A 461,373-nucleotide genomic window follows, 5' to 3' on the forward strand; every position below is an offset into this window, starting at 1 on the left:
TCCGGTATATTTACGAATTTCATTGAAATTCGGGAATACACACCATTGACCTGTTTCGTGTGATACATACGGTTGTTTCACCGTGTCGATCCTTGTACGATAATCCGATTCACTTTCCGGTTGTGCACCTGCCCAACTAAGTCCGCGTGCGCCGGCTTTCACATGATACTCATTGTGAGGTTGCCATTGCCAGCTGTTTCCAACGGAAGCTCCTGTGTATACACGACGCGGATCGGTTGCTTTCCAATAATCCACGAATTTGCTGACCCATGCCACCCAACGACCGGAAGGCTCATTGCCGCAAGCCAGCATGCAGTAAGAAGCGTAATTCCCATATTCTTTGGTCAGTGCAATGGTTTCGTCCATCAGGTATTTGTCAATCGGTTGTCCGTTACCTAGTCTTGGACCGTGGTTCGGCCAGCTCGGTCCTTCCGGTTGCAGATAGAAACCGACCAGATCGGCAGCGATGAAAGCTGCTTCCGGCGGACAGAAGGAGTGGAAGCGCATGTGATTCAGACCATAGTTACGACAAATGCGGAACACCCGTTCCCAAGAAGCTACATCCATCGGCGCATAGCCTGTCAATGGGAAATCACAGTTTTCCACCGTACCGCGAAGCATCGTTTTGCGACCATTTACATAGAACCATTTCCCTTCTATCTTGAAATCACGCATACCAAACTGTACTTGTTGCGTGTCAGTTTGCTTGCCGTTGGTCAATTTTGCCGTCAGTTTATAAAGTGCCGGACTGAATTCATCCCACGTCAGAAACTCTTTTCCCATCGGAAGTTCCATTTCCACCGGATTATCTCCCGGACGGATGTTGAAACTTTGATGTACGGGAGCCACTTTGTGCTGAATGTCCGTGTTAAAGCTCTCAGCGGAAAGGGTGATCTCTCCCTTGATGGAAGAAGCAGACTGTATATTCATGCGAACCAGCGCTTTCTGATTGCTCAAATCGGGATATACCTGAATGTCTTCTAAATGGACTTTAGGAGTAGCTTGTAATTCGATTTGTCCGACGATACCGTTCCAGTTACCTTGTGTCTGGTCGGTGATGCTGTGAGAATCGGGACCTACGTTGATTTCTTTGATTCTATTATCGATACGGATGGTAATCAGGTACGTTTTTCCGGGGGTGGTTGCAGCAGTCAGGTCATAGACATGGGGAACACAAAGACTGTTTTGCATACCAAGCTCCTGCTGATTTACCCATACAGTAGTTTCGATGTGCGGACGTTCCAGAAAAAGAGTGATTCTTTCTCCTTTCCAGTCAGCCGGAATTGTCACTTTCTTTTGATACCAGGCCACACCTACATAATGTTTGTCGGGAGTCAGAAAGAAGGGTAGCTTTACTTGTCCCTCTATCTTGTATTTTTCCATATATGGGTTGAAGTAGTAAGAACTGTCGTAGAGGCTTCCGGTCCATTGGGTACGGACGGTCACTTCATCTCCTTTCAGTTTTTCGGGCATGGAGCCGGGCAGGTTGATAGAATCGTCGAGGGATTTTTTGAACCATTGTTCCTTGACGCCGGTATCTTCCCGGTCTATCTGGAAATTCCATTTGCCGGATAAACTGAAAGAGTGATTTTGTCCCGCTACGGTCAGTATGGAGATAAATACGATAGCAATACTTACTAAAAGTCGTTTCATGATATATAGAGTTGATATGTTTTTCATTCTTTTTAAAATCTGCCGCTAAAGTAGAGCTTTTTAAGGGTTTAGTAAATAGAAAGATGTACAGATACATAGAATATTGTATCAAAATGGACATCTAAAAGCGTTCGTGTACAAAACTACATGGATTTGAAATATTGTCCATGCTCTTTATCTTTGAGGAGGGGCGGAGATGCCTTATCTTTGCAAGGTAAACTTTTTAATCTTAATAAGGAACCATGAAAAAAGTAGTAATCTGGATAGCTCTAAGTCTTTGGTCGGTGATGACAGTCTTTGCCGGTGAGACAGCTTACCTCTTTTCTTATTTTATCAATGACAGTAAAGACGGACTGCATTTAGCATATAGTTATGATGGATTGAACTGGCTGCCTTTACATGGCGGACGTTCTTGTCTTACCCCTGCGGTTGGTAAAGATAAATTAATGCGTGACCCCAGCATTTGCCAGTCGCCGGACGGAACTTTTCACATGGTCTGGACTTCCAGTTGGACGGACCGGATTATCGGATATGCCTCTTCCCGCGATTTGGTTCATTGGAGTGAGCAACAAGCAATCCCTGTGATGATGCACGAGCCGGATGCACATAACTGTTGGGCTCCCGAACTGTTTTATGATGAACCTTCACAAACCTATTATATCTTTTGGGCAACTACGATTCCCGGCCGTCACAAAGAAGTGGCTACCAGTGAAAGTGAGAAGGGACTGAATCATCGTATTTATTATGTAACAACGAAGGACTTTCGTACTTTCTCGAAGACGAAGATGTTCTTCAATCCAGATTTCAGTGTGATTGATGCCGCTATTGTGAAAGACCCGAAGCGGAAAGACCTGATAATGGTAGTCAAGAATGAAAATTCCAATCCGCCGGAAAAGAATTTGCGCGTTACGCGTACGAAGAAGATAGAAAAAGGATTCCCGACTAAAGTATCGGCGCCTATTACAGGAAAATATTGGGCGGAAGGTCCGGCTCCTCTTTTTGTAGGTGATACGCTTTATGTCTATTTTGATAAATACCGTGACCATCGTTATGGAGCTGTTCGTTCTTTGGACTATGGTGAAACATGGGAAGATGTGTCCGATCAGGTCTTTTTTCCGAGGGGGATTCGTCATGGAACGGCGTTTGCGGTGGATGCCTCCATTGTGGAGTCACTGATTGCCGACCGGAACTATAATCCGCTTATTCCCGATAATCTGGCGGATCCGTCTGTCTCCAAATTTGGTGATACCTATTATCTTTATGGCACTACCGATCTGGATTACGGACTTGGACGTGCCGGAACTCCTGTCGTATGGAAATCGAAAGATTTTGTGAACTGGAGTTTCGAAGGTTCCCATATCAGTGGATTCGACTGGTCGAAAGGATATGACTACACGAATGATAAAGGTGAAAAGAAAAAGGGCTATTTCCGGTATTGGGCGCCTGGAAAAGTGATTGAGCAGGACGGCAAGTTTTATTTATACGTTACGTTTGTGAAACCGGATGACAAGATGGGAACTTATGTACTTGTAGCTGATCGCCCGGATGGTCCTTTCCATTTTACTGCGGGACAGGGGCTTTTGCCTCCCGGAGAAGAAGGAACAGATAGCCCGGCTGTCGTTGATGATATTGACGGAGAACCTTTTATTAATGACGATGGTTCAGGATATATCTTCTGGCGTCGCCGGAATGCGGGACGGCTTTCTGCGGACAGGCTTCATCTGGATGGTGAGCCGGTAACTCTGGCAACAGCCCGCCAGGAATATTCCGAAGGTCCGGTGATGTTTAAGCGTAAAGGTATCTATTACTATATTTATACGTTGAGTGGTCATCAGAATTATGTCAATGCTTATATGATGAGTCGCGAGTCTCCTTTGACGGGTTTTGTAAAGCCGGAGGGGAACGACATTTTTTTATTCTCTTCTCCTGAAAATCAAGTGTGGGGACCGGGACATGGCAACGTGTTTTATGACGAGGGAACGGATGAATATATTTTTCTCTATCTGGAATACGGAGATGGCGGAACTACCCGTCAAGTGTATGCTAACCGGATGGAATTTAATGACGATGGAACGATAAAGACATTAATCCCCGATATGCGTGGTGTAGGTTATCTGGCTGCTTCCCAAGAGACCCGGCCGAATCTGGCATTACAGTCGCATTTTTATGCTTCCAGTGAGAAATCTCCCCGTACTTCCGTGGTCAATATCGAAACGCAACCCAATCAACCGTTGCCGGAAAAAGGTTCGGTGAAGAGCTATACCCGCACGCATACTTATCAGGCTACCCATGTAGCTGACGAATCGAATGGAACCCGTTGGATGGCGGCTGATACGGATAGCAGTCCGTTTATTACAGTCGATTTAAAGGAAATCCGTAAGGTCGGGGAGTGCCAGCTCTATTTTACCCGTCCCACTGAAGGACATACCTGGCGACTGGAGAAGTCTATCGACGGAAAACATTGGCAGATGTGTGCTGAACAAGGGAAAGTACAAGTATGCTCTCCACATATTGCTAAGGAGATAGGAGAGACACGTTATCTCCGTCTTCATATTCGTAGGGGAGATGCCGGTTTGTGGGAATGGAAAATATATGAATAACGTTTTATAACGCTAATAATCAATCGAATTTATGAAGTATATGGTAAAAAGTAAAATTCTGGCTACTTTCTGTGCCGGTCTATTAACCGTTTCTACCGGAATACAGGCAGCAGAGAGACTGGCAACCGGAACTCAACAGAAGCAAGCTCAAAAGACTGTAATTGAAACTTCTCCCTGGTTTGATGATAAAGACCTGACTTTGACGGGTGTCTATTATTATCCCGAACACTGGGATGAGAGCCAGTGGGAACGTGACTTCAAGAAAATGCATGAATTGGGATTTGAATTTACCCATTTTGCCGAGTTTGCCTGGGCGCAACTGGAACCGGAAGAGGGACGCTATGATTTTGCATGGCTGGACAGGGCTGTAGCTTTGGCAGCCAAGTATGATTTGAAAGTTATCATGTGTACTTCTACTGCTACTCCTCCTGTATGGATGAGCCGAAAATATCCCGAAATTCTATTGAAGAATGAGGATGGAACGATACTTGACCACGGTGCTCGCCAGCATGCTTCATTTGCTTCGCCTCTTTACAGGGAATTATCATGCAAGATGATTGAGAAACTGGCGCAGCACTATGGCAATGACTCCCGTATTATCGGATGGCAACTCGACAACGAACCTGCTGTACAGTTTGATTATAATCCGAAAGCGGAGCTTGCTTTCCGTGATTTTCTTCGTGCCAAATACAATAATGACATTCAACTTTTAAATAATGCATGGGGAACTGCTTTCTGGAGTGAGGCTTATTCGTCTTTTGATGAAATAACGCTTCCTAAGCGCGTACAGATGTTTATGAATCATCATCAAATTTTGGATTATCGTCGTTTTGCTGCATCACAAACCAATGATTTCCTGAACGAACAATGTCTGTTGATTAAGAAATATGCAAAGAACCAATGGGTGACTACGAATTATATACCGAATTATGATGAAGGTCACATCGGTGGTAGCCCCTCTCTTGATTTTCAAAGTTATACCCGTTATATGGTATATGGTGATAATGAGGGGATTGGTCGTCGGGGCTACCGGGTAGGTAATCCGTTGCGGATAGCCTGGGCAAATGACTTTTTCCGTCCGATACAGGGAACTTATGGGGTGATGGAATTACAGCCGGGACAGGTGAACTGGGGCAGTATCAATCCCCAACCTCTTCCGGGCGCAGTTCGTCTGTGGATGTGGAGTGTGTTTGCCGGTGGAAGTGATTTTATCTGCACTTATCGTTATCGCCAGCCTCTTTACGGCACGGAACAATATCATTACGGAATTGTCGGCACGGACGGAGTGACTGTTACTCCCGGCGGAAGAGAATATGAGACATTTATAAAGGAGATTCGTGAACTTCGTAAACATAGCTCTTCCCGTGAAACCAAACCTGCCGATTACCTTGCCCGTCGTACTGCAATTCTTTTCAATCATGAAAATTCCTGGAGTATCGAGCGGCAGAAGCAGAATCGTACATGGGACACTTTTGCACACATCGAAAAGTACTATCGTACCCTAAAATCATTCGGAGCTCCTGTCGATTTTATATCAGAGACAAAGATTTTATTCGATTATCCGGTGGTCGTAATACCGGCTTATCAATTGGCTGATAAAGAACTGGTGGATAAATGGATTGCATACGTGAAGAATGGCGGAAATCTAATCTTAACCTGCCGTACGGCACAGAAGGACCGTTATGGCCGTCTTCCTGAAGCTCCTTTCGGTTCCATGATCGCTCCTTTGACAGGAAACGAAATGAACTTTTACGATTTGCTTCTTCCTGAAGATCCCGGTACTGTAGTGATGAATGGAAAGGAGTATGCGTGGAATACATGGGGAGAAATACTGAATCCTCCCACTGATGCACAGGTCTGGGCTACTTATAAAAACGAATTCTATGAAGGAAGTCCGGCTGTCACTTTCCGTAAATTAGGAAAGGGAACAATCACTTATGTTGGAGTGGACAGTCATGATGGAGCATTGGAAAAAGATATATTGAAGAAACTATATGCACAACTGAATATTCCGGTGATGGATCTGCCTTATGGTGTGACAATGGAATACCGTAATGGATTGGGAATTGTTTTGAATTATTCGGATTGTCCTTATACATTCAACTTGCCGAAAGGGGGCAAGGTACTGATAGGAACTGCGGAAATTCCTACGGCAGGGGTATTGGTCTTTTCAATGTAACAATAAAAGGATATTTTTATCTTTGCAGGACTTGAATGAATTAAAAATAGAATCATACGATGAAGACGAACTTATTGAAATATATGGCAGGTATCTGCTTTGGTCTGTTGACAGTTTCTTTGGCTTTTGCCGGTGATAATTATAAGACGGTAAAGGTGAAAGCGCCTTTTCCCATGCAGCCTATTAAAATCTTTATTTATCCCGATAAAGACTTTCCGATAACGGATTACGGTGCACAACCGGGAGGTGAGGCGGATAATACAAAAGCTATTGCTGCCGCTATTGAGGCATGTAATCAAGCGGGAGGTGGACGTGTGGTTGTTCCGGCTGGTACATGGCTGACCGGGCCTATTCATTTCAAGAGTAATGTAAACCTCTGTTTGGAAGAGAATGCGGTTTTGAATTTCACGGATAATCCTTCTGATTATCTTCCGACAGTGATGACTTCCTGGGAAGGCTTGGAATGTTATAATTATTCGCCATTACTCTATGCTTTTGAATGTGAGAACGTGGCGATTACAGGTAAAGGGACTCTTCAGCCGAAGATGGATACCTGGAAAGTATGGTTCAAACGTCCTCAGCCTCATTTGGAAGCATTGAAGGAGTTGTATACAAAAGCTTCGACTAATATCCCTGTGATCGAACGTCAGATGGCAATAGGGGAGAACCATCTTCGTCCGCATTTGATTCATTTCAATCGTTGCAAGAATGTTTTATTGGATGGGTTTAAGATTCGTGAAAGTCCGTTTTGGACCATTCATCTCTATATGTGTGACGGGGGATTAGTGCGTAATCTCGATGTAAAAGCACACGGACATAATAATGACGGTATTGATTTTGAAATGAGCCGTAACTTTTTAGTGGAAGATTGTTCTTTCGATCAGGGGGATGATGCAGTAGTGATTAAAGCCGGACGTAATCAGGATGCTTGGCGGTTGAATACTCCTTGTGAAAACATCGTTATCCGTAATTGTCAGATTCTAAAAGGACATACTTTACTTGGTATCGGAAGTGAAATATCGGGAGGAATACGGAATATTTATATGCATGACTGCACTGCTCCGAATTCTGTGATGCGCCTTTTCTTTGTGAAGACCAATCATCGCAGAGGTGGATTTATAGAGAATGTTTATATGAAGAATGTAAAGGCAGGAACGGCTCAACGTGTACTTGAAATAGATACCGAAGTGTTATACCAATGGAAAGATCTGGTACCTACTTATGAAGAACGAATTACTCGTATTGATGGTATTTATATGGATAAAGTGACTTGTGAGTCGGCAGATGCTATTTACGAACTGAAAGGTAACTCCAAACTTCCGGTTAAGAATGTAATGATTAGGGATGTAAAAGTAGGAGAGGTAAAGGAGTTCGTGAAGAAAGTGAATAATGTCGAGAATGTAGTGGAAAAGAATGTGACTTATGATAGGAAAGGGAAATGACCCTTTCCTGAAAGTAGTAGAAAGTTTCATGCTATAATTTTAGTATAATGTAGTATCTTAGCAGCAAAATTGAAAACTTTATGCTAAGATGAAGAAATCCTTTTATTTATTACTGCTAATCACTCTATATAGCAGTATCAGCTTTGCTCAAAGCCTGAAATCTATATCTATTTTAGGCGATTCGTATTCAACATTTGAAGGATACCTGCAACCCGATACCAATAGCATTTGGTATTATGTTTCTCCGCGACAGCAAACGGATGTAACTTCCGTAAAGCAGACCTGGTGGCATAAATTCATTAAAGAGAATAACTACCGCCTTTGTGTCAACAACTCCTTTTCCGGTGCAACGATTTGTAATACCGGTTATAATCAGGCTGATTATTCGGATCGTTCTTTTATTACCCGTATGGATAAACTGGGATGTCCGGATATCATCTTTATTTTCGGTGCAACGAATGATTGTTGGGCCGGCTCACCGCTTGGGGATTACAAGTATGAAGGGTGGACCAAGGAAGATTTATATACATTCCGTCCGGCCATGGCATATCTGCTCGACCACATGATTGATCGTTATCCTAATGTTGAAATCTATTTTCTGCTGAATTCAGGTTTAAAGGAAGAGTTTAACGAGTCGGTCAGAGCTATCTGTCATCACTATAATATTGATTGTATTGAACTGCATGATATTGACAAAAAGAGTGGTCATCCTTCGATAAAGGGGATGGAGCAGATTAGCGATCAGATTAAGATGTTTATGAAGAAGACGAAGTGAAAAAACAACGGAAATATAAGAAATGATATTGCCACTTGCTACTCTTTGATTAGGAATACTATTTCAAAGAGTGCCAAGTGGCAATAAGTTTAGTTGTTTATCTTAATATCCCGGATTCTGCATTGCTTTCTTTTCTTCATTGCTTAGTGCAGAACCATTAGAATTGGTGATACCGTCCAAGAAGGCTTGGGGGATCGGACGATAGTAATGTTTCTCCGATTTGAATTCGCCAAGACCTCTGCTGGCGCCATCGTTGAATTTATGCCAACGGGTGTCTAACGTCTTGGTACGTGCCAGATCTTCCCAGCGTTGCAATTCGCCACAAAGTTCACGAGTACGTTCATTTAATAGGAAGCACATCATTTTGTCAGCATTGGATGTACACCCCAGTTCGTTGTAGATAGGAGTGTCGACTGTAGAGTTATAAACATCTGCCACACTATTTAATTTCATTGTAGTTTTGGTAGAAGCAGTAGTCTCCTGTTCGATATTGTTTGACTCATAATAGGTGTTTTCTTCCCAGTAAATAGCACCTTCGGAGGAGTGACCGCCTCCTTTCCCGGAACAATAAGGATTATTCTTATAAGCTTGTCCACCATCTACGTTCTTACTACGGTCTTCACCAGTTTTATAACCGGCACGTTCACGTAGTTTGTTCATCCATTCGACAGCTTTGTCATAATTGGCTTCACCTTTACGAATATATGCTTCGGCAACCATTAGTACATCATCTGCCGAACGGGCGATGATAGCATCGCGAGTACCGAATTGAGATGCGATGGAAACACGATAACCATCACGGAATTTAGATAAAGCTACTGAACGCTTGTGAGGTATGATATCGTAATAATTACCTGTTTTCTCATTTATATTCCAGCTGTGTTCCTGTCCTTTGAAATAGCGTACATATGTATACGTGTTACACATTTTTCCATCTTTCAAAACAGTATATGCCGGAGCGTTGGGATATTTCTCATAGCGATTGTCTCTCGGGTCATTCACGATGTATTTCATACCGAGTTCACCTCCACTGAAACGTTTGTCACCTTCTTTTACACCTGCCGGAGCGTATGGCATATCTTCTGCTGTCCAGGTGGGAGCACTTTTGGTTTCGTTGGCTCCATAACAGGTGATGAATGATTTCCAGAAACGAGAGTCATTGACACGGTCAAATACCTGCATGGTATACTCTGTAGCACTTACGTATGAGAATTCACGTCCTCCGGAGATGTCACGTTTACATCCACCTATATCATTACCTTGGTATACGGCCGGATAATAAAGATGCATCTGGTTTCCATAACGTCCCCATGTTGATTCATCATTAGAGAATTGAGCTGCCAGAATCACTTCACTTACTTTTTCATTGGCTCCGTTCGGCTGTTCATAGTCCCAAAGTTCTACATAATCATTACACAACGGATGTGCGTCTACAACTTCCGAACTATATTGAATAACAGCATCGAGGTCGGATGCTATATAATTACTATTCCAATCGCTGTACAATTCGGAGGCACGGAATAAATGTGCTTTTGCAAGGAAATGGGCAGCAGCATATTTGTTAATTCGTCCGATTGATTCACCTTTATCCGGAAGTAGTCTGTAGGCTTCTCCAAAATCAGATATAACCTGTGTGTATATTTCTTCAGCAGAATTCCGTGTAAAATATGTTTCCGCGCTTGTAGACGGAACTAATTTCAACGGCACACCACCAAATTGCTTCACTAATTCGAAATAAGCATAGGCTCTTAGAAAGTGTGCTTCTCCCAAGCGTGTGTTGTATGTAGGTGAACTTTGGTTATAATATTGAGGTATGTTTTGGATCAATATGTTTGCGGGTTCAACCAGTCCGTAGTAATTGTCCCAGATAGGTTGGTTAGCGGCATTTTCAGATGAATTTAAATCTTGACTATAGTGATTCCATGCTGGAATAACATTATTAGCATCAGTAAATTCATCTACTCCCATGTTGTAGCACTGAATCCCCCATATATAGTTGAATTTGAATTTCAGTTTCTGATAGGCTCCAGTCACTAATTCATCAAGACCTTCTTGTGTCTTAAAGCGGTCGGTACTATATTGAGTTGTTAAATTCTCATCAAGGAAAGATTCACTGCACGAAGTGATCGAGCTTCCTGTTATGCTGGCTATTAAAGCAGCAAATAATATTCTATTTAATTTCATAATGTCTTTACTTTAATTTGTTTATTAGAATCCGATGTTGACACCTATTACAAAACTCTTCAAAGTGGTAGGTGAACCAAATGTTTTGGTATTATTGTCATAATTTACCAAGTCTGTATCCAAAAAGTCACATGCTTTATAGATATTGAATGGGTTCATGGCTTGAACATATAGCTTCAAATTATTGATACCCAAGTTCTTTAATTGTTGTGGGGTAAAGTTATAACCCAATGAGATATTACGAACTTTGATGTATGAGCCATCCTGATAGTTCATTGCGCTGTTAAAGGCATCGGCTCCTTCACCGTTGGAACCGGGTGAATAGTATTTTGCATTCTCATTTGTACCGGCTACCCAATAGTCTATTTTACGCTGCATATAGCGACCGTCAAGAGTAACAGCTCCCTGTGGAACAGTAAATCCCCAACGTGATAAAATAAAGAAGGATAGCTCAAAATTCTTATAGCTGAAAGTGTTACTCCATCCACCTGTCCAGCGTGGACGTGTGTGTCCTACAATTTTTTTATCGTCATTGGCATCTATTGTATCATCATTATTTAAATCTTTCACTTTGATTTGTCCCGGTTTACGTCCGTATTTGGCAGCTTCTTCGGCTTCTTCTGTTTTCCAGATGCCATCATATACCCAGTCGTAATAAACACCGATTTCCTCACCGACAAACCATTTATTGTTCACATCTTCTGTTCTACCATTAGACAATTCGTCGATTCTGTTTCTATCCATTGACCATGTTAAAGTAGTGCTCCACGAAAAATCTTTTGTTTGTATAGGTATTGCATTTACTTGTAGGTCAATACCATATCCGGATGTTTTACCTACATTGGCATAAGTAGAAACATAGCCCGTTAGTGAAGGAATTGACATTTCCAGTAACAAATCATCAGTTTTCGTTTTGTATGCATCGATACTACCAGTAAGTCGGTTATTAAAGAAACCGTAGTCAACACCGACATTGTATTGTGTAGTTCTTTCCCAGCCTAGAGTTGGATTAGCCATTTTGGCGGGTTCCTTCTGTGAAGGATCTGAAGGTACATAGCCCAAGGATGACTCATTCTGTCCCCAGTTATAGTATAAGCCTGTGATAGCGCCTTTAGTTGCATATGCTTTGATTGCTGCATTACCTGTAACACCCATACCTATACGAAGTTTCAACTGATTCAGCCAACTGATGTCTTTCAGGAAATCTTCCTGATCCATTCTCCATGCGATAGCAGCAGAAGGGAAACTTGCCCATTTGTGCCCTTCGGCTAATTGAGAGGCGCCGTCCCAACGCATAGATGCTGTCAATAAGTACTTATCTTTATAACCATAGTTTAGACGAATCATATAAGATGCCATTTGAGTCTCGGTCAGACCTGTGCCAAAAGAGTTTAGTGTACCGGCAGATCCTATATTATACCAGAGCTCATCTGATGAGGCTACATTAGTAGCTCTCATATCTCCCATCTCGTAATGGTAGGCAGAAGCGGATTGCATCAATGTCATGCCTAAATTATGTTGACCCAGGGCTTTGTTATAATAGATCAGGTTATCCAATGTCCATGCACGTTTTTGTTCGTTCTTGTATTGTGCGCCATTGTTACCATCTCCATTAATACCATCTGCTGCATTAGCGACTCCTAAAGTGTAGAATTGGAATTCAGGACCAAACTGAAGACGATAAGATAAGCCTTCCAGTGGTTTCCAGATTTTACCGAAATCAATTTGCGAATACAAACTGGCAGAAGCACGGAAAGTGCGGCGTTGGTTGGTGTTGTAGTCTAATTCACGAATAGGGTTGATGATATTTACATCCCCACTCGGATAACGGACATATTCACCGTTTTCGTCATAAGGTACTGTCCACGGAATCATACTTCTTAATGCGCTATAGAAATCACCCGAACCAGTTACAGACTTGGAGAAACTATATCCATAGTCTTGAGTGGAATAAGATGCATTAATTGAAGATCCCATTTTGAACCAATTGACAGGAGTCACATCAAATGAGGTTTTTAACGTATAACGTTCATATGCTTGCCCTGGTTGTGTACCTTTCTGATCCAAATAACCGAATGAGGCATAGCCTTGGAATTTGTCAGATCCTCCGGATGCACTTAAGGTATGTTCGTGAGTGATCCCCGTCTGTTTACCGTGCGAAGCCCAGTCATATGATCCTACTAAAGATGGATCGTAGACTCCATTTACCCATGCTTTTTCGATGTTTTTCCATGAAGCGGTTACGCTACCAAATGCAGCTTTATCCGCTTCATAAGTTGGAGTGGCAGAAGCATAAGAACCTGCATTGTATTTGGCTAAGCGGGCATAATCCAACCATTCGGCGGCAGACATCATTTCTGTAACATCGTGTAGCGTTTCAAAAGTGACAGTACCGGAATAGTTTAGGGTCACTTTACCTTCTTTTCCTTTTTTGGTAGTTACAAGAATCACACCGTTGGCACCACGTGAACCATAAATAGCTGTGGCTGAAGCATCTTTTAAAATGTCAATAGCTTCAATGTCGGAAGGATTGATATTTTCAATGCCTCCATTTTGAATTACCATACCGTCTACCACATACAGTGGACCCTGTTCCGCATTAATAGAGCGTTGTCCACGAATATTAATGTTGCCCACCTCTCCGGGACGCTGACTGGATGTAATATCTACACCGGCTGTTTTACCTTGCATCCCTTCTAGCGCATTTCTTACAGGCATTGCTTTCAGTTCTTTTTCACCTACGCGAGCCATAGCACCGGTTACGTCACTTTTTTTCTGTACTCCATAGCCTACAACTACTACTTCGTCTAAGGTCTCGGTATCTTCTTGAAGAGTAATTTTAAAGTTGGTATTTCCTGCTACGGATACTTCTTGTTTTTTATATCCTATATAAGTGATAGTGATTGTACCTTTTATTGGCACATTGGAAAGAGAAAACTTGCCATTTAAATCAGTAATTGTACCATTAGTAGTACCATTAACCAATACACTGGCACCAATAACCGGTTCTCCGGTGAAATCTGTAACTGTGCCCGAAATTGTCTTATTCTGGGCATAAGATTCTACTATTAAAAAAGAAAACAAAGTGAGGAGAAATAGCCGTCGGATAGTATCCTTATAGGCGTACAGGTGATTACCTTTTTTGTTGCTTTTCATACTTTAATTATTAAATTATAAATATTGGTTTATAGATCCTTTATTGTTGATTTATTTTTTTATCTTCTAATGAAGATTCCTTGTTTTTTCTTTATATTTTATATGGATATTCCTGTAATGTAGTACTTTATAGAGGTTTAGTGGTATAATATATCATATGATATTAATATATTTACATAGCTTATTTATTATAGAGTTAAACAAAAGTTAGATTTATATTTTAGAAATAAGATGTTAATAATTAAATAGTTATCAGTATACAAGAGTAATCTTTAGACAATAACAAGGTTACCATTAAACGATATTTAATGGTAAAGAGAAATACGATAATCGAAAAGATGGTTCAGAGAAAACTAAAATTCGTTTTATAGTAGCTGATCTAATATTTCTCTAAATACTTTATCAGCATGTTCCTGCATAATTTTAATATAGTTGAATATAGGACGATTATTTTTCATGCTGTGCCCTATACAATACTCGATCTTTTCAATCTGGATTCCTAAATTATATCCATGTTGTGCAAATGTCTTTCGAGCAGAATAGTAAGTAACCTTTTTGTTTATCTCTGAAAGTTGTGTCATTTTATCTATATGTCGGAAAACCAAACTGTATATTTGTCTATAAGACGAATACTTTCCAAATTTCAAATAACCTTCTCTAGTCTGATATTTATCTATGATAGCTTTTGCTTCGGGTTGTAGAGTAAATGTTATTCCATTCTCTCCCTTTTTACTATTACGTGTTTTATGACGCACGTATTTCATATAATCCTTATCCTTAAAATTATATGCCAATAAGTCTCTCAGATTAATGCCACCTAAATAATAGGTAAGCATAAAAATATCTCTTACTATCGACAAAGAAGATTTTAGAAGATGCACATCTCGTATTCTCTTTAATTCATCTATTGATAAATCGAGCTCCCGCACACTGCTTGCAGGCATTTTAAAAAGAGTGAAAGGATGGATGGAGTAGGTTACATAATTCATTTTAGTAGCATAATTCAATATTACTTTTATCAGAGTCAGGTATATCCTGATGGTAGTATCTGCTAAATTCTCTTCGTGAAGAACATTTGCAAATTCTTGTATATGGAGAGGAGTCAACTGAATTAAGGGAAAATCTCCTTTCATATACTTAATGAATCTTTCTGAAGCTATCTTATAAAGTTTGTAAGATTTCTCTCGTTCTTCTCCTTTCATGAAATCCATATATTCCTTTGCAACAGTTTGAAAAGTAATTCCTTTTTTTTTCTGTTCATAAGCTATAATATGGATTAGCTCGGTGCATGAGATCGCTGGCAAATAACTAATCGATGTAACAATTTCCTCATACTCATTTATTAGTTTTCGAAGACATGCATTCATGTTTGCAGCATTCTCATGTCTTATTACTCGACCATTTTTTAACTGACTAGCAGAATCCAAAGTAAACTGAGTAGATATATATCTGGTTTTCGAATGATGTGCTACTGCTATCCTTATTCGATGCCTACCATTTGATAGTTTTTTAGTTGGAACAATCACAATTGAAAAATTCGCCATATCGTTTTTAGGTTTATAAATTACTATTTTCCATACAATAAAATAGAAACAAAAAGGTTCATAGCTATTGGTCTCTAATTGAAAAACGAGCCCACAGCATGGAATATCGTGCAAAAGACGGTATTTTCCATACATTTGTACGATTCTGCATTGCTATATTTTGATTTAGTCGTTATGTTTGCAACACTTTTTCACAGGTAGAGTGTGAAAAGCTTCTTTTAAAAAAGAGAATCTAACTTTTGTTTAACTTAATATTTAGAAGTATGATAAACTATGGAAAACGCTACCTCTTATTTAGAGCTGTCGGAAAAGATGAATTCCAAGGCTATTCCTTCTAACTTATGGAGAATTTATTAATGAAAATATATTTGTTTAACTTTAAAAAACATGGTATGAAAATAAACTATGTAACTGCTGCTTTTGCTTTGCTACTTTTAGCGGGGTGCAGTAATGACGTGAAAGAATCCGATATCAAGTTTGCTGGAGAGTCGGGCGCGAAGGTTTCCTTTAGTGCGGTGATTAATAATCAAGAGGCAAGCGAACTTGTAACCAGAGCTACGGAAACGAGCTGGGAGATGGGGGACTTGGTGGGAATTACATGCGGAACCAGACAAGTAAATATTGAATATGAATATACAGGTGGTGAAACAAGCCTGTTTTCAGCAAAGAGTGGCTACACAGAAGATATCTGGGTATTGGGTAGTCAAGAATATGATGTAACAGCTTATTATCCGTTCACAGGAACGTCAGGTGAAGAACCTTTAGCTATAGAGGTGTCTACTGATAGCGAGAATCAAGCTACGGCAGAAAAACGTGAGCAGATTGACTTTCTTTATGCAGCGGGAAAAGCAACAGCTTCAACTCCCAATGTTCGCCTGGCATTTAATCACGTGATGAGCCGTATAAAGCTTACATTTACAGCAGGAGAGAATGTGACTTTGTCGGATATTACATGTTATCTTATCAATCTGAAAACAAAAGGAACATTTAATCCCAATACAGGAGTCACAACAGTTACAGAGGAACCTGCAACCGCAGATGATGACATCGTATGGACAAAAGTCGGTTCAGCTGATAATTATACGATACAGGCAATTTTACTTCCACAAATGGTAGGCAATGAAGCCTACATTCAAGCTGGTATGAATGGCTATTATTATGAAGTTCATTTCCCTAATTTAAAAGAACTGAAACCGGGAGTTTCCTATAATTATACGATTCAGGCAAACGAGTATAAAGATAATCCGTTTGTGTTAACCATTACTGAAGAAACGCAGATTGTCGGATGGCAGAATGAGGATGGAGGAACTATTGAATCCGATCCGAGTGTAGCCGGAACGGATGCGGAGACTACTAATCCTTCATGGAATATCACAGAAGAAACGGTTACTCCAACACCTATAAAGTAATTTTTCTTATACCTTATAATAGAGATACAAAAATACTAATGAACAAATAAAATTCGCTTTATGAAAGTATATAATTATATATCGATGCTTCTCCTTGCCGGTACAGCCATTTTTGCGTCATGTTCGCAGGACGAAGAGATGAGTGGAGGAAATATGGACTCCATGCAAGGTTTCCAGATTAACGTACTCGATGAAGGTTATCAGAGTATAGATGGAAATAAAACACGTGCAACCGAAAATGACTACTCCACTAAATTTGCCGAAGGGGATGCGATAGGTATATTCGCAGTGAAAAGTGGAAATATAGTAGATGAAATTAAAAACCGCAAATTCACTATGCAAGACGGTCTTTGGACACTGGATGATGGTGGCGATCCTATTGAATACAAAGGTTCGGAATACCAGAGAATGAGTTTCTATGCTTACTATCCATACGATGAAAATGTAATTTTTGAACCAGCTAAAACTGATCCGTTTGAAACATACGTAAGTAATTGGAAGATTGGAGAAAACCAAAGTGAAGGAGAATATACGAAGTATGACTTGATGACGAGTACGGGAACTGTAGAAGGAGATCGTCTGAAAGGAAAGATTTCTTTCACAATGAAACATCAGATGGCACTTGCTGTAATACAGATGCCGGAGCTGGTTTATAGTTTTACGAATGGAAATATAGATGATTATAAATTACCTGTCAGTGTAGGTTCGTTTACTTTAAATGAGGTTGAAGCGACTCCTTATTATCAGGAAAGTACTGATACTTATCGTTTCTTGGTTAATCCTAAAAAAACATTCTCTATTAAAGGTACATATAATGGGGTGAAGGAAATGGAATACACTGCTGGTGGTACTCTTGACGGAGGTACTGCGAAGATGTATACGATCAATGACGAGAGTAAAATCAACCATACTTTGCAAGTAGGAGATTATTACTGTGCTGATGGAAAGATTATTTCAGTGGAGTCGGAAACAGTACCGGAGAATGTGATTGGTCTTGTATGTTATGTGGGCAATATACAGCCTTCGGTAACACATGATGAATATACGGAAACACAGGACGCTTTACGCCGTGATTATCCGAATTGTACTCACGGACTGGTTGTTGCAGTAAATTATGCTAAGTATAATGATGCGAATACCTCTGTATTCTCTCCCAATTCGAGAGACTATTTTCATGGTAACTGGTTTAGCAATGACGAAAATTGGGCTGGTAAGTTTATTAATACTGACACAAAAACAACTGATAGTGATGGTGTGGCGGCTATGCCATTTTTGGGCTATAATCATACAGTATTGATGATAAACTCTCCAACATTGGTAAATGCGTGTGAAGCAGGTGTAAATTTTGTGCAGGCATATCGCACGGACGTTACTGCTCCGGCAGTTACTTCTGATTGGTTCCTCACTTCTTTGAAAGAATTGGATTTGTTGTTCAGATTGAAATCGACAATTAATGCAAGATTAAAAATTGTAGGAGGAGAAGAGCTGCTTGAAGGTTCTCGCCATTGGAGTAATGCAGAACGTACAGGAAATACACAAATTGTATATCAACACAACTTCTCTACAGGTGTGATAAATGACAAACGACGCAATGAAGGAGCCGGATATTTCCGTATGGTGCTTGCATTCTAATATTAAATCAAGGCGGTATAAGTCCGCCGATTATACTTATATCATGAAAATGTAAATATATGAATAAGAAAAACTTTATAAAAGGGACTGCTTTGCCTGTTGCTTTGTTTTTCTCCATGGTTACTTTAGCTCCTGCACTAGGATTTCAGCCGGCTTCGGCAGCCATTGATGTCGTGCAACAAAAGGGTGTTATAAAAGGAACGGTGGTAGATACTCAAGGCGAGCCGGTTATCGGTGCAAATGTGGTTGCTCAGGGTACTTCTGTAGGTACCATTACCGATATTGACGGTGTATTCAGACTGAACGTGAGTCCCGGTACAAAATTGAGAATATCTTTTATCGGTTACTCGGATCAGACTGTAACGGCAAAAAATGATATGCGTGTTGTACTAGCGGAGGATGCAACAGCTTTGCAGGAAGTAGAGATTGTCGCTTATGGTGTACAGAAGAAAATAACGATGACCGGTGCGATTGCGAGCGTAAAAAGTGAAGCTTTGACTCGTACTTCTGTTGGTTCGGTATCCAATGTATTGGGAGGTCAGATGACAGGTCTAACTACCGTCCAGTATTCAGGAGAGCCCGGTTCGGATGCGGCGAATATCTTTATTCGTGGTAAAGCGACGTTCACTAAAGATGGCGCGTCACCGTTGATACAGGTGGATGGTGTGGAACGTAATATGAACGAAGTTGACCCTAATGAAATAGAATCTATAACAATATTGAAAGATGCTTCGGCTACAGCTGTATTCGGTGTACGTGGTGCTAATGGTGTTGTGTTGATTACTACCAAGCGTGGTAAGGAAGGTAAGGCAAAAATATCCTTTACCACTTCCGCTTCTATTCTGGCACCGACAAAAATGATTGAACAGGCTAATTCATATCAATATGCTACGTTTTATAATGCTATGAATAAGAATGACGGAGTGGAGCAAGTGTTTAGTGATGCAGTCATTCAGAAATTCAGGGACGGTTCCGATCCCATTCGTTTTCCAAGTATTCAGTGGACGGATTATATTATGGGAGATGCCACTTTACAGAGTCAGCATAATATGAATATTTCGGGAGGAACAGATAAAGTGCGTTACTTTATTTCAGCAGGTGCTTATACACAAGGTGGTTTGTTCAATGAGTTCAGCTTACCGTATAATATCAGCTATCAGTACCGCCGGTTTAATTACCGTAGTAATTTGGATATAGATGTTACTAAAACAACCATGTTGTCATTTAATATCAGCGGTAATGTAAATTCTTCAGATAAGCCGCGCACGAGCCAGGGCTCATCGGGGATGGTGAAGAACATCTATTATTCTACTCCGTTCAAAAGTGCAGGGTTTGTGGATGATAAGTTAGTTTATACTACTGCTGAAACATATGATGATGGTTTGCAGTTGCCTTTCGTGGGAGATACCGATCCGTTTTCTTATTACGGTGGCGGTAGTACTCAAACCAGCAATAACTCATTGAATGCCGACTTGATCTTGGATCAGAAACTGGATTTCCTGACCAAGGGATTGACATTTAAACTGAAAGGTTCTTATAACAGTTCATTTACAGTCTATAAATATGCATCGGGAGGAACGGAAATGACTTACAATCCAGCATATTTGAGTGACGGGACTGTCGGACTCAAACCGATTGACGGCAGTAAGTATACGGATGTAAGCTATAGCAGTGGTACTGGAAAAGCTCGTGACTGGTATATGGAAGCGGGATTCAACTACAACCGTACTTTTGGCAATCATAGCGTAGGTGCCTTATTGCTTTATAACCAGTCGAAGTCTTATTATGTTGCAGGAACCTATAGTGATATTCCCAGAGGATATGTAGGTTTGGTAGGGCGTGTCACTTATGACTGGAAGAACCGCTATATGGCAGAATTCAATATCGGTTATAACGGTTCTGAGAACTTTGCGCCTGACAAGCGTTTCGCTCCTTTTCCGGCAGGTTCCGTAGGATGGATTATGAGTGAGGAAAAATGGTTTAAATCATTGAAACCTTATGTCAGCTTTCTGAAATTACGTGCCAGTCTAGGTTTGGTAGGTAATGACAAGATTGGAGGGGAACGTTTTATGTATACAGCCGACCCTTATAATGTAAATCTGAATAATCTTGCCAATCGTATTCCGAACAGCAGTGACAATGCGAATGCCTGGGGATATGTTTATGGTGTCGATCTTGGCACTGTCAGCATGGGAGCGCGTGAATTGGCGAAGAACAATCCGGATGTCTCGTGGGAAAAAGCTTTCAAGCGCAACTATGGTATTGATATAAACTTTTTTGATGACCGTTTGTCGACTACCTTCGAGTATTATCGCGAACATCGTTGGGATATTTTGGTACGAGACGGCACTGCTCCGGGAATGCTTGGTTTCACCACACCTTATTCCAATCTTGGAGAGGTGAATAACTGGGGATGGGAACTTTCATTGAAATGGAATGACAAGATAGGCAAGAATTTCCGTTATTGGGCAGGGATAAACCTCTCTTATAATCAGAATGAAATATTAGAAATGAAGGAGTCGCCCAAAGACTATGGTTATCAATATCAACAAGGTCATCGTATCGGTGCCCGCAGTCAGTATGTATTTTGGCGTTATTATGACGAGCAAACTCCCGAGTTGTACCAGAAAACGTTTAATCGTCCGTTCCCGACACATTCGGTAACCCTTCAGAATGGAGATGCCGTTTATGTAGACTTGAACGGTGACCGTACTATCGACGGGAATGACATGAGTTATGATTATGGATTTACGGACGACCCGGAATATATGGTTGGTCTTAATTTTGGTTTTGCGTGGAAAAACTGGGAGCTTAGTACACAATGGACAGGAGCATGGAATGTAAGCCGTATGATTTCGGATGTGTTCCGTCAGCCGTTCGTTTCTTCTTCGGGTAATACGGCAGGAGGGTTGCTGGCTTATCATTTAGCTAATACTTGGACACCGGAAAATCCGTCACAGAGTGCAGAATATCCGCGTGCCACACAGGTGAATGCCACAAATAATTACGCAACTTCCACTTTGTTTGAGAAGGATTCCAAATATTTGCGATTGAAGACTCTTCAGGTGGCATACAATTTCCAGTTCCCATTGATGAAGAAACTGGGACTGACTACCTGCCAACTGGCATTCAGCGGATATAATCTGCTGACATTTACCCCTTATCTGTGGGGCGATCCGGAAGCGACGGCAAGTAATGCGCCTTCTTATCCGTTGACTAAAACTTATACATTAAGCTTGAAATTAGGATTCTAATCATTTTGAAAGGAAAAATAGAATGAAACAAAAATATAAATGGCTTACCGGTGCAGTGATGGGAGTGGCTGTCAGTCTTGCTTCAACTTCCTGCGTGGATGAAATAAAATTCGGAAATGCCTTTCTGGATAAAGCTCCGGGTGGTTCTGCCACTATTGATACGGTTTTCAACAGTGCCGCATATACACGGCAGTTTTTGAATACTTGCTATAGTCGTCAGTATTACGGGCTGCCATATGTCAATGATTCGTCCGGGGATCTGCCGGATTCGTCGAACCCTTATCTGGGTAAATTTGAAGCATTGACAGACTGCTGGCAGCTTCATTATACTTCTACTACCATTTACGGTAGCTATTATAGCGGTTCGCATACTTCTAATTATGACCTTCGTGGTGACGTGTTTGGTTATACCCGGGAGATGGTATGGCAAGTAGTGCGTTGGTGCTGGTTGCTTATAGAAAATATAGATCGGGTGCCGGGGATGGATGATACGGAAAAAAGGAAATTAGTGGCGGAAGCCAAGTGTTTGATAGCTTCCCGTTATTTCGATATGTTCCGTCACTACGGTGGACTGCCATTGGTTTATGCCTCGTTTACAGGAACAGAATCTAGCTATAGTATGCCGCGTGCCACAGTAGAAGGAACGGTGAATTATATGATTAGCTTATTGGATGATGCCATTAATTCCGGCGGACTGGAATGGGCATATACCGGAGCAGATGCTACTACCGAAACCGGACACTGGACAAAGGCTGGAGCAATGGCTTTAAAATGTAAGATATGGCAGTTTGCTGCTTCGCCATTATTCAATGCCAATCAAGGCTTTGCCGGTGGTGGATCTGAAGCTGAACGGCAGAATTTGGTGTGGTATGGAAGTTATCGTTCTGACTTGTGGGACAACTGCTTGAAAGCTTGTGAGGAATTCTTTAAGGCAGTGGATGCCAATGGAACTTACCGGCTGAATACTGCTTCCGGCACTAATCCTACACCGGCCGAATATCGTTATGCATATCGTATGGGATATATCAAACTGGATAGCCCTGAAGTGTTACATTCTGTTCGTGTCACTACTACTGATGCGTTTAACTCAAGTACCTATTGTTGGCATTCATGGAGTGATAACGGACGTAATTCGTACACCCCTACACAAGAATATGTAGAAATGTTCCCATGGAGTGACGGTACTCCTTTCGACTGGGAAAAGACGAAATCTGAAGGTAAGTTGGATGAAATGTTCCTGACTGGAACTTTTAAACCGGGCGAACAGATGCTTTCTGATATAGTGCTGACTCGTGACCCTCGTTTGTATGAATCAGTGATTGTAAATGGACTGCCCGGAAATTTAGGTTGGAGTTCGGTTAGCATGGGCGGAGATCCTTATGAACTTTGGGTAGGTGGAACTCATGCCGGAACAAATTCACAGAATGAAACGATGAGGTATGCTACCGGATATGACAATATGAAATATTATTTAGGAGATAATGATTACTTGCGTCAATATACGCAGTGGGTAGCTCTTCGCCTTTCTGATATTTATCTGACTTATGCGGAAGCTTTGCTTCAGGCAAATAATGATGCACGGGGGGCAATAGAACAAGTTAACATTGTACGTAGCCGTGTTGGATTACTTGGTTTGGTAGAGTGCAATCCTGATAAGAACTTATTGACAGATAAAGATGCTTTGTTGGAGGAAATTCTTCGTGAGCGTGCTTGTGAGTTGGGCATGGAAGATTCCCGCTTCTTTGATTTGGTACGCTACAAACGTGCGGATCGTTTCGAGAAAAGATTGCATGGTCTGTTGATTTATCGTTTGGGAGAAGATGGCAGCCGTATTCTTACAGCATGGAGAGACGGTACAGGTAGTAATAGTAAGCTCGGTGGTGCTTTGCAGCCTGTTAATTTTGAATATGTACCGTTTGAGTTGAAGAATCCTGTACGTCATTGGTGGACTCATGGGTTTGATTCGAAGTGGTATCTTTCTCCGTTCCCGTTGGCTGAAATCAACAAGGGATATGGGTTAGTTCAGAATCCGGGCTGGTGATGCGACAAGGAAACATAGTTAAACGATATTAGAATAATAATATGAGAAAAAATAAAATTCTGATACTGGCTTTACTGGCTTGTCTTTGCATTCCGGTCGGAGCACAGAATACGGACAATGGCAACATAACAGGTGTTGTTGTTGATAAATGGGGAAATCCTGTATATGGAGCATCTGTCTATGTGGTAGATGCACCGGACAACAGGGTGGAAACCGATAAGGATGGTAAGTTTGAGATAGCCGCTGAAGCGGGAAAGAATTTACAGGTTGTGACGGTTGACAAAGGCTCGGCTATTGTTGAGGCGGCAGCCGGAAAGACGATGACGATTCGGATGGATTATGCAGGGCAAGCGATTGACGTGGGTGCCAACCGGACGTTCAGTCGTCACGAATCGACCGCTGCTGTTTCTACGGTTTATAACGAGGACTTCAATAAACGGGCTTCTAAGAATGTATCTAACTCGTTGTTCGGACAAGGGGCGGGGTTGACAACCTTACAGAATGCTGGTAATTATGCATCAGTAGAACCGACCTTTTATGTGCGTGGTTTGCAAAGCTTGTCAAGCAGTTCGCCTTTAGTTTTAGTGGACGGATTGGAACGCGACATGAGTCTGGTAACTCCTGAAGAAGTGGAGTCCGTTTCTATATTAAAAGATGCGGCTGCTGTTGCGTTGTATGGATATAAAGGTATAAACGGTGCCATATTGATTACAACCAAGCGTGGAAAATACAATGCCAAGGAGATTACATTCACTTACGATCATGTGACGAATTTCCAGTCGCGTCGTCCTAAATTTGTAGATGCCGCTACCTATGCCGAAGCAGTGAATGAAGCACGCGGTTATGAAGGGTTAAGCGCTCGTTACACTCCCGAAGAGGTAGATGCTTTCCGTTATGGTGCGGGTAATGGTGGTGCTTCTCATCTATATCCTTATATCTATCCTAATGTCAACTGGATGGACGAGACTTTTAAAGATACAGGTATTTCTAATAAATATACGATTGAATTTCGTGGTGGCGGTTCCAAGTTCCGTTATTATACAATGGTCGGTTTGTTGACTGACAAGGGATTTGTGAAAAGTCCGAATGAGAATGACGGCTATTCTACACAGAATAAATACTCGAGAGCCAATTTGCGTACGAATCTGGATATTGACCTCACAAGTACAACCAAATTGAAATTGAACATTCTTGGTACATTGTCGGAATCCAGCCGTCCCGGTAACTCTGTTGATTTGTGGGATATGATTTACTCATTGCCGTCTGCAGCTTTTCCTGTGAAACTGGAAGACGGGACATGGGGAGGAAGTACTACATGGGCAGGGACATCGAATCCTGTAGCACAGTCACAGGGAGCCGCCTATAGTAAAGGGCATACCCGTAATTTATATGCCGACCTGACTTTGTCACAAGACTTATCCGGTTTCCTGAAAGGTTTAGGGGCAAACTTCCGTTTATCGTATGACAACTATTCTTCTATTTGGGAGAATCACAGTAAGACGTATGCTTACGGTGGATATACCACGAGCTGGTCGGATAACGGTCCATTCTATACTTACATTTCCGGAGGTGCTCCTGGTGAAATGTTGAAAGACGCCAATACGAACGATTGGGCACGTCAGTTCAATTTTGCCGGAAGCCTGGATTATGGACGTTCCTTTGGAAAATATGATGTATATTCCCAGTTGAAATGGGATTATGAATATCGCGACACTTACGGCTTGAATACCACTATCTATCGTCAGAATGTTTCCTGGTACACTCATTTGGGGTACGATAAGCGCTATTATCTTGACCTTGCATTGGTTGGTTCGCAATCCAGCTTGTTGGCTCCGGGACATAAATGGGCTTTTTCACCAACTGTTTCCGCTGCATGGGTGCTTTCGGAAGAAGATTTCTTGAAAGATGTTTCGTGGATTGATTTCCTGAAATTGCGTGCATCGTTTGGTGTTATCAATGCTGATTATTTACCTAAAGACGGAAGTACTACGATAAATAATTACTGGGATCAGATTTACACGACTACCGGTACGATGTACCGTTTTGACGAGGGATATGGTTCTGCATTCGGAAGTACATATATCAGTCGTCTGGCAACAGCTAATTCTACTCATGAAAAAGCGTTCAAGTATAATGTAGGTATTGATGCTACTTTGTTTAAAGGATTGAATCTGACGGTAGACGGTTATTATCAGAGACGAAAAGATATTTGGGTAGCTTCCTCCGGACAGTATTCAGAAGTATTGGGTATGGATGCTCCATTCGAAAATGCCGGTATCGTAGATAGTTGGGGTACTGAAATTGGATTGGACTATACAAAACGGATGGGTGATGTTGTATTCAATGTCGGCGGAAATTTAGCGTGGAACCGGAATGAAATCAAAGAACAACTGGAAGAGCCCCGTATATACAATAACCTGGTGCAGACAGGTAATCGCCTGAATCAGGTATATGGCTTGATAGCCGAAGGTTTCTTTAAAGATGAAAAGGATATTGCGGACAGTCCTACACAAAATTTCAGTACGGTAGTACCGGGTGACATCAAATATAGGGATGTAAATGGTGACGGTATCATTGATTCTAATGACCAGACTGCTATCGGTTACAGTACCGCCGCACCGGAAATATATTACTCATTCCATTTGGGAGCTGAATGGAAAGGACTAGGCTTTGATGCCATGTTTCAGGGGACTGCCAATTATTCCGCAGTGCTGAATACGAAGAGTATGTTTTGGCCGTTGATTAACAATACGACTCTCTCTAATCATTATTATGAGAATCGTTGGACACCGGAAAATCAGAATGCCAAATATCCCCGTTTGAGTTCACAGAGTAATGCCAACAACTACCAGACCAATACAATCTGGCTTGCCGACCGTTCATTCTTGAAACTGCGTAACTTGGAGGTATATTACAAATTCCCGAAAGCTCTGTTGCAGAAGACAAAAATACTGGGTAGTGCCAAATTGTATGTTCGCGGAGTAGATTTACTTTGTTTCGACAAGATTGACGTGGCGGATCCTGAATCTTATGGTGCGACAAATCCGCTGAATAAAAGCGTGATAGTCGGTTTGACAATTGGTTTTTAATCATGAAAAACAAAGCGAAAGAATGAAACTGAATAAATTAATATATGGTGTCTTGAGTTGCTTTTTCCTCTTTTCCTGCGCGGATCAGATGGAGTATAAAGAATATAGTAATTATGATGCGGATTATGTAAAACGTACCTTCGGAGATGTGGGCGGACTGGTCGCCAATATCTACTTGGGACTGGACACCGATTTCGGCAACTATAGCGGAGCGATTTTAGGATCGGCAACCGATGAATCGGAATATGCTTATTCGGGCAACCAAATCGAAGATTTTTATAATGGTTCGTGGAGTCCGACCAATGCTAAAAGTAGTATGTGGACTACTTGCTATACACAAATAGCAAACTGCAACCTTTATTTGGATGAATTTACGGGATTGACTTTTTCCGATTATGAATTAATCTCGGATTATAAGCAGGAAATGTTCCGTTATAACAATTACCAATATGAAGTCCGCTTCCTGCGTGCATACTATTATTTCTATCTGGCACGACAGTATGGAGCTGTCCCTTTTACCGATCATGTATTGACGACTGGCGAGGTTAATTCTTTGGAACGTCGTCCGGCAGAAGAAATTTTTGATTATGTAATCTCTGAATGTGATGCGATTAAGGATTTGATTGTCGAGGATTATGGTAAACTGGGGGATATGGCTCCTTCCGGTGAATCACTTGAAACAGGACGTGCCAATAAAAGAGCGGTTCTGGCTTTGAAGGCACGCGCAGCTTTGTATGCTGCAAGTCCTTTGTTTAATACTAATAATGATGTAGAATTGTGGCATCGTGCCGCCACGGCTAATAAGGAGCTGATTGACAATTGTGAAGCAGCGAAGATGAAGCTGATAGATGATTATTCTGCATTATGGAGTGCGAGCAGTTACTCCGATGCTCTTGATGAACTGATTTTCGGTCGTCGCGCTACACGAACCACTAACTCTTTTGAAGGATATAACTTTCCTATTGGGTTGGAGAATTGTAAGGGTGGTAACTGTCCTACTCAAACATTGGTAGATGCCTATGAAATGCAGGCTACGGGACTACGGCCGGATGAAACGGCTGATTATGATTCCAGCCAGCCGTATTATGAAGGACGGGATCCCCGTTTCTATCTTACTATTGCCAAGAATGGAGATGAAAAATGGCCGAACTGGAATACTACTCCTTTGCAGACTTATCAGGGAGGAGTGAACGCAGAACCTTTGAGTGGCGGTACACCAACAAGTTATTATTTGAAGAAATATTGTCAGACGGCTGTCGATTTACGTTCTAGTACCGCATCTACAACATACCACACATGGATTACGTTCCGTTTGGGTGAGTTCTATTTAAACTATGCGGAAGCGCTGTTCAAATATTTGGAATTGAGTGGTCATGAAAAAGCTGCTGATATTACTACGGATGAGTTTACAATGTCTGCTGCCGCTGCTGTCAAGAAAGTCCGTGACCGTGCAAAGATGCCAGGATTCCCTACCGGTATGGCTAATGATGCTTTCTGGAAGAAATATCAGAATGAGCGTATGGTAGAATTGGCTTTCGAGGGACACCGCTTTTGGGATGTGCGCCGTTGGAAAGAAGGGGACAAACACTTCAAAAGCATAACGGAGATGAAAATTTCAAAGAATGCAGATACATATACATATATCCGCAAGACAGTCAATCGTCAGTGGGATGACAAAATGTATCTCTTTCCGATCCCTCAAAGTGAAAGGTCGAAGAATCCTAATCTAATGCAGAATCCGGGATGGTAACCCATCTCCGGATTTCGAAAAGAGAATAGGATACTTATATGAAACAGATATTTATAGAATAAAAAACGGAGAAATGAAGAAATATTATATACTATGGGGATTATTCGGTTTGTTGGCTGTAACTGCCTGTTCGGACAATGATCCCGTTGTTGAAGTAAATAATGGAAACCAGACGGAAGAGGAGTTGCCGCCTCTGCCTACTGAAGTTATAACAGGTAGCCGTGCAATGTGGGTTAGTTACGACCCGACACCAAATGCTGACACCAATAACTCTTCCGGCATATCATCCGCATTGATTAGTTGGAGATTGTTGAAGACTGATCCGTCTAATGTTGCGTTCGATATTTATAAGTCGGTAGATGGCGGGGCGGAAGAAAAATTGAATGAAAATCCGATAGCGAGTACTACCTCCTGGTTTGACGCTGATATTGATGTAACGAAAACGAATATATATCGTGTCACTCTCACCAATCAGACAGAAACTCTTTGTGATTTTACTTTTGCTCCCGAGATGGCTACGAAGTTTTATCGTGAAATCTCGTTGAACATGAACGTACCCGACGCATCGGTAACATACTCACCCGACGATATACAGGTCGGTGATCTGGATGGTGACGGTGAACTGGAAATCGTGGTGAAGAGAGAGCCTTATGATGGTGCGAATCAAGGAGTGTGGTTTAATGGTACCACCTTGTTGGAAGCATATAAGATGGATGGTACTTTTTTATGGCAGATAGATATGGGTATTAATATCCGTTCGGGTTCGCACTATACTTCTTACATCTTGTATGACTTTGATGGTGACGGCTTGTGTGAGATTGCGTTCCGCTCTTCTGAAGGGACGAAATTTGCTGATGGAAAGATTATTACCGATGCTTATGGTAAAGTGAATGATTATCGTATTCGTCAGTCGGATGCCAAGGGCTGGTATTCCGGGGCGGCTATCCAGCGTGATCCGAATGATGCCTCTACGGCTACCACTTGTGGCTTGATATTGGAAGGTCCTGAATATATTTCTATTTGCAGGGGATATGATGGACGTGAAATAACCCGTATAGATAATATTCCGCGTGGCGGAGAAGGTTCAAAAACTTCACGTGCCAAATATTGGAGTGAATATTGGGGAGATGATTTCGGAAACCGTATGGACCGTTTCTTTATTGGGGTCGCATATTTGGATGGTATTCCGGATGAAACAACTGGAATGAGGACTAGTAATCCTAGTTTAATTATCAGTAGAGGTATCTATCATAACTGGCAGGTATGGGCACTTGACCTAAGGGGAAGTGAACTTGTTCCACGTTGGAAGTTTGATACGAAAGACCATTCATCTAAATGGTTGGGAATGTGCTCACATTGTTTTCGTGTAGCCGATTTGGATGGTGATGGTAAAGATGAAATATTGTATGGCTCGGCTGCTATTGATGATGATGGAAGTGAATTGTGGTGTACAGGGAACGGCCACGGAGACTGTTTGTATGTAGGTAAATTTATAAAGGATCGTTCGGGATTGCAGATTGTTGCTTCATTTGAAGAACCAAGTAATTATAATGGGCAGGGACATGGTTATGCATGTCAGGTGATTGACGCAAGAGACGGTAGCTTGATTACGGGGCACGGAGCGGGTTCGACTACTGATGTCGGTCGTTGTATTGTGGCAGATATTGACCCGGATAGTCCGAACTTTGAGTACTGGTCTTCTTTGAATTCGGGAGTATATAGTTGCGGTGACGGTAGATTGGTTTCCAGTACGTATCCCACCGGCATTGGTAGTGGAATTATGTATAATGTAGCTATCTATTGGAGCGGACAACCTACCCGGGAAATGTTAGATCGTGCTTGTATCGTGAGCTATAAGGAAAATCCGGATGTAAACAAGACGAATAAAACTCGTTTGGTCTATTTCGGTGCTTATGGTAGTAATGATGGTAATCATAGTACTAAGTATAATCCTTGTTATTATGGCGACTTCTTGGGTGATTATCGTGAAGAGGTGATTTTAGGTTCAAGTGATGGTAAATCCCTTTACATATTCTCTACCAACCATCCTACTGAATTCCGTCTTCCTCACCTGATGACCGATCATAATTACGATATGTCTCAAGCTATGCAGAATATGGGATATAATCAGGGAACTAATTTAGGTTACTATGTAGGTGCTGAAACTTTGAAAAAGGCAGAATGAAAAGGCCTTTGAATGAGGAACCGCTCATTTGAAATAAGTTTGTTGAAAAAGAGCAATCCGGTCTACTGCCGGGTTGTTCTTTTTTCATATTTGAACGAATCGACATATATATGTATAATATTCTATTTCTTAATTGATTGGCTCTCCCTATTTTTGCAGAGTGACATAGCTTATTGACGTATGAAGAACATATTTCCTCTTTTGTTCCTTTTCATCACTTTGGGAATGAACATGAATGCACAAGACAATCAAGTTTCCGGTCTTAACGCCCGCCAGTTTCATAAGTATTGGAAGATCGAGTCGGAATCTCCCGATTATAAAGTGACATTTGTCGGTGATACCGCCGAAATCGTTTCTCCCAAAGGGCTTACTCTCTGGCGAAAAGAAAAGATGAGCGGGCGGGTAACGATTGAATATGACGCATGCGTCGTTGTAGAAAGAGAAGGAGATCGCTTGAGCGATTTGAATTGCTTTTGGATGGCTTCGGACCCTGAATATCCCGATAATATCTGGAAACGTGAGAAGTGGCGTAACGGAATTTTTCAGAATTGTTACTCTCTGCAACTCTACTATATGGGATATGGTGGAAATTATAATTCCACCACACGCTTTCGCCGCTATGACGGTAATGAAGCGGCAATAATGGAAGCCGGACTTCGCCCGTCCATACTAAAAGAATATACGGATGCCGAACATTTGCTCAAGGCGAACCACTGGTACCACATTAAGATAACAAATGAAAATAATAGGGTTAGTTATTACATAGACGGCAAGCGACTGGTGGACTTCCGCGATGCCGAACTTCTGACAGAAGGATGGTTCGGCTTTCGCACCACCCTATCACGTACCCGTATTACAAATTTCCACTATGAATATTCGCCTCACCAAACGTCTACTGTCCCTTTACATTGGATCGGCGATACTCCTGAACAGGACAAAGCTGTAAGCTTCGGAATTCCTTTTGATGAAGGCGACGTATTTCCTGCAACTCCGTTACGGCTGACAACAAGTAGAAATCAAGAAATACCGGTGGACACTTGGCCATTAGCTTACTGGCCGGATGGTTCCGTGAAATGGAGTGGAGTTGCCGGAGTCATTCCTGCCGGAACAGGAAGACTGACACTGGAAAAAGCCCCCCAGAAAGTAAAAACTATCAATAAACAGCCTAATGCTTCTATTGCTATAACTGAAACGCCTGAAAATATTCAAATTGAAACAGGCGTACTTTCTGTATTTATTCCCCGGCGCGGAGATTTCCTGATGGATAGCCTGCTCTATAAAGGAACTAAAGTAGGAGAGAAAGCGCGTCTTATTTGTAGTACTCAAAGCGAGCCGATTCAGGAAAATACATCTCAAATATCTTTTACTCGTTACATAGGAGAAATAAAATCAGTAACCATTGAACGTTTCGGCTCTGTACGGGCGCTTGTCAAGTTGGAAGGTGTGCATCGGAACAGGAATAGGGAGATTGAAACGAGTCACGCTGAAAATAACCAAGTGAGTCACTCTAAAGGGAACCAAGTGAATCACTCTGATGAAAACAGTCTGAATAACCGTGAATGGCTTCCTTTTGTGGTACGTCTCTACTTTTATGGTGGTAGTGAACAGGTCAAAATGGTACATAGCTTCGTCTATGACGGAGATCAGAAGAAAGATTTCATTCGTAGTTTAGGTATTCGTTTCGATGTTCCTATGCGTGAAGCTTTGTATAATCGTCATATTGCTTTCTCGTGTGCGGATGGAGGAGTATGGAGCGAGCCGGTGCAACCATTGATAGGACGTCGCATGCTGACTTTAAATAAGGCAGATAATAAGAAAAACAGTCATGAAAAGAATGATACAAAACTGATACCGACTGATGAACCTTCTCTGCAACAGCAGCAAATGGAAGGCAAACGTATTCCGCCTTATGAATTTTTCGATGAAAAGAACCGTTCTCTGCTCGGTAACTGGGCTTCATGGAATGACTACCGTCTGTCTCAACTCACTGCTGATGCTTTCTCCATTCGTAAACGCGCCAATAACGATAATCCCTGGATAGGAACCTTTTCCGGCACACGTAGCGATGGATATATTTTTGTCGGAGATATTACCGGAGGATTAGGACTTTGTATGCATGACTTTTGGCAGTCTTATCCCTCTTCTATCGAGATTTCAGACGCACGAACCCCGGTAGCTACCCTTACCGCCTGGTTGTGGAGTCCGGAGTCCGAGCCTATGGATTTACGGCATTATGATCGTATAGCTCATGACCTGAATGCCAGCTATGAAGATGTCCAGGAAGGTATGAGCACGCCATACGGCATTGCCCGTACAACTACATTTACACTTATCCCACAAGGTGGTTATACCGGGAAAAAGGCTTTTGCTGACTATGCCAAACAGTTTTCTAACCCTAGTCTATTAATGCCAACCCCGAATTATCTTCATGCCCGCCAGGCTTTCGGAATATGGAGCCTTCCTGACCGTAGCACTCCATTCCGTACTTGTGTAGAAGACCGCTTGGATGCTTATATTGACTTCTATCAGAAAGCAATCGAACAAAACAAGTGGTACGGTTTCTGGAATTACGGTGATGTGATGCATGCTTATGACCCCGTTCGTCATACTTGGCGTTATGATGTCGGAGGATTTGCCTGGGACAATACCGAACTGGCTTCTAATATGTGGCTGTGGTATAATTTCCTGCGTACCGGGCGTATTGATATTTGGCGTATGGCTGAAGCCATGACCCGGCATACGGGTGAAGTCGACGTTTACCACGTCGGTCCGAATGCCGGATTGGGCAGTCGCCATAACGTAAGCCATTGGGGCTGTGGTGCAAAAGAAGCACGAATCAGTCAGGCCGCCTGGAATCGTTTCTACTATTACCTTACTACGGACGAACGTTGCGGTGATTTAATGACTGAAGTAAAGGATTCTGACCACAAACTCTATGAATTGGATCCTATGCGCCTGGCTCAACCCCGCAGTGAATATCCTTGTACTGCTCCCGCCCGTTTGCGTATCGGTCCTGATTGGCTAGCCTATGCCGGTAATTGGATGACGGAATGGGAACGCACCGGCAACACAATGTATCGTGATAAAATCATAGCAGGAATGAAAAGCATTGCCGCCTTACCTAACCGTCTCTTTACCGGGCCAAAAGCTTTAGGCTTTGATCCGGCAACAGGGATTGTCACAACCGAATGTGATCCTAAACTGGAAACAACCAACCATTTAATGACCATCATGGGCGGATTTGAGATTGCAAATGAAATGATGCGTATGATTGATATACCCGAATGGAAAGATGCTTGGCTTGACCATGCCGCATGTTACAAGAAGAAAGCATGGGAACTTAGTCACAGCCGTTTCCGTATATCCCGCCTGATGGCTTACGCGGCTTATCATCTGCGTGATAGACAAATGGCAGAAGAAGCCTGGAAAGACTTATTCACCCGTTTGGAACATACACCTGCACCCTCTTTCCGTATCACGACCATACTTCCGCCGGAAGTACCGGCTCCATTAGATGAATGTACAAGCATCAGCACGAATGATGCTGCCCTTTGGAGTCTCGACGCTATTTATATGCAGGAAGTTATTCCAATGGATAACTGAAATAGTGTAAAGTAGCATTAGTTACTTCCTAATCTATTAACAGCAAAGTTCTTCCGCATTAAGGATAAACTTCCTTTCCTTTAATACCAAACTTACAATCAATTTATTATAAACTATAAACGCAAGTTCTGTTTTTATAAATGAAGCCTTTGATTATAAAAACAAAGCTTGCATTTTTAAAAACAGAACTTGCATTTATAGTTTACTCTTAAGCAAATGAACCTTTGGTACTAATCCAAAAGATGTTTGCAAAGGGATAAGAGTTACTTTTCTATTAATAGATTATAGGACAAGTAGTATACTCTATCCTTTACGTTCTTACTTTAAATAATTCTTTAGCGGGCAATCATTCTTTTTCAACCCTTCCGCAATACTTTTGGCGTTCATGTGCGCTCCTTTCAAAGAAGTATGTGTATGGTCGTGATTGTAGTAAGCTGCAGCTTTCTTCACACCTTTCTTTTCAAGTTTATCGGCACTGATCTTATTCAGATCGATAAAGTAAGCTCCGGTGGCTTCGGCAGCTTCACGTGTCCATTTGCCGAAAGATTCTGTATTACGTTCTATCTTTCCATCTTTCCATTTGTTGCGTGGCGTATGACTTAGAACGATGGGAATGGCGCCTTTCTCCTGAACGTCTATGATGAACTTCCGAAGATACCAGCCAAACGTATAAATAACCTGATACTTACCGGTCTTTTCCATTAAAAATACTTTGCTCTCGTCACCGGAACCACGTAATTCGGCACGGGCCTTTCCTACATTAATATCTCCTGCATCATTATGTCCGAACTGAATCAGAACGAAGTCTCCCGGTTGCAAAGCATTATATACCTTATCCCAACGACCTTCGTCCAGGAAAGTGCGGGCACTGCGTCCTGCCATGGCACGGTTTTCTACAGATATTTTATTCAGATTGAACTCGTCGGCGATTACGCTTCCCCAACCCCACATTCCATTTTTGTCTTTATCCTCATTTCGGACCGTACTGTCTCCGATGGTAAACAATACCGGACGTCCATCTTTACGGCTGGAACCTGTTACAGTATCTTTCTCAATGGGCTTTAGATAATTGGCTAATTCCAGGCCCTCATAAGCACGTATTCCGTCCGCAGCGGATTCCGCATTAACTTTAGCACCGAAAGCACTTGTGTGTATACGGTCGATGTAGAACATATATTTCACCTTATTCTTGCCGAACTTCTCGAATTTGCGGGCACTGATATCATTCAAATCAATGAAAGGAACATGCTGTTCTTCGGCTACTTGCTTTGCCCACAATCCGAAAGTCTTGTTGACACGTGTGATGATGGTGCTGTCTTTATCTTCCCAAGCATTGCGGGGAGTAAGCGAGAATAGGATCGGATGAGCACCTTTTGCTTTTACATCGTGGATAAAACGACGCATATATTCCCCGTATGTATATACGGTTTCTTTTACTCCGGTTTCTTTGATGGTTACATTCAGTGTATCTTTGCCAGTTCCCGGAATAGAGGCGCGGGCACGTCCACTGTCATAAGGACCGTTGTCATTGTGTCCCAATTCGATGATAACCCAATCTCCGGGGCGTACACCTTTGATTACATCCGGCCAAAGACGATTATAGAAAGTACGGCTGCTGGTACCTCCCAACGCATGATTCTCAACAGTAATCCGGTTGGAGTCGAAATAGTCACCTGCATAATAGCCCCATCCCCATTGTCCGTTGTTGCCATTTCCTAAAGTTCCGGTACGCATGGTGGAGTTACCTACTAGAAACAGAACCGGATTGTTACCTTTCCGGCTGGAACCGGCTTCCGGTCGAGAGGTGCGTGCTTTATTCAAGCTGTCCAGCGTGTTGTCAATCACTTGGTTGACATCTTCCATGGGGACAGAAACTTTATTTTGCGCTTGCAGTTGCAAACTAAATGTAATGGCTATCAGCCAACATATATACAGGAATAATTTGCTTTTCATAAATCAACTTTTCTTTGAACCCCCTCACTGACTTGTGTCTAAATAGTCAGTGAGGGAGCTAACTACTAACTAACCTTTAACTAAACCTAATGAACGATTATCTTTAAACCTAATGAAAAACCAGTGTATGTTATTTTAATTTATAAACTTCTGTTCCGGCAAGTAGGAAACAACCGACTCCGTAGTCTTCAAAATCGGGTACACTCTTATAGGTAACCGGCTGCCCGTCTTTGGGCTCCTTGCCTGTTCCCTGCACATATCCCAGGAATCCGTTCGGATGTACGGCATCTTTCACCATAGCGTTCCATGCTTTTAAAAGGACGGGAAAATACTCTTTGCGGTCGAGTAATCCGTTGCGGACTCCCCACGCCATACCGTATACAAACAATGCCGTGCCGGAAGTCTCTTTACCCCCGAAGTTCGTCGGATCATGAAGGCTGACATTCCAGAAACCATCTTCACGCTGACATTTCTTGAGTGCCTTGCTCATAGCGAGAAAATCGTTTATATAATCCTGGCGATGTGTTTCATTGGCAGGGATTTCATCCAATACCCGCACAAGTGCTGCATATACCCAGCCATTTCCACGACTCCAGTAGCAATCTTCTCCATTTGGCTCTTTGTAAGGAGGATCAAAATCCTGATCGCGCCACCATAAGCAATCTTTAGGATTATACATTCCGGCTTCTCCGTGCACATTACGGGTGTAAGAATACATATCCCACATCTTATCGTAGTATTTCTGTTCACCGGTCATTTTTCCAAACTTTGCGTAGATCGGCATTGCCATCTGGATAGCATCAATCCACCACCAATCGTTCACCTGCGGAGTATTAACTACCATATCGATACTTGCTTTTATATTCCGGATCATATTCGGATTGGACGGACACATGTTATAAAGGTCGATATAAACTTGTCCGCAGCAATGGTCATCTGCATTACGGGTTGTGTTACCGTTGCGCATTCCCCATTTGTGGAAATCAGCCCAGTCATAGGCGTACTTATAATAATCCTCACGCGGGTAAATGCCATAAAGAGCCATTAATCCTTCATAATATACACCTCTCGTCCATATATTGCTTGGACGGACTCTGCCATAGAAAGAAGGCAATGTGTAATCGGCATACTTTTTCATAAAGTAGTCGTTTACTTTTACGATGGTCTCTAAAGTCTCTTTTTGTGCAGGTAATTCTTGTGCTACGACCGGCTTTCCTGTCATAAGACAAAGAAGAGTTACTGTAAAGAATGAGAGTAGTGATTTCTTCATGGTGAAATAATTCTGTTTTATTAATTGAGTGTTCATACTAATTTTCATTGGCAAAGATAAGGGACGCACTTCTTTTCTTCAATGGATTTTCGTGCAGATGTATTCATTTTCGTTCACCGGATGGTTATAATACGGTTTAAAAGTAGCTTTTATGATGATTTCTACATAGATCTGTACAATATTCTATTTTATAAATAGGCTGTGCCGCTTACTTTTGTGTTGTAAATTGATTAACGATAAAACTATGAAATGCATAAGTGCCTTTTTTAGTCTGTGTCTGGTAGCTGCTTTTGTAGTGGCGCAGCCGAACTATGACTTTTCGAAACTGAAACGCGAACATTTGGGACGCGGTGTAATTGCCATCAGAGAGAATCCATCTACCGTTGCCGTGTCTTGGCGTTATCTATCTTCCGATCCGATGGACGAATCTTTTGATGTTTATAGAGACGGTGAAAAGATAAACAAGCATCCGGTAAGAAATGCGACTTTCTTTCAGGATATATATAAAGGTACGAACTCCGTACTTTATACCGTCAAAGCTATCAAATCAAAAACGGAAAGCAGTTATCAACTGCCGTCCGATGCTCCGGCAGGTTATCTGAACATCCCGCTGAATCGTCCCGAAAACGGAACGACTCCGGCTGGACAGAGTTATTATTATGCTCCTAATGATGCCAGTATCGGTGATGTGGATGGCGACGGGGAATATGAGATTATTCTGAAATGGGATCCGTCGAACGCACACGATAATTCGCATGACGGCTACACCGGAGAGGTATATTTCGATTGTTATAAGTTGAGCGGAAAACTTTTATGGCGCATTAATCTGGGACGCAATATACGTGCCGGTGCACACTACACCCAGTTTATGGTGTTTGACCTTGATACCGACGGAAAAGCGGAAGTAGTAATGAAAACTGCCGACGGAACAGTGGACGGAAAAGGAAAAGTGATTGGAGATGCGCAAGCTGACTATCGGAACGAACAGGGACGTATCTTGACCGGACCGGAATATCTGACCGTCTTCAACGGATTGACAGGAGAAGCGATGCAAACGATTGATTATGTACCCGGAAGAGGAAATCTGATGGATTGGGGAGACAATCGTGGCAATCGTAGCGACCGCTTTTTGGCTTGCGTTGCCTATCTCGACGGCATTCATCCAAGTGTTGTGATGTGTCGTGGATATTATACCCGTACAGTACTGGCGGCTTATGATTGGAATGGAAAGGAACTGAAGGAACGTTGGATGTTCGACAGTAACCATCCCGGTTGTGAAGATTACGCCGGACAAGGAAACCACAATCTGCGCGTAGGCGATGTGGACGGTGACGGATGCGACGAAATCATTTATGGTTCGTGTGCCATCGATCATAACGGCAAAGGGCTATACACAACGAAGATGGGACATGGAGACGCGATTCATCTGACTCATTTCGATCCTTCCCGCAAAGGGCTGCAAGTATGGGACTGCCACGAAAACAAGCGTGACGGAAGTACGTACAGAGATGCGGCAACCGGAGAAATACTTTTCCAGATAAAAGATAGTACGGATGTCGGACGTTGCATGGCGGCTGATATTGACCCGACCCAACCGGGCGTTGAAATGTGGTCTCTTGCTTCCGGAGGAATAAGAAATGTAAAAGGAGAAGTGGTAAAAGCCCGGGTAAGGGGATTATCATGTAATATGGCTGTCTGGTGGGATGGTGATTTGCTGCGCGAACTATTGGATAGAAATATAGTCAGCAAATATAATTGGGAAAAAGGAATCTGTGAACGTATAGCCATTTTTGAAGGAGCTCTTTCCAACAATGGAACGAAAGCAACACCTTGCCTGCAAGGAGATATCGTAGGCGACTGGCGGGAAGAAGTGCTGTTGCGTACAGCCGATAATACCGCTTTGCGGCTTTATGTCTCTACCATTCCCACTGATTACCGCTTCCACACCTTTTTGGAAGATCCTGTTTATCGCATCAGTATTGCTACCCAAAACGTAGCCTACAACCAGCCGACACAACCGGGATTCTACTTTGGACCGGATTTGCAGGGAACCATATTCAGAGGATGTAAAATACCTCTGCCTGTCAGCGCACAGAAAAAGAAAACTGTAGTGAATGACTCAAACACCCCTTTGCATTTATTGCAACCTGCTTATCAGGGCACGTATGGTGATTTGACACCGGAACAGGTTAAGAAAGATGTAGACCGTGTATTTGCTTATATAGATAAGGAGACTCCCGCCCGTGTGGTAGACAAGAATACGGGTAAAGTGATTACCAACTATGCAACGATGGGAGAGGAGGCGCAACTGGAGCGTGGAGCTTTTCGTTTGGCAAGTTATGAATGGGGAGTGACCTATTCTGCCTTGATAGCGGCATCCGAAGCTACGGGCGACACACGCTATATGGATTATGTACAGAATCGTTTTCGTTTTCTGGCCGAAGTAGCACCGCATTTCAAACGTGTTTATAAAGAAAAGGGTACGACAGACCCGCAGTTGCTTCAAATCCTCACCCCACACGCGTTGGATGATGCGGGAGCCGTATGCGCAGCGATGATGAAAGTCCGTTTGAAAGACCCCTCGCTTCCTGTAGATGAACTGATACGTAATTATTTTGATTTCATCATCCATAAAGAGTATCGCCTGGCAGATGGAACTTTTGCACGCAACCGTCCGCAGCGTAATACTCTTTGGCTGGACGATATGTTTATGGGTATTCCGGCAGTAGCACAAATGAGCTGTTATGACAAAGAGCAAAAAGACAAATATCTGGCAGAAGCGGTAAGACAATTCCTGCAATTTGCCGATCGTATGTTTATTCCCGAAAAAGGATTGTATCGCCACGGTTGGGTGGAAAGCAGTACCGACCACCCTGCTTTCTGTTGGGCACGTGCCAACGGTTGGGCTATGCTGACGGCTTGTGAACTGCTCGACGTTCTACCGGAAGACTACCCTCAACGGGCGAAAGTGATGGATTATTTCCGGGCTCATGTACGTGGAGTGACAGCCTTACAAAGCGGAGAAGGATTTTGGCACCAACTGCTCGACCGGAATGATTCTTACCTGGAAACTTCCGCTACTGCGATATATGTATACTGTCTGGCACACGCCATCAATAAAGGATGGATTGACGCCATTGCTTACGGACCGGTTGCTCATCTGGGATGGCATGCCGTAGCCGGCAAGATAAATGCGGAGGGGCAGGTGGAAGGAACCTGCGTCGGTACGGGAATGGCTTTCGATCCTGCTTTTTACTACTATCGTCCGGTCAATGTATATGCGGCACATGGGTACGGACCAGTTCTTTGGGCAGGTGCGGAAATGATTCGCTTGCTAAAAAAACAATACCCCCAGATGAATGACAGTGCCGTTCAATACTACCAGGTGAAACAAAAGACGACGGCACCTATTTTTGCCATCGACACAGAAGAAAAGAAAGATTAACTTTAATAGATTGAAACCATGAAACGAGAAGCATTTAAAATGTATTTGAAACCCGGATGTGAAGCCGAATATGAAAAAAGACATGCTGCCATCTGGCCAGAACTGAAAGCGTTGCTTTCACAGAATGGAGTGTCGGACTATTCGATTTACTGGGATAAAGAAACAAATATCCTGTTCGCTTTCCAAAAAACGGAAGGGGGAGCAGGTTCACAGGATTTAGGCAATACGGAAATCGTACAGAAATGGTGGGATTATATGGCGGATATCATGGAAGTGAATCCGGACAACTCGCCGATATCCATTCCTTTGCCGGAAGTATTCCATATGGATTGATTTTCTAGTAATTAGGTTGAATTGTTTGTGCAGGGGGATACTTGGTAGAGAAAACTGGTGTCCTCCTCGTGCTATTTTGTGAGTGTTTCTTTTATTATCTCAACTATCTTGATTATTTTTGTCCAACATTTATTATTAATCTTGGAATCTATATGACGCAAAGACACCTTTTAGTCTTCACTTTCCTTGTTAGCTTTGTACTGAATGCTTATAGTGCAATAGAGCTTCGTTCTACACAAATGAGAACCAGTGACGGCCTTCCCAACAACTCTATCCGATACATCTATCAGGATAGCAAAGGCTTTTTGTGGCTGGCTACCTTGAACGGATTAAGCCGTTATGATGGCAACTCTTTCCTGACCTTTCGTCCGGAAGCCGGAGATAAAGTGTCTTTGGCGGACAACCGGATTTACGATCTCACAGAAGATAAAGATGGTTTCTTATGGATCTCTACTACACCTGAACTATATAGCTGCTACGACTTGCAACGTGCTCGTTTTGTTGATTACACGGGTTGTGGCGAGTTAAGGCAGAATTACTCTACTGTATTCGTTGCAGCCAACGGAGATGTGTGGCTATCACATCAGGGCAATGGTTGCCGACGCATGGTGCATCAGAAAAACGGTGAAATGACGTCTACCGTATTCAGGACAGAATGTGGCAACCTGCCGGATAACCGGGTGAAATTCGTGAATGAAGATACCAGTGGACGCATCTGGATTGGCACTCAATGCGGATTAGTTTCTGTTTCCAATGGACAATATCGGATAGAAGACCGGTTGATTCATTTTACTTCTTCTCTGGCTTATAAGGATGACATGTATTTCCTTACGGCAGATGGAGATATTTATTATTACCATTCGGCTACGCAGAAGATGCAAAAGCTGGCTGCCCTTTCAACCGTTGCTGGGCAGACGTCGCCTACCGGAAATTTCTTGTTGAAGGATAAATGGATGATTCTGACTACGACCGGAGTATATACTTATGATTTTACGACCGGAGAAGTAGCCGCTGACCCCCGTCTAAATATTAAAAAGGGCGAACTGATTCGTGACAATCACGGAGACTATTGGATATACAATCATACGGGACACCTTACTTATGTGGTTGCTGCAACCGGTGAAAGTAAAGATTTTCAGTTAATTCCTCAAGATAAAATCGGCTATATCGACTTTGAACGTTATCATATCGTACATGATTCCCGGGGAATAATCTGGATTTCTACTTATGGTAATGGTCTTTTTGCTTATAATATAGCCGAAGATAAGCTGGAACATTTCGTTGCCAACATCAACGATCAAAGTCATATCAGCTCGGATTTTCTGCAATATGTCATGGAGGATCGTGCCGGTGGTATCTGGGTGGCTTCGGAATATTCGGGTTTATCCCGCATTTCTGTATTGAATGAAGGTACTTCCCGCATCTATCCCGAATCCCGTGAGCTGTTCGACCGTTCGAATACCATTCGTATGTTGACCAAAATGTCTAATGGTGATATTTGCGTAGGTACGCGTAAAGGCGGACTTTATACCTTTGATGCGAATCTTCAGTCGAAAATGACAAATCAATATTTCCATTCCAATATTTATGCAATCGCTGAAGATCGGCAGGGGCGAATGTGGACAGGAACCCGTGGTAATGGATTGAAGGTGGGAGATACCTGGTATTATAATACCCCGTCCGACCCGACTTCATTGTCTGATAATAACGTTTTTGCTATTTATCGTGATCGCAAAGAGCGTATGTGGGTGGGTACATTTGGAGGAGGGCTCGAATTGGCTGAACCTACTTCTGACGGAAAATATAAATTCCGGCATTTCTTTCAGCAAACATTCGGAATGAGGATGGTGCGTGTGATAGAAGAAGATGAAAACGGAATGGTTTGGGTAGGAACCAGTGAGGGTATCTGTATCTTTCATCCGGATTCACTGATTGCTGATGGTGATAATTATCATCTCTTCAGTTATACAAACGGAAAATTCTGTAGTAATGAGATCAAATGTATCTATCGTGATACGAAAGGACGTATGTGGATTGGTACTTCCGGTTCGGGACTGAACCTTTGTACACCGCAGGATGACTATCATTCATTGAAATATGAGCATTACGGAACTTCCGAAGGGTTGGTCAACGATGTGATCCAGTCTGTTTTGGGAGATAAAAAAGGGAATCTTTGGGTAGCGACCGAATATGGAATATCCAAGTTTAACCCGTCCACTCATTCTTTTGAGAACTATTTCTTTTCTTCCTATACTTTAGGAAACGTGTATAGCGAGAATAGTGCCTGTATGCGTGAAGACGGAAAACTGCTTTTTGGAACGAACTATGGATTAATAGTGATCGACCCTGAAAAGATACAAGATAGTGAGACGTTTTCTCCGGTTGTTTTCACTGATTTGTACGTCAATGGAACCCAGATGAATCCGCAGATGGAGGATTCTCCATTAAAACAGTCTCTTGCTTATTCGGATGAAATTACGCTGAAATATTTTCAAAACTCGTTCCTGATAGATTTCTCTACTTTCGACTATTCGGATAGCGGACATACGAAATATATGTATTGGCTGGAAAACTATGACCAGGGATGGAGTACTCCTTCTCCACTGAATTTCGCTTCCTTTAAGTATCTGAATCCTGGAACCTACATACTTCATGTCAAATCCAGCAATGGCTCGGGTATATGGAACGACAGTGAGACTACATTGAAGATTGTAATCGTTCCACCGTTTTGGAAAACTACTTGGGCAATGCTGTGTTATGTTCTGTTATTGATTGTTGCCTTGTATTTTGCTTTCCGTATCGTTCGCAACTTTAATGGTTTGCGCAACCGTATTAACGTAGAGAAGCAACTGACTGAATATAAGCTGGTCTTCTTTACTAATATTTCTCATGAATTCCGTACTCCGCTTACCTTAATCCAGGGAGCTTTGGAGAAAATCCAGCGTGTCACGGATATTCCGCGTGAATTGATATATCCTCTGAAAACAATGGATAAGAGCACGCAACGTATGTTGAGGCTCATCAACCAGTTGCTGGAATTTAGAAAGATGCAGAATAATAAACTGGCACTTTCTTTAGAGGAAACGGATGTCATCGCTTTCCTTTATGAAATATTCTTGAGTTTCGGGGACGTGGCGGAACAGAAGAATATGAACTTCCGTTTCTTGCCTTCAGTGCCATCTTATAAGATGTTTATTGATAAAGGAAATTTGGATAAGGTGACTTATAACCTGCTTTCCAACGCCTTTAAATATACTCCTTCCAACGGAACAATTATTCTCTCGGTGAATGTGGACGAAGGGAAGCAAACCTTGCAGATTCAGGTTTCGGATACAGGAGTCGGTATTCCTAAAGAAAAGCAGAACGAATTGTTCAAGCGATTTATGCAGAGCAATTTCTCCGGTGACAGTATTGGTGTCGGTCTGCATTTGAGCCACGAACTGGTGCAGGTACATAAAGGTACGATTGAGTATAAAGATAATGAAGGTGGTGGCTCTGTATTTACCGTATGTATTCCGACAGATAAGACGGTGTATTCGGAGAAAGATTTCCTTGTTCCGGGCAATGTGCTGCTGAAAGAGGCAGACGGTCACGCGCATCATTTATTGCAACTTTCGGAAGAACTTCCTGACCCGGAAAAGATGGCTACTCCTTTGAATAAACGGAAAGTGCTGATTATTGAAGATGATAATGATATCCGTGAGTTTCTGCGGGAAGAAATCGGTGCGTACTTTGAAGTGGAAGTGGCTGCCGACGGTACATCCGGATTTGAAAAGGCCCGTACGTATGATGCCGATTTGATAATCTGTGACGTTCTGATGCCGGGTATGACCGGATTTGAAGTGACCAAGAAACTAAAAACGGATTTTGATACGAGCCATATTCCCATTATTCTTCTGACCGCATTAAACTCACCGGAAAAGCATCTGGAAGGAATTGAAGCAGGTGCGGATGCGTATATCGCAAAACCGTTTAGTGTAAAACTGCTGTTAGCACGTGTATTCCGTTTGATTGAGCAGCGTGATAAATTGCGTGAGAAGTTCTCCAGCGAACCTGGTATTGTGCGTCCGGCTATGTGTACTACCGATCGGGATAAAGAATTTGCAGACCGTTTGGCTGCCATCCTCGAACAGAATCTTGCCCGTCCTGAATTCTCTATTGACGAGTTTGCACAACTCATGAAGTTGGGACGAACCGTATTTTATCGGAAACTGCGTGGCGTAACAGGATATTCGCCTAATGAATATTTACGTGTGGTACGAATGAAGAAAGCGGCGGAGTTGTTGCTGTCAGAAGATAATCTGACGGTTGCGGAAGTCTCTTACAAGGTAGGCATCAGTGATCCTTTCTATTTCAGTAAATGCTTTAAAGCACAGTTTGGAGTGGCACCATCGGTTTATCAACGTGGTGTGAATAGTGAGGGAGATTCCATGTAGGATGGATTTTATCCATTTCGCTTCCGGACCTTTATATTGAATAATAGTCCTTGTATTTGTGTACAATAGTCCATTGTACAACAGGAAAGGTACACCTATCTTTGCAGGGTAAAATAGTGTGTAACTATGGATTTCGTATCCATATATTTAATCATTTAATAGAATCATGAAAACACTTTCTTTATTTATTCTGACTTCTTTCTTCTATGCTTTTGGCATAAATACTTTATCGGCTGCAGATTGGAAAGTTTATGTTGCCAAATATAAGCAGGACAAAACCTGTGCCATCACCTATACTTTTGATGATGGTTTGGCAGAACATTCCACAGTGGCTGCACCGGAATTGGAAAAGCGTGGCTTTAGAGGAACTTTTTGGGTTTGCGGTTATTACACGGAACAAGGGGTATCATCCAAGTTACCTCGAATGACTTGGAATGAACTAAAGAAAATGGCAAAGAACGGACATGAAATTTCCAATCATAGCTGGTCGCATCAGAATGCGAAACGTTTGACTTTGGAACAAGTGAAATCTGAAATAGAGAAGAATGATAGTGCGATTTTTGCCAATATAGGCGTTATGCCTGTCACTTATTGTTATCCATATAACTATAAGACAGATGAGATCGTGGCACTGGCTTCTAAAAACAGAGTGGGAACACGTATCAAACAGATTTCGATTGGTGGAAAATCTACCCCTCAACGTTTTGCCAAATGGCTGGATGACTTAATGAAGAAAGAGGAGTGGGGAGTAGGTATGACGCATGGAATCAACTACGGATATGATGCTTTTAAAGACCCTTCCTTGTTTTGGGCACATCTCGATAAAGTGAAAAGCTTGGAAGATAAAATCTGGGTAGGAACGTTTCGCGAAGTGTCCGCTTATATAAAAGAGAGAGACGATATTCAATTAAACGTTTCCATACATAAGAGAGGAATGACGATTACTCCTGAAATGACATTGGATAAGAAAATGTATACAGAACCATTAACCATGGTACTTGTGGGGGAGGCTGTAGAAAAGGTGTCTGTGAAACAAGGTAAAAAGCAACTTTCCGCACATATTGCCGGAGATAAAGTCCTTTTTGATTTCAATCCGTATGCAGGGAAAATTAAAGTAAGTTTCAACTATAAACAATCTAAGAATGTACATGAGAAATAAATTAGTATTATTATTCTTTTTCATATTGACAGTTGCTGTCAGTGTAAATGCTCAAACCTTGCCCGACCAAAAGGAAACATTGGAGGTCATGAAGAAAGTGAACGGTTACTTTATGAAAAAGTATGCCGATTATACTATCCCCAGTTTTTATGGTCGTGTACGTCCCAGTAATATCTGGACACGTGGCGTGTATTATGAAGGACTGATGGCGCTTTATTCTATTTACCCACGTGAGGATTATTATAAATATGCCTACGACTGGGCTGATTTCCACAAATGGGGAATGCGAAATGGTAATACAACCCGTAATGCTGATGACCACTGTTGCGGACAGGCGTATATTGATTTATATAAGATTTGTCCGTCAGATCCGAACATGATTCGGAATATCAAAGCGAGCATCGATATGGTGGTGAATACACCGCAGGTGAATGACTGGTGGTGGATTGATGCTGTGCAGATGGCGATGCCGATCTTTGCTAAATTCGGAAAGATGACCGGAGAACAGAAGTACTACGACAAGATGTGGGATATGTACTATTATACACGCAGTCAGCACGATGAAACCGGTATGTTCAATCAGAAAGACGGTCTGTGGTGGCGCGATCAGGATTTCAATCCTCCCTATAAGGAGCCTAATGGAGAAGATTGCTACTGGAGTCGTGGAAATGGCTGGGTATATGCTGCTTTGGTGCGTGTATTGGATGAAATTCCCTCTGACGAAAAACACCGTCAGGATTATATCAATGATTTCCTGACCATGAGCAAGGCACTCAAGAAATGCCAGCGTGAAGATGGTTTCTGGAATGTCAGTCTTCATGACCCGACGAACTTCGGGGGCAAAGAGACTTCCGGCACGGCACTGTTTGTTTACGGTATGGCTTGGGGAGTTCGTAACGTATTACTCGACCGTAAAGAATATCTTCCCATCCTTTTAAAAGCGTGGAACGCTATGGTAAAAGATGCCGTACATCCGAATGGATTTCTGGGATATGTGCAGGGAACAGGCAAAGAGCCTAAAGACGGACAGCCGGTCACATTTAAAAGCATACCCGATTTTGAAGATTATGGGGTCGGTTGTTTTTTGCTTGCCGGGACGGAAGTGTACAAGTTGAAATAATAGAATAATATACACTTCTCCATAGGTAATTATACTCTGGAAGCCTTTGTTCCCCTTAATGAATGATTGCCAAGGTATTTGCGTACAATCGTCCATTGTGTACTTCAATCAGTACGTCTACATTTGCAGAAGTAAAAAATAGAAAAAACAATAACTTAAAATGAAGACATCAATGAAAAACATGTATTTAGCTGCCGCTATGGTAGTGTCATTAGCTTTTTCTGCTTGTAGTGACGAAGAGTCGGGAAAAGCGGACCGCGCCTATAAACCCATTGAAATTTTTGGGAATATCAACGAAGTAGTGAGTAATGTCCAGGAAACTCGTGCTGTCGGTGCGGCATGGGGGTCGGACGATCGTATTGGAGTAACTGTTGAAGCGGACGAGGATAACGCGACGGCTAATGCAGTGGATACCTATATTAATATTCAATATCGCAATGAAACCGGAGGTTCGTTTCGTGTGGTCAATGAAGGTTCAACAGACAATAATATCCGTTTGAAGGGAGAAGGTGAGTTTACTTTAAGTGCTTATTATCCGTATCAGGGAGCGAATGGCACATTGCCGGGTACGGAAGGAGTGATTGTAAAAACAATCAGCGGAGCAGATCAGGCAACCGACAAGCAGCCGCAAATAGACTTCCTGTTTGCCAAAGCTACCGGAGTCCATGCAGAGTCTCCTGTTACATTTGACTTCTCTCATAAAATGACTAAAATCATTTTGAAGTTTAAAGCAACCAATGGGGCTACATTAAATAATATGAAAGTTTATCTGAAAAGCCTGCAATTGGAAGGCTCTTTTAATGTAACTACTGGTGAGGCTGTTGCTAAAAGTGGTGCTACTCCGAATTCGGAATTAAGTATGGATATTGCCAAACCGGCAGAAGGTGAAATGACCGCATCTATTATCCTGTTCCCGCAAGATATGCCGGAGAAAGTCTTGCTGGAAGTAAAAATGAATGATGAGACCTACACACAATATATGCCTGTTCAGAATCTGGAAAGTGGGCATGCATATCCTTATAATGTGACCTTCGAAAATCCTGCAATGACAATTACCAAAGCGGAAATTGAAGACTGGATCGTAGAAGATGATAAAGATGTGACTGCTTCGGTTACTGAATAAACGACTGACAAGGATTCAAAAAAAGGATGATATGAAAAGAAATGAATTATGGTTTGGCGGTTTATTGGCAGTAGCAGGTTTCTTTGGAGCTTGTACCAATGTAGCGGAAGACGAGTTTCAAAATAATCAATATCCGATGGAGCTAATGGCGGAAAAGTCAGCTATGACTTTTACGCACAGCATCGGGGAGAAGACTGAATGGGAGGGGGGAGAATCAGTTTCCCTATACGATGGTTTCTCACAAAAGTTGTATGAGGTTTCTCAAACAGGAGAAATGAGTGCTAAAAATAACGATCCTCTTTATTGGTATACGACGACGGAAGAAGAGACTTTGTTTGCCTGGTATCCCTCTTCGGAAACTTTGCTGACAGAGTGGACTGTAGCTTCCGATCAGACTATTGAAGAGGCATATAAAAACTCGGATTTCCTTTATGCTTATGAGAAAATGAAATTCCGTAGCGAACGGAAACTTAAATTCCATCACGGAACAGTGAAGTTGGTTATTAATGTGAAAGGTGACGGAGATACCGTATCGGAAGAAGATTTGAAAGATATTGTATTTACTGTGAGTGCTGTAACAAAGGGTACTATGGCAGAAGGCAAATTACAGTCTGCCGCAGGAGTTGAAGCGACAGTGATGAAACCTTATCTGTTGGAAAATGCTAGAGAGGGATATGCTTATTCTTTTCAGTTGCTGATGATTCCGCAGGATATGTCCGGCAAATTATTCTTTAAAGTTACGTTGAAAGACGGCAGAAATTTCGGTCATATGCCGGGCAATGGTGAAGGCATATTAGAAGGCGGACACCAATATACATACAATGTAGGAGTTGGTAAACCTGGATTGAAAGTGACGATAGAGAAAGATTCTGTTTCGTGGGAAGGTGATGATGAAGAGGTTGAAGGAACTGATAGAGAATAATATTCAAAATTTGAAGCGAAGATGAAACAATATAAATTTATGCAAGCAGCCTTACTGACAATCCTGTTGTGCGGTTGGACTGGTTGTTCTCAAAATGAGGAAGAAGTTCCGGGAAATGTACGGGACGGGATTGTACTGAACGTGACTGATACAGGGTTAATTAACAATGAACCGTCTACACGTACGGAAGATACAGGCTTTGTTACCACTTTTACGCAGGGAGACCAGATTGGATTGTTCGCCGTGAAAGATGGTGCGATATTGGATGAAATCAATAATATGCCTTTTACGTTCAATGGTTCGAGTTGGTCGGGCAAACCGATATTATATGATGACCGGTTGGCCGGAGTGACTTTCTACGCTTACTATCCTTATCAACCGGAAATGACAGAAAAAATAGATCTGGCAAGTGATGACTTTTTTGCTCCTTTGGTAGCCGGTTGGGAATTGACAACAGAACAGAGTGACCAGAAAGCGTATGCAAAGCAAGATTTAATGACTTCAAATGCAACGGCATTGATTGGCGATAACGGAAACTATACATTGAGTTTTCAGTTGACACACCGTATGAGTCTGCTTGTGGTGAAGTTGCCTTCTACACGGTATATTTTCACAGATGCAGAGGGGGTGGCAATGCCGGAAGCAACTCCTTATGTTGCTATGCCTGTCAATGTAGCTTTCTATCTTGATAATGTAGAGGAAGGAACAAAGATCTCTCCTTATTATGACGCGAAGAAAGATGAATATCGTTTACTAAGAAAGCCGTCTTCGGAAAATCAGATAATTGGTCATTACAATGATAAACAATGTACGTTTGATACGGCTGAAAAGATGAAAGAAGGGAGGTACAAACGTTTTGTTGTCGATGGCGGTTATAAAGAGGTGACCCACCATCTACAGGTAGGCGATTATTATTATGCAGATGGCAGTGTGGTAAGTGGCAATGAAGCAGAACCTGCAAAGGAAAATTGCATTGGAATCGTATGCTGGGTCGGAAATCCGATGCCTTCTGTATTGTATAAAGATGTAGCGGGAACTCCCTACACTGCCAATAATGACGCATTGCTCCGTTCACATCCCAATTGTGTTCATGGATTAGTAATGAGTCTTTATACAGAAACCGGTAAATTCTCTCCTGCTCTTACTCAAAGTATACACGACTGGTTTATGACCACTTCATTTACTTCTTCCTATGTCTCTGTCACTGGATATTATGATGTAAATGAAAATAATAAAAACAAACCTCTTCGCTTTTTGGGATATAATAATTCGGAAGTATTGGATTTGTATTATGATACTTTCAAAACTGATTTTGAATGTTTCCGATATCAGGATGATTGTGAAAGCAGTTTTCCGGCTCCGTCTATTACTACCGGTTGGTATGTGCCCTCCAGTGGGGAACTTGTAGCTTTGCAGGATAAAGATAATTCTTTAGAGAGTAAGGTGAACTCTAAGTTGATAAAAGTATCAGATAAAACAATGGATATGTCTGCTACCTATTGGAGCAGTACGGAACGAAATAATAAGAATATGTACATTGTTACTTATTCTAAAACTGCTGGTTCGGCAGGAACTGGCGGTGTCAAGACCAATACTTACACTTATCGTTTCTTCCTGGGATTCTAATTTAAAGATATTCGTATGATGATGAAGAGAATACTGTTTCTTATTAGTCTTTTGTCGGTAACCAGTTGCCTTTTAGTACGCGCTCAGGTCTATAAATTCGACTTTACTCCCGATAAAAAGGTAGAAGAGGGATATATTAAAGTGACACCCGAAACTTTGTTCAATAACGAACAGGGTTTCGGATATGATTTGCAACCGGCGTGGGATGGAAAAAGCAATCAGCCTTTCTTTTTCTCTGTCAATGTTCCTGATGGCAATTATAAAGTAACCGTTACTCTTGGCAGTAAGGATTCAGCCGGAAATACTACGGTACGTGCCGAGTCCCGCCGACTGTTTATTGAAAATCTTCCGACTAAAAAAGGAGAAATGATTACCGAATCTTTTACCGTCAACAAACGGAACATGAAAATCAGCGAAAGAGAGAAAGTTAAAATCAAGGCACGTGAAAAAAACAAACTGAACTGGGATGAAAAACTGACTCTTGAATTTAATGGTGATGCTCCTCGTATGACTTCTCTGGTCATTGAGCGTGTAGATAAAGTGACCACTATCTTTCTTTGCGGTAACTCCACCGTAGTGGATTATGACAACGAACCTTGGGCTGCCTGGGGACAAATGTTTCCGCGTTGGTTCACCGATCAGGTGGCTATTGCCAATTATGCTGAATCCGGAGAATCTGCCAATACCTTTATCGGTGCCGGACGTTTGAAGAAAGCATTGACACAGATGAAGAAAGGGGATTATCTTTTTATGGAGTTCGGTCATAACGATCAGAAGCAGAAGGGTCCAGGTAAAGGAGCTTTCTATTCTTTCATGTATAATTTGAAGATTTATATTGATGAAGCACGTTCCAGAGGTGCGCAGCCTGTATTGATAACTCCTACCCAGCGTCGTCGTTTTGATAAGAATGGTAAAATTGTAAATACTCACCTTGATTATCCTGATGCGATTCGTTGGTTGGCAGCCAGAGAAAATGTACCTTTGATTGACTTGAACGAAATAAGCCGTACGCTTTATGAGGCAATGGGTGTAGACGGTTCTGAACATGCGTTCGTGCATTACCCTGCTAATACATACCCGGGACAAACTAAGGAGCTGAAAGATAATTCCCACTCCAACACTTTCGGTGCTTATGAGTTGGCGAAATGTATTATTGAAGGAATGAAGAAAGCCGATTTGCAGGTAGTGAAGTTTTTGAGGAAAGATTATAATGGATTCAATCCGAAGCATCCTGATAATTTTGAAGATTTTAAATGGAGTCTTTGTCCGTTTACAGAAATAGAAAAACCGGATGGTAATTGATAAAAGGAGTCTGACTTTTGAATCTGACAAATAACGTAGATTAAAAACATAAAATAGAGGAGAGATTATGAAAAAAGTAATGGTATCAATGGCGTTGGTAGTACTAGCATTAGGAAGCCAGGCACAAGTTTTAAAGAATGACCTGTTGAAAGGTTATAAGGAAGGTGATCGTTTGGAGAAAGCAGTTTATGATGACAAACGGGCTCCTATTAACGTAGATACCTGGTGTGGCGCATTTACTGCGACGTCGGTTGAAGGAGTTGTAAGCCCTACTGTTGGAAAGGCTTTGACTTATGCCGGATATAATGAGACGGGACCATCTATCAATTTTGGTTTTCCGCAAGGTGTGAAAGGTTCCCGTGTTAGCGTATATTCTTTGGTAGAATCAGGAAAAGTTTACTCAAAAGGAACTTATTATTTGGCTTGTCTGGTGAACTTTGCTAAAGTCGGCTCAAGTAATTTGGCAGATATTCTGGCTGCGAGTGCCAGTTATGTTGGCGGAGGAAATCGTGGTCAAGTATATGTCAGACGTGAAGGAAATGATAAAATCAAATTTGCTGTTGGTTTGATGAAAGAACGTAATGAGGCTCCTATGGTATATGATTATAATACAACGCATCTGTTGGTATTGAAAGTCGATTATGACAAAAATGAAGTATCTTTGTTCGTTGACCCTGAATTAAGTCAGAATGAGCCGAAAGCTGATGCTGTAGTAGCTGGCGAAGAAGGTGCTTTGAAAGCTGGTCTGAAAGCAATTTCGTTTAGAAATCGCAGTGGCTTTAAAGGAAATATCGGAAATTTCCGCTTTGCTAAAGATTGGGCAGGTAGTATAGGTAAATAATAGAATCTATTAATCTGTTAACTTAAAGAGGGGGGAGGTGCATTGTAGGCAACTCCCCCCCTCTTTAAGTTGTGGCAGTCTTTATTTTTCCATATAATATATTCTAAAATTACTGCTTGTCTTGTAATTCATCTATGTTCTCTACATGTGTCCGTAATGCAGGGCGGATATTATTGCCCAATTCCTGCCGGACAAGTGCTGTAACTTCGTTATATATAGACAAATAAGGTTCTACAACCTCAGTCTCAACCATGTCTCTGTCTGTCCATAGTTGTTGGTTCATTCTAATCCAGCCCTTTTTCATGCAGCCACTTGGAGATATGCGCAGCCACTTCCATGTTGTTCAAATCAGACATAATGAAATGTGTATTGCCATGCAAACCAATTTCGGGCAAGTGGATAACTGTCACATCACCACCCATCTCATTGACTATTTTCGCCCACATGCGCATCAAGTACAGACGACGGGTCCATTCGTAGAGTTCGGGATACTCATCCGTTTCGGGTAGGTTGTCGCCATAATATATGATAATAGGGATGCGCGTAAACTCTTTGAAGATGTCCGCAGGTACTTCCACACCTTCCGTATTCTGCTTAGAATGCGTCTCTATCTTCCCCTCTTCTGGTAACATTCCTTCAGGAAAAGGAACATTCCCTCCAGGCTCTAAAGCAATAATGGCCTTGATATTCCGTGTTTTCGGCACAGTCTGCCATGCCACGGCGCCACCTTGTGAATGTACCATGAATATAGCTTTGCCTATTTTGTCGAATAGTGCGGCATATGCATCGGCATATACGTCAAGGTTTTTGCTGCCAATGTTCGGGGTCATCTGACGAAAGAACTGGTTTAGTGTTTCTTCATCTTGCTTGAACTGTACGCCTTTGAAATAATCCGGCCAAATACCTATACGGAAGCGATTGAACCATTCTTCCTCATCGAACCGGGGCGCAATGGTGGCAGTGTCAGTGCTCCGCCCGGCATTGCCACGACGAGGTTGGTCCGCAAGATAGGTCGAGAAACCCTTCCGAAGAAATATGTTCTGAAAGCCCTCTCGTCCGTCGGGAGTTGTTTCCCATGTCTTCGAAAACTGGCCTACTCCATGAGCGAATACCAGCGGATAACGCCTTGCATCAACTGGCTTCTGATAGAACACGTAGGCATGGTCTCCGTGGTACTGTCGCCCTGCGGAATCCGTGAGCACCGTTCCGCCCACGGAAAAGCTTCCCTGTCCGGCTATTTGCAGTGTATTACCGCCATTGTGGCAAGATACCAAAGCAACCAACATACTTATAACAATAGCTGTTTTCATATTCTTTTACTTCTGTATTTTCGATTCTTGCAATGCATCGTAACGGCTGCCGACCACCGGGATAGCCGCCACGGCCGCTTCCAACTCTTGCATCTCTTCAGGCGTGAAGCGAATATCCGCTGCCCGCAGGTTCTCTTCGAGGTGCGACAGTTTGGTGGTGCCGGGAATGGGGACGATGAACGGCCGCTTGTTTATCAGCCAGGCCAATGCCACTTGTGCGGGCGTGATGCCGCGCGTCCGTCCGAAAGCGTTGAGTACCTCCACGATGCGATAGTTGGCACGGATGGTGTCGGGCTGGAAGCGGGGCAGCGTCTGGCGGTTGTCATTCTTCGGGTCGAACTGTGTGTACTCGTTTATCATGCCGCCGAGGAAACCGCGGTTGAGCGGACTGTATGGCACGAAGCCTATGCCCAGTTCTTCGCAGAGGGCGAGCACTCCGTTTTCTTCCACCGAATGGTGCATGAAGTGGTATTCACTCTGGATGACTGTGACGGGGCAAACCTTGTGGGCGCTGCGGATGGTATTTACGTTTACCTCACACATCCCCCAGTGCAGGATTTTCCCTTCCTTTATCAGTTCGCCACATGTTTCGGCAACGACTTCGATGGGCGTGTTCGGGTCGATACGATGTTGGTAGAAGATGCCTAGCGTTTCCACGCCCAGATTGCGAAGCGAGTTCTCGCATACCTGCCGGATGTTCTGCGGTGTACTGTTTTCCTCAGTCCTCACCTGCACACCATTTACGAACTTATGTCCGAATTTGGAAGATACGAATACCCGGTCGGTATATCCCTTCAGTGCTTCGCCCACTAACTTTTCATTGACATGATAGCCATAGCTTTCGGCCGTGTCGAAGAGGGTGACGCCGCGTTCTACTGCTTCGTGTATCAGAGCGATTTCCTGCTTGCGGTCGGGATGCCAGCTACGGTTATGGTTCAATCCCATGCATCCAAAGCCCATTACCGATACTTGGAATGCAGCTTTGCCACTGCCTAATGTACGGGTATCATGAAGGGCGGCCAAACTTGGCATACCTGTATTTAGACTTTTCTGTCTATCTGAAATAACCTTTTCTGCTGCGTTTACCTTTTCAAGTGCGGGTACAATACACAATGCTGCTCCTGCCAATGCTGTCCGCTTCAGAAAACCACGACGATCCATGCCGTTCTCCTGAATTTGTTCCTTTTTCATATTTTTAATTATTTGATTGTATTTATAGTACGAAAATACAGGCGGAACCTCTACTCCACTGTATTTCACAGATTAAATGGCCTTTTGTTTTTCGGATTATTATTTCAAATGCTCTTCGAAAAACTCAGTCAGCTTGTCAAATGGTATCTTATCCATTTGATCATACAAGTCCACGTGATTAGCACCAGGCACAATGTACAGTTCTTTCGGTTCATTCGCCTGCTTGTAGGCATACTCACTAAAATAGCGCGAATGTGCATTTTCGCCGGTAATGAACAGTACGGGGCGTGGCGAAATCTCCTTGATTTGTGCAAAAGGATAAAAGTTGGTCAGTGCAGCCAGGCTTGTATAGCGCGTGCCTTGGTAACGGGGATGTTGTCCGCGCTGCGGATTGCGGTAGTAGTCAAAAAACTCCTTCTGCACGGCACTTGCGTTCTCGGGTAATTGTTCAGGCGTGCCAAAACGAATACGCGGCTCTGCTCCTTCCGCCTCTTTCCAACGTTGCTGCGCCACTTCGGCAAACATCGACTTGCGCTGCTCGTCGGTCAGGGCATTGCCCAATCCGTTGCGAGTGGCACGCCCCATGTCGTACATACTCACCGTGGCCAATGCATGGATGCGCGGGTCGAGCGAAGCGGCGCAGACTGCAAAACCACCACTGCCGCAAATGCCAATGACACCGATGCGGTTACGGTCAACATACGCTTGCAGACCGAGCCAGTCCACCGACGCACTGAAATCCTCTACCAATGCATCGGGCGACACCGTGTGGCGAGGCTCGCCGCCGCTCTCTCCCTGATAGGAGGCATCGAAGGCCAGAGTCACAAAGCCACGCTTTGCCATTTCCTGCGCGTACAATCCGCTGCATTGCTCCTTTACTGCTCCAAATGGATGGCCCACGATGAGGGCGGCATATTTCCGCGTCTCATCCATATCGGCAGGCAGATAGACTTCCGCACAAAGGGTGATGTCGTACCTGTTCTTATAAAAAAACTTGCGGACGGTTATCGCCGGATCTGCCTTGAAAGTCTTGGGCGGTTCCTGCTCTTCGATCAGCACCATGTCGTTGCGGCAGCGGGCCGCCATCGTTAACACTTCATTTATCTGAGCATCTGTCACCCCGTTATACTTGGCATGGGCGATGTGGATGCGCAGTTCGTTATCCAATTTGTCCATGACAGAGACAGCGGCGACAGTCACCAGTTCGCGCGTCTTCCAATCAAGGTTATCGCGGCCGAAGATGTCGCCGAAGAGATGGCTTTTTAGCATCTCGTCCAAGGCCGGCACGTAGCTGAGTACTTCTCCCTGCGCCGGGCGACCGAACAGTTTCAGTCGGTTCTCTCCCCCGAACGTCGCGCGGTCGGTCGCTGTGATGGGCGTAGGTTCCAGTCCGAGGTTGTCCTTGATTCCTTTGGCGGTGCGTTCCTTCATCAAGTTCGTCAGCGTCGCCAGCGCATTCATGCTCCGAGGGAAGCCGCAATAGGCATAAAGTTGCAGCATCACCTCTTTCTCCTCGTTCACCGTCAGCCCGGCATTCAGTCCTTCGTCAAGAGCTGTTTTCAGACAGCCGGTATTCCCTTGTGCGGTGTACATGCTGATAGCCACGATGTAACGTTCTTTCAAACTCAACATTCCTTTCTCGTTTTGTGCCCACACGGTACTCGTGGAGAGCGTCAGGCAGGCGATGGTTAAAAATAACTGTTTCATATTCGTTTCATTATTACAAAATTTTCTTGTTGCAAAGGTACAGGGTATCAATATGTTTACTTGTATCTATTCCACTGATTAAATGACCATTTTCATCGGTGTCGATAAGGAGGATTTTCTGTCAGTGATATTGGTAATAAAATCTGTGGTTCGGGTCATGCTCTTTTCCTGAAAATCGGCTATTTTTGCATCAGTTTCAAATGAATATTCGTATTTTTGCAAGAAAAGGAAAGAAGATGGGAATAACAAGAATAGACACGGTGCAGCAATATTGCGACCTGTTCGGTATCGAAGCGCTACACCCGTTGATAAGTGTGGTAAACTGTTACGAGATGCAGCCGATAAGGCACTCGAAAAGATTGTATAACGTATATGCCGTCTTATTGAAGGATACCGATTGCGGCACGATGAACTACGGTCGCAGTTTGTACGACTACGAGAAAGGGACGGTGCTTTTCGCCTCTCCCGGTCAGGTGATGGGAGCGGACGACGACGGACAGTTGCACCAACCTGCCGGATGGGCGTTAGTATTTCATCCCGAACTGTTGCGTGGCACATCTGTCGCACGGATGATGAAGGACTACACCTATTTCTCGTACAATGCCAGCGAAGCCCTGCACCTGTCGGAACACGAGCGGAAGACCTTCATCGACTGTATCGAACGGCTTCAGGAGGAATTGAAGTATCCGGTAGACAAGCACAGCCGTTCGCTCATCATTGACAACGTGAAGCTGCTGCTCGACCAGTGCATCCGCTTCTACGACCGCCAGTTCATCACCCGCGAGCCCATGAACAGCGACTTGCTGGCACGGTTCGAAGCCTTGCTCGACGCTTATTACAATTCTAAAGAACCGGCAATGAGCGGTATTCCTACCGTACAGTATTGTGCCGACAAGCTCTGTCTCTCTACGAATTATTTCAGTGATTTAGTCAAGAAAGAGACAGGAATATCTGCTATCAAGCATATCCGGCAAAAGATCATGGATATTGCCAAAGAGCGCATATTCAATACGGACAAAAGCATCAGCCAAATTTCTGATGAAATGGGGTTCCAGTATCCGCAACACTTCACCCGTTGGTTCAAGAAGATAGAGGGATGCACCCCCAATGAATATCGCAATAGTATTAAGACACAAGCTATAAATTAAGTTATGGTAAAAAGCTGATGACTTGTCATGCGTTCCGTGAGCGATTGACAAGCAATACTCCGGATATGGCCACTAAACTCTTTTTGGCTCATTTTCAATTACATGTTAAGTGCAAAAATAATAGAAAAGAACAAAGATAAAACTTGAAAATCTGCAAAATATCGTATGAGAGTAGAAGCAAGATATTAAACTTTAAGGTAATGTGCAAATACGATTACACATTAGCGTTAAAATTCAGGTTATGAGCAAAGATACTTGATGACAGGCAAATAAACAACATTGCCGGAACCTTTTTTGTATATACAAGTGAAAGTCCTCCAGGCTGCCGCCGGAGGACTTTCACTACTAACCTTCAAACAAACTTATAAATAGTATAATGTCGCTTAATTATATCCTTTGTTCTGTTCGTACAATCCTTCTTTTACTTTCATTTGTGAATCCGGTATCGGGTAGATGTATGAGTCTTTGGTGACCAGTTTGTATAATTCATACGTTTCCGGCTTGGTGATTACTCCGTTAGCATCGGAACCATTGCGCTTGAACATATCCTGCAATACACTTACATATCGGTTCTGACGTACCAAATCATGCCAGCGTATTCCTTCAGATGCCAGTTCACGGCGGCGTTCAATATCTACAGAGTCAGCGAAATTCTCGATGGTAATATCATCGTCCAAGGCATCCAGTCCGGCGCGTGTACGAATTTTATTCACCATTTCTTTTCCTTTTCCGGTGGGCCCTGCAATTTCAGCATACATCAACATCACATCTTCCAGACGGATTAGCGGATAATTGATGGGGAAATAGGTGCGGTCGGCAATTTGGTCATCAATGTCTTCGTATCCTAAAAGCTTGCGTTTCATTTTGTGCTCAAAGAATTTGAGGAAGAAGTCTCCTCCTGTATAAGGGGTTCCATCTTCGTCGACGAATTCATTCGTATTAATGGTTCCTACACAACGTTTGTCAATGAAAACACCTGTTTCGTCGGTCTGCTTCAAAATATCGTCCAACTGATTCTCACACCATATTCTGTTGCCGGACATTTGTATCTTCGTATAAGAATCGTTGACAGATGGCACAGAGTTGAATACCATTGGATTACCGTAGTTCTTGGCTGCAATATACTGTATCTCGAAAATATGATATTTGTTATCATTATCACTGATCCATATTTTAATCCATTCGTCGGCTGTGCTCGCCCAATATTTATTGTTGGCGAAAGAATAATCGATTACTTCGCTGAATAGTTCCTCGGCCAATGCCTTTTTAGATGCATCCTGTACGGGATATCCTGCCATTGTCAGATAAACGCGTCCTAATAAAGATTTTGCAGCCACTTGGGTAGCACGTCCGGCTGAAGCGCTGTTTCCCATATAATTCAGCGGAGTGTCTACCAGTTTCTTTACTGCATCTTCCAAATCCGGAACGATTGCTGTCTCATATACCTCCACCGGTTCAGACTGCTTGATAGTCATCGCTTCATTCACCGATACCGGTTGCAACACGATAGGAATACGTCCGAAATAGCGTACTAAATCAAAATAAGCCAATGCTCTAAGGAATTTAGCCTCGCCGATGAACTGGTTTTTGATAGCTTCCGAAGAGAAAGTAACCCCGTCGGTTTTGCTAAGAAACATATTGGCACGAGCTATAATCTCGTACAGATTATTCCAGGCTCCGGAAAGGGTACTGATGGTAGAAATGTTGGGGTTGAAAGTTCCTATATCGATATAGTCACGTTGCTTATCCGTCGTTTTATCCACCCATGCATTGTCTGAACGAACTTCCGACATAAGCCAGGAATAGTCTGAAATAGGAAGCAGACCATTATAGATACCGATAATGGCTTGTTCCATTTCACTGGGAGTTGAATAGAAATAGTCTGTGGTACGCGTGTCGTTAGGCTCTACTTCCAGCCAACTTTCACAAGAGGACAATGCCAATGTCAGTGCTAATCCTCCACTTATAAGATATTTATATAGTTTCATAGTTTCTTCCTTTTTTTATTTAGAATGTAACATTCACTCCTAACGTAATGACTCTGGCTTGCGGATATGAACCGTAGTCATAGTCTCCCGTTGAACCGCCATTGTTAGCTTCAGGTGAGAAGCCACCTTCGTATTTATCCCACATCAGAAGATTTTCCCCTGTCAGATAAACACGGGCATTCTGTATGAACTTCTTTTTGAATGGAATACGGTAGCCTAATGTTACGTTTTTGAGTTTTATGAAATCCGTACTGTATAACCATCGGCTGTCATAGAATTGTCCCGTATTGGCGTTGTCGATACCCGGAGTTTTTCCGTCACCCGGTTCTGCTTCCGATTTCCACATGTTTTTCCAATGAGACAACACATTACCGTTGGCTCCCATACCCGGACGGTCCATAGCACGTCCCAGAACGCTGTAAATCTGGCCACCTGTCTGTGCAGTAATCAGGAAAGATAAGTCGAAGTTCTTATACTTGAAAGTATTTGTTATACCGAAAGTATAATCCGGATCAGGTTTGCCCATCAATGTGCGGTCACTGTCATTGATAACTCCATCGCCATTTGCGTCCCGATAGCGCACGTCGCCTACTTTGCTGTTCTGCATCACAGGATATTTTTGTAAGTCTGCCTGTGTCTGATAGACTCCGACTGCATCGTACATATAGAAAGATCTCAATGGCTGGTTCACCATAAACACCTGTGTAGTGCTGTCGTATCCTGTAAATACAGTACTGTTGTCATCTCCTAGGCTAAGTACTTTATTCTGATTGTAAGAAACGTTCAGAGAAGTGCTCCATTTCAATCTGCCTGTCAGATTCTGGGTCGTGACTTCCAGTTCGAAACCTTTGTTGCGGATAGAACCAATATTTCCCCACGCTTTGGTGAAGCCGAGCAATGCGGGAACAGTTACTTGATATAGCAGATCTTTGGTTGTTTTCACATAATAGTCGGCAGAAATGAAGATACGGTTGTTGAACAATCCCATATCAAAGGCAACATTCCAGCTTTCAGTCTTTTCCCAGCCGAGGTCGGGATTGGCGAGCGATGTCGGTGCAAAACCGTTGATGATACTGCCGGATGAATAATTGGCGCTGCTTAGTTTGGCAAGGGCTGTATTTGTCGGAATGGAGTTGTTACCATTTGCGCCCCAGCTGGCACGCAGTTTTAATGAATTCATGACGAAGTCTTTCGGCCAGAATTTTTCGTTTGAGATACGATAAGCACCGGAAACAGCCGGGAAGATACCCCAACGGTTCGCTTTCCCGAAACGGGAAGAACCGTCACGACGGATACTTGCCGTCAGCAGGTAGCGATCGTCATATTCGTATTGTAAACGTCCGAAGTAAGACATCAGGCGGGATGGGGTTGATAAGGACGCTGTAGCAGCAGTGAGTACGACGTCGGCCATATCGATTACTTCCAAAGAGTTGTCCGGAAATTGAGTGGCTGATAATCTCATGGAAGAACCACCGGAACTTTCCATAGAATAACCGGCCATGGCACCGATAGTATGTCTGCCGAATGTCTTGTCGTAATGCAATACTCCCTGGAGGAGGAATTTGTTGCTACGTGATTCGGTACGACTTGCTGTTGTTCTGTAGCCTTCTACATCTGTCCGGTACTTGGTGATAGTGCTCGGCACAAACGAGCGGCTTTGGCTGCTGCTAAAGTTATATGAACCGGTCACTTCCGCTTTGATTCCATTCCATATATCAGCTTTGACATAGGCGGAGGAGCTTAATTGCACTTTTTCTCCTTTATTTTGCACGTGTTCCATATAGGCAACAGGGCTGATTTTGCTGGAACTGGTCCAGCGATAGTAACCGTAAGCTCCTGCGCCGGTATAGATACCATCTTCAGGTTCTGCAACCGGGGCCATGGTAAGTACGTTCGTTGCCTGACGGTCTTTACCATCTACACGTCCTCCTTCATTCCAACTGGCAGATGGTGCCAGATTAACTCCGACAGTAATCCGGTTGAGCACTTTCGATTCTACATTGGCACGGAAATTCAGGCGCTTATAATTACTTTCGATAGCGATACCCTCCTGATCTGTGTATCCCATTGATACACGATATTTGGTGTTACCACGACCGCTTGAAAGAGAGAGTTGATAATTCTGTATCGGAGCCAGGCGGAAGAATTCGTCCTGCCAGTCTATCAATTTCAGATTGCCGTAGCCGGGTTCTGTCCAACGGGGATCATTCAGGAAATAATAACTTTCCTTTCCACCTATCATTGCCAGACGGGTAGCGTAATCATCTTCAATCGTTGCTCCTTTGCTTCCGTATTGAGATATATATCTGTTGTTATTATATGCGGTACGGAATTCAATCCATTCCTCCGGTGACAGTACGTCTACTTTTCTTTCCAATGACTGAATACCGAAAGATGCCTGGAACTGTACTCGCACTTTCTCATCTGTACCGGCTTGTTTGGTGGTAATCAAAACGACACCATTGGCACCGCGGGAACCATAGATGGCTGATGAGGAAGCATCCTTCAATACCTCAATAGATTGTATGTCTCCGGGGTTGAGGCTGCCGAGATCATCGACAGGAATACCGTCCACTACATATAAAGGAGTAGCATCTGCATTAATAGAAGCAGCTCCACGTACACGGATTTGTAATTCGGAACCCGGTTCGCCGGTGGTACTGCGAACTTCCACACCTGCCAGTTGTCCTTGCAGGGAAGAAGCGATATTGGTTGATGCCCGGTCTTCCAGTTTTTCGGCATTTACTTTGGCGATAGCTCCGGTCACATTACCTTTCTTGGCACTGCCGTAACCGATTGCTACAACTTCATCCAGTGCGATAGCAGATTCCGACAGTTTGATTTGGAGTATTTTATCGGTGATGGTTACTGTTTGAGTGTTATATCCGATAAAGGACACTTCCAGCAGTTTGGCACTTTTGGGAGCGGAGAGTACGAATTTACCGTCTAAATCAGTAATCGTTCCTTTGGCGGTTCCTTTCACAGTGACGTTTGCACCGATAATCGGTTCATCTTTCTCATCTACGACTACACCTGTCACCGTTCGGTTTTGTGCGAATGACAGGGTAGATTGTACTACGAACAGAGTCATTAAAAGGAGATATTGAAGCCTCCTCCCCAGACTGCCATTTCCATGCAAAATGTTTTTCATGTTAATATATCTAAGTGATTAAATTAGTAAATAATAGAAGATGCAGACATGCTTTTCCGTTTGTCTGACTTCCTCTGCAAAGGAAGTGTATTAGGAGAAATTACGCTCAAGTATTCGTACGGAAAAGATGTAATTTCATACTAATTGCTAAAAAACACAATTGGCATTTGTACGCCACCCCCTTATGAATGTACAAATATAGCCTTTTCAACGGATTGCTTTTATCTGTTCGTACATCTGTTTGCCTAAATATTCGGCAGAATTTTGGTTGAAATGCAAACGGTCGCCCATCAATTCCGCATCCGACATGTCTATCAAATAAGCGTTCTTGTCTTCTTTGGCAAAACGTTTCATGGCGGCTTCCACTTCGCTTCCATACTGTTTGTTCTTCTTGGCTACCGTACCGAAAATAAAAGGTAGATTAGAGTAATCCTTTCCTGTTTTTTCGCTTAGATGGTTGCGTACATAAGTGACTACTGCTTTCAGGTTTTCATAATATTTATCTCCATGCGCATGGTCACTTTCTCCCTGATGCCATAGGAACGCATCAATCTGATAACCGTTTTTCAACTTGGATAATGTATTGTCAATGCAGCCGTCTATGTCATTGATGAAAGACAGAAGCAAAGAACGCCCCTTCTCGCTGGTTGCCGTATTGTTTGCCAGCCATTCGGGATTCGCCGACCAGTGAATTGATTTGTCCGAAGCGTTGGAAGGCTCGATAGAAGTACCGCCGATTGCCCATTTGATAACATAGAAAGGCTCTTGCCATAATTGTTCCAACCAATAGTAGGTAATAGCGTCATATCCCCAGGTATTGGGTTTGGCTCTTCTTTTACTCTTAGGCCAGAAGGGGCGGAATTTCCCGTCTGTACGGTTTTGGGCAATTCTGCAATACTTGTAAGCTCCTGTCGTAAAAGCCGTGTCCGTTGCCATTGTTTTGATGTAATCCGGCAAACGGTCGTTGGGTACGCGTCCATCGGTATTCGATTGTCCGGCGGTGATAATCACATGGGCAGGTTCGTTGTTGCCCGCCATGCAGTTGTAGCTGAATGCAAGTATGAAAAGGATCAGTAAATTCTTCATGATAGAAATATGCTTTATGATTTTTAAACTATGGAGGTAATAAAAAGTCCTCCTCACGTTTATTATCGCTCGGGAGGACTTCTTATCAAACTAACAATCGTGTGAGAAATCTAATACCTGTTGAAAATTATTTATTTGATTGTTTCGAGAAACTCTACCTCGATGATTCTCAACTGGTTCCTGCTACTGCTTTTTTCCAGTTCCATTTTATTGGCAGCCTTAGCCTCTACTTCGATAATCTGCCCGAAAGCATCTTTGTCACTGGTGTTTCCTTTCAAGCGAATAGTTATCGTGTTGGCACGTACCGGCTTTTCTACATCGAGATGGATATATCCCAGGCTTTTATCCGTGTTTCCACTCCAAATCAAGGTGTTGCCGGCATATACTTCCAGCGGGTAACTTCGTGAACGCCATCCTTGCAGTTTGATGCATATATCGTCTATTTCAGCATCTCTTTCTAATGTATAGGTAATCCATGCAGTACTTAGTTTACCGTCATTTTTCCATTCGGTCAGTTCGATATCATCGTAGCTTTTTTCTGCGTCATTGTTGTTGCAACCGGCTTTTGCCGAAACGATTCGTACTCCCTTTTTACTGTCTTTGTAAGAAGGGGTAGAAGGTGTTTCTCCTCTATCCAGTCTGCCTTTCAAAGTGGCCTGCGGAAGATAGGTACTCAAACCTTCAATCACTTTTACAGGCACCGTTTCTAATGCGAGAGTGGCAGTCGGAAGTCCTTTTGCTTGTGCCGTCAGAGTTACTTTCCCGGCGGTAGTCGTACTGCGGATCAGTGCACGGTTGATACCACATTCTACCGGAAGGTTGGTATCAAGGATATGATTGTTTTCACCTTGGGCAATACCTCCGCGCCATTCCGCCTGACCCTTGAGTGTGAACTGAATAGTACGGTTGTCCAACGGGCAACGTTGTCCGTCTTTATCTACCACTTCCACCTGTATCAATGCCATATCCGCACCGTCTGCATGGAAGCCTTCGGGGTTTTGGATAGCGGTAAGTTTCAGACTGGCAGGTTCACCGGCTGTATTTACAGCATAACGGCTGATTTCTTTCCCTGCTTTATTGTAGCTGACAGCTTCCAGTTTGCCCGGTTTGAAGACTACGTTGTCGAAAATAAAGAGAAAATTGTATTGGCGTTTGCCTTTACCCAGGGAGTTACCATTCAGGAAAAGCTCAACCTCTTCTCCGGTAGACACTACCTGCACAGGTTTTACCGTATTTTCCGGATAGTTCCAGTGTCCGATGATGTAGGTTTGGTCTTTTTCCGTATCTACCCATCCGTCCCACATTACCTGATGTGCATAGAAAGCATCTTTTTCGATACGCATTGCGTCCGTCACTCCACTTCTTCGGTAGTTTTCCGCACCCCGGTAATGGGTATTGGTGTCGGAGAAGATAATTTTAGTACCCCCGGAGCTGACTCTGTTACCCGTTCCGGGACGCTCACGCCAATAATCATACCAGCGTGCTATCATGGTGATGGCAAGTTCATCCTGGTTGCGGTTATAGTCAGTGGCCGGTTGTCCTTTATAAAGTGGTCCGTCACCTTCTTTATGGAAAGGATAACTGTATTCATCCCAGTACTTTCTTAAACCTTCGTCGCGGCAATATTCGGTCGCCCACATCGGATGATGTTCGCTTCTGTTGATATACAGCATTTCGCCGCCGTATTCCGCTTCGCGGATATCCAACATTTCACGTGATCCGATGGCACGTCCGCCGAACGGGTCGTATTTGTCGCGGACTGCTTTCATCTCTATCATGTGTTCGCGGCTGATGGCTTTGTTACCACATTCGTAGAACAAAATACTCGGGTTATTGCGGTTGTAGATAATTGCGTCGCGCATCAATTCCACCCGTTGTTCCCATTGGCGTCCTTCACGGTCTTTTTCAGCATCTCCGGCAGGCATTGCCTGTATCAGGCCTACACGGTCGCAGGATTCTACATCCTGTTTCCACGGAGTAACATGCATCCAGCGAACCAGGTTCGCGTTTCCTTTCACCATCAGACCATTAGAAAAGTCGCTCAACCAGGCAGGTACGGACAGACCTGCTGCCGGCCATTCGTTGCTGGTACGCTGCGCGTATCCTTTCATCTGGATAACACGGTCGTTCAACCATATCTTTCCTTCTGCGAAGCGGGTCTTGCGGAAGCCGGTGCGGGTACTTACTTCGTCGAATACCTGATTGTTTTCATCTTTCAAAGCGGTTTTTACCGTATACAAGTAACCATATCCCCAACTCCAGAAATGAAGATTATGGAGGATGGCAGATGCTTTTACCGTCTTAGTCTCTCCGGCTTTCAAAGTCACTTTATCACTCTGGAAAGTTTTCATTAGTTTTCCGTCGGCATCAAGTACAGTCACCTGATAGCTGAATTGCCGGGTAGCCTTACTGTCGTTTCTGACCTCCGATTCGGCATGAATCGTAGCTTTGCGTCCTTTGATGTCGAAGTCTTGGGCATAGACATATACGCCTGTTGTTTTCAGGTTGCTGTATAAGGGAAGAGTCTGATATACATTATCGGTAACGTACAGGAAGACGTTTTTAGGAATACCGCCATAGTTGGCATTGAAATTGCGGTCGTTCCACTGGAACTTGGAGTTAGTTCCTTCTTCTCTGTACATCCAGTCGTTGTCGGTGCGAACGGCAATCACGTTCTCACCCTCTTTGATATGCGGAGTCAGGTCGAACCCTACCGCCATAACACCATTTTCGTGTCTGCCCAGATAATGTCCGTTGAGATAGAAGTCTCCGCGTTGGCGTACTCCTTCAAATTCGACGAATACTTTCTGATTACTTTTCAGTTCCGGGATCCGGAAATTCTTGCGATACCATACCACTGTATCTGTCAATTGTTCGATGGAAAGTTTGAATGCTTCATCTTCATTGAAGGCATGAGGCAAAGTCACTTGTTTCCATTTACTGTCGTCGAATTTTGCGTCTTTGGCTTTAGGAAAGTCTCCTATCCGCAGCTTCCATTCGCTGTTGAAATTGTATTTTTTGCGTTCGGATGCCTGTCCGTTGATGACAGACAGTGCAGTCAGCAGAAATACGAAAAGAAATAATTTGTGTTTCATGATAGTCTATTAAAATGTTCTGCTGCAAAGGAAGTACATTGAGAGAAAACATACATATACTACCGTACGGAAAGGATGTAATTTTTATCTCATGATGAAAAAAAAGCGACTGGTATTTGTACACACTTTCAGATAATAGTACACATTCCCCGTTGATAGGAGAATGAGATACTATTATCTGCGGTTAGCACATGTTCTTTTTAAACATCCGTTTTATTCCCTTCTTCTTTTTCTTCGGAAGTTTGTTCTGTGTTCTCTGCCGTATCATTGGAAGCCGGAGCTTTACCACCGTTCTTCTGATAAACAGAAGGGGCTATACCGAATTGATTCTTGAAGCATTTGCTGAAATAATAGGGATCGTTGATACCTACTTTGTAGGAAATCTCGGAAACAGTCAGGTCTTCGGTTAACAATAATTCCGCAGCTTTCTTCAAACGAATGACACGCAGGTATTCATTGGGAGAGTATCCGGTGACACCACGTACTTTCTTGTAGAATACGGTACGTCCCAATCCCATCAGGTTGGCATAGTCATCTACGGAAAATTCCGTTTCCACCATGTGCTCGTTCAGCATTTCATTCAGTTTTGCCAGGAATTTGCTGTCCTTGTTGTTCGTACAGATAGCCGCATGAACCATTCCCGGTTCGTTGGAGAATTTTTCACGCAGTTTGTCCCGCTGTTCGATCAGTTTGGAGATTCTGGCCAGTAATAAGGAGATGCTGAATGGTTTGGTGATATAAGCATCCGCGCCGGATTCGATACCTTCCAGATATTTTTCTTCCATATTGAGGGCGGTTAGCAGAATGATGGGAATGTGGCTGGTGGCAAATTCATTCTTTAATTTCTTGGTCACTTCGAATCCCGTCATACCCGGCATTAATACATCGCAGATAATTAGGTCTGCATCATAAGTTTGTGCACGTTCGAAGCCACTGATACCATCCGCTTCTGCCACTACTTCGAAGTAATGACCGATTTCTTCTTTCAGGAATTCGCGGACATCATTATCATCTTCAATGATTAATACTTTCCGCTTGTTCAACGGTACGGGAGGTGCTGCCTGTTCGTCCGTATTTTCGTCTGTGACAAACTCTTTATGGCGTTGTTTCTCTTCTTCAATCAATAACTGGTTAGGAACCAGGAAATCTTTTTCTTCATAAACACTGGCGTCCGTTGGTAGTTCGACGGTGAAGATGGAACCGCCGCCTTCATTCTCATTATAAGAAATCGTTCCTTTATGTATATTGACCAGACCGTATGTCAGATGAAGTCCGACGCCTACACTGCTGTGTGAGAAGCTGCTTTGCATAAAGCGTTTGAACAGTTCGGCACGTTTCTCTTTCGGGATGCCGAGTCCAGTGTCGATCACTTGTATGCAGAGCTGTTTCTTCTGTTCCTGTACGTCTACTTTGAATATAATCTTTCCGTTGGAAGGAGTATATTTAAAAGCGTTGGAGAGCAGGTTGTAGATCACTTTATCAAGATTCCCCTTATCCACAGGCATCTTGTAAGAGTTCTGTGAAGGCTCGAAACGGAAATCCATGTTTTTGGATTCGCTGACGTCCTTGAAACTAAGGAATATCTCATAGCAGAAAGCGACAACATCCGTTTCCTCCAGAGAGAGGGCGAGTTTGTTTTTCTGCATTTTCCGGAATTCCAGTAGTTGGTTGATAAGCCTCAACATTCGTTTCGTGCTCTTGTCCATGATCTTCAGGGAGTGTTGCATATCCTTGGAGTGGTTTCCCATGTTGACAATTCTTTCCAAAGCACCTTGAATCAGTGTCAACGGAGTGCGGAATTCATGAGAGATGTTGGTAAAGAATTCCAGTTTATACTCCGTCAACTGGTTTTCTACAGCGATACGGTTACGCAGCGCATTGAAATTTCTGATAATACGGAAACTGAAGTAACCCGCTATGGCTATCAGAATGGCATAGATCAGGTAAGCCCATCCGGTTTTCCAGAAAGGAGGAGCTATTACGATTTCCATCACATTTTCTTCTCCCCAGATACCGGCGGCGTTGCAGGCTTTCACATGTAGTTCATATTTGCCCGGAGGCAGATTCCGGTAAGTGGCAAAGTTCAGGCTGGAGGGCGAACTCCATTCCGTATCGTATGGAGGAAGACTGTAAGAGTATTTGGATACCCCGTCCAGATAGTTGAAGGTAGAGAAAGAGATCGTGAGTGAACTCTGATAATATTTCAGGTTCAGTTCGTTGATGTAAGGCATTGCTTCTTGTAAAGGCGAATCCTCCACTCCCGGAAGCATGTGCGCACCGTTGATTTGAAGTCCGGTGAAGATAACGGAGGCAGGCTTGTCCAACGTCTCTATCTTGTTGGCATCCAGTACTACCAAGCCATAGTTTGTTCCGAACAATAATTTGCCGTCATTGCTGACGCAAGCGGTGTTTTCACTATATACATTTCCTAAAGTGTAGGAAGAGAAAAAGTAATTTTCTATCTGTTTGGTAGCCGGGGTGAAACGGGAGATGCCATATTCGGTTGCAATCCACATTTTATGGTCCTTATCCTGGACAATGGATTGTACGACTGCATTGGATAATCCGTCTTTTATATCATAGCAATCGAAAGTCAGGTGTTGATAGCTGTCTCCCGGGTGGCAGACTGCGAATCCGGCCCCGGAAGTACCAATCCACATATTACCTTTATCATCGTTCATCAAACAACGGATCTCGTTGCTGGGGAATGTGCCGTTGGCATGATTGTAAATCACGTAATTCTTGGGTGATGCAATCAGTGAATCCGGATGGAAGATATAAATACCGTTGTTCGTGCCTACCCACATGCGTCCGTTCTTGTCCTCTTCGATGACACGGATGCGTTTTTCACCGTAGTTGTCTTGTAAGAAGTGTTTGAACTGGTAGCCGTCGGCAGTTTTAATTGCTAAATTTAATCCTCCACCGAAAGTGCCTAGCCACATACGTCCTTTTCTATCGCGATAAATGGAGTAAACCTGGTCGTTGGATAGAGAGTTAGCGTTTCTGGGGTCATTCTTATACCATTTGTTTGCGCCGATGCGAAGGCCGATCCCTCTCATTCCCAGCCATAAGTTGCCTTCCTGATCTTCGTTCATGCTGTAAACGTTATGGGTGAAGTCCTCTTGCCGGATCACTTTGGTCAGGGCAGAGTTGTATTCGTAAAGGCTACCCATGCGGTTGGCCATGTAGATATTGCCGTTTTGAGTCTGAAAGAGCATGCGGATGGTATTCGAGCGGTCGGAACTGTTTTCACCGCTGGGATGAATACGCTGTGTTCCTTTGTTCAGAATTTCCAAATGAGATAAACCCGAGAATTCGGAGCTTACCCAGATACCTCCGGAACGGTCTTCTATTACAAATTGAAGATAGTTGGAGTTGATGTGGCTGGATTGATTGACTTCGAATGTGAAGTGTTGCAGGTTACCCGTCGATAATTCATAAGCGTAAAGCCCGTTGCCGTAAGTCGATATCCAGAGAATGTCCCGTGAGTCGTGTACGATGCTGTAACGTTCCACATCGATGTAACCGATATGTTTGGAGGAAAGGAACTGGAAAGGTTTGATTTTGCCGGTGGTTATATCGACGTACCATAAATTGCCCGTATAGTTATGTACCCATACATTTTTCTTATTGTCCCTGGTGACAGCGCCATTTTTGATATTCAGTTCCGAGTAACGACTTAGTTTACCGGTCGGAATATCCAGTATGTAGCTGCCGTTGACGGTAAACAATACCCATTTATCCTGCAAGAGGAAGTTGCCTGTGACGTGGCCTGTATCATCAAAGCTTTCGGCTAACGACGCAACCTTTTCTAGCTTGTCCGTGGAATAGGTATGACGGTAGATTTCATTTTTATCGGTAATGATACAAGTGTATTTATCATAAGAAATGATGTGTTCCCAGTTCTGTTGTTGCGGGTCGAGGTTGTTCGTTTTACCATTCTGATACTTCAATAACCCTTTGTCCGTACCAATCCAGACTTCTCCTTTTGCACTTTCCAGAACGAATTGTACTTTATCGGAAGGCAGGTTGCCTGATTTCTCTTTATACGCTTGCGATGAAAATTTGCCGTCCTGATAAACGACTCTGCGGCAACCGTTTTGATTATGCCATAACCAAATAGAGTTGTCGGAAAGGATAATGAATTTGGAATAGTTTTCCTTGTATTCCCCATTTCCGGTGAAATCTACAAAACAGCCATGACGCAAATCATAGCAACTGATAAAAGAAGAAATTGTTGAAATCCACATGAAGCCGTTCGGGTCTTCTTCCATGCTTCGGATGCGGGAATCGGCTAATGAGAGCGGGTTATTTATATCCGGATAGATATTGACGAAAGAATTGCCGTCATAATAACTTAATCCGTTGAGAGTTCCCAGCCAGATAAATCCTTTACTGTCCTGCATCATATAGCGGGTCGAATTATTTGCTAATCCATCTCCGGTAGTCAGCTTATTGGAGCGAATTTCCACGGAGGCCGACAGTGGATAGAGATAAAGCAATAAAAGCGATAATATAAGGAATGTATTCTTCTTCATAGTGGATTTATATGTGTTATATGCAGGCAAAGATAGTTATTTCTTTGGATTTTAAACAAATCTGCCCTTCGTATAGTAAAATACCAAGGGCAAGAGATGTGTATTTGTGGTTGGCGCTGATACTTTTAATGCAATACTTATTTGAATTGGTATCCTCTGAAAGTGCCTTTCATTTTTATAAGTTCCGGGCCGAAGTAGAATCCGGGTTGTGTTGGCTGGTTATAGCCTACATTTTGAGTAGCGATACTGATTCTGTATATCGGTTCTTCAAGGAAAGTATGGAATCTGTACTCGGTCGGGATAGTCGATACGTAGAGCCGGAGAGAAGCGTTGTTCTCGGAGCGTACGAGTACTTCCTCCCGCCAGTCGCCTATAATGTCACCTTGCAGGCAAGGGTTCGATTTCGTACCATTGTTGGAAAGAGTTCCTGTGAATTTGACAAGCGGAACAAACTTTTTGTTTTCCCAATCGTATTTAATAACCATGTTTCTATCCAGCATTTCACGCAGCAGGTCTCCATCCCACCAGACAGCCATATTGGTAGGCATATTTCTCATTTTGGGGGCTATGATTTCTCCTTTTACGTTTCGGATTCCTTGTGAATCTCCTGACCACATTTCCACGCCCGGATGAGTCGGGTCAATGTCGGCAGCCATGCAACGTCCTACATCGGTATTGCTTTTTATCTGCAATAACACTTCTCCGGTGGCGGCATCTCTGTACGTACTTCCGTCACGTTTGTTTTCGTGGCAGTCCCATACTTGCAGACCTTTACGGGAAGGGTCGAAATGTGTCAGGTGAATGGCATCTCCATGTCCCATTCGGGTAGAATAAAGCCCCTTGCCGTTGTGGTCGATAGCGCACGAACCATAGATGATTTCGTCGCATCCGTCACCGTCCACATCGCCTACGCGCAGATTGTGGTTTCCTTGTCCGGCGTAATCTTCGCATCCGGGATGGCTGCTGTCGAATACCCAACGGTTCTTCAGTTCTTTCCCATTCCAGTCGAAGGCCGCCAGAACGGTGCGTGTGTAATAGCCTCGGCACATAACGACACTTGGGCGTACTCCGTCAAGGTAGGCTACACAAGCCAGGAAGCGATCGCTCCGGTTACCTTTTGAATCTCCCCAATCGGCCACGTTGCCACGGGCAGGGATATAGTCGATGGTATGTAATGCTTCACCGGTGTCTCCTGAAAAGACAGTCAGGTATTCCTTACCTTTCAAGATACGTCCTTGTTTCATTATCTGATTTCTGCCGGGGTCGAAAGTTCCCTCTTCGCGATAGTCTGCATTTGCATCTCCTATTACTTTCCCTTTGCCGTCTATTGTTCCGTCGGCAGTCCGCATCACTACTTCCGCTTTGCCGTCGCCATCCAGATCATACACCATAAATTGGGTGTAGTGAGCTCCTGCACGTACGTTTTTACCCAGGTTGATACGCCACAGCTGCTCTCCGCTCATTCGGTAACAGTCGATATATACTTCACCTGTATAACCTTCGTGTGAGTTGTCGTGTGAATTGCTGGGGTCCCATTTGAGAATAATTTCATATTCGCCGTCACCGTCTACGTCACCGATAGAAGCATCGTTGGGACTGTAAGTGTAGGTATCACCTGCCGGAGTTACTCCGTCCGCCGGCTTTTGCAAAGGAATTTCCAGATAGCCGAGCGGCGCATTTTCCGGAAGGGTGTATGTACCGTCAATGTGATGTGTCTCCTTTCCTTTTATGACAGGGCGCACTTCGTAAACGGCCGCTTTCTGGCTGTTGTTCTTATCGCGGAACAGGGTACTGACTGTGACGGGGGTATCTGTCAGTTTTTTCCCGTCTCTATACACATTGAAACCGGTCTGTATCGGATCGGAAGAAAGATACCTCCATGAAATGATTACCTCTGAAGGATTTTCGCGAATGGCAACTACGCCGCGGTTTAATTTCTCCCGTTGTAACTTAGAGTAGTTATATCCGGGTTGTGCCGTCATTGTTATTAGAGGCAGTGACATGAATATGCACAATAGATAAATTGCAATTCTTCTCATATTTGTTTGATCGGTTTGAACCTTATTATATTTATTCACTCGCAAAATTACTCCTTTTTTGAATGTATGAAATGGAGAAATGTACAAAGACTATATACAATTGTGCACCTTTTGGTATTAATTGTCCGTATGATATAATATTCTATCTTTTGCGTACATCCGTCCATTACCTCTTTGATGATATGCGATAATTTTGCAACGTGAACTAAAAGAAGTAATTATGAAATATCTTTTATCTATTGTACTATTGGCCTTGATTGGTTTTACAACTCCGAAAAAGACGATTCCTGCTTATGATTGGGGAAGTGTATCTGCAGAGCCGGATTTGTCGTGGGCCGATCAGGTGGGGGCACAGAGGACTCCGGAAAACACAGAATGGGATGCCGGTAAGTTCGGGTTACGGAATGATACTTCTGTGTTTAGTACCCATGCTATTCAGGCTGCTATTGATGCTTGCCATCAACAGGGAGGAGGCACGGTAGTAGTTGCTCCGGGGTATTATAAAATAGGGGCTTTGTTTGTCAAAAGCGGAGTGAACCTGCATCTTAGCAAAGGCACAACCTTACTTGCAAGTGAGAATATTCAGGATTACCCGGAATTTCCTTCCCGCATTGCGGGCATCGAAATGACATGGCCTTCGGCTGTTATCAATATAATGGATGCAGAAAATGCCGCTCTTACGGGGGAAGGTTTTATCGATTGCCGTGGTAAAGTTTTCTGGGATAAATATTGGGCGATGCGGGAGGATTATGAGAAAAAGAATCTGCGCTGGATTGTGGATTATGATTGCAAGCGGGTGAGGGGAGTGCTGGTTTCCAATAGCAAGCATATCACGTTGAAAGACTTTACATTGGTGCGTACCGGATTCTGGGCTTGTCAGATTTTGTATTCGGATCATTGTTCGGTGAGCGGACTTACTATTAATAATAATGTAGGCGGTCACGGACCAAGTACAGATGGCATTGATATTGATTCGTCTACCAATATCCTGATAGAAAATTGTGATGTGGATTGTAACGATGATAATATCTGTATTAAGGCTGGGCGTGATGCCGACGGACTGCGTGTGAATCGTCCCACGGAGAATGTAGTGGTTCGTAACTGTATCGCCCGTAAAGGTGCGGGCTTGCTGACTTGCGGAAGTGAGACTTCCGGTTCTATCCGCAATGTACTGGCTCATGATCTGACAGCCTATGGCACAGGAACGACGTTACGTCTGAAATCATCCATGAACCGTGGTGGAACGGTTGAGAACATCTATATGACACGTGTTGTAGCTGATAGTATCACTCATATTTTGTCTGTCGATTTGAACTGGAATCCGAAATACAGTTATTCCACGTTGCCGAAAGAATATGAGGGAAAGGAAGTTCCTGAACACTGGACTACAATGCTCACTCCGGTAGAACCGAAGGAAAAGGGGTATCCTAATTTTCGGAACGTATATTTCTCTCATGTAAAAGCAGGTGGGGCAAAGCGCTTCATTTCTGCTTCAGGCTGGGATGCGAGTCATCGTATCGAGAATTTTTATCTGTCTAATATTAATGCGGAAGTGGAATCTGTCGGGAAGATAACTTATGGGAAAAACTTCCAGTTGCGGGATATTCATTTGAAGGTAAAAGATAAAAGCCGATTGCGTCAAACGGATAATGTAGATAGTAAGATTGAGATTCATTACAAATAATTTCCCTTACAGGCAAGACACTCTTGACAAAACCTTTTTTATGTTGTATATTTGTAGGCGGTGAATATCAATGAGTAAAAGGTATAATTAAAAAGAATGAGAAAGAAAACAGTACAATATGATGACAATATATCAGGGAGTCCTTACAGTAGTTAAGCTGTGAGAGTTTCTGTATGAGCCAAAGGCTGCGAATCTTTATGGGATTTGCAGCCTTTTTTGTTGCGAAAAATCACGGTTATATCTTTGATTCAGGAATTCATCGTTTATAATAAACTTGGATACCGTTTATAATAAACTCTTCAATAGTTTATTAAGAACGTTGAAGAAGATTATGAAAGAAGAGTCCTCATTTTTCTTTTTTGATTTAAGATAAATGATGCTTCATCTTACATTTTCTATGGAAAGTAAATGATAAAGACGTTGTTGTCATAAAATTCTATCCTTTACGTACGATATTACAGCTCTTGTGGTATAAAAAGCAGTAGCTTTGCATTAACATAATACATGATATACTATGAAACGCATGAGTCTTTTTCTTTTTTTTATAGGATGTTTCCTTCTTTCTCTTTCGGCTACGAATTATTTTGTGGCTACTAATGGAAACGATTCAAACAGTGGAACGATTGATAAGCCTTTTGCCACGCTGGGCAAAGCGCAATCAAAAGTGATGGCAGGAGATACTGTCTATATCCGGCAAGGGACATATCGAGTGACGGAAGCAGAGATTATGGAACATTATACTGCAGGAAGTACTACTTGGAGCCGTGTATTTAAAATGTCAAAGAGTGGAACTGGACCGGACAAACGAATATGTTACTCCGGTTATAAGAATGAGCGTCCGGTTTTTGACCTTTCAGCGGTAAAGCCGGAAAATGAGCGTGTTATTGTGTTTTATGTGAATGGCTCTTATTTACATTTTAGAAATATGGAGGTGGTGGGAACACAAGTAACTATTGTGGGACATACCCAGTCCGAATGCTTTCGCAATGAAGGAGGAAGTGATAATATCTATGAGCATTTGTCGATGCATGATGGTATGGCGATTGGCTTCTATATAGTGACGGGTAAGAACAATTTGGTGCTGAATTGCGATGCGTATAATAATTATGATCCTGTTTCCGATGGTGGTAAAGGTGGAAACGTCGATGGATTCGGGGGACATCTCACTTCTCCCCAGTATACGGATAATGTATTCCGGGGGTGTCGTGCGTGGTATAACAGTGATGATGGTTTTGATTTGATTAACTGTCAGGCAGTCTTTACCATTGATGACTGTTGGTCTTTCCTGAATGGATATACGAAAGATGGTGGTAAAGCGGGTGACGGTACCGGATTTAAGTCTGGAGGATATGGGATGAGTGATAATCCTAAAGCACCAAGTATGATTCCTATGCACATTGTTCAGTACTGTCTGGCTTATATGAATAAGAATAAAGGTTTCTATGCTAATCATCATTTAGGAGGGATAGCTTGGCATAATAATACAGGTTATCAGAATCCGTCCAATTTCTGTATGTTGAACAGGAAGACAGCAACGGAAGCGGTTGACGTGCCGGGGTATGGTCATATTATAAAGAACAACTTGTCGCATAAACCGAGATCTTCGGGAAAACATATTATAGATGTTAATCAAGCGGAATGTAAAATAACAAACAATTCTTTTCTTCCGGTGGAGATGATTGTGACAGATGATGATTTTGTCAGTTTAGATGCTTCCCAACTGACTTTGCCTCGTAAGTCAGATGGAAGTCTTCCCTATATAGAATTTTTGCGGCCGAAGACGAATAGTAAATTGTATAATGCCGGAATGGGTTGTTTTCTTACCGGGAGCAGTGAAGACACTAGTTATGATTGGCTGGAAGATGCAGCTATCTTTGTTGAAAGGGATGTTGCAAAAATGGTAGGGAAGGGTGCGGACGCTTTTGTGCATTTTTATATTAATGGAAAGGAGGTCTCCTTTTCTGATAGACGAGTAGACTTGTCTATTTATAATGGAGAGATTGATTTAAGAGCGACAACAGATAATGGTGTCATAACTAAATTGAAAGTGATTAGATAGCGCAGAAATGTAGAATTATGAAACCGATTCATAAAACTAGGAAAATATGAATAGAAAAACAATCATAAACGGGTCATTGGGTATATTGTGGAAAGCGATATTTGCTTTATTTCTTTGTATCTTTGTTGCATCGTGTAGCAAAGAAGATGTTATTACGGAGGAAACAGGCATAACCGGAACTCCTCGTTTCATTTGGGATATTGCTATCGAACTTGAACAGCCAAATAACTGGTGTATGACTTTGGCTATAGAAAAAGTCTCAATAACCAATCTTACAGAAGGAAAACAATATATACTCACTTGGAAAGGAGGATTATCGACCGGGCAGAAAACAGACGGGATATTAAAAACTGTTATACGGGGTGAACAAACAAAGAAAACGGATTTAGATCTGCTTGAAATAAAAGAATCAGGTAATAATACTTATGAGATCTTTCTTCGTGGTGACGGGCGTAAGGGAGAGATTGTGTTTACAAAATAATATCTTACCGGATTGTCCATACCGGAATAATAATATAAAAAAGCTTCAATGTATTTGTAGCGTATCTTCTTAGATAAAGAGGGTACGCTTTTTTTTGATGCTGGAGAAAGAGTTTTTATTCTAATTCTTTGTATGACAAAAATGAGTAAGAATATGGAATATTGTATGTAGATAAGTAGTATTTGAACCTTCTGCATGGAACTCCATAAGAAAATCAATATCTCCATATCCTTTGTTTTGGGCAAATGGAAAGATACGGTACTTTTGCGAAAAAAGTAACGAAATCTAAAAATGATAAAGTCAGTAATTTTAATAGTAGCAACATGCTGTAGTCTGCAACTGTTTGGTCAGGAGAAATTTCCCGATGGTAAAATAATACCGGATTGGTTTTACAAAAATGATAAAACTGATATAAATGGATTGGGAAAGAAATTCTTGATTACCGACTATGGAGTAGTGAATGATAGTACACTGCTACAAACAGAAAAAATTCAAGCTGTTGTAGATTTGGCATCTAATAACGGGGGGGGAGTTATTGTTATTCCGGAAGGTACTTATCTTAGTGGTGCACTTTTCTTTAAACCGGGGACACATTTACATTTGGAAGAGAAGGCTGTATTAAAAGGTAGTGATGATATTAGCGACTTTCCTGTAATAGAAACACGAATGGAAGGACAGAATTTGAAATACTTTTCTGCCTTGATAAATGTTGATAAGGTCAATGGTTTCACTCTTTCCGGAAAAGGAAAAGTTGATGGAAATGGTGAACGGTATTGGAAGTCATTCTGGTTACGGCGTAGTGTTATCCCTAAATGTACTAATATGGATGAATTACGCCCTCGTTTGCTTCATATATCCCATAGTAATAATGTACAAGTTTCAGATGTACGACTTGTTAATTCCCCATTTTGGACAACTCACATTTATAAGTGTGATAGCGTAAAACTTCTCGATTTGCATATCTTTTCACCTTCCTCCCCCGTGAAAGCTCCCAGCACAGATGCAATCGATATTGATGCATGTAAAAATGTACTTGTTAAGGGATGCTATATGTCGGTTAATGATGATGCTATTGCATTAAAAGGTGGCAAAGGTCCATGGGCTGACCAAGATCCCGATAATGGTGGCAATTGTGATATCATCATTGAAGATTGTACTTTCGGATTTTGTCACGGAGTTCTGACTTGTGGTAGTGAATCAATCTATAATCATAATATTATTCTCCGGCGCTGTGATTTGGATAAGGCTAAACGCCTTTTATGGTTGAAAATGCGTCCGGATACTCCTCAACAATATAAGTATATCTTGGTTGAAGATATAAAAGGGAATGTTCGCAATTGCATCTTTATTGCTCCATGGACACAGTTTTATGATCTGAAAGATCGCAAAGATATGCCTGTCTCATATTCCGGCTATATAACGATGCGTAATATTCACCTGGATTGCGATTCCTTTTTTGCTGTGGAGAAATCAAATCAGTACAAATTATCCAATTTCTGTTTCGACAATTTGGCTATCAAGGCTAAAAAGGATGTGAAGATAGATGAAAATATAATTGATTCACTCATCATAAGAAAGGTTGAGATAACTAAAGTGAATTAAAAAAGAACGATGGAAGACTGGAAAATTGTACATAGCCTGTAAAATCGTACAAAATCGGTGTGTGGCAGGCTGTACACATATGAATTTACATAAGAAAGTCGAATTGTCCATATCCTTTTCCTTTAATTCTGCCATGTAATGCGGTATCTTTGACATGTGCTTATTTAGTAAAACATTGAATCTAAAACTATAAAATACAATGAAATTCTGTAGAATTATTTTTTGTCTGTGGTTATTGGTCTGCTTCTTTCCAATAGAAATTCATGCAGATATACAACTTCCCTCTATATTATCAGATAATATGGTACTTCAGCAAAATGCAAAAGTACGTTTCTGGGGAAAAGCACGTCCCGGAGAGAAGATTCAGGTAAAGACTTCATGGGATCATAAGAAATATAAGGTGGTTGCTTCAGAAAACGGTCATTGGGAATTGATGATACAAACACCAGCTGCTACTACCGGACAGTCTGTGATATTGAAAGGCGATAATAAGATTCATATCAATAATATATTAATAGGTGAAGTTTGGCTTTGTACGGGACAGTCAAATATGGAGTTTCCTGTAGCCCGTAATCTACAAGTGAAATGGAAAACGGGAATGTTGAATGAAGCGGAAGAAATGAAAGATGCTGATTTCCCGGAAATACGCCTGTTTCATGTAGAGCATCAAATGGCACCTGATAGTGAAAAAGAGGATTGTGTTGGAAAGTGGATGGTTTGTAATCCGGAGAATCTGAAAGACTTTTCTGCTATAGGATTTGTCTTTGGGCGTAAATTGTATAAAGAATTGAGTACACCGGTTGGATTAATTCAGTCTACTTGGGGAGGAACACACGCTGAATCCTGGACAAGTATGAAAGTGATGGAAAATAATCCGTTGTATGTGGATGTATTGAAACAGTATTCAAAAGAAAAGGTTAGTAGGGAAAAAGATAAGTGTAAGGTTCCGGCTACTTTGTGGAATGGTATGATTGCTCCTATACTAGGGTATACAGTGAAAGGAAATATCTGGTATCAGGGAGAATCCAACTCTGTTCGCTATGAGAAATATCAGGAAGTATTTACTAACTTGATAAATAGTTGGCGGAAAGAATGGAACCAACCGGATATGCCTTTCTATTTTGTACAGATTGCACCACATTACAAACAACCGGCAGGTATTCGTGAAGCACAATTAAAAACATGGTTAAGTGGACTTGAAAACATTGGTATGGCAGTAGTGACGGATGCAGCCGATTCTACCGACATACATCCACGAAATAAAGTTGCACCGGGCGAACGGCTGGCAGCTTGGGCATTAGCAAAGCAATATGGTAAAAAGATTGTTTATTCAGGACCTCTCTACAAATCAATGAAAGTGAATGGGAGAGAAATTACATTGGATTTTGAATTTGCGGAAGGTGGTCTGCAGACACCCGGCAATGAACCGGTAAAAGGATTTTTTATTGCCGGCAATGATGCGCGGTTTTATCCGGCTGAAGCTGTAATTGATGGAAGTTCGATAACGCTTTCTTCAACTTATGTTTCTGCGCCTGTGGCTGTACGTTATGGTTATGGGACTTTCTTTAGAGTGAATCTGTTTAATAAAGCCGGACTTCCGGCAGTTCCTTTCCGTACAGATACTTTTGCTCCCGACACTTATTATCGTCAGTTTGCCGATTCGGAAATTCGCCGTTTCCCGGAAGCTTGGCAACTGGATCATGGAAAACGCCTGTATTTTGGTTATGCGCAAGGAGTAGGCTGTTGTGCGATGTTACAAGTTTGGAAGAAAACAGGAGACCGTAGGTACTTTGATTATGTAGAGGCATGGGCTGATTCTTTGGTAGACGACAAAGGAGAGATTCATTTATATAAGAAAGAAACCTATAATTTGGATTATATCAACTCCGGGAAAGTTCTGTTTGATTTGTACAAGGAAACCAAAAAGGAGAAATATAAATTGGCTATCGAGAATTTGATAGATCAACTGAAAAAACAACCTCGTACAACAGATGGAGGTTTTTGGCATAAAAAAATATATCCCTATCAGATGTGGTTGGATGGGCTGTATATGGCTTCTCCTTTTATGGCTCGATATGGAGCTGAATTTAATCATCCGGAATGGATTGATGAGGCTGTTAAACAGTTCGCCCTCTGCCATCAACATACTTATGACGCCAAGACCGGACTTTACTATCATGCATGGAATGAGGATCGGAGTCAGAGATGGGCTGATCCGGAGACTGGTCATTCTCCTAATTTCTGGGGACGTAGTATCGGTTGGTGGTTTATGGCTTTGGTAGATGCTTTGGAATATATTCCCCAAGATCATTCAGGTTATGCTGATATGATTAAATGGACGAAAGAATTAGCAGAAACCCTTTCAAAATACCAAGATAAAAATGGATTATGGTATCAGGTAATTGACCAACCTTCACGTACCGGTAATTTCCCGGAAGCATCTGTTACGACACAGTGTATGTATGCCTATATGAAAGCTGTGAATAAAGAATATATTGATAGTCAGTATCGTGCTATTGCAGAAAAGGCCTTTAAAGGTCTGTGCGATAAACTGCTATTCTCAAATCCGGACGGCACATTGACATTGACAAGATGTTGTCAAGTGGGTGGATTAGGTGGTAAGCCTTATCGTGACGGCAGTTTCGAATATTATATAGGAGAGAAAATGAGAGATAATGATGCTAAAGCAACAGGACCTTTCATTATGGGATGTATTGAACTGAATTATTGAGTGTATTCCATAATAGATGTACACTTTTTAAGTTTGATTTTATTTATTAATCAAATTAATGATTTAAATTATAATTTATGAAAATGAAAAACACAGTATTTCTTGAAAAAAAAGGCATATCTATTGCCACGAAATGCTTCACAAGCATTTTCTATTTTTTCTTATTTTCGCTTTCGTCACTGGCGGCTTGTGTAGATAAAGAACCAGTTGATGAAGAAGATGCAGATCCCGCTATCAATCCTCACAGTTCGTTTCTGGAGGAAGAAGAAAATGGTGGTAATACAAGTTCCGGTCCTGCATTTCCTGCCTTTGCGGATAATGCGCGGGCATTTCCGGGCGCAGTAGGATATGGTAGAAATGCGGAAGGCGCCCGTGCTAGTAGTACTAGGGAAGTGTATGTTGTAACCAATCTGAATAATAGCGGTGCAGGATCATTCAAAGATGCGATTAGTCAGTCAAACAGGATTATTGTGTTTAATGTATCTGGTATTATTGATTTAAACAAAGAACAATTAGTGTTTAAAAGTAATCAAACTATTTTGTTCCAAACAGCACCAGGTGATGGCATTGAACTTTACAATGGATATACTTCTTCTTCCGGTGCTTCAGATGTGATTATACGCTATATGCGTGTGCGTGTTGGTCGCCAAGTAAGTGGCTCTGATAATATTGATGCTGGTGGTTGTGCCAATGGGAAAAATCAGATCTACGACCACTGTTCATTTACTTGGGGAACAGATGAGTGTTTTTCACTCAATCGGGATGGTAAAGGAGATGGATTGTTCAATATCACGCTCCAAAACAGTATCCTTGGACAAGGCTGCCAAAACCATTCTTGCGGGGGATTAATTCAAACAGAAGATTCTGAGGGTATTACAATTTTTCGTAATTTGTTGATTGATAATAAGACACGTAATTTTAAAGTAAAAGGTCTAAATCAATATGTCAATAATATCGTTTATAATTGGGGAAACGGGGCTGCCTATAACATGGGGGGAGAATCTAAAGGACATTCAAACACAGTAATTGAAAATAATTATTTTATTAAAGGTCCGGCTTATACATGGATAAATACGGCATACCCGATAGCAACCACAGATCTGAGTATGTTTGATGATGAAACAAAATATCATTATAATGGAATAAGCGGATCCGACTATTTGGCAGATACCTATCAACAGGTAAATCCTACCAAACCTTTCATTGGAGGTGATGGAGATGGTGATTTCGATACTTATTGTGTTGGTAACTATTATGATGATGATAAGGATGGTATATTGAATGGATTCGAGCTCACGCAGGGCAATTGGCAAACTTACTGTAGTGCTACTCCTGTCTTTTTAAGTAAACCGGATAGCCAGCACCCGGAGATAAGTGTAAAAACTAGTGCTACCGCAGCCTATCATTGGGTTGTTGAAAATGTGGGTCCTGTTTTGCCCAACCGTGATTTGGTAGATCAATTTATGATTGATGAATTAATCACATTAGGGACTAAAGGAACGATATTCCGTAATCAAAATTACGAAACGCAGTACCCTCTTGCCACGACTTGGCAAAATATCAATATTGGCGCTCCTAAAACAGATACGGATGGTGATGGTATCCCCGATGATTTTGAAGACAAATGGGGGCTGAACAAGAATAGTGCCGGGGATGCTGTTCGGATTGCAGACAACGGATATACAATGATTGAAAATTATGCTCTTTCTCTTGAATTTCCAAATGAGTACGAAAAGGCTTGGAAAGAAGCATACGGTGAATAAATAGTGAAAAACAATAAATAAAAGAATATATGAAACAGCGATATTTTCTACAATTCATCTTAGGAATTTTACTTTTTACTTTTTTCATTGTTGCTTGCAATAGTACGGATTTATTCGATACATCTGCATGTATACAAAAAATAGAGAAAAATGTCAAAAGTATATCAGAACAAGATTCCACTTTTGAAAATCTAATATCTGTAATTGCATCTACTCATAATGGATATATTTATAATGCGCAAGATAGGCAAGATTATTGTCATATCTATTTAGATGGAGTAGAGTATCCTACCTTTCCAAATCTCACTATACCCTTAGAAAACGATAAGTATGTTGACATATGGTATAAGATGTCTTTTGGAAAGCATCATGTAAAACTAATTATTATAATAGACGAGGGACTCCGTTACTTATATCGAAAATGTACAATATTAGCAACATCTGAAATTACAGCTTTAGGAGAAGAATTTTATTATAATACGGTAGATTTAGATGAAGACTATACATCTACTACAACAGCCGGATTTGTAGCAGAATTTGACATTGATTATCCATATATGAAAGAGAATAATTATGCATTATCAATTAATTTGAATTTCGAATAATAGAAAGAACTTATAATTTAAAATTAATAAAAACAATGAAAGACACTACATTTTTACGAAAAATGCTATGGCTGTTATGCCTTCCATTACTCCTACTTTCGTGTGAGGACAAAATGGACGAGCACTATGAAGTACCCGATTGGGTAGCAGACAATGCATGGGAAGTGTTAAGTTCCGGTGAACACGGGAACTATTCCATCTTCCTACAGGGACTTGAGATTGCCGGCTACAAGCAAATGTTAGAAGGCAAAGCAATCTTAACTATTATGGCACCAGATGACGATGCTTTCAGAGCTTATTTGAATGAGAGAGGTTATACTAGTATTAGCGACATGCCGGTTACCGAAGTAAGTAAACTCATCGGCTACCACATACTTTATTATTCTTATAATAAAGAGAAGTTAGTCAATTTCCGTCCGACGGGAAGCACGGAAACGGAAGAAGAACAGAATGTAGCAGCAGGGCTGTATTACAAACATCGCACAAGAAGTAGCGATGCTCCTACTATTGAGACAACTTCTGCAGGTTCTACAGTTATGGTATATCATTTGGAACGTTACTTGCCAGTATTCTCTTATCGCTACTTCCAGACGAAAGGTATCAATGCGAAGAGTAATTATGAAGCCTTCTACCCTAACTCTACCTGGACGGGAGATAACGGTTTTAATGTATCCAACGCATCGGTAAAGGAATATGGAATCATTGCCAATAATGGCTACATTCATACTGTCGACCGGGTTGTTGAGCCATTGGAAACAATTTATACGGAGTTGAAAAGTCAGGAAGAATATTCTACTTTTCTTAATTTATACGATTCATTTGGCTACTATGTGGCCGATAATGAGTTAAGTAAATCTTATGCTGCAGCATATGGAGTAGACACACTTTACCAATATATGCATGACGGACTACCGAATATTGCCTGCGAATGGCCTACAACCAGCTATTTGAATTTCACGGCTCTGACAGCTACCGCTTATAGTATCTTCGCACCGTCGAACACTGCTATCAACCATTTCTTTGATAGCTTTTGGAAGGTCGGTGGTTATTCTTCTATGCAAGAAGTCGATGAGCTGGCATTGACTTATTTTCTTTATCAGTTCATTTATGGAGGTTCTATGTTATTCCCCGATGAATTGGGAAATGACGAACTGAAAAACGTGTCAGGTTCAACTCTCAAGATTAACCCCGCTATGTTAAACGAAAGGATTATGTGCGTCAACGGTGCTTTCTACGGTATGAACGAGATTCAAGATCCTAGTGCATTTGCTTCCGTCATTGGGCCCGTATTTCAATATAAAAGCGCTCGTTCCTTCCTTTATGCATTAGTAGGCAGTTCATTATTTTCTTCTTACGTTTCGGACTTAGCTAAGTATATCGTGCTGGTTCCTACCGCTGATCAGTTTGAAGCTTCCGGTATCCGAACTGTTTATAGTACTCAGGGATTGGAAGCGCAGGGGGATGACGGCTGGTCAGAAATTAGCAGTTCTGCCAAACAGAGCATTGTTTATTTACATTCTGCCAGCATCCCGAGCAATCAGTCAAGTGAATTACCAGAAAGCGGGACACGGGTAGTCCCTACGGAGTCTCCTTGGAACTACTGGTTCGTCAAAGACGGAACCATTACCTGCAGTTCAATTTTTAATCAACAACTGAATCCACAGTTCAATGGTGAGATTTTCACGCCATTCACTAAACTTAAAGACGGAAGCAACGGAAGTGCATATAGCTTTGATGGCAATCAATTGTTCTCAACAGAAAGTGGAGACTTAGCTTATAATATCGCTATCTGTGCTGACCACAACTATCCATACTACTGTTTCGCCCAGTTGCTCCGACAGGCAAACCTAGTATCTAATCAGATTCTAATGAATCTATTTGGTAAAGGACGATTCATCGCATTCATTCCTACCAATGACGCCATACAGCAAGCATTGGCAAACGACAAAATTCCGGGAGCAACCAATGCCTCATTCGATGCCGAAGGTAATTTGACTGGTACGTTTGATGCAGCAATATTAGCAAATTACTTGAATTCCTATTTCATAACTGCTGCTCAAAATGCAATTCCCTCTTATCCGTACATAGGTTCAGATTTCAGAAGTGGACGTTACTGGAGCGAACGTGCGGCAACAATAGAAGGAGTGACTGTGCCACAGTTGATTTATACGGATAACGGAACTTCGCTGAGTATCCAGTTGGAGGGCTTTAATGCATGTCACGTGGTGTCAACTTATGACTACTTCCCATTTGCATACGAAGGAGGTTGTTTCCATCTGATTGATGATGTCTTTTGATTAACAGAAAAACAGAGATTATGAAATTATTAAAATACATACTGATTGCTATCGTATTCGCAGCGACTACTGGCGAAGCTTTCGGACAAGCGAAAGTCCTTTCTGGAAAGGTAACCGAGATGTTCGGAACGACGGCAGAACCGATGATAGGAGTGAATGTCAACATCCTTAACTCCCAAAACCGTTCTTTAGGTGGTACTATTACGAATATGGACGGTATCTATAACCTTTCGATCCCGAATGAAAGCAATCTTACAATTGTCTTTTCTTATATCGGAAAGAAGAGCGAGAGAATTAAGTACAATGGTCAGACTCGTTTGAATGTCTCAATGAAGGATGATACACAGACCATTAACGAGGTGGTAATCTCGGGAAAACGAATAGAACGCAATGATTTAGGTATCAGTTCTAGGGAGCAATCTTCCGCTACGCAAAAAGTCAGTATGGAAGACTTGGTAGCTATCGCTCCTGTTACTTCCATCGAGGATGCTTTGCAAGGACAACTTGGTGGTGTGGATATTGTGTTGGGGGGTGGTGATCCCGGTGCACGTGCTTCCATACAAATTCGTGGTGGTAGCACTCTGAATGCTAATGCCGAACCGCTGATTGTAGTAGACGGTGTACCTTATCCGGCGGAAATCGATGACAATACCGACTTCTCTACTATCAATAATGACGATTTAGGAGCTTTGTTAAATATTTCTCCGCAAGATATTGAATCAATCGAAGTTTTAAAAGATGCGGCAGCTACTGCCGTTTGGGGTACTTCCGGTGCTAATGGTGTATTGGTCATTAAGACTAAGCAAGGAGTACAGGGGAAAACACGTTTCAGTTTTTCGTCCAAATTTTCTGCTAAGTTTGAACCAGAGAGTATTCCAATGCTGGATGGTAATCAATATTCTGCTTTGATTTCCGAAGCGCTGTGGAACAGTGCAAACTATATCGGTCTTGCCAACTCTTCCAGCTACCTGCAAATGTTGTATGGTTCTCCAGAAATCGGATACCAACCAAACTGGACGTATTTTGACGAGTATAATCAGAATACTGACTGGCTGTCCGAAGTACGTCGAAATACCCAATCATGGGAAAATACATTTGCTATGAGCGGTGGTGGTGAAAGAGCGACCTATCGTTTCTCTTTAGGCTATTTGGATGAAGGGGGTACAACCGTTGGAACTGACTTCAGTCGCCTGAACTCTTCGTTGAATGTAAATTACAAATTCTCTGACAGATTGAACTTTAATGCACAGTTCTCTTACGTTCAATCCAAGAGAAATAATAACTATTATAATGTACGTACGGAAGCTTTCCGTAAAGCACCGAATAAGTCTCCTTACTACATTGATGATGAGACAGGAAGTCATACTTCTCAATACTTCAATCATAGCGAGCATTCCACGCTAGATCCAGCTTTTAAACAAGATGGTGATAAAAGTAAATACTATAATCCTATTGCCATGGCTAATGAAAGTGTCGACCGGACTATACAACGTGAAAGCAAAATGAACTTTCGTATCGAATATGATATATTGAGCGGACTGACTTACCAAGGTTACGTCAATATGAATATTCGTAATACCAAAGGGCGTATGTTCCTTCCACAAGTAGCTACCGGCCTTGCTTGGACAGATAGCTATGCAAACCGCAGTACAGACACATCTTCAGATCAGTTAACTATCAACACGGAAAATAAGTTGATGTATCGCAAAAACTGGAACGACAAGCATGCTATCATTGCAACTGCCTTGTTCCGTACAACGGAAACGAATAAATCCAGCTATGGAAGCGAGACTTCCGGTAACGCTTCTTCTGGGCTTTCCGATCCAACTATTGGAAGTGCTGTACGTAAGATTAGCTCTGGAGACTCCAAAGTACGTAGCATCAACGGTGTAGCTTTAATGAATTATACTTTGTTGAACCGTTACATTGTCAATGCCTCGTTAGGTCTGGAAAGTAACTCAACCATGGGTAAATCGGAACGTTTGGGCATGTTCCCTACTGTCGGTCTTGCTTGGCACTTGGCAGACGAGAAATTCATGGACTTTTCGAATAATTGGATGGATGAATTCAAACTTCGTTTTAGTTTAGGTCAAACCGGTAATGCCGCCAGCGGTGCTTCGCTTTATCTGGGATCTTATGCTTCTGGTGATAACTATATGGATATGAGCGCCATTACCCCGAGCACTATGCAGCTCAACCGTTTGAAATGGGAAACAACCACTGAATATAACACCGGTTTGGATGCTTCTTTTTTGAGAGGTAAACTTCGCTTTACGGTTGATGTCTATCAGAAATACATTAAAGACTTATTGCAGAAAAAAGTAGAGATGCCGACCTCTATCGGTTATGGAAACGGTTATGAAGTCAGTTATATGAACTCCGGAAAGATGACGAACAAAGGTTGGGAATTTCGTGTAGATGCCGTTCCGTTTGAAAATAAAGATTGGCGTGTCGGATTCTACTTCAACATTGCCCACAACGAGAATAAGATAACTGAAATGCCGGATAACTATACAGAAGAAAACTATACTTTCAACAACGGTAACTATGCATACCGTAGAGAAGAGGGTCGCCCAATGGGCTCTTTCTATGGTTATCGTTATAAAGGTGTTTATCAGAACAAAGATGCTACGTATGCACGTGATGCCGACGGCAATGTAATGAGAGATATTTCTGGCAATGCGATCGTTATGCGGAACGGCAATGCGACCGTAGCTCCAGGAGATGCTATCTACGAAGATATTAACCATGATGGTGTTATTAACCAGTATGATATTGTCTATCTAGGAAATTCAAATCCAAGATTCACCGGGGGAGCAGGTATTAATATCAGCTATAAGCAGTTTAAGTTATCTGCTATCTTCTACGGACGTTATGGACAGGATGTAGTCAACTCTACCCGTTTGAACAACGAATCCATGCGTGGAATTGACAATCAGAGTACAGCTGTCCTCAGGCGCTGGCGAAATGAAGGTGATCAAACTGACATTCCACGAGCACTCTACGGAGAAGGATACAATACATTGGGTTCTGACCGTTTTGTGGAAGACGCTTCTTACTTGCGTTTGAAATCGTTGTCGTTCACTTATCGTTTACCTAAGAAAGCTATTCAGCGATGGGGATTCAACAATATCGATGTGTACGTCACTGGATACAATCTTCTGACATGGACCAAATACACTGGTCAGGATCCAGAAGTGAAGACTGAAAATACTTATGCCAGAGACAGTGCCACTACACCGGCTTCCGTTCAGCTTGTTGCCGGCTTTAATTTAAGTTTCTAAAAGATCTACGAATATGAAAAAGATATTTACTATATTGTTACTATCCGGTGGTTTGTTAATGAGTGGATGCAGCGACTGGCTCGATGTACTGCCCAAAGATAAGCAATCCACCGATATGTACTGGGAGTCTTCCGAGGATGTGGAGGCTATTCTGGCACAGGGATACAGTCGTCTGCGTACTTGCGTTCCCTATATCATTAATTGGGGAGAGTTAAGAGGAGGTTCCGTGATTGTTCCTGGTAGGTCAACCTCTACTGGTTTAATCCAGAATTTTACGGTGTTGCCTAGTGTGACAACTGTTCAATGGGGTACTTTTTATCAGGTCATCGGTATGGCGAATGCTGTGCTGCAATACGCCCCAACTGTGATGGAGAAAGATGCGAGTTATTATGAATCGCAAATGAATTCGCATAGGACAGAAGCTTATTTCCTGCGTGGATTGTCGTATTTGTATCTGGTGCGCAACTTCCGGGAAGTTCCTCTGATTCTTGAACCCTATGTAGATGATGCTATGCCTACTGATGTAGCTAAATCCTCCGAAGCCGAAATTTTGGAACAAATAAAGAGTGATGTGCGTGCAGCATTAGCAACCAATGCCGCTAAGGAAACGTTTGACGGAACATGGGCTACCAAAGGACGTGCCACCAAATGGGCTTTATATGCTTTGATGGCGGAAACCTGTCTTTGGGCGGAAGATTACGAAGAATGTATCACATACGCTGACTACCTGATTAATGCTACAGCTGCTATGCGACCAGTGTTCATGTCGACACCTGGACAATGGTTCAATATATTCTATCCTGGCAACAGTAATGAATCTATCTTTGAGATACAGTATGACGAAACGAATTATGCACAAGGAAGTGGAAGCCCGTCAAGGCTCTTTCCTTACGGCACTGATATAACAACCAGTACTTATATGTATTCAGAACCGATGACTGTTCGTTTGATGAATGAATACGCTCAACATACAGGGGATGAAGTAAGTCGTACTTATTATGGCTCATTCGCTGGAACATCTTATGTTAGCTATCCGGAGAATGGTATCATCTGGAAATACTCGGGAATGGGGGTAGCCGATCGAGAAGCGGTACGTACCATTTTGGATGCCAACTATATTATCTATCGTATGGCAGACGTAATGTTGATGAAAGCGGAAGCATTGATTCGTATCGGCGGCTCTACCAACTGGACGGAAGCACTGGCTATCGTCAATCAAATACGGGAACGTTCCGAATTGAGCCCACGGAGCGAAATCACTGCAGAGAATATCAACGAGGCTACAGAAGAAATGCTATTAGAAATATTGTTGGATGAACGTGATATGGAATTTGCTGCAGAAGGAAAACGCTGGTACGATCTGTTGCGTTACGGCAAACAGCAGAACTTCAAATATAGAGCTCGCTTCAAAGCAATCATAATGGAGAATAATCTGACTGCGGAAAGTAGATGGTTGAGTTCTGTTTTGGATAATGATAATGCTTGGTATTTGCCAATTCCTGCCAACGATATATTCAACAATTCGTTATTGACACAAAATCCTTATTATGAATAACTAAATAACGACATACGATGAAAAAAATAAAAAGACTATACTGGATGCTGCTCATCATCTTATGTGCAGCTTGCAATGATCCATATGACGGAGATACTTACGTAGTCTTCGATATGCAGCCTGCTGCAACTTATTTGTCTAATCGGTCGGAAGACTTTTCCGAATGGATTCACATCATGAAATATGCAGACTTATACAATGCGGTAAATCAGGCTACCCAATCCTTTACCCTTTTCGTTCCCAACAATGCTGCTGTGCAAGAGTTTTATACTCGAAAAGGTGTCTCTTCCATCGAAGATTTGGGTGCGGAATATGCACGTAACTTGGTGTCCTACCATATTGTACAAGACACCATTAATCAGGCAACTTTTATCGAAAAGGAAGGTGCATTAGCAAAGAGAACCGTTTCAGATGATGTCTTGATGGTATCTTTTGGAAGTGCAGAAGTTGGTGGTGGAGGTATACAGTCTGTCTATCTGAACAGTGAAGCCCGTGTACTCGAATTTGCGAATCCGGTATCCAACGGTTATGTGTATGTATTGGAAAGTACACTGACTCCGCTTACTGAAAGCGTATATGCCCGGATATCTGAAAGCGGACGTCCTTACACTATCCTAAAAGCTGCACTGGATGCTACTGGAGTGGGAGCAGAATTAAATGTTATATATGATGATGTGGTAGATGATTTGGGGCAAGTTACCCAACAGAAACGTAATTACACGTTGCTGGCTGTTTCGGATGCTGTGTTCCAAGAGGCAGGGGTTAACAGTTTGCAAGATTTGGTACAACTGTTGGGAGCAAGTAGTGATTATACTAATCCAGAGAATGCCTTATACCAATATTTAGCCTACCATGTTCTGGATGGAAGCTACGATTTGAGTAAGTTACAGAGCTTCGATACGTCAGATGCAACCTCCAAAATATGGAATACGTTGAATACAGGAAGTGTGGTAAGAATCAGCAAGGAAGACAGAATATACTATCTTAACTACAGAGATGATAATCGGGCTATTTTCTTGGAAGACTATTGTAATTTGCAAGCTAAGAACGGTTACATTCATCAAGTTTCCTCTTATCTGCCTGTAGCAGAAGCCGAACCGGAGATTGTTTTGTTTGACGTATGTAATTATTCTATAATCGGTGATTGGATAGCGGCTGGCAATGGAGAAGAGGGTATCAAATTCCAAGAATCTTTTGGAACAGCAGAGAAAAAATGTGATGTTGCAGGTCTCAACTGCTATGAATATAGCCTCAATAATCCTTCTGGTACTTTTAGCAGTTATTTTAATGTTACTTATTTCACTACCCGAACTAATAATGGATGGAACACAGCGAATAACATGGACTTCCTGATGTTAAACTTGGGTAATACCGGTTGGATTTCCATGCAAACGCCATCCATTATCAAAGGAAAATATAAAGTGACACTGCAATTTGGATACGCTACATCTATGGATTTCATCAGAACGCAAGACAGTAAGGGGGGAAGTAATGGAGGACGAATGACTTTTAGCTTTGATGGAGAAAACTCTGTCACGCATGCTCCGTATACGACAATTTCTTCGAATACATTAGGATGCTACTCTTATGTGATTTATGATGAGTTGGAATTTTCGGAAACTTCTACCCATACTTTCCGACTGGTGATAAATGACCCTGCGGCAAGTAAGAATGCCAGCTATCGTATATACATCGATTACTTATTATTTGAACCTATATTTGACGAATAAACCATGAAAGCAAGAAAATATATACTCGGGATAGCTCTTATCGGATTGATAGGAAGCAGTTGTACCGATACATGGAATGAGCATTATACCCAAGACTCCAGTACAGTAAATAATACGGAGATTTCTATAGTTAATGCAACCGTTACTGATTATCTAGCTCAGGAGCCTTCGTTGAGCAACATGTACCAACTATTCAATGAAACGGGCATGGTAAAGCAATTATTGGCGAAAGAACAGATGTACACCATTCTGGCTGCAGAATCCAGTATTGCAGCGGGGGATGATCCTAAATACACTGCTCAAACCTATATCTCTGATGCATCTATCTCGCCTTCTAATCTGAAAGACGGACAACGTATCCTGATGTGGAGTGGTAAGTATCTGAATATTTCTGTTACTTCTCCCGAAGCAAGAGGGACCACTGGTATTCGTTTCAATAATGCAAACGTGACTCGGGTTATTAAGTTGACTAATGGGTATTTGTATCTGTTAGATCAAGCTATTGAATCTCCAAGAAGTATGTATGAAATTATAGAGAATCTGGGGGATGATTATTCCATCTTCCGTGATATGGTTAGGTCACGTTATGTGTTGACGTTTGACAAAAATGCAAGCACAATAGTAGGAGTCGACAATACCGGAAATACTTTGTATGACTCGGTATTTACAGTAAAAGCGCCTTATTTTGAGAATAAAGGGTTTAATATCATGTCAGAGAATCTAACTGCTACGATGTTACTTCCTTCCAATGATGTCGTAAATAAGGCTTTGAACACAGCACGACAGAATCTAGCGAACTGGAATATGACACGTGCAGATAGTATTTTGGAGAATTGGGTATTTCAAGCTGCTTTCTTTAACCGTACTTACAGCAAGGTAGATTTCGAAAACAATGAAGATTTGACTTCCATATTTAGCAAACAATGGCGTACCACTGTACAGAAGGTAGACCTTGACAACCCGATCTCTATGAGTAACGGAATAGCTTACCATGTTACAGAGATGAAAATACCTACCAATGTATTGATCTACCGTCTCAAGGAGCTTTTCAGGAATTACGAATACTTGGGAGCAGCTGAGAAGGATGCATATTTCAAGTCTACAAATCTTTCATTTGAAAAAATCAGTGAAACGGATGAGGCAACATGTACAGGATGGGCAGCGTTGGGATTCCCGACTATTGGATACAGAGTACTTTATTATACACTGACAGATGCAGGGAATCAGACTTATACATTAGATTATACTCCGTTCAGGGGTGAAACTATGGGAAGTAACTATGTTGCTACTCCTTATAAGATTCCTCCTGGAACCTATACCTTTACCATGGGTTTCCGGCAAAGAAAAGATTTGGGAGCGATTGCTATTTCAATCATCAAAGATGGAGTAGAAATTCCTATCAATACTCTTTCTCAATCGGTATTAAATAATGCGGCATCTTACCACTATGACCGTGATGGAGGCGGATATCCAGAAGGGATAGACGAAGCTGTTGCACAAGGATTTAAAAATAAATCTAAATATGATCGTGACGGTGGTGCTGTAGGTACAGTCACTATTCCGGGAGACGAGGCGACTGAAATTGTGATACGTTTTAATGCCTCAGGTTCTAATTTGGTACGGGCAGCATTATATCATTGGTGTCTGAAACCAACTAAGGACTGTTATTAATCTTATGAAAATAAAGACAATATGAAAAAGATACAAGTTTTATTTTTCACCCTGTTAATTTGCCTGTCTGCAGCCAATCTGTATGCGCAGGAAAAAGGCAAAATAAGCGGTAAAGTATTATCCACCCTGAATGTTCCAATTAAGGGTGCGGTAATATCCGTCACCGGAAGTGAAGATGTCACTACGGACAAGAACGGAGTATTTCAAATTGAATGTAAGGATCCGCAGAAAGCTAATATTTCAGTATGGGCTGCTGGATATTATACAGTGCTTCAGACGATAAATAATCGCAAAGAGATATCCATCATCCTGATTCCGGAATCAGAATACAAGTACAATGAGACAACGGTGTTGCCTTTCCGCGTAGAGACAAATGAAGTTACTACTTCTGCCGAGAACATTACTAAAAAAGACTTTGTGCCTGCTGGTATGAAGATAGACCGTGCCTTGGCAGGACAGATTGCAGGTTTACAGGTAACTCGCGGAAGTGGTATGCCCGGAGAAGGGAGTTTCATCAATCTCCGTGGAACACGCTCATTTGTGGGTAACAATGCCCCATTAGTTGTTATCAACGGTGTTCCTTATATACCGGACGTGAATGATTCTCCATTAATTAACGGATTGAGTCGCAATATCTTTCAGGCTTACAACCTTAATGATATTCAAAACATTACGGTTTTAAAAGGTGCAGAAGCTGCTTTGTATGGTTCTATGGGGGCCAATGGCGTTATTCTGATTGAGACGGACGGTGCGAATTCGGATAATATGAATACAGAAATCAGTTACTACGGGCAATTCGGTGTCAATTGGAACAACAAACGTATGCCGTTATTAAGTGGAATCAATTACCGTTCTTATTTGTCGGATATGGGTATGAGCTATTTCGGAAACATGGATGAGTTCTTTACCGAATTTCCTTTCATGAGTGACCCAACTAACAGTAGATATGCTAATTATTACAATAATAATACGAACTGGCAGGATGAAATCTATCGGAGTGGATTTGTAACAGAAAACCTATTTCGGGTAGAAGGTGGTGACGCTATTGCTAAATACGACTTGTCTTTGGGTTACTCTAAAGAGGACGGAATATTGAAAAGTACTCAACAGAACCGTTACCATACACAGTTGAACGGGAACTTCTTGATTAGTAAGAACTTAGAAGTGTATGCCACTGTGGGACTGGCATATATCAACGGTAATTATCAGGAACAAGGGATGAATACACGTACTAATCCGTTGCTCACCGCTTATGCACAATCTCCACTACTTGCTCCCTATCAGAAAGCTGATAACGGAGTATTTACTCCGGTTTATTCTACTTATTATTACGGTATCAGCGAGAACATGGACTACGCTGTAAGTAATCCGGCAGCTATTGTCAATACTCTGGATGCGAACAACCGCCAATATGACGTAAACATCAAAGCTGGTTTCAATTATAAAATATTTCCGGGATTCTCCCTAAATGGTGTACTCGGTTTATATTATAATTATAATAAAGAGCACATCTTTGTTCCCGGACGTACGGATTTCACTATCATTCCTATCACCGATACATATGGTACGGAGGAAAATACAATACGGGAGGGCGTAGCGGAAGCTACGAATTTCTTTTACAACATGAATGCATGTTATAACAAGCTATTTAACAACCGCCATGCACTGAACGTCTTGGCAGGAGTACAAATCTTGACGACTCAACAGGAGTATGATGGAGCATATGCTCGTAACACAACCAATGATTTCTATCAAGTATTGGGTTCAGCAGATGCTATTGGTCGTTATTTCGACGGTTATCAGAATAAATGGAACTGGGCTAATATCTATGGTCACGTTGATTACACCTACAATAATGTTTTGAATGCTGCATTGAATATGTCTATCGATGGTTCTTCCGCCAACGGAAGATATACTAATCATTTTCAGGTATATCCGTCAGGAGGAGTCACATGGATGGTCAAAAACATGCCTTTTCTGATAGATAAAGACTGGATAAACCGTTTGGATCTACGTGCAGAATATAGTTTGACTGGAAACAGTCGCTTCTCTTCCAACTATGGAAAATCGTATTATAGCAGTTCACCGTATATGGCGGTATCAGGTATTATACGTACACAAATCCCTAATACATATCTAAAACCGGAAGTAACTTCACAAATGAACTTGAGTCTGGACGCAAACCTTTTGAGAAACCGCATTAGCGTAGGAGTCGATTACTATCGTGGAAGAAGTAAAGATGTTATTATGAACATCGGTAAATCTGCAGTTTATGGTACGTCTGCTTATTATGCAAATGTCGGCAAGATAGATAATAATGGAGTAGAACTTTCTCTACAAGCTTCACTTATCCGTCTGCGCGATTTTGAATGGATTGTTGGAGGTAACATTGCTTTTACAGAAAGCAAAATTAAGTCATTAGGTGGTAATGAACAGGAAGTGGTTGAATATAGTGATGGTTCTATGGTGGTGAGCCGTGTGGGAGGTAATCCCTATGAATTCTACGGACTTCAGGCAACTGGTGTTTATTCTACTCAAGCAGAGGCTGAAGAAGCAGGATTACTCAATAGCAGTAATCAAGCATATAGCGCTGGTGACGTACACTACATAGACCAGAACAACGATGGTCGTATCGATTCCAAAGACTATGTATCATTGGGTAGTGCCACTCCAGATTATTTTGGAGGATTTTATACCAACATCCGTTACAAACATTTCGCCTTGTCTGCCGAGTTTTCTTATTCAAAAGGAAATGAAGCTTACAACGCAGTAAGACGAACGCTGGAATCGGCTTCTTCTTTTTCCAACCAGAGTATTGCAGTAGCTAATCGCTGGAATGTGGAAGGACAAGTGACTAATATCCCGCGTGCCAGCTATGGAGATGCTATTGGAAATAATAATTTCTCTTCCCGTTGGATTGAAGATGCTTCTTTTCTACGTATGAAAAGCGTTACGTTGAGCTATAGTTTCGACAAACCGATTTGGAAGTTTTTCCGTTCCGGCACACTGTATGTGACAGGAGAAAACTTGCTTACTGCTACCAAATATTTAGGAATGGATCCTGAATTTGCCTATTCATCCGGTAACAGTGCCACACAGGGATTTGATTATGCAAAAGTGATGCAACCGAAATCAGTCAAACTGGGTATTAACTTGAAATTCTAATGATGCAGATGAAAAAGATATTATTAAACGCCGCTTTCATTCTGGCGGTTACCTTATTGGGAGGATGCGATGACTTCTTCAATCCTGATACAGATGTTACACTGGATAATGAGGATTATATATCAGAAGAAAGTGAGATGTACTCCGGCTACATTGGTATCATGACCAAAATGCAAGCCATTGGAGACAAAGTGATTTATTTGAATGAACTTCGAGGAGAAATGGTGGTGCCGACTGCAACGGCACCCACAGAACTCTACAATTTGTACAATTACGATGATGATTTAAGCGGTAATTCATACGCAGACCCTTCTGGATTCTACGAAGTAGTAAATGCCTGTAACGATTATCTTCGGAAATTGAAAACATACGAAGAAAAGAACTCTATTAATGAAAGCCACTATAAAGCATTAGTCAGTAGTACGCTACGTATTAAAGCATGGATGTTTATGACAATCGCTAAAATTTACGGAGAAGTGGCATGGGTGAACAAACCAATGACTTCGTTGAGAGATCTGTCACAGTTTGACATATTGAATCTTGACGAAACGATGGTAGCTTGCAAGAATCTGCTAGATATCGGTTATGACAACATTGACGGGACTTACGAAACAGCATGGAAAGACTGGGTGGACCCGGATACAGAACTGGCAAATAGTGAATATCGTCGTTGGGATATGATGACTCCTCCTTACTATGCTATATATGCAGAGATTTGTTTGTGGTTAGGCAGATACCAGCAATGTATCAACCTAATACTTAATAAAATGAATAGTATATATCAAAGTACCACGAATCAATCTATTGCTTTCTTACGTAATGATATGTTGTTCAGCCATTATACCAATTTCTTTAATAATGAGACTCCGTATGACTATGAATCGGCATCTGCAATTATGTATGACTATCAAAACAGGCAGACGAACAGTCTGCTGAAGCATTTCGACTCTGATTATCCGAATAAATATTGGCTGGCACCAGCAGAGGTTGCTGTAGAACGTTTCAGAAATAATGAATTCGGTCCGCTGGGCAATAAAGATAAAGATTTCAGAATGGGTTATACGGTATCTGAATACAATGGTAAATGGGTTATCAGTAAATTCCGTCCAACTTCTAAACCTGTACGTAACGCTTATCGCGATGATGTATTCGTATATACTTACCGCGGTGCAGACCTTTATTTTATGTTGGCGGAAGCATTCAATCAATTGGGCAGAAGATCTGTAGTAGACGCACTGATTAATGTAGGGGTCAATGCTTACTCTAGTGAGTTTGATATTGATGAAGAAGGTACTTATTCCGGGAATTGGTATGGTATTACTCCTCATTGGACGAATAACAGTACTGTATATTATTATTCAAACGGGACAACAGGCATTGGTAGTCGTAAATATGGTGACAGAGGGATTCGTGGAGTAGAAGTAAGCTATAGTAACCTAGGAGCACGAACCTTCACATCTAATGTGCAAAATAATGACGAAGAAATATTGAAAGAAATGATGTTGGAAATGGCGTGCGAAGGAAAAGTTTATCCGGCTATGATTCGTATGGCGAAACGTTATAAAGATAATAGTTTCATGGCGAAATATATTTCGGAAAAGTATGAAAGTACTGGCAATGCTGCAGCCATCCGTTCCAAAATAATGAGTGGAGATTATTTCATTAAATGGAAGTTAAAATAAAAAATCCTCAAATCATCCTTTGATGTGGATTAGGTTGGGGTGACGCGGATTTTTGAATGAGAATCCGCGTCATTGTTTCAAATATAAATACTTTTGCAAATAACAATAACAAAGAATGATGAAAACATTAGCAGCATATATTGCAGCACTTCTTGTTTGGACAGCTTGCGGAGACGGAAAACAGTCCGTTATTGACCGTGAGGCGCTGGTAGAAAGAAATAGTCCCGTTGTTACGGCATTCGATTCATTGGCTTCCCTTTCTGTAGGAAATGGAGAGTTTGCTTATACGGTAGATATAACCGGTTTGCAGACATTTCCGGACAATTACAGCAAAGGTGTTCCATTAGGAACGCAAAGCCAGTGGGGATGGCATAGCTTTGCCAATCCGGAACATCTTACTCCGGAAGAAACCCTGAAAGAGTACGATTTTGGGCGAGGGAAGAAAGAACTTTATGCTACACAGTTCAAAGAGAAAGGCAGACAGCAAGATGCCGCTAACTGGTTTCGTGTCAATCCACACCGTCTTCATTTAGGGATTGTCGGTTTCGACGTGAAAGAAGATACGGATATTGAACAAGTGACTGATATTCATCAGAAACTTTGTTTGTGGAATGGAAAAATTGAGAGCAGGTTTAAATTAAATGGTGAAGATTATCAGGTGGAGACTGTCTGCCATCCTTCCAGTGATATGATTGCTGCTCATATAACCTCCAAGGCACATACCGGAATTTGTTTTCGCTTTCCGTATCCTACAGGAGGACACTGTGATGATGCTTGTAATTGGGAAGCCATTGATAAACATACGACGACGATTGTTACTCAAAATGAATCTTCTGCAGTCCTGAAGCACACTTTAGATAGTACAGAGTATTATATAACTTTGCATTGGGAAGGGGAAGCGACTTTGAATGAGAAAGTAAAACACTGTTTTGTCCTGACTCCGATGGATGACAAACTGGCTTTTACCTGTGCTTTTACTAGTGAAGCTCCTTCTACGCAGATTGTCACCGTGGAACAGATTCAGGAAGAAGCAAAAAACTATTGGAACTCTTTCTGGAAAGAAGGTGCAGCTGTTGATTTCTCGTCATGTACGGATTCACGTGCCAAAGAATTGGAACGACGTGTGGTACTTAGTCAATATCTGCTTGCTATTCAAAGCGCGGGTACTACTCCTCCGCAAGAAACGGGGCTTACTTATAATTCATGGTTTGGTAAATTTCATCTTGAAATGATCTGGTGGCACGAAGCCCAATTTGCTCTCTGGAACCGTAGCAAATTACTCGACCGTACACTTGCTTGGTATGAAAAAGCAGAACCTATAGCACGCCAAATAGCACAGAGACAAGGATTTGACGGTGTTCGTTGGATGAAAATGACCGACCCGTCAGGAACAGAAGCTCCCTCTAAAGTAGGAAGTTTTCTGATTTGGCAACAACCCCATTTAATTTATCTGGCAGAATTGTTTTATCGTGCCGATCCGACTAAAGAAGTACTAGAGAAATATAATCGTTTAGTACAAGAGACAGCTGAATTTATGTATTCCTTTGCTACCTATGATGAACTGGAAGGACGCTATGTGTTGAAAGGTGCCATCCCCGCACAAGAAACGTTACGTGCAGCAGAAACTGTTAATCCTCCTTTCGAGCTTTCTTACTGGCATTTTGCAATGCAGACCGCCCAACAATGGCGTGAGCGCATGGGGCAACAGCGTAATCTGGAATGGGATGAAATGCTCGACAAACTTTCACCTCTAGCTTATAATGCAGATGGACTCTATCTGGCTGCTGAAACAGCTACAGATACTTATAAGGACATTCGTTATACTTCCGATCACATGGCAGTGCTGGGGTCAGTCGGTATCCTTCCGATGAATAAACTTATCCGGGAAGATTATATGAAAAATACATTGCACTGGATTTGGGATAACTGGAATTGGGGTAAAACCTGGGGATGGGATTATCCGATGACAGCCATGAATGCTGCCCGTCTGGGCGAACCGGAAAAGGCTGTTGGAGCTTTGCTGATGGATAAACGCACAAATACATACCTGATAAATGGTCATAATTATCAAGATGGTCGTTTGCGCATTTATTTACCGGGTAATGGTGGCTTGTTGACTGCTATTGCAATGATGTGTGCAGGTTGGGACGGATGTATCGAAACTAATCCGGGATTTCCGAAAGACGGGACATGGAATGTTCGTTGGGAAGGATTGAAGCCATTACCATAATCAAACACAAAAAATATGAAATATTTTCGTCTGAATCTTATTTTAAAAGGAGGGCTTACTGCTTATTGTCTTTTTATGTTGCCGGCAATGCAATTAAATGCTCAAAGAGAGGCAAAACAGATCGGTGACTTTAAAGAATCCATCTCCTTAAACGAGCATTTGCGAGGGGCAAAACGGACGTTGCAATACCATCCTGATGGAGATGAGTTTGTTTGTATCAACGGTAAGAACCGCTATACCCGTGCTTTGTATGGTAGCCATAGCCCTTTTCGTGTAGAAACAAGTGACCGGCCGGTTTTTGCGTTTTATAATAATGGACGTGGAGGAAATATAAGTTTCAAAATCATTCTTCGTGATGGAACAGAAGTCGCACTTGACCGTACCGGACATTGTGAATCCCGCTACTCGGCAGGAAAACGTACCTATTATCTGACAGACCCTTCCTGGGGAAAAGGAGAACTGCGTATTGTAGTATTGGCATTAGCCGATATGGACGGAGCTATCTGGCGTTTTTCCGCTTCGAATATGCCTAAAGGGGCTATACTTCGTTGGCAGCATGGAGGTGCTACCGGGAAACGTTTGAGTCGTAATGGAGATATGGGAGTCGATCCGGCTGATTGTTTCGAACTTCCGGCCGAAGCTGCCGACCTTGTCACAGGTGAACTTCCCTTGCAGAAAGAAGCATACTTAGTACGTGGGGAAGTGCCTGAACAATCTAATGCCCGTAAACTCTATCAAAAAGCGGAGGCGGCTTCTTTGGCATTAGCCTCCCGTTTGAAAATAGAGACTCCGGACCCTTATTTGAATGCCTTGGGAGGAGCGTTAGTTGCTGCTGCCGATGGAATTTGGGATGGGCAAGTCTGGTTGCACGGTGCTATTGGCTGGCGTATGCCGTTGAGTGGGTGGAGAGCCGGGTATACCGGTGATGCTTTAGGATGGCATGATCGGGCACGTACTCATTTTGATGCTTATGCGGCCAGTCAGGTGACTGATGTTCCGAATACAATTCCGCATCCGGCACAGGACTCCACAATGAATCTGGCACGTTCGGAAAAACGTTGGGGAACTCCTCAATATAGTAACGGTTATATTTGCCGGAATCCGGGGCGCAATAATCAAATGCATCATTATGACATGAATCTTTGTTATATGGATGAACTCTTATGGCATTTCAACTGGACGGGAGATACGGCGTATGTCCGTAAAATGTGGCCTGTAATTACCCGTCATCTTGCTTGGGAAAAATTAAATTATGATCCGGACAATGATGGCTTATATGATGCTTATGCTTGTATCTGGGCAAGCGATGCACTTTATTATAATAGTGGTGCTGTCACCCATTCATCGGCTTACAACTATCGTTCCAATAAAATGGCAGCTTTTCTAGCTTCCTTGATAGGTGAAGATTCTGTACCTTATCAGAAGGAAGCCGAACAAATATTGAAAGCGATGAATAAACGCCTTTGGATGCAGAGTAAAGGTTGCTGGGCGGAGTATCAGGATTTCATGGGACATCGTCGACTTCATGAAAGTCCGGGATTGTGGACTATATATCATGCACTTGATAGTGAAGTTGCTGATCCTTTTCAGGCTTATCAGGCTACGCGTTATGTCGATACGGAAATACCTCATATTCCCGTATGTGCCGATGGACTGAAAGAGGGATATGCAACGATTGCCACTACCAATTGGTTACCTTATTCCTGGAGTATCAATAATGTGGCTTTTGCAGAGGTGATGCATACAGCTTTGGCTTATTTTCAGGCAGGGCGTCCGGAGGAAGGATGCCGACTGATGAAAAGCTCCTTTCTGGATGGTATGTATCTAGGGAACAGTCCGGGCAATTTTGGACAAGTCAGTTTTTATGATGCTGCCCGTGGAGAATGCTATCGTGACTTTGGAGATCCGATTGGGGTAGCTTCCCGATTGCTGGTACAAGGCTTGTATGGTATTTTACCGGATGTTTTGAACGGTAAGATGGTGATTCGTCCGGGATTTCCCGCAGAATGGTCAAAAGCTTCTATTTCTTTGCCGGATATGACTTATAGCTTTGTTCGGGAAAAAAATGTGGATACCTACCAAATAGAGCAACGTTTTGAGACTCCTTTGGCATTGACATTACAAGTGAATGCCGGGAGAGAAGAAATTCATTCGGTGAAAGTGAATGGGAGAGAGGTTGACTGGAGTTTTGCAGAAGCGGCTTCCGGTTATCCGGTGATTATCATCCCTGCCTCTTCTGTAAAGAAATCAACAGTCGAAATTGTATGGGGAGGAAAAAGTTTGAGTTCGGTGCTGCCTGAAATACAGGCGGATGCTTTAGCGGAGATCAATATCCCTTCAACTTCAGGGGCATTATTCGGTGAAATATATGATCCACAGGGAGTTTTGGTACAACCGAACGTTAGTGATACATCTATTAGAAGTAAAGTCAACGATCATTTAGGGCATCATACTTTCTTTGTTCGCATGAAACAGGGACAAATGGAATGGTGGCAGCCTGTGAATATACAAATATCAGAATTAGAAAAATCATCGGTCATTCTCCCTTTTTCACAGGTGAACACATTAGAGTGCCGGATGATAAATATGGATTCTCTGTTCAATGCGAATCTTACTGATATTTTCCGGAATAAGTATCTCACTCCCCGTTCACCTTATACCACTCTATCGCTTCCTATCCAGGGCATTGGTGAGTGGTGTCACCCGAAACTAACAGCCGATATTGACGATACGGGTTTGCGTGCGCTGGTACGTAATGAGGTGTTGACTACCCAATTGGGTGTTTCATTCCGAACATTAGCTCAAGGAAAGAATATAGCTTTCACTTCTTTGTGGGATAATTATCCGGATAGCTTGAGTATTCCGCTTTCCGGTAGAGCTTCTCATGCCTATTTGATGATGGCAGGTAGTACTAACCACATGCAGTGCCGCATTGCTAATGGTATCATTCGTGTATTCTATACGGATGGCACTTCCGATGTGCTGGAATTAGTGAATCCGGATAACTGGTGTCCTATTGAGCAGGATTTCTATGTCGATGGTCAGGCATTCACTGTATCTTCTCCTCGTCCTTACCGTATTCATTTCAAGACCGGTATGGTAAGTAATGACTTAGGAAAAAACTTAGGAATAAAAGGTGTTTATGGACGTTCCATTGAGGGGGGAGCGGGTATACTTTTAGATATGCCTCTGAATCCTTCTAAAGAGTTAAGCCATCTGACGTTGGAAACACTTTCGAATGATGTTGTTATCGGTCTGATGGGAATTACAATTCAATAAAACAAAAAATAAATGATTAAAAAGAGATGCATTATGATGAGAAGAACTATTTATTTACTACTTATACTGCTATTTGTGGCAGAGGTAACTTATGCGAATACTGTTGATTTTGATAAGGCGTTTAAAGAAAGTGCCCGCATCGAAAAACAGATTAAACGGACCTCTTTTCCGAAACGAACATTTCTTATAACAGATTTCGGAGCAAAAACAGATGATGAAGCTAATCCCTGTCATGAAGCTATCAATCAAGCTATTCTACAGTGTAGTCTGGCAGGAGGTGGCACAGTAATTGTGCCCAAAGGAACTTTCTATACCGGACCTGTCACTCTGAAGAGTAATGTGAATTTCCATCTCGAAGAGGGAGCTGTCTTGAAATTCTCTACGGATCAGAGCCTTTACTTTCCTGCTGTTTTAACCCGTTGGGAGGGAATTGATTGCTATAACGCTCACCCCTTGATTTATGCCTATGGCGAAAGTAATATTGCCATAACCGGAAAAGGTATAATTGACGGACAGGGTAGCATGGAAACTTGGTGGCCTATGTGTGGGGCCGTAAAGTATGGTTGGAAAGAAGGTATGGTGGCTCAACGCAATGGAGGTCGTGAACGCTTGTTGATGTATGGTGAAACATCAACTCCCGTTTACAAACGTCTGATGAAGCCGGAAGACGGGATGCGTCCGCAGCTACTGAATTTACATTCCTGTCACACAATCTTGATTGAAGGTGTTACTTTGTTGAATTCTCCGTTTTGGGTGATTCATCCTCTTTTCTGTGAGAGCCTGATTGTAAGTGGAGTGACTGTTTTCAATCGTGGACCTAACGGAGACGGATGTGATCCTGAATCTTGTAAGAATGTGTTGATAGAGAATTGTACATTTGACACGGGTGATGATTGTATTGCCATTAAATCAGGACGTAATGAAGACGGACGTAAATGGAATATTCCCAGTGAGAACATTATCGTACGTGGTTGCATGATGAGGAATGGACATGGAGGAGTAGTGATTGGCAGTGAGATTTCCGGTGGTTATCGTAACTTGTTTGTAGAAGATTGCCGGATGGATAGTCCGAATCTGGATCGTGTCATTCGTATTAAGACCAGTACTTGCCGTGGAGGACTTATAGAAAATGTATATGTGCGCAATGTAACAGTAGGGCAATGTCGTGAAGCAGTACTTCGTATCAATCTGCAATATGAGAATCGGGAAAAATGCAAGAGAGGTTTTGATCCGATTGTCCGTAACGTGCATTTGAAGAATGTAACTTGTGAGAAGAGTAAATTGGGTGTGCTTATTATCGGATTGGAGGATGATAAACATGTATATAACATCAGTGTAGAGGATTCTCATTTTAATAATGTAGCCAAAGGAGGAAATGATATTAAAGGGGCGAAAGATGTCACTTTCAAGAACCTTTATATCAATGGTGAATTGGTGAAATAGGATATAGCTGTAATAGATAAAAATCCAGCTATGAATGAAGAAGAGTGGAATACTGTCTATGATGTTCAAATCACTGCAGTTTCCACATTCTCATTCTCCCTTCACCTTTTCATAGCAAAAGCTGATGAATAAAGCGATACAGGGTGAAGAAGCTGTCTTTCACCTATACTTTCATATTATATTTTTTATCCAAAGCTAAGCTTTAGAAGTAGTAAAGCATAGCTTTAGCCTGCTTAAAGCTATGCTTTTTAAAGATCAAAGAGTTTGTTTCGATCATTTAGCATCTTTCACTTGAAACATCCTAATGTTTGTTTCAAATCTTAGGAAGAAAAAATCTGGTTGCTGGGAGCATAATAATTTTAGCTATAAGCATATTCTGATTTGCTATAATGAAAATTAGATTTGCTATAATGAAATCGGGAGTGAACTCTCGGTGAAAGGCGGGCCTTCACCCGATAACACCGATGAACAGGAGAAGGTGAAGGGTGAAGCGTTTTTCGGCACTCTTTCTTTTTGGGGGAGATACTACTGCTGGTATTAGAGAAAACAAATTAGTTTGCTCACTTCTGTATCGGAGTTGAGCTTGTGTAAAGTACAGCTCGGTATATGGAAAAAATGACATAAATATGGATAATAATCCTTATTCGGAATTTGTAGGAATCTTTTTTTGTACTTTATTTACTTTTTAACTAGTTTTGTTCACATAGATTTCAAAAGAGTCATTTGCTGAACGTGTATCTAGTCCGTTTGTCGTCTGATTATATTAGGAACAAACTTATATGGAATTTCTATTATTTCATAATGCTGTACTCTTTATTGCAGTGGGAAAGACGTATCTTTGTAACCAGCAATCAAAATAACCCAAAGGACTATATGAAATATAAATTATTATCCCTCTTCGCTTTGTTGTTTTTATTTGTGTCGGAAAGTTATGCCGATATCGAACTTAGTTCCAAACAAATGAGGACCAGTGACGGACTACCCAGTAATTCTGTGCGATGTATGTATCAGGATAGTAAAGGATTTTTGTGGTTGGGCACTTTAGATGGATTGACCCGCTATGATGGTAATTCTTTTCTTACCTATCAGTTGGAAACTGGCAAACACGATCAGGTCTCTTTGGCAGACAATAGAATAAAACACGTAGCAGAGGATAAAAATGGTTTCCTATGGATAAAGACAGTGCCGGAATTATTCAGTTGTTATGACTTGCAAAAAGCTTGTTTTGTCGATTTTACCGGTACCGGAGATGATGGAGAAAATTACTCGGAAATATATATGTCCTCTAATGGAGATGTGTGGCTTTGGCACAGAGCAAGTGGAGTGCGTCAAATCGTTTGTAAGGAGAATCGTACCATGACTTCTGTGAAGTTCCGCGCAGAGTCAGGAAGCTTGCCGGACGATCGAATTAAATTTATCAATGAAGATTCCAGTGGCAGAATATGGATTGGTACCATGCATGGACTTGCATCGGTCTATAAAGGGAAAGTTGAGATTGTAGATAGGGAACTGAATTTTTCCTCTTCTTTTCCTCATGGAGGGGATATGTATTTTTTGACAAAGGGTGGAGATGTATATCGCTGTGTCAATGGCTCGAAAAAGATAGATTGTTTAGCATCTCTTTCTACGATTGCCGGTAATACATCCGTCAGTGCACATTCATTGATAAAAGACAAATGGGTTATATTTACGTCAAACGAGGGAGTGTATGAGTTTGATTTTCAAACTATCCAAATAACTCCTTATCGGAAGTTGAAAATAAATAATGGGAAAGTTATTCATGACAATTACGGAGATTGTTGGGCTTACAATAATACGGGACGGATTTATTATATAAACGTGAAGAGCGGAGAAATAAAGGACTTCCAGTTGATCCCGGAAGAGAAGATGAAATATATAGATTATGAACGCTATCATGTGGTTCGTGATGATCGGGGAATGGTGTGGATTTCGACTTATGGGAACGGACTTTTCACTTATGATATTCAGGAAGACCGGTTGGAACACTTTGTTTCCGAAGGGAAGAATGCAGGACCTATAGGGTCAGATTTCTTGTTATGTTTGATGAAAGACAGGACAGGAGGAATATGGGTAAGCTCCGAATATTCCGGTTTGTCTCATATTTCCATTTCAAATAAAGGCATTACGCATGTCTATCCAGAATCACCGGATGTTTTTGACCGTTCGAATACAATCCGGTTACTGACTAAAATGTCGAATGGAGATATATGGGTAGGAACGCGAAGAGGTGGATTGTATAATTATGATTCTCATCTGAAAACTAAGATAGATAATCATTATTTGCCCTATAATATTTATGCGATTTCAGAAGATAGTCAGGAGAATATATGGATAGGAACCCGGGGAGACGGACTAAAAGTAGGAGACACTTGGTATAAACCGGATCCGTCTAATCCTTTTGCTTTGTCTCATTCTAATATTTATTCCATTCTTCGTGATAAAAAGAACCGTATGTGGGTGGGAACATTTGGAGGCGGATTAGATCTGGCCGAACAAACTGCGGGCGAACAATATAAGTTCCGTCGTTTCTTCCAACAAAAAAAATATGGTTTGCGGATAGTCCGGGTGATGGCAGAAGATGAAAAAGGAATGATATGGATGGGTACAAGTGAAGGAATTTGTATTTTCCACCCGGATTCATTGATAACTGATGAAGACAACTATCGTTTGTTTAGCTATACGGATGGTAACTTTTGTAGCAATGAGATTCGCTGCCTGTTTCGTGACAGTAAAGGGCGTATGTGGGTGGGAACCTCGGGGGCTGGTTTGAATCTATGTGAACTGACAGATGATTGCCAATCTTTGAAATATACGCATTATGGAATATCAGAAGGATTGGTCAATAATATGGTTCAGGCTATTCAGGAAGATTATTCGGGGCAATTATGGATTGCCACGGAATATGGGATTTCAAGATTCAACCCGAACAGTCATTCTTTTGAAAACTACTTCTTCTCATCCTATACATTGGGAAATGTGTATAGCGAAAACAGTGCATGTATGGGAGCAGACGGGAAACTCATTTTTGGAACAAACTATGGATTAACCATTATTGACCCGAAAAAGATTCCAACCGAGAGACTGCTTTCCCCGATCGTTATTACCGGACTGTCTGTCAATGGAATTCAGGTGAAGCCTAATATGCCAGGTTCTCCTTTGCAAGAATCTTTGGCTTATTCGGATAAGATCACATTGAAATATTTCCAAAACTCTTTCATGCTTGATTTTTCTACTCTCGATTATTCGGATAATGGACAAATCAAGTATATGTACTGGCTGGAGAACTATGATAAAGGATGGAATGTTCCATCTTCTTTGAGCTTTGCTTCTTATAAATATCTTGAGCCGGGCACTTATATATTCCATGTGAAATACTGTGATGGCGCCGGCATTTGGAATGATACCGAAACAACTTTGAAGATTGTCATCGTACCGCCGTTCTGGAAAACAAGTTGGGCTATGCTTGGATATTTCATCTTGATATTGATAGCCTTGTATTTCACATATCGTATCATCATTAATTTCAATAGACTGCGCAACCGCATCAACGTTGAAAAGCAATTGACGGAATATAAACTGGTATTTTTTACGAATATCTCTCATGAATTCCGTACTCCGCTTACGTTGATTCAGGGAGCATTGGAGAAAATGTACCGGATAGACGATATTCCTCAGGCATTATTGCATCCTTTGAAGGTGATGGATAAAAGTACCCAGCGCATGTTGAGGCTGATTAATCAGTTGCTGGAATTCAGGAAGATGCAGAATAACAAATTGGCTCTTTCTCTGCAGGAAACAGATGTAGTTGCTTTCCTGTATGAAATATATCTAAGTTTCAGTGACGTGGCAGAACAGAAAAATATGGATTTCCGCTTTTTGCCGTCAGTGCCATCCTACAAAATGTTTATTGATAAAGGAAACCTGGATAAAGTGGTTTATAACTTGCTCTCAAATGCTTTCAAATACACTCCTTCGGGTGGAACAATTCTGTTCTCTGTAAATGTGGATGAGGCAAAGAAGTGCTTGCAGATTCAGGTAGCCGATACGGGAGTAGGCATCCCTAAAGAGAAGCAGAGTGAACTGTTTAAGCGCTTTATGCAAAGCAGTTTCTCTGGAGATAGCATTGGGGTAGGGCTGCATTTGAGCCATGAATTGGTGCAGGTACATAAAGGAACCATTGAATATGAAGATAATGAAGGAGGAGGTTCTGTATTTATCGTATGTATTCCAACCGATAAAACGGTTTATTCGGAAAAAGATTTTCTGGTGCCCGGCAATGTTCTGTTGGAAGAAGCGAATATGCAAGCTCACCATTTGCAGGAACTTTCAGAAGAATATCAGGAACATGAGAAGGCTGTTACTTCATCGAGAAAACATAAAATACTAGTAATTGAAGATGATAATGATATTCGTGGATTCTTGCAAGAGGAACTAAGTGCTTATTTTGAAGTAGAAGTGGCAGCAGATGGAATATCCGGATTTGAAAAGGCATGCAACTATGATGCTGATCTGATTATCTGTGATGTGTTGATACCCGGAATGACCGGTTTTGAAGTAACCAAGAAATTGAAAACAGACTTTGCGACAAGCCATATTCCCATTATTTTACTGACTGCATTGACTTCGCCGGATAAACATCTGGAAGGTCTTGAGGCGGGAGCGGATATTTATATTGCGAAGCCATTTAGCTTTAAGCTTTTGCTTGCGCAAGTGTTCCGGCTGATAGAGCAATGCGAAAAGTTGCGGAAGAAATTCTCCAGTGAACCGGGAATAGTACGTCCTGCTTTATGTAACACGGACCGGGACAAGGAATTTGCAGACCAGTTGGTAGCTGTAGTCGAAAAGATTTATTCTCAATACAATATTTCTATTGATGAATTTGCGCAAATGATGGGGATGGGACGAACTGTGTTTTATAAGAAATTACGCGGAGTGACAGGGTACTCACCGAATGAGTATTTACGTGTTGTCCGAATGAAGAAGGCTGCCGAATTGTTTTTGACCGAAAGGAATCTGACTGTTGCGGAAGTCTCTTATAAAGTTGGTATTAACGATCCCCTTTATTTCAGCAAATGCTTTAAGGCACAGTTTGGAGTATCTCCTTCTGCTTACCAGAAAGGGGAGAGAAATAAAGCTTAGAGTTTACGTTGAATCTGGTCTATGAAAAGTTGACCAGATTCAACGTAAGATTGTTTATCAACTATATATGGAGGTCTAATTTGTAGATTTCACTTCCGGCAAGCAGGAAGCAGCCTGTACCGAAATCTTCAAAATCAGGAACTTTATCATAAGTGACAGGCTGACTGTCTTTCGGTTCTTTGCCGGTTCCCTGTACATAGCCAAGAAAACCATTTGGGTGAACTGCATCTTTCACCATGGCATTCCATGCCTTTATGATTACAGGCAGATATGTCTTTTTATCCAATAGCCCGTTACGTACCCCCCCAGGACATGCCGTATACAAAAAGGGCTGTACCGGAAGTTTCTTTGCCTCCAAAGTTTGTCGGGTCGTGGAGGCTGACATTCCAAAAGCCGTCTTCACGCTGACATTGTTTCAGTGCTTTGCTCATAGTCAGAAAATCATTGATGTAATCCTGACGATGTTTTTCATCGGATGGAATTTCATTCATAACTCGTACTAAAGCTGCATATACCCATCCGTTTCCACGGCTCCAGTAACAGTCTTTACCATTCGGTTCTTTGTATGGAGGATCGAAATTATGATCTCGCCACCATAAACCGTCTTTGGGGTTGAACATTCCGTTTTCTCCATGTTGGTTGCGGGTATATTCATACATGTCCCACATCTTATCAAAGTATTTCTGTTCACCTGTAAGTTTTCCCATTTTGGCAAATATCGGCATCCCCATCTGGATGGCATCTATCCACCACCAGTCATTTACTTGTGGAGTGTTGACCAGCATATCCATATTGGCTTTCGTTTTCCGTATTTTTTCAGGATCAGGGCAAATGTTGTATAAATCGAGATAGATCTGGCTGGCGCAGTAGTTATCAGCATTACGGGTGGTTGTTCCCCGGTGGAATCCCCATTGGTGATAATCTGCCCATTCCTTGGCATAGAGGTAATATTCGTCTGCAGGATAGATGGAATAGAGTGCCATTAGACCCTCGTAATACACACTCCGTGTCCAGATATTACTAGGACGAACCACTTTTTTGACAAAAGAAGGAGTGCGATAATCAGCATATTTCTTCATAAAATAGTCGTTCACCTGGAGGGTTACTTTGAGAATTTCTTTTTTATCGGGAACTGTCTGTGCTTTTATGTTCCCATAACTCAATATTACTCCGATAAAAAATAGTATAAGATGCTTTTTCATTGTATAATAAATTAAATTACTACTGTTCTTTGATTTAGGTGCACAAAAGTGAACCTTTCTTTACCTGTTGCAAAGAAAATGCATTGTAAGAAAAGTAATATTGAAATTTGTACGGAAAATATGTAATATTAGACTTTACCGGTCGAGAGGAACTGTTTTATCTCTTCAGCAGTATCTGTGATGTGTTGAGGAGCAAACTTTTCCAGCTCCGTGCGTGGACGAAATCCCCATGTCACTCCGCAAGCGGTAACTCCTGCATTGGCAGCCGTTTGCATATCTACACCGGAATCGCCTACATAAAGAACATCTTCCTTTTGTACATTGGCTAGTTTTAATATATCAAAAACAACTGCCGGATCGGGTTTGACATTTATTCCTTCCCGTTGGCCGAAAACTGCTGTAAAGTGAATACCGGAAAAGTAGTGGGCAACCAGCTTTTCTGTGGCAGCCTGATATTTGTTGGATGCTACGGCAATTTGGATGCCTGCAGACTGCAGATAGGATAACAGTTCCGGAATGCCCGGATAAGGTCGGCTATCATCTGCATTGTGAATATCGTAATAAGGAACGAACTCATTGCGTACACGAAGTACATTTTCTTCCGTCTTTTCACCTTCGGGCAATGCGCGTTCAAAGAGTTTATTGATACCATTGCCTACCATGAAGTTGTACTTTTCTATTTCATGAGTGGGGTATCCTAATTTATTTAAAGCATAATTGGTGCTGTGGGCAAGGTCGGCGATGGTATTCAGCAATGTTCCATCCAGGTCAAATATAACTAGTTTCTTCATTCTTACTGTATCTTATTGTTCTCCTTTAATCTCTTTTACCGATACAAAAATAGGTAAAAAAGATAAGATAAAGAAATCCTTTCCTATCTTGCCGGGTTTTATCTTCTCCTTTGGAAAGAATTGTTTCTTGCCACGGAACTTTTAGTTTCATGACGGGAAACAATTAGTTCCACACCGAGAAACCAATGGTTTCACCGTATGGAACTAACAGTTTCAAGGCATGAAACTAGAAGTTTCAAACCAGGGAACTAAATTTGAAACTATTTCTTAGTAATCCGGAACCAGTCTACATCTGCCCATCCTCCGTCGTTAGTGACGATAGCTGGTCGTGTGCAGAACATTCCGACCTTTGTGCCAATCCATTGTCCTTCTCTTGCCTGGAAAGGATTGCCTAGTGGCTGATATTTCTTTCCGTCAAGGCTGTAGCTGAAGTTACACATCACAATGAGATCGTGTCCACCTTCGCTGCCTTTGATCTTCTTGCCGTCATAGCTGAAACGAACTTTCAGATAAACAGTATTTTGAGAAAGATCCACAGAAGCATTTGCCTGTTCCGGTTTTCCTTTATCTGCTTTTTTACATTCAACTTGAGACAGGACCAGACCTTTATCTGTATTTTCCAGAATGATTCCGGCATAATCTCTACCCATTACAACCAGTCCGGTGCGTTCACCTTTATTTTTAGGATTAGGGGTAAACGTAAGTTTCATTGTTGCAGTGAAATTGTCAGAAGGCGTTTTCTGTAGAAGCAGGTTGGCTACATCCCACAGATTTTTATAGTCATTCAAAACCGGATAGGAGTATAATCTTACATAGCTCTTATCACCTGCATAGTATGCCCATTTTTCATTGATGTTGGCATGCCATTGCCATTGTGGAGAGAGGGTATATCCATCGAACTCGTCACTTTCCTGCGGAGTGCAGATAGGATATGTTTTACCTACATTCGGCTTTTTATAAGTCAGAACAGGTTCGCCACAGCCGTCACCGTCTTTATCTATGCCAATCACAGGCCAGTCGTTTACCCATTTCATAGGCTGAAGATGCATGATACGTCCGTAAGCACCCACATCCTGAAAGTGAAGGAACCAATCTTCTCCGGTAGGAGTATCTACCCATGCACCCTGATGAGGACCGTTGACAGGAGAGTTACCTTGCGCAAGTACGGTTTTCCATTCGTAGGGACCATAGATGTTTTTAGAACGTAGTACAACCTGCCAGCCTGTTGGTACGCCACCGGCCGGATGGAAGATATAATAATAGTCATTTCTCTTATACATTTTAGGACCTTCGCAAGTCTGATGTGCTTCATGACCATCGAAGATTATGCGTGAAGGAGTGATGGCTTTTGTTGCTTCTGCATTTAGTTCGCAGATGGTGATTACACTTTTCAGCCCGGCACGACTTCCTGCGTATGCATGTACCATATACACTTTCCCGTCTTCATCCCAAAACGGGCAGGTGTCAATAATTCCTTTTCCCGGTTTCACCAAGACTGGTTCGCTCCACGGACCTTTCGGGTCTTTGGCTTTCACCATAAAAGCTCCCTGGTCAGGATCCCCCCAAAAGATATAGAACTCTCCGTTGTGATGGCGAATGGCTGGAGCCCAGACACGGTTGCCATGTTCCGGCCGTTCCGGAGTTTCAATGGGAGAGAGGGCATTGGGGACGGCGGCACCGATAATCGTCCAGTTCACCAAGTCCTTGGAATGTAGGATTTGTAATCCGGGTAAACAGTTGAAACTGGATGAAGTCATATAGAAATCATCTCCTACGCGGCAAGCGTCAGGATCGGAGTAATCGGCATAAAGTACCGGATTTTTGTATTTACCGTTTCCGAGGTCGGAAACCCATACCTCAGATACATAGTTTTTTTGTGCTACTGCGGTGAAGACCGTTAATAGGCAAAAAGCTAAAGTCTGTGTCAATCGTTTCATGTTATAGATTATATTTATATAAGTGATTTGCTGGTTTTATCTGGTGACAAAGGTAGAAAAAAAGACTCTGCACAAGGAGGAATATTTGTGCAGAGTCATAGAAAAATTGGTAGAAACCTCGTAATTTTTGTTTAGTTGTATATGTATCTACCTTATCACCTTTACAGTTACCGGGTGAGCCAACTCTTCTTTCCATTCACGGAGATAGGCAAACCATGCTTCCGGTGTTTTATATCCGAAAGTTTCTTTCATCGAAGTAAAAGTCGTATGATACTGGAAATATTTATTTCCCGGAGCGGTAATCGTATAAAGGAAGTTAGCTTTATCCTTTTCTTCCGATTTCACATAACGTTGAGGAATGCAAGTGCCCAGTCCTACGGTTTCTTTAGCATATTTCACAGTGTCGTTTACAGGCCAGTCCGTTCCCCAGCTTCCTACAAGCCCTTTATGATCGGAGAAAGATTTGGAAGTACCTACAATGTCTTGTACACCTGTGCAGAAAACTTCCTTATTGAGCGGTTCGTCAAAGAATGCTTCAATATGAAGATCGCGATGTCCTGCATAGAGCGTGTAGCGTGTCATCATATTCAGTTCCGTATCCTGATATTTCCATCCGGTCACTTCAATTTCAGCAATCACGCGTACCGGTCCGTAAGAAATGATACGTTCCGTGCGGGTATCCACCGGAGTGATGTGGGTAGCTTGCTGTCCGTCCCAACCTTTCAACGCGCCCGGTCCGCAGCTGTCGAATACACGGAGCACGTCATCTCCGAATCCTTTAGCTAACTGCTCATCCGTCGGATAGAACTGCGATTCTTTGATTTCCAGCCCTTTGTTGAACTTGCCATAAATATCCGGCGTCTGTTTCTCATTGAAATAAAGGCGGTATCCTACCAGTTCCGATTCCAATACCGGACCGTGAGGACGTACCATACTGTATATATTACTAGTGCCGGGAACAGTGATAGCTTGTACCCGCTGATGCTTTCCTTTCCGGTTGTCTACGATAAACATGTCGGCATAAACTCGTTCAGGATAAGTCTTTGTACTCTTTTCTGAAGAAAGTGTAATCTGGAATGTTTTTCTAGCATGAGCAGGAAGATCGGCAACAAAAGCCAGTTCGTCCATCTTACGGTCTCTGTTCAGATCGTCTAACTGGGAAGCTATTTCCTTGGTCCCTTCCATGACAATGGCAGACTTTACTTTGAAACCTGCGTGCAGTTCATGCAAATTGATGACAATCGGAGCGTCCGTTTTTGCCTGATTCCAGTTGTTCTGCACTTCAACTGTGATGGTTTTCTCCTGTTTCTGCGCTTGGGCAGACAGGCTGAAAGCTCCTAAAAAGAAAGTAATAATAAAAAGATTCTTCTTCATGTTTCTAAGGCTGAAATTATACGTCGTATTTCTCCTTGCAAAAATAGCAGAAAAAATAGCAGACTGTGTCTCTTTTGAGGAGATTATAGTCTGCTATTTGAGCTTTTTACTCTATATAATGATATTGTGGTTTCTATTTTGCATCACAGAATGGCAATGAGTTTTTATTTGAGACTTAAAATCTCCTCTTTTGCACCTAATTCCTCATAAACCTTTCCGTCTATAGTCAGATTCTTGGCATTCTTAACGTTTAATATATTGTTGCCTTTAGAAGATTCTACATAAATATTTTCCAAAGTAACTCCGTCCACCTGGCTGATAACAACTCCATCCGCAGCTTCTGTCATCACAACGTTTTTAACGGTAATATTGCTGATGGGCATTTCCGGCAGTCCGTTGAAGAACATGGCACGTCCCGAACCTCTGCAAACAATATTGGAAATATGAATATTGCGGAAAGCAGGTGTTTCTTCCGTCACCGGAGGAATGGCAGTCTTCATACGGCTCAACAGATCTTCTTCCGATTCTTCACCGGCACCTTTTCCACCGTAGAACAAGTCGAACAATAAGGGTTCATTCGGAATATTAATCATATTGATATTGTTAATGTAGATGTTTTCTACCACACCGCCACGTCCGCGGGTACTCTTGAAACGTAAACCTACATCTGTACCCATAAATGTGCAGTCTTCTACATAGATATTCTTCACACCGCCGGACATTTCACTACCTACCACGAATCCACCATGTCCGTGCAATACTGTATTGTTTTTCACGATAACGTTCTGGCAAGGTTCTCCACGACGGCGTCCATCTTCGTCTTTACCGGATTTGATACAGATGGCATCATCTCCCGCATCAAACACACTATTGATAATCAGAGCGTTTTTACAAGATTCCAAGTCGATAGCATCACCGTTTTGAGAATACCAGGGGTTGATGACCATGATATTATTTACTGTGAAATCTTCGCAAGACAAGGGGTGCAGACACCAGCTTGGTGAGTTTTTGAAAGTAACGCCTTCCAACAGTACCTTTTTACTTTTAACGATACTCAACAGTACCGGACGCAACCACGGACGGATTTCTGCCCATTCTTCATCTGTGTTGATACCTTCGGGGACATTGAAGTCTTTGCAAGCCATTGCACCTTTCAGTGAGCCGGCAGTGGGATACCATATCTCTTGTTTCTCGTCGAGAACACCTCCCGAGTTTACCAGCTTTTTCCATTGTGAAGCAGTCAGCTTTCCTTTTTTTACCGGACGCCAGCAGTCACCGTTTCCGTCAAATGTACCATGTCCGGTGATAGCGATATTTTCTGCATTGCGTGCTGAAATCGGCGATTGGCAACGACGAGTCTCGAGTCCTTCAAAAGAAGTGGCAATGATAGGATATGCTTCAAAATTACCGGTAAAAAGTACCAGCGCATTTTGTTCCGTATATAGATTTACATTGCTCAACAGCTCGATCGGACCAGTCAACCAGACACCTTCCGGGATAATCACTTTACCCCCTCCGCGTTGATTCACGTCTTTAATAGCATCGTTGATAGCTTTGGTATTCAGGAACAGACCGTCTCCTTTGGCTCCGAATTTCTCAATGTTTACTTCGTAAGCAGGGAAAACCGGTTGCTGTACTTTCGGCATTTCAAAAGGTAAATTCTGGTAAAGAGCGTCACTGATTGAGCTTTCTTTTACAGCAGTCTCGCTTTGTTTACATCCCGATGAGATAAACGGTAAACAGCATACGGCCATCCAGAAGAGTCTTTTTGTCAATGTGTTCATTTAGTAACTTAATTTCTATAGGGTTATACATCTATTGTTTTTCTTGGTAGTTGGTTGATGATTAATAAGGATGATTTCATAATTCTTATGTCCTTCCGCAGGCGATCTGTCGCAGGCAGCCTGCAGGAGAGGAATAAGACGAATTCATGTTAACCTAATTCTAACCTTAAATAAATATTATGAAAAAACCTCTTAATTATCGATTGCAAAGATAGGTGGGAAAGCCTAAGGCGATGTGGACTAATTGATAGATTACGTGTATTTTTTGTCATTTCTGTCTATTATTTGCACACTTCTCGTGTTTTTATGCAGAAAGTTCCTATCTTTGCACAAAATTTAACTATTAAAAGATATGAGTTACAACTTGTTGAAAGGAAAAAGAGGTATTATCTTCGGTGCTTTGAACGATCAGTCTATTGCCTGGAAAGTGGCAGAGCGTGCCGTAGAAGAAGGTGCAACCATTACATTATCAAATACTCCGATGGCTATCCGTATGGGAGAAGTCGATGCTTTGGCCCAAAAATTAAATTGCCAAGTTGTTCCGGCAGACGCCACTAGCGTAGAAGATTTGGAGAATGTATTCAAGACCTCCATGGATATACTGGGTGGACAAATTGATTTTGTACTCCACTCTATCGGTATGTCTCCCAACGTGCGCAAGAAACGTACTTACGATGACCTTGACTATGGAATGTTGGATAAGACATTGGATATTTCAGCTGTTTCATTCCACAAAATGATTCAGTCGGCCAAGAAACTGAATGCTATTGCTGATTATGGCTCTATCGTTGCTTTGAGCTACGTAGCCGCACAGCGTACTTTCTATGGCTATAATGATATGGCAGATGCAAAGGCTTTGTTGGAATCTATTGCTCGCAGCTTCGGTTACATTTACGGACGCGAACATAGCGTACGTGTGAACACGATTTCACAGTCGCCTACATTTACTACTGCCGGTTCGGGCGTGAAGGGTATGGACAAACTGTTCGACTTCTCCAACCGTATGTCTCCGCTCGGAAATGCAACGGCTGACGAATGTGCCGATTATTGCATCGTGATGTTCTCCGATCTTACCCGTAAGGTGACTATGCAGAACTTATTCCATGACGGTGGATTCTCCAGCGTAGGTATGAGTCTTCGTGCCATGGCTACTTACGAGAAAGGACTCGATGAGTACATGGACGAAAATGGTAACATCATTTACGGATAAAAGATTATGAAACTACGGATCTCTCTTCTTATTATATTAATGAGTATGCTTTTCACCTCCTGCGGGATAAGCACAGGAAAGGGTACGGAGCAGAAGGAAGAAGAGATTTCTGTTCTGAGATATGATAAGCTGTTGAGCGAATATGTTCGCTCCAACAGCTTTTCTGCTATGCAGAAGTTGACGATGGACTACCGTATGCCGACGAAAATCCTGATTGAGGATGTATTGTCTATCGGTACGGTGAAAGATGATACCATCTCGCAACGTCTGCAAAAATTCTATTCGGATACGACTTTGGTTCGTTTGCTTAGCGATGTAGAAGCAAAATATCCTAATCTGGATGAAGTGGAAAAAGGACTTAGCAAAGGATTTCGGAAACTGAAAAAGGAAGTGCCTGATACGAAAGTGCCGTTTATCTATTCGCAAGTATCCGCTTTCAACGAATCTATTATTTTAGTGGATTCTTTATTGGGAATCAGTCTTGATAAATATATGGGGGAAGATTATCCTCTTTATAAGCGTTTCTATTACGATTATCAGTGTCGCTCGATGCGTCCGGAACGGATTGTGCCGGATTGTTTTGCTTTTTATCTTTTGAGCCGTTACGGTATGAACTATCATGAAGGTACTTGTCTGATTGACTTGATGATGCATACGGGAAAGATCAATTACGTAGTGCAAAACTTATTGGGATATAGTGATATTGGTGAAGCAATGGGGTATTCTAAGGAGGAAAGCGACTGGTGCAAGGATAATGAAAAGGAGATATGGAATTATATCTGTACCAACGATCATCTGCATGCTCGTGACCCGATGGTGATCCGCTATTATATGAAGCCTGCTCCTGCTGTTGATATGTTGGGTGCTCAAGCTCCGGCATTGATAGGTACATGGATGGGAGCAAGAATCATTGCTTCTTACATGAAAAAGCATAAGGATATGAAGCTGAAAGATCTTCTGGAATTTACTGATTACCACGAAATGTTAAGTGAATCTAACTACCTGGCTTCCTGAATCGTTTCTCTTTCTTATTTCTCAATTTTTAATTTTCAATTCTCAATTTAATAAGTGGAAACTGCCCTTTATTTGTTGCCCGTGACTTTAGGCGATACACCTATTGAAAAGGTGTTGCCTTCTTATAATAAGGAAATTATTTCCGGTATCCGGTATTTTATAGTCGAAGATGTTCGTTCTGCCCGTCGTTTCCTGAAAAAGGTGGACCGGGAGATTGATATTGATGCGTTGACATTTTATCCGTTGAACAAACATACTTCACCTGAAGATATTTCCGGTTATCTGCAACCTTTGGTAGGCGGAGCTTCAATGGGAGTTATCTCCGAAGCCGGTTGTCCGGCGGTAGCTGATCCGGGAGCGGATGTGGTTGCCATCGCACAACGTAAAAAACTGAAGGTAGTTCCTTTGGTTGGACCCTCTTCAATTATTCTTTCCGTGATGGCTTCGGGCTTTAACGGGCAGAGCTTTGCGTTTCATGGTTATCTGCCGATTGAACCGGGGGAACGTGCCAAGAAACTGAAAACATTGGAGCAGCGTGTGTATGCTGAAAATCAGACACAACTTTTCATTGAGACGCCTTACCGGAATCATAAGATGATAGAAGATATTTTGTTAAACTGTCGTCCTCAAACAAAGCTTTGTATTGCTGCCGATATTACATGTGAAGGAGAGTATATACAGACGCGTACTGTGAAGGACTGGAAGGGACATGTGCCTGAATTGTCTAAGATTCCCTGTATTTTTCTCTTATATAAATAACGCCTTTCAGGTGTTCATATTCATCTTCGAAACAGCTACTGAAGAAGCCTTTTCCCAAGTTTTCCTCTATCTGTTTGAAGCTCCATAGCTTACTGTTCTTAAAGCGAGGGGTACAAAGGATGGAATCATCCTTGATATCAACGATGAATAAGTAGATAAGACGATTGGTTACTTCATTCTCAAAGTGATAAACGATATTGAACTCTGGCTTGATATCTTTTTCGTGCGGGAAAGCATTGTTAATCAAACGGGTGGCACCCGCCTCTAAAGATTCTCCATATCGGAGATAACATTCCATGGGAATGTCCACTTTTCCTTTGTCCAAAATGGCTGTTGACGGTCTGTCGCAAAGGAACAGCATTCCATGAGTGGATATGGCAATTCTTATCACCGGATTGATGTATGCGTTCTTATAATTAACAGCTTCTATCGCAGGGGTTTTCCCGATCACGTCTCCTTTGGTATTCACAATAGGAACATATTCTGTGTGAGACATTAGGTGATTGAAGAAACGGATAGCGATCTGGTTGAACAGGATGCTCATAAGAAAGACAGTAGGAGGTAACACTTTATAGAGTACAAACAGACTTGTCTTACTTAGTGGGTTTTGGAAAATGACGGTGATGCTGATTATAATAAAATGCAGTATTCCGAAAATCAAGGCAATGCGAGCAGATACAACGGCGGCTTCTGCTCCCTGAGCATATAAACGTTTGTTGCAAGAACCTATCTGTTTTAAGAAGTGGTTGATAAACCTTTTCTTATGCATATAAAGACTTAGCATTGGAATGAGAATACTGACTTCCAGAGTAAGCGGGAGCGCACCGGGGGGAACATAATCACCAGGAATGAGAGCTGCTACGGATAATAGTGCCAGCACTCCGGTCGCTATATAGAGGATAAAATTAGGAATTAACAATCCTTTACGTCGATAAGAAAGGTATATTCCTATAATACCTATACCTGTACCGATGTAAATAGCCGTGTCTTGCGTTATAAGTTCACACAATAAAATGGAAATAATAACGGGGATAAAACCCAGCGACATGTTAAATGCGGAAGAAAGTATTCCTTTATGATCCATCTCTATATTTATGTTTATTTGTCGGTTCTATCTATAAAACAAATAGTGTATGTGTTTTGTTTGCTAACGAATATGTTTCTCTGCATGGTAGGAGGAACGAACAAGGGGAGCACTCTCTACGATGTTGAATCCTTTCTCTAAACCAACTGTTTTATATTTCGCGAATTGCAGCGGAGTGATGTATGCCGCAACGGGATAATGCCGATGACTCGGTTGCAGGTATTGCCCTATGGTAAGAATCTGGCAACCGGTTGCTAACAGATCGTCCATCAATGTTTCGACTTCCTCCGGAGTTTCACCCAGTCCGACCATTATGCCGCTTTTAGATTTGACTCCCTTTTCGGAAATGTGTCTGATAACCTGTAAGCTTGTATCATAATTTGCTGCACTGCGGACTAGTGGACTAATGCGGCGCACAGTTTCCATATTGTGTGATATGATGTCGGGGCGGGCGTCAATTACTAAATCTACCAACTCCATTCTGCCTTGAAAATCCGGAATCAGTACTTCAATGGTTGTCTGTGGATTCAACCGTTTTATTTCCCGGATGGTACGTGCCCAATGTTCTGCTCCCAAATCAGGTAAATCATCCCGGTCTACAGAGGTGATGACGGCATGATCCAGTTTCATCAGTGCGATGGATTCTGCTACATGGGTAGGCTCGTTTGCATCTAACGGATGGGGACGTCCTGTCTGTGTGTTGCAAAATTTACAGCTACGCGTGCAGATGTCACCGCCAATCATGAAGGTGGCTGTTCCTTTTCCCCAACATTCCCCCATATTAGGGCAACGCCCACTGCTGCATATCGTGTGCAAGCAGTGGGAGTCGACAATTCGTTTTGTTTCGGTGTATCGTTCGTTGGCACCGATATTAATTTTCAGCCATTCGGGCTTACGTACTCTATCCGTCATTATAAGTTGTTCAAGAAGAAGTTGGTCAACCGTGTGTACAGGTGTTGGCGGGTGTTGCCACCATATATTCCATGATTACGGTTCGTGTACACTTGCATATCAAATTGTTTTCCAAGCTGGACTAACTGCTCGGCATATTCTGCACAGTTCTGGAAGTGAACATTGTCGTCTGCCATACCATGTACCAGCAACAAGTTTCCATGAAGTTTGTCGGCACGGGTGAAAGCTGATGATTCCTTATATCCTTCCGCATTTTCTTTGGGAGTGCGCATGAAACGTTCGGTGTAAATCGTATCATAGAAACGCCAGTCGGTCGGTGCGGCTACGGCTACTCCGGCTTTGAATACAGGAGTTCCCTCGCTCATGCTCATAAGAGTCATGTATCCGCCATAACTCCAACCCCAGATACCAATGCGGTCTTTGTCCACATACGCTTGTTTGCCTAGGTAAAGCGCTGTTTCCACCTGGTCTTTGGCTTCTTTGACTCCGATTTTCAAATAGGTACATTTCTCAAAAGCTTCTCCACGGCCTCCAGTGCCACGACCATCTACACATACCACGATATAACCGAGGCTTGCCATGTATGTCTCCCAGCTGATTCCCCAAGTATCCAATACCTGTTGGGAACCCGGGCCACTATATTGATACATCAGTACCGGATATTTTTTGGATGCGGAGAAATTAACCGGTTTCATCATCCAGCCGTTCAACTTCACGCCATCTGTAGTCTGGAAAGTAAAGAACTCTTTTTGTGGTACTGCATATCCGGACAATGTTTGTTTCAACGCATCATTTGTAATAAGCGTTTTGAGCGTTTTGCCTGAATTATCGTTCAAGGTAACCAACATAGGAGTATCCAAGCTGGAGAACTTGTTCATATAATACTTCATCGATTTGCTGAAGAGAGGCGTATTGGTTCCTGCCTGTTGAGACAATTTGGTCTTTTTGCCTTTCTTATCTATTTTATAGACAGCCTTGCGCAGAGGACTCTCTTCGTTGCTGGTATAATAGAAAGAACCATCTTCTTCATCATATCCCAGAAAATCTTTCACTTCGAACTTACCGTTAGTAACCTTTTTAATCAAATTACCTCCCATGCTATACCAATAGAGATGACTGTAACCGTCACGTTCGCTAAGCATGCTGAAATATTCGGGATAGAACTGGATGTTATCGAAAATATTCTCCTTTATGTAATAAGGAGATTCATCACGGAGCATTAGTTTGCAAAGTGTTGAGCGAGGATCGGCAAAGTAGAGATCGAAACGGTCTTGATGACGGTTTAATGTCATGATAGCCAATTTGTTGGCATCCTTTGTGAAACGGATGCGTGGAATGTATCCATCTGCATCCAACGGGAGTTTCATCGTACGGGTGACGTGTGACTTGATGTCATACGTGCGTACTTCTACTTTCGAATTGGGGTATCCGGCTTTCGGATACTTGTAGGTATATTCACCCGGATAATCTTTTAAGGCATCAATACGGGGTGCCTGTCCGGCAAATACCGGAAAAGAGTAGGAGGGAACTTCTGACTCATCGAAGCGGATGAAAGCGATCAGTGTATTATCAGCGCTGAATTCCAAAGCACGGTCGAAACCGAACTCTTCTTCATACACCCAGTCGGGGATGCCGTTGATTACAGAGTTCTGTTTGCCATCCTCCGTAATTTGGCTTTCACTGTTGCCATAAAGCAGCTTAACAAGAAATATGTTATTGTTGCGGACAAAAGCAATCATTGTACCGTCTGGAGAAAAGACGGGGACCTGTTGAGGTCCACCGTCAGACAGCCGTTCAATAATGTTGTTTGTCGTAACGCCCTTATCATTTCGTTTCAAAGGGTAAATGTAATGTACAGCTGTGTATGAATGCCTATATATAGGTGTCGTTTTAGTAGCAATCAGCAATTTCTGACCGTCGGGCGAGAACTGGTAACTGTCGAAGTTCTTGAAGTCACATTCGCGTGTAGTGCTTACATCGAAAATCACTTCTACTTTCTCGCCTGTTTTGAAAGAGTATTTAATGATCTGCGTGCCGTCGGCGTTCATCTGCGTGTAGTGTTCGCCATCAGGCATGGGGATTACTCCCTGGATATTTTCCGGGCGGAAACGTCTGGAGGTGATATCTTTTAAATCGAGTGCCTTTTGTCCTTGTGCCATTCCGGTCAGACAGAGAAGGCAGAGTAATAAAGTGATGCTGATCTTTTTCATCTGCTTTTATAATCGGTTTTGGTTTTAATTCGTACTTGCAAAAGTAACAATAAACTTAGATTCAACAAAGCCTGACCGATTTTTATATAGATTTGATAAGGATTATTGGGTGAGATTCAATATCTTTGTGAAAAGGACTTTAAACATTACCACTATGAATTCAAAAAGAAAAGACTTGCAATATGCTTCTGTCTTCTTATTGGCTGTAGCATTGACATTCCTGTTGGGGAAGGGGGATAATCTGTGGTTGGTATCGTGGGGTGACTTGATACCAAGTTTGTTTGTGCTGTTCATAGCAGGTGATTGTTTGCATAGTTCCCTGCTCCGTATCAAACGCGGCGAAGAGGATGGAGGAGCCCGGTGGAGTACTTGTTTCACTTTTCTGGTATTCAGTATTGTTTTTATGGGCGACTTATTTTATATCGGCAACTTTATTGTGAATAAACTGTGGGGCTAAAGGATTAGTATAAATTCTGCTTCACAGGTATTTAATAGTAAGATTTTCTTCTTAACTATAGCTTTTAGTTTACTTTAACTAGATAAATTAGTTTATGAACTAAAACTTTTCGTTATTTGCAGCAAACAAAGTTGCAGATATGAAAGGATTAACAGCAAAAGAAGAAGAAATCATGGGCTTTTTCTGGGAAAAAGGCCCCTTGTTCGTGAAAGAAATGTTGGCTTTCTATGAAGAGCCCAAGCCGCATTTTAATACATTATCTACGATTGTGCGTGGGCTGGAAGAAAAAGGCTTTTTAGCTCACTATACTTTTGGGAATACTTATCAATACTATCCCGTAGTCAGTGAAGAGGATTTTCGTAAAGGAACATTGCGGAATGTGATTAGCAAGTATTTTAATAATTCTTATCTGAATGCTGTTTCTTCTTTGGTTAAGGAGGAGGATATTTCGTTGGATGAATTGAAGCAACTTATTCACGAAGTGGAACAGGCTGATAAGAAACACTAATCTTTTTAACGAAAATCTATGCTATGGGAGTTTTCTTCATCTATATATTAAAATCGTCAGTTTGTCTTGTTTTGTTTTACCTGTTTTTCAGGTTATTGCTTAGCAAGGAAACTTTTCATCGTTTCAATCGAATGGCTTTATTGGGAGTGTTGTTCTTTTCATTACTCATTCCTTGTATCGAAGTAACTACCCGGCATCAGGTTGAGGTGCAACAGGCTATGCTTTCCATCGAGCAGTTGCTACTGATGGCAGAGTTGGAAGCTACCCCTGTTGAAGCCGGTGCAGTGCAGGAAACGGTGGCGTCCTGGATACAGATTGTTTTGCTGGTCTATTTGGCAGGTATTCTATTTCTTGCCTGTCGGAGTATTTATTCGTTGATTAGTCTTTTCCGGTTGATACATTCCGGTAAACAGGAGAAGTTGGAGAAAGGGGTTACGCTTGTGGTACACCATCATGAGATAGCTCCGTTCAGTTGGATGAAGTATATTGTGATTAGTCAAAAAGATCTGGAAGAGAATGGGCGGGAAATTCTCATACATGAAATGGCTCATATTCATCACCGCCATTCTATTGACTTGTTATTGGCGGATATTTGTATCTTTTTCCAATGGTTCAATCCCGGTGCATGGTTGTTGAAACAGGAGTTGCAGAATATTCATGAGTACGAAGCGGATGAGACTGTAATCAATGAGGGTGTAAACGCGAAGGAATATCAACTATTATTAATAAAAAAAGCTGTTGGCACAAGGCTCTACTCTATGGCCAACAGCTTTAATCACAGTAAACTTAAAAAAACGTATCACTATGATGTTAAAAGAAAAATCGAATCCGTGGGCACGGTTGAAGTATTTGTATGTACTTCCGTTGGCAGCTATTGCAGTAACTGCTTTTGCCCGTCCTGAAATCTCTGAAAAAATGGAAGAGATTTCTGCTGTCAAAGTTAATGATTTGGCGGAAATTGTGCAAGAAAAGGTACTGCAAGATACAGTGAAAGTATCAAAAGATGAGAAGAGAGATGCCGTAGTGGTGTCTGGAGTGAAGTCTAAAGCGGAAGAAGAAATTATCGTCTTTGAAGTTGTGGAGCAGATGCCGGAATATCCTGGTGGTATGAATGCATTGCAAAAGTATCTGATGGATAAAATAACCAGTTCTCCTATGAAAGGTAAAGCAGGTGGCAGAGTGATGGTTGGTTTTACGGTAGCTGAAACAGGGAAGATAAAGGATGTATATGTACTTCAGTCGGATGAGGAGGCATTGAATCGGGAAGCAGAAAGAATTGTCAGTGAAATGCCGGATTGGATTCCCGGAAAGCAACGTGGCAGACCTGTGCCGGTGAAATATACTATCCCTGTAAGATTCGGAAGTTTCAGATTTGCAGAGAATAAACCGCCTTTGATTTTGTCTGATGGCAAGGAGATTAGCATGGAAGCTATGGAAAAGTTAGACCCGTCAACAATCGAAAGTCTATCTGTGTTGAAAGACTCTGCTTCAATAAAAGTGTACGGTAAACGTGGGGCAAACGGGGTGATACTTGTGAATACTCAAAGAGGCAGTAAGGACAAAAAACACAATATAGAAATCAGTTTTTCTAAGAAAGCAACTAATGCGGATGCTATACCTGATTTCCCTGTCAGTGGAACTGTTGTTGACGAAGAGGGACGTCCAAAAGCTGGGGTAAGTATTATTGTACCTAATACAAATCATGGCACGATAACGGATATAAATGGACATTTTAGTCTAAAAGCAATAAAAGACGGCAATCTGTGGTTCTCGTTTATCGGATATAAGCCTGTAAAAGCTCCTGTAACTTCTACGATGAATATACGGATGGAGCAGGAGGTTGTTAAACTGTTCCCTGAACTTTCAGGCAGTGCGCTAAATGTAAGTTCCGGAACTAAGGGTGTTAATGGTGTATCTATATATGGGATAAAAGGTGAACAGCCTTTGGTCATAATTGACGGGAAAGAAGCTATGGATAAAGATGCCTTATCCAAGCTCGCACCGGACCATATAAAGAGTATTTCTGTGCTGAAAGATAAATCAGCACAGGCCGTTTATGGCGATAAAGGAAAGAATGGGGTAATTATTGTAGAAATGTTGACGGATGAGGAATATCAGACCCGTCAGAACAAGAAATAGAAGAAATCATGCATTGATTTGTTGACGGAGGTACGCTAGTATCTCCGTTTCTTGTTCCGGATGGAACCATTGTATTTCTTCATCTCTTTTGAACCAAGTCATCTGTTTACGCGAATAAATGCGGGAGTTTTGCTTGATTTTATCTATGGCAAAGGGGAGTTCCCATTCTCCATCCAGATACTTGAACAGTTCTTTATAACCTACTGTATTGAGCGAATTGAGGTGGCGATAGGGAAGTACCGAGCGTACTTCTTCCAGTAATCCTTCCTCCATCATCTGATCTACCCGACGGTTGATACGGTCATACAACTCTTCCCGGTCGCGAGTCAGACCGATTTTTAGAATGCGGAAAGGACGTTGCTTTTTTTGTTGGGTGCGAAAAGAGGTATAAGTGCGTCCGGTCATATAGCAAATTTCCAATGCATGAATTACCCGTTTGGGATTCTTTAGATCCACTATCCGATAATATTCCGGATCTAGCAGGCGAAGTTCTGCACAGAGTTGTTCAAGTCCTTCCTCCTCATATTTCTGTAGCATGAGTTGACGGGTTTCCGCATCAACGGTAGGAATATCGTCGATACCTTTACAGATAGCATCTACATACATCATTGAGCCACCTGTGAGAATCACGACCTCGTGTTGCGTAAATAATTTCTCGAGAATTTCCAACGCTTCTATTTCATATTGGGCGGCGCTGTAATAGTCTGTAAGGTGGAGTGTACCAACCAATTGATGAGGGACACGTTTAAGTTGATCGGGAGTAGGAGCTGCCGTGCCTATTTTTAATTCGGCATAAAGCTGTCTCGAATCGGCAGATACAATACTTGTCTGAAAAGTTTCTGCTAAGCGCAGGCTCAATTCCGTTTTCCCTACACCTGTAGGACCTATAAGAACGATGAGAGTAGGCATTGGGCTTTTAAGTATTAAGTATTGAGTATTAAGATGTGTGCGGAACTAAAAAATATTAGGTATTAACTGCCTGGCGCTGCATAGCAATTAATACCTAATACCTAGTACTTAATACTTAGAATTTTTCTTCTTCGTATGGAGTACTTGCGTCGCCGCCTATGTCGAATCCTTCCTGATCGAAGTCTTCCATGTCGAAATCTTGGTCTCCATAGAAGTTTTCATCCAGATCAAGAGAACCGCTGGCAGCGGCCATTTCTTCAAAATCTACCGTTTGTTTAGGAGCGTCTCCTGATTTCTTGGTACATTTGGCGCCATCCATATCTTTTCCGGTGATAATTTCGGATAGTTCGATGAAGAAACAACGTTCTGTTATGTAATCGAATACATATAGTAGTTTCTGTTTTTCATCTTCTACCAGTTCACTGATAGTAGTGTCTTTCATTACCCAGCTATCCATTTCCGGATTGTCGTCCATTTCTTCCAAGGTTACTTCTTTTCCTTTTTCCCAATCGTCATCGCAGATAAAGAAAGAAGTCATCTGGTCGTTTTTGTACCCTACTGATTTCAGTATTGCTTCATGGAAGTCATAAAAAGTAGCTTCCGGATCAATTTGTATTTCTCTGACAAAATCGTCAACTTCATCAGATATGATAGTAAATCTGTATATCATAATATGACTATTTTGAACTGTTTATTTAATGATACCACGTTCTGAATTACGGATGAAATCGATAATATAGTCAATTTCCGGACTTTTTTCAAATTCATCTTCTATTTTTTTCAATGCTTCTGTCGTGTTCAAACCACTTTGATAAATGATACGATATGCATTGTGAATACTTTCGATCACTTCATTGGCAAAACCACGACGGCGTAGGCCGATGATGTTGATTCCACTAAAAGCAATCGGTTCGCGTCCTGCGATGATGTAAGGAGGAATATCTTTACTGAAGCGGCATCCGCCCTGAATCATTACGTGACTCCCTACATGACAGAATTGGTGCATCAATACATTGGCGCTGACAATCGCATTATCATCAATAATGATTTCACCTGCCATTTTGGTAGAGTTACCAATGATACATCCGTTACCAACCAATGCATCGTGTGCCACGTGTACACCCTCCATCAGTAAATTGTTATTTCCTACAATCGTGCGCCCTTTAGCTGCTGTACCACGGTTGATTGTTACATTTTCACGAATCAGATTATTATCCCCGATTTCGGCTGTTGATTCCTCACCGCGAAACTTAAGGTCCTGCGGAATGGCTCCGATTACGGCACCCGGAAAAATAGTGTTTCCGTTACCAATACGTGAACCATATAAAATATTGGCGTTAGCCATAATTTTATTGTTGTCGCCGATAACTACGTTCTTATCTATAAATACAAAAGGCGCAATTTCTACATTTTCCCCAATTTTAGCTTCGGGATGAATATACGCTAAAGGACTTATCATGCTTTTAATATATCAATTATTACTTATTTTTCACTATTTGTGCCATGAACTCTGCTTCGCAAACAACTTTCTCGCCAACAAATGCATATCCTTTCATAGTAGAGATGCCACGGCGGATAGGTGCCAGCATTTCTACACGGAAGATAATAGTATCTCCCGGCACTACTTTCTGGCGAAATTTTACTCCATCTATTTTCATGAAATAGGTAGAATAACGTTCGGGTTCGTCTACTGAATTTAAGACAAGTAAACCACCGACTTGTGCCATTGCTTCTACTTGAAGTACTCCCGGCATAACAGGTTCTTGTGGGAAGTGTCCCTGAAAGAAAGGTTCGTTAGCTGTGATATTTTTGATACCTACAATGTAATTAGCACCAATCTCAATTACTTTGTCAACCAGTTGGAAAGGATAGCGGTGTGGCAATAATTCGCGGATACGGTTTACATCCATTACTGGCTCACGGTTACAGTCGTAACTTGGCGCCTGTATTTCGTGCAGACGGATTTCTTTCCGCATTTGGCGTGCAAACTTATTATTGATCGTATGTCCGGGACGGGTAGCAATGATCCGGCCTTTTATCGGTTTACCGATTAAAGCAAGGTCACCGATTACATCCAATAATTTGTGGCGGGCACATTCGTTTGCCCAAACCAACGGTTTGTGATTGATATAGCCTAATTGTTCAGCGTCCATGTGAGGTACTCTCATCACATCTGCCAACTTGTCGAAACTTTCCTGTGACATCTTACGCTCGTAGATTACGATTGCATTGTCCAGGTCACCCCCTTTAATCAATCCGGCGGAGAGCAGTGGTTCTATTTCGCGAACAAAGACGAAAGTACGGCTGGCAGCCACTTCGTCTTTGAAATTATGCATATCCTCAAGTGTAGCAAACTGATTCGGGATAATGGTTGAATCGTAAGAAACCAGTACATTCAGACTGAAATTCTCGTCAGGAAGTACGATGATAGAAGAACCAGTCGTTTCATCCCGGAACTCAATTTTAGACTTGATAATATAAAAGTCTTTGACGGCATTTTGTTCTACTGTTCCTACACGTTCTATTTCTTGTACATAATATTGTGCACTACCATCTAAAATAGGAAATTCCGGTCCGTTAACCTGAATAAGGCAGTTATCAATGCCCAATGCGTAGAGGGCTGCCATACCATGTTCAACGGTGCTTACTTTGACTCCATTCTTCGACAATACAGTACCACGAGTGGTTTCTGTCACATTGTCGGCTACTGCATCGATAGTTGGTTGTCCTTCTACGTCAATGCGCTGGATTTTATATCCATGATTGTCCGGAGCAGGATTAAATGTTACAGTGAGATCAAGTCCAGTGTGAAGACCTTTCCCGCTCAGTGAAAAGCTATCTTTCAGCGTTTTTTGTTTCAGCATTGGTTACTTATTTACTTATTTAATAGTTGTTTTAATTCTTCTATTTCTTTGCGCAAATTACGCAATTCTTTCTGCATATCCGGTAAGCTTCTTTGTGCGACGGATGCTTTGAAGTATTGCTTCAGTTCCATAGGAGGAGTTCCGATAAGCTGGCTACCGGACTTAATGTCTCCGGGTACACCTGACTGTGCACCTAAACCAACTTTATCTCCTATTTTGGAATGTCCTGCAATACCTACCTGACCTCCGATCATACACCATTCACCAATTTTGGTAGAACCGGCAATTCCGGCTTGTGCAGCCATTACGGTATGCGAACCTATTTCATCATTATGTGCTATTTGTATCAGATTGTCTAATTTGACACCACTATGCACTACCGTAGCTCCCATCGTAGCACGGTCTACACAAGTATTAGCACCTATATCTACTTTATCTTCCAGAATAACAATTCCGATTTGCGGAATCTTATCGTATCCGTTCGGGGTGGGAGCAAAACCAAATCCGTCAGCTCCGATCACTGCACCCGAGTGTAGAATACATTCGTTACCTATGCGGCAATCATGATAAACATTTACATTGGAGTAAAGCAAGCAACTGTTGCCTATCTTCACGCCATCTCCAACAAAAGTGTGTGGATAAATTTGGGTACTATCTCCGATCACGGTATTTTCACCGATATAGGCAAATGCACCGATGTATACGTTCTCCCCAATTTTGGCGCTGGGTGCAACGAAAGCTAATGAATCTATACCTTGTTTCTTAGGCTTGCTCATCTCATAAAGATTGAGCAATTTAGCCAGACTTTCATATGCATTGTCTACTTTTATCAGAGTAGTTTTAATTTCGTGCTCGGGAGTGAAGTCCTTATTAACCAGGACAATGCTTGATTGTGTCTCGTAGATGTAAGGTGTATATTTGGGATTTGACAGGAAAGAAATTGCTCCGGGCATTCCCTCTTCAATTTTAGCGAATGTGTGTACCGTAGCGTTTTCGTCTCCAATGATTTCCCCTTGGATAAATGCTGCAATTTGCTTAGCCGAGAACTCCATGTCTTTAATTTAAAATTTAATTAGTTCACAAATAACGGATTTTTTTTTCAGATTTCCGTGTTATTGCATGAATATTTTATACTTATCTGTGTAATCTCTGATAGCAGAGATAGTATTTCTTTACCTTTTTGGACAATAATGAGATGTTCAGCATGTCCGATGCTTCGGCAATATTTTTGATAGTGCCGTCTTTGTAGATAATGTCAATACTGTCATCTGCCGGGTCATACATATTCTTTTCGATGCTGGGGGTAGAGACAAAATAGTTCGCTTCGGAAAGGGTTATACCTAATTGCTGGCTGATGTGCAAAGTTAATTCTTTTTTTCTGTCCTCACTAATCGGTTCCGATGAAATTTCTACTTTAAAGATATTTCGGTTTATCATTCCCGTGCTTAAAGTAGAAAGAACCTTGTCTGCATGGGTACTCCACACTTTCAAGGCTGTCCATATATCATTGTCGTCCAGTTGAATAAAATTCTCCAGACAGTCGGGATTGTTATAGAACTCCGTAGGATTGATATCATTGTAAAGGAAAAAACGCAATGCGGGTGATGCGAACAGTTCTACTCCTTGTGATGCCAGTTCTTTAGCACGTAATAGGGTACTGATAAGCATTTTTTCGTATGCGACGGACGTCTTATGCAGATATACTTGCCAGTACATCAGGCGACGTGCCGTAAGGAAATTCTCGATAGAGTAGATCCCTTTGGATTCGATAACCAGGCGGTCATCCGCTACATCAAGCATTTTTATAATTCGTGCGGAACCGATATTTCCTTCTGTCACGCCTGTGTAAAAGCTGTCGCGGCGAAGATAATCCAATCTGTCCATATCCAGCTGACCACTTACAAGTTGATGGAGAAAGCGTTTGGGATATTCGTCTTTGAAGATTTGAATGGCAAGACTAAGCTGACCGTTCATCTCTTTGTTCATCCGTTCCATCAGCATGAGGGAAATCTCTTCGTGGGAGACTCCTTTTACTATAGTATCTTCCAGTACATGTGAGAAGGGACCATGTCCTATATCATGTAACAGGATGGCCGCCTGTACAGCTTCCGCTTCGCTGTCAAAGATAAAATTACCTTTAGAAGCCAGTTGGGTGATAGCTTCACTCATCAGGTGAAAAGCACCTAAAGAGTGTTGGAAGCGGGTGTGTTGCGCACCGGGGTATACAACAGATGATAATCCTACCTGCTTGATGCGGGTAAGACGCTGCAAAAGGGGATGCCGTACTATATCGTACAGTAACCCCTTTGGAATATTGATGAACCCGAATACGGGGTCGTTAATTATCTTTCTTTCGTAAGGCATTCGTTTTCTTTAGAGATCCTTTTTCTCTTTTCAGAGAATTGCTTTGAGTTGTTCAGCCATTTGCGCCTGTACTTCTTGTGCGGCGGTGCGGGCAGCTTCTGCAAATTTCTCTGTTTTATCTACGTAGATGATACCACGTGAGGAATTAACAATTAATCCGCATGTACTGTTCATTCCGTATTTACAAACTTCTTCGAGCGAGCCGCCTTGTGCTCCTACACCTGGTACGAGAAGGAAATGGTTCGGAACAATTTTACGAATATCTTCGAAAGCACGTCCTTGAGTGGCACCTACCACATACATCATACGGTCGTCACTAGCCCATTCTTGTGATTTACGTAATACTTTCTCGAACAGACGTTCGCCGTTTACATCTTCTGTTAGTTGGAAGTCATGTGAACCTTTGTTGGAAGTCAATGCCAACAGAATCACCCATTTACCTTCATAGCTAAGGAACGGAGTAACGCTGTCTTCGCCCATATAAGGAGCTACCGTTACAGAGTCGATATTAAGTTCTTCAAAGAAGGTGCGGGCGTACATTGCAGAAGTATTTCCGATGTCACCACGCTTTGCGTCAGCGATGATGAATTGATCCGGATAGTTATCTTTGATGAATTTTACTGTCTTTTCGAATGCGATCCATCCTTTTACGCCCATGCTTTCATAGAAAGCCAGATTAGGCTTATAGGCGATGCACAAATCAGCTGTCGCGTCAATGATGGCTTTGTTGAATGCAAAGATCGGATCTTCTTCTTTCAACAGATGCTCCGGGATTTTCTTGATGTCAGTATCAAGTCCTACACAAAGGAATGATTTTTTGCGCTTTATGTTTTCAAATAATTGTTGCTTATCCATCTTATTATTTACTATTATACAATTTACTATTGACTATTTCTAAGAAATCATTCTCAACTATCAACTCTTCATTTTTCTAAAGTTCGCTTTCTTTCAAGCGTTCCGCGTTTTCTGCTACGATCAGGTGGTCGATACAGTCTTGAATATCCCCATCCATGAATGCAGCAAGATTATAAATCGTGTAATTGATGCGATGATCGGTGATTCGTCCCTGTGGATAGTTGTAGGTGCGGATTTTAGCAGAACGGTCTCCGGTCGATACCATTGTTTTACGTTTAGAGGCAATGTCATCGATGTATTTCTGATGTTCCTTGTCATAGATAAATGTACGGAGACGGGCCAAAGCACGTTCTTTATTTTTCGGTTGGTCACGTGTTTCGGTACATTCAATAAGTATTTCTTCGGCAATGCCTGTATTCGGGTTCTTCCAGATATAACGCAGACGTACTCCGGATTCTACCTTATTTACATTCTGTCCACCGGCACCACCACTTCGGAAAGTATCCCATTTGATTTCTCCTTCGTTGATGACTACATCGAATTCTTCAGCTTCGGGAAGTACCGCCACTGATGCGGCAGAAGTATGAACACGTCCTTGTGTTTCGGTAGCAGGAACACGCTGTACGCGGTGTACTCCCGATTCATATTTTAAAATTCCGTATACATTATCACCTGTAACGCTACAAACAACTTCTTTGAATCCTCCTGCTGTCCCTTCGTTTGCATTGGAGACTTCCATCTTCCAACCTTTGGTTTCACAGAATTTGGCATACATGCGAAAGAGGTCACCGGCAAAGATAGCTGCTTCATCACCTCCTGCACCACCACGGATTTCAAGAATTGCGTTTTTGCTGTCTTGCGGATCGGCAGGGACAAGCATCAGTTTGATTTCTTCTTCCAATACCGGAAGGCGCTCTTGACTATTGTCCATTTCTTCTTTCGCCATCTCGCGCATTTCGGCGTCCGATTCATTAGCAAGGATATTTTTAGCTTCTTCAATATTACCCAGTAATTGGATATATTCTTTCCTTGCTTTCATCAAGTCGTCTAATTCCTTATATTCTTTAGTCAACTTGACGTAACGTTTCTGATCGGCAATCACTGCCGGGTCTGTGATAAGGGTAGATATTTCTTCAAAACGGGCTACGAGTCCGTCTAATTTTTCTAATATGGTACTGTTATCTGCCATTCTTTAATATCTAAATTCTCCGAATTCGCTCTTAATGATTAATTCTGTTTGCTCACATGCTTCAACACGTCCTACAATCTGTGCCGGGATACCGAATGACTCGGAAATAGCAATTACTTCTTCTGCATGTTCCGGTGACAAGTAGACTTCGAGGCGATGTCCCATATTGAATACCTTGTACATTTCTGCCCAGTCCGTACCGCTTTGTTCTTGAATAGTTTTGAATAAAGGAGGAACAGGGAAAAGATTATCTTTTACTACACGAACGTTTTCAACAAAGTGTAAAACTTTGGTTTGTGCACCACCAGAGCAGTGTACCATTCCGTGGATTTCCGGGCGCAGTGCATCGAGTAATTTCTTCACTACTGGTGCGTATGTACGAGTAGGGGAGAGTACTAACTTACCTGCATCAATTGGAGAATCTTCTACACTGTCTGTCAGTTTTAACTTGCCGGAGTAAACTAATTCTTCAGGAACGGCAGCATCGTAGCTTTCCGGATATTTTTCAGCAAGATATTTTCCGAATACATCATGACGGGCACTTGTCAAACCATTACTGCCCATACCGCCATTATATTCTTTTTCGTAAGTAGCTTGTCCGTAAGAAGCCAGACCAACGATCACGTCGCCCGGACGAATATTGGCATTGTCGATAACGTCTGAACGCTTCATGCGACAAGTTACGGTAGAGTCAACGATGATCGTACGAACCAAGTCGCCGACATCAGCAGTTTCACCGCCGGTTGCGTATACACCTACACCCATTTCACGGAGTTCGGCCAGCAATTCATCTGTTCCATTGATGATGGCGGAGATTACTTCTCCGGGAATCAACAGTTTATTACGTCCAATGGTAGAAGAGACAAGAATATTGTCTACGGCACCTACACAAAGCAGGTCGTCGATATTCATAATCAATGCATCCTGTGCAATACCTTTCCAAACGGACAAATCACCCGTTTCTTTCCAGTACATATAAGCAAGAGATGATTTGGTTCCGGCACCGTCGGCGTGCATAATGTTGCAATATTCCGGGTCACCTCCCAATATATCGGGGATAATTTTGCAAAATGCTTTCGGGAAAATTCCTTTGTCGATGTTCTTGATGGCGTTGTGCACATCTTCTTTTGATGCGCTTACTCCACGCATCATGTATCGTTGATTACTCATGAGTTATAGAATTATATTGTATACGGCTGCAAAAGTACTGCTTTTTTTTTGTACAGCCAACTATCTTTATAGAAATGCCATTACTCAAAATAGTTTTCGTATTCTTTTCGTTAGGAAATTATCATTATGTAGTATTGAAAATACCAGATAATCTTGGATTATGTAGTTAAGTAATTTTATATCTTATTGTATAATTACGGACAATCTATGCGAAAATAGAAGGTGGCAATGAATATTCTTTTAGGAAAAATAGTATTTAAAAGGCGAAATTAAGTATGAAAAAGTGAGTACAATATAATTTATATCGTGTCATATTAACGATTATAATCATATAGCTCTCTCATAAAGCTATGGTAATTTGTATAAACTTTAAATTAAAATGGATGAAAAATTATGCATTTATTGAGAAATGGAAAACACGTATGCGTACAGAGCGTGTTTTTGAGTTTTTAAAACCAAGACATGTGAGTGTTTCTAATACAATGGAACGTTGTTTAGTTAAAAGTCTTTTTCTAATTGGCTGCACTTTGAGTTTGGGAGCATGTACTGATATTAAAGGATTTACTAACATGGAACTGGGGCCTTATGCAAAAGATCCGGAAGTATTAAAAGCTTTTCCAACTGCTGAAGGTTTCGGTAAAAATGCTACAGGAGGACGTGGAGGCAAAGTTGTTATTGTTACTAATACCGATGATGATGGGGAAGGGTCTTTCCGGTGGGCATTGAAGCAATGCTCTGAAAATGAAGCTACGACTGTTGTTTTTGCTATTTCCGGTAAAATAGAACTGAAATCAGATATACGTTGTAAAGCTAAGAATTTTACAATAGCTGGACAGACGGCTCCGGGAGGTGGCATTTGTGTAATTAAAAATGAAGTAAACTTTGGAGGTTCCGAGAATTTTATAATTCGCCATATGCGCTTTCGTGTAGGGGATAAAGATGCGAATGGAAAAGATCATAATGCAGCATGTCTTCGTGTGGAGAATGCGAATAATTTTATAATTGACCATTGTTCGTTTAGTTGGGCTAGTGAAGAGAATACTGATTTTATTGATACTCATTTCTCTACAGTACAATGGTGTATTTCTAGTGAAGGACTTTATTATTCAGTTAATAAGAAAGGTTCCCGTGCTTATGGAGGTGCATGGGGAGGAACTTCATCTACTTACCATCATAATCTATTTGCTCACTGTAATAGCCGTACTCCGTTGATGAATGGTGCACGTGGAAAAGATCCCGGACAAGATATTAATGTATATATGGAATACATCAATAATGTGAATTATAACTGGGGAAGTCAGATGGCAACTTACGGTGGAATGGATGAATCACAAGATCCGGAACATCATGGATGGGCATGTAATTTCGTGAATAATTATTATAAACCTGGACCTGCTACAACGAGCCGGGTGAAAGATCTGAAATTTTTCCGTCAGTCGAGTGCGCGTGATTCGGAAAAAGCACCTTTACGTGCTGTCTCTAAATGGTATTTTAGTGGCAATGTGATGGAAGGTAATTCAGAACTGACTTCTGATAATTGGAAAGGGGTATATACAGATGGAAGCTATCCTTATAGTTTCGATGAAATGAAAGCTCCTTCTTTTATTGTAGCCTCTGGAAGAGATAACTACGAACAATATTGGTTTGATTGGGAAACATATACGTTATCTGAAAAATATGAATCTGCAGAACAGGCTTTCCAGTCGGTAATTGGACAAAATGGAGCCGGTGCTTTTCCACGTGACAAGGTCGATGAACGTATTATGAAGGAAGTGAAGAACGGCAGTTGTACTTACACGGGAGCAGGAAATGAAACTAGCGGTTCTATTCCTGGGATAATTAATAGTCCTGATGAAGCCGAAGGTTTTGGAGGTTTGACCTATAAAACCTCAGGAGCCATTACTGATGCGGATAAAGACGGCATGGATGATGCTTGGGAAAAGAAAGTAGGATTGGACCCGAATAATCCTGAAGACCGTAATAGAACTACGGATGTTGGGTATACTGCTTTGGAAGTATATCTCAATAGTCTGGTGGATGAAAGCATCTCGTACAACTTTAAGAAGTAAATCAATCGAATGTTAATATTAAAATAAAATGCTATGAATTTAATGAAACTGATGGCGGTAGGACTCCTTTTGAGTTGTTTTTCAGCATTACTGACAGGCTGTTCGGATAATGATGATTCGAGTTCAAAAGTATTGTTGCGTCCGGTTGCTACTATGGAGGTTGTACAAAACAAGGCCTATTTAAGTTGGAAAACGGTAGAAGGAGCAACTGAGTATGTAATTGACGTTTATAAAGTGACCGATAAAGGGGAGGAGCTTTATAAAACAGAAATAGTACCTGCCAGTCAATCTTCCTGTGTGATAGATTTAGATTGGGAGGAAAACTACAAATTTAAGGTAAAATGTACTGGTGATGGAAGACTGTCCGGTTATTGGGAGACAGAAGTAACAGGTATTCTTTATCGCCCGTTGTCTATTGAATTGAAAGAATCCCGTGCTATAGATACAAAAGCTCTTGTCGCATGGATACCTAATGATACGGTTGTTATCACAGCTTTGACCGCTGTTCCGATGGGAACGGAAGAAGTATCTACACAAACAATGAAAGTGTATCCTGTTTCTGCAGAAGAGTATCTGTCTGGTTCTAAGGTGATTGATGGACTTTCTCCTGAAACAGCTTATCGGGTTAGCCTTTATTCAGGTGAAGAACAGACCTCTGATACATATCAGGCGCGCGTAGAGGTGAAAACAGAAGCTACCGAAAATCTGGATGCGGATTATGGTACGGCGAACCGGGTAGATTTACGTAATGAAGCGTTTGATCCGGACTATTTCAATAAACTGGATTGGAACTCTTTGGAGGAAGGAACGACTTTTCTGCTTCCTGCAGGAAAAACATTTGTGGTGAATAGCGGTGAAGTGGTAGCAGAGTTTGCACATTCTGTCAACTTTGTGACGCCACAAACTTTGGAGGATTATTGTACCTTTAGCTTTGAGAACGCTTTCCGTGTAGTAGAAGGTGGGGCAATAGATAAAGTAACTTTCAAACGTATTAATCTTAAAGCATCGAAATCATTAGATGAAGCTACCAATAACAGTTTAAGTGGTAAACAGGTGATTTGTCCGGAAACTACTAATTTCTTGATTAATAAGATTGATTTTTCTAATTGTTATATTGAAAATTTCCGTGCTATCGTTCGTTCAAAGAGCACTGGTGGAAATGTTGAAGCTATTTCATTTCAAGAATGTACGATAAATGCGATTGGTAATCAAGGTATAGTATCGACGGATGGTAAAAAAGGTAATTATATAAACAATGTTTCTTTTGACAATTGTACCATAACCAATATTTGTGGCATTGCTGATCTTCGAAATAGTGACAGCGGTAAGAATATTTCGATTACAAACACCACTTTCTGTTATGCTCCAATGGAAAACTCTTTTTTATTCCGGGTGGATGCGAGTATTGCTGTCAATATTGAGAATTGCGTTTTTGGTGGCTCTATGAAAATTAATGGCAATCTTCCAATGTTTAACGAACTGGGTTCGGGCGGACAGGATGATTATACCGGAACTTATCGTTTCAGCCCAGTGAATAGTTTCCAGTCAAACGACCATTCTTCCAGTAAGGGAAGTCTTGGGTTGGCTGACTCCAAAATGTCGACGATCAGTTTGTTTACCGATCCTGGAAATAACAATTTCAAGCTGAACGAATTATTCTCTGGTTGTTCTAGTGTAGGGGCTTTAAAATGGAGACAATAGTTCGCAATCGACACACATCAAATAACAAAAATAATATGGATAAACACGTTATATTTATGAAGTTAATAAGTTCCTTATTCGTTAAAAAGATAGGTGTATTGTTATGCTTTATTGCATTTGCACTGTCTGTTAACGCACAGACCCGAAAAGTAACGGGGCAGATATTGGACGAAAGTGGGCAGGCAATCATTGGTGCTACCATAAGATTGCAAGATTCTTCGGCAGGTACTGTTACTGATATAGATGGTCATTTCTCGTTAAATGTACCGGAAGGTAAGAAAGTGGTTATTTCTTATATTGGTTTTGTAACTCAAGTTATTACCCCCAAAGCTAATACTTTGCATATTGTTCTTCAGGAAGATAGTCAAAAACTTGATGAGGTAGTTGTGGTTGGCTATGGTAGCATGAAACAGAAAAATATTACAGGTTCTGTATCAACAATTTCGGCTTCAGAGTTGGAAGACCTTCCGGTGTCTAATCTTTCAGAAGCATTACAGGGAATGGTTAATGGCCTGACAGTAGAACTAGGCTCCAGCCGTCCGGGTACAAATGCCAATGAAGTCTATATTCGTCAGAATCGAACTTTTACAGGCATTTCTAAAGATGGAGGAAATTCTACACCATTGATAATTATTGATGATGTGATTCAGTTGGGTACTAACGGTCAGCCAAGTATGGAACAATTTAATATGCTGGATCCTTCAGAAGTGGAGAGCATTACGGTGTTGCGTGATGCGAGTGCAGCTATTTACGGTTCTCGTGCTGCTAATGGAGCTATTCTGGTGAAGACTAAAAGAGGAAAAAAAGGTGTTCCCCTGATTTCTTATTCCGGTAAATTCGCCGTAAATGATGCGGTTAGTCATTCCAAGGTTTTGAAAGGTTCCGATTATGGACGTTTCTATAATTCTTTGGCAATAGGCTCTAACAAAGCTAGTGGTTATGATGATTTTGATGTGCTTTATAGTGATATGGAGTTGGCCGAAATGGATAACTTGAATTATGACTGGTTGGATAAAGCTGGGTGGAAATCCGCTTTCCAGCAGACACATACGTTGAATGTGAGTGGCGGTAGTGAACGTGCTACTTACTATGCAGGAGCTACTTATTTTGACCAGGGAGCGAATCTGGGAAATCAAAGTTATAAGCGCTATACTTATCGTGCTGGTGTGGATGTACGTTTGACAAATGATATTAAGTTGTCTGCTACCGTTGCCGGTAACGAAGGTAAGTCTGATCAGATATATACTAAAGGAGCACGTTTCAAACTGTATGGTATGGGAGGAAGTACTGAAAAGTCTGACTATAGCGCATTACACCACATGCCTAATCATATGCCTTGGAGTGTAACATTACCCAATGAAAACGGAGAAGATCAGGAATATTGGTTGGGACCGATAGAGAACACTTATAATAACCCCAACTTCAATCGTGACTACGTGACTTCCTGGAACTATTTTGCTTTAAACAATAGCGGTTCCTTTAGTAAAGAAAGGACTAATAGCTGGAACGCTGATATCTCATTGACTTATGAGGTGCCTTTTGTGAAAGGTTTGTCTCTTCGTGCCACTTATTCATCTTCACATTCGAGCGAAGCCACTGAACAGGCTAGTTTTCCTTATGAGTTGGCTTATGTAAACACCAGAATGGCTTCTGATCAACATCTGGTCTATACTATTCCTAACAGTTCTTTTACAAAAGCTATTTTTGATAAAAACAGTACCTTGTCATTTAAAGATAAGCAAGCGGAAAGACGGCAGATGAACTTCTATGTGAACTATGACCGTACATTTGGCAAACATTCTATTTCTGCTATGGCTTCTGTTGAACGTTACGAATCATTCTATGATTCCCGTGATATTGAGTATGCTGATTTAGCACATGATATATCTGATACTTATCTGGGAGTTGGTGGACCTTCTATCGTGGGGCAGGATGGCAAATCGGCTTTGACTTCAGATAATACAGTGACATCAAAAGGTGAATCAGGTTCACTTTCTTATTTGGGACGTGTAGCATATTCGTATGCGGACCGTTATATGTTGCAGTTTATTTTCCGTTCGGATGCTTCGACAAAGTTTGCTCCTGAAAATTATTGGGGCTTTTTTCCTGGTATTTCTGCCGGATGGATCATGTCTGAAGAGTCATGGTTCAAACGTTCATTGCCTTGGTTTGAATTTATGAAAGTTCGTGCGTCTTGGGGGCGTACAGGACGTGATAATATTAAAATGTGGAAGTGGAAAGAACAATATAAAATGGATTTGAAAGGTATGCAGTTTGGTGCTGAAAGTGGAAAACCTGGTACTAGTCTGATACCGCAGGCATCTCCGAACCGTAATGTAAAATGGGATGTTTCAGATAAGTTTAATCTGGGTTTTGATACTCGTTTCTTTGATGGTCGGTTAAGCGCAGTTTTTGATTTCTACTATGACATAAATGATAACATTCTGAATCAGTATATGGCTAGTCAGCCAGGTATTCCTGTTTATGCAGGTGGTTCGTATGCGGAAGAAAATTTTGGCCGGGTTGATACTTACGGCGGTGAATTGTCTTTAACTTGGCGTGACAAGATCGGACAAGTAAACTATAATATCGGTATGGATTTCGGTCTAAGTGGCAGTAGAGTCAGAGAATGGGTTCCGAGCTTACGTTATAACAAATATCCGTGCAACTCAAGTTGGGAGGAAGGAATGTCTACTTATCTTCCTGTGTGGGGATTTAAAGTGTGGAAGAATACTTCCGGTGGCGATGGTATTTTGCGTACGCAGGAAGACATCAATAATTATTGGAATTATTTGGAGTCGTGGACTCCTGAAGGTGGACAAACTAAGTATTTGGATAAAACGAGTAAAGATGATTTACGTCCGGGTATGGTTGCTTATCAAGATTTGGGTGGTGAAATGGTTAATGGTGTGCAGCAGGGACCTAATGGACAGATCGTTCTTGAACAGGATTATGGAAAATTGTGTGAAAAGAATAAAACCTACAATGTGTCAACTCGATTGGGCGCTAGCTGGAAAGGTCTTGCTATTAGTGCCAGCATCTCGACTTCATGGGGAGGCGTACGTTTTATAGACCGTGCTTCTATGGGAGGAAGTAAGAGTACAATGATTTGGGCACCGGATTCATTCTGGGGAGATATGTTTGATGAAGTTTACAATCCGGATGGTAAATATCCCAATTTAGGAGTAGAATCATTAATCTCCAGTTCAGCCCTTGCCAATTCAGATTTATGGATGATTAGTACGTTCCGTTGTTATATACGTAATCTGTCTGTCAGCTATACACTTCCTAAGAAATGGATTGCACCGTTGAAGATGTCGGCTGTCCGTCTGAATCTGACCGGTAATAATTTGTGGGATTTGTATAATCCTTATCCGAATCATTATCGCAATATGTATGATAGTTCTTCTACAGAATATCCTACTTTGAGAACCTGGTCGTTAGGTGTTAATGTTACATTTTAATAGTTGTATCAATGATGAAAAAGAGAAATTTTTTATATGCAGGAACTTTAGCTTTGGGTATGTTCATGTCTGGCTGTAGCGATTCATTTTTGGATATGAATAATTATGGAGCTTATGATGATTTTGATTCAGAAACTAAAATAACCTGGTATTTGGCAGGTTTATATCAGAATTGTTTTGAGAATTACACTTCTCCTACCTCTCAATATCTGGGATTACACGCCTCATACGCCCAGGATTTTAATGAATTTACTGATGAAATGTGGGGAATTACTTCTACCAGCCGGATTGACCCGAGTACTCGGTATTCAACGATTGATGATATCAAAACACAAACAGATGCTTCTAGTGGTAAAAGCTATGACCCATTGTTTGCCAGTTATTTCGGTAAGGCGTTAGGATCAAGCGTTACAAATAATGCTTATACACGTATTCGTAACTGCAATATTTTGCTTCGTGATATAGATGCCTCTTCTGTTTCGCAGGAGACAAAGGACAAAGCTAAAGGCCAAGCACTTTTTTTGCGTGCTATGCAATTGTTCGATTTGGTGCGTATGTATGGTTGTGTGCCTATTGTGACAACGGTATTGAATGCAGAGGCTACGGATGCAGGGCTGCCGAGAGCTTCTGTGACACAGTGTGTAGAACAGATTGTGAAAGATTTGACTGAAGCGGCAACTTTGCTGCCGGATGAATGGGGAACAAACGATTATGGTCGGCTGACGCGTGGAGGTGCACTGGCATACAAAAGTCGTGTGTTGTTATTTTATGCCAGCCCTATATTTAATAAAGGATGGAATGATGCGGGTAATGATCGCTGGCAGAAAGCCTTGAATGCTACTTTGAATGCAATGTCAGGTATTACTGCTAGCGGACTGAATGGTGTGACAGATGCGGCAAGTTGGAGTAAGATTCTTGCGGATGATGATAATGAACATTCAAATAGAGAGACGTTGGTTGTCAGATTGTTGGCAAAAGAAAGTAATTCTTCGCTGGGATATAAAAATAATCGTTGGGAGAAAGCAATCCGTTTGAGTTCTCAAGGAGGTAGTGGTGGAAAAGGTGTGCCTATTGAGTTGATAGATGTATTTCCAATGGCTGACGGAACTTTGCCCGATGTTGCTCATAGAGTGGAAGATGGAAGCTTGCGTTTCATGGAAAATCGTGATCCGCGTTTCTATCAGACATTTGCTTTCAATGGCTTGAAATGGGGACATAAGAGTTTGACGAATGATACAGTTTGGGCTTATCGTTGGAGAACTACGACATCGACTACTAGCGGGTTTGCCTATAGTGAAGGTGTAAATATTTCCAGTCCGGTATTTGTTCGCAAGATGAGTGGGCTTACTACGGCTTCGGATAATAACTATGAAGCTTCAGGCGTGCATATTTATGATTATCGCTATGCAGAATTGCAATTAAATTTGGCAGAATGCTATGCGGCTACTAACCAGATTGATTTATGTAAACAGGCTATTGGAAAGTTACGTGCACGTGTCGGTATCCCAGCGGATAATAATTATGGGTTGGATACTTATGTAACAGACCGTGCGTCAGCTCTTGCCGCATGTTTGCGGGAACGTCAGGTTGAGCTGGCTTATGAGGGAAAAAGGTATTGGGATATTTGGCGCTGGATGCTTTATGATGGCGGACAGGGCGGAACAATGGAGTTAAGTTCTACAAATACTTGTTCCTTCTTAGGGGTGACTCCATTGACTGAGAAATACCGAACTGCTAAATATGTAGACGTTAAGGATGGCTATACACCGGCCAGCAAAGACGTGTTGGCTGATCTTCGTAAGAATATCTTTGCTGATCCGGAATCTGCTGATTTCCAAAATCAACTCAAGAAAGTAGCCGATTTTTGGGAAGCCAATTTCCAATATGGTGAGCCTAACACACAACCGGATAAGAATAATAACAATGAATGGATTAAGATCGGTTGGAACACTAATTACTATGTTTTGGGACTTTCCAAAGATATTCTGGATAATAACTCTTGGCTTGGACAAACCAAAGGATGGACTGACCAGAATGGAGCAAGTGGAACAATTGACTGGCAAGATAATGAAATCCTGACTGTGGAATAAGTAGCGTTTAGACGTTCTATAGTTTCTCTCGTGTAGAGGGACTGACCTAAAAATATTGCCTGAAAAGTTTTATGTATTTTCTTTAATACTCAAACTTTTCAGGCAACGTTTTTTTATGTTGAGAAGTTTTTTAGAATTCTACTTTTGGAGCCTTCTCACTTCCTTCTTCTGCTTCAAAATATGCTTTCTTATCAAAGCCGAACATTCCTGCAAAGATATTCTTTGGGAAACGGCGGATATTGGTGTTATAAGCCTGTGCAGCATCATTGAAATTTTTGCGTGCTACATTGATACGGTTTTCAGTTCCTTCCAGTTGAGCTTGTAATTCCAGGAAGTTTTGATTAGCTTTTAAGTCCGGATAATTCTCGGTAATAGCTAATAACTTGCCCAGTGCTGATGTTACAGCACCTTGTGCCTTTTGGTATTGCGCCAGCTTTTCCGGTGTCAGATCGGCAGCGTCCACTTTTATTTGAGTTGCCTGGCTACGTGCGGCAACAACTCCCTCTAATGTTTCCTTTTCATGTGTCGCATATCCTTTCACGGTATTTACCAAATTAGGTATCAAGTCGGCACGGCGTTGGTATTGAGTCTCTACATTTGCCCATTGACCACTTACATTCTCGTCCATAGTAACCAGACCGTTATATACACTTACTGCCCATATGACAAGGATAGCCACAACGGCTAAGATGATAATAATTGACTTCTTCATGTTTCTTGTTTTTATTGAATTTGATAATCTGTTTTTTCTTATTTTCTTTAGAAACGTGAGCCGGCACCACCACCGCCTCCCATTCCTCCGCCAAAGCTGCCTCCACCGAAACCGCCTCCGCCTCCTAAACTACCTCCACCAAAGCCGCCGATAAATGGACCGCCTCCGCCACCTCCCCGGTGATGGTAGTCGCTATCATAACTTTGTTGACGACGTATGATGGTATGTCCGCAGTTTCTACATGTGTAGGTGACATCTTCAGTTTTCACTCCGTTAATCCGGGATACGACTGCACTTCCGGTTCTTTGCAATTGGTGTTTACCGCATTTCGGACAACGGCTTTGCCTGCGTGCAGAAAAGAAAGCAAGACCTCCACCGATGACAATAAAGCAAAGGATGGCAAGAACAAAATCAAAGGAACCACCGTCGTTCGAATCGGAGAGGGCATCGTTTTCCATGGAACCGTCAAGACGCTGGCAAGTTGCTTTAAGACCAGCTACCATTCCTGCATTCCAATTTCCATCTTTCAGGTAAGGAATCATATATTTGGTTTGAATCCTTTTGCAGATCGCATCGGGGAGCACTCCTTCCAGGCCATAACCGGTATAAAACTGGATACAACGTTGATCTGTGACCAACAAAATGACCAATCCATTATCTTTGCCTTTTTTCCCAACACCCCATTGGTTGAGTAGCTGGTGGCAGAAGTTGAAACAATCTTCTTCTCCGATTGAAGGAACTACGGCAACCACCGTTTCAATTCCTGTTTGTTGTTCCAAGGCATAAAGCATGGAGTCTATACTGTCACAAGCAGCCTGTGAAAGTATGCCGGCCGGGTTGCAAACATATTGCATTTTGTTTTGCAGGTGAACTTTCGGGAGGTTGTCCACCGTGTATACTTTCTCTTGAGCTTGTAGTGGGAACAGAAGAAAAGTAGCTAGTATAAAAGTCAATATTGATTTCATAACGATTATTTTACGTTTGCAAATATAGAAACTTTTTCTGTTATGAATCTAAAACTCCTTGTTATAATAGGTTTAATGAATGTATCGCCCGACGAATGCACGGACTCGGTCGGTGTACTCCTGTTTATTCTCTTTGTATGAAACAGCATGAGCCGCTCCCGGCACAATCCATAGTTCTTTGGGTTCCGGTTTGGCTTCGTAGAGCGAATATGCCATCCAGGTGGGTACATACGTATCTTTATCCCCATGAATAAACAGCATCGGAAGCTGTGATTTGGCTACTTGTTTCAGTGAGGAAGCCTCTTTGAAATTCCATCCATATTTCTTTTCGCAGAGCCAGCTTGTGGTATACATTAGTGGAAAAGGAGGAAGGTGGAAACTGGCTTTAAGCTCATGTGAGAATTCGTCCCATACGCTGGTGTAGCCGCAATCCTCAACAAAACATTTAACAAATGGCTTCTGTTCCTCACCGGACACCATCATGGTTGTCGCACCTCCCATTGAAATGCCGTGTACAACCATTTGTGTACTATCTCCGAAAATTTCATTGGCAATGTTCATCCATTGCAATACGTCCCAACGGTCTTTCCATCCCATCTGGATGGCCGGGCCTTCACTTTCTCCCTGATGTTGCAGGTCGGGAAGTAATATGTTATATCCTAAATCTCGATTATACAGATAACCAATCATAAACATACGGATAGCATTATCTGTATGTCCATGCACAATGACGGCTGTCTTACTGGTGGGTTGCGGAGCAGCAACATAATACGCATGAAGTTGTATTCCGTGCGGATTGATGATGAAAGTATCTTTCAATGCATCCACTTGTTTCAGGCTGTCCACCCATGGACGTAGGAAAGGGTAGTTTCTATACATGAAGGGATAAGAGTCAGCATCTTTAGACAAAATCTTGGCATTCGGAGTCAATGAAAAGTTTAACATATAAAAACTTCCTCCGATGGTGCAGCCGGTCAATGCCAGCATGATAATAATGATGCTATATACAACTTTTCTCCTCATAAAAACTCTCTCTAATCCTTATTTATGCCATATCTCCCATGCGGCAAATGCCTGGAGCAGCAGCATTTCCAGACCGTTTTTAACAACAGCCCCTTGTGCTTCTCCTTTTTTCATGAACAGTGTAACATTCGGATTATATAACAAATCGTAGAGCAAATGGTTTGGAGTCAGTAGCTCATAAGGAATATTAGGGCAGAAATCTACCTTAGGAAACATACCTACGGGAGTACAGTTGACGATGATTGTATATTCTGCCATAATTTCGGGAGTCAGCTCCTCATAAGTCAGCATATCATCGGCTTTGTGGGTGCGTGATACGAATATACTTTCAATACCCAGGTTTTTCAGCCCGTGGTAGACGGCTTTGGAAGCTCCGCCAGTACCCAGAATCAATGCTTTTTGGTGATGAGGCTGCAATAAAGGTTGAATGGATTGAGTAAATCCGATGATGTCGGAGTTGTAGCCAACCAGTTTGACTTTTCCTTTCTGCTGGCGGATGATTTTAATGACATTCACTGCACCTATCTTTGCGGTATCACGGTCGAGTTCATCCAAAAAAGGAATCACTTGTTCTTTGTAGGGGATAGTCACATTAAGTCCGCATAAATTGGGATTCTCTTCGATAACTTCCATGAAGTTATTAATGCTGGGAATTTCAAAATTCACATACTCTGCATTGATACCTTCGGATTTGAATTTCTCATTAAAGTATCCGATAGAAAAAGAATGTCGCAGAGGGTAGCCGATTAAACCATATTTTTCCATAATCATTTATTGCTTAGTTGGGTTATTGGGTTTACTTTTTAGAAGACGTACTATTTCTTTTACTTTACCGTCAGGGTATTTGTCTTTATAGTATTCCGTCAAATCTTCGTATATCCAGAAATTATAAGGGCGGCCGATAAAGATATTGAAAGTGTTAGATGACTTCTCGCCGTCAATGCCTAATTTCAATTTTATATGGTTGTATATTTGGTCGTCAGGAGGAATAAGTCTGCAAGTTTTGGCTATTTCAGTCGTTATTCCATACATACCGTGAGCTTCTGCTTCTTCGATTGCGAATTCTTTTTCTGTTATAGGAAAGCCATCAGAGTTGAGTAATGTATATGTACCGGAGTTCTTTTCCTGAATAGATATACTGTATGATTCTCCATTGGTATAGGGAGATTTACTCTCTAAATCGGCTTTTATTTTTTCTTTAATTTCATCCGTTTCTACATCTATGCCATATTCTATGGCAACGATATCGAATTTCTGTTCAGATTGAGAGGGGGTTCTGGTAATTACTAAACCTTGTTTCTGGTCAATTTCTTGTCCGTTCAGGCAGAATTTCCGGTCGAATACGGGTTCTTTCTTTGATTTCCAGGTCAGTTTACTGGAAAAAGTGATGACAGATGGTTCTTTTCCATCATTCCAGTCTATTTCTACTTTCTCATTATCGAATGTATGATCGCCATTGAATTCTCCGAAAGTCAGATAATATTTTCCGTCTTTGCTTACTCCTGTTTGCAGACCTGTGAAATAGGCCATATAAGCTCTGGTGCGTTCGTTTAGCGGAGCATCTTTTTCGTAAGTCTCCCCTTTGTAGATCGCTTTTATTCCTTGATTGGCAATAGAGCCTTTGGTGAGTGGATTCAGTAAGTCATTGCCTTGAGCATCCTGTACTGAAATGTAAAGAACTATGGGAGAGAAATCCCATATTAGATCATCTTCTCCGTTGTTTGCCGGATCACAAGAGGTGAAATTGATACAACAAAAAATGCAGAGTAGAAATAGTCCAATTGATTTTGTTGTTTTCATAAGGTTAATTTATTAGGTTATTTTGTCGCGGTATAAAGAGTGCAAATGCCAAAGGTCAGCCGTTTGAAGTTGACTTCGCTAAATCCGGCTCGTGCGATGACTCCTTTCATGACTTCCCCTTGAGGAAATACTTTGATCGTGTCCGGCAGATAGTGGTAGGCACTGTTGTCTTTGGAGAGAAGCTTGCCCAATAATGGAATGACGACTTTAGAGTAGATGGAAAACAGTTGTTTCATCGGGAAGCGGTCCGGAGTGGTAAGTTCCAGAATTACAAGATGACCGCCCGGTTTCAGTACGCGGCACATCTCGGAGAGCCCTTTGTCGAGGTCTTCGAAGTTGCGGATACCGAAAGCTACAGTAATAGCGTCAAAATCATTGTCGGCAAAAGAGAGTGAAGTGCAGTCCTCCCGGGCAAAAGATATTTTATCCGACAGTCCTTCCTTTTTTACTTTTTCACGTCCCACATTCATCATACCTTCCGAGATGTCCGTGCCGATTAGTTCGGCAGGTTGCAGTTTGCGGCAGGCGAGGATGGCAAAATCCCCTGTACCGGTCGCTACATCCATCATTCGCTGCGGTTGAAAAGGGTGTAACCAGGCAATAGCTTTTTTGCGCCAGCTGCGGTCGATACCTAAAGATAAGGTATGGTTCAGCTTGTCGTAGGCATGTGCGATGTTGTCGAACATACGTTCCACTTGCTCGGTCTTTTTTCCTTCTTCGTCGTAAGGCTTGATATGTTGTTGCGGGTAATCCATTTTTTAGTTGATAGTTGATAAATGATAGTTGATAGTTGAAGAAGATAGTTGATAAATGATAGTTGGAAGATGACAGAGTTAATAGTTATATGCGATAAGCTGCATATTAACTATCATTTATCATCTATCAACTATCATTTATTATCTGTCATTTATCGCTTATCAGCTGTTCAAAAAAGTTTCGACGTTTTTGAATATACGTTCAGCGATATTGCTAGTATCTTCTTTCACGAATTTCTCACCGGTGATGTTTTCGAACAATTCGATGTAGCGGTCACTGATGCTTTGTACGATAGCCGGAGTCATTTCCGGTACTTTCTGACCGTCTTTGCCCTGGAAACCGTTTTCCATCAACCATTCGCGAACGAATTCTTTAGAAAGTTGTTTCTGCGGTTCGCCTTTTTCGAAACGTTCCTGATAACCTTCAGAGTAGAAATAGCGGCTTGAATCCGGAGTGTGGATTTCGTCCATCAGATAGATAGTGCCGTTGTGCTTACCGAATTCGTATTTTGTATCTACGAGGATCAGTCCGCGCTCTGCTGCGATTTCAGTACCGCGTTTGAAGAGAGCTAATGTATATTTTTCGAGAATTTCATACTCTTCCGGAGTAGCCAGTCCTTGTTTTAGGATTTCTTCCTTAGAGATGTCTTCGTCGTGCAATCCCATTTCAGCTTTCGTAGTCGGAGTTACGATGGGTTCCGGGAATTTCTGGTTTTCGCGCATTCCGTCCGGCAACTTTACGCCACAAATTTCACGTACACCGCTTTTGTAAGTACGCCATGCGCTACCACACAGGTAACCGCGTACAATCATTTCTACCGGAAAACCTTCACACAATACACCTACCGTTACCATTGGGTCCGGAGTAGCCATTTTCCAGTTCGGACAGATGTCAGTAGTGGCATCGAGGAATTTAGCTGCAATCTGGTTCAGCATTTGTCCTTTGTAAGGAATGCCTTCAGGAAGTACTACGTCAAAGGCCGAAATACGGTCAGTTGCTACCATGACGAGTTTTTCGCCGTTGATGTTGTACACATCGCGCACTTTTCCGTGGTACACGCTTTTCTGTCCCGGAAAGTTGAAATCTGTTTTTGTTAATGCTTTCATTGTCTTTATTATAATTACAAATTACAAGTTACAAATAACAAGTCGCAATAGGATTTCGAATCTAAAGACGATTAGTCTTTGGCCAGTTTCACCGGACGTTCGCCGTTGATAACCAGTTGTTCGTTTTTCCGTTTCTCCCGTTCGGCTTTCGCTTCTTTGTCGAATTTTTCGTAAGCATCCACGATACGTTCCACCAGTTTATGGCGTACGATATCTTTTTTATTCAGTTCAACAAAACTGATACCTTTCACTCCCTTTAAGATACGGAGAGCTTGTACCAATCCCGATGTTTGTGAAGCGGGGAGGTCAATCTGTGTCATGTCTCCCGTCACAATCATCTTGGTGTTCATGCCCATACGGGTGAGGAACATTTTGATTTGCTGTGTGGTGGTATTCTGGGCTTCGTCCAAAATGACGACCGCATCATTCAGCGTGCGTCCGCGCATAAAGGCTAACGGGGCAATCTGGATAATGTTCAATTCCATGTATTCCTTTAACTTGGCAGCAGGTATCATATCTTGCAGGGCATCGTATAAAGGTTGCAGGTATGGGTCGATCTTATCTTTCATGTCGCCGGGCAGGAAACCGAGCTTTTCTCCGGCTTCTACGGCGGGACGGCTAAGGATGATTTTTTTGATTTCTTTATTCTTCAATGCACGTACGGCGAGAGCGATAGCGGTATATGTCTTTCCTGAACCTGCCGGACCGATGGCGAATACCATATCATTCTTGGCGAATCCTTCTACCAGTTTCAACTGGTTTTCGCTTCGGGGGATGATAGGTTTTCCTGTGACACTGAACACAATCACGTTTCCTGTCTGTTCCGCTTGCGGAGCATTTCCTTTTATAATGTCAATGATAACTTCTTCTTTCAGTGAATTATATTCGGCGCAGTACTTTTCAAGTTTGGTGATATTTTCTTCGAAGGCACACATTTCTTCCTCGTCGCCCAGCACTTTGATGACATTGCCTCGGGCAACTATGCGTAGCTTTGGATATAAAGCTTTAATTAACTGTATGTTGGCGTTGTTTACGCCGTAAAAAATAACCGGATCAATGTCCTCAAGAACAATCAGCTTCTCTATCATTAAGTTGTATTAAAGAAAAATTTCTGCAAATTTAATGAAACGTTTTGGATTCTCTGATTGTTTGGAGGTGAATTTTACTGCAATTTACATTCATCTTCCGTTCATCGGGCAGTAATATGGAAACAACCTTGCTTCAGTTCGTATTTGATATAGCATTTTTCAGCTTGTCGTAGATCTCTTAAAACTTCGGATAGAACAAGTTTCAGTGTGTCGGCACTCACGTCCTGCATAGGGCGACCGTCTTTATCTTCCACTTTCTTAAAACGTTTCCAACTAACATCAAAAGTAGCCCCGAAACAATGTGCCGAGTTGGCGGAGGCATTTCCATTGCGACGGCGGAGACGTTTCACATCGTTTTCAGTACGTAGTACGGAGGTGATGATTATCTGATTGGGATTCAGCCCTTTGGCAGCCAATGAATCGAGAAAATTGGAGCCAATTGTATCGAGCAATGCGCTGGCACGTGGAACGAGGTAGGGAATGGAATGTGTCAATGAATCCACTGCATAAAATTCATTATCAGTGATATGAGTCAACTTTTCTTTCATAGCTTCCGCTTCTTCTCGGTCTGCCAGCGGGCTAATACCTATCTTTTTAGCGACTTCCAGATGTGCATCGTTCAAATCTGGGAAAGAACGTTTGTAACTGACAACACCACGAATGTTGTGCGGCTTGTTCAATTTCAGTGACATGTCTTTCTTTTTGCAGCTTGAAGTAAGCGTTGTAAGCCCAATAACAAGTAAAAATAGCGGTAATATGCGAAGCTTGTAAGTAGTCATTTTGTATTTTTTGCCCGCAAATATACGCTATTTTTTCATACGTTCTATGCTTTGCATTATTTTCCGCCTCATATCTTTTATGGGTCACTCTAAAATATTTTCCGGTATTTCCGGATGGGTATCAAGAGTGCCTATAATGGTATAGTCCGTGTTGTCTATTGTTGTCTTCAGCGTTGGTATTATCAAATAATCACTTCTAGTAAGAGCCTTGTTAATCAGTTGCTCCCAATCTACCTTTAAATATCTTTGTATAAGATTGACAACAGCATTTACACTTGTAACTCCATCAAATAGTTCAAATCTTAATTTGTGAGAGGTGGGAGGGGTTGATGCATCTGTGAAATTTCCTTGTTCGTCAGATGCATAATTTAATGTTAAATAAGGTATGGGGTATGTAGGAGACGAGTTGCCGGAACCATTTTCTAATTTGACTGAAAAATCGTATGTTCCTTTGGCTATCGGAGTAGGGGATAGTTCGTGTTGAGAATAATTATAATGGAAGAAATAACAGTCTTTTGCTTCATTGTTGATCAGATAGACCGCAGTACCATTGGAAAGTGCCGGATGATTGCTTTCTTTTATTGAATACGCCAGATAGGCGTCTGTAATTTTAATTTTTAAGTCGACAGTTTCGTTGGTGATATTGTCCTTTACGCTTACCTTTGTTTCTCCTTTCTTTTTGGGATAGACTAATAAACTTCCCATTCCTGTGGAACTGGATAAATCTACACTTATACTCAAAATCTCTGTTCTTTCTACGGTTACAGTGTAGTCTCTGTTTCCGCCTCTAATCATAATATTGGTTGCTCCTAGCAAGGGTCGTTCATAATATTCTTTTTCGAAAGATAAGGGATATATTTCTTTTTCATCGTCATTACCGCAACTAAAAAGAAAAATGGTACAAAGAAATGACAGTAGCGCTCCAAGTAAATGTTTTGTCTTCATGATTATTCTGTTTTATAGTTTAGCAGGAGAGATATAGTTGTATAAGTTCCTGTGTTGATGTTGGAGACAAATATATGGATTTAATCAATATAATTAATTAAATGTTATATTTATTTCCTGCCATCAAGCAATTTTCATACATTTGTGACTGCTTATCAAAAGAATAGGTTGTTTTCCCACTAAACATAACACACATGAAAACAGATTTCGATTACAATTCTATGCCCGTCAGCTTCGCTCATTGCTTGAATGGACATTGTTTGCGTGCGGACAAATGTCTGCGTCGACAAGTAACTCTCCGGATGCCGAAAGAACGGGCTGCTGTAACGGTTATCAATCCCGAACATATCACTTCCGATGGCGGAGACTGCACTTACTTTATTGATGAAAAGCCTTTGCTTTTTGCACGGGGAATGAAACATATATTGGACCGTGTGCCGCTTGCTGATGCCAACATTATCAAACGACAGATGATTTCCTATTTCGGTAAGACTGTTTATTACCGTTGCTGCAACAAAGAACGATTGATTAAACCCAAAGAACAGGAATATATACAAGGACTTTTCCGTAAGAGGGGTGTTGCCGGATCACCTCAATTTGACGAATACATAGAATATTATGATCTTGGTTAAGGATGTTCGCTAGTTCCGGTAGTCCCATATATTGTGGGAAAGTATTCTCATAAAATTCGGGAATACTTTCCCGCAAAATAGGGGAATCTTTTCCCTCCAATCAGGGAATTTTTTCCCATAATATATGGGACAAAGCGGGCCTATGATGAAAGTAAGAAGAAGGTGTGTGCTTCCATTTATTTAATGGCAATTCCGGTATGAGAAATGCATGATGATAAGTATGAGAAATACCGGTTATTTACGACTTTTCAGGCAAAATAATATGAGAAATACTTTTCAATAAGGTATTTCTCATATTATATATTGTTGATTAGTAGATTATTAATTAAATCTTATGAGAATATGAGAAATGAAATTGCCAAATCATTTCTAGTGTGGCTAAGGTTAGATCACTGTGTCTTTCAGCCATTTTCCGAAAAAACGGTCATAGACAATATAGCCTTCTGATGTATTATATATCAGCTCTTTATTTAGTAAGGACTTCAGTGCCACATTAACGCTGCTGGGCGTTTTTAGATGATGCCTTTTGATGAAGTCATTGGCATTTATACTTTTTATACAGCCTTCTGTGGCAATAGCTTTCAATAGATCCACTTGATTGTTGGTTAGTAGTGTCAGGTTACTTTGGTATATGGTTTCCTGTTCATCTAAAATGTCATTTATACAGCTATCTACCAGTCGGTTATCAATAGGGTTGATTTTTTTCTCATGCAATCGGTTGAGTATGCTTTGAATATACCAAGTGTGTCCGTTTTCAAGTTGGTATAAGTAGGAGAATGTTTCTAACGGTAGCTCTCTTTTTTCTTTGGCAAAGAATGAGTGTGCGAACGAATAATAATTCTCCAACGGAATCTCCTTTAACACAATAATTTGGGTACTTTGATAAAAAGGTCGTTTTGCTGAACTGAACATTTCTTCCATTACATGTTTTTTACTTCCGGAAAATATAAAGTGTACATTTGGCATGAATTGGATATGGGAACGGAGCAATGCTTCTATACCTTTTTCCGGGTATTCTGTAATCTGTTGGAACTCATCAATGGCAAGGTAACAATGTTTTTTTGAGGCTGCTATATAGTCGAGCACTTCTTTTAGTGTCTGTTCGGCATGGGCGGGAACAAAGTCCAGAGTTACGGTAGGCATGCCGCTTCTTTCGTCAGCACTGATTATGGGACGGCAAGATTTGAAGAAAGCGGTCATTTGACGGAGTACATTTTGGGACAGGGTATCCAATTCTCCGAGAACATTTTGAGCAAGCAATTGTATGAATGCCTTTAAGTCGCGTGTGGGATAGATATCCATGTAGAAATAGGCGGTATTCGGATTCTTTTCCTGTTTCATCCGGTAGAATACATTTTTGATGAGTCCCGTCTTTCCCATACGGCGAGGGGATATTAATGTCAGATTCCGCCCGTTTTGTAAAGCTGAAATCATTTTATCAGTTTCTTTTTCCCGGTCACAAAAGTATTCCGGACTGTTATAACCGTACACAAGGAATGGATTATATGGTTTCATATCTTATTTATATCTTTTATGTTACATGTTTTATGTAATACAAAGAACGTAATAATTGGGGAATATTCAAAGACTTTTTTTATTTATGTGTATATAAATAGTGCGCTGATGAAAGAACAATCATTTTCTTTTATCAGCGCACTATTATTTGTCGGAGCAGGATTATTTCTTATCCTTCTTCTCTTCAGCTTTCGTTGCAGGCTTTTCCTCCGTTTTACTGTCCGGATTAATAATACCTTTCACCGTTTCACCGATAGGCAACTTATCCAGTACGCCAAGACTTGGAGCTACCGTTTTCACCAGTGTATTCAGGAAATTGCTTGTGCCGCCGTTTCCTCCGTCGAATACAGTGATATTTCCTAAGTTCATGTGCTCGAATGCCTTTACCTGTTCGCCGGCGATTTCCTTCCATTGGTCTACCATTTTGTATTGGATAGCGATAGCCGGGTTCGATTCAGCTGCTCTTACCATTGCTTCGAAACCTTCCGCTTCAGCAAGTAATGAACGTTTCTTACCTTCCGCTTCTGCTTCCAGTTTCATCTGGATAGCTTTTGCTTCTGCTTCCGCTTGTGCCAAAGTAGCTTTCGCACGTGCTTCTGCCTCACGAGTAATCTTTTCGGCAATGGCATTAGCCTGTAGAATAGCTTCCTGTCTGGCAATCTCCGCAGGAACAATCTTTTCAGCTTTCAATGAAGATTCCACTTTACGTGCTTTAGCTTCTTCTACCTCCTTTTGGGCAATTTCGCGTGCAGTCTGTACGGCAGCTTCCGACTTAGCAGCAGCTTCACCGGCTTGCTTGTCGGCATTAGCTTGCGTCACGGCCAGTTCTGAATTTGACAGGGCCACCTCTTTCTGTGCGTCATTTCGTCCGATAGCAGCTTTCTTGGCAGCTTCCGCCTGCTTGATTTCCATATCCGAGTTAAGTTCGGCAACACGGCTTTCCTTTTCGGTATTCGCCTGTTCGATACGGATATTCTTTTCAGCTTCAGCTTTTGCTACTTGTGATTCTTTTTCCGCATTAGCGATGGCTACTTGAGAAATTCTGTCCTTATCTGCATTGGCAACCGAGATTTCCTGTTGTTTCTTCGTTTCTGCGATGGCGATATCTTGATCTTTACGCGTTTCTGCAACTTTGGTTTCGCGTTCCTTAATCTGATTGGCAATTTTGATAGCACCCAGCTTTTCCTGTTCTTCGATGTTAGCTTGTGCTTCGTTCAGAGCTTTACTTTCAGCTTCTTTACCTAAGTTGACAATGTAGTTGGCAGCATCACGAATGTCACTGATATTGATGTTCATCAGATACAAACCGAACTTGCGAAGTTCTGTATCGATGTTGTCTTTTACTTTAGCCAGAAACTTATCGCGGTCTGAATTTAATTCTTCGATAGTCATATCGGCGATCACCATACGCATCTGACCATATACGACATCGGTAATTAAATTCTGTTTGTCGTCCATCGTCAAACCCAGCATACGTTCAGCTGCATTTTGCATTACTTCGGGATCAGTGCTGATAGCTACAGTAATGGTAGTCGGCACATCCACACGGATATTCTGAGCAGACAGTGCACCCGTCAATTTGCATTCAATCTGCATTGGTTTCATGGAAAGGAATTCGTATCCCTGGATAATCGGCCATACGAAAGCTGCACCACCGTGATATAGCTTCGCCGACTTCTTATCTCCTCCTGTTTTACCATATACAACGAGGACTTCATCACTCTTACATTTGCGGTAACGAGAAAGAATACCAATAAAAGTGAGTAGGATGACTGCCACTAATATAGCAGCCATAATCAACATTTCTTGTGTCATAAAATTGTGTATTTGAATAGTTATTGAATGAATAGCGTTCCGTCTTTGTAACTGGTGATGATTGTTCTGTCACCTGTCTGATATGCTTTTCCGGATTCGGAGATGACGTCTACTTCGCGCATTGCTCCGTCTCGGCTTGTTTGTACTGTATATTTGCTGTCGCTTTGCTTGAAGTAGATGGTACATTCTCGTCCTACAAGTTGATCTGTCTGTTCAGAATGATTCACTTGTTGCAGTTGATAAGCTTTCTTATAGAGAAACCACACAGCGAGAACAAAGAAAAGACCCACCAGAATTCCGATGACATAACTTTGAATTTCAGTGTTTCCCGCTAAATACATGTACCAGCCGAATCCGATTCCAAAATGAGTTAGTCCTTTAAAAGAAACTACGCTACTGATGTCAGCATCTACGTCTACATCTGCATCTATGTCTCCGAAAAAGATGGATAGAACGAATTGGATTACAAATATTCCTGTTGTCACAAGGGCAATAATAAGGAAAATGGTACTACTCATAATTGTGAGGTATTAGTGAATCATGATTATTTTGTTCTCCAAATATACAGGTTTATGCGAATTATACAAAGATAAATGAGATAAAATGACTACTTTTGCGCGCGAAAACCCTAAAAGAGAGGAATTAGCGTGCAAAGGTATTTTATTTATTTGGCTTACGACGGAACCAACTATCACGGTTGGCAGATTCAACCGAATGGGATTAGTGTGCAGGAATGTCTGATGAAAGCATTGTCTACCTTTCTGCGTCGCGAAATTGAAGTAATAGGAGCAGGCCGGACGGATGCGGGAGTGCATGCCTCTCTGATGGTTGCTCATTTTGATTCCGATGAACTGTTGGATACTACTTCTGTTACTGATAAATTAAATCGTCTGCTGCCTCCCGATATTTCTATTTATCGTGTTTGCCGGGTTCGGCCGGATGCCCATGTCCGTTTTGATGCGACTGCGCGAACTTATAAATATTATGTGACGACATCGAAATATCCTTTTAACAGGCAATATCGCTGGCGGCTTTATAACCAGTTGAATTATGAACGCATGAACGAAGCAGCGCATATCCTTTTCGAGTACAACGATTTTACGAGTTTCAGTAAACTTCATACGGATGTAAAGACCAATATTTGTCATATCACTCATGCAGAATGGACGCAGGAAGAAGATGCTACCTGGGTATTTACCATTCGTGCCGACCGTTTCTTGCGGAATATGGTGAGAGCCATTGTAGGTACGCTCATTGAAGTGGGACGCGGGAAACTGACTGTTGAAGGTTTCCGGCGGATTATAGAACAGCAGGACCGTTGTAAAGCCGGGACATCTGCTCCGGGGCAAGCCCTGTTTCTGGTCAACGTGGAATACCCGGAAAGTATATTTGAATGTGATGACCAGCAATCATCCATAACTGGCGAACCGTCTGTCGCTGATAACTTATAATTGGTAATTAGTAAATAATAAATATTCTCATGTGGTTATTATTAGCATTCCTCTCGGCTACTTTGCTGGGCTTTTATGATGTATTCAAGAAGAAATCGTTGAAAGATAATGCAGTACTTCCTGTTTTGTTTCTAAATACATTCTTTTCCAGTCTCATCTTTCTACCGTTTATCCTGATATCCGTTTATCAACCGGACTTGTTGGGAGGAACAATATTCAATGTTCCCGTTGCTGGTTGGGAACAGCATAAATATATTATCATCAAGTCGTTCATCGTATTGTCTTCGTGGATATTCGGATATTTCGGAATGAAACATTTACCCATAACCATTGTGGGACCTATCAATGCCACCCGTCCGGTGATGGTGCTCGTGGGAGCTATGCTGGTATTTGGTGAACGATTGAATCTCTATCAATGGATTGGTGTGATGCTGGCCATTGCCTCTTTCTTTATGTTGAGCCGTTCGGGAAAGAAAGAAGGAATTGATTTTAAGCATAACAAATGGATTTTTTTTATTGTACTGGCTGCCATTACAGGTGCTATCAGTGGTTTGTATGATAAATATCTGATGAAGTCTCTGAATCCGATGCTGGTGCAATCTTGGTATAATGTTTATCAGGTGTTTATCATGTGTCCTATCCTGTTGTTGCTTTGGTGGCCTAAAAGAAAGTCCACTACTCCGTTCCGCTGGGATTGGACGATTATCCTGATTTCCATTTTCCTTTCTGCTGCCGATTTTGTTTACTTTTACGCATTAAGTTACGACGATTCGATGATTTCTATCGTTTCGATGGTCCGTCGGGGAAGTGTGGTTGTTTCTTTTACTTTCGGTGCGCTTTTCTTCCGTGAAAAGAATTTAAAAAGCAAAGCGATTGACCTTATACTGGTGTTAATCGGAATGATATTCTTATATTTGGGGTCTAAAAGTTAAAACAGTTACACAAGACTGTTTATCATAGGTTAAATAAGATAGATATGAAAATAAATAAACTTGTTATCACTATATTCTTCTCTGCTGTCGGACTTTTTGTTTTGACTGCTCTTCAGGCACAAGAGGCCAAAACGTTGTTTGTGAATATGCCGGATTCTCTAAGCCCCTTGCTTACAAAAGTGAATCGTGAAGATTGCATAGACTTTCTGGAAAGTAAGATGAAAGCGCAAGTAGAAAACCGTTTTGGCAAGAAGTCGGAGATGACTGATCTTAGCAAAGACTATATCCGTATGCAAATGTCAGCTCAATCGACCTGGCAGATGAAAGTGTTGGCATTAAATGATTCAACGAACGTAATCTGTACAGTCTCTACTGTTTGTGCTCCTGCCTGTGATAGCAGCATCCATTTCTATACGGACGACTGGAAACCGCTTACAACATCTCTCTTTATTACCCTGCCCCTGATGGATGATTTTCTGAATGCTCCCGATTCAGCAGGAGTTTATGAGTTTGATGAAGCACGCCGTTCGGCAGATATGCTATTGATGAAAGCCGATTTTAATAAAGAAAATACGGAACTGACACTTACGTTAACAACCTCCGACTATATGTCAAAAGAAACAGCAGAGAAACTGAAACCGTTTCTCCGCCGCCCTGTAGTCTACCATTGGAAAAATGGAGCATTTATTAAATTGAGAATTGAGAATTAAAAATTGAGAAATAGGGATTATTCAATAATCCCTCTGATTAAAGATATCAAAAAGGCAACTAACTCGTAAAGAATTAGTTGCCTTATATTTTAAAATTTTGAGAATATCCAGAAATAGCTACACCACAGCGCAGCTTATTTCTTAATTTTTAATTCTCAATTCTCAATTTAACAAGCATTCGTTGATGAACGCTATCATTTCCGGTGTGTTTGCTTCCACACTTTGAAGTAATTTGAATTGTGCTTTGGTGCGAACGAGGTTATGTTCCGGATATTTGATTTTATAATAAGTATCTCCGTTGATATAATCTGCCAGGAACCGTACGCACTGCATGTATGGGAATAAAGCCGCCGCATAAGGAAGATTCTCAATCTCGATCTGAGTCAGGAATGATTTGGCTCCTTTCAGATAGCCCTTGGTAAATGCTTTGAATATTTCCATATTGAAGTTTACACGATCAAGGTCTTTGTCGTCTTCATCACCTGTGTTGGCACCTGTACGTAGGAAGTCACCATAATCGGAGAATATAAAGCTAGGCATTACCGTATCCAGATCAATGACACAAAGCACTTTACCATCCTCGTCGAACATCATGTTATTCACTTTCGTATCGCAATGGCAAACGCGTTTGGGAAGTTTCCCTTCACGATATAAACGTTCAGCCTTACACATTTCATCTGCGCGTTTCTCTATTTCATCCAGATAGTACTTCACTTCTGCTACCCGTCCGGCAGCATCCTTCGCAACGGCTTCACGTAGTTGTTTGAGACGGAACTCCATGTTGTGGAAATCGGGTATGGTTTCACCCAATGTTTCCGGAATATCGGCCAGCATAGCCTGGAAGTTACCGAAGGCTTCTCCTGCATAATTGGAATATTCGGGATTTACCGTCTCATACGTTTTTGCACGTGGGATGAATACCATCACACGCCAATAACTGTCACCGTCAAACCAGTATGTTTTACCTTCTTCTGTTTCGAGGAAACTCAACACCTTGCGGTCTATATCCGATTCTCCGGCTTCCGTCAGTTTCTTGCGAATGTGATTGGTAACAGCGCTAATATTGGATTGAAGCATTTCTACATTCTGGAAAATGGCATGATTGATGCGTTGCAAAACATAGTCGGGAGCATCTGCTTCTTTGGTGTTTACTTTATAAGTGTCGTTGATAAGTCCTGCACCCAAAGGTTTGATTTCTTCTATCGTACCTTGGACTTTAAATTTAGCTACGATGCTAGATAAATCTTTCATGTTTTTTTTCTTTAAAAATTTATACTAAGGTTATCGATAATCATATTTAGCAGCTTCGTTGGCCTGGTTAGCCGAGCGAACGGGTACTAATGTGAAGCCCCACTGGTAATCACGGTTAGCCGGGATCTGGTGGAAAGGTTCCGGGCGAGCACCCCAACTGTCATATCCGCCTACTCCTTGTTGCTTCATATCTACACAAACCTCAACGAAATCTCTGGGAGTGATGTCGTTGACATGATGCATTCTCCGTAATACGTTGCGGGCAGCGTTCTCGTCGTGATTGGCAACCTCTTCCGGGCTGAAGTTATTCCATTGGTAAGGGTGGGGCAGAGCTTCTTCAGAGTCAAAGTCTTCGATAGAGTTGCGCAAGGCATTGAAACCGATAAGACTGTCCGCTACCAACACCAGGCCGTTTCCTTTATTAGGAGATAAAGCGATCCAACGGGTATCAGTGTGATGTCCGTTTTCCTGTGGACGCACATAGTTGAAGTACATTTGATCCGCTGTTGTCTTATATACGCCAACGAGCGTTCCGTGATTGCGGTCGATATAATTCTCTTCCGGGCCACGGCCAAAGTATTGTACATTGTTCATCTGTGCCGGCAAGCGGAAACGCACACCGATACGGGGGACTTCCAGTTTGGAGGCAGCCTTACGGGCAGCATCACTTCCGGGGGTAAATGTAGCCATGCGGGTAGCTTCGGAAACTTCTGTTTCTGTAGGCTGCATATCCGTTGATGTGAATTTGGCATTTACGTTAACTATTCCGTTCGGATAGATTTTGTAAGTGACAACATACAAGTTGCCGGCAGCCAGTAAGTAGGTTACATTTAAGGAGACTGCTTTATCTTCTGCTGTCATGGTGGCATCCGTTATGCGGAAGTTTTTGCTTGATTGTTTCCATATCTGCAAACGTTTAGGAGTGCTGTTACCATAGTCATTATCATTAGGAGCACGCCAGAAGTTAGGCTGAATACCAAATCCGTCTTTGAAATATTCTGTACCATCTACTTTATACGAGGTTACTAATCCGCTATTCTTGTTGAATACAAAGTTTACTTTGGAGGAAGAAATGATTAATTCATCTCCTTGAATCGTTGTTTTCAATGCCGGACCGTTTGCTTTATATATACTCTTCTCTGCCTGGATAGGAAGTTGGAACTGGTCGTATGCAATTTCATATCCGGTTGGAATCAACGGTTCAGGCTCTGTGGTTGTTACACTGAAGTTGACAAAATATTCTGTTCCCGGTTGGTTTTTCAGACCATTTACCGGTACGGTGAATTCTTTAGAGGCTTGCGGAGCAATATCCAAAGATACTTTTCCACCTTTTATTGTCTTTCCGTTAGCAAGTACATTGTAGTGAATCTGATATTTTTTCAGGTTAGTGAAATAGAAACGGTTGGTGATTTTGAATATACCGGCTGCGGCATCTACTGCTTCAAAACCTACATTCTGATGTACATATTTCACTTCAGCCATTGCCGGATGCGGACCACGATCCGGATTGACAAGACCGTTGCAGAGGAAGTTACCATCGCTAGGTGCGTCTACGCCGAAGTCACCTCCGTAGGCCCAGTATTCTCTTCCATTCTTATCTTTTTGGAGAAGACCTTGGTCTACCCAGTCCCAGATATATCCACCTTGGAGATTCGGATATTTGTAAATTGCCTGCCATTGTCCCCACAGGTTTCCCGTGGAGTTTCCCATGGCATGTGCATACTCCGAAGGAGCTACAGGACGGTCGCTACCATTCTTTCCGATATTTTCCAGCCAGTCGGCACCCGGATATTGCGGAACATACATATCGGAGTTCCATTCCCATTGAGCACGTTCGTAGTTGACCGGACGATCCATCAGGTCTTTGTCTGCCTCTTTCAACCACAAATAAGTCTGATAGAAATTATATCCGTTTCCGGCTTCATTTCCCAGCGACCAGAATGTAACGCTCGGGTAGTTCTTATTACGTTCAAACATATTGATGGTACGATCCATGTGCGGTTTCAGCCATTCGGGATTGTTACCCAGTGAACCGCCTTTCCGGAGATCATAATACATTCCGTGGCTTTCCACATTGGCTTCATCATATACATAAAGTCCGTATTCATCACAAAGTTCATAGAAACGGCGGTCTTGCGGATAGTGGCAAAGGCGTACACTGTTTAAGTTATGTTGTTTCATCAATTCGAAGTCACGGCGCATTAAATCTTCTGTTACATAATGACCTGTTGACGGGTTATGTTCGTGGATATTTACCCCTTTCAGTTTCAGAGGCTGACCGTTGATGAATAAGCAGACATACGGTTTTCCGTTAGCAGCCTTCTGTTCGATAGGCTTGATCTCAATCCGGCGGAATCCTACATTGAAAGGAATGATTTCATTGACTTTGCCATTCTCTTTTACTGTCATCAACAGTTTGTATAGATTCGGATGTTCGGAGGTCCATGTGCTGACATCTGTCAGATTCTTATCGAAAGAAAGTGTACGTACTTCGTTCGATGGAATATAGGCTGTCTTCTCTTCAGTAGCTACAACTTTTCCTTGTGCATCTAATAGTTCATAAACTAATGTAAGATTAGTTGCAGCCTTTTCGTGATTTCTCAAATCGACATTTAAACCGAAGATTCCATTTTTGTAACTGTCGTCCAGCGTAGACTTAATTCGGAAATCTTTGAGAGCTGCTTTAGGCTGTGAATACAGAAAAACATCGCGTTCAATACCACTCATACGCCAGAAGTCTTGACATTCAAGATAGGAACCGGTGCTCCAACGGAAGATTTTAACTGTAAGTACGTTCTTTCCCGGCTTCACGTAATTGTTGATAAGAAATTCTGCCGGATTCTTGGAGTCTTCGCTATATCCTACTTCTTGTCCGTTGATATATACATATACGCCAGACTTAGCTCCTGCCAGATGCAAGTAGATATCCCGCCCGTCCCAGTCTGCCGGAATATCGATGTCCCGGCGATAAACTCCTACCGGATTGGCTTCGGGAAGAGTAGGAGGTTGTGGATTGCGCGGTTTGAATTCATAACCATGATTGGTGTAGATGGCTATTCCGTGTCCTTGTACTTCCCAGTTGCCGGGTACCTGAATATCATCCCACGAATCTGTATTGGTGTTCGGATCGGTAATGTTTTCGGGAAGTTTTTTATAAGAGTCTACGAAGTAGAATTTCCAAGTTCCGTTCAGCAAGCGGTAATACTTGCTTCGTTCGAACTTGCCACTCAAGGCATCAGCGCGATTGTTGTATGTCATAAAAGAAGTACGTGGATACTCTTTGTTGACTTCAACTACCTGCACGTCCTGCCAATAAGGTTTCACGGCTTTCTCAGCCATTGTACTAAGTGTTGTCAGGGAAAATATTCCCATGAAAATGCCTGTTAATAAGTTGGGGGTTGGTCGAAATTTCATGTTTCTCAATATTGGTTTTTCATTTCTTTTTTATTTTACTTTGATATGATCGAATCCTTCTCCATACACTCCGATGACAGCACTTTGCGATACAAATGCATTCGGGTCTATGTCTTTTATCAACCGGAAGATGATAGGCGATTCCCTTTTCTTGGCTAATACAAACATCATCTTTACTTCTCGTCCTGTATAAAAGCCGGTTGCATTGATAATCGTTACTCCCCGGTGTGGATATTCGTTAATATGCCGTCCTATTTCTTCATATTTGTTAGATATGATAAAGAACTGTACGGATTGGCGGGCGCTATTCACTACCTGGTCGAGAACGAAACTACAAATATAAAGAGTTACAAACCCATACACCACTTTTTCCCAGTCTTTTAAGACAAAATAACTGGAAGAAATGATAATCATATCGCAGATGAGCACGACTCTTCCTAATGTGATGTCCCGGTATTTGTTGATGATGGCTGCAATAATATCTGTACCTCCCGTACTTCCATTAGCCGAAAAAGCAACACCTATGCCGCCTCCACAGAAGGATGCTCCGATGACACATGCCATAAAGGGTTGGTCGTGGAGAAGCCCGAAACCTGCCGTCAATTTTTGAATGACGGACAGAAAGAAGGTGAGGGTAAATACACCAAAAATAGTTTTGATGCAAAACTTTAGTCCCAGCAACTTGAGGGCCAGTAGCAGCAAGAAGAAGTTGATGCTGAAGTACGTATATTGTACCGGAAAACCTGTGGCCCAATATACGATAGAAGCAATACCCGGTACTCCCCCGGTGGTGATATCGTTAGGCAACAGAAAAACGGTCCAACCGATACCATACAAAATCATGCCGATGGCAATCATTACATAATCTCTGGCTTCACGGATAATGCTTTGCTTAGAAGGCTTTGGAATAGCTGTTTTCATAAACGTGATTATGATAATCTATAAAATGTTCAAACACGAACCCATGAATAATCCGGCTTTGGGGGAGAAGCCGGATTGGTTCATTATGCTCGTGCTAAAAGGAAATATTCTGTTTTATTTTGCAAAAGCGTGACGGTAGCCTTGTACTTTATTCCATCCGCCGCGAGTGAAGTCGGGTACTTCTACCGGAGCTGAATTGTTCTCGATAGAAAGTCTGGTAAGTTCAGCCATGCAACACCATTCTGCCAGGTCATAAACGTCCATATCCAATGGCAGTCCATTCTGCAAGCAATATGCCAGACGGTAGTCCATGATAAAGTCCATACCACCATGTCCACCTACTTTCTTGGCTGTTTCTTCCAACTCTATATGAATAGGATCTTTATATTTATCCATCAAGGCTTTTTTTACGTTTTCAGGTACAGAACCATGTGCATTCAGATTCTCATGATTAGGCACATCTTTTGAATCAACTTGTGAAGGTCTCAGGCAATATTCTTCAATCGGATATTTGCTTGCGTAACCATCGGCTCCCACTATCTGATACATACGGCTGTATGGGCGTGGAGTCATTACGTTGTGCTGAATCAACATCGTTTTACCGTTCTCTGTGCGAATCAGGGTAGAAGTCTGGTCACCATTCTGGAAGTCGGTCACCTCTTCTCCTGTTTGTTTCTTAATATAAGCCGGTCCGTTGACAGCTTTCGTATCCATCGATACCAATGTTTTCATGCGGTCGCCACGATGGATATTAAGTACCTGACAAGCAGGGCCCATGCCATGGGTAGCATATACATCACCACGGTGTAGATGATTATAATCCATTCGCCAGTTATTCCAGTATTCAGGCCAGAAATCTTCCAGATTGTGGATATATGAACCTTCTACATGAAGTACTTCTCCGAATACGCCTTGTTGTGCCATATTTAAAGAAGTCAGTTCAAAGAAGTCATATACGCAGTTTTCGAGCTGCATACAATGCTTACGTGTCTTTTCGGAAGTATTGATTAGCTGCCAGATTTCATCCAGTGTCATGGCGGCAGGAACTTCGATAGCTACATGCTTACCGTGTTCCATGGCATAAACACCCATTGCAGCATGATGTTTCCAGTCGGTGGCTATGTATACCAGATCAATATCGTCCCGTTCACAAAGTTGCTTCCATGCCTCTTCCGAACCACTGTAAGAAGCAGCTTCAGGAAGTCCGGCATTCTTCAAAATTTCTTGTGATTTTTCAACACGTTCGGGAAGTAGGTCGCATAATGCTACAATCTTAGTTCCCGGGATATGGGTCCAGCGTGCCACGGCACCGGGACCACGCATTCCTAATCCGATGAAACCGACACGAACGGTATCAATTTTAGGAGTAACGAGTTGGATTACATCTTCTTGTCCGGCAGGGCGGGCAGGAGTTTCTACTTTGATAGGGGTAAAGGCTTCGGGAGCCTTTGGTTGTTGAGTACAACTGGTGTGCCAAGTTAACAAAGCCAAGCCGATGGCAGTGACTGTAAATAGTTTCTTCATCATATTTTAAAGTTTTTAATAGGGGTTATTCGATGTTTTTCATTTACGTGTCAAAAATAGTAATTAATTAGCCAACTATTTGTATTTGTTCCCGATATTTTCATCACAAAAGTTTCTATTATGAGGTAAAAGATGAGTCTGACTTTTTCTACCTGATTTTGTGTAGGCTTATGTGATGTCAAATACATATAAAAGACATGCCAGAAAAAGGCTCTTCCTAAAAAGAAGTCACCTTTTTAGAATTGCTTAACGTTTACTACTCCTGTTGGGGTAAACTATCTACTTCGTCTGTACTTCTGATAGAACCTAGTATTTGTATTTTTTCCAGGCTCCCCTGGTGAAATCCGGTATTTCTACTGCCATGCTCTTATTCAGTACAGATTTTTCACTTAGTTCTGTGATACACGACCATTCGGCTGCATCGTATACATCCATATCCAGTGGAAGCCCGTTGCGCAGACAATGAATAAGGCGGTAATCCATAACATAATTCATTTCATTGGGTAGGCCTCTGCGATGTGCTTCTTCGCCAATGGTTGCGCTAAAAGGATGTTTATAGCGTGCCATCATTTTTTCTAGCAGTTCTCCTTCAAGTGGAGTGTCTCCATTAGGATCCAGGGCGATACAGGGGACAGGGTATTTTTGGGCGAATCCCAGTGTGCCGCATACTGTTTGAAGGCGGCTGTAAGGACGTGGGGTGGATATGTCGTATTGAAGCATGATTGTCTTTCCTTTGAGCGTGTGGATAAGAGTGGTGTTTACGTCTCCCAATTGATATTTCTGGTGGGCTTCCGGTGAATATTCGCCGAATAGTCTGCGGGCATACTCGCTCATTCCTGCCTGATGAGTAGACATGGAAACGAGATATTCCATTCTGTCACTGCGATGAATATCCAGTATCTGGCAGGCGGGGCCCAACCCATGAGTGGGATAAGGATTGCCTGTATGTTCGATGCTGTATCTTTTTCCCCAATGGTTGTGATAGCCGCCTTCGCTCTCTTCGGCAAAATACATTGAACGAAGATCGTGAATGTAGGCTCCTTCTACATGCATGATTTCTCCGAACAATCCTCGTTGGGCCATGTTGAGAGTCATTAGTGCAAAGGGATCATAACAACAATTTTCGAGCATGATGCAGTGTCGCCTGGTTTTTTCTGCGGTGTCTACCAATTGCCAACATTCTTCCACGCTCATAGCAGCCGGAACTTCAATAGCTACATGTTTATTGCATTCCATTGCGAAAGTTGCCATTGGAGTATGCATTAACCAGTCGGTGCAGATGAATATTAAATCTACTTCATCCGATTCGCACATCTTCTTCCATCCCTCCACTCCGGTATATCCGGTGGCTTCGGAACGGTCGGCTTCTTTTAATAGTTGTTGGGCCTTACTTAGATTTCCTTCTCTTATTTCACAAAGAGCTTTGATTTCTACTCCTTCAATTTGCAGATAACGTTGTAAGGTGAGCAATCCGCGATTGCCCAGTCCTATAATCCCGATGCGGATAGTGGGGATAGGGGGATGTGCTAGTCGGAGTACGTGCGATTGTACCGGAGAATTTTTCATAAGCTTAGCGGTCTAAAGTAAAACAAAAAAAAGAGAATCTAATTTCTCAGATTCTCTTTGGAGAGCGGAAGACGGGGCTCAAACCCGCGACCCTCAGCTTGGAAGGCTAATGCTCTATCAACTGAGCTACTTCCGCAATTTTTGTGGGCAAAGATGGATTCGAACCACCGAAGTCGAAAGACAGCAGATTTACAGTCTGCCCCATTTGGCCACTCTGGTATTTGCCCTTTTTTGCTTTTGAGGAGGTTTGTTTCTCAATTGCGGTGCAAAGATACAACTATTTATTTAAACTCCAAACAAAATCGATCATTTTTATTGCAGTAATTGCACATTCATCTCCTTTGTTACCCAGTTTGCCACCGGCACGATCCTCTGCTTGCTCCATTGTATTTGTGGTAATTAATCCGTAAATAACTGGTATATCGCCAGTTGCGTTTAATTCGGTAATTCCTTGGGTTGCTCCCATGCAAACATAATCAAAATGTGGGGTATCTCCTTTAATTACGCAACCAATTGCAATAATTGCATCAAGATCGCAATTTTCCATCATTTGGTTGGCTCCAAAAGTAAGTTCGAAACTTCCCGGTACAGTTTTCACCAGAATATTTTCGTCTTTTGCTCCATGTTTTTTTAATGTATCGACTGCGCCTTTCAGTAAAGCACCGGTAATATTGAAATTCCATTCGGATACGACAATACCAAATTTCATTGCTTCTGCATTCGGAACGGAATTGAAATCATATTCGGATAAGTTATGGTAAGCTGTTGCCATAGTTAATTAAAAGTTGAGAATTATAAAATGAAGATTTGAGAGTATGAGAGATTTAAAAAGAAAGGCACGGATTTCACGGATTCCACGGTTTTAATAGATAGTCCGCTTAATCCGGTGTAATCCGTGCCTCGATTCCCTTATATAATAGATGGTATATTATTTTTTCATCAATTTAGCTTGCTCGATATATTTGTCGATGTCCATAGCCTGATAAGATTGGAAATATTTATCCTTGATCTTAGTGTAAGCGTTTACAGCATCGTCATATTTTCCCTGTTTTACCAGGATTTCACCAGCTTGTATCAGGAAGATCGGGCTTAATGTGTTGTTGTCAGCTTTGTCTGCTGCCGACAATAAAGTAGAAGCCGCTTTGTCTAATTGGCCAAGTTGTGCGTAGCAGTTACCTGCAGCACCCAAGATTGCCGGAGCAACCATTTGGTCTTTTCCATTAAAGCTGTCCAGCATCTTCACTGCTTCTTCATATTTGCCAAGTTGTGCGTAGCAAATACCAGCATAAGCTTTTGCCAAATTGGCAGCTTTTGTTCCGCTGTAGTCATCAGCAACTTTCAGGAAACCTGTATAACCGATGCTGTCACCGTTCAAAGCCTGTTCAAAAGCATCCTGTTCAAAGTATTCCTGTCCTTTGAAAAGAGCTGCCTGTGCTTTTTCTTCACGTGGTTCAGCATAGAGGTTTTTGTACATGATAAAACCTGCTACAATAATAATCACAGCAACAACACCGCCAATAATTGCGTTTTTGTACTTGATAAGAAATGCTTCCGATTGTGTCAGTGCATCTTCTACGTTCAGATGTTCGTTCTGATTCTTTTGTTCTGCCATTTTATATGATTCTTTTTGTTATTATTCACAGTTTGATATTTCGACTCGCAAAAGTAGTTTTTTTATATCTACAAACGAAATTTAGAAGCATCTTTTTTTGTTTTACACCCGAAAACCACGAAAATCTTGCTACTTTTGTGAACAAATTAACGTGTACACAATGATACTGAAACGAATATCCATATTAAACTATAAGAATCTGGAAGAGGTAGAACTGGGATTCTCTGCTAAGCTGAATTGTTTTTTCGGACTGAATGGAATGGGAAAGACGAATTTGCTGGATGCGGTGTATTTCTTGTCTTTCTGTAAGAGCTCCGGAAACCCGATTGATTCTCAAAATATTCGTCATGAACAAGACTTTTTCGTGATTCAGGGCTTTTATGAAGCGGAGGACGGAACTCCTGAAGAGATTTATTGTGGGATGAAACGCCGTTCGAAGAAACAATTTAAGCGGAATAAGAAAGAATATAGCCGTTTTTCGGACCACATCGGTTTTCTGCCTTTGGTGATGGTTTCACCTGCCGATTCCGAATTGATAGCCGGGGGAAGTGAGGAGCGTCGCCGGTTTATGGATGTAGTGATTTCGCAGTATGATAAGGAATATCTTGAAGCGCTGATACGGTATAATAAAGTATTGGCGCAGCGTAACACATTGTTGAAGAGTGAGTTTCCGGTGGAGGAGGAGCTGTTTCTTGTATGGGAGGAGATGATGGCGCAAGCCGGTGCAATCGTATTCCAGAAACGTGAAGCGTTTATCCGGGAGTTTATTCCTATTTTCCAATCTTTCTATTCCTTTATCTCGCAGGATAAAGAGGTGGTGGGATTATCTTATGAGTCTCATGCGCGAGATGCTTCTTTGTTGGAAGTGTTGAAGCAAAGCAGGGAGAGGGATAAGATAATGGGATTCTCTTTGCGTGGGATTCATAAAGATGAGTTGAATATGTTGTTGGGTGAATTCCCGATAAAGAAAGAAGGTTCGCAGGGACAGAACAAAACGTATCTGGTAGCATTGAAACTGGCGCAGTTTGATTTCTTGAAGCGTACCGGCCGGACTGTTCCTTTATTATTATTAGATGATATTTTCGATAAGTTGGATGCTTCCCGTGTAGAGCAAATAGTGAAGCTGGTGGCTGGAGACAATTTCGGGCAGATATTTATAACGGACACGAACCGGGGACATCTCGACCGTATTTTACATAAGGTAGGCAGCGATTATAAAATATTTCGTGTAGAAGAGGGCACAATTCAAGAAACGGAGGCTGATAATGAAGCGCAATGATGCCGAACAAATAGGAAAACTGATTCAACAGTTTCTTCGTCAGGAGAGTTTGGAATCTCCGCTGAACGAACAAAGACTACTGGACGCCTGGCCTCAAATCTTGGGACCGGCGGCGGCTTATACCAGCAATCTTTATATTCGTAATCAGACATTATATGTGCATCTGACTTCCGCAGCTCTTCGTCAGGAATTGATGATGGGGCGTGAGGTATTGGTGCGCACGCTGAATCAGAGAGTCGGAGCTACCGTAATTACAAATATTATTTTTCGTTGAAGAAAGATATTCTGTCTATAACCTTTATACCTAGCTTCCGGAGTGTTTTGGTTGCACGGTTGTAATAAAAAGGATTTTCCAAATATTGATTGTTATGGGCATCTACGCCGATGATAGCGGTGCAACCTTCATGGGCGGCTATTTTCCAGAAATCCGGATGAGGAATGGTAGTAATGCCATGAATATCATTGTACTCTTCATATCCGATATTATATTCCAACGGTAAGTTTAACCGTACTGCCGTCCGGCAGATATGTCTGCTGACTAGCTTACAATGACGATCGAACTCGGGGTAAGAACGCATAAATAAATCCGGATGGGCAAGGTAGGCAAATAGTCCGCTTTCCATTCCTTCAATAGCACTCTCTTCATAGAGTTCGAGCATGTCTACCGAATCTGTATTCCGGCCGAAGTAGGGGAACTTCTCATCTGTGTGAAAATGGTGATTTCCAAAGATGATATAGTCCAGTTTATATTCTTTGATGATTCCTTTTAACCAGTGTATGTATTCAGGAAAGTATTCGCATTCCAATCCTATTTTTATGCTGATTTGATTTTTATATTTCTCTTGCAGCGAACGGATACTTTCCACATATCCCGGTAACTCTTCGGGAAGCATCCGGATGTCGGATATATAATCAGTGTGATATTTCCACGGAGTGTGGTCAGAAAAGCCTAATTCTTGATAGCCGCCTTTGATGGCACTTAAAACAAATTCTTCGTCACTCCCTGTCGCATGATGGCAGCGGGTGGTGTGGGTGTGATAATTCGTCTTCATTGATTGTTATGATTATATCCATGCGGATGTCGAATGATTCCGCCGGAACTTCTTCTACTAATTGAAATGGGAAACAGATTCCTGCTTTATAGGCTGATGGTATGCGTGGCAGGAGACGGTCATAATATCCTTTTCCCCGCCCCAAACGGTTACCTTTAGCATCGAAAGCTACTCCGGGAACGACGATGAACTCTATGGCTGCATAGTCTGTGAATATTTCTCCGGTTGGTTCTGCTATACCGTAGATGCCGCTGATTGACATGTCTTCCGGTCCCGTGTATATCCGTAGTTCTAAATCATCGCCTACTACTACAGGGAGTAGAATCCGTTTTTCGCTACTCCATTTTTGAATAAAGGCATGTGTATCTACTTCGTCATTCAGCGAATGGTATAGTAATACAGTATTTGCCGCCCTGAAAGCCGGATGGGCTTCAAGGGCGGCAAGTATATTAGCTGATTGCAGCTTTCGCATAGTTGAATCCGCGTGTTGGGTCTTCAGTAATGCTATATGCTTGCGCAGTTCTTTTTTTCTTTCCATCTTTTTTATCCTTCGTCACTTCTTCTTCAACGGCTACCGGAGCTTTGGGGAAAGCTTCTCCTTTTTCAAGTATCTCAATACCTTTAATGACAGTAGCATCTGTCTTGTTGAAGTATTGGAGATAGGCTTCCAGTCCAAGCATATTGTAGATGATGTTGCCAAAGAGGTTCTTTTCCAATAGTTTGTATGATTTCTGAATGAGGATATTTCTTCTTTTCACTCCTTTACTGTCGGCAAAACGGACAAACTGTTCCACCAAACCTTGATGACGAAGATAGTTCAGTAATTCTTCCTCAGTTTCGTATTGGCTTAACTTCTTCCGGTTATTGTCGGTGTATTGGAATGTGAACTGAATAGTCAGTCCCCGGTTAATAACTGTCGATAGATAAGAAGTGACTCCCGTTGTATCCTGCGGTACGAATATATCCGGCATGATACCACCACCGCCATACACAGTACGTCCTAAGCTGGTATTATAACGTTCGCTCTCATTCTGCTTGATACTATCACGTGAGAAAAATTCTCCATGTTCGTAACGGGTGTATAAATCCAGCTCGTAGTTACGATCTTTACCACTTTCGTATGGGCGTTGGATGCAACGTCCGGATGGGGTGTAGTAGCGGGCGATTGTCAGGCGGATAGCCGATCCGTCACTGAAATCGATAGGCTGTTGCACAAGTCCCTTACCGAAAGAACGGCGTCCTACAACTGTACCCCGGTCGTTATCTTGAATAGCTCCGGTGAAAATTTCACTGGCGGAAGCAGAACCTTCGTCAATCAATACAACGAGCGGCATTTTCTGACAACTACCCGTACCGTTGGCAAATTCTTCTGCACGTGGATATTTACGACCTTGAGTATATACGATCAACTTGCCTTCAGGCAAGAATTCATTTACCATGCGGATGGCAGCTTCCATATATCCTCCGGTATTACCGCGCAGGTCAATGATTAGACCTTTGCATTTTTTGTGGTTGAGTTGTGCTAATGCATTAAGCAATTCTACATGGCTGGTACGTCCGAATTTGCTGACTTTCACATAACCGATATCGTCGTTCACCATGTAAGCAGCATCTACGGTATTTTGAGGAATGTCTCCACGTGTGATGTTGAAGTGTAATAAGTCCTTTTCTCCTGTTCGTTTGATTCCCAATTTTACCTGTGAGCCTTTCGGACCTTTCAAGGTGCGCATAGCCCGTTCGTTCGTTACTTTCTTGCCGACAAACAAGCTATCGTCTACAGTAACAATACGGTCGCCCGCCATTAATCCTATCTTTTCAGAAGGACCTCCCTGAACAACAGCATTGACATGAATGGTGTCATTCTGTATGGTAAACTGGATACCAATTCCGCTGAAGCTGCCTTCCAGTTCAGAGTTGACTTCTTCGAGATTTTGGGCTGGGATATAAGTTGAATGCGGATCCAGTTCGGCTAGAATTTGCGGCATGGCTTTTTCTACCAAATCGGCCATGTTTACGGTGTCGACATATTGATCGTCTACAATGCGTAACAAAGCGTTTAGCTTATTGGAGGAACCATTAATGATACCCAAACGGTTGCCGGCAAAATGCTTGGCATAAAATGTACCGATAAGAATCCCGACTACCACACTGACTGCTATGATGACAGGTGTAAAACGTGAAGAGTTTTTTGTACTCATGTCTATTCCTTTTTTAAAACGTTCGTCTTCTTATTTATTTGGAGAGGAATTATCATCTAACTCTGTGTAGATAACTTCGATTCCCGCCCGTTTTAATAACTCTATTCCATCTTCCAGGCGGTAATGCTCGGAATAAACTACCCGTTTGATTCCTGCCTGTATGATTAACTTTGCACATTCGATGCAAGGAGAGGCGGTGACGTACATGGTAGCACCGTCGCTACTGTTATTTGAACGCGCTATTTTGGTAATGGCATTGGCTTCCGCATGCAGAACGTATGGTTTTGTCAGGTTGTTTTCATCTTCACATACATTCTCGAATCCGGAAGGTGTTCCATTATATCCGTCGGAGATAATCATTTTATCCTTAACAATTAAAGCTCCTACTTTACGGCGTTGACAATAGGAATTTTCAGCCCATATACTGGCCATACGTATATAACGTTTGTCAAGTTCTAATTGTTTCTTTTCAGTGTCCATGTTGTTTACTATTTACTGCTTACTACCCGGAAAACCATACGGAAAGTTTGTTTACCGGATGCCGGTTTGTATAAAAGGTATAAGTTATTACTATCTCCTTCGTAAGATGTAGCTGCATTAAGCCCCTCTATAAAATTTTTGGCGAGTTTGTCGTCGCCATAACTACCTGCAGTGGTAACTGTAGCTTTGAAGCTATTGTTTTTGGCGTTGGCATTCCATTTTCCTTCAAAAGTACTGGTTGCAATTACAGTTCCTTTTATATTTCCGTTAATAACATCTCCATCTACTGTGCCATCAAATACAATATTATATGTACCGTTCTTATTAAGCTCTTTAATACTTGCTTTCTCTTGTTCTTCATTCTCCCAAAAGCCAAACATCTCATGACCTCCATCTACTGTGATATAATTTAGTTTCCAGGTTTTTCCTGTAAAGATAGCAGCTACATCGTCCGAATCATTACACCCTGAAAATAAAGGAAGCAATAAAAGCAATCCTACTATTTGAAATATACTTCTCTTCATATTTAATATCTAATAACTTAATATTTACTACTTATTTCTTTATCCCATTTCTGATTAGCAAAGCATCAATGCTCGGTTCCTGTCCGCGGAAACGTTTATAAAGTATCATCGGATGTTCCGTTCCTCCTTTCGACAGAATATTATTGCGGAATGAGTCTGCCACTTCCTGATTGAATATCCCTTTTTGCTTGAATAATGAAAATGCGTCGGCATCCAATACTTCCGCCCATTTGTAGCTATAGTATCCGGCGGCATATCCACCGACAAAGATGTGGGAGAATTGCGTACTCATACAAGCTTCTTGTACTACCGGCAATATTTGCGCATCCTTCCAGGCTTCTTGTTCATAAGCTTTCACATCTCCTTCAAAAGGAGTGTTGCGCGTATACCATGCCATATCAAGTAAACCGAAACTTATTTGTCGTAGACAAGCATACGCAACATTGAAGTTTGATGCATCTACAAGGCGTTTTATCAATTCATCCGGCAATACTTCTCCCGTCTGATAATGGCGGGCAAAGGTATTGAGGAAATCTTTCTCTATGGCGAAATTTTCCATAATTTGCGAGGGAAGCTCCACGAAATCCCAATATACATTGGTTCCACTTAAACTCCTGTAAGTAGAATTGGCAAACATACCGTGCAGACTATGCCCGAACTCATGCAAGAATGTTTCTACTTCATTGAAAGTCAATAAAGCGGGCTTATTCTCGGTTGGCTTGGTGAAGTTCATCACAACGGATACATGAGGGCGGCTGTTTTTACCGGTCTTTTTATCTATCCATTGGTCCTTATAACTCGTCATCCAGGCTCCGGCCCGCTTTCCCGGACGCGGATGGAAATCGGTGTATAAGACGGCTAAAAATTTACCGTCTTTATCAAACACTTCAAAGGCTTCCACCTCTTTATGGTAAACCGGAATTTCTGTATTTTTCCGGAAAGTGATTCCATATAACTTTTCTGCCAAGCCAAACACTCCTTTCTTCACTTGTTCCAGTTCGAAGTAAGGGCGGAGCATTTCTTCGTTGATATTGAATTTTTTGTCCTTTAGTTTATTTGAATAATAACTCCAGTCCCAAGGCATGACAACGAAATCAGCTCCCTGTTCTTTGCGAGCCAGTTCTTGTATCTCTTTATATTCTTGTTGTGCAGTAGGAGTGTATGCTTCCAGCAGTTGGTTGAGCAGCTTGTATACCGACTTGCTGTTTTCAGCCATTCTTTTCTTTAGCGTATATTCCGCATAATCTTTGTATCCCAGTAACTGGGCTATTTTCATGCGTGTATTGGCTATCTTTTTTACGATGTCGATATTATTGAATTCGTTATCGTGTGTACATTTGGTATTATAAGCCATATAGAGTTTTTGACGTAAATCCCGATTGTCAGAATACGTCATGAAAGGAATATAGCTCGGAGCGTGAAGTGTGAATGCCCATCCTTCTTTTTCTTCGTTCTTGGCCGTTTCTGCAGCTGCTTCTATGATAATTTCAGGTAGTCCGGCGAGGCTCTCTTTTTTCGTTAACAGCATTTGATAAGCATTCGTCTCTTTCAGGTTGTTTTCACTGAAGGTAAGCGTCAATTTACTCAATTCGGTAGTCAGACGACGGTATTCTTCCCGTGCTTCTCCTTCTAAATTGGCGCCATGACGAATAAAACTGTTATATGCATTTTCCAGTAACTGTTTTTGTTCCTGTGTCAGTTGCAAAGTCTCTTTTTGGTTATACACTTCCTTCACACGTGCGAATAGCTTTTCGTTCAGTGTGATATTATTGCTGTGTTCACTAAGCAACGGCATAATCTTTTGAGCGAGTTCTTGTAGATCGTCATTCGTTTCTGCGCTCAACATATTACCGAAGACGGCAACTACTTTGTCCAGTAATTCCCCTGACTCTTCGAAAGCTTCTATCGTATTGGTAAAATCAGCCTTTTCCGGATTCTGTATAATGGCCTCTATTTCAGTATTTTGTAGCTTGATTCCTTCGAGGATAGCAGGCTCATAATGTTCAGTTTCAATCCGGTCAAACGGCACGGTTTCGTGCGGCGTATGGTATTGCCCGTAGAAAGGATTCTGGGCATTTGTTATATTGTTCATAGTGCAAACTAGTATCAATGTTATTAATAATCTCTCCATAGAGTTACAAAGCTACTAAAATTGTAGCTTATTCAACGGATAACACGTTGCTTTTTAACAATATATAAAATGAAATGTATAAAAAAACCGCTACGGTTTCCCGCAGCGGTTTCTATATTGTTCAGGCTTCTAATTAAGCGTTAACTGATGCCATGTGAGCGATCAAGTCAAGAACTTTGTTAGAGTAACCGATTTCGTTGTCATACCAAGATACAACTTTAACGAAAGTATCAGTCAGAGCGATACCTGCTTTAGCGTCGAAGATAGAAGTACGAGCGTCACCCAGGAAGTCAGAAGAAACTACTGCATCTTCAGTGTAACCCAGGATACCTTTCAATTCGCCTTCAGAAGCTTCTTTCATTGCAGCGCAGATTTCAGCGTAAGTAGCCGGTTTAGCCAAGTTAACTGTCAAGTCAACTACAGATACGTCCAAAGTCGGAACACGCATAGACATACCAGTCAATTTGCCGTTCAATGCAGGGATTACTTTACCTACAGCTTTAGCAGCACCAGTAGAAGAAGGAATGATGTTGCCAGAAGCAGCACGACCACCTCTCCAGTCTTTCATAGAAGGACCGTCAACTGTTTTCTGAGTAGCAGTTGTAGAGTGAACTGTAGTCATCAAACCGTCAAGGATACCGAACTTGTCGTTCAATACTTTAGCGATAGGAGCCAAACAGTTAGTAGTACAAGAAGCGTTAGATACGAATTGAGTACCTTTTACATATGTTTTTTCGTTTACACCGCAAACGAACATCGGAGTGTCATCTTTAGAAGGAGCTGACATTACAACATATTTTGCACCAGCTTCGATGTGAGCCTGAGCTTTGTCTTTGCTCAAGAACAAACCTGTAGATTCAACAACGTATTCTGCACCTACTTCATTCCATTTCAAGTCAGCCGGATTTCTTTCAGCTGTGATACGGATAGCTTGACCGTTAACGATCAGTTTGCTGTTTTCAACATCTGCTTCGATAGTACCGTTGAACTGTCCGTGCATCGTGTCATACTTCAGCATGTAAGCCAAGTAATCAACCGGGCAAAGGTCATTGATACCTACGATTTGAATATCGTTTCTCTCCATTGCAGCGCGGAAAACGAAACGTCCGATACGTCCGAATCCATTAATACCTACTTTAATCATTTTGTTTAAACTTTTAAGGGTTTTATAATATTTGTTCAAATATCTCTCGACCTGCGCACTTGTTTTATTTTCAAATGCGGTGCAAAATTACAAAAATGTTTTTATATTCGCATATTAAATTCACATTAAATATTGAAAAAAGATGGGAAAGAGCACATTTTTACAGGACTTTAAGGCGTTTGCCATGAAAGGTAACGTCATAGACATGGCTGTCGGTGTAGTTATTGGTGGTGCGTTTGGAAAAATCGTATCATCATTGGTTGCTAATGTTATTATGCCTCCGATTGGTTTACTGGTTGGCGGTGTGAACTTTACGGATTTGAAATGGGTGATGAAAGCGGCAGAGATCGGTGCTGACGGTAAAGAGATAGCTCCGGCCGTGACATTGGATTATGGTCAGTTTCTGCAAGCCACCTTTGATTTTCTGATTATTGCTTTTGCTATATTCTTATTTATACGGTTGATTACGAAACTGACAACTAAAAAACAGGCAGAAGTGCCAGCTACTCCTCCGGCTCCTCCTGCACCAACGAAGGAAGAAGTCTTGTTGACGGAGATACGCGATTTGCTGAAAGAAAAGAATAGTTGATTCTAATTAAAATAAAGGAGATTCCAAGTATAAACTTGTGAATCTCCTTTATTTTTCTCTTCATTATTAATATAGATTGCGTACTTTTTTCTACTTTTGCAACTCAATTTATTCAAAATCCAACCATTGATATGCAGGAAAAAATAATAATTCTTGATTTCGGTTCGCAGACAACACAGCTTATAGGCCGTCGTGTACGTGAATTGGATACGTATTGTGAAATTGTTCCTTATAACAAATTTCCTAAAGAAGACCCTACTATTAAAGGAGTCATTCTCTCCGGAAGTCCTTTCTCGGTTTACGATAAAGATGCTTTCAAAGTAGATTTGAGTGAAATTCGTGGTAAATATCCGATATTGGGTATTTGTTATGGTGCACAATTTATGTCATACACCAATGGCGGAAAAGTGGAACCAGCCGGAACACGCGAATATGGACGTGCTCACTTGGCTTCTTTCTGCAAAGATAATGTGCTATTTAAAGGTGTACGTGATGGATCGCAGGTATGGATGAGTCATGGAGATACGATTACTGCTATTCCTGATAATTTCAAGAAAATAGCTTCAACAGATAAAGTAGAGATTGCTGCTTATCAGGTAGAAGGTGAGCAAGTGTGGGGTGTTCAATTCCATCCGGAAGTATTCCATAGTGAAGACGGAACTCAAATCCTGAAGAACTTTGTAGTAGATGTTTGCGGTTGCAAACAAGACTGGTCGCCGGCTTCTTTCATTGAAAGTACGGTTGCCGAGCTGAAAGCGCAGTTGGGGGATGATAAAGTCGTTCTCGGTTTGAGTGGCGGAGTTGATTCTTCAGTTGCAGCAGTGTTGTTAAACAAGGCTATCGGTAAGAATTTGACTTGTATCTTTGTAGATCACGGTATGCTACGTAAGAATGAGTTCAAGAATGTGATGAAGGATTACGAGTGTCTCGGTCTGAATGTGATTGGCGTTGATGCCAGCGCAAAGTTCTTCGCAGAACTGGCTGGTGTGGCTGAACCGGAAAGTAAGCGTAAGATTATAGGTAAGGGCTTCATCGATGTATTTGATGTGGAGGCTCACAAGATAAAAGACGTGAAATGGTTGGCGCAGGGTACTATTTATCCGGATTGTATTGAGTCATTGTCTATTACGGGCACAGTGATAAAGAGCCATCATAATGTAGGTGGTCTTCCTGAAAAGATGAATCTGAAGTTGTGTGAACCGCTTCGTTTGTTATTTAAGGATGAAGTGCGCCGGGTAGGTCGTGAGCTGGGTATGCCGGAGCATCTGATTACTCGTCATCCGTTCCCGGGACCGGGACTGGCAGTGCGTATTTTGGGAGATATTACTCCTGAAAAAGTACGTATTCTGCAGGATGCTGACGATATCTTTATCCAGGGATTGCGTGACTGGGGATTGTATGATAAAGTATGGCAGGCAGGAGTTATCTTGTTGCCGGTACAGTCTGTGGGCGTAATGGGAGATGAACGTACTTATGAAAGAGCGGTTGCTTTGCGTGCTGTGACATCTACAGATGCCATGACGGCTGATTGGGCACATTTACCTTATGAATTTATGGGTAAGGTATCGAATGATATTATTAATAAGGTGAAAGGAGTGAACCGTGTAACCTATGATATCAGTTCCAAGCCGCCAGCAACCATTGAATGGGAATAATAACATTATCCATCATAAAAATAGCCTCAACGGAAATTACTGTTGAGGCTATTTTTATGATGGATAGTTTCTTTTTTGATTGCTTAATCTGTATCTACTCGCTTACCAGCTTTTGTGCGTCCGGAATAAGAATCTCTTTCCGGCGTAACTCTAATAATCCTTTGTCTTGTAGCTCGTTGAGTGCTTTCGATGTATTTAACCGGGTATCATCTAAGTAACGGGCAAGGTCGTCCATTTTTACTTTGAATATCTTTTCTCCCTGCGCCTTTTCACAATGTAACAGGAAAAAGCGAATGATTTTCTCTCTTAAATCCTGTGTCGGCTCTTCCCATAAACGTGAGTAAAGATTTTGTGCCCGGTTACTTACGATGTTCATATAGTTCAGCCGGAATATTTCATATTTGAACAGATCGCTAAGTACGAATGCTTTGCTGATACTCACTGTATGTGCTTCCGTATGTGCTACATAAGCAGAAGTGTAATTGGTATTCATGCCAAACAACGACTGTGGTTCCAGCAGATAAGGTGCTTCCATCTGTTCGATGACGGTGTATATATTTTCTTTGGAACTTGTGACGATAGAAACCTCTCCTTTTAACAGGAAGCAGAGTTGTTTACACGGACTACCACTCTCTATGATAGTTTCTCCCACTTTATGCTTGATAAAGTGTAGCTTGACCTTATCCAGAATACTTGTGAAATCTTCATGACAAAGACCTTGAAATAAAGGCAATTGGAGCAAAGTGTCGAACATTGTTTCCATATGTTGTAATCTCTTGTTAATCGTACAAATTTACTCATAATACAATACTGCTGTCAACATCCGACCGTTCTTTTTGTTTTTTTTATTGTTTGAATGCATAAAAATAGAGTATATTTGCAGAAAAAAAGGAGGGAATTATGTTCGCAGGCTTCAATTGGCAGCAGATGATTAGTGCGTTTATCGTACTTTTTGCCGTGATAGACATTATCGGCTCTATACCTATTATAATTAACCTGAAAGAAAAAGGGAAAGATGTGAATGCAATGAAAGCTACTGTCATCTCTTTTGCTTTGCTGATCGGATTCTTCTATGCGGGAGATATGATGCTGAAACTCTTCCATGTAGATATTGAATCGTTTGCAGTAGCCGGTGCATTTGTCATTTTCCTTATGTCTTTGGAGATGATTCTGGATATTGAGATTTTCAAGAACCAGGGTCCTATCAAAGAAGCAACTTTGGTGCCGCTTGTCTTTCCTCTGTTGGCAGGTGCCGGAGCTTTCACAACTTTGCTTTCTCTCCGGGCAGAATATGCCAGTGTTAATATCATTATAGCTTTAGTCTTGAATATGATCTGGGTTTACTTTGTAGTGAGTATGACCGGTCGTGTAGAACGTTTCCTGGGAAAAGGAGGTATTTATATTATTCGTAAGTTCTTCGGTATCATCTTGTTGGCTATATCTGTAAGATTGTTTACGGCAAATATAACGTTATTGATTGAGGCATTGCATCAGTCTTGATTTTCTTATTAAATTGAAAGCTATTGTATCGGTTGTGCCATCGTGTTGGCACAACTGTGACATGTCTTTGTCACAATCGTGCCACTTTGATGTCACAAGTGTGCCAATGTGGTGGCACGAGTTGGCATTTATAACGTTTCTTTTTCTTCTTCTTCTGCTGCTGTTTCTTCTTCTGTATTTTCTTCCTCTTCCATTTCGTCCGCAAAAGGTTCCGGTCGTTGCGGTCCGTGATTTACGAAAACGAAAGCACAGAGTGTTCCCATAATTCCTCCGCTAAGATGTCCTTCCCACGACATATTGGTGGGGGAGAAATAAGGAAACATATGCCATATAATCCCTCCATATAAAAAGGTGACAAGTAAAGAGATGGCAATGAGTGGAATATATTTGCGGAGAATACCACTGAAAAAGAGAAAGAAAGCAATCCCATAAATCAGTCCGCTGGCACCGATGTGCCATCCTGGTTTTCCAATAAGAAAAGTAAGTAGCCCGCTTCCGAGCCAAATGAGAATAAAAATTTTATCGGCTATTCCCCGGTAAAAGTAAAAAAGACACCATGACAAGAAGAATAAAGGGATTGTATTTGTCAGTAAATGACTGAACCCGCTGTGTATCAGCGGGTGAGTTAAAATACCTACCAGACCTCGTTTCTCCATAGGATATACTCCCAAGCGAGAGAAGTCCCAGTCCATCCCGACTTCCAAAATCTTGAGTATATAGAGAATAAAAATAAGAAACAAAGGCTTTGCTGCAGCTAGCATGATACGCTGAATATCTTGCTTCATGACATTCTTTTCTTTAGATATTTTACGCAATACTACGAATATTTGCACAAAATCTGAAAATAAAAAGCCTTTTTATTTTTGTTTTTATCTATAATTTGTACATTTGGGCGTTATACCCGTTGTATATGATGCTACAGCCCATATGTGCGGTATGTAACAATAAATAGATATACGATATAATGACCAATAAATTAACCTTTAATAATGCACAACTATGAGTTATTTACGATTTGACAAGACCCTCATGACGAATCTGGAAGAGTCTCTTCAAAGAGAAATCCTCCGGACGAACAAAGCAGGAGCTTATCATTGTACGACGATTGTTGATTGTAACACACGCAAATATCACGGCCTGTTGGTAATTCCAGTTCCCAATATCGACGATGAAAATCATGTGCTGCTATCTTCTCTTGATGAAACGGTAATTCAACACGGTGCGGAGTTTAACTTGGGATTGCACAAATATCAGGGAAACAACTTTAGTCCTAATGGACACAAGTATATCCGCGAGTTTGACTGTGAGCATATCCCGGCAACAACTTACCGTGTCGGAGGTGTTATCCTCCGCAAAGAAAAAATCTTTGTACATCATGAAAATAGAATCCTGATTCGTTATACTTTGCTGGATGCGCATTCGGCTACGACTTTGCGCTTCCGCCCATTCCTCGCTTTCAGGAGTGTACGTGAGTACACACATGAAAATGCGCAGGCAAGCCGTGAGTATCAACTTGTGGAAAATGGTATTAAAACCTGTATGTATCCCGGATATCCGGAACTATATATGCAGTTGAATAAAAAGTGTGAGTTTCATTTCATGCCTGATTGGTATCGGGGTATTGAATACCCGAAAGAACAAGAGCGTGGGTATGACTTCAATGAAGATCTTTATGTTCCCGGTTATTTTGAGGTGGATATAAAGAAAGGGGAGAGCATCGTATTCTCTGCCGGAACTTCAGAAGTGACTCCCCGTAGATTGAAACAAACATTTGAGGCTGAAGTGCTTGATCGTACCCCTCGTGATAGCTTTTACCATTGTCTGAAGAATTCCGCTCATCAGTTCCATAACCAGCAGGAAGACGAACATTATATTCTTGCCGGTTATCCGTGGTTTAAATGTCGTGCACGTGATATGTTCATTGCCCTGCCGGGACTGACGCTTGCACTCGATGAGGTCGACCAGTTTGAGGATGTGATGAAAACGGCGGAAAAGGCGATTCGCAATTTTATAAATGAAGAACCAGTAGGCTACAAGATTTATGAAATGGAGCATCCTGACGTTTTGCTTTGGGCTGTCTGGGCTTTGCAGCAATATGCAAAAGAAACTTCTCGTGAGCAATGTCGTCAGAAATACGGAGAACTTCTGAAAGATATAATGGAGTTTATTCGTCAGCGGAAACATGAGAATCTTTTCTTGCATGATAATGGATTACTTTTTGCCAACGGTACGGATAAGGCGATTACATGGATGAATTCTACAGTGAACGGACATCCGGTGATTCCTCGTACGGGGTATATTGTTGAATTTAATGCGTTGTGGTATAATGCGTTGCGTTTTATAGCTGATTTGGTGCGCGAAGGAGGAGACGTATACTTGGCGGATGAACTTGATGCGCAGGCAGAAGTAACCGGAAAGTCTTTTGTCGAGGTATTCCGTAACGAATATGGTTATCTGCTTGATTATGTAGACGGTAATATGATGGATTGGAGTGTACGTCCTAACATGATATTTACCGTAGCGTTTGATTATTCTCCTTTGGATCGTGCACAAAAGAAACAGGTGCTTGATATTGTGACCAAAGAGCTGCTCACTCCGAAAGGAATTCGTTCGTTGAGTCCGAAGAGTGGCGGATATAATCCGAACTATGTAGGTCCGCAGATACAACGCGATTATGCTTATCATCAGGGAACGGCCTGGCCTTGGTTGATGGGATTCTATCTGGAAGCTTATCTTCGAATTTATAAGATGAGCGGATTGTCATTTGTTGAACGCCAACTGATTAGTTATGATGACGAGATGACAAGCCACTGTGTTGGTTCCATTCCCGAGTTATTCGATGGGAACCCGCCTTTCAAAGGACGTGGCGCAGTGTCGTTTGCGATGAATGTAGCCGAAATACTACGTGTTTTAAAGCTACTGTCTAAGTATTATTAAAAAAGGAGGAACGAAGATGAAAGTTTTAATGTTTGGATGGGAATTCCCTCCCAAAATATATGGTGGTCTTGCAGTTGCTTCTTATGGAATAACTAAAGGATTGAGTCTACAAGGTGATATGGAGACGATTTTCTGTATGCCTAAGCCTAGCGGCGAAGAAGAAAAATTCTTGAAAATAATCGGTATGAATCAAGTACCTATCGTGTGGCGTGACGTCAACTATGACTACTTGAAATCCCGTTTGTTAGAAATGACACCTGAAGAGTATTACTCTTTCCGCGATCATATCTATGCCGATTTTTCTTATATGCATGTGAATGATTTGGGATGTATGGAATTTGCGGGTGGTTATCCCGGAAATTTGCACGAAGAAATTAATAATTTCTCGATCATTGCCGGGGTAGTGGCCCGTCAGCAGGAGTTTGATATCATTCATGCGCACGACTGGCTGACTTACCCTGCCGGAGTACATGCTAAAATGGTTAGCGGAAAGCCGCTTTGCATCCATGTGCATGCTACGGATTTTGACCGTTCTCGTGGCAAAGTCAATCCTACTGTTTATTCGATAGAGAAGAACGGTATGGATCATGCCGATTGCATCATGTGTGTATCCGAGCTGACTCGCCGCACTGTTATTAACGAGTATCATCAAGATCCCAGAAAAGTATTTGCAATGCATAATGCTGTTTATCCATTGTCGCAGGAGCTGTTGGACATTCCACGTCCCGATCATTCAAAAGAAAAGGTGGTCACTTTCCTCGGACGTATTACGATGCAGAAAGGACCGGAATATTTTGTAGAAGCTGCTGCACTTGTGTTGCGTCGTACTCGTAATATTCGTTTCGTCATGGCTGGTTCGGGCGATATGTTGAATGCCATGATTAACCTGGTGGCTGAACGCGGTATTGCTGACCGGTTCCATTTCCCGGGTTTTATGAAAGGTAAGCAGGTATATGAGGTTTATAAGAACAGCGATGTATTTGTCATGCCGTCTGTCTCTGAACCTTTCGGTATTGCTCCATTGGAGGCCATGCAGTGTGGAACACCTTCCATTATTTCTAAGCAGTCGGGGTGTGGCGAGATTCTTGATAAGGTGATAAAAACTGACTACTGGGATATTCATGCAATGGCTGACGCTATCCATTCTCTTTGTACTAATCCGTCTCTTTTCGAATACCTCAAGGAAGAGGGAAAGAAGGAAGTAGATGGGATTACTTGGGAGAAAGTTGGCTTGAGAATCCGTGCTCTCTATGAGGCTGTGTTAAGAAACTATGGTAAATAACAAAACAATAAATAAAAATGAGAACTATCTGTCTTTATTTTGAAATACATCAAATTATCCATTTGAAACGTTATCGTTTCTTCGATATTGGTAATGACCATTACTATTATGATGATTATGCCAACGAAACGGGTATGAATGAGGTCGCTGAACGTTCGTATATTCCTGCTCTCAATACATTGATTGAAATGGCGAAGAATTCGGGTGGTGCTTTTAAAGTAGCGCTTTCTATCTCGGGAGTAGCCTTGGAACAATTGGAAATTCATGCTCCGGCAGTCATTGATTTATTGCATCAGTTGAATGACACTGGTTGTTGTGAATTCTTATGTGAGCCTTATTCACATGGCTTGTCTTCACTAGCCAACGAGGATTGCTTCCGCGAAGAAGTACTTCGTCAACGTGATAAGATGAAACAGATGTTTGGTAAAGAACCGAAAGTGTTCCGTAATTCTAGTCTGATTTATTCTGATGAAATAGGTGGGTTGGTAGCTTCTATGGGCTTCAAGGGAATGTTGACGGAAGGTGCTAAACATGTATTGGGTTGGAAGAGCCCGCATTATGTTTATCACTGTAATCAAGCTCCCAGTCTTAAGCTTTTGTTGAGGGATTTCAAACTTTCTGACGACATCAGCTTGCGCTTCTCCAATTCGGATTGGGCTGAATATCCTTTGTTTGCCGATAAGTATATTAATTGGATTGATGTATTGCCGCAAGAGGAACAAGTGATTAATATCTTCATGGAATTGAGCTCGCTTGGTATGGCTCAACCGTTATCTTCTAATATTCTTGAATTCTTGAAAGCGTTGCCAGAATGCGCAAAGGCTAAGGGAATCACTTTCTCTACACCGACAGAAATTGTAACGAAACTGAAATCGGTGTCACAGCTTGATGTCGCATATCCGATGTCATGGGTTGATGAGGAAAGAGATACTAGTTGTTGGCTGGGTAATGTTATGCAACGCGAGGCTTTCAATAAATTGTATAGTGTAGCTGAACGTGTTCATTTGTGTGACGACCGTCGTATCAAACAGGATTGGGATTATTTGCAGGCTAGCAATAACTTCCGTTTTATGACAACGAAGAATAATGGTATGTGGTTGAATCGTGGAATCTATGATTCTCCTTATGATGCTTTCACTAACTATATGAATATTCTGGGTGACTTTATCAAACGGGTAGATGCACTATATCCTGCCGATGTAGACAGTGAAGAATTAAATTCTTTGTTGACTACAATTAAGAACCAGGGAGATGAGATTACAGAGTTGGAGAAAGAAGTGGCTAAATTGCAGGCAAAAGTGGAGGCTGCAAAGAAAGCAACTGTTAAGAAGACTGCTGATGCTAAAGAACCGACAGTAAAAGAAAAAGCTGTTGCTAAATCAAAACCTGCTGCAAAGAAAGCTGAAGTTAAGAAAGCTGCTGCGGAGCCGAAGAAGGCTACAGGTAAAGCTAAAAAGGCTGCTGCTAAGTAGAAGAATAAGAAATTATTATGTTTATTATATTGGAACCGTGAGTGAGATAAAATCAAACTCACGGTTTTTTGTGTGGATTAAGTCGAGACCTTTGTTGGCGGATATTCTTCTGCAAGATAGTAACACCATCCGATAAAATAGTAACGCTATTTGATAACGATACCGTTAATACCCCAAGCATATACCGTTATTATTATGAAATTATTCTATCTGACTTGTCTATAAATATATTATAAAATAATAGCGCAAGTTACATTGAGTAACCTGCGCTATTGTTTTATAATATTTTGACTATTTCTTATTTTGATTTTGTTCCAAAGTTTGTAGAAACAACTTCAAGTTTTAATTTGTATTTATCTTGTTCTTCTTTGGGTAAAGAAGCATTTGTGGCATTTGTACCTCCTTTTAATCGTGCATAGCCCGGTTTTAAATCATGTTGTATGCTAATAACATTGCTTGATGAACCGTAATAACTATTGCTTGAAGAAGAATCTGTGGTTACAAGTACTGGAATAAGTATAAATTTATTCCAATCGCTATATTCTTCCCATTCTTCAATAGTAGTGACTACTTTTTCCTCTTTTTCTCCCAATGAATTGATTATTTCGAGAGTCATAGGTAAGCTTTTCTCAGCTTTTTCTCTTTCTCCATCTCCTAAACAATCATTTATCATTTGAGTGATATTGTTGAATGTATATTGAGTAAAACTAGTTGTAGTAGGAGTAAATAGGGATGAAGTTATACCATCACTGAGTTGATTACCTTTGAAGAAGCTATCTTTATACTTTTTACGTATTAGCAAAACATTTTTAGGAGTAGACATACCAAACTTCTTATCACTGGTTTCATTATAGATAGGAATTCCTAATTTTACCGCATTCAAAGTGTCTCCTTGAAGCTTTTCTGCTATTTGACTAACAGGGAGAGTTAACTGAGTAAAGATTCCAGCTGGACTTTTTAAGTAAGTCCATTCAGATTTATTGATGCAATTTTGAATGGCTGCTTTATCATTCTCTAACTGGTTTGCTTGAATAACTTCACGAGTGGTAGCGAACGTACGATATCCATAGTAAGTAGAGTCTTTATATACTCCATTTTCAGCTACTTTCTTTTGCAATTTAACACCAGTAATTGTATCAACAGCATAGCATTTATATACTACGTTCATCTGAGCTTGATTTATATAAAGTACCGTACCATCACCGTAATCACTCTTCACATAAATTCCCTTAAAAATCTTCCTAAACTCTTTATTGTCAAGATTGACACCTAACTCATTGGCTTTTTTTATAATCTCTTTACCAATTTCCTTGGCAGCTTCGTCTCTGAAAGAAACATGAACACTAGGGACATATGTACTAAGATTACGAATAGAGTCTTTTACTGAAAGATCGACTGCTGTATAAGCTTTCGTGCCTAATAAGCTATTAGGATCTGCGTGATCGTAGTAGTTTTCCGGATTAATATTTGTATAGTAGGCATGTTCAGTATCTAAGTTCTCGCTCAATTCATAGACACTCAAACGACAAGCTGTTAATGAATCTCCAAAGTAACTGCTATACCATAAATAAAGTTCGATAGTGTGGATGTTACCAATGATTTTATTGTTGTCATCACGTATGAATGTGACATCTTTATTATCTTCATTATCATCCCCTACCATTACGCGGGTAGCTTTCTTCTTTTCGTCCAAAGCAGTACCATCATATACTCCAGGGAATGTCATTCCTGACGGGCAGTTGAGTTCTGCCAAGAAACCTGCCTGATAAGTTCCAAATGTTTCATCAGTGAACTTACCTACGTATCCCACATTAGTCATTGCATAAATCTCACCGGCATGAACGGATTCGGTAGTTACATCAAATGTAGATAGCTTTCCATTGATATTCTGGTCGCTTCCCGGAAACATTCCCAATCCCAGTCCGGCAGTGTTGTCATCACAACCCCAAAAGGTGATTGCCAGTAAAGCTATTAAGGCGTATTTTGCTTTCATGATCGTCGTATCTTGATTTTTTTATTCTTCTTCGTTTACAGTAGCATCCCATACCTGATCGTAGAACTCGTTGCAGGCATCTGCATAGTTTTCCGGGTTTTGGTAGTCAAGTACCAATTTGCCAGATTGGCGGGCATATTCAATAATAGACTCGTCTACCTTTTCGCTGTTTTGTATTACTCCGTCCGAATAGTCAACAGCGAGTTTGCAAAGAGCGGCGTAGTCTACCGGTTCCTTCAAATCACCTAAATCTTTCTTAGTAATACCTTTCAGCATCAGTTTTGTTGCGAAATCGTCGCTAAGCGTACTCTTGAAATCATCTTCATAAACAGAGAATACCACTTTAGCGTCGCGAAAAGAAGGTTCGTCTTTATAGGCTTTCTTAATATAAAGAGGAGCTAAAGCTGTCATCCAGCCATGACAGTGAATGACATCAGGACACCAGCGAAGTTTTTTCACTGTTTCCAATACACCGCGTGCATAGAAAACGGCACGGCTATCGTTATCATCATATTCTATACCATTTTCATCCGTTGTCTGCATACGATTCTGGAAATAATCATCGTTATCGATGAAATATACCTGCATGCGTGCGGATTGGATAGAAGCAACTTTTATAATCAAGGGGTGGTCAGTATCGTCGATAATCAGGTTCATACCAGAGAGGCGGATCACTTCGTGCAGTTGATTTCTGCGCTCATTGATATTTCCCCATTTAGGCATAAAGGTTCTGATTTCACGGCCTTTTTCTTGTATCGCCTGTGGAAGGTTTCTACCTATATTGGCCATTTCGGATTCTGAAACGTAAGGTGTAATCTCTTGAGTAATAAATAAAACTTTATTCGCCTTTGTCATAATAACAATAGTTCACTATAATATTCTGCAAAGATACGAAAAAAAAGACACATTAAATAAGATATTCTTTCTTTATGTGGCAAATATTAGTTTATTTTGCAGAGTTTTTGCAAACGAGTAAAACATAAACCAATTGACGAAAATGAAAGTAGTGCACACTATCAAGGACTTACAGGCAGAATTGGCTGTCCTAAGAGCCCAAGGTAAAAAGGTGGGACTGGTTCCTACAATGGGTGCTTTACATGCGGGACATGCATCTCTGGTAAAGCGCAGCGTAAGTGAGAATGGTGTAACTGTTGTGAGTGTTTTTGTGAATCCCACACAGTTTAACGATAAAAACGACTTGGAGAAATATCCGCGTACATTGGATGCAGATTGCCGTTTGTTGGAAGAATGCGGGGCGGATTTCGCTTTTGCTCCTTCAGTTAGCGAAATGTATCCGGAACCGGATACCCGTCAATTTAGCTATGCACCATTGGATACGGTGATGGAAGGTGCTTTCCGTCCAGGACATTTTAATGGTGTTTGCCAAATTGTTAGCAAGCTGTTTGATGCTGTACAGCCGGATCGTGCATATTTCGGAGAGAAAGACTTCCAGCAGTTAGCAATTATTCGTGAGATGGTTCGACAATTGAAATATAACCTTGAAATTGTAGGTTGTTCAATTGTACGTGAGGAAGATGGACTGGCATTAAGTAGCCGGAACAAACGTTTATCTGCAGAAGAACGTGAAAATGCTTTAAATATTTCTCGCACCTTATTTAAAAGTCGTAACTTTGCAGCCACTCATACAGTGAGCGAGACGCAAAAGATGGTTGAAGATGCGATTGAAGCCGCTCCGGGTTTGCGTATGGAGTATTTTGAGATCGTAGACGGAAACACATTGCAGAAAATTAGTAATTGGGAAGATACTTCCTATGTAGTGGGATGCATCACAGTGTTCTGTGGAGAAGTCCGTCTGATTGATAACATTAAATATAAAGAATAACTAAAAAGACGAAACCTTATGATGATTGAAGTGTTGAAGTCGAAAATTCATTGTGCACGTGTCACGGAGGCAAATCTGAACTACATGGGTAGTATCACGATTGATGAAGACCTGCTGGATGCTGCAAACATGATTCCGGGAGAGAAAGTGTATATCGCTGATAATAACAACGGTGAACGCTTTGAAACCTACATTATCAAAGGTGAACGCGGTTCGGGCAAAATTTGTCTGAATGGTGCTGCTGCCCGCAAGGTGCAACCGGATGATATTGTGATAATCATGTCCTATGCATTGATGGATTTTGAGGAAGCCAAGTCGTTTAAACCGGCTGTAATTTTCCCTGATCCTGCTACGAATAAAGTGGTAAAGTAGAAAGTATCTTTGATATTTGAAATGAGAAAAGCCCTGTTTACAGTTCGTAAACGGGGCTTTTCTTATTCTACTTTTTTATGCCGGGGGTGATCGATGTTCTACCCACGTGTGAGTTGGTTTTAGCCCGGGTGTTAATAAGCGGCAGTTAGTTGTCGGCGTTTGTTTTCAATTGCTCATGCATAGCAGCGGCAGCTTTACGACCATCACCCATCGCCAGAATTACAGTAGCTCCACCGCGAACGATGTCGCCACCTGCGTAAATCATCGGGATAGAAGATTCCATGTTGTCATTTACTGCGATAGTTCCTTTCCGTCCTAATTCCAGTCCTTTGATAGAGCTTGGAACAATCGGGTTAGGAGATACCCCAACGCTGACAATGGCCAGATCTATGTCAATTGTTTCTGTTGCTCCCGGGATGGCTACAGGACTACGACGTCCGGAAGCATCCGGTTCGCCTAATTCCATCTTTTGTAGAATAACTTGTTTTACGCAACCTTGTTCATCAGCAATATATTCGATAGGATTATGCAGAGTGAGGAATTCAACCCCTTCTTCTTTGGCATGTTTTACTTCTTCGATACGTGCAGGCATTTCTTCTTCCGAGCGACGATAGATAATAATAGCACGTTCAGCACCAAGACGTTTTGCCGTACGGACAGAGTCCATAGCTGTGTTGCCACCACCGATTACTGCCACATTCTTACCGAATGCTACCGGAGTGTCCGAATCTTCGCTGGCGGCATCCATCAAATTGACACGGGTGAGGTATTCATTTGAAGACATGATATTGATAGAGTTCTCTCCCGGAATATTCATAAAGTTTGGCAGTCCGGCACCGGAAGCCACGAATATTCCTTTGAAACCTTCCGCTTTCAAGTCTTCTACACCGATAGTCTTTCCTACAATACAGTCTTTGATGAAATTAACGCCCATCTTACCGAGGTTGTCGATTTCTACGTCTACAATCTTGTTTGGCAAACGGAATTCGGGGATACCGTATTTCAATACACCGCCAATTTCATGCAACGCTTCGAATACAGTTACATCATATCCATATTTAGCCATATCTCCGGCAAATGCCAATCCTGCAGGTCCTGAACCGATAACAGCTATTTTGATGCCGTTTTTCTCTGCAATGACAGGTACGGAGATTTGTCCGCTTTCACGTTCGTAATCAGCTGCAAAACGCTCCAAATAACCGATAGCTACCGGCTTTTCATTCATTTTCAGATGAATACATTTTGATTCGCACTGTTTTTCTTGCGGACACACACGGCCGCAAACTGCAGGGAGCGCACTTGTTTCTTTCAATGTTTTAGCAGCTTCGAGAAACTCACCGCGTTCGATATTCTTAATGAAGCGGGGAATATCAATACCTACCGGACAGCCTTCCATACATCCAGGATTAGCACAGTCGAGACAGCGTTTGGCTTCTGTAACAGCCTGTTCTGCTGTTAATCCTTGATTAACTTCCTCTTTACGGCTGTGTGAACGGTATTCAGCATCGAGTTCATTCATCTCTACACGAGGAATAGCCGTACGTTCTTTTGGCTTCATGGATTTGCGTAACTCCTGCCTCCAAGCAGCATTACGACTTTTTTCATCGATTTCTTTGGTTGCTTCACATTCCGATTCCAGCTTATGCATTTCTTCGCGTTCGATATTCTTGAACGCACCCATACGTTTCAGCATTTCGTCGAAATTCACCTGGTGACCGTCGAATTCCGGACCATCTACACAAACGAATTTGGTCTTTCCTCCTACAGTGATACGGCAAGCGCCGCACATACCAGTTCCGTCCACCATGATAGTATTTAGCGAAACATCTGTCGGAATTTCATATTTTTTAGTCAGCAAGCAAACGAATTTCATCATGATGGCAGGGCCAATAGCGAAACATTTGTCTACTTTCTCACGTTTGATAACTTCTTCTACACCTTCTGTCACCAGACCTTTCCGGCCGTAAGAACCGTCATCCGTCATGATAATTACTTCGTCAGAGCTTTCACGCATTTCTTTTTCCAAGATGATAAGATCTTTATTGCGTCCAGCCAATACAGTGATAACACGGTTACCGGCAGCCTTCAAAGCCTGTACGATAGGAAGCATCGGAGCCACACCTACACCACCACCAGCGCAGATTACTGTTCCGAATTTTTCTATATGGGTAGCTTGTCCGAGTGGGCCTACTACGTCAGTGATAGATTCGCCTTCATTCAGCTCGCAGAGACGGGTAGAAGAAAGCCCGACTTCCTGCACTACCAGAGTAATGGTGCCCTTTTTTAGATCGGAACCTGCGATAGTCAATGGCATACGTTCTCCTTTTTCGCCTACACGTACGATGACGAAGTGTCCGGCCTTACGAGATTTAGCAATTAAAGGAGCTTCAATTTCAAATTTGAATACTTTTTCAGAAAAGCGTTCCTTGCTAATGATTTTGTTCATTATCTAATTAATTTGTTGTTTTTATTACGTAACTGCTATCAGAATGATATAAATTTTGGCAAAGATACAGCTTATTTGCGAAATATAAAAGAAAAGCCACTCTTTTGATGAGTGGCTCTCTATATAAGGGTGCTTTTATTAGTCTGTCAGATCAAGTCTTAGTCTATCATGTCGAAGCCGCAGTACGGAACCAACGCTTTCGGAATTCTAATGCCTTCCGGAGTCTGGTTGTTTTCGAGTAGGGCAGCAACGATACGTGGCAGTGCTAATGCTGAACCGTTCAGTGTGTGGCAGAGTTCGGTTTTCTTTTCTGCATTACGGTAACGGCATTTCAGACGATTGGCCTGATAGGTATCGAAATTGGATACGGAACTTACTTCCAACCAGCGTTTCTGTGCCTCTGAATATACTTCGAAGTCGAAACAAAGGGCAGCAGTGAAACTCATATCACCACCACAGAGGCGGAGGATACGATATGGAAGTTCCAGTTTTTGCAACAGACCTTCTACGTGGTCTAGCATTTCCTGATGAGATTGTTTGGAGTGTTCCGGTTTGTCAATGCGAACCAATTCTACTTTGGAGAATTCGTGCAGACGATTCAGTCCGCGCACATCTTTACCATAGGAACCAGCTTCACGACGGAAACATTGTGTATAGGCGCAATTCATTATTGGCAACTGTTTTTCTTCCAAAATTACATCACGGTAGATGTTGGTTACAGGCACTTCTGCTGTTGGAATCAGATATAAATCATCTACTTCGCAATGATACATTTGTCCTTCTTTGTCAGGAAGCTGTCCTGTGCCATAGCCGGAAGCAGCGTTAACTACTGTCGGTGGCATGATTTCAGTATATCCGGATTTGCGTGCTTCGTCCAGGAAGAAGTTGATAAGAGCGCGTTGAAGTTGTGCGCCTTTACCTTTATATACAGGGAAACCTGCACCTGTGATTTTTACACCCAGATCGAAGTCTATTAAATCATATTTCTTAGCCAGTTCCCAGTGGGGGAGTGCATCTTTAGGAAGTTCAGTTTCCATACCTCCCATTTTTTCCACTACGTTATCTTCAGCGCCTACACCTTCGGGTACGCTGTCGTAAGGAATGTTGGGGATGGTGTAAAGTATATTCTGCATATCTGTTGCAGCCTGTGTCATAACGGCGTCTAATTCTTTGTTACCTTCTTTTAGTTCGGCAACGCGGGCACGTGCAGTTTCAGCTTCCTCTTTCTTGCCTTCTTTCATCAGTTGACCGATGGTGCGTGAAAGCGAGTTAACCTCTGCCAGATTCTTATCTAATTCATTTTGTGTGCTACGTCTCTTGTCGTTAAGAGCGATCACTTGGTCGATCGTTTCCTTTGCATTTTTGAAATGCTTTTTTTCCAGTCCGCGGAGTACCGCCTCTGTGTTTTCTGTAATTTGTTTAATGGTAAGCATATCTATACTTTTTATGAACTTTCTTATTTAAGGCTACAAAGATAAAGAAAAAACGAATAATCGAGCAAGTATATGTGTATTATCTGATACATATATGCATATCAAATACACATTTTATGAGGAAAATCTTAGTTAGGTGCTGATACAATGAAGTGAATTAGACATAAAAAGAAAGGAGATGTAATCCATTGGATTACATCTCCTTCTCTTAAATATTTTCAGTTGTGCAATTATGCCTCAGTAGCAGGAACAACAGAAACATATCTTCTGTCTTCTTTGCCAACTTTGAAGCTAACTGTACCATCTACTAAAGCGAAAAGAGTGTGGTCTTTACCCATTCCGATGTTTTCACCCGGGTGGAATTCAGTACCTCTTTGACGAACGATGATGTTACCTGCTTTGCAAGCTTCGCCACCAAATATCTTAACGCCTAATCTTTTACTTTGTGATTCGCGGCCGTTCTTAGAACTACCGACACCTTTCTTATGTGCCATTTCTTCTTACTTTTTAATTGATTAAGCTACTACTTCTGTAATTGTTAATTCAGTGAACTGTTGACGGTGACCGTTCAGTTTTCTGTGTCCTTTTCTTCTTTTCTTGTGGAAAACAAGAACTTTGTCGCCTTTAACCAAGTTTGAAACAACCTGGCAAACAACTTTAGCGCCTTCTACGGTAGGAGCACCTACTGTTACGTTTCCGTCTTTGTCTACCAAAAGAACTTTTTCAAATTCTACTGTTGAACCGTTTTCTGCACCTTCGATGTGGTGAACGAACAACTTTTGACCAGCTTCTGCTTTAAATTGCTGACCGTTAATCTCTACAATTGCGTACATCTTATATATAAATGTATAAGTTAGCTCCGGCGGGTGGTCTTTAATCACTTAAAGAACTCTTTATCGAACCCGTTGCGGAATAATCGGGCACAAAAGTACTATTTTTATTCGTTCCCGACAAATATTTCTTTTATTTTTTATAGGAGATAAAATGATTACGGCAAATAAATGAGCATTTTAGCTCTCATTGTAGCCTATTGGACTAATTCTCCTAAATTCTGCATAATGATTTTGTGTGGATAAACACGAAGTTCCTCTGCTGTTGTCATTCCGTTTAGTACACCTGCAAAATCGACTCCTGCATTCTGCGCTGTTTCGGCATCTACGGTGCTATCTCCAATATACAATGTCTCTTCGGGGCTACTTCCCAAATGTTCCAATGCAAATTTAACTCCTTCCGGCGAAGGTTTCGGTGCTTTTACATCTTCTCCTCCCACTATTATATCAAGAAAATCCTTAGGCAGAAATTCTTCCAGATAACTCAATATCCGGAAACGATACTTGGTAGAGATAATTCCGACGCGGGCACCTCGTTTCTTCAATTCTTTCAGCGTAGACAATGTGTCGGGGAAAAGACGGGTATTTACATTCATGTGCACATCAGCTTCCAGTCTGTACTCCTGCCGGAAGGCTTCCAGCTGAGCCGGGTCGGTAATTCCGGTGAGAATGCTGAATGATTCTTCCAATGTTTTGCCGATTGTACGCTTGATAGCTTCATCAGTAACGGTTAAATACTGATGCCGGGTAAGCACAATTCTGAAACACTTAACGATACCACGCGACGAATCGGCTAGTGTGTAGTCGAAATCGAATAAATAGGTTTTGTAGTTCATTGGGGAAGACTTTTCCGCAAAAGTACTAAATACTTTTCTTATTTCACAGCTTCTACCGTGTATCCTTGTCTTTTTAGTAAGTTTAATAATCCTTTTTCTCCGGGGAGGTGCAGGGCGCCTACTGCAACAAAAGTCGGGGCAGCCTTCATGATTGCCGGTAGTTTTTCAGCCCATGTTTTATTACGGTTGTAAATCATAGCATCTTCTTCGCCGGGAAGTGCGTCACATTGATCGCCTTTACGCTCTTCGCTGATTTTAAGCATGGTGTTCAGATCTTGTTTCATGTAGGCGTTTGTGAGCCTTTTCAGGTTTTCTACTTCAGTCTCTATATGGTTAAGAGTGCACACTAATAGTTGTGCTTGCCGTTGTAGTGAAGTGCCATTGAAAAGCAGGTTGAATTGGAATTCTGCAGTTTCCAGTCCGTCCACCTTTTTTCCGTTTTGGATGGCTTGGCTTTGAAAGAATGTGTCGAGTTGCTCTTGCGGGTTGAATTTCCCTATATGTTTTACGTAAGCCATCACCACTACATTATTTAATAAGAAGGCAGGTTTTAGCTTCGGAGCCATATTTAAATCTACCATCAGGTTTTCTTTGCAGAATTTATTAGCAGTCTCAAAGTCTTTCGGAGAAAGGAGAGAGTTCAGCGTGGTATCACTTTCAATCATCATTGCCTTTTGCATCTTTTCCATGGTGGCAGGCGATTGCATTTCCGACATTTTCATCTCTCCATATACTTGTTGGGTTTCATTCATAGCCTTTTTAAGTCCGGCAATGCTATCCATGATGCTGAACGGTGCCAGATGGTGAGTGCCTATGATATAGGCAGGTTGGTTCAGTCCGTTGCCGGACACTTTCCATAAAAGCTGTGCATTGGCGCTGAATGCCACGCAAATAAATAGAACTGCTCCGATGAATGATTTCATAATTTTATATCATTAGAAGTTGATAATTAACGTATCCTGCCCCCGCTTATCCAGTGTTTGGTATAATAGTTCTCGTTCAAGTTGCTGACGATCACTCCTTTACTGGTGCTGGAATGAATAAACTTACCGTTTTTGAGGTAAATGCCTACATGAGCTACTTTATTTTTTGAACGACTGCTGGTGAAGAATACCAAGTCTCCTTCCCGGAGATTCCGCTTGGCGACTTTATTACTTTCTTTTTTCAGATCTTCCGTGTTACGCGGCACTTGGGTGCGGTATACCTTACGGTACACTTGATAAACTAATCCCGAACAGTCGGCTCCTCGTTTCGAATCACCTCCACCACGATAGGGAACCCCTATCCAGTCGGCTGCTTCCAGATAGAGCTTATGGTTATCCTCCATATTAATATCTACCCCCAACAATATAGAAGCTCGCGCCAATGCTTGATAATCCAGCCGGGGCGCGGAAGTGCGGCAGGAACTAAGGCTGGCAACCAGTCCTAATAAAAGGATGAATTGCAGGAAGTATCTTTTCTTTTTATCAGGTTTCTTTATACTAGACTTATGGCTATCAGACTTTTCTGTTATATATCTCATCATCATTAGTTTATGCAATAATTTGGGTAAGGATGAATACTTACCATTCATTATTTTATCATTCCCTATTTACCGTTTACTCTTCTTCTACATTAAAATAATCCTCCAGTTCTTTCTCTGCGGAGTTGTCCTCGTTGATAATATCCCGGATGATGACACCGTGTTCCAATAAAGCGATCCTCGGACATACATCTACGGTATGATTGAGGTTGTGACTGGATATAATAACCGTAGCTTGATGCTCCTCATTATATTTCTTGAGCAGATGTTTGATGATAGACTGAGAACTTGGATCGAGGAAGTTGAACGGTTCGTCCAGTATCAGTAATTGCGGGTAATGAAGCATGGCAGAAATAATTCCGATCTTTTGCTTATTACCTGCGGAGTAGTTGCGGATTAGCTTCTTGTGCCCGATCACTTCTCCACTCATAAAACGTTCGAAAGGAATCAGACGTTCGTCCACTTCTTCTTTCTTTAGTCCGTACATCTTTCCGATGAAATAGAAATATTCTTCCGGAGTGAGATAATCAATCAGAAAACCATCGTCAATGAAAGCACCGGTAATGCTTTTCCAGTCTTCGCTTTGGCTGACATCAATATCATTAATAATCACCTTACCATCATCTGCTTTTAGCAGATCCAGCATGATTCGGAAGAGAGTTGTTTTACCGGCACCGTTGTTTCCCACTAATCCGAGCATATCGCCTTGATTGATTTCGTAGTGTTCTATGTCTACGGCAATCTTCTCACCGAAATTCTTTTTAAGTTTGTCAATGATAATCATGATCTTCAATGTTTATATGGTTAATGATTCATGAGCGTTTATTGGCGGCTGTCTCTGAAGCCTTCCATGTTTTCGTATCGCCGTTTCATGAAACGATGATATACATTTTTAATCCATAAAGGAGAAGTCAGGGTAAATCCGAGACCGACAACTAACAGAATTATATAAGTGATTGTTTCACCTAAAAATGCATTTAATAGACTGTATAAGATGAGAGGCACACCGAAAGCAGCGAAATTAACCACCATCTGTATAGCGCTATTCGTTTGCCGGCTTGCCACTTTCTCGTTTAAGGGTACCGTCTGTTTGTTGTAAACAGCCAGTTGGAAAAAACAGAAATAAATAAAGCCGATGGTATAGAAAAACCAGGCAAAGGCGCCCAGTAAAGTGAGTTTATTCATGATGATGGCGGGAACCATGAGTATGAAAGGTATGATTTCGCCAATGCTGTATGTGTAATATTTGGCTTTCAGCAGACTCATAATTGATTCTTTACGAGACATCAGGCCATCAATGTAATTACCTTCGAATGACATAATCTGTGAAAGGATAATCATTCCGAATACGGCAAAGTTGTATACACAGATGAAAGAAGTCATGAAATTGTTGTCGTAGACACTGGAAAAGCTAAGTGCAAGGGAGAAAGCCATGACTACGATAGCAATATGGCGCAATGCACCTTTGCAGCGGCGGTTGCGTAAAAGCATTTTCAGTTCCAGCCTCATATATTCGCCAACTTCCCCGTAGCGTTCGAAGAATTTATATTCGGAGACATGTTTAATCTGGCTATCTTCTACTTTTGCCAGCTCTGCATAGATAAGTCCGGACATGATCTTGCGGTTAATCAGCCATAAAATGGCAATCACAAGTATGGTGCCGAGAAAATAGAGAATGTTGCCCTGTATGTATCCGTCTCCCAGATCCATGAAGAAATAGAAGAGAGGACTATCTTCGGGAATAAAAAGAAGGCAGCCTATTCCACCGTAGAAAGCGATAGGTAATAGAATCCACCAAATACGTTCGTTGATAAGAGTGCGGCAAAGCAAGTACCAGTAATTATTGGCAATAATCAATAGCAAGATACCGATAAGATAGGTGATGACACCGGGGATACCGAAAAACTTGGTAATAGTGATGAAGGAAAAAGGGACAAACAGAAACAACCAGAACAGGTTGAACAGGCTTAGTCCCGAGCGGATCAGTAAGAAGTCGATGACACGAATTCGTTTAACCGGCAGCAGGAGGTAAGGTTTTACCTCCTGCGTCGGTGTTTTTTGAAACGGAACACGCAACAGAAAGTCCAGTGCCAGGATAAAGATCAGAACCACTGCGTTCATCACATGATATGGTTCCCGGTTGGGAACCATATCAGAAAATCCGAACGCGAACGTCGTACCAAAGAATATCAGGTAACCGGCCCAGAATGCGCCCATGACATAACCGAGTATTTTAGCAACTTTGTTCTTTTCATACATCGGATGCCGTTTGGCGGCAAGCCTTCCATGTTTGCGTAATTCGTTGAATATCATCATTCAGTAGATATACTAGAGAATTTTTATTTGTTTTCTTCCGGCACGGTCATGATGACTTGAATTTCGTTGTTCTGTTTCAGCAATTTGGCGAGGAAGTCTTGCACTTCTTTTGCTGTGATGCTGTTGACCAACTTTTCATAGTCTTTTGTATTATCCACACCCGTGTAGAGGTATTCGTCCATATTATTAAGCCAGTAGCCGTTTTCTTTCTGGGCGTCTTTATACTTCTTCAGCATATATTCTTTGATCTTCTGCATGTGTTCGGCAGACGGACCTTCTTTTGCCATTTTGTGAAGTTGTTCTACAACAACAGCAGACAATTTATCTTTCTTGGCAGGGTCAGTTTGGAATACAATCTGAAGAACAAGTTCCTCTTTCGGGTATTTACCAAGACTTCCGTTGCAGCTTACACCGTATGTACCTCCTTCTTTTTCACGGATTTCAGCAGTGTAAACCAAATCCAGAGCCTGATCTAAGAAGCTAAGCAGGACATTGTTGCGCAAGTCATATTTGCAAGTGCCGCTATAAAGGAACATGATGGTAGCCATCGGAGTTTCCTGTGCCTTTGCAAATACATTTTTGATCTCTCCCTTGCGGATATCCATCTTGTTATCTTTGAAAGTCTCTTTACGATTGATAGATGGCAGACCTCCCAGATATTTAGCGATTAACGGTTTCATTGTAGCCAAGTCTACGTTTCCTACCAGAAAGAAAGTGAAGTCACTTGCATCTTTGTAGCGGTCTTTGTACATTTCAAGAATACGGTCATAGTCGATCTGGTCTACCATGTTTTCTTTCATTCTGATAGCACGTGGATGGTGACCGTATAGTACGCTTGTAATAGTGTCACTGAAAGCAGTCATCGGGTTAGCGTCCGCATTTTGAAGTTCGGCTTTCAAACGGTTCTTGTAAGATTCGAATGCTTCGTTATCCTTACGCGGAGATGTGAAAGTCAGATAAGTAAGCTGCATCATTGTCTCAAAGTCTTTCGGGGCACAGCTACCGGAAACAGTTTCCGTAGTGTTGCCGATACCCGCACCTACGTTTGCACGTTTGCCAGCCAAAGCTTTACCCAGATCTACTTTGCTGAAATTACCGATTCCACCTACTAGAGCTACTCCGTTTAATTGAGAGATATTGATAATTTCTTCGTTCGGGAATACGCTGGTACCACCAAAGCTTACACCTTTCATTACAATCTGGTCAGCCTTGAAATCAGTTGGCTTCACATATACGGTTACACCGTTGGAAAGTACCAACTTAGTCGTACCATAGATTTCACCAGCTTTTTCAGAAACAATCTTGCCACCTTTAATATCTTCAGAGATTAGCGGTTCGTTAGAAACTTTATCTTCATAAGGTTTCAGATCGAATGACTTCATTTGTTTCAATAAAGCAGCAATTTCTTCTTTAGTAGGGTATTTTGCTCCTTCTTTTTCCGGACCGGCCAGCAAAACCACCTGATTGTTGTCAGTGATTAGTTGTTGCATCACCTGATTGACAGCTTCTACAGGGATATTCGGAGCCAGTTTGTTTACCAGTGTATATTCAACTTCGATTCCCGGAATCGGTTCTTTTTCAAGGAAATTGTTAATGTATTCGTTGACGTAAGAACCACTTTTAGTCTTTTCACGTTCGTTGTAAGCAGATTCTACGGCTTGCAAATAGTTGGCGCGTGCGCGTTCATATTCTGATGCGGTAAATCCGAAGCGGCGTGCACGTTCCGCTTCTTCCAAAACAGTTTTCATTGCTAAATCGATACCGTCTATTTTGCTGCTTGCATCAAGTGCGAGTGCTTCTTTAGTCTTGGCAAGGAAATAGTTTCCATATTCTGCGCTTGCGCTAGTGAAAGGAGGATTAGCGGTTTGACGGAGTTCATTCAAACGGTTGTTCAGCATATTCATAGCCATGCTGACCATATATTGAGTAGCATAATAAGCAATGGTGTTTTTCAAAGAATCCGGTGTAGCGTCTTGTTTGAAGAAGATGTTCACATAAGGATTCTTCACTTCCTTGTCTGTACCGATATAGATCAGCGGTTCCTGATTATCTGCCACTGGATAGTAGATACGTTCGGCCGGGTTTACCGGAGCTTTTACATCTGCAAATACCTTTTTCAGTTTAGCTTCAATTTCATCTACATTGATATCACCTACAATAACGATTCCTTGTAAGTCCGGACGATACCATTTCGCATAATAATCGCGGATATCCTGATAAGGGAAGTTGTTGATAACATCAATACTTCCGATAGGCATACAGTCTGAATATTTAGAATCCGGATACAGAGTCGACTGTGCATCAGTCATGATGCGAAGCATACCACTGTTGCGGCTTCTCCATTCTTCGCGGATAACGCCACGCTCTTTGTCAATTTCCTTGTCGGCAAGGTTGATAGCGCTCGACCAGTCGTGAAGAATCAGCAGACAAGAGTCTACCACGTTTATATTTTCAGTCGGTACGTTGCTGATATTGTACACCGTCTGGTCGACACTGGTATATGCATTCAGGTTCGTGCCGAATTTGATACCTTTCGTTTCGCACCAAGGCACGATACCAAGTCCGGTTTCATCACCCGGGAAGTGCTTTGTTCCGTTGAAAGCCATGTGCTCCAAAAAGTGAGCCAGACCACGTTGTTGCGGTTCCTCAAGAATGGAACCTACTTTCTGGGCGATGTAGAATTCAACTCGTTTTTCGGGAAGGGCGTTGTGGCGAATGTAATAGGTAAGCCCGTTGTCTAGTTTACCGATGCGAACATTCTTGTCCACAGGTAACTCTTGCATGGGTTGTGCAAGTACGAGCTGGAAATTGCAGCATATAAAAAGGACTGCAATAAATAATCCACGTAATAAATGTTTCATGTTCTATTTAGTTTAAATAAATATTTCTGTGTTATTTGTCGTTGTGCTTGGTTGTAAATCACAAATAGACAGGGAAAAGAGTTATTTTATAGCTTCCCGTATCCTGACTAGCTTAGTTAACAGTCCTTCCAGAAGGTCTAACTTTAACATATTGGCACCATCGCTTTTTGCTACGGCAGGGTTTTCATGTGTTTCGATGAATATTCCGTCGGCACCTACGGCGATACCTGCTTTGGCAACAGTCTCTATCAACTGCGGCATTCCTCCCGTTACCCCACTGGTCTGGTTGGGTTGCTGCAAGGAGTGAGTGACGTCCAGAATCACCGGATAGCCGAATGATTGCATTTCGGGGATGCCACGGTAGTCTACAACAAGATCCTGATAGCCGAAAGTTGTTCCGCGTTCGGTAAGCATCACATTCTTGTTTCCGGCTTCCACCACTTTGTCGGCAGCAAACTGCATTGCCAGCGGTGAAAGGAACTGTCCTTTCTTGATGTTAATCGTTTTTCCGGTTTTGGCTGCAGCAACCAACAAGTCGGTCTGGCGACAAAGAAAAGCCGGGATTTGAAGTATATCCACGTATTCGGCTGCCATTGCAGCTTCATCTGCGGTATGGATATCGGTTACGGTGGGGACTCCGAAAGTCTCATGTACCTTTCTCAATACTTTGAGTGCTTTCTCATCGCCAATGCCGGTAAACGAATCCAGACGTGAGCGGTTTGCCTTACGGTAAGAACCTTTGAATACATAAGGAATTTGCAGTGCTTCGGTGATCTTTACTACTCGTTCGGCAATGCGCATTGCCATTTCTTCACCTTCTATCACACACGGACCGGCCAACAGGAAAAAGTTGCCGGCGGGGTTGTTCTTAAGTTCTATCATTTTATTATTTACCAATTACAAATTATCAATTAGATTGTGAGTATATGTTTCTTTCCTTGGGTGGAGTGATCCTGATTAGTTGGGGATGATAAGCGTTGTCTTTTCCGGGAGCACGCCTACTTCTAAAGGAAAATGTTTAGGCAACAAACGCCCGTCCAAATCCACCGCTGCATTCTGTGCCCGGAGTACCTTTACTTTTCTCGTCCGGTAGCTTTTCACCACTTTGTGATTCAGGATTCTTCCCTGAATCAGCATCCATAGCCCGGAAATAATTTGCAGGAATTCCGGGCGGTAGATTACAGATACATCCAGCCATCCGTTGTATGGAACGGCACTGGGAGTTTGTCCCCATCCCCAGGCACTTCCTATACATACGGTCATGATGCGTCCGCGGATATGTTCATCATTGATGCGGAGATGCATTCTGTAAAGTTTCCGTTCGAAGATGAGGGAGAACAGGGCGGCAACGTATGAAAGGAACTTCACACCCCAGAAACGTTTGGTCTGATCGGTGATTTTGACGATTCGTGCTCCCAGTCCGATATTAACGGCATTGAGGAAATAGCGACGCTGGTGTTCGTTTCCGTCGTAGAAGTTGCAGTAGCCTACGTCTATTTTCTTCAACCGATGATTGATGATACAGTCGACAGCCGGCTTGTATTCGGTACTAAGTCCCCAATATTTGGCGAAGTCATTTCCGATACCGTTCGGAATCATGCCGAGGGCGATGTTCTCTTTGTCTTCGGCATCGGATAGCATAATGCCATTGATGGCATCGTTCAATGCCCCATCACCTCCCACAATGACAATCGTGCGATAACCATTGTTGGCCAAGATTTTAGCGAGACGCTCTACCGAACCGAAACCTTCGGATTGTACATAGTCATAGTCTACACCTTTACTGTCCATGTACTCCTTAATTTCTTTCCAGCGCTTCTTTACCTTTCGGGTACCAGCTTTTGGGTTGTAAATCACTCCCCATTTCTTCGGTTCTACACTCATATTTGTTTATCTATCCTATTGTGTATTAAAAATCGCACTATAATAACTGCCAAAGATACTAATTCCCTTGCAGTTTCTCTTTTACAAAAGCTATCTTTTCTTCCATTGGCAGCTCTGCATTCATCCAATGGATCGTAAATCCTCTTCTTTCCATGCCGCGGAACCAAGTCATTTGTCGCTTGGCAAACTGATGGATGGCTATCTCCAAACCGTTGAACATTTCTTCATAAGTCAGTTTGCCTATGACGTATAATGTCAGGTATTTGTATTCCAGTCCATAGTAGATGAGATCGTCCGGTGCAATTCCCTGTTCGATCAATCGTCTTACCTCGTCCACCATTCCTTCATCCAATCGTTGTTTCAATCGGCGGGTGATCTTTTCACGGCGCAGTTCCCGGTCAATGTCCACTCCGATGATGAGACTGTTCAGTTCCGGAAATTCTCTTTCGGGAACCGGATGGGCTGCATAATACTCTTCAATTTCTATCGCCCGTATCGCCCGTTTCACGGTATCCACATCGGTGGAGTTATGCAAAACCTTGTATTGACTTAGCATTTCCGTCAACTCTTCCAGCGAATGATTTGCCAAACGGTTGCGTAATTCCTGATTTTCCGGTACGGGCATCAGTTTATATCCTTTCAACACGGATTCCAGATACATACCTGTCCCTCCACATAAAACGGGAAGACAGCCTTTTTGTTTGATGCTTTCGTAAGAATTCAAGAAATCACGTTGATATTCAAACACATTGTATTTATATCCGGGGTCTGCGATGTCAATCAGATGATAGGGGATTGTACGTCCGTTTACGGTATAGTCGGCCAAATCTTTTCCTGTACCGAGATCCATTCCTCTATATATCTGACGGGAATCGGCACTGATAATTTCTGTGTTGAGTTCATAGGCCAAGGCAGCGGCAAAGGGAGTTTTACCCGAGGCTGTAGGTCCGAGTATGGCGATTAAATCATAGTCCGGCATAGCTTCATTCTTTTATATCTGCAAAATTACGAAATATTTTTAACCTGTTTGGTATTCAATCGCTTTTTTATCAAGATTAATAAGGGGATAGGGAAGGTTAATTTGTATTTTAACCTCTAATTGGTGGTATTCAATCTAATAATAATGAAGTGTATGAGAATACCGCCATCTGATATTATCTACTATGATATTTGTGTTGTTTTTATTGTCAATCTGTCAGGATAGTAGCTAATCTTTTGATTTTTAGTGGAATATGGCTGATGATAGGAGCTGACAATAGGCTGACAATAAAGGTCTTGTTTTTTTATTGTCAGCTTTGTTTTTGCTGATTAAATAGTATAGCTATTTGATAAACAGTTGTTTATCTCCTTTTTTATCATGATGCTATTTTTGTGATAACTTCTGTATATCTGTATGTTTTTACGTTATATTACCACTAAGGTTGTGTTGAAAAATCAGGTGTGATAACTCTAGTATGCTGATAGAATAACACGGAGATACGGGTAAAGTAGCTTAAAGATACTGGCATTGTTCAGCTAGAGTGCCTTTATTGTTCTGCTAGAGTACCGTTCTTGTTAGTTCTCCACGGCCGTGGTAGCTTCTTCCCACAGTCGTGGTAGCTTCTTCTCACGGCCGTGGGAAGATCTCACCACGGCCGTGGTGAATGAATGATATCGGTAGCTTAACAGATGTATACCTGCTTGATAGAATAAAGATAAAGGTGCCTTAATAGAGTTGTGCTTACTTGCGTAAGTCTATAAACCTGGCATTCAAAATCATTTCCACATTTATCTGTTGTTTATTGTCTGTATGATTCGGCATACCTTTCCGTTTTTATCCACACCTTCTATGGTTATATCTTCCGGTGCAGTGCTGTCCGGAGTATAGTATTCGATAGTTGCTTTTCCATTGGCATCCAGTTGAAGGGTAGGATTCCAATAGATCGTACTTCGTAAATCCGAGCGTTGGTCATTCTTTTTTTCGGGCGTATCATAAGTCGGATGGTAGAATTCGACCGAGTCGCTGTACCCTAGTGGAGTGCACGTGATAATACCTTGTGCCGGTCTTGCCGGGATATCTTTGCCGTCTTTCAGCGTAATAACGATAGCACCTGCCGAACCGCGGGAACCTAAGATTGCTGCATCGGCACCGCGAAGAAGGCTCAAGCTCGACATATCACTGGTTTGTATCATGGTCAAGATGTCGTTATCGTCTTCATACACCACGTCGTCAACAACAATGACAGGTTGCTCGGGATTGTTGCGGATATGTATTTCATTTCCATTTGTCACGCTAATACCCGGAAGTCTGGTGACTGCATCAAAAGCTGTTTGTGCACCGAATCCTTCCAGTCTGTCCCCTTCGATCGTGTAGGTGTTGATACCTCCTGTGTAAATACTTTCTGAACTGGCCTTTTTACGACTTCCAGTGACTACCACTTCTTTCAGATTGTACACTCTCATTCCACCTTCCATGTAATATTGGTCGCGGGTGTTGAGCAAATAATCTTCCATAAACGTTGCTGTTCCATCATGGAAAGGAGACTTGTGCGAAGTTGCCGGGTATTGAGGAGTGTCAATCACGATGTCCACTCCGGCAAATCCTCTTTTGGTACGTGCTTGAACAAGGAAAGTCGTGCTATCTCTGAAAGATGTGTTCACGATAAACTCTCCTTTTTCGTCTGTGGTGGTAGTGGCGATGATGTTCTGTTTGGGAGCCAGAATACAAATAGGTCCTTTCTTAACGTTACCTCCAAAGAAACCTTTGATACGTCCGCTGATAGTTTGCCCCTTTTCCATATAGTTGGTGAGGTTCATTGAAGGTGCAGTCAGTACATTCTGGATATGGTGTCTGCGCCATCCGTGCGTCATCATCAGGAAGTCTACCGTGCGGAGAGTCCGGAGGTCTTGCTGCAAAAAATAATATCCGGGATTTTCTACATATCCTTTTAAGTCGGAGGTTAATAGAAGATTCGATACGATATTGTCAGCAAGCGAATCCGGGCGGATACTCTTTCTGTCGGTAATACTAACAGAAAAACTGCCTTCTACCGGAGTACCGTTATCATCCTTTGCTGAAATTTGCAGGGATACCTTTTCTCTTTTTCCGTATGTCGGCTTATCCGCAAGAATTTGCCATTGATGTGGATTCCGGTCGGGTATGAAAACCAGGCGTTCGCTAAGTGCATTGCCCTGTTGGTCGATCAGCATGAAATGGGTGATGCCTGCGTTGAATAAACTGTCGTTCATTCTTCCAAAAGTCCTGTCGACACTGACTGGTTGTAGGATGACTAGCTTTCCACGAGTGTGCGCAATCAAGAATAACTTTTGAGGCCACTCGGTAGCTTCTGTTTTCTGGATTTCGTAACGGATTTCCTTTTTATAATGTGTCATGGAAAGTGTGATTCCTTTTTCTTCTACAGCTGGGAGGTTGAATCGTTTACTGATCCCGTCACCGGATTTGGCAATCACATAGTAAGAATTTCCCACAGTCGGATTCAGTGTGAAAACTCCCATGCCGTCATGCTCCGAGCGGAAAGCTGTCAATGTGTCTCCGTTGGCATCGAACAGGAATCCTTCTATTTCTGTAGAAAAGCCATCCGATCCTTGAGCCTTGAAAGCTATATTCTGATGAGCAACGGTCAGGAGAGCACCTCCTTCCGGGAAGAACTTAACATCAAAGTCTTTTGTAAACGAAGGCAGATAGAAAGTCTTCTTATAAGTATATTGGGGATCATCGAACTCTACTTCAATGTAGCGTGTGGCAATAGTCTTCAGATCCGGCAGGGAAATAGAAATCAACCCATTTTCGTCTGTCTTTCTTTTACCTTTATCTTTAATCTTTCCGTTTTCAATGTAGCGGTAGCGGATGGCGGTATTTCCGAAAGCCTCTTGGGTATTGCTGGTAAATCTTACCTTGGCTGTATAATGTGATTCGTCTTCTTGCTGATACTCAATGTTTGAAACAATCGTGTTGTCAATCGAATTACCGATTTTTAGATTGCGTGAATAAAAGAATTCCGGTTCCTGATTAAGCATCCAGTTGCTATATCCCCGCAAATAATAATCACCTGCAGGGAGAGTGGGAGGGAGGGTGAAGGCATTATGAAAACCCAATGAGTCTCTACGAATCTTTTTCCGTTCTACAATAGAGTCGGAACGGTTGACAAGTTCTGTAATGATGAAGTTGCTTTGTGTATTATCTTGATGTGTAACAGAGTTTACCAGATATCCCTTAAACCATATTTTTTCTCCTGCCCCATAAAAAGGCTTGTCCAGATGTAAATAGAGTTTCTCCTGTGGGACTTTTTCCAGTAGATTAAAATATGCAATAATTGTATCTTGTACGTTTTGCCCCGACAATGGGGCAAAACAGAACAGTATTCCGAAAAAGAAAGCTATTAAGCCTCTATGGATAGAAAATGTAGTTTTATTTTTCATACGGTATGTGTTTGATTCTACATCTATGATTTGTGCATCCAGATTGAAAGCACTTTCCTTTTTACTGCCAATATGTTAATCACCGATACGACGATGAATAATAGAATACCCATGCTGATTGCTGCCCATAATGATCCGGTTTCCAGTTGTGGGAATAGTAGGCGGATGCTGTCTATGTAATAACTACGTAACCAGGAGACTAATCCGATGGATAATACTAGCACGATAACGTTCAATCCTACCGTGAGCAACTGATAAGGCAATGCTACCTTGTTGGGACTGTATCCGATTAGTAGTAGACTTTCCAGCTTGGTCGTATTCTTTTGTAAGAGCAGGAAGATGCTCAACATCAGTATATAGAATGAAAGGATACTGATAAATAAACCCACTCCCAATACAATACCTACGATAAGACGGAGGAAATAAGTTGTTTTTCCGGCATCCAGTTTACCATCTTCCGTTTCATATCCTTTCTTCTGAAAATAACTGGCGATGGCGGAATCTGCCGGATTGCTAACCTCGATAATCAACCGTGCCGGTTGGGCTTCTGCATTCGGTGCAAAATTCTCATTAGCCCATTTCATAAAAGACTGGGGAACAAGAATCGTATTCAGACGATTGGAGAAACCGACAATGTTTCCTTTGTACTGTTCCACCCGTCCGTTGCCACGCATCATAATATCCATTTGAATCAGACTCATTAACCCTTCCGATAGTTTGGGGAGGCTGCGGCTTTGCGCAAAACCGAAATTATAAAGGTTCAGATAGTTGCGCGGAATGATAATGGGTATGGTATGTGTGTTTTCATCGAAATGCCATTTATCAAGCTTGATGTCGACAAACTCATCGGGAACTGACTCAAAAAACATATCTGTGGAAAGATGAATACCGGCTTCCTTCATTCCCAATCCTGCTGAAACTTTGAATTGAGAAGGAGTGAAAGCTCCTATTGTTTTGGTAAACGGTTGCTTTTTCAGATCCGCAATTTCTTCGGCAGAGAATGTATTACTCTTTCCTGCAAAAGAACCGAGAGCACTGATTTTCTTTGTAGCTATGATGAAATCTTTTTTCATAAAGCTGTCTCCTTCGGTGAATACCGGAATGACATCTTTATAAAACTGTACGCTAAGCAATACAATCATCATGCCGAATAGGTTGGCTAAAAAGAAACCGGCTAATTGACCGATACTGATATGTTGGCGGAGAAGCTTCCAGACAAGAGTTGGCATTTTATTTACGATTTTACAATTTACGATTTACGATTTGAAATGATGCTGTGAAAAGAGGTTGTTTATTACCTGCTACCTATTATTAACCAGCTTACTACAGTTGAAGTGTATGGTTGTAAGGCAACTCGATATGTTTACCGATGGAAGTGGCGATCACTCCAGCTCCTTGTGCCTTTGCTTCGGCAATGATAAGTTCACCCATGATGCGGCTGTTATCATCGTCCAGGTGGCTGATTGGTTCATCCAGAAATAAAAAATCGAACGGCTGGCAGAGCGCTCGGATAAAGGCGACGCGCTGTTGCTGTCCGAAAGATAACTTACCGGCTTTCACATTTATTTTATCTGCGATCCCCAGTTGTTCGAAGAATGATAAGATTTCTTTTTTCTTTTTGCATCCGGTGAGGTTATTCTTCAATTGCACATTTTCAAGAGCGCTAAGTTCGGTGAAGATGCGTAAATCCTGAAAAAGCATACTTAGTGAATGCTTTCGCAGGTCGACCCATTGCTTCACGGAGTATGCTTTGATATTGGTTTCATCGAAATTAATAATCCCCTGATAGTCGTTGCGGTAGCCATAGATATAGCTGCACAACGAAGATTTGCCGGTGCCGGAAGCAGCTTCAATCAGATACATTTCTCCTTTCCGGAAGAAAAGATCCTGATGCCATACGTCCGAAGTCACCGAATTACGGTCAGCAAACACTTGGGGAAGTGTTTGCTGTAAGTGAATACTATTCATACCGTTGGTTTATACATTTATTACATGCCGGCAAATTGCTTGGCAAAGTCTACAATTTGTTTGAGGGCATTTACATCTTTGTCTTTCAGGCAGAGGTCGATCTCGCTGACTTCCCCTTCCGAACTCATGGACAGGTAAGAAACCTTGTTGGCCAGTTCGATATATGTCTTAGCTTCCTGTCCTCCGAAACCTGCTACCATTTTAACGATAGGCAGATCGAGGATTGCTTCGGCATTGATTGCTATAAATAGGCTCTTTCCCTTCATATCCGATGCATAAGGAGCATCTTTGACTGATTTGTCGGCAGCTTTACCTACGTTTTTGTAGAGTAACTCATCATTGGTTGCATACATTTGTTTATCCTTGATGCCGAAGAATATATTCATGCCTCTTGTCTTGTAGACATATTCGTCTTTGCCAAGTTGCATGATATCTTCCCCTCTCTTCAATCCCAATGATTCCTTGTTCTTGTAAATCATTTCAAGAGCATTGCCGTTCTTCACGTCAGCGTACATCATGAAAGTGGGAGCACTGCTCATCGTTACGTTGATTAATCCTGCAGAAATATCACCATTGAACGAGCTGAACAACTCTTTTACTTCGTCTGCTTTAGCGATAGATACTGTGTTGCGGAATTCCTTGTTTTCGCTCAACAGGTTATACAGTTCGCCTCCTTTTACACCTACGTTGAAGAACATCAGGGTAGAAGCCGGGAAGTATTTAACGAAAGTATTGTTCGCTTTTCCAACAGATTCCATTTGTTTTTTCAGGAGAGCTTTCACTGCTTCGTTTTCAGTATAGTTTTCTGTTTTGAGGGCAATCTTTCCTTTTTCAAAGTTCAGTCCTCCTATCAGAGTGATGTCTTCCGCTTTCACTTCGGTAGGTAATCCCATGGTTATCTGATCGCGGTAGGTTGAAGGAATAGCTGTCATGGAAGCAAAGAAGTTAATATCACTTTTCTGTTTCTCCATTTTCTGGAAAGCTCCTGATTTCACGATACTATTGCTTGCTGTCTGTTTCAACAAATTAGTAATGGCTTCTTTGGCTTTATCAGTTTGAGTTGTTCCGCTGACATTGACTACCAATATAGTAGAACTATTGAAAACAAGCAAACCGCTGTTCATCGTTGTAAAACTGTAACCGTCAGCTTCGCCTACCGGTTGACAGATCTGTTCTTTTGCCATCACATCGAGTGATGCATGTAATTTATCTTCATTGTTCACTTTACCTACAACAGTGGGATAAGGGAAAGAAGATGAAGAGAACACATAGAATGGAGATTCAACATCGATTCCCGATTCGCCCGGATTCTTCATAACCTTTTCCAGTTGTTGGAATGTGGCCGCATTCATTCCGCTTTTCAGTGCTTCCAGTACTTTTTGTTTAGCAGCTTCATTCTCTTTATCATCCAATCCCGCTTTGCTTGCGAGGGATTTAAGATTGATAGAGGCAACTACCGAAGCGTCAGCCGGTATCACATTTGTATATTCCGATGTTTTGGAACATGCTGCCAGAAAAACAATCAGTACTGCCAGTACCGAGAGTCGTGAAATCGTTTTCTTTGCCATACTTATGTTATTTAAAAGTTGTATAATCATTGATTCAGACATTTACTGCTGTTATTGATTTTGCAGATTCAGCGTGTGGCAGGCCACCAATGCCGCTGTTTCTGTACGGAGCCGTGATTTGCCGAGACTAATCGGTACGAATCCCCGTTCGATGGCCTTCTTCACTTCTTCTTCACTGAAATCTCCCTCGGGACCTATCAAAACAAGGGCGTCTTCTCCTGGTTTCAGAACATTCTTCAATAGAGGCTTCTCCCCTTCGTAACAGTGGGCGATAAACTTCTGTCCTTTAAACTCCTGCCTGATGAACTGATCGAACTCAATCATTTCGTTCAACTTTGGCAGTCGTGCCTTGAGAGATTGTTTGATGGCTGATACCAGAATCTTTTCAATCCGTTCGGTCTTGATGACTTTACGTTCCGAGAAACGGCAGTTGAGGAAAGTCAGTTCGTCAAAACCTATTTCGGTAGCTTTCTCTGCAAACCATTCGTTACGGTCCATATTCTTCGTCGGTGCCATGGCAATGTGTAAATGGCACGGCCATAACGGTTCCTGAAAAATGGTTTCTTTGATGTTTACGAAACAACGTTTGTTGGTTGCAACAGTAATTTCAGCTTTGTAGAAGTTACCCTTACCGTCGGTAAGCGTGATTTCGTCTCCGATACTTAGCCGCAGAACACGGATGCAGTGTTGTGCTTCCTCTTCGGGAAGCTCGTTGCTTTTCTGTATATCTGGAGTATAAAATACGTGCATAATATTACTTACTGATTTTTATTTCTTGAATTGATTTGATCGCGTATCTGCGCGGCTAACTCGTAATTCTCATCTTTAATAGCCTGTTCCAGTGCTTCTTCAAGCGTTCTGGAAGTAGCACCGGGCAAATCATGTTCTTCTTCAGCCCCTTCGTCGTTGTCCGTTTCTTCAGAACGGGTTCTTTCTTCTGACGACATGTGAAGACATTCCTGTTCAAGAATAGATTCATAAATAAGAATCGGGCAGTCGGCACGCACTGCCAGGGCAACTGCGTCTGAAGTCCGTGCGTCGATACGTATAATCTCTTCGTCTTTTTTGAGGTAAATATAGGAGTAGAAAATACCATCCTTTGCTTTGTAAATTAATACACGTATCAGGCTGGTTCCCAGTATAGTAAGACTTGTTATAAATAAATCATGTGTCAACGGACGGGGAGTTTTCACTCCTTTCAGATATAAAGCGGTAGCCTGGGCTTCCGCTGGACCGATGATGATAGGCAGTTGCCTTTCACCGTCCACTTCACCTAATAGCATAGCAAACGCGCCTACTTGCGCCTGGCTGTTCGTGATATTTATAACTTGTAATTCTACCTTTTTGTCCATCGTTCTCTTTTACTTAATTTGTTTTACTCTCCTGCTGGTGTTTGTACTTGAATACCAAGGCAAACAGAATGCCGATTACCAGCGCATAAGCGGCAAAGATCAGCCAAATGTTCATCCATTCGCGACTCACCAGTCTGCCGTCGGCATATACAGAGAATGCATCAACTACCGCACCGCTGGCATATCCGCCCATGATGGCTCCCAATCCGTTAGTCATCATAAAGAACAAGCCCTGTGCACTGGCACGGATAGAAGATTTGGCTTCTTGTTCAACAAACAACGAACCGGAAATGTTGAAAAAATCAAAGGCCATACCATAAACGATCATGGAAAGGATCAGCATCCATAGTCCTGATCCCGGATCTCCAAAACCGAACAGGCCGAACCGGAACACCCAAGCGAACATACTGATTAGCATGACTTGTTTGATTCCGAAATGACGCAGGAAGAAAGGTATGGCAAGAATAAACAATGTTTCGGACATCTGTGAAATGGATAACAGGATGACTGAATGTTTCACTCCGAAAGAATCTGCATATTCAGGGATGCTGGCAAAACTGCCTAGGAAAAGGTCGCCGTAAGTATTCGTAATCTGCAATGCTGCACCTAGAAGCATGGAGAAAAGGAAGAAAATAGCCATTTTCTTTTTCTTGAATAACACCAGCGCATCCAGTCCGAAAGCGGAGAGCCATGATTTGTTTTCAGATTTAGCCGGTCGACAGGCCGGGAGCGTAAATGAATAAAGTCCGAGTAGCAATGCGGAAGCACCGCCTACATAAAGTTGCGCACTTGAATTCTTGAATCCGGTAAGGTCGACAGCCCACATGGCACAAATAAAACCGATTGTTCCCCATACGCGGATAGGAGGGAAGTCTTTAATCAGGTCACATTTGTATTGTTCCAGTGCATTGTACGATACCGTGTTGGCAAGGGACAAAGTGGGCATATATACTAACAGGTTGAGTAACATGGCCCAATACATCTGGTCGTATCCCGTTGCGGTAGAAGCGTAGAAGAGACATCCTGCTCCTGCAATATGGCAAAGCCCGTATAAACGTTCTGCATTAAACCATTTATCGGCAATAATACCGATAATACCCGGCATTACCAAAGAGGCAATCCCCATGGTGGCGAAAATGGCTCCGATCTGTCCTCCTTCAAAATGGAGTTCTCTTCCCATATAGCCACCTAGTGATATTAACCATGACCCCCATACAAAGAATTGCAGGAAGTTCATAATAATCAAACGAACTTTTATACTCATGACTTTTTTAATTTGTGTTTCTCTTCACATTCATAAACCTTGCAAATATAATATTTTCGTTGAATAGGTGGATAAGTAATTTGATAAAAAGGGGATAAAAATGGCATAAATGCGAAGAAAAGATGAGATTTGGGTGTGAAAAAACAAATGAAGGGGGTATAAAAAAAAGAAGGCTATCTATCCCAGACAGCCAATCTTTGTTAACCTTAAATCTAATACCATGAAAAACACAGTGCAAAGATATAGGGTTTATGTTATATAACATAATGCTTTCTCGAAAATCTTCTATTTGTTAACTCTAATTAACTTTGAATCTTCCGTTTTTCTGTTATTGCCCTCTCTAATCAGCTATACTTCCGGAGAAATGTCTGATATCCGAATGGAAACTTGGCTCCGGCACCTTGCCGATTATTCTACGTAGAGTACCAATCCTTTCAGATATTCTCCTTCGGGATGATAGATGTTTACCGGATGGTCGGCCGGTTGAGTCAGCTGGTGTAGAATACGTACGCTACGCCCTGACATGGCTGCTGCGGTAAACACGGCAGTACGGAAATTATCTTTGCTTACCACTTGCGAACAAGAGAAAGTAAACAGGATACCACCCGGTTTGATTTTCTCGAATGCTTTGGCGTTCAGTTTACGGTAACCTTGCAAAGCATTCCGTAGTGCATCTTTATGTTTGGCAAATGCGGGCGGATCAAGGATGATTAAATCATACTGGTCGCCCATGCGGTCGAGATATTTGAAAGCATCCTCGGCAAACGCCTCGTGGCGGGAATCACCAGGGAAGTTTAATTCCACGTTTTTGTTAGTCAGATCAATCGCTTTGGCTGAACTGTCGACAGAGTGCACGAGTTTCGCACCTCCGCGCATGGCGTAGAATGAGAATCCGCCGGTGTAGCAGAACATATTCAGTACCGAACGGTCTTTGGCGTAACGTTCCAGCAAAGAACGGTTTTCACGCTGATCTACAAAGAACCCGGTCTTCTGACCTTTCAGCCAGTCCACATGGAACTTCAAGCCATATTCTTGTGCGATATTATCACTGCTTCCTCCTTTCAGAAAACCGTTTTCGGGGAAAAGGTCTGCCTTAAAAGGAAGAGTTGTTTCTGATTTATAATAGATATTTTCGATCTTGTCACCCATTACTTCGGATAAAGCTTCGGCAATTGCCATGCGGTCTACATGCATTCCTGCAGAGTGTGCCTGCATAACAGCGGTTTTGGCATAAACGTCAATCACCAGTCCGGGGAGATTGTCTCCTTCACCGTGAACGAGGCGGTAAGTGTTGTTGGTCGGATTAGTGGCGATGCCGATACTGCGACGCATATCGTATGCAATTTCCAGTTTGCGTTTCCAAAAATCGTGATCGATAGGTTCCTGGCGGAAAGACAGTACGCGCACAGCAATACTTCCGATCTGGAAATGTCCTTCGGCAATAAATTCTTTTTTTGAGGTGTACACTTCTACAACTTCACCTTCATCGGGCTCTCCGTCAAAACGAGCGATAGCACCGGAAAAAATCCAGGGGTGGAATCTCTTAAGAGAATCTTCTTTACCAGGTTTGAGATATACTTTATGCATAATGTAGTCTTTCCTCAACCCTCTCCCAAGGGGGAGGGCTTCAGATCGTTTTATTATTGGTTATTAATCACTTATTTTATTACTCATCACTTCCTCCGCGGGAGAGACAGTAGCTGTCAGCGGAGAAACCTCCCAATCTCCCGTCTGTTTCAGTTCTTGCAACAGATTGTAGATATTGAGGCATGCCCATGCATCGGTAGCAGCGTATTGTTTCTGTCCGTCACTTAATACATCAGCTTCCCAGTTGGACAAGCGTTGTGATTTGGATATTTTTTCTTTGAATAAGATGGCGTAAATCTTTTGCAGACTTTTGTCCTGTATTCCGAATTGACGCACATAGTCCTGTAATTCGATACAGCTTTGTTGGGTGAAAGGTGCACGTTTGTGCAGCATCATAAAGTCGTCTTTCAGTGAAAGTCCCACTTTGATTACAGCCGGATTTTCTAACAAGTCAACCAATGGCTGGGTCAATCCCGTCATATTGAGCCGGAATAAGAAACAGCATTCTTCGGAAGAAATCTGGAGAAGTGCTACTTTGTGCGATTGTCCTTTGGTAAAGGAAGGGCGAGTTTCGCTGTCGATACCTATCACTGGTCTGGATTGGAGGTAAGCTACTGCTTTTTCCGTTTCAGCTTCCGACTGGATAACATAAATACGTCCCGGAAAGACTGTTTTCGGGAGTTCTTTTAGTTCATCTTTATCTATGGTTCTTCTTACAATCATTTCTATTTTAATTCATCATCGTGGCAATGGCAACCGTCTTCGTGACAGTGGCAATCATCATCGTGGCAATGACAGCCATCTTCTTCACAACAATCGTTGTCGTCGCTTGGTTCGTAAAATCCTTCTTCATTACCTACTTCCTCTTCTTCTTCCTCCTGGTTGTATTTCACGTCGTGAAGGGCACGAAGTGTGTTTACCAGTTTCTGTCCCCACAGTGTACCGAAGTTTTCCTGGCAGATGGCCAATGAATCATTCATTGTTTCGTTCAGTCCCAGTTGGAAGACAAATATGAAATCTTTAATATCCTGATAAATGTCGGCCAGGTCTTCCGATATAGACTTCTTGATAGGCTGGTCGCTATACACCATATCTTGCACGAATACGTCCAGATAATCATCCTTGTCAGCCATCAATCCGGAAAGGTTGATACGCAGAATTTCGTAAATCTCTTCTGTGACATACGTTTCAAGTGCTTCGTCCCCGATAGTCTCACATTTGGGCAGCATAGATGCTTTGAGATAGAGTAGGGGAAGTATTTTTAATGATGTATCAACGAAAGTGCTACGCTTCATGCGTTCGGCACGTTCGAGAAATGCACAAAATTCGGCAGCTACCGTTACGAACTCAATTACGTTTTTATCAAATATCGTTTGGCTTTCTTTTTCCATGATCTATATTGATTTGAAACGCAAAGGTAAGAAAAAGGATTGAATGAGCGTAGTGCTCGTTATTTTTTTATTATTTTTGCAGCTTAGAATCTCATTCCTGTTTTATAAAAAAGAATTAAAGACTCATGGCAAAGAAGAAATTAGATAAGGAGGCGGAACGTACTCCCTCTTCCCCCAGTAAAATTGTGGCTGTATTTAAGAATGAAACCATTCATTTTGTAATCGGATTGATGCTGGTCATCTTTTCTGTTTACCTGTTGTTGGCTTTTTCTTCCTTCTTCTTCACGGGGGCTGCCGATCAAAGTATTATTGATAGTGGCAGTTCGGCAGATTTGGCGGCTGTTAATAATCAGGTGAAGAATTATGCAGGTTCACGCGGAGCACAATTGGCCAGTTATCTGATTAATGACTGTTTCGGTGTTTCCTCTTTCTTCATACTTGTTTTCCTGGCAGTGGCAGGATTGAAGTTGATGCGTGTACGTGTTGTACGTTTGTGGAAGTGGTTTATCGGCTGCACACTCTTGCTGGTCTGGTTCTCCGTATTCTTCGGATTTGCCTTTATGGATCATTATCAGGATTCCTTCATTTATTTGGGAGGTATGCACGGATATAATGTCAGTCGTTGGCTGATCTCGCAAGTTGGAGTACCCGGTGTGTGGATGATCCTGTTGATAACGGCTATCTGTTTCTTCATATATATAAGTGCGCGTACCGTCATCTGGTTGCGTAAACTCTTCGCATTGAGTTTCCTGAAACGCGAAAAGAAAGAAGAAAAGGAGAATGTTCCGGAAGGAGAAGGCGATCCGGAATTTACGACTTCCCAACCGCAAGAAGTGGAGTTTAATTTGAAACGGACGTATAAACAGACACCTCCTCCGGCACCAGTGATGGATATTCAGGCTGAAGAACCTGAAGACGACTTTCCTATTAATAAACCGGAAAAGGAAGATACTTCCGTATCTGACGAGAGTGAAGGAGTGACTATGGTATTTGAACCGACTGTTTCCAATCCTGCTCCTATTGTGCAGGAAGACTCTTTGGAAGAGGCGGAACCCGGATTTGAGGTGGAACCGGCAGCTTCGGAAGAAGAATACCAGGGACCTGAACTCGAACCGTATAATCCTACTAAGGATTTGGAAAACTACCGTTTCCCGACTATCGATTTGATGAAGCATTTTGAAAATGATGATCCGACGATTGACATGGACGAGCAGAATGCAAATAAAGACCGTATCATCAATACATTGCGCAGCTTCGGAATCGAAATCAGTACGATTAAAGCAACCGTGGGACCTACGGTAACTCTATATGAAATTACTCCGGAACAGGGAGTACGTATTTCTAAAATCCGTGGGTTGGAAGATGATATCGCATTGAGCCTTTCCGCTGACGGTATCCGTATTATTGCTCCGATACCGGGTAAAGGAACCATCGGTATTGAAGTACCGAACAAGAATCCGAAAATTGTTTCCGGACAGAGTGTGATCGGAAGTAAGAAATTCCAGGAATCCAAATATGACTTGCCTATTGTATTGGGTAAGACGATTACGAACGAAGTCTTTATGTTCGACCTTTGCAAGATGCCGCACGTATTGGTGGCAGGTGCAACCGGTCAGGGTAAATCAGTCGGTTTGAATGCCATTATCACTTCCTTATTATATAAGAAGCATCCGGCAGAATTGAAGTTTGTGCTGGTCGATCCGAAGAAAGTGGAATTCAGTATCTATTCGGTGATTGAAAATCACTTCCTTGCCAAACTTCCTGATGGAGGCGAACCGATTATTACGGACGTAACGAAAGTAGTGCAAACCCTGAACTCTGTTTGTGTGGAGATGGATACCCGTTATGATCTTTTGAAGATGGCACATGTGCGTAATATCAAAGAATATAACGAGAAATTTATCAACCGCCGCCTGAATCCGGAAAAGGGACATAAGTTTATGCCGTATATCGTAGTGGTGATTGACGAGTTTGGAGATTTGATTATGACTGCCGGTAAGGAAGTGGAACTTCCGATTGCCCGTATTGCACAGTTGGCGCGTGCTGTCGGCATCCACATGATTATTGCTACACAGCGTCCGACTACTAATATTATTACAGGTACGATCAAAGCCAACTTCCCTGCACGTATCGCATTCCGTGTTTCTGCCATGATGGACTCCCGTACCATTCTCGACCGTCCGGGTGCTAACCGTTTGATTGGTAAGGGTGATATGCTCTTCTTGCAGGGAGCCGATCCGGTGCGTGTGCAGTGTGCCTTTATCGATACGCCGGAAGTGGAAGAAATTACGAAATTCATTGCCCGTCAGCAAAGTTATCCTACTCCGTTTTTCCTGCCAGAGTTCGTGAGTGAAGATGGTGGCAGTGAAGTCGGAGATATTGATATGGGACGTCTTGATCCGTTGTTCGAAGATGCAGCCCGACTGGTGGTGATCCATCAGCAAGGTTCCACTTCGTTAATTCAGCGTAAATTCGCTATCGGTTACAACCGTGCCGGACGTATTATGGACCAACTCGAAAAAGCGGGAATCGTAGGCCCTACCCAGGGAAGCAAGGCGCGCGATGTCTTGTGCATGGATGATAACGATCTTGAAATGCGATTGAACAATTTACAGTAACCGTTCGTTTATTAATCAAATGAGAAAGTACATTTTTAGTGTTTTAATAGCTTTACTGTCTTTGCCTGTGATTGCCCAACAACAGTCGCAGGCTAAAGTTATTCTTGACAAGACGGCAGAGGCGTTTCGTAAAGCAGGTGGTGTAAAGGCTGATTTTACTGTAAAGGCTGTGACGAACGGTCTGGTAGAAGGTGCAGAAAATGGAACGATTCAGTTGAAAGGAGAGAAATTCGTACTGAAAACGTCGGATATCATCACTTGGTTTGATGGAAAAACGCAGTGGAGTTATGTGACAAAGAATGATGAAGTGAACGTCAGCAATCCGACACAGGAAGAGTTGCAGCAGATTAATCCGTATACGTTTCTATATATGTATCAGAAAGGATTCTCTTATAAGTTAGGAACAACTAAGACGTATCGTGGAAAAGCCGTTTGGGAAGTCGTTTTGACTGCCAGGGATAAGAAACAGGAGTTGGAACATATCACTCTTTTTGTGACGAAGGATACTTACGAACCTTTGTATATTTTGCTTCAACAGCGTGGTCAGCAGACGCGTAATGAGATAACCATTACAAGTTATCAGACTAAGCAGAATTATGCGGATCAGGTTTTTACGTTTAATAAGAAACAATACCCCAATGCGGAGGTAATAGATTTGAGATAATATACGTTTATAACAAAACGATAAAGATAAATTAAAATGGCAGAAATAGAAAAAGTGAAATGCCTGATTATAGGTTCAGGACCTGCCGGATATACGGCAGCGATTTATGCAGGACGTGCAAATTTATGTCCGGTGCTTTATGAAGGATTGCAACCGGGTGGCCAGTTGACTACTACTACGGATGTGGAGAACTTCCCCGGTTATCCGGAAGGAATCAGTGGTCCACAGTTGATGGAAGACTTGCGTGCACAGGCAAGCCGTTTCGGAACAGATGTTCGTTTCGGTATTGCTACGGCGGCCGATTTGAGCAAAGCCCCTTATAAAATAACAATCGATGGTGATAAGGTTATTGAAACAGAATCATTGATTATTGCTACCGGAGCTACTGCTAAATATCTGGGACTGGAAGATGAAAAGAAATATGCCGGAATGGGTGTAAGTGCTTGCGCCACTTGTGACGGATTTTTCTATCGTAAGAAAGTAGTTGCCGTAGTCGGTGGCGGTGATACAGCTTGTGAAGAAGCTGTTTATCTTGCCGGACTTGCATCCAAAGTATATCTGATTGTCCGCAAACCTTTCCTGCGTGCGTCGAAGATTATGCAGGAACGAGTAATGAACCACGAGAAAATAGAAGTTCTTTTTGAACACAACGCGGTTGGTTTGTTTGGCGACAATGGGGTAGAAGGTGTAAACCTGGTGAAACGTTGGGGCGAACCGGATGAAGAACGTTACAGCTTGCCTATCGACGGTTTCTTCCTGGCTATCGGACATCAGCCGAATACTGAAATCTTTAAAGAATACGTTGATACGGACGAAGTGGGTTATATCATCACGGAAGGTGATAGTCCCCGTACAAAAGTCCCCGGAGTTTTTGCGGCAGGAGATGTTGCCGATCCGCATTATCGTCAGGCTATTACGGCTGCGGGAAGTGGTTGCAAAGCAGCTTTGGAAGCAGAACGTTATCTTTCTGCCAAAGGACTCATTTAATCCGGTTTATATCCGATCATAGGAGGGTATTAAAACCCTTATAAATATAAAAATCACCCACGCTAGAGTTTAATCTGTAGCGTGGGTGATTTTGTAGAGAGGGGAGTCTTGCTCCCCTTTATTTTGTAAACTCAAAGCTTCTCGAACAATATTTGTCGATTGTCTTTGGTTAATACGCTTCTATTTCATCTATCCATAATTCGGCAGGAATGACTTCCGGACCGTTATTCTTTTCAAAGTTGACACCATTACGCAGTGTGCCGCCATTCTTGATTTTGACTTTCAGGAATGTAGCCTGTGCCGGTTCAAATTCAATGGAATCGGTGAATGCAATTCTTCCTGTTTCCGGATAATCGTGTTTCAAAGCTTTTTCGGCTATCCGTGTGTATTGCTTGCCGTCTGCTGATACTTCTACGGCAACTCCTCCTGCAGGAAGAATTCTCATAGCAGGATTGAATAAAGAACCGAAAATAACTTTGCTGACTTGTGTCGGTTTATCCAGATGAACGATAAATTCCAAGTCCTTACCCTCCACGATGCCGAAACTACACCACGGAGTATAAGAAGCATTATTGCCTCGTTTGCCGTTGGTCAGTCCAAAGGTGGTTTTGTCAGCTCCTAATACATCGTTTTCATCGAATATATCGCCTGTCCATCCCATCGTATAATTAACCGTATAGGGCTTTCCTGTCAATAAATTGCCATACAGTGGCTTGTGAGCTACTTTACCCAACATCTTTCCGTCTTTGAAAGCTGCGGCTTTCAGGTCGATATTACCTTCAAGAACGAAAGGCTTTTCATATAAGACGGACGCTTTGGTCGGTTCGCTGCCATCCGTTGTATACCGGATTTCCGCATTCGGGTAGAAACTTTCCAGCAATACCATTAAAGGACCGTTTTCATCTGCGTGCGTATTTATATTTACGTCATAGAAGTTGAGACAAGGTTGGGTGTTCATAACTTTCAAACGTTCAAATTCAGTCACCATCCGTTCGCAGAAATTCTTCCAGTCTTTGTTTGCGTTTTGTGTCCAGGCCGTTTCGGCGATAGCCATTGCACGCGGGAAAGCCTGGTAGTCTGTACGTTCTGAAGTCTGCATATATTCTCTCCAGATATTACCTTGTATTCCGATGATATGCTTCTTGGCAAGTTCGTCAGCATCGTCCGGAACAGGGTTATAGCTATATGTTTTCTTCAAGGTATTGTATCCGCCAATAGTAGTCGGAGAAATTTCCGGCTCTTCCTGATAGTAGTCCAGATATACATAAGGATTCGGAGTCATGATGGCATTATGCCCTGCTTTGGCTGCGTTCATACCCCCTTCTACACCGCGCCATGACATAACAGTTGCATTGGGAGCCAGACCACCTTCGAGAATTTCATCCCAGCCGATGATGTTTTTACCTTTGCTATTCAGGTATTTCTCCATACGGGTAACGAAATAGCTCTGCAACTTATCTTCTTTGCTGTGCTTTATTCCGTCTATCTTACTGGGAGTCGTATCATCTTTCAATCCCAACTGACGGATTAACTGCTGGCAGAAAGCACTATTCTTCCATGCTGTCTTGGGACATTCGTCGCCACCGATGTGAATGTATTCGCTGGGGAATAATTCTATTACTTCATCCATCACTCCTTCAAAAAAAATGAAAGTCGTTTCACTCGGACAGAATACCTGTTCGAATACTCCCCAGGTAGGAGATACCTTGTAAGTCTGTGTAGAGTCGCATGACAATTCCGGATAGGCAGCAAGTGCAGCCAATGCATGTCCCGGCATTTCTATTTCGGGAACAACATTGATATATTTACTTGCGGCATAAGCCACTACATCTTTGATTTGCTCCTGTGTATAATAACCTCCATGTTCTTTTCCGTCGAATACTTGCGGATAGTTTACATAGTAATAGTCTACCAATGTCTTTTCACGCTGGGAACCGATTTCCGTCAATTTGGGATATTTCTTAATCTCGATTCTCCATCCCTGATCGTCTGTCAAATGCCAGTGGAAGACATTCATCTTGTTCATAGCCAGTAAGTCGATAAACTTGTAAATGTAGTCAATCGGTACATAATGGCGGCAAACATCCAACATGAGTCCGCGATGAACAAAACGGGGTGAATCTTCAATTTCTACGGCAGGAACCGACCAGTCAGCTTTCTTATCCAACTGCTTTCCGTAAATTGCCGGAGGGAGTAACTGATAAAGAGTCTGCACTCCATAAAAGAATCCGTTTGGCTGGGAAGCGGTGAGTGTAATGAAACTGGGAGTAACCGACAATTTATAACCTTCTTTCGGCATACCTTCCTGTACAACAAAAGAGATTGCTGTTTTTCCGTCTGCACTTTCAGCTTCTTTCAAAGAAATTCCTGCTGTGAGCTTTAGCTGTCCGGCCAAGCTGTCGGCAATGCTTTTTACTTCCGGAGCATCCGAAGGAACTACGAGACAGACTTTGTTGTTTAGTTCAAAGCGTCCTTCCTGTGGAAGAATCTGGTTGGGTTTGGGAACGATGTTGTACTCGTTCGCCGCTTCTTTTGTCTTCTGGCAACTGGGGGTAATCATTAGCAAGGACAAAAGAAGAAGAGAAATACTTTTCTTCATGGTCAAAATGTGTGTTAAGTTATAAATAGATTTGACAGGGCAAATGTACTTGTTTATATGATAAGTTCCAATAATATGGAAATAAAAAAAGCCGGAATGATGTCCGGCTTTTAGCTAAAGTTTCAGATTAATGTAGTTATATAATTAAGAGAGAGTTTTTATTTCAGTAGTTGCTCTTCGATGATTTGTACGTACTTCTCCGGAGTAGCTCCGACTTCAATAATCGGTTTGCCGCCTGCAGGTATGAAGAATAAGGTAGGCAATGCCTGTACACCGAAGTGATTGCATAAATCCTTTTCTTTGTCCGCATTAACCTTGTAGAATACAACTTTACCTTTATACTTTTCAGCCAGCTTTTCCATTTCCGGAAGTAAGCGCATGCAAGGTCCACACCAGGTTGCCCAGAAATCAATTACAACCGGTTTGTCGCCATTATAAACGAAATCGTTCCCTTTTCTGTAGTCGAAGATGTGTTCGAGGAAGAATTGGCGGGTAATCGGATTCAGTTTACCGTCTTCAACTTTAGTTTCCGTTACTTTAGCTTCCGCTTCCGGTATAGGAACCATGTCAAACGGCTGGAAATAAATTTTCTGATGAATATAGTCAATGGATATGATTCCGTAGTCCAATATCTTTTTGCCTAATACGGAGCGTTTCAGGTATGGATTCTTCACTGCCATGGCATCCTCAATCTTTGTTTTTACAAACATGGTTTCAGGTAAGATGAGGCTTTCCTCTTCTTGAGTCGCTTCTTTATATCCATTGGAAACTTTTTGGTTGGTTCCTTTGGTATATTGTGTGCTCCATGTATTGAAATCTTTTTCGGTAAGATTCACCAATCCTTCGCTCCATGTATCCAGAACAAGAGAAACGGGTTTTCCCTGAATGGATATCGGACATACGATTCCTAATCCTGTAATCAGCTCAAAGTTCTCCCGGTAGTTTAATTTCATGTAAGAAGGACGATAGGGCTGCGTAATTGTGAGTTTTTTCCGCTGCATATCAATAGTCAGAACGGAAGTGCGGAAAATAGCACCGCTTAATACACCCATCACTCCCAGCTTGCGCAGATATGGTTCGTCTTCCAGAGTGAAAGCAGGCAGATCGTTGTTAAACGTGTTGTTGCCAATAGCAACTGTTGCCATTTCATATACTTTTCTAACAGGTACTTGTTTGAATACAAAATCCTGATAAGCACTAAAAGTACCGTTCTTCCCCGTGTCGATGCGTAACTTCTTGAGAGCCTCAGGAAGCAGGGCGTTATGTCCTGACAGATCGAGGACGAAGTCTGCCACTTCGCCATTAATGGCGGCTTCTACGATAATCTTTCCATCAATGGTTTTGAATGGAATGACCTCTGTCATACTGTTCTGTGTCTGTGCACTGATTCCTCCGGCAATACAAAATGCAAGTAGACAGAGATACATCTTTGTTATTATTCGCTTCATATCTTTTTTCTGTTTAAAGTTCATTTCTCTTTCCTGATTTCAATCTTTTTCTCTTGATTGTCTTTCTTGACAATAATATAACCGGTATCACCGGGGATGGCGTTCATGATATCTTCCACAGCCATTTGGCTCATGGGACAATCGTCCAAAGAAGTACCGTTGATGTTAATCACCTGGTCGCCGAAAGCAACTTTATCTTTCATGCTGTCCCAGATCGTTGTAATTTCGAATCTGTCATTGCGTGGCAGAATACTCACGTTCCAGAGAGCGGGAGCACCGCCCATGTCGGTTTTTCCTTCTTCAAACGGGAAAAAGTAGAATCGTCTGCGCATATAATCGATAATTACTTTACCGTATTCCAGTAAATCCACCCCGATGATGCTTCCATTCATCACTGTGGTCGTACTACCCACGTTCGTGAATTCTTTCCCCATGATGTTGATAGGAGGAACAGTCACCTTCTTTATATCCACCGGCTTGCCTAGACCTGTTATTCCGGCAGCTACGATACCATATCCATGGTTAGTAACTTTCGAAATGTCAGACAGCCTTTCATAATCTTCTGTAGAATAAAGCAGAAAGCCTCCCGCACCTGTATCGAACAGAACCTTGAAGTCATTGTCCCCTAAGCGGACATTGACAATGGAGTGATGATCCGTCTCATCCAACAGCGGAATCCCATCCGTTACTTTTAGTCCTTCGGGACGATACGGATAATTGATAACCATTATTTTAGAACGGGAATCGAATGTGACTACCGACTGTGCGAAAGCGTCTCCTCCAAGAATACCGACAACCCCTAGTCCGGTGAAGAATGGATTCTTAGGCAGTACCATCGTCTTCAACTGCTTGATTTTATAGTTTTCCCCGATAGAAACATTCTGTACGTGCGCTTCCTGATAATTGGAGCCTTGTGCATTCACATCGGAGATACGCATATATCCTGCGGCAGTAGCTTTCATTTCCGTTGCGGCATCATACATCGTTCCGGTTCTTCCTCCCGTATCGACGATATATTTCACTTTTATACCGTTAACAGTGACGGGGATAATGATTTTCTCTTGTATAAACTCATAAGGAATGGTGTCGCAAACCTTATTCCGGATTTGCGCTGCCATTCTTTGTCCGCAGTTTAGAAATAATAGCAGCCATAAGCCGGTCAGTATTCCTATACTTTTCATATTATTCTTTTTCATAGATAATATCCTTTACTCCGGAAGCTGTCTCAATCGTCAGTTTCGTTTTCTTTTTCTCTTTCAATTCCGGTATTCCGTTCAGAATACTTTCGCAGAAGTCATATTTCTTAGTTGGTTTGCCATTGATTTTAACCACCTTGTCTCCGACTGCTATCTTACCTTTCGTACTGCTCCATACGGTAGATACAAACAAATCTCCGTCTTTGACCGTTAAGTCAAAATTGTTACCTTGATTGTTTATTTCATTGTCCGGTTGAAATGCTTCGAAATAGAATCTTCCGCGTGGATAGTCGATGGTCACTTTACCGTATTGCAACAGTTTGACACCCAATAATGTGTAAGGGTGATTGTTGGTACTGGTTGTTACGTTACGGAATTTGGTGGCTCCGACTGATAGCAATGGAATACGAACCCTGTAAGAAGAAGCCTTGTCCGCCTGGCCGGATACTCCGATACTCCCTTCTCCATATCCTTCGGAAACCACTTCCATAGAGGCTTCCGGTTTGATTTTCTCAAAATCACTTTCGATAAGCGATAACAGGCTGGGACTACCAGTATCAAATAATACATTTATATTGCTGACCGGAGCTATCTGTACGCTGACGATTGGCATGCCGCCCCCTTTGGTGAAATTCAACATCTTTCGTAAAGACACTGTCGATGGCTTTTCAGCAGAAGTAACTATGATATTTTTGGCTTGCGAATCAATAGTGACAATGGTATTGGCGAATAAATCACTGCCGATGATACCATCTACTCCAAAACATTCCCAGCCTTTTACTTCATCAATGACCAGTGACGGAGCATTTTTGAAATTAATGACATGGTCGGGGGTAGTCAGGTTCTCTATCCGAGTAGTCTTGTAATAGCTTTCCACGTTATTCACATCCGTTACTTTAGTCGAGTCGGTGGCTGCCATTTGCAGTGCCTGGCAGGCTTGAGTCGTGAGTGCCGTACGTCCTCCCGTATCAAAAATGAAAGGACGTGCCGTGCCGTTCACTTTCATTTCGATAATCATCTTTTCACCTACCATCCGGTAAGGTATAGTTGCCTTATATTGTTGGGCGAATACAGGAACCGCCATGCAAAAGGCGACGACGGTTCCTATCATACGAGTCGTATACTTCATAAGCTAATTTTATTTGCTGACTTTTTCTGCTTCCAAAATTGCCTGATAAGCGTTTACAATACCTCCGGAAATACACAAATCATCGAAAAGGAACAAGTCTTGTGAAGGACTGTCGTTTACGCGGATTCCTTTTTCCACTTCCACCCCTTTGCGTGAAGTGACGCTCTTCAGTAGTATGTCACGGATTTGCGAGCCGGTTAATTTAGGGAAATATGATTTCACTAAGGCAGCTACACCGGCAACAGTAGCCGAAGCCATTCCTTCACCTGTACCTTTTTGGTACGTATCACCCATATAGGATGAATAAATATCTGTTCCCGGTGCATACAGATCGAGAGCAGTTGCACCGTAATTGGTGTTCAGTACCGGATTTCCATTCTTATCTGAAGAAGCAACCACCATAAAATTGGTAAGTTCTCCGTCTTTTCTCATCTTCCGGTTAGGGAAGAATTCATCTTTATCCATGTCTACTGACAGATCCCAAACCGGAACTATTACCAATGCTCCTTTCTTTTCAGCTTCTTTCAGTGCATCTGCTATCCATTGTCTCTGTTCTTCCGGGTATAATGAATTTTGTTCCGGCAATAAAATAACATCCGCTCCGTGGTTTACTGCATACCGGATGGCCAGTGCCATATCTTTTAAATAAGGTTCTCCTTCTCCCGGATGAATACGTAAAGTCATAATTTCTGCATTATCGGCAATACCGTTGCTTCCGACACCGTTGTCGCGTTTGGCTGCGATCACTCCCGCTTTCATAACCCCTGTTGCTGCGTCAGACGTCAACAGTACGTTATTGCCATATTGTGTGTCGTTAATATCCAGGGGATTATCACCTACAATTTCTTTCCGGTTATCAGTTCCGTATTTCTTTAAAGCATCTTCATAAGACGTTTTGGCCGTTGCTACACTTTTCTTTCCCATATTTTGATATACGGGTTCCCATTTATCCGTATTATAGAGGCTGAAGTAATAAGCAGTAAATACAAAAGCAATTTCAGAAAGGCTGTCTCTTTCTGCTTTAGGATCATAGCAACTCTGGAAATCATCGACAGTCAGCTCTTTTCCGGGGAAACGCTTTTTCATGTCCTTATCAAACTTCTCAACATATTCTTCAATGACATAAGAGAGTTGCAGACCACCGTATGAACCACCGATTCTGGATTCTGGCATTACTTTATAACGATAATAATTGTATTCTTCCATATTTTCTGGTGCGGGTACTTCCTGACGTTTTCCGTTAATGATTTTATAATATTTCTTTCCGTCAAAGATATAATCCGCATATTTATCTTTCAGACGGAAAAATTCGCGTTCTCCTTCACGTGTCAGGGATTCCATGACCTGACCGTCTTTGCCACCGATGAAATTCCATCCATTGATGTCGTCTATCAAACCATTCTTATCATCGTCTTTCTGGTTCAGTTTTTCTTTGGGATTCACCCAGATAGCCTGTTTCAGATCTTCGTGTTCTACGTCCATTCCTGTTCCGATCAATGCAACAACCGGTCTTTTTTTAGCTTTCTTTTTGTTGGCTTTCAGATACTCGTAAGCCTTGTTTACTTCAGCACCGTATACACTGTCTTTGTCGAAAGAACAGTTAAACCAGTCCAGTTCGGATTGTTTTTTTTGTGTTTCTGCTTCTTGTTTGACTAACTGCGCCGATACTGTAATGCTGATAAAACAGCATACGATAGGAAATATAAGTTTCTTCATTGTTGATGAGTTATAATTTATACAATCTAGTTATTTTCTTATTTTTAAAATGGCTTCACGCACCTGTTCACCCCGGACATTACGTGCAGCGAGTTTGCCTTCTTTGTCAATGACAACGAGGAAAGGGATGGAGTAGAAACCGTAAGCAGCCTGAATAGCGCTTGGAGTCTTGCTGTTTTTGGGAAATCCTGTTTTATCCCACAACATCACCCACGGCAGTTTTTCTTCATCCAGCATTTTTCTCCATTTTGCTTCACTGTCATCCAACGAAACACTGATGAATTCTAAATCGTCAGCTTTCAGATCATTGTATATTGTCAGCATACTGCGCATCTCTTTGCGGCAAGGACCACACCAGGAAGCACAGAAATCCAGTACGACAATTTTTCCACGGAAGTCTTTTAAACTTACACTCTTTCCATTGCTGTCAATGAACGTAAAACCAGGACATTCTGCACCGATGATCTGGTGGGAGAGAACTTCTACTTTGTTGATTAACCATTTGGCAGACAAAGAATTCCTATCTTGTTCCGGTATCATATCCAATAACATTTTGTTGGATGGGTAATCATTCACATCTGCCAGATAAGCTAATGCTGACGCCATGGCAGGCGTCAGTTTCTCTTTGGCAGAAGTCGAGATTGTTGCTTTATCCGGATCTCTTTCGGTCGGCATATAGTTTTGTAAAGTCAGAAACGGATCAATGCCGGTGAATGAAAGTGAGCTTTGTTCGGGATTCTTTTCATCGAAATAGCCTTTTATTGTTATCGGATTATTTTCCAGATAGATGATCTGCTCTGTTTCACCTATATACAATTTATAGATATCAGGGATGATGTTTTTTTCATTTGTAGTAAATACACCATTGATTCCAATATTACAACTTAGTATAATATTTTCGTTTATATCCTTTATTTGTAAGGTTGTTGACTTTAGGACTTTCATTTTACCGGATATTTTTAATCCATTGCCAGCCCATACAGCTACATTACATATAACCGATAGAACTAATAATACAGCCTTAACTTTTTTCATTGTCATGAATTTGTATTTTTATATGTTTACTATTATTCTCCTTCATTTGGTTTCTCCGGTATTGTAGGTAAGGGGAGATCCCAATCAGGTCCATTAGCTATTGCTTCTAAATCAATCTGATATTTTTCTTTCATATATTTCTGAACAAAAGAAAACTTTTCTGCAATAAGAGGATATTTATCAGCTGGATATACTTCTGCTATTTTAGCTTGGTTATAAAACATTGAAATCAATATATAGCCAATAAAAGTCTCTTCGTTGGTTGGAGGTAATTTGTTATGGTCCGGTGTAGTAATTCTTAAAAACTTATAAGTGTTTACAGTTCCCGGATATCCCCTAGTGAGATAATAATTGGGGTCATCTTCCATTCCCAAGCTGTTTACTAACGAGGTTACATGGTCGAATCCTATTTCAAAATCTGTTGGAATGACGATGTTTCCAGCTTTAACGGCTTTTTCAATGATGGGACCCAGTATCATTTTTCGACGTTTATCAAGTGTAGCTCTATCAGTAGGAATGAAATAAGGGTCATCCGGATTATCTTCTCCAAACATGCAAGTACTCCAATAATCTAATCCATCGTCGATTTCATGGATGGGTACGATGTAAGTTCCAAAGATTATTCCTCCAAATTCAATTACACTTTTACTGTAGACATTATATGCTAAATACCAATACATCGGCAGAACTTTAGAAGTGACCTGGGGATTGATATAGGCAAATACATGTTTTTTCATGAATTCAACATAATAATTTGTCATTTCATTGCTTATGCATCCTTGTCCATAGAGCCCATCACTTCCTACCGCTGTACCAGTCCAACTTCGGTTAAAATCTGCATCTTTTAAATCTGTATAAATTAAGTAAACCCCAAAATCTTTATATATTTGATTTATATCATCATCCCAACTGTTATTACCTTGAGGTACCTCAAAACGCAATTCAATTCCGCCTTCTGTCGGACTGAGTGCATCTTCTTTATAACATGAGGCTAGTACTATACAAGTAAATAATCCCCATAATATATGTTTCTTCATATTTATTCTTTGTTTAAATTATGAGACATTCTATATTAATTTTCTCGTTTGGGTGCAAGAGGATTCTGTTCTAACTTTTTGTTCTTTAGTAGGACAGCATCCGGTATTGGCATAGTGTAGGAAGGATCATTTTGCTTTAATGTGTATACTTGTTCTCCCCATCTATGAGTGATTTGTGGCATTCCATAACGCCTAAGATCAAACCAACGTTGTCCCTCAAAGCAGAGTTCTTTTCTTCTTTCATTTTTAATGAAAGTTTTAAGTACCTCACCTGTCAGTCCGTTTGGTTCTACAAATTTGCCTGGTTCATAGCGATTTTCAAGTAATGTTTTCAGAGTGGAGAGAGCAGTCTTTTCGTCATTATTGTGAGCGGCTGCTTCTGCTAAATTTAGATAAGCTTCACTCAATCTGAAAGAAAGGGCGAAGTTTTCTGAACCATTAGGTTCTCCTACTGCTGAAACTTTATATTTTCCAAAAGAACTATATGAATCTTCAAGAAACACGTTATTGTCCTTATCATATTCTTTTGCTATATATTTCTCTTTTCTTAAATCTCCATCTTGAAAGCTTTCTATTAAATCGTCAGAAGCAATAAAGGCTTTCCGGTAATGAGTAACTTTGCCAAAATAACCATCTTCCTCATGTGAAACCGTTTCGTCATTGAATACTGTGAGATCTGCAATCTTTCCATATAACCATATAACTTCTGACGACTTTAAAGATGTAAAATTATAATAAGGTTCTGCTACCGAAGGAGCCGGTAGCCCGTTTAAATTTATCAAAGAGAAAGTCCAGTCATTAATTACCTTTTGAGCATATATTGCCGCATCTTTCCAATTTTCCATGTAGAGAAAAATGCGTGATTTTAACAATTGTACCATTGGTAGGCTGACCAAATAATTAGGCTCATATTGTTTATCTTTAGATAAAGTGAGAAATAGGCGTTCAGACTCATTCAAATCTATAATAATCTGATTGTATACTTCTTCTACACTATTACGTGCCATTAGTAGTTGGTCTTCCGGTAGCAGGTTACTATTTAATTTTAACGGAACTCCTAGAGCTTGTTTGTTATAATTATATGGTGCTCCAAAATGATTAACCAACATAAAATAATAAAAAGCTCTTAGCCCTAAAGCTTGTGCTACTACATAATTTTTTTCGGCTTCTGTACCATTTACTTCATTGATATAATCAAGAGCTGCATTTGCACCTAAAATATAATTATAGTATCCTTCCCAGATATTTTGAATATTATAATTATTTTTGTCCATAATGAAGAACATATCCGGTTGCCATGTATAAACGGCTTTTTTGGCTTCTATGTTTCCTAAAGTATTTGTGTTAAATTCGTAATTTGTTTTATGAAATTGTACGTCATCGTCAAAAAAACTAAGAAAGGCTAACAGACTATTACCACCGGCATGTTTTGGGTATGCAGAACCTATCAACATTTCTTGCAGAGCATTAGCGTCTTTAGGAATATATTCACTTTGAGATTGTGGTTCCAGAAAATTTGAACAGGAGGAAAGTGAGAATAAAACTATTCCTGTCATTATATATATAATTGTTTTCATTTTCATATTTTATTTGTTTAAAAACCGATGTTAATACCTAGTGAGTAATTACGTGGCAGTACGCTATTGCTAACTTCTGGGTCAAAACCGTTGAAACGTTTACTGGCTATAACAAATATATTGTCCATATTAAAGTTGAGAGATAAATTTCTCATGGATATTTTTTCACACCATTCTCGTTTCATTTGCCAAGATAAACCTATATTACGGCATCGTAAAAAAGAGCCACTTACAACCATGGCGTCGGATTGTTCCCATATTGGAATTCTGTAAACATTTTCTAGGTTGGGCAATTGCACATAAGTCATGCCAGCTTTAGGTAATGACGGAATGATTGTATGTGATTCATCTCCAGGCTCTTTCCAACGATTTAATAAATCACGATTGACGTTTGTGTATGGATCTGGCATAAAATAAGAACTTGCAAATTGCTCGTATGGTGATGGGAGGCGTTTCTTATTGCCTAACAAAAGTGAGAAACTAGTATTTAATGTCAATGATTTATAGCGGAAACTTAGACTTAGTCCACCTGTGAAATAAGGCTCTTTTTGTCCAGAGTAAACCAGATAAGTGGTTGGATCTATCTGACGGCTTCGTTGATCTTCCGGAATATCTAGAAGATTAAACTGTGCTTCACCAGTTTTTCCATCCAAACCGGCAAATGAATATGACCAGAAACCACTAAGGGGATATCCTTCTTTGAGTATGATGTCTGAACGTCCATTTAGAAAGTGGGCTGCATTGACTTCAATATTAGTATGTCCGCCTTCATTCCAGTTTTTAGAAGCATTGAGGCTGACGCTTAATGCATAATCACGTTTTTGTATTGGAGTAAAGGTTAATGTATATTCAATACCCCTATTTTTGATAATACCACCATTACGTTTCATTGACGAAATTCCATATTCAAAAGGTAATTCTAATTCGACAATAGCATTAGAACGTCGTGTATAGTATTCTAAATTCATATAAAATAGATGGAATAATTCTAGATCTACGCCAAAATTCCAAGTTTTAGTACGTTCCCATGAAAGATTCGGGTTGGGAATCTGAGAAATTGTAGATTGATATCTATTATACAAATCTGCTACTTTTCCTTGGTTCAAAATGAGATCCGGACTGAGGCGTGTTAGTGCATTTCCTTGAATACCATATGTACCACGGAAATTTAAAGAGGTAATCCAATTGAGATACTTCTTCATAAAATGTTCTTCTGATGCTCTCCATGAGAATCCAAATGAATAGGTCGGGTCAATGCGATGGTTGGTATCTTGGCCAAAGCGATTGGATGCATCATTACGTACGTTTGCATTAACTACATATCGGTTCTTGAATGAGTATGCCAATGTGGCGAATACAGAAAAGTAATTGTCCGTAGTATTTGTTTTTCTCCATCCATTATTATATATCTTCTGTAGAATACCCCATCCCTCTTGTAGAGAGCCTGTTATGGGTTCAAAAGTTTGTAAAGTTGTTGGACTTGTAATGATTTCTCCCCTGTCAGGCGCATATCCCCATACTGTATTGGTAAGACCTTTATTAGTAGAAGAACGTAGTTCCATACCTAGCAGTGCATTCAAGCGGTTCTCATTATTAAATGCTTTGCTAAATTGTAACTTGTTTTGAATGTTATAAGAGTATTGATGTGTATTATTGGTATATAATTCACCTCCGAATGGAAGTAGAGCTGATTTGAATTCTTTACTATTGGGAGAGACTGAGTTGAAATCGTAACCACGGTATGTATCAGCAATGTAAAACGTCTGTTCTGTTTCCCAGGCTTCATTGGTACTGTTATTATCTGAATATCCCCCAGTGAACTGATAAGTTAACCAGTCTAAGATATTCCATTTTAGATCAAGGGAAGCAGACATGAAACTTGATTTTGATTTTGAACCACTGTTTTCCCGCTCATTTATGAAATTATATGATAAGGACTTCATTCCGGAATTATATGTATATGACGCTTTCTTTTGGTAATAGGCGTCTGGGTCTATTGAGCGATTTGTGGTAGTTGCATAGCTCATAGGATTGACCCCTCCTGCAAAACCTTCATTTGTACTTACACTTCCGTTAATAGTCGCGTTTATTGTAAGCTTTTGTATCGGGCGTATAGTGATAGCAATGCGTCCGGTCATGCGTTCACTATTATTTCCTATTTCTTGTCCTTCGCTATTGGAATATCCCAAAGAGGCTGAATAGCTATACTTGTTTGTTCCTCCTGAAACACTCAAATTGTGATTGTGGCTAAAAGAACGTTGAGTCAATAATTTGAACCAATCAGTATTTTGTGTTTCTAACACATTACGTTGAGCTAGAAATTCTTCTGATGATATATCATGGGATAGATACATATTTAACAACCCTTCGTAAGTATATATTTGTTTGATAGGTTCTGCGTTGTATGGAGTCCCCCAATTGAAAGCTTCTTGTGAAAACAGTACTCTTTCCTTGGAATTCATATAGTTAAATTGATCATAATTAGGACGTGTTCCTATTATGAAATTGGATGTGTAATTAATACTCAAACGATCTGTTGTGTTCTTTTTAGTTGTAATTTCAATTACACCGTTGGAAGCCTTGGAGCCGTATATGGCAGTTGCAGAAGCATCTTTAAGGATACTGATGCTTTCAATGTCTGCTGGATTTAACCATGAAATCTGATTACCAATAATGTTTCTCAAATCCTCTGTCATCAAAGATGTGTTGTCCAATTCTAACGGATCTTCTTGAATGATACCATCAACTACCCATAGTGGATCTTGATTACCTAACAATGTACTTGTACCACGGATTTGGATTTTTGGGGCAGTACCTACACGACTGCTTGTATTAGTTACAACCATCCCCGCTACACGTCCCTGTAGCATCTGATCGATGGATGTATACGAGGGCATCATGATATCTTTGGCTTTTACGGTAGTAATAGACCCAACGAGGTCACGACGTTGAATATTCTGATATCCGGTTACCACCACCTCGTCTATTTCTGTGCTGGTGGAGCTGTTCAGAGTGACATTAATGGTCTTTTTACCTGTATATTTTACCGTTTTCTTTTCCATTCCGATGAAAGAGTACGTAAGAATCAGCCCTTCCTGTGCCGGAATATTAAACGTATACTGTCCGTCCAATCCTGCGATGGCTCCATGTTTGGAACCTCGGATCGTGATAGTAGCGCCGGGTAAGGCCTCACCGTTAGTATCCCGGACCCAACCGCTGATAGTTATCTTTTGGCTTTGTCTTTTCTTTATAACAATTGCGCTACCAGAGATTTCGTAAGTCAGGTTAGTACCTTCCAGACATTCATCCAGAATTTCTGTAATCGTTTTGTCTTTCGCCTTGATAGTGATATCGGTTACATTAGCAATGTCTTCCGTTCCATACATAAAGACAAATTTCGTACGATTCTGCAGATACCAGAGCGCTGCTTCCAGCGTTTCTCCTCTCAAGTCGATGGAGATTCTCTGATTGTCCTGTGCTTGAATCATGAGTGAAGAAAGGGAGAATATCCATAAAAGACAGAACTTCACAAAGTTTCTGCTTGCATAAGATACCACCCATGGCAGGGATTTTACTCGTTTTTTCATAATGCGTTAGTTATATTATGTATTATTACTGTTTGTAGGAAATGTGCAGGATGCCCTCCCGTTGTTTGATATTGACCAGATTTAATTCTGTAATCATGTCGATAATCGGGTTCATGTTGGCGTAGCGGTTAAGGTAAGCTCCGATACGCACCTGTTTGGCTGCTTCGTCTTCAAAAGAATATTGGAATCCATACCATTTGGACAGGTATGACATCACATTCTCAAGAGGGACATTTAAAAAGATAAATGATCCGGATTCCCAAGATGTATACAAATCAGTGTTTACGTTGGCGACGGTATTTGTACCGGTATTTTTATTATATGTATAGTGCTGGTTGGGAACTAATTCGAATTCTTCATTTCTACTGTTGATTCTTACTGTTCCACTGATTAAGGTTGTACTTTCTGTATCTTCATCAGCGTAGGCCCTTACGTTGAACGACGTTCCCGTTACCCGGATAGATGTATGCGATGTTTTTACGATAAACGGATGCTCCTTGTCCGGGGCAACATCAAAATAAGCCTCCCCTTCAATTTGCACAATACGTTCTTTGCTGCTGAAACAAACCGGATAAGTCAGCCGGGTTTCCGCATTGAGATGTACCCTTGTGCCGTCGGAAAGCGTGATAAGGCATTCCATCCCCTGCAATGTGCGTAGTGTGTTCTGGATTTCTTTTACTTGTGGTTTGTTGGCGGGAATCTGATAGTTAATCCCTTTAGAATCGATCACAAATGCTTTGACCGCATTCTCCGGAAGATTATTATCGGAAAGATTGAAAGATTTGCCGTCACTCAAGATCAGTTCCCCGCCAAGGGTTCCCGGAGTGATGTCGCTAATCGTTTCTTCGGATATCCAATGATAGATAAAGTAAGAAGCAGGTACTAATAACAATAAGATGAGAGCTGCATATCTCAGACTCTTTTTCCACGAAAAAACAGTACCCGATTGATTGCCTCCTAATAACGGATAGACTTTCTCCCACGCTTTTTGTGAAGAGAAACTTTTTATTAACCGGCTGTTTTCTTCATACGTTTCCTTATTTAATATCCGGTCGGCTATCTTTTGATGTTCCGGGTTTTCATCCAACCATGCACGATAGTTCTTTTCCTCTTCGGGGGTAGACGAATGAGTAAATAAGGAAGCTAAGATTTTTGCAATTTTAAATTTTTCTTTGAATGAATTCATCGTTTTTTCGATTTGTTATATAAGTAAAACAATCCAATCGAAAAAACGGGGTAATCAAAAAGTTACTTTATTTACATAAAAATAGTAATAAGGCGTAATTTATGCCTTTGAGGCTTTCGCGAAGTTTGCGATAGGCGAATTTCTTTAACGTATGGACAGTACCCTCTGCAATTTGCAATTTGTCAGCAATCTCATGGTTTTTTAACCCTTTCATGGAGTATAAAATGATATTTCGCATCTGGGTAGGCAATTCTTCTACCGCTTTGCGCACTATGCGGAAAGTTTCCTGCTCGATAATTGCAGCTTCGAAGCCGCTGTCAAACTCTTCCTGCTCTGCAAAATCAGGAATATCCAACTGCTCATGTTTGAGATGATTCAGGCATTTATTTCGGGTGACGGTATAAAGGAAGCTCTTTACTTTCAGAATGTCATCAAAATCTTCTTTTCGCTCCCAATAAACTAACAATGCATCTTGTACGATGTCTTTGCAGACCTCTTTGTCCTCGATATAGTGAGATGAGAAAACACAAAGAATAGGGTAGTAGTCATCAAATAGCTTTTTGAAAGCCTGTTTGTTGCCACGTTTTATGTCTGCAATTATATTTTCTATATGTATGTTCACTATTTAGGGTGGAGCGATTGGTGCAGAAACTCTCTTACCCAATCTTACTTATTTTCTTCAGCTTTTCTTCTTCGATGATTTTGATCTTTCTTCCGTCGATAGTAATCAGTCTTTCCGTAGCGAATTGCGACAAGGTACGGATAGCGTTCGAAGTAGTCATATTGGAAAGATTTGCCAGATCTTCACGTGAAAGATAAATGCTCAACGTAGAACCGTCTTCTTCCAGTCCATAACTTTCTTTCAGGAAGATAAGTGATTCGGCCAAGCGTCCGCGAATATGTTTTTGTGTCAGATTAACGGTACGTTCGTCAGAGATACCCAAGTCGATGGAAAGCTGGCGGATAAAGAACATGGCCAAGTCATTGTTTTGGGCAACCAGCGTAGTGATGGCACTCATAGGAATCAGGCAAACAACGGAAGGTTCGAAAGCTGCTGCGGCAGTTACAAAATCTTGTTTGGCAAAATAAGCACGATATGCAAAGTATTCGCGTGGTTTAATCATGCGGATAATTTGACTTCTACCCCCCACACCATCTTTGAAGATTTTCACTTTTCCACTGATGAGACACATCAGATGATGTGGCGTTTCTCCTTCACAGTAGATGGTTTCATTCTTTTTGTAGGTTTGTATCGTATAATTATTCATCAGAAACTCCTTTTGCTCATTGTTTAGAGGAGCTAACATATCGGATAACGGTTCCGAAATATCGATGTCTGACATATTCATTTTTACCATGAGTGCTACAAAACTGTGTTATACAGCACAAAAGTAAAAAGAAAAAATGAGAAAATGAACGAATCTATAAAAAGATTGCACAAAAGTGGGAGCTTTCGTGCAATCTTGCAGACATTTTATTTGGTAAACAACAGTTCTCTATATTTAGGCAACGGCCATATTTCGTCATCCACTTCCATCTCCAGGTGGTCGATGTGGTCGCGGATTTGGTCAAGATATGGGCGTACTTTTTCTTCGTATGCGAATGCCCTTTCTTTGTAGTTTTCCATGTGGTTGGCTACTTTTCTCGCTTCGGTCATGTCGCGCACGAGTACTTTGATAGAAGTGACCCGGTGTGAAATCTCACGAATCAATTCTTTACGGTCGGCACTCAATACTTCGTATTCTTCAGCCGGGAATATTTCTTTCAGTCCGCGAAGATTTTCGAGCAAACGGTTCTGATAGGCAACCGCAGTCGGTACGATGTGGTTGATGGCGAGGTCGCCCAATACACGGCCTTCGATTTGCACCTTCATGGTGTATTTCTCCAGTTCCACTTCCAGACGGCTGTTTAATTCAGTTTCGTTGAAGATACGTTCGCCGATAAGCACCGATTTGGATTGGTTGTCAATATAGTGCATCAGGGCTTCCGGTACGTGGCAGATATTAGTCAGTCCGCGGCGTGCAGCTTCTTGTTTCCATTCTTCGGAATAGCCGTCCCCTTCGAAACGAATCGGTTCGGAGGCGATAATTGTTTCTTTCAGCAGGCGGAAGATAGCTTCGTCTTTGCCAACTCCTTCTTCCATCAGCTTTTCTACCGATGCCCGGAATTCGTTCAGTTGGTTTGCCATGGCCGCATTGATTGCAATCATGGAGGCGGCACAGTTGGAAGAAGAACCTGCGGCACGGAATTCGAAACGGTTTCCGGTGAATGCAAAAGGAGAAGTACGGTTGCGGTCGGTGGTATCCAGTAAAATTTCGGGGATACGTCCGATGCCTAACTTCAGTGTGGTTTTTTCTTCCGGTGTCATTTTCTCATTTCCTACCTGGCGGACAATTTCGTCGAGAGTAGACGAGAGTTGTGAACCCAGAAAGCAAGAGAGGATGGCGGGAGGAGCTTCATTGGCTCCCAAACGGTAGCTGTTGCTGGCGCTCATGATGGAGGCACGCAATAAATCCTGATTTTTATAAACCATCATTAAGGCATTTACCAGGAAGGTGAGGAATAGCATATTTCCTTTCGGATTCTTTCCGGGAGCGAACAGATTGATGCCAGTGTCTGTACAGAGCGACCAGTTGTTGTGCTTGCCCGAACCGTTTACTCCGCTATATGGCTTTTCGTGCAGGAGTACATTAAAATGATGTTTCCGGGCGATACGCTTCATCAAATCCATGACGAGCTGGTTGTGGTCGTTGGCAAGGTTGCAGTTTTCGAAGATAGGGGCCAACTCAAATTGGTTGGGAGCTACTTCGTTATGGCGTGTTTTGGCAGGAATACCGAGTTTGTGACACTCGATTTCGAGTTCTTTCATAAATGCAGTGACACGTGGAGGGATAGAGCCGAAATAATGGTCTTCCAACTGTTGGTCTTTGGCAGAAGAGTGTCCCATCAGTGTCCGTCCTGTCAGGCAGAGGTCGGGGCGTGCATTATATAAGGAAGAGTCTACAAGGAAATATTCCTGTTCCCATCCTAAATTGGTATATACGCGTGTGATGTTCTTGTCGAATAGCTGGCAGACTTCCGTTGCTGCTTTATCTACAGCGGCAAGTGCTTTCAACAATGGAGTTTTGTAATCCAACGCTTCACCTGTATAAGAAATGAAGATAGTGGGGATACAAAGAGTGGTATCTACAACGAATGCCGGTGAAGAAACATCCCATGCTGTATATCCTCGTGCTTCGAAAGTGTTGCGGATACCGCCGTTAGGGAAAGAAGAAGCATCCGGCTCTTGCTGGATCAGTAGTTTTCCGGAGAAGCGTTCAATCACTCCGCCATCTTCGCCGAATTCGATAAAGCCGTCATGCTTTTCGGCTGTTCCGTCTGTCAGAGGCTGGAACCAGTGTGTGTAGTGAGTGACGTTGAGTGACTTAGCCCAACTTTTCATACCGTTAGCAATTAAATCTGCTATTTCACGGCTGATAGGTGTACCTTTTTCGATAGCGTCGGTTACAGCTTTGTATGCTTCTTTGGGAAGATACTCTTGCATCTTCTTGCGGTCGAACACGTGGCTACCATAATAATCAGAGAGTTTGTTGGAAGGGGCAATAACTTCCAGAGGTTTCCGGTTGGAAAGCTCTTGTAAGGCAAAAAAACGCATTTTTGACATAAATGGTCTATTTTTTATCGGTTGATGGCGCAAAATTATATGTTTTTTCTGAAAGTGCCCCTATTTTGGAGGGGGTATTTTGAAAAATAATGTGTTTTTCTAAAAGTACCCCCTCTGTTTATTCTCCAACTTCTATTCTGATCGTTGCTGTTGGTCGATTTCTTTAGCCATCTGTTTAACCAAACTTTCCACTTGGATATAATGGTTGTGATAGTTCTTGAATAACAGTTTGAACACTGGGCTGTTCACAGCCATTTGGGTAAGAAATTGTAGGTGTTTACCCGTAGAGGTGTTCATCTGCATACGCTCTTTTTTGCTCAAGTTGTCTTGTAGGGAGTAAACACCGCATGAAATTTGGATTTCTGCAATGCCTTCATCCCAAGGATGGGTGTTGAGGTGAGTCAATGCTGCCAGGATTTTTTTCAGGTCTTTCAGCAGAATGTTTAAAAGTTCGAATTCGGTGCGGTTTATGGAGCAGGAATCCGGGTTCAGGAGGAAAGCGAATTTAAGGTAGAAATCCTTTAATTCTTCTTTAGGAATAACAAATGAATCTTTGGAAGCCTTTATCATGCCTCCCACCGCTGGTTGAACGGTAACTTGTTTTGTTTCCATAATATAATTATGAATAAGGTGGTAGGCGAAGATTTTCTATGAAATAAGAGCGGTTCCGCCTTTCCCGTTGCATTTCACCAGAAGGCAGTAGATGCATTAACATTCTACACGGGGGTACGGAACCGCCATATAGAATGAACATGAACAGGCATAAAAATGCCTGCCACGGAAATTGGCAGGTTTCCCCGCCTTCTGGTATGAAATGCACTACAAAGGTACGACAATTTTCTTCTTTGTCAAGAATAAAGTGATAAATAAAAAGATAGAAGGGTTGATTTAGTCATTAATATGTTTTCAGGGGGCTCTTATATTTACAGATATTGGAACTTTGTATTTTTTCCATTATTGTTGAAATCCCCTTCATATTATAACTTCTTCCATACGGGTTTTATTAATTCCTCTTTCAACCTATCACCACCTTTCTGAAACTCTTTATTCATCGTGCTTGCAGAATGGTGATAGGTTGTTTCTAACCTGTCACCACATCTGTCACCTATCACCTTGGTGATACTGTATATTTATGTTTTTCTTGTCTCTATCCGCGTCACTTTATAAACTTCCTGCGTTTTGTAAAAAAGGAAACCTATGATGATATAAAGTGTTTCATGCCGTGAAACACTTTGTTTCAAGCCTTTGAAACTAAAGTTTCAGATAGGAGAAACTCTAGTTTCATCAGTAAGAAACCAATAGTTTCAAGTAATTGGAACTAAAGTTTCAAGCGTGTGAAACTAAAGTTTCAAGGCTTGAAACTGGAGTAATCTCTTGTGGAGACTTTTGTTTCCACAAGGCTTCTGTTTTTATGCAGGCTTTATTTAATGTTGGGCGGTGATAGGTGATAGATGAGGTGACAGGTTAGAAACAACCTATCACCGCTCTGTAAGTGCGATGAATAAAGAGTTTTAGAAAGGTGGTGATAGGTTGAAAGAGGATTTTCGTTTTTTTATATATGAAGAGAATAGCAGAATATGCAGAGCTTCCTGCATTTATTTCGAGACAATCGCGCCAAAGATTTAGTTCATCTCCATGTTATTTTGAATAATGTGAAGGTTTTCTTCTGATAACTCTTTTTAGTGTCCAACTTCTCTTGCTTTTCGATATTCTTTTTTATATTTGCCTACGTTAATGAAGGAGATACGACGATTGAGAGATAAAATATTGATAGGATGCATATTGTGTCTGTTCTCTTTTATACCAAAGGGGACAGCCAATAATTATATAATGAATCCTTATACCCATCAGGAAATCTCTGCTGACTCCATTATAGAACGTGTGATGACTTTTGCACCTTTGTATGAAACGATAGTCAGTGATTATCGCGCGAACCTATATATAAAAGGTAAGATGGACATTCAGAAGAAGAATTTTATTCTCCGTTATGTACCTTCTATGTTTCGTTTGCAAAAGGGTGTTCGCGAATATCTGCTTGAAACATACAGTGACCTTCATTATACGGCTCCCAATATTTACGATCAGAAAGTAAAGGCTTCCCAGGGAACTGTGAGAGGAAACAGGGGATTGCCAGGATTGCTCGAGTACTTTAATGTAAATATCTACTCTTCTTCTTTATTGAATGATGAACGCTTATTGTCACCACTGGCCAAAAACGGACAGAAATACTATAAATACCGGATAGACAGCGTGATGGGAGATCCTAACAATCTGGATTATCGGGTTCGTTTTATCCCCCGCACTAAGAGCGATCAGTTGGTGGGTGGATATATGGTGGTCAGTAGTAACGTTTGGAGTGTTCGTGAAATTCGTTTTTCGGGGAGATCGGAACTGATAACATTTACCTGTTGGATTAAGATGGGAGATGTAGGCAAGAAAAATGAATTTCTGCCAGTGCGTTATGAAGTGGAAGCTCTTTTCAAATTTCTCGGAAATAAGGTGGACGGTAATTATACCGCTTCTTTAGATTATAAATCCATTGAATTGAAAGAAAAGAAGGTACGTAAGAAAGAAAAGAAGAACTATAACCTTTCAGAATCCTTCTCTTTGCAGTGTGATACGAATGCTTATAAGACGGATGCTTCTACCTTTGCCATCATGCGCCCCATCCCTTTGAGCGAAAGCGAGAAGAAACTATATTCCGACAATTTGCTTCGGCGTGACACGACAACGGTACAAAAGCATTCTAAGAGTCAGGCTTTCTGGGGAACGATGGGGGATTTGATGGTAGAAGATTATAAATTCAACTTGTCCAACATCGGAAGCGTGCGGTTCTCTCCGTTTATCAATCCGCTCTTATTCAGTTATAGTGGAAGCAACGGTTTGTCTTATCGACAGGATTTCCGTTATAACCGTCTTTTCAGAGGGGATAAATTACTTCGCATTGTGCCTAAACTCGGATACAACTTTACGCGTAAGGAATTCTACTGGTCATTGAATGCCGATTTTGAATACTGGCCGCAGAAACGGGGATTCTTCCGGTTGAATGTGGGTAACGGTAACCGTATTTATAGTAGTAAAGTGCTGGACGAACTGAAAGCCATGCCGGACAGTATTTTCAATTTCGATTTAATTCATCTTGATTATTTCAAGGACTTGTATTTCAATTTCCGTCATACCGTTGAAGTAGTCAACGGACTGGATATCGGTCTGGGTTTCTCTGCTCATAAAAGAACAGCGGTAGAGCCTTCCCGTTTTGTGATTACCGGTGACTATCCGATGCCCCCCCCGGAATTTATGGATAAATTCAAGAACACTTATATCAGTTTCGCTCCCCGCATCCGGATAGAGTGGACTCCGGGACTCTATTATTATATGAACGGAAAACGAAAGATTAACCTCCATTCTTTATACCCGACTTTCTCGGTCGATTATGAACGGGGTATTAAAGGAGTGTTCAAGAGTACGGGCGAATATGAAAGAATAGAATTCGACCTTCAACATCAAATCCGGATGGGATTGATGCGTAACATTTATTATCGTTTCGGATTCGGAGCATTCACCAATCAGGATGAGTTGTATTTTGTGGACTTTGCCAATTTCTCCCGGCATAACCTTCCGATGGGCTGGAATGATGAAATCGGTGGAGTGTTTCAGGTGCTTGACTCACGTTGGTATAACTCCTCCCGCCGTTATGTACGGGGGCATTTCACCTATGAAGCTCCGTTCCTTATTCTCCGGCATCTGATGAAGTACACCCGTTATGTGCAGAATGAACGTATTTATATCAGTGCGCTCTCTATGCCGCACCTTCAGCCTTATCTGGAAGTAGGATATGGCATCGGTACGCATATTTTCGACGTAGGAGTTTTTGTGAGCAGCGAAAACTGGAAATTTGGAGGAATAGGCTGTAAGTTCACGTTTGAGTTGTTCAACCGATAGTTTTCTTCGTTCCGGTTGTTTTATCGAAAGATTTTAGTTATCTTTGTATAAGAGAGGATGAGGGCAGAATTTAGCATCAAAGAGGTGTAGTCGCCTCATAAGCACAGGTATTTTCCTAGAAAATAAATTCTAAGGTATAAATACCTAAATTTATTTTAGTAAATAACTCATCCTCTCTTCTCTCTTTTTTATATGCATATACAAAATGGACGGAATTTTAATAACGATCATTGTTATCACCGCTTTCCTGGTTTATAAGATGATTTCCTCAAGCAGGAAACAGGAGGGGTATAAAAGATGGAAAGCAACAAGCAGTGGTAAGGAAGAAAAGACTACTAAGGTAAAATGGGAACACGGAGCCTGGCTTAGGCATGCTTTGGGGGGAACTGTTCCGAGAGCGCAGTATGTTCAAAAGTTTGATGAATCGGCTGTTGTTTGGTGTGCCAACTTGTTGGGAGTGGAAACGGCACGGTTGAAGGAAATTCTACGGGATGTTTCCGAACATTACCGGGAGTTCTGGATGAGAAAAAGAAAGGGAGGTTATCGGATGATTTCTGCTCCTGACAAAGAATTACAATCTATTCAAACCACTATTAATTCTCGAATATTATCATCTGTGACAATGATTCATCCGGCGGCAGTAGGTTTCCGGAGCGGTCATTCTGTGGTTGATAATGTCAGTCCCCATCTGGGAAAACGGTATATCTTGAAAATGGATATTCATGATTTTTTCTTTTCGATACGGAGCCGGAGGGTGAAAAAGACATTTGAGAAAATTGGTTATCCGGAAAATGTGTCTAAAGTATTGGGAGTGTTGTGCTGCTTGTACAGGCACTTGCCGCAGGGAGCGCCTACAAGTCCGGCGTTAAGCAATATCGTGGGGTATGAGATGGACAAGAAATTGGCTGCACTGGCAGCGGAATACGGACTGACTTATACCCGCTATGCCGACGACCTGACTTTTTCGGGAGATGTGTTCCCCAAAGAACAAATCATTCCCCGGATCAAACAGATCATCCGTGATGAGAAATTCGAACCGAATCATAAGAAGACCCGTTTTATCAATGAGTATGGCAGGAAGATTATTACAGGAGTATCTGTTTCTTCCGGTGCGAAACTGACAATCCCTAAAGCCAGAAAGAGAGAGATCCGGAAGAATGTCTATTTTATCCTGACAAAAGGCTTGGCGGAACATCAGCGCCGGATTGGCTCGAGTGATCCTGTTTATCTGAAACGGCTGATTGGAGAACTTTGTTATTGGCGGTCAATAGAACCGGACAATGCGTATGTATCCGATTCTATTAACCGTTTGAAATGTTTGGAGAAAGGGTATTAATCTAATTGGCAATCGTTACCCGTTCATTTTCTATCTTGGCGTAATTCCTTTTCACAGCTTCGCGAATACCTCTTTGCATGGCAGCGTCTATGTTCGATCCCATACGGGCAAAGCCGAACTGTTGTGCGCATGCTTTTATCAAATCTGCCGCAGGCAGGCTGATGGAGTCGGTCAATAGTTGCCGGATGGCATTGGCTATTTCTTCAGGTGGTATGTCTGTCGCTTCCCGGTCGGAAACCGGGCGATAGATTGAATAGGAAGCGCATTGCTCTTTGTCGTTCCAGCAGAAGACAAGTCCTTCGTATTCTGTGCGATAGATATTCAATGTGTCGAGTGCTGTTTCTATCTGTGCCTCTACCCGTGTTCCCAAGCGGCTGATTCCCCATTCGGACAGGATTTTCTTACAGAGCAGAGATTTACTGATTGGCGCCTCGCTTTCCATAATCTTCCGTATTTGGGAGAGGAGGATAGAGTAACTGTCCGTAAAGAAAAAGTCTTCCGGTGAATAATTGTATGGGGTAATCTTTGCAAACTTGTACTTTTGTTCTATCCGGTTTTGCGTAGAAAGAACGGAAGCTGCTTGTTTTTCAGGAGCAGCAGGTGATGCCTTGAGCACGAATGAAATTTCATTGTTGGTTATCTGTGCCGTCGGTGCAGGTACTGCCACTTCTGTGGGAGTTGAGTTAATTTCGGCTGCTGTCATTGAACCGACCTTTGAACTCTTTTTCCGGGCGATAGCCTCTTGGATAGTTGCCATTACTTCGTCCGGCTTTTCCCACCAGTCCATTGTCCATATCCGGTAGATGTCCCATCCGAGTGCTTTCAATACATTATTCTGCACAATTTCCCGGTCACGTGCGGTCTTGGTACGTTTGTAGTTTTTGCCGTCGCAGATAATACCTAACTGATAGTTAGAGGTATTTTCGGTGTCGACGATACCTATGTCTATTTTGTATCCGGAGCAACCGATGTCTGTATGCACGGTGTAACCCAATGAGCGCAGTCTGTCGGCAATGATCGTTTCGATGGAGGCTGTTGCTTCCGACAGTTGTCTTGGCACACTGCTGATGGTGCTCCGGGTTCCCTTCTCCGCATATTCGAGGAAACGTTTTAGTCCGGCTACTCCAATAGAAGAAGTCCGGTTCAGGTCGATCATATCCGACCTTAGGGTGGAATAGATAATCATCTCATACCGGGCACGGGAAACGGCTACATTCAATCTTCTTTCGCCGCCTGCCCGGTTCAGTGGTCCGAAATTCATGCTGACGCGCCCTTCTGCATCCGGGCCATAGCCCACAGAGAAGAGAATAACATCGCGTTCGTCTCCCTGCACATTCTCCAGGTTCTTGATAAATAACGGTTCGTCGCATTCCAGCGCAAGAGTTTCCAGTTCGGGATAAAAGATAAAGAGGTCAGATAATAAGTCTTCTATCAAGGCTTGCTGGACAATGCTGAAAGTGACTACACCGATACTTTTCTTTCTTAATTCTTCGCTTCTCAATCTTCTGGCTATTTCGTCCACCACAGCTTGAGCTTCCGCTCGGTTCTGGCGCGACTTGCCTTTATCATAGTAACCGTTGATGTTGACTATCCTGACTTTCGATTCAATGTTGTCCGGTGAGGGGAAAGTCATCAGTTTGTTATCGTAATATTCGGAGTTGCTGAAAGCGATGAGGCTCTCATGTTTGCTTCGGTAGTGCCATAATAAATATTTGGAAGGGATAGACAGAGCGAGACAATCGTCAAGGATACTCTCCAAATCTTCCATTTCAATGTTGTCTTCATCAATGGTGTTGACCGAGAAGAAACTGGTAGGAGGCATTTGTTTCGGGTCGCCTACGATAATGACGTTTTTGCCCCGTGCAATGGCGCCCACCGCTTCATAAGTAGGCATCTGTGAGGCTTCATCAAAGACAATCAAATCAAATTTATCAGCGTCCGTATCGATGAATTGAGCGACGGAAAGAGGACTCATCAGCATACACGGGCACATGCGCGACAACAAAGTGGGAATCTGGTCGAATAGCTTGCGAATAGATATGCCGCGGGCATTGTTGCGGATATTCTTTTGAAGGATACCCACTTCGGAACTTTGGATGGCTTCGTGAGTGAAAGACGGAATGTTGGAGGCCAACCGGGCAAATAATTCTCTTTGGGTCGTTTCTTCGAATTTGGCGGATATTTGTTTGTATTTAGCAATGATATCATTGAATATCTTACCGTTGAATAATTCCAGAGTCGGCTCTTTGGCAATGATATACCGGATAGCCGCCTGATAGAAACTCTTGCGGAAGCTGTCTGTAAGTTGGCCGGTAGGAATATTCTTTTCTTTATATTCCGTCGCAATAAATCCTATTCCCAGACTATGCAGGGTTTGGTAGGCTTGTAGCCACTGATACCAGTCCTTGAGCTTGTCGAGGTTCTCTTTCCAGGTTCGGGCTTTTGATAAGGCAATTGTTATCCAGTCGGCTGAATCGGTATAAAGTTCTTCGATCGAGATACCCAGCATGCCGGACAATTTCTTTTCGGTGGCTGTGAGTGTATCTGCGAGTTGATACAGTTCATTGAAAGAATGAGCATGAATATCTCTGAATGTTTGAATTCCTTCAGTGAGTTGTGCGGACAAATTCTGCTTGATTTGCGAAACTTTGGCAATGTCTTTTGCGTAGTTCAACAAATGAGAATGAAGGGAAGCCATGTCGTCGATTATCTGCTCAATGGTGTTCCAATCCTCGTTCTTGCCGGGGCGTCCGAACAGGGAGGGAAGTTGTCCGATGTATTTCCGGACGGCTTCTGCTTCTTCCTGATACCGGATAATGCGGTGGAGCAGAGGTTTGATATCTTCTGTTTCAATCGTTTTTAAAGCATATATGTTGATTGCCTTTCTGATTTTCCGCTGTCCGAAATATCTGGGAAGGAACCATTGACCGGATACCCGGTTCCATTCGGCTAACATCTGCTTTGCGTTGATGGACAGGATTTCTTGGGTGAATCCGGTTTCTATCTCTTTCCTTTGTTCATCCCGTTTCCGTCCGTGAACCACTACTTCCCGGTATTCATTCAGTGTTTCGTTGAGCAACGGCAAAGTCAGCAATCCGGGAGTCAGTTCCGGAATGTCGAGAATTCTCCGGATGATGTGGGCGATTGTCTGGAAATCCTTGCGTGTAGGGTGTATATCCGTATCTTTTAGAAGTATGGAGAATACATCCAGCTTCTGCCGGATGGTGGTCAACAGGTCGATAAATCCGGTGAGCAGTTGGGAGGATTCCTCCTTAACGGCTGATGAATATTCGGTAATCGAGATACCGGTTAATGGATGCTGGTAAGGATGTCCACACGCATTGGCCGTCCGGACTAGCAGCTCGATGGCATCTTCCCATTGGGCAAATGTGTCTTTATCTAATGTATCCAGATAAGCTTGTGGAATATCAAAACAAGATTCGACGTCCACGGATTGATAATGAATAATGGCGTCGTATAATGAAACCCCGAACGGGTATTCTTTATGCAGGGCTTCGATATATTGATTCAATTCCGCCCGTAAATTCAGCAGGCGTTCCGCTTCCTTTCTGAATTCTTCGGGAGGTGTCTGCCTGATAATTTCCGTAGTTTCTTTCAGTTGCGAGATAACGGCGGATTTCTTTGTCTTGTTGGAATGAATTTCCAGACAGAACGGAGCCAGGCCAATAGCTGCCAGCCTGTTTTGCACAACGGAGAGGGCAGCCATCTTTTCCGCTACAAATAAGACACGTTTTCCTTTGTAAAGCGCGTTGGCGATGATATTGGTAATCGTTTGCGATTTTCCTGTTCCCGGAGGGCCGTGCAGGATGAAAGTCTTGTCGTGTACGGCTTCGTAGATAGCTTCCAGTTGCGAAGAATCGGCGATGATGGGTAATACAATGTCTGCGGGCGACACTTGTTTGTCCATATCCGTTGCATCTATTTCCTCTGTGGCAGCTTCCCATTCTATCTTTCCGTTGATGAGGCTGGACACAATCTTGTTCTGAACCAGTTTGTTGGCATTGTTGTGAATGTCATTCCACATGATGAACTTGTTGAAAGAGAAGATACCCAGAATCGCTTGCTCTTCCACGTCCCATTTACGCTGGTTCTTAATGCTGTTGCGGATAATGGAATAGATCAGCTTGACGTTTACGCCGCTTTCGTCGGTAGGCAACGGGTCCAATCCTGATATGGTGATTCCGAAGTTTTGGCGAAGCATTTCCAATAAGGTGATGTTCATCATTGTTTCTTCTTCCCGGGAACGGATTACGTAACCTTTGGCTGCCGATTTGCGGATAATTTCAACCGGTAATAGCAAGATGGGGGCATATCGGGGGCGTTCGCTGGAAGGTGTCTCATACCATTTCAAAAGTCCGAGAGCCAGATAGAGCGTGTTGGCTCCATTCTCTTCGATAGAAGTACGCGAAGAGCGGTATAAGTGAGTCAGTGCCTTACCTAAATCGTTTTCGGGCAGATAGAAACGTAACCTTTTCTGTGAAAGTTCCGAGTTGATGAAACCAACCATGGGATCAGACTCCGGTATGGAGGAATAAATCCCGAAGTCCATCGCCGGACTTTCCCAATCGGCAGGGCGGTGAAGAATGCGGAATTCTTCTCCGTCGGCCAATGCATCTTCCAGACAGGATAGATTAGCCGGGATGAGTTGGAGCGTGTTTTTGGTAATCCGGATATTCAGCAGATTGTTGCGCAGGCTTAAATCCAGCAACCGTCTTTCCCATAACAGTTGTTTGGTAATCACGGCCTGGGTTTCATTGCCCGATAAATCATACGGATTGATACTTTGCGGAGTGGCATGAACGGCACTTCTTTGAATGTCGGTCTCCTTTTCTTCTACTTCCCATACCTGCCCGTGCAGAATGCGTTGGGGGATGGGGCGGATGCCCGAATGTCTCGCTCTTTTCACATCTATGGCAAGAATGAAACTGTTTCCATCTGTCAGCTTTCCGTTCGCTTTCTTCACTGCATCGTCGAAATCGGACGAATGTCCCATGTTCATGCAGGTCGTTTCAACTAAAGTAATGTCGTATATTCCTTCGGCAGTCCGTTTGGTTAACAGGGAAACATCGTCAATGGTAGGATCCGGGAAAGTCTCCGGCACTAGCCATGCTCCAGCAAAAGCATGCCCTTGAGTGATGATAATGAGTGCATTCAGCCCGATTGCTTCCAGACAGGAAGCATAGAGCAAAGCCATATCCAGACAGGTTCCCAGTTTTTGTGCCATCACGGAGTCGGCTAGCCGTACACGTTGCTCATATTCCTCGAAGCTGGCGGGGATGGTGCTGTATATAATCTGTTGTTCCGTGATAGCCGTGTAGATGGCGGCCATCTGTTTCCTTACCCGGTCCGGAGTGCGGCTTTGATATTCGTCGAGGGACGGATTGTCAGTCCATTGTCCCAAGATGGAAGCGGCTCTCTTGATGATCGGCACAATGGCTGTATGATTGGGGGTGATGAAAGCGGCCAGCATTTCGGGCAATACATTGAGCCCTCCCCATTGGTCGTATGCCAGAATGTCGATAGGGTAGGTTTGGCAGAATACGGATTCTGCTTTGGAGGTAATTTCAATTTTCAGATTGCCGGATAAACGTTCGGTCAGCTGTGTGAAATAGTTGGCGGACAAAGTGAGATTGAATGACGACAGGCATATCGATTCATTGGGCGGAATTTGTGCCACAGCTATCGGAGCGGCGTTTCCGAAAGTCGGTTCTGTCGTGATTTGTACCTGAATGTCCTTCAGCGGGGCAGGCGTTGTATTCTCAATAGAAAGCTGATGAATGATTGATGCACCGTTTTGTTGTATCGCAAAATTAATAAGCGGTAAATAGTCGCATTGCACCTTGACTTTGTCCAATCTCTCGTCCATGGCAAAAACTGTATAAATTAAAGATTGCAATATTACAAAAAATACGGATATAATTCTCTTTTCTTCTGCCATTCTTTTGTCAATCAAGAAAATATTCCTACCTTTGCGCCCGATTTATAGATAATATAATGTCTTATTTAATTAAAGTATTAAACAATTTATTTATTAATGGAAAACTTAAAGAACGTAGCTCCTATTGAAGATTTCAACTGGGATGCTTATGAAAATGGCGAAACAGTAACCAACGTTAGCCACGATGAACTGGAAAAAGCTTACGACGGTACGCTTAACAAAGTGAACGACCGTGAGGTTGTTGACGGAACCGTAATCGCAATGAACAAGCGTGAAGTAGTTGTGAACATCGGTTACAAATCAGACGGTATCATCCCATTGAATGAGTTCCGTTACAATCCGGATCTGAAGATCGGTGATACAGTAGAAGTATACATCGAAAATCAGGAAGACAAAAAAGGACAGCTCGTTCTGTCACACAGAAAAGCTCGCGCTACTCGTTCTTGGGATCGCGTTAACGCTGCTCTGGAAAATGAAGAAATTATCAAGGGTTACATCAAGTGCCGCACTAAGGGTGGTATGATCGTAGACGTATTCGGAATCGAAGCATTCTTGCCGGGTTCTCAGATCGACGTTAAACCGATCCGCGACTATGATGTATTCGTTGGCAAAACAATGGAATTCAAAGTGGTTAAAATCAACCAGGAATTCAAAAACGTTGTTGTATCTCACAAGGCTCTTATCGAAGCTGAACTGGAACAACAGAAGAAAGAAATTATCGGTAAACTTGAAAAAGGACAAGTTCTTGAAGGAACTGTTAAAAATATCACCTCTTACGGTGTATTCATCGACCTTGGCGGCGTAGACGGTTTGATCCACATCACTGACCTTTCTTGGGGACGTGTTAGCGATCCGAAAGAAGTGGTTGAGCTGGATCAGAAACTCAACGTTGTTATCCTTGACTTCGATGACGAAAAGAAACGTATCGCTCTTGGCTTGAAACAACTGACTCCGCACCCATGGGATGCGCTTGATACTGACTTGAAGGTTGGTGACAAGGTGAAAGGTAAAGTGGTCGTTATGGCTGACTACGGTGCATTCATCGAAATCGCTCCGGGCGTAGAAGGTTTGATCCACGTTTCAGAAATGTCTTGGAGCCAACACCTGCGTTCTGCACAAGATTTCATGAAGGTAGGCGACGAAGTAGAAGCTGTTGTGCTGACACTTGATCGTGAAGAACGTAAGATGTCTTTGGGTATCAAACAACTGAAACAAGATCCATGGGAAACTATCGAAGAAAAGTATCCTGTAGGTTCTAAGCATACTGCAAAAGTACGTAACTTCACTAACTTCGGTGTATTTGTAGAAATCGAAGAAGGTGTTGACGGCTTGATCCACATCTCTGACCTTTCTTGGACTAAGAAAGTAAAACACCCATCAGAATTTACTCAGATTGGTGCTGACATCGAAGTTCAGGTATTGGAAATCGACAAAGAAAACCGTCGTTTGAGCCTTGGTCACAAACAACTCGAAGAAAATCCTTGGGATGTATTCGAAACTGTGTTCACTGTAGGTTCTGTACACGAAGGTACAATCATCGAAATGTTGGATAAGGGTGCTGTTGTAGCTCTTCCTTACGGTGTAGAAGGTTTCGCAACTCCGAAACACCTTGTAAAAGAAGACGGTTCACAAGCACAGTTGGATGAGAAACTTGAATTCAAAGTGATCGAGTTCAACAAAGACGCTAAGAGAATCATCCTGTCTCACAGCCGTATCTTCGAAGATGTAGCTAAGGCTGAAGAAAGAGCAGAAAAGAAAGCTGCTTCTGGTGCTAAGAAGTCATCTTCTAGCAACAAGAGAGAAGATTCTCCGATGATCCAGAACCAGGCTGCTTCAACTACGCTGGGCGATATCGACGCTCTTGCTGCATTGAAAGAACAGTTGGAAGGAAAGAAATAATCTGAATAGAATATTTTCCAATGAAAGGCGCTCCCGTTTGGGGGCGCTTTTTTTGTTTATCTATGCTTGTCTGCGTACATCTATATAATCTATGGTGAAATATTTTCGTTTCCTTTGCAAGATTGAATATGAAATACTTTATCTTTGCATACCATGGAAAAATTCGAGTTACATATATTGGGATGCGGCTCCGCTTTGCCTACCACGCGACATTTTGCGACCTCTCAAGTCGTGAATTTGCGTGAAAAGCTTTTTATGATTGATTGTGGTGAAGGGGCACAGATGCAGTTACGCCGTTCCCGGCTGAAATTTTCCCGGTTGAACCATATCTTTATCTCTCATTTACATGGTGACCACTGTTTCGGATTACCGGGATTGATCTCTACATTCGGATTATTGGGGAGGACTGCCGATTTGCATATCCATTCTCCACGGGGATTAGAAGAATTGTTTGCACCGATGCTTGCTTTCTTTTGCAAGACTCTGACCTACAAAGTATTCTTTCACGAATTCGAAACGAAGGAGCCGATGCTCATTTACGATGACCGTTCGGTGACTGTGACGACGATTCCCTTGAAACACCGTATTCCCTGTTGTGGTTTCCTTTTTGAAGAAAAACAGCGTCCTAATCATATCATCAGAGACATGGTAGACTTTTATAAAGTCCCGGTCTATGAACTGAACCGCATCAAGAACGGAGCGGATTTTGTAACTCCCGAGGGAGAAGTAATACCCAATTTACGTTTAACCCGCCCTTCGGCTCCGGCGCGTAAATATGCTTATTGTTCCGATACAATCTATCGTCCGTCCCTTGCTGAACAAATTAAAAATGTAGATTTGCTTTTCCATGAGGCCACCTTTGCACAGACCGAGCAGGCACGCGCTAAGGAAACTTATCATACCACTGCTGCGCAAGCTGCGCATCTTGCTTTGGATGCCAATGTGAGACAACTGGTGATCGGACATTTTTCCGCCCGTTATGAAGATGAATCTGTCTTACTTCATGAAGCGTCCGCCATTTTTCCACAAACCATTTTAGCGAAAGAAAATTTGTGTATTGACGTTGATGGAGGAACTGTCTATGAAAAGTAGTCGACTGCTTTGGGGAGTAATCATCCTGCTCTTCGGTTGCTTGGCAGCCTGTAAAAAAGAGAAACCTCAATCTCCGATACCGGATTCTTTGTCTTCCCTCCGGGAACTGTTCCATCCTGCTTATCAAATAAATGCAGACAGCATTCATCAGATGATTCGTATTTGCCTGAACGAAAATCCGGTAACTCCCTGGGATTCGGTTTTGCTGGCACATTATCAGGAAAAGGATGAATTCTTTTGGCTGAACGATTCTCTCATATCCGATAAACCTGCCGTACAGGTGGCGGACTCGATGTTATTCTGGTTAGGAAACATTTCACAACATGGAGTTAATCCGAATCTGTATCCTGTCGATAGCATCCGTGAGGAATTGCAACAGATACGGACCTTGAAGCTGCGCGAAGGGAAGACGATGAACCGTCTGCTGGCAGACGTGGAGTATCAGTTAACAGCCGCCTATCTTTCGTATGTGTGTCAATTGAAATTTGGGTTCCTGCCTTCAGAGCGCAGATGGAATGATTCGATCGACCACATTCTTTTAAAACAATGTGACGTGAAGTTTGCAATGGCCGCTCTCGACTCTTTGCGTGCAAATCCTAACGCCGCTTTTCACCGGGCGCAACCCGCTTCCCCGCTTTATCATAAGATGCAGGAAGAGCTGGTTCGTGTGAATGGCTGGGGAGTGACAGATACTACGGATTATTATCGCGACCGCCTATTGGTAAACATGGAGCGGGCACGTTGGCAATATGCATTGGATAAAGGACGAAAATATGTGATAGCTAATGTGGCGGCATTTATGTTGCAGGCCGTCAACGAAGAAACAGACTCTATCCTGGAGATGCGTATTTGTGTAGGGACTGTGAAGAATAAAACTCCTCTATTGTCAAGCAGGATTTATTATATGGAACTGAATCCTTACTGGAATGTGCCTCAAAGCATAATTCGGAAAGAGATCATTCCTACTTACCGCAGAGATACGACGTATTTTACCCGTAACCGCATGAAGGTATACGATAAGAATGGACTCCAGGTAGATCCCCACAGTATTAAATGGGCGAAGTATGCAGGAAGTGGCGTACCTTATACGGTGAAGCAGGACAATAAAACAGGGAACTCCTTGGGACGTATCATCTTCCGTTTTCCCAATCCTCATTCCGTATATCTGCATGACACTCCGTCACGGTGGGCTTTTACACGGAATAATCGTGCGGTGAGCCACGGTTGCGTCCGTCTTCAAAAAGCACTCGACTTCGCGTTCTTCCTGTTGAAAGAGCCGGATGAATTGTTGGAAGACCGTATTCGTATTGCAATGGATATCAAGCCGGTGAGTGAAGAGGGAAAGAAGCTGCCCATCAGTGCGGCTTATCGTGAATTGAAACATTATAGTTTGGAACAATATATACCTTTATTTATAGATTATCAGACGGTTTATCTGTCTACCGATAATAATTTGAGGTATTGTGAGGACATTTATAAATATGATCCGTCCTTACTAGAAGCGATGAATAACCTGAATTTGAAACCATAAATAAACATACAGATACGAGAGATTATGACCCCTTATAACGAACGCGAAGTTCTGAAACTCCTTCAGGAGGAGAGTACACAGCGGAAAGGATTTGAAATGATTGTGGGGCAGTATAGCGAGCAATTGTATTGGCAAATCCGCCGGATGGTACTGTCGCATGAGGATGCGAACGATCTCCTGCAAAACACTTTCATCAAGGCATGGACGAATATCGATTATTTCCGTGCCGAGGCGAAGCTGTCGACCTGGCTCTATCGCATCGCGCTGAATGAGTGTCTTACCTTTCTGAATAAGCAGCGTGCCATGACTACCGTGGATATTGACGATCCCGAAGCAGTAGTTGTGCAAAAACTGGAAAGTGACGCCTACTTTTCGGGCGACAAGATACAGATGTGCTTGCAAAAAGCCTTGCAGACTTTGCCCGAAAAGCAGCGTATGGTGTTCAACCTGAAATACTATCAGGAAATGAAGTACGAAGAGATGTCGGAGATCTTCGGCACGTCGGTCGGTGCACTGAAAGCATCTTATCATCATGCGGTGAAGAAAATTGAGAAGTTTTTAGAAGAAATAGATTAAACCTTTTAAATGAGACACTGTCTAATGAAAAGAGAGGAGAAAAACGTATGAAAGAAGAAGATATTTTATTGAAGAAGCTTGGAAAGGAAAATTCCTTCAAAGTGCCCGATGGTTACTTTGAGAACCTGACTTCGGAGGTAATGAATAAACTTCCTGAAAAAGAGAAAGTTGCTTTTAAGGAAGAACCTGTCAGCACATGGACAAGACTGAAACCATTGCTCTATATGGCAGCTATGTTCGTAGGGGCGGCCTTGATTATCCGGGTAGCGTCAACAGATCATAAACCTGCTGCAGCAGATGATGTAGCGGTGACAGAAGTGGATACTGAAGTAGTCGTATCTGACGAAATGATTGATGTAGCAGTGGATCGTGCCATGCTGGATGATTATTCGTTATATGTTTATTTGAGTGACGCAAGTGTAGAATGATTTATAAAAACTGATTGAATACAGAAAATGAGAAAACTTATCGCATTGGTCGTTTTGTTATGTGGCTTTATGCCTGTTCTTTGGGCTGCTGATGGATGTGATCAGCATTTATCACGGGAGGAGTTCAGGGCAAAACAAAAAGCTTTCATTATCGAACAGGCTGGATTGAATAAAGAAGAAGCAGCCAAGTTCTTTCCCGTTTATTTTGAACTCCAGGATAAAAAGAAGAAACTGAATGATGAGTCATGGGATTTGATGCGCAAAGGCAAGGATGATAAAACGACGGAAGCTCAATATGCAGAAATCAATGAGAAGGTAGCCAACAACCGTATTGCTGCCGACCAGCTTGATAAAACTTATTTGGGTAAGTTTAAAAAGATTCTTTCAAGCAAGAAGATTTTTCTCGTGCAACGTGCAGAGATGCGTTTTCACCGCGAAATGATAAAAGGTATGAATCGTAGCAAAGACAAGGGAGACGATTCAAAGAAGAAATAAAGAAAAACAGAGCGTCTGATTCGTATGAACAGACGCTCTGTTTGAGTAAAATGGAGGCTCTGTCCGGTGGGAATAGAGCCTCTGTTTTTTATGCCGGTAAGGAAGTTACAGTCCTTTTTTCTTTGCTTCATTCCAAATGGCATCCATCTCTTCGAGAGACATATCTTTCAGACTTTTTCCTTCCTTGATGGTGTGCTCTTCCAGATAGTTGAAGCGGCGGATAAACTTTTGGTTGGTAAGTTCCAGTGCATTATCGGGATTGATTTTATAAAGGCGTGCCGCATTGATGAGGCTGAACATCACGTCGCCGAATTCAGCTTCCGCTTTCTCTTTATCCATGTTGGCCACTTCCTCCTGAAACTCACCTATTTCTTCTTTCACTTTATCCCAAACCTGTTCCCGTTCTTCCCAGTCGAAACCTACATTGCGGGCTTTGTCCTGAATACGGTAAGCCTTGATAAGCGAGGGCAGGGCAGCGGGCACACCGCTTAATACACTCTTATTTCCATCTTTCTCTTTAAGTTTCAACTGTTCCCAGTTCTCGGAAACTTGTCCGGCTGTATCTGCTTTCACCTCTCCGAAGACATGCGGATGGCGGAAAATCAGCTTATCGCACAGCTTGTCGCAAACATCTTTGATGTCAAAATCTCCTGTTTCCGAGCCTATCTTAGCATAGAAAGCGACGTGCAATAATACGTCTCCCAACTCTTTGCAGATTTCTTTCTTGTCATCCCTCATCAGGGCATCGCAAAGTTCGTAAGTCTCTTCTATGGTGTTGGGACGCAGACTTTCATTCGTCTGTTTACGGTCCCAGGGACATTTAACACGTAGTTCGTCGAGAATGTCCAGGAAGCGTCCAAAGGCTTCCATCTGTTCTTGTCTGGTATGTGACATAAATCTATCTATTTAATTCATTTTTTTCCATTCCTGGTAAGAAATCAATAACCCTACTACTTCCGAGTAGTTCTGGCGGCCACTTTCTATCTTGTTTCCTTTCAGGTAAAGATCGTATATCCAATCCTGTACGGCTCCCACTACCGGGCTATACTTGGCAGCCCAATAGGCTTGATTATTCTTGGCTAATTCAATAATTTCCGGTCGGATGCGTTGAAAGAGTTTTGTATATTCTTCTTCTGAAAGTAATCTTTTTGCATTCCCCAGTACATGCCCCAGTACAGAGAAATATCCGGAGAAACGGATACCCATTGCCTGTGAACGGGTACAAACCTGATAGGCATAGAAATTGGCTTCCGCTTCGCTGGTGATACCTAACAAGTGGGCTAGTTCATGAGCATAAGTGGCGGGATAGTTGGCGGGAAGCAAATCTCCGTTAAGGGTGAATTCGCAGAAGAAAGGCCCCATGCTACCGGTTACTCCTACCATGGAAATGAACGGAGTAAACAACATGGTCTTTACTCTCGGATGATCGTGTGGAGGTCGGTGCACGCCCAAGCTATCACTTAACTGATTATAGATTCGTACGGTTTCTTCCCGTATCAAATCCTGGTTGATACTATTTACAGGGGTGTACGAACGATTTAATTGGGTGATATAGTCGTCAACGAACTCCTGAAAATTTTCGGGAGTGTAGGCTGTATACGGGATTTCGGTTCGTTGGTAAAAGTTCTTTTGAGAATAATTCAGTCCCCAAGCCAGATAGAACCATACATAAATCCACAACAGATATTCGCCGTCACGCAATAAAATTTTCTTCCAAGGCAACTTTTTGCGGAGACGGGCATAAATAGGATAAATAATCACACCCGCGATACTAAGGAAGATAAATAAGTCTCCTATCGCAAAAGGAAATAAATTGGAAAAAAACGACAAAACGTAAGAGATAAAAGGATAGATTGTTTGCGAATAGATTGTTGCCAGAGCAGGAATCCATTGTGTTAGCCACACTAGGATTAAGATTGCTCCTAAGGCTAAATATCTTACATTTGGCTTCTTTTTCATCATTTGTTTAATATCAGTCAACAAAAATATGCATTAAATAGACGTCGCGCGAAAAAATACCTCTATATTTGCAAAAAATCTGTTAACAATGGCTTTATAACTTGTATAATAGGGAAAGTCATTCAACATAAACCGGATAAAAGATGGCTACATCAGAAGAAATTGAAAAGTATTGCCGGAATTGCGTATCACGTGATTTCGTGAATGGTAAAGGTCTTGTTTGTAAGCGCACCAGAGAACTTCCTGCTTTTGAAGAAGAATGTGAAAGTTTTGAGAAAGATGAAGAGCTGGAAAGATTAGCCCCTCCCAAGCCGGAAGACTTCCCGGTATCTATGACAGAAGAAGAAATGCTTGCCGAAGAGAATCTCTCCAAAGGAGTACTGTACGCAGTCGCTGCCTGTATTGTGGGTGCGGTGGCATGGGGACTGATATCTGTTTCTACGGGTCGTCAGATTGGATTTATGCCCATTGCTATCGGATTTATGGTTGGCTTTGCCATGCGGAAAGGGAAAGGAATACGTCCCATTTTCGGAATTATCGGTGCGGCATTATCCCTGATTAGTTGTGTCCTGGGTGATTTCTTTTCCATTATCGGGTATATTTCCCAGGATTATGATATGTCCTATTTCGACGTTCTGGTAAGTGTGGACTATGGAGAAATATTCTCTATTATGCTGGAAAATGTGATGTCAATGACTGCTTTATTCTACGGATTCGCTCTTTATGAGGGGTATAAATTCTCTTTCCGTGCACAGAAACACCCCGAGGGTGGTAAGATTTGAATTTAAATTATTAATTTTGCACCCGTTATTTTTAGAATATACATTATCATATATACATAAAACAATATGGAATTAGCAAGTAAGTACAATCCCGCTGACGTGGAGGGAAAATGGTACCAGTATTGGCTGGACCATCATTTATTCAGTTCGAAACCCGATGGCCGTGAACCTTACACCATCGTCATTCCGCCCCCGAACGTCACCGGTGTGTTGCACATGGGACACATGCTTAATAATACCATTCAGGATATTTTAGTTCGTCGTGCCCGTATGGAAGGCAAGAATGCCTGCTGGGTACCGGGAACTGACCATGCTTCTATTGCTACTGAAGCTAAAGTAGTAAACAAACTTGCTGCTCAAGGCATCAAGAAAACCGACCTGACTCGTGACGAATTCCTGAAACATGCCTGGGACTGGACAGACGAACACGGAGGTATCATCCTGAAACAGCTCCGCAAACTCGGTGCATCCTGCGACTGGGATCGTACTGCTTTCACTATGGACGAGAAACGCAGTGAAAGTGTACTGAAAGTTTTTGTAGACCTGTTCAATAAAGGATTGATCTACCGCGGTGTCCGTATGGTAAACTGGGACCCGAAAGCGTTGACAGCTCTTTCTGACGAGGAAGTGATCTACAAAGAAGAGCACGGAAAACTATATTACCTCCGCTATAAAGTAGAAGGTGATCCGGAAGGACGCTATGCCGTAGTGGCAACTACCCGCCCTGAAACAATCATGGGTGACACAGCGATGTGTATCAACCCGAACGACCCGAAAAACGAATGGCTGAAAGGCAAGAAAGTGATCGTTCCGCTGGTAAACCGCGCCATCCCTGTGATTGAAGATAATTATGTAGACATCGAATTTGGTACAGGTTGCCTGAAAGTGACTCCTGCTCATGACGTAAACGACTATATGCTGGGTGAAAAGTACAACCTGCCTAGCATTGATATCTTCAACGATAACGGTACATTGAGCGAAGTTGCCGGTATGTATATCGGCATGGATCGTTTCGACGTTCGTAAACAGATAGAGAAAGACCTCAAAGCTGCCGGACTGCTGGACAAGACAGAAGCTTATACAAATAAGGTAGGTTACTCGGAACGTACCAACGTAGTGATCGAACCGAAACTATCTATGCAATGGTTCCTCAAGATGCAGCATTTTGCAGACATGGCATTGCCTCCGGTAATGAACGATGAACTGAAGTTCTATCCTGCAAAATACAAGAATACCTACCGTCACTGGATGGAGAACATTAAAGACTGGTGTATCAGCCGTCAGTTGTGGTGGGGACATCGCATTCCTGCTTATTTCCTTCCGGAGGGCGGTTATGTGGTAGCTGCTACAGCAGAAGAAGCATTGGCAAAAGCGAAGGAGAAAACCGGCAATGCCGCCTTGACAATCGAAGATCTCCGTCAGGACGAAGATTGTCTGGATACCTGGTTCTCTTCCTGGTTGTGGCCTATCTCTTTGTTCGACGGAATCAACAATCCGGGTAACGAAGAAATCAACTATTACTATCCGACCAGCGACCTTGTGACAGGACCGGATATTATCTTCTTCTGGGTAGCCCGTATGATTATGGCAGGCTACGAGTACGAAGGACAGATGCCGTTTAAGAACGTTTACTTCACAGGGATCGTTCGTGATAAACTGGGACGTAAAATGTCCAAGTCACTCGGTAATTCTCCCGACCCGTTGGAGTTGATCGAGAAATACGGAGCCGATGGAGTACGTATGGGTATGATGCTTTCTGCTCCTGCCGGAAACGATATTCTTTTCGATGACGCACTTTGCGAACAGGGACGTAACTTCTGCAACAAGATATGGAATGCTTTCCGTCTGATTAAGGGCTGGACAAATGCCAAAGGTACTATTGAGATCCCTACCGATGCACATCTGGCAGTTCAGTGGTTTGACCAAAGACTGGATGCGGCAGCTGTTGAAGTGGCCGATCTCTTCTCCAAATATCGTTTGAGCGAAGCGTTGATGCTGGTTTACAAACTGTTCTGGGATGAATTCTCTTCTTGGCTGTTGGAAATCGTGAAACCTGCTTATGGACAGCCTGTTAATGGCTTTATTTATAGTATGGTTCTTAGCTCTTTCGAGCGTCTGCTTGAATTGCTGCATCCTTTTATGCCATTTATCACAGAAGAATTGTGGCAACAACTGCGTGAGCGTGAACCGGGTGAAAGTTTGATGGTTACTCAACTGTTTGAACCGGTCGGAGCAAATGAACAATTCCTGGCAGAGTTTGAAGTAGCTAAGGAAATCATCAGTAATGTCCGTAGCATCCGTTTGCAGAAGAACATTGCTCTGAAAGAAGAACTCGAATTGCAGGTTGTAGGCACTCATCCGGTAGAGAAATTGAATCCGGTGATAATCAAGATGTGTAACCTGTCTTCCGTAACAGTGGTAGAAAGCAAATCAGAAGGTGCTTCTTCTTTCATGATAGGAACGACCGAATTTGCCGTGCCATTGGGTAATATGATTGACGTGGAAGCCGAAATCGCTCGTATGGAAGCCGAATTGAAGCATAAAGAAGGATTCTTGCAGGGAGTGATGAAGAAACTTAGCAACGAGAAATTCGTCAATAATGCTCCGGCTGCCGTTCTTGAACTGGAACGTAAGAAGCAAGCCGATGCAGAGAGCATCATTAATTCTTTGAAAGAAAGTATTGCGGCTTTGAAGAAATCATAATCCTTTGATACTTAATTTTATATAATAAAGGGCATCTCAATTCGTTTTGGGATGCCTTTTTTTTGCACTAAAGAAATTAATACTATCTTTGCTTCCGCTATTTATAGAATACCACAAATGAAACAATCGTTACGGATCATTCCATTCCTCCTTGGATTATTCCTTTTTATTGAAGGATTCTTATCACCTGCGTCAGCCCGAACCGAAAATACAAATAAAGAAGTACTGGTTTTAAACTCGATTAATTTCAATCTGCCTTGGGCTAAAAACTTTTATTGGTGTCTTCATGATGCTCTTCAGAAACAAGGAATTTCTGTGAAGGCGGAATCGCTTTCCGTACCTGCTCTGGTGAATGAGATGGAGGCGAATGCCGTAGTCACCCATTTGCGTCAGAAGTATCCGGAGCCTCCCACTGCTATTGTGATGATTGGAGATCCGGGATGGATTGTTTGCCGTGAATTGTTTGATGATGTATGGGAAGATGTCCCGGTAGTTGTGACAAATGCCCGCGATCGTTTGCCTGCTTCTCTGGATATCCTGCTGTCTCATGCTCCACTCACAGAAAGTAACAGTGTTTCTGCGGAAGAATGGAGACGGGAATATAATATCACTTCCTTGAAGCAGCATTATTACGTCAAGGAGACCGTAGATTTAATTTATAAACTGATACCTGACATGGAACGTCTGGCTTTTATTTCAGACGATCGGTATATCAGTGAAGAAACCCGCCGAGATGTGAAAGAAGCCGTAGAGGAAAACTTTCCTGATTTGCGTCTGGAGCTTCTTTCCACTACTCAATTATCCACGGAAATGCTACTCGATACGTTGCGCAGCTATAAATCCAATACGGGGATTATCTATTATTCATGGTTTGAGTCGCATAACGAGAATGATAACAACTATCTCTTCGATCACATTCAGGAGATTATCACTAATTTTACTCCTTCGCCTCTGTTCCTGCTTTCTCATGAAGATTTATCGAACAATACTTTTGCGGGAGGGTACTATGTCTCGGCAGAATCTTTCAGCGATTCTCTGCTGGAGATTCTTGATCGGATATTGAAGGGTGAACAGGCCCGGAATATTCCCGGTGGAGTGGGAGGGAAAGGAAGTGCCTATCTTTGTTATCCGGTATTGAAAGCTCATAATATACTGTCATACCGTTACCCGGCCGATGCTGTTTATGTCAATGAGCCCAAGACTTTTTTTCAGCAGTATTCTGTTGAAATTATTGTCTGTTCCATCTTCCTGTTAATTCTGATTGTTGCTATCATATATTATATCAGCATTCTTCGGAAAGCATATAGTCGTCTGCATGAAGCAATGGAAAAAGCGGAACAGGCCAATCAATTGAAATCCGCATTCCTGGCTAATATGAGTCATGAGATACGTACGCCCTTGAATGCCATTGTAGGATTCTCCAATATGCTTCCTCATGTCGAAAACCGTGAAGAAATGTCCGAATATGCAGACCTCATTGAAACAAATACGGATTTGTTGCTCCAGTTGATTAATGATATTCTGGATTTGTCGAAGATTGAAGCCGGTACATTCGATTTCTATCCTGCCTTGATTGATGTGAATCGGACGCTTGAAGAAATCGAGCAGAGTATGCAGTTACGTCTGCGACACAATAATGTGACTTGCACATTTGTGGAGAGACTGCCCGAATGTACATTATATACGGATAAGAACCGTTTGATTCAGTTACTTGCCAATTTCATTGTTAATGCCATCAAATTTACAGAAGTGGGTACCATTCGTATGGGGTATCGTCTGCTAGACTCCGAAACGATTTATTTTTATGTGTCGGATACTGGCTGTGGAATGTCTTCTGAACAGTGTATCCATGTCTTCGAACGGTTTGTGAAGTACAATTCCTTTGTGCAAGGTACCGGACTGGGACTTTCTATCTGCCATACGATTGTAGACCGCCTGGGAGGGAAAATAGGAGTGGAGTCGAAAGAAAACAAAGGATCTACTTTCTGGTTTACCTTACCTTATCGGCAGAATTAATGCTTTATTTCTTTCCAATCTATCAGTAGATAAGTTGCTATGCTCTTATTGCAAACTTCCTTTCCCTTATTGGATAAGTTGTCTTTGACTAAGAAGAAACTATAAACGCAAGTTCTGATTGTATAAACGAAACTTGCAATTATATAATCAGAACTTCTGTTTTTATAAATGAAGCTTGCAATTATAGTTTTCTCTCGGTCAAAAAGAAGTTTGGCAGTAGGGGAATGTAAGTTTATCCCTAATACAACGGAAGTTATCTATTAGTACTTTAGTAAATAGAACGTAATAGATCAGAAAATAGATAGCGGGTTTATTTTAAGGAAATAGAATCGGTAGCAATAATGGCAGATAATCCTTTAAATCTACGCGTAGTTGCTTTAATGCCTGCTGAATGCGGTAATCTACAGTTTTGGGAGATACTCCCAGAATTTCCGCTATTTCTTTATAACTCATATCCCGGAACCGATGCATCACGAAAGCTTCCCGGTAACTTTCCGGCAATGTGGCAATGGCATCCTTGATGCGTTGTGTCAACTCTTCGACTTGATAAAGATCCGTATCTTGTAGCATCTCCTGCATTTCTTCATAAAATCGAGTGTCGGCACGTTGAGTGGCGTCAATATGTGCAAGCTTGTTCAGAGCTTTGCGGTATATCATTTTAAAAAGGTACGAACTAAGCGAGGTTTCGATAAACAAATTTTCTCTGTTCTCCCAAATCCATAAAAGAGAATCCTGCACAATTTCTTCCGCATCTTCCAGATCTACAAAACGATGACCATAAGCACACAGTGTCGGATAATACCTCCGAAACAGTGCGTCGAATGCCTTTTGGTCTCCCTGTTGTATGGCAGATAGTAAATAATTGTTTTCTAACAGGTGAATTTCTTTCATGTATTAGTTTGATATTTCACTGCAAATATAGCTTTTTTATAAGAAAACAAAGATTTTCTGAAAAAAAATGAGATTTGGTTTAGGAATCCCACAAGTCTCTCTTGTCTTATAGTAAAAGGCAATAAAATACGAATATGGATAAGACTGATAAAAATACAATAGAAGAATTGCTTCCCCGTTATTGTGAGGGACTGGCAACGGAAGAAGAGCGTCTGCAGGTTGAGACGTGGATGGATGAGTCGGAAGAAAACCGGCGGATGGCCAAACAGATACATGCTCTCTATCTTGCTACAGATACTGTTCACATCATGACGAAAGTCGACACAGAGAAAGCATTGACAAAGGTGAAAAGTAGAATGACAGGTAACAGACAAAGGAAAACGACATGGTGGGAATGGGCGCAACGTGCGGCAGCAGTGCTGTTCATTCCACTTCTCGTTACTCTGATGGTACAACATTGGGGAGGAAGCGAACAGGAATTGGCACAAATGATGGAAGTGAAAACAAATCCCGGAATGATGACTTCTCTGACATTGCCCGATGGCACATTGGTTTTCCTGAATTCCGAATCTACCTTGAGTTATCCCTCACGCTTCGATAGCGACACGAGAAATGTAACATTGCAGGGAGAGGCTTATTTTGAAGTAGCCAAGAACCCGGAAAAGAAGTTTATAGTTTCTACTTCCCACCAATCACAGATCGAAGTACTGGGAACTCATTTTAATGTAGAGGCTTATGAAAAAGAAGACCGGATTGCAGCAACATTGGTTGAAGGAAAGATAGGTTTTATTTATTCATCTGACAATGGTTCGAAAAAGGTGCTGATGGATCCCGGACAGAAGCTGGTCTATGATACAAGAGACAGTAAAGTGCAGCTTTATGCCACCTCCGGTGAGTCGGAAATAGCTTGGAAAGAGGGAAAGATTATATTTAGAAATACTTCTCTCGAAGAGGGATTGCGAATGTTGGAGAAGCGGTATAATGTGGAATTCATTATTAAAAACGACCGCTTGAAAGGAGACTCGTTTACAGGTACGTTTACAAATCAACGCCTCGAGCGTATTCTGGAATATTTCCAGCTTTCTTCTCAAATCCGTTGGCGTTATCTTGATTCGCCGGATATAAAAGATGAAAAGAGTAAAATAGAAATATATTGATTGATTAACCTTAAAACAAAAATGCAATGAAAGACAGACCCCCTTAAACAAAAACATACGGGAGGATATTGGCGTATCTTCCCGTATGGAAATCGGTAAATCTTTTTGATGCTTGTTTGGCGACAAGCTTAGATAAACTTTTTATTAACTTTAAGTCATTACAAAATTATGCAAAATTATTTTAGCATCCAATTTTTATGGGTGGTAAAGTCACTTTGGCTAACCTCAAAAAAAATCCCATTATCTATGAGACTATTGGTTTTGTTCTTAGTATGTTCTATTGGGCTGACCTATGCAGCCGATAGTTACGCTCAAAAGGCTTTAATCAGTATTGATGTACGTAATCAGCGGGTGGAGGACATTCTAAAAGAAATTGAAGAGCAGTCTGATTTTGATTTCTTCTTCAATAATAAGCATGTCGATTTGAATCGTCGCGTATCAGTTTCTGCTGATAAAAGCAACATTTTTAGTGTGTTGAAAGAAATCTTTTCCGGTACTAATGTAAAATATTCGGTACTAGACAAGAAGATTATATTATCCATTGAGGCACAGTCTCCTGAACAAGAAAAGAAAATAACCGTATCCGGTACTATATCAGATGCACAAGGGGAGCCGATTATCGGAGCCAGTGTATTAGAAAAAGGAGTACAGGGTAACGGTACGATAACAGATATTGACGGGAACTTCAAAATCTCCGTCTCTTCATCGAAGGCACAGCTCGATATCTCCTATATCGGCTATCAGTCTCAAACGGTTGCCGTGCAACCCGGAAAAAATATGAAAATCATTTTGCAGGAAGATTCCAAACAACTCGATGAAGTGGTAGTGGTGGGTTATGGTACACAGAGCAAGAAGACATTGACAGGTGCCGTTTCTATGGTAAACATGGGAGATGTGGAGATGAATACCGTACCGAATGTATCTCGTGCGTTGGCGGGTAAGGCAGCGGGGTTCCGTGTGAACCAGGTTTCTGCACAGCCGGGTGGTGAGGCGAAGTTTCGTATTCGTGGAGAAGCGTCTACCGGTGCTGGTAATGAACCTTTATTTGTAATCGACGGCTTCCCGGTATCTTCTACTTCCAATTTAAGTTCTGGTAATGGTTTCTATGAATCGGGTAATATTGATAATGTACTGGAATCATTGAATCCGGATGATATTGAATCCATTTCTGTGTTGAAAGATGCTGCTTCCACAGCTATTTATGGTGCGCGTGCCGGACATGGAGTTGTTTTGATTACCACCAAACGTGGTAAAAGTCAAAAGCCCAGAGTGACTTATTCCGGTATGGGGTCGGTGCAGGTAGCTCGTTCCAACTACAAGATGCTTGATACTCGTATGTATATGGATATGTATAATAAACAGATGCATGAAGAGTGGTTAAAGTTGAACGGAATGGGTATTTATGAAGGATATGTTGAGAAGCAGGACACTCCGCCTACTCAATATAAACCCACTTTCAATAATGATGAAATATTGACTGCTAGCGGTACCGATTGGTTGGATGCGGTGATGCGCAATGGATATACGCAACAGCACAATCTTTCTGTGAATGGTGGTACGGAGAAAACTCGTTATCTGGCTTCTGTCAACTATATGAACCAGGAAGGAATTGTCAAGAATAATGGTGTCAGTCGTTTTTCTGCCCGTTTGAATCTGGATCAAGAATTGAGTGAATATGTTTCTTTCGGACTGACTGCTACTTACTCGCAGAATAAGTATGACAATGTTCCTCTGGGAGACAATGCCAATGAATATTCCGGCGTATTGACCGGTGCTATCCAATCCAATCCTACAATTCCTATCTATGACTCTGAAGGAAATTATTTCATTGATCCGAAACGTCCCTTCGTTGCGAATCCGGTGTCTTTGTTGGATATTAAGGATAATACGGTAAAAGACCGGATCATAGGATCTGCATTCGTATCCGTGAAACCGTTGAAAGACTTGGAAGTGAAGTTGCAGTTAGGTGTCGACCGTAGTTTCCAGAAACGTTCCAGCTATTTGCCTAAGACAACTTTGCAGGGAAAGACCAAAAACGGAAGAGCGGATATTTCGCAGGAAACAAGTACTGCCTATCTGATGGAGCTGACAGCTCAATACTCCAAGAACTTTGGCGATCATAACGTGAAAGCTATTGGTGGTTATTCTTTCCAAAAATTTAAAAATGATGGATTGAGTGCCGGAAATGAAGATTTTCTTGTAGATGGCTTTGGATATAGTAGTTTGGGTTCAGGAAATTACAAGAAACCATCTGTAGGTTCATGGGCTTCTATTAACAGTATTGCTTCTTTGTTTGCCCGTGCCAATTACTCGTATAAAGGCAGATATTTACTGGAAGCTACAGTTCGTGCTGATGCTGCTTCCAATTTCGCCCCGGAAAATCGTTGGGGTTATTTCCCGTCCGTATCAGCCGGTTGGATGATAAGTGAAGAAAATTTCATGAAAGGGGCTTCAAACTGGTTGTCTATGTTGAAGTTAAGAACTTCTTATGGACAGACGGGTAACTCTAATGTCGGTTATCGCATTTACGACTATTATGAAGTGGGAAGAAGTGCCATTATCGGAGGTGCAGAATCAACAGGAGTATATGCTTCGGATTTGGGCAACAGGAGCCTGACTTGGGAAACGACTACGGAATTTAATGTAGGTGTGGATCTAGGTATACTCAACAACCGGTTTAAGTTGACAGCCGAATATTTCAAACGTAAGATTACAGACTTGTTGGTGACAAATAAACCATTGCCTTTTTATAATGAAATAAATAAAATAGCGGGTAATATAGGATCAACACAAAGTCAGGGTGTGGAAATCACTGTGAATACGGTGAATATCGTTACTAAAGATTTTGAATGGGATACGACATTAACCTTGTCACATTACAATGACCGTTGGCTGACACGTGACCCGAACTGGAAACCCAAACCTTATGAAAAAGAAAATGATCCGATTCGTGCATGGTGGGAATATGAAGCGCTTGGCATCCTGCAACCGGGAGAAAAAGTTCCAGACGCTCAAAAAGACTTGGTTCCGGGTATGATGAAGTTGAAAGACCGCGATGGAAACGGAGTATTGGGAGATGAGGATAAAGTATATATGGGTAATGGTGATCCTAAAATTATCTACGGTCTGAACAACTCGTTCAGATATAAGAACTTCGACTTGAATATCTATTTCTATGGAGAAGCCGGCAGAAAGAGAGGAGCCAGTTATTATGAGGGCTGGACACGTATGGACAATGGTATCAATGTTTCTACTTATGCCCTGAAAGCTTTTAATAGCAATAACCTGACAGCCACAGATCCGACATTTGTCAGAGGTGGAAGCGGATGGGGGGATTACTATGTGAAATCTATCTATTACGTTCGTTGTGGAAGCATTACATTAGGATATAAAGTGCCTATCAGCCAGAAGATTGCCAAGAATCTCCGTGTATATGTAGACGTGAATAATCCATTTGTGATTACTAACTGGACAGGTCTGGACCCGGAAACGGACAATGGAACCTATGCATATCCGAATGTAACCTCATATAATTTTGGTGTATCAATATCTTTCTAATAAGTGATGAATATGAAAAAGACAATTTATACTGCAATAGCAACTCTCTTGTTCCTCATTTCGTCTTGTACGCTGGAGCAGGAAGTATATAATAAAATTAATCCGGGAATGTTTCCCCAAAATGCTGAAGATGTAAATGCTTTGGTCAATTCGAGTGCTTATTATGTGTTTTCTCCGTGGGGAATTTTTGAAGTAGCGGCAGGCTATGTGACGACTTCGGAAATGGTAACCGATTATGTGGAAAACACTTGGGGATGGACTACCGTATACAATTCGTATGAAGCTAATGACTGGCATATCGACGGTGACTATCGTCGTGTGTATGACTATTCCCAGTATTTGGCTTCCATGACTTTGACAATGGATCGCATCAAGGACGTGAATATGGATGAAACCTTGAAAGCTCGCTATATGGCGGAATTGAAATGCGGACGTGGTTTCCTGGCTTTTCTGATGTATGATATGTATGGTCCGATACCTATCGCCGATCTGGAGACTTTGCAAAAACCGGAAGCAGAGATTGTTATTCCACGTTTGTCGGAAGAAGCTATGCGTGAATACATTGTTTCCAACTTGAAAGATGCAGCTAATGTGTTGCCCTATAAGTATGAAGATACAAATTACGGACGCTTCACCAAAGGATTGGCCAATACATTATTGCTGAAATTCTACATGATGACCAAGCAATGGGATGAGGCGGAGAAAATAGGACGTGAATTGACAAAACCGGAATACGGTTATAAATTGGTAGACGATTATAACTCTCTGTTCTCTTTATCTGGTGAAAAGAATTCGGAAGTCATATTCTCATGTGTGGCCGAGGCCGGTGTGATGGAACAGAAATGGTTCGCTCACGTACTGACTTCTGACTATCCGCTTCCTGCCGGAATGTCGGTGACTACCTGGGGAGGATTTAAAATATCCTGGCCTGCATACGAATCTTATGATCCTAAAGACAAGAGACGTGAAAGAATTATTGGTGAATATACAGGTACAGAGGGCGTACACCATAGCCGGGCGCTTGACCGTGACGGTGGTACGACAGGTATACTCTTCTACGGTGCAATTCCGGTGAAATATAAAATTGAGGGGGTAGTAGGTGAGAAGTGCGAAATAGATATGCCCATCTATCGTTATGCGGATGTATTGACTTTACTTTCGGAAGCTATCGTTCGCAATGGAAACAGTATCACTCAAGAGGCGATTGGCCTGTTGAATCAGGTGCGGGTTACTCATGGTGGACTAAAAGCTTATCAATTGAGTGATTTTTCATCTGTAGAAGATTTTCTGGATAAATTGTTGGAAGAACGTGGACATGAATTTTATTTTGAAGGAGTGCGTCGTCAGGATTTGATCCGCCACGGAAAATTTATTGAAGCAGCACTTGCCAAAGCAAGATTTGCTGGACAGCCGACAGGTAAAATAGAAACGAAAGTGGATGGACAATATAAATATGAGAAATTCCCGTTGCCTACTCATCTGATTACTGAAGGACAAGGCATTATAATTCAAAATCCCGGTTACTAAAAAATAGATAGCATTATGAAACATTTATTATATAGTCTATTAGGAATCTTGTTGCTTGCCGGATGTAAGGAAGACAAGTACAATGTAATCATTCCGATGTCGGATATTTACTTGAGCGCGCCTCAAGATGGAGCGATCATTGATTTGAATGATTTATCGATTGAGAAATATAGTTTCTCTTGGGAGAAACCTCTGGAAAATGGAGCAAAGCTACTTATTTGTACTGACAGGAAATTCAAAGAACCGGTGATAATTGATGCAGGAAAATCGACTTCTGTTGCGATATCTGCACTGACTGCCGATCAGAGTTTTTCTCAATTGGGAATTAAAGCGGGGCAGGAAGCGGTACTGTATTGGACAGTCAAAGAAACCGGTAATATAACCGCAGCAGCTTCGGAAGCACGCACCATTCGGGTGAAACGTATGACTAGCAAATTAGTGCAGCCGGAAGATTTGACTAAGATTTCTTTGGCTGAAAATGCCCCGGAGACTGCTGTGCAGTTTGAATGGGATACCCAGGAATGGCCTGAATCTACCTCGTACTCGCTTTGTTTCTCACTGGATCCTGAAATGAAACAGACGGTTGCCGAACATAGTGTGGGAGTTGTGAATGGTAAATCATCATTGACTCATGAAGAACTTCAGGCACTGCTCGATAAACTTTCTATCAAACGTTGGACTTCCAATTCTGTGTATTGGAATGTGAAGACTGATGATGGGCAATGGGTGTCACGTTCTTCCGGAGTACTGAATATGACAGAAATGATGCGCTTCATAGATGTTCGTGGAGATGAAAAGATTACTTATCGTGTTGTTCGTATATTTTATAGTGACAAAACATCATTGGTTTGGTTGGCAGATAACCTGCGCGCAACTAAATATGCTGATGGTACAGATATTGAAGCGAATAATTTCAAAAAGACACCTGCATCGCTCGGAGAAGGTAGAGTGAAAGCCTATGGAGTGCATTATCATTACGATATTCGTGATAAGATAGCACCTAAGGGATGGCGTTTGCCGACCATACAGGAATATAAGAATTTGTTTGCAGAAGCCGGAACTGCCGAAGGTCAATGGAATGTATTGAAAGATCCTGAATATTATGAATCAGTAAAAGGACAGGCGCATTTGAACGACTGGAAATTCAATTTGTGTGCTTCCGGTCAATGGAGCGGTGATGCAATCACTAATCATACCGGACCGTACTGTTATCTGTTGGTCACTGATGATATGTCTCATCAATGTATTCTTCATGATGGAGGGGCAACATTGTGGAGTCCTTGGACAACCGGTGCTCCTGCACGTTTTATCTACAATGAAAATTAATCGGGTGAAAATTAAAAGTATATCAATCATGTTAATCAATATAAAGAAAACTATGACCATATTATCTACCTTATTATTAGGTATTATGTGTAGCTTTTGTTCTGATACAATAGATGTATATGCGGGACAATATGGAGAAGAAGACGGAACGAGTGAACCGGAAACTCCGGAGGTAACAGGAAATATTGTACCGATCGAGTCGCTAAGGAATCCCGATAGGGGATTCCACTTGGAATGTAATTTGCTTGCCGACCAAATGAAAAGTCCATATAATGATTATGAGGTTTATGGCAATGATTTGTATACGAAGAAAGTAGAGCAATTTGATGCAAAGGACGACAACCTGACTCTTGTACAGCAATATATCTACTTAACTAACTGGGTGAGTAAAGACCTGGATGCTGAAGCTCTGTCGAATATCCGCAAGATATTCGAGTTGATGAAAGCGCAGGGGTATAAAGCCATTCTTCGTTTTGCATACAATCACGCCGGGCTGAATACTTCCGGTGGCGAATCCAAACAATGGATTCTCCGGCACATCGAGCAACTTACTCCTCTGTTGAATGAATACATTGGACAAATTGCTACCATGCAGGTTGGTTTTATCGGTGCTTGGGGAGAGTGGCATACTTCTCCGTTGATGAATGACCAGAGTGCGAAGAATGCAATCGTCAGTGCTTTATTGAGAGCCTTGCCTGCACCTTATTGTGTAGAAATGCGTTATCCGAATCATAAGAAAGCGTTGACACTGGAACAGGAAGGATCTCGTGGACGCATCGGATATGCGAATGATTATTTTACAGCCGGCGAACATCCGCTTGCACCGGGCAATGACTTTGTTCCTAATACGGATGATTACAAGCAGATAACGGAAGAGGTGAAAGTGAACAATTTCTATATGAGTGGTGAGATCCCTTATAATGAGGATACAGAATGGGGATTGGCAGAGTTGATTAGTCCGATAAAATCACTGCGTATTTTGCGCGAACACCGTTACTCGGCATTTGATGTGACGCAAAACTATGATTTGAATATCATGAGTTGGAAACGGGTAAAGGTAAATCCCGCTTTATTAAATGATAATCACATTCTGTTTGATGAGAGTTACTTCAAAGATGAGGAGGGCAATGAAGTTGTCCGTTCATTCTATGATTTTGTACGCGACCATCTGGGCTATCGTCTGAATCTTCAAAGTGAATCGAAAGTAGAAGCAAAAGGTGGAAATTTGGAATACGATCTGACGATTACAAATACCGGTTTTGCTACGGTGATTAATCCGAAAGAGGTATATCTCGTATTGGTTTCCGAAAGCGGCCAGGTAGTGAAAGAATTCAAACTGGATGTGGATCCTAAAACCTGGATTCCGGCTACCGAACAGGAACCGAATCAGGCTGCGAAATACACTATCAAAGGAAGTGTGGCAGCCGGTGTGAGCGGAACCTATAAAGTGGGAATCTGGATGCCCGAAAAAGTAGCCGATTGGAAATACAATTCGGTATATGCCATTAAGTTTGCTAAAACAGAGAATGTGACTCATTGGTATGATGATGCAGACAAATATGCCGTGAACCTGTTCGGAACAGTTACATTCTAAAAATAAATTGATGAATACTTCCGACCGTATAGAACAGATCTCATGTTGCGGTCGGAGTATTTGAAACTCACATCTTATTTGAATGAAGATGAACAAAAATCATAAAACCGTACTTGTTATACTTAACATCATAGTATCATTTCTAATTTCTTCCTGTTCCTCCCCCAAGGAACAGGTTAGAATAGGAAATGGTACTTTTACTATCGAGGGAAAGGATATCCAGTTGATTTGTGGAGAAATGCACTATCCCCGCATTCCGCACGAGTATTGGCGTGACCGCCTGAAGAGAGCGCGTGCGATGGGACTGAATACGGTGTCTGCCTACGTCTTCTGGAACTTCCATGAACGTCAGCCGGGAGAGTTTGACTTTAGTGGACAGGCTGATATTGCGGAATTTATCCGTACGGCACAGGAAGAGGGACTGTATGTGATTCTTCGTCCCGGTCCGTATGTCTGTGCAGAATGGGATTTCGGAGGTTACCCGTCGTGGCTGCTGAAAGAAAAGGATATGACTTATCGCAGTAAAGATCCGCGTTTCCTGTCCTATTGTGAACGATATATCAAAGAACTTGGCAAACAACTGTCTCCTTTGACCATCAATAATGGAGGTAATATTATTATGGTGCAGGTGGAGAATGAATATGGATCGTATGCAGCGGATAAAGAGTATCTTGCTGCTATCCGCGATATGATTAAAGAAGCAGGATTCAATGTTCCGCTATTTACCTGCGACGGTGGTGGACAGGTGGAAGCCGGACATGTTGAGGGCGCACTGCCTACATTGAACGGAGTGTTTGGTGAAGATATATTCAAAGTGGTAGATAAGTACCAAAAGGGCGGTCCCTATTTTGTTGCGGAGTTTTATCCGGCCTGGTTTGATGAGTGGGGCAGACGACATTCCTCTGTTGCTTATGAACGTCCCGCCGAACAGCTGGACTGGATGTTGAGTCATGGTGTTTCTGTCAGCATGTATATGTTCCACGGTGGTACAAACTTTGAGTATACCAATGGAGCCAATACCGGAGGCGGTTATCAGCCCCAGCCCACAAGCTATGATTATGACGCTCCCTTGGGTGAATGGGGAAATTGTTATCCCAAATATCATGCATTCAGGGAAGTGATTCAGAAATACCTGCCTGTGGGAACAGTACTGCCGGAAGTTCCGGCAGATAATCCGACTACCACTTTTGCAACAGTCGAATTAAAGGAAAGTGCTCCATTAAGGACTGCATTTCATCCGACTACCCAGTCTGAAAATGTGCTGTCGATGGAAGATTTAGGAGTTGATTTCGGATATATTCATTATCAGACCACACTTCAAAAAGCGGGAAAACAGAAACTTGTCATACAGGATTTGCGTGACTATGCTGTGATCCTCATAGATGGTAAGCAAGTAGCCAGCCTGGATCGTCGTTACAATCAGAACAGTGTGACCTTGAATGTGTCGAAGACACCTGCCACACTGGAGATTCTGGTAGAAAATACCGGACGCGTCAACTATGGTCCCGATATACTGTTTAACCGGAAAGGTATCACCAGCCAAGTTTTGTGGGGAAATGAAAAGCTGACCGGATGGTCTATTACTCCATTGCCTCTGTATAAAGAAAAAGTTTCGGAAATGGAGTTTGGCGAAACCATCAAAGGCGTTCCTGCTTTCCATAAAGGAACGTTTACAGTAGAGAAGAAAGGTGACTGCTTTGTGGATATGAGTCAATGGGGCAAAGGTGCTGTCTGGGTAAATGGCAAATCTCTGGGACGTTTCTGGAATATCGGTCCTCAACAAACACTCTATCTGCCCGCTCCATGGCTGAAAGAGGGAGAAAATGAAATTGTAGTGTTTGAAATGGAAGATACGGGTAAGCGTGTTTTGCAAGGATTGAATCAACCCATTCTGGATAGTTTGGGTATTGATAAGAATTATCAGAAAGGCCAGCGTCGTGCAGTGGTAGGCACTCCGATTCTGGAAGATGGTGATCTTGCATTAAAAACTACTTTGCAGGAGACTAATGAGTGGCAGTCATTCGATTTACCGGTTGCGACTACTCTTCGCCACTTCTGTATAGAGACTCTGGCTTCCTACACAGAGGATAATCAGGCCTGCATTTCGGAAGTGGAACTGATAGATGATAAGGGACAGCCGATTGACAAAACTAAATGGGAAGTCGTTTATGTAAGCAGCGAACAAGCTGATAAGAACTTGGGAATAGCAGAAAACCTGTTTGATGGAGATATCTCTTCTTTCTGGCATACGAATGCGGCCGTGGAGTCTAACCATCCTCACCGGGTTATTATAGACATGAAAGAAATTTATAAGGTTTCGGCTTTTCGCGTGAAAGTTCGTAAAGGTTCATTCTTATCAGGAAAGGTGAAAGATATAAATATATATGGTCGTCCACAATTCTTCTTATTTCATTGAATAAAACGTAGTAAATAGATAAAATACGACTCTTAATTATTATATTTGACAAACTGTAAATAAAACTATGTATACACGTCTTTTATTCATTCTATTATTGGGGGCTACATGGATGTGTAGCTGCCAAACCGAACAGTCTCCTGTCAATACATTGGCAGATCGTGTGACGGAGGGTACTTCGAAAGATCGAATTCTTTTTCGGATGATTGCTGATGAAAACAATCCGTTAAAAGATTATTTTGAAATATCTTCTGAAGACGGTAAAGTGCTGATAACCGGAAACTCTGATTTGTCTCTGGCTACGGGGTTGAACTGGTATCTGAAATATGTAGCCGGTATTCATCTTTCCTGGAATAATCTTTCGCAGAAGTTACCGGAAATACTACCGCTTCCACAAGAAAAGATACGTAAGGAGACATCCATGCAGAACAGATATTATCTGAACTATTGCACTTATTCTTATTCCATGGCTTTCTGGGATTGGGAGCGTTGGGAAAAAGAAATAGACTGGATGGCAATGCATGGCATCAATATGCCTTTGAGCATCACCGGAATGGAGGTGGTCTGGTACAATTTGCTGAAACGTTTGGGATACACAACAGAAGAAGTCAATGAATTTATTTCCGGCCCGGCCTTTATGGCTTGGTGGCAAATGAATAATCTCGAGGGTTGGGGTGGACCGAATCCCGATAGCTGGTATCAGCAACAAGAAGCGCTTCAGAAGAAGATCGTAGCCCGTATGCGGGAGTTGGGTATTGAACCAGTATTCCCCGGATATGCTGGAATGGTTCCCCGTAACATTGGTGAAAAGCTAGGTTATCAGATTGCTGATCCCGGTAAATGGTGTGGCTTCCCCCGTCCGGCTTTCCTTTCTACGGAAGATGAACACTTCGATTCTTTTGCCGCTATGTATTATGAGGAATTGGAGAAACTCTATGGAAAAGCCAACTATTACAGCATGGATCCATTTCATGAGGGAGGTAACACGGAAGGAGTCGACTTGGCGAAAACCGGTGCTTCCATTATGGCAGCTATGAAGAAAGCCAATCCGAAGGCTGTTTGGATCATTCAGGCCTGGCAGGCGAATCCTCGGGAAGAAATGATTGCTTCTCTTAATCAGGGAGATTTGCTCGTTTTAGATTTATATAGTGAGAAACGTCCCCAATGGGGAGATCCGGATTCCATGTGGTATCGGGAAAAGGGCTTTGGCAAACACGACTGGCTTTATTGTATGTTGCTGAATTTTGGAGGTAATGTTGGTTTGCACGGCCGGATGAATCAGCTGGTGAACGGGTATTATGATGCTTGTGCACACACTAATGGGAAAATGTTGCATGGAGTAGGAGCAACCCCGGAGGGCATAGAGAATAATCCGGTGATGTTCGAACTCCTTTACGAACTTCCTTGGCGTGAAGAACGCTTTTCTTCCGATGAATGGTTGCAGACTTACTTGAAAGCTCGTTATGGCAGAGAAGTTTCACCGGAAATAATGGAGGCTTGGCGTGCATTGGAACACACCGTTTACAATGCTCCGAAAGATTATCAGGGTGAAGGAACCATTGAGTCTTTGTTATGTGCCCGTCCGGGTTTCCATCTGGACAGAACTTCTACTTGGGGATATTCCAAACTATTTTATGCTCCCGATTCTACTGCAAAGGCAGCCCGGCTATTTACTTCCGTTGCCGACCAGTATAAAGGAAACAACAATTTTGAGTATGACTTGGTAGACATCGTACGTCAGAGTAATGCCGATAAAGGAAATGTGTTACTTGAAGAAATATCACAGAGCTATGACCGAAAGGACAAAGAGGATTTCCGCAAACAAACACAGCAATTCCTGGACTTGATATTGGCGCAAGATCGTTTGTTATCTACCCGGAAAGAATTTTCCGTTTCCTCTTGGTTGAATGCAGCTCGTTCTCTGGGAACTACAGAAGAAGAAAAGCGATTGTACGAATGGAATGCTTCCGCATTAATCACAGTCTGGGGAGATAGCATTGCTGCCAATCAAGGCGGACTACATGATTATTCGCATCGGGAATGGAGTGGACTTTTGAAAGACTTGTATTATCAGCGTTGGAAAGCCTTCTTTGAGCAGAAACAGGCGGAGCTGGATGGGAAGCCTGCAGGACAGGAAATAAACTTCTATGGGATGGAGAAAGCCTGGGCAGAGAAGAGTAAGGCACAGACATTGAAGAACTAAATAAAAGCAAGTGATATATAAGTAATATGCACGTAATATATAGGCGGGTATGAAATATTATCCGGCTATATTTGTCTTAGAACCCTTTCATAAAGAATTTCTAATTTCATTGCTAATAGGAAAATTCTTATATTTGCTGCAACTAATACTTAAACACAATAAGTTGCAAATGGAATTTACAGAAGAGCAAATACTGTTGAGAGCTTTGTCACGAGGAGATGAGAAAGCTTTTGAGGTTTTGTTTATGCGTTATTTCCCGAGGGTGAAACGTTTTATATCCGGTTTACTTCAGGATGATATAACGGCAGAGGACTTTGCACAAGATATTCTCCTCAAACTATGGCAGAAGCGTGAGGAGATGGCAAAAATCGAAAATCTGAATGCCTACCTTTATCGGACTTCCCGGAATGCTGTGTACCAGCATTTACGACATATACTTTTGGTGAATGAATATGGAGAAAAGCAACAGGAGAATCTTTCCCGTCAGCAGAATGAGGGTGCGGGAAACATCGAAGAAAATATGTTTGCCGAAGAATTACTGTTGTTGATACAGCATACGGTAGAGCAAATGCCCGCCCAACGAAAAAGAATTTATGAGATGAGCCGTAAAGAAGGTAAAAACAATGATGAGATAGCGCAACTGCTTGCAATAAACAAACGGACTGTAGAAAACCATCTCACACAAGCATTGGCTGATATCCGCAAGATGCTGAAGCACTTTTATCTTTTCTAAATAAAACCACTTCCTATTGACAAAAACTCTTCTTTTATTCTCCTTTCTCAAAAAAAGTAGAAAAAATAGCTTTTAGACTGTGTGTGTATTCTATCTCGTGCATCTTATTAATAAACGGATAAAATCATGAAGAAGAAAAGCATATCAGAACTAATACATTTTTTTGTTCGCCATCCCCTGCAAAACTCCTTGCAGATGAAGTTTTGGCGTTGGCTGGTTTCTCCTGCTGATGCAGAAGATAAAGAAGAAGCTATACAGGAAGAGTGGATGAATATCATCGCTGAACCTGATGAGGCCACCCGGCGTTCATGGTATGAGGTCCGGCGTAAAGCGGGACTTGCAAATCCGATAATAAAACCACATTGGGAAATCAAACCACTTCTTCGCATTGCTTCTATGATATTAATCCCCTTATTTTCAGTGCTATTATCGTGGCATTATATAAATGATTATACTGATTCTTGCAAATTGGTAGAATATATTGTTCCCATGGGTGAACGGGGAGAATTGACTTTGCCGGATGGGACAAAGGTACAGATCAATTCGGAGAGCAGTATCATTTATCCGAAAAGCTTTCGAGGCGATACACGCACTGTTTATCTTTCCGGAGAGGCGAATTTTGATGTCCATAAGGATAAGAAACATCCGTTTATTGTCAAGACATCTTTGTTATCAGTTCGTGCTTTAGGTACGAAGTTTAATATACAGGCATATTCGGAAGACAGGAAAACGACTACAACTCTTGAAAATGGAAAAGTGCAAATCAATAACCTGCTGGCACCAGACAGCTGTTTTATTCTTACTCCCGGTGAACAACTTGAATACAATCACCTGACTAAGAATTATGAAAAACGAAAAATAGATGTGATGATGGCTTCCGGTTGGACACGTGGTGAATTGAATTTTGTCGATTGCCATCTGGAGGATATTCTGAACACATTGGGACGACATTATAATGTAGAAATAAAGGCAGAACCGCATTTATACACAAATGATTTATATACCATTAAGCTTAGAAAGGGCGAACCTCTTCAAGCAGCAATTCATATTGTAACAATGACCGTCGGAGGTATGGAAAGCAAGGTCACAGACAATAAGGTTGTGATACTGACAGCTGCTTCACCGGCGAATAAGAGTAAGAAAGGAGGTACCCATCCATAAAAAGGTTGGACAAAACTGATCCTTTTGTCCAACCCGAAATAAATACCGTTATCATTTAAAATTTTAGGAAATAGTGAACCTTAAATGTAGTATTCATTTAATATACAAAAGTATGAATTTTAATTCTTATTTTACTATAAAACATACCAGTAATTTGCGTATTTTATTGTTAACCTTATTCTTTATAGTCCCTTTGGGTACTATCTATGGGCAGAATCAGTTGATTACTATTGCCGGAAAAAACATAACTTTGTTGAAAGCTTTTGATGCTATTGAAAGTCAGACTCAATTAAGCATTACTTATAGTCGGACTAAAATAGATGTGAATCGGACATTGAGTGTTGATTTTAAGAAACAAAAACTTTCTATTGTTTTGGATAAGTTGCTCGCGGGAACGGGGTTTACTTACAAGATAGAAAAAGGGTATATCGTTCTGGTTCCCGTACCGGTAAAACAAGAGCAAACGGAAGCAACTTCGAAAAAGATACAAGGAGTGATTGTAGATACGAATGGAGATCCGGTGATTGGTGCCAGTATTCAGGAGAAAGGAGTGGCCGGGAAAGGTACAGTGTCTGATTTGGATGGAAAATTTAACCTGTCAGTTGCGTCAAATGCTGTATTACTGATTTCATATATCGGTTTTCAGTCTCTTGAAGTAAAGGTGGGAAATCGGACAAGCTTGTCTTTGGTATTAAAAGAAGATCATCAGTTGCTGGATGAAGTAGTCGTTATCGGTTATGGAACAATGGAGAAACGTGCTGTGACCAGCTCCATTACTTCCATATCTTCAAAAGATTTAGTGACTGGATTGGGAGGCTCTACCATTGCGACTGCTCTGAAAGGAAAAATCTCCGGTATGAATGTTTCCGAGACCTCCAGTCCGAATGCCTCTGCTAGTTTCCAGCTTCGTGGGGTAGCTTCCATCAATGCTTCTTCTTCCCCTTTGATTGTGATAGACGGAATTCCTGGTGGTGATTTGCGTTCTATCAGTCAGGAAGATATTCAATCCATTGATGTTTTGAAGGATGCCTCTGCAGGTGCTATTTACGGAACAAGGGCAGCTGGTGGTGTCATTCTCGTGACTACCAAGAAAGCGAAAGAAGGTCCTATCACATTATCATATACAGGCGAGCTGTCCACCGAACAAGTTTCCAGAAGACCACAGGTCCTGGATCGCGATGCTTTCGTGAGGTTCGGTGTAGGAACAGATTTGGGAGCGTCTACCGATTGGTACGGTGAACTTTTAAATGAGGGAGCACTTTCCCAGCGCCATGTTGTCACCCTTTCGGGAGGGGGACATACAGCCAGAATATATGCCACTATTATGGCACAGGATCAGAAAGGTATTGCGATAGGCGATAATCGTAAAGACTATTCGGGGCGTATCAATGCAAACTTTAATCTTCTCAATGACTTGCTGGAAATAGGCTTACATACAGAATATCGTGAAGCACATCGGGATCAGCGGAGCAGTAGTTCCTGTTTCGACATGGCATTGAAGATGAATCCAACGGAACATGTTTATGATAGTACTAGTGAAACAGGCTACAATGTATTGGTTGGTGGTAGTGAATATTACAATCCATTAGCGGAAGTTATGCTCAAGCAGACGGATAATGTTGATAAATGGCTCAAGGCGGATGCTACGGTAAAGCTCAATCTGCCTGCCGGATTTTCGGCACAAGCCACTCTCGGATGGGAAGATCGCCAGTATCAGCAGACGCATTATGTATCCGCATTACACAGAACATCTTTGAATGGAAGTTATAAAGGAAAGGGATTTCACGGATATAGTAAAACAGTAAATGTTTCTTTTGAACCTACCATTAATTTCATGCGTGTTTTTGCAGATGACCATACGGTTAGTGCGGTGGCCGGATATAGCTATTGGGAAAACTATTCTGAAAACTTTGATATGTCTAACTTCGATTTCCCTGTGGATGGAGTAGGAGCTTGGGATATGGGAACAGGCAGCTGGCTTTCTGATGGAAAAGCAGCTATGTCTTCTCACAAATATCCTCGTGAACGTCTTATCTCCTTCTTTGGTCGGGCGAATTATAGCTATAAAGATCGTTATATGGTTACTGGAAGTGTCCGTCATGAGGGATCTTCCAAATTTGGAAAGAATCATCGCTGGGGAACATTCTGGGCTGTATCAGGTGGATGGCGTATATCCAATGAAGCCTTTCTGCGTGATGTCAGTTTTCTTGATGACCTCAAAGTACGTGTCGGTTATGGTGTGACGGGAAATAACAATTTCTCTGCAGGAGCATCCACAGCCATGTACTCCTCCAATTCAATGTGGCCTTATAACGGTACATGGATCACTTCTTATGGACCGGCTCGTAATGTCAATAATGACTTGCATTGGGAAAAGAAAGCAGAGCTTAACATCGGTTTGGATTATGCGTTTCTGAATAACCGGCTTTTTGGAAAGTTCGATATATATAAAAGAAGAGTTTCCGGAATGTTATACAATATCAGTGTACCCAATCCTCCCGCCGTTTACGAGAAAACGACCATGAATTATGGTAATCTTGAGAATACCGGATGGGAGTTTGAGATTGGCGGAGTGCCTGTTAAAACGAAAGACTTTAACTGGACAACTACCATGCGTCTATCCCATTCTTCTTCCAAAATTACCTCTTTGTGGGGGAATAATACTTACCAGGATCGTGTAGGATTCCCGTCACCGGGAACGAACGGATCAGCCGGAAGAATTGAAGCAGGAACAAAGATCGGAAGCTATTATATCTGGAAATATGCCGGTATCACGGATAATGGAAGATGGCTTCTGTATGATAAGAACGACAATGTGATTCTTAGCGATAAGAAGACCTATGATGACAAGCGGTACATCGGTAATGCTATTCCTGCATTGATGGTATCATGGGATCATACCTTCACTTACAAGAACCTCTCTTTAGGTATCAACCTGCGTAGCTGGATCGATTTCGACGTGTTTAATACCATAAATATGTACTATGGACTTTCTGAAGTAGCAGGCCAGAACGTTCTTCGCAATGCGTACATTGACAACCGGCACATCAAAGAAGTAAAGCAGCTTTGCGATTACTGGCTTGAGGACGGCACTTTCTTAAAGATAGACGCCATTAGTCTGGGATATTCTCTTAACATGAAAAAGTGGCAGAAATATATAGATAAGATTGATCTTTACCTGACCGTCCGGAATGTGGCATGTTTCACGAAATATTCAGGACTTAATCCGGAAGTGAATGTCAACGGACTGGACCCTGGTTATGAATGGTTTAATAATATTTATCCTGAAACTCGTAGATATACCGTTGGTATGAAAATCCAATTCTAATATTAAAGTACCTATAAACTAATAAAATGATATGAGACGAAATATTTTAATCATTATCTCCTTCCTCACCCTTCTGGTGTCATCCGGTTGTACAAATCTGGATGAGAAGTGGTATTCCGAAGTCACTCCGGACACTTATTTCACGTCTAAGGAAACTGTTTATTCTTTCTTGGTACGCTCTTTCACACATTGGCGTTGGTTTCACGGATTCGACCGTGCCATTCTTCAAGAATGTACAACAGATGAGATGTGTGTCACACAAAAAGGAATACATTACAATGATGTCAGATATTCCCAACTGCAGCATCACGACTGGACACCTCTTCACCCCAACAACGAAGAAACCTGGCGTGGGGTAGGCATGGGAGTGGCAATGGCTTTAGCTTGTAAGGAAGACTTATCCGGTGTGGATTATGTATCACTGGGCATGACGGAAGAATTGAAAGCAGATCATCAGATGCAACTTCAGACATTGGTTGCCTATTTTTATCTGCGGGGACTTGATTTCTATGGGGGTATGCCTATTTACCGGCGCTCTACTACCGAGGAAGTTCCACGTTCCACTGCACGCGAAACCTTTAATTATGTGGAAGAACTGTTGCTTGCCGCTATTCCCAAATTAGAGAAAAAAAGAGCAGATATGCTGGAAGAAGGCTATTTACGTCAAGGAACTGCCGCCGCCCTTCTTGCTCAGTTATATTTTAATGCGGAAGTCTACATGGGAGAGAACCGTTTTGCTGAATGTGCGCAGGTCTGCCAGGATCTATTAGATGGCAAATACGGTTATTACGAATTGGAGGAAGACTGGTTCGGTCCTTTCACTTTCGACAATAATAAATCTAAGGAAGTAATGTGGTCTGTTCAGTCGCAATATGCAAAAGGCACTTTGTTTCAATGGCAGTTCGAACGCTATAATCATTATAATGCAAAGAACTATTTTGATCTAAGCGGCTATTCTTCTACTAATGGTATGCATCTTCAGCCGTCTCTTAAACCCAATGGCGATCCCTATACGGATAAGCTTGGGCGACCTTTTGCCAAATTCAACAATAAAGATCTTCGTAAAAAATTGTACTTGTATAAAGGGAATGGAAAATACGAAGGAATGTTCCTTTATGGAAAATTACAGCGTACATCAAGAAGTGGTACAGAGGTGAAGTGTACGGGACTGTACGAATATCCGGGTGAGGTTCTTGAATTTGTCGATCAGGTGGCACAATTCAAGAAAGTGAAAGATGGAGAATATTCTTCAGTGAATGAGCTTCCCTCCAATATAAGTACCGGGGAAGAGAATTCCGGAATACGTTTGTGCAAACTACCGGTTCCCGACAATATCGACAAAACCATTGCTTTTAATCCGGATTATCCGGTTATTCGTTTTGCTGAAATCTATTATATGCTTGCTGAATGTAAATATAGAAGCGGCTATAAAAAAGAAGCAGCCAATCTTTTCAATGAAGTGCGTAAACGCAATTTCGAGAATAAAGCCGATCCTGATCCGGTGACCGAAACGAATATCGACAAGTACCGGATTCTTGATGAGTGGATGGTCGAGTTTCTGGGTGAACAGCGTCGTCGTACCGATCTTCGTCGTTGGGGGTTGTATACAACAGGTTCTTGGTGGGATCATAAACCTACTAACGACGATCATTATGAGCTTTTTCCTATTCCGGAAAAGTCAATTTCTGTCAGCAATGTCTTGAAGCAAAATCCGGGATACGGAGGCGGCAATGAAATGACTAAAGAAGAAGCCGGTATCTATAGTGTGAAACAAATCGATTAATCAACTATTAAAGAATAATATAATGAATAGCAAGATATTTTTTTTAGGAGCCATCATGTTGCTGCCTACATTCGCAAGTTGCCAACAAGAAAAGCCTTTTCCTGATGATGCAGTAGATAAAGTGTATGAATACCTTCCGGAGTGGCAGGCAGGTTATTTGGATATTCATCAGATTAGTACCGGAAGAGGTAATGCAGCCTATCTTATTTTTCCGGATGGGACTACCATGTTATTGGATGCAGGAGATTTAGGAGTACATTCAGGCACACAGGAAATTATGAAAGCAGTGCCTAATGATTCTAAGCGGCCTGCCGAATGGATTGCTCAATATATAAAACATTTCTCATTGCCATTAAAAAATAACGGAGCACTTGATTATGCCTTGCTCACTCACTTTGATACGGACCATATCGGACAGAATGGAAAACTGGCAATCGAAAAAGTAGGACTGGATTACAAACTTACCGGAATCACTCATGTTGGTAATCTTCTCAATATTTCCACTTTGATAGATCGTGGTTATCCTACTTATGATTATCCGACAGCAGCTAAAGTCTCTGGTGCTCATATCTCAAACTATAAATTATATGTTGCCGCTCGTGACAGGGAAGGTAAAAAGAATGAGGGATTTGTAATAGGAAGCAATAGTCAGATCAAACTCTTGAAAGATCCGGGCTCTTATCCTACATTCGAAGTACGTAATATCGTGGGTAATGGTAAAATTTGGACAGGTAGCGGAACAACAGCCAAAGAGCTTGTGCCTTCTACAGCCTCTTCAAGTGAACAGTTGAACGAAAACCGTTGCAGTTGTGGAATCCGTATCACATACGGTAATTTTGATTATTTCTCCGCAGGAGATATTCTGGGCGTAGAAAAAGCACCGGAATGGTTTGATATAGAAACGCCGGTAGCCAGATTGCTCGGTGAGACGGATGTGGTTGTTGCCAATCATCACGCTTATTCTGATGCTATGTGCGATACCTACATTTCCCAAGTGAAACCACAAGTCTATGTAATTCCCGTATGGGATTACTATCACCCTCAACCGGCAACGTTGAGCCGGATGCTGTCTCAAACTCTTTATCCTGGTGAACGGTCGGTTTTTGCCGCCGGTATGGTAGACAGTAACAGGAGCAGACTGGGTGAAGACGGCTTGAAGATAAAGCCTGCCGGACATGTTGTTACGCGTGTTTATCCGGGTGGAGAGAAGTTTCAGATCTTTGTATTAAATGATCGGAATGAAGCTTATGAGATACTATATAAAACAGGTGAGATTAAATCTAATAATTGATGAACATGAAAATTAAAGATTCAATAGTCTGGACAGCTTTTCTGGCTGTGATGGCAATCATAATGTTTCCGTCATGCTCTGACGAACATGAAGCCGGTATATTGGAAATAACAAATAATGAGATTATTCTTCAGGCGGAAGGTGATCCGGTTCAGGTGGAGGTGAAGTCCAATACCGAGTGGCGAATTGATTTTGTAGAATCAACCTGGTTCTCTACGGATATACGTGGAGCCCAGTCATCAAGAACTTATTTCACTGTGACTTATGATGAGAATATCAGTGATTCCGAACGTTTCTGTGATATTCGTGTGTTTACGAAAGATGGTAAGACTGCGGATGTAATCAAGATAAAACAATTATCCCGTTATCCATTTATTGTTCCTGCCAGTGATAAGATGGAGCTGTTTACTAAAGGAGGTGAATATGAAATGGAAATCTCTACCAATGTGCCCGAAACGGATATCGTTATTACGCCAACGGTGAACTGGGTGCAGGAGTATAGGATAAGTGATGGAAAGCTTTATTTTAATACGGAAACAAATTCGCAATCACCCCGTACAGGAAGTATTGTGTTGAGTTATGACGATCAGTACCAGCGTAAGGTCACGGCTACCATTAATCTCTCGCAAGCATATTCTGAATATGCGAATGCGGAACTTGTCAGTTATCCAACCGTACATGGTTATGCTGTCGGTGGAATTACTAACAATGTATATGTTGAAGGAACCATCGTAGCCAATGGCACTTCGAAGAACTTCCCGAGCAATCGCTATGTCATTCAGAATGAGGCAGGAGAGACAGTTGTGTTTGAGTCCGAATCTTTAATTACGTTTGCACAATTTGCCAAAGTGTCATTGTGTCTGAAAGATGGAATGATAAGAGAAGAATCAGAGGGTAGCTTTACTTATAGACTGATTAGCGGTATCACTGCTGCCCACGTAATCAGCTCGGAACTTTCTACCTTCACAATTCCTGAAAGAACGATTGCTGAACTTACGGATAATATGGTATTTAGTCTTGTGACCCTGAAAGATGTCGAGATTGCATCTCCGGTAGGTGCATTCACTAATTTCAAGACTACTGACCCGGGAGCTGCCGATCGTAAGATTAATAAAAACTATTGGGTAGAAAAGTTCCCTGCATATTACAGATACTATCCGACCTGTATAAGAGATAAAAACGGTTCTAATACATATATGCTTACTGCGTTTGAAGCTCCTTATGCTCACGAAACACTTCCTAAAGGTTCGGGAAGCATAACAGGAATGGTGGCGAAAGTGAAACTTACAAATTTCGACATCTCTGAAAGCCGGTTATGTATTCTTCCGCTTAACAGAGAAGATATTAACATCAGTGATATAAACGAGATCACTGATGTGCTTGTAGAATGGGATTGTAATGTACCCGATTGGAAAGAAATAGGCTCTTCTACTTTTACGGATTACCATCCTACGGGTGGCGAGGCATCGCAGGCGAATGCTCTTCTTAGCAAAGACGGAAATAAATATTTCCAGCAAACCTATGCAGACTACATTCTGGGATTCCAGGATGATTTCAGAGGAGATGTTAACCTTAACACGACCGATGGATACTATGGTCGTATGCGAGGCGGTGCTTTTAATAGTAAACCGTGGTCTACAAGTTCATATTTCTACGTAGACAAAATATCGACAGTAGGTATTTCTACATCCTTGTCTCTTCAGGTTGAAATGAATGCAAGTTGGGGAGGTGGCCCTGTTGCAGTGGTTGAATATGCTTATTCGATGAATGGTGAATGGATTAAAGTAGATAATTCAGAGTTTACCATTCTGGGACAGTTTGATAGAACGGCTGCAGGTGGACAGACGGAGAAGAACATTCCTGGTTATAAAGTCTATGACTTTAAGTTGCCGGATGCCTTATTGAACCGTGATAATATTTGCATCAGATTGCGACCGGTCAGACTCCCGGCAGGGGTATCCAGCTTCATGCCGCTTAGACTTGCTAATATCTCAATCAAATACAACAAATAATCAATAGGGAATATATATAAAATAATCGGAAGCAATAAAGGACATATCCTGATTGCTTCCGATTATCTTTTTATATGTGGATCTTGAACGATCTCTATTCAAAAAGAACGATATCTTATTTCTCCAACAATTCTTCTTTATTTTTCCAACAAATCCTTTAAGAAGTCGTCCAACTCCTTATCCAACCCTTTCAGCAATTCATCATTCACCAGTATGGTATCGTCGTCAATCAACAGCAATTCTGCTACGGTTTCTTTCTCTTCATCTACCAAAACGAAAGAATAAGGTTTCAGAATAGTCACTTTGTCGAAATCTCCGGCATCCTTCATTCTGCAAAGAATGTTGCGAAGAGAAGGTTCCACGTTTTCAAGGAAATCATCCCCTTCATAAGTAGCCCATTCTTCGATCATGATGTTTGCCAGTTCTTCATCATCATCGTTGTAAATATTAAGTTGTCCCGATGCCTGATCCGGTTGGAGATGGATATCGGTTACAACTGTTTGTTCACAGCTACATACATATTTAGCGACTGCCTTTTGGATAGCCGATTCGATAATAGATAATGATTGTTGGCTCAATTTCATGGGTTCCTTCTTTTTATAAGTTCAAAGGTATAAAAAAAATAAGATTTGATACACAATTTCCTTAAAAATCATCATTAAATCGGCTCATTTGCAATTTTAACTTGGGTAATTGAGCATTTCTCTCCTTTAGTTCAGCTAAATACAAAGTAGTAAGATAATAATTCGGCACATCATCAATGGTAGCTTGAGGGCTATCTGTGATGTTCTTTTTATCTATTTTTTTAGCTAGTTGTTGGGCCTTTTCTGCCCATTCTTCTGCTTTAGCCAAACTATCTTTCATTTCGTAGTAAACAGCAATGTTGAGAGCTGCCCGCATTTTTTTCTTTTGGTTCTTGGTACCTTCGAAAGCCTGACGCCAAAGTTCGTATGCGTCGTCCCATGAATTTTCGCGTACATAAATGGCAGCGTCACGCATAGGAACCGAACCACCAGTATAAAGATACCGTGTTCCTTTTTTCCAAATAGGGACAATATTTTTCACCGGAACCGTTCCTGCGAATGCTGCCGCTTCTTCCAGCATCTGCTTGTCGGGAATCATGCGAGTGGCGGCTTCTATGGCTGTACCTCCAAACTCTTCCCAAAAAATGCTATCATTAGGATGGAGCGTAGTCATCGGTCTGCTACGTTCGGGAAGATAAACTTTCACCGTGGGATAAACTTTCACGTCTACCGCTCCTTGAAAGCAGTTGAACTCATCCAGATAGCGGACAGTCTTTGTTGCTTTGAGTTGTAGGTTTTCCAGCGCAATAATAAAGTCCACTCCCAAGTTAGAAGTCAGTTGACGCACTTCCTCCTGGCTCAATGTACTTTCGCGGGCCAGTTTATCATTGGCGCGTAAGGCAGAATCACAGATAACCACCTCATCGAAGTAGTTCTGCTGTGCTATTTCTTCTGCCAGTGATTCAGTGGCTGCCTTAGGATCTCCATTGGCATAAGCTGTTGCACGACTTATTAATGGTGTACCTTCTTTAATTTTTTCAGTCTCTGTTATCAGTTTATTATCCGGGGCGTCGCTGGTGTTATTCACAATAGCTACTTTTCGGAGTTGCGGAGGAAAGCTCAAGTCGGCAGGTTGCAGATAATCAATGGGGATCTGTTCCAGACTCTGACAGCTACCCAGAGTCAGCAGGAATAAAACGATGAAAACCAGTGAATAAGATTTTGCCATAGTTTTGTTCTATTTAGTAATTTGAACAAAAGTACAACTTTGGAAGAATAAAAGAAAGTCTCAAACAGTTTTTAACCGTTTGAGACTTTCTTTTATAAGTTGAATATAGAGAGACTATGCCATAAAGCACATTACCCTACAATTTCCAACCTTTAATTTATAATTTTTAATTAATCAAAGGTTCTTTCCGTGGCAGTTTTTATACTTTTTGCCGCTTCCGCATGGACAAGGATCGTTACGACCTACTGTCTTCTCTGCACGAATCGGTTCACGTTTCTGCTGTTCACGAGTATCCTGACTTGCAGCAGCCTGCTGGTTCGGATCACTCAAATCTTCTTTGTTTTCGCGATACTTGCTCATATCCTGGCGTTGTTCGGGAGCAGCCTGACGCACTTCTACACGACGTGCTGCTGATTCGTCCGGAGCTTCCTGTACAGGAATTTGTCCACGCATCAAGATAGATATAGTCTGGTTATTGATTTTGTTCACCATAGCGTCAAACAAAGTCACAGATTCCAGTTTATAGATCAATAGCGGATCTTTCTGTTCGTAGCTTGCATTCTGTACAGAATGTTTCAGTTCGTCCAGTTCGCGCAAGTTTTCTTTCCATGCTTCGTCGATTACGTGGAGCAAGATTGATTTCTCGAACGATTTCACCACTTCTTTAGATTCCGATTCGTAAGCCGCTTTCAGGTTACAAGAGATATTATACATCCGTTTACCGTCTGTAATAGGAATCAGGATGTTTTCGTACATGTGTCCCTGATTTTCATATACCTGTTTGATAACCGGATTAGCGATCTGTGCCAGACGTTCAGTTTTGCGTTTGAAGTTCTCCATAGCAATGTTGAAAGTCTTTTCAGCCAACTGCTCTTTCTTTCCGTTACGGAATTCTTCTTCAGTGAACGGAGTTTCCATTGCCAATGTCTGGAGCAATTCCATCTGGCAACCTTCATAATCGTTGTTCTCGATAGCGTTGGCGCAACGGTCCCAAATCATGTTCACGATATCCATACCGATACGTTCACCCATCAAAGCGTGACGACGTTTCGTATAAACCACCGTACGTTGCTTGTTCATTACGTCGTCATATTCCAACAGACGTTTACGAATACCGAAGTTGTTTTCTTCCACTTTCTTCTGTGCACGTTCGATGGAGTTGGAAATCATCTTGTGTTCGATCATTTCGCCTTCCTGGAAACCGAGCTTGTCCATTACACTGGCAATACGGTCGGAAGAGAACAGACGCATCAGGTCGTCTTCCAATGACACGAAGAATACAGAAGAACCCGGGTCACCCTGACGTCCTGCACGACCACGTAACTGGCGGTCTACACGACGGGATTCGTGACGTTCCGTACCGATGATTGCCAAACCGCCCGCAGCCTTTACTTCCGGACTTAGTTTGATGTCGGTACCACGACCTGCCATATTGGTAGCAATGGTTACTGTTCCGCTTAAACCGGCGGTAGCAACGATGTCCGCTTCTTTCTGGTGCAGTTTGGCGTTCAATACCTTGTGCTCAATCTTACGCATGGTAAGCATCTTGCTCAACATTTCGGAGATTTCTACCGAAGTAGTACCCACCAATACCGGACGTCCTGCTTGAACCAATTTTTCGATTTCCTCGATAACAGCTTTATACTTTTCGCGTTTCGTCTTGTAAACGCGGTCGTTCATATCCTTTCTTGCAATCGGACGGTTGGTCGGGATCACGACTACGTCCAATTTGTAGATATCCCAAAGTTCGCCTGCTTCCGTTTCAGCAGTACCGGTCATACCGGACAGTTTGTGATACATACGGAAGTAGTTTTGCAAAGTAATTGTTGCAAAGGTCTGCGTAGCAGCTTCCACTTTCACACGTTCCTTGGCTTCGATAGCCTGGTGCAATCCGTCAGAGTAGCGGCGACCTTCCATGATACGGCCTGTCTGCTCGTCTACGATCTTCACCTGTCCGTCGATCACTACATATTCATCATCTTTCTCGAACATGGTGTAAGCCTTCAACAGCTGGTTGATGGTGTGTACACGTTCCGATTTGATGGCATAGTTTGTCAGAAGTTCATCTTTCTTTTCAAGCAGTTGTTCGTTGGTTAGATTCAGGTTCTCCAATTCCGAAAGTTGTCCGGCGATGTCCGGAAGCACGAATAATGTCGGGTCTTCAGAGTTACCGGTAATCAGGTCTACACCCTTATCTGTCAGGTCTACGCTATTCAGTTTTTCGTCGATTACGAAGTACAGCGGATCAGTCACTTCATGCATACGCTTGTTGTTCTGTTCCATGTAGATCTCTTCCGTCTTGAGCATACCTGCCTTGATACCCTGTTCACTAAGGAACTTAATCAAAGCCTTGTTTTTCGGCAATGCCTTGTGGCTGCGGTATAAAGCGAGGAATCCTTCTTCCACCTCTTTCTTATCGTTGGATGCGATCAGTTTTTTTGCTTCGGAAAGATATTTGGTAGCCAGTACCTTTTGTGCCTCTACCAGACGTTCCACTAACGGACGGAGTTGCTCGAACAACTGGTCATCGCCTTTGGGTACAGGACCGGAGATAATCAACGGAGTACGTGCGTCGTCAATCAATACCGAGTCGACCTCATCGACGATGGCATAATTGTGCTGACGTTGTACAAGGTCTTTCGGGCTGATAGCCATGTTGTCACGCAGGTAGTCGAAACCGAATTCATTGTTTGTACCGAAAGTGATATCTGCCAGATATGCCTGACGACGTGCGTCGGAGTTCGGCTGATGACGGTCGATACAATCTACGCTCAAACCGTGGAACATATAAAGAGGACCCATCCATTCGGAGTCACGTTTGGCGAGGTAATCATTCACGGTAACTACGTGTACACCGTTTCCGGTCAATGCGTTGAGGAATACCGGGAGTGTAGCCACCAATGTTTTACCTTCACCGGTTGCCATTTCCGCAATCTTACCTTTATGCAGAACGACACCACCAAAGAGCTGTACATCGTAGTGAACCATGTTCCACAATGTGTCGTTACCACCGGCTACCCAGTGATTCTGATAGATGGCCTTGTCACCTTCGATGCGTACGAAATCTTTTGTAGCAGCCAGTTGACGGTCGAAGTCGGTAGCAGTTACAACGATTTCTTCATTTTCTGTAAAACGTTTGGCGGTAGCCTTTACGATAGAAAAAGCAACAGGCAGTACTTCGTCCAGTGCTTTTTCATATTTTTCCAGAATTTCTTTTTCTGTCTTATCGATTTGTACGAAGACTTCTTCGCGGTCTTCCAGTTCGAGAGTTTCAATGCTTGCCTTCAACTCTTCCACTTTCGCACGTTCAGCAGTAGCCGATTCATGGATATATTTTTTGAGTTCTTCCGTTTTGGCACGGAGGGCGTCGTTGTCTAGTTTTTCAATCTCCGGGTAAGCAGCTTTGATCTTTTCCACCCAGGGCTTGATTTCTTTCATGTCTCGTGTGGATTTGTTTCCGAAAACCGAGCTTAAAAATTCATTAAATCCCATGTTATATTATTTAGTTTATTATTTATCTTTTTCTTATTGCAGGTCATATTCATCCGGATAGATTTTCTCATTCCGCACACAGATTCAAGAAAGAAATCTGTGTGAATCGATCGATTATGTGACGAATAATCTCCGCAAAGTTACATTAAAATGCTGATTTATTTATGTTTTGCTCCCTGTTTTTGTGAGTAAATTTTTACCGCAGGTCGGTAATAGGAGCAGAAGTACAGGCGTTGGGAGCCCGGATGCGCATAAAATGTGCCAGTGTAGGCGCAATATGGTCAATGGTTACAGGTGTCTGGATAATGGCCGGTTTCACGGAATGTCCCATGAAAATCAGCGGTGAGGGGATATAGGAATGACGTACCACTTTATTGTCTCCGCCGTTCTCGTTGACGATAGTCCATCCGGGGAGGACGTCGATTACGAGGTCACCCGAACGTTTGCGGTGGTAGCCGTTACGTATTTTGTAGATTTCCGGAGTCCATGAACCCAATAATAGCCGGTTAGCCGAATAGGCTTCGTTCACTCCGCTGAACTGCATCAGGAATTCTGCTGACTTTTGTTGGATTTCTGCCAGATTCAGTTCTTTCTTTTCCAATAACTTATGATTCAGGTAAATCTGTTGGTTATGGTGAGCTTCCACATACTTTCCTTCGCCATACGTAGCCATCAGGTACATATTCAATAGAGCCGCACAACGGTTGAGATAAAACTCTCCGCCGGGAACCTTGTACAATCCCGAATCAGGCGATTCGCTGTCTATATATCCGGTGGAAGTGACGAAAATAAGCACATTTTGTAGTCCTACTTTCTTATCAAGAACTTCGAGCAGGTCGGCAATGCTGCGGTCAAGACGCACGTAGGTGTCTTGTATTTCCATGGCACATTCCTGTACGGATTTATGCGCATAGTTTCCAGCATAGTAAGTGAGTGCCAATAAGTCAGTAATGTCATCCATGCCGATGGAACTTTTGTTCAATGCTTCTTCGGCAAGCGCATTCACTTCATCATTCACAAAAGGGCTGGCGATGAAGCGGCGGTATTTATTACTGCGGTCATCATCGAATTTATATTTGAAGAGCATATCCCGCCAATCTGGCAGGAAAGTGTACATGCCCCGCGGAAATATGGGTTCCCATGTCATACCGGCAATACGGAAATCAATCGCTTGACGGTCGTTATATTGGCTTGCCCACCACGGAAACTCTCCATAATAGGTGGTTCCACTCCATTTTCCGGTGTTGGGATTGAGCCAGAAAGCAGCGTTTCCGGCATGTCCGGCTGCAAAAAGTGCGGCATCGCAATCAGGTGCAATGGCATATACGAGTCCTTTGCCTTGTGTCGCTATTTTAAGCTCGTCGGCAATGGTTGAAGTCAGTAGTTTGGTGGGGGCGACAGTCTGGTCGGTGTAATACCCCATAAATGCCGTGTCGTCTGTGCTGTTGACGGGGCGAAGGGTAGAGGCATCCATCCAGCGTTGAGAAATAATTCCGTTCATGGAAGGCGTCGTACCGCTATAAATAGCCGCTATGGCAGAAGCGCGGTCTATACCGCAGAAGGTATATTCGGCGTTATGGAACACTCTTCCCTCTTTCCAAAGACGTTTGAAGCCTTTCTCACCGTAGAGTGACGAAAAAGCTTCCAGATAGTCCGTACGTAATTGGTCAATCGTCAGCCCTACCACTAATTTAGGGGCGGCAGGCAGTGACTGGGCTTGTAGCCCGGTGAAAGTCAGTACGGTGATGAGGGAAGTTAGTAGTCCTTTCATTATTTCTTTTTAGATGTCACAATCAGATTGCTCGCTGAACGTATCAGCAAAACGAGTGCCAAAGGTACAACAGCAAAGTCAAATCTTTGCGGAATTACAGGAAAAAGCACTATAAAAAGTGTTAAAACCGCCAGATTCAGGGTTAAATACCAACATTTCTTCCCTTTTCGGACACAATATATAATGTATGGCAAGAAAAGAAGTTGTCCCGGATGGAATACCAATAATAGGAAATTGGAGCTGACTGCCGGGTGTTGGGAGAAGAGCGCGAGAAATGCAAGGACACATCCCACAATACCTGCTATCCCAAAAAGGAAGAGGTCGATTCCCCATAATCCGGTTCTCCGGCGGATTCCATAGATGGTGGCGGCGGTTGTCAATATAAATAAGAGTAAGGTGCATTGAAGCGGAGTAGGCATCCAGCCGCTTTCATCCGGTTCGGGAGTGGCATCGACTACCAGCTCGTTGGCCGTTATGAGTGGACGCTGGATAGAATCGCTTTTGATTTGTGCACCGTCGAAAGCATCCATCAGGTAGAAAGGGGCAAACATCATCTGACGTTGTGTGATGGGCTGGTCGGCTTCACTTCCGATACAGAGGTCAATGCCGAAACGTGCCCACGGATGTCCTTTGCAATACTGATGTACGATGTCGCGGAAAGTGAGGGAGCCATCCTGCGGTTCTGCGGGATAAATCACTTTTCCTGCAATGCTTTCTTCTATCTTGTCCCGGGGGCGGGTAGCACAATTATCGTAAAAGAAATTATAACGGTACACCCGGTTTTCCGGACGATAGTTTTCTTGTAATAACCGGATCAGTTCTGTTTTTTCTTCATCGGTCAGATTGAGCGTTTGCTGCCATACGCTGCGTCCGAAAAATGCGTATTCAGCTGCAAAACGTTCATAATCCGTTGCTCCCAGTTGGTAGTCTGTTTCTCCGAGCGAGAAGCGGAAAATGAAGTTGGGAGTGTTGAAACTGAACAATCCGTAGTTGAATACAACGTCAATCCCTTGTGAAGGATTTTCGTAACGGATGGCAGTATGTCCGAATAGGGAATATATTTCCTCTCCGGGGGCACAAGTCAGCAGACTCAAACGGATGGAGTCGTTGTTGTTGGCAGATGCTTGTCCGGTGGGCAGAAGCAACAGGAAGAAGGAGAGGATGGTGTATGAGAAAAACCGTTTCATTAGCTGGTTCGTTTTATTTCGGTGGCAAATATAGAAAGAATAGTTGGATTCGGGAAAACGGAGCCTCTATTTTATCAGAATAAAGGCTCTATATGGCTTAAACAGAGGCGCTGTTTTCTTTAAATGGAGCCTCTGTTTGGGTAAAATAATGTTTCTGCTTGAACGGAAAATCGGTTACAAAATAGTGGAACACTTTTTGGAATGCTGTTTTTTTCTTGTAATCTGTTGCTTATTAGCTGTTTATGATGTAATAAAAAAAGACTGCCGAACGCAAAGTGGAATACATAATAAACAATAAAAGATAATTGATCTATTTAAAAATAGATAGTTCGATTTTTTTGTTTTTGGGGATTTCTAAAATGAAAAAAGAAGATAATTCCTCTTCTATGCTTCAACTTTTCTTTTTTTACTTTACCTTTGCGCCCGCTAAAGAACCAAAAGATTTGAATTTAATAATCGACATAGGAAATACAAAGGCAAAGATTGCTTTCTTCGACGGCGGAGAAATCGTGGATATAGTAGCTGAATCCAATCAATCGCTGGGTTGCTTGAAGGCTTTTTGTTCCAAATATCCGGTTGAACAGGGGATTGTGGCTACTGTCATTGATTTAAGCGAAAAGGTATTAGCTGATTTGGCAGCTTTGCCGTTTCCTTTGCTCTGGCTCAATCATCAGACTCCGCTTCCGGTTGTCAACCTGTACGAAACTCCCGAAACATTGGGATATGATCGTATGGCTGCCGTAGTGGGTGCTAATGAGCAGTTTCCTCATCGGGATATATTGGTGATTGATGCGGGAACTTGCATTACTTATGAGTTTATTGACTCAAAAGGTCAGTATCATGGCGGTAATATTTCTCCCGGTATGCAGATGCGTTTCAAAGCACTTCATCAGTTTACAGGACGTTTGCCTCTGGTAGACACCAACGGGCGCAAACTCCTGATGGGACGGGACACCGAAACGGCTATACGTGCCGGAGTGATGAAAGGGATGGAATACGAAATTTCAGGTTATATTGAGTCTATGAAGCATAAATATCCTGAACTTTTGGTTTTTTTAACGGGTGGAGATGATTTTTCTTTTGATAGCAGCGTAAAAAGTATCATCTTTGCAGATAGATTTTTAGTGTTGAAAGGATTAAATAGAATTTTAAACTATAATAATGGTAGGATTTAAACACACACTTTGTGCGCTTTTGCTCACGATGGTTACCGGAATGGCAATCGCTCAAAATAATACAAACTCTCCTTATACACGATATGGCTATGGCGACTTGTCCGATCAGAGTTTCGGTAACAGCAGGGCGATGGGGGGAATTGCTTTTGGACTTCGGGATGGAGCACAGATCAATCCGCTGAATCCTGCTTCGTATACAGCCATTGACTCATTGACATTCCTCTTTGAAGGAGGTGTCAGTCTGCAAAATATGAATATTAGCGGTAGCGGTGTGAAACTGAACGCTAAAAACTCCAGTTTTGACTATCTGGCTATGCAATTTCGTTTGCATCCGAGGATAGCGATGAGTATCGGTCTGTTGCCGTTCTCTAATGTGGGATATTCAGTGTCGGATACACAGGCTGCAACAGATCCTACTACCGGTAATACGGCTGATTATGCCAGAAGCTATACCGGAGATGGAGGTTTGCATCAATTATATGCCGGAGTGGGAGTGAAAGTGCTCAAAAACCTTTCGGTAGGTGTGAATGCTTCTTATTTCTGGGGAGATATTAATCGGACACGTGTCCTTTATTTCCCAAGTGTATCAGGTGCTTATAATTATAATCACCAGTCGGTTGCGTCAGTGTCGAGTTATAAACTTGATTTTGGAGCACAATATACACTCGATATTAATAAAAAACATTCAGTGACAATTGGAGCTATATATTCTCCGAAGTTGAAACTGGGTAATGACTATAGTGTAACGACACAAATGGTTTCAAATTCTACGGGTACAGCGGTTTCTACTACAACATTGAAACCGGATGCAACGTTTGAAGTTCCTAATACATTTGGCGTCGGATTTACATATAACTATGACAAACGCCTGACTGTTGGTCTGGATTATAGTTTGCAACAATGGTCAAAAACGAAATTTGACGTAAATACATCAGATGAAGCTGTACGTGAAGATTTCAATGAAACATACACGTATTGCGATCGTCATAAAGTATCAGTGGGTGCGGAATACATTCCTAATTTGATGGGACGTTCCTATTTATCCCATATTAAATACCGTCTGGGAGCTTATTATACGACTCCGTATTATAAGATCGGCGGCAAAGAGGCTACCCGTGAATATGGCGTAACTGCCGGTTTCGGTCTGCCTGTGCCTCGTTCCCGTTCCATTCTTAGCATCAGCGGACAATTTGTCCGTATCAGTGGACAGGAATCGGCTTTTGTAAATGAAAACATCTTCCGCGTGAGCATCGGATTGACGTTCAACGAACGTTGGTTCTTCAAACGCAGAGTGGAGTAATGAGATGAATGTAAGAAAGAATAGACGACTATATAATAACAACTAAAATTTAGATACAATGAAAATTAAAACGCTTGTGGCTATGTTGTTCCTTTCGGCAGGAGCAACCACTGTGGTAGCACAGGATGCGTCTAACTGTAACTCGAACAGTAGTATCTCGCATGAAGCTGTGCGTGCTGGTAATTTTAAAGATGCGTATACTCCTTGGAAAGCTGTGTTGGAAAACTGTCCGACGCTTCGTTTCTATACCTTTACTGACGGATATAAGATTCTGAAAGGCTTGATGGGACAAATCAAGGATCGGAATAATGCAGATTATCAGAAATATTTTAATGAACTGATGAATACGCATGACTTGCGTATTAAATACACAGATGAGTTTCTAGCTAAAGGTACAAAAGTGTCTTCTGCCGACGAAGCTCTGGGTATCAAAGCAGTAGATTATATCGCTTTTGCTCCGAAGATTGATGTGAACCAGGCTTATCAATGGTTGAGTCAGTCTGTAAATGCAGTGAAAGGCGAATCGGCAGGTGCGACTATCTTCTATTTCCTGCAAATGTCTTTGGATAAATTGAAAACGGATCCGAATCATAAAGAACAGTTCATTCAGGATTATCTGGCTGCTTCCGAATACATCGATGCTGCTATTGCAGCCGAAGCTAGTGAAGCTAAAAAGAAACCTTTGCTGGGTATCAAGGACAACTTAGTGGCTTTGTTTGTAAACAGTGGAACAGCTGATTGTGAATCACTGCAAAGCATCTATGGACCGAAAGTAGAATCTAACCAAACTGACTTGGCTTACTTGAAGAAAGTAATCGATATCATGAAAATGATGAGATGTACTGAAAGTGACGCTTATCAACAGGCTTCTTTCTATTCATATAAGATAGAACCTACTGCAGAAGCTGCTACGGGATGTGCTTATCAGGCATTTAAGAAAGGTGATATTGACGGTGCGGTGAAATTCTTCGATGAAGCAGTGAATCTGGAAACAGACAATCTGAAGAAGGCTGAAAAAGCATACGCTGCTGCAGCAGTACTGGCTTCTGCCAAGAAACTGTCTCAAGCAAGAGCTTATTGCCAGAAAGCAATTGGTTTCAATGAGAATTATGGTGCTCCTTATATACTGATTGCTAACCTTTATGCAATGAGTCCTAACTGGAGCGATGAATCTGCTCTGAACAAGTGTACTTACTTTGCAGTGATTGACAAACTGCAACGTGCAAAACAAGTGGATCCGAGTGTAGCTGAAGAAGCTAACAAATTGATCGGTAGATATTCAGGTCATACTCCGCAAGCTAAAGACCTATTTATGTTAGGTTACAAGCAAGGCGACCGCATCACTATCGGCGGTTGGATAGGAGAGACTACAACGATTAGATAAATGTATGTTGCGAAAACGAAGAAACCGTTTATTGCATAAAAGCATGAGCATAACAATCACCTCCGGGGCGATTGTTATGCTTCTTTTATTATCTTCCTGTGGCGGAAAGAAGAAAGCTATGGGTGAGGCTATCACAGAACGTGATTCCCTTCCGATGATGACAACATTGGGAGTCACTACCCTTATCTCCGATTCCGGAGTGACACGCTACAGAGTGAATACGGAAGAATGGTCGGTGTACGACCGTAAGAAACCATCCTATTGGGCCTTTGAGAAAGGTGTATATCTGGAACAGTTCGACTCTATCTTTCATATAGAAGCCAGTATCAAAGCGGATACTGCCTACTATTATGACAAAGAAAGGCTTTGGAAGCTGATAGGGAACGTAGATATACAGAACCGGAAAGGAGAGCGTTTTAATACGGAACTGCTGTACTGGAACGAAGCTACCCAAAAGGTGTATTCCGACAAGTTTATACGTATTCAACAACCGGACAGAATTATTACAGGGCATGGATTCGACTCGAACCAGCAAATGACCATATATACCATCCATAATATCGAAGGTATTTTCTATGTGGATGAGGAAGCGGGTGGTCCGCCCCAACCGGAAACAAAAGCACTGCCGGATTCAGTGCGAAAAGATTCTGTGAAATAAACTATGAATATTTATATCTCTCTAATTATCACCATGGTCTTCTCCGCCTTCTTTTCAGGAATGGAGATTGCCTTTGTGTCGGTAGACAAACTGCGTTTTGAGATGGAACGCAAGGGGGGAATTACATCCCGTATCCTTTCCATCTTCTTCAAGAACCCGAATGAATTTATCTCTACCATGTTGGTGGGAAATAATATCGCCCTGGTCATCTATGGTATCCTGATGGCACAGATTATCGGCGACAATCTGCTGGCGGGATTCATTGATAATCATTTTCTGATGGTGTTGGCGCAGACCGTTATTTCTACCCTTATTATTCTGGTGACCGGAGAGTTTCTGCCGAAAACATTATTCAAAATCAATCCCAATCTGGTCTTGAATGTTTTTGCCATTCCACTGATTATTTGTTACGTCATTCTATATCCTATTTCTAAACTGGCTTCAGGTTTGTCTTGTTTATTCCTTCGTGTCTTTGGAATGAAGATTAACAAGGATGCATCCGACAGAGCGTTTGGAAAAGTCGACTTGGACTACTTCGTGCAAAGCAGTATTGATAATGCCGAGAATGAGGAGGAACTGGATACGGAAGTGAAAATCTTTCAGAATGCTTTGGATTTCTCGAACATAAAAATCCGCGACTGTATCGTTCCGCGTACCGAAGTGGTGGCTGTTGATCTGACAACTTCGCTGGACGAGTTGAAAAGCCGCTTCATCGAATCCGGAATTTCCAAGATCATTGTGTACGATGGAAATATCGACAATGTGGTGGGCTATATCCATTCGTCGGAAATGTTTCGTGCTCCGAAAAACTGGCATGAGAATGTGAAGCAGGTGCCGATTGTGCCCGAAACCATGTCCGCCAATAAACTGATGAAGCTCTTTATGCAGCAAAAGAAAACGATTGCCGTAGTGGTGGATGAGTTTGGCGGTACGTCCGGTATTGTATCTCTGGAAGATCTGGTAGAAGAAATATTTGGAGATATAGAAGATGAGCACGATAATACTTCCTATATCAGCAAGCAGATTGATGAACGCGAGTATGTGTTGTCCGCCCGCTTGGAGATAGAAAAAGTCAATGAGACGTTTGGACTCGATTTACCCGAATCGGACGATTACCTGACGGTAGGAGGGCTGATTCTGAACCAATATCAGAGTTTTCCGAAGCTGCATGAAGTGGTGCGGGTAGGACGTTATCAATTCAAGATAATTAAGGTCACAGCGACAAAAATAGAACTCGTGCGATTAAAAGTCTTGGAATAATGACGATAATCAAGAAATTTTTAGCCAATAAATAGATGCATATTAGCATTTTTTGTATCTTCGTGCGCTAAAACGACAAAAGAAAGAAATAATAATAAACATAAATCGTATTAATCAAAATGGCAACGTTACAAAACATTAGGTCGAAAGGACCTCTATTGGTGATTGTTATCGGCTTGGCGCTGTTTGCTTTCATTGCGGGTGACGCATGGAAGGTGATGCAGCCGCATCAGGCACATGACGTAGGTGAGGTGAACGGAGACGCTCTTTCCGCTCAAGAGTATCAGAATTTGGTAGAAGAATATACCGAAGTGGTGAAACTCATGCGTGGGGTGACCGCCTTGAATGACGAACAAACCAATCAGGTGCGCGATGAAGTATGGCGTTCCTACGTAAACAATAAACTGGTTGAAAAAGAAGCAAAAGCACTGGGACTGACTGTTTCTGCTGCTGAAATTCAGGACATCCTGAAAGCTGGCGTTCATCCTTTGTTGAGACAAACTCCTTTCCAGAATCCGCAAACAGGTAACTTCGACAAGGATATGTTGAACAAGTTCCTCGTGGAATATGCCAAAATGAGCGAATCACAAATGCCGGCACAGTATGCTGAACAATACAACAACATGTATAAATACTGGACATTCATTCAGAAAACTTTGATTGAAAGCCGTCTGGCAGAGAAATACCAGGCATTGGTGTCTAAAGCTCTTCTTTCTAATCCGGTGGAAGCACAGGATGCTTTCGACGCAAGAGTAAACCAGTACAATGTGTTGATGGCTGGTATTCCTTACTCTTCTGTGGTAGATTCTACAATTGTAGTGAAAGAATCGGAACTGAAAGATTTGTATAACAAGAAGAAAGAACAATTCAAGCAATATCAGGAAACTCGTGACGTCAAATATATTGATGTACAGGTAACTGCAAGTGCTGAAGATAGAGCAGCTATCCAGAAAGAAGTAGACGAAGCTACTGCACAGTTGGCTACTACTACGGATGATTATACTTCTTTTATCCGTTCGGTTGGCTCGGAAGCTCCTTATGTGGACTTGTTCTATAACAAGACAGCTTTCCCGTCAGACGTAGTTGCACGTTTGGACTCTGCTTCTGTTGGTGCTATTTATGGTCCTTACTATAACGGAGCCGACAATACAATCAACTCTTTCAAAGTAGTTGCTAAGGCTGCTGCTGCCGACTCTGTGGAATTCCGTCAGATCCAGGTATACGCAGAAGATGCAGTGAAGACAAAGACATTGGCTGACAGTATCTATAACGCTATCAAGGGTGGTGCTAACTTTGCAGATGTTGCAAAGAAATATGGCCAGACTGGTGATGCTAACTGGATCACTTCTGCACAGTACGAAGGTGCACAGGTAGATGGTGACAACCTGAAATTCATCTCTGCTATCAACAATACAGGTGTGAACGAACTGGTGAACTTGCCGATGGGACAAGCAAATGTAATCCTTCAGGTGACTAACAAGAAATCTGTGAAAGATAAATATAAAGTAGCTGTTATCAAGCGTGAAGTAGAGTTCAGTAAAGAAACTTACAATCGTGCTTATAATGATTTCAGTCAGTTTATCGCAGCTAACCCTAGTGTAGAAAAGATGGTAGCTAACGCTGAAGAAGCTGGTTACAGATTGCTCGACAGAATGGACTTGAGTAGCTCTGAACATAACATCGGTGGTGTGAGAGGTACAAAAGAGGCTTTGAGATGGACATTTGATAAAGCGAAACCGGGTGATGTTTCCGGCTTGTACGAATGTGGCGAAAGCGATCACCTGATGGTGGTAGGTCTGGTAAGCATTAAACCGGAAGGATACCGTCCGTTGAAAGCTGTACAGGATCAGTTGAGAGCTGAAATCGTGAAAGACAAGAAAGCTGAAAAGATCATGGCTGACATGAAAGCTGCCAATGCAACTTCATTCAACCAGTACAAAGATATGGCTAATGCAGTCAGCGACTCTTTGAAGATGGTTACTTTTGCAGCTCCTGCTTATGTATCAGCATTGCGTAGCAGCGAACCGTTGGTAGGTGCTTATGCTTCTGTTGCTCCAGAAAATCAGTTGAGTGCTCCTATTAAAGGTAATGCCGGAGTATTTGTATTGCAAGTATACGGTAGAGACAAGTTGAACGAAACATTCGACGCAAAAGCTGAAGAAGCTACGCTGACTAACATGCACGCACGTTTTGCCAACCGTCTGATGAATGACTTGTATCTGAAAGCAAACGTAAAAGATACACGCTTCCTGTTCTTCTAAGGAAGTAATAGGAAATAGATATTCGGGCACGGATTACACGGATTTGCGCGGTTTTAATTGATAAAGAACCGCGAGTCCGTGTAATCCGTGCCTTTTTTTATTGTCGTTTTCCGTTTGCGGTTTTTGTTATCTGATAAATTTTCTATAACTTGCCAATGTTTGTTAATCGAGTCTATGGAAGATCTCATTTATTAATACAAATCTATATTATGATAAAACAACTTGCCCAGTATTCAGTACCCGCTGAAAATTCACGTGCTATTCGTGTGTTCCTTTCGTCAACGTTCAGAGATATGGAGATGGAGCGTTCTGCATTAGTCAAACTATTTAAAGGTTTGCAAGTGAAGGCTGCCAGTCGTGGTGTTACCATTTCATTGGTCGACCTGCGTTGGGGGATCACAGAAGAAGATGCAAAAAGTGGCAAGGTGGTTGAAATCTGTTTGAAAGAGATAGTGCATTCCCGGCCTTTCTTCATTGGCATGGTAGGCGAACGCTATGGATGGTGTCCCAGTTATGAAGATTTATCGCAGACTTTCAGTGATAGCCTGGAATATAGTTGGGTGGAAGATGATTTGAATAACCGCTTGAGTGTGACAGAGATGGAAATGCAGTTTGGCGTACTGCGCAATCCCAATCCGTTGCATGCCTATTTTTATATCAAACAGTCGGCTACTGATCCCTCTTGTCCTAAAGAGGAGTTTCATAAGTTACAGCATCTTAAAGAGTGTCTTTTGCAGCAGGACCGCTATCCTGTGCAAGAGTATGATTCGCCCGATCAGCTATGTCAATTTGTAGAATCTGCTTTCACTGAATTGCTCGAACAAGAGTTTCCTAGTGTATTGACTGTGGAAGATAACCAGGCATTGCAAGAACAGTTAACCCGTAATGAACTCTTATTTAATTATCATCCAATACCTGAAGCAGATCAGGCTTTTTCCGATTTCTTAGCTGCGGATGAGCAACGGTGTCTCGTTGTAACGGGTGATGGTGGTCTTGGTAAGAGTGCTCTGCTGGCTCATTGGAGTGATTGGGTGAACAATGATACGCAGATGATTCCCATATATCATCGATTGGACAATACTACGCTGTCTTCTTATCCGGAGACTTTGGTGAGGGCATTAGCTGCAAAATGCCAGAATGCACTCAAATGTCAGACTTTAGGTGAAGAAGATTTGTTTACCGCTGAAGTTTCAAAGGAATCAGACTCAACTCAAGGTACAGCCAGATCGATTCTGGATATTGTGAGAGAATCAATGGTGTTTGGGAATAATGTATTGGACGGTTTTTCAGAAAATACACTTCGAAACATTAAAGAGATTGAGGAAGATTTGAATTCTATTCAAAAGTTCAGTCAGTTATGGGCTGCGCTAGGGAGATCAAAATATGCTATCATTTTATTGATTGATGACATCAGTTATCTAAATTCAACGGAAGTATCTCTATTTTCTTTATTCGGATCTATACCGTCCAATGTGAAGGTCGTGTTAAGTTTTGCTGCGTCATCTACTGCATATCTGCCTTTTGTCCAGAACAGGTACGTTCATTACCGATTGAATGGCTTTTCGCAGGCTGATGCAAAGTCGTTTTCAAAACAATATTTGTCTACCTATTCTAAGGCTCTGTCTGCACAGCAAGAAGATATTCTTAGCTCGTGGGTACTGGCTAAACAACCGCGCTGCTTAAATGTGTTGCTCAATGAATTAGTTTCGTTTGGTCAATATGATACTCTTAGTGAATATATGAGTGGATATTGTCAGATAAACGAGATTGCTCAATTCTACGACAGTGTGCTCCGGCGTTTGTCGTCTGATTATGGTTTCGATAGGATTGGAAGAGCGCTTTTAATGCTTTCACTTACTTTAGAAGGATTTACCGAAGATGAGGTAAAGAGTATGACAGGTATTAATCAGCTGCTTTGGTCGCAGTTGAGGGTGGAAATGAGTAGCTGGCTCACCAACAAAGGGGGGCGATATTGCATTTGTGATACACAAATGATAGAGGCGATTGAACGGAGTTTTGCTCAAGATGATGCGTCTATAGACGAGTGTCGCAAGGAAATAATTGTTGCTCTTCTGGATGATAGCGATACTCTTTCGCATCCATTGACTTTTGCTGATTATAACTATCGCATGAAACAGTTTTGTTACCATGACTCTTATCGCTATCAAGTGGAAATTACTTATCAAAGTTATAAGATGCAACATTGGGACTTTTTAAGAGATTGGATTTGTGATGCGGAAACCTTCGAAATCCTGTATCGCACTAATTATTCTCTATTAGAAGATTGCTGGAAGGCGATAATGAACGATAATCCTTCGCTTACGCCTGCAGCCTATGTTGAATTGGACTTTGGTCAGATTGACTCTTTTTTGATTCCTGTCATTGCTAATGACATGGCTACTTTCTTAAGCAGCTCTTTCCATCTGACGAAGGCGGCAATGGAGGTGAGCGAGAAAAGTATGGAAGGAGAAGCGATACCGTTAATTGCCAAGTCGGTATTAAAGATGAATGAAGGATGCCGGTACGCCCGCAATGAAGAATACGAAACGGCATGCGACTGTTTCTTGAAAGCATTGGTGATGCAGGAAAGTATTGTACCAACTCCGGAATTGGAGATTGCCAATACCTGTCGGAATCTGGGTCTGGCATATTACTACAATGAGCAATACAATGAAGCTGTGATTTATTTGAATAGGGCGCTTAATTATCATGCGGCTTCTACTGACGAGAAGAGTCAGGCAGAAGTTATTGAACTTTCCGAATTCTTGGCTTATTGTGATTATTATAGGGATGAGGAAGAGAGTGCCGCCAAGAAATTCCGGAAAGTGGCTGAAATGCACGAATCTTTGAATGGCAGACTGTCGAGTGGAGTGGCTAAATGTTTGCGTATGCAGGGAAAATGTCTTTATTATATTAAGCGATATGATGAAGCGTGGAGTTTGGTGAATGAGGCGTTGGGTATTGCTATACAGATAGATAATAGGAAACAGATCGTGGCTTGTCACAAAGAGTTGTATCATTTGTGCAAGGAGTTTAAGCGGGTGATGAAGGAGCGTGGAGATGAACAAAGTTCTACTTTATTTTTCCGTGAGTCTCTTCTGCATGAAAAGTTTTTCAGTGAAAAGCCGCGTCTGGCTGAATTAACAGTCCGTTACGAGGCATTGAGATGTGATATTATGCGACAATATTACGAGAATAAGGAGTATGGGAACGTAATTCGTATTGCAACGACTTTAGATATTCACGAGGATATTGATCCTAACGTTTCTAGTGAGGTCTGTTACTATGAAGCGCAAGCTTATGCAAAAACGGAAAACTATCCAATGGCGAAAGATGCTTTCTCCAGAGAGCTTGAACTACGAAAGAAGTACTTGGGGTGGGAGGACGATCATACGATTCTGGCTTGTCAAAATCTAGGGGTTTTACACAGTTTTTGTAATGAACGGGAAGATGCGTTGGCCTGTTTTCGTGAGGCGTACGATCATGAAGTGAAAAAGAATGGTAGTGACTCTGCAGTAGCGAAAAAGCTGCTTCAATATATAGATGTGGTTCGTTCATAACTTGGGTCTACTTCCCTTTTTTGTTAACTTTTGCATTCTCGCTATATAGAAATCGACTTTATTTCCTTACATTTGCAAATATAAACCATCAACAGAAAGAAGAATGTCTAAATATCCCCTTTTAGGAATGACCCTCGTGGAGCTTCAATCATTGGCAAAAAGACTCGGTATGCCCGGATTCACAGCCAAACAGATTGTATCCTGGCTCTACGAAAAGAAGGTGGCCTCGATTGATGAAATGACTAATCTGTCATTGAAACACCGGGAGTTGCTCAAGCAGAACTATGAGGTGGGAGCAGCTGCTCCGGTAGATGAAATGCGCTCTGTAGATGGCACGGTGAAGTATCTTTATAAAGTTGGTGAGAATCATTTTGTAGAGTCGGTTTATATTCCGGATGACGACCGGGCAACGTTGTGCGTGTCTTCACAAGTAGGTTGCAAGATGAACTGTAAGTTCTGCATGACGGGTAAACAAGGCTATACCGCCAACCTGACCGCCAGTCAGATCATCAACCAGATTCATTCGCTGCCGGAACGCGACAAACTGACCAATGTTGTGATGATGGGAATGGGTGAACCGCTTGATAATTTGGATGAGGTGCTGAAAGCATTGGAACTACTGACCGCTAACTACGGCTATGCCTGGAGCCCGAAGCGTATCACACTCTCTACAGTTGGACTACGGAAAGGATTGCAGCGTTTTATCGAAGAAAATGATTGCCATCTCGCCATCAGTCTTCACTCTCCGTTGACAGCTCAACGCTCCGAATTGATGCCGGCAGAAAGGGCATATTCGATCACCGAGATGGTGGAACTGTTAAAAAACTATGATTTTAGCAAACAACGTCGACTTTCATTTGAATATATTGTTTTTAAAGGGCTTAATGATTCGCAGGTCTATGCCAAAGAGTTACTGAAGCTTCTTCGCGGACTGGATTGCAGAGTGAATCTGATTCGTTTTCATGCCATACCGGGGGTAGACCTCGAAGGAGCGGACATGGATACGATGACCCGTTTTCGTGATTATCTGACGTCACACGGGCTTTTCACCACCATCCGTTCTTCAAGAGGAGAAGATATTTTTGCAGCTTGTGGTATGTTGTCGACAGCGAAACAGGAAGAAAATAATGAGAGTTAATATATAAAACCGAACATCATGAAAAAGTACTTTTTTTATTTAAGCATCGCTTTGGTAGCCTTTGTCGTTGCTTCTTGTGGTCTGAAAGGAAATCATACCTCTAGTGGTCGTGCCTACGAGCTTCTGGTTGTAATAGATCACGGTGTTTGGGATCGTGCTGCCGGAAGGGCTTTACATGATGCGCTCGATTCTGATATGCCCGGTTTGCCGCAGTCGGAACCCTCTTTCCGGATTATGTATACTTCACCGAAAGATTATGATTCTACGTTGAAACTGATACGTAACATTATTATTGTAGATATACAGGATATATATACGAAAGCATCTTTCAAATATGCGAAAGACGTATATGCCAATCCGCAAATGATATTGACTATCCAGGCTCCGAACGAAGAAGAGTTTGAAAAGTTTGTAGAAGAGAATAAAAAGACGATTGTCGACTTCTTTACCCGTGCGGAAATGAACCGTCAGATTACGTTATTGGAAGAAAAACACAGTAACTTTATCTCCAATAAAGTGGATAGCCTGTTCGGCTGCAACATCTGGTTGCCTTCCGAACTGACCAATTCTAAAACCGGTGAGGACTTTTTCTGGGCTTCTACCAACACAGGTACTGCCGACCGTAATTTCGTGATGTACTCTTATCCTTATACTGACAAGGATACATTTACGAAAGAATATTTTGTGCACAAACGTGACTCTGTGATGCAGGCCAATATCCCCGGATTCAAGAAAGGCGTTTATATGTCGACTGACAGCTTGCTGACCGACGTTCGTCCCATCAATGTACAGAATAGCTATACGATGGAAGCACGCGGCTTGTGGCGTATGAAGGGTGATTTTATGGGTGGCCCATACGTTTCCCACACTCGTCTGGACGAGAAAAACCAACGAATTATTACAGCAGAAATATTTGTTTATTCACCTGATAAAATGAAACGCAACCTGGTACGCCAGATGGAAGCATCTCTTTATACACTGAAACTTCCGAATGAGGTTCAGCAGAATCAGATTCCATTGGGAGGTGTATCCAAGGCGGCAGCGGAACAAACTAAAAAATAAAAACATGGAAGATAACAAGATAAGAATAGGTATCACCCAGGGAGATATTAACGGGGTGGGCTATGAGGTGATTCTGAAGACATTTTCTGACCCTACAATGTTGGAACTATGTACTCCGATCATTTACGGTTCACCAAAAGTAGCGGCTTATCATCGTAAAGCGTTGGACATACAGACGAATTTCAGTATTGTCAACTCTGCCACCGAAGCGGGATACAACCGCTTGAGTGTGGTGAACTGTACGGATGATGAGGTGAAAGTGGAATTTTCCAAACCCGATCCCGAAGCGGGTAAAGCTGCGCTGGGAGCCTTGGAACGTGCCATTGAAGAATATCGCGAAGGCTTGATCGACGTCATCGTGACAGCTCCGATCAACAAACATACGATTCAGTCGGAAGAGTTCTCCTTCCCCGGACATACGGAATATATCGAAGAACGTCTGGGCAATGGTGATAAGTCATTGATGATTTTGATGAAGAATGACTTCCGGGTGGCTTTGGTGACGACACATATCCCTGTCAGAGAGATCGCGACTACGATTACCAAAGAACTGATTCAGGAGAAACTGATGATATTCCATCGTTGCCTGAAACAGGATTTCGGTATCGGCGCTCCGCGTATTGCGGTGCTCTCTCTCAATCCTCATGCCGGAGACGGTGGTTTGTTGGGAATGGAAGAGCAGGAAGTGATTATCCCTGCCATGAAAGAAATGGAAGAGAAAGGAATCCTTTGCTACGGCCCTTATGCGGCCGACGGCTTTATGGGTTCAGGCAATTATACTCATTTTGACGGTATCCTGGCAATGTATCACGATCAGGGACTGGCTCCGTTCAAAGCATTGGCTATGGAAGATGGAGTAAACTATACGGCAGGTCTGCCGGTAGTACGTACTTCTCCGGCTCATGGCACTGCTTATGACATTGCAGGCAAGGGACTGGCTTGTGAAGATTCTTTCCGTCAGGCAATTTATGTTGCCATCGACGTGTTCCGTAATCGTCAGCGGGAAAGAGTGGCTCGTGCCAATCCGTTGCGTAAACAGTATTACGAGAAACGTGATGATAGTGATAAACTGAAACTGGATACAGTAGACGAAGATTAAAACAAGTAATGACAAAAGCAGAGATACAACAAGTGAAACAACGTTTCGGTATTATAGGTAATACCGAAGCATTGTCGCGCGCCATAGATGTTGCCATTCAGGTAGCTCCTACCGATTTGTCTGTGCTGATTACCGGAGAAAGTGGAGTCGGAAAAGAAAGTTTTCCGCAGATTATTCATCAATATAGCCGGAGGAAGCACGGACAGTATATCGCTGTCAACTGTGGCGCTATTCCGGAGGGTACGATTGATTCCGAACTGTTCGGGCATGAGAAGGGTGCGTTTACCGGTGCGATTGGCGAACGGAAAGGGTACTTTGGCGAAGCCGACGGTGGTACTATTTTCCTAGATGAAGTAGGGGAGTTGCCGATGCCTACCCAGGCGCGTTTGCTCCGTGTGTTGGAGAGTGGCGAGTTTATAAAAGTAGGTTCATCCAAAGTGCAAAAGACGGATGTTCGTATTGTGGCAGCTACCAATGTCAATCTTACACAAGCGATTGCCGAAGGGCGTTTCCGTGAAGATTTATATTACCGGTTAAATACGGTACCTATCCAGATTCCTCCTTTGCGTGAACGTGGAGACGATGTGCTCCTGTTGTTCCGTAAGTTTTCCGCAGACTTTGCAGAGAAATACCGGATGCCCGCTATTCAGCTGACGGAGGATGCCAAGAAAGAATTGCTGGCTTATCCATGGCCTGGTAACGTGCGCCAGCTGAAGAACATCACCGAGCAAATATCCATCATTGAAACAAACAGGGAGATCACTGCCGCCATCTTACAGAATTATCTTCCCGCACAAAATATACAACGTCTTCCCGCACTGATGGGAACACGTGAAAGTAAAGGCTTTGAAAGTGAACGGGAGATTCTTTATTCCGTTCTGTTCGACATGCGTCAGGAGGTAGCGGAGTTGAAGAAGATGGTACACAACCTGATGGCTGAACGTGCCGGACAGGTGGGGCAGGTAGGACAGGTGGGAACGGTGGTTACTACCCCGGTAGTGACGACACACCAACCTTCGGTACCTGCGATCATTCATACCATGCAGCCTGCGGTTTGCAAGGATGATGATGACATACAAGACACGGAAGAATATGTAGAAGAACCTCCTTTGTCACTGGACGAAGTGGAAAAAGAAATGATCCGCAAAGCACTTGAAAGGCATCATGGAAAGCGGAAAAGTGCGGCTAAGGACTTGAATATTTCCGAGCGTACACTTTATAGAAAAATAAAAGAATATGAATTGGATTAAGAAAATAATACGCCCTTTGGTACTGTTCGTTTTGCCGTTGGTAGTCATCGCGTGCACTGTCTCCTATAAGTTTAACGGATCGTCTATCAATTATGATAAGGTAAAGACTATTTCGATAGCCGACTTCCCGATCAAGTCGGAGTATGTGTATGCTCCGTTGGCGACCAAGTTTAATGAAGACCTGAAAGATATCTTCATCCGGCAAACCCGTCTGCAACTGCTCAAGCCGAGTCAGAATGCCGACTTGCAGATTGACGGAGAAATCACAGGATACAATCAGTATAACCAGGCAGTATCTGCCGACGGTTATTCTTCGGAAACTAAGTTAACTATTACCGTCAATGTACGCTTTGTCAACAATACCAATCATGCCGAAGACTTTGAACAACAGTTTTCTGCTTTCCGTACCTACGACTCTACCCAGTTGCTGACTGCCGTACAGGACGGATTGATTGCTGAAATGTCTAAAGAGATCACCGACCAAATTTTTAATGCAACTGTAGCAAACTGGTAATATAAATGACTTCTGTTAACTTTCAACAATGGATTCAGCATCCCGAAACGCTGAATAGGGATACCTTATACGAACTGCGCAACCTTCTTGCGAGGTATCCGTATTTTCAGTCGCTTCGTCTGTTGTATCTGAAGAACTTGTATATTCTCCATGATATTAGTTTCGGTGGAGAACTGCGGAAAGCGGTTCTTTACATTGCAGACAGACGGCAGTTGTTCCAGTTGATTGAAGGTGACCGCTACAATGTGCAGGCACGGAAAAAGGGAGTACCTCTTACGGAGGTACTGAAAGACGAGCCGTCTGTAGACCGCACATTGGCATTGATCGATGCTTTCTTGTCCACAGTACCCGAAGAGGTGACTGCCAAGACCAGCTTCGACTATTCGATGGATTACACCTCTTATCTTTTGGAGGAGACTCTGGACACGGAACAGTCGTCCGAAGAAATGCCCAAACTCAAAGGCTACGAACTGATTGACGACTTTATAGAAAAGAGCGAGAGCGACTCTCCCCTCTGCATGAAACCTTTAAGGGAAGAAATGTCATCTTCCACAACCTCTTCGGACGAGCTCTCCGAATCCGAAGAAGAAACGAAGGAGGAAGAAGAGGAAGATGACAGCTGTTTTACGGAAACTTTGGCAAAAATCTATGTTAAACAGCAACGATATTCAAAAGCTCTTGAAATAATTAAAAAATTAAGCTTGAAATATCCAAAAAAAAATGCTTACTTTGCAGACCAAATCAGATTTTTGGAGAAATTGATTATTAACGCTAATTCAAAATAACTAAAAATGTACTTATTATTCGTTATCTTAATGGTTATTGCAGCCTTGTTGATGTGTTTCATCGTGCTGATTCAGAACTCAAAAGGAGGCGGACTTGCTTCTGGTTTCTCTTCATCTAACGCCATCATGGGCGTGCGCAAGACTACAGACTTTCTGGAAAAAGCAACATGGGGCCTGGCCATCTTTATGGTTGTAATGAGCATTGCTACTGCTTATGTAGTTCCTCGTTCTGCTGTTGTTAAAGACGCAGTGTTGGAACAGGCACAGAAAGAACAACAGACTAACCCGTATAACTTACCCGCAGGTACGGCTGCGCCGCAAACTGAAGCTCCTGCTACCAATGCACCTGCTACAGAAACTCCGGCACCGGCTGAAACTCCTGCTCCTAAAGCAGAGTAATTTGCTCCGCCGTCAGGTAAGGCTTTGGGATAAAACCATTTAAGGGAAGGTGCAGACGGATGCTGCATTTCTTTGATATTTAAGTGCGGATTACGCAGATTACACGGATTTTCAATGTTCCGAGTGGTCAGTGTAATCCGCACTTAACTTTTTCTTGTAAAAAGAATCTCTTTGTGATAGAAACAAACGAGATTTAACTACCTTTGTTGGCTGTATAAGATTATTAACTACTTTTTAAATATAACAATGACAGAACATTTGAAACAGAAACTGAATGACTCCCCCGTACTCCGATGGAGTGTTCTAGCATTGGTCGCATTTACTATGCTATGCGGCTATTTCCTCACCGACGTAATGTCTCCTCTAAAACCCATGCTTGAGAAAGAACTATTATGGGATAGTCTTGATTATGGATTCTTCACAAGCGCTTACGGTTGGTTTAACGTATTCTTGTTGATGCTGATCTTCGGTGGTATCATTTTGGACAAAATGGGAGTTCGTTTCACCGGAATGGGAGCTTGCTTATTGATGGTGTTTGGTTGTGGATTGAAATACTATGCGATTTCTACTACTTTTCCGGAAGGTGCCATGCTCTTCGGATTCAAAACACAGGTGACGTTGGCTGCATTGGGATATGCTATCTTTGGTGTAGGTGTGGAGATTGCTGGTATCACTGTTTCCAAGATTATAGTGAAATGGTTCAAGGGCAAGGAAATGGCATTGGCTATGGGACTTGAAATGGCTACGGCACGTATCGGAACAACTCTGGCGATGGTATTGACAGTTCCTTTGGCAGACTTCTTCGGATATACGGACGAGGGTGGTGCATTCCATACCAATATTCCTGCTCCTATTCTGTTTTGTCTGATTATGCTGTGTGTAGGTACCATTGCTTTCTTCCTTTATACTTTCTACGATAAGAAATTGGATGCTTCTTTGGATGCAGAAGGCTTGGAACCGGAAGAACCGTTCCGTATGAAAGACATTGTGTATATCATCACAAATAAAGGATTCTGGTTGATCGCATTACTATGCGTATTGTTCTACTCGGCAGTATTCCCCTTTATCAAATATGCTGCCGACTTGATGGTGCAGAAATATAATGTAGATCCTAAACTGGCGGGAACGATTCCCGGATTGTTGCCGATTGGTGCAATTATCCTGACTCCGTTGTTCGGTTCGTTATATGACCGTATCGGCAAGGGAGCCACATTGATGGTGATCGGATCATTGATGCTAATTTTTGTACATACCATGTTTGCCCTGCCTATACTGAATATATGGTGGTTTGCTACTATTATAATGATTATATTGGGATTTGCTTTCTCACTGGTGCCTTCGGCTATGTGGCCTTCTGTTCCGAAGATTATTCCGGAAAAACAGCTGGGTACTGCTTACGCTTTGATTTTCTGGGTACAGAACTGGGGACTGATGGGTGTTCCTTTGTTAATCGGATGGGTATTGAATACTTATTGCAAAGGTCCGGTGGTAGACGGTGCACAGACTTATGATTACACATTGCCGATGACTATTTTTGCTCTCTTTGGTGTACTTGCTCTGATTGTTGCTTTGATGTTGAAAGCAGAGAACAAGAAGAAAGGATATGGTTTGGAAGAGGCAAATATCCAGAAGTAACAGTTACAATTCGAAGTAACGTTATAAATCCGAGAGTATAAGGTTTGAAAATAAAAGAGGGTTAGTATTAATGCTCTGAAATAAAAAAAAAGAATTATGGCTGCCAAAGAGAAAATCAACCTGTTAGAGGTCATTCCCTGTCGCAGTGAACATATTACAGCAGAAAGGGAAGGGGAGACGATTGTGCTCTCCTTTCCCCGTTTTAAATATCCGTGGATGCAACGCTTCCTTGTACCGGCAGGAATGTCGAAAGAACTTCATGTGCGATTGGAAGAACACGGTACGGCTGTATGGGAACTGATAGATGGAAAACGTACTGTTCGTGAAATCATAGAAGAACTCGCAGATCATTTTCAAAATGAAGCGGGATACGAGTCTCGTGTATCGGCTTATCTTTCTCAAATGCAGAAAGATGGGTTTATAAAACTTTTTATTAATTGACTTAATCAGATGATAGGTGATAAATGATAGTTACTATGCGGCATAATAGCTAGTTATATGATAGTGCAGCCTCCTAAGGAGGTTTATCAAATATCCCGTTTAAAGATATGAAAAAAGGCAACTGATTCGTAATGATGTAGTTGCCTTTTTAGTATTTTGAGAATATCTTTAGTTACTTATATTTCTTATTTACTGAATATCCCTTATCATTTAGGAAGCATCTCCCATCTATCATTTATCACCTATCATCTAATAAATTATCTAATTAAGGAAAATAGCCCAGAATATGACAGCAGTTGCAATGAGGACTCCCATAATAATAAGCGTCCCCCAAACGAAATAATTGCTGTCCTTTTCTTTCTTTTTCTCCGAGTCGTTGATGATACGTCCCATTTCCTCGGGAGTGGTGTTGGGCAGTGGATAAGGCTCGTTGGTGCGGTTTAAGTGCTTCAGTTTGTCGTTGGCACGTTCACGGCGTAGACGGGAAGCCTCTCGCCCTTCGCTAAGCCGACGTATCATGTCGAGCATGTGTCCTTCACCACCCATATTCTTTGCCCTTTAGAAGTTTACTATTTGCCTTCTTCTCTATCCACTTTTAACAATCCTCCCGTATTCGGATCAAAATAAACTTTGATTGTAGAATTCTTATTGAATAAGACAGGAGCCAGATATTCTATCACACCGAATTGAGTAATAGGAAGTTCACCTTCGTAAAGTTTCTTTTTACCGTCGGTCAATGTAACCATTGCTTGTCCGGGCACGTTGTAGGCGATTCCATCCAAATCTTTCTTCTTCTTACCGTCTTCCTGTGGAATTTTGACAGATTTCAGGTCTTTCAAGCTGATATAAAACGGAGTTCCTGCCAGATCGTTGTTGGCAACTACACCCAGTTTCTTGGAGAAGCGGAAAGCAACTTCGTTGTTAAATTCCTTGTCCGGAGTAAGACGGACGGTGAATGTCTTCTCTTCCTTATCACGAGTGCCGGAGAACATTTGCGTCATTGCTTCTTCCTGTGCATTCAGATTATCAAGCATAATTTTAAGCTGTGCTCCGTCTGAAGGCATATTGTCAGCTTGTCCGCGCAATAAGGCATTCTTGCTTTCGCGGATGTTATAGATCTCTTTAGCCACCAGTTCAGCCATCTTCGCGGTAGAACTGGCCATCAGAATTTCTTCGGTCAGGAATTCGCGGGGATTCGCTATTTTTGAGAGGACAGTGGGAGCAGGAGCTGCTTTCTTGTCTGAACTGCTTTTGCTGTAAGGCACATTGATGGTTTTCACGATGCCGTCCTCTGTCAGTTCCATGAGTGGTGCTACTGTTTTATCCTTCAATTTTACGAAGTAAGTAGTTTCGCTGTTGGGTACACCTACAGATTTCACTTTCACACTAGCCAGTTCCCAATACTCTTCGGGTTCGGTGGAAACATTGGCCAATCGCAGGTAACGATCAGCGTATTTGCTGAATTCTCCTGGAGTATAGTTGACTTTGTTGGCTTTTATTTCAAGCTCTATTTGGGTTTTGGGAAGACTGTAAACTACTCCGTAATCTTTTCCCCGGGTAACTCCCGTCAGTACTTCGGTTTGTGCATAGGCGGACGTTGCCATCAGTAGTCCCGCTGCTATAATCAACTTTTTCATATTCGGTTCTTTTTAACTGGTTTTGAAAACAAAGTTAATGAAGTTATTGAAAAAACTGTAAGTTCTTAACTTTTATTCGCTTACAAGTCGCCATGCTGTCGGTAGACAGGTGATAATATCGCTTGCGATCATTCCGATCATTCCCTGCTTCTTTTGAGCAACATCGCCCGCCAATCCGTGAATGTAAGTGCCGATTTTAGCAGCTTCTTCGGTTGGATAACCTTGGGCAAGCAGTGCCAGAATTACTCCGGTCAATACGTCACCACTACCTCCGGTTGCCATTCCGGGATTTCCGGTTGGATTGAAGAAACATTTGCCTTCGGGGGTGATGATGGCAGAATAGGCTCCTTTTAAAATAATGTGTACATGAGCGGCACGAGCCAACTCGCAAGCTTTCATCAGACGTTCGTAAGAATCCTGACATTTGCCGGTCAGACGTTCCAGCTCCTTCGGATGTGGGGTGAGGATGGAACCTTTCGGCAGATGTGTAAGTGCGTGGCGGTGGTTGGCTAGGATATTAAGTGCGTCGGCGTCTACTACAACAGGGGCTTGGCAGTGTTCCAGTTGTTCCAGTAGGGCAGCTTCCGTTTCTTCATTTCGTCCCAGTCCCGGGCCGATGCCGACTGCTTGATAATCATCTGTGTCGGTGGGTACGGCAAAACAGGTCTCGTTAGCGTCGGTTTCTACGATTGCTTCGGGTATGGAAGTCTGCAAGATGTCGTTGTTACACATTGGTGCATGAACGGTCAGCAGTCCTACTCCCGAACGGAGGCAGGCACGGGCAGCGAGAGCGGAAGCTCCTGCCATTCCTTTTGAACCGGCTATTAATAGTGCATGACCAAAGTTTCCCTTGTGGGCAAACTGTTTACGTGGTTTGATGAGTGAACGGATATCCTCTATTTCCAACATCTCGTAGTTTGTTTCCGTCTCTTCAATGCCGTCCTCGCTCAATTGGATATCCAATAATTCCCATTCTCCTACAAATTCAGTGTTTTCAGCGAACAGAAAGGCCAGCTTCGGCAGTTGCAGACTGAAGGTAACGTCGGCACGGATAATATTGGTTTTTACGTTGAATGTGTTTTCTTCTCCCATCAGTCCGGAAGGAATGTCAATGGCTACTACCATGGCAGGGGAAGAATTGATGTATTTCACTACGGCAGCGAATCCTCCGTTCAACGGCTTGTTCAGGCCGGAACCGAATAATCCATCAATAACCAGATGATCGGGCGTCAGGACAGGAGGAACGAATTGGGTACTAATTTCGTGGAATGTCACTTCTTCCATCATTTCTACCAGTTCTTTATTAGTCTGGCAGTCGGGCGAAAGCTCTCCCTTTGGGTTGAAGAGATATACTTCGATCTTATACCCTTTTTCAGCCATCATGCGGGCTACGGCAAGAGCGTCTCCGCCATTATTTCCCGGTCCGGCAAAGATGGTGACCGGTGTTTCCATATTCCATCTGTCTGTGATGGCTTTAGTTAATGCGGTTGCTGCACGTTCCATCAGGTCGATTGATGCAATAGGTTCGTTCTCAATAGTATAAGCGTCCAATTTCTTGATACTGCTGCTTGGAAATATTTTCATTGCGATGTTCTTTTAGTTTTCGGATTACAAATGTACATGATTCTTCTGACTTTTCCCGTTTGTTGTGGGAAGAAAACTTATTAATTATAAGGAGATGAGCTGCAGGGAATAGGGAAATAAGTTGTTCCTGACCCATAGCAAAGTTCTTTTCTATGGGTTGCAAAGTTTTTGAGTATAGGAAGAAAACTATAATTGAAACCTTTGATTATATAAATGAAGCTTTCATTTATATAAACGAAAGCTTTGTTTTTATAAATGCAACTTGCATTTATAGATTTGGGTTAGTGAAAGGGAACTTTTCAACGAGTCATTAGTAAGTTTATCATTAATAGAGAGTAACTTTGTTATGAATAGATTAGGCATAATCTGTCCGATTAGGGGGATATCCGCTTTTGAACTATTTAAGTGTTTGATTATTTGCGGTTTCCAATAAAAATATTATCTTTGGGGTAGGTGATGTGTATTGCATCATTTTCCTATGCTCACAATGAATAAGATTATAAATAATAGATTGTTTAATCTTTTAAAGTTTGCATGATGGAAAAGACAAAGATTGGCTTGAATGCCGGAAAAGTATGGCGCATCTTAAATGAAAAAGGTGAACTCTCCATGTTTGATTTGTGCCGTGAATTAAGTTTGACGTTCGAAGATGTAGCTCTTGCTATTGGTTGGCTGGCTAGAGAAAGCAAGGTCTTTTTGAGGAAGAGGGAAGGAATGCTTTTTGCCAGTGTCGAAAATGTCGAATTTACTTTTGGCTAAAGTGGTAAGTAACCTGCATGTAAGATGGATCTCCACTTTGTTATTTACACAGCTAAAAAAAATAATGAAGTGGATCAGTAGGATTTTTTATGCCCATTTTTATTATTCCCCCTATATTCCCGTTTGATAAGAACTTTCTTTTTTTGAAGCATTTAATCTATTTTTCGTACCTTTGCACCCCATAAACTACTAAACACATAAATTCATGAGTGCATTGAAAGGGCATCCGAAAGGCCTTTATCTGATTTTCGCGACAAGCACGGCAGAACGTTTCAGTTACTACGGTATGCGCGCGATCTTTATTCTTTTCCTGACGCAGGCATTATTGTTTGACAAAGAAGCGGCAGCATCCATTTACGGTAGCTATACCGGGTTAGTCTATTTAACTCCTTTGATTGGCGGATACATTGCCGATAAATATTGGGGAATCCGTCGCTCTGTGTTTTGGGGAGCAATGATGATGGCAGTCGGACAATTCCTGATGTTTATGAGTGCCTCTACTTTAGATAATACGGAACTTGCTCACTGGATGATGTATGGCGGACTCGGATTCCTGATCTTGGGAAATGGTTGTTTCAAACCTACCGTTTCTTCTCTCGTTGGTCAACTCTACGAACCGGGAGACAGACGGCTGGATGCTGCATATACCATCTTCTATATGGGAGTGAATGTAGGTTCTTTTGCCGCCCCTTTGATTTGTGGTTATCTGGGCGATACCGGTGACCCGCACGATTTTAAATGGGGATTTCTTGCAGCCGGAATCATGACACTGTTCACTGTTGTACTTTTTGAAACTCAAAAGAATAAATATCTTTTCTCTCCCTCTGGAGAACCAATCGGTATTATCCCCGATGCCAAACGTGAAAAGAAAGAGGATAAAGCCGAGCATATCTCACACCCGAAAATGGATAAGCGTACCAAGTTGCGTAATACCCTTGTAATCACTATTCTTACAGTTGCTTTAATAGCCTTCTTTAATTACGCTTTTGAGGGTGACTGGGTGAGCATCGGTATTTTTACCGCCTGCATTGTTTTCCCTGTCCTCATTCTATTGGATGGCTCATTAACCAAGATCGAACGTAGTCGTATTTTCGTTATCTATATAGTAGCTTTCTTTGTCATTTTCTTCTGGGCGGCTTACGAACAGGCAGGAGCCTCTTTAACTCTCTTTGCCTCCGAACAGACCAATCGTGATATTTTAGGTTGGGAAATGCCAGCTTCGTGGTTTCAATCCTTCAATCCTCTGTTTGTTGTTGTCCTGGCATATATAATGCCGGGTGTGTGGAGTTTCCTCAACAAACGAAAGATGGAACCTGCTTCTCCTACCAAACAAGCGATTGGCTTGTTACTTCTTTCTTTAGGTTATCTTTTCATCTGTTTCGGAGTGAAAGATGCTATCCCCGGAGTGAAGGTAAGCATGATTTGGCTGACAGGACTTTATTTTATTCATACAATGGGTGAAATAGCCTTGTCACCTATCGGACTTTCAATGGTAAATAAGTTGAGTCCGCTACGTTTCGCCTCTTTGATGATGGGAATCTGGTATCTGTCTACTGCCACAGCCAATAAATTTGCAGGCATGTTGAGCGGACTTTATCCGGAAGCCGGAAAAGTGAAATCAATCTTTGGTTATCAGATTGCTACCATGTACGATTTCTTTATGGTATTCGTTGTCATGTCCGGTGTTGCTTCATTGATTCTGTTCCTTCTCTCGAAGAAATTACAGAAGATGATGCACGGGGTAGAATAAAAAATCGTATTTTTGCAAGGTTATTTTTAAAATTACCGGTTATGGATACCATTCAGATAAAAGACAAACAGTTCACTGTTTCTATTAAGGAACAGGATATTCAGAAAGAAGTGATTCGCGTAGCGAACGAAATCAACCGCGACTTGGCAGGTAAGAACCCGCTCTTCCTTAGTGTGTTGAACGGTTCATTTATGTTTACTGCCGACTTGTTGAAGCATATCACCATCCCTTGCGAGATTTCGTTTGTGAAACTGGCTTCTTATCAGGGAGTGACTTCCTCGGGAGTGATTAAGGAAGTGATCGGACTGAATGAAGACATTGCCGGACGTACAGTAGTTATTGTAGAAGATATTGTAGATACCGGGCTAACCATGCAACGCCTGTTGGATACACTGGGTACACGCAACCCTGAAACAATCCATATTGCTTCTCTGCTAGTGAAGCCTGAAAAACTCAAGGTCAATCTGAACATCGAATACGTAGCAATGGAAATCCCGAACGACTTTATTGTAGGTTACGGACTGGATTATGATGGTTTCGGACGCAACTATCCCGATATTTATACAGTAGTAGATTAAACAGTTAATATTAAATAGGTACCAGTTTAAATGGTAAATAGTAAATCGTTAAATTGTAAATAACAAAATGTTGAACATCGTAATTTTCGGTGCTCCGGGTTCAGGAAAAGGAACACAGAGCGAACGTATTGTAGAAAAGTATGGAATCAATCACATCTCAACAGGAGATGTATTGCGTGCTGAAATCAAGAATGGCACAGAACTGGGTAAAACTGCTAAAGGTTACATCGACCAAGGTCAATTGATTCCTGATGAATTAATGATTGATATTCTGGCAAGCGTATTCGACAGCTTCAAAGATAGCAAAGGTGTAATTTTCGACGGTTTCCCAAGAACAATTGCACAAGCTGAAGCATTAAAGAAAATGTTGGCAGAAAGAGGACAGGATGTTTCTGTAATGGTTGACCTGGATGTTCCGGAAGAAGAACTGATGGTACGTCTGATTAAACGTGGTAAGGATTCCGGTCGTGCTGATGATAACGAAGAGACAATCAAAAAACGTCTGCACGTATATCATTCACAGACTGCCCCACTGATCGACTGGTACAAGAACGAAAAGAAATACCAACACATCAACGGCTTGGGTACTATGGAAGGTATCTTTGCTGAAATCTGCGAAGCAGTAGATAAATTGTAATTTAGTAATCTTACTAATTATCAATACACTATTATAAATGAATAAGTCAGTCAGTAGCCGGAGTATTCTACTTAACTACTCTAACTACTGACTACTTTAACTACTTAAAAAGAATATGGCTGAATCGAATTTTGTTGATTACGTAAAGATATACTGTCGCTCGGGTAAGGGCGGAAGAGGCTCTACGCACATGAGGCGCGAGAAATATTGTCCTAACGGAGGTCCCGATGGGGGCGATGGTGGAAGAGGAGGTCATATCATCTTGCGCGGTAACCGTAATTACTGGACATTGCTGCACTTGAAATATGACCGTCACGCAATGGCCGGTCATGGTGAATCGGGGAGCAAAGGACGTAGTTTCGGAAAAGACGGTGCGGATAAAGTAATAGAAGTACCCTGCGGAACGGTCGTTTATAATGCCGAGACCGGGGAATATCTTTGTGACGTAACAGAAGACGGACAGGAAGTGATCTTGCTCAAAGGCGGTCGCGGTGGTCAGGGTAACTGGCATTTCAAGACGGCAACCCGTCAGGCTCCGCGTTTTGCGCAGCCGGGAGAACCGATGCAGGAAATGACCGTTATCATGGAGCTGAAACTGCTTGCCGATGTTGGTCTGGTAGGTTTCCCGAATGCGGGTAAGTCAACTTTGCTTTCTTCTATTTCGGCTGCCAAACCGAAAATTGCAGATTATCCGTTTACTACGCTCGAACCCAATTTGGGTATCGTTTCCTATCACGGTGGAAAGTCTTTCGTGATGGCGGACATACCGGGTATTATCGAGGGAGCCAGTCAGGGTAAAGGCTTGGGACTGCGTTTCCTGCGTCATATCGAGCGCAATTCATTACTGCTGTTTATGGTTCCGGCAGACAGTGACGACATTCGTAAGGAATACGAAGTCTTGCTGAACGAACTGCGTACCTTCAATCCTGAAATGTTGGACAAGCAACGTGTGTTGGCTGTCACCAAGAGCGATATGCTCGATCAGGAATTGATGGACGAAATAGAACCTACATTGCCGGAAGGCATTCCTCACGTATTCATATCTTCTGTTTCCGGTTTGGGTATCTCGGTGTTGAAAGACATTCTTTGGGAAGAACTGAATAAGGAAAGCAATAAGATAGAGGACATCGTTCACCGTCCGAAGGACGTAACCCGTCTGCAACAGGAGCTCAAAGACATGGGCGAAGATGAAGACATCGTTTATGAATATGATGACAATGTTGATGATGATGACGATGATATCGACTATGAATACGAGGAAGAAGATTGGGAAGAAAAATGATTTCACTTACAAAAAATAATGAGTTGAAGGGATATAAGTCACTGGATGTATATCCCGAGGTAGCTCATTTCGTAACAACGCGTCACGAAGGTATAAGCACCGGAGCTTACGGCTCTTTCAACTGTTCGCCTTATACCAACGACTCATGCATGAACGTCAATCGCAATCAGAGCTGGTTGTTTCAGTGCATGAATCATCAGATAAAGGAGTTGTTTATTCCTGAACAGAGCCATGGTTGTGCCAGTCTGATTATCAATGAATCATTTTTTAAAGAGTCATTAGAAATGAGACGGCTACTTTTGCGAGGAATGGATGCCTTGATAACTAATGTGCCGGGGTATTGCGTTTGCGTCACGACGGCGGATTGTGTTCCTGTATTGCTGTACGACAAAAAACAACACGTTGTGGCTGCCGTTCATGCCGGATGGAAAGGAACTGTGAAGCATATTGTCAGTCATGTGATGGATCACTTGAATCAGAAATTCGGGACGCAAGGCGAAGATGTGGTAGCTTGCATCGGGCCGAGCATTTCGCTCGAATCATTTGAAGTAGGTGATGAGGTGTATGATGCTTTTAAAGAAAGCGGTTTCGATATGTCTCTTATTTCTATGAAGAAGAAGGAGACGGGCAAATATCATATTGATTTGTGGGAAGCCAACCGGATTGAATTACTGAATGCCGGAGTGCCTGCAGAACAGATAGAAGTAGCTGGCATCTGTACCTATATTCATCATGATGAATTCTTCTCTGCACGTAGACTGGGAATAGATTCCGGTCGTATCTTGTCGGGAATAATGATTAGAAAGTAATAATTGGTGTCCGTAATTGCAGGACGCTGATGATTAGTTTATGATAAGTTATGTTTGAAATAAAAGTATCTAAAGAAATAAAAGACGCATGCCCGGTTTTCGCCGGAGCCGCCGTGTATGCTGAAGTGAAGAATACTGCTTACAGCGAAGGTCTTTGGCACGAAATCAATGCTTTCACCGAACAACTGACTTCCACTACACAGATGGAAGACATCAAACATCAACCTGTTATCTTTGCTACCCGTGAGGCTTATAAACGTTGTGGCAAAGACCCCGGGCGTTATCGTCCGTCAGCCGAAGCTTTGCGTCGCCGCCTGATGCGCGGAATCCCTTTATATCAAATTGATACATTGGTAGACCTGATTAACCTCGTGTCTCTTCGTACGGGACATTCTATTGGTGGTTTCGATGCGGATAAAATACGAGGTATACACCTTGAACTCGGTATCGGTAAAGCTGGAGAACCGTTTGAAGGTATCGGACGCGGTGTGTTGAATATTGAAGGATTACCCGTATATCGCGATTCATTCGGAGGAATCGGAACCCCGACAAGCGATCACGAACGTACGAAAATGGATCTCGGAACTACTCATATCCTGGCGATAGTCAACGGTTATAATGGGAAAGATGGCTTGAAAGAAGCTGCTGAAATGATTCAGACTTTATTAAGAAACTATGCAGAATCGGATGGAGGCGAAATCATGTTCTTTGAATAATGAGGCTTTCTTCTCCGGCTTGAAAAAGAAAAAATACATGAAAAACATACTTATCTTACTGACTGTTTTATTATTGCCACTGGTTGCCAACGGACAGAATAAATCTTCATTCTCTGCCCGGGAAGTGAGCGATGTTCGAGTAGCTACTCCCGGACTATTTGCTAAAGATAATCACATCTATCTGCGTTTGGACTCTTTGAAAGATCACGAATATGCTTTTCCCTTACCCGGAGGAAAAGTAATCTCTGCTTATGGAACTCGTGGAGGGCATTCGGGAACAGATATTAAAACCTGTGCAAAAGATACGATTCGTGCTGCTTTTGATGGAGTGGTACGTATGGCAAAGCCGTATTATGCCTATGGAAATATAGTTGTCATCCGTCACCCTAACGGATTAGAAACCCTTTATAGCCACAACTTCAAGAATCTGGTTAAAAGCGGTGATATCGTAAAAGCCGGACAACCTATCGCGCTAACCGGGCGTACTGGTCGTGCCACTACCGAACATGTGCATTTCGAAACCCGTATCAACGGAGAACACTTCAATCCGAATCTGATTTTCAACCTGAAAGAGGGAACATTGCGGAAAGAATGTATCAAGTGTACCAGGAATGGAAGTAAAATCGTTGTGAAGACTCACATTCCTGATAACCGGATTGCTCAAAGTCCAAAAGAAGTAAAGCTCCCTTATCCCTTTTTAGACTTACGATACTCTCGTGGTGACATGCCCATTATTTTACTGAATAACCGGGAGAAATAATAGGTATCTTCGATGCCTATTTTATAGCATATCTGATTAATTTTCATATCAGTAGTGTCGAGTAACAGGCAAGCTTGCTGTATCTTTAATAAGTTGAAATAGGTCAATGGACTATGACCTGTTTTCTTTTTAAACAACATCGAAAAGTGAGAAGGAGAATATCCTATCTGATCGGCTATATCTTGCAGGCTAAGATGCTTCTCCATATTTTCCTTCATATAATGAATAGCCAGTTCGCTTATGTTTTCATCATCTGTTGCGTCATTGCCTGCAGCTGCATTACGAAATTGCTGTATATATCGCAATGTCCCCAGATAAAAATGGAACATAGAGAATGCATAACGCAGGTTTTCATTGCTATATCCATTCTTTAAAGTATTAAATATCTCTTCGAATAGATTGATACGTGTGCTGATACGTGAGTGCAATTCAGGTTGAATATCCATCGGACGGCTCGCCTCTTGAGCGTAAAAGGGAGCGAGAATACCTTTAAAGTGTATCCAGTAAATAGTCCATGGTAAGGATTTATTAGAAGCATACGCATGAGGAACTCCCGCCGGAAGAATAAAATATTGATTGGCGGAGACAGTATATTCCTGTTCACCTATGCGGTACCATCCAGCTCCATCTATGCAATAAATGAATACATATTGATTGATAGGCTCGATTCGTTCACGGTAGTGATGCTTGGCTTTCGGGTAATACCCGATGTCAGTGATATGGAGCATAGAGGTCAGAGGATCCTCTTCCATCTTGTCAACGATTATGCGGGGAAGTACTAAAGCTCTTTCACCGGTAAATCCATCTTTTAATTTTACCATAATCTCATAGTATATGATTTTGCTGTTTGGCGCAAATATATAATAATGTATGCAATCTATCAAATAAACAACAAAAAATAAGATTGTCCATCTTTATCGAATGAAATTCTATTTTTTATCCTCTTAACATCCTCTATCTTTGCAATATCAATTAATCAATCTTCTAATGGTATGAAAAGTTATAATAAAAAATTTGTCTATTTTATCTGTTTAGTTTCCGCGATGGGCGGACTGCTTTTCGGCTATGACTGGGTAGTGATAGGAGGAGCGAAGCCTTTCTACGAACTTTATTTTGATATTGCCGATGTACCTGCTATGCAAGGGTTAGCTATGAGCGTAGCTTTACTTGGCTGTTTGATTGGCGCAATGGTAGCAGGTATGATGGCAGACCGTTATGGTCGTAAGCCTCTCTTAATAATTTCCGCTTTCATATTCTTATCTTCAGCTTATGCTACCGGAGCTTTTTCTGTATTTAGCTGGTTTCTCGCTGCCCGTTTTTTGGGAGGTATTGGCATTGGTATTGCTTCAGGACTTTCTCCTATGTATATTGCCGAAGTAGCTCCTACCTCCATCCGGGGAAAGCTTGTCTCATTGAACCAATTAACGATTGTACTAGGTATTTTAGGGGCTCAAATTACTAACTGGCTGATAGCGGATCCTATTCCTGCCGATTTTACTCCTGCTGATATTTGTGCTTCCTGGAATGGGCAGATGGGATGGCGATGGATGTTTTGGGCTGCTGCATTTCCTGCTGCGGTATTCTTACTGTTAGCATGTTTCATTCCTGAAAGTCCTCGTTGGCTGGCTATGAAAGGAAAAGAAGACAGGGCATGGAAAGTGCTTGGGCAAATTGGAGGTGACGATTATGCCGATCAGGAACTTCGTCTGGTAGAAGAAACGAAATCTTCGAAATCGGAAGGTGGATTAAGGTTGTTGTTTAGCCGTCCGTTCCGTAAGGTACTTATTTTAGGTATTATCGTAGCTGTATTCCAACAGTGGTGCGGTACGAACGTAATATTCAATTATGCACAAGAGATATTCCAGTCTGCGGGATATTCATTGGGAGATGTTCTCTTTAATATTGTAGTGACGGGAGTGGCAAATGTAATTTTTACTTTTGTGGCAATTTATACAGTAGATCGTCTGGGACGCCGCGCCTTGATGCTTCTGGGAGCTGGAGGACTGGCTGGTATTTATCTCATTCTCGGCACTTGTTATTTCTTCGAAGTAAGCGGTTTCTTTATGGTGGTGTTGGTAGTTTTAGCTATTGCTTGCTATGCTATGTCATTAGGACCTATCACTTGGGTATTGCTTGCTGAAATTTTCCCGAACCGGGTACGTGCCGTGGCAATGGCAACTTGTACATTTGCTTTATGGGTAGGCAGTTTCACATTAACATATACTTTCCCATTACTAAATAACTTTTTGGGAAGCAGTGGCACATTCTGGATTTATGCAGCGATTTGTGCTGTAGGCTATCTGTTTTTCTTCCGAGCATTGCCCGAGACAAAAGGCAAATCACTGGAAGCTTTGGAGAAGGATTTAATTAAATAAACGATAACGGGTTGGCAAATAAATAAGTAAGTAAATAGGTATTGGGTGACATTATTAATAGGCGGGGAGAAGATAAAATCTCCCTGTCCCCAACCCTTTTTGTCTCTTGATTTCTTTGACAACGAATTTAAAAACAAATATATAATCAATAATACGATGGTAAAAGCATGGAAAGAAAAGGTGGTAATTCCTACTTATGAAGTAGGTAAACCGGAGAAGAATCCTATTTTCTTAGAGAAGCGTGTGTATCAAGGCAGTAGCGGGGTAGTTTATCCTTATCCTGTGATTGAATCGATGTCCGATGAGAAAGTGGATAAGGAGTATAATGCTGTTTTTATCGAAAACGAATATATCAAGGTCATGATTCTCCCGGAACTGGGCGGGCGTGTGCAAATGGCTTATGATAAGATCAAACAGCGTCATTTTATTTATTATAATCATGTCATAAAACCGGCTTTGGTAGGGCTTGTTGGACCGTGGATATCAGGAGGTATTGAGTTTAACTGGCCACAGCATCATCGTCCCAGCACTTATATGCCTGTGGATACAACTATTGAAGAGAATGCCGATGGCAGTGTTACTGTGTGGGTGAATGAAATGGAACGTATGTTTCATCAGAAAGGAATGGCAGGTTTTACCCTTCGTCCGGGACACGCTTTTCTTGAAATAAAAGGGGTGCTTTATAACCGCACTGAAGTTCCACAAACCTTTTTATGGTGGGCTAATCCTGCCGTAGCTGTCAATGACTATTATCAGAGCGTATTCCCGCCAGATATTAATGCTGTATTCGATCATGGAAAGCGTGCTGTATCGAGTTTCCCTATTGCAACGGGCACTTACTACAAGATGGACTATTCTGCCGGCGTAGACATCTCGAACTACAAGAATATCAAAGTTCCTACTTCCTATATGGCTGTCAATTCCCGTTTTAATTTTGAAGGGGGATATGAAAATGACACTCGTGCCGGTATGCTTCATGTTGCCAACCATCATATTTCTCCGGGTAAAAAACAGTGGACTTGGGGGAATGGCGATTTTGGTCGTGCATGGGATCGTAATCTGACAGATGAAGATGGTCCGTATATTGAATTAATGGCAGGTGTATATACCGAAAATCAGCCGGACTTTACCTGGTTGCAACCTTATGAAGAAAAGAGTTTCGTGCAGTATTTCCTGCCTTATCGGGAATTGGGAGTAGTGAAAAATGCAAGTAAAGATTTACTGATGAACATTGAACCGGAGGGAGAGGACAGTGTACGTTTTAAAATATTCGCTACCTCCAGACAGATGGTAAACGTGGTGTTGAAAAATGAAGACGGTAAGGTATATTATAATAAAGAGAAAACTATTACTCCGGAGGAATTGCTGGATGAAACGGTAAATGTAAAAGGTGAAGAATTTAACAGGCTAAATCTTGAAATCACGGCCAGCGGAAAAGAATTACTGTATTGGCATGCAGAACCGGAAGAAGTGAAACCGATTCCTGATGCTGCCGAAGCAGCTTTGTTACCGGAAGAAATAAAGACCACCGAACAGCTTTATCTGACCGGATTACATTTAGAACAATACAGGCACGCTACATACAATCCCGTAGAATATTATGAAGAGGCATTACGTCGTGATCCGATTGATGTGCGTAATAATAATGCGCTTGGTTTGTGGTATATTCGTAAAGGTCGTTTCTGTAGAGCAGAACAATATCTGCTCACAGCCGTAAAAACCTTGCAGAAACGCAATCCAAATCCGTATGATGGAGAACCTATTTATAATCTTGGTCTTGCTTTGAAGTATCAGGGGCGCTACAATGAGGCTTATGATCGTTTCTATAAATCTTGTTGGAATGCAGCTTGGCAGGATGCCGGATATTTTGCTTGTGCACAGATTTCTATTATGCAAAATCGTTTGGAAGATGCATTGGATGAAGTTGACCGTTCACTTATTCGTAACTGGCACAATCATAAAGCTCGTGCCTTAAAGACTACCATTCTCCGCCGAATGGGTAAAACAGAAGAAGCTCTGCGGTTGATTGATGATTCATTAGCTATCGATCAATTCAACTTTGGCTGTCGTTATGAGAAGTATTTGATTATGAGTACTTCCGAAGAGTTAGTCACCTTGAAAGAAATGATGCGTGGTGAAGCTCACAATTATGATGAAATTGCTCTTGATTATTGTGCGGCTGGTTGTTGGCAGGAAGCTGCCTCTTTATGGAAGATAGCTATTGAAGAAGCTGCTGTTACTCCAATGACTTATTATTACTTGGGATGGTGTCTGTTTCAGGGAGGACTTCCCGGAGCGCATCAGGCATTTGCCGATGCAAAGATGGCTTGTCCTGATTACTGTTTCCCCAATCGCCTGGAAGCAATTATAGCACTGCAATGTGCTATGGAACAGAATCCGGATGATGCAAAAGCACCTTATTATTTAGGTAATCTTTATTACGATAAACGGCAGTACGATTTGGCTATGGAAGCATGGGAAACTTCGGCAAAACTGGACGATAGTTTTCCGACCGTATGGCGTAATTTGGCTTTGGCTTATTTCAATAAAAAGAATGAAGAGACAAAAGCCATCAAATATATGGAACGTGCTTTCCGGCTTGACACTACTGATGCACGTATTTTAATGGAACTGGATCAGCTGTACAAACGTGTTCGCCGTTTGCATAAAGAGCGTCTGGCTTTCCTGCAACAATATCCGGAGTTGATAATGCAACGTGATGATTTAATATTGGAAGAGATCACATTATTGAATCAAACAGGAGAATACAAGAAGGCTAAGACACTGCTTGATGCACATAACTTCCATCCATGGGAGGGGGGAGAAGGAAAAGTACCTGCCCAATATCAGCTGGCCCGCGTAGAATTAGCCAAACAGGCATTAACTGTCGGTAATTATAAGGAAGCTATTGCATTGCTGGAAGAATGTCTGGAATATCCGCATCATTTGGGTGAAGGAAAACTATATGGTGCACAAGAGAACGACTTCTACTACTTTTTAGGTTGTGCTTATGAAGGTTTAGGACAGAATGAGAAAGCTGCAGAATGTTGGGAACAGGCAATTCTCGGGCCAACTGAACCAGCTGCTGCCATGTACTACAACGATGCAAAACCCGATAAAATATTCTATCAAGGTTTGGCATTATTGAAACTCGGGCGTCTGGATGAGGCTAATGGTCGCTTCCATAAATTGACTTCTTATGGAGAAAAACATTTGTTTGACAAGATTAAAATGGATTATTTTGCAGTGTCGCTACCCGATCTATTAATTTGGGAGGATGACTTGACAATAAGGAATGTAATTCACTGCAAATATATGATGGCATTAGGATATTGGGGGCTGAACCAGAAGGAGAAATCCATCCGGTTATTGAATGAAGTAGAAAGATTGGATATAAATCATCAGGGTATCCAGGCTTTTAGGACTCTGATAGGATAGGACAACTTTGTGACGGTGCTTCTATAAGTATCGTCACAAGTTCTTACTTTTATATAAACCTTAAACAACAATGACATGAGAAATATTAAAAACAGTTTAATCATGAAAATTACAAGCTTTATAGTGATGGGCTTTTCCGTTGTATGCAGTATGACTGCTTGTTCGGATGATCCTGTGACAGTTGCTGATCCTGAACCTGCTGTTGTGGTGGTAAAAGTACCTAATGGCAGTTTTGAAGAAGATGCTGCTGAAACAGTTTCCCCGAAAGGATGGACAATCAGTGGAGATAATTCTGCCGTAAAAGTAGTTGAAGGAGGATGCGAAGGAATCTATGCTTTGCATTATGGGGCAACTTCTGCCTACACGGTATCCACCCGTCAGACTGTTAATGGTTTGGAGGATGGAATTTATGACCTTGAATTTTATTATAAAAGTAGTGGAGGACAAATTTCCTGTTGTGTGGCTGCCGGTACTGATAATAAGAAGATGACTTCCTTACAAGCATCTCCTGCTACTTGGATTCGTTCTTATGTGCGTGGGATTAAAGTAGAAGGAGGAAAATGTGATATTGAAATACACAGTGAATCGGCTGAAACCAACTGGAGTCGTTTCGATGGATTGCGTTTAAAGAAAACGGAGAAAGAGTATAATCTGCTGAAGGGCGGTGATATTTCACAGTTGACCTATGTAGAACAGATGGGCGGCAAATTCTATGAGAATGGAGAAGAAAAAGACTGTATTGATATTCTTAAAAACAATGGGTTTAACATTGTTCGTCTTCGTTTATATAATGATCCGGGAAATCCTGACTATTCTCCTTCCAACCGTTTGCCTGAAGGTATTTCCGGACCTGATGATATTTTACGTTTGGCTAAACGGGCCAAGCAGGCCGGTATGCAAATACAGTTGACATTTCATTATAGTGATTATTGGACCAATGGGGAAACGCAAACCAAACCACACGATTGGGAAGGATTGGATTTTGCCGGATTAAAGCAAGCGCTCTATGATTTTACTTTCAACTTCATGAATAAAATGAAAGCACAGGGCACTACTCCCGAATTTGTAGCCTTAGGCAATGAGACACAAGCCGGTATGTTGTATCCTGAAGGAAGTTATGAAAATTTTGCTCAACTTTCCGAATTATACAATGCGGGTTATGATGCAGTGAAAGCTGTATCACAAGATTCGAAGGTTATCATTCATTTGAATGCTGCCGGAGATAAGTCTCAATATAACTGGTATTTTGGCGAATTGAAGAATAGACATACAAAATATGATGTAATCGGAGCTTCCTACTATCCTTTTTGGACTGATAAAAGTGCTGCACAGATGCGTGAATGGGCGGATTATGTTTCTGCTAAATTTGATAAAGATATCCTGATTATGGAAACCGGTTATAGCTGGAACAAAACTTTGCCTGATGGAAGCCCGGGACAATTGGCAGATAATGGCCCGTATGCGGATTTCTCTCCGCTCGGACAAAAGAACTTTATGCTCGAACTTATCAAAGAAATAAAGCAGGCGAAAGATTGCCGTATTCTTGGTTTCCTTTACTGGGATCCTATTTTTATCGAAGTAGAAGGTATGGGATGGGAATTGGGTGCCAAGAATTATGTAAGTAATACCACTCTGTTCGATTTTTCAGGAAATAGAATGGAAGTATTAGATGCATTCAAATATAATAACTAAAAATAATATACCATGAAGAACGTTTTAAAAACAATCGGAAAACTATATCTATTGCTGACGCTCGTTTGTTTGGCTGTTGGCTGTGAGGATGATAAGGAAGATGTGGCTCCCGGTCTTTATGTGGCAAATGAAGAGATAGAAACATTTCCCGGTGATACGGTACTGGTGTCGGGAACGGCTTCTAACTATGCCGGATTGGCAAGCATTACATTGAGTTGTGAAAGTTGGGGGATACATAAGGCCTATGATTTGAATGGACAGAAACCAAAAGTATTTAACTATGATTATCGGCTGATTGTACCGAAAACTGCTACTTTTGAAGAGCATCTGTTAATTACAATTCGTGACGTGAACGGATGGGAAACAAAGAAGAATGTTCTATTGACTTATATTGCGGATATGGAAAGTCCGGTTATGCAAACACAGCTTCCGGCACGAATTGCGGTGGACTTTAATACTGCTACCAATAAGGGAAGTTGGAATCTGAATATGAAGTTTACGGATGACCGTGAACTAAAGAACATCCGTTTGCAAATACCCGGTATGCAAATTGACGAGACTGTGGAAGTTAGCGGGCGTAGTGGAGAATTGAAACGTACTATTGATTTTACTACCGGAGAGTTTCCGGTTACTTTAACTGTTACGGATGCAGGTGGCAATGAAACGGTTGTCAATACTACGGTAGTTGTAATGTTGGCAGAGGAAGAAGACCCGATTCAGGATTATGCACAGATGTATATTGTTAATGCTGATGAGAATCCGAATGATTATGTGAATGGCTATTATCGTTATATGGATCGAAAAGGTGAATATCAATACGAAGGAAAATTCTATGCTCCGACTGACAATGCACAGGTTTACTTTGTACCGACAAAATCGATGGAAGGAGATTTGTATGGAACCAGCCCTTATGTTAGCAGCAAACTGATGAATAAGAATGGTTATGTAGTTCCAGTTGTGCTTCCGAAAAAAGGCTATTACAGTGTTTGGATTGATTTGAATGCTCATACATATAGTTATTGGAATATGGATATTCCGTCGGGTACTTGCACCGAACCTTTATGGATGTCGGGCACAGGTTTTAGTTTTGCTGATTGGGGAGCTTCAGATCAGATGACACAGACGGATACTTATCGTTATGAAGTGGAAACGTCCGTTCTGGGCGATTATGCCGGTGATCGTCAGTATTACTTCTATACGAGTGGCTGGGCGCGGGTATTCCGTGCAGATGCAGCGGGCAACTGGTGGTTTGAAGCAGCAACGGGTAGTTGCATTACTTACAAAACTGATTATGCAGGTAAAGTGAAAGTCACCTTTGATACAGCTGCACTGTGGGCGACAATCAAGAAAGTAACAGAATAAAATGAAACAAGTATGGAAAAATATATTCAACTAGTAAAAAAGGCGGGATTTATGCTGTCCTTCCTGTTGATGACTACTTCGCTGATAGCACAAGGTATTCAGGTGAAAGGGGTAGTGAAAGATCCGGCTGGTGAAGTAATCATTGGGGCGAGTGTAGTAGTGAAAGGTACTACTAATGGTTCTATCACTGATTTGAATGGTCATTTTAATCTTTCGGATGTACCTTCGGGAGCAGTGATAACTGTTTCTTATATCGGTTATATTTCTCAAGAGAAGAAAGTAACCACTGCTCCAATGGAATTTACATTGAAAGAAGATAATAAGACATTGGATGAAATTGTGGTAGTCGGTTACGGTACAGCTAAAAAAAGCAGTATCTCCGGTGCGGTAGCTTCTGTAAAAGCAGATGAACTACCAACAGCTGCCTCTGCTTCGGTCGGTTCTATGTTGCGTGGACGTTCATCAGGAATGAACATCACACAAAACAGTGCCAATCCGGGAGCATCAATGAATATATCCATTCGAGGTGGTCTCTCCGGGCAGACTCCGTTGATTGTGATTGATGGTGTACCGCAGGCTTCTTCCAAGACCGTGACAGCGGGTACAGCTTATAGTGGAGGGGAGAAAGATAATGCTCTGATTAACCTTAACCCTAATGATATTGAGACAATTGATATTCTGAAAGATGCTTCTGCTGCTGCAATTTACGGTTCGGATGCTTCGGGTGGTGTAATCCTGATTACTACCAAACGAGGAAAAACGGGTAAGCCTGACATCTCCTATTCAGGTTCGGTTGCTTTTCAGTATATTAAAGATGCACCGGATTTCTTGAATGCACGTGATTTCATGATTGAACAGAATAAAGTGTTTGATGAACTGGGACGTGGGGATGAAAAGAAATATACCGATAGACAGATTGCAAATTTTGTAGGCGATGGTACGGACTGGATGGATGAGGTAACTCGTGTAGGTATTGTAAACGAACACAATCTTTCGGTATCTGCCGGTACGGATGCTACAAAATATCTCTTCTCATTGAGCTATTACGACCATCAGGGAATTGCTAAAAATAATTCGATGAATCGCATAACGGGTCGTTTGAATGTAGATCAGACTATTAATCGTCTGCTGAAAGCTGGTATTAATTCTACTTTCTCTCAAATAAAGTATCACGATGTGCCATTGGGTAATGAACGGCAAGATAATTCGGCGTTGATTTATTCGGCTATGACGTTTATTCCTACTGTACCGGTATACGATGAAGATGGAAAATATTCGGTTAATCCGATTCGCGATATTTATCCGAATCCGGTTTCATTATTGGATATAACTGACCAGACTGTGAGCCGTGACCTGTTTGTCAGTGGTTATCTGGAATTCAGACCGATTAAGGATTTGTTGCTGAAAGCTACGGTCGGCTTTGATATGAAAGATGTGCAGGCGGATCAATATATTCCCACTACGACAAAAAAGGGATATAGTATGGACGGACAAGCTTCCAAACAGAATGCCAAATCACAGATGAACCTGTTTAATGCCATTGCCAATTATACCAAAGTCTTTAATGAGATTCATGATGTAAATCTGATGGCTGGTTTTGAATATAAGAAATCTTCTTGGGAAGGAATGGGCATTGTAGCTTCCCAGTTTCCTTATGACGGCTCGTTGATGAACAATATAGGAACAAGCGAACAGGAAAAGCCGGCTATAAGTTCGTATAAAGGAGCCAGTGAAATGGCTTCGTTCATCGCGCGTTTGAACTATTCACTAGCATCCAAGTATGTTCTGACTGTCAATCTCCGTGTAGATGGCTCGTCTAATTTCTCGAAGGAGCATCAGTGGGGAGCTTTTCCGGGAGTATCTGCAGCCTGGCGTATGAATGAAGAAAGCTGGATGAAGAATATCAATTGGTTGAGTAATCTGAAACTGCGTGCCGGTATGGGGCAAACAGGTAATGCCGGTAATTTGACAGGTATCAATACCTATTATAAGGTATCTCAAGGTGCATTTGCGCCCAACGGGAGTCTGGTAAATGGTATGGCTATCTCCAAATTAGGTAATGACAAGCTGAAATGGGAGACATTGACCGACTATAACTTGGGTATTGATTTCGGTTTCTTCAATAACCGATTGTCCGGCTCTATCGACTTGTATCAGCGCCTTCGTAAAGATGTCATTATGTCTAAAAGCTTGATGTCTTATCATGAAGTGAAGACGATAGACTATAATTCGGCTACTGTTTATCGTGCCCGTGGTATTGACATTGGTATTCATAGTGTAAATTTCGACAATAAGAACTTTGGATGGACCACTGATATTAATTTCTCTTATTATCGTAATCATACTACAAAACGTGACCCTGATTTTATTCCTGCCGTTTATCAAGATTATGTGGAAGAATGGAATAATATTTATGGATACAAAACGAACGGTCTGATTCAAATGGATCAATCTTATAAACATTTACAGAAATCCGGTGCCGGAGCTATTCTTTATCAGGACTTGTATGGATATAAGCTTGATGAGAATGGAGAAAAAATGCGTGATAGTGAAGGTCGTTATATCCGGATTGCGGGTGAAGACGGAATTTTGGATGATGCGGACATTGTGGTACTGGCAAATAATACACCGATTCCTTTCAGTATTAACAATACATTCCGCTGGAAGAACTGGGATGCTAACATTTACCTGTATGGTTCTTTGAATGGATGGAAAGTGAACGATATTAAGTTACAGTCCATTTATGGTATTGAAGATATTACGTATGGCGTCAATGTCTTGAAAGAAGTGAAGAATCGTTGGTCACCTGCCAATCCTATGGGCACATTGCCGGGAGTGGCAGAAGCTTCTTCGGGTGTGAATCCCAGTAAGAGCGATTTCTTCCTTGAGAAGGCGTGGTATTTGCGTTTAGATAACGTATCTATCGGCTATACTTTCCCTGCTCAATGGTTTAAGAATAAAATTCGTTCAGTCAGACTGTATGCTGCAGGACGTAATCTTGCCGTGTTTACTCCTTATAAAGGGATGGACCCTGAAACAGGAAACGGTATTGGAGCTTACCCGAATCAGTCCTCATTTGCTATTGGTTTGGATGTGAAATTCTAAAATATAATAGGTATGAAAACAATGAAATATATAGCAACAGCCTTGATGCTGTTTTCAATGACTTCCTGTGAATTGGAACGTCTGGATTATACCGAGATTTCTCCGGAGAATTTCTTTAAGACGGAGACTGATTTGAAACTGGCAGTCAACTCGCTTTACTATGATTTTAACCCCGGGGATTTTAAATCTGTTTATTCTGCAGATTATTCCGGTTATCAGATTATTGGAGATATGACAACTGATGTACTTTGGTCTTGCTGGGCATGGGAGTCGGATGAATTATATTTCCAACAATGGTATGCCACAGTAGGAGGCAGTATTCAAAATCATGCTTATTCGAATTTCGAACGCTACAATTTCCTTTCGAAAGCACGGAATACTATTCGCCGTATTGAGAATTCTCCGGTAAGTGAGGAGGCTAAAACTCTTTATTCCGGTGAAGCGAAGGCTTTGCGAGGTTGGATGGGACTTTATCTTTATGATATGTTTGGTCCTGTACCCGTAGCTCCGGATGAAGTGTTGGATGATCCGCAAACATTTGTTTACTTACCTCGTCTGACGGAAGAGGAGTATGATACGATGATGGAAACAGACCTGCGGGATGCGATTCGGGATTTACCTGAAGTAGCTGAAGCACGCGGTCGTATGACTAAAGGCGCTGCCCGTATGATTTTGTTGAAGTATTACATGATAAAAGGCTATTTTGAAAAGGCGGAAATTCTAGCTCGTGAATTGATGGAGATGGAGGGACGTGTATATAGTTTGCAACCTGATTATAATTATGTTTTTTCTAAGGAGGGAATAGGCAATAATGAGGTCATCTTACAATTGGCTTGTAATAGTACTGCCAGTTGGTACTCAAACTATATGACGGCCGAGGTGCTTCCTGCCGATTATCCTTGGGCAGAGAAGGCAACAGGTTGGGGCGGTTATGTGATGCCTTGGGATTTTTATGGTACTTTTGAGGAAGGTGATTCACGTTTAAAGAATGTAGTGACGGGTTATACAAATAAGAAGGGGGAGAAGATCGACCGTACAAACAGTAGTCAGTTGGCTAAAGGTGCATTACCTCTGAAATATGGGATGGACCCGGATATGAAAGATGCGCAAAGTGGTGTTGATGTGGTTATTTATCGTTATTCGGATGTATTGCTTACGCTTGCCGAATGTATCAACCGCAATGAAGGTTCTCCTACAACAGAGGCGATTGGTCTCGTGAATCGTGTTCGTAATCGTGCTGGCTTGTCTGCTTTGGATGATTCACAAACTGCTTCAAAAGAAACGTTCAATGAGGCTTTACTTTTAGAACGCGGACATGAATTTTATCTCGAAGGTCTTCGCCGGCAGGATCTTGTTCGCTTTGGAAAATATGTCGAATATGCCAATGCACGCATTGATGCAATTAACAGGTCCGAAGGCAGGGGATACTTTAATGTGCATGAAGGACACAATCGTTTCTGGATTCCGCAGAGTTTCATTGATGAATCTAAGGGGGCTATCAAGCAAAATAATTATGATAGATAATCATAAACAAAAAATGAATGAATTGTAAATAATGAATATATAGACTATGAAAAGTATTATATTAACATCAGCACTTTGTGCAATGACGGCAACTGTTATGGCTCAACAGGTATATGAACTTTCAGCGCCTGTAAAGGAAAAAGTAATTTATACAGGCCATCTGAAGTTGGGCGGAACCCGTCCCGGAGGCGGCAGCATTGACGTGAATAGTTATTATATGTCTATGGATGGTAAACCTGTCATTCCGGTGATGGGGGAATTCCATTATAGCCGTTATCCCCATGAACAATGGGAAGAAGAAATTCTGAAGATGAAAGCCGGAGGAATAAACGTACTTCCGACCTATATATTCTGGAGCTTGCATGAAGAGCAGGAAGGAGTTTTTAATTGGAGTGGAAATCTGGATATACGCAGGTTCTTTGAACTGTGTAAAAAGCATGATATGAATGTGATTGTCCGCATCGGGCCTTTTGGTCACGGGGAAATACGTAATGGCGCTTTGCCTGACTGGCTTTTTGCGAAACCATTGGAAGTTCGTTCAAATGACGAAAATTATTTGTTTTATGCTAAACGCCTTTATGAAGAAATAGCCAAGCAACTTGAAGGACTTTATTATAAAGACGGTGGTCCTATTATCGGTACACAAATAGAGAATGAACATCAACACTCGGCTGCCCCATGGGGAGTGAATTATCCGGGTGAACCGTTGGATATGACTACTGCGACCTACGATTCTTCAATTACTATGATTGGTGTTAGTGTACAGGACAAGAAAATCACGACTGCCGAACTGGGTGATCTGCACATGAAAACACTTAAGCAAATGGCGGAAGATGCTGGTATTATCACTCCAATCTATACAGCTACCGGATGGGGAAATGCTGCTGTTATCGGTAATGAGGCGATTCCTGTGACTGCAGCTTACACCTATCCGTTCTGGGCTGAACCTCAGATGTCTCCTTTCTGTATGTTTAAGGATATTCAAAAAAATCCGGATTATGCGCCGGTTCGTTATGACACGGATAAATTTCCTTCTTTCTGTGCGGAGATGGGAGCGGGGATTCAGATGATCTACAAACGTCGTCCTATTGTTACGGCAAAAGCTGCCGAGGCTTTAATGGTACGTACGTTGGGTAGTGGAGCTAACGGTATTGGTTATTATATGTATCATGGTGGTTCCACTCCGAAAATGATTGGTGGTGTGGCTTCGTTCAATGATGAACCGATGGGGATGCCGAAAGTTTCTTATGATTTTCAGGCTCCATTGGGAGAGTTTGGTTTGGAACACGAATCCTATCGCACTCTTCGCCTATTACATTCTTTTCTTGCTGACTTTGCAGATCGTCTGGCCCCAATGGAAACTGTTTTACCTGAAGGTTATGAGAAAATTACTCCGGATAATCGTGAAACTTTGCGTTATGCAGCTCGTATGAAAGCTGGTTCCGGTTTCGTTTTCATGGTTAACTTTCAAGATCACGATACTGCACGTATTGACCAGAAAGATTTGCAGCTTCGCTTGAAACTGGATAATGAAACGATACAGATTCCGGCTAAGGGAAGTTTTACTTTACCGAAAGACGAGAGTGTAATTTTACCTTTCAATTTCCTTATGGAAGATGCTCTGTTGAAGTATGCTACGGCTCAACTTCTGATGAAGATTGATGATAACGGTAAAGAACACTATTTCTTCTTTACTCCCGATGGCATGAATACAGAATATGTATTTGATAAGGCAACTGTGCGTGGAAAGAATCAGTTTGCTCCTGTTCCCGGACTGAAGAGCACTTTTAGTATCCGTACTAAAGCAGGTAAGGAAGTAAAAATCACTACTCTTACCCGTGAGCAGGCGTTGAATAGCTGCAAGATAGATGGAAAGTTGCTTATAACCGAAGCAACAGTTCTTCCGGGCAGTGGAGAAGTACAGTTGTTAAGTCTTGGCAATAATAGGTTTGAGTATGTGCTTTATCCGTCTAAACAAGGTTTCAAACCATATATAAAAGAAGTGGAAATAGTGAAACCTGACTTTTCTTATAAGAAAGTAGGTGCCCGTCGTTTGACTGTACATTTTGACGATAAGTTGCAAGCTCCCCAGGTACAGGAATATTTCCTTCGTCTTAATTATACAGGAGATGTGGCAATGGCTTTTATGAATGGAACTTTGGTACTCGACCATTTCTATCATGGTGCTCCATGGACTATTGGGTTGAAGCGCTTTTCACAACAGATGGAAAAAGAAGATTTGAGCTTTTACTTCCGCCCGTTGCGTTCGGATGCTCCTTTTTTAATTGACTTGCCTAAAGAAGCAATACCCGACTTTTCGAAAGGAGCGGTTTGTACGATCAATCATGTGGAAGTAGTGCCTGAATATATTACAACGATAAAATTCTAAACGATAAATAAGATGATAAAACGAATACTTTTCATTTTACTTTGTTCTCTGGGTTATCTTTGTCAGATAGGGGCGCAGGAATTGGTATATATGGATTCTTCAGGGGTTATTCGCTGGAAAAAGAATAAACAGGAGATCGCTCTGTTCGGAGCCAACTACTGTCTCCCTTCTGCCTGTGATTTTCGGGCGGCAGATTATGTTGGCGGTGATAGGAAACAGATGGTTGTAGAAGATTTGGATCATTTTAAAAGAATGAATTGGGATGCTTTACGCCTATGCTTTTGGGGAGACTTTCAGAATACCGACCGACTGGGTAATTTACAGGAGAATGAGCATTTGGAACTGTTTGACTATCTTATTGCGGAAGCGTGCAAACGAGATATTTATATGCTGTTAAGTCCTATTGTCACTTATGATTCTCAATGGCCGGAAATGAGAGATACTACCAATACGGGTTTGGCTAAATATTATCCTAAAACTACGCTTATTCATGATGAAAATGCAGTTCGTGCACAGGAGAATTATATGAAGCAGCTGCTTAATCATCGTAACCCTTACACGGGGCGTTGTTTGAAAGATGAACCGAATATTTTATTTGTTGAGTTAATCAATGAGCCTACCCAATTTCCGGAAGATATTCCCGGTATGGTGTGCTATATAAATCGGATGTGTAAAGCCATCCGTAGTACCGGTTGCAAGAAGTTGACTTTCTATAATGTCAGTCAGGACTTCCGGGTATCTCCTGCTATCAAGAAATCGGATATACAAGGCTCTACTTATGCTTGGTATCCGAGTGCGCTCAATAATAATCATTCTATAGAAGGAAATGGCTTGTTATTTGTCGACCGCTATGAGCAGATGCTTCATCCTGATTTGAAGGGGAAAGCAAAGCTAGTCTATGAATTTGATGCTACTGATATGGCTTCCGGTTTTATGTATCCGGCTATGGTGCGGGAATATCGTCGTGGAGGTATTCAGTTTGCTGCGTTATTCTCTTATGATATGCTGCGTACTGCTCCAATGAATCTGGGTTGGCAGACGCATTTCTTTAATATGGTCTTTACTCCTTCAAAGGCAGTGAGCGGGATGATTGCAGCCGAAGTAATGCGTCGCGTCCCTCGTGGCAAGCATTTTGGATATTATCCGGATAATAGGACATTTGGAGATTTTCGGGTGAGTTATGACGAACGGTTGAGTGAGATAAATTCAGGAGATTTGTTTTATTATTCAAATACGACGACTACACAGCCTAAAGATTTGAAAGCATTAAAGCATATTGCCGGAGTCGGTTCTTCTCCGGTAGTCCATTATTCAGGGACAGGTATTTATTTTCTCGACAAACAGGATAATAATAACTGGCAATTGGAAGTGTATCCGGATATTATGGATGTGGATGATCCTTTCAAGATGTTGAATAAGCATAGAGTATCAAGAAAATCGGCTTATAATGAGCGGGCTATAAAAATACAACTTCCCGGCTTCGAAATAGAGACGACTATCTTACCGGGAAAATATTTGTTTAAAGAAGGAAAATTAGTCAGTAAGGAAGAACTCCCAGCCAAAGATTTCTACCAGATTCCCATGAAAGAATGGAAGATTGCAAACCATACTTGGTCGGAATTTACTTCTGATAAAGAGATCACATTCTGTTGTGAAGTCTTTGGACCAAAGCGCCCTAAGCAGGTAGATGTATACCTGATGTTGAAGCCTTGGGGCTGTAAACGAATACCGATGACGGCAGAAGATGGCTTTTATTATAAAGCTCAAGTGGATTTAAGCTGGCTTGCAAAAGGTAATTATGAATATCACTTTGGGGTAGATACGGGTGAGGATACATTATTATTTCCGGCGAAGACGTATTGTACGCCCGAACGGTGGGATTATTATGAACAGGCTACTTATGTAATGCGTCTGGTGAATGAAACTACTCCTTTGTCTCTGTTGGGAGCACAGGATAACTGGAAACATATCCGCCGTACGCGTACATTCAGAAGTCCCGAATCACAATTCAGTCCGGTTGTTTCAGGCACGGAGCTGACGCCTGCTTTTCAACTTTCTGTTTCTGATTTGGAGAAAAAGGATGATTATACTGCTCCTTGTGATGTGACTTTCTCTCACTATATTGGTGGGCGGATAGCTTGGCGGAGTAAAAGTAAAACAGTTCCTTCTTATATCCGTATTCGTGCTTATGGGGTAAATAATACAGATAAAGCCATTTGTAATTTGGTAGATAGAGAAGGACGAGGGTATGGCGCGGTCTTCAATTTGAAGGATGAAGTTTCGGATATCTTAATACCTGTATCTGAACTTATACCGACGAAAGCAGCTATGTTACCTCAAGACTGGCCCGGAGTTAATCCTTATTGGTATCCGGCTTCTGCACAAAATAATAATGGTGTCGCATTAGATTGGAGAATTATTGACTTTGTTCAGATTTCGCTTCGAGAGGAACTTTACGATGTGGAGAATCAGAAGAATAAGGGGATTGTTGTAGAAAAGATAGATTTATTGTTTTAATAATAGTTAGTTGAGATGCGAATCTCCCTTTGAGAACATATACACTTTCTTTTGTTGTGTTTGGTCTCATCGGGAGATTTGATTTGTATAGGAGAGCAGATTCAGAGTTGCAATAATGACGGAGACAGTAACTTTATGGATTGGTTATAATAAGTTATGGAACAAACCGTATGCAAACCGGTTTGTCTATTTTAATATCCCGGTGCACGTCCGTTAGCAATCCCGTATCTGCATCTCTTTCATAAACTTGTATCACATTGCTATCCCTGCAAGCGACTAACAGATATTTACCATTAGGCGTGATGATGAAATTACGCGGATGAATCCCTGTAAGTTGATAGCCTGTTTTCGTTAACATTCCGTTATCCGGATGAATCCGGAAGATAGCGATGCCATCTGCTTTCAAGCGATTGCTGGCATATAAGAATTTTCCATCCGGGCTGATATGAATGTCTGCACTTCCTTTGGCTCCCACAGTATCAGCAGCTATCGTTTGCATCTCTTTCAGGTTTCCGTCTTTATATTCAAAAGCAATGACTGTGCCCGATAACTCATTTATCAGATAAGCATAGTTACCGTTCGGGGCAAATGTCAGATGGCGAGGGCCCGAACCGGCTTTTACTTTATAGGCTGCTGGTTGTCCTTCTTTAAGGAAGCTCTCTTGGTTGGTGATATCTGCATTCGGGTTGATGACATATTTATGTATTTGGTCTGTTCCTAAATTATCAGCAAACAGGTATTTTCCATCCGGAGTAATCCGTATACAGTGCAAATGAGATTTTTCCTGTCGTTCCTTGTCTACTCCCGAACCTTCAAACTTCAGGATATCGGAAGCAGGAAGGAGAGAGCCATCCTTGGCAATAGGAAAAACAGAAATACTGCTTCCACTGTAATTGGCAGTCACCACATTCTTACCATTAGTGATAATATAGCAAGGGTCTTCCCCTCCGGTCTTTTGTGAGTTTAATAGTTGGAAAGTACCTTTCTCTTTATCGAAAGCCAATGCATTGGCAGCAGCCCGCTCATCATTAAATTCACTGACTGCATAAACGAATTTTCCGTCAGCGGATGGAACGAGATAAGAAGGATTCTCTATTTCTACTTCACTCAACGGGACAGCAATTCCGTCTTTTTCATTAAAGCGGAAGCTATAGATACCCTTACTGGTTCCTGAAGTGTAAGTACCTACTAACATCGTTAATTCATTTTCCGTAGTACCGGTTGTTTCCATATGAGTCTTTTTTTTAGATGTGCAGCTACTGATACTGATTCCTAATATACAAACAGCAGCGAATGAGTTGAATATAAATGTTTTAGATAAAAATGTCTTCTTCATAAATAGCATGTTATTGGTTGGTTCTTCATGATGCCTTTTCATTTTAAGTATAAAATAGCTCCGTAAAGATAATGCTTTGATATAATATTTGCTAACGTCTTCTCGTAATTTAGAAAACATTTCCTATCTTTGCACCCTTGGAAAGCGTTCTAAATAATCGCTATTCTGTACGAATAAGAATTTGGGGTTGACTGGATTTGACAGCGGGCAGAAATGGTAGGTAAGCATGCAGTGGGTCGGTAATTTCCACTTAAATATCAGTTATCAAAATTTTATCTGGCGAAACTAATTACGCTCTTGCTGCTTAATCGAATCACAGTAGATTAGCTTAATCCAGGCACTAGGTGCCAGGACGAGACATCACTCGGAAGCTGTTGCTCCGAAGCATTCCGGTTCAGTGGTGCAGTTACATCGGGGATAGTTGGAAGTGGCCTCGCACTTTTGATGAAACTTTAGAGGATAAGGTAGGAATTGATGGCTTTGGTTCTGTTCCTGCACGAAAATTTAGGCAAAGATAAGCATGTAGAAAGCTTATGATTTCCTCGTTTGGACGAGGGTTCGATTCCCTCCAGCTCCACTTTATACTAATCATTAGTATCTATAAAGAGAACACTCAACGTTGCAATAGTAACATTGAGTGTTCTTTTTTTATGGGGCTATCAATGAATTTATTCCACCTCGCGAGCCATTTATTTTTATATCCGTATCGGGCAATAGCTTTTTAATGCGCTCTATTCCCTCTTTGGTTATCTTTCCATATAGGGTCAACGATTCAATTTTTATCTTTGATATTTCATCCGGTATATCGATCTTATCGATAAACTGGATATCCAACCTTTTTATCTCCTTCAGTTCTAACAAGACAGTAGGAAACTCCTTTACCCTAATGTTAATCCCACTGCCCCAGCCGTCATTTTGGGCATCAGCACTCAACTTGTTTTTTAATCCGTCATTGTTAACGTCTTTCTTTCTGACCATCCAACCAATTTGTGGTCGCAGAGCAAAATTCTTACTATTTTGCTCCAGTCCGATGAAACCTGCCCAAAATTCTAATGGAGTCTCTTTGACGGCATCAGTATATACTTCCTGATACTTTACATCTACCTTCACTATTTCATCGGGGAGACAATTTCTGCCTTCAAGTTGTTTCAGGTTATTTCTTCTTCCTTCCTTGTCATAAGGGAAAAATTTAACAATCCATCCATCAATAATATTCGGAGCGCCGTATTGCTTCTGTGAATGATATTTGAACATATTGCGCCAAAAGCTTTTGTCCGCCTGGCCTTTGGAGGCTTTGACAAATTCTTCCAGAAGAGGTTCCAGTTCGGAAATCCACCATTCGAGTTTATATTCTTTCAGGCTTCTGGCTTTCTGTAGAACTTTCTCCCAGTCCTCCGGAGTTCCTTCAAGGGTTATTTTAGGTATTCCACAGACCATGCGTATGATTATAAACTCAAAGTATGGCTTCACAGCTTCCATGATTGTTATTTCAGAAGCAACTTTCTCTAAGGAAGTGGTTGTTGAAAAATTACAGGTGAGCAATTCAGTCAGATGGTTACCGACATGTTCTGATATTTGTTTTGTGAATTGAGGAAAGAGCTCTTCCCATGAAAAAGTAGGATCTTCCAGTTTCTTGTCTGCTCTTACAATTAAGGACAGTTTGCTGGAGAAATCAACGAGATCATTTCTCATTGATTCCTGATTGGCATTTATATGTCGTGCAAATCCTTGGCTGATTAGTAGCCAAATCATGTCTGGGGACAGAACAAATGGTCTGTGATCTGCATAAGCCTGATACATACCGTTGAAAAAAGAATTAGTTCCAAAGGATACCAGACTGTCGGGAGATTGGCTCTTTGCAATGATATGATAAGGAATTTCGATATTCTTCTTTTTTATTTCATAAGGCTCTATGTCCATGTATGATAATATAAGACTTTTATAAATGTCGTCTTGGGAATCCAAATCGAGTAATTCTTCAGGTTTTGAGAGCCTTTCAACTTTAAAAGTGATTCCATTTTGAGCAAATATGGGAACACTGCAAGATATTAATAAGCCAAATAGTATGTTTTTCATCATCTTAAATGATTCTATGGTGGCATAAACTTATCAGGTATGTCTATGCTTTTCATAGACGATATGCAAATATAACATTATAAGAAGTAGATTAAACAGGATATTGAATGTTTTTTGACTTATATCTATAAAAAACATAAGCGCATTATTTCTTGAGCCGATAAGCGGGAATTATTCGGGAATTTGTAGTAAGTTTGCTCTGCTAATCCTAAAGAATGACGCAGAGAAAGATTATACATATCGACATGGATGCCTTCTATGCCTCTGTAGAACAGCGTGATAATCCTGAACTTCGTGGCAAACCTTTGGCAGTAGGTCATGCTGAAGAGAGGGGAGTTGTGGCTGCTGCCAGCTATGAAGCCCGGCGTTATGGTGTCCGTTCGGCCATGTCCTCCCAGAAGGCGAAACGCCTTTGTCCCCAACTTATTTTCGTATCCGGCAGGATGGACGTTTATAAATCTATTTCCCGCCAGATACATGAGATTTTCCACGAATATACAGACCTCATCGAACCTCTCTCTCTGGATGAGGCTTTCCTGGATGTTACTGAAAACAAGAAAGATATTTCTCTGGCTGTGGATATAGCCAAGGAAATAAAGCAGAAGATTCGCGAGCAACTCAACCTTGTTGCGTCTGCCGGAGTATCTTATAATAAATTTTTAGCTAAAATAGCTTCGGACTATCGCAAACCGGACGGCCTATGTACTATTCACCCGGAACAAGCTCTTGATTTCATCGCCCGTCTTCCTATTGAATCTTTCTGGGGAGTGGGACCTGTGACTGCCAAGAAGATGCATTTACTGGGTATCCACAACGGACTTCAACTACGGAAATGTTCTCTTGAAATGCTGACAGGTCATTTTGGAAAAGCAGGTACGCTGTATTATGAATGTTCGAGAGGAATTGACGAACGTCCTGTCGAAGCAATTCGTATCCGTAAATCTATCGGCTGTGAACGTACATTGGAACGGGATATTTCGGCCCGTTCATCGGTCATAATCGAATTATATCACGTTGCAGTAGAGCTGATTGAACGTCTTCAGCGAAAAGACTTCAAGGGAAACACACTTACCTTGAAAATCAAGTTTCATGATTTTAGCCAGATCACCCGAAGCCTTACTCAATCGCAGGAACTGACTACCTTAGACCGTGTACTCCCACTTGCCAAGGAACTGCTTAAAAGTGTGGAATATGAACAACATCCGATCCGGCTCATCGGGCTTTCTGTCTCCAATCCAAAAGAAGAAGCCGATGAGCAACACGGTGTTTGGGAACAGTTGAGTTTTGAATTTAGCGATTGGGATTAAGGTCTGAAATACGGGAAGAGAACTGAATGTCAAAATAGAGCCTTTACTTGGAATAAACAGAGGCTCTATTTTCCTCAAACAGAGCCTCTGTTTTGCTAAAATGGCACCTCTGTTTTCTTGGAACGAAATCTCTGTATTTTTGAGATGAAATCTCTGTTTAGATATGAGTGAAATCGATTATTCTATAACCTAAAAGCTTGAAATGAAGCAATTATGAGTATAAATTTTGAAGTATGTACTTTTTTGTCATTAGGTTCGTATGATTTACTCACCTCATTTTTTATCAGATACACTATCTTTGCAATACTTAAATGAATGAAAATACCATGACTCGAATGAAACATTTGCTTTGTGTTTTTCTGGTAGCAGCTTTGGGAAGTCTTTCTTTCAAGGCAAACGCATATACCGAACGCAATATGCTGCAGAAAGCGGCAGACGAAACTACGTTGAAAAACGTGTTGGTAATGAAACAGGCTTGGGTGCCTTACCCTGCTTATACAGATCGCACCGCTTGGGACTCGTTGATGGGCCCTAACAAACAGCGCCTCATCGAAGCCGGTGAAAAACTCCTCGACTATAAATGGCAACTGATACCTGCCACTGCTTATTTGGAGTACGAACGTAGCGGTAACCGGAAAGTGATGGAAGTTCCTTATGACGCCAACCGCCAGGCACTTAACACCTTGATGCTCGCCGAACTGGCCGAAGGAAAAGGACGCTTCATCGACCAACTACTGAACGGAGCATATATGAGCTGTGAAATGAATTCATGGGTTTTATCCGCACACTTACCTCGCCAGAGCAGCAAACGTTCACTGCCCGATTTCCGCGAACAAATTATTGACCTCGGTTCAGGCGGATATGGAGCTTTAATGGCTTGGGTGCACTATTTCTTCCGTAAACCATTCGACAAAATCAATCCCGTGGTATCTTTACAAATGCGTAAAGCAATCAAAGAACGTATTCTCGATCCATATATGAACGACGATGAAATGTGGTGGATGGCTTTTAACTGGAAACCGGGGGAAATCATCAACAACTGGAATCCCTGGTGTAACTCGAATGCCCTGCAATGTTTCTTCCTGATGGAGAACAATAAAGACAAGTTGGCAAAAGCCGTTTACCGCTCTATGCAATCAGTCGACAAATTTATCAATTTCGTGAAGTCCGACGGTGCCTGTGAAGAAGGTACATCCTACTGGGGACATGCTGCCGGCAAACTCTATGACTATTTGCAGATACTTTCCGACGGTACAGGTGGAAAACTGTCTCTGTTCAATGAGCCGATGATTCGCCGGATGGGAGAATATATGTCCCGCTCATACGTGGGCAATGGCTGGGTGGTGAACTTTGCTGATGCATCGGCACAAGGAGGAGGTGATCCCTTATTAATTTATCGTTTCGGTAAAGCTGTAAACAGCGATGAAATGATGCATTTTGCCGCTTACCTGCTGAATGGGAGAAAGCCGTATGCTACCATGGGCAACGATGCTTTCCGTTCTCTCCAGTCTCTGCTTTGCTGTAATGAACTCGCAAAAGTAACTCCGAAACACGATATGCCGGATGTAACCTGGTATCCCGAAACAGAGTTCTGCTATATGAAGAACAAGAACGGTATGTTCGTTGCCGCTAAAGGCGGATTTAATAACGAAAGTCATAATCACAATGATGTAGGAACTTTCTCTCTATACGTGAATACGATTCCCGTGATTATTGATGCCGGTGTAGGTACCTATACCAAACAGACGTTCGGTAAAGACCGCTATACTATCTGGACCATGCAAAGCAATTATCACAATTTGCCGATGATTAACGGAGTACCGCAGAAATTCGGTCAGGAGTATAAAGCGACAAACACAGTTTGCAATGAGAAGAAACGTACATTCTCTACTGATATAGCTACTGCTTATCCGGCAGAGGCGAAAGTGAAAAGTTGGATTCGCTCTTACGCACTTGATAATAATAAATTAATTATCGGTGATAGTTACACATTGAATGAGGTTATTGCTCCTAATCAATTGAATTTCTTAACCTGGGGCAATGTTACTTTCCCATCCGAAGGAAAAATCCGAATCGAAGTAAAAGGACAAAAGGTGGAAATGACCTATCCGTCACAATTTAAAGCAGAACTGGAAACAATCAAATTAGATGACCCGCGCCTGTCTAACGTATGGGGCAAGGAGATTTACCGCATCACACTAAAGACAGAAGAAAAGAAAGCGACTGGTAAATATGAATTTGTGATCCAACAAGTGAAGTAAGATGAAGTAGATTTTTTTAAGCAAGAAAAAATAAAGTATAAACAATTAAATCACAGTAAGATGAAAAAAGTATTATTTGCCGGCCTTTTGGTCATTGCAGGAGTAAGTGTAAGTGCACAGAACCTGATAAAGAATGAAAAATTTGCCACTGAAGTGAAGACTAAAGTGACTAACGCTAACAAAGCAACTGCAGGAGAGTGGTTTATCATGAATAATGAAGCTGATGGAGCTACTACTATTGCTTGGGAACAAACAGGAGATGCTAAATATCCGAATGCGATGAAATTGGACAACTCCGGTGCCGACAAGAATATCTCTTGGTATAAGGCTTTCCTGGGACAACGTATTACCGATGGTTTGGAAAAAGGTGTCTATGTTCTTACTTTCTATGCAAAAGCTAAAGAAGCAGGTACTCCGGTAGGTGTATACATCAAACAGACCAATGAAGAAAAGAACGATAATGGTAAGTACAATACTACTTTTTTCATGCGTAGAGACTACGATGCAGATGCTCAACCAAATGCTTCTGGCGCACAGTACAACTTTAAAATTAAAGATGCTGATAAATGGACTAAAGTAGTGGTTTACTATGATATGGGACAAGTAGTTAATGCAATTAGCAGTAAGAAAGCAAATGCTGACTTGGAAGTTTCTGATACTGACGATGATGCTGCTATTCTGAAGGATTGTTATCTGGCTATTCTTTCACAAAACAAAGGCGGCGTTGTAGAAATCAGCGACGTGACATTGAGAAAGAAATAAAAACTAAAGGGGTTAATATATAGTAGGTTTACAAAAAAACAGGGCAATGGAGTAGTGATACTTCGTTGCCCTGTTTCTTTTGTTATATAGATAAAGGATCTATGGAACAATCACGTCCCGCTTGGAGTGATACCATGCGGCTTATTGGATTCCGAGTTTCTTCTTCAATTCCTTTGACAGAGAATCTTTATGTACCATGACACAAATTGTTTTGGCACGTACATAACTTTCAGACATATTCAGATAACCTCCGGACTTGTTGCTTTCTGCTCCCCAGGAATTCTTGGTAATGTAATATTTAGTACCATTCTGGTCTTTTACAATGCCGGTGATGTGCATCAGGTGGTCATCGGTTGTTACAAACTTCTCGTAACCATCCTGGCGGATTTCCGGTGTTACATTGATTTCCGGATAAGGATGCTCGAACTTGAAAACTTCATCCATACGCTGATATTTAGGCATAGCTTCAAAACGGGCACGATCAGTAGTTGAGTAATCTTTCACATCCTCTACTTGCGGATTGATGGCGATTCCGTTTTTGAAAGAGAAACCCTGTTCGCTGACGTCACCATCCCAGCATACGGTATATCCCTTGTTCAATGCATAGTCGATAGCCCCGATTAGTTCGTCCAGCGGAAGATTATACATCGGTTGATTCTCCCAGTTGTCGGGCACTTCAGGTGAGAAGGTTTCATAATAAGGTTTATGAGTGAAACTGGTCAGCTCGATATAATCATCCATGTTCAATCCCAAACTTTCAGTGAAAGATTGAGGCGTATATTCCTTTCCTTTATAAGTAAACTTTTCAGGAAGCTTGCCCAAATAAATATCGAACAGATTGTTGATGAGCGCATCATATTCCGGAGTACGCTTTTTAGAAGCAATATTTGCATCCACCAATGCTTTGAGGTAGCGTGACAATGCTCCGTGGTTATGATCTTTGCTGTCGTTTAGCAATCCGGTGTATACTTCTTCCGGAACGATTCCCGCTTTCTTATAAGCGTTTTTGAAAGTGTGCGCCAAACTTCCTTCCCCAATGCTTCCTTTACCACGACGCAGATAATTATCTTCGATCTGATTCATGTACTTCTGACGGACGATAAACATTTCCGAGAGATCATATTCTCCTTTTCCCATACGGAGCAGTTCCGACTCCATAAAAGAAGCGGTGGCAAAGCACCAGCAGGTTCCTGTGGAACCCTGATCTTTAACAGGTGTTGCTTTGTGAGATACAACGGTTGTGAATTCATAACCGGGTGTTTGTGCAAAAGAGGTTACGGCCAATAAAAGCAGCGCAACCGACATAAATAGCTTTTTCATAATGTGTTTTATTATCTTTCTTCTGCAAATGTATAAAAAAAGCGAGGATACTCGAAAGTTCCTCGCTCTATTTATTATAATTAGTGTGTTTGTTTACATGGCAACCTGCTGTGACAGCAGTTTTTGAAGTTTACCGTTCAAGGTCTGACACATAGCACCATTTCCCATTGCTTGATAGCGTTTAATACGGTACTGTAACATCATAATTTTTTCATTTGCATTCTTTTTCATAATTTGTTTCCTCTTTTTTTGCCCTCCACGTTTTGAAGAGCGGTTTTACATCTTGTTTTCTCTAATAACACTGCAAAGATACGAATTGTTTTTGAATTATATGCTGTAAAACATAAAAATCTTCTTTTTCTTTTGAATTTTCTTTTTATAAGGGTTCGAACACGGTCCATGTTACAAACCTGTTACAAAATGCCCGTAATTCTCCGTCGATGACAATATTATTCTTATCTATCACATTTTTATGTACTTATCTAGGCTTTCAGAAAATATTCTTGTATTTTTGTCAGTCAGCAACCTTATTATTAGAATAAACCAAACACTCGTATGAAAACATTCACCCATCTTTTGTGCGTCCTGATTTTATCAATTGCGCTGTTTGCTTGTAACAATGCTCACTTTCTCAAAGAAGAAGCCTACCGGAATCAAGTGATTCAAGACTTTGAACTGAAAAAACAGGCACTCCCTCATGGAGATTTATTTGCGGTCTTTGCCGATTCTGTTTTGTCGGTCTACGAGCGCGAAGCATTGATGTTTCTCTATGCTTATATGCCAATCGGTGATGTGACGGACTATCCGGGAGATTATTATCTGGAAAATGTCCGGCTGTCAAAGCAGACGCGCAGCGAAATGCCTTGGGGAAAAGAGATTCCCGATGAAGTGTTCCGTCATTTTGTTTTGCCGATCCGGGTGAATAACGAGAATCTGGACGATTCCCGTCGTGTGTTTTATGGCGAGCTGAAAGACAGGGTGAAGGGGCTGCCGATGAAAGAGGCTATATTAGAGGTGAATCACTGGTGTCATGAGAAAGTAGTCTATCGTCCGAGTGATGCGCGTACCAGCTCACCATTAGCGTCAGTCAAGACGGCTTATGGGCGTTGTGGTGAAGAGTCTACATTTGCGGTGGCTGCTCTCCGGTCGGTTGGTATTCCGGCACGTCAGGTGTATACGCCTCGTTGGGCGCATACGGATGATAATCATGCTTGGGTGGAAGCATGGGCGGACGGACATTGGTATTTCTTCGGTGCCTGTGAGCCGGAGCCGGTTTTGAATCTGGGATGGTTCAATGCTCCTGCCAGTCGGGGAATGTTGATGCATACGAAGGTCTTCGGGCGTTATAACGGTCCGGAGGAAATGATGCTTGAGACACCGAATTATACGGAAATCAATGTAACGGAGAATTATGCTCCGACTGCAAAAGCATCGGTGACGGTGAGAGATAAGAATGGACAACCTGTTGCCGGAGCAAGAGTGGATTTTAAAGTATATAACTATGCGGAGTTTTATACAGTTGCTACTAAATACACTGATACCAATGGTCAAGTATCATTAACAGCCGGTAAGGGAGATATGCTGGTATGGGCTTCCGATAAGGGAACATTCGGCTTTTCCAAGCTATCTTTCGACAAGCAACCGGAATTGACATTGACACTTGATAAAAAGGAAGGAGATATTTTTGAAGAAGATATTGATATCGTTCCTCCCGTTGAGAATCCTATTTTGCCGGAAGTAACGCCGGAGCAACGGGCAGAGAATGATCGGAGAATGATGCAGGAGGATTCGATTCGTAATGCTTATGTCGCTACTTTCCCAACTGCGGAACAAGCTGATTCCATTGTATCCTGTTTGAAAGGAAAATTAAGTTCGTTTGCCGGGAAGGCACTGGCTTCTTTCTTGTTGGATTCAAGAGGGAATCATGATGTATTGGTTCGTTTTCTGAATGAGGCAGATCGGCAGGGAAAATTGATGAAAGGTGCGGCTTTATTGTCCATACTTACTAAAAAAGATCTTCGTGATGTGCGTTATGAAGTGTTGATCGATCATTTGTTGAATACGAAAGATGTTGATACCTATTTGTATGACTGTGTTATACCGCCCTTTCACTGTATGGATGCTTCGACTGAATATGTTTATGACATTCTTGCTCCCCGTGCTTCAACGGAGGCATTGACACCTTATAAATCTTTCTTTCAGTCTAAGTTCTCTGAAGCGGAAATGGATACTTTCCGGACTCGCCCGCAAGCTTTAGTTGAATGGGTGAACCGTAATATTACGATTGATGAAGAAAATAACTTCCAGCGTATCCCTATTTCTCCGGAAGGGGTTTGGCGTGCGAAGGTGGCGGATTCATATTCACGGGATCTGTTTTTCGTAGCATTGGCGCGTAGTATGAATATCGGTGCTGATATAAGGAGTACAGACGGGCGTGTAAGATATGTAAGTTGGCCTGAAAACAGGTGGGGAAGCGAATTCATGGAGGTTGATTTCGATAAACAAGAAGCAGTGGAGGCATCCAGGGGGATTTATCATTTTTATGAAGGTGATAAGGCAATTGCTCGTGATGATAAGAGAGTTAAGTATTATAGCAAGTTTACCATTTCCAGGTTGCAGGAGGGCAGACCGGAATTGATTAGTTATGAAGAACAAGATCCCAGATTGAGAAATATGGGGGTATTGGATGCCGGATATTACTTGTTGGTTACCGGTACGAGACTTGCCGATGGAGGTGTGTTGGCGAGAATTTCTTCTTTTGTATTGCCTGCACAGAAAGACGAATTCAAACCTGTAGCGACAAAAGTACCCTATCATTTGCGTGAATCCGGAGAAAAGGTTGCTGTTATCGGTAATTTCAATTCCGAATCGCTTTTTACGCCGGTGGAACGAATAGGAGAGAAAGTGATGCCTTTGGCACGACAAAGTATTTTGCAAACCTGTGGACGTGGTTATTTTGTAGTGGCTGTTCTCGGAGCAGGGCAGGAGCCTACCAATCATGCGTTAAAAGACATAGCCGCTCTGGGCAATGACTTCGAACAGTGGGGACGCAAAATGGTCTTTCTTTTTCCTTCGGAAGAACAATACAAGAAATTTAATGCTGCCGAATTCAAGGGACTTCCGTCTACTATCACTTACGGTATTGATACTGATGATAGCATTCGGAAAGGAATTGTGCAGGCTATGAATTTGAATAACTCCATTCTGCCAGTCTTTATTATTGCCGACACATTCAATAGGTTAGTCTTTGTCTCTCAAGGATATACGATCGGTTTAGGTGAGCAATTGATGAAAGTTGTACATGGATTATAAGAAAAAATCAGTATGAATAATCGTTAATTATTGCTCTTGATGTGCTTTTTTCGAAAAAGAATGATTACGTTTGCAGCAAATTATGACTAAGTATATTTTTTGCATATTAGCATGCGCATTTCTGGTGTTGGGACTTAGCAATGTTTCCGATAAAGAATTGCAGGGATTTCAGAAAGAAACTGAAATCTCATCTAATTGTATGCAATATACGGCAGAGTCATCTTGTCGCATCTCTTCTGCCGACCTCAATAAGTCAAGTAAAGTATCGCATTCGCAGTTTGTTGACGAGACATCTAATTGTAAAGTCAGTGACTGTATTTTTGATAATATCTCTTTTCCGAGAAGCATTGTTCCTTTCAAGAACTTGAAGTTCAATACAAATACTGTGATTATACAGATATTGAGCTCTCTGAATGTTCTGCTTCCGGAAAACCGTTTGGGTCATACCGATCTTGATGTCAATTACACTAAATATTCGTGTAAGTACTACGTCTACACATTGGCGCATATTCTCATTTAGACAATATTCTTTTCTTTTGGTTGGGTGAGGTGTGTCTTATTCTGATACCTCTCTGCCACTCTTTCCTTTATTTTTATTATTATCTATTTTATTCATGTCAACATGGAAAACAAAGAATGTATTTCCTATGACTTGGAACAAAAGACGGGTATTGATGTGTCTTATTGCTACCAGTGTGGCAAATGTACGGCCGGATGTGTGTTATCAGAGGAGATGGATTATGCTCCCAGCTATATTCTCCGGTTGTTACAGACAAAAAATGCTCAAAATGACCGTCGCGTGTTAAGTTCCAACGCCATTTGGATTTGCTTGAATTGCGAAAACTGTATTGCCCGGTGTCCCAAAGAAATAAACATTCCTGAAGTGATGGACTACCTGCGTGAGAAATCCCGGAAAGAAGGATGCATAAGTAAAGAGTCACGCCCTGTTGTAGCTTTCCATTCCGCTTTTCTCGAATCAGTGAAAAGAACAGGAAGACTCTACGAAGTGGGATTGGTTGCAGGTTTTAAAGCCCGCACTTTACGTCTGACACAGGATTTGAATGTGGCTCCTGTTATGTTCGTCAAAGGGAAGCTCAACCTCCTTCCGGAACGGGTAAAAGATGAGAATAAGATCAAAAAGATATTTGCACAAACCATTGAAAAGACTCAAAAGTAGCTATGAGAATCGGTTTCTATCCGGGATGTTCGCTAAACGGAACTTCTCGTGAATATAATGAATCAGTCAAAGCACTGGCACAGGCGATGGGACTCGAACTAATCGAGTTGAAAGACTGGAACTGTTGCGGTGCAACGGCTGCTCACTCCATGAGCAAACAATTGTCTCTTGCCTTACCTACCCGTGTGTTGGCTTTGGCAGAACAACAGGGATTTCAAGAAATCGTTGTCCCCTGCGCTTCCTGTTACAATCGTTTGAGTGTTGCTCAATACGAATTAATGCACAATGAAGCATTGAAGGATGAAATACTGACTACAGTTGGAATGCGCTACCTCGGTAATGTGAAAATATTGAATGTCATCCAGATGATAGAGAAATATATGCTGGATGCATTAAAAGAGAAGATAGTACGTCCTTTTGCTCATCAAGTGGCTTGTTACTATGGCTGCTTGCTGGTGCGTCCCCATAAAATATTAAACTTCGACCGTTTGGAAGATCCGCAAAGCATGGACAAAATCATGTCTCTGATTGGTGCCACTCCTATTGACTGGGCTTTCAAAACGGAGTGTTGCGGTGCGGGCTTGTCCGTTTCTCGCACAGACCTTGTAGGACGTCTCTCGGGAAATATACTGAAAGATGCTGACGACCGGGGAGCGGAAGCCGTGATTGTGGCTTGTCCGATGTGTCATTCTAATTTGGATATGCGTCGCCCTGCTATCAACCACTATCTGGCAAAACCTGTTACCATACCGGTTCTTTATATCACACAGGCTATCGGACTGGCTGTCGGACTGACTCCCAAGGAATTGGGACTGGGACGTCATTTTGTAGCTGTAAATTTGAAGGAGGCGGAAGTATGTCTAAAATAGGAGTTTTTATCTGCCATTGTGGTGAAAATATCAGTGCAACTGTCGACTGCGAAAAAGTGGCCGAGGCGGCAAAAGAAATGGAAGGCGTTGCCTATGCCATTGATTATAAATATATGTGTTCCGATCCGGGACAGACATTGATTAAGAACGCCATTAAAGAATATGGATTGGATGGCGTTGTCGTTGCTGCCTGTTCTCCGCGAATGCATGAACCTACCTTTCGGAGAGCATGTGCGGAAGCCGGATTGAATCCTTATCTGTGCGAGATAGCTAATATTCGTGAGCATTGCTCTTGGGTACATGAGAAAGGGGAGGCAACTACCCGTAAGGCTGTCGATATTGTCAAAAGTCTGGTTGAAAAGGTAAAGCGGAATCATCCTTTGGTTCCCATTCAGGTTCCTATCACTAAAAAAGCACTGGTGATTGGGGGAGGAATTGCCGGAATTCAGGCAAGTCTGGACATCGCCAATTGCGGACATCAGGTCATTCTGGTAGAGAAAGAACCGTCCATCGGCGGACACATGTCACAGCTTTCGGAAACTTTTCCTACATTAGACTGTTCGCAGTGTATTCTTACTCCCCGAATGGTGGAAGTAGCGCAGCATCCGAATATCACTCTTTATACGTATGCCGAACTGGAGCATGTGGAAGGCTTTATCGGTAATTTTAAAGCCAGTATACGCCTGAAAGCGAAGAGCATTGATGAGAAATTATGTACCGGTTGCGGACTTTGTACGACTAAATGTCCCAACAAAAAGATACCGAGCGAATTTAATGCCGGTTTGGGAATGCGTACAGCTATTTATGTTCCTTTTCCACAAGCAGTGCCCAATAAACCGGTGATTGATAAAGAACATTGTACTCATTATCGCAATGGTAAATGCGGAGTCTGTGAAAAGCTATGTCCTACGGGGGCTATCCGTTTCGGACAAGAGGACCGTATTATCACCGAAGAAGTCGGAGCGATTGTAGTAACTACAGGATTCAATGTGTTGAATACAGACTTTTTTCCCGAATATGGATATGGAAAATACAAAGATGTCATTACCGGATTGCAGTTTGAGCGTCTGGCATCGGCTTCCGGTCCTACATTCGGAGAGATTCGCCGTCCGTCTGACGGACAGATTCCTCAAAAGATTGTATTTGTAGCCTGTGCCGGTTCCCGTGATCCGGCCAAAGGAATTCCTTATTGCTCTAAGATATGCTGTATGTACACAGCCAAACATGCGATGCTTTATCAGCACAAGGTTCATGGTGGCGAATCGTACGTGTTCTACATGGATATTCGTGCCGGAGGAAAGAATTATGAAGAATTTGTGCGCCGTGCCATTGAAGAGGATGGAGTGAATTACGTCCGTGGTCGCGTCGCCCGTATATATGAGAAGAACGGTAAATTGATTGTTAAAGGAGTAGACACCCTGTTGGGAGCATCACCTGTCGAGATAGAAGCTGACATGGTAGTGCTTGCCACAGCGGGAGTTGCCAACAAGGGAGCGGAAGAACTGGCGCAGAAGATGCACATTTCTTATGACCCTTATCAGTTCTTTGCCGAATCTCACCCCAAACTGAAACCGGTGGAAACGAATACAGCCGGAATCTATCTGGCAGGAGCTTGTCAGGCGCCGAAAGATATTCCCGAAACAGTGGGAATGGCTTCGGGAGCCGCTGTGAAAGTAGCAGGATTGTTTTCACAGGCAAATCTGGTTCGCGAGCCGTTGATAGCCGTTGTCAATCGTACTGCTCCTCCGTTATTCAGTACTTGCGTAGGATGTTTCATGTGTCAGACAGCTTGTCCTTATCAGGCTATCGAACGTGAAGAAATAAAAGACAGGAATGGAAATGTAATAAAGACCGTAGCTAAAGTAAATCCCGGACTTTGTCAGGGTTGTGGTACTTGTGTTGCTTTCTGCCGTTCCAAATCTATTGATATACAAGGATATTCCAATGAACAGGTCTATGCCGAAGTGATGGCATTGCTGAACCATTAAAAAGAGAGTAAGCTATGAACGAAAATAAGATCGAGAATAATCAGGAATTTGAACCGCGCATTGTAGCTTTTGTTTGTAATTGGTGCACGTATGCCGGGGCAGACCTGACAGGTACGAGCAGGTTGAAGTATGCGACTAATGTAGAAATTGTCCGCTTCCCCTGTACAGGAAGAATTGACTTTATGTTACTGTTGAAAGCCTTTGCCGGAGGTGCTGATGGAATTATCGTTTCGGGTTGTCATCCGAATGACTGTCATTATACATCCGGAAACTTCCACGCACGTCGTCGTTGGATTGTATTCCGCGGACTGCTCGACTTCCTGGGAATTGATGTACGTCGTATCCGTTATTCATGGGTGTCGGCGGCAGAGGGGGCCAAGTGGGCTGATCTGGTGAATGAGACAGTTGCCGGAATCCGTGAACTGGGACCTTATCTGGAGTATCAGAAAGCTTCGGACTATTTGGAAAAGGAGGCTATCTATGAGTAAACTGACAGAAAAAGCAGTTGCTTTGTTACAAGAAGGAGAGGTGAACCTTGTGATAGGCTATGAAGAAGGAAACCACGGAACACGTCCTCTCTTTTGCCGGCAGGCAGAAAATGCAGACAGGCTGATACTGGACGACCGTTGCACGAATAATATCGCAGTTTATCTGATAAAACGGGAATTAACAGGAACAGGCAAAGTGGCTATAACAGCTACAGTACCGGCATTACGGACGATTGTTCAATTGGCATTCGAAAACCAGTTGAAAGAAGATAATCTTCTGGTATTGACCGTTGACGGACATGGAGAAGTTATCCAGTTTAAAGGATTCGATGAAATAAAAACATATCTGGCAGACTTTCCCTTGACTATTAGTGAGGAGAATCTTCAACTGATTGATCGTCTGAAAAAGATGAGTCGTGAAGAGCGGTGGAAATATTGGATGGAGGAAATGTCGAAATGCATCAAATGCTATGCTTGCCGGGCTGCCTGTCCGTTGTGTTATTGCAGCCGGTGTATTGTGGAGGTCAATTGTCCGCAGTGGGTACAACCCTGGTCTGCTCCGCTGACAAATATGGAGTGGCAGATTAACCGCGTGATGCACATGGCAGGACGTTGTATCGGTTGTGGCGCTTGTAAACAAGCCTGTCCGGTGGGTATTCCTCTTCATTTGATGATACAAAGTATGATGGAAGACATTCAGGGCGAGTTCGGGGTTGCTCCCGGTGCTATCAATCCTGCGGGAAATGTACTTTCTACCTTCAAGGCAGAAGATAAAGAGAACTTTATACATTAAAAGAAAGTAATGGAAAATCTACATATCAGTAAAAGCAGTCTGCAAGAATGGTTTCACCAGATGGTGAAAAAGGAAATGCATATTTTTGCTCCTGTGCATTCAGGAGATAAAGTAGACTTCAAAAGAGTGACTTCTTACGATGAGGTAGCGACGGACTATGTGCAGACTACCCAGTCGGCTAAACGCTTTGCGTTCCCGAAAACAGAAGTGCTGTTCTCTTATCAGAAAGACGGGAAAGAAGCTACTTTGCAGGAAGCGGATATTAATGCAATTCCCGAAACGATTCTCTGGAAAATCCGTCCTTGTGATGCAGCAGGGTTTGCACCCCTTTCCGGTATTTTTAATTGGGATTATAAAGATAAACTATACAATGCCCGGCGGGAGAAAATGACATTAATCAGCTTCAGTTGTGCACAATGCGATGAATCATGTTTCTGTACTTCCGTTCACGGGGGGCCCGGTAATACTGCCGGCAGTGATATTCAGATTACGGAGTTGCCGGATCAGAGTGCATTGGTGGAAGTCTTGACAGCAAAAGGCAAAGCATTGGTTAAATTCTTTGTGAAAGAATATACACCTGCCGAAGAAATAGATAAGGAACAATATCTGGCATCCGTTCCCACCCGTTTCAATGTTGATAATGTACGTGAGAAGTTGGTGGGAGCATTCGACAGTCCTGTTTGGAAACAACAGTCCGAACGCTGTTTGGGATGTGGCGCATGCGCTTATGTTTGTCCAACTTGTGCCTGTTTTGATATTCAGGAAGATGCCAAAGGTTCGTCCGGTCATCGTATCCGTTGTTGGGATTCTTGCGGCTTTTCGCTGTTTACCCTCCATACGTCCGGACATAATCCGCGCCCGACACAAAGCACCCGTTGGCGTCAGCGCATTTTGCATAAGTTCTCCTATATGCCTGAAAGGATACAGGAAACCGGTTGTACCGGATGCGGGCGTTGTTCGCGTGCCTGCCCGGTAGATATGAATATACTTGAACACTTAATATCGATATCAAGCCATGAATGAGCAGTCGAATATATATCTTCCGCACCTGATGGTGATTGAGAAGATAACCCATGAAGCTCCGGGAGTGAAGACTTTCCGGTTAAGATTTAAAGACGAGAAGGAGGGAGAAGCCTTTCACTTCAAAGCCGGACAGTTCGGTGAATACTCTGCGTTTGGTGAAGGAGAGTCAACTTTCTGTATTGCTTCGTCGCCTACTCGTAAAGGATATATCGAGTGTACATTCCGTCAGGCAGGACGGGTGACTACCGGGCTTGCCAAACTGGAAGAAGGAGCTACCGTCGGTTTTCGCGGACCTTTCGGAAACACATTTCCGTTGGACGAGTGGAAAGGAAAGAATCTGTTGTTCGTTGCAGGTGGTATAGCACTTCCGCCGATGCGTTGCGTCATCTGGAATGCATTGGACAGGCGGGAAGATTTTAAAGATATAACGATTGTTTACGGAGCCAAGTCTGTTAACGACCTGGTATATAAAGAAGAGCTGAAAGAATGGGAAAACCGTCCGGATGTCAATCTGATAACTACGGTTGATCCCGGGGGGGAGACTCCCGACTGGACAGGAAAAGTCGGTTTTGTACCTTCGGTGCTTGAGGCTGCTGCACCTGCCAGTGCAGATACTGTGGCAATAGTTTGCGGACCTCCGGTGATGATAAAGTTCACTTTTCCTGTATTGGAGAAGTTAGGCTTTGCCGATGAGAATATTTATACCACCCTGGAGAACCGGATGAAATGTGGTGTTGGAAAATGTGGACGGTGTAATGTCGGGAAGTTGTATGTCTGCAAAGACGGTCCCGTATTTACCAAAGCCCAGTTGAATGATATACCTCCTGAATACTAATGATAAGGTATTCAAGGATTAAAATATTGTGTTTTCCGTTGTGAAACGGGAGTTACGTCGTATAAAAGCAAGGATATATACCGAAGTGATTTCAGGCAAATAATATCCGCCGATTGTTTTTATATGGTGATGAGGAATGCCCAATGGGATTAACTTTCATGTGTGTCTAAATTTTATAATGGTTTCACCATTGGGCGCCTCTTCTTTATTTTGAATATGATTGTACAACCTAATTTTTATATTACTATGATTCATTTATTACTGTCTACTCTTGCGATGATGGGGCTTACTTTCCTCATCGGTTTTTTTGTCGCTGCGGTCATTAAGTTGATTGCCTATGCGGCTGATTCATTTGACTTTTATAGTTCCCACCGTTTGGAGCTACTCCGGTTACGACGCTGGCGGCAGCATCGGCAGAAGGTGGAAAGATTAGTCCGGCAGATACCTATTGCAGATGAAGATGCTTTAGGTGATTCTCGTGAAGACTACAGTAAGGGGATTGACAGGAACTTCACCGGTTACGCTGGCTATTATCATGGCGTGAGTCCGGGAGCTTCGGAAAATAATTTAATGAATTACTATTATTCACAGGATACTCGTGAATTCTTTCTGCGGGAAGAAGAGCAGGCACATGTCAATAAGAAGAACTCAAAGAAACTTACTAACAACAAACAATAAAAGGAAACTAATTTATGGAAAATATAGATTTTGCTACCTTATTTCAAGGTATTGGTACAATGATGGCAAGCGGATGGGTACTTGCTTCTGCAAGAGTTTTTCTGGCACTGCTCGGTCTGTTGCTGATCTATTTAGGTTGGAAAGGTATTCTCGAACCTATGGTGATGATCCCTATGGGACTGGGAATGGTAGCTATCAACTGCGGAACACTGATGATGCCCGACGGCACACTGGGTAACCTCTTTCTTGATCCGATGCTTTCAGATACGGATCAATTAATGAATACCATGCAGATAGATTTCCTGCAACCTGTTTACACTCTGACGTTTAGTAATGGACTCATAGCCTGCTTTGTCTTTATGGGTATCGGGGCGCTTTTGGATGTTGGATTCCTGCTTCAGAAACCATTTGCAAGTATATTTCTTGCTCTGTGTGCAGAACTGGGCACTTTCCTGACAGTCCCTATTGCTTCCGCTCTCGGCCTGACTCTCAAAGAAAGTGCATCAGTGGCTATGGTAGGTGGAGCAGACGGACCGATGGTATTGTTTACTTCACTGGCATTGGCAAAGCATTTGTTTGTGCCTATTACGGTGGTTGCCTATCTTTATTTAGGATTGACTTATGGAGGCTATCCTTACCTTGTGAAGCTGCTGGTTCCCAAACGTTTCCGTGCTATTAAGATGGTGACAAAGAAAGCTCCGAAGAATTACGATGCCAAAGTGAAACTGGCTTTCTCTGCTGTTCTTTGTGCTATTCTCTGTTTCTTATTCCCGGTAGCTTCTCCTTTGTTCTTCTCTTTGTTTCTGGGGGTTGCTGTTCGTGAGTCGGGTATGAAACATATTTATGATTTTGTGAGTGGTCCGCTGCTTTATGGATCGACTTTTATGTTGGGCGTGTTGCTGGGTGTACTTTGTGATGCACATCTGCTGCTCGATCCGAAGATATTGAAACTATTAGTATTAGGCATTGTAGCATTATTACTTTCCGGTATCGGAGGAATAATCGGAGGATATATCATGTATATTATTAAACGGGGTAATTACAATCCGGTCATCGGTATTGCGGCTGTTAGCTGTGTGCCGACTACCGCAAAGGTTGCACAAAAGATTGTAAGCAAAGATAATCCGGACTCATTCGTCTTGGGAGATGCCTTGGGAGCTAATATCTCGGGAGTAATTACTTCGGCTATTATTACAGGTATTTATATTACGGTGATTCCTTATTTATAAATAAAGGTATAGCGGTTTTTCTTGATACTGCTGGTGGTAATGCAAAATAGAAATGGTGAACAAAAGGCTTAAAAACTGTATGTTCGCCATTTCTTAGTATATAGTAGAGAGGCGATAACTTACATTCCTTTATATAAAGCCTCCACTGTTTCTTTGACTCTTCGCACGGAAGTCACATTTCGTTCGTACTCGTTGATATGTACTGTTCCTCCCATTGAGACAACTTCATTTCTGAATTTCATTTCACTTTGAATACTTTCGCGTGCCGAGAAATGAAACTCATTGATTCCGGTTCCTGCCGCAATCCATGCAATATTATTTTCATTTACTCCACAGCCGGCAAGTAGCGTAATTCTTCCCGCAGCCAGTCCTTGCAATTCTTTTAAAAGACCGATACCTTGTTCAGCCGTAGGTTGCTGCCCGGAAGTCAGAATACGGTTGCATCCCAGCTCTATGATCTCCTCCAGTGCCTTTTGAGGATTACGACATACGTCAAATGCCCGGTGGAAGGTGACTGACAGCCCTTTAGAGGCTTCCATTAGAATCTGCATTGATGTCAAGTCTACTTCGCCGTCTGCTGTCAGGCAACCGAATACGACTCCGTCTGCCCCCAATCTCCGTGCGATTTCGATGTCTTTCAGCATTGTTCTGATTTCTATATCCGAATAAAGAAAATCTCCTCCACGTGGCCGGATAATAACATGCAGGCGGGTATGAGTCAGTACTTCTCTTGCAATGGCTATTTCACCATAGGAAGGGGTTGTCCCGCCTTCCGGTATTCCGGCACATAATTCCACGCGGTTGGCACCACCTTCCTGTGCAGCCAGGCAGCTTTCCACTGAATTCGTACAAATCTCAATTTGAAACTTTTCCATAGTCGTATACTAAAAAAGGGCGAATTTCTTCGCCCTTATATGAATCTTCTTTTGAATGGTTTCTTTATTTAGCGAAACTAACCGCACGTGTTTCACGAATGACGGTAATCTTCACTTGTCCCGGATAAGTCATTTCATCCTGGATCTTCTTAGCGATTTCGCCTGACAGGCTTTCTGTCTGCTTGTCGTCAATCTTATCCGCACCAACGATAACGCGGAGTTCGCGCCCTGCCTGGATAGCATAAGTCTTTGTTACACCCGGATAAGCCATAGCCAGTTGTTCGAGATCGTTCAGACGCTTGATGTAAGCCTCTACGATTTCGCGGCGTGCACCCGGACGTGCACCGGAGATGGCGTCACATACCTGTACGATAGGAGCCAGCAAGCTGGTCATTTCCGTTTCGTCGTGGTGAGCACCGATAGCGTTGCAAATATCCGGTTTTTCTTTGTACTTCTCGGCAAGTTTCATACCCAGCAATGCGTGCGGCAATTCCGGTTCTTCATCAGGCACTTTACCGATATCATGCAGCAAACCTGCACGTTTCGCTTTCTTCGGGTTCAATCCCAGTTCAGATGCCATCACAGCACAAAGATTGGCTGTTTCACGTGCATGCTGCAACAAGTTCTGACCATAAGAAGAACGATATTTCATCTTACCGATGATACGGATCAATTCAGGATGCAGACCGTGGATACCCAAGTCGATGGTTGTACGTTTACCGGTTTCGATAATTTCTTCTTCCACCTGTTTGCGAACTTTAGCCACCACTTCCTCGATACGAGCCGGATGGATACGTCCGTCGGTCACAAGCTGATGCAGTGCCAAACGGGCAATTTCACGGCGAACCGGGTCGAAGGCAGAAAGAACGATAGCTTCCGGAGTGTCGTCAACAACGATTTCAACGCCGGTAGCAGCTTCCAAAGCACGGATGTTACGTCCTTCACGTCCGATAATACGTCCTTTGATTTCATCTGATTCAATATGGAATACCGTAACAGAGTTTTCGATGGCAGTTTCCGTAGCTACCCGTTGGATAGACTGGATAACGATACGTTTCGCTTCTTTGCTGGCAGTTAACTTAGCATCATCCATAATGTCATTAATGAATGATTGTGCCTGCGTTTTAGCTTCTTCTTTCAGTGATTCTACCAGGCGTTCTTTGGCCTCTTCGGCAGACAATCCGGAGATTGCTTCCAGTTTATCGATTTCCTGCTGTTGCAGTTTATCGAGTTCATCTTTTTTCTTATCAACAATGACAAGTTGCGCTTCCAGGTTCTCTTTTACCGCTTCGGCTTCCATCTTTTTGCGTTGGATTTCTTCCTGACGCTGGCTAAGAACCATTTCGCGTTGTTTCAGTTTGTTTTCCGCTTGCTGAATCTTCTGATTCCGCAATGCTACCTCTTTTTCAAGATCTGCTTTTTTATTCAGGAATTTCTCCTTCACTTCCAGCAGCTTGTTTTTCTTAATTACTTCCGCTTCTGTCTCTGCTTCTTTCAGGACATTATCGTATTTGGATTTCAGTACATACCGGAATAGTATATATGAAAGGATTCCTCCTACGATGAAGCAAGCAATTGCTGTTGCTATTATTGCTATCATTCTACATTTAATTTAAGTATATAAATAAAAACGCACCGCCAAATATCAAAGCATGTATCTTTGCTTGGATATTGTGCAGTGCGTGGTTGTTTTATCTCTTATCAGTGAATAGCCGGTCGGGATTTATTCCTCCTTAAAATAATCCTCCAGCAATTCTGTCAGTTCTTTTACCTTCTCCACATAGGGGCTGGTATCATTACGTTGCATCAATTGCAGTCTCTCTAACGAGAACTGATAGGCTACCATGGCAATAATTTTCTCCGGTTCCAGGTTCTTATAAACCTCCCGGTACTTATTAAGCCTGACATTTACCTGCTTGGCAGCTTCCCGTACCATTTGTTCTTCCTCACGGTTGATGGTTAACGGATAGTTTGAATCTGCTATCTGCAGGTTTATCTTTATTTTATCGTTCATACATCTTCTTCTTATTCATTCAACAAAGCGATGCATTTATCGACTTCACGCACTAATTTTGACAATCGCAGCTTCGTCTCTTTTACGTCGCTGCCGTTAAGGCTGATTGCCGTAGCTGTTTTTAGGTTTGTATAGCTGACTTCCAATTCATCGTATTGAGCTTGTACCTTCTCGTTTTTTAGCTTTTCATTATCGAGAAGCTTTTTCAATTCGGCATTTTCACGCTTTAGTTCATCGTGCAAATAAATCAAATGCCGGAGTTGCGTTTCAAAGGAATTCAATAACTTTTTTTCTTCTTCTGTCATCACTATACCAAAATTGTACACAAAAATACGATTAACTCTGATATTACAAAAACTTTTTATGAGAAAATGTTCTTTTTAGCCTAAATTAGCCATGAACGGAGGGGAAAGTAGAGTATTGCATAGGAAGTAAGTGATGACTGCTTTTATAATATAAGGTATATATGAAAGGGGTTTCAATCCTTTCATATTCTGTTTTCAGCCTTTCCATATTTTGTTCCTTCTCTCTATTTACAGCTCAAACCGGCTCTTTTAATAGCATTTTGAACAATTTTTGTCCTTTATTGATTTGTCATTTTCCTTCTTTACTGATAAATACCAGTATGTTTGCGTACCGAACTAACGGACTCGTATTATAAACATAAATATTTGTATTATCTAACCATGAAAAAGTATTATTTACTATCTCTTGTGGCAGCTTCTTTGATGGGAGCAACTTGTATTCAATGTACTTCTCCGAAACAAAAAGGTGGTGAGAATGCTCTTCCGCAGAAGAGCGAATTGTTTGCAAATTTACCGGATTGTTGTCCGACACCGGACGGAATGGCTATCGCTCCTAATGGAGATTTGATTCTGGCCTGTCCGAATTTTGCAGATATCACACAGCCTGCTTGTCTGATGCGCATCACCAAAAATGGCGAGATTACGAAATGGATGGATGTTCCGGTATTGGAAGAAACCGGCTGGGCTTCTCCGATGGGGATTGCCTTTAATGAAGAGGGTGATCTGTTTATTTGCGACAATCAAGGTTGGAGTGGAGCAGAGAAAGCACAGAATAAAGGACGTGTTCTTCGTCTGAAGTTTGAAAACGACCAATTAAAAGAAACAATCACTGTGGCATCCGGTATGGAGCATCCTAACGGTCTGCGTATCCGCAACGGGAAACTGTACGTCACCCAGAGTTCATTATCGCAGATAAAAGATCCTTCGGGATTGTTGGTCAGCGGGGTATATTGCTTTGATATGAATGACCGTGATGTGGCAGTGACTAATACATTAGAAGATAAAAACCTTATTACTACTGTTATCACAAAGAACCCAGAAGTACAATACGGACTGGATGGAATTGTTTTCAACGAAGCGGGCGACCTCTTTGTAGGAAACTTCGGTGACGGCGCTGTTCACCGCATAAAGATGGATGTGGAAGGGAATGTATTTACTAATGACGTATGGGCAAAAGATACCACCCAGTTGCGTACCACGGACGGAATGTGTATAGACGATAAAGGTAATATCTGGGTAGCGGATTTCTCGGCGAATGCAGTTGCACGCATTGATAAAGACGGAAAAATTCAGCGTATTGCTCAAAGCCCTGACTGCGACGGAAGTGACGGAGGTCTGGATCAGCCGGGCGAACCTATCGTATGGAACGGACAAGTGATTGTGTCCTGCTTCGATTTGGTGACCGGACCGGATAAGGTAAACAGGAAACATGACAAGCCTTTCACATTGGCTAAGTTGTCTTTGGAATAAATAAACAACCCCGAACTACTATTATAAACCTAAAAACACATTATCAATTATATGAAACAATATCTATCGACCTTTGCCGGCTCTGCCATCTGTGGCGGATTTGCTTTTGGCATTTGGCCGGAACTTTGGAAGACATACGGTCTGATGGGAGGCTGGTTGGCGGCCACACTGATTATCGGCATTATGTGGTATATGAACCATTATCATGGAGCTATTCTGAATCCTCCGGGAAAAATATGGCTGGATCAGGGCTGGTGTATCGGCTCTGCCGGAATTGCCTGGGGAATTGTCCGCTTTCAAGGCGATATCACTAACTTCTTTTATGCAGTACCTACCTTAATATGTTGTCTGATAGGAGGTGCCTTGGCAGGAATATTAGTATGGAAAATCCGTTCGTGCGATTGTGCCCGGAAGATAAATTAAGGAGGAAAGAACAATGAGTGAATGGTTACAGACCTATAATGAATTCTTTGGCATGTATCATGCCGGAATCATCACATCTATTTTCGGAGCTTTTGCCGTCACCTTTACCGTGTTGATGAGTTGGCCTAAATTAGTAAAGGACTTTGGTCCGATAGGTGGATTTATGGCAGCTGCTCTTATTATCGGTACTTTTTGGGTGGTCAATCACAAACTGCCCGGCTTTGGTTTCTCCACCGGACTGTTGAATGACGCCGACGGTCTGCCAATGCAATTCTGCCTGATTCATCAGGGAAATCGGGGTAGTGCTCCCTGGGTAGATATGGGATGGGCGATTGCGATGGGCTTCATTCTGGCCGACGTACTTTGCGCACCGAAAGGGACACGCGGCGGACTGCTGAAAGAAGCCTTCCCCCGTTGGCTGGTGATTATCCTCGGAGGTATCGTAGGTGGTATTTTCGTCGGACTTACCGGATACACGAATGCGGCACTCTGATCCTATTAATTGAAAAAGAAAAAGAGATTATGTATATATTAGCACATGACTTGGGTACCAGCGGCAACAAAGCAACCTTATTCGATGAATCGGGATTACTGATTGCTTCACGTACAGCCGCATACCCTACAGATTACGCTTCCGGCAATCGGGCGGAACAGAATCCGCTCCATTGGTGGAAAGCGATTGTAGATACCACGCAGGCACTTCTCAAACTGGTATCTCCCAATGATATTGCCGGTGTGGCACTTAGCGGACAAATGATGGGTTGTCTTTGTGTGGATAAAAACGGTCATCCGCTTCGTCCTCACATGCTTTATTGCGACCAGCGTTCGCAGGAAGAAGAGACTATTCTTTCCGAAAAGATAGACCCGCTTCATTTCTATGAAATCACGGGACACCGAATCAGCGCTTCCTATTCCATCGAGAAACTGATGTGGGTAAAGAAACACGAACCGGAAATCTTTGCACAGACAGCCAAGATGTTGAATGCCAAGGATTATATCAATTTCCGTCTCTGCGGTACTCTAGCCACTGATCCCTCGGATGCTTCGGGTACCAATGCATACGATCTGAACCGTTGGCAATGGAGTGAAGAAATCATAGAAGCTGCCGGACTCGACCTTTCCCTATTCCCGGAAGTCCGTTCATCTATCGACGTGATCGGTGAAGTGACCAACGAAGCTGCCCGTGAAACAGGACTGCTTGCCGGAACACCCGTAATCTGTGGTGGAGGCGATGGTAGTTGTGCCGGAGTAGGCGTCGGCTGTGTGGCTCCGGGTAGCGCATACAACTATCTGGGTTCTTCCTCCTGGGTAGCTCTGACAGTAGAAAAGCCGATTGTAGACGAACAACGCCGCACCATGAACTGGGCGCACGTAGTGCCGGGCATGCTGCATCCGTCGGGAACGATGCAGGCGGCAGGCTCTTCCTACAACTGGATGATTAACCAACTCTGCCAGCACGAGCAGGCATTGGCTACTCAACTCGGACGTAGCGTGTTCGAACTGATTGACGAACAGATTCTTTCCTCTCCGATAGGAGCCAATAAACTCCTATTCCTACCTTATATGCTTGGTGAACGTACCCCCCGTTGGAATGTAGACGCCAAAGGAGCATTTATCGGTCTGACGCTGGGGCATACACATGGTGATATGCTACGTGCTGTGATGGAGGGAATTACCCTCAATCTGGGATTTATCGTCAATATCTTCCGCAAACACGTTCCGATCGACCAGGTGACGGTGATTGGAGGATGTGCGCAGAATCCTGTATGGCGCCAGATGATGGCAGACATCTATCAGGCAGAAATCCGTGTACCTAATTATCTGGAAGAGGCTACTTCGATGGGAGCGGCTATTCTGGCAGGTATCGGTGCGGGAGTCTTTAAAGACTTCTCTGTGATAGACCGCTTTGTCCGTATCGAACAGACCGTGCAGCCAATTCAGGAAAACGTGAAGAAGTATGAGGCTTGGATGCCTGTTTTTGATAAAGCTTATCACGCTTTGTGCGATATGTATACTGAAATTGCAAAAACTGAACTAGATTCTATATAAAACCTAATAATCAAATGAAAACAGTAATAGTGCCGGCTCCCGGCAAAATTGAAATACGACAGGTGGAAACTCCTGTTATCAATGCTTATCAGGCATTGGTGAAAACGGAAATGGTTGCTTTGTGTAATGCGACTGACAGTAAACTGATAGCCGGAAAATTTCCCGGAGTGGATACTTATCCGTTGGCTTTGGGACATGAGAATGCCGGAATTGTAGTAGCTGTCGGTGAAAAAGTACGTAATTTTAAGGTAGGCGACCGTGCTATTGGTGGTCTTATTTCCGATTTTGGTGCGCAAGGTGTCGACAGCGGCTGGGGTGGTTTCAGCGAATATGTAGTAGTGAATGACTTTGAAGTACTGAAAGAAGAGGGACTGGCTACACCCGAACAGGGATGCTGGGACAGTTTTGAGATTCAGAACACAGTCCCTTCACATGTGCAACCGGAAGAAGCAGTCATCTCTTGTACCTGGCGCGAAGTGTTGGGAGCTTTCAAGGATTTCAATCTGACTCCGGGGAAAAAGGTGATCGTAGTAGGCTCCGGTCCTGTAGGATTGAGCTTTGTGAAGTTGGGTAAATTGTTCGGTCTGGGACAGATTGATATTGTCGATATGCTTCCCGCTAAACTGGAAGTAGCCCGTCGGATGGGAGCAGACAACGGATATACACCCGCCGAAATTAGTACTCCGGAATTTATTGCCGCGGCTAATCGCTCTTATGATGCTGTCATTGATGCGGTAGGACTGGATGTAGTCGTAAATTCCGTATTACCATTAGTGAAGATGGGTGGAGATGTTTGTGTCTATGGCGTCATGACTAAGAATCCAACTTTCGACTTATCGAAAGCTCCTTATAACTTCGACCTGCACATGCATCAATGGCCTACCCGTTCCGAAGAAAAGGCGGCAATGACCACATTGGCACAATGGATTGAAGAGGGCAGACTTTCTGCATCCGACTTTATCACGCATCGCTTTGCGATAGAAGAAATAGAAGAAGCCTTTGCTGCCGTGAAACGGGGTGAAGTATTGAAATGCGTATTGACCTTTTAAGAAACAGCATATTTATAATAACTTATTAAACGACTCAAAATAATGGAAAAGAAGAATATAAACGAAGTGATTGCAGAATTATCAGTAGAACAGTTGGCAGGTATGATCGACCATACATTCCTGAAACCTTTCGGTGATGCATCGCCTATTGAGAAACTTTGTGCGGAAGCCCGTCAGTATCAGTTTGCGATGGTAGCCATCAATCCTGCGGAAGTAGAAACCTGTGTGAAGTTGCTTGAAGGATCGGGAGTACGTGTAGGAGCCGCTATCGGTTTTCCGTTGGGACAGAACACAGTAGAGTGCAAAGCATTTGAAACCCGTGATGCCATTGCCAAAGGTGCTACTGAAATAGATACAGTCATCAATGTTCGTGCTTTACAGAAAGGACAGACTGAAATCGTAAAGAAAGAGATTGAAGACATGGTTTCTATCTGCAAACCTGCCGGTGTGATCTGTAAGGTTATTCTTGAAACTTGCTATCTGACGGATGAAGAGAAAGAAACCGTATGTCGTATAGCTAAAGAAGCCGGAGTGGATTTTGTGAAAACCTCTACCGGATTCGGAACAGCAGGAGCAACAGTGCATGATGTAGCATTGATGCGTCGTGTGGTAGGACCTACTATCGGAGTGAAAGCAGCAGGTGGCATTCGTGATCTGGATTCTGCGTTGGCATTGATTCAGGCGGGCGCTACCCGTATTGGTACATCAAGCGGTATTCAGATTGTGGAATCCTATAAGGAGCTGAAGAAAGGTTTGTAATCGTTCTTTTTTCAGGAAGGTAAATTTAAGGTAAATAAGAAGATAAAATGATAAGATCGAAATTAATGAAGCTGTTGAAGTGTGGGATGGCATGCTGTGTGTTCCTCTCCATCGTAGCATGGCAGACGAAAGACACTTCCCTTCAGCCTACCGACGCGAAAGGTTTTATCGTCGAGATTCAGAAGAAGTACGCGGAAATTCAGGCGATAAAACAGAAAGGTAATCAGGAAGAAACAGAAAACAAGATAAAAGCCGTGCACCGGAGATTGACGCGTGCCTATCCGGTCTATTACGATTGGTGGCTACAGGATGGAACAACGGGTGATGTAGACTGGTTTAATAAGAGTTTTAATCAGGAACTTTCCGTGCGTTTACAGAAACTGAACATCAAAGCTGCCGTGACTAATACTCCGGAAAGCATCGAATCGGCTTTCCTGTCTTATCTGAAAGCGTGTGAACAAAGGCGTATCAAGCGTTTGGAAGCCTTCACTGCAGATAAACCGGAGATTGTTTTCACAAAGTACAGAACGTTGCGTCCCTCTTTCTTTGCTTATACCGAAGGGGTGTCGGATGCCCGTGCTGAATGCAACTACATTGCGGGCGGTGCGTTGGCGAAATTGAAGATGAATGGAATTTGGGCGGAAGTAGAAACCATGCTGACAGATGAAGAAGGAGTAGTGCGTGATCCGAATCTTCATTTTGATGGTCAGCATCTGCTTTTTTCCTGGAAGAAATCCCCCAAGGAAGACGACTTCCATCTGTATGAAATGGATTTAAAGACACGGGAAATCAAGCAGTTGACTTTCGGAAAAGGACATGCCGACATTGAAGGTATTTACTTGCCGGATGACAATATCCTGTTCAACTCTACCCGTTGCGGAAGTACGGTAGACTGCTGGTTTACGGAAGTCAGCAATATGTATCTCTGCGACAGGGAGGGGCGTTATATGCGTCAGGTTGGGTTCGACCAGGTACATACGGTGACACCTACTTTGTTGGATGACGGTCGGGTGGTCTATACTCGTTGGGATTACAATGACCGTGGCCAGGTATGGGCACAGCCTTTGTTCCAGATGAATCCCGATGGAACAGGACAGGCTGAATATTACGGAATGAACAGCTGGTTCCCGACAACGGTGGCACAGATTCGCCAGATTCCCGGCACTCGTAAGTTGATGGCAGTTTTTATGGGTCACCATACTCCTCAACATGGCAAACTGGGTATCATAGATCCCGAAGCCGGGCGTGATGAGAATGAAGGTGTTATGTTCGTAGCTCCGGTTCACAAACCGGAACCGGAACGTATTGACGGTTATGGAAAGTTTACCGATCAGTTCCAGCATCCTTTTCCATTGAGCGAGACGGAATTTTTAATATCGTATACTCCGTTGGGTTATTACGTCGGACATCCGATGGAATTTGGCGTTTATTGGATGAATGCGGACGGAGAACGTGAATTACTCGTATCCGATGCACGCATATCCTGCAACCAGCCTGTGTTGGTCGCTCCCCGTAAACGTCCGTTCCGCCGTTCATCTTCGATAGATTATACAAAGAATGAAGGCGTATATTATATGCAGAATATCTACGAGGGTAATGGATTGAAAGGTGTGAAACCGGGAACTATCAAACAGTTGCGTGTGGTGGAAATCCAGTTCCGTGCAGCAGGTGTAGGTGAAGTGAACGGTAATGATAAAGGTGGAGGAGCTATCATGAGTTCTCCGGTAGGAGTGGGCAATGCTGCCTGGGATGTGAAGAGAGTGTTGGGAGTGACGGAAGTATATCCTGACGGTTCCGCATTCTTTAAAGTTCCTGCACGCAGACCGCTTTATTTTCAGGCATTGGACGAAAACGGGCGTGTGGTGCAAACTATGCGTAGCTGGTCTACTTTACAGCCGAATGAAGTGCAGAGTTGTGTAGGATGCCACGAACATAAGAACACGGTTCCCGTAGCAGGGCATCCGGTATCCATGGCAATGAACAAAGGTGTCAAGGCATTGGCTCCGGAAGATGAGATGGGCGAACGTAATTTCAGTTACCTGAAAGAAATCCAACCAATCTGGGACAAGCATTGTATCTCTTGTCACGATGGAGTGAAGCAACCAATGAGCCTGAAAGGCGAATTGAAAGTAATGGATAAACGAAGCAAAAGAAAATATACGGATTCGTATCTGAACCTGACTCATGCCACCCAGAAAAAAGAAGAGGGATCATGGAGAGGTAACGCACATCATCCGGAAGTAAACTGGATCAGTGCTTTGTCCGAACCTACGTTGTTGCCGCCTTATTTTGCAGGCTCCAACACGAGCAATCTGATTAAACGTTTGGAAAGCGGACATGGAGGTACTAAACTGACTCCGCAGGAAATACGAAAAGTAGCTCTCTGGATTGATTTGCTTGTGCCTCAAATCGGAGACTACCGTGAAGCGAACAACTGGTCGCAAAAGGATCTCGACTTCTACAACTATTATGATAAGAAGCGGGAAGCAGCCCGTGCGGAAGATCAGGAGAATATTCGTCAATACATTCAATCCCTTCAAACTAAACAAGAGAAAAAATGAAAAAGAAGATATTGATACCTGTTGGTATGGCTGCTATATTTCTTTGTGCGTCTTGGCAAGAAGCGGAAACGACGGTTTCACCGGACCGTTTGTTTCTGGCAGACAACGGGAAATCCTTGTTTGTAACAAACAGGGCAGGCTGTGAACTCATCAAAATGTCGTCCGACGGACAGAAAATGGAAAAGAAAGTCTCTTTCTCGTCCCCTGTCAATGCCATGACGCAGGATGCGAATGGTAAACTCTGGGTGGTATGTGACGGAAACTACGGTACCATGTACGAACTGGATGGAAAGAAACTTTCCGTACAATCCAAAACAAAAAGCGGAGCTACTCCTTCGGATATTCTGTATAATCCGTTGTCTAAATCTCTTTGGGTTACGCAGCGGTTCAACAACGAACTTTGGGAGATTGATCCGGCCACCCGTAAGGTGAAAACAAAAATAGCTGTTGGTCGCGAACCAGTGTCGATGGCTGCCTTTGCTGGTGATTCCTGCCTGCTGATAGCCAATAATCTGCCGGAAATGCCTTCTACGGCTTATCCGATTGCAGTACAGCTCGATATGGTAGATGTACTTTCGAAAAAGGTTTCGGGACGTGTTATGTTGCCGAACGGTTCTACGGATGTGAAGTCGGTAGCGGTGGATAAGAATCATACTTTCGCGTATGTCACTCATTTAATCTCCCGCTATCAGTTGCCTACCAATCAGCTGGATAGAGGATGGATGGCTACAAATACATTATCCATCATTGATTTGAAAGCTAGAAAGTGGCTCACTTCCGTCATCTTGGACACTCCACAGAAAGGAGCAGCCAATCCGTGGTCGGTAATTGTTACTCCGGATGATAAGCAGATCATAGTAGCTGCTGCCGGTAGTCAGGAATTGGTGCGCATCGATCGTATAGCTTTGCATGAACGTCTTGGCAAAGCGAAACAAGGAGAAATGGTTACTCCTTCCATGAAAGCGTGGGGGAATATACCTAATGATGCGGGATTCTTGTATGGCATCCGTGACTTCATTCCTACACAGGGAAAAGGTCCGCGTTCGGTCGTAGCTACGGGAGGTAAAATTTATACTGCCAACTATTATACGTCGGAATTGGTGTCTATGGATTTGAACGGTAAGAATGTGCAGAAGCAGATTCTGGGTGCTCCATTGGCTTTCACTAAAGTTGGTAAGGGAGATATGTACTTCCATGATGCAACCATTTGTTTCCAGAACTGGCAAAGTTGTGCAACCTGTCATCCGAATGATGCACGCATGGACGGGCTTAACTGGGACTTGCTGAATGATGGCATGGGTAATCCGAAAAACACGAAAACACTCTTGCTTTCCCATCAAACTCCGCCTTGTATGGCAACCGGTATTCGTAAAAATGCCGAAGTAGCCGTTCGTTCGGGAGTGAAATATATCCTGTTTATGGAGGGAAATGATGAGATCTACGAATCTATCGACGAATATCTGAAATCTCTGAAGCCTCTGCCAAGCCCTTATCTTGAGAATGGTAAACTTTCTGCGAAAGCGAAAAGAGGAAAGAAGATATTTGAAGAAAACTGCGCGAGTTGCCATTCCGGAGAATACTATACGGATCAGAAGCAATATAAAGTGGATTGGACTACCGGACCTGATAAAGGGCTGGCTATGGACGTTCCTGCTCTGAACGAATGTTGGCGTACGGCTCCTTATTTGTATGACGGTCGTAGCTATTCGATGAAAGATATGTTAAAGGTACACGGACCTCATAAGCCTGTTTCTGATAAAGAACTGGAAGAGTTGGAGGAATATGTATTGTCTTTGTAATTTTGAATGATTGGTTATGACAAGAATATATAGTGCGATTTTGATATTTCTGTTCTCTGCATCCCTGTTGGCACAGACCCGGACGTTTGCAGGAACAGATTATTCACAGGGAATCGTCTTTGTGATGGAAAACAATCAGATTGTATGGCAGCACAAAGCTCCCGATTCTAATGATTTATGGGTATTGCCTAATGGCAATATCCTTTTCACCACTGGGCATGGGGTACTCGAAATGACCCGTCAGAATGATACAATCTTCCATTACGAGTCTAAAAGTCCGGTCTTTGCCTGTCAGCGGTTGAAGAACGGCAATACGTTTGTGGGTGAATGTACCACGGGGCGTATGCTGGAAATCTCTCCTAAAGGTAAGATTGTGAAAGAAGTCTGCATCCTGCCGGAGGGAGTGAAAGAGAAAGGTTTTGCATTTATGCGTAATGCACGTCGCTTGGATAACGGGCATTTTCTGGTAGCACATTACGGACCGCAATGTGTGACGGAATATGACACGAACGGCAAAGAGGTGTGGAAACTGGATGTTCCCGGCGGACCGCATTCTCTGACTCGTCTGCCCAATGGGCATACGTTGATTGCCGTAGCAGATAAAGACCGGAATCCGAGAATTATCGAAGTAACGGCAGACGGAAAGACTGTTTGGGAATTATCGAATGCGGATATCCCTGGAAAACCGTTGAAGTTTTTGGGAGGTTTTCAGTATTTTTCTGACGGACGCATCCTGATAACGAACTGGACGGGACATGTGAATCCAAAAGAAAAGGTACACATGTTGTTGGTAGACCGTCAAAAGAAAGTGCTTTATTCTTTGGAGAATACTCCGGGATTGAAGACGATGTCATCTGTCTATAGCATGGACGTTCCGGCAGGTGTCACTTCCTATCATTAAAAAGTATATATCATCAGAAAAAACATTGAAATTTGCAGTATGAAGTATCATCGAATCACATGTAATTTGTATAAAACGACAGGAAACAGTTGGGAACAGATGGCGGAGGAATTACTTTCATCCGCTGTCCGCGAAGAGAGGGTGCTCCGTCTTGTACTCTTTACACGCTGTACGGATAATCAGGAATACAAGTTTCAGCGTTCCTTTCTGGAACAATGGGTGGAGCGGCATTTCGTTTCTCCCCGTCCGGTTGTTTCGCTGGTGGCTCAAAAGCCTTTGGTAGCAGACTTGGTATTGGAGGTACATTCGTTGGTGGAAATTACGGATGAGGCAGTCACCATAGAGGAACAAGTCACTTCTTCCTCTGTCCGCTACCTGCGGATTATGACTCCTCACTATCGGGAAATAATAGTAGGGGGACTTTACGCAGATGATTTGAATCTTCCTGTTCGCGAACAATCGGAACAGGCTTTGAGAAAGGCAGAAGAGATCTTAAAGACGGAGCAGATGAATTTCGGCGACATTGTCCGTCAGTGGAATTATCTGGAAAATATCACGGATATTGCACATGGCAATCAGTGTTATCAGGATTTCAATGATGTGCGTACCCTGTTCTATGCTTCTTCGGAGTGGGAATCAGGTTATCCGGCGGCAACGGGGATTGGCACACAGCATGGCGGCGTTCTGATTGATTTCAATGCTGTCAGTGGAGAAGTGGATATTGCTCCTTTAGATAATGACTGGCAACGGGCTGCTCATGTCTATTCGGATGAGGTGTTGATTAGTCATCGGGCAGATAGGAAGAAAGGAACACCTAAATTTGAAAGAGGAAAGTCACTGTCCGACCGTCGGCAGGAGGTGATTTATATTTCCGGCACAGCTGCTATCCGTGGCGAGGAAAGTGTAACGACCGGAGATGTTCTCTCTCAAACGGAAATCACTCTTGAAAATATCCAGCATTTGATTGGCTTGGAAGAGGGTAGGGAGAAACTACCGGAACATTCCGGTAAGTTGGGGCTTCTTCGTGTATATCTCAAGAATGAAGAGGATGCGTCAGCTGTGAAAGCAGACTTGGATAAACTCTGTCCGGACATTCCTATCGTATATCTTTATGCGGATGTATGCAGAGAGGAATTGCTGGTAGAAATTGAAGGAATTGCTTATCTATAAAAGCCTCATTTATAAAAGCATTGTTTATTATAAAAGAAAAACAGATGAAATTGATTCGACTGATCGCTTCACCGGTATTGATGTACATATTAGCGGGACTTTATGCCCTGATATTGGCGGTAGCCACTTTAGTGGAAAACTTTTATGGTCCTGCCGTTGCCCGTGAATCTTTTTACTATGCCCCCTGGTTTATACTGTTGCAGTTGTTGCAGGCAGCTAATTTATTGGCTATGTTCCTTCAGGGAAGCTATTTTAAGAGAATTAGTAAAGGCAGTCTGATTTTTCATGGAGCTTTTCTTTTTATCTGGTTGGGGGCTGCTGTTACTCACTATGTAGGAGTGACGGGTATCATGCATATCCGTGAAGGGGAAACGGCAAATAGCATGATGAAAGAGGAAGGAACAGGGATGGAAAATGCTTCCCTGCCTTTCTCTGTAACTCTGGAAGATTTCCGGTTGCAGCGCTATCCGGGTTCTCATAGCCCGATGTCTTATGAAAGTGACCTGGTGATTAAGAGAGAAAATGAATCTCCTTTACAGGCAACCATACGAATGAATAAAGTGATTGATGTGAATGGTTACCGTCTGTTCCAGTCTTCATTCGATTCCGACGAACAAGGCACTGTGTTATCAGTGAGCTATGATCGTCCCGGTATGCAGCTTACATATACGGGATATTTCCTTTTACTGGTAGGTTTTGTCTTGACATTGTTCAGTAAGAAATCCCGTTTCGGGCGATTGCGCAGAGAATTGGGAGAAATGAAAAAGAATACCCCTTTCTGCTTATTGCTCTTTCTGGCTTTATCCGGTATCTCCAATATGCAGGCATTGTCTGCACAACAACCGGTTGCCTCTTCACAACAATCTCTCCTCGTTTCGCAATTACCTTGTGTTTCTTCCTCACATGCCGAAAAGTTTGGCAGTCTGGTAGTGCTTAACCCTAACGGACGCCTCGAACCCGTCAACAGTTATACATCTGCCATTTTACGCAAATTGTATGGAGCCGATAAACTGAATGGCATCAATTCAGATCAATTCTTTTTGAATCTACTTTCTTTTCCCGATGAATGGGGAGCTTTTCCTTTTATCAAAGTTGATAATAAAGAACTTCTTCAACGCTTCGGCAGAGATGGCAAATACATTGCCTGGCAAGATGTGTTTGATGCAGACGGTAACTATATCCTGACGAATGAACTGAACACAATTTACGCTAAACCGGCTGCGGAGCGAAAACGTTTGGACTCGGATTTATTAAAACTGGATGAATCAGTAAACATCATATATCGCATCATGCAACACCAACTGTTACCGCTTTTCCCGGATGGAAATGATTTGCAGGGAAAATGGTATTCACCGGGTGATGACTTGAGCGCTTTTCATGGGAAAGATTCTCTATTTGTAACTAAAATCATGGACTGGTATATCTATGAGCTAGGAAATGGAGTTCGTTCCAACAACTGGAAGGAAGCAGACAAGGTAGTTGAAATGATGAATGTCTACCAACAAGCAAAAGCTAAAGTCCCCGCTATTGACAACCGGAAAGTGAAAGCCGAACTTCTCTATAATCAATTGGATTTATTTTTCTGGTGTCGTCTGGCTTACTTGATTTTGGGTGGTATCCTACTTTTCATTGCCTGCGGAGAGATTATTGCGGACTTTAAATGGGGAAGAAAAATTAGCAGTATTCTGATTGCTCTTCTGGCAATCGCTTTTCTCACACATACGGGAGGTGTCTTGTTACGTTGGTATATTTGCGGACATGCCCCTTGGGCGAATGCTTACGAGTCGATGATATGTACTTCCTGGATGCTGGTAGGTAGCGGACTCCTGTTTGCCCGCCGATTCCGTATTCTTCCCGCATTGGCAGGACTATTGGGCGGAATCATGCTTTTTGTAGCAGGACTTAATCACCTGAATCCGGAAATTACTCCTTTAGTCCCGGTACTTCAATCTTATTGGCTGATGTCTCATGTCGCTATCATTATGATCGGTTACGTCTTTTTTGCTCTTTGTGCGCTGACAGGGTTGTTTAATCTTGTATTGATGAGTTTGCTTTCCGCCACCAACCGGGTGAAACTTTTGTTCCGTATCCGTGAACTGACACTGCTGAATGAAATGGCAATGATTCTCGGTCTGTTCTTTATGACTGCCGGAACATTTCTTGGAGCTATCTGGGCCAATGTCTCCTGGGGTAGATATTGGGGATGGGATCCCAAGGAAACCTGGGCATTGATTTCAATCGTTGTCTATGCATTGGTGCTTCATATCCGCTTTATTCCCCTCCTGAAAGGAAAGACCACCTGGTGTTTTAATCTGCTTTCCGTTGTTGCCGTCCTTTCGGTTATAATGACTTGGTTTGGAGTGAACTACTATTTGAGCGGTCTGCATTCTTATGGAAAAACCGAAGGAGGAGATTTCTTGTTGTGGATATGGGGATTGGGCGTATGTCTCGTACTTGTTTTAGCGTTGTTTGCCCGCAGACGTTTAAAGAAACTCTCTGCCACATTTTCGTCTTTCTTTTAAGTATTATACGGGGAGAAACAAAAATGTGGCAGATCATATAATCAATGACTTATCTCTGAAAATAGCCGGAAATAAGAGAAGTTTACAGGAAACATATACGGTGTTTCTGCATTTTTCGGAAGGAAAACTGCATTTTATTGCCAATTATTTGAACTTCAGTATTTTGATTGTTCTATTGTCGTGTTTCCATCCTTTTTCTATTTCTGCATATTGTTCCAGTTCTTTGGTTGTGATCCCTCGTCCCGTATTCAGTCCCATCTTTTTATATACTTGTTTCAGCATACTTTTCACTTCCTGAACGGAAAGTTCCGAACCTATGGGAAAAGTACGTTGGATAGAGCTACGCATCTGCACGGATTGTTTAATCGTATGTTCACTGCTTACATTCAATGCAGCCCGCAATTTATTCTCGTTGTAATCTGATTCACGAATGAAATCTCCTCCAAATCGGCAAAAACAATCGTATATATACCTGTCATTGATCGTAGTAAGCAGATTTCCCAGCATACGTTGGTAGCGTTTTTGCACTTTCTTGTCAGTAGTGCGGCTCATCTTCTCCATTTCTTCCAGCTTGCGGACGATCAACTCTGCCCGTTTCTTTTTTGCCAAGCGATGCTGGATTGCCATACGTTCATTATCCGAAACCGGCATGAGACGTTCCTCATGAGAGAATATAAAATAATCGGTCTGTTGATAGGCACTGCAAAGCAGATCGGTGGACGTGTATAGTCGCTTCACTTGCTCTTTCTCATATAAATTTGCTATTAGAAACGGATCAGGTTTTCCATTCGCATCCAGATAGGGGAGATATGAATTTTCTCCGATAGCTTCCTGCAACAAAGTACGTTCACCAATATTGGAGGTTTGTGCCAGTTGAGTTTTCCATCCGTTGAAGATATGGGAAGCGCCTTGTATCCAACTATCAATCTCATTGGCTGACATACATTCCAGATCCGGCCGGATGGAAGCGATATGTGTCACGGTATTTACTCCCCCTCGGAATCGTCCGATGATTTGAATGGCTTCGGTAGTAGGATCGATAACCGATTGGGTTGCGCCATGCAAATCACTGATGAGAATCACATGTGGCGGGTTTTTACATAAGATATCCACCGCGGAGTAGAAACGTGAAGTGAAGAAGTTGTAACGTTCCAGTTCGGTAATCATCATTGATTTTTTGCGTCGGTTGCCTTTCCATAGTTTGTATTGTCCGTCTTCACTACAAAAAGTACAGGCATTGTTCAATTCGGGAATCAATCGATAGAAACTATCTATCGAATCGATACTGTTGCAGAAAATGCAGACCGTGCCGCGCTTCGCTTCAATCACCTCCTGCAAAGTTTCCAGAACATTGTTGGTGGTGATTAGTTTCAGCTTTTGCCGATATTCGTAATCCGGCTGAATCAGTACCCGCATGAAACTGTCGAAGCTATTGTCTTTTTCGGGTACGATGGGAGTAGCCGAAATCAATGCCTTATGCTGAAAATGGAAAAAATCATTCATCGGTTCGCGGATAGAATCACGATAATGCACGTCCTGCACTAGCTTTTCACATTCATCAAACAAGATGAAACATTCTGTATACATATCTATATCTACAGCCAGCATGGCTTCCTTGATTTTGGTGAAGCCTTCGGGAGTAGTCAACAGTTTGTAATGTTTGTCTTGGTTCTTCTCCAGAAAGTCTGTGATTTGCCGGACGCTGACTCCTTTATAGATAGCCAATGAGTTTTTGTGTACCTTTGCTTTAGACTCAATAACAGGCACGTTGGGCTCGATAATAATAGACTTTCGGAGTGCCGTCAATTCGCAGTGTGTAGCTCCCAATCCGGGAAGGAGTTTATTAATGATACAATTGGTCGGGATAAAGTCTTTGCCGGCACGTTTCAATGCATCCGCAAAGTATTCACCTTTTCGGATGGAATAAATTCTATCGTATTCCATGTTGTTTTAGTATTTTCGTTTGTTGTGTCTTTCCGGATTATATTTCTCAAATCCGGCTGCTGTTATCGCCTTTTTCAAACGTTTTTCAGCTTTGAATACAACATTCTTCACTTCTATGGATTCTGCCCGGTGGTTTTCACCTGGTTCTTTGTCTTCGCAGAAACTGCCATTCAGAGAAAAACTGCCGAAGTCATCCAGATTGAGAATATTTCCATCTTTCAGAATGGCCTCTATTCCCTCCAGTATCATACTTAGATTCCTGTATGCGTCGCCTTTGGTGATATTGTTTTTGTCAGCTAAGTATTCAACAAAAGCTTTGGTATCCAAAGTGTCCCATGATAATAGTTGTACCCGCACATTCGTTTCTTTGTCGCCGGTAAAAGTATCTGCAAAACGAGTGGTTTTATAAAGTATGCTCATAATTATAATTTCTTTTAGATGACTATTATATATTGCAGTTGAGTAAATCCAGAAATGGACTTGTGTAGCTGGGTGGTTGCACAAGTATAACTGAATAGTTGCTCAAGTGCAACAGATTAATTCATGCGGATGAATTTGCTAAAAGATAAGGGGGAATTATTAATATATGAAGTAGAACTAATTATATCTTCCTTATGAATTGGTAAAAACACCTAGTCGATTAAGACGATACAAAGGTAGACTATTTTTGTGAAGTAGACTATTCTTATTTGTATTATAATCCAGTATGCACAAATTAATTCTTACGCATATTATTGGGTTCGATATTTCGAAGGGGATAATGAACAACAAAATTATTCTGTATTTTTTCTTTGAAATTTTATAGATTTTGTTTCTAATAATCAATATATTTACAAAATCTTTTTAGTCTCTGTTTGTTTATTAAATAATAATAGAGATATGTTTATCACGTTTTTTATGATATCCATGAAGTTAAAGATATGGTTTAATTGAATTCATAATGCAAGCGGAATAGGCAAAGTAAAAAAATGCAGTAGTCATGAAGAAAGGAATATATTTATTCATGTTTATAGCTGTTTTAGGAGGATGTAAACAGCAACTCAATTTCGTGAAGGTTGCTAATAACATCTACATGAATCAAATTCAAGCGTTTGGTGATGCTATGCTGCTAAAAGGGCTACAAGCATATAGGGAAAAGTCGAATATATTAGAAAGGCTAAGATATTCGGCAGCTAATGATACTGTATTTGCTTTAGAAATGTTGGGCTTTCAAGGAGATTTGTATTTGACTTATTGGAATAAAGTAGATACAATCTCATATACAAATACGGAGGATAAACCTGGATATGTAAGCAATCTGTTATTTACAAAATATATGATGGGGCTAGTATCCCAATGGAACATTCTGAAGATAAAAGAAGAGGAAAAAGATAATTCTTCTTTAATTCCTAAGGAGCTTGTTTATGCAACGAGAATCATTATTCGAAAAAATACCTATAAAGTTGAATGTGTTAGATTTAATGATTTCTTTAATTTAGAAAGAGATTGTCATTATTAAAAGATTCTTAATTTTGATAGTTAATACCTGACTTCTTGGATATTAATAGTCAACATCTCAAGTATCAACATTCTACACGGTGAATATTAATACTTGAGATGCAGATTGTATTAATTTCCTTGTTCCATTGGGGGGGACATCAAAAGAATTAGTTATATCGTTGAAATAATAGTATTTTCCATTTTCAAAAGGAGTTTTGCTTATACCAATGTTGGATTCAGAACCGCTAGTTCTCTTTATACGAAGTCTGTCGTTACCAGCTATTGAGAGTTTGTCGAGGAACATATAATAAATATTGTCTACTTTGGATAACACAATATTATTGCTACTGTTTTCTCCATAACCATATTCGATTGATTTTGTATTATCTGTATCAAACATCAACATGAAAGAATTGTATTTTGCGGAAAGATTAACAGATGTGGTATTACTGTTTATGGCTATATTTTCTTTAAACGCTAGATAAACTGTGTCTAACTTCTGATAAAGATAACTATTATATATAGGTGAAGAGGTTCCTGTAACTTCGTATGTGCCTTCCATTAATTTAACACCTTCTTTTTTATTCCAATAACCTCTTATATAAGATGATTCTCCTGTTTTCAGATTTTTCAATGTCAATGCATAGCTTCTTGGAGTAAGTGTCTTGTTTTTTATATATTTATTATAAAAAGTAGTATATAATTCATTTCCTGTACTTTTTGTCATACTTCCACTTTCCCAAAAATAATAATCAAAAGTTACTATAATCTCTTGTGGGGTAGTCTGTTCAATAATCTCTTCTTGTTTGTCATTGCTACATCCAGCTATTACTAATGTAACTGCAATTAAAAATAAAAAATTCTTTATAAATATATGTCTTAAAAATTATATCGTCATTTTGTTACCAGTTTTGATAGAGGTACAACCCTCTGTCTTGTGCAGTTCTTAGGAATACTTTCTTCTCACTTGTACCTCTATAACTTTCATTTACAGATATCTTCTTATATGATGAATAGCATGCACCACCGTACTCGTTCATATCTGTAACCCATAATATATATTCTCCATTGGGCATGTTTTCTATATTAAACACACCGGATTGATATTTAGTAGCATATTTAGGTTTGGAAGATTTGCTGCCATCTGTGTAAGTGATTACTCCATCATCTGCTACAGATTCAGCACTTTTGGCATTATCAATACTCTTGTTTTCATTTGCGAAGATATAGACAAAAGCCTGTTTTGATATTTCTTCCTCATCATTTTCCCATTTGGTGTACACATTAACAAAGAAGGTTTGTTCGGTAGATTTATCATCTTTTGAACACGCTGTTGTCAATATTGGCAATATAGCCAATAGAAGTAGAATTTTTTTCATTATTATATGTTTAAAATTAGTTTTGTCTAAGTGTTTGTTTTTGAATTAGAAGTATAAGCCTGTTTGTTTCGCTGTATAACTATTTCTTGCGGCAAAGGTAATGATATATTTTGTAATCGGGTCATTATTGAAGAGAAATTGTACTAAATCTTTCATGTTTGCATAAGTAGTAGTTGTTTGTTGTGTATATATGTGCTACATGCAGGCTATGTATATGTTACACGCATGGTATATATGCGCTACATATTGGTTATATATCTCCTGCACATTGGTTATATATATCCAATACGCTGGAGATATATACACAACATGTTTATAATAAATAATGTATTTGAGCCTTTTGATATTTGTATTTTGAATATCTTCAAAAAAGTAAAGTAAAAAAATTGCTTGTATTCAAACTTATTAGTTCCTTTGTAAACAATAAACATACAAAAATAAATATGAAGAATTTACTGCTCTTAATGATTACTGCACTAATGTTTGCTGGATGTAGCAAAGATGAAGAAAAAGATGAGTTTTATGAAAAACAAATTACTGCAAATGAATTAGAATCTGGTACGGGAACATATGTAATGAACAAAGGCTCATATACATATTACTTAGTTTTTGAAAATGGGAAATTAGGGTACTATACATATAAAGGGGGGAAATTTACAAGTATTCACTCTGTTGATTATTCCATAAATAAGAATGATCTCAACCTTGTTAAACATCCATACATGGAAGAAGTTTTGGGAGGTGAAAGAGAATACTATACTCTTTATATAAGTTTTGTTCATTGGGGACATGAGAAAATGACAGATTATGGAACTGGAGGTGAGCAATTATTGATTAGAGGTGATAACTATCCTTATGAATTTGCGACAGGATATTATGATAAAAGTTCTATTTCTTTAAAATAATAAATCTAAAAACTTAAAGCTATAAGAAACTGTTGAGTATGAGAAAGATAATTCTTACTATAATTCTATTTTGTGGATTTGTTTTCACTTCTTGCGAATCGGAGCAGGTAAAAATGGGGAGAAGAGCAGTATATGATAAGATAAATTCTGTTTTATCATCAGGAAAGATTGAAAGTGAATCGCATTACGTCATTGAAAATGGAAACGTTTATTGGGAGGTAGAATATCATCATTGGTCTGGTCACCCAGGTACCCAAATTGCTTTTATGCATTTTATGTCTAATGGAAATTATGCTGTTGATATCACTAAACAAGAGTTTGAAAAGCAGACAGGCAAAAAGGCAAAGAAAGGGAAGTGAGTCTCCTTTTATGTAGTTATTATATCGATTTCGCCTGCCTTATTTGTTTTTACTTGTAGCTTACTTTCTTGTCCTTTGTGAGTAGGTTCTTATAAACGGAATAATCAACCTCGAAATATGTGTAGTCTATAAGCTCTGGTAGGGCTTTAGGATATAAAATGAATCGTACAACGTCCTGACCGTCAGAATCTGTGATACGTTTCAAAACTATAAAATTAATAGGTGGATAGTCTTTTTTCCATTCTTTGTTAGCATATTCTTCTCCGTATGCTCTTTTATTGGATTTATATAGTGTTTCTGTGGCAGAAAGAAGCGTTTCTCCTAAAGTTAAAAAGAATGGAAATGAGTATTCTGCGTGTCCTTTATACATACTATGGTAGAAGCGTGGTATAATTGAGAGTGTCTGATTGGTAGCAAGCGATGATAAATGGCTATAATCATCGTCGGTAAGTAATGCTGCCATTATTGTTCGTGAATACATCCATTCTTTTTTCAATGCAGGATAGCGCCAGAAATATCTATAAAAGTCCAAAAAAAGATAACGCTTATTATTATATTCTCCTATGAATATGTTGTTGAAATTTTCGATGGCTACTCCTTCGCCAAGATATACGCGTTTTGTGTTTTTGCGACTTTCCCAACGTCCCGTTTTACTGCTTTGTTGCCAATATAGGGCAGATTTTATTTCTTTAGATTTATAAGATAGCGCTGTAGGATCACTATTAGTTCTGCTTTGGGCATTGCCAACTAAAGAGACTATAGTAGCCATAAATAGAAGAAAAAATACTTTTTTCATGGAATTATTTATTTCAGAGTTATGGTGATGAGGCATAAACATAATTGTTTTTTTATTTTTCTAATACTTTATTTAGAATGAATTATTTCTTATTTTTTCAGTATCTTCTTTTTGTTTTTGTTCTTCTCTTTTTTCTTTGTCTGTCATGACATGCTTCTTTTGGGGGAACTTGCTATTGTCTATATATACATGGTAGTAGAATTTGACTTCACTGCTTAATTCTCCTAATACTATTGTTATCGTCTTATCTCCTATTTGGAATTTGGCGTATTCAAACTCTTCACCGGAATTAAACTCGGAGATATTAACTTTACTCTTCTTATATGAAGGTTCTCCATATTTTTCTGTGAAATTTTTGATAAATATATCACAATCACTCACTAGATCATTAATGCTATTTGCTGTTAGATAATGTGATTCTATATATATTCTGGTTAATTCATTTTCTTGAAATTTGGCCCAGATTTCGGAAGATTCATTTAACCCAAAAGCTTTTCTGAAATTTCGTTCGTCATTGAAGTTCATTGATATGCGATTACTATCAGGAAATTTATCTCCACCCTTAAATGTTTCAGTAGCTAATGCTTCTCTCATGCTCATCCCAAATTTAACATCTCCCCATGCAATTAGGGCAAGCGAGTCGTTTCTTACTTTCTTTAAAGAGTCTTGTATTTCTTGATTCCTTATTTCTGCTGCTGTGAGCTGTGGATTTGATTCTTGAGATACTACTTGTTCTTTTGGCTTTTGGTTACAACCAATTGTTAGTAATATTGTTAAAAGCAATAATGATACTTTTTTCATGGAATTATTTATTTTATAGTTATGCATTCAATAAGATGTTGAAAGGCTATTTCAATATTTGATAATAAAATTGTTTGTTCTATTGGCTTGACAATCAAATTGCTTTCAGTGACAAAGGTAATGATATATTTAATATGTTGGCATTGTGAAGAGAAAAAGATGCTTAATCTTTTATGTTCGTGGAGTAATGGCTATTTGTTGTGTATATATGTACAATATGGTGACTATATAGAGAGTATTGGTTATATATACTATACTTGAAGTTAATAATATATTTGAGGTTTTTGATATTTGTTTTTTGGGTGTGTTCAGAAAAGGAAAGTGAAATCTTTGATTGTGTTGATATTTATTAGTTCCTTTACAAAATATAAACATAAAAAAGACGGAAATGAAGGGTTTACAGTTTTATACTAAATAGAAAAAAGTATATTTCTGATTATAAAACGAGATATGTTTTCGAGTATTAAAATTGGAACTGCATAGCTATGATGTGACAGATAATCAGTATGTGATTAAAAACGATTTTTGAATGAAAATTATGGATGGAGAAGATATTTGGAGACAAGTGATTCAGTTTGTTGAGGAAGAACGGTGGGGTGGTGAATTTACTCGTGAGACTGATCTTGCAAGAGATTTGAAACTTCAGGGAGATGATGCTTATGAATTTATCTCTTTGTTTAGTCGGATATTTAATGTAAATGTTGAAAAGTTTGTTTTTGAAGAGTATTTTTATCCTGAAGGGGATTGGATACTTCCTAAATTATTAGATTTAATTTTGGGACGAAAGGAAAAAGTCAAAAAAAGAATAACACTTGGAGATTTGGAAAGAGCTGTGAAAGAAGGAAAACTGGTCTGATTTCTGAAAAATAAGAATAAGTATGAAAACGTCAATGAAGAACAAAAGGTAGTATGAATAGTCGTGAAAACTTATAAGATTATCTGATATGAGATTTTAATTGTGACAGGATGTTGCGGTTAAAATCAGGAGATAAGCCGCAAATTTTGCGGCTTATTCTGCACTTGAATGATTAATCTCCGATAAAAATTCTATTTTTGCATATTCATAAATCAAGAGAAGAATATGTTGAAAATATTAGTAACCTACGCCGTCCAAGGCGAATTTGTAGAGATTAAATGGCCGGATGTAGAACCTTATTACATTCGTACAGGTATTGGAAAAGTAAAATCAGCTTTTCATCTGGCAGAAGCAATCTGCCAGGTACAACCAGACTTAGTACTCAATATCGGAAGTGCCGGAACAGTCAACCATCAAGTAGGAGATATCTTTGTCTGCCGCAAGTTCGTAGACCGTGATATGCAGAAAATGAAAGAGTTCGGATTGGAGTGTGAGATTGATTCATCGGCCTTGCTCGAAGAAAAAGGTTATTGCGAGCACTGGACAGAAGAAGGAATCTGTAACACGGGAGATGGCTTTCTTACAGAATTGACTCACGTTAGCGGAGATGTCGTAGACATGGAAGCCTATGCACAGGCATTCGTTTGCCGTTCAAAAGAAATTCCGTTTATTTCCGTGAAATATGTGACTGACATTATTGGTCATAACTCCGTGAAACATTGGGAAGATAAACTTGCCGATGCACGACAGGGACTATCGCATTACTTTAATGTCTTGAAAGAAAGAATATGATAAGTGACCCCTGCGGCAATCAGTCCCAGGAGAATCTTTACCCATATCAAAGGAATCAGGAAGAAAATGCAGTAAAGCATAGTTCCCCACATCAACACGAGCGAGATTACTTTGGCTCGGAGAGGGATCGCCTTGTTTTCGCGGTAATTGCGGATATAAGGACCGAAGTGCCGATGATTGAGCAGCCAGTTATATAATCGGGGGGACCCTTTGAAATAAAGGGCGGCGGTGAGTAACAGAAAAGGGGTAGTAGGCAGTAGCGGCAGAAAGATGCCGAGAATGCCGAGTGCAAGAGAGATACTACCTAAAACAATATACAGAGTTTTCATGCGGCAAAGATAGTGCAAAAAAAGGGAAAAAATAACACTCTTTGCTGGATGAAAACTCTATTTTGTATTACCTTTGCCGTTGCATCGAGGTGACATTAGATGCGTGTAACTATTAAAATACATACACCCATGTTTACAGTAATCAAACGCATGGAGATCTCGGCTTCTCATAAGCTGGTACTCCCGTATCGCAGTAAATGCGCCAGTTTACACGGTCACAACTGGATTATCACCGTCTATTGCCGTTCCATGCGGCTCAACTCCGAAGGAATGGTGGTAGATTTCACCCGTATCAAAGAAGTGGTCATGGAAAAACTCGACCATCAAAATCTGAATGAAGTACTTCCGTTCAATCCCACAGCAGAGAATATCGCCCGGTGGGTGTGCAAACAGCTTCCTCAATGCTATAAGGTAGAGGTGCAGGAATCGGAAGGAAACATAGTCATCTATGAGAAAGATTCCGCCAGCGCAGAGGGACAAGAGTAGCAAATTAAACAAGTATGACGATGAGAAAGATTAATGAAATCTTTTACAGTTTGCAGGGCGAAGGTTACCACACCGGAACTCCGGCCATCTTCGTGCGTTTCTCCGGCTGCAACCTGAAATGTGACTTTTGCGACACACAACACGAAGAAGGAACAATGATGACTGATGAAGAAATTATCACCAAAGTGAAAAAATATCCTGCCGTTACCGTTGTCCTCACAGGTGGCGAACCTTCCTTATGGATAGACGACCAATTGATCGACCTTTTGCACCAGGCCGGTAAATATGTGACCATCGAAACCAACGGTACACACCCCTTACCGGCATCTATCGACTGGGTGACCTGCTCACCCAAACAAGGGGCAAAACTGGCAATCGACCGGATGAATGAAGTGAAAGTTGTCTATGAAGGACAAGATATAAGTATTTTTGAACTACTTCCTGCCGAACATTTTTTCCTCCAGCCTTGTTCTTGTAATAACACTGCTTTGACAGTGGACTGTGTAATGCGACATCCCAAATGGAGACTCAGCCTGCAAACACACAAATTAATCGACATCCGTTGAGCAAAATAGACGGGTGGTACGGAAGAATCTTAAATTATTACATAATATAGTTATGAAAGTAGGTTTGTTTATTCCTTGTTATATCAATGCCATATATCCCAATGTGGGAGTGGCATCGTATAAACTGTTGAAAAGTTTGGGAGTAGACGTCGATTATCCGTTGGATCAAACCTGTTGCGGACAACCGATGGCAAATGCCGGTTTTGAAGATGAATCGATGAAGTTGGCGCTCCGTTTTGGCGATTTATTCCGGGAGTACGATTACATAGTCGGTCCTTCCGCCAGTTGTGTGGCTTTTGTGAAAGAGAATCATCCGGGCATCTTAGAGAAAGAAGGACATGTTTGTCAGACTGCGGGAAAGATTTGTGATATTTGTGAATTTATTCACGATGTATTGAAACCTTCCAAGATTCCTGCACGCTTTCCTCATAAGGTCAGCATCCATAATAGCTGTCATGGGGTGCGCGAACTGTTTATTTCCGCTCCCTCCGAGATGAATATTCCTTATTACAATAAATTGCGTGATTTGCTCGATCTGGTTGAAGGAATCGAAGTTTTCGAACCCAGCCATATTGACGAGTGTTGCGGCTTTGGCGGAATGTTTGCCGTGGAAGAGCAGGCAGTCTCCGTCTGCATGGGGCGTGATAAGGTGAAAGACCACATGGCCACCGGAGCCGAATATATTGTCGGAGCGGACAGTTCCTGCCTGATGCACATGCAAGGTGTTATCAAACGGGAGCATCTGCCTATTCAGATTATCCATATTGTAGAAATTCTAGCGTCGCAATCATGAGTACAAAACATTCAAAGGCTGCCGAGAAGTTCTTGCAGGACAGCAAGATGGCAGCATGGCATAATGAAACCCTTTGGATGGTCCGTGCCAAAAGGGATAAGATGAGCAAGGAAGTTCCCGAATGGGAAGAGTTGCGCAACAGGGCTTGCGAACTGAAACTATATTCCAACAGCCACCTCGAAGAACTTCTGCTGGAGTTCGAGAAGAACGCTACTGCCAACGGCGCCATTGTGCATTGGGCAAAAGATGCCGATGAATACTGCGCCATTGTCTATGAGATATTGAATGAACATAATGTGCACCATTTCATCAAGAGCAAATCCATGCTCGCCGAAGAGTGCGGATTGAATCCTTTCCTGATGGAGCGGGGCATTGATGTTGTAGAGTCCGATCTGGGCGAACGCATCCTGCAACTGATGCATCTCGAACCAAGTCACATCGTACTGCCTGCCATCCACATCAAGCGGGAGCAGGTAGGCGAACTTTTCGAAAAGGAGATGGGAACCGAGGAAGGAAACTTCGATCCTACCTACCTGACTCATGCGGCACGTAAGAACCTGCGACCTCTCTTCCTGAATGCCGAAGCTGCTATGACAGGTGCCAACTTTGCCGTAGCTTCAACCGGCGACATCGTAGTCTGCACGAATGAGGGAAACGCCGATATGGGTACTTCCTACCCGAAGCTGAACATCGCCGCTTTCGGTATGGAAAAGATTGTTCCGGATTTGGATGCACTGGGCGTATTCACCCGATTGCTTGCCCGTTCGGCTACCGGACAACCGGTGACCACCTACACTTCCCATTACCGCCGTCCCCGCGAAGGCGGTGAATATCATATTATCATCGTAGATAACGGCCGGAGTACATTGCTTTCTAAGCCCGATCATATCAAGACACTGAATTGCATCCGTTGTGGTGCGTGTATGAATACCTGTCCGGTATATCGCCGAAGTGGGGGATACTCTTATACCTATTTTATTCCCGGACCTATCGGTATCAATCTGGGCATGGCTCACGATCCGGAGAAATATTATGATAATCTTTCTGCCTGCTCCCTGTGTATGTCCTGCTCTGATGTTTGTCCGGTGCAAGTTGATTTGGCCGAACAGATTTACAAGTGGCGTCAGGATTTGGACGGACTGGGAAAAGCCAATACAGGAAAGAAGATTATGTCCGGCGGCATGAAGTTCCTGATGGAACGTCCGGCATTGTTCAATGCTGCTTTGTGGGCGGCTCCGGTAGTGAACGGTCTGCCTCGTTTTATGAAATACAACGATCTCGACGATTGGGGAAAAGGGCGTGAACTGCCGGAATTTGCCAAAGAGTCGTTCAATGAAATGTGGAAGAAGAACAAAGTACAGGGAAAGGAGGAATCCAAATGAGCAGCAGAGAAGAGATATTAGCCAGTATTCGCAAGAATACGCAAACTCGTTATGATAAACCGGATATTGCGGATATGGAGCGATTGTCGTATCCTGACAAGATAGAACAATTTTGTGCAATCAGTCGTGCAGTGGGTGGCACAGCAGTGGTATTGGGCGAAGGAGAAGATGTGAATGCGGTAATACGCCGGACTTATCCGGATGCTATGCGCATTGCTTCCGTCTTACCGGATATTTCCTGCGCGACATTCAATCCCGACAATCTGGATGATCCGAAAGAGTTGGATGGCACCGATGTAGCCGTAGTGAAAGGAGAAATAGGAGTTGCCGAGAACGGAGCCATTTGGATACCGCAGACGGTGAAATATAAAGCTATTTATTTTATCTCGGAAAAGCTGGTTATCCTGCTCGACCGGAATAAAATCGTGAATACCATGTATGATGCTTATCGGGAGCTGGATGGACAGGAATATCAATTCGGAACATTCATCTCCGGTCCTTCGAAGACTGCCGACATTGAACAGGCATTGGTGATGGGAGCACATGGGGCACGGGACGTATTAGTGATATTAATCTAGTGTTTCAAAACAGAGGCTCTATTGGTAGGAAGTAGAGCCTCTGTTCGGTATAAACAGAACTTCTGTTTATTGTAAATAGAGCCTCTGTTCCGGTTCGTTCATAGAAGAGTAGTCAAATGTTTAAATTTAAATGATATGTATGCCAATAAAGTAAAGAAAATAGCCGCCGTTCATGACCTTTCGGGAATGGGACGCGTATCTCTCACTGTCGTTATTCCTATTCTTTCATCTATGGGCTTTCAGGTTTGTCCGCTTCCTACAGCTGTATTATCCAACCATACGCAATATCCCGGTTTCTCCTTCCTCGACCTGACGGATGAAATGCCAAAGATTATTGCCCAGTGGAAGAAACTGGAGGTACAGTTTGACGCTATCTACACCGGATATCTGGGCTCTCCGAAACAGATTCAGATTGTTTCTGATTTTATCAAAGACTTTCGTCAGCCGGATAGCCTGATAGTTGCCGATCCGGTGTTGGGAGATAACGGCCGGCTGTACACTAACTTTGATATGGAGATGGTGAAAGAAATGCGCCATCTGATAACCAAAGCAGATGTGATTACTCCCAATCTGACGGAGTTATTTTATTTATTGGATGAACCCTATAAAGCAGACAACACGGATGAAGAGCTGAAAGAATATCTTCGCCTTTTGTCCGATAAAGGTCCGCAAGTGGTTATCATAACCAGTGTCCCCGTGCATGATGAACCCCATAAAACGTCTGTCTATGCTTATAACCGTCAGGGAAACCGCTACTGGAAAGTGACCTGTCCTTATCTGCCTGCACATTATCCCGGTACGGGAGATACTTTTACAAGTGTCATAACCGGCTCTTTGATGCAGGGAGACAGCTTGCCGATGGCATTAGACCGTGCCACTCAATTTATCCTGCAAGGAATCCGTGCCACTTTCGGGTATGAATATGACAATCGGGAGGGGATTCTGTTGGAGAAAGTACTTCACAATCTGGATATGCCGATACAGATGGCCAGTTATGAATTGATTTAATCTTTTACATCCACAAATTTTTGAGTTCCAGATATTTCCTTTACTTTTACCGCTGCTAAAGTAATCTGAAATAATTATATCTAATGACTCAAACACTGAAAACATCCGAACGTCTTGGAGTAGTGGATGCTCTGCGCGGATTTGCCCTTTTGGCAATTGTATTATTACATAATCTGGAGCATTATAATCTGTTTTTTATACCGGAGAATATGCCTGCATGGTTGCAAACGATTGATAAATATGCGTGGGATACCATGTTTTTCTTATTCGCCGGAAAGGCTTACGCTACTTTCTCATTGTTGTTTGGCTTTAGTTTTTACATTCAGTTTCACAATGCGGAGAAGCGTGGCATAGACTTCCGCGGACGATTTGCCTGGCGGTTGTGTTTGCTTTTCCTGTTTGCGCAGTTGCACGCTTTATTCTATAACGGGGATATTCTTTTACTCTATGCCGTAGTAGGCTTTGCATTGATACCGGTTTGCAAGCTAAAAGATAAAACGGTTTTCTGGATTGCCCTGATTCTGCTTCTTCAGCCTTATGAGTGGGGACGTGCCGTTTATGCAATGATAAATCCTGATTATGTGGCAGTGACCGGTCATTGCGTGCCTTATGCCATACGTGCGCAGGAGGCGACGCTCAACGGCAACTTCCTTGAAGTATTGCGGTCTAACATTATCGACGGACAATTATACAGTAACATCTGGCAAGTAGAAAATGGTCGTTTGTTTCAGACGGCTGCTTTATTCATGTTCGGAATGTTGCTCGGACGCCGGAAATATTTAATAAAGAGTGAAGAATCCGTGTGTTTCTGGAAGAAGATGCTGATAGGCGCTATCCTTGCGTTCATTCCTCTCTATTGCCTGAAAACCTTTGTACCGGATTTACTCACTAATCCTTCCATACAAGTTCCTTATAACATAGCAGTTCCGTCTTATGCCAATTTTGCCTTTATGATTATTCTGGTTTCTATCTTCACCCTGCTTTGGTTTAAGAAAGAGAAAGGGTATAGCTGGCAAAGTTTGCTGATTCCTTACGGTCGTATGAGTCTGACGAACTACATATCCCAGTCAATTATGGGAGTTACCATCTATTATGGATTCGGATTAGCGATGTACAAATATGCCGGAGCAACGGCAAGTCTGCTTATTGCATTGCTCATCTTTACCGTTCAGTTGATATTCAGTCGTTGGTGGCTTGCCCGCCATAAACAGGGACCACTCGAATTCTTATGGCGTAAAGGAACTTGGATTTAGAGACTTTGTCCTATTCGAATTTGACGGTTATTTCCACTGATTTATTGCCATAAATCCAGTCCGGACCTTCCTGAATCAGGCGGATGGCTTCCTTGTCGGAAGATTCGCAGAGGCTCTCTTTTACTTTGATGTAGAAGGGACGCCCTTCCTTGTTAACCAGGAAAGTTAATACCACTTTCCCTTTCACTTGTGCGCATTTCTCATCCGTCGGACGAACCAGATTCTCCTTCAGGTACTTCTGATATTTGCGTTTACCAATCACGGGTTGCGGAGTAATATCTTTGTCTGCCTGCTCCTTAGCCGTCACGACAGTTGTCGACTTCTTATTTTTATTTGTTCCGTATCCCACTACCACCACTTCGTTAAGCGTTTGTTTGTTTTCGTTCATGGCAATAAGCATTGTCTGGCTGGTATCTACCGGAATTTCTACCGGATCGTATCCGATGAACTGCGCTGTCAACTGTTTTTTACCTTCCTTTTTAACCAGCGAAAACTCTCCGTTCATATTCGTAATGGTTCCGATATTTGTCCCTTTATATGCCACACTGGCCCCGATGATCGGTTCTCCTTTTTCATCGGTCACTTTTCCCTGAATAATGTTACTGTTGGGGGGAGTCACCACTTTAGCCATTCTCATTTTCTTGTCGGAAACAGACTCGGAAGTATCCATTGTTGCTGCTACCTCTTGTAATTCAGCAGTCTGCTCCAAGGCTTCCTCCATCATCGGTTCTATTACTGCGGATGCGCTCATCTCTTTCTTGTCCGCTCGCGGGGTTACAGGAGCTGCCGGAGTCGCCGGATTTGTAGGAGTTGCCGGCGTTGTAGTTTCAGGCAACTTTGCAGGAACAGACTCTTCAGCGATAAACACTTCATCTGTCATGCTCTTTTTCAGGAACAGGAAATAACTGCTGATACCGAATCCGATCACCAGACACGCAGCGATGCTCCAGGTGATGGCATAAGTGTTCTTTTTCTTTGCCGAATGAGCAGAAACCTGCATCCGCAGTTTCTCGATCCGTTGTTCGTGATTTCCCTCCACCTGGTTGTATCCATCCATAGCATCGGCCAGGAAAGGGTCTTGCATCGACTCTTTTTCCAGCCGGTGTGCCTCTTTTCCTTTGCGGAGTCCTCGTATGTAGTCCAATAGTTTCATAGGGCTTGTTTCTTAATACAAATTTTTAAGTTTCGCTTTCCGTTTTGGATATAGCTTTTCACATTGTTCAGAGTAAATCCGGTCTGTTCCACAATGTCGGCATACGACATTTCCTCTAAAAAGAAACGCGTAATGCTGGTCCGTTGTTCTTCGGGCAACTTTTCGAGACAGTGATGTAATGCCTTTAGTTGTTCCTCTGAACTTTCCTCCTCACTTAATAGATGCAGAAATTCGTCGGATTCCATAACATTAACGGTATAATCTAACGTAATTTCTTTATTTTCCTTTCGTAAAAGTTGCAAGCAATGATTCTTTGCCACCCGGTAGAGCCATGGCTTGAACACTTTTATCTCATAATTTCCCAGTTTAGGCAATAAATCTTCAAACAACTGCATCACCGCCTCTTGTGCCCGGTCTTCATCATGCAGATATTTCAGGCAAAGTCCGTATAGTAACGGGATATATCGGTTATATAATTCACCGAAATATTCCGTATCACCGGACTTCGTGTAATGTATTAGTAATTCCTCGTCCGATAGTTTTGATATTTTTCTTTTGAAAAACAACATCTATTCCTCTTCTTCGTCAATAATGACTTGATATTTTTCTTTCATTGCTTCAAAATCACCTGTAATCTGGTCTAATATTTCATGCGTATCCGTACTCTTTACCAATGCGGGCATACCGTAATAGATAGATGCTTTATATGGCAACAATATCATTTTTCCTTTGGGCAGAGAACGTCCCATACCGGTCATGAATACGGGAATATATTTCACTTCGGGTCGCAGAGACAGGATGCGGGCTATGCCGGATTTAATTTTTCCCATCTGTTCCGGCTTTCCTCTGGTTCCTTCCGGAAAAAGAATCAGTGAATATCCGGCGTCGATGGCTTCAAGCATCTTACGGATCGGATCATGCTCCGAATCTTTTTCTCCTTTTCTTCTGATTAGCAGTGTGTTGATGAAAAAGTTGCTGATGGAAGCCTGAAAGCGGGTTTTCCCGAAATAATCTTCTGCTGCTACGGGTTTGACTTTCCATAAAAGTCCTCCGGGCAGGGAAGATAACAAGCTTAGGGTGTCCAGATGGCTGTTGTGGTTGGCAAGGATGATGAATTGCTTTTCCTTTTTGAGGAACTGGCAATCGGTAAACTGAACTCCTACAACCAATTTCAGAAACCATTGGAATACACCTTTATATATAATCTGCATAGCAGCAGCTTGCATGAATCTTTTTTCCATTCCTTCCGTTTAATATGCAATGTAATAAACTAAATGAAAAAATACAGGAGCCGTGTAGGCCAGAGAATCTATCCGGTCGAATACTCCTCCATGACCGGGAATACTGTTCCCCATGTCCTTAATTCCTTTATCTCTCTTGATGGCGGAGATGACTACGTCTCCCGAGAATCCGGCAATCGCAACGAGAGCACTTACCAGGATAACGTTGGGAGCGGAGAGGGGAGTCAGGAAACCGAGGAAGTAACCAATGACGGTAGTACTGATTACACCGCCCAGAAATCCTTCCCACGTTTTGTTCGGACTTACTTTCGGGAGTATCTTATGTCGTCCGAGAAGTTTGCCCCAGATAAATTGCATAACATCGTTGATTTCCGTAAGGAATACAAGGAATAATAGCAGACCTCGTCCTCCTGCATTGAATCCCGGAAGTTCAGGAAGCGACAGGAGATAAGCGAGGTGGCTGATACCGAATACTGAAAGCATCAAAATCCACTGCAACAGAGCCATCGACTTGGTAATTCCGTGGGTGTCTCCCTTTAAAACAAGTCGTAAGGGCAATACGAGAAACATAACTACCGGAATGAAGATGATGAATGCTCCATACCAGGCAAGGTAAGCAAGGTAATATTGAATGGGAATGGCCAATATCCCCCAAAACAATGCTCCGCGATCTGCCTCTCTGAATCCCAACACCGAATACAGTTCTCTGAAAGCGATGAAAGAGAGAAAGGCAAGGAAGAAGTAAGAAATGTTATAGCTGATAAATACAGCGCCGATAAACATGCCCGCCATGATCCACCATGAACGTGTGCGGGCGGAGAGTTCGCTGATATTTGTTTTTGGAGAGATTTTCTTTACGAGAAAAAGAATAAGGCTTGCCGTAACAAGCAGTCCGATGATGAGCGAAATGACGATAATCAGTTCATCGCTTAGCGTAGGAAATATGATATCCAGTAGTTCTTTCATTTTATTTCATTGTTTGTTGTGTGTGACATGAGGTACAGACGGTGTATCAGTGTTGCGACAAGGCCGACGTTGATTATTATCAGAGCTATGAGACATACCATCCGGTCGTATCCTGCGTGAATGGTGCAGGTGGCTACTACAAAGGCAAGCGTGAGCAATGCCATGCGGTGTTGCTTGGCCATCGGACCGTTAAAGAAATGCTGGTGCGTTTTGTAGGCTCCTATCCAGCGGAAATAAGCTGTCATAACGGCAAGAAGGGCCGCTAGCCATCCCAGTTCAATACCGAATCCACCTGCTATATATCCGATGGGAATGATGAACAAAGCATCAGCAAAGCGGTCGGGCATATCATTGTAGAGATCTCCGTTGGCACTTTTCTTCCCTCCTTCAATAGCTACCATCCCATCGAACAGGTTGCAGAGTAACCGCGACTGCATGCAAACGATGAACAGAATGTAGGCTACATACTTGTTAAAACCGGGATCAATGACTGTGCCGATCAACAGAAGGCACCCCACCATAGCGAAGAATACGCTCATCATGGAAATTTGATTGGGAGTGACACCCCAACGAGTTAGTTTGCGGGCAATAATAGTAGCCCAGGCCGTGTTTCGTGAGGCTATTTCCCGCCTTCCGTCGACTTCATTTTTCATATTTATAATATGTTTATGATCGGCAAATATACACATCATCTTAAGAGTTGCAAAGGAATGAGTGAGAATTTTGAAATGACTCTTTTTTCTGCCGGATAAAAAAAAGTTCAGGCAATTTATGGAATCTGTGTGAAATGTGCATCTCTATAATAAAAGCGAACTAATAGTAACATTTTAAAATAAGAAGTTATGAAAACAAATCAATTCAGAGCGATGATGCTCGTGCTGCTAATGGCGGTTATTTCTTTAGGTAGGATGAATGCGCAAGTTATTACTGTGTCGGGTACGGTGACGGATGCAAAGGATGGAAATCCGCTTGTAGGTTGTTCGGTACAGATCAAGGGTACTTCGAAGGGTGCAATAACGAATATGAAGGGCCAGTACACCATTCAGGCCAAGAAGGGGGAGACGTTGTTGTTCCAGTATATCGGGTATAAGCAAGAGAGAAGGGTGGTGAAATCGGCTACGCTGGATGTGAAGATGAAAGCTGATGATGTGGTATTGGAAGAATGTGTAGTGGTAGGATACGGGCATGAGCTAAAGGCTACTAAATCGGTGTCTGCTGCTTATATGGCGGTATGTCCGACACCGGGAATCATGTATGATGCTGTAAATGCGGAAGAATACGGGCAGATTCAGGAGAATGGATTTAAGAGTGTGTCGGATGCTCCGCTTTCTACTTTCTCTATTGATGTAGATGCTGCTTCTTATAGTAATATGCGTCGTTTTATCAATAAAGGGGAATTGCCTCCTGTAGATGCTATCCGTACGGAAGAATTAGTGAACTACTTTTCCTATGATTATCCGAAACCGACAGGAAGTGATCCTGTGAAAATCACGATGGAAGCCGGAGCATGTCCCTGGAATGCGAATCACCGTCTTGTGCGTATCGGCTTGAAAGCTAAAGAAATTCCGACGGATAATTTGCCTGCATCTAACCTGGTGTTTCTGATTGACGTCTCCGGCTCTATGTGGGGAGCCAACCGGTTGGATTTGGTGAAATCATCTCTCAAATTGTTAGTAAACAACTTACGGGATAAAGATAAAGTAGCTATCGTGACTTATGCAGGCAGTGCCGGTGTGAAACTGGAGGCCACTCCGGGTAGTGACAAACAGAAGATTCGTGAAGCGATAGATGAATTAACGGCAGGTGGTTCTACGGCAGGTGGTACGGGTATCCTGTTGGCGTATAAAATAGCCAAGAAGAATTTTATCTCTAATGGCAACAACCGTATCATACTTTGCTCTGACGGTGATTTTAATGTGGGCGTTTCTTCCGCCGAAGGATTGGAACAATTGATTGAAAAAGAACGTAAGAGTGGAGTGTTCCTTACCGTATTAGGTTATGGCATGGGTAATTATAAAGATAAAAAGATTCAGGTGTTGGCAGAAAAGGGAAACGGTAATCATGCTTATATAGATAACTTGCAGGAAGCCAACCGTGTTTTAGTAGGCGAATTCGGTGCTACATTGCATACGGTGGCGAAAGACGTCAAACTGCAAGTGGAATTTAATCCTTCCCAAGTGCAGGCGTATCGTTTGATTGGTTACGAAAGCCGTCTGTTGAAAGACGAAGACTTTAATAATGATGCTAAAGATGCCGGAGATATGGGTGCGGGACATACGGTAACTGCTTTTTACGAAGTGATTCCTACAGGTGCAAAGAATGAATATGTGGGTAAAATAGACGATCTGAAATATCAGAAGAAAGAGAAAGTGACGGTGAAACCGACAGGCTCTAATGATCTCCTGACTGTGAAACTGCGTTATAAAGCTCCGGATAAAGATGTCAGCAAGAAAATGGAACTTCCTTTCGTTGATAATAAAGGCAATAATGTTTCTTCCGATTTCCGCTTTGCTTCTGCAGTGGCTATGTTCGGACAGTTGCTTCGGGACTCTGACTTCAAAGGAAATGCCAGTTACGATAAAGTGATTAATCTGGCCAAACAGGGACTGAATAATGATGATAAAGGATATAGAAGAGAATTCATCCGTTTGGTTGAGGCTGCCAAAGGATTGGAAAGAACGAATAAGAATTAGGAAATCGGACAGGAGTCATTGTGAGTGTACGCTATATGACTATGCGTAAGATTCACAGATATGAATGAGCGTAGAATTCCAGATGGATAATCGTAGAAAATGATAGTGACGGTATATGTTCGGGATAGTGACGCTATCGCTGTTGTATACCGTCACTATCTTTGTCGGATAGCGTCACTATCATTTATTTCGTCCGAATTTCGTCCGACCTGAAACGAAAAATAGCCGTAAACTTATTGTTTACAGCTATTTAACTCTGCACGGGAGGAGAGGCTCGAACTCCCGACACCCGGTTTTGGAGACCGGTGCTCTACCAACTGAGCTACTCCCGTGTTTGCGGCTGCAAAGGTAGTAGAAACTTCTGAATCTCCAAACATTCGGGTAAATAAGTTTTGAATTATTTTAATTTTTCCCACTCATCGGGCTTAAAACCGACCAGAACGAAGCTGTCTGTCACTACCAATGGGCGTTTCACCAATTTACCGTTGGTTGCCAATAGTGCTATCTGTTCTTCCTCACTCATTGCAGGTAGCTTCTCGCTTAGTTTCAGCTCTTTATATACTAATCCGCTCGTGTTGAAGAATTTCTTCACCGGCAGACCGCTGCGCGGAATCCATGCCTTTAATTCTTCCACCGTAGGATTTTCTTCTACGATTAAGCGGTTGGTAAACTCAATGTTATTTTCTGTTAACCATTTCTTGGCTTTTTGGCATGTGCTGCATGCCGGGTACTGCAAAAATAATGTTGCCATATTCATTTATAATTTAATACTTGATATTTAATACTTAATACTTGAACTTCACTTCAATATCTGTAAATCCTGAAACATAATCCGGTAAGCGGCTGCTTTCTTATCCAATGCTAATGGATACGCCCTTGATGATGAGGGCATCCGGTATAGTCGCAAGGCACGACCTTCGAAAACAAATTCGGAGTAATCACCTACTTTGGGTTCTTCTATGTCGAATTGCTGTCGGAGAGTGTCCGTTGCTTTTTGGCCCGTAGTGACGATTGCTTTGCATTCGGGAAGCTGCCGCAGTAATGCTGCAACATCGGTGGCTTCCACTACTTCAAGAAACTTGTCCGATGCATTATCCTGCAATCGGCGAATGGATGAAGCCGTATCGAATAGGGCAATCCCCTTTTCGTTCAAAAAGTCTATGATTTGCTCGCGGCAGAACGATTTTAGTGTCGAATTTAGAAAGTGATTCTTATCATTAAAGAATAAAATTCCATATATACGCCACATGTCGTTATTTAGGTTCGGGTAGTAAAACTCCATAGACCAACGTTTTTTCTGTGGCGGAAAACTTCCCAGCATCAGAAGCTTTGATTTCGCTGGGAGAAATGGTTCTAACGGATGTGTTTCGATTTCCATAATTCCTTTCATTTTAATTTCGTACAAAAATAGTGATAATGTTTATTTCCTTCAAAATCAATGAGAAAAAATGCTAGATTTAAAATAATTAGTTATTTTTGCGGCGTGATGAACAAACAATATTTTATTATATCATTGAGAAAAGAAGTTTTTGTGAGTTGCTTCTTAATGGGCCTATTTTTCCTGGAGGGAGGAAATTGTTATGCTTCGGAGCAACAAGTGTTAAGAGGGACGATAGAAGTTCCTTCTGATAATAATACCGTGAGAGGGCGTGTTATTGATATCTATGGTGAACCACTGATCGGTGCTACAATACGCGAGAAGGGGGGAACTAATGGTACTGTGACCGATATTGATGGAAAATTCTTTTTGTCTGTACCGGATAGTGCTGTCTTACAAGTTTCTTTTGTAGGTTACAAGACTGTAGAAGTCAATGTGACAGGTCGGAATGTGCTTGAAATACGTCTTCAGGAAGATGCGGTGATGCTTGAACATGTCATCGTAACAGCCTTGGGACTTGAAAAGGATGAAGCTACATTGGCTTATTCTGTGCAAAAAATCAAGGGAGAAGAACTGAACCGTGTCAAAGAAGTAAATATGATTGCTGCCCTGGCAGGAAAAGCTGCCGGTGTGCAAATCAACAAAAACTCTTCCGGTATGGGCGGTTCTGCAAAAGTCAGTCTCCGGGGAATCCGTTCTGTATCCGGTGATAATCAACCGCTTTATGTAATAGATGGAGTGCCGATGTCGAACACCTCTTCCGAACAGGCTTATTCGGCTATTGGTGGTACGGCGAATGCGGGGAATCGTGACGGAGGAGACGGAATCTCTAACCTGAATCCGGAAGATGTGGAAAGCATCAGTATCCTGAAAGGTGCTCCTGCTGCGGCTTTATATGGTAGCATGGCTGCTAACGGAGTGATTCTTATTACGACTAAAAAAGGAAACTCTGCCGGGCAAAGGAATATAAATTTCTCTACGGGACTCACTTTCGAGAAAGCATTCAGTATGCCTAAAATGCAGAATCGTTATGGTGTCAGTGATGTGGTAGACAGTTGGGGCGAGAAAGAGAATCTGATGGCTTATGATAATCTGAATGACTTCTTCCGTACCGGATTGACATCGATGACTTCCGTATCTATCAGTTATGGAAATGAAAACCTGCAAACTTATTTCTCTTATGCCAATACTACCGGAAAGGGGATAATCGACAAGAATAAACTGAAAAAGCATAATATAAACTTGCGTGAGACGGCTACTATGTTCGACAAACGTCTGAAACTGGACGGTAGTGTGAATGTCATGAAACAAACCGTCGAGAATAAGCCGGTATCGGGAGGTTTCTATATGAATCCATTGGTAGGGCTCTACCGTTTCCCTCGTGGAGAGGATTTGTCTTATTATAAAGATCATTTTGAAACCTATGACGAAGAACGGAAACTGGGTGTGCAGAACTGGCATACGTTTACCGAAGACTTCGAACAGAATCCATATTGGATAACGAACCGCATACAAAGTAAAGAAACACGTACGCGCGTTATCCTTTCTCTTTCAGCAAACTTTAAGGTAAATGACTGGCTGACGATTCAAGCCCGTGGAAACATGGATTACTGGGCGGACAAGTTACGCCAGAAATTCTATGCGTCTACCGCCACCGCCCTGTGTGGAGCGAACGGACGATATATTGAGATGGATTATCAGGAAACGCAGATGTATGGTGATGTCATGGCGATGGTGAAGAAAACCTGGGGCGATTTTACGTTGGATGCGGCGATTGGTGGTAGTATAAATGATAAAGTCGTTAATTCTACCCGATATGATTCGAAAAATGCATCTCTGAAGTTTGCTAATGTGTTTAATATAGCCAATATCGTTATGAACAGCTCTGCCAGTATTGACCAGCGAATAGATCAACGCCGTCAGTTGCAATCTATATTCGGTACGGCACAGATCGGTTATAAGGAAAAACTATTTCTTGATTTGACGGCCCGTAATGACTGGGCGTCAACCTTGTCATATACCAAACATGAAAAATCCGGATTCGCTTATCCTTCTGTAGGGCTTTCCATGCTGCTTGATAAATGGGTGAAGTTACCCGAGTGGGTTTCTTTCGCTAAATTGCGTGGCGCTTATAGTAAAGTAGGGAATGATATTCCTCCATTTATCACTAATTCCTTTTCGCATATCAATGCCGGTGGCGAGATACAGGCGAATGATGCCGCACCTTTTAAGGATATGGAGCCGGAAATGACTCATGCCATCGAATTTGGAACTGAATGGCGATTCTTTCAACACCGTTTAGGGGTTAATCTGACTTATTATCGTACCAATACTTATAATCAATTCTTCAAACTTCCCGCACTTGCAGGCGATAAGTATGCTTACCGATATGTAAATGCCGGGAATATCCAGAACCGAGGATGGGAATTGACACTGAATGGAACTCCCGTATTAACTCCTGATTTCAACTGGAAAACTTCTGTAAACTTCTCTACCAATAAGAATAAGATAGTGAAGTTGCACGAAGATCTGAAAGAAATGATTTACGGGCCTACCAGTTTTTCTTCCAGCTATGCCATGAAGCTTATTAAAGGCGGTTCTATCGGTGATATTTATGGTAAGGCTTTTGTGCGTGATGATGCAGGCAATATCGTCTACGAAACAGAGGGTGATAATAAAGGACTTCCATTGGTGGAGGGCGATGGGAATACGGTGAAAGTAGGCAATGCCAACCCTGTCTTTATGATGGGATGGGACCATACATTCTCTTACAAAGGCTTCACCATTTATTTTCTGCTTGATTGGCGTTACGGAGGCGAAGTTCTTTCGCAGACGCAGGCGGAAATGGATCTTTATGGAGTATCTGAAATAACGGCCGATGCGCGTGACAGGGGATATGTAATGCTCGACGGTCAGCGTATAGACAATGTGAAAGGATTCTATAAAATAGTAGGCGGGCGTGCCGGGGTGACGGAATATTATATGTATGATGCTACGAATTTACGGTTGCGTGAAGTATCATTGAGCTATAATTTCTCCAAGAAGTGGATACAGAAAACGAAGGTACTGAAAGATGTTCAGCTTTCGTTTGTAGCTCGCAATCTATGTTTCTTGTATAAGAAAGCTCCTTTTGATCCGGATCTGGTACTTTCTACCGGAAATGATAATCAAGGAATTGAAGTGTTCGGAATGCCTACGACCCGTAGTCTGGGCTTTACTCTGAAATGTGAATTTTAAAGGCAAGAGAGAGAAATGAAGAGAAAATTTGTATATCTATATTTGTTGGGGTTATTGCTGTTTTCTGTAGCTTGTACCGGTAACTTCCGTGATTACAATACCGATTTGTCCGGTATCACGGATGATGACTTGATTATTGATGACAATGGCTATGGAATCCGTTTGGGAATTATTCAGCAAGGTATTTATTTTAATTACGACTACGGAAAAGGAAAGAACTGGCCTTTCCAGCTGATACAGAATCTGAACGCGGACATGTTCAGTGGGTATATGCATGACGGCAAACCTCTGAACGGGGGCTCGCATAATTCCGATTATAATATGCAGGACGGCTGGAATAGCGCCATGTGGACACACATGTATTCTTATATTTTCCCACAGATATATCAGTCGGAGAATGCTACCCGAAATACACATCCTGCTCTGTTCGGGATAACGAAAATATTAAAGGTGGAAGCGATGCATCGTGTGACGGATTATTATGGTCCTATCATTTATAAGAATTTTGCTAATGCCGAAAAACATTACCGTCCGGATAAACAAGAGGATGTCTATTATGAGTTTTTCAATGAACTCGATTCTGCTGTAGTTGCTCTCACCAACTATATAGATGAGAAACCGGAATCCAATGGATTTGCACGTTTTGATATTTTGTTGGATGGGAAATACGCTTCCTGGGTGAAGTTTGCCAATTCGTTGCGTTTGCGGTTGGCAATGCGTATTGCCTCTGTTGCTCCCGATAAGGCTTGTGCTGAAATACAGAAAATAAAAGAAAACGATTATGGCTTCTTTGAAGCGGAAACAGGCGGAGCAATCGTTTCTACCAAATCCGGATATACCAATCCATTGGGAGAACTTAACTGTGTGTGGAATGAAACTTACATGAGTGCTAACATGGAATCAATCTTGGTCGGATATGATGATCCTCGTCTTGGAGCTTATTTCGAACACTGTACGGATGAAGCTTTGAAAGGACAATATCGTGGAATTCGTCAAGGGACATGTTTTGCTCATAGTCATTATTCCGGATTGTCGAAGCTGTTTGTCCTGCAAAGCACCGATGCGCCTCTGATGACTGCTTCGGAAGTCTGGTTTCTGCGTGCCGAAGCCGCTTTGCGCGGGTGGACTGATGAAGATGAAGAAGCTTGTTACCGGAACGGCGTAACTACCTCTTTTCATCAATGGGGAATTTATGGGGTGGAGGATTACCTGAAAAGTGAGCTGACAGCTTCCGGCTTTATAGACACTTATGATGAAGAAAATAATATAGAGGCCCGTTGTAAAGTCACTCCCAAATGGAATCCGCAGGATGATAAGGAGACCAAACTGGAGAAGATTATCACGCAGAAGTGGATTGCCATGTTCCCGGAAGGTTGTGAAGCCTGGGCTGAACAAAGGCGGACAGGATATCCCCGTTTATTTCCCGTTCGATTCAACCATAGCAGAAACGGATGTATTGACACGGAGATCATGGTGCGTCGTCTAAACTTCCCCGGTACATTGCAGACGGAAGACCCGGAGCAATATTCTGCTCTTATGGAGGCTTTAGGCGGAGATGACCATGGAGGTACAAGACTCTGGTGGGATACGGGAAATAATAACCTGGAATAAAAAAAGACAGAAGTAATGTGCTTATATGTGTAGCTTTAACTATTTTTGCATCTTCATTTAAACACATTTACTTATGAAACAGATTATCTCTGCTCTTTTCCTCTGTATGTTGCTCTCTGGCATACCGGGATTGCAGGCGCAAAACATTCAGCTACATTATGATTTCGGACGTTCTTTGTATGATAAAGATTTGCAAGGTCGCCCGCTGTTCACCTCCACTGTGGAGAAGTTTCATCCTGATACTTGGGGAAGCACTTATTTCTTTGTTGATATGGATTACACCTCCGAGGGTGTCGCTTCCGCTTATTGGGAAATAGCACGTGAGATAAAATTCTGGAAAGGTCCTTTCTCTGCACATCTTGAATATAACGGTGGATTATCGAAAGGCATGTCTTATAAAAATGCTTATCTGGCAGGAGCTACCTACACTTTTAATAATGCTTCCTTTTCCAAAGGCTTCACGCTGACTGCTATGTATAAGTATATTCAGAAACACCAATCGCCCAACAACTTCCAGCTGACAGGTACGTGGTACGTAAATTTCTGCCGCAATCTGCTCACTTTCTCCGGCTTTGCCGATTGGTGGCGTGAAGAAACCAACTACGGAAAGACTATCTTTCTCTCCGAACCACAATTCTGGGTAAACCTAAACAAAATCAAAGGAGTAAATAAAAATTTCAATCTTAGTGTTGGCTCCGAAGTCGAATTGAGTAATAACTTCGGCGGTCGTGATGGCTTTTATGTTATCCCGACACTCGCTCTGAAATGGACGCTGAACTAAAAAACGGATTATAAGAAATAGAATTAAAAAAAGTCGGACTAAAAGAAGCCGGACTTCAGAATAATCTCTGTTTATCCCTTTGCGGAAGTTAAAAATATATAGAACAACCTGTTAAATGAAAACTGATTTAATCTACGGCGTAGAAGACCGTCCCCCCTTTAAAGACGCCCTGTTTGCGGCTTTACAACATCTCCTGGCTATTTTCGTAGCAATTATTACACCTCCGCTAATCATCGCGAGTGCCTTGAAACTGGATGTGGAAAAGACAAGCTTTCTGGTTTCCATGTCTCTTTTTGCTTCGGGAGTATCAACTTTCATACAATGCCGTCGTTTTGGTGCGATAGGAGCAAAGTTACTCTGCATTCAGGGTACCAGTTTTTCTTTTATCGGCCCTATCATCGCCACCGGATTAGTGGGTGGTTTGCCTTTGATATTCGGTTCCTGTATGGCTGCCGCACCTATCGAGATGATTGTGAGCCGCACATTCAAGTATCTGCGCAATATTATTACTCCGTTGGTATCCGGTATTGTTGTACTGCTGATCGGATTAAGCCTGATAAAGGTCGGTATTGTATCTTGCGGAGGCGGATATGCGGCTATGGATAACGGTACATTTGCCACTTGGGAAAATCTGTCCATTGCAGGATTGGTGCTTCTTAGCGTCTTGTTTTTTAATCGTTGCCGGAATAAATACCTGCGTATGAGTTCCATTGTGCTCGGACTTTGTCTTGGTTATGCTTTGGCATTTGCTTTGGGAAAAGTGGATATGAGTTCGTTGAATGTGGAAATGCTGATGAGCTTTAATATTCCCCAACCTTTCAAATACGGTGTTGATTTCAATGTATCTTCTTTCATAGCCATTGGCTTGGTTTATCTAATCACAGCAATCGAAGCAACAGGCGATGTGACTGCCAACTCTATGATTTCCGGACTTCCCATTGAAGGAGATTCCTATTTGAAACGGGTTTCCGGTGGAGTAATGGCGGATGGATTCAACTCCTTTCTCGCCGGTGTATTCAACTCTTTTCCAAACTCCATCTTTGCACAAAACAACGGTATTATTCAACTGACTGGAGTAGCCAGCCGTTATGTCGGCTATTATATTGCAGCAATGCTCGTCCTTTTAGGTTTATTCCCCATCGTCGGTGCCGTATTCTCTTTAATGCCTGATCCTGTATTAGGCGGTGCCACTTTATTGATGTTCGGTACGGTAGCCGCTGCAGGAATCCGTATTGTCTCCTCACAAGAAATTGGACGTAAAGAAACTCTGGTATTAGCGGTCAGCCTTTCTTTAGGCTTGGGCGTAGAATTAATGCCGGATGTATTACAACAAACTCCGGAAGCAATTCGAAGTATCTTCTCTTCAGGAATCACCACCGGAGGCTTAACTGCAATTATTGCAAATATAGTAATACGGGTAAAAGAATGAAAAATAAGTATTAAATATCAAGTATTAGGTATTACCACCGAAGTAGCTGATTTACGCTCGATATTTGTCGATTAATACTTAATACCTAATATTTATTTCTTATTCCTTAATACTTAAATTACTCATTTTATCTGTTGTGCGGAAGGGGAAATCTGGATACTCGTAAAGACTGAAACGAGGTTCGGTTTCTCCTTTCGTATAATTCCAGATAGAAGCATAGTCTTCCGGATCTTCTCCCATCTTGGCTAACTGGCGCAGGTAAGCAGCTAGCGATTTATTCTCTACAATATAAATCTGCCCCATCTGATCGATAATCGGGCTATGATGACGAGTGCCATCATGTTCGAAGCGTAGAATTCGTTTTCCTTCTTCTGTTAGTCCCACCAACTGGAAAGTCATGCTTTTACCGATAGCCGGTAAATTCAAAACACTGCGATCAGTGGCAAGGAAAGGTAAATGATGCTTTCTCATGAAGCGTCTTAATTGCTTGGCAACATCCTCTTTAGGCTCCTCTTCCATTCCCACTTTTGTCTCTAATATCTTATATAACTCATCCGCCTGTTCCGGTGTCATACGGCCATAAATCTTTTCCTCCTGTTGTTCCTGCATTGAACGACTGTTGGGTGCAAATACCGCATAATTCTCATTGAATCCTTTAACCGAGAAAGTGTAATAACATACTACCCCCAACGAATTGAGCACCTGACGGAGCCGGGTTGTATGCCCTCGACGTGAAGCAGCCACCGTATATACCAACTGATTCGTAATAATCCATCCCGCAGAAAGAATCTTCCGAATCGCTTCTTTAGCTTCAGGAGTAACCTCCAGCGGTGTCTGGAAATGAGTCTGAATAATAAACTGTTTCACACCGATAGCCGATGCTTTCTCCTTGAATTCCCGCAGAACATCAACCAGTCCGTCATTGATACGCATCGGCAAATAAGCCAACAGACGTGACCCCAACCGTACCCGTTGCAATTCCGCATATTTCTCTCCATCCTTGCGCTCAAGATTCGCCCTTTGTTTGCGTGCCGCCATCCGATACACCGCATCCAGAATATTCTGAAGCGTTTTATTCTGACTCATCAGCGCATCGCCTCCTGTAATAAGAATATCCCGCAACTGCGTATCCTCTTCAAAATAAGCCATTAACCGACGCAACTTACGATCCCATGATTCTTTCGGGCGTAATGACTCAAATTCGAAATTCAACCGCTCGCTCTGAAAATCATACATACGCTGACAGGAAGCACAAAGTCCTCCGCAAGCCCGTCCCATAGTGTCAGGAATGAGGATAGCCACCTCCGGATACCGACGATGAATGTTATGCCCGTCCGGCAAAAGCCATCCCGCAGCATTAGGCTTCCCGGCTTCTACAATATCCTCTTTCTCCCACGCGCGAATATTTCCATACGTCTCCACCAAACGTGGAGAATACAGAATATAACTCCGAATAGCCTCGTCATTATACCCATATCCCGTTACATTAAGCAACGATAAATAATAAGGAGTTGCAAAGAACGGCATACCCTTCTTCCGGGCACGATAAAGCAAATACATAGTCTCTGAAGAAAGTGAATTTCCCAGGAATCGATTCAACTCGCCCGGACTTTTCACAGCCATTGCCAAATGAAAGCGGAAATCGTTCCACCACTCATTGACCAACCTGTATTTTTCTTCATAACTCATTCCCTCCTCAAAGTGAAAACGCACCGAAGGCTTCGACTTCCTGTTTTCAATCTTCTGAATCAGCAAGTGCAACATCCGCTCCTTATTCTCATCCCGCACTTCACGTACCTCTTCATCTAATCCCGTTTCCCACCGGTCATTCCGACTTTTGATACGTTGCGGCGATGGTAAGGGCACAACCTCTCCCTTCAACCGTTTAAACATCTGGAAAATTTCAATAAACAAATCCGTCGGCATCTCCATATTTTCCAACGTTCCCGTCAGAAACTCATAAAGCAACCGAATCGTCTGTACTGACATATCCTGTCCAGTAGACAGTTCATGGACATTCTGCCCATCATAATCGAGTAAGAGTCGAATTTGCTCCCTCGCCTCCTCCGCAGCCTCATTTTCTATCCCGCAAATTTCCAAAAACCGCAGCATCCCAGCCTTGAACTCTTCCGCAGAAGAGCTCTTATCAGCTATCTCCACCACTTCCGGAATTTCTTGATTATAGATTTGTTTCAACTGTGAAAAAGTAAGCGCAAGCATTTTCTTTTGTTTCATAAGCAATCTCTCTATTTTTTAATTATTATAATATACTACCACGTCGCATGGTCCCCCTGGCCTCGTCTGCATGGCGTCAAGTAGCCGGGCAGGCGCAGCCTTGATTTTTTCTTTTTGGTACTTTTCTTTTGTATCAAGACAAAAGAAAAAAGTACATAAAGATAACAAAAAAAGCGGAGGTACAAAACCCCCGCTTTTTCTATCCTATTAATCTTTACGATTTTCTAACATTTAAAGCGACTTATTTTTTCGTTTCCGTGTCGTCATTCTTCCGTTTCGGCTCCTTCTTGGCAAGAAGAACAATATTATACACATAATCCGTCATCCACTGTTCAGAGTATCCCAAACGCTCTTTGTACTGGCGGACAGTCGCAGCCGTTTTATGCACATCATCAGCCTTCCACACTGTCTTGGTACAAACATCGTGTACCGTTTTCTGTGTCATACCATACAAAGCCTTCTTAAAGATCGATGGCATACGAAACTTCCACTGCATCAGATTTCCCATCAGCATCATCAGATCATTGGAAAATCCCTGATACATGAACAAATAAGATTGAATATCATTTTGAGTGCGGCAGTTACGTTTCACGGAAGAGTCGATTTCCTTAAAGAAGTTCTCGTTCAACCCATAATCCTGCATCAGCATTTTGCGTGCAGCAGACTTTTCGGCCAATCCCAGTTTACCGTTTTGAGTAGGAACTTTAAACAAACGTTTGAAGTTAGCTACATCCGGCAAGAAGCGGATATTAGTGATACCGAGGTTTGTGGCGATAACTGACTGGAAATATACCCGGGTCAGTGATATGAAATCTTCTACATTGCCGACTTTCGTTTCATCGGATTTTTTCTTGAATAAACCAAATAAGCCCATTGTTATCTCTACAATTTTATTATTTACAATTTACTATTTTGAGCGTGTGGAAGGTATATAACATAACTACCATCTGTCAATTTGCGTGCAAAGGTACAAAAACAGTTGGTTTTCACCAACATTCCAAGTCCTTTTCGATGTCCGGCATTGTCTCTTTCTTAAAAACAGGACTTTGGATGCCAGCTTTCTTTTGCGCGCGGTAATCATTTAGCAGGCGGATAGCATATTTTCCGAGGAAAAGGATAGCGATCAGATTACAGATAGCCATTAACCCCATCGTGACATCTGCCAGGCTCCATACCATATCCAATGTGGCAAGTGAACCGAAGAGTACCATACCACCCACCAATATCCTGTAACCATGAAGTACCCATTTCCGGTGAGTGATAAAACGGATATTAGCCTCACCATAATAATAATTCCCCAGAATACTGCTGAAAGCAAAAAAGAAAAGAGCTACGGCAACGAAGATACTGCCCGAAGAACCTATTTTGTTTGTCAACGCCTGTTGAGTCAGCTGCACTCCATTAGCCGAACCATCCAGAGGAACCCCACTAAAGAGGATGATAAAAGCCGTACAGGTACATATCAGTAATGTATCTGTAAATACCGCCAAAGTCTGTATCAACCCTTGTTTTACGGGATGGCTGACATGAGCCGTGGCAGCCGCATTCGGGGCCGAACCCATACCGGCCTCATTGCTGAAAAGTCCTCTCTTGATGCCCTGCATTAATGCCATACCAACTCCTCCTGCCAATGCCTGCTCCCAACCGAAAGCATGGCTGACAATCAGTGCGATAACACCCGGTAAATGAGTGATATTGAGTGCAACAATAACCAGTGCCAGCCCTACATATCCCAAAGCCATAACAGGCACGATAATACTGCTGACGCGGGCAATGCGTTGAATACCTCCAAAGATGATAAGCAATGTCAGCAAAGTCAGCACACCTCCCAATATAATATGATTGAACCCAAAAGCATGCTCTGCCGCAGCACAGATCGTATTACTCTGTACAGAATTGAAAGCAAACCCGAAAGTAATGCTTATTAATACGGCAAAAAGCATTCCCATCCACGGTTGTTTCAACCCTTTCTTCATATAATAAGCAGGTCCTCCGATGAACGAATCCTTTCCGCGTATTTTGTATAATTGTCCCAAAGTAGACTCTATGAAAGCACTCGAAGCCCCTAACAGTGCGATGACCCACATCCAGAAAATAGCCCCGGGACCTCCGATGGCAATGGCAGTAGCCACTCCCGCAAGATTCCCCGTACCCACACGACTGGCGATAGAAATAGCGAATGCCTGAAAAGAAGATACATGTTTCTCTCCCTGTTTTCCTTTGCCGGCGGATTCGCTTAATAGCACGATCATTTCCCGGATCATGCGAAATTGTACAAAGCGTGTCCGTATGCTGAACCAGACAGCACATCCTAATAACATAATAATTAGAATATACGTCCAAAGTATGTCATTAATCTCGTTGATAAAAGTCATAGTTAAGTATTAAGTATAAAGCATTGTTTGTGGTTATTCGTCTTTTATTCGGAAGTAAAATTTATGATTTTCGAATACAGGTTCCACAATATCATAACGAACAAATTTGGCGAGCAGATGTTCAGCGGCACGTCGTGAAAGTCCGGTTTGTCGACAGTAACGGTTGAGTGAGAGTAAAGTTCCGTGCTCCAGTTGATCGAGCAGGAGCTGTTCACGTTCGGTGTAGCGGATGAATTCTCCACGGGGGCTATCGCTCTGTTGCCATACACGGAGATGTATGGGAGTTGCCAGAATATTTTCGTCCTTGATGCGGAGATAGGCTAGGGGCTTTCCGGTTTCGTCCTTGGCGTAAACCGGTTTATGTGGAGTCTCTTCGATGGTTGCCACTAACACTTGCCGTCCTTCCACTATGTATGTTTGCAGAGAATATTCCACTTCCGGCACGCAATAAAGTTGTGCGGCGGCTTCAATCATATATTTTTCTTCTTCGGAGCGTACTCCTGCAATTTTACCATTGTCTTTAACGCCAATAAGTAATCGTCCTCCGTCCGTGTTGGCAAAGGCCGAGAGTGTTTTGGCTATTTTGCGTGCGTCGGAAATTTCGAATTTAAAGTCCTGTTGCTGGTGCTCTCCTTCAGCAATCAGTGCATGTATATAATCGGTATCTGTAAGCAGTTTCATGGCTACAAAGGTAGGTAAAAAAGGTAAAAAGCCCCTTTTTTAGATATTTTTCGAAGATTATTTCAAAAAAAATATTGATTTTATGCTTTTATTTCGGGAAACAGTGTATTTTTGCGGCACATTATTAACGAAAAAAATAAAAGGATTATGAAAGAATTGGTAGAAAAGGTAGCAGCTCTTTATGCTGACTTCTCAAAAGATGCTAACGCACAGATCGAAAACGGTAACAAAGCAGCAGGAACTCGTGCTCGTAAGGCTTCTTTGGAAATCGAAAAAGCAATGAAAGAATTCCGTAAAGCATCTTTGGAAGCTTCTAAGAAATAATAGTTAGAAGACTACTAAGATATCAGAAAAAAGAGAGGGCATATCGTAAGCGATATGCCCTCTTTCTGTTTTAATGCGGAATGACTTTTAATTGTTTTAGTATGGATAGTGGCAATTATTTAAGTAGAAAGGTGTATCTTTGTATGTAGCAATCCCAAATATATGAATATATGAGTAATAAGATTTATCCTATCGGCATACAGAACTTTGAGAAAATCCGTAACGACGGTTATTTCTATATTGATAAGACTGCGCTGATTTACCAAATGGTAAAAACAGGTGGATATTATTTTCTTAGCCGTCCGCGCCGTTTTGGTAAGAGCTTGCTACTTTCTACTCTCGAATCTTATTTTTCAGGAAAGAAAGAACTTTTCGAAGGGTTGGCAATGGGAAAGCTAGAGAAAGATTGGATAAAATACCCCGTCATTCATTTAGACTTGAATGCAAAGAAATTCGATACAGTAGATGATTTAATTCGTCTTGTAGACCGGCAGTTGCTTGTATATGAAGCGCAATATGGTTCATGTTCGAAAGATGAAACGATAGACGACCGCTTTGTTACCCTGATCCGTATGGCAGCAGAGAAAACGGGAGAGCGTGTTGTGATTCTTGTGGATGAGTATGATAAGCCGATGCTGCAAGCAATCGGTAGGGATGAGTTGCAAGAAGAGTACCGGAATACATTGAAGGCTTTCTATGGTGTAATGAAGTCTATGGACGGTTACATAAAGTTTGCTATGCTGACAGGGGTTACTAAATTCGGTAAAGTCAGTGTGTTTAGTGATTTGAATAATCTGGATGACATATCGATGCGTCAGATCTATGTAGATATTTGCGGTGTCAGTGAACAAGAACTTCATGATAATCTGGAGAGTGAGTTGCATGAATTGGCGGAAATTCGAGGGGTATCGTATGATGACGTTTGCAATGAACTGCGTGCGTGCTATGATGGCTATCATTTCACTCATAATTCTATTGGTATATACAATCCGTTCAGCCTTTTGAATGCATTTAAATATCAGGAATTCAGTAGTTATTGGTTCGAGACGGGTACGCCTACTTATTTGGTGGAACTGTTGAAAAAACATCATTATGATCTTCATCGCATGGCTCATGAAGAGACGACTGCCGAGGTTTTAAATAGCATTGATTCGACTTCCGACAATCCAATCCCTGTGATATATCAAAGTGGTTATCTTACTATAAAAGGATATGATCCTCGTTTTGGCAATTATCGTTTGGGATTTCCTAATCGTGAAGTAGAGGAAGGTTTTGTTAAATTTCTACTTCCTTTTTATGCTAATACTAATGCAGTGGAATCTTCATTTGCCATACAAAAGTTTGTTCGTGAAATAGAATCCGGAGATTATGAGTCATTTTTCCGTCGCTTGCAAAGTTTCTTTGCTGATACTCCCTATGAGTTGGTTCGTGACTTAGAGTTGCATTATCAAAATGTTCTTTTTATAGTGTTCAAGTTAGTCGGATTTTATGTCAAGGCTGAATATCATACGAGTGAAGGACGTGTTGACCTAATCTTGCAAACAGATAAATTCATTTATGTTATGGAATTTAAGTTGAATGGTACGGCAGAAGAAGCATTGCAGCAAATTAATGAAAAACATTATGCATTGCCATTTGAACACGATGAACGTAAACTATTTAAAATCGGAGTGAACTTTACTTCAGCAACACGAAATATAGAGAAATGGATGGTAGAAGCAGAGTAATATTAATATAGAATGAAATAATTATTTATAGCATGAAAAGCGGTTCGTTTGAATGAATCGCTTTTTTTATTTTCCAGAGTTGTCTGCTTTCCTGTTCGTAAACATCTTATCTTTTCTATTGCTTAGTTAATAAGAATATAAGCGTAGCTTTTTATTTCTTCAAAATTGACTAATTTTGTATTTATATATTTGCTAAACTTTTTTTCTTCTATATGCATCTCAAATTAAATCGTATATTTGCGAAAAGAATCAAGATCGGGAATGATGAACGAAAACGTCTTAGCTAAACTGAAGATACTTGCAGAATCTGCCAAGTACGATGTTTCCTGTTCTTCCAGTGGTACGGTGCGTTCCAATAAGCCGGGAACGCTGGGAAACACTGTGGGAGGATGGGGGATATGCCACAGTTTTGCCGAGGACGGTCGATGTATCTCGCTATTGAAAATCATGCTTACCAATTATTGCATTTACGATTGTGCCTATTGCGTCAACCGTCGTAGCAACGATCTTCCCCGCGCTACCTTTTCCGTTTCGGAATTGGTGGAGCTGACGATGGAATTCTACCGTCGTAACTATATCGAAGGGCTGTTTCTTAGCTCCGGAGTGGTCCGTAATCCGGACTATACAATGGAGAGACTTGTGCGTGTAGCCAAAGATTTGCGGCAAGTGTACCGTTTTAACGGTTATATCCATCTCAAGAGTATTCCCGGAGCCAGTCGCGAATTAGTGAATGAAGCCGGATTGTATGCCGATCGTCTTAGCGTCAACGTCGAAATTCCCAAAGAAGAAAATTTGAAACTGCTTGCACCGGAAAAAGACCATAAAAGCGTATTTGCTCCGATGAAATACATTCAACAAGGCGTGTTGGAGAGCAAAGAAGAACGGCAGAAGTTTCGCCACGCACCCCGTTTCGCACCTGCGGGACAAAGTACCCAGGTGATTGTGGGAGCTACCTCCGAATCGGATAAAGATATTCTTTTTCTTTCGTCGGCACTTTACGGGCGCCCCACCATGAAACGTGTCTATTATTCGGGCTACGTTTCCGTAAATACGTATGATAAGCGTCTTCCGGCATTGAAACAGCCGCCTCTGGTACGTGAAAACCGGCTCTATCAGGCTGACTGGTTATTGCGTTTTTATCAATTCAAGGTAGATGAAATTGTGGATGATTCTTATCCGGATCTCGATCTCGAAATAGACCCGAAACTTTCGTGGGCTTTGCGCCATCCCGAACAGTTTCCTGTCGACATCAATAAGGCAGACTACGAAATGTTGCTCCGTGTGCCGGGAGTAGGGGTGAAGTCGGCGAAACTGATTGTTGCTTCCCGTCGTTTTTCGCGGCTGGGATTTTATGAACTGAAGAAGATAGGAGTGGTGATGAAGAAAGCGCAATATTTCATCACTTGCAAAGAACTACCTCTCCAGATGCAGACAGTGAACGAACTTTCTCCGCAACGGGTGCGCAGCTTATTGTTGCCGAAACCGAAAAAGAAAGTGGATGAACGTCAGTTGTTGCTTGATTTTGGCGAATAGTAAATATGCTTGGTGTTTTTTATGAATGTTTATATTTACGATAAAACCTTTGATGGGCTGCTGACGGCTGTGTTCGACGCCTATTTCCGCAAGACTTTTCCCGATGCTTTGTTGTCGGAAGGAGATGCTTTGCCTTTATTTTGTGATGAGCTGCATACGGTAGTGACCGATGAAGAAAAGGCCGGGCGTGTGTGGCGGGGATTGCAGAAGAAAGTTTCCTCTTCTGCTTTGGGTTGCCTCACACAAAGTTGGCTGTCGGAACTTCCGGAAATAGGAATACTTATTTTTCGATATATCCGTAAAGCAATCGATGCCCCCCGCTCTATTGAAACCAATTTTGGTGATCCGGACGTTTTGCAATTAGCGCAAATATGGAAGAAGGTGGATGGCGAACGCGTACACCTGATGCAATTTGTCCGTTTCCAGAAAGCTGCCGACGGTACATTCTTTGCCGCTTTCGAACCACAGTATAATGCGCTCCCGCTGACCGTTCACCATTTCAAAGACCGTTTTGCCGATCAGAAGTGGATTATTTATGACATGAAACGCCGTTACGGATTTTATTATGATTTGCAGGAGGTGACAACTATCTCGTTTGATGATGACAGCCGTGAATCCCATTTGATTACGGGGATGCTGGATGAAAGCCTGATGGACAAGGATGAGAAGCTTTTCCAACAACTTTGGAAGACATATTTCAAGGCTATTTGTATCAAAGAACGCATGAATCCGAGAAAGCACAGGCAGGATATGCCTGTACGTTATTGGAAGTATCTGACGGAAAAGCAAAAGTAGATTTCCATTTTGGGAGAGGAGCGGAAGTCTGACTATTCAATTCGCTGCACCGTTACATCCGGAAATTCCTGTATCAGCGAAAGCAGATGCCCTTCATCATTATTTCGCTTCGACTTGATAACCATCGTAACCTGATAATATTCTGTTTCACCCGTGTGTTGCGTTTCCATCTCGTAAGAGACTATCAGGTAGTCTTTAGAGTTGAATCTGTCCGCTATCTGTTTCAGTATGTCTTTGTTGGGAGTTGAGAAAGAAACCATCGAGCTTTTCATTCCGATGCTTTTAAATAGATAGCTAAGTAGTTCCAGTCCGACGAGGGTTAACACCGTGGCGGCAATGCCGATGGTGTACATTCCTGTACCTACCGCCAGGCCGATACCTGCTGTTGCCCAGATTCCTGCGGCGGTAGTCAGTCCGCGTACAATCTGTTTTTGAAAGATGATGGTTCCTGCACCGATAAATCCGATACCGCTGACAACCTGTGCCGCCACCCGACTGGGATCGAGTGTGACACTACTTTCTTTTATAATTTCCTGAAATCCGTATTGGGAAACAATCATAATCAAAGCACTACCTAGCGACACGAGAAAATGAGTGCGGTATCCGGCTTCTTTGGCACGGTATTCACGATCCAGTCCAATGATGGTTCCCAGTATTCCGGCGACCAATAAACGGATTACAAAATCCATATTCAACATCATGTGTTCAATCTCCTTTCTGTTTTTTATTGTTTGTGGAAAAATGCTTAGGACTATAAATATACAATTATTTCCCCTTTTTGTATCAATCATTTAGTAATATTTGAACGTATCCAATTCATTTTATCGTATATTCGCAGATTCAAATAAATGTTTAATCCCGCGACCGAGCAAATAATGAAGAAAAGAATTTTTTATATAATCAGCTTTCTGGTGATCTTCTGTATTGAGGTGTTGATAGCTTTGTATGTGCGCGACCGTTTCATACGTCCCTATGTCGGAGATATGCTGGTTGTAGTGCTAGTATATAGCTTTGTACGTATCTTTCTACCGACGGGGATTCCGCGGATGCCGTTTTATGTCTTTCTTTTTGCCTGTTTTGTAGAAGTCTTGCAATACTTCCGGCTGGTGGAGACATTGGGTGTCACGAACCGCGTAGCCCGAATTGTGCTGGGTTCTACGTTCGATTGGGGAGATATTGCCTGTTATGCTGTGGGATGCGTTTTCATTGTCTTATTCGAGCATTTCGTCCGGCGTAGATCGTAGAGGATTTATTTCTCTTCCGCTTTGGTTTCGGATGGGTCCAGGCTGTGGCCGCAATATTTGCAAAACTCTGCATTATCTTCGTGTCCGGAGCGATGGCAGTTGGGACATTCTTTGTCTCTCCTGCGTTTATACTCTTTCATCATGGAGGCAGATACGATACCTGTGGGTACGGCAATAATCGTGTAACCGATCAGCATGACACAGGCGGAAAGGAATTTTCCGAGGCCGGTGGCGGGAGTAATATCTCCATAACCTACGGTAGTCATGGTGACGATAGCCCAATAGATGCTGTTCGGGATATTGTTGAACTGGGAGTTGGGTTGCGTTCCTTCAATCATATACATTAGCGTTCCGATGGAAGTCACCAGAATGACGACAAACAAGAAGAACACTGCAATCTTCTTACTACTTTCACGCAAGGCAGTGAGCAGCCGTTCCCCCTCATTCAGAAAGTTGAAAAGCTTGAAGACGCGGAACACACGTATCAGGCGGAAGGCACGGATGATGAGTAGATAACGGGCGCCCGGGAAGAGCAGGCCGATGTAAAGAGGCAACGTGGCCAGTAAGTCTACGATACCGAAAAAGCTGAATATGTATTTCCGGGGACGGGGTGAACAGTAGATCCTCGTCAGGTATTCGAAAGTAAAGAAGCCGGTGAAAAGGAATTCCATAATGACGAACGGAGTCGTCAGATAGGTGGGAAGTCCTTTCAGACTTTCGATGATGACGAGCAATACGCTGACCAGAATACAGGCGATAAGAATCACGTCGAACAATTTCCCGGCAGGGGTGTCCGATTCGAAGATGATGACGTATAACTTTCGTTTCAGTTTCTCGTCATGCAAAAAACGATGGATTCTTTCTTTCAGTTTCATATCAATAGTGCTTGGCCGGAATTAAAGAAAAAGCCTTTTTAGTCGATAACCCACTGTTTATTGTAGGCAACGGTCTTTTGCGGGTTGTAATACATTCCCTCTTGTGTGGGAATATAGAGAATGTATGTCTTTCCGGTCTTGTTTTTCAATGAAGTGTCGCGCAGCCAGGGGTTGGCATCACGGAGTTGGGCATAGGTGATTCCCTGTGATTTTGCGTAGTCGTTCAGATCGTCGATAGAAGTGTTGACGGTTACCTCTTTATAAGGAATAGGCGGATACAGATGTTCCCGTTTCAAGAGGAATCCGTAACGTTGCGGGTTGTTGAATATCTCTTTGGCTGCCAGCAGACGGAACATGTAGCGGGAAGTTTCCTCTACCAGCCATAAGTCCATGGCATGACTTGCCAACTGCTTTTCAAGTTGAGAAGAGATACGTCCCTGTCCGGCGTTATAGGCGGCGGAGACAGCCATCCAGTCGCCATATTTGGCATACGCTTGTTTGAAGTATTTGCAGGCGGCAACGGTTGCTTTTTCAATATGGTAGCGTTCGTCTACGTTATCGTTCACTTCCAGCCCGAATTCCCGTCCGGTGGCAGGCATAAATTGCCACAGGCCCGCTGCTCCTGCCGGAGAGCGTGCAATGTTGTTCAGATTGCTCTCGATGACCATCAGGTATTTGAAGTCGTCGGGGATACCGTTTGCTTTCAGTATCGGTTCGATGATGGGGAAGTAACGGTTGGCGCGCTTGATTAATAACATGGTGGTGGAGTGCATATAGGTGAAGGCCATCATCTCGCGGTCCATCCGTTCGCGACGGTCATAGCGGCGGAGGTCGATCGTTTCCCCGTCGAAGGTGACCTGTGCGGGAACAGTAGGCGGAGTGACACAATAAGGCACCTCCGATTTGGCGGAATGTTGTTCGTTCACTTGGCTGCTGCCTGTCAATATTGGGATGGAAGCGCCGATGCAAAATACTAATATAAGTGTAAGAATATAGTTGATTTTCATTCGTCTTTTCATTTTATAACCTTTTTGGATGCTTCAATGTTTAAGCCTATCTTGCAAAGATAACCTCATTTTGCTTTTTTCAAAGAACTTTTCTTGCATTTTATACGTTTTTCTAATAGAGTTAAAATAAACAACGAATCAAGATGAATATAGCAATGACCGGAGCTACCGGATATATAGGTAAACATCTTTCTAATTATCTCACAGAAAAGGGCGGACATCGGATCATTCCTCTGGGAAGGTCGATGTTTCGCGAAGGTATGTCCGGTTATTTGATTCAGACACTGACCCATTGTGATGTTGTCATCAACCTGGCAGGTGCACCTATCAATAAACGTTGGACACCGGAATATAAACAGGAGCTTTTCAACAGTCGTATTGTTGTAACCAATCGTATTATCCGCGCTTTGAACGCAGTCAAAACGAAACCGAAACTGATGATTTCGGCTTCTGCCGTAGGTTATTATCCTTCGGAAGCGGAGGTGGACGAATATACTCGTACCCGTGGAGAAGGTTTTCTGTCCGATCTTTGCTATGCGTGGGAAAAGGAAGCGAAACACTGTCCCGAACCTACAAGGCTCGTTATCACACGCTTTGGCGTAGTGCTTTCTCCGGACGGGGGAGCGATGCAGCAGATGCTTCGCCCTTTGCAAGCTACCAAGATAGCTACCGCCATCGGTCCCGGTACGCAGGCTTTTCCGTGGATATCGATACGGGATCTTTGCCGTGCAATGGAGTTTTTTATCACTCACGAAGAGACACATGGGGTATATAATCTGGTTGCTCCGCAGCAAATCTCGCAATATGCTTTCACCCGTGCGATGGGAAAGGCTTATCGGGCATGGACAACGATGGTAGCTCCGCAACGAATTTTCCGTATCTTATATGGTGAAGCGGCATCTTTCCTGACTGCTGGCCAGAGAGTCCGCCCAACGCGTCTGACGGAGGCGGGATTTCATTTCTCCATTCCCAATGTCGAACGTTTTTTCAGAGGTACAAACCATAGTACGGTTACCTCTCTCGACCTGCACCGGTATATGGGACTTTGGTATGAAATAGCCCGCTACGAGAATCGTTTTGAATACGGACTTGTAGACGTCACGGCTACTTACACGCTCCGTCCCGACGGCATGATTCGTGTGGAGAACCGGGGATGCAAACGTAATTCTCCTTACGACATCTGCAAGACTGCCAACGGACATGCCAAAATACCCGATCCCGCACAACCAGGCAAACTGAAAGTGTCTTTCTTCCTTAGTTTCTATTCTGATTATTATATCTTGGAACTGGATGAAGAGAATTACAATTATGCCCTGGTAGGTAGCAGTACTGATAAATATCTCTGGATACTAAGCCGTACACCCCAACTGCCGGAAGAAATCAAGAAGAAACTCGTCACCGCTGCCGAACGTCGTGGATACGATACGAGCCAGTTGAAGTGGATCGAGCAACTCTGATCGCAATCTGCGCCTGATAACCTAAGATTATTTTGCCGGAGTGCTTAACGAACAATGAGACAACTTTAAAACAACAGAAATTATGGATTACGAAATTATTCATCAGCCCGAACAAAAATTGTTCAAGACAGAAGTAGACGGTCGCACCGCCTTTGTACAATATCGCCTGATAGGTGATTCTCTTGATATTATCCACACAATTGTGCCACAACCCATTGAAGGGCGGGGGATTGCCGCTGCTTTGGTAAAAGCTGCTTACGCCTATGCATTAGCTAACGGGATGAAGCCGAAAGCAACATGCTCTTATGCAGTGAAGTGGTTGGAAAGACACCCGGAAATAAATGGTTAAATACTCGCTTTTGATTCGTCGGAAAAGGAAATAATATTATCTTTGTAATTGGAAATCAATGAAGAAAAATAGTGTTATGATAAAAGAAGGTGAAAAGGTAAAAGTGGATCCTAGGTTAACGGGACTCGATGAATGGATAGAGGGTACAGTAATTGATATTGAACATAATCCGTTCAAAGGCTTAGTTATAGCGATTCGTGATAAATTTAACCGTATTTTCTTTGGTGAGCAGAAATATTTTATTCCTGTAAATGAGGATAATGTATGTATGCAATAGCCTTTGATATGGTCATTACAGACCTACGTGCCAATTATGGAGAGCCTTATAACAATGCCTATTTTGAAATAAATAAAGTGTTGCGTCAGTATGAGTTTTATAATACGCAGGGTAGTGTATATTTAACAGAGAAAACTGATATGGCAAATCTTTTTCGTGCAATTGACGCATTGAAACGTATTCCTTGGTTTCAGGCGTCAGTTCGTGATCTTCGTGCGTTTCGTGTAGAAGACTGGTCGAACTTTACGGATTTTATAAAAGAAAATAAATAGATAAGCTTTCAGGTATGAATATGTATTCATGCCTGAAAGCTCCTTTTATTTCTCAATTACTGTTTCCACCTCTTCAACTGTGGAAAGAACTCTTTCATCGTTTTCCGTGCTTCCTCCACTGTGTATTTCACTTCCGAGTCTTTATTGAACTCATCCAGATAATTCAGATTAAGCTCGATCATCTCGTCCATGGTACACTCTTTCGTGAAATGTCCGTCCGCATAGCAATAGTGGCAATAATCTTCGTTCTTGCTACCGTCCGTTTCTTTTCCAAAAGTTGAGTCGTCTATCGGCATACTGCAACTTTGACAAAATTTTTGTTCCATCTTTTTTTGTTAGATTATAAGTTTATGTTACAAGACAAATGTAAGTAGAAATATTGGAAAAGAAGTAATCCGGTCTTGCTATTTATTCATTTATTTCTTTCCTGGTTTGCTTTTGGTGTTAATTGGTTTTCACGGGCAGCCGTTTCCACATCCAACGGGGAATCATTTTCCAGAAAAAGACCAGTATCCGGTAGCGCCAGTCGATCACTACTATCCGTTGTTTCCGCTCCAGTGACCAGGCGATGTGACGTCCCACTTTCGTTGCATCCATCAATAGCGGATAATGTTTCCCGTCGTTGAGCAAGTCGGTGGCAACAAATCCGGGACGGATATCGGTAAAATGGATATTCAGTTTTTGTAAATATGAAAGTTGTTCGAGAGCATCTATGTAAGTGTTCTGGAAGCGTTTGGTGGCAGAGTAGGCAGGAGCCACTCCAAGTCCTTTCGTTCCCGCGATGGAACTGATGACTGCCAGGTGGCCGCCTCCGCTTTTCCTGAAATAGATGAAAGCGGTATCCACCATGCGGATAAATCCCTCTACATTCGTGTATGCTGTGTTCAGCTCCACCTCCATGTTCAGATTCGTATTCTGGAAACCGATGCCCGAGCTAAGAAGAAACAAATCCATGCCGCCCACCTTGTCGATGAGCATATTCAATTTCTCGCCTGCATCTTCCTGGGTTACGTCCAACGTTTGAATTTGAATCTGATCCGGTGCTGCCCGTTGCAGGTTTTCGAGAGCAGATTGCCGTCTGCCGGCTACTCCGATTTGCCATCCATCCAGTAACAGACATTTTGCAACTTCTTGTCCGATGCCGGAGGTAGCGCCAATGATAATGGCTTTTTTCATTACTGATTTTTTTAGTAAGTTATAGGTTCAATAAATGTCGTATGGCCTGCCAGGGTGCATAAAGCAACATCCTCGGTCCGGAGAAACGCATCACCTGTCGCATTCGTTCGCGCATGACGGGTTTGTAACAATGTACGGTGCATTCCTTGCATGCACTCTTCTTCTCTCCAAACGGACAATGGTCGAGACGTGCGTGGGCATAGCGGAGCAACTCTTCACAGTCGGCACAAAGAATTGTATTTTTTTCTTTTTTCCGGCAATAGAGGCGGATCATCAACTCTACCGTTTTCTTTTCGTGCGCAATGCGTGATGCTTTCATCTCTTTCTTTTTTACACTTTGGAATGACAAAGATAGCGAAGATTATGCAGAAATGCAGGCGTATTCTGTTAAAATACACCTTCTTCTTTTTTCTATTTTGAAAAGCACCCTTTCATTTTGGTAGGGTGTTTAGAGATTACTTTTTCAAAATGAAAAAAATATTGCATTGATTACAAGCTAATTATCAGAATCCTTTTCATTTTGGCATACTCTTGGCTATGAGGGGAACATACAAAATAATTCATGAGTTATGGAAGAGTACATTTCAGATAACAGTCTGTATATTCGGAGTAAGAATAATAGCATGATTAACCGGAAGATGATAGGGCGCGTGCTGGGTATGTTGCTATTTATCGAATTGGGGATGTTCTTACTTTGTGCCGGAGTGTCGGCTGGTTACGGGGAAAGTGATTATAAATACTTTCTTTACACCTGTATCATCAATGCTGTGGTAGGCGGATTGTTACTGCTCTACGGACGGGGAGCGGAGAATAAGATGAGCCGGAGAGACGGATATTGTGTGGTCACTCTTTCATGGGTGTTTTTTACCTTTTTCGGCATGCTTCCTTTTTATTTTAGCGGAAGCATTGATACGATAACCAATGCTTTTTTCGAAACTATGTCTGGGTTTACCACTACAGGAGCTACTATTCTCGATGATATTGAATCCCTTTCCCACGGTATGCTTTTCTGGCGAAGCCTGACGCAGTGGATCGGTGGTTTGGGGATTGTGTTTTTCACGATTGCCATTCTTCCTATCTTTACCACGGGAGGAGTGCAACTCTTCTCTGCTGAATCTACGGGAGTGACGCACGACCGTACCCATCCGAAAATCAATGTCATGGCCAAGTGGTTGTGGACAATTTATCTGGTATTGACAGTTTCGGAAACTGTCTTATTGATGTTTGGGGGCATGAGCTTGTTTGATGCCATTTGCCAGTCGTTTGCCACTACTGCTACGGGCGGATATTCTACCAAGCAGAACAGTATATCTTACTGGAATTCTCCGTATATAGAATATGTGGTGGCTATCTTTATGATTGTTTCCAGTATCAACTTCTCTTTGTTTCTGATGTGTTTGAAAGGAAAAGTCGGTCGTTTATTCAAAGATGAAGAGCTGCACTGGTTTCTGGCGTCAGTGGGTATCTTGACTTTTCTTATCACGTTGGCGCTCGTCTTTCAAAATCATTATGACTGGGAACTGGCTTTCCGGAAAGCATTGTTCCAGGTGTCTACGGTGCATACTTCCTGCGGTTTTGCTACGGATGATTATAATATGTGGCCTCCTTTCACGTGGTTACTGTTGTTTATTGCGATGCTTTCGGGAGGGTGTACGGGTTCTACCAGTGGAGGTATCAAGAATATGCGGTTGCTGATTGTGGCGCGTGCCATCCGGAATGAGTTCAAACATCTGCTCCACCCGAATGCCGTGCTTCCCGTACGTATCAATAAGCAGACGGTGTCTTCTTCTATCGTAACTACCGTATTGATTTTCTTTGCTTTTTATCTGGTTCTGATCCTGATTGGGTGGACGGCTCTTTTGTTTTTGGGAGTTGGCTTTTCCGAGTCCGTCAGTACGGTTATTTCGAGTATAGGCAATGTCGGTCCGGGATTGGGAACTTGCGGGCCTGCATATTCGTGGAATTCTTTACCTGATCTGGCAAAGTGGATACTTTCTTTTCTGATGCTGGTGGGACGTCTGGAATTGTTTAGTGTACTCCTGTTGTTTTATCCGGGATTCTGGAAGAATAGATAAACTGTAAATCATGAACGGGCTTCTGAAACATCGTTGGAAGAGTTTGTGGTTGACGGAAACAATCTGTATCTTTGCAGCATGAAAAAGTTATTGTGTCCGCAATGCAAGATTGCAGCTATGTATGTGAAGAATGAACAGGGTGACAGGCTGCTGGTTTATGTGCTCGAAGATGGTGAAGTTGTTCCCAAATATCCGGAAGATTCGATGGAGGGGTTCGATTTGACAGAAGTCTTCTGCCTGGGATGCTCGTGGCATGGTTCACCTAAACGGTTGGTGAAACGATAGACCGGGAGACTCATGCTCTCATACTGATTTTTTTGATTTATGTCAACTAAAAGAGGAACGCAAATCAAGAACTAATTCATTGAATTTTCCGTATCTTTGCATCCGATTTTAGAACATAGACGTATGGCAACTTCTAAAGAAATGACGGCAGGGCCGGCATTACCTCTCATTTTAAAGTTTACGCTGCCGCTTTTACTCGGCAATCTGTTGCAACAAACGTATTCGCTTGTTGATGCTGCAATTGTAGGAAAGTTTTTGGGAATTAACGCGTTAGCTTCTGTTGGAGCCAGCACATCGGTGGTGTTTCTTATTCTCGGGTTCTGCAATGGATGTTGCGGAGGTTTCGGAATACCCGTTGCGCAGAAGTTTGGGGCGCGGGATTACAGTACGATGCGCAGTTATGTGGCCGTTAGTCTGAAACTGGCTGCGGGAATGTCTGTGGTGATTGCTCTTCTCACCTGTATTTTATGTGAGGATATTCTTCGGATCATGCGTACGCCGGAGAATATTTTTGAAGGGGCTTATGCTTATCTGCTTGTCACGTTTATTGGTGTGCCGTGTACTTTCTTCTATAATCTTCTTTCGAGCATTATCCGTGCGTTGGGAGACAGTAAGACGCCTTTTTGGTTTCTGCTGTTTGCGGCTGTTCTGAATATCATTCTTGATTTGTTCTGTATTTTGGTACTTGGCTGGGGAGTGGCGGGAGCTGCTATTGCTACTGTCTTTTCGCAAGGATTGTCGGCTGTTCTCTGCTACATTTATATGTACCGGAAGTTTGAAATATTGCAAGGTACTCCGAAAGAACGCCGGTTCCAGTCGAAACTGGCTAAGACGCTGCTTTACATTGGTGTGCCTATGGGATTGCAGTTTTCTATCACGGCTATCGGCAGCATCATGCTTCAGAGTGCGAATAATGCATTGGGAACAGCGTGTGTGGCAGCTTTTACGTCTGCTATGCGCATCAAGATGTTCTTTATCTGCACGTTCGAGAGTCTGGGAATTGCGATGGCTACGTATAGCGGACAGAATTATGGGGCAGGAAAACCGGAGTGTGTCTGGTTGGGAATTAAGGCGAGTGCTTTGATGATGATCGTTTATGCGGCATTTACATTCGTTCTTCTGATGGTGGGAGCCAAATATTTTGCATTGATCTTTGTAGATCCGTCGGAAACGGAAATTCTGTTGGATACCGAGTTATTCCTGCATATCTCCTGTATGTTCTTCCCGATGCTTGGATTGTTGTGTATCCTGCGCTACACGATTCAGGGAGTGGGATATACCAATCTAGCCATGTTTTCGGGAGTGGCGGAGATGATTGCGCGTATCCTTGTCAGCATTTACGCTGTGCCTGCATTCGGTTTTATTGCTGTCTGCTACGGTGATCCGATGGCTTGGATAGCGGCAGATTTGTTCCTCGTACCGGCATTTATCTACGTTTATCGCAGGTTGAAGAAGCAGGTTTTCACAAGTACGGTTACTGTTTAGAAGTCGGCCTCTTTCTGTATGCGTAGAATCTTTCCGCTGATGGGATGACGGAACTCTATATATTCGGCGTGGAGGTATAGTCTGTCCGCTTTCTTTCCATAAAGTTCATCCCCAAGAATGGGGCAACCCAATCCCTCCGGATGGGCGGCGTGTACCCGTAATTGGTGTGTCCGTCCGGTCAACGGATAGAAAGCAATCCGGGTGTGTTTTTCTGATTCACAGATGATTCGGTATTCTGTAATCGCTTCTTTCCCGTGTTCTCTACTGACGATTTGCCGGGGACGATCAAGGGGATTCAAACAGAGAGGGAGTTCAATTCTTCCTGCTTTTCCGGGCAGCGGTACTGTCTTCTCTACTGTTGCTGTTGCCCCATCCAACACGGCTACATAGCGTTTCTTGATACTTCTGCTTGCAAATTGTGCCTGCAAATGTTGATGTACCTCTTTCGTTTTAGCTACGAGCAATAATCCGGAAGTCGCCATATCGAGGCGATGTACAATCATAGGTCCGGTAGCATCGGGATACTTCTTTTTCAGGCGATGATAGACTGAATCTCTGTCCTCCTCTTTTCCCGGAACGGACAACATTCCTGCCGGCTTATTGACTACCACTAACCATTCATCTTCATATACGATTTCCAGTTCTTCATCCTCATGGATGGAGTTCAGCAACGGATTCTCGTCTACTTTCAGTCCTTGCAACATGTGCTGCAAAATAGGTTCACATTTTCCCTTGCAGGATGGATAATAATATCCATGATGCCGGATTTCGTTTTTAGGAGAGTCTCCCCACCAGAATTCAGCCATAGCCAATGGCTTTAATTGATGAAGATACGCATATTGCAACAATTTAGGCAAAGCACATTCACCCGCACCGGCAGGAGGAACTTTCTGAACTGTCTGCTCGAAGATAGTGTATAGGTCTTTCACTTCTCCTCTGGCATTCAGCATCCGGAACTGCTCGAACAACTTTCTTTGCAAGGCTGCCGAACGTTCCTTCCGTTCGGTTTTCAGTTGTTCTATTTCAGTCTCGAAGTGTCTCGTTTCCATTTCGAGTTCTTCCAATCGTTTCTTCCATTCTTTTTCCAGTCGTTTGTATTCCGCTTTCTGGTATTGGCTTTCCCGGATCAGGGAGGCTTGTTCCTCTTCGGAAAGGGCAGAGGATGATTGGCGGCGCATCTCTCTCGCCTCCTTTGCTGCTTTGAGTGCTGCTTTAGCCTGATTCAAAATTGCTTTAGCCTGTTCCGTTTCCGTCTTCCACTTTTCTATTAAATCGAGATAAGAACGATTGTTTTCTAATTCACGAATACGGATATTGATGGAAGATATTTGTTCTTCTTCAATTTTGAAGAATCCTTCCGGTTGCAATAAGTCGTAGACAGGAGGGACAAAATAAGGATGCAGATTCTTCCCTGCCAGATTGCCGGAGAAAGCAGCGAGATAACCAATTTCATTGACTGCTTCTTTTTTGGCAGTCTCTTGTTTATTCTCTTTTTGTACAATCAGTACCCCGAACATTTTTCCGAAAGCTAATTCTTCTTGCCATTCTTCTCGGCTCGCGATATATTCTTTCACTTCTTCCGCTGCCAACACGCACAATGGATGAGGCGTATAGTGGAAAGGATAAGTGAATTTATCCGGTAACGCAAGGTGAGAAATGGGTTGCTTGAAAAAATGTATCATCGGTTTATATATATGAATGAATGTGATTACCTTTGCAAAAGTAAAGTAAATCCGTGAATTATCGAATGAAGTAACATGAATAGAATGGGAGAGAAACCTAAATTTGCCTTTCTTGGCAACAGTCACATGGCATTTTGGGCATTGGATGTCTACTTTCCTTCATGGGAATGTCTGAACTATGGTGCTCCCGGTGAAGGACTGGCTTATGTGGAGTCTTTTACCGTAGACACTTCCGATTGTCAAGTCGTCATTCAATTCGGAACCAATGATATTTATCAGTTGAATGATGAAAATATGGACGATTATGTGGAACGTTATGTAAAAGCGGTTCTTGCTATCCCTTCACTGAAAACATATCTTTTCTGTATTTTTCCACGTAATGATTACGACGATTACAGTACGGCTGTGAATCAATTCATTCGTGTCCTTAACCGGAAGATATACGAGAAATTGCAGGGGACGGACATTGTCTATCTCGATGTATTCGACCGTTTGTTGCAGGATGGCAGGCTGAATCCGGAGTTGACTCTCGACGATTTACATTTGAATGGCAGGGGTTACAGTATTTTGTCAGAAGCACTGAAACGGGCTTCCGGTTTGTAAAACATACCTAAATACTTCATTCCTTGCTTTTATTTATAAATTTGGTGGCATATCAGTTTATTTTTCCTATTTTTGTCCCCAATTTAATAGTAAATAACCCCCATAAAAACGATAAGACTTATGGAAAAAGTAATTATCAATTCGTATGAAGAATTCGAAAAACTAGTAGGCCAACAGATAGGTGTTTCCGATTATGTGGAACTCTCGCAGGAACGTATTAATCTTTTTGCTGATGCAACGCTGGATCATCAATGGATTCATGTAAATACGGAACGTGCGAAAGTAGATAGCCCTTATCATAGCACGATTGCTCATGGCTACCTGACATTGTCTATGCTTCCTTATCTGTGGAATCAGATTATTCAGGTGAATAACCTGAAAATGATGATTAACTACGGTATGGATAAGATGAAATTCGGTCAGGCTGTATTGTCAGGACAGAGCGTGCGTCTGGTAACTACTTTGCACTCATTGACCAATCTGCGTGGTGTGGCAAAAGCGGAAATTAAGTTTGCTATCGAAATAAAAGACCAACCAAAGAAGGCACTGGAAGGAATTGCTGTATTCCTTTATTATTTCAATTAATGGCAAGCTGTTAAAGAAACAGATTTTATCCCCGGAAATGATTGAAATACGTCTCAAAAGTTAGATACAAAAACTTTTGGGATGTGCTTCAGATGGATCGTTTCCGGGGATAATTTTATCCTTTTACTCCCATAAATCTGAACGGCTGTGCCGGTTTAAACTCTTTCGTTGCATTTCCATGATAAGTTTCACCGTTGGCGATAGATAATTTGAGTACCGGAGCTCCTTCCGACAAGTCTGTTTCCCGTAAGTTTACCCAGAATGTATTAGGTGTCAGACTTGATTCGAAGAAGTAGAGCAAATTCTTACTATCCGATACCGTTCTCCATTGTGTGGTGGAAATTTCCGGAAATTCGGGAGTGGATATGCCATAAGGAACAGAAGTATTACGGATAACGCTGAATACGCTTGCTATGGCCATTCTCACATCATCTGTTTGGGGCAGGGCATTGATATAAAAACTGGCTCTTGCAAAACGGTCGGACGGACGGTTGGTTCCGGGCAGGAAGCTCAATCCTCCTATTGATTTCCAGTATTCGTTTAGTGCCAGTTGCTTGTTGTAGGTAGGGGAGTTGGTCATTACTTTGTACTCCTTGCTGTGGTAAACAGTCAGCTTTCCACCCGTATATTCGAATATCGCACAATCGCCCGTTGCGTCGGAAATAGATAAATGCAAGGTTGCCAGGCGGGAACCATCCGGCATCAGGTCCGATACCACTTGGAAAGTGTTTTCATCAATGAAAGCGACAGCCTCGTCTACGGTGGCGAAGTTATCCAGCATATATTGCACCCATGCAGTAATGGCAAGTCCCGGTTTACTTTGATCTCTGACCGGATACTCCGTCTCGGGTAACCATAACAGATTGGCAACTAATCCTTTTTCATTCATCCCGTCTGTACTGGCAATCTCGAAAGCCGAAGTTACCACGCTGCCATACTTGGACGTCCATTGCAGGGAGTTGGCTCCCGTTTCTCCATTTCTTTCCATACCTTTGGGAAATACCCAAAGATTGCTGTGCATTTCTGTTTTCCAGTCCATAGACCGGCCGGTTGCTACCATTCCATTTTTTTCCGAATAAACGACTCTTGTACACATAATTTTAATTTCTAGTTAAAGGTTTATTATAAGCTGCTTTCACAAGGTATTCAACCGATGCGGATTCCTCTCGCAAAAGCATATTCTCAAAACAATAACGTTCCATTTATGTTTTAGATACATATCAGATATTAATAAAGTATCAAAAAACAGGTATTATGTCATTAAGTAATCTTCTCATCATATTTTCGTCATCGTTTATGGCGCTGTTTCCGGTGATAAATCCTTTGGGGAATGGTTTTGTCGTCAATGGATTCTTTACAGACCTCGATCCTCAACAACGGAAAGCAGCCATTCAGAAGCTGACGCTCAATTTTATAATGATCGGTGTAGGGACATTGGTGATAGGGCATTTGTTTCTGTTGATTTTCGGTTTGGCTATTCCTGTTATTCAGTTGGGAGGTGGAATATTGATTTGTAAGACGGCAATGGAGCTGTTGGGCGATTCAGGTTCGTCTGATAAAGAAGAAGCCAGTAAGAATGTAGACGGCTTCAGATGGAAAAACATCGAGCAGAAGATATTTTATCCCATCACGTTTCCTATCAGTATCGGGCCGGGCAGTATATCGGTTATCTTTACTTTGATGGCGTCTGCCAGTGTTAAAGGCAAATTGTTGCAAACTGGGATTAATTATTTGGTCATTGCGCTTGTCATTATTTGTATGGCGGCCATCTTTTATGTATTCCTTTCACAAGGACAGAGGTTTATTCAGAGGTTGGGACCGGTGGGAAATCAAATCATTAATAAGCTCGTTGCTTTTTTCACTTTCTGCATCGGTATCCAGATTTCGGTGACGGGTATATCCCAGATATTCCATCTGAATATACTCTAATTGAACGGTGAGATAAAAGCGATAGAAATTATCTGTTTTTCTTTGCTTTCATGGCTTTCAGGGTATTTTTCCGTACGGAACGGATAGCGGGAACCAGTAAGTCGGGCTCCATGATTTCCAGTATTGTGCGTAGTTCCTGTTGTAGTTCCGGGATGGAGCGTGTCAGTTGATAAGCCAGTTTCATGCAGAGCGATTGTACGCCCGGTGGTTCCTCGCGGGATATCATGCGTTCCATGCAGAAATCGAGGAAATCCACTCGTGGCGGATCGGCGGCAGGTTGCTGGCATATCAGGTTCAGGATCATTCTCCGTTTTCCCGAGTGTGGGCAGGTCATGGCAGCGTCGATCAATTCTTCTTGTTTCCGGCTCAACCATGCTACATCTGCCTTTGAGAAATGAGTACATACCCACAATGCCTGATAGGAGACGATAGCGTCTTCGTCGAATATCAGTTGGTAGATTTCTTCTCTAAGCCGTTCATCATCCTGTATAAAGTGGAGTACCTCTCTGATATCTTCAATGTGTACTCGTTCGGATAATCTTGCACGTAGGTTCATGTAGCTTTCGTTTTTGGGAAATTAATCTCTATTAGCGGAATCAGCTTCCGGCAGTTGCAAATGAAGAATAGGGAAAGGTTTACCCATGCTGTCCGTTTCATCTCTGCCGATGACTTGGAATCCCAAATGGAGATAGAACTGGAGTGCTTTTTCATTCTGCTCGTTTACGTCCACCTTATCCATCTGCTTTTTGTCTCTTGCATATTCCATTAATCGTTTGCCATATCCTTTTCCCTGTTCGTCGGGGTGTACGAATAACATTTCGATCAGTTCGTCGCTCAATCCCATGAAGGCGGCAATCTTTCCGTTGGCATTCCGGATGACAAAAAGTTCAACAGCGGGTAGATAATGCTTCCGCACCAGTGGTTTATAAAATTGGATATGCTCTTCCGTCAGGAAATCATGCGTGTGGCGAACGGACATTTCCCATACATGGAGGATTTCATCATAGTCTTCCGGAGTAGGTTGGGAGATGCCGGGCAGGTAGTAGCACTGGTGGTCGTAGATGTTTCCGTTGTAAGTCAGTTCTGCCTGATGAAGTGTACCTTCATAGATGAAACCGTTCTTTTTCAGTACTTTCTGTGAACGTTTGTTGTGCGGATAACAGGTCGCTGTAATGAGGCTAAGCCGCAATTCTTCAAAGCCATAGTTGAGGACACCCTGCACTGCTTCAGTCATGTATCCTTTGCTCCAATAAGATTCGTCGAGCCAGTAACCCAACATTCTCACTTGCGGATTTTCGCGTTTAGGATCGGGGATAATTCCTACGGAACCGATTAGCTGTTTCGTATCTTTTAGTATCACTGCCCATATCCCCTCTTGGTTGATAAATGTGGAATGAAGTATCCGGCGGGATTCATCCAACGTACGATGGGGCGGCCATCCGGCATTGTTTCCCAGATTCGGGTTCTGGCAGCAAGCGAAGAACGTTTCTGCATCTCTTTCTTCGAAAGGGCGGAGAAATAAACGTTCTGTATGGAGCGTCACGGGGGGAATACTTTCTGTTTCAGTTTCCTGTCTTGCTTTGTTTTTCGATTCGTTTGCAGTTCTCCGATATACGCACTCAATCCGGTTTCCGTCAGGATCGAGGACTACACTTTCAAAGTATCCGTCTCCCGAAGTACGCGGTTCGCCGGCGATGGTATATCCTTCCGAACGCATTTGTTCGGTGAAGCGTAATACTTCTTCCTGGCTGGGGAAGGTGAAAGCAAAGTGTGTCAGTCCAACCCTGTTTTCTTCAATGGGAGTGTTCTGTACATCTGTACGGCTCATCAGTTCCAAGTCTGTTCCCTCTCCAAAGGAGATAAAATAGGACTCGAATCCTTTCTTGGGATTGATATATTTTTCGTTGCTTTTTCCTCCGAAGAAGCGGACATAGAACTCTTTTAATTCTTCCAGACGAAAAGTCCAGATAGCGATATGATGTAGTTTCATATAAATGAATTTTCTAATTTCTATTACTTTGTTTCAATCTTCATTCGTACCGAACGTACTTTGTCTCCATCTTAATGCTGCATTACATATTCGTAAACGATACGGGAAATATCAGCGATAATTTTACTGTTCGCCTGATTATTTTCTTCAGAATCCTTCACGAAGACAGCTATACTATAAGTACGTCCACCGGGCAAAAGTACGAAACCGATGTCATTACAACCGATTTGTTGTCCTTTCGCATTAAGATCTCCAGTTCCGGTTTTATGACCTACGGTTACTTTTTTGTCGAGCAACGGAGCAACCAGACGGTCTTGCCCGGTTTGACATTCTACCATTGTTTGAAATATGAAGTCTTTGTACACTTTGGGAAACAATGGCTTCTTACGGAATATTTCCACTAATTCGGCTGCGGCTAACGGAGTAGTCCAGTTTTCATAACATAGGTTCAAGTCTTCGTGCATGGCAGTTTCTGTACCGACGATGGCACATTCCCGAATTCCTAGTGAATGGATATACTTATTCACAGCATCCGGACCACCCTGATAGTTGAAAAGAATATCGCAAGCATTGTTATCACTCTGCTGAAGTGTGTATCTTAGGAGGTCGGCAATACTCATTTCAATTCCTCCTTGCGGATATTTATCTCGAAGCGGACTATAAGTGTCCGGCTTTAAATCCGATTTCTTAATGGGTAACCGGGTTTCCAGCGATTGCTTCTGTTTTCCCATATAATCTGCCAATGCTAATGCCTGATGAAACTTGAATACGCTCATCAGTGGATAGTGAATATCATTATTGACAGTTACCGTATCTTTTCCATCAATGATGACGGCTATTCCTATTTCGGCCTTCTTTCCTTTGATGGCTTCTTTCAACTGTGTCTCAAGTTGAGTTTGTCGGGCAAACAGGAGGGTGGGGATCAAACAAAGAAATACTATGAATGAACGCATAATCAATTTCTCTTTTAACGGGTTACTAATTCTCTATTGAAATCATATTTTCTGTTGAAGTCACAAAGGTATAAATAGTAATTGCCTTTGCAAATTCTTACTTGAAATTTATAGTTGTATAATGTGTTATAGGGCCATGTTGGTTTCTGACGAACGTTTAAGTCCATTGGTTGCAATGATTCATAAATATGGGAAAGCGTATGAACAGGAAGGATATATACAGGACTAAATTAGTAATATGATTACACTGGGTAATTTTGAGAATTTTGTCCCTTATAAGATGTTGATGCGCGGGGAAGAATATTATGATACGGATACCGTTTCTGAACTGGAAGAAATTTCACCTAGTGAATGCACTGCAACCGTAGAGGGTACGGATGATTATAATGTGGAAATATTTTCTGCATCTCTGTTGTTTGGAGATAGCAAAGTTCGTACCTTTGTAAGGTTATCAAATAAGCTTGGTTATGAAAAAGTCTATAAAACGTTTACCCAAACGTACGCAGGAAGAATTGACAGTCTTGCTGGATTTAGTGCGTAAGGACATCAGGAATTGTCAGATGGTTATCCTGTTCGGAAGTTATGCAAGGGGAAACTATGTTTTATGGGATAGTAATATAGAATTCGGTGTGCATACTTCCTATCAGAGTGATTATGATATTCTTGTGGTCATAACCGGACCGGCTAAGCAAGTGGAAGAGAAATTACACCGTATTACGAATAAATATCATGACTTGTTTGCAGACCGCCGTCATGCTTTTCCGCAATTTATAGTAGAGCATATTAATACGGTAAACCGCAATTTGGAAGTCAGCCAGTATTTCTTTACGGATATAGTAAAGGAGGGTATCATGCTTTACGATAGTGGTAAATGTGAATTGGCTAAACCACGTAAGTTGAGCTTTAGGGAGATTCGGGATATTGCGCAAAAAGAATTTGATGAATTATATCCATATGCTTGCGGGCTTTTAGAAGGGGTGAAAGAATATTATTTGCCTAAGAAACAAACTAAGATTTCAGCTTTTCTTCTTCATCAGACGTGTGAGAAACTTTATAATTGTATCCTGATGGTCTTTACAAACTATCGCCCAAAAAGTCATAAAATCAAAGAACTTGGTGGGATGGTGAAACGTTTTTCTATGGAATTAACTACAGTCTTTCCTCAAAATACGGATGCAGAGAAAGAATGTTTTGATTTATTATGCCGTTCTTACATTGAAGCTCGCTATAACAAAGATTTCAGTATCTCGCAAGAACAATTGGAATATCTTATTTCCCGCGTAGATATTCTGAAAAATATTACTGAACGCTTATGTAAGGAGAAGATTGTGGAATATGATACGATGACGGAATAATTGTCCCCTGTGAAATAAGACTAGCCCTCCTATGAAATAAAAAACAAAATATATCTGTCATCTGTCACAGATTATAATCTAACTTGCAGAGTATAAGAACTTAGTAGCGTGACAGCACAAGGTGACAGCAGTGTGATAGCAATAATGCTGTCACCCCAAAAAACAAAGAAAAAATCAAAGATACTGTTTGGAATTTGATAGTATCAGCTATAGAAAGATAAGTCGTTCAATTTATTATCCCCGTACTTATGAGTTGTGCCCTGCCTTTAAACTAACGGTTTCAAGGCGTGAAACTGTTGGTTCTGCGGTTTGAAACTCTAGTTTCATACGCTTGAAACTCTAGTTCCAATTACTTGAAACTATTGGTTTCTTGCCGATGAAACTAGAGTTTCTCCTAGCTGAAACTTTAGTTTCAAGCAGAGAAAAATAACTTGAACCGTAATTGAGTGATAATGATCCCGTTTCTTTCGGCTAAATAGGCACTTGATATATCAATAATTTTCTATATTAAAATATTGTTTTTCTTGTCGGTCCCGAATAATATGAGTAATTTAGCAGTCTCAACGATCACAAAGGCGCTGACAAAACAATTTATTATCAAATTAATGAAAATTACTCAATTTCGTAAGAATGAAGATACGATAGCGCTCAGCGTAATGGATCTTGATATACTGGTAAATAAGATAAAGACAGAAATAAAATCCCGTCCTGTTTCTACATTCAGAGAGCATTTGCGATATACCCTTCCCGATGAACGGTGTATGTTTGCCAATAAACTTCCTCAAATAATTCCTGCTGCCGAATTCCGAAAAGTAAACGGTCAGAAACAGATGAAAAACTACAACGGTATTGTAGAACTGACCATCGGTCCCTTGTCTAATAAGTCGGAAATCGCTTTAGTGAAACAAAAAGCCTGTGAGCAACCACAAACCCGTTGTGTTTTTATGGGTTCAAGTGGCAAAACGGTGAAAATATGGACTACCTTTACCCGACCGGACAACTCGCTTCCCAATACACGGGAAGAAGCGGAATTATTCCACGCCCATGCTTATCGATTGGCTGTGAAATGTTATCAGCCCCAGATCCCATTCGATATACTTCCCAAAGAACCGACTTTGGAACAATATTCGCGATTATCCCACGATCCGGATATCATATATCGTCCGGATTCAGTCCAATTTTATCTCTCTCAACCATCATCAATGCCCGAAGAAACCACTTTCCGTGAAGCGGTTCAGGCGGAGAAATCTCCATTGACCCGTGCCGTACCGGGATATGATGCGGAAAATGCCTTCCTGATGCTTTTCGAAGCCGCTTTTCGGAAAGCGTATGCCGATCTTCGGGAAGCGGGACTTGAATTGCGTGAAGGCACATGGCATCCTTTAGTCGTTCAACTGGCTAAAAACTGTTTTGCTTCGGGACTTCCGCAAGAAGAAGTCGTGAGACGTACCGTTTTCCACTTCTATATGTATAAACAAGAAGAGCTTATTCGGCAAATGATTGGCAATATATATACCGAGTGCAAAGGCTTCGGCAAGAATATCAGCCTAAGCAAAGAGCAGCAACTCGCCTTGCAGACTGAAGAATTCATGAAACGCCGCTATGAATTCCGCCATAATACCCAAATTGGTGAGGTAGAATATCGTGAAAGGCTTTCTTTTCGTTTCCGCTTCAATCCTCTCGACAAACGTGCGTTGAACAGCATTGCTTTGGATGCACAAATGGAAGGCATCCCCTTGTGGGACAGGGATATTAGCCGTTATATTTACTCCAATCGCGTGCCTGTATTCAACCCGTTGGAAGATTTTCTCTACCGGCTTCCCGCATGGGACGGTAAAGACCGTATTCGTGCATTGGCAGCCACCGTCCCTTGTAAGAATCCGTATTGGATGGATTTGTTCCACCGTTGGTTCCTCAATATGGTTTCTCATTGGAAAGGAAGCAATAAAAAGTATGCAAACAGTGTTTCTCCCTTACTCGTCGGACCACAAGGAACACGTAAATCCACCTTTTGCCGGAGCATAATGCCCCCTTCCGAGCGTTCCTACTATACTGACAGCATTGATTTCTCCCGAAAGAAAGATGCTGAACTTTACCTCAATCGTTTTGCGCTTATCAATATCGATGAATTTGACCAGGTGAGTTCGACACAACAAGGCTTTCTGAAACATATTCTGCAAAAGCCTGTACTGAATGTGAAGAAACCTCATGGCAGTGCCGTGCTTGAAATGCGTCGGTACGCCTCATTCATAGCTACAAGTAACCAGAAAGACCTGTTGACCGACCCTTCCGGCAGCCGTCGTTTTATTTGTATCGAAGTGACCGGAGTGATTGACACCAACCGTCCGATAGACTATGAGCAGCTTTACGCACAAGCTATGTACGAATTGGAACATGGCGAACGTTACTGGTTCGACCAGGAGGAAGAAAAGATCATGGTGGAAAACAACCGTGAATTTGAACAAGTCCCGCCGGAAGAGCAACTTTTCTTCCGTTATTTCCGTGCCGCACAGCCTGAAGAAGGGGAGTGGTTGTCTCCAGCGGAGATTATGGAGGATATTCAAAAAGGCAGTTCAATCCCGATGTCTGTCAAGAGGGTTAATTCCTTCGGAAGAATACTGAAAAAGCAAGAAATACCTTCCAAACATACGCGTAGCGGTACTCTTTATCATGTCGTAAGACTAATAACCAGGTGACGGCAAAAATGCCATCACCCTGCTGTCACCTCTTGCTGTCACGGGCTTATCGGTTCATTACTAAACTATTAACTCCTAAACTGTGACAGATGACAGCAACTTACCAAATATATTCTTCTGTGTAACGTTGGTAAGTTGGTTCTTCTTTTATCCCTTTATTGCGGAACAGTTGTTTTATATAGGCTTGGTCTTTAGGCATAAGCCCCCGTTCTCCACGATAGAACCGATAATATCCCGTTTTCCCGTAGTGTCCCACTAATTGTATTCTGATACTGACTGCATCCTCATAAGGGATTCTGTCGAGCAACCGTTTTAGTCCCCATGCCACATGAACTTTGACAGCAGTCTTGAAACATTCGCATTGGTTTCCATCCGCAGGATAACGTGCCGGATTAATGATAGTGATATATAGGTTGTCGGCTGTATCAAGTTGTGTAGCTATGTGGCGCAGGCATTTGGGGGCTTGTGGACATTGAGCGTTGAAGCAACGGGCAAAATTGTAGGGGACAGACAGGCTATCGGGTTCTTCTTTCATCTTGTAGGGTTTATTTTATTTGTGAAATACCGTTGTAAATATAGCAAACAGAATTCTTCACAAAAGTAGGACTTTATTTTGGGAATGGGAAGCGTTGGGATTGTTTTATTTGTATGTTATGGGGATTTCTTATCAACATTTGGTAATTAGGGATACTCAATACATATCCCTAATTATTTGCAGCAAGGTTTCTCTTTCTTGTTTAAGGTTCTTTATCTCTATTTTTAGCCAATCAATTTCTTTGTTCTTTGAGGAAATTAATTCATCTACAACTTCCTTAGGGAAATAATTGTTATAAACGAAGTTGAGTGTTTTATAAAGGTCATCTATTTCTCTTTTTTAAGCTCTCAAATTGTTCTTTCTGTTTCTCTAACAGTTTCTCAAAGAGTTCAATCGTTTGTTCTATGGGAAAATTATTGAATGTTTGGTTATTACCAATTGCATTTTTACACCGCAATTCTCATAAAAATTATTTGTGTTATATAAAACCGTTTCTTCGTTATACTCTTTCAATCCGTCGGTGGTAACATTTGAGGATTCGTACAATATGTTAATTGTGGGTTGTCAATGCGCCTTTGACAGCCTTGCAATTTTTCGATTAACTAACTATTTCTTGTATCATTAATTATTATTTAAGCCAAAAGCTAGGGTACCTAACTTTTGCTTATAACATTTCTCGATATTTATGGCTTCATAACTACTAATGCTAATAGATAATGTTTCAAGGATAGACCAAGAGAAATTATTAGGATAGCTATTGTCTTGATCGTATAATTTTTGTAAGGTTACATTGTTTCCGTGTCCTCCTGTTTTGGCATATTCTTTCCATCTACCCCAAATGCCTTCTTTCCCATATGTTGAACCTATATAATTTTTTCCAGTTTTTCTGTCTGTTATTATATAAATACAGTTTACAGCAGAAAGCATTTTTTTCCATTCAGGATATTCTTTTTCTAATATTATATTTTTTAGCTGTGCGAGGGTTAGAGCTATTTTTTCATATCCGGGGAAAATATGGTCAAATCCTGGAGTAATTTCAATAATCTCTTTATCATTTTTATCATTAAGCCATTGATGCCAAGATATGGTTGAAGGCCCCCAGTCTATAATGATACGTTCTTTTAGTTCATCAAAGCCTTCTACTTCAGTTATTTTATAGCAATATTTGTTAGTGTTGCGTTCGTTGTCAGGGCCTTCAATTTTGTAAATACCGATAAAACGGGCAATAGTGCCGTTTTCTCCAATAAAGGAAACAATATAATCGACATTTTTAAATACATCCCTATGCTGCTCACTTTGATATGCTATAAATTTGTCTTTATCATTTCTATACCAGTCATACGGGTTACCTTCTACTTCTACTCCATTTATGAATTGTTTCTGGCGTGCGTCTTTATGCCTAACTAACTTGATTCTTTTATTTATATCTAACCCTCTAAGTTTTAATAGTTCTCCAATTTTAATGATTGCCATAGTAATTTGTTTTTAAGATTAGTAGTTTTAGGATAAGCTTTCCGATTTGGATAGCTTGAGTACAAATATATGAAGAAAAAGTTATAAAGGGAAAAAGAAATTGACTTTTCCCCTTTACGTGGATTATTTTAATCCTTTAATCATTCTATCTATACATTTTTTCTTTTGTTCCATATTGGGATGAACGTAAAGATCAAGTGTTGTACTTATATTAGAATGGCCTAAAATAACACTTACAGTTTTGTAGTCGCAGTTGCTTTCTATGCAACGTGTAG

At 42.1% G+C, this 461,373-nt stretch carries 336 protein-coding genes, 3 tRNA genes, 1 other RNA gene and 4 pseudogenes (2 of these 344 only partly in view); 186 read left to right on the forward strand and 158 right to left on the reverse strand.

All coding sequences use genetic code 11. From position 1 onward, the window contains the following. A protein-coding gene (locus tag NQ505_RS10815; protein ID WP_032853806.1) for a sugar-binding domain-containing protein crosses the window boundary here: on the reverse strand, positions 1 to 1,653 show its 5' portion. 1,224 nt of this gene lie to the left of the window's left edge; 1,653 of the gene's 2,877 nt are visible here — the first part of the coding sequence; it begins with the start codon at positions 1,651 to 1,653; its stop codon lies beyond the left edge, outside the window. Positions 1,654 to 1,895: 242 nt separating this feature from the next. Here NQ505_RS10815 and NQ505_RS10820 point away from each other — a divergent pair, with 242 nt between their 5' ends. The 4 genes from NQ505_RS10820 to NQ505_RS10835 all read left to right on the forward strand — a co-directional run bounded on the left by NQ505_RS10820 (position 1,896) and on the right by NQ505_RS10835 (position 8,649). Beyond that, positions 1,896 to 4,253 carry a family 43 glycosylhydrolase gene (locus NQ505_RS10820; RefSeq protein WP_009000441.1) on the forward strand — a complete coding sequence of 786 codons (2,358 nt, stop codon included), beginning with the start codon at positions 1,896 to 1,898 and terminating at the stop codon, positions 4,251 to 4,253. Between the two features lie 31 nt (positions 4,254 to 4,284). Beyond that, on the forward strand, positions 4,285 to 6,432 hold the full coding sequence (locus NQ505_RS10825; protein WP_009000442.1) for a beta-galactosidase: 2,148 nt from the start codon (positions 4,285 to 4,287) through the stop codon (positions 6,430 to 6,432). Between the two features lie 59 nt (positions 6,433 to 6,491). Next, the gene (locus tag NQ505_RS10830) at positions 6,492 to 7,874 is read left to right on the forward strand and encodes a glycoside hydrolase family 28 protein (RefSeq protein WP_009000443.1); all 1,383 of its coding nucleotides are present in this window, start codon (positions 6,492 to 6,494) and stop codon (positions 7,872 to 7,874) included. A gap of 88 nt (positions 7,875 to 7,962) precedes the next feature. Next, entirely contained in the window at positions 7,963 to 8,649 is a 687-nt protein-coding gene (locus tag NQ505_RS10835) for an SGNH/GDSL hydrolase family protein (protein WP_009000444.1), read from the forward strand. A 102-nt stretch (positions 8,650 to 8,751) separates the two neighbouring features. Here the strand turns inward: NQ505_RS10835 and NQ505_RS10840 are convergent, their stop codons facing one another. The 3 genes from NQ505_RS10840 to NQ505_RS10850 all read right to left on the reverse strand — a co-directional run bounded on the left by NQ505_RS10840 (position 8,752) and on the right by NQ505_RS10850 (position 15,533). Beyond that, the gene (locus NQ505_RS10840; protein WP_009000445.1) at positions 8,752 to 10,833 is read right to left on the reverse strand and encodes a RagB/SusD family nutrient uptake outer membrane protein; all 2,082 of its coding nucleotides are present in this window, start codon (positions 10,831 to 10,833) and stop codon (positions 8,752 to 8,754) included. Between the two features lie 24 nt (positions 10,834 to 10,857). Continuing rightward, positions 10,858 to 13,989, reverse strand: coding sequence for a SusC/RagA family TonB-linked outer membrane protein (locus tag NQ505_RS10845; RefSeq protein WP_004324911.1), 3,132 nt, complete (start codon positions 13,987 to 13,989; stop codon positions 10,858 to 10,860). A gap of 365 nt (positions 13,990 to 14,354) precedes the next feature. Further along, positions 14,355 to 15,533 carry a tyrosine-type recombinase/integrase gene (locus tag NQ505_RS10850; protein ID WP_009000446.1) on the reverse strand — a complete coding sequence of 393 codons (1,179 nt, stop codon included), beginning with the start codon at positions 15,531 to 15,533 and terminating at the stop codon, positions 14,355 to 14,357. A 392-nt stretch (positions 15,534 to 15,925) separates the two neighbouring features. Here NQ505_RS10850 and NQ505_RS10855 point away from each other — a divergent pair, with 392 nt between their 5' ends. The 8 genes from NQ505_RS10855 to NQ505_RS10890 all read left to right on the forward strand — a co-directional run bounded on the left by NQ505_RS10855 (position 15,926) and on the right by NQ505_RS10890 (position 34,496). Beyond that, positions 15,926 to 16,942 carry a fimbrillin family protein gene (locus NQ505_RS10855; protein ID WP_009000447.1) on the forward strand — a complete coding sequence of 339 codons (1,017 nt, stop codon included), beginning with the start codon at positions 15,926 to 15,928 and terminating at the stop codon, positions 16,940 to 16,942. A gap of 60 nt (positions 16,943 to 17,002) precedes the next feature. Next, entirely contained in the window at positions 17,003 to 18,574 is a 1,572-nt protein-coding gene (locus NQ505_RS10860; protein WP_009000448.1) for a fimbrillin family protein, read from the forward strand. A 59-nt stretch (positions 18,575 to 18,633) separates the two neighbouring features. Next, positions 18,634 to 21,828 carry a SusC/RagA family TonB-linked outer membrane protein gene (locus NQ505_RS10865; protein ID WP_009000449.1) on the forward strand — a complete coding sequence of 1,065 codons (3,195 nt, stop codon included), beginning with the start codon at positions 18,634 to 18,636 and terminating at the stop codon, positions 21,826 to 21,828. Positions 21,829 to 21,850: 22 nt separating this feature from the next. Continuing rightward, positions 21,851 to 23,869: a RagB/SusD family nutrient uptake outer membrane protein gene (locus tag NQ505_RS10870; RefSeq protein WP_009000450.1), complete on the forward strand. Its 2,019-nt coding sequence runs from the start codon at positions 21,851 to 21,853 to the stop codon at positions 23,867 to 23,869. Positions 23,870 to 23,910: 41 nt separating this feature from the next. Continuing rightward, positions 23,911 to 26,958, forward strand: a complete 3,048-nt coding sequence (locus NQ505_RS10875; protein WP_009000451.1) for a SusC/RagA family TonB-linked outer membrane protein — start codon at positions 23,911 to 23,913, stop codon at positions 26,956 to 26,958. A 22-nt stretch (positions 26,959 to 26,980) separates the two neighbouring features. Further along, positions 26,981 to 28,708 carry a RagB/SusD family nutrient uptake outer membrane protein gene (locus tag NQ505_RS10880; RefSeq protein WP_009000452.1) on the forward strand — a complete coding sequence of 576 codons (1,728 nt, stop codon included), beginning with the start codon at positions 26,981 to 26,983 and terminating at the stop codon, positions 28,706 to 28,708. Positions 28,709 to 28,781: 73 nt separating this feature from the next. Beyond that, the gene (locus tag NQ505_RS10885; protein ID WP_009000453.1) at positions 28,782 to 30,893 is read left to right on the forward strand and encodes a hypothetical protein; all 2,112 of its coding nucleotides are present in this window, start codon (positions 28,782 to 28,784) and stop codon (positions 30,891 to 30,893) included. A gap of 180 nt (positions 30,894 to 31,073) precedes the next feature. Next, a complete protein-coding gene (locus tag NQ505_RS10890) occupies positions 31,074 to 34,496 on the forward strand; it encodes a DUF6250 domain-containing protein (RefSeq protein ID WP_009000454.1) in 3,423 nt (1,140 codons plus the stop codon). Between the two features lie 318 nt (positions 34,497 to 34,814). Here NQ505_RS10890 and NQ505_RS10895 read toward each other — a convergent pair whose 3' ends face one another. Next, a complete protein-coding gene (locus NQ505_RS10895; RefSeq protein WP_032853808.1) occupies positions 34,815 to 36,449 on the reverse strand; it encodes a rhamnogalacturonan acetylesterase in 1,635 nt (544 codons plus the stop codon). Between the two features lie 130 nt (positions 36,450 to 36,579). Further along, positions 36,580 to 37,719: a glycoside hydrolase family 88 protein gene (locus NQ505_RS10900; RefSeq protein ID WP_032853896.1), complete on the reverse strand. Its 1,140-nt coding sequence runs from the start codon at positions 37,717 to 37,719 to the stop codon at positions 36,580 to 36,582. Positions 37,720 to 37,963: 244 nt separating this feature from the next. Here NQ505_RS10900 and NQ505_RS10905 point away from each other — a divergent pair. From NQ505_RS10905 to NQ505_RS10955, 11 genes and pseudogenes are all read left to right on the forward strand, one after another. Next, a pseudogene (locus NQ505_RS10905) lies at positions 37,964 to 39,796 on the forward strand (rhamnogalacturonan lyase); the annotation flags it as partial. After that, entirely contained in the window at positions 39,773 to 41,164 is a 1,392-nt protein-coding gene (locus NQ505_RS10910; protein ID WP_232293056.1) for a glycoside hydrolase family 105 protein, read from the forward strand. The pseudogene NQ505_RS10905 and the gene NQ505_RS10910, both read left to right, overlap by 24 nt. Positions 41,165 to 41,182: 18 nt before the next feature. After that, positions 41,183 to 41,497 (forward strand): L-rhamnose mutarotase, encoded by a 315-nt coding sequence (rhaM, locus tag NQ505_RS10915; protein ID WP_008642234.1) that lies wholly within the window; start codon positions 41,183 to 41,185, stop codon positions 41,495 to 41,497. Between the two features lie 152 nt (positions 41,498 to 41,649). After that, positions 41,650 to 45,933 carry a two-component regulator propeller domain-containing protein gene (locus NQ505_RS10920; RefSeq protein WP_009000458.1) on the forward strand — a complete coding sequence of 1,428 codons (4,284 nt, stop codon included), beginning with the start codon at positions 41,650 to 41,652 and terminating at the stop codon, positions 45,931 to 45,933. A gap of 166 nt (positions 45,934 to 46,099) precedes the next feature. Beyond that, positions 46,100 to 47,092, forward strand: coding sequence for a polysaccharide deacetylase family protein (locus NQ505_RS10925; protein ID WP_009000459.1), 993 nt, complete (start codon positions 46,100 to 46,102; stop codon positions 47,090 to 47,092). Next, positions 47,082 to 48,212 (forward strand): glycoside hydrolase family 88 protein, encoded by a 1,131-nt coding sequence (locus NQ505_RS10930; RefSeq protein WP_032853901.1) that lies wholly within the window; start codon positions 47,082 to 47,084, stop codon positions 48,210 to 48,212. Before NQ505_RS10925 ends, NQ505_RS10930 begins: the two co-directional genes overlap by 11 nt. Before the next feature lie 172 nt (positions 48,213 to 48,384). Then, positions 48,385 to 49,335: a fimbrillin family protein gene (locus NQ505_RS10935; RefSeq protein ID WP_009000461.1), complete on the forward strand. Its 951-nt coding sequence runs from the start codon at positions 48,385 to 48,387 to the stop codon at positions 49,333 to 49,335. 31 nt (positions 49,336 to 49,366) lie between these two features. Further along, positions 49,367 to 50,257: a fimbrillin family protein gene (locus NQ505_RS10940; RefSeq protein WP_009000462.1), complete on the forward strand. Its 891-nt coding sequence runs from the start codon at positions 49,367 to 49,369 to the stop codon at positions 50,255 to 50,257. Positions 50,258 to 50,278: 21 nt separating this feature from the next. Then, a complete protein-coding gene (locus tag NQ505_RS10945; protein ID WP_009000463.1) occupies positions 50,279 to 51,883 on the forward strand; it encodes a fimbrillin family protein in 1,605 nt (534 codons plus the stop codon). Positions 51,884 to 51,904: 21 nt separating this feature from the next. Then, entirely contained in the window at positions 51,905 to 53,185 is a 1,281-nt protein-coding gene (locus NQ505_RS10950) for a rhamnogalacturonan acetylesterase (protein ID WP_032853903.1), read from the forward strand. Positions 53,186 to 53,252: 67 nt separating this feature from the next. Further along, positions 53,253 to 54,026, forward strand: coding sequence for a hypothetical protein (locus tag NQ505_RS10955; protein ID WP_009000465.1), 774 nt, complete (start codon positions 53,253 to 53,255; stop codon positions 54,024 to 54,026). A 109-nt stretch (positions 54,027 to 54,135) separates the two neighbouring features. Here NQ505_RS10955 and NQ505_RS10960 read toward each other — a convergent pair whose 3' ends face one another. From NQ505_RS10960 to NQ505_RS10975, 4 genes are all read right to left on the reverse strand, one after another. After that, positions 54,136 to 54,309, reverse strand: a complete 174-nt coding sequence (locus NQ505_RS10960) for a hypothetical protein (RefSeq protein ID WP_009000466.1) — start codon at positions 54,307 to 54,309, stop codon at positions 54,136 to 54,138. A gap of 1 nt (position 54,310) precedes the next feature. Beyond that, positions 54,311 to 55,336, reverse strand: coding sequence for an alpha/beta hydrolase (locus NQ505_RS10965; protein WP_009000467.1), 1,026 nt, complete (start codon positions 55,334 to 55,336; stop codon positions 54,311 to 54,313). A gap of 6 nt (positions 55,337 to 55,342) precedes the next feature. Continuing rightward, complete coding sequence (locus NQ505_RS10970; protein ID WP_009000468.1) at positions 55,343 to 56,527, reverse strand: aldo/keto reductase; 1,185 nt, start codon at positions 56,525 to 56,527, stop codon at positions 55,343 to 55,345. A 99-nt stretch (positions 56,528 to 56,626) separates the two neighbouring features. Next, complete coding sequence (locus NQ505_RS10975; protein ID WP_259828336.1) at positions 56,627 to 58,234, reverse strand: alpha/beta fold hydrolase; 1,608 nt, start codon at positions 58,232 to 58,234, stop codon at positions 56,627 to 56,629. 236 nt (positions 58,235 to 58,470) lie between these two features. Between NQ505_RS10975 and NQ505_RS10980 the strand changes: the two genes are divergently transcribed. After that, on the forward strand, positions 58,471 to 59,382 hold the full coding sequence (locus tag NQ505_RS10980) for a helix-turn-helix domain-containing protein (protein WP_009000469.1): 912 nt from the start codon (positions 58,471 to 58,473) through the stop codon (positions 59,380 to 59,382). A 383-nt stretch (positions 59,383 to 59,765) separates the two neighbouring features. Here the strand turns inward: NQ505_RS10980 and NQ505_RS10985 are convergent, their stop codons facing one another. From NQ505_RS10985 to NQ505_RS11010, 6 genes are all read right to left on the reverse strand, one after another. Next, positions 59,766 to 61,370 (reverse strand): RagB/SusD family nutrient uptake outer membrane protein, encoded by a 1,605-nt coding sequence (locus tag NQ505_RS10985; protein WP_009000471.1) that lies wholly within the window; start codon positions 61,368 to 61,370, stop codon positions 59,766 to 59,768. A 19-nt stretch (positions 61,371 to 61,389) separates the two neighbouring features. Then, positions 61,390 to 64,521 carry a SusC/RagA family TonB-linked outer membrane protein gene (locus NQ505_RS10990; RefSeq protein ID WP_009000472.1) on the reverse strand — a complete coding sequence of 1,044 codons (3,132 nt, stop codon included), beginning with the start codon at positions 64,519 to 64,521 and terminating at the stop codon, positions 61,390 to 61,392. A gap of 207 nt (positions 64,522 to 64,728) precedes the next feature. Beyond that, complete coding sequence (locus NQ505_RS10995) at positions 64,729 to 65,607, reverse strand: sialate O-acetylesterase (RefSeq protein ID WP_009000474.1); 879 nt, start codon at positions 65,605 to 65,607, stop codon at positions 64,729 to 64,731. A gap of 131 nt (positions 65,608 to 65,738) precedes the next feature. Then, positions 65,739 to 68,702: a glycoside hydrolase family 2 protein gene (locus NQ505_RS11000; RefSeq protein ID WP_009000475.1), complete on the reverse strand. Its 2,964-nt coding sequence runs from the start codon at positions 68,700 to 68,702 to the stop codon at positions 65,739 to 65,741. A gap of 200 nt (positions 68,703 to 68,902) precedes the next feature. Next, positions 68,903 to 73,240 carry a two-component regulator propeller domain-containing protein gene (locus tag NQ505_RS11005; protein WP_032853907.1) on the reverse strand — a complete coding sequence of 1,446 codons (4,338 nt, stop codon included), beginning with the start codon at positions 73,238 to 73,240 and terminating at the stop codon, positions 68,903 to 68,905. Positions 73,241 to 73,377: 137 nt separating this feature from the next. Then, positions 73,378 to 75,279 carry a rhamnogalacturonan lyase gene (locus tag NQ505_RS11010; protein WP_032853909.1) on the reverse strand — a complete coding sequence of 634 codons (1,902 nt, stop codon included), beginning with the start codon at positions 75,277 to 75,279 and terminating at the stop codon, positions 73,378 to 73,380. Between the two features lie 220 nt (positions 75,280 to 75,499). Here NQ505_RS11010 and NQ505_RS11015 point away from each other — a divergent pair, with 220 nt between their 5' ends. The 18 genes from NQ505_RS11015 (at position 75,500) to NQ505_RS11100 (ending at position 113,700) form a co-directional block, all read left to right on the forward strand. Further along, positions 75,500 to 76,963: a glycoside hydrolase family 28 protein gene (locus NQ505_RS11015; RefSeq protein WP_009000478.1), complete on the forward strand. Its 1,464-nt coding sequence runs from the start codon at positions 75,500 to 75,502 to the stop codon at positions 76,961 to 76,963. Positions 76,964 to 77,477: 514 nt separating this feature from the next. Then, positions 77,478 to 79,022, forward strand: coding sequence for a right-handed parallel beta-helix repeat-containing protein (locus tag NQ505_RS11020; RefSeq protein ID WP_009000479.1), 1,545 nt, complete (start codon positions 77,478 to 77,480; stop codon positions 79,020 to 79,022). Positions 79,023 to 79,068: 46 nt separating this feature from the next. Continuing rightward, positions 79,069 to 79,503 carry a hypothetical protein gene (locus NQ505_RS11025; protein WP_009000480.1) on the forward strand — a complete coding sequence of 145 codons (435 nt, stop codon included), beginning with the start codon at positions 79,069 to 79,071 and terminating at the stop codon, positions 79,501 to 79,503. 291 nt (positions 79,504 to 79,794) lie between these two features. Further along, positions 79,795 to 81,105: a glycoside hydrolase family 28 protein gene (locus NQ505_RS11030; RefSeq protein ID WP_009000481.1), complete on the forward strand. Its 1,311-nt coding sequence runs from the start codon at positions 79,795 to 79,797 to the stop codon at positions 81,103 to 81,105. A 301-nt stretch (positions 81,106 to 81,406) separates the two neighbouring features. Next, complete coding sequence (locus tag NQ505_RS11035) at positions 81,407 to 83,836, forward strand: glycoside hydrolase family 88 protein (protein WP_369748725.1); 2,430 nt, start codon at positions 81,407 to 81,409, stop codon at positions 83,834 to 83,836. Between the two features lie 83 nt (positions 83,837 to 83,919). Further along, positions 83,920 to 85,599, forward strand: coding sequence for a polysaccharide lyase family 1 protein (locus NQ505_RS11040; RefSeq protein WP_009000483.1), 1,680 nt, complete (start codon positions 83,920 to 83,922; stop codon positions 85,597 to 85,599). Positions 85,600 to 85,628: 29 nt separating this feature from the next. Further along, a complete protein-coding gene (locus NQ505_RS11045; protein WP_009000484.1) occupies positions 85,629 to 86,204 on the forward strand; it encodes a hypothetical protein in 576 nt (191 codons plus the stop codon). Between the two features lie 35 nt (positions 86,205 to 86,239). After that, the gene (locus tag NQ505_RS11050; protein WP_009000485.1) at positions 86,240 to 88,501 is read left to right on the forward strand and encodes a fasciclin domain-containing protein; all 2,262 of its coding nucleotides are present in this window, start codon (positions 86,240 to 86,242) and stop codon (positions 88,499 to 88,501) included. A 20-nt stretch (positions 88,502 to 88,521) separates the two neighbouring features. Continuing rightward, a complete protein-coding gene (locus NQ505_RS11055; protein ID WP_009000486.1) occupies positions 88,522 to 91,785 on the forward strand; it encodes a SusC/RagA family TonB-linked outer membrane protein in 3,264 nt (1,087 codons plus the stop codon). A 13-nt stretch (positions 91,786 to 91,798) separates the two neighbouring features. Then, positions 91,799 to 93,340, forward strand: coding sequence for a RagB/SusD family nutrient uptake outer membrane protein (locus tag NQ505_RS11060; RefSeq protein WP_009000487.1), 1,542 nt, complete (start codon positions 91,799 to 91,801; stop codon positions 93,338 to 93,340). Positions 93,341 to 93,357: 17 nt separating this feature from the next. Further along, on the forward strand, positions 93,358 to 95,070 hold the full coding sequence (locus tag NQ505_RS11065; protein WP_032853809.1) for a DUF5108 domain-containing protein: 1,713 nt from the start codon (positions 93,358 to 93,360) through the stop codon (positions 95,068 to 95,070). 3 nt (positions 95,071 to 95,073) lie between these two features. Beyond that, positions 95,074 to 96,741: a hypothetical protein gene (locus NQ505_RS11070; protein WP_009000489.1), complete on the forward strand. Its 1,668-nt coding sequence runs from the start codon at positions 95,074 to 95,076 to the stop codon at positions 96,739 to 96,741. Between the two features lie 21 nt (positions 96,742 to 96,762). After that, entirely contained in the window at positions 96,763 to 99,906 is a 3,144-nt protein-coding gene (locus tag NQ505_RS11075) for a SusC/RagA family TonB-linked outer membrane protein (RefSeq protein WP_009000490.1), read from the forward strand. Further along, complete coding sequence (locus NQ505_RS11080; RefSeq protein WP_009000491.1) at positions 99,906 to 101,588, forward strand: RagB/SusD family nutrient uptake outer membrane protein; 1,683 nt, start codon at positions 99,906 to 99,908, stop codon at positions 101,586 to 101,588. Before NQ505_RS11075 ends, NQ505_RS11080 begins: the two co-directional genes overlap by 1 nt. 118 nt (positions 101,589 to 101,706) lie before the next feature. Further along, the gene (locus NQ505_RS11085; RefSeq protein WP_085938600.1) at positions 101,707 to 103,818 is read left to right on the forward strand and encodes a hypothetical protein; all 2,112 of its coding nucleotides are present in this window, start codon (positions 101,707 to 101,709) and stop codon (positions 103,816 to 103,818) included. Positions 103,819 to 103,833: 15 nt separating this feature from the next. Then, a complete protein-coding gene (locus tag NQ505_RS11090) occupies positions 103,834 to 107,097 on the forward strand; it encodes a DUF4450 domain-containing protein (RefSeq protein WP_009000493.1) in 3,264 nt (1,087 codons plus the stop codon). 33 nt (positions 107,098 to 107,130) lie between these two features. After that, positions 107,131 to 108,540, forward strand: coding sequence for a glycoside hydrolase family 28 protein (locus tag NQ505_RS11095; protein ID WP_009000494.1), 1,410 nt, complete (start codon positions 107,131 to 107,133; stop codon positions 108,538 to 108,540). Between the two features lie 873 nt (positions 108,541 to 109,413). After that, positions 109,414 to 113,700, forward strand: coding sequence for a two-component regulator propeller domain-containing protein (locus NQ505_RS11100; RefSeq protein WP_009000496.1), 4,287 nt, complete (start codon positions 109,414 to 109,416; stop codon positions 113,698 to 113,700). A 61-nt stretch (positions 113,701 to 113,761) separates the two neighbouring features. Here the strand turns inward: NQ505_RS11100 and NQ505_RS11105 are convergent. The 5 genes and pseudogenes from NQ505_RS11105 to NQ505_RS11125 form a co-directional block, all read right to left on the reverse strand. Then, positions 113,762 to 114,902, reverse strand: a pseudogene (locus tag NQ505_RS11105) (glycoside hydrolase family 88 protein). Between the two features lie 128 nt (positions 114,903 to 115,030). Beyond that, on the reverse strand, positions 115,031 to 115,693 hold the full coding sequence (locus NQ505_RS11110) for an HAD family hydrolase (RefSeq protein WP_009000497.1): 663 nt from the start codon (positions 115,691 to 115,693) through the stop codon (positions 115,031 to 115,033). A 260-nt stretch (positions 115,694 to 115,953) separates the two neighbouring features. Further along, positions 115,954 to 117,630 (reverse strand): glycoside hydrolase 43 family protein, encoded by a 1,677-nt coding sequence (locus NQ505_RS11115; protein ID WP_009000498.1) that lies wholly within the window; start codon positions 117,628 to 117,630, stop codon positions 115,954 to 115,956. A gap of 147 nt (positions 117,631 to 117,777) precedes the next feature. Further along, entirely contained in the window at positions 117,778 to 119,004 is a 1,227-nt protein-coding gene (locus tag NQ505_RS11120) for a DUF4861 domain-containing protein (RefSeq protein ID WP_009000499.1), read from the reverse strand. Positions 119,005 to 119,168: 164 nt separating this feature from the next. Further along, a complete protein-coding gene (locus tag NQ505_RS11125) occupies positions 119,169 to 120,788 on the reverse strand; it encodes a glycoside hydrolase family 28 protein (protein WP_032853812.1) in 1,620 nt (539 codons plus the stop codon). A 352-nt stretch (positions 120,789 to 121,140) separates the two neighbouring features. Between NQ505_RS11125 and NQ505_RS11130 the strand changes: the two genes are divergently transcribed. The 3 genes from NQ505_RS11130 to NQ505_RS11140 are packed head-to-tail and all read left to right on the forward strand — an operon-like array spanning position 121,141 to position 123,771. Beyond that, positions 121,141 to 121,998 carry an enoyl-ACP reductase gene (locus NQ505_RS11130; RefSeq protein WP_004324962.1) on the forward strand — a complete coding sequence of 286 codons (858 nt, stop codon included), beginning with the start codon at positions 121,141 to 121,143 and terminating at the stop codon, positions 121,996 to 121,998. Between the two features lie 6 nt (positions 121,999 to 122,004). Further along, on the forward strand, positions 122,005 to 123,012 hold the full coding sequence (locus tag NQ505_RS11135) for a hypothetical protein (protein WP_004304519.1): 1,008 nt from the start codon (positions 122,005 to 122,007) through the stop codon (positions 123,010 to 123,012). Between the two features lie 54 nt (positions 123,013 to 123,066). After that, positions 123,067 to 123,771 (forward strand): SAM-dependent methyltransferase, encoded by a 705-nt coding sequence (locus NQ505_RS11140; RefSeq protein WP_004304520.1) that lies wholly within the window; start codon positions 123,067 to 123,069, stop codon positions 123,769 to 123,771. On the opposite strand, the gene NQ505_RS11145 is transcribed toward NQ505_RS11140, so the two are convergent. From NQ505_RS11145 to NQ505_RS11155, 3 genes are all read right to left on the reverse strand, one after another. After that, positions 123,737 to 124,855: a hypothetical protein gene (locus NQ505_RS11145; RefSeq protein WP_004304521.1), complete on the reverse strand. Its 1,119-nt coding sequence runs from the start codon at positions 124,853 to 124,855 to the stop codon at positions 123,737 to 123,739. The two genes, NQ505_RS11140 and NQ505_RS11145, sit on opposite strands and share 35 nt — an antisense overlap. 63 nt (positions 124,856 to 124,918) lie before the next feature. Next, complete coding sequence (lipA, locus tag NQ505_RS11150; protein ID WP_009000501.1) at positions 124,919 to 125,767, reverse strand: lipoyl synthase; 849 nt, start codon at positions 125,765 to 125,767, stop codon at positions 124,919 to 124,921. Continuing rightward, on the reverse strand, positions 125,767 to 127,977 hold the full coding sequence (locus NQ505_RS11155) for a S9 family peptidase (protein ID WP_009000502.1): 2,211 nt from the start codon (positions 127,975 to 127,977) through the stop codon (positions 125,767 to 125,769). Before NQ505_RS11155 ends, lipA begins: the two co-directional genes overlap by 1 nt. A gap of 154 nt (positions 127,978 to 128,131) precedes the next feature. Between NQ505_RS11155 and NQ505_RS11160 the strand changes: the two genes are divergently transcribed. The 3 genes and pseudogenes from NQ505_RS11160 (at position 128,132) to NQ505_RS11170 (ending at position 131,081) form a co-directional block, all read left to right on the forward strand. Continuing rightward, positions 128,132 to 128,434, forward strand: coding sequence for a hypothetical protein (locus tag NQ505_RS11160; protein ID WP_004304524.1), 303 nt, complete (start codon positions 128,132 to 128,134; stop codon positions 128,432 to 128,434). Between the two features lie 139 nt (positions 128,435 to 128,573). After that, complete coding sequence (locus NQ505_RS11165; protein WP_009000503.1) at positions 128,574 to 128,942, forward strand: BlaI/MecI/CopY family transcriptional regulator; 369 nt, start codon at positions 128,574 to 128,576, stop codon at positions 128,940 to 128,942. A gap of 23 nt (positions 128,943 to 128,965) precedes the next feature. Beyond that, positions 128,966 to 131,081, forward strand: a pseudogene (locus NQ505_RS11170) (TonB family protein). A gap of 6 nt (positions 131,082 to 131,087) precedes the next feature. Here the strand turns inward: NQ505_RS11170 and miaA (NQ505_RS11175) are convergent. The 9 genes from miaA (NQ505_RS11175) to NQ505_RS11215 all read right to left on the reverse strand — a co-directional run bounded on the left by miaA (NQ505_RS11175) (position 131,088) and on the right by NQ505_RS11215 (position 140,432). Further along, positions 131,088 to 131,990 (reverse strand): tRNA (adenosine(37)-N6)-dimethylallyltransferase MiaA, encoded by a 903-nt coding sequence (miaA, locus tag NQ505_RS11175; RefSeq protein ID WP_004304526.1) that lies wholly within the window; start codon positions 131,988 to 131,990, stop codon positions 131,088 to 131,090. Positions 131,991 to 132,105: 115 nt separating this feature from the next. Beyond that, positions 132,106 to 132,660 (reverse strand): IS1096 element passenger TnpR family protein, encoded by a 555-nt coding sequence (locus NQ505_RS11180; RefSeq protein WP_009000505.1) that lies wholly within the window; start codon positions 132,658 to 132,660, stop codon positions 132,106 to 132,108. Positions 132,661 to 132,681: 21 nt separating this feature from the next. After that, on the reverse strand, positions 132,682 to 133,449 hold the full coding sequence (lpxA, locus tag NQ505_RS11185; protein WP_004324969.1) for an acyl-ACP--UDP-N-acetylglucosamine O-acyltransferase: 768 nt from the start codon (positions 133,447 to 133,449) through the stop codon (positions 132,682 to 132,684). A gap of 19 nt (positions 133,450 to 133,468) precedes the next feature. After that, entirely contained in the window at positions 133,469 to 134,854 is a 1,386-nt protein-coding gene (locus NQ505_RS11190; protein ID WP_004304529.1) for a bifunctional UDP-3-O-[3-hydroxymyristoyl] N-acetylglucosamine deacetylase/3-hydroxyacyl-ACP dehydratase, read from the reverse strand. A gap of 11 nt (positions 134,855 to 134,865) precedes the next feature. After that, positions 134,866 to 135,906 carry a UDP-3-O-(3-hydroxymyristoyl)glucosamine N-acyltransferase gene (gene lpxD / locus NQ505_RS11195; RefSeq protein WP_009000506.1) on the reverse strand — a complete coding sequence of 347 codons (1,041 nt, stop codon included), beginning with the start codon at positions 135,904 to 135,906 and terminating at the stop codon, positions 134,866 to 134,868. 82 nt (positions 135,907 to 135,988) lie between these two features. After that, entirely contained in the window at positions 135,989 to 137,218 is a 1,230-nt protein-coding gene (locus NQ505_RS11200) for an HD domain-containing protein (RefSeq protein WP_009000507.1), read from the reverse strand. 30 nt (positions 137,219 to 137,248) lie between these two features. Then, positions 137,249 to 138,073 carry an orotidine-5'-phosphate decarboxylase gene (gene pyrF / locus NQ505_RS11205; RefSeq protein ID WP_009000508.1) on the reverse strand — a complete coding sequence of 275 codons (825 nt, stop codon included), beginning with the start codon at positions 138,071 to 138,073 and terminating at the stop codon, positions 137,249 to 137,251. Positions 138,074 to 138,149: 76 nt separating this feature from the next. Continuing rightward, complete coding sequence (prfA, locus tag NQ505_RS11210) at positions 138,150 to 139,262, reverse strand: peptide chain release factor 1 (RefSeq protein WP_004304534.1); 1,113 nt, start codon at positions 139,260 to 139,262, stop codon at positions 138,150 to 138,152. A 3-nt stretch (positions 139,263 to 139,265) separates the two neighbouring features. Continuing rightward, on the reverse strand, positions 139,266 to 140,432 hold the full coding sequence (locus tag NQ505_RS11215) for an AIR synthase-related protein (RefSeq protein ID WP_004320904.1): 1,167 nt from the start codon (positions 140,430 to 140,432) through the stop codon (positions 139,266 to 139,268). 383 nt (positions 140,433 to 140,815) lie between these two features. Between NQ505_RS11215 and NQ505_RS11220 the strand changes: the two genes are divergently transcribed. From NQ505_RS11220 to NQ505_RS11235, 4 genes are read left to right on the forward strand one after another with little or no spacing between them, the layout of a single operon-like run. Then, a complete protein-coding gene (locus NQ505_RS11220; RefSeq protein WP_032853814.1) occupies positions 140,816 to 142,501 on the forward strand; it encodes a polysaccharide lyase family 1 protein in 1,686 nt (561 codons plus the stop codon). Between the two features lie 33 nt (positions 142,502 to 142,534). Next, positions 142,535 to 144,202: a hypothetical protein gene (locus tag NQ505_RS11225; RefSeq protein ID WP_009000510.1), complete on the forward strand. Its 1,668-nt coding sequence runs from the start codon at positions 142,535 to 142,537 to the stop codon at positions 144,200 to 144,202. Between the two features lie 56 nt (positions 144,203 to 144,258). Beyond that, complete coding sequence (locus NQ505_RS11230) at positions 144,259 to 147,666, forward strand: SusC/RagA family TonB-linked outer membrane protein (protein ID WP_259828343.1); 3,408 nt, start codon at positions 144,259 to 144,261, stop codon at positions 147,664 to 147,666. Positions 147,667 to 147,677: 11 nt separating this feature from the next. After that, complete coding sequence (locus NQ505_RS11235) at positions 147,678 to 149,756, forward strand: RagB/SusD family nutrient uptake outer membrane protein (RefSeq protein ID WP_009000512.1); 2,079 nt, start codon at positions 147,678 to 147,680, stop codon at positions 149,754 to 149,756. A 130-nt stretch (positions 149,757 to 149,886) separates the two neighbouring features. On the opposite strand, the gene NQ505_RS11240 is transcribed toward NQ505_RS11235, so the two are convergent. The 10 genes from NQ505_RS11240 to NQ505_RS11285 form a co-directional block, all read right to left on the reverse strand. After that, positions 149,887 to 150,468, reverse strand: a complete 582-nt coding sequence (locus NQ505_RS11240) for a LemA family protein (RefSeq protein WP_004304537.1) — start codon at positions 150,466 to 150,468, stop codon at positions 149,887 to 149,889. A gap of 47 nt (positions 150,469 to 150,515) precedes the next feature. Further along, on the reverse strand, positions 150,516 to 151,433 hold the full coding sequence (locus NQ505_RS11245) for a TPM domain-containing protein (RefSeq protein ID WP_009000513.1): 918 nt from the start codon (positions 151,431 to 151,433) through the stop codon (positions 150,516 to 150,518). Positions 151,434 to 151,505: 72 nt separating this feature from the next. After that, positions 151,506 to 152,456 (reverse strand): alpha/beta hydrolase, encoded by a 951-nt coding sequence (locus tag NQ505_RS11250; RefSeq protein WP_032849422.1) that lies wholly within the window; start codon positions 152,454 to 152,456, stop codon positions 151,506 to 151,508. An 18-nt stretch (positions 152,457 to 152,474) separates the two neighbouring features. Then, the gene (locus NQ505_RS11255) at positions 152,475 to 153,221 is read right to left on the reverse strand and encodes a shikimate dehydrogenase family protein (protein ID WP_004304542.1); all 747 of its coding nucleotides are present in this window, start codon (positions 153,219 to 153,221) and stop codon (positions 152,475 to 152,477) included. A gap of 6 nt (positions 153,222 to 153,227) precedes the next feature. After that, entirely contained in the window at positions 153,228 to 154,256 is a 1,029-nt protein-coding gene (locus NQ505_RS11260) for a hypothetical protein (protein ID WP_004301727.1), read from the reverse strand. 17 nt (positions 154,257 to 154,273) lie between these two features. Beyond that, on the reverse strand, positions 154,274 to 155,011 hold the full coding sequence (gene ubiE, locus NQ505_RS11265) for a bifunctional demethylmenaquinone methyltransferase/2-methoxy-6-polyprenyl-1,4-benzoquinol methylase UbiE (protein ID WP_004301729.1): 738 nt from the start codon (positions 155,009 to 155,011) through the stop codon (positions 154,274 to 154,276). Between the two features lie 162 nt (positions 155,012 to 155,173). Then, complete coding sequence (locus tag NQ505_RS11270) at positions 155,174 to 156,118, reverse strand: phosphoribosylaminoimidazolesuccinocarboxamide synthase (protein WP_004301731.1); 945 nt, start codon at positions 156,116 to 156,118, stop codon at positions 155,174 to 155,176. 71 nt (positions 156,119 to 156,189) lie between these two features. Next, entirely contained in the window at positions 156,190 to 157,206 is a 1,017-nt protein-coding gene (locus tag NQ505_RS11275; protein WP_004301740.1) for a PhoH family protein, read from the reverse strand. Positions 157,207 to 157,307: 101 nt separating this feature from the next. Beyond that, the gene (locus tag NQ505_RS11280; protein ID WP_008775465.1) at positions 157,308 to 157,985 is read right to left on the reverse strand and encodes a DUF5715 family protein; all 678 of its coding nucleotides are present in this window, start codon (positions 157,983 to 157,985) and stop codon (positions 157,308 to 157,310) included. A gap of 84 nt (positions 157,986 to 158,069) precedes the next feature. Continuing rightward, entirely contained in the window at positions 158,070 to 158,930 is an 861-nt protein-coding gene (locus NQ505_RS11285; protein WP_008775466.1) for a hypothetical protein, read from the reverse strand. A 194-nt stretch (positions 158,931 to 159,124) separates the two neighbouring features. On the opposite strand from NQ505_RS11285, the gene NQ505_RS11290 reads away from it, so the two are divergent. Next, a complete protein-coding gene (locus tag NQ505_RS11290; RefSeq protein WP_008775467.1) occupies positions 159,125 to 159,562 on the forward strand; it encodes a DUF6078 family protein in 438 nt (145 codons plus the stop codon). A gap of 384 nt (positions 159,563 to 159,946) precedes the next feature. Here NQ505_RS11290 and NQ505_RS11295 read toward each other — a convergent pair whose 3' ends face one another. The 3 genes from NQ505_RS11295 to NQ505_RS11305 form a co-directional block, all read right to left on the reverse strand. Continuing rightward, complete coding sequence (locus NQ505_RS11295) at positions 159,947 to 161,077, reverse strand: AAA family ATPase (protein ID WP_008775468.1); 1,131 nt, start codon at positions 161,075 to 161,077, stop codon at positions 159,947 to 159,949. A gap of 162 nt (positions 161,078 to 161,239) precedes the next feature. Further along, complete coding sequence (locus NQ505_RS11300; protein ID WP_008775469.1) at positions 161,240 to 162,892, reverse strand: flotillin family protein; 1,653 nt, start codon at positions 162,890 to 162,892, stop codon at positions 161,240 to 161,242. A 20-nt stretch (positions 162,893 to 162,912) separates the two neighbouring features. Continuing rightward, the gene (locus tag NQ505_RS11305; RefSeq protein ID WP_008775470.1) at positions 162,913 to 163,410 is read right to left on the reverse strand and encodes a hypothetical protein; all 498 of its coding nucleotides are present in this window, start codon (positions 163,408 to 163,410) and stop codon (positions 162,913 to 162,915) included. 129 nt (positions 163,411 to 163,539) lie between these two features. On the opposite strand from NQ505_RS11305, the gene truA reads away from it, so the two are divergent. The 3 genes from truA to NQ505_RS11320 are packed head-to-tail and all read left to right on the forward strand — an operon-like array spanning position 163,540 to position 165,985. Beyond that, entirely contained in the window at positions 163,540 to 164,343 is an 804-nt protein-coding gene (gene truA, locus NQ505_RS11310; protein ID WP_009000514.1) for a tRNA pseudouridine(38-40) synthase TruA, read from the forward strand. 29 nt (positions 164,344 to 164,372) lie between these two features. Beyond that, on the forward strand, positions 164,373 to 165,275 hold the full coding sequence (locus NQ505_RS11315; RefSeq protein WP_004301754.1) for a DMT family transporter: 903 nt from the start codon (positions 164,373 to 164,375) through the stop codon (positions 165,273 to 165,275). A gap of 44 nt (positions 165,276 to 165,319) precedes the next feature. Beyond that, positions 165,320 to 165,985 (forward strand): DUF3256 family protein, encoded by a 666-nt coding sequence (locus tag NQ505_RS11320; RefSeq protein ID WP_009000515.1) that lies wholly within the window; start codon positions 165,320 to 165,322, stop codon positions 165,983 to 165,985. A gap of 162 nt (positions 165,986 to 166,147) precedes the next feature. Here NQ505_RS11320 and NQ505_RS11325 read toward each other — a convergent pair whose 3' ends face one another. The 9 genes from NQ505_RS11325 to NQ505_RS11365 all read right to left on the reverse strand — a co-directional run bounded on the left by NQ505_RS11325 (position 166,148) and on the right by NQ505_RS11365 (position 176,273). After that, a complete protein-coding gene (locus NQ505_RS11325) occupies positions 166,148 to 167,236 on the reverse strand; it encodes a phosphotransferase enzyme family protein (protein WP_004301757.1) in 1,089 nt (362 codons plus the stop codon). A 30-nt stretch (positions 167,237 to 167,266) separates the two neighbouring features. Next, positions 167,267 to 170,608 carry a glycoside hydrolase family 2 TIM barrel-domain containing protein gene (locus tag NQ505_RS11330; protein ID WP_369748742.1) on the reverse strand — a complete coding sequence of 1,114 codons (3,342 nt, stop codon included), beginning with the start codon at positions 170,606 to 170,608 and terminating at the stop codon, positions 167,267 to 167,269. Between the two features lie 72 nt (positions 170,609 to 170,680). Continuing rightward, on the reverse strand, positions 170,681 to 171,571 hold the full coding sequence (locus NQ505_RS11335; RefSeq protein ID WP_004301761.1) for a YitT family protein: 891 nt from the start codon (positions 171,569 to 171,571) through the stop codon (positions 170,681 to 170,683). A 114-nt stretch (positions 171,572 to 171,685) separates the two neighbouring features. After that, a complete protein-coding gene (locus tag NQ505_RS11340; RefSeq protein WP_009000517.1) occupies positions 171,686 to 173,095 on the reverse strand; it encodes a Gfo/Idh/MocA family protein in 1,410 nt (469 codons plus the stop codon). A 306-nt stretch (positions 173,096 to 173,401) separates the two neighbouring features. Beyond that, entirely contained in the window at positions 173,402 to 174,661 is a 1,260-nt protein-coding gene (locus NQ505_RS11345; RefSeq protein WP_009000518.1) for a Gfo/Idh/MocA family protein, read from the reverse strand. A gap of 63 nt (positions 174,662 to 174,724) precedes the next feature. After that, positions 174,725 to 174,797, reverse strand: a tRNA-Gly gene (locus tag NQ505_RS11350). 8 nt (positions 174,798 to 174,805) lie between these two features. After that, positions 174,806 to 174,888, reverse strand: a tRNA-Tyr gene (locus tag NQ505_RS11355). A gap of 50 nt (positions 174,889 to 174,938) precedes the next feature. Further along, positions 174,939 to 175,433 (reverse strand): 6,7-dimethyl-8-ribityllumazine synthase, encoded by a 495-nt coding sequence (ribH, locus tag NQ505_RS11360; protein WP_004301766.1) that lies wholly within the window; start codon positions 175,431 to 175,433, stop codon positions 174,939 to 174,941. A 156-nt stretch (positions 175,434 to 175,589) separates the two neighbouring features. Next, positions 175,590 to 176,273 (reverse strand): tetratricopeptide repeat protein, encoded by a 684-nt coding sequence (locus NQ505_RS11365; RefSeq protein WP_004301767.1) that lies wholly within the window; start codon positions 176,271 to 176,273, stop codon positions 175,590 to 175,592. A gap of 160 nt (positions 176,274 to 176,433) precedes the next feature. On the opposite strand from NQ505_RS11365, the gene recF reads away from it, so the two are divergent. Both recF and NQ505_RS11375 read left to right on the forward strand, forming a co-directional pair. Beyond that, positions 176,434 to 177,552: a DNA replication/repair protein RecF gene (recF, locus tag NQ505_RS11370; RefSeq protein WP_004301768.1), complete on the forward strand. Its 1,119-nt coding sequence runs from the start codon at positions 176,434 to 176,436 to the stop codon at positions 177,550 to 177,552. Further along, on the forward strand, positions 177,539 to 177,826 hold the full coding sequence (locus tag NQ505_RS11375; protein ID WP_004301769.1) for a DUF721 domain-containing protein: 288 nt from the start codon (positions 177,539 to 177,541) through the stop codon (positions 177,824 to 177,826). The genes recF and NQ505_RS11375 overlap by 14 nt, the downstream gene beginning before the upstream one ends. Here NQ505_RS11375 and NQ505_RS11380 read toward each other — a convergent pair. The 7 genes from NQ505_RS11380 to gap all read right to left on the reverse strand — a co-directional run bounded on the left by NQ505_RS11380 (position 177,813) and on the right by gap (position 185,081). Then, a complete protein-coding gene (locus NQ505_RS11380; protein WP_009000519.1) occupies positions 177,813 to 178,604 on the reverse strand; it encodes a histidinol-phosphatase in 792 nt (263 codons plus the stop codon). The genes NQ505_RS11375 and NQ505_RS11380 overlap by 14 nt on opposite strands. Further along, positions 178,549 to 179,076: a 5-formyltetrahydrofolate cyclo-ligase gene (locus NQ505_RS11385; RefSeq protein WP_004301771.1), complete on the reverse strand. Its 528-nt coding sequence runs from the start codon at positions 179,074 to 179,076 to the stop codon at positions 178,549 to 178,551. The genes NQ505_RS11380 and NQ505_RS11385 overlap by 56 nt, the downstream gene beginning before the upstream one ends. After that, complete coding sequence (locus tag NQ505_RS11390) at positions 179,054 to 180,802, reverse strand: S41 family peptidase (RefSeq protein WP_004301772.1); 1,749 nt, start codon at positions 180,800 to 180,802, stop codon at positions 179,054 to 179,056. The genes NQ505_RS11385 and NQ505_RS11390 overlap by 23 nt, the downstream gene beginning before the upstream one ends. A gap of 30 nt (positions 180,803 to 180,832) precedes the next feature. Beyond that, entirely contained in the window at positions 180,833 to 181,282 is a 450-nt protein-coding gene (locus tag NQ505_RS11395) for a dCMP deaminase family protein (RefSeq protein ID WP_004301773.1), read from the reverse strand. Between the two features lie 8 nt (positions 181,283 to 181,290). Next, a complete protein-coding gene (locus tag NQ505_RS11400) occupies positions 181,291 to 181,806 on the reverse strand; it encodes a DUF4847 family protein (RefSeq protein ID WP_004301774.1) in 516 nt (171 codons plus the stop codon). Between the two features lie 31 nt (positions 181,807 to 181,837). Further along, entirely contained in the window at positions 181,838 to 183,898 is a 2,061-nt protein-coding gene (locus NQ505_RS11405; protein WP_032853815.1) for a M3 family metallopeptidase, read from the reverse strand. Positions 183,899 to 184,070: 172 nt separating this feature from the next. Next, on the reverse strand, positions 184,071 to 185,081 hold the full coding sequence (gene gap / locus NQ505_RS11410; RefSeq protein ID WP_004301776.1) for a type I glyceraldehyde-3-phosphate dehydrogenase: 1,011 nt from the start codon (positions 185,079 to 185,081) through the stop codon (positions 184,071 to 184,073). Between the two features lie 142 nt (positions 185,082 to 185,223). Between gap and mscL the strand changes: the two genes are divergently transcribed. Next, positions 185,224 to 185,670 (forward strand): large-conductance mechanosensitive channel protein MscL, encoded by a 447-nt coding sequence (gene mscL / locus NQ505_RS11415; protein ID WP_004301777.1) that lies wholly within the window; start codon positions 185,224 to 185,226, stop codon positions 185,668 to 185,670. A 131-nt stretch (positions 185,671 to 185,801) separates the two neighbouring features. Continuing rightward, complete coding sequence (gene guaA, locus NQ505_RS11420; protein WP_004301779.1) at positions 185,802 to 187,325, forward strand: glutamine-hydrolyzing GMP synthase; 1,524 nt, start codon at positions 185,802 to 185,804, stop codon at positions 187,323 to 187,325. Positions 187,326 to 187,419: 94 nt separating this feature from the next. Here guaA and NQ505_RS11425 read toward each other — a convergent pair whose 3' ends face one another. Continuing rightward, the gene (locus NQ505_RS11425) at positions 187,420 to 188,088 is read right to left on the reverse strand and encodes a Crp/Fnr family transcriptional regulator (protein WP_004301780.1); all 669 of its coding nucleotides are present in this window, start codon (positions 188,086 to 188,088) and stop codon (positions 187,420 to 187,422) included. Positions 188,089 to 188,225: 137 nt separating this feature from the next. Between NQ505_RS11425 and NQ505_RS11430 the strand changes: the two genes are divergently transcribed. Next, complete coding sequence (locus NQ505_RS11430) at positions 188,226 to 188,825, forward strand: MarC family protein (RefSeq protein WP_009000521.1); 600 nt, start codon at positions 188,226 to 188,228, stop codon at positions 188,823 to 188,825. Positions 188,826 to 188,953: 128 nt separating this feature from the next. Here NQ505_RS11430 and NQ505_RS11435 read toward each other — a convergent pair whose 3' ends face one another. After that, on the reverse strand, positions 188,954 to 189,610 hold the full coding sequence (locus NQ505_RS11435; protein WP_009000522.1) for a rhomboid family intramembrane serine protease: 657 nt from the start codon (positions 189,608 to 189,610) through the stop codon (positions 188,954 to 188,956). A gap of 214 nt (positions 189,611 to 189,824) precedes the next feature. Between NQ505_RS11435 and NQ505_RS11440 the strand changes: the two genes are divergently transcribed. The 3 genes from NQ505_RS11440 to NQ505_RS11450 are packed head-to-tail and all read left to right on the forward strand — an operon-like array spanning position 189,825 to position 194,516. After that, on the forward strand, positions 189,825 to 191,762 hold the full coding sequence (locus NQ505_RS11440; RefSeq protein WP_004301783.1) for a glycogen debranching enzyme N-terminal domain-containing protein: 1,938 nt from the start codon (positions 189,825 to 189,827) through the stop codon (positions 191,760 to 191,762). 16 nt (positions 191,763 to 191,778) lie between these two features. Continuing rightward, on the forward strand, positions 191,779 to 193,044 hold the full coding sequence (locus tag NQ505_RS11445; RefSeq protein ID WP_004301784.1) for a glycosyltransferase family 4 protein: 1,266 nt from the start codon (positions 191,779 to 191,781) through the stop codon (positions 193,042 to 193,044). A gap of 17 nt (positions 193,045 to 193,061) precedes the next feature. Further along, on the forward strand, positions 193,062 to 194,516 hold the full coding sequence (locus tag NQ505_RS11450; RefSeq protein ID WP_128131181.1) for a glycoside hydrolase family 57 protein: 1,455 nt from the start codon (positions 193,062 to 193,064) through the stop codon (positions 194,514 to 194,516). A gap of 298 nt (positions 194,517 to 194,814) precedes the next feature. On the opposite strand, the gene NQ505_RS11455 is transcribed toward NQ505_RS11450, so the two are convergent. After that, on the reverse strand, positions 194,815 to 196,509 hold the full coding sequence (locus NQ505_RS11455) for a DUF4270 domain-containing protein (protein WP_009000524.1): 1,695 nt from the start codon (positions 196,507 to 196,509) through the stop codon (positions 194,815 to 194,817). A gap of 21 nt (positions 196,510 to 196,530) precedes the next feature. Further along, the gene (locus tag NQ505_RS11460; RefSeq protein WP_009000525.1) at positions 196,531 to 197,364 is read right to left on the reverse strand and encodes a glycogen/starch synthase; all 834 of its coding nucleotides are present in this window, start codon (positions 197,362 to 197,364) and stop codon (positions 196,531 to 196,533) included. A gap of 142 nt (positions 197,365 to 197,506) precedes the next feature. On the opposite strand from NQ505_RS11460, the gene panC reads away from it, so the two are divergent. Together panC and panD are read left to right on the forward strand one after the other, a co-directional pair. Continuing rightward, a complete protein-coding gene (panC, locus tag NQ505_RS11465) occupies positions 197,507 to 198,352 on the forward strand; it encodes a pantoate--beta-alanine ligase (RefSeq protein ID WP_004304594.1) in 846 nt (281 codons plus the stop codon). An 18-nt stretch (positions 198,353 to 198,370) separates the two neighbouring features. Further along, positions 198,371 to 198,724: an aspartate 1-decarboxylase gene (gene panD / locus NQ505_RS11470; protein ID WP_004301789.1), complete on the forward strand. Its 354-nt coding sequence runs from the start codon at positions 198,371 to 198,373 to the stop codon at positions 198,722 to 198,724. 145 nt (positions 198,725 to 198,869) lie between these two features. Here the strand turns inward: panD and NQ505_RS11475 are convergent, their stop codons facing one another. From NQ505_RS11475 to NQ505_RS11585, 23 genes are all read right to left on the reverse strand, one after another. Further along, positions 198,870 to 201,170 carry a bifunctional dihydroorotate dehydrogenase B NAD binding subunit/NADPH-dependent glutamate synthase gene (locus tag NQ505_RS11475; RefSeq protein WP_009000526.1) on the reverse strand — a complete coding sequence of 767 codons (2,301 nt, stop codon included), beginning with the start codon at positions 201,168 to 201,170 and terminating at the stop codon, positions 198,870 to 198,872. A gap of 158 nt (positions 201,171 to 201,328) precedes the next feature. After that, positions 201,329 to 202,603 (reverse strand): serine--tRNA ligase, encoded by a 1,275-nt coding sequence (gene serS, locus NQ505_RS11480; protein ID WP_009000527.1) that lies wholly within the window; start codon positions 202,601 to 202,603, stop codon positions 201,329 to 201,331. A gap of 230 nt (positions 202,604 to 202,833) precedes the next feature. Next, positions 202,834 to 203,097, reverse strand: coding sequence for a 50S ribosomal protein L27 (gene rpmA / locus NQ505_RS11485; RefSeq protein WP_004301792.1), 264 nt, complete (start codon positions 203,095 to 203,097; stop codon positions 202,834 to 202,836). Positions 203,098 to 203,118: 21 nt separating this feature from the next. Continuing rightward, the gene (rplU, locus tag NQ505_RS11490) at positions 203,119 to 203,436 is read right to left on the reverse strand and encodes a 50S ribosomal protein L21 (protein ID WP_004316691.1); all 318 of its coding nucleotides are present in this window, start codon (positions 203,434 to 203,436) and stop codon (positions 203,119 to 203,121) included. Between the two features lie 194 nt (positions 203,437 to 203,630). Beyond that, positions 203,631 to 204,269 (reverse strand): HAD-IA family hydrolase, encoded by a 639-nt coding sequence (locus tag NQ505_RS11495; protein WP_004324993.1) that lies wholly within the window; start codon positions 204,267 to 204,269, stop codon positions 203,631 to 203,633. Positions 204,270 to 204,307: 38 nt separating this feature from the next. Then, a complete protein-coding gene (locus NQ505_RS11500; RefSeq protein ID WP_009000528.1) occupies positions 204,308 to 205,192 on the reverse strand; it encodes a TraB/GumN family protein in 885 nt (294 codons plus the stop codon). A 26-nt stretch (positions 205,193 to 205,218) separates the two neighbouring features. Next, complete coding sequence (locus NQ505_RS11505) at positions 205,219 to 205,842, reverse strand: C40 family peptidase (RefSeq protein WP_009000529.1); 624 nt, start codon at positions 205,840 to 205,842, stop codon at positions 205,219 to 205,221. Between the two features lie 25 nt (positions 205,843 to 205,867). Then, the gene (locus NQ505_RS11510; RefSeq protein ID WP_004301798.1) at positions 205,868 to 206,575 is read right to left on the reverse strand and encodes an ABC transporter ATP-binding protein; all 708 of its coding nucleotides are present in this window, start codon (positions 206,573 to 206,575) and stop codon (positions 205,868 to 205,870) included. Positions 206,576 to 206,613: 38 nt separating this feature from the next. Next, positions 206,614 to 208,107 (reverse strand): DUF5687 family protein, encoded by a 1,494-nt coding sequence (locus tag NQ505_RS11515; RefSeq protein WP_009000530.1) that lies wholly within the window; start codon positions 208,105 to 208,107, stop codon positions 206,614 to 206,616. 23 nt (positions 208,108 to 208,130) lie between these two features. Next, positions 208,131 to 210,968 carry a M16 family metallopeptidase gene (locus NQ505_RS11520; RefSeq protein WP_009000531.1) on the reverse strand — a complete coding sequence of 946 codons (2,838 nt, stop codon included), beginning with the start codon at positions 210,966 to 210,968 and terminating at the stop codon, positions 208,131 to 208,133. Between the two features lie 81 nt (positions 210,969 to 211,049). After that, positions 211,050 to 211,850, reverse strand: coding sequence for a 3-deoxy-8-phosphooctulonate synthase (kdsA, locus tag NQ505_RS11525; RefSeq protein ID WP_009000532.1), 801 nt, complete (start codon positions 211,848 to 211,850; stop codon positions 211,050 to 211,052). A 75-nt stretch (positions 211,851 to 211,925) separates the two neighbouring features. Next, the gene (locus tag NQ505_RS11530; protein ID WP_004301802.1) at positions 211,926 to 212,852 is read right to left on the reverse strand and encodes a diacylglycerol/lipid kinase family protein; all 927 of its coding nucleotides are present in this window, start codon (positions 212,850 to 212,852) and stop codon (positions 211,926 to 211,928) included. Between the two features lie 58 nt (positions 212,853 to 212,910). Further along, positions 212,911 to 213,831, reverse strand: coding sequence for a tRNA (adenosine(37)-N6)-dimethylallyltransferase MiaA (gene miaA, locus NQ505_RS11535; protein ID WP_009000533.1), 921 nt, complete (start codon positions 213,829 to 213,831; stop codon positions 212,911 to 212,913). A 788-nt stretch (positions 213,832 to 214,619) separates the two neighbouring features. Next, positions 214,620 to 217,271 carry a TonB-dependent receptor plug domain-containing protein gene (locus NQ505_RS11540; protein WP_009000534.1) on the reverse strand — a complete coding sequence of 884 codons (2,652 nt, stop codon included), beginning with the start codon at positions 217,269 to 217,271 and terminating at the stop codon, positions 214,620 to 214,622. A 23-nt stretch (positions 217,272 to 217,294) separates the two neighbouring features. Further along, a complete protein-coding gene (locus tag NQ505_RS11545; protein ID WP_004304607.1) occupies positions 217,295 to 218,500 on the reverse strand; it encodes a hypothetical protein in 1,206 nt (401 codons plus the stop codon). Positions 218,501 to 218,594: 94 nt separating this feature from the next. Further along, entirely contained in the window at positions 218,595 to 219,239 is a 645-nt protein-coding gene (locus NQ505_RS11550) for an ATP-binding cassette domain-containing protein (protein WP_004304608.1), read from the reverse strand. Between the two features lie 20 nt (positions 219,240 to 219,259). Beyond that, complete coding sequence (locus NQ505_RS11555) at positions 219,260 to 220,807, reverse strand: DUF4836 family protein (protein ID WP_004304609.1); 1,548 nt, start codon at positions 220,805 to 220,807, stop codon at positions 219,260 to 219,262. A 51-nt stretch (positions 220,808 to 220,858) separates the two neighbouring features. Then, on the reverse strand, positions 220,859 to 221,557 hold the full coding sequence (locus tag NQ505_RS11560) for a 16S rRNA (uracil(1498)-N(3))-methyltransferase (RefSeq protein ID WP_004309858.1): 699 nt from the start codon (positions 221,555 to 221,557) through the stop codon (positions 220,859 to 220,861). Between the two features lie 8 nt (positions 221,558 to 221,565). Continuing rightward, the gene (locus NQ505_RS11565) at positions 221,566 to 222,159 is read right to left on the reverse strand and encodes a bifunctional nuclease family protein (protein WP_009000535.1); all 594 of its coding nucleotides are present in this window, start codon (positions 222,157 to 222,159) and stop codon (positions 221,566 to 221,568) included. 13 nt (positions 222,160 to 222,172) lie between these two features. Next, positions 222,173 to 223,423, reverse strand: a complete 1,251-nt coding sequence (locus NQ505_RS11570; RefSeq protein ID WP_004301812.1) for a nucleoside permease — start codon at positions 223,421 to 223,423, stop codon at positions 222,173 to 222,175. Between the two features lie 408 nt (positions 223,424 to 223,831). Beyond that, positions 223,832 to 225,010, reverse strand: a complete 1,179-nt coding sequence (locus NQ505_RS11575; protein WP_009000536.1) for a class I SAM-dependent rRNA methyltransferase — start codon at positions 225,008 to 225,010, stop codon at positions 223,832 to 223,834. Positions 225,011 to 225,073: 63 nt separating this feature from the next. Then, positions 225,074 to 225,733, reverse strand: a complete 660-nt coding sequence (locus tag NQ505_RS11580; RefSeq protein ID WP_009000537.1) for a 3'-5' exonuclease — start codon at positions 225,731 to 225,733, stop codon at positions 225,074 to 225,076. 2 nt (positions 225,734 to 225,735) lie between these two features. After that, complete coding sequence (locus NQ505_RS11585) at positions 225,736 to 226,401, reverse strand: DUF5063 domain-containing protein (protein ID WP_004304614.1); 666 nt, start codon at positions 226,399 to 226,401, stop codon at positions 225,736 to 225,738. A gap of 125 nt (positions 226,402 to 226,526) precedes the next feature. Between NQ505_RS11585 and NQ505_RS11590 the strand changes: the two genes are divergently transcribed. From NQ505_RS11590 to trxB, 3 genes are read left to right on the forward strand one after another with little or no spacing between them, the layout of a single operon-like run. Continuing rightward, entirely contained in the window at positions 226,527 to 229,019 is a 2,493-nt protein-coding gene (locus tag NQ505_RS11590) for a DNA translocase FtsK (RefSeq protein WP_009000538.1), read from the forward strand. A 19-nt stretch (positions 229,020 to 229,038) separates the two neighbouring features. Continuing rightward, on the forward strand, positions 229,039 to 229,683 hold the full coding sequence (locus NQ505_RS11595) for a LolA-like putative outer membrane lipoprotein chaperone (protein WP_009000539.1): 645 nt from the start codon (positions 229,039 to 229,041) through the stop codon (positions 229,681 to 229,683). Positions 229,684 to 229,719: 36 nt separating this feature from the next. Next, positions 229,720 to 230,670 (forward strand): thioredoxin-disulfide reductase, encoded by a 951-nt coding sequence (gene trxB, locus NQ505_RS11600; RefSeq protein ID WP_004301820.1) that lies wholly within the window; start codon positions 229,720 to 229,722, stop codon positions 230,668 to 230,670. A 169-nt stretch (positions 230,671 to 230,839) separates the two neighbouring features. Here the strand turns inward: trxB and NQ505_RS11605 are convergent, their stop codons facing one another. From NQ505_RS11605 to NQ505_RS11670, 14 genes are all read right to left on the reverse strand, one after another. Then, complete coding sequence (locus tag NQ505_RS11605; protein WP_009000540.1) at positions 230,840 to 233,269, reverse strand: beta-N-acetylhexosaminidase; 2,430 nt, start codon at positions 233,267 to 233,269, stop codon at positions 230,840 to 230,842. Positions 233,270 to 233,427: 158 nt separating this feature from the next. Next, positions 233,428 to 234,717: a thioredoxin domain-containing protein gene (locus NQ505_RS11610; protein ID WP_009000541.1), complete on the reverse strand. Its 1,290-nt coding sequence runs from the start codon at positions 234,715 to 234,717 to the stop codon at positions 233,428 to 233,430. Positions 234,718 to 234,737: 20 nt separating this feature from the next. Beyond that, positions 234,738 to 235,913 carry a pepsin/retropepsin-like aspartic protease family protein gene (locus NQ505_RS11615; RefSeq protein WP_004301823.1) on the reverse strand — a complete coding sequence of 392 codons (1,176 nt, stop codon included), beginning with the start codon at positions 235,911 to 235,913 and terminating at the stop codon, positions 234,738 to 234,740. After that, the gene (locus NQ505_RS11620; protein WP_009000542.1) at positions 235,900 to 237,042 is read right to left on the reverse strand and encodes an aspartyl protease family protein; all 1,143 of its coding nucleotides are present in this window, start codon (positions 237,040 to 237,042) and stop codon (positions 235,900 to 235,902) included. The genes NQ505_RS11615 and NQ505_RS11620 overlap by 14 nt, the downstream gene beginning before the upstream one ends. A gap of 9 nt (positions 237,043 to 237,051) precedes the next feature. Continuing rightward, entirely contained in the window at positions 237,052 to 238,758 is a 1,707-nt protein-coding gene (locus tag NQ505_RS11625) for a S8 family serine peptidase (RefSeq protein ID WP_009000543.1), read from the reverse strand. 30 nt (positions 238,759 to 238,788) lie between these two features. Then, entirely contained in the window at positions 238,789 to 239,793 is a 1,005-nt protein-coding gene (locus tag NQ505_RS11630; protein ID WP_032853913.1) for a TlpA family protein disulfide reductase, read from the reverse strand. 32 nt (positions 239,794 to 239,825) lie between these two features. Continuing rightward, positions 239,826 to 240,830 carry a hypothetical protein gene (locus tag NQ505_RS11635; protein ID WP_009000545.1) on the reverse strand — a complete coding sequence of 335 codons (1,005 nt, stop codon included), beginning with the start codon at positions 240,828 to 240,830 and terminating at the stop codon, positions 239,826 to 239,828. A 35-nt stretch (positions 240,831 to 240,865) separates the two neighbouring features. Next, positions 240,866 to 242,407, reverse strand: a complete 1,542-nt coding sequence (locus NQ505_RS11640) for a RagB/SusD family nutrient uptake outer membrane protein (protein ID WP_032853914.1) — start codon at positions 242,405 to 242,407, stop codon at positions 240,866 to 240,868. A 17-nt stretch (positions 242,408 to 242,424) separates the two neighbouring features. After that, on the reverse strand, positions 242,425 to 245,994 hold the full coding sequence (locus NQ505_RS11645) for a SusC/RagA family TonB-linked outer membrane protein (protein WP_009000547.1): 3,570 nt from the start codon (positions 245,992 to 245,994) through the stop codon (positions 242,425 to 242,427). Positions 245,995 to 246,019: 25 nt separating this feature from the next. Next, positions 246,020 to 247,180 (reverse strand): FecR family protein, encoded by a 1,161-nt coding sequence (locus tag NQ505_RS11650; RefSeq protein ID WP_009000548.1) that lies wholly within the window; start codon positions 247,178 to 247,180, stop codon positions 246,020 to 246,022. Between the two features lie 67 nt (positions 247,181 to 247,247). Next, complete coding sequence (locus NQ505_RS11655; RefSeq protein ID WP_009000549.1) at positions 247,248 to 247,802, reverse strand: RNA polymerase sigma-70 factor; 555 nt, start codon at positions 247,800 to 247,802, stop codon at positions 247,248 to 247,250. A 34-nt stretch (positions 247,803 to 247,836) separates the two neighbouring features. Then, positions 247,837 to 248,538, reverse strand: a complete 702-nt coding sequence (locus NQ505_RS11660; protein WP_004301832.1) for a Crp/Fnr family transcriptional regulator — start codon at positions 248,536 to 248,538, stop codon at positions 247,837 to 247,839. Between the two features lie 116 nt (positions 248,539 to 248,654). After that, the gene (locus NQ505_RS11665) at positions 248,655 to 250,844 is read right to left on the reverse strand and encodes a glutamine synthetase III (RefSeq protein WP_004301833.1); all 2,190 of its coding nucleotides are present in this window, start codon (positions 250,842 to 250,844) and stop codon (positions 248,655 to 248,657) included. A gap of 132 nt (positions 250,845 to 250,976) precedes the next feature. Then, positions 250,977 to 251,456 carry a hypothetical protein gene (locus tag NQ505_RS11670; protein ID WP_009000550.1) on the reverse strand — a complete coding sequence of 160 codons (480 nt, stop codon included), beginning with the start codon at positions 251,454 to 251,456 and terminating at the stop codon, positions 250,977 to 250,979. A gap of 1,122 nt (positions 251,457 to 252,578) precedes the next feature. On the opposite strand from NQ505_RS11670, the gene NQ505_RS11675 reads away from it, so the two are divergent. Both NQ505_RS11675 and NQ505_RS11680 read left to right on the forward strand, forming a co-directional pair. Further along, positions 252,579 to 254,786 carry a DUF5686 family protein gene (locus NQ505_RS11675; protein ID WP_032853817.1) on the forward strand — a complete coding sequence of 736 codons (2,208 nt, stop codon included), beginning with the start codon at positions 252,579 to 252,581 and terminating at the stop codon, positions 254,784 to 254,786. A 205-nt stretch (positions 254,787 to 254,991) separates the two neighbouring features. Then, positions 254,992 to 256,122, forward strand: a complete 1,131-nt coding sequence (locus NQ505_RS11680) for a retron St85 family RNA-directed DNA polymerase (RefSeq protein ID WP_009000552.1) — start codon at positions 254,992 to 254,994, stop codon at positions 256,120 to 256,122. Between the two features lies 1 nt (position 256,123). On the opposite strand, the gene NQ505_RS11685 is transcribed toward NQ505_RS11680, so the two are convergent. Further along, complete coding sequence (locus NQ505_RS11685; protein ID WP_009000553.1) at positions 256,124 to 262,081, reverse strand: DUF3320 domain-containing protein; 5,958 nt, start codon at positions 262,079 to 262,081, stop codon at positions 256,124 to 256,126. Positions 262,082 to 262,177: 96 nt separating this feature from the next. Here NQ505_RS11685 and rpsA point away from each other — a divergent pair, with 96 nt between their 5' ends. From rpsA to NQ505_RS11715, 6 genes are all read left to right on the forward strand, one after another. Beyond that, positions 262,178 to 263,980, forward strand: coding sequence for a 30S ribosomal protein S1 (gene rpsA, locus NQ505_RS11690; RefSeq protein ID WP_004301842.1), 1,803 nt, complete (start codon positions 262,178 to 262,180; stop codon positions 263,978 to 263,980). A 153-nt stretch (positions 263,981 to 264,133) separates the two neighbouring features. Then, positions 264,134 to 265,072 carry a ribonuclease Z gene (locus tag NQ505_RS11695; RefSeq protein WP_009000554.1) on the forward strand — a complete coding sequence of 313 codons (939 nt, stop codon included), beginning with the start codon at positions 264,134 to 264,136 and terminating at the stop codon, positions 265,070 to 265,072. Beyond that, positions 265,062 to 266,603 carry a L,D-transpeptidase family protein gene (locus NQ505_RS11700; RefSeq protein WP_232293045.1) on the forward strand — a complete coding sequence of 514 codons (1,542 nt, stop codon included), beginning with the start codon at positions 265,062 to 265,064 and terminating at the stop codon, positions 266,601 to 266,603. The genes NQ505_RS11695 and NQ505_RS11700 overlap by 11 nt, the downstream gene beginning before the upstream one ends. Before the next feature lie 24 nt (positions 266,604 to 266,627). Further along, positions 266,628 to 267,179, forward strand: a complete 552-nt coding sequence (locus NQ505_RS11705) for an RNA polymerase sigma factor (RefSeq protein WP_004320867.1) — start codon at positions 266,628 to 266,630, stop codon at positions 267,177 to 267,179. Between the two features lie 47 nt (positions 267,180 to 267,226). Further along, positions 267,227 to 267,607, forward strand: coding sequence for a hypothetical protein (locus tag NQ505_RS11710; RefSeq protein ID WP_004301846.1), 381 nt, complete (start codon positions 267,227 to 267,229; stop codon positions 267,605 to 267,607). 27 nt (positions 267,608 to 267,634) lie between these two features. Beyond that, complete coding sequence (locus tag NQ505_RS11715) at positions 267,635 to 268,102, forward strand: hypothetical protein (RefSeq protein WP_004301847.1); 468 nt, start codon at positions 267,635 to 267,637, stop codon at positions 268,100 to 268,102. A gap of 105 nt (positions 268,103 to 268,207) precedes the next feature. Here NQ505_RS11715 and mazG read toward each other — a convergent pair whose 3' ends face one another. Further along, positions 268,208 to 268,996, reverse strand: coding sequence for a nucleoside triphosphate pyrophosphohydrolase (gene mazG, locus NQ505_RS11720; RefSeq protein WP_004304635.1), 789 nt, complete (start codon positions 268,994 to 268,996; stop codon positions 268,208 to 268,210). A gap of 12 nt (positions 268,997 to 269,008) precedes the next feature. Continuing rightward, on the reverse strand, positions 269,009 to 270,064 hold the full coding sequence (locus tag NQ505_RS11725; RefSeq protein ID WP_259828356.1) for a DUF3810 domain-containing protein: 1,056 nt from the start codon (positions 270,062 to 270,064) through the stop codon (positions 269,009 to 269,011). 140 nt (positions 270,065 to 270,204) lie between these two features. Between NQ505_RS11725 and NQ505_RS11730 the strand changes: the two genes are divergently transcribed. The 3 genes from NQ505_RS11730 to NQ505_RS11740 all read left to right on the forward strand — a co-directional run bounded on the left by NQ505_RS11730 (position 270,205) and on the right by NQ505_RS11740 (position 275,562). Then, positions 270,205 to 270,843 (forward strand): hypothetical protein, encoded by a 639-nt coding sequence (locus NQ505_RS11730; RefSeq protein ID WP_004309825.1) that lies wholly within the window; start codon positions 270,205 to 270,207, stop codon positions 270,841 to 270,843. Between the two features lie 66 nt (positions 270,844 to 270,909). After that, positions 270,910 to 273,546, forward strand: coding sequence for a valine--tRNA ligase (locus NQ505_RS11735; RefSeq protein ID WP_009000557.1), 2,637 nt, complete (start codon positions 270,910 to 270,912; stop codon positions 273,544 to 273,546). A 117-nt stretch (positions 273,547 to 273,663) separates the two neighbouring features. Further along, positions 273,664 to 275,562, forward strand: coding sequence for an ATP-binding protein (locus NQ505_RS11740; protein WP_009000558.1), 1,899 nt, complete (start codon positions 273,664 to 273,666; stop codon positions 275,560 to 275,562). A gap of 315 nt (positions 275,563 to 275,877) precedes the next feature. On the opposite strand, the gene NQ505_RS11745 is transcribed toward NQ505_RS11740, so the two are convergent. After that, complete coding sequence (locus tag NQ505_RS11745; protein ID WP_009000559.1) at positions 275,878 to 276,453, reverse strand: RNA polymerase sigma-70 factor; 576 nt, start codon at positions 276,451 to 276,453, stop codon at positions 275,878 to 275,880. Positions 276,454 to 276,587: 134 nt separating this feature from the next. On the opposite strand from NQ505_RS11745, the gene NQ505_RS11750 reads away from it, so the two are divergent. The 13 genes from NQ505_RS11750 to NQ505_RS11810 all read left to right on the forward strand — a co-directional run bounded on the left by NQ505_RS11750 (position 276,588) and on the right by NQ505_RS11810 (position 300,542). Beyond that, the gene (locus tag NQ505_RS11750; RefSeq protein ID WP_009000560.1) at positions 276,588 to 277,610 is read left to right on the forward strand and encodes a FecR family protein; all 1,023 of its coding nucleotides are present in this window, start codon (positions 276,588 to 276,590) and stop codon (positions 277,608 to 277,610) included. A gap of 168 nt (positions 277,611 to 277,778) precedes the next feature. Continuing rightward, a complete protein-coding gene (locus tag NQ505_RS11755) occupies positions 277,779 to 281,168 on the forward strand; it encodes a TonB-dependent receptor (protein ID WP_009000561.1) in 3,390 nt (1,129 codons plus the stop codon). 12 nt (positions 281,169 to 281,180) lie between these two features. Then, the gene (locus NQ505_RS11760; RefSeq protein ID WP_009000562.1) at positions 281,181 to 282,695 is read left to right on the forward strand and encodes a RagB/SusD family nutrient uptake outer membrane protein; all 1,515 of its coding nucleotides are present in this window, start codon (positions 281,181 to 281,183) and stop codon (positions 282,693 to 282,695) included. A gap of 15 nt (positions 282,696 to 282,710) precedes the next feature. After that, a complete protein-coding gene (locus tag NQ505_RS11765; RefSeq protein ID WP_004301860.1) occupies positions 282,711 to 284,021 on the forward strand; it encodes a SusE domain-containing protein in 1,311 nt (436 codons plus the stop codon). Positions 284,022 to 284,049: 28 nt separating this feature from the next. Then, positions 284,050 to 285,615 carry a DUF4874 domain-containing protein gene (locus NQ505_RS11770; RefSeq protein WP_004325013.1) on the forward strand — a complete coding sequence of 522 codons (1,566 nt, stop codon included), beginning with the start codon at positions 284,050 to 284,052 and terminating at the stop codon, positions 285,613 to 285,615. An 88-nt stretch (positions 285,616 to 285,703) separates the two neighbouring features. Beyond that, positions 285,704 to 288,031: a beta-galactosidase gene (locus NQ505_RS11775; RefSeq protein ID WP_009000563.1), complete on the forward strand. Its 2,328-nt coding sequence runs from the start codon at positions 285,704 to 285,706 to the stop codon at positions 288,029 to 288,031. Positions 288,032 to 288,098: 67 nt separating this feature from the next. Beyond that, the gene (locus NQ505_RS11780; protein WP_008650997.1) at positions 288,099 to 290,234 is read left to right on the forward strand and encodes an alpha-N-acetylglucosaminidase; all 2,136 of its coding nucleotides are present in this window, start codon (positions 288,099 to 288,101) and stop codon (positions 290,232 to 290,234) included. A gap of 169 nt (positions 290,235 to 290,403) precedes the next feature. Beyond that, a complete protein-coding gene (locus NQ505_RS11785) occupies positions 290,404 to 290,967 on the forward strand; it encodes an RNA polymerase sigma-70 factor (protein WP_004304646.1) in 564 nt (187 codons plus the stop codon). 126 nt (positions 290,968 to 291,093) lie between these two features. Beyond that, entirely contained in the window at positions 291,094 to 292,128 is a 1,035-nt protein-coding gene (locus NQ505_RS11790; RefSeq protein ID WP_009000565.1) for a FecR family protein, read from the forward strand. A gap of 112 nt (positions 292,129 to 292,240) precedes the next feature. Continuing rightward, positions 292,241 to 295,456 carry a SusC/RagA family TonB-linked outer membrane protein gene (locus NQ505_RS11795; RefSeq protein ID WP_009000566.1) on the forward strand — a complete coding sequence of 1,072 codons (3,216 nt, stop codon included), beginning with the start codon at positions 292,241 to 292,243 and terminating at the stop codon, positions 295,454 to 295,456. Positions 295,457 to 295,487: 31 nt separating this feature from the next. Beyond that, entirely contained in the window at positions 295,488 to 297,239 is a 1,752-nt protein-coding gene (locus NQ505_RS11800; RefSeq protein ID WP_004301867.1) for a RagB/SusD family nutrient uptake outer membrane protein, read from the forward strand. Between the two features lie 22 nt (positions 297,240 to 297,261). Further along, complete coding sequence (locus NQ505_RS11805) at positions 297,262 to 298,530, forward strand: ComEC/Rec2 family competence protein (RefSeq protein WP_004304648.1); 1,269 nt, start codon at positions 297,262 to 297,264, stop codon at positions 298,528 to 298,530. Then, on the forward strand, positions 298,530 to 300,542 hold the full coding sequence (locus NQ505_RS11810) for a DUF5689 domain-containing protein (RefSeq protein WP_004304649.1): 2,013 nt from the start codon (positions 298,530 to 298,532) through the stop codon (positions 300,540 to 300,542). The genes NQ505_RS11805 and NQ505_RS11810 overlap by 1 nt, the downstream gene beginning before the upstream one ends. Positions 300,543 to 300,679: 137 nt before the next feature. On the opposite strand, the gene NQ505_RS11815 is transcribed toward NQ505_RS11810, so the two are convergent. The 5 genes from NQ505_RS11815 to NQ505_RS11835 all read right to left on the reverse strand — a co-directional run bounded on the left by NQ505_RS11815 (position 300,680) and on the right by NQ505_RS11835 (position 308,744). Next, entirely contained in the window at positions 300,680 to 301,126 is a 447-nt protein-coding gene (locus NQ505_RS11815) for a hypothetical protein (protein ID WP_004301870.1), read from the reverse strand. 61 nt (positions 301,127 to 301,187) lie between these two features. Continuing rightward, complete coding sequence (locus tag NQ505_RS11820; protein ID WP_009000567.1) at positions 301,188 to 302,294, reverse strand: DUF6340 family protein; 1,107 nt, start codon at positions 302,292 to 302,294, stop codon at positions 301,188 to 301,190. Between the two features lie 174 nt (positions 302,295 to 302,468). Continuing rightward, entirely contained in the window at positions 302,469 to 305,786 is a 3,318-nt protein-coding gene (gene secA, locus NQ505_RS11825; RefSeq protein WP_009000568.1) for a preprotein translocase subunit SecA, read from the reverse strand. A 196-nt stretch (positions 305,787 to 305,982) separates the two neighbouring features. Then, on the reverse strand, positions 305,983 to 307,557 hold the full coding sequence (locus NQ505_RS11830; RefSeq protein ID WP_004301873.1) for an alkaline phosphatase family protein: 1,575 nt from the start codon (positions 307,555 to 307,557) through the stop codon (positions 305,983 to 305,985). Next, positions 307,557 to 308,744: a DUF4105 domain-containing protein gene (locus NQ505_RS11835; protein WP_009000569.1), complete on the reverse strand. Its 1,188-nt coding sequence runs from the start codon at positions 308,742 to 308,744 to the stop codon at positions 307,557 to 307,559. The genes NQ505_RS11830 and NQ505_RS11835 overlap by 1 nt, the downstream gene beginning before the upstream one ends. A gap of 386 nt (positions 308,745 to 309,130) precedes the next feature. On the opposite strand from NQ505_RS11835, the gene NQ505_RS11840 reads away from it, so the two are divergent. From NQ505_RS11840 to NQ505_RS11915, 16 genes are all read left to right on the forward strand, one after another. After that, complete coding sequence (locus NQ505_RS11840) at positions 309,131 to 309,919, forward strand: type III pantothenate kinase (protein WP_009000570.1); 789 nt, start codon at positions 309,131 to 309,133, stop codon at positions 309,917 to 309,919. Continuing rightward, on the forward strand, positions 309,906 to 311,219 hold the full coding sequence (locus NQ505_RS11845; RefSeq protein WP_009000571.1) for an OmpP1/FadL family transporter: 1,314 nt from the start codon (positions 309,906 to 309,908) through the stop codon (positions 311,217 to 311,219). Before NQ505_RS11840 ends, NQ505_RS11845 begins: the two co-directional genes overlap by 14 nt. A 58-nt stretch (positions 311,220 to 311,277) precedes the next feature. Beyond that, positions 311,278 to 312,603: a hypothetical protein gene (locus NQ505_RS11850; protein ID WP_009000572.1), complete on the forward strand. Its 1,326-nt coding sequence runs from the start codon at positions 311,278 to 311,280 to the stop codon at positions 312,601 to 312,603. Between the two features lie 43 nt (positions 312,604 to 312,646). Beyond that, positions 312,647 to 313,261, forward strand: a complete 615-nt coding sequence (gene lptC / locus NQ505_RS11855; protein ID WP_009000573.1) for an LPS export ABC transporter periplasmic protein LptC — start codon at positions 312,647 to 312,649, stop codon at positions 313,259 to 313,261. A gap of 3 nt (positions 313,262 to 313,264) precedes the next feature. Further along, the gene (locus NQ505_RS11860; protein ID WP_009000574.1) at positions 313,265 to 314,521 is read left to right on the forward strand and encodes a hemolysin family protein; all 1,257 of its coding nucleotides are present in this window, start codon (positions 313,265 to 313,267) and stop codon (positions 314,519 to 314,521) included. A 119-nt stretch (positions 314,522 to 314,640) separates the two neighbouring features. Continuing rightward, positions 314,641 to 316,782 (forward strand): peptidylprolyl isomerase, encoded by a 2,142-nt coding sequence (locus tag NQ505_RS11865; protein WP_009000575.1) that lies wholly within the window; start codon positions 314,641 to 314,643, stop codon positions 316,780 to 316,782. Between the two features lie 209 nt (positions 316,783 to 316,991). Beyond that, positions 316,992 to 320,342, forward strand: coding sequence for a DUF4062 domain-containing protein (locus tag NQ505_RS11870; protein ID WP_009000576.1), 3,351 nt, complete (start codon positions 316,992 to 316,994; stop codon positions 320,340 to 320,342). A gap of 103 nt (positions 320,343 to 320,445) precedes the next feature. Next, positions 320,446 to 321,480 (forward strand): 23S rRNA (adenine(2503)-C(2))-methyltransferase RlmN, encoded by a 1,035-nt coding sequence (rlmN, locus tag NQ505_RS11875; protein WP_032853819.1) that lies wholly within the window; start codon positions 320,446 to 320,448, stop codon positions 321,478 to 321,480. A gap of 18 nt (positions 321,481 to 321,498) precedes the next feature. Next, positions 321,499 to 322,542, forward strand: coding sequence for a DUF4837 family protein (locus NQ505_RS11880; RefSeq protein WP_009000578.1), 1,044 nt, complete (start codon positions 321,499 to 321,501; stop codon positions 322,540 to 322,542). Positions 322,543 to 322,546: 4 nt separating this feature from the next. Next, on the forward strand, positions 322,547 to 323,641 hold the full coding sequence (pdxA, locus tag NQ505_RS11885) for a 4-hydroxythreonine-4-phosphate dehydrogenase PdxA (RefSeq protein ID WP_009000579.1): 1,095 nt from the start codon (positions 322,547 to 322,549) through the stop codon (positions 323,639 to 323,641). 8 nt (positions 323,642 to 323,649) lie between these two features. After that, complete coding sequence (locus NQ505_RS11890) at positions 323,650 to 324,891, forward strand: sigma-54 interaction domain-containing protein (protein ID WP_009000580.1); 1,242 nt, start codon at positions 323,650 to 323,652, stop codon at positions 324,889 to 324,891. Next, positions 324,878 to 325,405: an LptE family protein gene (lptE, locus tag NQ505_RS11895; RefSeq protein WP_009000581.1), complete on the forward strand. Its 528-nt coding sequence runs from the start codon at positions 324,878 to 324,880 to the stop codon at positions 325,403 to 325,405. The genes NQ505_RS11890 and lptE overlap by 14 nt, the downstream gene beginning before the upstream one ends. A gap of 5 nt (positions 325,406 to 325,410) precedes the next feature. Further along, positions 325,411 to 326,190: a hypothetical protein gene (locus tag NQ505_RS11900; protein WP_009000582.1), complete on the forward strand. Its 780-nt coding sequence runs from the start codon at positions 325,411 to 325,413 to the stop codon at positions 326,188 to 326,190. Between the two features lie 6 nt (positions 326,191 to 326,196). Then, complete coding sequence (secG, locus tag NQ505_RS11905) at positions 326,197 to 326,589, forward strand: preprotein translocase subunit SecG (RefSeq protein WP_009000583.1); 393 nt, start codon at positions 326,197 to 326,199, stop codon at positions 326,587 to 326,589. Positions 326,590 to 326,835: 246 nt separating this feature from the next. After that, positions 326,836 to 328,224: an MFS transporter gene (locus tag NQ505_RS11910; RefSeq protein WP_009000584.1), complete on the forward strand. Its 1,389-nt coding sequence runs from the start codon at positions 326,836 to 326,838 to the stop codon at positions 328,222 to 328,224. A gap of 96 nt (positions 328,225 to 328,320) precedes the next feature. After that, positions 328,321 to 328,665: a PqqD family protein gene (locus NQ505_RS11915; protein ID WP_009000585.1), complete on the forward strand. Its 345-nt coding sequence runs from the start codon at positions 328,321 to 328,323 to the stop codon at positions 328,663 to 328,665. 261 nt (positions 328,666 to 328,926) lie between these two features. Here the strand turns inward: NQ505_RS11915 and NQ505_RS11920 are convergent, their stop codons facing one another. The 3 genes from NQ505_RS11920 to NQ505_RS11930 all read right to left on the reverse strand — a co-directional run bounded on the left by NQ505_RS11920 (position 328,927) and on the right by NQ505_RS11930 (position 331,886). Continuing rightward, on the reverse strand, positions 328,927 to 329,211 hold the full coding sequence (locus NQ505_RS11920; RefSeq protein ID WP_009000586.1) for a hypothetical protein: 285 nt from the start codon (positions 329,209 to 329,211) through the stop codon (positions 328,927 to 328,929). Between the two features lie 23 nt (positions 329,212 to 329,234). Beyond that, positions 329,235 to 330,302, reverse strand: coding sequence for a DUF4831 family protein (locus NQ505_RS11925; RefSeq protein WP_009000587.1), 1,068 nt, complete (start codon positions 330,300 to 330,302; stop codon positions 329,235 to 329,237). A 72-nt stretch (positions 330,303 to 330,374) separates the two neighbouring features. After that, complete coding sequence (locus NQ505_RS11930; protein ID WP_009000588.1) at positions 330,375 to 331,886, reverse strand: bifunctional ADP-dependent NAD(P)H-hydrate dehydratase/NAD(P)H-hydrate epimerase; 1,512 nt, start codon at positions 331,884 to 331,886, stop codon at positions 330,375 to 330,377. A 534-nt stretch (positions 331,887 to 332,420) separates the two neighbouring features. Here NQ505_RS11930 and NQ505_RS11935 point away from each other — a divergent pair. The 8 genes from NQ505_RS11935 to NQ505_RS11970 all read left to right on the forward strand — a co-directional run bounded on the left by NQ505_RS11935 (position 332,421) and on the right by NQ505_RS11970 (position 339,177). After that, positions 332,421 to 332,645, forward strand: a complete 225-nt coding sequence (locus NQ505_RS11935; RefSeq protein ID WP_009000589.1) for a winged helix-turn-helix domain-containing protein — start codon at positions 332,421 to 332,423, stop codon at positions 332,643 to 332,645. 205 nt (positions 332,646 to 332,850) lie between these two features. Then, complete coding sequence (locus NQ505_RS11940) at positions 332,851 to 334,395, forward strand: peptide MFS transporter (protein WP_004304674.1); 1,545 nt, start codon at positions 332,851 to 332,853, stop codon at positions 334,393 to 334,395. 41 nt (positions 334,396 to 334,436) lie between these two features. Beyond that, entirely contained in the window at positions 334,437 to 334,973 is a 537-nt protein-coding gene (gene hpt, locus NQ505_RS11945) for a hypoxanthine phosphoribosyltransferase (RefSeq protein WP_009000590.1), read from the forward strand. Between the two features lie 67 nt (positions 334,974 to 335,040). After that, the gene (locus tag NQ505_RS11950) at positions 335,041 to 335,610 is read left to right on the forward strand and encodes an adenylate kinase (protein ID WP_004301902.1); all 570 of its coding nucleotides are present in this window, start codon (positions 335,041 to 335,043) and stop codon (positions 335,608 to 335,610) included. Positions 335,611 to 335,725: 115 nt separating this feature from the next. Continuing rightward, the gene (obgE, locus tag NQ505_RS11955; protein ID WP_004304678.1) at positions 335,726 to 336,892 is read left to right on the forward strand and encodes a GTPase ObgE; all 1,167 of its coding nucleotides are present in this window, start codon (positions 335,726 to 335,728) and stop codon (positions 336,890 to 336,892) included. Next, positions 336,889 to 337,701: a peptidoglycan editing factor PgeF gene (gene pgeF, locus NQ505_RS11960; RefSeq protein WP_004301904.1), complete on the forward strand. Its 813-nt coding sequence runs from the start codon at positions 336,889 to 336,891 to the stop codon at positions 337,699 to 337,701. Before obgE ends, pgeF begins: the two co-directional genes overlap by 4 nt. A 50-nt stretch (positions 337,702 to 337,751) precedes the next feature. Next, entirely contained in the window at positions 337,752 to 338,417 is a 666-nt protein-coding gene (locus NQ505_RS11965; protein ID WP_009000591.1) for a B3/4 domain-containing protein, read from the forward strand. Positions 338,418 to 338,454: 37 nt separating this feature from the next. Then, positions 338,455 to 339,177, forward strand: coding sequence for a M23 family metallopeptidase (locus NQ505_RS11970; protein ID WP_083852348.1), 723 nt, complete (start codon positions 338,455 to 338,457; stop codon positions 339,175 to 339,177). Here the strand turns inward: NQ505_RS11970 and NQ505_RS11975 are convergent. Continuing rightward, positions 339,105 to 339,998, reverse strand: a complete 894-nt coding sequence (locus NQ505_RS11975) for an AraC family transcriptional regulator (protein ID WP_009000593.1) — start codon at positions 339,996 to 339,998, stop codon at positions 339,105 to 339,107. The genes NQ505_RS11970 and NQ505_RS11975 overlap by 73 nt on opposite strands. Positions 339,999 to 340,169: 171 nt before the next feature. On the opposite strand from NQ505_RS11975, the gene NQ505_RS11980 reads away from it, so the two are divergent. The 8 genes from NQ505_RS11980 (at position 340,170) to NQ505_RS12015 (ending at position 357,579) form a co-directional block, all read left to right on the forward strand. Further along, complete coding sequence (locus NQ505_RS11980) at positions 340,170 to 341,552, forward strand: sugar porter family MFS transporter (RefSeq protein ID WP_009000594.1); 1,383 nt, start codon at positions 340,170 to 340,172, stop codon at positions 341,550 to 341,552. 156 nt (positions 341,553 to 341,708) lie between these two features. Then, complete coding sequence (locus NQ505_RS11985) at positions 341,709 to 344,990, forward strand: DUF5107 domain-containing protein (RefSeq protein ID WP_009000595.1); 3,282 nt, start codon at positions 341,709 to 341,711, stop codon at positions 344,988 to 344,990. Between the two features lie 102 nt (positions 344,991 to 345,092). Further along, entirely contained in the window at positions 345,093 to 346,682 is a 1,590-nt protein-coding gene (locus NQ505_RS11990) for an arabinogalactan endo-beta-1,4-galactanase (RefSeq protein ID WP_009000596.1), read from the forward strand. A 12-nt stretch (positions 346,683 to 346,694) separates the two neighbouring features. Beyond that, positions 346,695 to 348,044: a hypothetical protein gene (locus NQ505_RS11995; protein ID WP_032853822.1), complete on the forward strand. Its 1,350-nt coding sequence runs from the start codon at positions 346,695 to 346,697 to the stop codon at positions 348,042 to 348,044. A 12-nt stretch (positions 348,045 to 348,056) separates the two neighbouring features. Further along, positions 348,057 to 351,149 (forward strand): SusC/RagA family TonB-linked outer membrane protein, encoded by a 3,093-nt coding sequence (locus NQ505_RS12000; RefSeq protein WP_032853823.1) that lies wholly within the window; start codon positions 348,057 to 348,059, stop codon positions 351,147 to 351,149. A gap of 12 nt (positions 351,150 to 351,161) precedes the next feature. After that, positions 351,162 to 352,673 (forward strand): RagB/SusD family nutrient uptake outer membrane protein, encoded by a 1,512-nt coding sequence (locus NQ505_RS12005; RefSeq protein WP_009000597.1) that lies wholly within the window; start codon positions 351,162 to 351,164, stop codon positions 352,671 to 352,673. A gap of 46 nt (positions 352,674 to 352,719) precedes the next feature. Next, complete coding sequence (locus tag NQ505_RS12010) at positions 352,720 to 355,062, forward strand: beta-galactosidase (protein WP_009000598.1); 2,343 nt, start codon at positions 352,720 to 352,722, stop codon at positions 355,060 to 355,062. Between the two features lie 90 nt (positions 355,063 to 355,152). Beyond that, positions 355,153 to 357,579: a hypothetical protein gene (locus tag NQ505_RS12015; protein WP_369748896.1), complete on the forward strand. Its 2,427-nt coding sequence runs from the start codon at positions 355,153 to 355,155 to the stop codon at positions 357,577 to 357,579. 154 nt (positions 357,580 to 357,733) lie between these two features. Here NQ505_RS12015 and NQ505_RS12020 read toward each other — a convergent pair whose 3' ends face one another. Continuing rightward, a complete protein-coding gene (locus NQ505_RS12020; RefSeq protein WP_009000600.1) occupies positions 357,734 to 358,915 on the reverse strand; it encodes a lactonase family protein in 1,182 nt (393 codons plus the stop codon). Between the two features lie 183 nt (positions 358,916 to 359,098). Here NQ505_RS12020 and ssrA point away from each other — a divergent pair. After that, positions 359,099 to 359,495, forward strand: a transfer-messenger RNA (tmRNA) gene (gene ssrA / locus NQ505_RS12025). Positions 359,496 to 359,563: 68 nt separating this feature from the next. On the opposite strand, the gene NQ505_RS12030 is transcribed toward ssrA, so the two are convergent. After that, a complete protein-coding gene (locus tag NQ505_RS12030; RefSeq protein WP_032853824.1) occupies positions 359,564 to 360,991 on the reverse strand; it encodes a DUF4419 domain-containing protein in 1,428 nt (475 codons plus the stop codon). A 215-nt stretch (positions 360,992 to 361,206) separates the two neighbouring features. Between NQ505_RS12030 and dinB the strand changes: the two genes are divergently transcribed. From dinB to NQ505_RS12045, 3 genes are all read left to right on the forward strand, one after another. After that, positions 361,207 to 362,298: a DNA polymerase IV gene (gene dinB, locus NQ505_RS12035; protein WP_009000602.1), complete on the forward strand. Its 1,092-nt coding sequence runs from the start codon at positions 361,207 to 361,209 to the stop codon at positions 362,296 to 362,298. 326 nt (positions 362,299 to 362,624) lie between these two features. Beyond that, the gene (locus NQ505_RS12040) at positions 362,625 to 364,559 is read left to right on the forward strand and encodes a heparinase II/III family protein (protein ID WP_009000603.1); all 1,935 of its coding nucleotides are present in this window, start codon (positions 362,625 to 362,627) and stop codon (positions 364,557 to 364,559) included. 60 nt (positions 364,560 to 364,619) lie between these two features. After that, on the forward strand, positions 364,620 to 365,321 hold the full coding sequence (locus NQ505_RS12045; protein WP_009000604.1) for a DUF4627 domain-containing protein: 702 nt from the start codon (positions 364,620 to 364,622) through the stop codon (positions 365,319 to 365,321). A 141-nt stretch (positions 365,322 to 365,462) separates the two neighbouring features. Here NQ505_RS12045 and NQ505_RS12050 read toward each other — a convergent pair whose 3' ends face one another. Continuing rightward, complete coding sequence (locus NQ505_RS12050) at positions 365,463 to 366,641, reverse strand: aminopeptidase C (RefSeq protein WP_009000605.1); 1,179 nt, start codon at positions 366,639 to 366,641, stop codon at positions 365,463 to 365,465. A 93-nt stretch (positions 366,642 to 366,734) separates the two neighbouring features. After that, positions 366,735 to 366,872, reverse strand: a complete 138-nt coding sequence (locus NQ505_RS12055; protein ID WP_004301914.1) for a hypothetical protein — start codon at positions 366,870 to 366,872, stop codon at positions 366,735 to 366,737. A 324-nt stretch (positions 366,873 to 367,196) separates the two neighbouring features. Here NQ505_RS12055 and NQ505_RS12060 point away from each other — a divergent pair, with 324 nt between their 5' ends. The 11 genes from NQ505_RS12060 to NQ505_RS12110 all read left to right on the forward strand — a co-directional run bounded on the left by NQ505_RS12060 (position 367,197) and on the right by NQ505_RS12110 (position 379,033). Beyond that, on the forward strand, positions 367,197 to 369,953 hold the full coding sequence (locus tag NQ505_RS12060) for a transglutaminase domain-containing protein (RefSeq protein ID WP_009000606.1): 2,757 nt from the start codon (positions 367,197 to 367,199) through the stop codon (positions 369,951 to 369,953). 82 nt (positions 369,954 to 370,035) lie between these two features. Continuing rightward, positions 370,036 to 370,473, forward strand: a complete 438-nt coding sequence (locus NQ505_RS12065) for a hypothetical protein (RefSeq protein ID WP_009000607.1) — start codon at positions 370,036 to 370,038, stop codon at positions 370,471 to 370,473. Between the two features lie 102 nt (positions 370,474 to 370,575). Then, positions 370,576 to 371,130, forward strand: a complete 555-nt coding sequence (locus NQ505_RS12070; RefSeq protein WP_004301919.1) for a 4Fe-4S dicluster domain-containing protein — start codon at positions 370,576 to 370,578, stop codon at positions 371,128 to 371,130. Between the two features lie 2 nt (positions 371,131 to 371,132). Continuing rightward, positions 371,133 to 371,999, forward strand: coding sequence for a CoB--CoM heterodisulfide reductase iron-sulfur subunit B family protein (locus NQ505_RS12075; RefSeq protein ID WP_032853828.1), 867 nt, complete (start codon positions 371,133 to 371,135; stop codon positions 371,997 to 371,999). Next, positions 371,987 to 373,987: a CoB--CoM heterodisulfide reductase iron-sulfur subunit A family protein gene (locus tag NQ505_RS12080; protein WP_004301921.1), complete on the forward strand. Its 2,001-nt coding sequence runs from the start codon at positions 371,987 to 371,989 to the stop codon at positions 373,985 to 373,987. Before NQ505_RS12075 ends, NQ505_RS12080 begins: the two co-directional genes overlap by 13 nt. Positions 373,988 to 374,001: 14 nt before the next feature. Further along, on the forward strand, positions 374,002 to 374,475 hold the full coding sequence (locus tag NQ505_RS12085; RefSeq protein ID WP_004301922.1) for a hydrogenase iron-sulfur subunit: 474 nt from the start codon (positions 374,002 to 374,004) through the stop codon (positions 374,473 to 374,475). Then, the gene (locus NQ505_RS12090) at positions 374,468 to 375,268 is read left to right on the forward strand and encodes a 4Fe-4S binding protein (protein ID WP_009000608.1); all 801 of its coding nucleotides are present in this window, start codon (positions 374,468 to 374,470) and stop codon (positions 375,266 to 375,268) included. Before NQ505_RS12085 ends, NQ505_RS12090 begins: the two co-directional genes overlap by 8 nt. A gap of 9 nt (positions 375,269 to 375,277) precedes the next feature. Beyond that, positions 375,278 to 376,291, forward strand: coding sequence for a 4Fe-4S dicluster domain-containing protein (locus NQ505_RS12095; RefSeq protein ID WP_009000609.1), 1,014 nt, complete (start codon positions 375,278 to 375,280; stop codon positions 376,289 to 376,291). Then, a complete protein-coding gene (locus NQ505_RS12100) occupies positions 376,284 to 377,126 on the forward strand; it encodes an FAD/NAD(P)-binding protein (RefSeq protein ID WP_004301925.1) in 843 nt (280 codons plus the stop codon). The genes NQ505_RS12095 and NQ505_RS12100 overlap by 8 nt, the downstream gene beginning before the upstream one ends. 246 nt (positions 377,127 to 377,372) lie before the next feature. Next, positions 377,373 to 377,804 carry a hypothetical protein gene (locus NQ505_RS12105; protein WP_009000610.1) on the forward strand — a complete coding sequence of 144 codons (432 nt, stop codon included), beginning with the start codon at positions 377,373 to 377,375 and terminating at the stop codon, positions 377,802 to 377,804. A gap of 14 nt (positions 377,805 to 377,818) precedes the next feature. Beyond that, positions 377,819 to 379,033, forward strand: a complete 1,215-nt coding sequence (locus NQ505_RS12110) for a sodium ion-translocating decarboxylase subunit beta (RefSeq protein ID WP_004301928.1) — start codon at positions 377,819 to 377,821, stop codon at positions 379,031 to 379,033. 119 nt (positions 379,034 to 379,152) lie between these two features. Here the strand turns inward: NQ505_RS12110 and NQ505_RS12115 are convergent, their stop codons facing one another. The 4 genes from NQ505_RS12115 to NQ505_RS12130 all read right to left on the reverse strand — a co-directional run bounded on the left by NQ505_RS12115 (position 379,153) and on the right by NQ505_RS12130 (position 382,227). After that, complete coding sequence (locus tag NQ505_RS12115; RefSeq protein WP_004301929.1) at positions 379,153 to 379,908, reverse strand: copper homeostasis protein CutC; 756 nt, start codon at positions 379,906 to 379,908, stop codon at positions 379,153 to 379,155. A 64-nt stretch (positions 379,909 to 379,972) separates the two neighbouring features. Further along, a complete protein-coding gene (gene rny / locus NQ505_RS12120; RefSeq protein ID WP_004301930.1) occupies positions 379,973 to 381,508 on the reverse strand; it encodes a ribonuclease Y in 1,536 nt (511 codons plus the stop codon). 123 nt (positions 381,509 to 381,631) lie between these two features. Next, positions 381,632 to 381,922, reverse strand: coding sequence for a cell division protein ZapA (locus NQ505_RS12125; protein ID WP_004301931.1), 291 nt, complete (start codon positions 381,920 to 381,922; stop codon positions 381,632 to 381,634). 11 nt (positions 381,923 to 381,933) lie between these two features. After that, positions 381,934 to 382,227: a hypothetical protein gene (locus NQ505_RS12130; RefSeq protein ID WP_004301932.1), complete on the reverse strand. Its 294-nt coding sequence runs from the start codon at positions 382,225 to 382,227 to the stop codon at positions 381,934 to 381,936. A gap of 381 nt (positions 382,228 to 382,608) precedes the next feature. Here NQ505_RS12130 and NQ505_RS12135 point away from each other — a divergent pair, with 381 nt between their 5' ends. The 11 genes from NQ505_RS12135 to ccsA are packed head-to-tail and all read left to right on the forward strand — an operon-like array spanning position 382,609 to position 396,930. Then, positions 382,609 to 383,697: an SMP-30/gluconolactonase/LRE family protein gene (locus NQ505_RS12135; protein ID WP_004301934.1), complete on the forward strand. Its 1,089-nt coding sequence runs from the start codon at positions 382,609 to 382,611 to the stop codon at positions 383,695 to 383,697. A gap of 51 nt (positions 383,698 to 383,748) precedes the next feature. Then, positions 383,749 to 384,120, forward strand: coding sequence for a Lin0368 family putative glycerol transporter subunit (locus NQ505_RS12140; protein WP_004325051.1), 372 nt, complete (start codon positions 383,749 to 383,751; stop codon positions 384,118 to 384,120). A 13-nt stretch (positions 384,121 to 384,133) separates the two neighbouring features. Continuing rightward, on the forward strand, positions 384,134 to 384,613 hold the full coding sequence (locus NQ505_RS12145; RefSeq protein WP_004325052.1) for a Lin0368 family putative glycerol transporter subunit: 480 nt from the start codon (positions 384,134 to 384,136) through the stop codon (positions 384,611 to 384,613). A gap of 29 nt (positions 384,614 to 384,642) precedes the next feature. After that, entirely contained in the window at positions 384,643 to 386,169 is a 1,527-nt protein-coding gene (gene xylB / locus NQ505_RS12150; RefSeq protein ID WP_009000613.1) for a xylulokinase, read from the forward strand. A gap of 14 nt (positions 386,170 to 386,183) precedes the next feature. Further along, positions 386,184 to 387,218 carry a zinc-dependent alcohol dehydrogenase gene (locus tag NQ505_RS12155; protein WP_009000614.1) on the forward strand — a complete coding sequence of 345 codons (1,035 nt, stop codon included), beginning with the start codon at positions 386,184 to 386,186 and terminating at the stop codon, positions 387,216 to 387,218. A 42-nt stretch (positions 387,219 to 387,260) separates the two neighbouring features. Next, complete coding sequence (deoC, locus tag NQ505_RS12160) at positions 387,261 to 387,977, forward strand: deoxyribose-phosphate aldolase (protein ID WP_009000615.1); 717 nt, start codon at positions 387,261 to 387,263, stop codon at positions 387,975 to 387,977. Between the two features lie 47 nt (positions 387,978 to 388,024). Continuing rightward, a complete protein-coding gene (locus NQ505_RS12165) occupies positions 388,025 to 390,538 on the forward strand; it encodes a hypothetical protein (RefSeq protein ID WP_085938583.1) in 2,514 nt (837 codons plus the stop codon). Next, on the forward strand, positions 390,535 to 392,337 hold the full coding sequence (locus tag NQ505_RS12170; protein WP_009000617.1) for a c-type cytochrome: 1,803 nt from the start codon (positions 390,535 to 390,537) through the stop codon (positions 392,335 to 392,337). Before NQ505_RS12165 ends, NQ505_RS12170 begins: the two co-directional genes overlap by 4 nt. 16 nt (positions 392,338 to 392,353) lie before the next feature. Beyond that, positions 392,354 to 393,238 (forward strand): aryl-sulfate sulfotransferase, encoded by an 885-nt coding sequence (locus NQ505_RS12175; protein WP_032853830.1) that lies wholly within the window; start codon positions 392,354 to 392,356, stop codon positions 393,236 to 393,238. 39 nt (positions 393,239 to 393,277) lie between these two features. After that, the gene (locus NQ505_RS12180) at positions 393,278 to 394,408 is read left to right on the forward strand and encodes a PTS cellobiose transporter subunit IIC (RefSeq protein ID WP_009000619.1); all 1,131 of its coding nucleotides are present in this window, start codon (positions 393,278 to 393,280) and stop codon (positions 394,406 to 394,408) included. A 44-nt stretch (positions 394,409 to 394,452) separates the two neighbouring features. Beyond that, positions 394,453 to 396,930 carry a cytochrome c biogenesis protein CcsA gene (gene ccsA / locus NQ505_RS12185; RefSeq protein ID WP_009000620.1) on the forward strand — a complete coding sequence of 826 codons (2,478 nt, stop codon included), beginning with the start codon at positions 394,453 to 394,455 and terminating at the stop codon, positions 396,928 to 396,930. Between the two features lie 144 nt (positions 396,931 to 397,074). On the opposite strand, the gene NQ505_RS12190 is transcribed toward ccsA, so the two are convergent. After that, on the reverse strand, positions 397,075 to 398,874 hold the full coding sequence (locus NQ505_RS12190) for a hypothetical protein (protein WP_009000621.1): 1,800 nt from the start codon (positions 398,872 to 398,874) through the stop codon (positions 397,075 to 397,077). 6 nt (positions 398,875 to 398,880) lie between these two features. Beyond that, positions 398,881 to 399,294: an HU family DNA-binding protein gene (locus NQ505_RS12195; RefSeq protein ID WP_009000622.1), complete on the reverse strand. Its 414-nt coding sequence runs from the start codon at positions 399,292 to 399,294 to the stop codon at positions 398,881 to 398,883. Positions 399,295 to 399,853: 559 nt separating this feature from the next. On the opposite strand from NQ505_RS12195, the gene NQ505_RS12200 reads away from it, so the two are divergent. Then, positions 399,854 to 400,372 carry a hypothetical protein gene (locus NQ505_RS12200; RefSeq protein WP_009000623.1) on the forward strand — a complete coding sequence of 173 codons (519 nt, stop codon included), beginning with the start codon at positions 399,854 to 399,856 and terminating at the stop codon, positions 400,370 to 400,372. Positions 400,373 to 400,444: 72 nt separating this feature from the next. Here the strand turns inward: NQ505_RS12200 and NQ505_RS12205 are convergent, their stop codons facing one another. Both NQ505_RS12205 and NQ505_RS12210 read right to left on the reverse strand, forming a co-directional pair. After that, the gene (locus NQ505_RS12205; protein WP_009000624.1) at positions 400,445 to 401,080 is read right to left on the reverse strand and encodes a hypothetical protein; all 636 of its coding nucleotides are present in this window, start codon (positions 401,078 to 401,080) and stop codon (positions 400,445 to 400,447) included. A gap of 175 nt (positions 401,081 to 401,255) precedes the next feature. Beyond that, positions 401,256 to 401,732 (reverse strand): hypothetical protein, encoded by a 477-nt coding sequence (locus NQ505_RS12210; RefSeq protein WP_009000625.1) that lies wholly within the window; start codon positions 401,730 to 401,732, stop codon positions 401,256 to 401,258. Between the two features lie 443 nt (positions 401,733 to 402,175). On the opposite strand from NQ505_RS12210, the gene NQ505_RS12215 reads away from it, so the two are divergent. Continuing rightward, positions 402,176 to 402,637 (forward strand): hypothetical protein, encoded by a 462-nt coding sequence (locus NQ505_RS12215; protein WP_009000626.1) that lies wholly within the window; start codon positions 402,176 to 402,178, stop codon positions 402,635 to 402,637. Between the two features lie 38 nt (positions 402,638 to 402,675). Continuing rightward, positions 402,676 to 402,996 carry a hypothetical protein gene (locus tag NQ505_RS12220; protein ID WP_009000627.1) on the forward strand — a complete coding sequence of 107 codons (321 nt, stop codon included), beginning with the start codon at positions 402,676 to 402,678 and terminating at the stop codon, positions 402,994 to 402,996. 49 nt (positions 402,997 to 403,045) lie between these two features. On the opposite strand, the gene NQ505_RS12225 is transcribed toward NQ505_RS12220, so the two are convergent. Together NQ505_RS12225 and NQ505_RS12230 are read right to left on the reverse strand one after the other, a co-directional pair. Then, positions 403,046 to 403,792 (reverse strand): hypothetical protein, encoded by a 747-nt coding sequence (locus tag NQ505_RS12225; RefSeq protein WP_099147429.1) that lies wholly within the window; start codon positions 403,790 to 403,792, stop codon positions 403,046 to 403,048. Positions 403,793 to 403,864: 72 nt separating this feature from the next. Further along, positions 403,865 to 404,593 (reverse strand): hypothetical protein, encoded by a 729-nt coding sequence (locus NQ505_RS12230; protein WP_009000629.1) that lies wholly within the window; start codon positions 404,591 to 404,593, stop codon positions 403,865 to 403,867. Between the two features lie 529 nt (positions 404,594 to 405,122). Here NQ505_RS12230 and NQ505_RS12235 point away from each other — a divergent pair. Then, positions 405,123 to 405,449 carry a DUF1493 family protein gene (locus NQ505_RS12235; protein ID WP_004301936.1) on the forward strand — a complete coding sequence of 109 codons (327 nt, stop codon included), beginning with the start codon at positions 405,123 to 405,125 and terminating at the stop codon, positions 405,447 to 405,449. A 225-nt stretch (positions 405,450 to 405,674) separates the two neighbouring features. Next, entirely contained in the window at positions 405,675 to 406,241 is a 567-nt protein-coding gene (locus NQ505_RS12240) for an MTA/SAH nucleosidase (RefSeq protein ID WP_004301937.1), read from the forward strand. Here NQ505_RS12240 and NQ505_RS12245 read toward each other — a convergent pair. After that, positions 406,211 to 406,570, reverse strand: coding sequence for a YbaN family protein (locus tag NQ505_RS12245; RefSeq protein WP_004301938.1), 360 nt, complete (start codon positions 406,568 to 406,570; stop codon positions 406,211 to 406,213). The genes NQ505_RS12240 and NQ505_RS12245 overlap by 31 nt on opposite strands. 129 nt (positions 406,571 to 406,699) lie before the next feature. Between NQ505_RS12245 and NQ505_RS12250 the strand changes: the two genes are divergently transcribed. From NQ505_RS12250 to NQ505_RS12280, 7 genes are all read left to right on the forward strand, one after another. Beyond that, on the forward strand, positions 406,700 to 407,056 hold the full coding sequence (locus NQ505_RS12250) for a 6-pyruvoyl trahydropterin synthase family protein (protein WP_009000630.1): 357 nt from the start codon (positions 406,700 to 406,702) through the stop codon (positions 407,054 to 407,056). Between the two features lie 20 nt (positions 407,057 to 407,076). After that, positions 407,077 to 407,622, forward strand: a complete 546-nt coding sequence (locus NQ505_RS12255; RefSeq protein WP_009000631.1) for a 7-carboxy-7-deazaguanine synthase QueE — start codon at positions 407,077 to 407,079, stop codon at positions 407,620 to 407,622. A gap of 52 nt (positions 407,623 to 407,674) precedes the next feature. Then, the gene (locus tag NQ505_RS12260; protein ID WP_004301941.1) at positions 407,675 to 408,415 is read left to right on the forward strand and encodes a (Fe-S)-binding protein; all 741 of its coding nucleotides are present in this window, start codon (positions 407,675 to 407,677) and stop codon (positions 408,413 to 408,415) included. Continuing rightward, entirely contained in the window at positions 408,412 to 409,797 is a 1,386-nt protein-coding gene (locus tag NQ505_RS12265) for a lactate utilization protein B (protein WP_004301942.1), read from the forward strand. The genes NQ505_RS12260 and NQ505_RS12265 overlap by 4 nt, the downstream gene beginning before the upstream one ends. Next, positions 409,794 to 410,375: a lactate utilization protein C gene (locus NQ505_RS12270; RefSeq protein ID WP_004301943.1), complete on the forward strand. Its 582-nt coding sequence runs from the start codon at positions 409,794 to 409,796 to the stop codon at positions 410,373 to 410,375. Before NQ505_RS12265 ends, NQ505_RS12270 begins: the two co-directional genes overlap by 4 nt. 135 nt (positions 410,376 to 410,510) lie before the next feature. Continuing rightward, positions 410,511 to 411,383: a pyridoxamine kinase gene (locus NQ505_RS12275; protein ID WP_004301944.1), complete on the forward strand. Its 873-nt coding sequence runs from the start codon at positions 410,511 to 410,513 to the stop codon at positions 411,381 to 411,383. An 83-nt stretch (positions 411,384 to 411,466) separates the two neighbouring features. Continuing rightward, on the forward strand, positions 411,467 to 412,636 hold the full coding sequence (locus tag NQ505_RS12280) for a DUF418 domain-containing protein (RefSeq protein WP_009000632.1): 1,170 nt from the start codon (positions 411,467 to 411,469) through the stop codon (positions 412,634 to 412,636). Positions 412,637 to 412,646: 10 nt separating this feature from the next. Here the strand turns inward: NQ505_RS12280 and NQ505_RS12285 are convergent, their stop codons facing one another. Genes NQ505_RS12285 through NQ505_RS12305 form a run of 5 tightly spaced genes read right to left on the reverse strand, consistent with a single transcriptional unit; the run spans position 412,647 to position 416,649 of the window. Beyond that, the gene (locus tag NQ505_RS12285; RefSeq protein ID WP_004301946.1) at positions 412,647 to 413,789 is read right to left on the reverse strand and encodes a carboxypeptidase-like regulatory domain-containing protein; all 1,143 of its coding nucleotides are present in this window, start codon (positions 413,787 to 413,789) and stop codon (positions 412,647 to 412,649) included. Then, the gene (locus tag NQ505_RS12290; RefSeq protein ID WP_004301947.1) at positions 413,786 to 414,358 is read right to left on the reverse strand and encodes an RNA polymerase sigma factor; all 573 of its coding nucleotides are present in this window, start codon (positions 414,356 to 414,358) and stop codon (positions 413,786 to 413,788) included. Before NQ505_RS12290 ends, NQ505_RS12285 begins: the two co-directional genes overlap by 4 nt. Next, entirely contained in the window at positions 414,359 to 415,015 is a 657-nt protein-coding gene (locus NQ505_RS12295) for a lysophospholipid acyltransferase family protein (RefSeq protein ID WP_004320683.1), read from the reverse strand. It abuts the gene before it with no gap. Between the two features lie 24 nt (positions 415,016 to 415,039). Then, entirely contained in the window at positions 415,040 to 415,996 is a 957-nt protein-coding gene (locus tag NQ505_RS12300) for a phosphatidate cytidylyltransferase (RefSeq protein ID WP_004301949.1), read from the reverse strand. Next, a complete protein-coding gene (locus NQ505_RS12305) occupies positions 415,993 to 416,649 on the reverse strand; it encodes a CDP-alcohol phosphatidyltransferase family protein (protein ID WP_004308290.1) in 657 nt (218 codons plus the stop codon). Before NQ505_RS12305 ends, NQ505_RS12300 begins: the two co-directional genes overlap by 4 nt. Before the next feature lie 189 nt (positions 416,650 to 416,838). On the opposite strand from NQ505_RS12305, the gene NQ505_RS12310 reads away from it, so the two are divergent. Then, positions 416,839 to 418,689, forward strand: a complete 1,851-nt coding sequence (locus NQ505_RS12310; RefSeq protein ID WP_009000633.1) for a vWA domain-containing protein — start codon at positions 416,839 to 416,841, stop codon at positions 418,687 to 418,689. 259 nt (positions 418,690 to 418,948) lie between these two features. On the opposite strand, the gene NQ505_RS12315 is transcribed toward NQ505_RS12310, so the two are convergent. The 3 genes from NQ505_RS12315 to NQ505_RS12325 form a co-directional block, all read right to left on the reverse strand. Further along, positions 418,949 to 419,021 (reverse strand) — tRNA-Trp (locus NQ505_RS12315). A gap of 65 nt (positions 419,022 to 419,086) precedes the next feature. Beyond that, complete coding sequence (locus NQ505_RS12320; RefSeq protein ID WP_004308288.1) at positions 419,087 to 419,440, reverse strand: arsenate reductase family protein; 354 nt, start codon at positions 419,438 to 419,440, stop codon at positions 419,087 to 419,089. Positions 419,441 to 419,488: 48 nt separating this feature from the next. After that, positions 419,489 to 420,067, reverse strand: a complete 579-nt coding sequence (locus tag NQ505_RS12325; RefSeq protein ID WP_009000634.1) for a uracil-DNA glycosylase family protein — start codon at positions 420,065 to 420,067, stop codon at positions 419,489 to 419,491. Between the two features lie 108 nt (positions 420,068 to 420,175). Here NQ505_RS12325 and NQ505_RS12330 point away from each other — a divergent pair, with 108 nt between their 5' ends. The 4 genes from NQ505_RS12330 (at position 420,176) to NQ505_RS12345 (ending at position 427,125) form a co-directional block, all read left to right on the forward strand. Then, the gene (locus NQ505_RS12330; protein WP_032853833.1) at positions 420,176 to 423,304 is read left to right on the forward strand and encodes a SusC/RagA family TonB-linked outer membrane protein; all 3,129 of its coding nucleotides are present in this window, start codon (positions 420,176 to 420,178) and stop codon (positions 423,302 to 423,304) included. A gap of 15 nt (positions 423,305 to 423,319) precedes the next feature. Next, positions 423,320 to 424,915: a SusD/RagB family nutrient-binding outer membrane lipoprotein gene (locus NQ505_RS12335; protein ID WP_009000636.1), complete on the forward strand. Its 1,596-nt coding sequence runs from the start codon at positions 423,320 to 423,322 to the stop codon at positions 424,913 to 424,915. Between the two features lie 73 nt (positions 424,916 to 424,988). Further along, positions 424,989 to 425,696: a DUF5020 family protein gene (locus NQ505_RS12340; protein ID WP_004325090.1), complete on the forward strand. Its 708-nt coding sequence runs from the start codon at positions 424,989 to 424,991 to the stop codon at positions 425,694 to 425,696. Between the two features lie 115 nt (positions 425,697 to 425,811). Then, on the forward strand, positions 425,812 to 427,125 hold the full coding sequence (locus NQ505_RS12345) for a nucleobase:cation symporter-2 family protein (protein WP_004301959.1): 1,314 nt from the start codon (positions 425,812 to 425,814) through the stop codon (positions 427,123 to 427,125). A gap of 99 nt (positions 427,126 to 427,224) precedes the next feature. Here the strand turns inward: NQ505_RS12345 and NQ505_RS12350 are convergent, their stop codons facing one another. The 4 genes from NQ505_RS12350 to NQ505_RS12365 form a co-directional block, all read right to left on the reverse strand. Further along, positions 427,225 to 429,360, reverse strand: a complete 2,136-nt coding sequence (locus tag NQ505_RS12350) for a KamA family radical SAM protein (protein ID WP_009000637.1) — start codon at positions 429,358 to 429,360, stop codon at positions 427,225 to 427,227. Positions 429,361 to 429,601: 241 nt separating this feature from the next. Then, positions 429,602 to 430,234, reverse strand: a complete 633-nt coding sequence (locus NQ505_RS12355) for a hypothetical protein (protein WP_004301962.1) — start codon at positions 430,232 to 430,234, stop codon at positions 429,602 to 429,604. Positions 430,235 to 430,346: 112 nt separating this feature from the next. Then, positions 430,347 to 431,735, reverse strand: a complete 1,389-nt coding sequence (locus NQ505_RS12360; protein WP_009000638.1) for an alanine/glycine:cation symporter family protein — start codon at positions 431,733 to 431,735, stop codon at positions 430,347 to 430,349. A 33-nt stretch (positions 431,736 to 431,768) separates the two neighbouring features. Further along, on the reverse strand, positions 431,769 to 432,416 hold the full coding sequence (locus tag NQ505_RS12365) for a helix-turn-helix domain-containing protein (protein ID WP_009000639.1): 648 nt from the start codon (positions 432,414 to 432,416) through the stop codon (positions 431,769 to 431,771). A 147-nt stretch (positions 432,417 to 432,563) separates the two neighbouring features. On the opposite strand from NQ505_RS12365, the gene NQ505_RS12370 reads away from it, so the two are divergent. From NQ505_RS12370 to NQ505_RS12385, 4 genes are all read left to right on the forward strand, one after another. Then, the gene (locus NQ505_RS12370) at positions 432,564 to 432,740 is read left to right on the forward strand and encodes a histone H1 (protein WP_004301965.1); all 177 of its coding nucleotides are present in this window, start codon (positions 432,564 to 432,566) and stop codon (positions 432,738 to 432,740) included. Between the two features lie 170 nt (positions 432,741 to 432,910). Further along, on the forward strand, positions 432,911 to 434,467 hold the full coding sequence (locus tag NQ505_RS12375; protein ID WP_009000640.1) for an ATP-binding protein: 1,557 nt from the start codon (positions 432,911 to 432,913) through the stop codon (positions 434,465 to 434,467). 264 nt (positions 434,468 to 434,731) lie between these two features. Then, the gene (locus NQ505_RS12380; RefSeq protein ID WP_004304808.1) at positions 434,732 to 436,000 is read left to right on the forward strand and encodes a putative DNA modification/repair radical SAM protein; all 1,269 of its coding nucleotides are present in this window, start codon (positions 434,732 to 434,734) and stop codon (positions 435,998 to 436,000) included. 21 nt (positions 436,001 to 436,021) lie between these two features. Continuing rightward, positions 436,022 to 436,795 carry a TIGR03915 family putative DNA repair protein gene (locus NQ505_RS12385; RefSeq protein ID WP_009000641.1) on the forward strand — a complete coding sequence of 258 codons (774 nt, stop codon included), beginning with the start codon at positions 436,022 to 436,024 and terminating at the stop codon, positions 436,793 to 436,795. 32 nt (positions 436,796 to 436,827) lie between these two features. Here NQ505_RS12385 and NQ505_RS12390 read toward each other — a convergent pair whose 3' ends face one another. Next, the gene (locus tag NQ505_RS12390; RefSeq protein WP_009000642.1) at positions 436,828 to 437,496 is read right to left on the reverse strand and encodes an MgtC/SapB family protein; all 669 of its coding nucleotides are present in this window, start codon (positions 437,494 to 437,496) and stop codon (positions 436,828 to 436,830) included. Positions 437,497 to 437,670: 174 nt separating this feature from the next. On the opposite strand from NQ505_RS12390, the gene NQ505_RS12395 reads away from it, so the two are divergent. Then, positions 437,671 to 438,039 (forward strand): DUF2809 domain-containing protein, encoded by a 369-nt coding sequence (locus NQ505_RS12395; protein WP_032853835.1) that lies wholly within the window; start codon positions 437,671 to 437,673, stop codon positions 438,037 to 438,039. Between the two features lie 5 nt (positions 438,040 to 438,044). On the opposite strand, the gene NQ505_RS12400 is transcribed toward NQ505_RS12395, so the two are convergent. Then, positions 438,045 to 438,914, reverse strand: a complete 870-nt coding sequence (locus tag NQ505_RS12400; RefSeq protein WP_004301970.1) for an ion transporter — start codon at positions 438,912 to 438,914, stop codon at positions 438,045 to 438,047. 38 nt (positions 438,915 to 438,952) lie between these two features. Then, positions 438,953 to 439,933, reverse strand: a complete 981-nt coding sequence (locus NQ505_RS12405; protein WP_032853836.1) for a lytic transglycosylase domain-containing protein — start codon at positions 439,931 to 439,933, stop codon at positions 438,953 to 438,955. 131 nt (positions 439,934 to 440,064) lie between these two features. Here NQ505_RS12405 and NQ505_RS12410 point away from each other — a divergent pair, with 131 nt between their 5' ends. From NQ505_RS12410 to NQ505_RS12425, 4 genes are all read left to right on the forward strand, one after another. Then, on the forward strand, positions 440,065 to 441,378 hold the full coding sequence (locus NQ505_RS12410; RefSeq protein WP_009000646.1) for a TIGR01777 family oxidoreductase: 1,314 nt from the start codon (positions 440,065 to 440,067) through the stop codon (positions 441,376 to 441,378). Positions 441,379 to 441,460: 82 nt separating this feature from the next. Next, on the forward strand, positions 441,461 to 441,727 hold the full coding sequence (locus tag NQ505_RS12415; protein WP_004301973.1) for a GNAT family N-acetyltransferase: 267 nt from the start codon (positions 441,461 to 441,463) through the stop codon (positions 441,725 to 441,727). 58 nt (positions 441,728 to 441,785) lie between these two features. Beyond that, positions 441,786 to 442,004: a hypothetical protein gene (locus tag NQ505_RS12420; RefSeq protein ID WP_004301974.1), complete on the forward strand. Its 219-nt coding sequence runs from the start codon at positions 441,786 to 441,788 to the stop codon at positions 442,002 to 442,004. Continuing rightward, positions 441,992 to 442,276 (forward strand): virulence protein, encoded by a 285-nt coding sequence (locus NQ505_RS12425; protein WP_004301975.1) that lies wholly within the window; start codon positions 441,992 to 441,994, stop codon positions 442,274 to 442,276. The genes NQ505_RS12420 and NQ505_RS12425 overlap by 13 nt, the downstream gene beginning before the upstream one ends. Before the next feature lie 56 nt (positions 442,277 to 442,332). Here the strand turns inward: NQ505_RS12425 and NQ505_RS12430 are convergent, their stop codons facing one another. The 3 genes from NQ505_RS12430 to NQ505_RS12440 all read right to left on the reverse strand — a co-directional run bounded on the left by NQ505_RS12430 (position 442,333) and on the right by NQ505_RS12440 (position 443,771). Further along, positions 442,333 to 442,602, reverse strand: coding sequence for a zinc ribbon domain-containing protein (locus NQ505_RS12430; RefSeq protein ID WP_009000647.1), 270 nt, complete (start codon positions 442,600 to 442,602; stop codon positions 442,333 to 442,335). A 118-nt stretch (positions 442,603 to 442,720) separates the two neighbouring features. After that, the gene (locus tag NQ505_RS12435) at positions 442,721 to 443,452 is read right to left on the reverse strand and encodes an SDR family NAD(P)-dependent oxidoreductase (RefSeq protein ID WP_009000648.1); all 732 of its coding nucleotides are present in this window, start codon (positions 443,450 to 443,452) and stop codon (positions 442,721 to 442,723) included. 19 nt (positions 443,453 to 443,471) lie between these two features. Then, positions 443,472 to 443,771 (reverse strand): nitrous oxide-stimulated promoter family protein, encoded by a 300-nt coding sequence (locus tag NQ505_RS12440; RefSeq protein ID WP_004304816.1) that lies wholly within the window; start codon positions 443,769 to 443,771, stop codon positions 443,472 to 443,474. A 250-nt stretch (positions 443,772 to 444,021) separates the two neighbouring features. Here NQ505_RS12440 and NQ505_RS12445 point away from each other — a divergent pair, with 250 nt between their 5' ends. The 3 genes from NQ505_RS12445 (at position 444,022) to NQ505_RS12455 (ending at position 447,297) form a co-directional block, all read left to right on the forward strand. Then, positions 444,022 to 445,527, forward strand: coding sequence for a TrkH family potassium uptake protein (locus NQ505_RS12445; protein ID WP_004301980.1), 1,506 nt, complete (start codon positions 444,022 to 444,024; stop codon positions 445,525 to 445,527). Positions 445,528 to 445,605: 78 nt separating this feature from the next. Beyond that, the gene (locus NQ505_RS12450) at positions 445,606 to 445,812 is read left to right on the forward strand and encodes a hypothetical protein (RefSeq protein ID WP_007750505.1); all 207 of its coding nucleotides are present in this window, start codon (positions 445,606 to 445,608) and stop codon (positions 445,810 to 445,812) included. Positions 445,813 to 445,935: 123 nt separating this feature from the next. Next, positions 445,936 to 447,297 carry an MATE family efflux transporter gene (locus tag NQ505_RS12455; RefSeq protein ID WP_009000649.1) on the forward strand — a complete coding sequence of 454 codons (1,362 nt, stop codon included), beginning with the start codon at positions 445,936 to 445,938 and terminating at the stop codon, positions 447,295 to 447,297. Here the strand turns inward: NQ505_RS12455 and NQ505_RS12460 are convergent. After that, positions 447,294 to 448,979 carry an RluA family pseudouridine synthase gene (locus NQ505_RS12460; protein ID WP_009000650.1) on the reverse strand — a complete coding sequence of 562 codons (1,686 nt, stop codon included), beginning with the start codon at positions 448,977 to 448,979 and terminating at the stop codon, positions 447,294 to 447,296. The genes NQ505_RS12455 and NQ505_RS12460 overlap by 4 nt on opposite strands. 75 nt (positions 448,980 to 449,054) lie before the next feature. Here NQ505_RS12460 and NQ505_RS12465 point away from each other — a divergent pair, with 75 nt between their 5' ends. Then, complete coding sequence (locus NQ505_RS12465; protein ID WP_032853838.1) at positions 449,055 to 449,582, forward strand: SGNH/GDSL hydrolase family protein; 528 nt, start codon at positions 449,055 to 449,057, stop codon at positions 449,580 to 449,582. Positions 449,583 to 449,702: 120 nt separating this feature from the next. Beyond that, the gene (locus NQ505_RS12470) at positions 449,703 to 450,167 is read left to right on the forward strand and encodes a MaoC family dehydratase (protein ID WP_009000652.1); all 465 of its coding nucleotides are present in this window, start codon (positions 449,703 to 449,705) and stop codon (positions 450,165 to 450,167) included. 115 nt (positions 450,168 to 450,282) lie between these two features. Here NQ505_RS12470 and NQ505_RS12475 read toward each other — a convergent pair whose 3' ends face one another. Continuing rightward, the gene (locus NQ505_RS12475; protein WP_009000653.1) at positions 450,283 to 451,263 is read right to left on the reverse strand and encodes a linear amide C-N hydrolase; all 981 of its coding nucleotides are present in this window, start codon (positions 451,261 to 451,263) and stop codon (positions 450,283 to 450,285) included. A gap of 158 nt (positions 451,264 to 451,421) precedes the next feature. Here NQ505_RS12475 and NQ505_RS12480 point away from each other — a divergent pair, with 158 nt between their 5' ends. Next, positions 451,422 to 452,096 carry a MarC family protein gene (locus tag NQ505_RS12480; RefSeq protein WP_004304823.1) on the forward strand — a complete coding sequence of 225 codons (675 nt, stop codon included), beginning with the start codon at positions 451,422 to 451,424 and terminating at the stop codon, positions 452,094 to 452,096. A gap of 28 nt (positions 452,097 to 452,124) precedes the next feature. Here NQ505_RS12480 and NQ505_RS12485 read toward each other — a convergent pair whose 3' ends face one another. The 3 genes from NQ505_RS12485 to bla all read right to left on the reverse strand — a co-directional run bounded on the left by NQ505_RS12485 (position 452,125) and on the right by bla (position 455,039). Beyond that, on the reverse strand, positions 452,125 to 452,652 hold the full coding sequence (locus tag NQ505_RS12485) for a hypothetical protein (protein ID WP_004320672.1): 528 nt from the start codon (positions 452,650 to 452,652) through the stop codon (positions 452,125 to 452,127). Positions 452,653 to 452,673: 21 nt separating this feature from the next. Next, complete coding sequence (locus NQ505_RS12490) at positions 452,674 to 454,086, reverse strand: GNAT family N-acetyltransferase (protein ID WP_009000655.1); 1,413 nt, start codon at positions 454,084 to 454,086, stop codon at positions 452,674 to 452,676. Between the two features lie 71 nt (positions 454,087 to 454,157). Beyond that, entirely contained in the window at positions 454,158 to 455,039 is an 882-nt protein-coding gene (bla, locus tag NQ505_RS12495) for a class A beta-lactamase, subclass A2 (protein ID WP_009000656.1), read from the reverse strand. Positions 455,040 to 455,277: 238 nt separating this feature from the next. Between bla and NQ505_RS12500 the strand changes: the two genes are divergently transcribed. The 3 genes from NQ505_RS12500 (at position 455,278) to NQ505_RS12510 (ending at position 459,090) form a co-directional block, all read left to right on the forward strand. After that, positions 455,278 to 455,580, forward strand: coding sequence for a hypothetical protein (locus NQ505_RS12500; RefSeq protein ID WP_004301993.1), 303 nt, complete (start codon positions 455,278 to 455,280; stop codon positions 455,578 to 455,580). Beyond that, positions 455,507 to 456,394 (forward strand): HEPN domain-containing protein, encoded by an 888-nt coding sequence (locus NQ505_RS12505; protein WP_009000658.1) that lies wholly within the window; start codon positions 455,507 to 455,509, stop codon positions 456,392 to 456,394. Before NQ505_RS12500 ends, NQ505_RS12505 begins: the two co-directional genes overlap by 74 nt. A gap of 605 nt (positions 456,395 to 456,999) precedes the next feature. Next, on the forward strand, positions 457,000 to 459,090 hold the full coding sequence (locus NQ505_RS12510) for a BT4734/BF3469 family protein (RefSeq protein WP_083852349.1): 2,091 nt from the start codon (positions 457,000 to 457,002) through the stop codon (positions 459,088 to 459,090). A 100-nt stretch (positions 459,091 to 459,190) separates the two neighbouring features. On the opposite strand, the gene NQ505_RS12515 is transcribed toward NQ505_RS12510, so the two are convergent. The 4 genes and pseudogenes from NQ505_RS12515 to NQ505_RS12525 form a co-directional block, all read right to left on the reverse strand. Further along, positions 459,191 to 459,625, reverse strand: coding sequence for a DUF6078 family protein (locus NQ505_RS12515; protein WP_009000660.1), 435 nt, complete (start codon positions 459,623 to 459,625; stop codon positions 459,191 to 459,193). Positions 459,626 to 459,947: 322 nt separating this feature from the next. Next, positions 459,948 to 460,153: pseudogene (locus NQ505_RS26240) on the reverse strand (XRE family transcriptional regulator); the annotation flags it as partial. Positions 460,154 to 460,246: 93 nt separating this feature from the next. Next, the gene (locus tag NQ505_RS12520) at positions 460,247 to 461,098 is read right to left on the reverse strand and encodes a GIY-YIG nuclease family protein (RefSeq protein ID WP_008644407.1); all 852 of its coding nucleotides are present in this window, start codon (positions 461,096 to 461,098) and stop codon (positions 460,247 to 460,249) included. Between the two features lie 123 nt (positions 461,099 to 461,221). Next, positions 461,222 to 461,373, reverse strand: the end of a protein-coding gene (locus tag NQ505_RS12525) for a tyrosine-type recombinase/integrase (RefSeq protein WP_009000661.1). The gene runs 775 nt beyond the window's last position; only the last 152 of its 927 coding nucleotides appear in the window; the start codon falls outside the window, past its right edge — the gene reads right to left on this strand; its stop codon occupies positions 461,222 to 461,224.

This window comes from Bacteroides sp. D2 (assembly GCF_025147085.1).
Lineage (GTDB): Bacteria > Bacteroidota > Bacteroidia > Bacteroidales > Bacteroidaceae > Bacteroides.

Bases quoted from the DNA above. Each gene is read 5' to 3' on its own strand.
- NQ505_RS10820 (WP_009000441.1), top strand. From the start codon at position 1,896: ATGAAAAAAGTAGTAATCTGGATAGCTCTAAGTCTTTGGTCGGTGATG.
- NQ505_RS10825 (WP_009000442.1), top strand. From the start codon at position 4,285: ATGAAGTATATGGTAAAAAGTAAAATTCTGGCTACTTTCTGTGCCGGT.
- NQ505_RS10830 (WP_009000443.1), top strand. From the start codon at position 6,492: ATGAAGACGAACTTATTGAAATATATGGCAGGTATCTGCTTTGGTCTG.
- NQ505_RS10835 (WP_009000444.1), top strand. From the start codon at position 7,963: ATGAAGAAATCCTTTTATTTATTACTGCTAATCACTCTATATAGCAGT.
- NQ505_RS10840 (WP_009000445.1), bottom strand. From the start codon at position 10,833: ATGAAATTAAATAGAATATTATTTGCTGCTTTAATAGCCAGCATAACA.
- NQ505_RS10845 (WP_004324911.1), bottom strand. From the start codon at position 13,989: ATGAAAAGCAACAAAAAAGGTAATCACCTGTACGCCTATAAGGATACT.
- NQ505_RS10850 (WP_009000446.1), bottom strand. From the start codon at position 15,533: ATGGCGAATTTTTCAATTGTGATTGTTCCAACTAAAAAACTATCAAAT.
- NQ505_RS10855 (WP_009000447.1), top strand. From the start codon at position 15,926: ATGAAAATAAACTATGTAACTGCTGCTTTTGCTTTGCTACTTTTAGCG.
- NQ505_RS10860 (WP_009000448.1), top strand. From the start codon at position 17,003: ATGAAAGTATATAATTATATATCGATGCTTCTCCTTGCCGGTACAGCC.
- NQ505_RS10865 (WP_009000449.1), top strand. From the start codon at position 18,634: ATGAATAAGAAAAACTTTATAAAAGGGACTGCTTTGCCTGTTGCTTTG.
- NQ505_RS10870 (WP_009000450.1), top strand. From the start codon at position 21,851: ATGAAACAAAAATATAAATGGCTTACCGGTGCAGTGATGGGAGTGGCT.
- NQ505_RS10875 (WP_009000451.1), top strand. From the start codon at position 23,911: ATGAGAAAAAATAAAATTCTGATACTGGCTTTACTGGCTTGTCTTTGC.
- NQ505_RS10880 (WP_009000452.1), top strand. From the start codon at position 26,981: ATGAAACTGAATAAATTAATATATGGTGTCTTGAGTTGCTTTTTCCTC.
- NQ505_RS10885 (WP_009000453.1), top strand. From the start codon at position 28,782: ATGAAGAAATATTATATACTATGGGGATTATTCGGTTTGTTGGCTGTA.
- NQ505_RS10890 (WP_009000454.1), top strand. From the start codon at position 31,074: ATGAAGAACATATTTCCTCTTTTGTTCCTTTTCATCACTTTGGGAATG.
- NQ505_RS10895 (WP_032853808.1), bottom strand. From the start codon at position 36,449: ATGAAAAGCAAATTATTCCTGTATATATGTTGGCTGATAGCCATTACA.
- NQ505_RS10900 (WP_032853896.1), bottom strand. From the start codon at position 37,719: ATGAAGAAATCACTACTCTCATTCTTTACAGTAACTCTTCTTTGTCTT.
- rhaM (WP_008642234.1), top strand. From the start codon at position 41,183: ATGAAACGAGAAGCATTTAAAATGTATTTGAAACCCGGATGTGAAGCC.
- NQ505_RS10920 (WP_009000458.1), top strand. From the start codon at position 41,650: ATGACGCAAAGACACCTTTTAGTCTTCACTTTCCTTGTTAGCTTTGTA.
- NQ505_RS10925 (WP_009000459.1), top strand. From the start codon at position 46,100: ATGAAAACACTTTCTTTATTTATTCTGACTTCTTTCTTCTATGCTTTT.
- NQ505_RS10930 (WP_032853901.1), top strand. From the start codon at position 47,082: ATGAGAAATAAATTAGTATTATTATTCTTTTTCATATTGACAGTTGCT.
- NQ505_RS10935 (WP_009000461.1), top strand. From the start codon at position 48,385: ATGAAAAACATGTATTTAGCTGCCGCTATGGTAGTGTCATTAGCTTTT.
- NQ505_RS10940 (WP_009000462.1), top strand. From the start codon at position 49,367: ATGAAAAGAAATGAATTATGGTTTGGCGGTTTATTGGCAGTAGCAGGT.
- NQ505_RS10945 (WP_009000463.1), top strand. From the start codon at position 50,279: ATGAAACAATATAAATTTATGCAAGCAGCCTTACTGACAATCCTGTTG.
- NQ505_RS10950 (WP_032853903.1), top strand. From the start codon at position 51,905: ATGAAGAGAATACTGTTTCTTATTAGTCTTTTGTCGGTAACCAGTTGC.
- NQ505_RS10955 (WP_009000465.1), top strand. From the start codon at position 53,253: ATGAAAAAAGTAATGGTATCAATGGCGTTGGTAGTACTAGCATTAGGA.
- NQ505_RS10960 (WP_009000466.1), bottom strand. From the start codon at position 54,309: ATGAACCAACAACTATGGACAGACAGAGACATGGTTGAGACTGAGGTT.
- NQ505_RS10965 (WP_009000467.1), bottom strand. From the start codon at position 55,336: ATGAAAACAGCTATTGTTATAAGTATGTTGGTTGCTTTGGTATCTTGC.
- NQ505_RS10970 (WP_009000468.1), bottom strand. From the start codon at position 56,527: ATGAAAAAGGAACAAATTCAGGAGAACGGCATGGATCGTCGTGGTTTT.
- NQ505_RS10975 (WP_259828336.1), bottom strand. From the start codon at position 58,234: ATGAAACAGTTATTTTTAACCATCGCCTGCCTGACGCTCTCCACGAGT.
- NQ505_RS10980 (WP_009000469.1), top strand. From the start codon at position 58,471: ATGGGAATAACAAGAATAGACACGGTGCAGCAATATTGCGACCTGTTC.
- NQ505_RS10985 (WP_009000471.1), bottom strand. From the start codon at position 61,370: ATGAAACTATATAAATATCTTATAAGTGGAGGATTAGCACTGACATTG.
- NQ505_RS10990 (WP_009000472.1), bottom strand. From the start codon at position 64,521: ATGAAAAACATTTTGCATGGAAATGGCAGTCTGGGGAGGAGGCTTCAA.
- NQ505_RS10995 (WP_009000474.1), bottom strand. From the start codon at position 65,607: ATGAAGAATTTACTGATCCTTTTCATACTTGCATTCAGCTACAACTGC.
- NQ505_RS11000 (WP_009000475.1), bottom strand. From the start codon at position 68,702: ATGAAACACAAATTATTTCTTTTCGTATTTCTGCTGACTGCACTGTCT.
- NQ505_RS11005 (WP_032853907.1), bottom strand. From the start codon at position 73,240: ATGAAGAAGAATACATTCCTTATATTATCGCTTTTATTGCTTTATCTC.
- NQ505_RS11010 (WP_032853909.1), bottom strand. From the start codon at position 75,279: ATGAGAAGAATTGCAATTTATCTATTGTGCATATTCATGTCACTGCCT.
- NQ505_RS11015 (WP_009000478.1), top strand. From the start codon at position 75,500: ATGAAATATCTTTTATCTATTGTACTATTGGCCTTGATTGGTTTTACA.
- NQ505_RS11020 (WP_009000479.1), top strand. From the start codon at position 77,478: ATGAAACGCATGAGTCTTTTTCTTTTTTTTATAGGATGTTTCCTTCTT.
- NQ505_RS11025 (WP_009000480.1), top strand. From the start codon at position 79,069: ATGAATAGAAAAACAATCATAAACGGGTCATTGGGTATATTGTGGAAA.
- NQ505_RS11030 (WP_009000481.1), top strand. From the start codon at position 79,795: ATGATAAAGTCAGTAATTTTAATAGTAGCAACATGCTGTAGTCTGCAA.
- NQ505_RS11035 (WP_369748725.1), top strand. From the start codon at position 81,407: ATGGTACTTCAGCAAAATGCAAAAGTACGTTTCTGGGGAAAAGCACGT.
- NQ505_RS11040 (WP_009000483.1), top strand. From the start codon at position 83,920: ATGAAAAACACAGTATTTCTTGAAAAAAAAGGCATATCTATTGCCACG.
- NQ505_RS11045 (WP_009000484.1), top strand. From the start codon at position 85,629: ATGAAACAGCGATATTTTCTACAATTCATCTTAGGAATTTTACTTTTT.
- NQ505_RS11050 (WP_009000485.1), top strand. From the start codon at position 86,240: ATGAAAGACACTACATTTTTACGAAAAATGCTATGGCTGTTATGCCTT.
- NQ505_RS11055 (WP_009000486.1), top strand. From the start codon at position 88,522: ATGAAATTATTAAAATACATACTGATTGCTATCGTATTCGCAGCGACT.
- NQ505_RS11060 (WP_009000487.1), top strand. From the start codon at position 91,799: ATGAAAAAGATATTTACTATATTGTTACTATCCGGTGGTTTGTTAATG.
- NQ505_RS11065 (WP_032853809.1), top strand. From the start codon at position 93,358: ATGAAAAAAATAAAAAGACTATACTGGATGCTGCTCATCATCTTATGT.
- NQ505_RS11070 (WP_009000489.1), top strand. From the start codon at position 95,074: ATGAAAGCAAGAAAATATATACTCGGGATAGCTCTTATCGGATTGATA.
- NQ505_RS11075 (WP_009000490.1), top strand. From the start codon at position 96,763: ATGAAAAAGATACAAGTTTTATTTTTCACCCTGTTAATTTGCCTGTCT.
- NQ505_RS11080 (WP_009000491.1), top strand. From the start codon at position 99,906: ATGATGCAGATGAAAAAGATATTATTAAACGCCGCTTTCATTCTGGCG.
- NQ505_RS11085 (WP_085938600.1), top strand. From the start codon at position 101,707: ATGAAAACATTAGCAGCATATATTGCAGCACTTCTTGTTTGGACAGCT.
- NQ505_RS11090 (WP_009000493.1), top strand. From the start codon at position 103,834: ATGAAATATTTTCGTCTGAATCTTATTTTAAAAGGAGGGCTTACTGCT.
- NQ505_RS11095 (WP_009000494.1), top strand. From the start codon at position 107,131: ATGATGAGAAGAACTATTTATTTACTACTTATACTGCTATTTGTGGCA.
- NQ505_RS11100 (WP_009000496.1), top strand. From the start codon at position 109,414: ATGAAATATAAATTATTATCCCTCTTCGCTTTGTTGTTTTTATTTGTG.
- NQ505_RS11110 (WP_009000497.1), bottom strand. From the start codon at position 115,693: ATGAAGAAACTAGTTATATTTGACCTGGATGGAACATTGCTGAATACC.
- NQ505_RS11115 (WP_009000498.1), bottom strand. From the start codon at position 117,630: ATGAAACGATTGACACAGACTTTAGCTTTTTGCCTATTAACGGTCTTC.
- NQ505_RS11120 (WP_009000499.1), bottom strand. From the start codon at position 119,004: ATGAAGAAGAATCTTTTTATTATTACTTTCTTTTTAGGAGCTTTCAGC.
- NQ505_RS11125 (WP_032853812.1), bottom strand. From the start codon at position 120,788: ATGAACACATTGACAAAAAGACTCTTCTGGATGGCCGTATGCTGTTTA.
- NQ505_RS11130 (WP_004324962.1), top strand. From the start codon at position 121,141: ATGAGTTACAACTTGTTGAAAGGAAAAAGAGGTATTATCTTCGGTGCT.
- NQ505_RS11135 (WP_004304519.1), top strand. From the start codon at position 122,005: ATGAAACTACGGATCTCTCTTCTTATTATATTAATGAGTATGCTTTTC.
- NQ505_RS11145 (WP_004304521.1), bottom strand. From the start codon at position 124,855: ATGGATCATAAAGGAATACTTTCTTCCGCATTTAACATGTCGCTGGGT.
- lipA (WP_009000501.1), bottom strand. From the start codon at position 125,767: ATGACGGATAGAGTACGTAAGCCCGAATGGCTGAAAATTAATATCGGT.
- NQ505_RS11155 (WP_009000502.1), bottom strand. From the start codon at position 127,977: ATGAAAAAGATCAGCATCACTTTATTACTCTGCCTTCTCTGTCTGACC.
- NQ505_RS11160 (WP_004304524.1), top strand. From the start codon at position 128,132: ATGAATTCAAAAAGAAAAGACTTGCAATATGCTTCTGTCTTCTTATTG.
- NQ505_RS11165 (WP_009000503.1), top strand. From the start codon at position 128,574: ATGAAAGGATTAACAGCAAAAGAAGAAGAAATCATGGGCTTTTTCTGG.
- miaA (WP_004304526.1), bottom strand. From the start codon at position 131,990: ATGCCTACTCTCATCGTTCTTATAGGTCCTACAGGTGTAGGGAAAACG.
- NQ505_RS11180 (WP_009000505.1), bottom strand. From the start codon at position 132,660: ATGATATACAGATTTACTATCATATCTGATGAAGTTGACGATTTTGTC.
- lpxA (WP_004324969.1), bottom strand. From the start codon at position 133,449: ATGATAAGTCCTTTAGCGTATATTCATCCCGAAGCTAAAATTGGGGAA.
- NQ505_RS11190 (WP_004304529.1), bottom strand. From the start codon at position 134,854: ATGCTGAAACAAAAAACGCTGAAAGATAGCTTTTCACTGAGCGGGAAA.
- lpxD (WP_009000506.1), bottom strand. From the start codon at position 135,906: ATGGAGTTCTCGGCTAAGCAAATTGCAGCATTTATCCAAGGGGAAATC.
- NQ505_RS11200 (WP_009000507.1), bottom strand. From the start codon at position 137,218: ATGCCTTACGAAAGAAAGATAATTAACGACCCCGTATTCGGGTTCATC.
- pyrF (WP_009000508.1), bottom strand. From the start codon at position 138,073: ATGGATAAGCAACAATTATTTGAAAACATAAAGCGCAAAAAATCATTC.
- prfA (WP_004304534.1), bottom strand. From the start codon at position 139,262: ATGGCAGATAACAGTACCATATTAGAAAAATTAGACGGACTCGTAGCC.
- NQ505_RS11215 (WP_004320904.1), bottom strand. From the start codon at position 140,432: ATGAGTAATCAACGATACATGATGCGTGGAGTAAGCGCATCAAAAGAA.
- NQ505_RS11220 (WP_032853814.1), top strand. From the start codon at position 140,816: ATGAAAAATTATGCATTTATTGAGAAATGGAAAACACGTATGCGTACA.
- NQ505_RS11225 (WP_009000510.1), top strand. From the start codon at position 142,535: ATGAATTTAATGAAACTGATGGCGGTAGGACTCCTTTTGAGTTGTTTT.
- NQ505_RS11230 (WP_259828343.1), top strand. From the start codon at position 144,259: ATGAAGTTAATAAGTTCCTTATTCGTTAAAAAGATAGGTGTATTGTTA.
- NQ505_RS11235 (WP_009000512.1), top strand. From the start codon at position 147,678: ATGATGAAAAAGAGAAATTTTTTATATGCAGGAACTTTAGCTTTGGGT.
- NQ505_RS11240 (WP_004304537.1), bottom strand. From the start codon at position 150,468: ATGAAGAAGTCAATTATTATCATCTTAGCCGTTGTGGCTATCCTTGTC.
- NQ505_RS11245 (WP_009000513.1), bottom strand. From the start codon at position 151,433: ATGAAATCAATATTGACTTTTATACTAGCTACTTTTCTTCTGTTCCCA.
- NQ505_RS11250 (WP_032849422.1), bottom strand. From the start codon at position 152,456: ATGAGGAGAAAAGTTGTATATAGCATCATTATTATCATGCTGGCATTG.
- NQ505_RS11255 (WP_004304542.1), bottom strand. From the start codon at position 153,221: ATGGAAAAATATGGTTTAATCGGCTACCCTCTGCGACATTCTTTTTCT.
- NQ505_RS11260 (WP_004301727.1), bottom strand. From the start codon at position 154,256: ATGAAAACAACAAAATCAATTGGACTATTTCTACTCTGCATTTTTTGT.
- ubiE (WP_004301729.1), bottom strand. From the start codon at position 155,011: ATGGATTACCCGCAACAACATATCAAGCCTTACGACGAAGAAGGAAAA.
- NQ505_RS11270 (WP_004301731.1), bottom strand. From the start codon at position 156,118: ATGAAAGCATTAACAAAAACAGATTTCAACTTTCCGGGACAGAAAAGC.
- NQ505_RS11275 (WP_004301740.1), bottom strand. From the start codon at position 157,206: ATGATAGAGAAGCTGATTGTTCTTGAGGACATTGATCCGGTTATTTTT.
- NQ505_RS11280 (WP_008775465.1), bottom strand. From the start codon at position 157,985: ATGACTACTTACAAGCTTCGCATATTACCGCTATTTTTACTTGTTATT.
- NQ505_RS11285 (WP_008775466.1), bottom strand. From the start codon at position 158,930: ATGAAGACAAAACATTTACTTGGAGCGCTACTGTCATTTCTTTGTACC.
- NQ505_RS11290 (WP_008775467.1), top strand. From the start codon at position 159,125: ATGAAAACAGATTTCGATTACAATTCTATGCCCGTCAGCTTCGCTCAT.
- NQ505_RS11295 (WP_008775468.1), bottom strand. From the start codon at position 161,077: ATGAAACCATATAATCCATTCCTTGTGTACGGTTATAACAGTCCGGAA.
- NQ505_RS11300 (WP_008775469.1), bottom strand. From the start codon at position 162,892: ATGACACAAGAAATGTTGATTATGGCTGCTATATTAGTGGCAGTCATC.
- NQ505_RS11305 (WP_008775470.1), bottom strand. From the start codon at position 163,410: ATGAGTAGTACCATTTTCCTTATTATTGCCCTTGTGACAACAGGAATA.
- NQ505_RS11315 (WP_004301754.1), top strand. From the start codon at position 164,373: ATGTGGTTATTATTAGCATTCCTCTCGGCTACTTTGCTGGGCTTTTAT.
- NQ505_RS11320 (WP_009000515.1), top strand. From the start codon at position 165,320: ATGAAAATAAATAAACTTGTTATCACTATATTCTTCTCTGCTGTCGGA.
- NQ505_RS11325 (WP_004301757.1), bottom strand. From the start codon at position 167,236: ATGAAAGATTTATCTAGCATCGTAGCTAAATTTAAAGTCCAAGGTACG.
- NQ505_RS11330 (WP_369748742.1), bottom strand. From the start codon at position 170,608: ATGGGAATATTTTCCCTGACAACACTTAGTACAATGGCTGAGAAAGCC.
- NQ505_RS11335 (WP_004301761.1), bottom strand. From the start codon at position 171,571: ATGAAAACAGCTATTCCAAAGCCTTCTAAGCAAAGCATTATCCGTGAA.
- NQ505_RS11340 (WP_009000517.1), bottom strand. From the start codon at position 173,095: ATGAAGAAACTATTTACAGTCACTGCCATCGGCTTGGCTTTGTTAACT.
- NQ505_RS11345 (WP_009000518.1), bottom strand. From the start codon at position 174,661: ATGAAAAATTCTCCGGTACAATCGCACGTACTCCGACTAGCACATCCC.
- ribH (WP_004301766.1), bottom strand. From the start codon at position 175,433: ATGGCAACAGCTTACCATAACTTATCCGAATATGATTTCAATTCCGTT.
- NQ505_RS11365 (WP_004301767.1), bottom strand. From the start codon at position 176,273: ATGGCAGAACAAAAGAATCAGAACGAACATCTGAACGTAGAAGATGCA.
- recF (WP_004301768.1), top strand. From the start codon at position 176,434: ATGATACTGAAACGAATATCCATATTAAACTATAAGAATCTGGAAGAG.
- NQ505_RS11375 (WP_004301769.1), top strand. From the start codon at position 177,539: ATGAAGCGCAATGATGCCGAACAAATAGGAAAACTGATTCAACAGTTT.
- NQ505_RS11380 (WP_009000519.1), bottom strand. From the start codon at position 178,604: ATGAAGACGAATTATCACACCCACACCACCCGCTGCCATCATGCGACA.
- NQ505_RS11385 (WP_004301771.1), bottom strand. From the start codon at position 179,076: ATGCGAAAGCTGCAATCAGCTAATATACTTGCCGCCCTTGAAGCCCAT.
- NQ505_RS11390 (WP_004301772.1), bottom strand. From the start codon at position 180,802: ATGAGTACAAAAAACTCTTCACGTTTTACACCTGTCATCATAGCAGTC.
- NQ505_RS11395 (WP_004301773.1), bottom strand. From the start codon at position 181,282: ATGGACACTGAAAAGAAACAATTAGAACTTGACAAACGTTATATACGT.
- NQ505_RS11400 (WP_004301774.1), bottom strand. From the start codon at position 181,806: ATGAAGAGAAGTATATTTCAAATAGTAGGATTGCTTTTATTGCTTCCT.
- NQ505_RS11405 (WP_032853815.1), bottom strand. From the start codon at position 183,898: ATGAACAATATAACAAATGCCCAGAATCCTTTCTACGGGCAATACCAT.
- gap (WP_004301776.1), bottom strand. From the start codon at position 185,081: ATGATTAAAGTAGGTATTAATGGATTCGGACGTATCGGACGTTTCGTT.
- mscL (WP_004301777.1), top strand. From the start codon at position 185,224: ATGGGAAAGAGCACATTTTTACAGGACTTTAAGGCGTTTGCCATGAAA.
- guaA (WP_004301779.1), top strand. From the start codon at position 185,802: ATGCAGGAAAAAATAATAATTCTTGATTTCGGTTCGCAGACAACACAG.
- NQ505_RS11425 (WP_004301780.1), bottom strand. From the start codon at position 188,088: ATGGAAACAATGTTCGACACTTTGCTCCAATTGCCTTTATTTCAAGGT.
- NQ505_RS11430 (WP_009000521.1), top strand. From the start codon at position 188,226: ATGTTCGCAGGCTTCAATTGGCAGCAGATGATTAGTGCGTTTATCGTA.
- NQ505_RS11435 (WP_009000522.1), bottom strand. From the start codon at position 189,610: ATGAAGCAAGATATTCAGCGTATCATGCTAGCTGCAGCAAAGCCTTTG.
- NQ505_RS11440 (WP_004301783.1), top strand. From the start codon at position 189,825: ATGAGTTATTTACGATTTGACAAGACCCTCATGACGAATCTGGAAGAG.
- NQ505_RS11445 (WP_004301784.1), top strand. From the start codon at position 191,779: ATGAAAGTTTTAATGTTTGGATGGGAATTCCCTCCCAAAATATATGGT.
- NQ505_RS11450 (WP_128131181.1), top strand. From the start codon at position 193,062: ATGAGAACTATCTGTCTTTATTTTGAAATACATCAAATTATCCATTTG.
- NQ505_RS11455 (WP_009000524.1), bottom strand. From the start codon at position 196,509: ATGAAAGCAAAATACGCCTTAATAGCTTTACTGGCAATCACCTTTTGG.
- NQ505_RS11460 (WP_009000525.1), bottom strand. From the start codon at position 197,364: ATGACAAAGGCGAATAAAGTTTTATTTATTACTCAAGAGATTACACCT.
- panC (WP_004304594.1), top strand. From the start codon at position 197,507: ATGAAAGTAGTGCACACTATCAAGGACTTACAGGCAGAATTGGCTGTC.
- panD (WP_004301789.1), top strand. From the start codon at position 198,371: ATGATGATTGAAGTGTTGAAGTCGAAAATTCATTGTGCACGTGTCACG.
- NQ505_RS11475 (WP_009000526.1), bottom strand. From the start codon at position 201,170: ATGAACAAAATCATTAGCAAGGAACGCTTTTCTGAAAAAGTATTCAAA.
- serS (WP_009000527.1), bottom strand. From the start codon at position 202,603: ATGCTTACCATTAAACAAATTACAGAAAACACAGAGGCGGTACTCCGC.
- rpmA (WP_004301792.1), bottom strand. From the start codon at position 203,097: ATGGCACATAAGAAAGGTGTCGGTAGTTCTAAGAACGGCCGCGAATCA.
- rplU (WP_004316691.1), bottom strand. From the start codon at position 203,436: ATGTACGCAATTGTAGAGATTAACGGTCAGCAATTTAAAGCAGAAGCT.
- NQ505_RS11495 (WP_004324993.1), bottom strand. From the start codon at position 204,269: ATGAACTACAAAACCTATTTATTCGATTTCGACTACACACTAGCCGAT.
- NQ505_RS11500 (WP_009000528.1), bottom strand. From the start codon at position 205,192: ATGAAATCATTCATCGGAGCAGTTCTATTTATTTGCGTGGCATTCAGC.
- NQ505_RS11505 (WP_009000529.1), bottom strand. From the start codon at position 205,842: ATGAATGGTAAGTATTCATCCTTACCCAAATTATTGCATAAACTAATG.
- NQ505_RS11510 (WP_004301798.1), bottom strand. From the start codon at position 206,575: ATGATTATCATTGACAAACTTAAAAAGAATTTCGGTGAGAAGATTGCC.
- NQ505_RS11515 (WP_009000530.1), bottom strand. From the start codon at position 208,107: ATGATGATATTCAACGAATTACGCAAACATGGAAGGCTTGCCGCCAAA.
- NQ505_RS11520 (WP_009000531.1), bottom strand. From the start codon at position 210,968: ATGAAACATTTATTACGTGGATTATTTATTGCAGTCCTTTTTATATGC.
- kdsA (WP_009000532.1), bottom strand. From the start codon at position 211,850: ATGATAGAACTTAAGAACAACCCCGCCGGCAACTTTTTCCTGTTGGCC.
- NQ505_RS11530 (WP_004301802.1), bottom strand. From the start codon at position 212,852: ATGAGTGTAGAACCGAAGAAATGGGGAGTGATTTACAACCCAAAAGCT.
- miaA (WP_009000533.1), bottom strand. From the start codon at position 213,831: ATGCCGGACTATGATTTAATCGCCATACTCGGACCTACAGCCTCGGGT.
- NQ505_RS11540 (WP_009000534.1), bottom strand. From the start codon at position 217,271: ATGAAAAATAAAACTACATTTTCTATCCATAGAGGCTTAATAGCTTTC.
- NQ505_RS11545 (WP_004304607.1), bottom strand. From the start codon at position 218,500: ATGCCAACTCTTGTCTGGAAGCTTCTCCGCCAACATATCAGTATCGGT.
- NQ505_RS11550 (WP_004304608.1), bottom strand. From the start codon at position 219,239: ATGAATAGTATTCACTTACAGCAAACACTTCCCCAAGTGTTTGCTGAC.
- NQ505_RS11555 (WP_004304609.1), bottom strand. From the start codon at position 220,807: ATGGCAAAGAAAACGATTTCACGACTCTCGGTACTGGCAGTACTGATT.
- NQ505_RS11560 (WP_004309858.1), bottom strand. From the start codon at position 221,557: ATGCACGTATTTTATACTCCAGATATACAGAAAAGCAACGAGCTTCCC.
- NQ505_RS11565 (WP_009000535.1), bottom strand. From the start codon at position 222,159: ATGGACAAAAAGGTAGAATTACAAGTTATAAATATCACGAACAGCCAG.
- NQ505_RS11570 (WP_004301812.1), bottom strand. From the start codon at position 223,423: ATGAGTATAAAAGTTCGTTTGATTATTATGAACTTCCTGCAATTCTTT.
- NQ505_RS11575 (WP_009000536.1), bottom strand. From the start codon at position 225,010: ATGCATAAAGTATATCTCAAACCTGGTAAAGAAGATTCTCTTAAGAGA.
- NQ505_RS11580 (WP_009000537.1), bottom strand. From the start codon at position 225,733: ATGATTGTAAGAAGAACCATAGATAAAGATGAACTAAAAGAACTCCCG.
- NQ505_RS11585 (WP_004304614.1), bottom strand. From the start codon at position 226,401: ATGGAAAAAGAAAGCCAAACGATATTTGATAAAAACGTAATTGAGTTC.
- NQ505_RS11590 (WP_009000538.1), top strand. From the start codon at position 226,527: ATGGCAAAGAAGAAATTAGATAAGGAGGCGGAACGTACTCCCTCTTCC.
- NQ505_RS11595 (WP_009000539.1), top strand. From the start codon at position 229,039: ATGAGAAAGTACATTTTTAGTGTTTTAATAGCTTTACTGTCTTTGCCT.
- trxB (WP_004301820.1), top strand. From the start codon at position 229,720: ATGGCAGAAATAGAAAAAGTGAAATGCCTGATTATAGGTTCAGGACCT.
- NQ505_RS11605 (WP_009000540.1), bottom strand. From the start codon at position 233,269: ATGAAGAAAAGTATTTCTCTTCTTCTTTTGTCCTTGCTAATGATTACC.
- NQ505_RS11610 (WP_009000541.1), bottom strand. From the start codon at position 234,717: ATGAAGCGAATAATAACAAAGATGTATCTCTGTCTACTTGCATTTTGT.
- NQ505_RS11615 (WP_004301823.1), bottom strand. From the start codon at position 235,913: ATGAAAAAGAATAATATGAAAAGTATAGGAATACTGACCGGCTTATGG.
- NQ505_RS11620 (WP_009000542.1), bottom strand. From the start codon at position 237,042: ATGAAGTATACGACTCGTATGATAGGAACCGTCGTCGCCTTTTGCATG.
- NQ505_RS11625 (WP_009000543.1), bottom strand. From the start codon at position 238,758: ATGAAGAAACTTATATTTCCTATCGTATGCTGTTTTATCAGCATTACA.
- NQ505_RS11630 (WP_032853913.1), bottom strand. From the start codon at position 239,793: ATGAAAAAAGTTAAGGCTGTATTATTAGTTCTATCGGTTATATGTAAT.
- NQ505_RS11635 (WP_009000545.1), bottom strand. From the start codon at position 240,830: ATGAAGAAACATATATTATGGGGATTATTTACTTGTATAGTACTAGCC.
- NQ505_RS11640 (WP_032853914.1), bottom strand. From the start codon at position 242,407: ATGAAAACAATTATATATATAATGACAGGAATAGTTTTATTCTCACTT.
- NQ505_RS11645 (WP_009000547.1), bottom strand. From the start codon at position 245,994: ATGAAAAAACGAGTAAAATCCCTGCCATGGGTGGTATCTTATGCAAGC.
- NQ505_RS11650 (WP_009000548.1), bottom strand. From the start codon at position 247,180: ATGAATTCATTCAAAGAAAAATTTAAAATTGCAAAAATCTTAGCTTCC.
- NQ505_RS11660 (WP_004301832.1), bottom strand. From the start codon at position 248,538: ATGGTAAAAATGAATATGTCAGACATCGATATTTCGGAACCGTTATCC.
- NQ505_RS11665 (WP_004301833.1), bottom strand. From the start codon at position 250,844: ATGTCAAAAATGCGTTTTTTTGCCTTACAAGAGCTTTCCAACCGGAAA.
- NQ505_RS11670 (WP_009000550.1), bottom strand. From the start codon at position 251,456: ATGGAAACAAAACAAGTTACCGTTCAACCAGCGGTGGGAGGCATGATA.
- NQ505_RS11675 (WP_032853817.1), top strand. From the start codon at position 252,579: ATGAAGGAGATACGACGATTGAGAGATAAAATATTGATAGGATGCATA.
- NQ505_RS11680 (WP_009000552.1), top strand. From the start codon at position 254,992: ATGGACGGAATTTTAATAACGATCATTGTTATCACCGCTTTCCTGGTT.
- NQ505_RS11685 (WP_009000553.1), bottom strand. From the start codon at position 262,081: ATGGCAGAAGAAAAGAGAATTATATCCGTATTTTTTGTAATATTGCAA.
- rpsA (WP_004301842.1), top strand. From the start codon at position 262,178: ATGGAAAACTTAAAGAACGTAGCTCCTATTGAAGATTTCAACTGGGAT.
- NQ505_RS11695 (WP_009000554.1), top strand. From the start codon at position 264,134: ATGGAAAAATTCGAGTTACATATATTGGGATGCGGCTCCGCTTTGCCT.
- NQ505_RS11700 (WP_232293045.1), top strand. From the start codon at position 265,062: ATGAAAAGTAGTCGACTGCTTTGGGGAGTAATCATCCTGCTCTTCGGT.
- NQ505_RS11705 (WP_004320867.1), top strand. From the start codon at position 266,628: ATGACCCCTTATAACGAACGCGAAGTTCTGAAACTCCTTCAGGAGGAG.
- NQ505_RS11710 (WP_004301846.1), top strand. From the start codon at position 267,227: ATGAAAGAAGAAGATATTTTATTGAAGAAGCTTGGAAAGGAAAATTCC.
- NQ505_RS11715 (WP_004301847.1), top strand. From the start codon at position 267,635: ATGAGAAAACTTATCGCATTGGTCGTTTTGTTATGTGGCTTTATGCCT.
- mazG (WP_004304635.1), bottom strand. From the start codon at position 268,996: ATGTCACATACCAGACAAGAACAGATGGAAGCCTTTGGACGCTTCCTG.
- NQ505_RS11725 (WP_259828356.1), bottom strand. From the start codon at position 270,064: ATGATGAAAAAGAAGCCAAATGTAAGATATTTAGCCTTAGGAGCAATC.
- NQ505_RS11730 (WP_004309825.1), top strand. From the start codon at position 270,205: ATGGCTACATCAGAAGAAATTGAAAAGTATTGCCGGAATTGCGTATCA.
- NQ505_RS11735 (WP_009000557.1), top strand. From the start codon at position 270,910: ATGGAATTAGCAAGTAAGTACAATCCCGCTGACGTGGAGGGAAAATGG.
- NQ505_RS11740 (WP_009000558.1), top strand. From the start codon at position 273,664: ATGAAACAATCGTTACGGATCATTCCATTCCTCCTTGGATTATTCCTT.
- NQ505_RS11745 (WP_009000559.1), bottom strand. From the start codon at position 276,453: ATGAAAGAAATTCACCTGTTAGAAAACAATTATTTACTATCTGCCATA.
- NQ505_RS11750 (WP_009000560.1), top strand. From the start codon at position 276,588: ATGGATAAGACTGATAAAAATACAATAGAAGAATTGCTTCCCCGTTAT.
- NQ505_RS11755 (WP_009000561.1), top strand. From the start codon at position 277,779: ATGCAAAATTATTTTAGCATCCAATTTTTATGGGTGGTAAAGTCACTT.
- NQ505_RS11760 (WP_009000562.1), top strand. From the start codon at position 281,181: ATGAAAAAGACAATTTATACTGCAATAGCAACTCTCTTGTTCCTCATT.
- NQ505_RS11765 (WP_004301860.1), top strand. From the start codon at position 282,711: ATGAAACATTTATTATATAGTCTATTAGGAATCTTGTTGCTTGCCGGA.
- NQ505_RS11770 (WP_004325013.1), top strand. From the start codon at position 284,050: ATGTTAATCAATATAAAGAAAACTATGACCATATTATCTACCTTATTA.
- NQ505_RS11775 (WP_009000563.1), top strand. From the start codon at position 285,704: ATGAACAAAAATCATAAAACCGTACTTGTTATACTTAACATCATAGTA.
- NQ505_RS11780 (WP_008650997.1), top strand. From the start codon at position 288,099: ATGTATACACGTCTTTTATTCATTCTATTATTGGGGGCTACATGGATG.
- NQ505_RS11785 (WP_004304646.1), top strand. From the start codon at position 290,404: ATGGAATTTACAGAAGAGCAAATACTGTTGAGAGCTTTGTCACGAGGA.
- NQ505_RS11790 (WP_009000565.1), top strand. From the start codon at position 291,094: ATGAAGAAGAAAAGCATATCAGAACTAATACATTTTTTTGTTCGCCAT.
- NQ505_RS11795 (WP_009000566.1), top strand. From the start codon at position 292,241: ATGAATTTTAATTCTTATTTTACTATAAAACATACCAGTAATTTGCGT.
- NQ505_RS11800 (WP_004301867.1), top strand. From the start codon at position 295,488: ATGAGACGAAATATTTTAATCATTATCTCCTTCCTCACCCTTCTGGTG.
- NQ505_RS11805 (WP_004304648.1), top strand. From the start codon at position 297,262: ATGAATAGCAAGATATTTTTTTTAGGAGCCATCATGTTGCTGCCTACA.
- NQ505_RS11810 (WP_004304649.1), top strand. From the start codon at position 298,530: ATGAACATGAAAATTAAAGATTCAATAGTCTGGACAGCTTTTCTGGCT.
- NQ505_RS11815 (WP_004301870.1), bottom strand. From the start codon at position 301,126: ATGAAATTGAGCCAACAATCATTATCTATTATCGAATCGGCTATCCAA.
- NQ505_RS11820 (WP_009000567.1), bottom strand. From the start codon at position 302,294: ATGGCAAAATCTTATTCACTGGTTTTCATCGTTTTATTCCTGCTGACT.
- secA (WP_009000568.1), bottom strand. From the start codon at position 305,786: ATGGGATTTAATGAATTTTTAAGCTCGGTTTTCGGAAACAAATCCACA.
- NQ505_RS11830 (WP_004301873.1), bottom strand. From the start codon at position 307,557: ATGAAAGGACTACTAACTTCCCTCATCACCGTACTGACTTTCACCGGG.
- NQ505_RS11835 (WP_009000569.1), bottom strand. From the start codon at position 308,744: ATGAAACGGTTTTTCTCATACACCATCCTCTCCTTCTTCCTGTTGCTT.
- NQ505_RS11840 (WP_009000570.1), top strand. From the start codon at position 309,131: ATGCTTCAACTTTTCTTTTTTTACTTTACCTTTGCGCCCGCTAAAGAA.
- NQ505_RS11845 (WP_009000571.1), top strand. From the start codon at position 309,906: ATGGTAGGATTTAAACACACACTTTGTGCGCTTTTGCTCACGATGGTT.
- NQ505_RS11850 (WP_009000572.1), top strand. From the start codon at position 311,278: ATGAAAATTAAAACGCTTGTGGCTATGTTGTTCCTTTCGGCAGGAGCA.
- lptC (WP_009000573.1), top strand. From the start codon at position 312,647: ATGAGCATAACAATCACCTCCGGGGCGATTGTTATGCTTCTTTTATTA.
- NQ505_RS11860 (WP_009000574.1), top strand. From the start codon at position 313,265: ATGAATATTTATATCTCTCTAATTATCACCATGGTCTTCTCCGCCTTC.
- NQ505_RS11865 (WP_009000575.1), top strand. From the start codon at position 314,641: ATGGCAACGTTACAAAACATTAGGTCGAAAGGACCTCTATTGGTGATT.
- NQ505_RS11870 (WP_009000576.1), top strand. From the start codon at position 316,992: ATGATAAAACAACTTGCCCAGTATTCAGTACCCGCTGAAAATTCACGT.
- rlmN (WP_032853819.1), top strand. From the start codon at position 320,446: ATGTCTAAATATCCCCTTTTAGGAATGACCCTCGTGGAGCTTCAATCA.
- NQ505_RS11880 (WP_009000578.1), top strand. From the start codon at position 321,499: ATGAAAAAGTACTTTTTTTATTTAAGCATCGCTTTGGTAGCCTTTGTC.
- pdxA (WP_009000579.1), top strand. From the start codon at position 322,547: ATGGAAGATAACAAGATAAGAATAGGTATCACCCAGGGAGATATTAAC.
- NQ505_RS11890 (WP_009000580.1), top strand. From the start codon at position 323,650: ATGACAAAAGCAGAGATACAACAAGTGAAACAACGTTTCGGTATTATA.
- lptE (WP_009000581.1), top strand. From the start codon at position 324,878: ATGAATTGGATTAAGAAAATAATACGCCCTTTGGTACTGTTCGTTTTG.
- NQ505_RS11900 (WP_009000582.1), top strand. From the start codon at position 325,411: ATGACTTCTGTTAACTTTCAACAATGGATTCAGCATCCCGAAACGCTG.
- secG (WP_009000583.1), top strand. From the start codon at position 326,197: ATGTACTTATTATTCGTTATCTTAATGGTTATTGCAGCCTTGTTGATG.
- NQ505_RS11910 (WP_009000584.1), top strand. From the start codon at position 326,836: ATGACAGAACATTTGAAACAGAAACTGAATGACTCCCCCGTACTCCGA.
- NQ505_RS11915 (WP_009000585.1), top strand. From the start codon at position 328,321: ATGGCTGCCAAAGAGAAAATCAACCTGTTAGAGGTCATTCCCTGTCGC.
- NQ505_RS11920 (WP_009000586.1), bottom strand. From the start codon at position 329,211: ATGGGTGGTGAAGGACACATGCTCGACATGATACGTCGGCTTAGCGAA.
- NQ505_RS11925 (WP_009000587.1), bottom strand. From the start codon at position 330,302: ATGAAAAAGTTGATTATAGCAGCGGGACTACTGATGGCAACGTCCGCC.
- NQ505_RS11930 (WP_009000588.1), bottom strand. From the start codon at position 331,886: ATGAAAATATTTCCAAGCAGCAGTATCAAGAAATTGGACGCTTATACT.
- NQ505_RS11935 (WP_009000589.1), top strand. From the start codon at position 332,421: ATGATGGAAAAGACAAAGATTGGCTTGAATGCCGGAAAAGTATGGCGC.
- NQ505_RS11940 (WP_004304674.1), top strand. From the start codon at position 332,851: ATGAGTGCATTGAAAGGGCATCCGAAAGGCCTTTATCTGATTTTCGCG.
- hpt (WP_009000590.1), top strand. From the start codon at position 334,437: ATGGATACCATTCAGATAAAAGACAAACAGTTCACTGTTTCTATTAAG.
- NQ505_RS11950 (WP_004301902.1), top strand. From the start codon at position 335,041: ATGTTGAACATCGTAATTTTCGGTGCTCCGGGTTCAGGAAAAGGAACA.
- obgE (WP_004304678.1), top strand. From the start codon at position 335,726: ATGGCTGAATCGAATTTTGTTGATTACGTAAAGATATACTGTCGCTCG.
- pgeF (WP_004301904.1), top strand. From the start codon at position 336,889: ATGATTTCACTTACAAAAAATAATGAGTTGAAGGGATATAAGTCACTG.
- NQ505_RS11965 (WP_009000591.1), top strand. From the start codon at position 337,752: ATGTTTGAAATAAAAGTATCTAAAGAAATAAAAGACGCATGCCCGGTT.
- NQ505_RS11970 (WP_083852348.1), top strand. From the start codon at position 338,455: ATGAAAAACATACTTATCTTACTGACTGTTTTATTATTGCCACTGGTT.
- NQ505_RS11975 (WP_009000593.1), bottom strand. From the start codon at position 339,998: ATGGTAAAATTAAAAGATGGATTTACCGGTGAAAGAGCTTTAGTACTT.
- NQ505_RS11980 (WP_009000594.1), top strand. From the start codon at position 340,170: ATGAAAAGTTATAATAAAAAATTTGTCTATTTTATCTGTTTAGTTTCC.
- NQ505_RS11985 (WP_009000595.1), top strand. From the start codon at position 341,709: ATGGTAAAAGCATGGAAAGAAAAGGTGGTAATTCCTACTTATGAAGTA.
- NQ505_RS11990 (WP_009000596.1), top strand. From the start codon at position 345,093: ATGAAAATTACAAGCTTTATAGTGATGGGCTTTTCCGTTGTATGCAGT.
- NQ505_RS11995 (WP_032853822.1), top strand. From the start codon at position 346,695: ATGAAGAACGTTTTAAAAACAATCGGAAAACTATATCTATTGCTGACG.
- NQ505_RS12000 (WP_032853823.1), top strand. From the start codon at position 348,057: ATGGAAAAATATATTCAACTAGTAAAAAAGGCGGGATTTATGCTGTCC.
- NQ505_RS12005 (WP_009000597.1), top strand. From the start codon at position 351,162: ATGAAAACAATGAAATATATAGCAACAGCCTTGATGCTGTTTTCAATG.
- NQ505_RS12010 (WP_009000598.1), top strand. From the start codon at position 352,720: ATGAAAAGTATTATATTAACATCAGCACTTTGTGCAATGACGGCAACT.
- NQ505_RS12015 (WP_369748896.1), top strand. From the start codon at position 355,153: ATGGATTCTTCAGGGGTTATTCGCTGGAAAAAGAATAAACAGGAGATC.
- NQ505_RS12020 (WP_009000600.1), bottom strand. From the start codon at position 358,915: ATGAAGAAGACATTTTTATCTAAAACATTTATATTCAACTCATTCGCT.
- NQ505_RS12030 (WP_032853824.1), bottom strand. From the start codon at position 360,991: ATGAAAAACATACTATTTGGCTTATTAATATCTTGCAGTGTTCCCATA.
- dinB (WP_009000602.1), top strand. From the start codon at position 361,207: ATGACGCAGAGAAAGATTATACATATCGACATGGATGCCTTCTATGCC.
- NQ505_RS12040 (WP_009000603.1), top strand. From the start codon at position 362,625: ATGACTCGAATGAAACATTTGCTTTGTGTTTTTCTGGTAGCAGCTTTG.
- NQ505_RS12045 (WP_009000604.1), top strand. From the start codon at position 364,620: ATGAAAAAAGTATTATTTGCCGGCCTTTTGGTCATTGCAGGAGTAAGT.
- NQ505_RS12050 (WP_009000605.1), bottom strand. From the start codon at position 366,641: ATGAAAAAGCTATTTATGTCGGTTGCGCTGCTTTTATTGGCCGTAACC.
- NQ505_RS12055 (WP_004301914.1), bottom strand. From the start codon at position 366,872: ATGAAAAAGAATGCAAATGAAAAAATTATGATGTTACAGTACCGTATT.
- NQ505_RS12060 (WP_009000606.1), top strand. From the start codon at position 367,197: ATGAAAACATTCACCCATCTTTTGTGCGTCCTGATTTTATCAATTGCG.
- NQ505_RS12065 (WP_009000607.1), top strand. From the start codon at position 370,036: ATGACTAAGTATATTTTTTGCATATTAGCATGCGCATTTCTGGTGTTG.
- NQ505_RS12070 (WP_004301919.1), top strand. From the start codon at position 370,576: ATGGAAAACAAAGAATGTATTTCCTATGACTTGGAACAAAAGACGGGT.
- NQ505_RS12075 (WP_032853828.1), top strand. From the start codon at position 371,133: ATGAGAATCGGTTTCTATCCGGGATGTTCGCTAAACGGAACTTCTCGT.
- NQ505_RS12080 (WP_004301921.1), top strand. From the start codon at position 371,987: ATGTCTAAAATAGGAGTTTTTATCTGCCATTGTGGTGAAAATATCAGT.
- NQ505_RS12085 (WP_004301922.1), top strand. From the start codon at position 374,002: ATGAACGAAAATAAGATCGAGAATAATCAGGAATTTGAACCGCGCATT.
- NQ505_RS12090 (WP_009000608.1), top strand. From the start codon at position 374,468: ATGAGTAAACTGACAGAAAAAGCAGTTGCTTTGTTACAAGAAGGAGAG.
- NQ505_RS12095 (WP_009000609.1), top strand. From the start codon at position 375,278: ATGGAAAATCTACATATCAGTAAAAGCAGTCTGCAAGAATGGTTTCAC.
- NQ505_RS12100 (WP_004301925.1), top strand. From the start codon at position 376,284: ATGAATGAGCAGTCGAATATATATCTTCCGCACCTGATGGTGATTGAG.
- NQ505_RS12105 (WP_009000610.1), top strand. From the start codon at position 377,373: ATGATTCATTTATTACTGTCTACTCTTGCGATGATGGGGCTTACTTTC.
- NQ505_RS12110 (WP_004301928.1), top strand. From the start codon at position 377,819: ATGGAAAATATAGATTTTGCTACCTTATTTCAAGGTATTGGTACAATG.
- NQ505_RS12115 (WP_004301929.1), bottom strand. From the start codon at position 379,908: ATGGAAAAGTTTCAAATTGAGATTTGTACGAATTCAGTGGAAAGCTGC.
- rny (WP_004301930.1), bottom strand. From the start codon at position 381,508: ATGATAGCAATAATAGCAACAGCAATTGCTTGCTTCATCGTAGGAGGA.
- NQ505_RS12125 (WP_004301931.1), bottom strand. From the start codon at position 381,922: ATGAACGATAAAATAAAGATAAACCTGCAGATAGCAGATTCAAACTAT.
- NQ505_RS12130 (WP_004301932.1), bottom strand. From the start codon at position 382,227: ATGACAGAAGAAGAAAAAAAGTTATTGAATTCCTTTGAAACGCAACTC.
- NQ505_RS12135 (WP_004301934.1), top strand. From the start codon at position 382,609: ATGAAAAAGTATTATTTACTATCTCTTGTGGCAGCTTCTTTGATGGGA.
- NQ505_RS12140 (WP_004325051.1), top strand. From the start codon at position 383,749: ATGAAACAATATCTATCGACCTTTGCCGGCTCTGCCATCTGTGGCGGA.
- NQ505_RS12145 (WP_004325052.1), top strand. From the start codon at position 384,134: ATGAGTGAATGGTTACAGACCTATAATGAATTCTTTGGCATGTATCAT.
- xylB (WP_009000613.1), top strand. From the start codon at position 384,643: ATGTATATATTAGCACATGACTTGGGTACCAGCGGCAACAAAGCAACC.
- NQ505_RS12155 (WP_009000614.1), top strand. From the start codon at position 386,184: ATGAAAACAGTAATAGTGCCGGCTCCCGGCAAAATTGAAATACGACAG.
- deoC (WP_009000615.1), top strand. From the start codon at position 387,261: ATGGAAAAGAAGAATATAAACGAAGTGATTGCAGAATTATCAGTAGAA.
- NQ505_RS12165 (WP_085938583.1), top strand. From the start codon at position 388,025: ATGATAAGATCGAAATTAATGAAGCTGTTGAAGTGTGGGATGGCATGC.
- NQ505_RS12170 (WP_009000617.1), top strand. From the start codon at position 390,535: ATGAAAAAGAAGATATTGATACCTGTTGGTATGGCTGCTATATTTCTT.
- NQ505_RS12175 (WP_032853830.1), top strand. From the start codon at position 392,354: ATGACAAGAATATATAGTGCGATTTTGATATTTCTGTTCTCTGCATCC.
- NQ505_RS12180 (WP_009000619.1), top strand. From the start codon at position 393,278: ATGAAGTATCATCGAATCACATGTAATTTGTATAAAACGACAGGAAAC.
- ccsA (WP_009000620.1), top strand. From the start codon at position 394,453: ATGAAATTGATTCGACTGATCGCTTCACCGGTATTGATGTACATATTA.
- NQ505_RS12190 (WP_009000621.1), bottom strand. From the start codon at position 398,874: ATGGAATACGATAGAATTTATTCCATCCGAAAAGGTGAATACTTTGCG.
- NQ505_RS12195 (WP_009000622.1), bottom strand. From the start codon at position 399,294: ATGAGCATACTTTATAAAACCACTCGTTTTGCAGATACTTTTACCGGC.
- NQ505_RS12200 (WP_009000623.1), top strand. From the start codon at position 399,854: ATGAAGAAAGGAATATATTTATTCATGTTTATAGCTGTTTTAGGAGGA.
- NQ505_RS12205 (WP_009000624.1), bottom strand. From the start codon at position 401,080: ATGACAAAAAGTACAGGAAATGAATTATATACTACTTTTTATAATAAA.
- NQ505_RS12210 (WP_009000625.1), bottom strand. From the start codon at position 401,732: ATGAAAAAAATTCTACTTCTATTGGCTATATTGCCAATATTGACAACA.
- NQ505_RS12215 (WP_009000626.1), top strand. From the start codon at position 402,176: ATGAAGAATTTACTGCTCTTAATGATTACTGCACTAATGTTTGCTGGA.
- NQ505_RS12220 (WP_009000627.1), top strand. From the start codon at position 402,676: ATGAGAAAGATAATTCTTACTATAATTCTATTTTGTGGATTTGTTTTC.
- NQ505_RS12225 (WP_099147429.1), bottom strand. From the start codon at position 403,792: ATGAAAAAAGTATTTTTTCTTCTATTTATGGCTACTATAGTCTCTTTA.
- NQ505_RS12230 (WP_009000629.1), bottom strand. From the start codon at position 404,593: ATGAAAAAAGTATCATTATTGCTTTTAACAATATTACTAACAATTGGT.
- NQ505_RS12235 (WP_004301936.1), top strand. From the start codon at position 405,123: ATGAAAATTATGGATGGAGAAGATATTTGGAGACAAGTGATTCAGTTT.
- NQ505_RS12240 (WP_004301937.1), top strand. From the start codon at position 405,675: ATGTTGAAAATATTAGTAACCTACGCCGTCCAAGGCGAATTTGTAGAG.
- NQ505_RS12245 (WP_004301938.1), bottom strand. From the start codon at position 406,570: ATGAAAACTCTGTATATTGTTTTAGGTAGTATCTCTCTTGCACTCGGC.
- NQ505_RS12250 (WP_009000630.1), top strand. From the start codon at position 406,700: ATGTTTACAGTAATCAAACGCATGGAGATCTCGGCTTCTCATAAGCTG.
- NQ505_RS12255 (WP_009000631.1), top strand. From the start codon at position 407,077: ATGAGAAAGATTAATGAAATCTTTTACAGTTTGCAGGGCGAAGGTTAC.
- NQ505_RS12260 (WP_004301941.1), top strand. From the start codon at position 407,675: ATGAAAGTAGGTTTGTTTATTCCTTGTTATATCAATGCCATATATCCC.
- NQ505_RS12265 (WP_004301942.1), top strand. From the start codon at position 408,412: ATGAGTACAAAACATTCAAAGGCTGCCGAGAAGTTCTTGCAGGACAGC.
- NQ505_RS12270 (WP_004301943.1), top strand. From the start codon at position 409,794: ATGAGCAGCAGAGAAGAGATATTAGCCAGTATTCGCAAGAATACGCAA.
- NQ505_RS12275 (WP_004301944.1), top strand. From the start codon at position 410,511: ATGTATGCCAATAAAGTAAAGAAAATAGCCGCCGTTCATGACCTTTCG.
- NQ505_RS12280 (WP_009000632.1), top strand. From the start codon at position 411,467: ATGACTCAAACACTGAAAACATCCGAACGTCTTGGAGTAGTGGATGCT.
- NQ505_RS12285 (WP_004301946.1), bottom strand. From the start codon at position 413,789: ATGAAACTATTGGACTACATACGAGGACTCCGCAAAGGAAAAGAGGCA.
- NQ505_RS12290 (WP_004301947.1), bottom strand. From the start codon at position 414,358: ATGTTGTTTTTCAAAAGAAAAATATCAAAACTATCGGACGAGGAATTA.
- NQ505_RS12295 (WP_004320683.1), bottom strand. From the start codon at position 415,015: ATGCAAGCTGCTGCTATGCAGATTATATATAAAGGTGTATTCCAATGG.
- NQ505_RS12300 (WP_004301949.1), bottom strand. From the start codon at position 415,996: ATGAAAGAACTACTGGATATCATATTTCCTACGCTAAGCGATGAACTG.
- NQ505_RS12305 (WP_004308290.1), bottom strand. From the start codon at position 416,649: ATGAAAAATGAAGTCGACGGAAGGCGGGAAATAGCCTCACGAAACACG.
- NQ505_RS12310 (WP_009000633.1), top strand. From the start codon at position 416,839: ATGAAAACAAATCAATTCAGAGCGATGATGCTCGTGCTGCTAATGGCG.
- NQ505_RS12320 (WP_004308288.1), bottom strand. From the start codon at position 419,440: ATGGCAACATTATTTTTGCAGTACCCGGCATGCAGCACATGCCAAAAA.
- NQ505_RS12325 (WP_009000634.1), bottom strand. From the start codon at position 420,067: ATGGAAATCGAAACACATCCGTTAGAACCATTTCTCCCAGCGAAATCA.
- NQ505_RS12330 (WP_032853833.1), top strand. From the start codon at position 420,176: ATGAACAAACAATATTTTATTATATCATTGAGAAAAGAAGTTTTTGTG.
- NQ505_RS12335 (WP_009000636.1), top strand. From the start codon at position 423,320: ATGAAGAGAAAATTTGTATATCTATATTTGTTGGGGTTATTGCTGTTT.
- NQ505_RS12340 (WP_004325090.1), top strand. From the start codon at position 424,989: ATGAAACAGATTATCTCTGCTCTTTTCCTCTGTATGTTGCTCTCTGGC.
- NQ505_RS12345 (WP_004301959.1), top strand. From the start codon at position 425,812: ATGAAAACTGATTTAATCTACGGCGTAGAAGACCGTCCCCCCTTTAAA.
- NQ505_RS12350 (WP_009000637.1), bottom strand. From the start codon at position 429,360: ATGAAACAAAAGAAAATGCTTGCGCTTACTTTTTCACAGTTGAAACAA.
- NQ505_RS12355 (WP_004301962.1), bottom strand. From the start codon at position 430,234: ATGGGCTTATTTGGTTTATTCAAGAAAAAATCCGATGAAACGAAAGTC.
- NQ505_RS12360 (WP_009000638.1), bottom strand. From the start codon at position 431,735: ATGACTTTTATCAACGAGATTAATGACATACTTTGGACGTATATTCTA.
- NQ505_RS12365 (WP_009000639.1), bottom strand. From the start codon at position 432,416: ATGAAACTGCTTACAGATACCGATTATATACATGCACTGATTGCTGAA.
- NQ505_RS12370 (WP_004301965.1), top strand. From the start codon at position 432,564: ATGAAAGAATTGGTAGAAAAGGTAGCAGCTCTTTATGCTGACTTCTCA.
- NQ505_RS12375 (WP_009000640.1), top strand. From the start codon at position 432,911: ATGAGTAATAAGATTTATCCTATCGGCATACAGAACTTTGAGAAAATC.
- NQ505_RS12380 (WP_004304808.1), top strand. From the start codon at position 434,732: ATGAACGAAAACGTCTTAGCTAAACTGAAGATACTTGCAGAATCTGCC.
- NQ505_RS12385 (WP_009000641.1), top strand. From the start codon at position 436,022: ATGAATGTTTATATTTACGATAAAACCTTTGATGGGCTGCTGACGGCT.
- NQ505_RS12390 (WP_009000642.1), bottom strand. From the start codon at position 437,496: ATGATGTTGAATATGGATTTTGTAATCCGTTTATTGGTCGCCGGAATA.
- NQ505_RS12395 (WP_032853835.1), top strand. From the start codon at position 437,671: ATGAAGAAAAGAATTTTTTATATAATCAGCTTTCTGGTGATCTTCTGT.
- NQ505_RS12400 (WP_004301970.1), bottom strand. From the start codon at position 438,914: ATGAAACTGAAAGAAAGAATCCATCGTTTTTTGCATGACGAGAAACTG.
- NQ505_RS12405 (WP_032853836.1), bottom strand. From the start codon at position 439,933: ATGAAAAGACGAATGAAAATCAACTATATTCTTACACTTATATTAGTA.
- NQ505_RS12410 (WP_009000646.1), top strand. From the start codon at position 440,065: ATGAATATAGCAATGACCGGAGCTACCGGATATATAGGTAAACATCTT.
- NQ505_RS12415 (WP_004301973.1), top strand. From the start codon at position 441,461: ATGGATTACGAAATTATTCATCAGCCCGAACAAAAATTGTTCAAGACA.
- NQ505_RS12420 (WP_004301974.1), top strand. From the start codon at position 441,786: ATGAAGAAAAATAGTGTTATGATAAAAGAAGGTGAAAAGGTAAAAGTG.
- NQ505_RS12425 (WP_004301975.1), top strand. From the start codon at position 441,992: ATGTATGCAATAGCCTTTGATATGGTCATTACAGACCTACGTGCCAAT.
- NQ505_RS12430 (WP_009000647.1), bottom strand. From the start codon at position 442,602: ATGGAACAAAAATTTTGTCAAAGTTGCAGTATGCCGATAGACGACTCA.
- NQ505_RS12435 (WP_009000648.1), bottom strand. From the start codon at position 443,452: ATGAAAAAAGCCATTATCATTGGCGCTACCTCCGGCATCGGACAAGAA.
- NQ505_RS12440 (WP_004304816.1), bottom strand. From the start codon at position 443,771: ATGAAAGCATCACGCATTGCGCACGAAAAGAAAACGGTAGAGTTGATG.
- NQ505_RS12445 (WP_004301980.1), top strand. From the start codon at position 444,022: ATGGAAGAGTACATTTCAGATAACAGTCTGTATATTCGGAGTAAGAAT.
- NQ505_RS12450 (WP_007750505.1), top strand. From the start codon at position 445,606: ATGAAAAAGTTATTGTGTCCGCAATGCAAGATTGCAGCTATGTATGTG.
- NQ505_RS12455 (WP_009000649.1), top strand. From the start codon at position 445,936: ATGGCAACTTCTAAAGAAATGACGGCAGGGCCGGCATTACCTCTCATT.
- NQ505_RS12460 (WP_009000650.1), bottom strand. From the start codon at position 448,979: ATGATACATTTTTTCAAGCAACCCATTTCTCACCTTGCGTTACCGGAT.
- NQ505_RS12465 (WP_032853838.1), top strand. From the start codon at position 449,055: ATGAATAGAATGGGAGAGAAACCTAAATTTGCCTTTCTTGGCAACAGT.
- NQ505_RS12470 (WP_009000652.1), top strand. From the start codon at position 449,703: ATGGAAAAAGTAATTATCAATTCGTATGAAGAATTCGAAAAACTAGTA.
- NQ505_RS12475 (WP_009000653.1), bottom strand. From the start codon at position 451,263: ATGTGTACAAGAGTCGTTTATTCGGAAAAAAATGGAATGGTAGCAACC.
- NQ505_RS12480 (WP_004304823.1), top strand. From the start codon at position 451,422: ATGTCATTAAGTAATCTTCTCATCATATTTTCGTCATCGTTTATGGCG.
- NQ505_RS12485 (WP_004320672.1), bottom strand. From the start codon at position 452,652: ATGAACCTACGTGCAAGATTATCCGAACGAGTACACATTGAAGATATC.
- NQ505_RS12490 (WP_009000655.1), bottom strand. From the start codon at position 454,086: ATGAAACTACATCATATCGCTATCTGGACTTTTCGTCTGGAAGAATTA.
- bla (WP_009000656.1), bottom strand. From the start codon at position 455,039: ATGCGTTCATTCATAGTATTTCTTTGTTTGATCCCCACCCTCCTGTTT.
- NQ505_RS12500 (WP_004301993.1), top strand. From the start codon at position 455,278: ATGATTACACTGGGTAATTTTGAGAATTTTGTCCCTTATAAGATGTTG.
- NQ505_RS12505 (WP_009000658.1), top strand. From the start codon at position 455,507: ATGAAAAAGTCTATAAAACGTTTACCCAAACGTACGCAGGAAGAATTG.
- NQ505_RS12510 (WP_083852349.1), top strand. From the start codon at position 457,000: ATGAAAATTACTCAATTTCGTAAGAATGAAGATACGATAGCGCTCAGC.
- NQ505_RS12515 (WP_009000660.1), bottom strand. From the start codon at position 459,625: ATGAAAGAAGAACCCGATAGCCTGTCTGTCCCCTACAATTTTGCCCGT.
- NQ505_RS12520 (WP_008644407.1), bottom strand. From the start codon at position 461,098: ATGGCAATCATTAAAATTGGAGAACTATTAAAACTTAGAGGGTTAGAT.